Source organism: Verminephrobacter eiseniae EF01-2, assembly GCF_000015565.1.
GTDB lineage: Bacteria > Pseudomonadota > Gammaproteobacteria > Burkholderiales > Burkholderiaceae_C > Acidovorax > Acidovorax eiseniae.
In genome coordinates this window covers 4,202,173-4,656,464 of sequence record NC_008786.1, presented here as the reverse complement: position 1 = coordinate 4,656,464, position 454,292 = coordinate 4,202,173, and the positions used below count along the sequence as shown (strand labels likewise).

The 454,292-nt window shown below is 65.7% G+C and carries 421 protein-coding genes, 2 tRNA genes, 12 pseudogenes and 2 riboswitches (2 of these 437 only partly in view); of the genes and pseudogenes, 234 read left to right on the top strand and 201 right to left on the bottom strand.

Going from position 1 to position 454,292, the window contains the following annotated elements; translation table 11 throughout:
• Positions 1–1,111: the 5' portion of a DNA mismatch repair endonuclease MutL gene (gene mutL, locus VEIS_RS20460; protein WP_011811917.1), read on the bottom strand. It extends 953 nt beyond the left edge of the window; only the first 1,111 of its 2,064 coding nucleotides appear in the window; its start codon is at positions 1,109–1,111; its stop codon lies off the left edge, out of view.
• A gap of 119 nt (positions 1,112–1,230) precedes the next feature.
• On the opposite strand from mutL, the gene VEIS_RS20455 reads away from it, so the two are divergent.
• Positions 1,231–1,893 (top strand): VTT domain-containing protein, encoded by a 663-nt coding sequence (locus VEIS_RS20455; protein ID WP_011811916.1) that lies wholly within the window; start codon positions 1,231–1,233, stop codon positions 1,891–1,893.
• Here VEIS_RS20455 and zwf read toward each other — a convergent pair.
• Positions 1,869–3,323, bottom strand: coding sequence for a glucose-6-phosphate dehydrogenase (gene zwf, locus VEIS_RS20450; protein WP_011811915.1), 1,455 nt, complete (start codon positions 3,321–3,323; stop codon positions 1,869–1,871). The genes VEIS_RS20455 and zwf overlap by 25 nt on opposite strands.
• Positions 3,324–3,356: 33 nt before the next feature.
• Complete coding sequence (locus VEIS_RS29200) at positions 3,357–3,533, bottom strand: hypothetical protein (RefSeq protein ID WP_157048613.1); 177 nt, start codon at positions 3,531–3,533, stop codon at positions 3,357–3,359.
• A gap of 136 nt (positions 3,534–3,669) precedes the next feature.
• On the opposite strand from VEIS_RS29200, the pseudogene pgi reads away from it, so the two are divergent.
• The 3 genes and pseudogenes from pgi to VEIS_RS20440 form a co-directional block, all read left to right on the top strand.
• Positions 3,670–5,223, top strand: a pseudogene (gene pgi / locus VEIS_RS20445) (glucose-6-phosphate isomerase); the annotation flags it as partial.
• Between the two features lie 108 nt (positions 5,224–5,331).
• Positions 5,332–6,504, top strand: a complete 1,173-nt coding sequence (locus VEIS_RS27015) for an AGE family epimerase/isomerase (RefSeq protein WP_083758763.1) — start codon at positions 5,332–5,334, stop codon at positions 6,502–6,504.
• Positions 6,505–6,586: 82 nt separating this feature from the next.
• Positions 6,587–7,030, top strand: coding sequence for an EVE domain-containing protein (locus tag VEIS_RS20440; RefSeq protein ID WP_041951109.1), 444 nt, complete (start codon positions 6,587–6,589; stop codon positions 7,028–7,030).
• A gap of 52 nt (positions 7,031–7,082) precedes the next feature.
• On the opposite strand, the gene VEIS_RS29195 is transcribed toward VEIS_RS20440, so the two are convergent.
• From VEIS_RS29195 to gmk, 4 genes are all read right to left on the bottom strand, one after another.
• Complete coding sequence (locus VEIS_RS29195; RefSeq protein WP_157048435.1) at positions 7,083–7,226, bottom strand: hypothetical protein; 144 nt, start codon at positions 7,224–7,226, stop codon at positions 7,083–7,085.
• Between the two features lie 102 nt (positions 7,227–7,328).
• A complete protein-coding gene (locus VEIS_RS20435) occupies positions 7,329–9,608 on the bottom strand; it encodes a RelA/SpoT family protein (RefSeq protein WP_407831833.1) in 2,280 nt (759 codons plus the stop codon).
• A gap of 112 nt (positions 9,609–9,720) precedes the next feature.
• Complete coding sequence (rpoZ, locus tag VEIS_RS20430) at positions 9,721–9,924, bottom strand: DNA-directed RNA polymerase subunit omega (protein ID WP_011811911.1); 204 nt, start codon at positions 9,922–9,924, stop codon at positions 9,721–9,723.
• 31 nt (positions 9,925–9,955) lie between these two features.
• The gene (gene gmk / locus VEIS_RS20425; RefSeq protein WP_041950228.1) at positions 9,956–10,576 is read right to left on the bottom strand and encodes a guanylate kinase; all 621 of its coding nucleotides are present in this window, start codon (positions 10,574–10,576) and stop codon (positions 9,956–9,958) included.
• 341 nt (positions 10,577–10,917) lie between these two features.
• Between gmk and VEIS_RS29190 the strand changes: the two are divergent.
• From VEIS_RS29190 to VEIS_RS20420, 3 genes and pseudogenes are all read left to right on the top strand, one after another.
• Positions 10,918–11,039 (top strand): annotated as a pseudogene (locus VEIS_RS29190) (IS5/IS1182 family transposase); the annotation flags it as partial.
• Between the two features lie 152 nt (positions 11,040–11,191).
• Positions 11,192–11,344 (top strand): hypothetical protein, encoded by a 153-nt coding sequence (locus VEIS_RS29185; RefSeq protein WP_157048611.1) that lies wholly within the window; start codon positions 11,192–11,194, stop codon positions 11,342–11,344.
• A gap of 61 nt (positions 11,345–11,405) precedes the next feature.
• The gene (locus tag VEIS_RS20420; protein ID WP_011811908.1) at positions 11,406–11,897 is read left to right on the top strand and encodes a helix-turn-helix domain-containing protein; all 492 of its coding nucleotides are present in this window, start codon (positions 11,406–11,408) and stop codon (positions 11,895–11,897) included.
• Here the strand turns inward: VEIS_RS20420 and VEIS_RS20415 are convergent.
• Positions 11,894–12,448, bottom strand: coding sequence for a flavin reductase family protein (locus VEIS_RS20415; protein WP_011811907.1), 555 nt, complete (start codon positions 12,446–12,448; stop codon positions 11,894–11,896). The two genes, VEIS_RS20420 and VEIS_RS20415, sit on opposite strands and share 4 nt — an antisense overlap.
• Before the next feature lie 248 nt (positions 12,449–12,696).
• On the opposite strand from VEIS_RS20415, the gene VEIS_RS20410 reads away from it, so the two are divergent.
• The 14 genes from VEIS_RS20410 (at position 12,697) to VEIS_RS27010 (ending at position 26,017) form a co-directional block, all read left to right on the top strand.
• Entirely contained in the window at positions 12,697–13,860 is a 1,164-nt protein-coding gene (locus VEIS_RS20410) for a cupin domain-containing protein (RefSeq protein WP_011811906.1), read from the top strand.
• Positions 13,861–13,938: 78 nt separating this feature from the next.
• Positions 13,939–14,880 (top strand): fumarylacetoacetate hydrolase family protein, encoded by a 942-nt coding sequence (locus VEIS_RS20405; protein ID WP_011811905.1) that lies wholly within the window; start codon positions 13,939–13,941, stop codon positions 14,878–14,880.
• A 47-nt stretch (positions 14,881–14,927) separates the two neighbouring features.
• Entirely contained in the window at positions 14,928–16,526 is a 1,599-nt protein-coding gene (locus VEIS_RS20400) for a thiamine pyrophosphate-binding protein (RefSeq protein WP_198137905.1), read from the top strand.
• Complete coding sequence (locus VEIS_RS20395) at positions 16,496–17,662, top strand: ABC transporter substrate-binding protein (RefSeq protein ID WP_041950227.1); 1,167 nt, start codon at positions 16,496–16,498, stop codon at positions 17,660–17,662. Before VEIS_RS20400 ends, VEIS_RS20395 begins: the two co-directional genes overlap by 31 nt.
• Positions 17,659–18,573 (top strand): branched-chain amino acid ABC transporter permease, encoded by a 915-nt coding sequence (locus VEIS_RS20390; RefSeq protein WP_011811902.1) that lies wholly within the window; start codon positions 17,659–17,661, stop codon positions 18,571–18,573. The genes VEIS_RS20395 and VEIS_RS20390 overlap by 4 nt, the downstream gene beginning before the upstream one ends.
• A gap of 3 nt (positions 18,574–18,576) precedes the next feature.
• On the top strand, positions 18,577–19,617 hold the full coding sequence (locus VEIS_RS20385) for a branched-chain amino acid ABC transporter permease (RefSeq protein WP_011811901.1): 1,041 nt from the start codon (positions 18,577–18,579) through the stop codon (positions 19,615–19,617).
• Complete coding sequence (locus tag VEIS_RS20380; RefSeq protein ID WP_041950226.1) at positions 19,607–20,368, top strand: ABC transporter ATP-binding protein; 762 nt, start codon at positions 19,607–19,609, stop codon at positions 20,366–20,368. The genes VEIS_RS20385 and VEIS_RS20380 overlap by 11 nt, the downstream gene beginning before the upstream one ends.
• On the top strand, positions 20,362–21,060 hold the full coding sequence (locus VEIS_RS20375) for an ABC transporter ATP-binding protein (RefSeq protein WP_011811899.1): 699 nt from the start codon (positions 20,362–20,364) through the stop codon (positions 21,058–21,060). Before VEIS_RS20380 ends, VEIS_RS20375 begins: the two co-directional genes overlap by 7 nt.
• 17 nt (positions 21,061–21,077) lie before the next feature.
• Entirely contained in the window at positions 21,078–22,097 is a 1,020-nt protein-coding gene (locus tag VEIS_RS20370) for a carbon-nitrogen hydrolase family protein (RefSeq protein WP_011811898.1), read from the top strand.
• Positions 22,094–22,852 carry a maleate cis-trans isomerase family protein gene (locus VEIS_RS20365; RefSeq protein ID WP_011811897.1) on the top strand — a complete coding sequence of 253 codons (759 nt, stop codon included), beginning with the start codon at positions 22,094–22,096 and terminating at the stop codon, positions 22,850–22,852. The genes VEIS_RS20370 and VEIS_RS20365 overlap by 4 nt, the downstream gene beginning before the upstream one ends.
• A 2-nt stretch (positions 22,853–22,854) precedes the next feature.
• On the top strand, positions 22,855–24,039 hold the full coding sequence (locus VEIS_RS20360; protein ID WP_011811896.1) for a Bug family tripartite tricarboxylate transporter substrate binding protein: 1,185 nt from the start codon (positions 22,855–22,857) through the stop codon (positions 24,037–24,039).
• Positions 24,040–24,171: 132 nt separating this feature from the next.
• Positions 24,172–24,939, top strand: coding sequence for a GntR family transcriptional regulator (locus tag VEIS_RS20355; RefSeq protein ID WP_011811895.1), 768 nt, complete (start codon positions 24,172–24,174; stop codon positions 24,937–24,939).
• A 101-nt stretch (positions 24,940–25,040) separates the two neighbouring features.
• A complete protein-coding gene (locus VEIS_RS29945; protein WP_011811894.1) occupies positions 25,041–25,424 on the top strand; it encodes an AraC-like ligand-binding domain-containing protein in 384 nt (127 codons plus the stop codon).
• Positions 25,421–26,017, top strand: coding sequence for a helix-turn-helix transcriptional regulator (locus tag VEIS_RS27010; protein ID WP_011811893.1), 597 nt, complete (start codon positions 25,421–25,423; stop codon positions 26,015–26,017). Before VEIS_RS29945 ends, VEIS_RS27010 begins: the two co-directional genes overlap by 4 nt.
• Positions 26,018–26,026: 9 nt before the next feature.
• On the opposite strand, the gene VEIS_RS20340 is transcribed toward VEIS_RS27010, so the two are convergent.
• Positions 26,027–26,977, bottom strand: coding sequence for an IS110 family RNA-guided transposase (locus tag VEIS_RS20340; protein WP_011811892.1), 951 nt, complete (start codon positions 26,975–26,977; stop codon positions 26,027–26,029).
• Between the two features lie 229 nt (positions 26,978–27,206).
• On the opposite strand from VEIS_RS20340, the gene VEIS_RS20335 reads away from it, so the two are divergent.
• From VEIS_RS20335 to lhpI, 3 genes are read left to right on the top strand one after another with little or no spacing between them, the layout of a single operon-like run.
• Entirely contained in the window at positions 27,207–28,685 is a 1,479-nt protein-coding gene (locus VEIS_RS20335; RefSeq protein ID WP_011811891.1) for a short-chain fatty acid transporter, read from the top strand.
• Between the two features lie 16 nt (positions 28,686–28,701).
• Positions 28,702–32,169, top strand: a complete 3,468-nt coding sequence (locus VEIS_RS20330) for a molybdopterin-dependent oxidoreductase (protein WP_011811890.1) — start codon at positions 28,702–28,704, stop codon at positions 32,167–32,169.
• A gap of 40 nt (positions 32,170–32,209) precedes the next feature.
• A complete protein-coding gene (lhpI, locus tag VEIS_RS20325) occupies positions 32,210–33,154 on the top strand; it encodes a bifunctional Delta(1)-pyrroline-2-carboxylate/Delta(1)-piperideine-2-carboxylate reductase (RefSeq protein WP_011811889.1) in 945 nt (314 codons plus the stop codon).
• A gap of 21 nt (positions 33,155–33,175) precedes the next feature.
• Here the strand turns inward: lhpI and VEIS_RS20320 are convergent, their stop codons facing one another.
• Positions 33,176–34,144 (bottom strand): LysR family transcriptional regulator, encoded by a 969-nt coding sequence (locus tag VEIS_RS20320; RefSeq protein WP_011811888.1) that lies wholly within the window; start codon positions 34,142–34,144, stop codon positions 33,176–33,178.
• A 102-nt stretch (positions 34,145–34,246) separates the two neighbouring features.
• Here VEIS_RS20320 and VEIS_RS20315 point away from each other — a divergent pair, with 102 nt between their 5' ends.
• The 3 genes from VEIS_RS20315 to VEIS_RS27005 all read left to right on the top strand — a co-directional run bounded on the left by VEIS_RS20315 (position 34,247) and on the right by VEIS_RS27005 (position 37,178).
• On the top strand, positions 34,247–35,242 hold the full coding sequence (locus VEIS_RS20315; protein ID WP_011811887.1) for a Bug family tripartite tricarboxylate transporter substrate binding protein: 996 nt from the start codon (positions 34,247–34,249) through the stop codon (positions 35,240–35,242).
• 92 nt (positions 35,243–35,334) lie between these two features.
• Positions 35,335–36,966, top strand: a complete 1,632-nt coding sequence (gene ggt, locus VEIS_RS20310; protein ID WP_011811886.1) for a gamma-glutamyltransferase — start codon at positions 35,335–35,337, stop codon at positions 36,964–36,966.
• 59 nt (positions 36,967–37,025) lie between these two features.
• The gene (locus VEIS_RS27005) at positions 37,026–37,178 is read left to right on the top strand and encodes a hypothetical protein (RefSeq protein ID WP_157048417.1); all 153 of its coding nucleotides are present in this window, start codon (positions 37,026–37,028) and stop codon (positions 37,176–37,178) included.
• A 115-nt stretch (positions 37,179–37,293) separates the two neighbouring features.
• Here VEIS_RS27005 and VEIS_RS20305 read toward each other — a convergent pair whose 3' ends face one another.
• The 3 genes from VEIS_RS20305 to VEIS_RS20295 are packed head-to-tail and all read right to left on the bottom strand — an operon-like array spanning position 37,294 to position 40,615.
• The gene (locus VEIS_RS20305; protein WP_011811885.1) at positions 37,294–38,475 is read right to left on the bottom strand and encodes an acetyl-CoA C-acyltransferase; all 1,182 of its coding nucleotides are present in this window, start codon (positions 38,473–38,475) and stop codon (positions 37,294–37,296) included.
• Between the two features lie 25 nt (positions 38,476–38,500).
• Positions 38,501–39,358, bottom strand: coding sequence for an enoyl-CoA hydratase/isomerase family protein (locus tag VEIS_RS20300; protein WP_011811884.1), 858 nt, complete (start codon positions 39,356–39,358; stop codon positions 38,501–38,503).
• Between the two features lie 48 nt (positions 39,359–39,406).
• Positions 39,407–40,615, bottom strand: a complete 1,209-nt coding sequence (locus VEIS_RS20295; RefSeq protein WP_011811883.1) for a CaiB/BaiF CoA transferase family protein — start codon at positions 40,613–40,615, stop codon at positions 39,407–39,409.
• Positions 40,616–40,750: 135 nt separating this feature from the next.
• Between VEIS_RS20295 and VEIS_RS20290 the strand changes: the two genes are divergently transcribed.
• Positions 40,751–41,578 carry a LysR substrate-binding domain-containing protein gene (locus VEIS_RS20290; protein ID WP_232287761.1) on the top strand — a complete coding sequence of 276 codons (828 nt, stop codon included), beginning with the start codon at positions 40,751–40,753 and terminating at the stop codon, positions 41,576–41,578.
• A 15-nt stretch (positions 41,579–41,593) separates the two neighbouring features.
• Here the strand turns inward: VEIS_RS20290 and VEIS_RS20285 are convergent, their stop codons facing one another.
• The 8 genes from VEIS_RS20285 to fusA form a co-directional block, all read right to left on the bottom strand.
• Positions 41,594–42,574, bottom strand: a complete 981-nt coding sequence (locus tag VEIS_RS20285) for a Bug family tripartite tricarboxylate transporter substrate binding protein (protein ID WP_011811881.1) — start codon at positions 42,572–42,574, stop codon at positions 41,594–41,596.
• A 43-nt stretch (positions 42,575–42,617) separates the two neighbouring features.
• Positions 42,618–44,444 (bottom strand): acyclic terpene utilization AtuA family protein, encoded by a 1,827-nt coding sequence (locus tag VEIS_RS20280; protein WP_011811880.1) that lies wholly within the window; start codon positions 44,442–44,444, stop codon positions 42,618–42,620.
• A complete protein-coding gene (locus tag VEIS_RS20275; protein WP_011811879.1) occupies positions 44,441–46,606 on the bottom strand; it encodes an acetyl/propionyl/methylcrotonyl-CoA carboxylase subunit alpha in 2,166 nt (721 codons plus the stop codon). Before VEIS_RS20275 ends, VEIS_RS20280 begins: the two co-directional genes overlap by 4 nt.
• 2 nt (positions 46,607–46,608) lie before the next feature.
• On the bottom strand, positions 46,609–47,775 hold the full coding sequence (locus VEIS_RS20270) for an acyl-CoA dehydrogenase family protein (protein ID WP_011811878.1): 1,167 nt from the start codon (positions 47,773–47,775) through the stop codon (positions 46,609–46,611).
• 57 nt (positions 47,776–47,832) lie between these two features.
• Entirely contained in the window at positions 47,833–48,636 is an 804-nt protein-coding gene (locus VEIS_RS20265; protein WP_011811877.1) for an enoyl-CoA hydratase/isomerase family protein, read from the bottom strand.
• Positions 48,637–48,652: 16 nt separating this feature from the next.
• Positions 48,653–49,648 (bottom strand): Bug family tripartite tricarboxylate transporter substrate binding protein, encoded by a 996-nt coding sequence (locus VEIS_RS20260; protein ID WP_011811876.1) that lies wholly within the window; start codon positions 49,646–49,648, stop codon positions 48,653–48,655.
• 43 nt (positions 49,649–49,691) lie between these two features.
• On the bottom strand, positions 49,692–51,314 hold the full coding sequence (locus VEIS_RS20255) for an acyl-CoA carboxylase subunit beta (RefSeq protein WP_041951101.1): 1,623 nt from the start codon (positions 51,312–51,314) through the stop codon (positions 49,692–49,694).
• 418 nt (positions 51,315–51,732) lie between these two features.
• Positions 51,733–53,793, bottom strand: a complete 2,061-nt coding sequence (gene fusA / locus VEIS_RS20245) for an elongation factor G (RefSeq protein ID WP_011811874.1) — start codon at positions 53,791–53,793, stop codon at positions 51,733–51,735.
• 200 nt (positions 53,794–53,993) lie between these two features.
• On the opposite strand from fusA, the pseudogene VEIS_RS20240 reads away from it, so the two are divergent.
• Positions 53,994–55,345, top strand: a pseudogene (locus VEIS_RS20240) (3'-5' exonuclease); the annotation flags it as partial.
• 14 nt (positions 55,346–55,359) lie between these two features.
• On the opposite strand, the pseudogene VEIS_RS20235 reads toward VEIS_RS20240, so the two are convergent.
• Positions 55,360–56,305: pseudogene (locus tag VEIS_RS20235) on the bottom strand (IS110 family transposase).
• 349 nt (positions 56,306–56,654) lie between these two features.
• Here VEIS_RS20235 and VEIS_RS20230 point away from each other — a divergent pair.
• On the top strand, positions 56,655–57,095 hold the full coding sequence (locus VEIS_RS20230; RefSeq protein WP_011811870.1) for a hypothetical protein: 441 nt from the start codon (positions 56,655–56,657) through the stop codon (positions 57,093–57,095).
• The gene (locus VEIS_RS20225) at positions 57,088–58,428 is read left to right on the top strand and encodes an ImmA/IrrE family metallo-endopeptidase (protein ID WP_011811869.1); all 1,341 of its coding nucleotides are present in this window, start codon (positions 57,088–57,090) and stop codon (positions 58,426–58,428) included. Before VEIS_RS20230 ends, VEIS_RS20225 begins: the two co-directional genes overlap by 8 nt.
• A gap of 559 nt (positions 58,429–58,987) precedes the next feature.
• On the opposite strand, the gene VEIS_RS29940 is transcribed toward VEIS_RS20225, so the two are convergent.
• The 11 genes from VEIS_RS29940 to VEIS_RS20175 form a co-directional block, all read right to left on the bottom strand.
• Entirely contained in the window at positions 58,988–59,473 is a 486-nt protein-coding gene (locus tag VEIS_RS29940; RefSeq protein ID WP_011811868.1) for a tyrosine-type recombinase/integrase, read from the bottom strand.
• Positions 59,430–59,879, bottom strand: a complete 450-nt coding sequence (locus VEIS_RS29935; RefSeq protein ID WP_198137903.1) for a DUF4102 domain-containing protein — start codon at positions 59,877–59,879, stop codon at positions 59,430–59,432. Before VEIS_RS29935 ends, VEIS_RS29940 begins: the two co-directional genes overlap by 44 nt.
• A gap of 500 nt (positions 59,880–60,379) precedes the next feature.
• Entirely contained in the window at positions 60,380–62,530 is a 2,151-nt protein-coding gene (locus VEIS_RS20215; RefSeq protein ID WP_011811866.1) for a UvrD-helicase domain-containing protein, read from the bottom strand.
• The gene (locus VEIS_RS20210) at positions 62,530–64,281 is read right to left on the bottom strand and encodes an ATP-dependent nuclease (RefSeq protein WP_011811865.1); all 1,752 of its coding nucleotides are present in this window, start codon (positions 64,279–64,281) and stop codon (positions 62,530–62,532) included. The genes VEIS_RS20215 and VEIS_RS20210 overlap by 1 nt, the downstream gene beginning before the upstream one ends.
• 22 nt (positions 64,282–64,303) lie before the next feature.
• On the bottom strand, positions 64,304–67,222 hold the full coding sequence (locus tag VEIS_RS20205; protein ID WP_011811864.1) for a site-specific DNA-methyltransferase: 2,919 nt from the start codon (positions 67,220–67,222) through the stop codon (positions 64,304–64,306).
• A gap of 6 nt (positions 67,223–67,228) precedes the next feature.
• Entirely contained in the window at positions 67,229–67,819 is a 591-nt protein-coding gene (locus VEIS_RS20200) for a DUF4276 family protein (protein WP_011811863.1), read from the bottom strand.
• A complete protein-coding gene (locus VEIS_RS20195) occupies positions 67,819–69,018 on the bottom strand; it encodes an AAA family ATPase (protein WP_011811862.1) in 1,200 nt (399 codons plus the stop codon). The genes VEIS_RS20200 and VEIS_RS20195 overlap by 1 nt, the downstream gene beginning before the upstream one ends.
• A 99-nt stretch (positions 69,019–69,117) precedes the next feature.
• Positions 69,118–69,321 (bottom strand): hypothetical protein, encoded by a 204-nt coding sequence (locus VEIS_RS20190; RefSeq protein WP_011811861.1) that lies wholly within the window; start codon positions 69,319–69,321, stop codon positions 69,118–69,120.
• On the bottom strand, positions 69,318–72,380 hold the full coding sequence (locus VEIS_RS20185; RefSeq protein ID WP_011811860.1) for a BPTD_3080 family restriction endonuclease: 3,063 nt from the start codon (positions 72,378–72,380) through the stop codon (positions 69,318–69,320). The genes VEIS_RS20190 and VEIS_RS20185 overlap by 4 nt, the downstream gene beginning before the upstream one ends.
• Before the next feature lie 30 nt (positions 72,381–72,410).
• On the bottom strand, positions 72,411–73,466 hold the full coding sequence (locus VEIS_RS20180; protein WP_011811859.1) for a Fic family protein: 1,056 nt from the start codon (positions 73,464–73,466) through the stop codon (positions 72,411–72,413).
• Positions 73,467–73,577: 111 nt separating this feature from the next.
• The gene (locus VEIS_RS20175; protein WP_011811858.1) at positions 73,578–74,105 is read right to left on the bottom strand and encodes a hypothetical protein; all 528 of its coding nucleotides are present in this window, start codon (positions 74,103–74,105) and stop codon (positions 73,578–73,580) included.
• A 776-nt stretch (positions 74,106–74,881) separates the two neighbouring features.
• On the opposite strand from VEIS_RS20175, the gene VEIS_RS20170 reads away from it, so the two are divergent.
• Both VEIS_RS20170 and VEIS_RS20165 read left to right on the top strand, forming a co-directional pair.
• On the top strand, positions 74,882–75,889 hold the full coding sequence (locus tag VEIS_RS20170; protein ID WP_049773979.1) for an integrase domain-containing protein: 1,008 nt from the start codon (positions 74,882–74,884) through the stop codon (positions 75,887–75,889).
• 36 nt (positions 75,890–75,925) lie between these two features.
• Positions 75,926–76,330, top strand: a complete 405-nt coding sequence (locus tag VEIS_RS20165; protein WP_011811856.1) for a hypothetical protein — start codon at positions 75,926–75,928, stop codon at positions 76,328–76,330.
• A gap of 69 nt (positions 76,331–76,399) precedes the next feature.
• Here the strand turns inward: VEIS_RS20165 and VEIS_RS20160 are convergent, their stop codons facing one another.
• The 5 genes from VEIS_RS20160 to VEIS_RS20140 form a co-directional block, all read right to left on the bottom strand.
• Positions 76,400–76,975, bottom strand: a complete 576-nt coding sequence (locus tag VEIS_RS20160) for a PIN domain-containing protein (protein WP_011811855.1) — start codon at positions 76,973–76,975, stop codon at positions 76,400–76,402.
• On the bottom strand, positions 76,972–77,439 hold the full coding sequence (locus tag VEIS_RS20155; RefSeq protein ID WP_011811854.1) for a helix-turn-helix domain-containing protein: 468 nt from the start codon (positions 77,437–77,439) through the stop codon (positions 76,972–76,974). The genes VEIS_RS20160 and VEIS_RS20155 overlap by 4 nt, the downstream gene beginning before the upstream one ends.
• Before the next feature lie 105 nt (positions 77,440–77,544).
• Positions 77,545–77,856, bottom strand: coding sequence for a DNA-binding protein (locus VEIS_RS20150; RefSeq protein WP_041950223.1), 312 nt, complete (start codon positions 77,854–77,856; stop codon positions 77,545–77,547).
• Positions 77,857–77,908: 52 nt separating this feature from the next.
• Positions 77,909–79,168, bottom strand: a complete 1,260-nt coding sequence (locus tag VEIS_RS20145; RefSeq protein WP_011811852.1) for a tyrosine-type recombinase/integrase — start codon at positions 79,166–79,168, stop codon at positions 77,909–77,911.
• Between the two features lie 210 nt (positions 79,169–79,378).
• Positions 79,379–80,296 carry a YicC/YloC family endoribonuclease gene (locus tag VEIS_RS20140; protein ID WP_011811851.1) on the bottom strand — a complete coding sequence of 306 codons (918 nt, stop codon included), beginning with the start codon at positions 80,294–80,296 and terminating at the stop codon, positions 79,379–79,381.
• Positions 80,297–80,372: 76 nt separating this feature from the next.
• Between VEIS_RS20140 and VEIS_RS20135 the strand changes: the two genes are divergently transcribed.
• From VEIS_RS20135 to hemW, 4 genes are all read left to right on the top strand, one after another.
• A complete protein-coding gene (locus VEIS_RS20135; protein ID WP_011811850.1) occupies positions 80,373–81,395 on the top strand; it encodes a serine/threonine protein kinase in 1,023 nt (340 codons plus the stop codon).
• Positions 81,392–82,291: a PP2C family protein-serine/threonine phosphatase gene (locus VEIS_RS20130; protein WP_011811849.1), complete on the top strand. Its 900-nt coding sequence runs from the start codon at positions 81,392–81,394 to the stop codon at positions 82,289–82,291. The genes VEIS_RS20135 and VEIS_RS20130 overlap by 4 nt, the downstream gene beginning before the upstream one ends.
• Positions 82,292–82,443: 152 nt before the next feature.
• Positions 82,444–83,043, top strand: coding sequence for an RdgB/HAM1 family non-canonical purine NTP pyrophosphatase (rdgB, locus tag VEIS_RS20125; protein WP_011811848.1), 600 nt, complete (start codon positions 82,444–82,446; stop codon positions 83,041–83,043).
• A 29-nt stretch (positions 83,044–83,072) separates the two neighbouring features.
• The gene (gene hemW, locus VEIS_RS20120; protein ID WP_011811847.1) at positions 83,073–84,323 is read left to right on the top strand and encodes a radical SAM family heme chaperone HemW; all 1,251 of its coding nucleotides are present in this window, start codon (positions 83,073–83,075) and stop codon (positions 84,321–84,323) included.
• 89 nt (positions 84,324–84,412) lie between these two features.
• Here hemW and VEIS_RS20115 read toward each other — a convergent pair whose 3' ends face one another.
• Together VEIS_RS20115 and VEIS_RS20110 are read right to left on the bottom strand one after the other, a co-directional pair.
• Positions 84,413–84,760 carry an I78 family peptidase inhibitor gene (locus VEIS_RS20115; protein WP_011811846.1) on the bottom strand — a complete coding sequence of 116 codons (348 nt, stop codon included), beginning with the start codon at positions 84,758–84,760 and terminating at the stop codon, positions 84,413–84,415.
• Positions 84,761–84,910: 150 nt separating this feature from the next.
• Positions 84,911–85,615, bottom strand: a complete 705-nt coding sequence (locus tag VEIS_RS20110; RefSeq protein WP_011811845.1) for a TetR/AcrR family transcriptional regulator — start codon at positions 85,613–85,615, stop codon at positions 84,911–84,913.
• 161 nt (positions 85,616–85,776) lie between these two features.
• Here VEIS_RS20110 and VEIS_RS20105 point away from each other — a divergent pair, with 161 nt between their 5' ends.
• From VEIS_RS20105 to VEIS_RS20085, 5 genes are all read left to right on the top strand, one after another.
• Positions 85,777–87,210: an NAD(P)-dependent oxidoreductase gene (locus VEIS_RS20105; RefSeq protein WP_011811844.1), complete on the top strand. Its 1,434-nt coding sequence runs from the start codon at positions 85,777–85,779 to the stop codon at positions 87,208–87,210.
• A gap of 12 nt (positions 87,211–87,222) precedes the next feature.
• The gene (preA, locus tag VEIS_RS20100; protein ID WP_011811843.1) at positions 87,223–88,533 is read left to right on the top strand and encodes an NAD-dependent dihydropyrimidine dehydrogenase subunit PreA; all 1,311 of its coding nucleotides are present in this window, start codon (positions 87,223–87,225) and stop codon (positions 88,531–88,533) included.
• A 79-nt stretch (positions 88,534–88,612) separates the two neighbouring features.
• Positions 88,613–90,094: an NCS1 family nucleobase:cation symporter-1 gene (locus VEIS_RS20095; protein WP_041951095.1), complete on the top strand. Its 1,482-nt coding sequence runs from the start codon at positions 88,613–88,615 to the stop codon at positions 90,092–90,094.
• Positions 90,095–90,107: 13 nt separating this feature from the next.
• Complete coding sequence (gene hydA / locus VEIS_RS20090; RefSeq protein ID WP_011811841.1) at positions 90,108–91,559, top strand: dihydropyrimidinase; 1,452 nt, start codon at positions 90,108–90,110, stop codon at positions 91,557–91,559.
• A gap of 64 nt (positions 91,560–91,623) precedes the next feature.
• The gene (locus VEIS_RS20085) at positions 91,624–92,883 is read left to right on the top strand and encodes a Zn-dependent hydrolase (protein ID WP_041951094.1); all 1,260 of its coding nucleotides are present in this window, start codon (positions 91,624–91,626) and stop codon (positions 92,881–92,883) included.
• 217 nt (positions 92,884–93,100) lie between these two features.
• On the opposite strand, the gene VEIS_RS20080 is transcribed toward VEIS_RS20085, so the two are convergent.
• The 8 genes from VEIS_RS20080 to VEIS_RS20055 form a co-directional block, all read right to left on the bottom strand.
• Complete coding sequence (locus VEIS_RS20080; protein ID WP_011811839.1) at positions 93,101–93,505, bottom strand: type II toxin-antitoxin system VapC family toxin; 405 nt, start codon at positions 93,503–93,505, stop codon at positions 93,101–93,103.
• Positions 93,502–93,777 carry an AbrB/MazE/SpoVT family DNA-binding domain-containing protein gene (locus tag VEIS_RS20075; RefSeq protein WP_041951093.1) on the bottom strand — a complete coding sequence of 92 codons (276 nt, stop codon included), beginning with the start codon at positions 93,775–93,777 and terminating at the stop codon, positions 93,502–93,504. Before VEIS_RS20075 ends, VEIS_RS20080 begins: the two co-directional genes overlap by 4 nt.
• The gene (locus VEIS_RS29180; RefSeq protein ID WP_157048610.1) at positions 93,759–94,010 is read right to left on the bottom strand and encodes a hypothetical protein; all 252 of its coding nucleotides are present in this window, start codon (positions 94,008–94,010) and stop codon (positions 93,759–93,761) included. Before VEIS_RS29180 ends, VEIS_RS20075 begins: the two co-directional genes overlap by 19 nt.
• A 117-nt stretch (positions 94,011–94,127) precedes the next feature.
• Positions 94,128–96,398, bottom strand: a complete 2,271-nt coding sequence (locus tag VEIS_RS20070) for an Ig-like domain-containing protein (protein WP_011811837.1) — start codon at positions 96,396–96,398, stop codon at positions 94,128–94,130.
• 704 nt (positions 96,399–97,102) lie between these two features.
• On the bottom strand, positions 97,103–97,297 hold the full coding sequence (locus VEIS_RS29175; protein WP_157048609.1) for a hypothetical protein: 195 nt from the start codon (positions 97,295–97,297) through the stop codon (positions 97,103–97,105).
• Complete coding sequence (locus VEIS_RS20060) at positions 97,298–99,643, bottom strand: Ig-like domain-containing protein (protein WP_011811836.1); 2,346 nt, start codon at positions 99,641–99,643, stop codon at positions 97,298–97,300. It lies immediately after the preceding gene.
• Between the two features lie 368 nt (positions 99,644–100,011).
• Entirely contained in the window at positions 100,012–100,149 is a 138-nt protein-coding gene (locus VEIS_RS29170) for a hypothetical protein (protein WP_157048608.1), read from the bottom strand.
• A complete protein-coding gene (locus tag VEIS_RS20055; RefSeq protein WP_041950220.1) occupies positions 100,133–112,042 on the bottom strand; it encodes an Ig-like domain-containing protein in 11,910 nt (3,969 codons plus the stop codon). Before VEIS_RS20055 ends, VEIS_RS29170 begins: the two co-directional genes overlap by 17 nt.
• A gap of 564 nt (positions 112,043–112,606) precedes the next feature.
• On the opposite strand from VEIS_RS20055, the gene VEIS_RS26975 reads away from it, so the two are divergent.
• A complete protein-coding gene (locus VEIS_RS26975) occupies positions 112,607–112,759 on the top strand; it encodes a hypothetical protein (protein WP_157048349.1) in 153 nt (50 codons plus the stop codon).
• A 7-nt stretch (positions 112,760–112,766) separates the two neighbouring features.
• Here the strand turns inward: VEIS_RS26975 and VEIS_RS20050 are convergent, their stop codons facing one another.
• From VEIS_RS20050 to VEIS_RS31270, 3 genes are all read right to left on the bottom strand, one after another.
• Complete coding sequence (locus VEIS_RS20050; RefSeq protein ID WP_157048607.1) at positions 112,767–115,127, bottom strand: Ig-like domain-containing protein; 2,361 nt, start codon at positions 115,125–115,127, stop codon at positions 112,767–112,769.
• 860 nt (positions 115,128–115,987) lie between these two features.
• Positions 115,988–118,282 carry an Ig-like domain-containing protein gene (locus VEIS_RS20040; protein ID WP_011811831.1) on the bottom strand — a complete coding sequence of 765 codons (2,295 nt, stop codon included), beginning with the start codon at positions 118,280–118,282 and terminating at the stop codon, positions 115,988–115,990.
• A gap of 266 nt (positions 118,283–118,548) precedes the next feature.
• Positions 118,549–118,674 carry a hypothetical protein gene (locus VEIS_RS31270; RefSeq protein WP_265259739.1) on the bottom strand — a complete coding sequence of 42 codons (126 nt, stop codon included), beginning with the start codon at positions 118,672–118,674 and terminating at the stop codon, positions 118,549–118,551.
• Here VEIS_RS31270 and VEIS_RS30800 point away from each other — a divergent pair.
• Positions 118,673–118,804, top strand: a complete 132-nt coding sequence (locus tag VEIS_RS30800) for a BrnA antitoxin family protein (RefSeq protein WP_265259738.1) — start codon at positions 118,673–118,675, stop codon at positions 118,802–118,804. The two genes, VEIS_RS31270 and VEIS_RS30800, sit on opposite strands and share 2 nt — an antisense overlap.
• A 40-nt stretch (positions 118,805–118,844) precedes the next feature.
• Here VEIS_RS30800 and VEIS_RS20035 read toward each other — a convergent pair whose 3' ends face one another.
• A complete protein-coding gene (locus VEIS_RS20035; protein ID WP_011811830.1) occupies positions 118,845–119,723 on the bottom strand; it encodes a LysR substrate-binding domain-containing protein in 879 nt (292 codons plus the stop codon).
• Between the two features lie 106 nt (positions 119,724–119,829).
• Here VEIS_RS20035 and VEIS_RS20030 point away from each other — a divergent pair, with 106 nt between their 5' ends.
• From VEIS_RS20030 to metC, 6 genes are all read left to right on the top strand, one after another.
• Positions 119,830–120,420, top strand: a complete 591-nt coding sequence (locus tag VEIS_RS20030) for a cysteine dioxygenase family protein (RefSeq protein ID WP_011811829.1) — start codon at positions 119,830–119,832, stop codon at positions 120,418–120,420.
• 93 nt (positions 120,421–120,513) lie between these two features.
• Entirely contained in the window at positions 120,514–122,100 is a 1,587-nt protein-coding gene (locus VEIS_RS20025; RefSeq protein ID WP_011811828.1) for a rhodanese-like domain-containing protein, read from the top strand.
• Positions 122,100–122,381 carry a hypothetical protein gene (locus VEIS_RS29930; RefSeq protein WP_198138086.1) on the top strand — a complete coding sequence of 94 codons (282 nt, stop codon included), beginning with the start codon at positions 122,100–122,102 and terminating at the stop codon, positions 122,379–122,381. The genes VEIS_RS20025 and VEIS_RS29930 overlap by 1 nt, the downstream gene beginning before the upstream one ends.
• Positions 122,382–122,456: 75 nt before the next feature.
• Positions 122,457–123,467 carry a Bug family tripartite tricarboxylate transporter substrate binding protein gene (locus tag VEIS_RS20020; protein WP_011811827.1) on the top strand — a complete coding sequence of 337 codons (1,011 nt, stop codon included), beginning with the start codon at positions 122,457–122,459 and terminating at the stop codon, positions 123,465–123,467.
• A 9-nt stretch (positions 123,468–123,476) separates the two neighbouring features.
• Entirely contained in the window at positions 123,477–123,629 is a 153-nt protein-coding gene (locus tag VEIS_RS29160) for a hypothetical protein (RefSeq protein ID WP_157048605.1), read from the top strand.
• Between the two features lie 49 nt (positions 123,630–123,678).
• Positions 123,679–124,881 (top strand): cystathionine beta-lyase, encoded by a 1,203-nt coding sequence (gene metC / locus VEIS_RS20015; protein ID WP_011811826.1) that lies wholly within the window; start codon positions 123,679–123,681, stop codon positions 124,879–124,881.
• A gap of 229 nt (positions 124,882–125,110) precedes the next feature.
• Here the strand turns inward: metC and VEIS_RS30795 are convergent.
• Positions 125,111–125,485: pseudogene (locus VEIS_RS30795) on the bottom strand (hypothetical protein); the annotation flags it as partial.
• Between the two features lie 119 nt (positions 125,486–125,604).
• Here VEIS_RS30795 and VEIS_RS26955 point away from each other — a divergent pair.
• From VEIS_RS26955 to VEIS_RS20000, 3 genes are read left to right on the top strand one after another with little or no spacing between them, the layout of a single operon-like run.
• On the top strand, positions 125,605–125,811 hold the full coding sequence (locus VEIS_RS26955; RefSeq protein ID WP_198138085.1) for a hypothetical protein: 207 nt from the start codon (positions 125,605–125,607) through the stop codon (positions 125,809–125,811).
• Entirely contained in the window at positions 125,753–126,013 is a 261-nt protein-coding gene (locus VEIS_RS20005; protein WP_011811824.1) for a type II toxin-antitoxin system RelE/ParE family toxin, read from the top strand. The genes VEIS_RS26955 and VEIS_RS20005 overlap by 59 nt, the downstream gene beginning before the upstream one ends.
• Before the next feature lie 9 nt (positions 126,014–126,022).
• Positions 126,023–126,331, top strand: coding sequence for a HigA family addiction module antitoxin (locus tag VEIS_RS20000; protein ID WP_011811823.1), 309 nt, complete (start codon positions 126,023–126,025; stop codon positions 126,329–126,331).
• Positions 126,332–126,434: 103 nt separating this feature from the next.
• Here VEIS_RS20000 and VEIS_RS31265 read toward each other — a convergent pair whose 3' ends face one another.
• The 6 genes and pseudogenes from VEIS_RS31265 to VEIS_RS19980 all read right to left on the bottom strand — a co-directional run.
• Positions 126,435–126,566, bottom strand: coding sequence for a hypothetical protein (locus VEIS_RS31265; RefSeq protein ID WP_265259737.1), 132 nt, complete (start codon positions 126,564–126,566; stop codon positions 126,435–126,437).
• Positions 126,563–128,860, bottom strand: a complete 2,298-nt coding sequence (locus VEIS_RS19995) for a N,N-dimethylformamidase beta subunit family domain-containing protein (protein ID WP_011811822.1) — start codon at positions 128,858–128,860, stop codon at positions 126,563–126,565. The genes VEIS_RS31265 and VEIS_RS19995 overlap by 4 nt, the downstream gene beginning before the upstream one ends.
• On the bottom strand, positions 128,857–129,129 hold the full coding sequence (locus VEIS_RS29155) for a hypothetical protein (protein ID WP_011811821.1): 273 nt from the start codon (positions 129,127–129,129) through the stop codon (positions 128,857–128,859). Before VEIS_RS29155 ends, VEIS_RS19995 begins: the two co-directional genes overlap by 4 nt.
• A gap of 120 nt (positions 129,130–129,249) precedes the next feature.
• The gene (locus VEIS_RS31260) at positions 129,250–129,375 is read right to left on the bottom strand and encodes a hypothetical protein (RefSeq protein WP_265259736.1); all 126 of its coding nucleotides are present in this window, start codon (positions 129,373–129,375) and stop codon (positions 129,250–129,252) included.
• Between the two features lie 2 nt (positions 129,376–129,377).
• Positions 129,378–130,112 (bottom strand): GntR family transcriptional regulator, encoded by a 735-nt coding sequence (locus VEIS_RS19985; protein WP_011811820.1) that lies wholly within the window; start codon positions 130,110–130,112, stop codon positions 129,378–129,380.
• 92 nt (positions 130,113–130,204) lie between these two features.
• Positions 130,205–130,954 (bottom strand): annotated as a pseudogene (locus tag VEIS_RS19980) (IS110 family RNA-guided transposase); the annotation flags it as partial.
• 526 nt (positions 130,955–131,480) lie between these two features.
• On the opposite strand from VEIS_RS19980, the gene VEIS_RS26945 reads away from it, so the two are divergent.
• The 4 genes from VEIS_RS26945 (at position 131,481) to VEIS_RS29150 (ending at position 132,706) form a co-directional block, all read left to right on the top strand.
• Positions 131,481–131,633 (top strand): hypothetical protein, encoded by a 153-nt coding sequence (locus tag VEIS_RS26945; RefSeq protein WP_157048417.1) that lies wholly within the window; start codon positions 131,481–131,483, stop codon positions 131,631–131,633.
• Positions 131,634–131,699: 66 nt separating this feature from the next.
• The gene (locus VEIS_RS19975) at positions 131,700–132,053 is read left to right on the top strand and encodes a type II toxin-antitoxin system RelE/ParE family toxin (RefSeq protein WP_011811818.1); all 354 of its coding nucleotides are present in this window, start codon (positions 131,700–131,702) and stop codon (positions 132,051–132,053) included.
• Position 132,054: 1 nt separating this feature from the next.
• Positions 132,055–132,345: a helix-turn-helix domain-containing protein gene (locus tag VEIS_RS19970; RefSeq protein ID WP_011811817.1), complete on the top strand. Its 291-nt coding sequence runs from the start codon at positions 132,055–132,057 to the stop codon at positions 132,343–132,345.
• Positions 132,335–132,706, top strand: a complete 372-nt coding sequence (locus VEIS_RS29150) for a hypothetical protein (RefSeq protein WP_011811816.1) — start codon at positions 132,335–132,337, stop codon at positions 132,704–132,706. The genes VEIS_RS19970 and VEIS_RS29150 overlap by 11 nt, the downstream gene beginning before the upstream one ends.
• Positions 132,707–132,724: 18 nt before the next feature.
• Here the strand turns inward: VEIS_RS29150 and VEIS_RS19965 are convergent, their stop codons facing one another.
• Positions 132,725–133,429 carry an aminotransferase class III-fold pyridoxal phosphate-dependent enzyme gene (locus tag VEIS_RS19965; RefSeq protein WP_011811815.1) on the bottom strand — a complete coding sequence of 235 codons (705 nt, stop codon included), beginning with the start codon at positions 133,427–133,429 and terminating at the stop codon, positions 132,725–132,727.
• A 389-nt stretch (positions 133,430–133,818) separates the two neighbouring features.
• Here VEIS_RS19965 and VEIS_RS19960 point away from each other — a divergent pair, with 389 nt between their 5' ends.
• The 7 genes from VEIS_RS19960 (at position 133,819) to ddpX (ending at position 141,042) form a co-directional block, all read left to right on the top strand.
• Complete coding sequence (locus VEIS_RS19960; RefSeq protein ID WP_041950218.1) at positions 133,819–134,712, top strand: MurR/RpiR family transcriptional regulator; 894 nt, start codon at positions 133,819–133,821, stop codon at positions 134,710–134,712.
• A 66-nt stretch (positions 134,713–134,778) separates the two neighbouring features.
• On the top strand, positions 134,779–136,344 hold the full coding sequence (locus VEIS_RS19955) for an ABC transporter substrate-binding protein (protein ID WP_011811813.1): 1,566 nt from the start codon (positions 134,779–134,781) through the stop codon (positions 136,342–136,344).
• Between the two features lie 45 nt (positions 136,345–136,389).
• Positions 136,390–137,406, top strand: a complete 1,017-nt coding sequence (locus VEIS_RS19950; RefSeq protein ID WP_011811812.1) for an ABC transporter permease — start codon at positions 136,390–136,392, stop codon at positions 137,404–137,406.
• A gap of 1 nt (position 137,407) precedes the next feature.
• A complete protein-coding gene (gene ddpC / locus VEIS_RS19945) occupies positions 137,408–138,256 on the top strand; it encodes a D,D-dipeptide ABC transporter permease (RefSeq protein ID WP_011811811.1) in 849 nt (282 codons plus the stop codon).
• On the top strand, positions 138,253–139,470 hold the full coding sequence (locus VEIS_RS19940; RefSeq protein ID WP_083758678.1) for an ABC transporter ATP-binding protein: 1,218 nt from the start codon (positions 138,253–138,255) through the stop codon (positions 139,468–139,470). Before ddpC ends, VEIS_RS19940 begins: the two co-directional genes overlap by 4 nt.
• Positions 139,467–140,465 (top strand): oligopeptide/dipeptide ABC transporter ATP-binding protein, encoded by a 999-nt coding sequence (locus tag VEIS_RS19935; RefSeq protein ID WP_011811809.1) that lies wholly within the window; start codon positions 139,467–139,469, stop codon positions 140,463–140,465. The genes VEIS_RS19940 and VEIS_RS19935 overlap by 4 nt, the downstream gene beginning before the upstream one ends.
• 4 nt (positions 140,466–140,469) lie before the next feature.
• Positions 140,470–141,042, top strand: coding sequence for a D-alanyl-D-alanine dipeptidase (gene ddpX / locus VEIS_RS19930; protein ID WP_011811808.1), 573 nt, complete (start codon positions 140,470–140,472; stop codon positions 141,040–141,042).
• Positions 141,043–141,219: 177 nt separating this feature from the next.
• Here the strand turns inward: ddpX and VEIS_RS19925 are convergent, their stop codons facing one another.
• The 12 genes from VEIS_RS19925 to badH all read right to left on the bottom strand — a co-directional run bounded on the left by VEIS_RS19925 (position 141,220) and on the right by badH (position 153,852).
• Complete coding sequence (locus tag VEIS_RS19925; protein WP_011811807.1) at positions 141,220–142,230, bottom strand: Bug family tripartite tricarboxylate transporter substrate binding protein; 1,011 nt, start codon at positions 142,228–142,230, stop codon at positions 141,220–141,222.
• 56 nt (positions 142,231–142,286) lie between these two features.
• Positions 142,287–143,066: an SDR family oxidoreductase gene (locus VEIS_RS19920; protein ID WP_011811806.1), complete on the bottom strand. Its 780-nt coding sequence runs from the start codon at positions 143,064–143,066 to the stop codon at positions 142,287–142,289.
• Between the two features lie 33 nt (positions 143,067–143,099).
• Positions 143,100–144,035, bottom strand: a complete 936-nt coding sequence (locus VEIS_RS19915) for a dihydrodipicolinate synthase family protein (RefSeq protein WP_011811805.1) — start codon at positions 144,033–144,035, stop codon at positions 143,100–143,102.
• A gap of 632 nt (positions 144,036–144,667) precedes the next feature.
• Positions 144,668–145,855, bottom strand: coding sequence for an ABC transporter substrate-binding protein (locus tag VEIS_RS19905; protein WP_011811804.1), 1,188 nt, complete (start codon positions 145,853–145,855; stop codon positions 144,668–144,670).
• 66 nt (positions 145,856–145,921) lie between these two features.
• Positions 145,922–146,668 carry an ABC transporter ATP-binding protein gene (locus tag VEIS_RS19900; protein ID WP_011811803.1) on the bottom strand — a complete coding sequence of 249 codons (747 nt, stop codon included), beginning with the start codon at positions 146,666–146,668 and terminating at the stop codon, positions 145,922–145,924.
• Positions 146,665–147,384: an ABC transporter ATP-binding protein gene (locus VEIS_RS19895; protein WP_011811802.1), complete on the bottom strand. Its 720-nt coding sequence runs from the start codon at positions 147,382–147,384 to the stop codon at positions 146,665–146,667. Before VEIS_RS19895 ends, VEIS_RS19900 begins: the two co-directional genes overlap by 4 nt.
• The gene (locus VEIS_RS19890) at positions 147,381–148,358 is read right to left on the bottom strand and encodes a branched-chain amino acid ABC transporter permease (protein ID WP_011811801.1); all 978 of its coding nucleotides are present in this window, start codon (positions 148,356–148,358) and stop codon (positions 147,381–147,383) included. Before VEIS_RS19890 ends, VEIS_RS19895 begins: the two co-directional genes overlap by 4 nt.
• Before the next feature lie 15 nt (positions 148,359–148,373).
• Positions 148,374–149,225: a branched-chain amino acid ABC transporter permease gene (locus tag VEIS_RS19885; protein WP_011811800.1), complete on the bottom strand. Its 852-nt coding sequence runs from the start codon at positions 149,223–149,225 to the stop codon at positions 148,374–148,376.
• Positions 149,226–149,387: 162 nt separating this feature from the next.
• Complete coding sequence (gene aliA, locus VEIS_RS19880; protein ID WP_011811799.1) at positions 149,388–151,040, bottom strand: cyclohexanecarboxylate-CoA ligase; 1,653 nt, start codon at positions 151,038–151,040, stop codon at positions 149,388–149,390.
• 34 nt (positions 151,041–151,074) lie between these two features.
• On the bottom strand, positions 151,075–152,232 hold the full coding sequence (aliB, locus tag VEIS_RS19875; RefSeq protein WP_011811798.1) for a cyclohexanecarboxyl-CoA dehydrogenase: 1,158 nt from the start codon (positions 152,230–152,232) through the stop codon (positions 151,075–151,077).
• A gap of 27 nt (positions 152,233–152,259) precedes the next feature.
• Positions 152,260–153,042, bottom strand: coding sequence for a 2-ketocyclohexanecarboxyl-CoA hydrolase (gene badI, locus VEIS_RS19870; protein WP_011811797.1), 783 nt, complete (start codon positions 153,040–153,042; stop codon positions 152,260–152,262).
• Positions 153,043–153,084: 42 nt separating this feature from the next.
• The gene (gene badH, locus VEIS_RS19865) at positions 153,085–153,852 is read right to left on the bottom strand and encodes a 2-hydroxycyclohexanecarboxyl-CoA dehydrogenase (protein WP_011811796.1); all 768 of its coding nucleotides are present in this window, start codon (positions 153,850–153,852) and stop codon (positions 153,085–153,087) included.
• A gap of 131 nt (positions 153,853–153,983) precedes the next feature.
• Between badH and VEIS_RS19860 the strand changes: the two genes are divergently transcribed.
• Positions 153,984–154,517 carry a MarR family winged helix-turn-helix transcriptional regulator gene (locus tag VEIS_RS19860; RefSeq protein WP_011811795.1) on the top strand — a complete coding sequence of 178 codons (534 nt, stop codon included), beginning with the start codon at positions 153,984–153,986 and terminating at the stop codon, positions 154,515–154,517.
• 373 nt (positions 154,518–154,890) lie between these two features.
• Here the strand turns inward: VEIS_RS19860 and VEIS_RS19855 are convergent, their stop codons facing one another.
• The 8 genes from VEIS_RS19855 to VEIS_RS19820 form a co-directional block, all read right to left on the bottom strand.
• A complete protein-coding gene (locus VEIS_RS19855) occupies positions 154,891–156,057 on the bottom strand; it encodes an acyl-CoA dehydrogenase family protein (RefSeq protein WP_011811794.1) in 1,167 nt (388 codons plus the stop codon).
• Positions 156,058–156,092: 35 nt separating this feature from the next.
• Entirely contained in the window at positions 156,093–157,256 is a 1,164-nt protein-coding gene (locus VEIS_RS19850) for an ABC transporter substrate-binding protein (RefSeq protein ID WP_011811793.1), read from the bottom strand.
• A gap of 121 nt (positions 157,257–157,377) precedes the next feature.
• Positions 157,378–158,541, bottom strand: a complete 1,164-nt coding sequence (locus VEIS_RS19845; RefSeq protein WP_011811792.1) for an ABC transporter substrate-binding protein — start codon at positions 158,539–158,541, stop codon at positions 157,378–157,380.
• 76 nt (positions 158,542–158,617) lie between these two features.
• Positions 158,618–160,474 carry an AMP-dependent synthetase/ligase gene (locus VEIS_RS19840; RefSeq protein ID WP_041951086.1) on the bottom strand — a complete coding sequence of 619 codons (1,857 nt, stop codon included), beginning with the start codon at positions 160,472–160,474 and terminating at the stop codon, positions 158,618–158,620.
• A gap of 49 nt (positions 160,475–160,523) precedes the next feature.
• Positions 160,524–161,384 carry an ABC transporter ATP-binding protein gene (locus VEIS_RS19835; protein ID WP_011811790.1) on the bottom strand — a complete coding sequence of 287 codons (861 nt, stop codon included), beginning with the start codon at positions 161,382–161,384 and terminating at the stop codon, positions 160,524–160,526.
• Complete coding sequence (locus tag VEIS_RS19830) at positions 161,381–162,259, bottom strand: ABC transporter ATP-binding protein (RefSeq protein WP_011811789.1); 879 nt, start codon at positions 162,257–162,259, stop codon at positions 161,381–161,383. Before VEIS_RS19830 ends, VEIS_RS19835 begins: the two co-directional genes overlap by 4 nt.
• Entirely contained in the window at positions 162,256–163,332 is a 1,077-nt protein-coding gene (locus tag VEIS_RS19825; protein ID WP_011811788.1) for a branched-chain amino acid ABC transporter permease, read from the bottom strand. The genes VEIS_RS19830 and VEIS_RS19825 overlap by 4 nt, the downstream gene beginning before the upstream one ends.
• A 2-nt stretch (positions 163,333–163,334) precedes the next feature.
• Positions 163,335–164,210, bottom strand: coding sequence for a branched-chain amino acid ABC transporter permease (locus VEIS_RS19820; protein WP_041951085.1), 876 nt, complete (start codon positions 164,208–164,210; stop codon positions 163,335–163,337).
• A 192-nt stretch (positions 164,211–164,402) separates the two neighbouring features.
• On the opposite strand from VEIS_RS19820, the gene VEIS_RS19815 reads away from it, so the two are divergent.
• Positions 164,403–165,200, top strand: a complete 798-nt coding sequence (locus tag VEIS_RS19815; protein WP_011811786.1) for a crotonase/enoyl-CoA hydratase family protein — start codon at positions 164,403–164,405, stop codon at positions 165,198–165,200.
• A gap of 92 nt (positions 165,201–165,292) precedes the next feature.
• On the top strand, positions 165,293–166,111 hold the full coding sequence (locus VEIS_RS29145; RefSeq protein ID WP_157048604.1) for a hypothetical protein: 819 nt from the start codon (positions 165,293–165,295) through the stop codon (positions 166,109–166,111).
• Between the two features lie 418 nt (positions 166,112–166,529).
• Here VEIS_RS29145 and VEIS_RS19810 read toward each other — a convergent pair whose 3' ends face one another.
• The gene (locus VEIS_RS19810) at positions 166,530–168,263 is read right to left on the bottom strand and encodes an MFS transporter (RefSeq protein ID WP_041950216.1); all 1,734 of its coding nucleotides are present in this window, start codon (positions 168,261–168,263) and stop codon (positions 166,530–166,532) included.
• Between the two features lie 119 nt (positions 168,264–168,382).
• Positions 168,383–168,619, bottom strand: coding sequence for a hypothetical protein (locus VEIS_RS29140; RefSeq protein WP_232287759.1), 237 nt, complete (start codon positions 168,617–168,619; stop codon positions 168,383–168,385).
• Here VEIS_RS29140 and VEIS_RS19805 point away from each other — a divergent pair.
• The 5 genes from VEIS_RS19805 (at position 168,618) to VEIS_RS19785 (ending at position 178,354) form a co-directional block, all read left to right on the top strand.
• Complete coding sequence (locus VEIS_RS19805) at positions 168,618–172,232, top strand: indolepyruvate ferredoxin oxidoreductase family protein (protein WP_011811782.1); 3,615 nt, start codon at positions 168,618–168,620, stop codon at positions 172,230–172,232. The genes VEIS_RS29140 and VEIS_RS19805 overlap by 2 nt on opposite strands.
• A 479-nt stretch (positions 172,233–172,711) precedes the next feature.
• Positions 172,712–173,047 carry a preprotein translocase subunit YajC gene (yajC, locus tag VEIS_RS19800; protein ID WP_041950215.1) on the top strand — a complete coding sequence of 112 codons (336 nt, stop codon included), beginning with the start codon at positions 172,712–172,714 and terminating at the stop codon, positions 173,045–173,047.
• A gap of 30 nt (positions 173,048–173,077) precedes the next feature.
• On the top strand, positions 173,078–174,988 hold the full coding sequence (secD, locus tag VEIS_RS19795; protein ID WP_011811779.1) for a protein translocase subunit SecD: 1,911 nt from the start codon (positions 173,078–173,080) through the stop codon (positions 174,986–174,988).
• Positions 174,989–175,000: 12 nt separating this feature from the next.
• Positions 175,001–175,966 (top strand): protein translocase subunit SecF, encoded by a 966-nt coding sequence (gene secF, locus VEIS_RS19790; RefSeq protein ID WP_011811778.1) that lies wholly within the window; start codon positions 175,001–175,003, stop codon positions 175,964–175,966.
• Between the two features lie 33 nt (positions 175,967–175,999).
• Positions 176,000–178,354 (top strand): DUF1631 domain-containing protein, encoded by a 2,355-nt coding sequence (locus tag VEIS_RS19785; RefSeq protein WP_011811777.1) that lies wholly within the window; start codon positions 176,000–176,002, stop codon positions 178,352–178,354.
• Positions 178,355–178,366: 12 nt separating this feature from the next.
• On the opposite strand, the gene dprA is transcribed toward VEIS_RS19785, so the two are convergent.
• Positions 178,367–179,566: a DNA-processing protein DprA gene (gene dprA, locus VEIS_RS19780; protein WP_011811776.1), complete on the bottom strand. Its 1,200-nt coding sequence runs from the start codon at positions 179,564–179,566 to the stop codon at positions 178,367–178,369.
• 70 nt (positions 179,567–179,636) lie between these two features.
• The gene (locus tag VEIS_RS19775) at positions 179,637–180,899 is read right to left on the bottom strand and encodes a LysM peptidoglycan-binding domain-containing protein (protein WP_011811775.1); all 1,263 of its coding nucleotides are present in this window, start codon (positions 180,897–180,899) and stop codon (positions 179,637–179,639) included.
• A gap of 186 nt (positions 180,900–181,085) precedes the next feature.
• Here VEIS_RS19775 and def point away from each other — a divergent pair, with 186 nt between their 5' ends.
• The 5 genes from def (at position 181,086) to VEIS_RS19750 (ending at position 185,505) form a co-directional block, all read left to right on the top strand.
• The gene (gene def, locus VEIS_RS19770; protein ID WP_011811774.1) at positions 181,086–181,598 is read left to right on the top strand and encodes a peptide deformylase; all 513 of its coding nucleotides are present in this window, start codon (positions 181,086–181,088) and stop codon (positions 181,596–181,598) included.
• Positions 181,599–181,641: 43 nt separating this feature from the next.
• Positions 181,642–182,634: a methionyl-tRNA formyltransferase gene (fmt, locus tag VEIS_RS19765; protein WP_011811773.1), complete on the top strand. Its 993-nt coding sequence runs from the start codon at positions 181,642–181,644 to the stop codon at positions 182,632–182,634.
• Positions 182,635–182,648: 14 nt separating this feature from the next.
• A complete protein-coding gene (locus VEIS_RS19760) occupies positions 182,649–183,407 on the top strand; it encodes an AzlC family ABC transporter permease (RefSeq protein ID WP_011811772.1) in 759 nt (252 codons plus the stop codon).
• 164 nt (positions 183,408–183,571) lie between these two features.
• Positions 183,572–183,907 (top strand): AzlD domain-containing protein, encoded by a 336-nt coding sequence (locus VEIS_RS19755; RefSeq protein WP_041950213.1) that lies wholly within the window; start codon positions 183,572–183,574, stop codon positions 183,905–183,907.
• Between the two features lie 359 nt (positions 183,908–184,266).
• The gene (locus VEIS_RS19750; protein WP_011811770.1) at positions 184,267–185,505 is read left to right on the top strand and encodes a phosphoglycerate kinase; all 1,239 of its coding nucleotides are present in this window, start codon (positions 184,267–184,269) and stop codon (positions 185,503–185,505) included.
• A gap of 213 nt (positions 185,506–185,718) precedes the next feature.
• Here VEIS_RS19750 and VEIS_RS19745 read toward each other — a convergent pair whose 3' ends face one another.
• The 10 genes from VEIS_RS19745 to ruvA all read right to left on the bottom strand — a co-directional run bounded on the left by VEIS_RS19745 (position 185,719) and on the right by ruvA (position 195,291).
• Positions 185,719–186,726 carry a branched-chain amino acid ABC transporter permease gene (locus tag VEIS_RS19745; RefSeq protein ID WP_011811769.1) on the bottom strand — a complete coding sequence of 336 codons (1,008 nt, stop codon included), beginning with the start codon at positions 186,724–186,726 and terminating at the stop codon, positions 185,719–185,721.
• A 12-nt stretch (positions 186,727–186,738) separates the two neighbouring features.
• A complete protein-coding gene (locus VEIS_RS19740) occupies positions 186,739–187,623 on the bottom strand; it encodes a branched-chain amino acid ABC transporter permease (RefSeq protein ID WP_011811768.1) in 885 nt (294 codons plus the stop codon).
• 67 nt (positions 187,624–187,690) lie between these two features.
• A complete protein-coding gene (locus tag VEIS_RS19735) occupies positions 187,691–188,905 on the bottom strand; it encodes an ABC transporter substrate-binding protein (RefSeq protein ID WP_011811767.1) in 1,215 nt (404 codons plus the stop codon).
• An 86-nt stretch (positions 188,906–188,991) separates the two neighbouring features.
• Positions 188,992–189,717 (bottom strand): ABC transporter ATP-binding protein, encoded by a 726-nt coding sequence (locus VEIS_RS19730; RefSeq protein WP_011811766.1) that lies wholly within the window; start codon positions 189,715–189,717, stop codon positions 188,992–188,994.
• A gap of 1 nt (position 189,718) precedes the next feature.
• The gene (locus VEIS_RS19725) at positions 189,719–190,489 is read right to left on the bottom strand and encodes an ABC transporter ATP-binding protein (protein ID WP_011811765.1); all 771 of its coding nucleotides are present in this window, start codon (positions 190,487–190,489) and stop codon (positions 189,719–189,721) included.
• 239 nt (positions 190,490–190,728) lie between these two features.
• Complete coding sequence (locus VEIS_RS19720) at positions 190,729–191,163, bottom strand: DUF1178 family protein (protein ID WP_011811764.1); 435 nt, start codon at positions 191,161–191,163, stop codon at positions 190,729–190,731.
• A 6-nt stretch (positions 191,164–191,169) separates the two neighbouring features.
• Positions 191,170–191,475, bottom strand: coding sequence for a DUF2818 family protein (locus VEIS_RS19715; RefSeq protein ID WP_011811763.1), 306 nt, complete (start codon positions 191,473–191,475; stop codon positions 191,170–191,172).
• Positions 191,476–191,644: 169 nt separating this feature from the next.
• Entirely contained in the window at positions 191,645–192,709 is a 1,065-nt protein-coding gene (ruvB, locus tag VEIS_RS19710) for a Holliday junction branch migration DNA helicase RuvB (RefSeq protein WP_011811762.1), read from the bottom strand.
• A gap of 8 nt (positions 192,710–192,717) precedes the next feature.
• On the bottom strand, positions 192,718–194,634 hold the full coding sequence (locus tag VEIS_RS19705; RefSeq protein ID WP_011811761.1) for a trypsin-like peptidase domain-containing protein: 1,917 nt from the start codon (positions 194,632–194,634) through the stop codon (positions 192,718–192,720).
• An 81-nt stretch (positions 194,635–194,715) separates the two neighbouring features.
• Positions 194,716–195,291: a Holliday junction branch migration protein RuvA gene (gene ruvA, locus VEIS_RS19700; RefSeq protein ID WP_011811760.1), complete on the bottom strand. Its 576-nt coding sequence runs from the start codon at positions 195,289–195,291 to the stop codon at positions 194,716–194,718.
• 78 nt (positions 195,292–195,369) lie between these two features.
• On the opposite strand from ruvA, the gene VEIS_RS19695 reads away from it, so the two are divergent.
• From VEIS_RS19695 to ybeY, 3 genes are all read left to right on the top strand, one after another.
• Positions 195,370–196,320 carry a PhoH family protein gene (locus tag VEIS_RS19695; RefSeq protein WP_011811759.1) on the top strand — a complete coding sequence of 317 codons (951 nt, stop codon included), beginning with the start codon at positions 195,370–195,372 and terminating at the stop codon, positions 196,318–196,320.
• A gap of 26 nt (positions 196,321–196,346) precedes the next feature.
• Positions 196,347–196,535 carry a hypothetical protein gene (locus tag VEIS_RS29135; RefSeq protein WP_232287758.1) on the top strand — a complete coding sequence of 63 codons (189 nt, stop codon included), beginning with the start codon at positions 196,347–196,349 and terminating at the stop codon, positions 196,533–196,535.
• 178 nt (positions 196,536–196,713) lie between these two features.
• Positions 196,714–197,178, top strand: coding sequence for an rRNA maturation RNase YbeY (gene ybeY / locus VEIS_RS19690; protein WP_011811758.1), 465 nt, complete (start codon positions 196,714–196,716; stop codon positions 197,176–197,178).
• On the opposite strand, the gene VEIS_RS31720 is transcribed toward ybeY, so the two are convergent.
• Positions 197,129–197,791 carry a DUF6444 domain-containing protein gene (locus tag VEIS_RS31720; RefSeq protein ID WP_407831848.1) on the bottom strand — a complete coding sequence of 221 codons (663 nt, stop codon included), beginning with the start codon at positions 197,789–197,791 and terminating at the stop codon, positions 197,129–197,131. The genes ybeY and VEIS_RS31720 overlap by 50 nt on opposite strands.
• 40 nt (positions 197,792–197,831) lie before the next feature.
• Between VEIS_RS31720 and VEIS_RS19685 the strand changes: the two genes are divergently transcribed.
• Positions 197,832–199,244, top strand: a complete 1,413-nt coding sequence (locus tag VEIS_RS19685) for an IS1182-like element ISVei6 family transposase (RefSeq protein ID WP_011811756.1) — start codon at positions 197,832–197,834, stop codon at positions 199,242–199,244.
• Between the two features lie 411 nt (positions 199,245–199,655).
• Positions 199,656–200,387, top strand: a complete 732-nt coding sequence (locus tag VEIS_RS19680; protein ID WP_011811755.1) for a GntR family transcriptional regulator — start codon at positions 199,656–199,658, stop codon at positions 200,385–200,387.
• Between the two features lie 394 nt (positions 200,388–200,781).
• Here the strand turns inward: VEIS_RS19680 and VEIS_RS19675 are convergent, their stop codons facing one another.
• The 16 genes from VEIS_RS19675 to VEIS_RS19600 all read right to left on the bottom strand — a co-directional run bounded on the left by VEIS_RS19675 (position 200,782) and on the right by VEIS_RS19600 (position 220,716).
• Positions 200,782–201,987, bottom strand: a complete 1,206-nt coding sequence (locus VEIS_RS19675) for a GlxA family transcriptional regulator (protein ID WP_011811753.1) — start codon at positions 201,985–201,987, stop codon at positions 200,782–200,784.
• A gap of 30 nt (positions 201,988–202,017) precedes the next feature.
• Positions 202,018–202,857 (bottom strand): ABC transporter permease, encoded by an 840-nt coding sequence (locus VEIS_RS19670; protein WP_041951080.1) that lies wholly within the window; start codon positions 202,855–202,857, stop codon positions 202,018–202,020.
• A 25-nt stretch (positions 202,858–202,882) separates the two neighbouring features.
• A complete protein-coding gene (locus VEIS_RS19665) occupies positions 202,883–203,920 on the bottom strand; it encodes a quaternary amine ABC transporter ATP-binding protein (RefSeq protein ID WP_011811751.1) in 1,038 nt (345 codons plus the stop codon).
• Between the two features lie 353 nt (positions 203,921–204,273).
• Positions 204,274–205,425 (bottom strand): hybrid-cluster NAD(P)-dependent oxidoreductase, encoded by a 1,152-nt coding sequence (locus VEIS_RS19660; protein ID WP_011811750.1) that lies wholly within the window; start codon positions 205,423–205,425, stop codon positions 204,274–204,276.
• A 37-nt stretch (positions 205,426–205,462) separates the two neighbouring features.
• Positions 205,463–206,728 (bottom strand): aromatic ring-hydroxylating oxygenase subunit alpha, encoded by a 1,266-nt coding sequence (locus VEIS_RS19655; protein ID WP_011811749.1) that lies wholly within the window; start codon positions 206,726–206,728, stop codon positions 205,463–205,465.
• 22 nt (positions 206,729–206,750) lie between these two features.
• Positions 206,751–207,530, bottom strand: a complete 780-nt coding sequence (locus VEIS_RS19650) for a hypothetical protein (RefSeq protein ID WP_041951079.1) — start codon at positions 207,528–207,530, stop codon at positions 206,751–206,753.
• Between the two features lie 20 nt (positions 207,531–207,550).
• Positions 207,551–208,939 carry an electron transfer flavoprotein subunit alpha/FixB family protein gene (locus VEIS_RS19645; protein WP_198137902.1) on the bottom strand — a complete coding sequence of 463 codons (1,389 nt, stop codon included), beginning with the start codon at positions 208,937–208,939 and terminating at the stop codon, positions 207,551–207,553.
• Positions 208,936–210,834, bottom strand: coding sequence for a (Fe-S)-binding protein (locus VEIS_RS19640; protein ID WP_011811746.1), 1,899 nt, complete (start codon positions 210,832–210,834; stop codon positions 208,936–208,938). Before VEIS_RS19640 ends, VEIS_RS19645 begins: the two co-directional genes overlap by 4 nt.
• A 1-nt stretch (position 210,835) precedes the next feature.
• Positions 210,836–212,896 (bottom strand): NADH:flavin oxidoreductase, encoded by a 2,061-nt coding sequence (locus VEIS_RS19635; protein WP_011811745.1) that lies wholly within the window; start codon positions 212,894–212,896, stop codon positions 210,836–210,838.
• Positions 212,874–213,476, bottom strand: a complete 603-nt coding sequence (locus VEIS_RS19630; RefSeq protein WP_011811744.1) for a DUF5943 domain-containing protein — start codon at positions 213,474–213,476, stop codon at positions 212,874–212,876. The genes VEIS_RS19635 and VEIS_RS19630 overlap by 23 nt, the downstream gene beginning before the upstream one ends.
• 36 nt (positions 213,477–213,512) lie before the next feature.
• Positions 213,513–214,418, bottom strand: a complete 906-nt coding sequence (locus VEIS_RS19625; protein WP_011811743.1) for a glycine betaine ABC transporter substrate-binding protein — start codon at positions 214,416–214,418, stop codon at positions 213,513–213,515.
• Positions 214,418–215,389: a dipeptidase gene (locus VEIS_RS19620; protein WP_011811742.1), complete on the bottom strand. Its 972-nt coding sequence runs from the start codon at positions 215,387–215,389 to the stop codon at positions 214,418–214,420. Before VEIS_RS19620 ends, VEIS_RS19625 begins: the two co-directional genes overlap by 1 nt.
• Before the next feature lie 48 nt (positions 215,390–215,437).
• Positions 215,438–216,094 carry a sarcosine oxidase subunit gamma gene (locus tag VEIS_RS19615; protein ID WP_011811741.1) on the bottom strand — a complete coding sequence of 219 codons (657 nt, stop codon included), beginning with the start codon at positions 216,092–216,094 and terminating at the stop codon, positions 215,438–215,440.
• Positions 216,087–219,104, bottom strand: coding sequence for a sarcosine oxidase subunit alpha family protein (locus VEIS_RS19610; RefSeq protein ID WP_011811740.1), 3,018 nt, complete (start codon positions 219,102–219,104; stop codon positions 216,087–216,089). Before VEIS_RS19610 ends, VEIS_RS19615 begins: the two co-directional genes overlap by 8 nt.
• Positions 219,101–219,454 (bottom strand): sarcosine oxidase subunit delta, encoded by a 354-nt coding sequence (locus tag VEIS_RS19605; RefSeq protein ID WP_011811739.1) that lies wholly within the window; start codon positions 219,452–219,454, stop codon positions 219,101–219,103. Before VEIS_RS19605 ends, VEIS_RS19610 begins: the two co-directional genes overlap by 4 nt.
• 2 nt (positions 219,455–219,456) lie before the next feature.
• Positions 219,457–220,716, bottom strand: a complete 1,260-nt coding sequence (locus VEIS_RS19600) for a sarcosine oxidase subunit beta family protein (RefSeq protein ID WP_041950212.1) — start codon at positions 220,714–220,716, stop codon at positions 219,457–219,459.
• A gap of 169 nt (positions 220,717–220,885) precedes the next feature.
• On the opposite strand from VEIS_RS19600, the gene VEIS_RS19595 reads away from it, so the two are divergent.
• The 9 genes and pseudogenes from VEIS_RS19595 to VEIS_RS26925 all read left to right on the top strand — a co-directional run.
• Positions 220,886–221,107: a hypothetical protein gene (locus VEIS_RS19595; RefSeq protein WP_157048603.1), complete on the top strand. Its 222-nt coding sequence runs from the start codon at positions 220,886–220,888 to the stop codon at positions 221,105–221,107.
• Positions 221,108–221,265: 158 nt separating this feature from the next.
• On the top strand, positions 221,266–222,369 hold the full coding sequence (locus VEIS_RS19590; RefSeq protein WP_011811737.1) for an ABC transporter ATP-binding protein: 1,104 nt from the start codon (positions 221,266–221,268) through the stop codon (positions 222,367–222,369).
• A 48-nt stretch (positions 222,370–222,417) separates the two neighbouring features.
• Entirely contained in the window at positions 222,418–223,455 is a 1,038-nt protein-coding gene (locus VEIS_RS19585; RefSeq protein ID WP_011811736.1) for an ABC transporter substrate-binding protein, read from the top strand.
• A 380-nt stretch (positions 223,456–223,835) separates the two neighbouring features.
• Entirely contained in the window at positions 223,836–225,068 is a 1,233-nt protein-coding gene (locus VEIS_RS19580) for an ABC transporter permease (protein ID WP_041950210.1), read from the top strand.
• Positions 225,069–225,139: 71 nt separating this feature from the next.
• Positions 225,140–225,976, top strand: coding sequence for an ABC transporter permease (locus VEIS_RS19575; protein ID WP_011811734.1), 837 nt, complete (start codon positions 225,140–225,142; stop codon positions 225,974–225,976).
• Between the two features lie 97 nt (positions 225,977–226,073).
• The gene (locus VEIS_RS19570) at positions 226,074–227,576 is read left to right on the top strand and encodes an NAD-dependent succinate-semialdehyde dehydrogenase (RefSeq protein ID WP_011811733.1); all 1,503 of its coding nucleotides are present in this window, start codon (positions 226,074–226,076) and stop codon (positions 227,574–227,576) included.
• 3 nt (positions 227,577–227,579) lie between these two features.
• On the top strand, positions 227,580–229,160 hold the full coding sequence (locus VEIS_RS19565; protein WP_041950209.1) for a hypothetical protein: 1,581 nt from the start codon (positions 227,580–227,582) through the stop codon (positions 229,158–229,160).
• Between the two features lie 71 nt (positions 229,161–229,231).
• The gene (locus VEIS_RS19560) at positions 229,232–230,392 is read left to right on the top strand and encodes an acyl-CoA dehydrogenase family protein (protein ID WP_041951073.1); all 1,161 of its coding nucleotides are present in this window, start codon (positions 229,232–229,234) and stop codon (positions 230,390–230,392) included.
• 8 nt (positions 230,393–230,400) lie between these two features.
• Positions 230,401–231,429 (top strand): annotated as a pseudogene (locus VEIS_RS26925) (acyl-CoA dehydrogenase family protein); the annotation flags it as partial.
• Here the strand turns inward: VEIS_RS26925 and pqqE are convergent.
• From pqqE to pqqA, 5 genes are all read right to left on the bottom strand, one after another.
• Entirely contained in the window at positions 231,425–232,633 is a 1,209-nt protein-coding gene (gene pqqE, locus VEIS_RS19550; RefSeq protein WP_041950207.1) for a pyrroloquinoline quinone biosynthesis protein PqqE, read from the bottom strand. The pseudogene VEIS_RS26925 and the gene pqqE overlap by 5 nt on opposite strands.
• A complete protein-coding gene (pqqD, locus tag VEIS_RS19545) occupies positions 232,605–232,865 on the bottom strand; it encodes a pyrroloquinoline quinone biosynthesis peptide chaperone PqqD (protein WP_011811729.1) in 261 nt (86 codons plus the stop codon). Before pqqD ends, pqqE begins: the two co-directional genes overlap by 29 nt.
• Positions 232,862–233,596 (bottom strand): pyrroloquinoline-quinone synthase PqqC, encoded by a 735-nt coding sequence (gene pqqC / locus VEIS_RS19540; RefSeq protein ID WP_011811728.1) that lies wholly within the window; start codon positions 233,594–233,596, stop codon positions 232,862–232,864. The genes pqqD and pqqC overlap by 4 nt, the downstream gene beginning before the upstream one ends.
• Positions 233,596–234,510, bottom strand: coding sequence for a pyrroloquinoline quinone biosynthesis protein PqqB (pqqB, locus tag VEIS_RS19535; protein ID WP_011811727.1), 915 nt, complete (start codon positions 234,508–234,510; stop codon positions 233,596–233,598). Before pqqB ends, pqqC begins: the two co-directional genes overlap by 1 nt.
• A gap of 173 nt (positions 234,511–234,683) precedes the next feature.
• Positions 234,684–234,758 (bottom strand): pyrroloquinoline quinone precursor peptide PqqA, encoded by a 75-nt coding sequence (pqqA, locus tag VEIS_RS26920; RefSeq protein ID WP_083758761.1) that lies wholly within the window; start codon positions 234,756–234,758, stop codon positions 234,684–234,686.
• A gap of 379 nt (positions 234,759–235,137) precedes the next feature.
• On the opposite strand from pqqA, the gene VEIS_RS19530 reads away from it, so the two are divergent.
• From VEIS_RS19530 to VEIS_RS26900, 33 genes and pseudogenes are all read left to right on the top strand, one after another.
• Positions 235,138–236,157, top strand: coding sequence for an AAA family ATPase (locus VEIS_RS19530; RefSeq protein WP_011811725.1), 1,020 nt, complete (start codon positions 235,138–235,140; stop codon positions 236,155–236,157).
• A gap of 22 nt (positions 236,158–236,179) precedes the next feature.
• Entirely contained in the window at positions 236,180–237,043 is an 864-nt protein-coding gene (locus tag VEIS_RS19525) for a DUF58 domain-containing protein (protein ID WP_011811724.1), read from the top strand.
• The gene (locus VEIS_RS30785) at positions 237,040–238,125 is read left to right on the top strand and encodes a hypothetical protein (protein ID WP_011811723.1); all 1,086 of its coding nucleotides are present in this window, start codon (positions 237,040–237,042) and stop codon (positions 238,123–238,125) included. Before VEIS_RS19525 ends, VEIS_RS30785 begins: the two co-directional genes overlap by 4 nt.
• A complete protein-coding gene (locus VEIS_RS19515; protein WP_011811722.1) occupies positions 238,122–239,114 on the top strand; it encodes a vWA domain-containing protein in 993 nt (330 codons plus the stop codon). Before VEIS_RS30785 ends, VEIS_RS19515 begins: the two co-directional genes overlap by 4 nt.
• Entirely contained in the window at positions 239,111–239,650 is a 540-nt protein-coding gene (locus tag VEIS_RS19510; protein WP_011811721.1) for a hypothetical protein, read from the top strand. Before VEIS_RS19515 ends, VEIS_RS19510 begins: the two co-directional genes overlap by 4 nt.
• A 26-nt stretch (positions 239,651–239,676) precedes the next feature.
• On the top strand, positions 239,677–240,597 hold the full coding sequence (locus tag VEIS_RS19505) for a vWA domain-containing protein (protein ID WP_232287757.1): 921 nt from the start codon (positions 239,677–239,679) through the stop codon (positions 240,595–240,597).
• A gap of 69 nt (positions 240,598–240,666) precedes the next feature.
• A complete protein-coding gene (locus VEIS_RS19500; RefSeq protein ID WP_011811719.1) occupies positions 240,667–241,338 on the top strand; it encodes a 3-oxoacid CoA-transferase subunit A in 672 nt (223 codons plus the stop codon).
• Complete coding sequence (locus tag VEIS_RS19495; protein ID WP_011811718.1) at positions 241,335–242,030, top strand: CoA-transferase; 696 nt, start codon at positions 241,335–241,337, stop codon at positions 242,028–242,030. Before VEIS_RS19500 ends, VEIS_RS19495 begins: the two co-directional genes overlap by 4 nt.
• A 183-nt stretch (positions 242,031–242,213) precedes the next feature.
• Positions 242,214–243,323 carry an S-(hydroxymethyl)glutathione dehydrogenase/class III alcohol dehydrogenase gene (locus VEIS_RS19490; protein WP_011811717.1) on the top strand — a complete coding sequence of 370 codons (1,110 nt, stop codon included), beginning with the start codon at positions 242,214–242,216 and terminating at the stop codon, positions 243,321–243,323.
• A 41-nt stretch (positions 243,324–243,364) separates the two neighbouring features.
• Positions 243,365–243,940, top strand: a complete 576-nt coding sequence (gfa, locus tag VEIS_RS19485) for an S-(hydroxymethyl)glutathione synthase (protein WP_011811716.1) — start codon at positions 243,365–243,367, stop codon at positions 243,938–243,940.
• 8 nt (positions 243,941–243,948) lie between these two features.
• Entirely contained in the window at positions 243,949–244,800 is an 852-nt protein-coding gene (gene fghA, locus VEIS_RS19480) for an S-formylglutathione hydrolase (RefSeq protein ID WP_041950205.1), read from the top strand.
• 78 nt (positions 244,801–244,878) lie between these two features.
• The gene (locus VEIS_RS19475; protein WP_011811714.1) at positions 244,879–245,469 is read left to right on the top strand and encodes a DNA-deoxyinosine glycosylase; all 591 of its coding nucleotides are present in this window, start codon (positions 244,879–244,881) and stop codon (positions 245,467–245,469) included.
• A 9-nt stretch (positions 245,470–245,478) separates the two neighbouring features.
• On the top strand, positions 245,479–246,246 hold the full coding sequence (locus VEIS_RS19470; protein WP_011811713.1) for a class I SAM-dependent methyltransferase: 768 nt from the start codon (positions 245,479–245,481) through the stop codon (positions 246,244–246,246).
• 94 nt (positions 246,247–246,340) lie between these two features.
• Positions 246,341–248,134: a GspE/PulE family protein gene (locus tag VEIS_RS19465; protein ID WP_011811712.1), complete on the top strand. Its 1,794-nt coding sequence runs from the start codon at positions 246,341–246,343 to the stop codon at positions 248,132–248,134.
• 166 nt (positions 248,135–248,300) lie between these two features.
• Entirely contained in the window at positions 248,301–248,825 is a 525-nt protein-coding gene (locus VEIS_RS19460; protein ID WP_041951072.1) for a tripartite tricarboxylate transporter TctB family protein, read from the top strand.
• Between the two features lie 14 nt (positions 248,826–248,839).
• Positions 248,840–250,351, top strand: coding sequence for a tripartite tricarboxylate transporter permease (locus tag VEIS_RS19455; RefSeq protein ID WP_011811710.1), 1,512 nt, complete (start codon positions 248,840–248,842; stop codon positions 250,349–250,351).
• Positions 250,352–250,509: 158 nt separating this feature from the next.
• A complete protein-coding gene (locus VEIS_RS19450; RefSeq protein WP_011811709.1) occupies positions 250,510–251,802 on the top strand; it encodes a DUF3422 family protein in 1,293 nt (430 codons plus the stop codon).
• A 78-nt stretch (positions 251,803–251,880) separates the two neighbouring features.
• On the top strand, positions 251,881–252,171 hold the full coding sequence (locus VEIS_RS19445) for a hypothetical protein (RefSeq protein WP_011811708.1): 291 nt from the start codon (positions 251,881–251,883) through the stop codon (positions 252,169–252,171).
• Positions 252,171–252,365, top strand: coding sequence for a hypothetical protein (locus VEIS_RS19440; RefSeq protein ID WP_011811707.1), 195 nt, complete (start codon positions 252,171–252,173; stop codon positions 252,363–252,365). Before VEIS_RS19445 ends, VEIS_RS19440 begins: the two co-directional genes overlap by 1 nt.
• Positions 252,366–253,221: 856 nt before the next feature.
• Positions 253,222–254,397, top strand: a complete 1,176-nt coding sequence (locus VEIS_RS19430; RefSeq protein WP_011811705.1) for an ABC transporter substrate-binding protein — start codon at positions 253,222–253,224, stop codon at positions 254,395–254,397.
• Positions 254,398–254,437: 40 nt separating this feature from the next.
• Positions 254,438–255,298, top strand: coding sequence for a branched-chain amino acid ABC transporter permease (locus VEIS_RS19425; RefSeq protein WP_011811704.1), 861 nt, complete (start codon positions 254,438–254,440; stop codon positions 255,296–255,298).
• Positions 255,295–256,323: a branched-chain amino acid ABC transporter permease gene (locus tag VEIS_RS19420; protein WP_011811703.1), complete on the top strand. Its 1,029-nt coding sequence runs from the start codon at positions 255,295–255,297 to the stop codon at positions 256,321–256,323. Before VEIS_RS19425 ends, VEIS_RS19420 begins: the two co-directional genes overlap by 4 nt.
• On the top strand, positions 256,320–257,093 hold the full coding sequence (locus tag VEIS_RS19415; RefSeq protein ID WP_011811702.1) for an ABC transporter ATP-binding protein: 774 nt from the start codon (positions 256,320–256,322) through the stop codon (positions 257,091–257,093). Before VEIS_RS19420 ends, VEIS_RS19415 begins: the two co-directional genes overlap by 4 nt.
• Entirely contained in the window at positions 257,059–257,871 is an 813-nt protein-coding gene (locus VEIS_RS19410; RefSeq protein WP_232287756.1) for an ABC transporter ATP-binding protein, read from the top strand. Before VEIS_RS19415 ends, VEIS_RS19410 begins: the two co-directional genes overlap by 35 nt.
• 21 nt (positions 257,872–257,892) lie before the next feature.
• A complete protein-coding gene (locus VEIS_RS19405) occupies positions 257,893–258,180 on the top strand; it encodes a hypothetical protein (RefSeq protein WP_011811700.1) in 288 nt (95 codons plus the stop codon).
• Between the two features lie 28 nt (positions 258,181–258,208).
• A complete protein-coding gene (locus VEIS_RS19400; protein ID WP_011811699.1) occupies positions 258,209–259,063 on the top strand; it encodes an IclR family transcriptional regulator in 855 nt (284 codons plus the stop codon).
• 17 nt (positions 259,064–259,080) lie between these two features.
• Positions 259,081–260,124 (top strand): thiolase family protein, encoded by a 1,044-nt coding sequence (locus VEIS_RS19395; RefSeq protein WP_157048602.1) that lies wholly within the window; start codon positions 259,081–259,083, stop codon positions 260,122–260,124.
• On the top strand, positions 260,100–260,543 hold the full coding sequence (locus tag VEIS_RS19390) for a thiolase C-terminal domain-containing protein (protein WP_049773972.1): 444 nt from the start codon (positions 260,100–260,102) through the stop codon (positions 260,541–260,543). The genes VEIS_RS19395 and VEIS_RS19390 overlap by 25 nt, the downstream gene beginning before the upstream one ends.
• On the top strand, positions 260,540–260,944 hold the full coding sequence (locus VEIS_RS19385) for a Zn-ribbon domain-containing OB-fold protein (RefSeq protein ID WP_011811698.1): 405 nt from the start codon (positions 260,540–260,542) through the stop codon (positions 260,942–260,944). Before VEIS_RS19390 ends, VEIS_RS19385 begins: the two co-directional genes overlap by 4 nt.
• An 83-nt stretch (positions 260,945–261,027) precedes the next feature.
• Entirely contained in the window at positions 261,028–262,047 is a 1,020-nt protein-coding gene (locus VEIS_RS19380; protein ID WP_011811697.1) for a tripartite tricarboxylate transporter substrate binding protein, read from the top strand.
• Positions 262,047–262,349, top strand: coding sequence for a hypothetical protein (locus VEIS_RS30780; RefSeq protein ID WP_011811696.1), 303 nt, complete (start codon positions 262,047–262,049; stop codon positions 262,347–262,349). The genes VEIS_RS19380 and VEIS_RS30780 overlap by 1 nt, the downstream gene beginning before the upstream one ends.
• 18 nt (positions 262,350–262,367) lie before the next feature.
• A complete protein-coding gene (locus VEIS_RS19375; protein WP_011811695.1) occupies positions 262,368–263,375 on the top strand; it encodes a tripartite tricarboxylate transporter substrate binding protein in 1,008 nt (335 codons plus the stop codon).
• A pseudogene (locus VEIS_RS26900) lies at positions 263,317–263,841 on the top strand (CoA-binding protein); the annotation flags it as partial. The gene VEIS_RS19375 and the pseudogene VEIS_RS26900, both read left to right, overlap by 59 nt.
• A 263-nt stretch (positions 263,842–264,104) precedes the next feature.
• On the opposite strand, the gene VEIS_RS19365 reads toward VEIS_RS26900, so the two are convergent.
• The gene (locus VEIS_RS19365) at positions 264,105–264,989 is read right to left on the bottom strand and encodes an IclR family transcriptional regulator (RefSeq protein ID WP_011811694.1); all 885 of its coding nucleotides are present in this window, start codon (positions 264,987–264,989) and stop codon (positions 264,105–264,107) included.
• Between the two features lie 148 nt (positions 264,990–265,137).
• Here VEIS_RS19365 and xsc point away from each other — a divergent pair, with 148 nt between their 5' ends.
• Entirely contained in the window at positions 265,138–266,955 is a 1,818-nt protein-coding gene (gene xsc / locus VEIS_RS19360) for a sulfoacetaldehyde acetyltransferase (RefSeq protein WP_011811693.1), read from the top strand.
• Positions 266,948–268,063, top strand: coding sequence for a bifunctional enoyl-CoA hydratase/phosphate acetyltransferase (locus VEIS_RS19355; RefSeq protein WP_232287755.1), 1,116 nt, complete (start codon positions 266,948–266,950; stop codon positions 268,061–268,063). Before xsc ends, VEIS_RS19355 begins: the two co-directional genes overlap by 8 nt.
• An 83-nt stretch (positions 268,064–268,146) precedes the next feature.
• Here VEIS_RS19355 and VEIS_RS19350 read toward each other — a convergent pair whose 3' ends face one another.
• Entirely contained in the window at positions 268,147–269,070 is a 924-nt protein-coding gene (locus tag VEIS_RS19350; protein ID WP_041951064.1) for a LysR family transcriptional regulator, read from the bottom strand.
• An 83-nt stretch (positions 269,071–269,153) separates the two neighbouring features.
• Between VEIS_RS19350 and VEIS_RS19345 the strand changes: the two genes are divergently transcribed.
• The 6 genes from VEIS_RS19345 to VEIS_RS19320 all read left to right on the top strand — a co-directional run bounded on the left by VEIS_RS19345 (position 269,154) and on the right by VEIS_RS19320 (position 276,852).
• Positions 269,154–272,093, top strand: a complete 2,940-nt coding sequence (locus VEIS_RS19345) for a molybdopterin oxidoreductase family protein (RefSeq protein WP_011811690.1) — start codon at positions 269,154–269,156, stop codon at positions 272,091–272,093.
• A complete protein-coding gene (locus VEIS_RS19340) occupies positions 272,093–272,896 on the top strand; it encodes a 4Fe-4S dicluster domain-containing protein (protein ID WP_011811689.1) in 804 nt (267 codons plus the stop codon). Before VEIS_RS19345 ends, VEIS_RS19340 begins: the two co-directional genes overlap by 1 nt.
• Positions 272,897–272,901: 5 nt before the next feature.
• Positions 272,902–273,834, top strand: a complete 933-nt coding sequence (locus VEIS_RS19335) for a dimethyl sulfoxide reductase anchor subunit family protein (RefSeq protein WP_011811688.1) — start codon at positions 272,902–272,904, stop codon at positions 273,832–273,834.
• A gap of 344 nt (positions 273,835–274,178) precedes the next feature.
• Positions 274,179–275,534, top strand: a complete 1,356-nt coding sequence (locus tag VEIS_RS19330; RefSeq protein WP_011811687.1) for an acyclic terpene utilization AtuA family protein — start codon at positions 274,179–274,181, stop codon at positions 275,532–275,534.
• 11 nt (positions 275,535–275,545) lie between these two features.
• Positions 275,546–275,881 carry a DUF4387 domain-containing protein gene (locus VEIS_RS19325; protein ID WP_011811686.1) on the top strand — a complete coding sequence of 112 codons (336 nt, stop codon included), beginning with the start codon at positions 275,546–275,548 and terminating at the stop codon, positions 275,879–275,881.
• A gap of 11 nt (positions 275,882–275,892) precedes the next feature.
• A complete protein-coding gene (locus VEIS_RS19320) occupies positions 275,893–276,852 on the top strand; it encodes a tripartite tricarboxylate transporter substrate binding protein (protein ID WP_011811685.1) in 960 nt (319 codons plus the stop codon).
• A gap of 28 nt (positions 276,853–276,880) precedes the next feature.
• Here the strand turns inward: VEIS_RS19320 and VEIS_RS19315 are convergent, their stop codons facing one another.
• Positions 276,881–277,858 carry a sigma-54 interaction domain-containing protein gene (locus tag VEIS_RS19315; protein WP_011811684.1) on the bottom strand — a complete coding sequence of 326 codons (978 nt, stop codon included), beginning with the start codon at positions 277,856–277,858 and terminating at the stop codon, positions 276,881–276,883.
• An 85-nt stretch (positions 277,859–277,943) separates the two neighbouring features.
• Here VEIS_RS19315 and VEIS_RS31715 point away from each other — a divergent pair, with 85 nt between their 5' ends.
• Positions 277,944–278,096, top strand: a complete 153-nt coding sequence (locus tag VEIS_RS31715; RefSeq protein ID WP_157048599.1) for a hypothetical protein — start codon at positions 277,944–277,946, stop codon at positions 278,094–278,096.
• Positions 278,097–278,169: 73 nt separating this feature from the next.
• Here VEIS_RS31715 and VEIS_RS19310 read toward each other — a convergent pair whose 3' ends face one another.
• The 4 genes from VEIS_RS19310 to VEIS_RS19295 all read right to left on the bottom strand — a co-directional run bounded on the left by VEIS_RS19310 (position 278,170) and on the right by VEIS_RS19295 (position 282,120).
• Entirely contained in the window at positions 278,170–279,099 is a 930-nt protein-coding gene (locus VEIS_RS19310) for an NAD(P)-dependent oxidoreductase (RefSeq protein WP_011811683.1), read from the bottom strand.
• 55 nt (positions 279,100–279,154) lie between these two features.
• A complete protein-coding gene (locus tag VEIS_RS19305) occupies positions 279,155–279,850 on the bottom strand; it encodes an RraA family protein (RefSeq protein WP_011811682.1) in 696 nt (231 codons plus the stop codon).
• Positions 279,851–279,936: 86 nt separating this feature from the next.
• Positions 279,937–280,941 carry a Bug family tripartite tricarboxylate transporter substrate binding protein gene (locus tag VEIS_RS19300; RefSeq protein ID WP_011811681.1) on the bottom strand — a complete coding sequence of 335 codons (1,005 nt, stop codon included), beginning with the start codon at positions 280,939–280,941 and terminating at the stop codon, positions 279,937–279,939.
• Between the two features lie 159 nt (positions 280,942–281,100).
• The gene (locus VEIS_RS19295; RefSeq protein WP_011811680.1) at positions 281,101–282,120 is read right to left on the bottom strand and encodes a Bug family tripartite tricarboxylate transporter substrate binding protein; all 1,020 of its coding nucleotides are present in this window, start codon (positions 282,118–282,120) and stop codon (positions 281,101–281,103) included.
• Positions 282,121–282,161: 41 nt separating this feature from the next.
• On the opposite strand from VEIS_RS19295, the gene VEIS_RS29125 reads away from it, so the two are divergent.
• Positions 282,162–282,419, top strand: coding sequence for a hypothetical protein (locus VEIS_RS29125; RefSeq protein WP_157048598.1), 258 nt, complete (start codon positions 282,162–282,164; stop codon positions 282,417–282,419).
• On the opposite strand, the gene VEIS_RS19290 is transcribed toward VEIS_RS29125, so the two are convergent.
• Complete coding sequence (locus VEIS_RS19290) at positions 282,391–283,440, bottom strand: Bug family tripartite tricarboxylate transporter substrate binding protein (RefSeq protein ID WP_011811679.1); 1,050 nt, start codon at positions 283,438–283,440, stop codon at positions 282,391–282,393. The genes VEIS_RS29125 and VEIS_RS19290 overlap by 29 nt on opposite strands.
• Positions 283,441–283,662: 222 nt before the next feature.
• On the opposite strand from VEIS_RS19290, the gene VEIS_RS19285 reads away from it, so the two are divergent.
• Positions 283,663–284,475 carry an IclR family transcriptional regulator gene (locus tag VEIS_RS19285; protein ID WP_011811678.1) on the top strand — a complete coding sequence of 271 codons (813 nt, stop codon included), beginning with the start codon at positions 283,663–283,665 and terminating at the stop codon, positions 284,473–284,475.
• 63 nt (positions 284,476–284,538) lie between these two features.
• Here VEIS_RS19285 and VEIS_RS19280 read toward each other — a convergent pair whose 3' ends face one another.
• Together VEIS_RS19280 and VEIS_RS19275 are read right to left on the bottom strand one after the other, a co-directional pair.
• Complete coding sequence (locus tag VEIS_RS19280) at positions 284,539–284,958, bottom strand: acyl-CoA thioesterase (RefSeq protein ID WP_011811677.1); 420 nt, start codon at positions 284,956–284,958, stop codon at positions 284,539–284,541.
• A gap of 347 nt (positions 284,959–285,305) precedes the next feature.
• Positions 285,306–286,088 carry an SDR family oxidoreductase gene (locus tag VEIS_RS19275; protein ID WP_011811676.1) on the bottom strand — a complete coding sequence of 261 codons (783 nt, stop codon included), beginning with the start codon at positions 286,086–286,088 and terminating at the stop codon, positions 285,306–285,308.
• A 124-nt stretch (positions 286,089–286,212) separates the two neighbouring features.
• On the opposite strand from VEIS_RS19275, the gene VEIS_RS19270 reads away from it, so the two are divergent.
• Positions 286,213–287,913, top strand: coding sequence for an electron transfer flavoprotein-ubiquinone oxidoreductase (locus VEIS_RS19270; RefSeq protein WP_011811675.1), 1,701 nt, complete (start codon positions 286,213–286,215; stop codon positions 287,911–287,913).
• A gap of 69 nt (positions 287,914–287,982) precedes the next feature.
• Here VEIS_RS19270 and VEIS_RS19265 read toward each other — a convergent pair whose 3' ends face one another.
• Positions 287,983–289,041, bottom strand: coding sequence for an AI-2E family transporter (locus tag VEIS_RS19265; RefSeq protein ID WP_011811674.1), 1,059 nt, complete (start codon positions 289,039–289,041; stop codon positions 287,983–287,985).
• A 376-nt stretch (positions 289,042–289,417) separates the two neighbouring features.
• On the opposite strand from VEIS_RS19265, the gene VEIS_RS19260 reads away from it, so the two are divergent.
• The 4 genes from VEIS_RS19260 (at position 289,418) to zapE (ending at position 296,350) form a co-directional block, all read left to right on the top strand.
• Positions 289,418–292,297 carry a 2-oxoglutarate dehydrogenase E1 component gene (locus VEIS_RS19260; RefSeq protein ID WP_011811673.1) on the top strand — a complete coding sequence of 960 codons (2,880 nt, stop codon included), beginning with the start codon at positions 289,418–289,420 and terminating at the stop codon, positions 292,295–292,297.
• 80 nt (positions 292,298–292,377) lie between these two features.
• On the top strand, positions 292,378–293,721 hold the full coding sequence (gene odhB, locus VEIS_RS19255; RefSeq protein ID WP_041950201.1) for a 2-oxoglutarate dehydrogenase complex dihydrolipoyllysine-residue succinyltransferase: 1,344 nt from the start codon (positions 292,378–292,380) through the stop codon (positions 293,719–293,721).
• Positions 293,722–293,733: 12 nt separating this feature from the next.
• Positions 293,734–295,179 carry a dihydrolipoyl dehydrogenase gene (gene lpdA, locus VEIS_RS19250; RefSeq protein ID WP_011811671.1) on the top strand — a complete coding sequence of 482 codons (1,446 nt, stop codon included), beginning with the start codon at positions 293,734–293,736 and terminating at the stop codon, positions 295,177–295,179.
• Positions 295,180–295,252: 73 nt separating this feature from the next.
• Complete coding sequence (zapE, locus tag VEIS_RS19245) at positions 295,253–296,350, top strand: cell division protein ZapE (protein ID WP_041950200.1); 1,098 nt, start codon at positions 295,253–295,255, stop codon at positions 296,348–296,350.
• A gap of 58 nt (positions 296,351–296,408) precedes the next feature.
• Here zapE and cynS read toward each other — a convergent pair whose 3' ends face one another.
• Genes cynS through VEIS_RS19225 form a run of 4 tightly spaced genes read right to left on the bottom strand, consistent with a single transcriptional unit; the run spans position 296,409 to position 300,068 of the window.
• Complete coding sequence (gene cynS / locus VEIS_RS19240) at positions 296,409–296,846, bottom strand: cyanase (RefSeq protein ID WP_011811669.1); 438 nt, start codon at positions 296,844–296,846, stop codon at positions 296,409–296,411.
• A gap of 31 nt (positions 296,847–296,877) precedes the next feature.
• Positions 296,878–297,756: an ABC transporter ATP-binding protein gene (locus tag VEIS_RS19235; protein WP_011811668.1), complete on the bottom strand. Its 879-nt coding sequence runs from the start codon at positions 297,754–297,756 to the stop codon at positions 296,878–296,880.
• A gap of 9 nt (positions 297,757–297,765) precedes the next feature.
• Positions 297,766–298,653, bottom strand: a complete 888-nt coding sequence (gene ntrB, locus VEIS_RS19230; RefSeq protein ID WP_011811667.1) for a nitrate ABC transporter permease — start codon at positions 298,651–298,653, stop codon at positions 297,766–297,768.
• On the bottom strand, positions 298,653–300,068 hold the full coding sequence (locus tag VEIS_RS19225) for a CmpA/NrtA family ABC transporter substrate-binding protein (RefSeq protein ID WP_011811666.1): 1,416 nt from the start codon (positions 300,066–300,068) through the stop codon (positions 298,653–298,655). Before VEIS_RS19225 ends, ntrB begins: the two co-directional genes overlap by 1 nt.
• Positions 300,069–300,723: 655 nt before the next feature.
• On the opposite strand from VEIS_RS19225, the gene VEIS_RS27845 reads away from it, so the two are divergent.
• From VEIS_RS27845 to VEIS_RS19195, 7 genes are all read left to right on the top strand, one after another.
• Entirely contained in the window at positions 300,724–300,951 is a 228-nt protein-coding gene (locus VEIS_RS27845; protein WP_086014374.1) for a hypothetical protein, read from the top strand.
• Positions 300,952–301,030: 79 nt separating this feature from the next.
• Positions 301,031–301,981: a choline ABC transporter substrate-binding protein gene (gene choX / locus VEIS_RS19220; protein ID WP_011811663.1), complete on the top strand. Its 951-nt coding sequence runs from the start codon at positions 301,031–301,033 to the stop codon at positions 301,979–301,981.
• A 52-nt stretch (positions 301,982–302,033) separates the two neighbouring features.
• Positions 302,034–302,972 (top strand): BKACE family enzyme, encoded by a 939-nt coding sequence (locus tag VEIS_RS19215; RefSeq protein WP_011811662.1) that lies wholly within the window; start codon positions 302,034–302,036, stop codon positions 302,970–302,972.
• Positions 302,973–303,068: 96 nt separating this feature from the next.
• On the top strand, positions 303,069–304,034 hold the full coding sequence (locus VEIS_RS19210; RefSeq protein WP_011811661.1) for an L-carnitine dehydrogenase: 966 nt from the start codon (positions 303,069–303,071) through the stop codon (positions 304,032–304,034).
• Between the two features lie 4 nt (positions 304,035–304,038).
• Entirely contained in the window at positions 304,039–304,536 is a 498-nt protein-coding gene (locus tag VEIS_RS19205; RefSeq protein WP_011811660.1) for a thioesterase family protein, read from the top strand.
• Positions 304,537–304,595: 59 nt separating this feature from the next.
• Positions 304,596–305,525: an alpha/beta hydrolase gene (locus VEIS_RS19200; protein ID WP_011811659.1), complete on the top strand. Its 930-nt coding sequence runs from the start codon at positions 304,596–304,598 to the stop codon at positions 305,523–305,525.
• 34 nt (positions 305,526–305,559) lie between these two features.
• A complete protein-coding gene (locus tag VEIS_RS19195) occupies positions 305,560–306,645 on the top strand; it encodes an SGNH/GDSL hydrolase family protein (RefSeq protein ID WP_198137901.1) in 1,086 nt (361 codons plus the stop codon).
• A gap of 20 nt (positions 306,646–306,665) precedes the next feature.
• Here VEIS_RS19195 and VEIS_RS19190 read toward each other — a convergent pair whose 3' ends face one another.
• The gene (locus VEIS_RS19190; RefSeq protein ID WP_407831847.1) at positions 306,666–307,778 is read right to left on the bottom strand and encodes an MFS transporter; all 1,113 of its coding nucleotides are present in this window, start codon (positions 307,776–307,778) and stop codon (positions 306,666–306,668) included.
• On the opposite strand from VEIS_RS19190, the gene VEIS_RS19185 reads away from it, so the two are divergent.
• The 3 genes from VEIS_RS19185 (at position 307,702) to VEIS_RS31825 (ending at position 308,868) form a co-directional block, all read left to right on the top strand.
• The gene (locus VEIS_RS19185; protein ID WP_232287992.1) at positions 307,702–308,100 is read left to right on the top strand and encodes a hypothetical protein; all 399 of its coding nucleotides are present in this window, start codon (positions 307,702–307,704) and stop codon (positions 308,098–308,100) included. The two genes, VEIS_RS19190 and VEIS_RS19185, sit on opposite strands and share 77 nt — an antisense overlap.
• Before the next feature lie 105 nt (positions 308,101–308,205).
• Positions 308,206–308,457, top strand: a complete 252-nt coding sequence (locus VEIS_RS19180) for an AbrB/MazE/SpoVT family DNA-binding domain-containing protein (protein ID WP_011811655.1) — start codon at positions 308,206–308,208, stop codon at positions 308,455–308,457.
• Positions 308,458–308,622: 165 nt separating this feature from the next.
• On the top strand, positions 308,623–308,868 hold the full coding sequence (locus tag VEIS_RS31825) for a PIN domain-containing protein (protein ID WP_086014373.1): 246 nt from the start codon (positions 308,623–308,625) through the stop codon (positions 308,866–308,868).
• A gap of 42 nt (positions 308,869–308,910) precedes the next feature.
• Here VEIS_RS31825 and gcvP read toward each other — a convergent pair whose 3' ends face one another.
• The 21 genes from gcvP to rpsP all read right to left on the bottom strand — a co-directional run bounded on the left by gcvP (position 308,911) and on the right by rpsP (position 330,219).
• Positions 308,911–311,823 carry an aminomethyl-transferring glycine dehydrogenase gene (gene gcvP / locus VEIS_RS19170; protein WP_011811653.1) on the bottom strand — a complete coding sequence of 971 codons (2,913 nt, stop codon included), beginning with the start codon at positions 311,821–311,823 and terminating at the stop codon, positions 308,911–308,913.
• A 29-nt stretch (positions 311,824–311,852) separates the two neighbouring features.
• Positions 311,853–312,227 (bottom strand): glycine cleavage system protein GcvH, encoded by a 375-nt coding sequence (gcvH, locus tag VEIS_RS19165; protein WP_011811652.1) that lies wholly within the window; start codon positions 312,225–312,227, stop codon positions 311,853–311,855.
• A 37-nt stretch (positions 312,228–312,264) separates the two neighbouring features.
• A complete protein-coding gene (gene gcvT / locus VEIS_RS19160; protein WP_041951059.1) occupies positions 312,265–313,395 on the bottom strand; it encodes a glycine cleavage system aminomethyltransferase GcvT in 1,131 nt (376 codons plus the stop codon).
• Positions 313,396–313,455: 60 nt separating this feature from the next.
• Positions 313,456–313,576: riboswitch (glycine riboswitch) on the bottom strand.
• 13 nt (positions 313,577–313,589) lie between these two features.
• Positions 313,590–313,689, bottom strand: a riboswitch (glycine riboswitch).
• Positions 313,690–313,694: 5 nt separating this feature from the next.
• A complete protein-coding gene (locus VEIS_RS19155) occupies positions 313,695–314,972 on the bottom strand; it encodes a TRAP transporter large permease (protein WP_011811650.1) in 1,278 nt (425 codons plus the stop codon).
• Entirely contained in the window at positions 314,969–315,463 is a 495-nt protein-coding gene (locus tag VEIS_RS19150; RefSeq protein WP_041951058.1) for a TRAP transporter small permease, read from the bottom strand. Before VEIS_RS19150 ends, VEIS_RS19155 begins: the two co-directional genes overlap by 4 nt.
• 98 nt (positions 315,464–315,561) lie before the next feature.
• Positions 315,562–316,569 (bottom strand): TRAP transporter substrate-binding protein, encoded by a 1,008-nt coding sequence (locus tag VEIS_RS19145; RefSeq protein WP_011811648.1) that lies wholly within the window; start codon positions 316,567–316,569, stop codon positions 315,562–315,564.
• A gap of 395 nt (positions 316,570–316,964) precedes the next feature.
• Entirely contained in the window at positions 316,965–318,791 is a 1,827-nt protein-coding gene (locus VEIS_RS19140) for a branched-chain amino acid ABC transporter ATP-binding protein/permease (RefSeq protein WP_041951057.1), read from the bottom strand.
• 47 nt (positions 318,792–318,838) lie between these two features.
• Positions 318,839–319,921 carry a branched-chain amino acid ABC transporter permease gene (locus VEIS_RS19135; RefSeq protein ID WP_011811646.1) on the bottom strand — a complete coding sequence of 361 codons (1,083 nt, stop codon included), beginning with the start codon at positions 319,919–319,921 and terminating at the stop codon, positions 318,839–318,841.
• Between the two features lie 11 nt (positions 319,922–319,932).
• Entirely contained in the window at positions 319,933–321,090 is a 1,158-nt protein-coding gene (locus tag VEIS_RS19130) for an ABC transporter substrate-binding protein (RefSeq protein WP_011811645.1), read from the bottom strand.
• Positions 321,087–321,725, bottom strand: a complete 639-nt coding sequence (locus VEIS_RS19125) for a TetR/AcrR family transcriptional regulator (protein ID WP_011811644.1) — start codon at positions 321,723–321,725, stop codon at positions 321,087–321,089. Before VEIS_RS19125 ends, VEIS_RS19130 begins: the two co-directional genes overlap by 4 nt.
• Before the next feature lie 125 nt (positions 321,726–321,850).
• On the bottom strand, positions 321,851–322,936 hold the full coding sequence (gene paaE, locus VEIS_RS19120; protein ID WP_011811643.1) for a 1,2-phenylacetyl-CoA epoxidase subunit PaaE: 1,086 nt from the start codon (positions 322,934–322,936) through the stop codon (positions 321,851–321,853).
• Positions 322,937–322,959: 23 nt separating this feature from the next.
• Positions 322,960–323,463: a 1,2-phenylacetyl-CoA epoxidase subunit PaaD gene (paaD, locus tag VEIS_RS19115; protein ID WP_041951055.1), complete on the bottom strand. Its 504-nt coding sequence runs from the start codon at positions 323,461–323,463 to the stop codon at positions 322,960–322,962.
• On the bottom strand, positions 323,463–324,239 hold the full coding sequence (paaC, locus tag VEIS_RS19110) for a 1,2-phenylacetyl-CoA epoxidase subunit PaaC (protein WP_011811641.1): 777 nt from the start codon (positions 324,237–324,239) through the stop codon (positions 323,463–323,465). The genes paaD and paaC overlap by 1 nt, the downstream gene beginning before the upstream one ends.
• A 16-nt stretch (positions 324,240–324,255) precedes the next feature.
• Positions 324,256–324,564: a 1,2-phenylacetyl-CoA epoxidase subunit PaaB gene (gene paaB / locus VEIS_RS19105; protein WP_041951054.1), complete on the bottom strand. Its 309-nt coding sequence runs from the start codon at positions 324,562–324,564 to the stop codon at positions 324,256–324,258.
• Positions 324,565–324,674: 110 nt separating this feature from the next.
• Positions 324,675–325,685 carry a 1,2-phenylacetyl-CoA epoxidase subunit PaaA gene (gene paaA / locus VEIS_RS19100; RefSeq protein ID WP_011811639.1) on the bottom strand — a complete coding sequence of 337 codons (1,011 nt, stop codon included), beginning with the start codon at positions 325,683–325,685 and terminating at the stop codon, positions 324,675–324,677.
• A 31-nt stretch (positions 325,686–325,716) separates the two neighbouring features.
• Positions 325,717–327,036: a phenylacetate--CoA ligase PaaK gene (gene paaK, locus VEIS_RS19095; RefSeq protein ID WP_011811638.1), complete on the bottom strand. Its 1,320-nt coding sequence runs from the start codon at positions 327,034–327,036 to the stop codon at positions 325,717–325,719.
• Positions 327,037–327,086: 50 nt separating this feature from the next.
• Positions 327,087–327,545, bottom strand: coding sequence for a hydroxyphenylacetyl-CoA thioesterase PaaI (gene paaI / locus VEIS_RS19090; RefSeq protein WP_011811637.1), 459 nt, complete (start codon positions 327,543–327,545; stop codon positions 327,087–327,089).
• 7 nt (positions 327,546–327,552) lie between these two features.
• Positions 327,553–328,386, bottom strand: coding sequence for an enoyl-CoA hydratase-related protein (locus VEIS_RS19085; protein WP_011811636.1), 834 nt, complete (start codon positions 328,384–328,386; stop codon positions 327,553–327,555).
• A gap of 148 nt (positions 328,387–328,534) precedes the next feature.
• Positions 328,535–329,299: a tRNA (guanosine(37)-N1)-methyltransferase TrmD gene (gene trmD, locus VEIS_RS19080; protein WP_011811635.1), complete on the bottom strand. Its 765-nt coding sequence runs from the start codon at positions 329,297–329,299 to the stop codon at positions 328,535–328,537.
• A 20-nt stretch (positions 329,300–329,319) separates the two neighbouring features.
• Positions 329,320–329,889, bottom strand: a complete 570-nt coding sequence (rimM, locus tag VEIS_RS19075; RefSeq protein ID WP_041951053.1) for a ribosome maturation factor RimM — start codon at positions 329,887–329,889, stop codon at positions 329,320–329,322.
• A 78-nt stretch (positions 329,890–329,967) separates the two neighbouring features.
• A complete protein-coding gene (rpsP, locus tag VEIS_RS19070) occupies positions 329,968–330,219 on the bottom strand; it encodes a 30S ribosomal protein S16 (protein WP_011811633.1) in 252 nt (83 codons plus the stop codon).
• 175 nt (positions 330,220–330,394) lie between these two features.
• On the opposite strand from rpsP, the gene VEIS_RS19065 reads away from it, so the two are divergent.
• The 9 genes from VEIS_RS19065 to VEIS_RS19025 all read left to right on the top strand — a co-directional run bounded on the left by VEIS_RS19065 (position 330,395) and on the right by VEIS_RS19025 (position 337,184).
• Positions 330,395–330,940, top strand: coding sequence for a GNAT family N-acetyltransferase (locus VEIS_RS19065; RefSeq protein WP_011811632.1), 546 nt, complete (start codon positions 330,395–330,397; stop codon positions 330,938–330,940).
• An 11-nt stretch (positions 330,941–330,951) separates the two neighbouring features.
• Positions 330,952–331,398: a TM2 domain-containing protein gene (locus tag VEIS_RS19060; protein ID WP_041951052.1), complete on the top strand. Its 447-nt coding sequence runs from the start codon at positions 330,952–330,954 to the stop codon at positions 331,396–331,398.
• Between the two features lie 133 nt (positions 331,399–331,531).
• Positions 331,532–332,569, top strand: coding sequence for a 4-hydroxythreonine-4-phosphate dehydrogenase PdxA (gene pdxA / locus VEIS_RS19055; protein ID WP_011811630.1), 1,038 nt, complete (start codon positions 331,532–331,534; stop codon positions 332,567–332,569).
• A 120-nt stretch (positions 332,570–332,689) separates the two neighbouring features.
• Positions 332,690–333,289 (top strand): ubiquinol-cytochrome c reductase iron-sulfur subunit, encoded by a 600-nt coding sequence (petA, locus tag VEIS_RS19050; RefSeq protein WP_011811629.1) that lies wholly within the window; start codon positions 332,690–332,692, stop codon positions 333,287–333,289.
• A gap of 15 nt (positions 333,290–333,304) precedes the next feature.
• A complete protein-coding gene (locus tag VEIS_RS19045) occupies positions 333,305–334,717 on the top strand; it encodes a cytochrome b (protein ID WP_011811628.1) in 1,413 nt (470 codons plus the stop codon).
• Positions 334,718–334,733: 16 nt separating this feature from the next.
• Positions 334,734–335,495: a cytochrome c1 gene (locus VEIS_RS19040; protein WP_011811627.1), complete on the top strand. Its 762-nt coding sequence runs from the start codon at positions 334,734–334,736 to the stop codon at positions 335,493–335,495.
• A gap of 376 nt (positions 335,496–335,871) precedes the next feature.
• Positions 335,872–336,483, top strand: a complete 612-nt coding sequence (locus VEIS_RS19035) for a glutathione S-transferase N-terminal domain-containing protein (protein ID WP_011811626.1) — start codon at positions 335,872–335,874, stop codon at positions 336,481–336,483.
• Between the two features lie 44 nt (positions 336,484–336,527).
• Positions 336,528–337,058 carry a ClpXP protease specificity-enhancing factor gene (locus tag VEIS_RS19030; protein ID WP_011811625.1) on the top strand — a complete coding sequence of 177 codons (531 nt, stop codon included), beginning with the start codon at positions 336,528–336,530 and terminating at the stop codon, positions 337,056–337,058.
• A 50-nt stretch (positions 337,059–337,108) separates the two neighbouring features.
• Positions 337,109–337,184: transfer RNA gene (locus VEIS_RS19025), tRNA-Thr, on the top strand.
• A gap of 122 nt (positions 337,185–337,306) precedes the next feature.
• Here the strand turns inward: VEIS_RS19025 and VEIS_RS19020 are convergent.
• Entirely contained in the window at positions 337,307–337,606 is a 300-nt protein-coding gene (locus tag VEIS_RS19020) for a hypothetical protein (protein WP_011811624.1), read from the bottom strand.
• A gap of 31 nt (positions 337,607–337,637) precedes the next feature.
• Here VEIS_RS19020 and VEIS_RS19015 point away from each other — a divergent pair, with 31 nt between their 5' ends.
• The 6 genes from VEIS_RS19015 to VEIS_RS18995 all read left to right on the top strand — a co-directional run bounded on the left by VEIS_RS19015 (position 337,638) and on the right by VEIS_RS18995 (position 344,382).
• Complete coding sequence (locus VEIS_RS19015; RefSeq protein WP_011811623.1) at positions 337,638–338,597, top strand: M23 family metallopeptidase; 960 nt, start codon at positions 337,638–337,640, stop codon at positions 338,595–338,597.
• Positions 338,598–338,755: 158 nt separating this feature from the next.
• A complete protein-coding gene (gene secA / locus VEIS_RS19010) occupies positions 338,756–341,509 on the top strand; it encodes a preprotein translocase subunit SecA (protein WP_011811622.1) in 2,754 nt (917 codons plus the stop codon).
• Between the two features lie 14 nt (positions 341,510–341,523).
• Positions 341,524–341,727: a hypothetical protein gene (locus VEIS_RS30765; RefSeq protein ID WP_321161058.1), complete on the top strand. Its 204-nt coding sequence runs from the start codon at positions 341,524–341,526 to the stop codon at positions 341,725–341,727.
• Between the two features lie 14 nt (positions 341,728–341,741).
• A complete protein-coding gene (gene argJ / locus VEIS_RS19005) occupies positions 341,742–342,992 on the top strand; it encodes a bifunctional glutamate N-acetyltransferase/amino-acid acetyltransferase ArgJ (RefSeq protein ID WP_041950197.1) in 1,251 nt (416 codons plus the stop codon).
• A gap of 72 nt (positions 342,993–343,064) precedes the next feature.
• Positions 343,065–343,937: an ATP-binding protein gene (locus tag VEIS_RS19000; RefSeq protein ID WP_041950196.1), complete on the top strand. Its 873-nt coding sequence runs from the start codon at positions 343,065–343,067 to the stop codon at positions 343,935–343,937.
• The gene (locus tag VEIS_RS18995; protein WP_011811619.1) at positions 343,915–344,382 is read left to right on the top strand and encodes an NUDIX domain-containing protein; all 468 of its coding nucleotides are present in this window, start codon (positions 343,915–343,917) and stop codon (positions 344,380–344,382) included. Before VEIS_RS19000 ends, VEIS_RS18995 begins: the two co-directional genes overlap by 23 nt.
• Positions 344,383–344,415: 33 nt before the next feature.
• Here VEIS_RS18995 and VEIS_RS18990 read toward each other — a convergent pair whose 3' ends face one another.
• From VEIS_RS18990 to VEIS_RS18955, 8 genes are all read right to left on the bottom strand, one after another.
• Complete coding sequence (locus tag VEIS_RS18990) at positions 344,416–344,637, bottom strand: DNA gyrase inhibitor YacG (protein ID WP_011811618.1); 222 nt, start codon at positions 344,635–344,637, stop codon at positions 344,416–344,418.
• A gap of 20 nt (positions 344,638–344,657) precedes the next feature.
• Positions 344,658–345,413, bottom strand: coding sequence for a cell division protein ZapD (gene zapD / locus VEIS_RS18985; RefSeq protein ID WP_011811617.1), 756 nt, complete (start codon positions 345,411–345,413; stop codon positions 344,658–344,660).
• Positions 345,414–345,456: 43 nt separating this feature from the next.
• Positions 345,457–346,089: a dephospho-CoA kinase gene (coaE, locus tag VEIS_RS18980; RefSeq protein ID WP_011811616.1), complete on the bottom strand. Its 633-nt coding sequence runs from the start codon at positions 346,087–346,089 to the stop codon at positions 345,457–345,459.
• A 3-nt stretch (positions 346,090–346,092) separates the two neighbouring features.
• On the bottom strand, positions 346,093–346,977 hold the full coding sequence (locus VEIS_RS18975; RefSeq protein ID WP_011811615.1) for a prepilin peptidase: 885 nt from the start codon (positions 346,975–346,977) through the stop codon (positions 346,093–346,095).
• Positions 346,977–348,200: a type II secretion system F family protein gene (locus VEIS_RS18970; protein ID WP_011811614.1), complete on the bottom strand. Its 1,224-nt coding sequence runs from the start codon at positions 348,198–348,200 to the stop codon at positions 346,977–346,979. The genes VEIS_RS18975 and VEIS_RS18970 overlap by 1 nt, the downstream gene beginning before the upstream one ends.
• 25 nt (positions 348,201–348,225) lie before the next feature.
• Positions 348,226–349,962 (bottom strand): type IV-A pilus assembly ATPase PilB, encoded by a 1,737-nt coding sequence (pilB, locus tag VEIS_RS18965; RefSeq protein WP_041950195.1) that lies wholly within the window; start codon positions 349,960–349,962, stop codon positions 348,226–348,228.
• 125 nt (positions 349,963–350,087) lie between these two features.
• Positions 350,088–350,164 (bottom strand) — tRNA-Pro (locus VEIS_RS18960).
• A 61-nt stretch (positions 350,165–350,225) separates the two neighbouring features.
• Positions 350,226–351,155, bottom strand: a complete 930-nt coding sequence (locus VEIS_RS18955) for a polyprenyl synthetase family protein (RefSeq protein ID WP_041951049.1) — start codon at positions 351,153–351,155, stop codon at positions 350,226–350,228.
• 196 nt (positions 351,156–351,351) lie between these two features.
• Here VEIS_RS18955 and rplU point away from each other — a divergent pair, with 196 nt between their 5' ends.
• From rplU to mnhG, 14 genes are all read left to right on the top strand, one after another.
• Positions 351,352–351,663, top strand: coding sequence for a 50S ribosomal protein L21 (gene rplU, locus VEIS_RS18950; protein WP_011811611.1), 312 nt, complete (start codon positions 351,352–351,354; stop codon positions 351,661–351,663).
• Positions 351,664–351,681: 18 nt separating this feature from the next.
• Positions 351,682–351,957, top strand: coding sequence for a 50S ribosomal protein L27 (rpmA, locus tag VEIS_RS18945; RefSeq protein ID WP_011811610.1), 276 nt, complete (start codon positions 351,682–351,684; stop codon positions 351,955–351,957).
• 68 nt (positions 351,958–352,025) lie between these two features.
• Complete coding sequence (gene obgE, locus VEIS_RS18940) at positions 352,026–353,117, top strand: GTPase ObgE (protein ID WP_011811609.1); 1,092 nt, start codon at positions 352,026–352,028, stop codon at positions 353,115–353,117.
• 132 nt (positions 353,118–353,249) lie between these two features.
• The gene (gene proB / locus VEIS_RS18935; RefSeq protein ID WP_011811608.1) at positions 353,250–354,392 is read left to right on the top strand and encodes a glutamate 5-kinase; all 1,143 of its coding nucleotides are present in this window, start codon (positions 353,250–353,252) and stop codon (positions 354,390–354,392) included.
• A gap of 49 nt (positions 354,393–354,441) precedes the next feature.
• Positions 354,442–355,272 carry a proteasome-type protease gene (locus VEIS_RS18930; protein WP_011811607.1) on the top strand — a complete coding sequence of 277 codons (831 nt, stop codon included), beginning with the start codon at positions 354,442–354,444 and terminating at the stop codon, positions 355,270–355,272.
• 39 nt (positions 355,273–355,311) lie between these two features.
• Positions 355,312–355,605, top strand: coding sequence for a LapA family protein (locus VEIS_RS18925; RefSeq protein ID WP_011811606.1), 294 nt, complete (start codon positions 355,312–355,314; stop codon positions 355,603–355,605).
• Positions 355,595–356,752 carry a lipopolysaccharide assembly protein LapB gene (gene lapB / locus VEIS_RS18920; RefSeq protein WP_011811605.1) on the top strand — a complete coding sequence of 386 codons (1,158 nt, stop codon included), beginning with the start codon at positions 355,595–355,597 and terminating at the stop codon, positions 356,750–356,752. The genes VEIS_RS18925 and lapB overlap by 11 nt, the downstream gene beginning before the upstream one ends.
• A gap of 98 nt (positions 356,753–356,850) precedes the next feature.
• On the top strand, positions 356,851–357,243 hold the full coding sequence (locus tag VEIS_RS18915) for a ComEA family DNA-binding protein (RefSeq protein ID WP_011811604.1): 393 nt from the start codon (positions 356,851–356,853) through the stop codon (positions 357,241–357,243).
• A 154-nt stretch (positions 357,244–357,397) separates the two neighbouring features.
• Positions 357,398–360,325, top strand: a complete 2,928-nt coding sequence (locus tag VEIS_RS18905; protein WP_011811603.1) for a monovalent cation/H+ antiporter subunit A — start codon at positions 357,398–357,400, stop codon at positions 360,323–360,325.
• The gene (locus VEIS_RS18900) at positions 360,325–360,699 is read left to right on the top strand and encodes a Na+/H+ antiporter subunit C (protein ID WP_011811602.1); all 375 of its coding nucleotides are present in this window, start codon (positions 360,325–360,327) and stop codon (positions 360,697–360,699) included. The genes VEIS_RS18905 and VEIS_RS18900 overlap by 1 nt, the downstream gene beginning before the upstream one ends.
• Positions 360,696–362,414 carry a monovalent cation/H+ antiporter subunit D gene (locus tag VEIS_RS18895; protein ID WP_011811601.1) on the top strand — a complete coding sequence of 573 codons (1,719 nt, stop codon included), beginning with the start codon at positions 360,696–360,698 and terminating at the stop codon, positions 362,412–362,414. Before VEIS_RS18900 ends, VEIS_RS18895 begins: the two co-directional genes overlap by 4 nt.
• Complete coding sequence (locus VEIS_RS18890) at positions 362,411–362,932, top strand: Na+/H+ antiporter subunit E (protein WP_011811600.1); 522 nt, start codon at positions 362,411–362,413, stop codon at positions 362,930–362,932. Before VEIS_RS18895 ends, VEIS_RS18890 begins: the two co-directional genes overlap by 4 nt.
• Entirely contained in the window at positions 362,929–363,207 is a 279-nt protein-coding gene (locus VEIS_RS18885) for a K+/H+ antiporter subunit F (RefSeq protein WP_011811599.1), read from the top strand. The genes VEIS_RS18890 and VEIS_RS18885 overlap by 4 nt, the downstream gene beginning before the upstream one ends.
• Positions 363,204–363,599 carry a monovalent cation/H(+) antiporter subunit G gene (mnhG, locus tag VEIS_RS18880; RefSeq protein ID WP_011811598.1) on the top strand — a complete coding sequence of 132 codons (396 nt, stop codon included), beginning with the start codon at positions 363,204–363,206 and terminating at the stop codon, positions 363,597–363,599. The genes VEIS_RS18885 and mnhG overlap by 4 nt, the downstream gene beginning before the upstream one ends.
• Positions 363,600–363,678: 79 nt before the next feature.
• On the opposite strand, the gene smpB is transcribed toward mnhG, so the two are convergent.
• Positions 363,679–364,152, bottom strand: a complete 474-nt coding sequence (gene smpB / locus VEIS_RS18875) for an SsrA-binding protein SmpB (protein WP_011811597.1) — start codon at positions 364,150–364,152, stop codon at positions 363,679–363,681.
• Between the two features lie 131 nt (positions 364,153–364,283).
• On the opposite strand from smpB, the gene VEIS_RS18870 reads away from it, so the two are divergent.
• Positions 364,284–364,727, top strand: coding sequence for a type II toxin-antitoxin system RatA family toxin (locus VEIS_RS18870; RefSeq protein WP_011811596.1), 444 nt, complete (start codon positions 364,284–364,286; stop codon positions 364,725–364,727).
• Complete coding sequence (locus VEIS_RS18865) at positions 364,717–365,109, top strand: RnfH family protein (protein ID WP_011811595.1); 393 nt, start codon at positions 364,717–364,719, stop codon at positions 365,107–365,109. The genes VEIS_RS18870 and VEIS_RS18865 overlap by 11 nt, the downstream gene beginning before the upstream one ends.
• Positions 365,110–365,118: 9 nt before the next feature.
• Here VEIS_RS18865 and VEIS_RS18860 read toward each other — a convergent pair whose 3' ends face one another.
• Positions 365,119–365,622 (bottom strand): DUF4124 domain-containing protein, encoded by a 504-nt coding sequence (locus VEIS_RS18860; RefSeq protein WP_041950193.1) that lies wholly within the window; start codon positions 365,620–365,622, stop codon positions 365,119–365,121.
• A gap of 129 nt (positions 365,623–365,751) precedes the next feature.
• Between VEIS_RS18860 and VEIS_RS29120 the strand changes: the two genes are divergently transcribed.
• The 21 genes from VEIS_RS29120 to VEIS_RS26875 all read left to right on the top strand — a co-directional run bounded on the left by VEIS_RS29120 (position 365,752) and on the right by VEIS_RS26875 (position 381,974).
• Positions 365,752–366,093 carry a hypothetical protein gene (locus VEIS_RS29120; protein ID WP_157048596.1) on the top strand — a complete coding sequence of 114 codons (342 nt, stop codon included), beginning with the start codon at positions 365,752–365,754 and terminating at the stop codon, positions 366,091–366,093.
• The gene (locus tag VEIS_RS18855) at positions 365,990–366,922 is read left to right on the top strand and encodes a MurR/RpiR family transcriptional regulator (RefSeq protein WP_011811593.1); all 933 of its coding nucleotides are present in this window, start codon (positions 365,990–365,992) and stop codon (positions 366,920–366,922) included. The genes VEIS_RS29120 and VEIS_RS18855 overlap by 104 nt, the downstream gene beginning before the upstream one ends.
• Before the next feature lie 38 nt (positions 366,923–366,960).
• Entirely contained in the window at positions 366,961–367,968 is a 1,008-nt protein-coding gene (locus VEIS_RS18850) for an isoaspartyl peptidase/L-asparaginase family protein (RefSeq protein ID WP_041951044.1), read from the top strand.
• A 56-nt stretch (positions 367,969–368,024) separates the two neighbouring features.
• Positions 368,025–368,726, top strand: coding sequence for a creatininase family protein (locus tag VEIS_RS18845; protein WP_041950192.1), 702 nt, complete (start codon positions 368,025–368,027; stop codon positions 368,724–368,726).
• 139 nt (positions 368,727–368,865) lie between these two features.
• Positions 368,866–369,840: an ABC transporter permease gene (locus VEIS_RS18840; RefSeq protein ID WP_011811590.1), complete on the top strand. Its 975-nt coding sequence runs from the start codon at positions 368,866–368,868 to the stop codon at positions 369,838–369,840.
• Complete coding sequence (locus VEIS_RS18835) at positions 369,837–370,754, top strand: ABC transporter permease (protein WP_011811589.1); 918 nt, start codon at positions 369,837–369,839, stop codon at positions 370,752–370,754. Before VEIS_RS18840 ends, VEIS_RS18835 begins: the two co-directional genes overlap by 4 nt.
• Positions 370,755–371,099: 345 nt before the next feature.
• Complete coding sequence (locus VEIS_RS18830; protein WP_011811587.1) at positions 371,100–371,972, top strand: transporter; 873 nt, start codon at positions 371,100–371,102, stop codon at positions 371,970–371,972.
• Between the two features lie 145 nt (positions 371,973–372,117).
• The gene (locus tag VEIS_RS24965; RefSeq protein WP_011811586.1) at positions 372,118–372,555 is read left to right on the top strand and encodes a hypothetical protein; all 438 of its coding nucleotides are present in this window, start codon (positions 372,118–372,120) and stop codon (positions 372,553–372,555) included.
• A 66-nt stretch (positions 372,556–372,621) separates the two neighbouring features.
• Positions 372,622–373,287, top strand: a complete 666-nt coding sequence (locus VEIS_RS18820; RefSeq protein ID WP_041950191.1) for a hypothetical protein — start codon at positions 372,622–372,624, stop codon at positions 373,285–373,287.
• A gap of 199 nt (positions 373,288–373,486) precedes the next feature.
• The gene (locus VEIS_RS29115) at positions 373,487–373,645 is read left to right on the top strand and encodes a hypothetical protein (protein WP_157048595.1); all 159 of its coding nucleotides are present in this window, start codon (positions 373,487–373,489) and stop codon (positions 373,643–373,645) included.
• A gap of 413 nt (positions 373,646–374,058) precedes the next feature.
• Entirely contained in the window at positions 374,059–374,700 is a 642-nt protein-coding gene (locus tag VEIS_RS18810; RefSeq protein ID WP_011811583.1) for a hypothetical protein, read from the top strand.
• A 324-nt stretch (positions 374,701–375,024) separates the two neighbouring features.
• Positions 375,025–375,450 (top strand): hypothetical protein, encoded by a 426-nt coding sequence (locus VEIS_RS18805; protein WP_232287752.1) that lies wholly within the window; start codon positions 375,025–375,027, stop codon positions 375,448–375,450.
• Positions 375,447–376,181: a C39 family peptidase gene (locus VEIS_RS18800; RefSeq protein ID WP_011811581.1), complete on the top strand. Its 735-nt coding sequence runs from the start codon at positions 375,447–375,449 to the stop codon at positions 376,179–376,181. Before VEIS_RS18805 ends, VEIS_RS18800 begins: the two co-directional genes overlap by 4 nt.
• Positions 376,182–376,415: 234 nt before the next feature.
• On the top strand, positions 376,416–377,441 hold the full coding sequence (locus VEIS_RS18795) for an ABC transporter ATP-binding protein (protein WP_049774090.1): 1,026 nt from the start codon (positions 376,416–376,418) through the stop codon (positions 377,439–377,441).
• Positions 377,442–377,572: 131 nt separating this feature from the next.
• Positions 377,573–378,553, top strand: a complete 981-nt coding sequence (locus VEIS_RS18790; RefSeq protein ID WP_011811579.1) for an ABC transporter ATP-binding protein — start codon at positions 377,573–377,575, stop codon at positions 378,551–378,553.
• A 63-nt stretch (positions 378,554–378,616) separates the two neighbouring features.
• On the top strand, positions 378,617–378,859 hold the full coding sequence (locus VEIS_RS18785; RefSeq protein ID WP_198137900.1) for a hypothetical protein: 243 nt from the start codon (positions 378,617–378,619) through the stop codon (positions 378,857–378,859).
• 11 nt (positions 378,860–378,870) lie between these two features.
• Positions 378,871–379,260 (top strand): VOC family protein, encoded by a 390-nt coding sequence (locus VEIS_RS18780; protein WP_011811577.1) that lies wholly within the window; start codon positions 378,871–378,873, stop codon positions 379,258–379,260.
• 8 nt (positions 379,261–379,268) lie between these two features.
• The gene (locus VEIS_RS18775; RefSeq protein ID WP_011811576.1) at positions 379,269–379,607 is read left to right on the top strand and encodes a DUF1801 domain-containing protein; all 339 of its coding nucleotides are present in this window, start codon (positions 379,269–379,271) and stop codon (positions 379,605–379,607) included.
• On the top strand, positions 379,591–381,438 hold the full coding sequence (locus VEIS_RS18770; RefSeq protein WP_232287751.1) for an ABC transporter substrate-binding protein: 1,848 nt from the start codon (positions 379,591–379,593) through the stop codon (positions 381,436–381,438). The genes VEIS_RS18775 and VEIS_RS18770 overlap by 17 nt, the downstream gene beginning before the upstream one ends.
• A gap of 5 nt (positions 381,439–381,443) precedes the next feature.
• Positions 381,444–381,707: a hypothetical protein gene (locus tag VEIS_RS29110; protein ID WP_011811574.1), complete on the top strand. Its 264-nt coding sequence runs from the start codon at positions 381,444–381,446 to the stop codon at positions 381,705–381,707.
• A gap of 117 nt (positions 381,708–381,824) precedes the next feature.
• Positions 381,825–381,974: a hypothetical protein gene (locus VEIS_RS26875; RefSeq protein WP_232287750.1), complete on the top strand. Its 150-nt coding sequence runs from the start codon at positions 381,825–381,827 to the stop codon at positions 381,972–381,974.
• A 36-nt stretch (positions 381,975–382,010) separates the two neighbouring features.
• On the opposite strand, the pseudogene VEIS_RS26870 reads toward VEIS_RS26875, so the two are convergent.
• The 16 genes and pseudogenes from VEIS_RS26870 to VEIS_RS18680 form a co-directional block, all read right to left on the bottom strand.
• Positions 382,011–382,824, bottom strand: a pseudogene (locus tag VEIS_RS26870) (integrase core domain-containing protein).
• 51 nt (positions 382,825–382,875) lie between these two features.
• On the bottom strand, positions 382,876–384,345 hold the full coding sequence (locus VEIS_RS18745) for an aldehyde dehydrogenase family protein (protein ID WP_011811571.1): 1,470 nt from the start codon (positions 384,343–384,345) through the stop codon (positions 382,876–382,878).
• Between the two features lie 34 nt (positions 384,346–384,379).
• A complete protein-coding gene (locus tag VEIS_RS18740) occupies positions 384,380–385,579 on the bottom strand; it encodes an iron-containing alcohol dehydrogenase family protein (protein WP_011811570.1) in 1,200 nt (399 codons plus the stop codon).
• 8 nt (positions 385,580–385,587) lie between these two features.
• On the bottom strand, positions 385,588–387,066 hold the full coding sequence (locus tag VEIS_RS18735) for an AMP-binding protein (protein ID WP_232287749.1): 1,479 nt from the start codon (positions 387,064–387,066) through the stop codon (positions 385,588–385,590).
• Between the two features lie 50 nt (positions 387,067–387,116).
• On the bottom strand, positions 387,117–388,127 hold the full coding sequence (locus VEIS_RS18730) for an NAD(P)H-dependent flavin oxidoreductase (RefSeq protein ID WP_011811568.1): 1,011 nt from the start codon (positions 388,125–388,127) through the stop codon (positions 387,117–387,119).
• Between the two features lie 5 nt (positions 388,128–388,132).
• Complete coding sequence (locus tag VEIS_RS18725) at positions 388,133–388,945, bottom strand: SDR family NAD(P)-dependent oxidoreductase (RefSeq protein WP_011811567.1); 813 nt, start codon at positions 388,943–388,945, stop codon at positions 388,133–388,135.
• A gap of 41 nt (positions 388,946–388,986) precedes the next feature.
• Positions 388,987–389,778, bottom strand: a complete 792-nt coding sequence (locus VEIS_RS18720; protein WP_011811566.1) for an enoyl-CoA hydratase/isomerase family protein — start codon at positions 389,776–389,778, stop codon at positions 388,987–388,989.
• Between the two features lie 8 nt (positions 389,779–389,786).
• Positions 389,787–390,941, bottom strand: a complete 1,155-nt coding sequence (locus VEIS_RS18715; protein ID WP_011811565.1) for a thiolase family protein — start codon at positions 390,939–390,941, stop codon at positions 389,787–389,789.
• A complete protein-coding gene (locus VEIS_RS18710; RefSeq protein WP_041950188.1) occupies positions 390,938–391,195 on the bottom strand; it encodes a PhlB family protein in 258 nt (85 codons plus the stop codon). The genes VEIS_RS18715 and VEIS_RS18710 overlap by 4 nt, the downstream gene beginning before the upstream one ends.
• A 137-nt stretch (positions 391,196–391,332) precedes the next feature.
• The gene (locus VEIS_RS18705) at positions 391,333–392,307 is read right to left on the bottom strand and encodes a Bug family tripartite tricarboxylate transporter substrate binding protein (protein ID WP_011811563.1); all 975 of its coding nucleotides are present in this window, start codon (positions 392,305–392,307) and stop codon (positions 391,333–391,335) included.
• Between the two features lie 91 nt (positions 392,308–392,398).
• Positions 392,399–392,968: a TetR/AcrR family transcriptional regulator gene (locus VEIS_RS18700; protein ID WP_232287748.1), complete on the bottom strand. Its 570-nt coding sequence runs from the start codon at positions 392,966–392,968 to the stop codon at positions 392,399–392,401.
• A 515-nt stretch (positions 392,969–393,483) separates the two neighbouring features.
• Positions 393,484–393,672: pseudogene (locus VEIS_RS30760) on the bottom strand (3-hydroxyacyl-CoA dehydrogenase family protein); the annotation flags it as partial.
• A gap of 52 nt (positions 393,673–393,724) precedes the next feature.
• Positions 393,725–394,546 (bottom strand): Bug family tripartite tricarboxylate transporter substrate binding protein, encoded by an 822-nt coding sequence (locus tag VEIS_RS18695; protein ID WP_265259907.1) that lies wholly within the window; start codon positions 394,544–394,546, stop codon positions 393,725–393,727.
• 234 nt (positions 394,547–394,780) lie between these two features.
• A complete protein-coding gene (locus VEIS_RS18690; RefSeq protein WP_011811560.1) occupies positions 394,781–395,947 on the bottom strand; it encodes an acyl-CoA dehydrogenase family protein in 1,167 nt (388 codons plus the stop codon).
• Between the two features lie 20 nt (positions 395,948–395,967).
• Positions 395,968–397,209: a CaiB/BaiF CoA transferase family protein gene (locus VEIS_RS18685; RefSeq protein WP_232287747.1), complete on the bottom strand. Its 1,242-nt coding sequence runs from the start codon at positions 397,207–397,209 to the stop codon at positions 395,968–395,970.
• 28 nt (positions 397,210–397,237) lie between these two features.
• Positions 397,238–397,783: pseudogene (locus VEIS_RS18680) on the bottom strand (enoyl-CoA hydratase/isomerase family protein); the annotation flags it as partial.
• Positions 397,784–397,819: 36 nt separating this feature from the next.
• Between VEIS_RS18680 and VEIS_RS29915 the strand changes: the two are divergent.
• The gene (locus VEIS_RS29915) at positions 397,820–398,197 is read left to right on the top strand and encodes an IclR family transcriptional regulator domain-containing protein (protein WP_011811557.1); all 378 of its coding nucleotides are present in this window, start codon (positions 397,820–397,822) and stop codon (positions 398,195–398,197) included.
• Between the two features lie 39 nt (positions 398,198–398,236).
• Here VEIS_RS29915 and VEIS_RS18670 read toward each other — a convergent pair whose 3' ends face one another.
• Both VEIS_RS18670 and VEIS_RS24960 read right to left on the bottom strand, forming a co-directional pair.
• On the bottom strand, positions 398,237–398,926 hold the full coding sequence (locus VEIS_RS18670) for a TetR/AcrR family transcriptional regulator (RefSeq protein ID WP_232287746.1): 690 nt from the start codon (positions 398,924–398,926) through the stop codon (positions 398,237–398,239).
• 99 nt (positions 398,927–399,025) lie between these two features.
• The gene (locus VEIS_RS24960; protein ID WP_011811555.1) at positions 399,026–399,661 is read right to left on the bottom strand and encodes a TetR/AcrR family transcriptional regulator; all 636 of its coding nucleotides are present in this window, start codon (positions 399,659–399,661) and stop codon (positions 399,026–399,028) included.
• A gap of 75 nt (positions 399,662–399,736) precedes the next feature.
• Between VEIS_RS24960 and VEIS_RS18660 the strand changes: the two genes are divergently transcribed.
• Complete coding sequence (locus VEIS_RS18660) at positions 399,737–400,798, top strand: IS630 family transposase (protein ID WP_011811554.1); 1,062 nt, start codon at positions 399,737–399,739, stop codon at positions 400,796–400,798.
• A 9-nt stretch (positions 400,799–400,807) separates the two neighbouring features.
• Here VEIS_RS18660 and VEIS_RS18655 read toward each other — a convergent pair whose 3' ends face one another.
• Complete coding sequence (locus VEIS_RS18655; protein ID WP_011811553.1) at positions 400,808–401,959, bottom strand: thiolase family protein; 1,152 nt, start codon at positions 401,957–401,959, stop codon at positions 400,808–400,810.
• 3 nt (positions 401,960–401,962) lie between these two features.
• Positions 401,963–402,328 (bottom strand): Zn-ribbon domain-containing OB-fold protein, encoded by a 366-nt coding sequence (locus VEIS_RS18650; protein WP_332253987.1) that lies wholly within the window; start codon positions 402,326–402,328, stop codon positions 401,963–401,965.
• 202 nt (positions 402,329–402,530) lie between these two features.
• On the opposite strand from VEIS_RS18650, the gene VEIS_RS18645 reads away from it, so the two are divergent.
• The 10 genes from VEIS_RS18645 (at position 402,531) to VEIS_RS18605 (ending at position 412,322) form a co-directional block, all read left to right on the top strand.
• A complete protein-coding gene (locus tag VEIS_RS18645; RefSeq protein ID WP_232287745.1) occupies positions 402,531–404,078 on the top strand; it encodes a class I adenylate-forming enzyme family protein in 1,548 nt (515 codons plus the stop codon).
• A 26-nt stretch (positions 404,079–404,104) separates the two neighbouring features.
• Positions 404,105–404,863, top strand: coding sequence for an SDR family NAD(P)-dependent oxidoreductase (locus VEIS_RS18640; protein ID WP_232287744.1), 759 nt, complete (start codon positions 404,105–404,107; stop codon positions 404,861–404,863).
• 7 nt (positions 404,864–404,870) lie between these two features.
• Positions 404,871–405,641: a crotonase/enoyl-CoA hydratase family protein gene (locus tag VEIS_RS18635; protein WP_011811549.1), complete on the top strand. Its 771-nt coding sequence runs from the start codon at positions 404,871–404,873 to the stop codon at positions 405,639–405,641.
• 95 nt (positions 405,642–405,736) lie between these two features.
• Entirely contained in the window at positions 405,737–407,302 is a 1,566-nt protein-coding gene (locus VEIS_RS18630) for an ABC transporter substrate-binding protein (protein WP_011811548.1), read from the top strand.
• A 4-nt stretch (positions 407,303–407,306) separates the two neighbouring features.
• A complete protein-coding gene (locus VEIS_RS18625) occupies positions 407,307–408,263 on the top strand; it encodes an ABC transporter permease (RefSeq protein WP_011811547.1) in 957 nt (318 codons plus the stop codon).
• A 29-nt stretch (positions 408,264–408,292) separates the two neighbouring features.
• Positions 408,293–409,123, top strand: coding sequence for an ABC transporter permease (locus VEIS_RS18620; RefSeq protein WP_198137898.1), 831 nt, complete (start codon positions 408,293–408,295; stop codon positions 409,121–409,123).
• Positions 409,120–410,139: an ABC transporter ATP-binding protein gene (locus VEIS_RS18615; protein ID WP_011811545.1), complete on the top strand. Its 1,020-nt coding sequence runs from the start codon at positions 409,120–409,122 to the stop codon at positions 410,137–410,139. The genes VEIS_RS18620 and VEIS_RS18615 overlap by 4 nt, the downstream gene beginning before the upstream one ends.
• Entirely contained in the window at positions 410,129–410,251 is a 123-nt protein-coding gene (locus tag VEIS_RS31255; protein ID WP_265259713.1) for a hypothetical protein, read from the top strand. The genes VEIS_RS18615 and VEIS_RS31255 overlap by 11 nt, the downstream gene beginning before the upstream one ends.
• A 192-nt stretch (positions 410,252–410,443) precedes the next feature.
• Positions 410,444–411,406: an IS110 family RNA-guided transposase gene (locus VEIS_RS18610; RefSeq protein WP_011808318.1), complete on the top strand. Its 963-nt coding sequence runs from the start codon at positions 410,444–410,446 to the stop codon at positions 411,404–411,406.
• 58 nt (positions 411,407–411,464) lie between these two features.
• On the top strand, positions 411,465–412,322 hold the full coding sequence (locus VEIS_RS18605) for an ABC transporter ATP-binding protein (protein ID WP_011811544.1): 858 nt from the start codon (positions 411,465–411,467) through the stop codon (positions 412,320–412,322).
• An 82-nt stretch (positions 412,323–412,404) separates the two neighbouring features.
• On the opposite strand, the gene VEIS_RS18600 is transcribed toward VEIS_RS18605, so the two are convergent.
• The gene (locus tag VEIS_RS18600) at positions 412,405–413,532 is read right to left on the bottom strand and encodes an IS630 family transposase (protein WP_011811543.1); all 1,128 of its coding nucleotides are present in this window, start codon (positions 413,530–413,532) and stop codon (positions 412,405–412,407) included.
• 47 nt (positions 413,533–413,579) lie between these two features.
• On the opposite strand from VEIS_RS18600, the gene VEIS_RS18595 reads away from it, so the two are divergent.
• Complete coding sequence (locus VEIS_RS18595) at positions 413,580–413,906, top strand: LexA family protein (RefSeq protein ID WP_011811542.1); 327 nt, start codon at positions 413,580–413,582, stop codon at positions 413,904–413,906.
• Positions 413,907–413,915: 9 nt separating this feature from the next.
• Here the strand turns inward: VEIS_RS18595 and VEIS_RS18590 are convergent.
• Positions 413,916–414,419 (bottom strand): annotated as a pseudogene (locus VEIS_RS18590) (IS630 family transposase); the annotation flags it as partial.
• Between the two features lie 162 nt (positions 414,420–414,581).
• Here VEIS_RS18590 and VEIS_RS18585 point away from each other — a divergent pair.
• The gene (locus tag VEIS_RS18585) at positions 414,582–415,994 is read left to right on the top strand and encodes an IS1182-like element ISVei6 family transposase (protein ID WP_011811540.1); all 1,413 of its coding nucleotides are present in this window, start codon (positions 414,582–414,584) and stop codon (positions 415,992–415,994) included.
• A 373-nt stretch (positions 415,995–416,367) separates the two neighbouring features.
• Here the strand turns inward: VEIS_RS18585 and VEIS_RS18580 are convergent, their stop codons facing one another.
• From VEIS_RS18580 to VEIS_RS29100, 9 genes are all read right to left on the bottom strand, one after another.
• Positions 416,368–417,180, bottom strand: coding sequence for an enoyl-CoA hydratase (locus VEIS_RS18580; RefSeq protein ID WP_011811538.1), 813 nt, complete (start codon positions 417,178–417,180; stop codon positions 416,368–416,370).
• Between the two features lie 39 nt (positions 417,181–417,219).
• On the bottom strand, positions 417,220–417,732 hold the full coding sequence (locus VEIS_RS18575; protein ID WP_011811537.1) for a nuclear transport factor 2 family protein: 513 nt from the start codon (positions 417,730–417,732) through the stop codon (positions 417,220–417,222).
• A 25-nt stretch (positions 417,733–417,757) separates the two neighbouring features.
• The gene (locus tag VEIS_RS18570; RefSeq protein WP_011811536.1) at positions 417,758–419,278 is read right to left on the bottom strand and encodes a class I adenylate-forming enzyme family protein; all 1,521 of its coding nucleotides are present in this window, start codon (positions 419,276–419,278) and stop codon (positions 417,758–417,760) included.
• 76 nt (positions 419,279–419,354) lie between these two features.
• Positions 419,355–420,302 carry a branched-chain amino acid ABC transporter permease gene (locus tag VEIS_RS18565; protein WP_011811535.1) on the bottom strand — a complete coding sequence of 316 codons (948 nt, stop codon included), beginning with the start codon at positions 420,300–420,302 and terminating at the stop codon, positions 419,355–419,357.
• A gap of 15 nt (positions 420,303–420,317) precedes the next feature.
• On the bottom strand, positions 420,318–421,181 hold the full coding sequence (locus VEIS_RS18560) for a branched-chain amino acid ABC transporter permease (RefSeq protein WP_011811534.1): 864 nt from the start codon (positions 421,179–421,181) through the stop codon (positions 420,318–420,320).
• Between the two features lie 57 nt (positions 421,182–421,238).
• Positions 421,239–422,471 (bottom strand): ABC transporter substrate-binding protein, encoded by a 1,233-nt coding sequence (locus VEIS_RS18555; RefSeq protein ID WP_011811533.1) that lies wholly within the window; start codon positions 422,469–422,471, stop codon positions 421,239–421,241.
• Positions 422,472–422,523: 52 nt separating this feature from the next.
• Entirely contained in the window at positions 422,524–423,237 is a 714-nt protein-coding gene (locus VEIS_RS18550; RefSeq protein WP_011811532.1) for an ABC transporter ATP-binding protein, read from the bottom strand.
• The gene (locus VEIS_RS18545; RefSeq protein WP_011811531.1) at positions 423,234–424,010 is read right to left on the bottom strand and encodes an ABC transporter ATP-binding protein; all 777 of its coding nucleotides are present in this window, start codon (positions 424,008–424,010) and stop codon (positions 423,234–423,236) included. Before VEIS_RS18545 ends, VEIS_RS18550 begins: the two co-directional genes overlap by 4 nt.
• Positions 424,007–424,309 carry a hypothetical protein gene (locus tag VEIS_RS29100; protein WP_157048593.1) on the bottom strand — a complete coding sequence of 101 codons (303 nt, stop codon included), beginning with the start codon at positions 424,307–424,309 and terminating at the stop codon, positions 424,007–424,009. The genes VEIS_RS18545 and VEIS_RS29100 overlap by 4 nt, the downstream gene beginning before the upstream one ends.
• Between VEIS_RS29100 and VEIS_RS18540 the strand changes: the two genes are divergently transcribed.
• Positions 424,284–425,360: a DeoR/GlpR family DNA-binding transcription regulator gene (locus VEIS_RS18540; protein WP_232287743.1), complete on the top strand. Its 1,077-nt coding sequence runs from the start codon at positions 424,284–424,286 to the stop codon at positions 425,358–425,360. The genes VEIS_RS29100 and VEIS_RS18540 overlap by 26 nt on opposite strands.
• A gap of 360 nt (positions 425,361–425,720) precedes the next feature.
• Here VEIS_RS18540 and VEIS_RS26855 read toward each other — a convergent pair whose 3' ends face one another.
• Complete coding sequence (locus VEIS_RS26855) at positions 425,721–425,945, bottom strand: hypothetical protein (RefSeq protein ID WP_157048592.1); 225 nt, start codon at positions 425,943–425,945, stop codon at positions 425,721–425,723.
• A gap of 441 nt (positions 425,946–426,386) precedes the next feature.
• Here VEIS_RS26855 and VEIS_RS18535 point away from each other — a divergent pair, with 441 nt between their 5' ends.
• Genes VEIS_RS18535 through VEIS_RS18510 form a run of 6 tightly spaced genes read left to right on the top strand, consistent with a single transcriptional unit; the run spans position 426,387 to position 435,167 of the window.
• On the top strand, positions 426,387–427,055 hold the full coding sequence (locus tag VEIS_RS18535) for a GspH/FimT family pseudopilin (RefSeq protein ID WP_011811526.1): 669 nt from the start codon (positions 426,387–426,389) through the stop codon (positions 427,053–427,055).
• 13 nt (positions 427,056–427,068) lie between these two features.
• Positions 427,069–427,746: a type IV pilus modification protein PilV gene (gene pilV, locus VEIS_RS26850; protein ID WP_083758672.1), complete on the top strand. Its 678-nt coding sequence runs from the start codon at positions 427,069–427,071 to the stop codon at positions 427,744–427,746.
• 5 nt (positions 427,747–427,751) lie between these two features.
• The gene (locus tag VEIS_RS18525; RefSeq protein ID WP_011811524.1) at positions 427,752–428,900 is read left to right on the top strand and encodes a PilW family protein; all 1,149 of its coding nucleotides are present in this window, start codon (positions 427,752–427,754) and stop codon (positions 428,898–428,900) included.
• Between the two features lie 11 nt (positions 428,901–428,911).
• A complete protein-coding gene (locus tag VEIS_RS18520) occupies positions 428,912–429,688 on the top strand; it encodes a pilus assembly PilX family protein (RefSeq protein WP_049773966.1) in 777 nt (258 codons plus the stop codon).
• Entirely contained in the window at positions 429,601–434,676 is a 5,076-nt protein-coding gene (locus VEIS_RS18515; protein ID WP_232287742.1) for a pilus assembly protein, read from the top strand. The genes VEIS_RS18520 and VEIS_RS18515 overlap by 88 nt, the downstream gene beginning before the upstream one ends.
• Positions 434,673–435,167: a type IV pilin protein gene (locus tag VEIS_RS18510; RefSeq protein ID WP_011811521.1), complete on the top strand. Its 495-nt coding sequence runs from the start codon at positions 434,673–434,675 to the stop codon at positions 435,165–435,167. The genes VEIS_RS18515 and VEIS_RS18510 overlap by 4 nt, the downstream gene beginning before the upstream one ends.
• Before the next feature lie 85 nt (positions 435,168–435,252).
• Here the strand turns inward: VEIS_RS18510 and VEIS_RS18505 are convergent, their stop codons facing one another.
• Positions 435,253–435,804 (bottom strand): NUDIX hydrolase, encoded by a 552-nt coding sequence (locus VEIS_RS18505; RefSeq protein WP_041950184.1) that lies wholly within the window; start codon positions 435,802–435,804, stop codon positions 435,253–435,255.
• 118 nt (positions 435,805–435,922) lie between these two features.
• Entirely contained in the window at positions 435,923–436,618 is a 696-nt protein-coding gene (locus tag VEIS_RS18500; protein WP_011811519.1) for a fumarylacetoacetate hydrolase family protein, read from the bottom strand.
• A 215-nt stretch (positions 436,619–436,833) separates the two neighbouring features.
• Here VEIS_RS18500 and maiA point away from each other — a divergent pair, with 215 nt between their 5' ends.
• The 4 genes from maiA (at position 436,834) to VEIS_RS18480 (ending at position 441,534) form a co-directional block, all read left to right on the top strand.
• Complete coding sequence (maiA, locus tag VEIS_RS18495; RefSeq protein ID WP_011811518.1) at positions 436,834–437,502, top strand: maleylacetoacetate isomerase; 669 nt, start codon at positions 436,834–436,836, stop codon at positions 437,500–437,502.
• Positions 437,502–438,341 carry a peptidoglycan editing factor PgeF gene (gene pgeF / locus VEIS_RS18490; protein ID WP_011811517.1) on the top strand — a complete coding sequence of 280 codons (840 nt, stop codon included), beginning with the start codon at positions 437,502–437,504 and terminating at the stop codon, positions 438,339–438,341. Before maiA ends, pgeF begins: the two co-directional genes overlap by 1 nt.
• 271 nt (positions 438,342–438,612) lie before the next feature.
• The gene (locus VEIS_RS18485) at positions 438,613–440,313 is read left to right on the top strand and encodes a PHA/PHB synthase family protein (protein ID WP_011811516.1); all 1,701 of its coding nucleotides are present in this window, start codon (positions 438,613–438,615) and stop codon (positions 440,311–440,313) included.
• A 42-nt stretch (positions 440,314–440,355) separates the two neighbouring features.
• Positions 440,356–441,534: an acetyl-CoA C-acetyltransferase gene (locus VEIS_RS18480; RefSeq protein ID WP_011811515.1), complete on the top strand. Its 1,179-nt coding sequence runs from the start codon at positions 440,356–440,358 to the stop codon at positions 441,532–441,534.
• 88 nt (positions 441,535–441,622) lie between these two features.
• On the opposite strand, the gene VEIS_RS18475 is transcribed toward VEIS_RS18480, so the two are convergent.
• Positions 441,623–442,261, bottom strand: a complete 639-nt coding sequence (locus VEIS_RS18475; RefSeq protein WP_011811514.1) for an IMPACT family protein — start codon at positions 442,259–442,261, stop codon at positions 441,623–441,625.
• A 134-nt stretch (positions 442,262–442,395) separates the two neighbouring features.
• On the opposite strand from VEIS_RS18475, the gene VEIS_RS18470 reads away from it, so the two are divergent.
• A complete protein-coding gene (locus VEIS_RS18470) occupies positions 442,396–444,786 on the top strand; it encodes a YgiQ family radical SAM protein (RefSeq protein WP_011811513.1) in 2,391 nt (796 codons plus the stop codon).
• 23 nt (positions 444,787–444,809) lie between these two features.
• Here VEIS_RS18470 and fabI read toward each other — a convergent pair whose 3' ends face one another.
• On the bottom strand, positions 444,810–445,610 hold the full coding sequence (fabI, locus tag VEIS_RS18465) for an enoyl-ACP reductase FabI (RefSeq protein WP_011811512.1): 801 nt from the start codon (positions 445,608–445,610) through the stop codon (positions 444,810–444,812).
• A 155-nt stretch (positions 445,611–445,765) separates the two neighbouring features.
• Between fabI and VEIS_RS18460 the strand changes: the two genes are divergently transcribed.
• The 6 genes from VEIS_RS18460 (at position 445,766) to VEIS_RS18440 (ending at position 453,185) form a co-directional block, all read left to right on the top strand.
• Positions 445,766–447,580 (top strand): ABC transporter substrate-binding protein, encoded by a 1,815-nt coding sequence (locus VEIS_RS18460; RefSeq protein ID WP_041950183.1) that lies wholly within the window; start codon positions 445,766–445,768, stop codon positions 447,578–447,580.
• Entirely contained in the window at positions 447,577–447,747 is a 171-nt protein-coding gene (locus VEIS_RS29910) for a hypothetical protein (RefSeq protein WP_198137897.1), read from the top strand. Before VEIS_RS18460 ends, VEIS_RS29910 begins: the two co-directional genes overlap by 4 nt.
• A gap of 5 nt (positions 447,748–447,752) precedes the next feature.
• Complete coding sequence (yejB, locus tag VEIS_RS18455) at positions 447,753–448,790, top strand: microcin C ABC transporter permease YejB (RefSeq protein ID WP_011811510.1); 1,038 nt, start codon at positions 447,753–447,755, stop codon at positions 448,788–448,790.
• A gap of 30 nt (positions 448,791–448,820) precedes the next feature.
• The gene (locus VEIS_RS18450; RefSeq protein ID WP_011811509.1) at positions 448,821–449,861 is read left to right on the top strand and encodes an ABC transporter permease; all 1,041 of its coding nucleotides are present in this window, start codon (positions 448,821–448,823) and stop codon (positions 449,859–449,861) included.
• Positions 449,858–451,549, top strand: a complete 1,692-nt coding sequence (locus VEIS_RS18445; RefSeq protein WP_011811508.1) for an ABC transporter ATP-binding protein — start codon at positions 449,858–449,860, stop codon at positions 451,547–451,549. Before VEIS_RS18450 ends, VEIS_RS18445 begins: the two co-directional genes overlap by 4 nt.
• A 142-nt stretch (positions 451,550–451,691) precedes the next feature.
• Positions 451,692–453,185 (top strand): NCS1 family nucleobase:cation symporter-1, encoded by a 1,494-nt coding sequence (locus tag VEIS_RS18440; protein ID WP_011811507.1) that lies wholly within the window; start codon positions 451,692–451,694, stop codon positions 453,183–453,185.
• A gap of 304 nt (positions 453,186–453,489) precedes the next feature.
• On the opposite strand, the gene VEIS_RS18435 is transcribed toward VEIS_RS18440, so the two are convergent.
• Positions 453,490–454,292, bottom strand: the 3' portion of a protein-coding gene (locus tag VEIS_RS18435; protein ID WP_011811506.1) for a TauD/TfdA dioxygenase family protein. The gene runs 1 nt beyond the window's last position; 803 of the gene's 804 nt are visible here — the last part of the coding sequence; its start codon straddles the right edge of the window (only 2 of its three bases are visible, at positions 454,291–454,292); its stop codon occupies positions 453,490–453,492.

Here is a 454,292-nt window from a genome sequence, read left to right as displayed (position 1 = left end):
CCTGCGGCTGTTTGGCTGCCGTGACGGCGGCGCCTGCTTCTGCGGCTGCCAGCGCTGCCGCACGGGGTGTGGCCAGCGCGTTTTCCACGGCGTGGCGCACGGCCTGGTGCACTTCGCGGCTGTCGCGAAAGCGCAGTTCGATCTTGGTCGGGTGCACGTTCACGTCGACGCGGGCCGGGTCGATCTCCAGGTACAGCACATATACCGGCTGCTTGTGGCCGTGCAGCACATCCTCGTATGCGCTGCGCGCCGCATGGCTTATCACCTTGTCGCGCACGAAGCGGCCGTTCACGTAGCAATACTGGTGGTCGGCGCGCGCGCGCGCCGCGTCGGGCAGGCCGGCGTGGCCGGTCACGGTGACCGAGCCTCCACGGTGCTGTAGTGCCACCGACTGCGCGACGAAGTCGGCGCCGAGCACGTCCGACAGGCGGCGTGCCAGCGCATCCCGGGCATCGCCCTGTCCGGGCACGAAGCTGGCGCGCCATTGCTCGACCAGTTTGCCGTCGTGCCAGACGGCAAAGCCCACATCGGGCCGCGCCAGCGCATGGCGGCGCACCGATTCGAGGCAATGCGCCAGTTCGGTGGCATCGGCTTTGAGGAATTTGCGGCGCGCGGGGGTGGAGAAGAACAGCTCTTTGACCTCCACCGTGGTGCCCGTGCTGCGGGCCGCAGGGCGCAGCTCGCCGCTGCGCGCGTCGAGCACGAAGGCGCTGGCCTGGGCGGCCGGGCGCGAGAGCAGCGACAGTTCCGACACCGAGGCAATGGCGGCCAGGGCCTCGCCCCTGAAGCCCATCGTGGCAACGGTCTCCAGGTCGCTCAGGCTGCTGATTTTGCTGGTCGCATGGCGGCGCAGCGCCACCGCTAGCTCGTCTTGGGCAATGCCGCTGCCATCGTCTTCCACGGCGATCAGCCGCACCCCGCCGGCCGATAGCCGCACGGTGACCTGCGTGGCCCCTGCGTCGAGGGCGTTGTCCAGCAGTTCGCGCACCACCGAGGCCGGGCGCTCGACCACCTCGCCGGCCGCGATCTGGCTGATGAGTTCCTCGGGCAGGTCGCGGATGGGGCGGTGGGCGGGCGGTGCGGCAGGGGTGCTGTGCTGCATGTCGGGCATGTCGTTGGACTGGTCGATTTTAGGGCCGGGGCTGCGCTGTGCTGGCGCCGCAGCGGGGGATGGCGGGACGATGGCGGGCGACGAGGATAATGTGCCGCTTTATCAACGCCGGCCTGCGCATGGACATTGTCAACTTCCTGATCGACTTCGTCTTGCATGTCGACAACTACATCGAATCCTTCGTGCAGACCTACGGTGCCTGGGTGTATGCACTGCTGTTCCTGATCGTGTTCGTCGAGACCGGCCTGGTGGTGATGCCCTTTTTGCCGGGCGATTCGCTGCTGTTCATCGTCGGCGCGCTGTGCGGCGCGGGCCTGATGAATTTTCCGTTGGTCTGCACGGTGCTGGTGCTGGCGGCCATCGTCGGCGACCAATGCAATTATTCGCTGGGCCGGTGGGCCGGCCCCAGGGTGTTTCAATGGGAGCGGTCGCGCTGGTTCAACCGCCATGCGTTCGAGCAGGCGCATGCGTTTTACCAGCGCTACGGCGGCATCACCATCGTCATCGCGCGCTTCCTGCCCTTTCTCCGCACCTTTGCGCCCTTCGCGGCCGGTGTGGCCGAGATGGAGCGGGGCCGGTTTATCTGGTTCAATGTCTGCGGCGCGCTGCTCTGGGTGCTGGGCATCGGCACGGCCGGTTATTGGTTTGGCAATCTGGCCTGGGTCCGGGAGAACCTGGACAAGATCATCTGGGCCATCGTTTTCATCCCCGGCCTGATCGCCATCTTCGGTGCCTGGCGCGCCGGTCGCAGCCAGGCTCAGACCTCCTCGCTCCAGCAGTAGCCGTCGCGGGCGATCATCGCGCTGGCCGCGCTCGGGCCCCAACTGCCGGCCGCATAAGGTCGTGGCCCGACCGGGTCGTCCTGCCAGTGCTGCAGTATCGGCTCCACCCAGCGCCAGGCCTCTTGCTGCTCGTCGCTGCGCACGAACAGGTTCAGCCGGCCGGCAATCACGTCGAGCAGCAGGCGCTCGTAGGCGCCCACGCGCTCGGTGCCAAAGCGCTGCTCGAAGTCCAGGTTCAGGTGCACCTGCGACAGCGCAGGCTCGCTCTGGTGCTGCGCCGCGCCCTGGGCCAGCAGATGCAGCTCCAGCCCGTCCTTGGGCTGCAGGTGGATCACCAGCCGGTTGGCCACGCCCGCAGGGGTTCTGAAGATGGGGTGGGGCACCGGGTGAAAGTTGACGACGATATGCGCATCGCGCCCCGCCAGCCGCTTGCCGGTGCGAATGTAAAACGGCACGCCGGCCCAGCGCCAGTTCGAGATCTCGGTGCGCAGCGCGACGAAGGTCTCGGTGTTGCTGCCCGGCGCCACGCCTTTTTCCTGCAAATAGCCCGGCATGGCCTGGCCTTGCGTGTTGCCTGCGGCGTATTGCCCGCGGATCACATGCTGGCCGATGGTGTCGGCAGTCCAGGGCTTGAGCGATTGCAGCACCTTGAGCTTCTCGTCGCGGATGGCGTTGGCGCCGGAGTTGATCGGTGGCTCCATGCCGATCGCGCACAGCAATTGCAGCGCATGGTTTTGCACCATGTCGCGCAGCGCGCCGGTCTGGTCGTAGAACGCACCGCGCGTTTCCACGCCCAGTTCTTCGGCGATGGTGATCTGGATGTTGGCAATGGTTTCACGCCGCCACAGGGGCTCGAACAGCGCATTGCCAAAGCGCAGCGCAAACAGGTTCTGCACCGAGGGCTTGCCCAGGTAATGGTCGATGCGGAAAACCTGCTCTTCGCGCAGCACGCGGCGCAGGCTGTCGTTGATGGCCCGGTTCGAGCGCAGGTCGTGGCCCAGGGGTTTTTCCAGCACCACGCGGGTGCCGGGGCCGTTCAGGCCGACGGCCGCGATCTGCTCGCACACATTGGTGAACAGGCTGGGCGCGGTGGCCACATACATCACCACCGAATCGGCAGCGCGCGCGTTCAAGGTCTGTGCCAGGCGCTGGTAGTCCTGCGTTTGGGACAGGTCCATGCGCAGGTAATGCAGCAAGGCCGCAAAGCGGGCGAACTCGTCGGGCGTGGGGCGCTTGGCCAACTCCACGCAGTCGAAGCGCGACTTTATCCGGCTGCGGTATTGTTCGTCGCTCAGATCGTCGCGCGCCACGGCAATGATCCGCCCGCCCTCGGGCAGTGTGCGATGCCGGAAAGCCTGAAACAATGCCGGCATGAGCTTGCGCCAGGCGAGGTCGCCGGTGCCGCCGAACAGGACGAGGTCGAAACTCATGGTATCTCCGTCGAGAGTGCTGCGAAATTGTAATCACGTTACATGCCCTAGTGTCGTGTCACGGATCAGATGTCGTAGGCTGCGCGCAGCCATCGGAGCGCAGCGCAAGGCGCATCGCGCAGCCAATACCGAGCGTATTGGCAAGCGATGCAACGCCGCGATGCGCTCCGATGGCCAGCGCAGACCGACAGATGATCGGTGACGCGACACTAGTGGCTTCCATCCTCGTAGCGCATGTTCGATAGCGGGATGAAGCCCCAGAAGGTTGGCGCCGATTGTTCGTAATCAAGTTACCATCACGATAGCCTGCGGCTGCTTTTTTTCCCTCTCGACCGACACCACACCCATGTCCATCCGTTGCGACCAGACTGCACCATGGCCCCTGCTGGCGGCCCATTTTTCTGACCGGGGTCGGCACCTCGATCTGCGGCAAGCCTTTGCCAAGGATACCCAGCGCTTTGCGCATTTCAGCCAGTCTGCGCCCTATCTGTTTGCCGACCTGTCCAAGAACCTCTGGGAGCGCGACACCGAAGCCCTGCTGCTGGACCTGGCCCGCGCCTGCGCGCTGGAGCAGCAGCGTGATGCAATGCTGGCCGGGGCGCCCATCAACAGCACCGAAAACCGTGCCGTGCTGCACACCCTGCTGCGCCGCCCCGCAGGGCTGGTCTGGCCCGGGGATGGCCCGCAAACGGCGCAGCGCCTGGCCGATGTGCACCGCACGCTCGATGCGATGCTGGCCTACGCCGAACGCGTGCGCAGCATGCAGGCCATCACCGATGTGGTGAACATCGGCATCGGCGGCTCGGACCTGGGCCCGCAGATGGCCGTGCTGGCGCTGGAAGAATTCAGTCTGCCCGGCAAGCGCATGCACTTTGTCTCGAACGTCGACGGGCATGAACTGCACCGCGTGCTCAAGGGCCTGCGCCCCGAGAGCAGTTTGTTCCTCGTGGCCTCCAAGACCTTCACCACGGCCGAGACCATGACCAATGCGCGATCGGCGCTGGCCTGGTTTGCGGCGCAGGGCGGGCGCGATGTGGCGCGGCATTTCGTGGCGCTGACCAGCAACACCGAGGCCGCCGGCGCATGGGGCATCAGCACCAGCTTCGGCTTTTGGGACTGGGTGGGCGGGCGCTACTCATTGTGGTCGGCCATTGGCCTGCCGCTGGCCATCGCCATCGGGGCGCAGGGCTTTCGCGAACTGCTGGCGGGCGCGCATGCGATGGACGGGCATTTCCGCACTGCCCCGCTGGCGCAGAACCTGCCCGTGCGTCTGGGCCTGCTCGATGTCTGGTACCGCAACTTCCAGGGCTTTGGCAGCCGCTGCATCGCCCCCTACCATGCTGCGCTGCGCCGCTACCCGGCTTATTTGCAGCAGTTGGAGATGGAAAGCAACGGCAAGCGCGTCGGGCGCGCGGGCGGTCGACCCCTGGCCTATGCCACGGCACCCGTGCTGTGGGGCGAGCCGGGCACCAACGGCCAGCATGCGTTCTTTCAGATGCTGCACCAGGGCAGCGATGTGCTGCCGCTGGAAATCGTCGCCGTGCGCCAGGCCACGCACCCCTTGCCCGGGCACCACGACCTGCTGCTGGCCAACGCGCTGGCCCAGGCCCAGGCCCTGATGCAGGGCCAGGCCAGCGACGACGGGCAGCGCCACTTCCCCGGCAACCGGCCCAGCAGCTTTTTGTTGCTGGAGTCGCTCACCCCCGCATCGCTGGGCGCGCTGATTGCACTGCAAGAGCACCGCGTGTTCGTCAGCGGCAGCCTGTGGGGCATCAACAGCTTTGACCAATGGGGCGTGGAACTGGGCAAGCAACTGGCCAAAGACTTGGGGCCGCGGCTGGCCAGCGGCGACCTGGCGGGCCTGGATGGCTCCACCGCAGGGCTGCTGGGCAGGCTGCGCACGGACGGGCCCACTGCGCTGGGCACAGGCGGACACACCGCGCCTGGATCGCAGGCCGCAACGACGGCACGGCCGAACTACCGATCGAGCGATTTTCTGCGCGCGCATATGCGCCAGACCATGGCCTTTTACGAGCCTGTGGCCACCGACCCCAGTGGCGGCATGTACCACTTCTTTCTGGACGATGGCACGGTGTACGACCAGCGCACGCGCCACCTGGTCAGCGCCACGCGGTTTGTGGTGACGCATGCCATGCTCTGCCGCAGCACCGGCCAAGAGCGCTACCGCGCCGGGCTGCTGCACGCGCTGGAATTCGTGCGCAACGCATTTCTCGACCGCGCCAGCGGCGGCTATGCCTGGCTGATCGACTGGCACGAGGGTGCCGCGACGGTGCTCGACGGCACGCGCCACTGCTACGGCATGGCCTTTGTGATGCTGGCCTACGCCCGCGCGCTGGAGGCCGGAGTGCCGCAGGCACGCGACGACCTGGCCCAGGCATTCGACACCGCCGAGCAGCATTTCTGGCAGGCAGCCATGGGCCTGTATGCCGACGAGGCCGACAGCCACTGGACGCTCACCGACTATCGTGGCCAGAACGCCAACATGCACGCCTGCGAGGCCATGATCTCGGCCGGACGCGCCACCGGCGAGCGCCGCTACATCGAGCGCGCCGAGCAATTGGCGCAGGGCATCTGCCAGCGCCAGGCGGCGCTGTCCGACGGCTGGGTGTGGGAGCATTTCCGGGCCGACTGGTCGGTGGACTGGAACTACAACCGCCACGACCGCAGCAACATCTTTCGCCCCTGGGGCTACCAACTGGGCCACCAGACCGAATGGGCCAAATTGCTGCTGCAACTCGATGACTTGCACCCCGCGCCCTGGCACCGCCCCTGCGCGCAGCGGCTGTTCGATGCGGCCATGGCCAAGGGTTGGGACACCGTGCATGGCGGCATCTGCTACGGCATGGCGCCGGACGGCAGCATCTGCGATGACGGCAAATACCACTGGGTGCAGGCCGAAAGCCTGGCCGCCGCCGCCCTGCTGGCGCTGCACACCGGGGAGCCAGTCTATTGGGACTGGTACGACCGCATCTGGGACTACTGCTGGACGCACTTCGTGGACCACCGCCATGGCGCCTGGTTTCGCATCCTCGACCGCGCCAACCGCAATCACACGCGCGAAAAAAGCAACGCCGGCAAGGTCGACTACCACAACCTGGGCGCCTGCTACGATGTGCTGATGGCGCTACAGGCCGGTGGCCGCCAGCAGCGCCGAGCCTGAATTGTGGGTTGTGGCTGATCGGCGGGCCTTGGTCGATGGGCCGGGGTGCAGGGTGATTGGGTAGTTACAAAGGCACATGAACATGACGAAGTATTGGTGTGGCGTCGTTTCGAGAGAGCATATCAAGCGTGGCGAGCAGGGTGGTTTTTGTCAGGTTTGCCACGGCAAACGGGCACCGCTGGCGCGCATGGCCGTCGGTGATGGCATCGTGTTTTATTCGCCGGTGCTGCAATTTCAGGGCAAGGATAAATGCCAGAGCTTTACGGCCATCGGCAAGGTCGTCGGCGCCGATACTTACCAGTTCGAGATGGCGCCCGACTTCGTGCCCTACCGGCGTGACATCGAGTATCAGCGCTGTCAGGAAGCGCCCATCCATCCGATGCTCGATCAGTTGGCATTCACGCGTGGCCGCAGCAGTTGGGGTTACTCTTTTCGCATGGGGCATTTCCAACTGGCCGAGGCCGATTTCATGCTGATTGCCCGCGCCATGCTGCCGGATGGCTGCGCAAATCTGTTTGCGCAGTAGTCATGCCTGCGGGCAAATAGCAAACGGCCCTGGCCTAGTGTCGCGTCACCGATCAGATGTCGTAGGCTGCGCGCAGCCATCGGAGCGCAGCGCAAGGCGCATCGCTTGCCAATACCGAGCGTATTGGCAAGCGATGCAACGCCGCGATGCGCTTCGATGGCCAGCGCAGACCGACAGATGATCGGTGACGCGACACTAGGGGCGGGAGGAGGGCGTCGGTCGGCGCTGCCATGGCGCTGTAATTGCGACCCGCTCGGGTTGGCGTCGTTCTGCGCCGCAGCCAAGCCCGCCCGCCCCATCAAACCTTCGGTGTCATCCGGGCCGCCCGGATGACCGATGGGGTGTGGCGCAGGTTGTGCAGTATGGTCTCCAGATGCGTTCGGTCGTGCACGGCAATGCTGAAACGCAGGTCGATGGTTTTCATGGCGACTTCATCGTCCATGCCCACATGGGTGATGTCGGCTTCGGAATTGGCCAGTTGCCCTGCTACCCGGGCCAGAACGCCTTTGCCATTGGTCACGGTGACGACCACGCCGGTTTCGAACATGCGTGTAGGCTCGTCGGACCAGTCGACCGCGATGAAGCGCTCGCTGTCCTTGTGTTGCAGGCGCTTGGCAACGCCGCAGTGCGCCGTGTGCACCGCCAGTCCTTCGCCGTGACCGAGGTAGCCGACGACGTTGTCGCCCGGCACCGGGCGGCAGCAGGGCGCATACTGGATTGATGCGGTTTCGCTGCCGTCGAGCGTCACCGAGCCCTGGGACAGGGTCTCGTGCGAGGTGTAGCGCTCGCGGCTGAGCAGCAATGCGTCGGGGCGATGTCCATGCTCGGTCATCAAAATCATCAGCCGCTTGGCCACGATGCTGGCGATGCGCTTGCCCAGTACCAGGTCGGTCAGCAGCTCGTTGCGGGTCCGGTTGCCGGTAAAGCGCAGCAGTTTGTCCCACAGGGGCTGTGTCGTGGCGTCCACCGGGGGCAGTTGTTCCAAGCCTTCGGCCCGAAGCGCCTGCGCCAGCAGTTTTTCTCCCAATCCTTGCGGTTCGGTCTGCGCCAAGGTTTTTAGGTAGTGGCGAATCTTCGAGCGCGCCTGGCCGGTGCGCACGAAGCTCAGCCATGCGGGGTTGGGCGTGGAGGCCGGGTCGGTGATCACTTGCACCGTGTCGCCGTTCTTGAGTTCGGTGCGCAGCGGAACCTGTTCGTTGTTGATCTTCGCGGCCGTGGTGTGATCGCCTACGTTGCTGTGGATGGCGTAGGCAAAGTCGACCACGGTGGCTCCGCGTGGCAAGGCCATGATCAGGCTCTTGGGCGTCAAGACGTAGACGGTATCGGGGAACAGGTCCACCTTCACATGCTCCCAGAATTCGGCCGCGCCCCGGGTTTCATTCTGAATGTCGAGCAAGGATTGCAGCCACTGGTGGGTGTCCAGGTGCTCGGCGGATATTCCTTCCGTGTCCTGGGACTTGTAGAGCCAGTGCGTGGCCACGCCGGATTCGGCGATGGCGTGCATTGCATCGGTGCGCATCTGAAACTCGATGTTCACCCCCGATGGCCCGACCAGGGTGGTGTGCAGCGACTGGTAGCCGTTGGGCTTGGCAATCGCTATGTAGTCCTTGAACCTGCCGGGCACCGGCTGGTACATCTGGTGCAGCACTCCCAGCGCCGTGTAGCAGTCGGTCACGGTGGGAACGATGATCCGAAAGCCGTACAGGTCGGTGACCTGGAGGAAGCCCAGGTGCTTGAGTTTCATCTTCTGATAGATGGCATACAGGGTTTTTTCGCGGCCCGTCAGGCTCACTTTCATGCCGATTTTCGTGAACGCGGCGCTGACTTCGGTCTGGACTTTCTGGAGCAGGTCGCGCCTGCGGCTGTTGCGCAGCTTGCTGACGGCTTTGTCCAGCGTGGCATGGCGCCAGGGGTGCAGGTGCCTGAAGGCCAGGTCTTGCAGTTCGCGGTAGGTCTGGTCCAGCCCCAGGCGGTGGGCGATGGGGGCGTAGATTTCCAGCGTCTCCATCGAGATGCGGGCCCATTTGCTGCGCGGCGTGTCGGACAGCGTGCGCATGTTGTGCGTGCGGTCGGCCAGTTTGATCAGGATGACGCGCACATCGCGCGCCGTGGCCAGCAGCATTTTGCGAAAGGACTTGGCCTGGTTTTCTTCGCGGGTGATGATTGGCAGGTGGTCCAGCTTGGTCAGGCCATCGACCAGTTCGGCCACTGGTGCGCCGAAGCGGTCGATCAGGTTGGCTTTGGTGACGTCGCAATCTTCCATCGCGTCATGCAGCAAGGCGGCCATCAGGGCCTGGGCGTCGAGCTTCCAGGCGGTGCATTGGGCGGCCACTGCGATCGGGTGGGTGATGTAGGGCTCACCGCTGTCGCGTAACTGGCCCAGATGCGCCTCATCGGCAAAGCGGTAGGCTTGGCGCACCTGTTCGATGCTCGCTGCGTCCAGATAGTCCAGGCGGCTGGTCAGCGCGGTGAAACTGGCCGCTGCGGCATTGGCTGCGGCTACGGCGGCAGGGGCTGCGCCGTCTTGCGCTGGCGCCGGGTCAGGCCGGGGTTGCGGTGCGCAGATGGAGGGGGGCACCACGTTCAGGCTTTCGGTGATGCAGTGCGGGAGGGGATCGACGATCTCGGGGCCTGGGCCAGCGCCGCTGTGGTGGCGCTGCTTTGGGGGGACTTTGCCTGCCGAGAGGATCTCAACCGGGAACCTTTTTGAGCATTTCCAGGCCCACCTTGCCGGCGGCGATTTCGCGCAGCGCGGTCACGCCGGGCTTGTTGCGGCTTTCGATGCGCGGGGCATGGCCCTGGTTCAACATGCGGGCGCGGTAGGTGGCGGCCAACACGAGTTGGAAGCGGTTGGGGATCTTTTCCAGACAGTCTTCTACGGTGATGCGGGCCATCGTCTTCCTTTCGGGGATTTCGGGTGATTCGTCAACTGATGTGGAGCGACTCGAAGGTGTCAGCGCGGGCGCGGCGCTGGGCGGCGTACTTGAGGCGCTGGGCGTGCACCACGGCTTTCAGGTCGAAAAGCGCGCGTTCGAACAATTCGTTGATTATAACGAAATCGAATTTACTGACATGGGCCATCTCGATGGCCGCGTTCTTCAGGCGCATTTCGATGACCTCGGCCGAATCTTCGCCCCGGCGCTCCAGGCGCGAGCGCAACTCGTCCCAACCCGGCGGCAGGATGAATACCAGCACGGCGTTGGCGAACGCCTGCCTGATCTGCAAGGCGCCCTGAAAATCGATCTCCAGGATCACATCCGAGCCTTGGGCGATGCGCTCTTCGATGGCTTTTTTCGAGGTGCCATAGCGCTTGCCATGCACATGCGCCCATTCGACGAAAGCCTGGGCCTGGACCATGGCGTCGAACTCGGATTCGGACGCGAAGAAATACTCGCGCCCATGCTTTTCCTGGCCACGGGGCGCGCGGGTGGTGTGCGAAATCGACGGGTGAATGTGCGCGTCGAGCTCTTGCAGGGCCTTGACCAGGCTGGATTTTCCGGCGCCGCTGGGGGCTGCCACTACGATGAGGTTTCCTGGATAGTCCATGGGTCGATGCGTGTCATGCGCCATCAAAAGACGGGCTTCATTCGATGTTTTGCACCTGAAGCGTGAGATGCGCTCCAAGTCGTTGATTTTTATGGATCTTCACAATGCAACACCTTCTGAACCCGCCACCAAACATGCGCCTGAATGGCACGGCTTGAACAGACATTGAGTAGACGCCCAGACAGAACAAGCAGGTGGATTTTATCAAGCGTCTCGCTCGCCCCCTCACCGTGGGCGTAGTGCAGGGACTGCGGTGTCGTGCGGTCACGCCCCTCCTGCATGGTTCCAGGATCTGACAGTTTGGATGCCCACCTGGGTCGAAACGAACTGCTCACCGCCCAGGGCTGCTGCTCAAGGCCGGCACGGTGGTGGACGCCACGCTTATTGCCGCGCCCAGTTCCACGAAGAACAGGACGGTGCCCGAGATCCCGAGATGCACCAGAGCAATAAGGGCAACCAGTGGCGTGTGTCAGGAACACGGGCGGCAGATCTCTAATGCTGTACTGAAAATGGGCAGGCATCCCGAAGCCGGCTTGCAGAAGCTCGCCTCACACCCCCCGGTGCTGCTGCGTTCAAGAGGCGCGGTGGTGAGCGACCGGGCGAAAGTCATCCCTAGTGTCGCGTCACCGATCATCTGTCGGTCTGCGCTGGCCATCGAAGCGCATCGCGGCGTTGCATCGCTTGCCAATACAGCTCGGTATGGGCTGCGCGCTGCGCCTTGCACTGCGTTCCGATGGCTGCGCGCAGCCTACGACATCTGATCGGTGACGCGACACTAGTGGACCATAACGTTTAAATAGATAGTAAAACTACCTCCTTGGAGGACACGATGAACTTGACCGAAACCGAAATCGTGGAACTGCGGCAGCAAGCCAATGGAAGGTCCGTTCGAGCGGATTTGGCGCGTCGTGCGCGTCTGATCTTGCTGCTTGCCGAGGGACTGACCTGGAGCGCCATCAGGGCCAAGCTTGATTGCAATGACAGCTACATTGCTCTCTGGAGCAAGCGCTTCGCCGCAGACCGTTTGGTAGGCTTGTTTTCTCGCCATGCCGGTCGCCAGCGCTACAAGGTCACCGACCGCCTTGAGGCGCGTGTGCTGGCGCGCACGACCAAGCCGTCATGGCTCAACCAGGTTGAACTGTGGTTCGCCAAGATCGAGCGCGAAGTGATCGCTCGCGGCGTATTCACCCCGGTACCCGATCTCAAGAGAAAACCCATGCGCTACATCCGCAAGTACGACGAGCAACCCAAGTCCGTGCAGTGGAAGTACTTCGACCCAACTCGGAGAATTACTCCTGATTCAATCATTACAGTCCACTAGCGCGACCGGTGCATCTGGAACAGGGTGTCGGGTGTGATCTCGAAGTAGTCTGCCGGGCCGCCTGCGCGCAGGATGGGCCGTGCATCCTCGGTGCGGTAAATGCCGTCGCGCAGCAACGCAGCCGCGAGCTGCTGCACCTGGGTGACGCGGCATTCCAGGGCCACCGGGCTTTGCGCCACGCGTGGTGCCGACACGCGCAGACAAGCCGCCGGCGTCAGGCCCGCGAGCTCGAACTCGTCCACGTCGCTCGGCACGGATGCACTCGTCAGGTTCACTTGCTCGGCCAGAGTCCGGGTGGCGAGGTTGACGACGAACTCACCCGTGGCCTGAGTGTTCCGAATGGTGTCCTTCCAGCCGACGCTGGCGAAGGCCACGATCGGCGGCTTGTAGTTGAAGACGTTGAAGAAGCTGTACGGCGCGAGGTTGGCGCGTCCGTCTGCGTCGCGCGTCGCGATCCAGCCGATCGGCCGCGGCCCCAGGATCGAGGCGATCGGATCGTGTTTCAGGCCATGGCCCTGGGCGGGCTTGTAGCTGTGGAAGTCGTCATGCATGTCGGCAGTCCCGCGAGAGATGAATACCCCGCGACGACGGCGGCCTGCGCTTCACGCGACGGGGCTGGGTCTCGACTCAGAGTAGATCGGCCACATGTTTTATAAAATAAAAGAGACCCCGATGGGATGATCTGGTCCAGATCGCTGCCTGTCCTCCTGTGAAAACTTGTCTTATACATAGGGTTAACACTGATTCTTGATTTTCTTAGTTTTATAAAAGATATAGGTCATCCGCAAAAGGAGTGACCATGACGACAACTGGCTATGACACCTACCGAGAGAGCGTTGCTGGTCGAGCGGACGTGGAGGACACGCCGGAGCTGGTGGCGTACTACCGGGAGTTGGAGCGGCTGAAGACGGCGGCGCTGTGGACGGTGGCCAACAAGATCGAGCCGTGGCAGCCCAAGTCGGAATCGGTGCCGGTGCTGTGGCGCTACCGGGAACTGCGCGAGCACGTGCTGCGCTCGGTGTCGCTGGTGACGCCGGAGAAGGCGGGGCGGCGCGTGATCTACCTGGACAACCCCGGGCGGCGCGACGTTGCGGCCGCCGTCGGCTGGCTGTACTCGGGACTGCAGGTGATGCACCCGGGCGAGGCGGCCTCGGCGCACGCGCACTCGACCTCGGCGTTGCGCTTCATCATGGAAGGGCGCGGGGCCTACACGATCGTGGACGGCCACAAGATGACGCTGGGGGCCAACGACTTCGTGCTCACGCCCAACGGGTGCTGGCACGAGCACGGGGTGGAGGCCGACGGGCTGACGTGCATCTGGCAGGACGGGCTGGACATCCCGCTGGTCAACGCGCTGGAGGCGGGGTTCTTCGTCGTGCACCCGGATCTGCACCAGGCGGTGGCGCACCCGGTGGACGACTCGGTGGCGCTGTGGGGCGCGCCGGGGCTGCGGCCGCAAGACGTGAAGTGGAACAAGCCGTACTCGCCGCTGTTCAAGTACCAGTGGGAGCCGACGTACGAGGCGCTGCAGCGGCTGGCGGCGGCCAGCGAAGGTAGCCCTTTTGACGGAGTGCTGATGCACTACACGAACCCGCTCAACGGCGGGCACGTGATGGCCACGATCGGGGCGAGCATGCAGCTGCTGCGCCCGGGGTTCGAGAGCAAGGCGCACCGGCACACGGGCAGCTTCCTGTACCAGGTGGCCAAGGGTCGGGGCTATTCGATCATCAATGGGCAGCGCTTCGACTGGCAGGAACGCGACATCTTCTGCGTGCCGTCGTGGGCGTGGCACGAGCATGCCAACGCGTCGCAGACGCAGGACGCGTGCCTGTTCTGCTTCAGCGACCTGCCGGTGATGGAGAAGCTGGCGCTGTACCGGGAGGAGGCGCTGGCGGACAACGGCGGGCACCAGAAGGTGCTGGCGGCCGCGCCGACCCCGCAGGCTCAGGCCGTGCCCGCCTGAGCGGTGCCACGGTCCCCGATCCCATTCAGTTTTCATGTTCCCGACCGCACTCGCAGCGGTTCCTTTTTGGAGATTTCCATGCGTCTTGTGACCTATCGCCCCGAGGTGAGCGCAGCCGCCCGCCTGGGTGCGCTGGTGGACGACCACGTCGTCGATCTGGCCCGCCTGGGCGCTCATGCCGGACAAGCCCTGCCTGCCGACATGCTGGCCTTCATCGACTTGGGGCCGCAGGCCATCCAGTCGAGCACCGAGCTGCTGTCCTCGTACAAGGGCCAGTGGCCTGTCGGCACGGCGCTGCCGGCGACCAATGTCAAGCTGCTCGCGCCCATCCCGCGCCCGCGCAAGAACATCTTCGGCATCGGCCTGAACTACGTCGAGCATGTGGCCGAATCGAGCCGCACGCTGGACACCGCCAAGGATCTGCCCAAGCAGCCCGTCATCTTCTCCAAGCCGCCGACCACCGTGGTCGGCCCCGGCGATGCGGTCGAGCACAACAAGGCGATCACCCAGCAATTGGACTGGGAAGTCGAGCTGGCCGCCATCATCGGCACCCGCGCGACCCGCGTCAGCGAAGCCGAAGCGCTCAAGCACGTGTTCGGCTACAGCGTGCTGATCGACATCAGCGCGCGCGACTGCCGGCGCGCCGGCCAGTGGATCTACTCCAAGGGGCAGGACACCTACGCCCCCTTCGGACCGGTCATCGTCACCGCCGACGAGATCCCCGATCCGCAGGTCTTGGACCTGAGCCTGAAGGTCAACGGCGTGACCAAGCAGAGTTCCAACACGCGCCACATGCTGTTCAAGGTGAACACGCTGATCGCCGACATCAGCGCCGGCATCACGCTGGAGCCCGGCGACATCATCGCCACCGGCACGCCCGAGGGCGTGGGCGCCGGACGCGAGCCCCAGGAATGGCTGTGGCCTGGCGATGTCATCGATGCCTATGTCGAGCGCATTGGCTCTTTGCGCAACCCGGTGGTCGCCGTCGGGGCCGAGCCGCGCGCGAGCGTGGCCGCGTGAGGCGGGACTCGAACCCCAGCGACCACGCCCGGGCCATGGACATGTCGATGACGATCAGTGTGGGAACGGGTATCGGCCTGGCGCTGGCGCGTCTAGTGTCGCGTCACCGATCATCTGTCGGTCCGCGCTGGCCATCGAAGCGCATCGCGGCGTTGCATCGCTTGCCAATACGCTCGGTATTGGCTGCGCGATGCGCCTTGCGCTGCGCTCCGATGGCTGCGCGCAGCCTACGACATCTGATCGGTGACGCGACACTGGGCATTCGCCGCGCCTTCGGGGTGGTGGGCAGCGGCAACTTCCACTTCACCAACGGCCTCATCGACGGCGGTGTGCAGTTTGTCGCGGCGCGCCATGAAGGTGGGGCCGCCACCATGGCCGACGCCTATGCCCGCATGAGCGGCGAGGTCGCCGTCGTCTCCGTTCACCAGGGATGCCTGACCAACGCCATCACCGGCATCGGTGAGGCAGCCAAGAGCCGGACGCCGCTGCTGGTGGTGAGCGGGGAGACGGCCGATTCCGCCTCGAATTTCTACATGGACCAGGACGGACTCGCCCGCTCGGTGGGGGCCGTCAGCCTGCGGCTTCGCTCGGCCGCCACGGCGCTGGCCGACACCCGGGCCGCGTATGCCCTGGCGCTGCGCGACCGACGCACCGTGCTGCTGAACCTTCCGCTGCACATCCAGAGCGAGACGCTGGAGAGGGGCCAACTGGCAAGCGTCGATCCGGTGGCGGCCCTGGCCCGGCCCCAGGCGGCGCCGCAGAGCATCGAGGCGCTGGCGGAGCTGCTGAAGACGGCCGAGCGGCCGGTCTTCATCGCGGGCCGCGGCGGCCGGGGCACGGCGGCCCGCGCAGCGCTGCTCGCACTGGCCGACGACGTAGGGGCGCTGCTGGCCGAAGGTGCCGTCGCCAAGGGCCTGTTCGCCGGCCAGCCCTGGGCCATCGACGTGGCCGGCGGCTTCTCCTCGCCCTTGACGGCCGAACTGATCGCCGGCGCGGATGTCGTGGTGGGCCGGGGCTCGGCGCTCAACATGTGGACCACCGGCCATGGGCGCCTGCTGGGCAAGGACGTTCGGCTGGTGCAGGTGGGCCTGGACGTCGAGGCCATTGGCCGGAACCGCACGGTCGCGCCGGGGATCGTGGGGGACGTCGCCGCCACGGCGCAGGCCACCTCCGAGCGGCTGCGCACACAAGGGCATCGCCGCCGAGGCTACCGCACGCCGCAGCTGCAGCGCATCGACGCCGCCATCCTGTGGCGCGACACGCCCTATGACGACACCGGCACCACGGCCAAGATCGATCCGCGCACGCTGTCCATCGTGCTCGATGACCTGATCCCGACGGATCGAGTCGTTGGCGTGGATTCCGGCAACTTCATGGGCTATCCGAGCATGTACCTGCGCGTGCCCGACGAAAACAGCTTCGCCTTCACGCAGGCGTTCCAGTCGATCGGCCTGGGTCTGGCGACGAGCATCGGCACTGCGCTCGCGCAGCCCGGCCGCTTCCCGGTGGTCATCGGTGGTCCGTGTCGTGAAGGCCTCTCGCATGCCTCGCATTCGCTGCTCTGTGCTGAGGCGATGGTTCGCCTTCGAGTCGTTTCCAACCTGGAGGATTTCCCATGCTCAATAAACTGCATCTGTCTGCCATGACATGCGTTCTCGCTGGCGCCGCCGCTGCTGCAGAGCCTGTCAAGATTGGCTTTATCACCACCTTGTCGACGCCTGCGGGCTACATTGGCGAGGATCTGCGCGACGGCTTTCTGCTGGCCGTCAAGCAGGGCGGGGGAAAGCTTGGCGGCATCCCCGTTGAACTGGTCGTTGAAGATGACGGACTCAAGCCCGCCAATGCCAAGCAGGCCGCTGACCGTCTGGTGCAGTCGGGTGTGCGCCTGTACACCGGGGTGAACTTCTCCAATGTGCTGGCGGCGGTGGTGCCCAGCGTGACCAAGGCGGGGTACTTCTACGTCAGCGCCAACCCCGGTCCTTCCATCTTCGCCGGAGAGAAGTGCGATCCCAACTACTTCGTCGCCTCCTACCAGAACGACGCCTACCACACGGCCGGCGGCGTCGCGGCCAACGAGCTGGGCTTCAAGCGTGTGGTGGCGCTTGCGCCGAACTATCAGGCGGGACGCGATGCAATCGCCGGCTTCAAGCGCACCTTCAAGGGCGAACTGCTCGCAGAGGTCTACACCAAGCTCGACCAGTCCGATTTCTCGGTGGAGATCGCCCGCATCCGGTCGCTGGCACCGGATGCGATCTATCAATTCCATCCGGGAGGGGCGGGCATCAACTTCGCCAAGCAGTACGGCAACGCCGGCCTGGGCAAGTCCATCCCTATGGTGATGCCGGGCTTCTCGATGGATGCCCGCATGCTGTCGGCGACGGGGAGTGCATCCGAGGGGTTCTACACCACAGGCATCTGGTCGGTGGCGATGGACAACCCGGCTTCGCAGAAGTTCGTGCAGGATTTCAAGAGCGCCTATGGCCGCATCCCGACTGACTATGCGATGCAGGCCTACGACACCGCGCAATGGATCGCTTCCGGCCTAAAGGCTGCCGGCGGTGAGCTCGCCAAGGCCGATGCATTTCGTACCGCTCTGCGCAAGGCCGACTTCCAGTCGCTGCGCGGCAAGTTCGCGCTCAACACCAACCAGCACCCGATCCAGGACCTGTACCTGATGCGCATCGAGAAGGGCGCAGACGGTGAGCTCGCACCCAAGGTCGTGCGCAAGATCGTCAGCGATGACCGGGACAGCTACGCCGCCAACTGCAAGATGCCGTCATGACGCTGCTGCTCGAACAACTGCTCAACGGGCTGCAGTTCGGGGCCATGCTGTTCATGCTGGCCTCCGGCCTCACGCTGATCTTCGGGATCATGGGCGTGGTCAATCTGACCCATGGCTCGTTCTACATGCTCGGCGCCTACTGCGCGGCGTTCGCGCTCGCGCACACGGGGTCCTTCGCGGCGGCAGTGGTGGCCGCACTGCTGGGGGCGGGCGCCTACGGCCTGCTGATCGAGTTCACCGTGATCCGTCGGCTCTACCAGCGCGATCATCTCTACCAGGTGCTGGCGACCTTCGGCCTGATCCTGTTCACCAATGAGGCCGTCAGCCTGCTGTTCGGCCGGCGCCCGCCGCTGGTCGACATGCCCGCCGTGTTGCAGGGTGCCGTGCCGCTGGCGCCGGGATTCGAGTATCCAGTGGCGAGGCTCGCCTTCATCGTCATCGGTGCGCTGGTGGCGCTGGGGCTGTGGTGGCTGGTGAACCGCACCCGTGTGGGCATGCTGGTACGTGCCGGCGCGGACGATCGCGAGATGGTCAGCGCGCTGGGCATCGACATCCGCAAGCTCTACACGCTGGTGTTCGGACTCGGTGCAGTGCTGTGCGGTCTGGCCGGCGTGATGGCCGCACCGTTGCTGGCGGTGGAGATCGGCATGGGCGAGCGCGTGCTGATCACCACTTTCGTGGTCATCGTCATCGGCGGCGTCGGGTCGGTGCGCGGCGCGCTCGCGGGCGCGCTGCTCGTGGGCATGGTCGACAGTCTCGGACGGGCCTTCCTGCCGCAGTTGCTGGAGAGTCTGCTGACACCCGAGGTCGCGACGCCGCTGGCCGCCGGCCTTGCGTCAGCCTCCATCTATCTGCTGATGGCCCTGGTGTTGATCGTTCGTCCGCTCGGGCTGTTCTCGTCGAGGTCTTGAACCATGTCTACCCCCTTTCCAAGAAGCATTCCGACGTCTGCAACGCCCTCACCGCGAGTCGGTTTGCCCGTCTTCCTTTCTCGGCGCACCTGGGTCGCGCTCGTGGGCCTCTTCCTGCTGGCGCTGGTGCCCACCGGCGCAGAGGTGTCGGGCACGCCCTATGCGATCAACCTGGCCACGCGCTTCCTGATCTACGGGTTGGCAGCCGTATCGCTCGACCTGGTGTTGGGTTATGGCGCGATGGTCAGCTTCGGCCATGCGATGTTCTTCGGCGTGGGCGGCTACGTTGTGGCCATCGTGGCACACCATGCGCTGGAGGCAGGGCCTGTGTTCGGCTGGAGCGGGTCGATGCAGGCGCTGGTGGTCTGGCCCCTGGCGCTGGCCTGCTGCGGCCTGCTGGGCGCGGCGGTCGGCTACCTGGCGCTGCGCACGCGTGGCGTGCAGTTCATCATGATCACGCTGGCCTTCGGGCAACTGGTGTACTTCGTGCTGATGTCGCTGCAGGTTTACGGCGGCGACGACGGCCTGCTGATGTCGCAGCGCAATGTGGTGCCGGGGCTCGATCTGGACGATCCCGTGGTGTTTTACTACCTGTGCCTCGGCCTGCTGGCCGCCTGGACCTTCCTGTGCGCGCGCGTCGTCGGCTCGCGATTCGGCATGGTGCTGCAGGCGTTGCGCCAGAGCGAGCGCCGTGCCGTCAACCTGGGCGTCGCGCCGACGCCGTACCGCCTGTCGGCGTTCGTGCTGTCGGCCATCGGCACCGGCCTGGCCGGTGTGCTGTGGGCGAACTATGCGGGCCTCGTGACGCCGGACATGGCGTCGTGGACCCAGTCCGGGGAACTGATGGCGATCGTGATCCTGGGCGGCGTGGGGACGCTGCTCGGCCCGATCGCCGGTGCGGCGGTGTTCCTGGGGTTGGAGCAAGCTCTGGCTGCCTGGACCGAACACTGGATGCTGGTGATGGGGCCGATCCTGGTGATCGTCGTGCTGGCGGGGCGCAATGGCCTGTTTGGCCGCTGGCTGGGAGGCACCCATGGTCACTGAGGCGCGGACCATGCTCGAAGTGCGCGGATTGCGCAAGGCGTTCGGTGCAGTGAAGGCCACGGATGGCGTGGACCTGGCGCTGGCCGAGGGCGCGATCCATGCGCTGATCGGCCCCAACGGCGCCGGCAAGTCGACGCTGATCGCGCAGTTGTGCGGCGAACTGCGCCCCGATGCCGGCTCCATCGTGCTCGACGGCGAGGACGTGACGCGCCTGCCGGCCTTCGCGCGGGCGCGCAAGGGCCTGTCCCGTTCGTTCCAGATCACCGAGCTGTGCCCGGACTACACGGCTCTGGAGAACGTCGTCCTGTCGCTGATGCTGACGTCCGGCCGCGCCTTCCAGGCCTGGTCGAACCCGCGCCGCGACAGCGGGCTCGTCGGGGGGGCACGGCGCTGGCTCGCCGAGGTCGGCCTCGGCGACCGGGGCGACGCACATGTGCGCGATCTGGCGCACGGCGAGAAGCGGCAACTGGAGCTCGCAGTCGCGCTGGCGCGCTCGCCACGGCTGCTGCTGCTCGACGAGCCGATGGCCGGCATGGGCAGCGAGGAGTCATCACGGATGACGACGCTGCTGCTGGGGCTCAAGCGGCGCTACACCATCCTGCTGGTCGAACACGACATGGACGCGGTCTTCGCCCTGGCCGACCGCCTCACCGTGCTGGTCTACGGCAAGACGATCTTCACCGGCACGCCGGACGAAGTGCGCGCCCATCCTGAGGTGCGGTCGGCCTACCTGGGAGAACAAGCATGCTGAAAGTGCAGGGACTGACGGGCGGCTACGGCGACAGTCAGGTGCTGTTCGGGATCGACTTCGAGGCCCAGGCCGGACAGGCGGTGTCGCTGATCGGCCGCAACGGCATGGGCAAGACCACCACGGTGCGCACGCTCATGGGCATGCTGCCGGCGCGCGGCGGCAGCATCGAGCTGCAGGGCAAGGTGCTGGGACGGCTCGCATCGCATGTGGTGGCGCGCCTGGGTGTCGGGCTGGTGCCCGAGGGCCGGCGCGTGTTCGGTTCGCTGTCGGTGGAGGAGAACCTCGTGGCGACCGCGCGTGCGGCTGAGGGCCGCAGCGGCTGGTCGCTGGACCGCGTGCTGGACCTGTTCCCGCGTCTGCGCGAGCGCCGCCGCCAGTCAGCGCGCACGCTCTCCGGCGGCGAACAGCAGATGCTGGCCATCGGCCGCGCGCTGATGACCAACCCGCAACTGCTGGTGCTGGACGAGGCGACCGAGGGCCTGGCGCCGCTGATCCGGCACGAGATCTGGGACTGCTTGCGCACACTCAAGCGCGAGGGCATGACCATCGTCGTCGTCGACAAGAACCTCACCGAAATGGCGTCGCTGCTGGACCGCCACCACATCGTCGAAAAGGGCAGGGTGGTGTGGTCCGGCACGCCGGAAGAATTGAAATCGCGCGCGGACCTCGCGCACCGCTATCTCGGCATCTGATCCAAGGAGTCTGATTCATGCTTGAACTTCCCCACTTCAAGGCGGCGGCGGTGCAGACGGCCCCCGTCTTCCTGGACACCGACGCCACGGTCGACAAGGTCGTGCGGCTGATCGGCGAGGCCGCCGGCAACGGCGCGCGCCTGGTGGCCTTTCCCGAGGTGTTCGTGTCCGCCTACCCCTACTGGAGCTGGATCGGCAACCCCGTGGAGGGCAGCGCCTGGTTCGAGAAGCTCGTACGCTCGGCCATCGAGATCCCCGGCCCCGAGATCGCCAAGATCGCCCAGGCCGCCGCGCGCCACAGGATCAACGTCGTGGTCGGCGCCAACGAGCGCAACCGCCACGGCATCGGCACGATCTACAACACCCTCGTGACCATCGCCGAGGACGGCCGCATCCTGGGCCGCCACCGCAAGCTCGTGCCCACCTGGGCCGAGAAGCTGACCTGGGCCCCGGGCGACGCCTCGGCGCTGCGCGTGCACGACACCAGCATCGGGCCCCTGGGGTCGCTGGCCTGCGGCGAGAACACCAACACCCTGGCACGCTTTTCCCTGATCGCCCAGGGCGAACTGGTGCACGTGGCCAGCTACATCTCGCTGCCCGTGGCCCCGCCGGACTACGACATGGCCGAGGCCATCAAGGTGCGCGCGGCCGCCCACAGCTTCGAGGGCAAGCTGTTCACCATCGTTTCGTGCTCCACCATCTCCGAGGAGATCATCGCTGCGCTGGAGGGCGACTTCCCGAAGGCGCGCGAACTGCTGTTGCGCAAGAACAGCGCGTTCTCCGCTGTGCTGGGCCCGGACGGGCGTGTGATCGGCCAGCCGCTGATCGACGAAGAGGGCATCGTCTACGCCGACATCGACCTGTCGCGCTGCATCCAGCCGCGCCAGATGCACGACATCAGTGGCCACTACAACCGCTTCGACGTCTTCGACCTGCGCGTCAACCGCCGCTCCCTGCAGGCCGTCCGCTTCGACGACGCCGCGGAGCCGGCCCCGATCGAACCCGTCACTGAACCCGGCCAGGAACCCCAGCCATGAGCGTACCGCGCACCTTCCGCATCGGCCAGATCGTGCCGAGTTCCAACACCACAATGGAGACCGAGATCCCGGCCATCCTGCGCGCGCGCGAGGGCTTCGAGCCGGAACGCTTCACCTTCCATTCCAGCCGCATGCGGATGAAGAAGGTGACCAAGGAGGAACTGGCCGCGATGGACGCGGACAGCGACCGCTGCGCGCTGGAGCTGTCCGATGCCCGCGTGGATGTGCTCGGCTACGCCTGCCTGGTGGCGATCATGAGCATGGGCCTGGGCTACCACCGCGTCTCCGAGGCGCGATTGCACCAGCGCACCGTGGACAACGGCGCGGCCGCGCCGGTGGTAACCAGCGCCGGCGCGTTGGTCGACGGCCTCAAGACCCTCGGCGCGAAGAAGGTGGCGATCCTCGCGCCCTACATGAAGCCGCTGACCCAACTGGTCATCGACTACATCGAGCATGAGGGCATCGAGGTGGTGGACAGCATCTCGCTGGAGATCCCTGACAACCTGGAGGTGGGCCGCCAGGATCCGCGTGCGCCCATCGAGCTCACGAAGAAGCTCAAGACCGCGGGCGTGGACGCCGTCGTGGCCTCGGCCTGCGTGCAGATGCCCTCGCTGCCCTCGGTGCAGCCCATCGAGGATCGCACCGGCCTGCCAGTGATCTCATCTTCGGTCGCCACCACCTACCTGATGCTCAAGCGCCTCGGCCTGCGCACGGCCGTGCCGGGCTTCGGCTCGCTCCTGTCCGGAAAGTACTGACGATGACCGACCGCCGTCACGCCACCTCCGGACCCGCCCCGGCGCGCCGCGACGCCCTGAAGTTGCTCGGCGTCGCTGCGGCGAGTGCGGCCCTGCTGAGTCCCTTGCGGGCTTTCGGCCAGGCATGGCCGTCCAAGCCCATCAAGATCATCGTTCCCTTTGCACCTGGCGGCACCACGGACCTGATCGCACGCCTGATCGGCACGCCGATGGCGCAGACGCTGGGGCAACCCGTCATCGTCGAGAACCGGCCCGGTGTCGGCGGACTGCTCGGTGTGGAGGCGACGGCCAAGGCCCCGTCCGACGGCTACACGCTGGTGATGGCCAACATCTCCCTGCCGTTCGCCATCCTGACCGCCCAGCGCGCCCAGCGCCTGAACTTCGATCCAGCGACCGATCTGCGCGGCGTCAGCATCGCGGCCAACGTGCCGATGGTCATCACCGCGCCAGCGGCTTCGCCGGCCAAGGATCTGCGGGAGTTCGCGGCACTCGTCCAGCGCGAGAGCGGCTCACACTTCGTCTATGGCTCGCCCGGCGTGGGCTCGTACCTGCACGTGTTCGGCGAATGGCTACAGCAGGAGATCAAGGCACCGCTCACCCATGTTCCGTTCAAGGGCGCCGCGCCGCTCAAGCAGGAACTGCGAGTGTCGCGTCACCGATCATCTGTCGGTCTGCGCTGGCCATCGAAGCGCATCGCGGCGTTGCATCGCTTGCCAATACGCTCGGTATTGGCTGCGCGATGCGCCTTGCGCTACGCTCCGATGGCTGCGCGCAGCCTACGACATCTGATCGGTGACGCGACCCTAGCCGGGCGGGTTCACCTGGGTGGCGACCAGCTTTCCACCTCGCTGGCGGATATCCAGGCGGGCAAGCTGCGTGCGCTGGCCATCGCCGCTGAGCAGCGCTCCGCGCTCCTGCCCTCGGTCCCCACGCTGCGCGAACAGGGCTTCGGCGGGATCGACATCGAGGGCTGGAACGGCTTGCTCGCACCCTCGGGCACACCTGCCGATATCCTGTCACGTTTGCAGGCTGCCGCGGCCGGGGCCGTGCGCGACCCGCAGGTGCAGCAGCGTCTGCAGACGCTGGGTGCGGAGCCCGTCGGGTCGGACGCCCAGTCCCTGGACGACCTGCTGCAGCAACAACGGGCGCGATTCCTGCCCATGGTCGCGCAACTCAAACTGGAGTGATTGCCCCGAGGGGCCCGACTCTATGATCCACATCATGATCTTCCAAGACCCCTTGCATCAACAGACCGTGGGCGCAATGCCCGAGGCCGATCTGCGTCGGCCCGGGCCGGGCGCTTGTGCGCGAGGGCTGTCATGAAGCCCCGCATCAAGGTGGTCAAACCGGCCGCGTCGCTGGGGGATTTTCAGGGCGCTTCCTACGAAGAGATCACGCTGGCCGAGCAGGCGCACCGCATGCTGCGGCGCGACATCATTTCCGGTGCGATTCCGGCTGGCCAGCCGCTGCGGCTCGAATACCTCAAGGAACGTTACGGAATCAGCTTCTCCCCGCTGCGCGAGGCGTTGAACCGCCTGCACAGCGAGCGGCTGGTGATCTCGACGACGTCGCGCGGGTTCCGGGTGGCCCCGTTCTCCGAGGAGGAGATGTGGGACGTGATCGAGACGCGCATCGTCATCGACTGCGAGGCGCTGCGGCGTTCGCTCGCGCGCGGCGACGACGAGTGGGAGGCCAGGTTGGTCGCCTCCTTTCATGCGTTGATGCTGGCGACCGGCCGGCGGGCCGCCGACGCCGGCGCCCCCGAATGCCCGGACGAGGTTCAACTGGAGGACCGGCACCATGACTTTCATCGCTGCCTGATGGCAGCCTGCGGCTCGCGCTGGCTACTGGGCCTGTCCGATCAACTCTATGCCCAGACCGAGCGCTATCGGCAACCCAGCCTGCGTGACCGGAGCTACTGGAACCTTGAGCGCGATGTCGGCACCGAGCACCGGCAACTGTTGGATGCGGCCGTGGCGCGCGACGCGGGCCGCGCGGCCGGGCTGCTGGCGCAACACTATCGGGAAACCGGCCGTATGGTCAGGAAAATGCTCACGATGACCGAATCGGAGGGCACCCCGGCCTGAGACCGATGCAGCGCCAGGCTTCTTCGGTGTGCATTCTTGGGGCCATTTTGAAAGCCTGCACCTGCCAAGAACGGCAGAGTGAACAAGCATGGAGACAGACGATGCCCCACGCATTGACTGGAGAAACCGGAGCACTGCTCAGGCAGCACGCGCTGTTCACATCGCAGGACATCGAGGAGATCCGAGCCCGGGTCGGGGCGGCACTGAACGAGCACTGTCTGCAGCCCAGTGGGTCGTCCCTGGCGGCTCGCTTCTACGGCATCGAGGCCAACGCGCTCAGCGTCTGCCTGTTGGAGTACGGCGATGCAGTCACGGTCGAGACGCAGCCTGCACAGGACTTCCTGCTGGTGCAGACCGCACTCAGTGGTCGGGTCGGCATCACCTGCCGGGAAGGGCATTGGACGGTGAGGCCGGGCTGCACAGCGTGGTTCTGCCGTCGAATGTGCCACTTCGGCTGGATTGGGCGCCGGGGTCCACTCAGATGATCCTGAAGGTTCCGCTGCGCCGGCTGCACGAGGTGTATGACGATCTGACGGGAACACACGCCAGCGAGCCGCTGTGCTTCGACCGGGAGATCGATCTCGATTCGGTCGACGGACAGCAATGGAACGCGTTGATGCGCTACTTCTGCGAACAGCTCGCCCATCCATCACCGCTGTCCATGCCCAAGGTCCGGATGACCGAAGAAGCCATGATGCGTCACCTCCCGTGCGCGCAGTCGATGTCGGTTCGTGAGCATTTCAGCGGTCAGCCGGCCGCCTTGGCACCGAGGCACCTGCGCCGCGCGCGCGAGTTCATGGAGGCCGGCCTGCAGCAGGAGATCTCGCTGAAGGACATCGCCGACCACTGCGGCGTGAGCATTCGCAGTCTGTCGCGCGCTTTCCAGTCCTGCTACGCGCTGTCGCCCATGCAGGTGCTGCGCACGCTGCGCCTCGACAGGATCCGGGCGGAGTTGAGGCGAGGCGCCAGCGATGCGAGCGTGTCCGAAGTGGCCCTGCACTGGGGCTGTTCACACCTGGGTCGGTTTGCGGCCGCCTACCGCGCCAGATTCGGTGAAGCGTCCCAGCAACCATCTTGAATGACAAAGTCAAACCGCTTCAGCAAGTTCGTTGCGCCAAGGCGACTTGGTGCGAGCGATGGCGTTCAAGATGACCAACAACTTGTGCATGCAGGCGAGCAGAGCGACCTTTTTGGGCTTGCCGGCGGCCAGCAGCCTTGCATAGAAGGCTTTGAGCACGCGATTGAAGCGCGTGCCTACCAAGGCGGCCACGAACAGCACGCGGCGCACGTCGGCGCGACCACCGAAGATGTGGCGCTGCCCACGCAGCGTGCCCGAGTCCCGATCGATGGGGGCCAAGCCCACCAGCGAGGTGATCTGCTTGCGATTGAGCTGGCCCAACTCGGGCAGTTGCGCCAGCAGCGTGCTGGCCGTGGTGGGACCCACGCCCTTGACCGAGGTCAGCAAGGCCGCCAGATCGGCGTGGTGCGCCAGGACATGCTCCTTGAGCTGCCCGTCCAGGTCGTTGAGTTGCTCGGCAATGGTAGCCATGATCCGCAAGATGCTGGGCTTGGCCTTGGGATGTGCCAGGGCCAGTCGCTGGCGTTCGGCCACCAGCATGGCTATGAGTTGGCGGCGGCGCACCACCAGGGCGGTCAACGCGCGCTGCTGCTCGTCGGCCAGCATGCGCGGCTCGTGACCCTGGGCGTCCAGCAAGGCTGCAAAGCCGCGCAGCGCCTGCGCATCGATGCGATCGGTCTTGGCCAGTTTGCCCACGCAACGGGCAAACTCGCACGCCTGGCGCGGATTGATCACCGACACACGCAAGCCTGCCGCGGACAAGGCAAACGCCAGGTCCTGCTCGTAGCCGCCAGTGGCCTCCAGCAGCACCAGGCGCGGCGACAGCGGCGCCAGCAGTTGGCACAACTGGGCATGCCCGGCCTCATCGTTGCCAAGACTGAAGGTCTGTGCTTGACCAGTGGTGGCCACCTCGAAGGTGCGCTTGGCCACGTCGATACCTACATAAACGGGTTCACTCATACAAGTCCTGTGGCTCCCAGCCTTATGAATACGAAATGTGTTCGGTCAACCATTCGGGATGCGGCAGAACAAACAGACCACCACCGTGCGCCCTGGGCTGAAATTCGAGCTCGGGCTCGCAGGAGACACAGGCTGCACGGTGGTGAGTCAACCAGTTCAGCAATCAAGGCTGGCAACCACGCCTTGACCACTGAAGTTTGAATGATCTGAAAGATATAAGGAGACCCCCATGCCATCGACATCACACACTTCCGCCGGCCACGGCGCCCACCCCCCTGTTCCTCAAGAGGCCTCAGCCGATGCTGGACTGTTGAGCCGCCTGAGCCTGCGCTTCACCGCCTGGGCCGAGCGCTGGTTTCCCGACGCCTTCGTGTTCGCGGCCATCGCCGTGGTGGTGGTCGCGGGTGCCGCGCTGCTGAACGGATCGAGCCCGCAGGCGGTGGCCAAGTCCTTCGGCGACGGCTTCTGGAGCCTCATTGTTTTCACGATGCAGATGGCGCTGGTGGCCATCGGCGGCTACGTGGTGGCGACCTCGCCACCGGCTGCGCGACTCATCCGCAAGCTGGCCGCACTGCCCGTGTCGGGGCGCCAGGCCATCGCGTACGTGGCGGCGATCAGCATGATCCTGTCGCTCTTCAACTGGGGCATTTCGCTGATCTTCAGTGCGCTCTATGTGCGCGCGTTGGCCGGCCGCCTCGACCTGCGCATGGACTACCGCGCCGGCGGCGCGGCGGCCTACCTCGGCATGGGCGCGACCTGGGCGTTGGGGCTCAGTTCGTCGGCGGCGCAGTTGCAGGCCAACGCCAGCAGCCTGCCCAAGAGCATTCTTGACATCACCGGCGTGATCCCGTTCAGCCAGACCATCTTCCTGTGGCAGTCGGTTGCCATGGCGCTGGTGTTGATGGTCGTGTCGGTGGCCATCGCACTGTGGTCGGCGCCCGACGCGGAGCACGCGGTCACGGCGCAGGACCTGGGCGTGGACCTCACGGAAGCCAAGCCCGTTGCCCCCGAGTCCGCCGAGCGCCGCCCCGGCGAGTGGTTCGAGCGCAGCCCGCTGCTCACGCTGCTCCTGTGCGCGCTGGGCTTCGGCTGGCTGGCGCAGGAGTTCATGGCCAAGAGCCCGCTGATCGCAATCTCGGGCCTCAACACCTACAACCTGCTGTTCTTCATGATCGGGCTGCTGCTGCACTGGCGCCCGCGCAGCTTTCTCGACGCGGTGTCGAGTGCGGTGCCGTCGACGGCGGGCGTGATCATCCAGTTTCCGCTGTACGGTGCCATCGCGGCCATGCTGACCGGCGCCAAGGGCGGCGCAGGCATCACGCTGTCGGACCGCGTCGCGCATCTGTTCGTGAGCATCTCCAGCGTCGACAGCTTCGCCGTGGTGATGGGCGCCTATTCCGCCGTGCTGGGCTTTTTCATTCCCTCGGGTGGCGGCAAGTGGATCATCGAGGCGCCCTACGTCATGCAAGCGGCCAACGACTTGAAGGTCCACCTGGGCTGGGCCGTGCAGGTCTACAACGCGGCCGAAGCGTTGCCCAATCTGATCAACCCGTTTTGGATGCTGCCGCTGCTGGGCGTGCTGTCGCTGAAGGCACGCGACATCGTGGGCTTTACCTTCCTGCAATTGCTGGTGCATGCGCCGCTGGTGCTCTTCATGCTCTGGGCCTTCGGGCGCACGCTGAGCTATGTCGCGCCGGTGATGCCTTGAGCCGCGCAGGTTCCGGATGCAAGTGATGACGACGGCGGCGCCCACGCAGACCAAGCAGGGCTACTGCACGCTCTGCCGTTCGCGCTGCGGCACGCTCAACGAGGTGCAGGGCGACATGCTGGTGTCGGTGCGGCCCGACGCTTCGCACCCCACCGGCCAGGCGATGTGCATGAAGGGCAAGGCCGCGCCCGAGCTTGTGCACAGCCCGCACCGCCTGCGCTACCCGATGCGCCGCACCCGGCCCAAGACCGAAGCGGACCCGGGCTGGGTGCGCATCGGCTGGGACGAGGCGCTGGCCGAGACCGCGCAGCGCCTGGGCGCCATCAAGGCCGAGAGCGGCGCCGAGTCGGTGGTGTTCGCCGTGACCACGCCCAGCGGCACGCCACTGACGGACAGCATCGACTGGATCGAGCGCTTCGTGCGCCTCTTCGGCAGCCCCAACATCTGCTACGCGACCGAGGTCTGCAACTGGCACAAGGACTTCGCGCACGCCTTCACCTTCGGCTGTGGCATGCCCGCGGCCGACTACGCGCAGGCCGACCTGATCGTGCTGTGGGGGCACAACCCCGCGAACACCTGGCTGGCACAGGCCAATGCCATCGGCCGCGGCCGCGCGAACGGCGCGAAGATGGTGGTGATCGATCCGCGTCCCACGGCGCTCGCGCGGCAGGCCGACGCTTGGCTGCCCGTGCGGCCCGGCACCGATGCGGCACTGGCGCTGGGCCTGATCCACCTGCTGATCGCGGACGCGCGCTTCGACGAAGGTTTCGTGCGCGCGTGGACCAATGCCCCGTTGCTGGTGCGCGGCGACAACGGGCACTTCCTGCGCGAGCAGGACCTGTGGCCCGATGCCCAGGGCAACCGCTTCATGGCGTGGAACGACGCGCGGGGCTGCGCGGTGCCCTATGACACCGAGCAGGCGGCGCAAGCCCAGGACGCAGCCCACTTCCGCCTGCGCGGCGCGCTCGAGATCGACGTGGGCGCACAGCGCTTGTCGTGCGCGCCAGCCTTCGAGCTGCTGGCCCAGGGCTGTGCCGCCTACACGCCGCCGGATGTCGAACGCATCACCGGCGTTGCGCAAGCCTCGTTGCGCGCGGTCGCTGACCTGTTCGGCACTTGCCGCCGCGTGGCCTATCACGCCTGGACCGGCATCGGCCAGCACACCAACGCCACACAAGCCGAGCGCGCAGTCGCCACGTTGTACGCGTTGTGCGGGAGCTTCGACCGCATCGGCGGGAACCGCGTTCGCGTCGGTCCGCGCGTCAACGCCGTCAACTCGCTCTCACTGCTGCCCGACGCGCAGCGCGCCAAGGCCCTCGGTCTGGCCGAGCGCCCGGTTGGGCCCCCCGCGCACGGCTGGGTGACGGCGCGAGACACCTACCGCGTGATGCTCGAAGGCGAGCCTTACAAGGTGCGCGCGATGATGGCCTTCGGCACCAACCTGCCCGTGTCGCAGGCCGACACCGCGCTCGCGCACCAGGCACTGTCGCAGCTCGAATTCCATGTGCACTGCGACCTGTTCGAAACACCCGCCGCCAGATACGCCGACATCCTGCTGCCGGTCAACACACCCTGGGAGCGCGAAGGCTTGCGCATCGGCTTCGAGATCGACGACCGTGCAGCCGGCTGGGTGCAGTTGCGCCAGCGCATGGTGACGCCACGCGGCGAATCGCGCGCCGACAACGACGTGCTGTTCGACCTGGCCACCCGCCTGGGTATGGGCGACGGCTTCTTCGGCGGCAGCCTCGATGCGGGGTGGAACCACATGCTCGAGCCGCTCGGCCTCACGGTCGACCAGTTGCGCGCGCGGCCCGAAGGCATGGCCTGCGCCATCGACGCGAGCGAGCAGAAATACGCCCGCGCCACGCCCGCCGGCGTGCGCGGCTTCGACACTCCGACGCGCCGCGTCGAGCTCTATTCCGAAACCCTGCTGCGCCACGGCCAGCCGCCGGTCGCCACCTTCGTCGAACCGGCCGACACGCCACGCGATGCGAAGGCCACGCGCCAGGGCCGCTTTCCCTATGTGCTGAGTTCGGCCAAGAACGGCTTCTATTGCCACAGCCAGCACCGCAGCCTGCCTTCGCTGCGCAAGCGCGCGCCCGATCCGGTGGCCGAATTGAGCCCCGTGCTGGCGGCCGCCAAGGGCATCGTGGACGGAGACTGGATGCGCATCCGCACGCGCGTGGGCGAGGCCCGCTTCGTCGCACGCGTCACGCCCCAGTTGGGCGACGACGTCATCGTGGCCGAGTTCGGCTGGTGGCAGAGCTGCCCCGAGCTCGACCGCGACGGCCTGCCCGTCGAAGGCGCGTTGGGCAGCAACTTCAACGCGCTGATATCCGCCGACAGCTGCGACCCGGTGAGCGGCTCGGTGCCGCATCGCTCCTTTCTCTGCGACATCGAACGCGACCCGGCCACAGAGATGCGGCAGCGCAAGTGGTCCGGCTACCGGCCCTTTCGCATCAGCGCGCTGCGGCCCGAGGCCGACGGCGTGCTGGGCATCCACTTCGAGCCGGTCGACGGCGGCGAACTGCCCGATTACCGACCCGGTCAGCACATCGAGATGCAATTGCATCTGGACGACGGCACGCAGGTCACGCGCGCCTATTCGCTCACGGGCGCGGCCGAGGTGCCGGGCCGGCGCAGCTACAGCGTGGCCGTGCGCCACCAGCGCGGCCATTCGGCCGACGGCACGCCGCACGAGGGGCGCGTGTCGAGCCATCTGCACCGCGCACTGAAGGTCGGCGACACCCTCGCGCTGCGGGCGCCCTCCGGGGGCTTCGTGCTGCCGCGCCACTCGCCGCAACCACTGGTCTTCTTCGCGGGCGGCATCGGCATCACGCCCTTCATCAGCCTGCTCGAGTCGCTGCCCGACGGCGCGCAGGGGCCGGCCATCTGGCTCTACTACGCCAACCAGAACGGCACGACCCACGCGTTTCACGAGCGCATTGCGCAGCACCGCGCGCGCCTGCCGCAGTTGCAAGTGGTCGACCACTACAACGCACCACGGCTGCAGGAGCGCCAGGGCATCGACTACCAGTCGGACCGCTTCATCGACGCGAGCGTGGTGGACGACGCATTGATCGCGCAGCGTGCCCGTTTCTACCTGTGCGGACCGCCGGCCATGATGGACGCGGTGACCGCCGGCTTGGTGGCGCGGGGCGTTCCGCGCTTCGACATCTTCAGCGAGGTATTCCGCTCGCCCACCACGCCACCCACCGACGGCGACCAGCGCTTCACCGTCAGCTTCGCGCGCTCGGGCCACGCCCCCGTGACGTGGACGCCCCGGCAGGGCACCTTGCTGACCTTTGGCGAGTCGCTCGGCGTGCAGATGGCCAGCGGCTGCCGCGTGGGCCAGTGCGAGAGCTGCGCCGTGCGCCTGCTGAGCGGCAAGGTGCGCCATCTGCACGGCAGCGAACCGGAAGACCCGGCCGTGTGCCTTGCCTGCCAGGCCGTCCCGCTCGAAGACGTGGTGCTCGAGGCATGACTGCCGGCACTTTCATTCACCTGATTCCATCCGCAACCTCATGAAAATCATCGATACCGAAAGCACCCGCCGTGCATTGCCTTTCGACCGCCTGATCCCGGCCCTTCGAGAAATGTTCATCGCCGGCTGCGAGGTGCCTTTGCGGCACACGCATTCGCTCCAGGCCGGGAAGGACGCCGCGCCCCGCACCGTGCTGGTCATGCCGGCGTGGCAGCACGACCGCTACCTGGGCATCAAGACGGTGACCATCTTCCCGGACAACGCGCAGCGCGGCCTGCCCGGGCTGTTCTCGACCTATGTGCTGTACGACGCACGCACGGGCGAGCCGCTGGCGCAGATCGACGGCAACGAGATCACGTCGCGCCGCACAGCTGCCGCATCGGCCCTGGCCGCGTCCTACCTCGCGCCTGCCGACACGCGCAGCCTGCTGGTCGTCGGCTGCGGGCGTGTCGGCAGTCTGATTCCCGAGGCCTACCGCGCCGTGCGTCCGATCGAACGCGTGGTGGTATGGGACCGCGACGAATCTGCGGCGAAGGCACTCGCTGCACGGCTGTGCGAGCAGAACATCGAGGCGGCTGTCGCGCCCGACCTCGCCCAGGCGATGAACGACGTCGACATCGTGAGCTGTGCCACGCTTGCCACGCAGCCGGTGGTGCAGGGCGCGTGGCTGCGGCCTCGCAGCCACCTCGACCTGATCGGCAGCTTCACGCCGCAGATGCGCGAAGCCGACGATGCATGCTTTGCCGGCGCGCGTTTGTTTGTCGATACACAAGAAGCGTTGCAAAAGAGTGGCGAATTGCTCGGGCCCCTATCGCGCGGCGTGTTCGCCGCCGACGATGTGGCGGGGGAGTTGGCCGACCTGGCCGCGGGCCGGATTCAGGGACGCGTCGAGCGTGACGGGCGAACCGTCTTCAAGGCGGTGGGGACCGCCTTGGAGGACCTGGCCGCGGCAGTGGTGGTCTACGAGGCTTCCAATTCGAACTGAGGCACTTGCCTTCGCGGGCCGCTAAGCGCGGGGCGCCTCCTGCACCTGTGCGGCAGGCAAGCCCCGCACATGCGCCTTCAGGCAATCAATGAAGTCCATGAGCGTTGCCGAGACGTGCTCGCGGTTCCACACCACGGTGATCGGGCCGAAGCGGATGTTCGAATCGATGGCGACCTTCCGGAACAGCCCCAGCGAGGCCATGTAGTCCGCCATGGATTCCGCGCACACGCCGACATAGTCGCCCTTGTGCAGCAGGGCCTGCATCATGGCCAGCGAGGCGGTTTCTGCCTTGGGCACCAGCCACGAGGCCTGTTGCTCGATGAGGTAGGCATCCATCTGGATGCGGGTGAGCGTGCCAAGGGGCGGCATCACCCATTGCTCGCGCAGCACGTCTGCAAAGCCCAGCGGCTGCTCGCTGTGCCAGTGCTTGCTGCCCTGGCCGATGACGATGCTCACCTGGTCGTCGAAGAGCACGTGATGCGCCAACTGCGGCTGGTGCGCCCTGGCATCCAGAACGCCGATCACGGCATCCATGGCACGCGTGTCCAAGCCCTTGAGCAGGTCGTCGAACAGCCCGTCGTGAATGGACACGGCCACGTCGGCATGGCGCTGCTGGAACGCGGTCACGGCTTCGGGCAGGCCGCCGGCGATGCCGGCCCAGACGCTGCCCACGTTCAGACGCGGCACACGTCCCGCGGCCACCGCATGCATCTCGCGGCCGGTGCGGACGATGTCGCCCAGCACGGTGATGGCCAGCCGCTTGAGCAGATGCCCCGCAGGCGTCAGCTGCACCTTGCGCCCGCGCACCACCAGCGGCGTGCCCGCCACGCGTTCGAGTTCTGCCAGCCAGTGCGACATGGCAGATTGCGTCATGTGCAGCCGCGCCGCCGCTTCGGTCAGCGTGCCCGCCTCGTCCAGCACCAGAAAGGATTCCAGATGCCGGACCTTGATGCCCCGCGCCCAGGAGATGCCTTCTGAACGCTCGATCATGAGTAAACCTTCATGCTTCCATTTTGCATTTTCACTAGGCGGATGACAGGGTTGTCATGAAAATTACTTCATCTTTTATGTCAGACCCTCAGAGGAATCCCTGTGCCTGAAGCAATCACGAACGTCTACAAGATCCTGATGGGTGTCGCGGTCGCGGCCGTCACGGTCACCGCGGCCACCACCGTGTACGCGCAAGCCTCCTACCCCAGCCGGCCCGTGCGCCTGGTCGTATCGCAGGCGCCGGGCGGCAGCAGCGACACGATCGCGCGCCTGTGGGCCGAGCACGCAGGCAGGGTCATCGGCGCCACCATCGTGGTGGAGAACAAGCCCGGTGCGGGCGGCATCATTGCCGCACAGACCGCGCTGAACGCGCCCGCCGATGGCTACACGCTGCTGTTGGGCAGCGTGTCGCTGATGGTGCTCAACCAGTTCACCTACAAGCCGCTGCCCTACAACCCCGAGAAGGATTTCGTTGGCGTGACCATGCTGACCACGGTGCCGTTCGTGCTGTCGGCCAATCCCGCCACGGGCATCAAGACGCTCAAGGACCTGACGGAAAAAGCGAAGGCGGCGCCGGGCAAGCTGAACTTCGCATCCGCCGGCCTGGGCAACTCCACCCACCTGGCAGTCGAGCTTGTGTCCAATGCGTTGGGCATTTCGATGACCCACATCCCTTACAAGGGCGAGGCCGACGGCATCCTGGCCACCATCGGTGGGCAGACCGAAGTGATGGCGCCGGTGTATGGCACGGCGCTGCCCCATATCAAGAACCACAAGCTCAATCCATTGGCCGTGTTGTCGCCGCAGCGCACCCCTGAGCTGCCTGATGTGCCCACCTTGGGCGAGCTGGGCGTGAAGGGCTTCGACAACATGGGCTGGAGTGCCGTGGTGGCACGCGCCGGCACGCCGCCCGACATCGTGGAAAAGCTCAACAAGGCGACGGCGGCCTTCCACAAGAGTCCCGACGTGCAGGCCAAGCTCAAGAGCATGGGCGTGATTGCCATGTCGGGCCCTTCCGCGCTGGTCATGGAAACGGCGGCGCGTGACACCAAGGCCTGGGGGCCCACGCTCGGGGCGCTGAACCTCAGCGCCAAGTAAGGCGGCGATCGGCGCAAGCGCCGCTCTCTTTTCCTCCCATCCTCACCCCTTGTTGTGTCGACGACGCAGCAAGGGGTTCGTCAGCACAAGTCATGAAAAAAGAAGCAATGGTGGTCTGCCCGCAGCCGGAGGCCGCCGAATCGGGCATTGAGATCCTGCGCGCGGGCGGCAACGCGGTGGATGCCGCCGTGGCCACCGCGCTGGCGCAGACCGTGGTCGATCCGCTGATGTGCGGCATCGCAGGTTTTGGCACCGCGGCCGTGTACCTTCCCGGCGCGCAGGTGCACGAGTATTTCGACTTCCACTCGCCCGCGCCGCTGGCGGCCAGGGAAGACATGTGGGAGCACCTGCTGGAGGGCGAGACCAAGGACGGCTTCGGCTTCATCCTCAAGGGCCGCGTCAACGACATCGGCCCCCAGTCCATCGGCACGCCGGCCACGCTCAAGGGCCTGGAGGTCATGCACCAGGCGCACGGCCGCCTGCCGTGGCGGCAGGTGGTGGAGCCCGCGATCCGCTGGGCCGCGGACGGCTACTTCGTGCGCCCCGGCATGCACGCCTTCTGGATCGACGAGCCCACCATGGGCCGCGTCGGCAACCTGGAGCGACTGCAGTACTGCGAAGACAGCCGCCAGCTGTACTGCCGTCCCGACGGCCGCCCCAAGCCCATCGGTGCGCCGCTACGCAACGAAGGCATGGCCGCCGTGCTGCGCCAGATTGCCGAAGAGGGCGCGCGCCCGTTCTACCAGGGCGACCTGGCGCAGAAGATGGTGACGCACCTGCAGTCGCTGGGCGCGCTGATCACGCACGACGACCTGGCCCGCTATCAGGTGCAGCGCAACGCACCGCTGGTGGGCCGCTACCGCGACCGCACCATCACCACCAACCAGCCCCCGGGCGGCGGCGCCATGCTGCTGGAGATGCTCAACATCCTCGAGCACTTCGATCTAGCGAGCCTGGAACACAACAGCCCCGAATACCTGCAGAGGGTGTGCGAGGCCATGAAGAAGGCGACCATCGACAAGGACCAGAACATCGGCGACCCGAAGTTCTTCGACGTGCCGCTCGATCAGTTGCTGTCCAAGGTCATGGCCCGCGACGTGGCCGAGCAGATCCGCACGGGCCATCGCTTCAACGTGGCGCGCGTGAACCCCGGTGCGTCCGTGCCGCGCGACACCACCCACCTGAGCGTGGTGGACGCCGACGGCAACGCCGTCTCGCTGACCCACTCGCTGGCCATGCCCTCGGGCATCATCACGCCGGGCATGGGCTTTCTCTACAACGGCTGCATGGGCGTGTTCGACCCGCGCCCGGGCCGCGCCGGCAGCATCCAGCCGGGCAAGAGCCGCTTCACCTCGTCATGCCCCACCATGACCTTCAAGAACGGCGAGCTCGACGTGGTGCTCGGCGCCCCCGGCGGCACGCAGATCGCCATGGGCGTGCTGCAGGTGCTGCTCAACGTGATCGACCACGGCATGGAAATGCAGGCGGCCGTGTCGGCGCCGCGCTTTTCGTCGACCAGCAATGCCATCGACGTGTGCAACCGCATTCCGCGTTCCACCACGCGCGCGCTGGAAGCGCAGGGCTACGCCATTGGCCGCAACCCGTACAACTACACCATCGGCTGGGTGCACGGCGTGCAGGTACAGGCCGATGGCCTGCATGGCGGCGCCGACCCCGGCCGCGATGGCGTGGCGTACCGGCTGCGCGATGGATCTGTGCACTGATCGATAGGGAGGCCACCCGGGGAAGGCGATTCCACTGATCTTTGACGCCAAAGGGCCTAGTGTCGCGTCACCGATCATCTGTCGGTCTGCGCTGGCCATCGAAGCGCATCGCGGCGTTGCATCGCTTGCCAATACAGCTCGGTATGGGCTGCGCGATGCGCCTTGCGCTGCGCTCCGATGGCTGCGCGCAGCCTACGACATCTGATCGGTGACGAGACACTAGGGGTGAGCGCAGAGGAATGCGCCTTGGCAGGCTGTACTGACAAACCAAGAGGTTTTCAGTCCACTCGCGCCCCGAGGAGCGGTTGCGCACGCGGGGCGCAGTGCTCAAACAACTTCGAACAACCCCGCTGCGCCCATCCCGCCGCCCACGCACATCGTGACGACCACATGGCGCACGCCGAGCGCCTTGCCGGCGATCAGCGCGTGGCCCACGAGCCGCGAGCCCGACATGCCGAACGGGTGGCCCATTGCGATCGCGCCGCCGTGGATGTTCAGGCGCTCGTCCGGAATGCCCAGCCGGTCGCGACAGTAGAGCACCTGCACGGCGAAGGCTTCGTTGAGTTCCCACAGACCGACGTCGTCGGCGCGCACGCCGCAGCGCGCGAGCAGGCGCGGCACCGCAAACACCGGGCCGATGCCCATCTCGTCGGGCTCGCAGCCGGCCACGGCAAAGCCGCGGAAGATGCCCAGCGGCGTGAGGTTGCGCTGCTCGGCCAGCCGGCTGTTCATCAGCACGCAGGCGGAGGTGCCATCGGAAAGTTGGCTCGCATTGCCTGCCGTGATATGGCCGCCTTCGATCACCGGCTTGAGGGCCGCCAACTGCTGCGTCGACGTGCTGCGTAGACCTTCGTCGTGCGTCAGCGTGATGTCCTCGTGCGTGTCGGGTGCGCCGTCCTTGCCGGCCACGAGCTTGCGCACCTCGATGGGCGAGATCTCTTGCGCGAAGGCGTCGGCGTCGCGCGCGGCCACCGCCCGCTGCTGGCTGCGCAGGCCGTAAGCGTCTTGCTGCTCGCGACCGATGCCGTAGCGCGTGGCCACGCTCTCGGCGGTCTGGATCATGGTCTGGTACAGGCCCGGCACATGCTGCTCCAGCCACGAGTCGCGCTGGCGGTAGGTGTTGGTGTCCGTGTTGACCGTGAGGCTCACGGCGTCGAGCCCGCCTGCCACCACCGCGGGCACACCGTCGCACAGAATGCTGTGCGCGCCCATCGCAATGGCCTGCAGGCCCGAGCTGCAGAAGCGGTTCACCGTCACGCCCGCCGTGTGTTTCGGCAGCCCGGCGCGCAGCGCGACGATGCGGCCGATGTTCATGCCCGTGCTGCCCTCGGGGCGGGCCGTTCCCATGATCACGTCCTCGATCTCGTCGGGGGCCAGCCCGGCGCGTTCGACGGCATGGCGCACGGCGTGCGCGCCGAGCACGGCACCATGCGTGTCGTTGAAGGCGCCGCGGTAGGCCTTGCCGATGGGCGTTCGTGCGGTGGAAACGATGACGGCATCGATGGTCATGCCGCCCCCTTAAAATGTGTTCTCTTCAATCGCGCGCGGCGATGACCTGCTGCCAGTTCGGCGCCCGCTTGCCGCGCGCAGCGGCGACGCCTTCGATGGCCTCGCTGCGCATCTGCCGCGCGAAGGTGTCGGCGGCCTCGTCGAGGTAGCCGGGCAACTCGTCGCTCCACCAGCGCTTGGCGCCGAGCACCGTGTGGAGCATCTGCTTGGTGGCGGCCGAAGCGCCGGGCGCGCAGGCGACGATGCGTGCCAGCAGTTCGTCGGTGCGCGCAGCCAGTTGCTCGGGATCGGCCACGTGGTAGTCGAGCAGGCCGATGCGATGCGCTTCGGCAGCATCGATGCGCTCGCCCGTGAGCATGAGGCGGCGCGCGGCCTGTGCGCCGATGCGCGCTGCGACGAAGGGCAGGATCTGCCCGGGCACGAGGCCGATGGCCGCTTCGGGAAAACCGAACTTCGCACCCTGCGCGCCGATGGCGATGTCGGCTGCGCACACCAGCCCCGCACCGCCGCCCATCGCGGCACCGCGCACGCTGGCCACCACCACCTTCGGCGCACTGCAGAGCCTGCGCAGGAAGTCGCCATAGCGCCGGTTGCCTTGGGCGATCGGGTCCTTGCCGTTGGCGCCGGGCGGCGCGTTCAGGCGCTCGGCCATGTTGCCGAGGTTGCCGCCTGCGCTGAAGGCCTCGCCTGCGGCCGTGATCAGCACGACGCGTGCGGCCGGCATCTCGATGGCCTGCGTGAGCGCGGCATCGAGCGCATCGATCATCTCGGGGCCGAGCGGATTGCGCGCTTCGGGGTGGTTCAGTTCGATCTGGAAGACGGCGCCGCGCGACACGCAGCGCACGGGGGCATCTTGGGGGACGGTGGGGGTTGCTGTGTCCATGGTGTGCTTCAGGAGGGGAGGGAGTGGCGTGGTCAGTGCGTCAGTGCGTCAGTGCGGCGTGGGCGACGAGGCGAGCACGCGCGCCTGCATCAGCGCGGCAATGTGGGCGTCATCGAAGCACAGTTCGCGAAGAATCTCTTGCGTGTGTTCGCCGAGCCGTGGCGCGCGCGGCACGTGATGCGTGGCATCGATGCCGGGCAAGGCCACGCCGGGCAAGGGCGGCAGCGACGGGTCGTCCGTGCGCGTCATCGGCTGCAGCAGGCCGAGGTGGCGCACCTGCGCATCGTCGAGCAGTTGCGTGGCGTGTCGCACTTCGCCCCCCAAAATGTCGCGCGCCGCGAAGGCTGCAACCCATTGCGAATTCGTGCGGGTGGACAGAGCGGCCTTCAACGCCGCATCGATCTCGCCAGCAACGGCCAGCCGGTTTGCCGCCGTGGCCATGCGTGGATCGCTGCGCCACGCGGGCCGACCGATCACCTCACCAATGGCCGCGAACATCGCATCGCTCATCGCCGCGAGCGCGATGTGGCCGTCCGCCGTTGCGTAGATGCCTTGCGGTACCGTCGCAGCGGTGGCGGGTGCATCACCGCGCCAGACGTGCTCGATGAGCAGCGGGTTCTGTAGCGCTGCCATGCAGGCGAGCAGACTCAGGTCCAGGTGCGCGCCCAACCTTTCGAGCGAGCGTTCGCGCGCGAACAGCGCGGCACCGACGGCGTTGGCCGCGTACAGGCCGCACGACACGTCGGCGATGTAGGGCTTGGCAGTGGCCGGCGTGCCGTCGGGTGCGCGGTTGGCCACGGCCAAGCCCGAGACCGTTTGCGCGATGGCGTCGGTGCCCGGGCGCTGCGCGTCAGGCCCGCTCTGGCCGAAGCCCGAGATCGACAGGTAGATCACCGACGGATTCGCCGCGCGCACCTCGGCAGGCCCCAGGCCCATGCGCTGCGCCACGCCCGGGCGAAAGCTCTGGATCACGATGTCGGTGCGCGCCGCAAGCAAGGCGAGCAGTGCGCGGCCTTCCGGATGCCGCGCATCGCAGGCCAGGCTGCGCTTGCCGCGGTTGAAGGCCATCGTGATCGCGGTCATGCCGCCCCGCGCCAGCCCGATGCGCCGGCTCCAGTCGCCTTCGAGCGGCTCTGCCTTCACCACGTCGGCCCCGAGCTGGCGCAGGATCTGGCCGCAGTACGGCCCCGCGATGCCTTGCGAGAGATCGAGCACGCGCAGCCCGGTGTAGGCGAGGTGCGTAGAAGTCGAGGCCATGTTCAACAGCGAGTCTCTGGTTTATTTATGAATGCCAAATCGATCATGGGTTTGGCGCAAGCAATGATCCAGTTAGATAATCCGCAAGAATCGACTGACTCTTAAGCACTGCTTATGGAAACGCGTGATCTGGACATGGGACTGCTGCGAACTTTCGTGGCCGCAGCGGAGCGCGAGAGCTTCGCGGTCGCGGCGGCGCGCGTGTTTCGCACGCAGGCTGCCGTCTCGCTGCAGATGCAGCGGCTCGAAGCGGTGGTGGGCTGCGCGCTGTTCACGCGCGTAGGGCGCAACAAGCGCTTGAGCGACCAGGGCGTGCGGCTGCTGGAGTACGCGAGGCGCATCCTGAGCCTGAACGACGAGGCCTACCGCGCGATAACGCAGGAGGTCTTCGAGTCCCCCGTGAAGATCGGCGCCTGCGCCGACGCGGTCGACACGCTGATGCCCGAGTACCTGGAGATGTGCGCCGAAACCTACCCGAGCCTGCGCATCGACATCCAGGTCGGGCGCAGCCGCTGGCTTGCATCGGCGCTGCGGCGGGGTGATGTTGACCTGGTGGTCGACGTGGCGCCGCACGAAGAGTTTCATCACGTCGTGCTGCGCACCTCGCCCGTGGTGTGGTTGGCCGGCGCGCGCTTTCATTACCAGCAGAATCTGGCGCTGCCGCTGGTGCTGATCGACTCGGCCTGCCCGTTCCGCGGCATGGCGCTGGAGGCGCTGGCACAGCAGGAGCGCAACTGGCGCCCGACCTTCCAGACCTCGACGCTGGCCGGCATCCGCGCGGCGTTGCGCGCGGGGCTCGGCATCACGCCGCGCACCATTGAGATGCTGACCTCCGACATGAAGGTGGTCGATCATGAGCTGGGCCTGCCGCCGCTGCCGTCGATCGGCTACCGGCTCTATTCGCGCGTGAACGACTGCAGCGAGAGCGCGCAGAAGTTCAGCGCATTGATCGCACCGCGCTGAAGCACCTGCATTCGCTCAGGGCTGCTGCATGCCCGTGTCGCGGATGATCTTGCCCCAGGCCACCGTGTCGCGCTGTTGCAGCGCGCGCAGGTGCTGCGGCGAGGCTGGCGTGGGAAGCAAGCCCTTGGCCTGCAGGAACTCGCGGCCTTCGGGCGCATCGAGCGCTTCGCCGATCCAGGCGGCAAGCTGCGTCGACACGGCCGGCGGCGTCGAAGCCACGGCACTCCAGATCGCAATCCACGAGGCCACGTCGAAACCGGCATAACCCGATTCGGCCAGCGTCGGCACCTCGGGCAGCTGTGCGAGCCGGCTGGCTGTCGACACCGCGAGCGCGACTGCCTTGCCGGCCTTGATCTGCGGCAGAGCCGTGGCCGCGTCGCAGAAGTAGAAGTCGAACTGCCCGCCGAGCAGGTCGGTCATCGCCTGGCCACTGGCGCGGTATGGCACGTTGACGGCCTTCATGCGCGTGACCTGGCGAAACTGCTCGCCCGCGATGCGGTTGCCCACGCTGGTGCTCGCGAACGACAGGTTGCGATCGCCTTCGCCGGCCCAGGCCAGGAATTCCTTGAGCGTGCGCTGCGCAATGCGCTGCGGGTTCACGAGCAGCACGAAGGGCACCTGCGCCAGCGTGGCGAGTGGTGTGAAGTCGGCCACGGGGTCGAAGGGCAGCTTCTTGTAGATGGTGGCGTTGGCCGCATGTGTCGAGGCGCCGGACACCAGCAACGTGTACGCCTCAGCGCCGGCGCGCGTGGCGGCTTCCGCGGCGATGTTGCCGTCGACGCCGGGCTTGTTCTCCACCACCACGGCACGGCCGCTCTTGCGCGAGATCTTCTCGGCGAGGTAGCGCGCGATCGTGTCGGTCGCGCTGCCTGCGCCGTAGGCCACGATCATGTGCACGGGCTTTTCCAGCGCCTGCGCGCTGGCCGCGAACGGCAGGCTGGTGGCAAGTGCCGCAGTGAGTGCGGTGGCGAGGAACTGTCTTCTGGCGGTCGGCATGGGATGTCTCCTTTTTTGTGATCTGTTCCGGGGCGCCGGGCGCTCAGGGGCCGGCCGTCAGCAGGGCACGGGGGCAGGACACCTCCATGTCCAGCAGCATCTGGGCGTAGCACTTGCCGAGCGGGTCGGAGCGCAGGCTGCACGAGCCACCGCCGCCGAGTGCACGCTCAAGAAAGAAGTTGAAGGCGCCGATGCCGGGCAGCGCGAAGCGCGTGACCTGGCCTTCCATGAGGTGCGCGAAGTAGTCGCGCACGCGCGCGGCGGTGAGCTGCTGCTGCAGAACCGGCACCCATTCGGGCTGGCGCGCGAGCACGCCGATGTTGGCGTCGTTGCCTTTGTCCCCGCTGCGCGCTTGCGCCAAGTGCGACAGGGGCACACGCACGCTGTCGGCTTCATCAACGGCCGGTGTCGGCGCGTCGGGCTGCGATGTAGTTGCAACATCGCGCGAATCTGCACGCGGCACCGGCGCCGCCAACGTGATCGCGGGCTCGCGCGCATCGGTCTGCAGCCGCACCGGCACCTGCGCCTTGTCGATGTAGTACGACGCCGTGCAGATTACGCCCTGTACGTCGGAGCGCCCGCCGAAGTGGCTGCGCGTGCCCGGCCCCATCGAGGTGCCCGCCGAAGCGGATTCCTTCTGCAGGATCTCCAGCGCCTTGCGATCATCGTGTTGGGCCGCGATGCGCAGCACGATCTCGCGGCTTTCTTCCACGCGGCGGTGCGGACCGTACATCGACTCGGCGCCCAGCAGTTCCACCAGCGTGCCGCTGTAGTCGGCAAAGCCCTGCTCTTGCATGAGGCGCCGCGTGCGGGTGAGCAGTTCCTGTGCGGTGCGCTCGGCCTTAGCCTTGGCACGCTGCCCGCGGATCGCCATCATGATCGCGATCTGGAAGCCCTTCTGGAACGTCGTCGTTACCTTGTAGACATCTGACGGCGCCTGTCCGCGTGCGCCCGTGACGCGCACGCGGTCGTCGCCACTGTTCTCGATGCGCACCTGCGTGAAGTCGCAGACCACGTCGGGCAGGGCGTAGCGCGTGGGGTCGCCGATCTCGTAGAGCAACTGTTCGGCCACGGTCGCGCGATGGATGCACCCGCCCGTGTGCGCGGGCTTGGACAGATCGAAGCTGCCGTCGGCGCGCAGCTCGACGATCGGGTAGCCGATGCCGGCCCAGTCGGGCACGGTTTCCCAGTCGGTGAAGAGGCCACCGGTGGCCTGCGCGCCGCATTCGATCAGGTGGCCCGCGAGACTGGCCTGGGCCAGCTTGTCGTACTCGTCGAACGACCAGCCGAACTCATAGGCCGCAATGCCGAGCAGCGAGGCGCTGTCGACGCAGCGGCCGGTGATGACGATGTCGGCGCCTGCGCGCAAGGCTTCGGCGATGGGCCAGGCGCCCAGGTACGCGTTGGCCGACATCAGCGGCGCCGGAGCGGCAGTGGCGGTGCCGGCTTCGGGCGTGTCGCGGAACTGCGCACCGAGTTCGAGCACGTCATCGCCCGTGACGATGGCGATCCGCGGCGAGAGCCCTTGCTCATGAGCGAGCGCCAGCAGCGCATCTCGGCACTTCGCGGGGTTCAGGCCGCCGGCATTGGAGACCAGGCGCACCTTGCGTTCCATCAGTGCGCGCAGGTTCGGCCTCACGGCAGTGGTGATGAAGTCGGTCGCGTAGCCGAGGTCGGGGTTACGTAGGCGCGCGCGCTGAAGAATCGACATCGTGGTCTCGGCCAAGTAGTCGAACACCAGGTAGTCGAGCTTGGGCGCCTGCAGCAACTGCGGCACGGCGATCTGCGAGTCGCCCCAGAAGCCGGAGGCGCCGCCGATGTAGAGGGTTCGGTCCGCGGCGGACGCGGATGTGTGTGCGATCGTGTTCATTCGGCGACGAGCTCCATCAGCACCTGGCCGGCGCTGAGCTGGCTGCCCACCTCCACCAGGATCTGTCCCACCACCCCCGCGCCGGGGGCGCACAACGGCATTTCCATCTTCATCGACTCCATCACCACCAGCGGCTGGTTTGCTTCGACTCGGCCGCCGCTCTTCACCGGCAGCGCGATCACGCGGCCACTCATCGGCGCACGCACGCCTAGTGTCGCGTCACCGATCATCTGTCGGTCTGCGCTGGCCATCGAAGCGCATCGCGGCGTTGCATCGCTTGCCAATACGCCCGGTATTGGCTGCGCGATGCGCCTTGCGCTGCGCTCCGATGGCTGCGCGCAGCCTACGACATCTGATCCGTGACGCGACACTAGGTCCTGAGCGCCGTCGCTGTTGCCGCTGCCAAAGCGCGTGACGCGCTGGTAGCGGTGCGCATCGGCGCCGTCCTGCACCCACACGCTGTCGGCGTCGGGGCTGAAGAAGGCGAGCCGGCGGTAAAGGCCGTCGACGGCGCAGCCGATCTCGCCGTCGGCGATGTGCAGGCTGTCGACATGGCGCGGCGCTTGCGCGTCGTCGGAGGTGGCAGCCGCCGCATGCACGCCGACGTTCAGGCTGCCGTCGGCCCTGTGCGCGATGGACACCCGCCGCGCCTCGCCGCCGGGGCCGCACCGGGTGGCGCTGGCTGTATCGAACGAAGGCACGAGCCACAGCTCGGCGGTCGGGCACAGCCGTGCTTCGGCGGCGTTGGGCGCGGCGGTCATGCCACCGAGCACCAGCGCTGCCACCGTTTCGGCGTGCGCCGACGGCTGGGCCTGCCAGTGCGCGCCGTGCAGGTCTTCCTGCCCGAGGAAGCCGGTGGTGGCTTCGCCCGCGCGGAACATGGGGTGCTGCAGGCAGCGCGAGAGAAAACCCAGGTTGGAGCGCACGCCGAGCAGCACCGTGCGTTCGCAGGCCCGCACGAGCTTGCCCAGGCACTCGTCGCGGCTGGGCGCGACGGCCAACACCTTGGCGACCATCGAGTCGTAGTACGGGCTCACCGCCGTGCCGCTTTCGAGCGCGGTGTCGGTACGCACATCGGGCGCGGCACGCCAGCGGTCGACGCGGCCGACCTGCGGCATGAAGCCCGCGGCCGGGTCTTCGGCGCACACGCGCAATTCGATCGCATGGCCCTGGAAGCGCACGTCGTCTTGTGCGAAGCCCAGCGGTTCGCCCTGGGCCACGCGCAACTGCTGGTCGACGAGGTCCAGCCCCGTGATCAGCTCCGTCACGCCGTGCTCGACCTGCAGCCGCGTGTTCATTTCCATGAAGTAGAACGAGCGGTCGGCGCCCAGCAGGAACTCCAGCGTGCCGACGCCCGTGTAGCCGATGGCGGCGCAGGCCTTGCGCGCGATCTCGCCCATCTCGTGGCGCAGCGAGGCATCGACGGCCGGCGAGGGTGCCTCCTCGATCACCTTCTGGAAGCGCCGCTGGGTCGAGCAGTCGCGCTCGCCCAGGTGCAACTGGTGGCCGTGTTCGTCGCACAGCACCTGGATCTCGATGTGGCGCGCGCGTTCGATCGCGCGCTCGATGATGATCTCGTCGGAGCCGAAGGCACTGGCCGCTTCGGAGCGCGCCTGGCGCAGCAACTCGGGCAGTGCGCTTTCCTCGTGCACCACGCGCATGCCGCGCCCGCCGCCGCCGGCCGCAGCCTTGAGGATCACCGGGTAGCCGACGCGCCGCACGGCCTCCAGCACCTGTGCATCGCTGCCTGAGGCGGGCGCACCCGGCACGGTGGGCACGCCGGCCTCGCGCATCGCGGCCTTGGCCTGGGCCTTGTTGCCCATGAGGTCGATCACGCGGGCTGAGGGCCCGACGAACACCAGTCCGGCGTCGGCCACGGCCTGCGCGAAGGCGGCGTTTTCTGAAAGAAAGCCGTAACCCGGGTGCACGGCCTGGGCGCCCGTGCGCCGGCAGGCATCGAGGATGGCCTCGATGTTCCGGTAGCTGGCGTTGGCCTCGGCCGGCCCGAGGCGCACCGCGAGGTCGGCCTCGCGCACATGCAGGCTGGCGGCGTCGGCGTCCGAATACACCGCGACGGTGCGCAGGCCCATGCGGCGCGCGGTGCGCATGACGCGCAGGGCGATCTCGCCGCGGTTGGCAATCAGCAGGGTGTCGAAGCGCATGGTCAGGCGGCGCGCTTGGGCAGGATGCCCATGTGCTTGCAGATGATGGTGAGCATGATTTCGTCGGCGCCGCCGCCAATGGAGATGAGCCGCAGGTCGCGCCAGGCGCGCGAGACGGAGTTGTCCCAGGTGAAGCCCATGCCGCCCCAGTACTGCAGGCACGAGTCGGTGACCTCGCGGCACAGCCGGCCGGCCTTGAGCTTGGCCATCGAGGCCAGCTCGGTCATGTCGCCATCGGCCATGTGGACCTGCGCGGCCCGGTAGATCAGCGAGCGCAGCAGTTCGATCTCGGTCTTGAGCTCGGCCATGCGGAAATGCACCACCTGGTTGTCCAGGATCGATTGGCCGAAGGCCTTGCGCTGGCGTGTGTAGTCGATGGTCTCGTGCACCACGTTCATCAGCGCGGTAACGCGCCGCGTGGCGCCGCTCAGGCGTTCTTCCTGGAACTGCTTCATCTGGTAGATGAAGCCCTTGCCTTCTTCGCCAATGCGGTAGCGCTGCGGCACGCGTACGTCGTCGAAGAACACCTGCGCGGTGTCGGACGACCACATGCCGACCTTCTTGATCTTGTTCATCGTGATGCCGGGGCGCAGCTTGCCGTTCTCGCGCAGCGGCAGGCAGATCAACGACTTGTTGCGGTGCGGGTCCTCGCCGCCGGTGTTGGCCAGCAGGCACATCCAGTCGGCCTGCAAGCCATTGGTGATCCACATCTTGGAGCCGTTGATCACGTAGTCGTCGCCGTCCTTGCGCGCCGTGGTCTTCACCGAGGCCACGTCGGAGCCGGCGCCGGCTTCGGAGACGCCCAGGCACACCACGTAGTCGCCCGCCACCGTGGGCTTGAGGAAGCGCTCGCGCAGCTCGTCGGAGCCGAAGCGCGCGAGTGCCGGCGTGGCCATGTCGGTCTGCACCGCGATGGCCATGCCCACGCCACCGGCGCCGATGCCGCCGATGGCCTCGCAGAAGGCGATCTCGTAGGAGTAGTCCAGGCCCATGCCGCCGAACTCCACGGGCTTGTTCACGCCGAGGAAACCGGCGTTGCCGAGCTTCTTGAAGATGTCGTGCGCGGGAAAGATTTCGGCGGCTTCCCATTCGTCGATGTGCGGCGTGATCTCGCGCGCGATGAACTGGCGAACGCTGTCTTGGAGGGCGATGTGTTCAGGAGTCAGCATGGTCGTGAGGCAGAAGAAAAAGGGTGGATGAAAAGAAGGAAGGTAGAGGGCGGCCGTTCAGTGTGGCCGCTCCCAGTCGTAGCGAAAGGGCGTGCCGCTCGCGAAGTCGTCGATGGCCTGCTGGTGGAAGCTGGAGTGGAAGAAGATGGCCTGCGCTGCGGCTTCCATCTCGACCAGTGCCCGCGCATCGAGGTGGAAGGACTGGTTCAGGATGCGTTTGCTCGCACCGATGGCGGCGGTTGGCCCCTGCGCGAGCCGGCGTGCGAGTGCCATGGCTTCGTCCATCAGCCGTTCGCCCGCATGGACGGCGAGTGCGATGCGCAAGGCGAGGGCTTCGGCCGCATCGACCTTGCGGCCCGTGAAGGTGATTTCCTTGGCCGATTGCAGGCCGACGATGCGCGGCAGCGTGAAGAACAGGCCGGTGTCGGGCACCAGGCCGACGCGGCTGAACGAGGTGCGAAAGTACGCCTCGGGCGCGCACAGGATGAAGTCGGCAGCCAGTGCCAGGCCGAAGCCTGCGCCGATCGCCGGTCCGTTGACCGCGGCGATCACCGGCATCTCCAGGTTCATCAGCGGCTGCACCCAGTCGTGCAACTGGTAGATGCGGCGCCGGTCGAAGTCGGCGCTGCGCTCGGCGTTCTTCAGGTGCCGCAGGTCGCCGCCGCTGCAGAAGGAGCGGCCTTCGCCGGTGATGACCAGCGCGCCGAGCTCGCGGTCGTGCGACAGCTCGGCCAGCAGGCGCCGCAACTCGGTCTTGAGCGTTTCGCTCAGGCTGTTGTGTTGCGCCGGGCAGCGCAGCGTGAGCAGGCCGATGCGGTCTTCGACGACCTCGAACGACAGCGATGTGTAGGCGAATGACATCTCGTGCGTCGCGCGTTCAGTTGGCGACCATCTGCGCGGCCCTGATCGCCTGGCCCCAGCGCAGCGTCTCGCGCTGCTGCAGCGTGCGCAGCGCCTCGGGCGAACCCGGGTAGGGCAGTAGGCCCTGCTTCTCGAGAAACTGCTTGCCGGCCGGCGAGCCCATGGCGTCGTTGATCGCGGCGCTGGCGGCGCGCACCAGCTCGGGCGGGGTGCCCGCGCTGGTCCAGACCGCGAGCCACGAGGCGAAGTCGAAATCCGGAAATCCCGACTCGGCGATGGTCGGTAGGTCGGGTGCGGCCGGCAGGCGCTCGGCCACCGTCACGCCGAGCGCGATCGCGCGGCCCGCTTGCACCTGCTGCAGCGCGTTGACGGCGTCGGCGATGTAGAAGTCGACGTGCCCGCCGAGCAGGTCGGTCATGGCCTGCGCGCCCGACTTGTAGGCCACGTTCACGGCGTCGAACTTTGCCGTGAGCTTGAGCTGTTCGACACCGACACGGCTGGCCACGGCGGCGCTGGCGTAGGCCAGCTTGCCGGGGTTGGCGCGGGCGTGGGCGATGAAGTCCTTCAGGGTGCGCGCTGCCAGCCGGTTGCCGTTGATCAACAACACGTAGGGCACGCGTGCATAGGTGGTGACGGGTGCGAAGTCTTTCTCGGGGTCGAAGGACATCGACTTGTACAGGTGCACGTTGGCCGCGTGCGTGTTGTTGCCGGTGACGAGGAAGGTGTGGCCGTCGGGGGCCGAACGTGCCACCACTTCGGCCGCAAGGTTGCCATCGGCGCCGGGGCGGTTGTCGACCACCACGGGCTGCTTGCTGCGCTCGGCGATCTGGTTCGCGAAGAAGCGCGTCGCCGCGTCGGACGCGGAGCCGCCGGCAGCGGCGCCGACGATGAACTTCACGGTCTTGGTGGGCCAGGCGGCCTTGGGCTGGGCGTTCGCGAGGGGGCCGAAGCCTGCGGCCAAGCCGGCCATGGTGGCCATGGTGGCCAGCATCACACGTCGATCGATGGTCATTTCTGTCTTGTCTCTTGTTGTCGTGTGGGGAACAGGGCGCGCGTCAGAAGCGCGCGACGCCGAACTGGATCGGGATGACGGGGCGCGTCTTCGCGGCGGCGGCGGTCTTGAGCACCACGCCGAGCACTTCGCGCGTGTTGCGCGGGTCGATGATTCCGTCGTCCAGCAGCAGGCTGCTGGTGTAGATGGCGGTCGACTGCTCGTTGAAGTTGTCGACGATCTCGCGGCTCTCCTGGGCCAGTGCGTCTTCGTCGACCGCGCGTCCCGCGCGCCGTGCGGCGCCCTCGGCCACCATGCGCATCGTCATCGCAGCCTGCTCGCCGCCCATCACGGCGGTCTTGGCGTTGGGCCACGAGAACAAAAAGTCGGGCTTGAACGCGCGGCCGCACATGCCGTAGTTGCCGGCACCGAACGAGGCGCCGCACAGCAGCGTGATGCGCGGCACGGGCGCGTTCGACAGCGCCTGGATCAGCTTGGCGCCGTGCTTGATCATCCCGGCCTCTTCGTGCGCGCGGCCGACGATGAAGCCGGTGATGTTCTGCAGGAACAGGATCGGGCGGTCCAGCTGCACGCACAGCTGGATGAACTCGGCGGCCTTGGTGGCCCCCGCCGGATCGAGCGGCCCGTTGTTGGTGAGGATGCCGACCGGCTGGCCGTGCACGGTGGCGTAGCCGCACACGGTGGGTGCACCATACAGCTGCTTGAACTCGTGGAAGTCCGAGTCGTCGACCAGGCGTGCGATGACTTCGCGCATGTCCACCGGCGTGCGAGCGTCAGCGGGCATCACGCCCAGCAGGTCTTCGCGGTCATGGCGCGGTGGACGGATGGGCGAAGCCGGCAATACCGCGGTGTCGGTCCAGCCGATCGCGCGCAGGATGTCGCGGATGCGCGCGATGCCGTCCAGGTCGTTCTCGGCCACGTAGTCGGCCAGGCCCGAGGTGCGCGCGTGCATGTCGGCACCGCCGAGTTCTTCCTCGGTGGCTTCTTCGCCCGTGGCCGCCTTGAGCAGCGCGGGACCCGCGAGAAAAGCGCGCGCCTGCTGGCGCACCATGACCACGTAATCGGACAGCCCTGGCAGATAGGCGCCGCCGGCGGCCGACGAGCCGTGGATGAGCGAAATCACCGGCAGTCCCGCCGCCGACAACCGCGCGAGGTTGTAGAACATGCCGCCGCCGACGATGAAGCGCTCGACGCGGTACTTCTTGAGGTTGCCGCCCGCGCTTTCCACCAGCTGCACGAAAGGCAGCTTGTGCGCGAGCGCGATCTCTTGCGCACGGATCAACTTCTGGCCGGTGAGTGACTGCATCGCGCCGGCGCTGATGCCCGCGTCGTTCACGGCGACCATGCAGCGCACGCCCGAGATGTGGCCGATGCCCACGATCAGCGCGCTGCCCGGGATGCTGGTGGCTGGGTCGCGGTCCTCGATGCCGCAGTAGCCCGCCAGCGTCATCAGTTCGAGAAAGGGGCGGCCCGAGTCCAGCAGGTGGGCGAGCCGTTCACGCGGCAGCAGCTTGCCGCGCGCGTGAAAGTTGGCGGCCGAGCGCGCCGAGCGCAGGACCGCGCGCTGCTCGAGCGCGCGCACCTGTTCCACCAGATCCAGCATGTGGGCTTTGTTGCGCGTGTACGCGGGGCTGGCCGGTGCCAGGTTCGATGCAAGTGTCGTCATCTGCTCCTCGTCGATCGTGCCGCCTGCGAGGCGCCACATGGGTGGTTGACCACGGTGCGGTGCCGTGCATGCCCTGTCTGTCGGGGATGATGGCAGTGGGGTGCACCGATTTCCATCAAGATTTTCAGACCGAACTGATAAGAATCGCTTATGGATGAATCGGGGTTTTCACGGGCGCGGAGTCAGATCTCAGAGGAGAGATTGAAAATTGCGTGGTGCGCCACGGTGCAGATGGAAGAGAAACTCGTGGCTTTTCTAATGGATCGCAGCGATGCGGCGAAGCGTTCGGGCGCTTCGGTCCGCTTTCGCGATGCAGATCACAGGCCCGTCGTGGCGCGCGCCGATCCGGCGGCCGCTTTGAATCGCGCCAGGTAGGGCGCTCAGGCCATCAGGTTCGAATGAAGGGCCCTGCGCGCGCCTACTCCTCTTCACGCCCCCGGTACTCGCCCATCAGCGTCTTCTGCACAGCCGGTGGCACGGCCTCGTAGTGCGACAACGCAATGGTGTAGCGGCCCTGGCCGCTGGTCATCGCATGCAGCAGCGACTGGTAGTTGGCCAGCTCGACCTCGGGCACCTGGCCGCCGATGGCCACGGTACCGCCGCCCTCGCCGGAGGTGCCGGTGATGAGGCCGCGCCGCGACGACAGGTCGCTCGTGACATCGCCCACCGAATGCTCGGGCACGGCGATCTCGATCTGCACGATCGGTTCGAGCACGGCCGGACGGGCCTCGCGGATCGCGGCCATGAAGGCCTTGCGACCGGCGGTCGCGAAGGCGATGTCCTTGCTGTCGACGCTGTGGTGCTTGCCGTCGTACACCACGACGCGCACGTCGACCACGGGGTAGCCGGCGATCGCGCCGTAGGCCAGCACCTCGCGCACGCCTTTCTCGACCGCAGGGATGAACTGGCTCGGGATCGCGCCGCCCCTGACTTCGTCGGCGAACGCGAAGCCCGCGCCGCGCGCGAGTGGCTCGATGCGCAGGAAGACTTCGGCGAACTGGCCGGCACCGCCGCTCTGCTTCTTGTGGCGGTGGTGGCCCTCGGCCGGCGCGGTCACGGTCTCGCGGTAGGCGATGCGCGGCGGCCGCGTCAGCACCTCGAAGTGGTACACCTCGCGCAGGCGTTCGAGCGCGATGCGCAGGTGCAGCTCGCCCAGGCCGTAGAGCACGGTCTCGTTGGTCGCGGCCACATGCTCGATGCGCAGGCACGGGTCTTCGGCCGCGAGCTTGCCGAGGATTTCCCAGGCGCGCTGTTCGTCGCCGTGGCGCTTGGGCTCGATGGCCAGGCCGTACACGGGCACGGGGAACGGCAGCGGCGCCAGGTGCACGTGGCTGTCTTCGGCGGCATCGTGGAGCACGGCATCGAAATGGATCTCATCGACCTTGGCCACGGCCACGATGTCGCCGGGCAGCGCGCGCGACACCTCGACATGGTCCTTGCCCTGGAGCATGAACAGGTGCCCCACCTTGAAGGGTTTGCGGCCGTCGCCGATGTAGAGCTGGCTGTCGCGCGTGACCGTGCCCTGGTGCACGCGGAAGATGCCCATCTTGCCGACGTACGCGTCGATGGTGACCTTGAACACATGCGCCAGCACATGCAGCGACGGATCGGGCAGGGCCTTCATGGGCTGGGCCTGCGCGCCCTCGCCGACCATGAACTCCGGCGGGTTGCCCTCGGTCGGGTCGGGCAGGAACTTGACGATCATGTCGAGCAGCTCGGCCACGCCGGCACCGCTGCGCGACGAGACAAAGCACACGGGAATCAGGTGGCCTTCGCGCAGCGCCTGCTCGAGCGGCGCGTGCAGCTCGGACGGGTCCACGTCGCCTTCCTCGAGGTAGCGCTCGACGAAGGCCGCATCGACCTCGACCACCTGCTCGACGAGCGCGCGGTGCGCCGCCTCGACCGGTCCGAAGTCGGAGCGCCCGAAGCGGTTGAAGAAACAATCGATCACCTGCCGGTTGACGCCGTCGGGCACGTTCAGCGGCAGGCATTCGCGGCCGAAGGTGGCCTGGATGTCGGCCAGCAGCCCGGCCAGCGAGACGCCCTGCGAATCGATCTTGGTGACGACGATCATGCGCGCGAGGTGGCGCGAGGCGGCGTAGTCCATCATGCGCACGGCCATCGGCTCGATGCCGGTGGCGGCATTGATGACCACCGCCACCGTTTCGACCGCCTCCAGCGCCGGCAGGCTCTGGCCCAAAAAGTCGGGCCCGCCGGGCGTGTCGATGAGGTGGATGCGCGTGGCGGCATGCGTGAGGTGCATCACCGAGGCGTTGAGCGAATGCAGCATGCGGCGCTCGAGCGGGTCGTGGTCGCTGACGGTGCTGCCGCGCTCGATGCTGCCGCACGCCCCGATGGCACCCGCCGTGAACAGCAAGGCCTCGGCGAGGGAGGTTTTGCCGGCAGCCGCGGCGCCCACGAGCGCCAGGGTTCGCACGGCTTGCACTTCGGCCGCGAGGCCGTTCGATCGGCTTGGCATGGCGGGTCTCCTTTGCGCGTCCGCAAGGCCGGCCCGGCGGCCCGCAAGGGCTCGGACGGTGCGCATGGACGCCGGGCCAGCGTACGGGATTGACCGGGCGGATGCAAGTTGATTGCGGTCGCCGGTCTCCAATCTGCAGCCGGGCGAAAATCGCCGCTTCCCAAGCCCGCCCTCCCGCCTTGCCCGATCTTCCTGCGCCCGTGACCTCCACCGAACTCCAGGGCTTCATCCTCACGCGCCACTGGCGTGATGCGCCCGCCGGAACGGAAATCGAGTATTGGCTGGCGACCGATGCGGGGCCGAGAAAAGTGGTGCTGACTTCTCGCAGCAGCGTCGCGTTCGTCGCCGCGCGGCACCGGGCGGCGGTCGAGGCGCACCTGGCCGCGATGACCGGTGTGCGGCTGCGCGAGCTCGCGCTCAGGAGCTTCCAGCAGGACGCCGTGCTCGGAGTCTACGCGACGCACTTTCGCCAGTTGGGCCGGTTGGCGCGCGCGCTCCAGGCCGAGGGCATTCCGCTGCTCGAAGCCGATGTGCGCCCGCACGACCGCTACCTCATGGAGCGCTTCATCACCGCCGGCGTGCGGGTGGAAGGCGGGCGGGCAGAGGGCACCACGATCGCCGATTGCAAGCTCAAGCCCGCGCCCGAATTCCGGCCGGTGTTGAAGGTCGTGTCACTGGACATCGAGACGAGCCAGCATGAAGGGCTCTATCCATTGCGCTGGACGGCATGCCGGAGCGTGTCGTCTTCATGCTGGGCGAGCCGCCCTCCGAGCCGGATGAGCGCGGTGTGCCCATGGACTTTTCGCTCGTCTACTGCCCGTCGCGCAAGGCCATGATCGAACAGCTCAACGGCTGGTTCGAGCGCAACGACCCCGATGTCCTCATCGGGTGGAACGTGATCCAGTTCGACCTGCGCGTGCTGCAGAAGACCGCCAACGACTGCCGCGTGCCGCTGCTCCTGGGGCGCGAGCGCCGCCCCATCGAGTGGCGCACCCATCCGGGCAAGCAGGGCTACCTGTTCGCGCCGATGCCGGGCCGGGTCATCCTCGACGGCATCGACGCACTCAAGGCTGCGGTGTGGAGCTTCCCGTCGTTCAGCCTGGAGAGCGTCTCGCAAGCGCTGCTCGGCGAAGGCAAGGCCATCGGCGACGAGTACGACAAGATGGCCGAGATCGAGCCGCGGTATCAGGAAGACAAGCCCGCGCTCGCGCACTACAACATCCGCGACTGCGAGCTGGTGCTGCGCATCTTCGACAAGGCGAAGCTGCTGCAGTTCATGATGGAGCGGGCCCAGGCCACCGGCCTGCAGGCCGACCACTTCGGCGGCTCCATTGCCGCGTTCAGCCACCACTACCTGCCGCGTATGCACCGCCTGGGCTACGTGGCGCCGAGCGTGGGCGAGATTGCGAGCAAGGCCTACCCCGGCGGCTACGTGATGGACTCGAAGCCGGGCTTCTACGACTCCGTCGTGGTGCTGGACTACAAGAGCCTCTATCCCTCGATCATCCGGACCTTCCTGGTCGATCCGGTGGGCCTCGTCGAGGGCAACCATCTTGAATGACTAAGTCAAACCGGTTCGTTGCGCCCAGGCGACTTGGTGCGAGCGATAGCGTTCAAGATGACCAACAGCTTGTGCATGCATGCAGGCGAGCAGAGCGACCTTTTTGGGCTTGCCGGCGGCCAGCAGCCTTGCATAGAAGGCTTTGAGCACGGGATTGAAGCGTGTGCCTACCAAGGCGGCCACGAACAGCACGCGGCGCACGTCGGCGCGAGCGCCGAAGATGTGGCGCTGTCCACGCAGCGTGCCCGAGTCCCGATTGATGGGGGCCAAGCCCACCAGCGAGGTGATCTGCTTGCGATGGAGCTGGCCCAACTCGGGCAGTTGCGCCAGCAGCGTGCTGGCCGTGGTGGGACCCACGCCCTTGACCGAGGTCAGCAAGGCCGCCAAATCGGCGTGGTGTGCCAGGACATGCTCCTTGAGCTGCCCGTCCAGGTCGTTGAGTTGCTCGGCAATGGTAGCCATGATCCGCAAGATGCTGGGCTTGGCCTTGGGATGTGCCAGGGCCAGTCGCTGGCGTTCGGCCACCAGCATGGCCACGAGTTGGCGGCGGCGCACCACCAGGGAGGTCAACTCGCGCTGCTGCTCGTCGGCCAGCATGCGCGGCTCGTGACCCTGGGCGTCCAGCAAGGCGGCAAAGCCGCGCAGCGCCTGCGCATCGATGCGATCGGTCTTGGCCAGTTTGCCCATGCAACGGGCAAAGTCGCGCGCCTGGCGCGGATTGATCACCGACACACGCAAGCCTGCCGCGGACAAGGCAAGCGCCAGGTCCTGCTCGTAGCCGCCGGTGGCCTCCAGCAGCACCAGGCGCGGCGACAGCGGCGCCAGCAGTTGGCACAGCCGGGCATGCCCGGCCTCATCGTTGCCAAGACTGAAGGTCTGTGCTTGACCAGTGGCGGCCACCTCGAAGGTGCGCTTGGCCACGTCGATACCTACATAAACGGGTTCACTCATACAAGTCCTGTGGCTCCCAGCCTTATGAATACGAAATGTGTTCGGTCAACCATTCGGGATGCGGCAGAACAAACAGACCACCGTGCGCCCTGGGCTGAGATTCGAGCTCGGGCTCGCAGGAGGCACAGGCTGCACGGTGGTGAGTCAACCAGTTCAGCAATCAAGGCTGGCAACCACGCCTTGACCACTGAAGTTTGAATGATCTGAAAGATATAAGAAGGCGGACGTGAAGCTATCAACATGAGGCCACGCGGACACGCGACGGCGAGGTCGTAGAACCGCAGAAGGATGGGCGCCGCTTACACTACAAATTCCGTGCAAGTGAGCACCCCTTTCCCGTGGATTTCGTTTGAAGCAGCGTTACACCAAGTTCAACCCAAAGCGCAGGCTCAAGGCATGTGATGCGCCGGAATTGGCGCGCCTGGCCCAACTCGCGCAGCGCGTGAACTATGGTGGCAATCCAGAGCACAAGAAGAATCCAGGAGACTTCGGGCTGACGCCGCCTGCCGATCCCCGACCGGGCAAGTCGCTGTGCGAGAGCATTGGCGTCTTCACGCGGGCCGAGGCGCTCGACCTGCTGAAGCACGGGCTGACGAAGGGGCTCGTGAGCGACCGTTCCGTCGGCGACTGGCCCAAGAACATCTGGTCGGTGACGGCCCAGGGCTGGCCGCTCGAAGCGCAGTTGGAGAATGCCGAAAACGGCGTGTACCACGGCTACCCGATGCCGGACAGTGACCCGTTCGCCAGCGAGGTCGCCGAACGATGGGCAGATGGTGGCGCCCATGCCTAAGCTGCGTTTCACGACCGACTGGCAATCCACGGGGAGCGGTCCCGTGGAGGTCCGGGAGACCTCGGCCTTCCTGACGCTGCATGCCGGCGAAACCGTCGTCACCCGGAACGAAGACCTGTGGTCGAAGACGCTGCGCGACAGCGTCCTCGTGTCAACCTATCCGCTCGCATCGTGGCTCGCGGCATCGTGGTGGCGCTTGAACTGGGAACCGCTGCCCAAACAGGGTGGGCGGCCCGCCGCCGACTGGCGCATGGCGCATGAGATAGGGGCGGCGAACCATGGCTACGTCTGGCCCCATGTCGTGTTTGCCTCGGACAACGAGGTGATGCAGGTGTGGGCGACGGCGCCCCAATCCGCGCAGAAGCAGTCGGTGCGTTACCTCGCCGAATGCGCAGTGAGCATGCCGCTCGGCGAGTTCCAAGCCGGCGTCGACGAGTTCATCAGCGCTGTCGTGCGGCGGCTGGCGGCGGTGGGACAGGGCGATTCCGACTTGGTGCAGTTGTGGGAACTCGTCCAGGCGGATCGCCAGGACGCCGAGGCGACCCGCTATCGCCAGATCGAGGCGGCCCTCGGCTACGACCCGGATGAATGCCCGCAGGACTTGATCGAACAGGCCCTGGACTTCAATCGCGCGATGGGCGGCAGAGCCCTGGCCGAGCTGGCACCGCTGTACGGCAAGTTCGGCCCGGAGCCATCGCTTGCCGCGCTGAACGAATTGCGTGAGCAGCCGGGCCTGCTTGGCAAACCCGCCGTGCCCGACCTCGAACTCGCGCCACCAAGATCGGCGGCCGAGCCTCCCTGGGTGCGTGCGGTCGCGGCGGCATGTACTCTGCGGGAGGCGATCGGCGTTGGCGAGGGTAAGGTCCGCAATGAAACGCTGCAGGATCTGCTGGGTCTGCAGGGGGACGATGCGGTGGAGCACCCTGAGGCGGGCGTCAAACGACCATCGGGGATCGGTGTCCTCCAGGCCGCGGGACGGTTCAAGTTCATGCCGCGCAAGCGGCATCCGGTGTCCCGGCGCTTCGAGCTGTCGCGCTTCATCGCCGACCTCGTGCAGACCCGGGACACGCCGCAATGGCTGACCTCGACCGACCTCTCGACCTCGCGCCAGAAGTTTCAGCGGGCCTTCGCCGCCGAGTTTCTGTGCCCGATCGACGAGCTGAAGGAGTTTCTCGATGGCGACTACTCGGAGTCGTGCATCGAGGACGCGGCGGAGCACTACGATGTCAGCGAGCACACGGTCACCTCGTTGCTGGCCAACCATGGCCTGATCCAGCCTCCCTGGGCGCACGGGTACGGGGAGGAGACGCTGCCGTACGCGCTCGGCGTCTGATCATCTGCCACCTTGCTTCCCAGCAACTTGCCAGGCGGGTGCGTGCACTCCCAGTCCGCAGCGATCGAAGACTCAACCGGACCCGAGCGATCCTCAACGAAGACGAGGCCGGGATCCGATGGCGGCGCCGATTCGTGCTCAAGCGAATGGGGCCGCGTGATGGCGCTGTCATTCCAGCCGGGTCGGATCTGAAAGGCAGGCGATTCTCCGACCTGCAGACCGAAAAGGCCAAGCCGCCTGGCGCCCTCGCGGTTTCACGACGTTCGAGCAGTTGGACTGATCCGGTTCTTTCGGGCTACAGCGGGAACACTGTCAGCAGTTCGCTGAAACTGTGACTGGCAGGCAGGGCCGGCAAGCCCTCGCTGCGATAGACCTCGGGCACCTCCTGCGGCTGCAGTGACCTTGCCCCCGAAAAACGTATCCCTTGCTGAGTGGTTCAATGCAAGCAAGGAAAACGGAAATGACGAAGGCCGCCTGCCGTGGATGCGCCCTGAAGTTTCAAGTGCGATCGCTTCGGCGGTCGCGGGTGAGAGCCACCACGCGACCGCATCTTTCTTTGTCAGGATGCGTTTCTCCACCGCAGTCCCGCCGGCAGTGCCGTGCGAATGACAGACCCGCTCGCGGCTTGTGCGGCCTCGTCGTCGTCCTCGGCTGCATCGTCGTTCGGTAGCGCTGTTCCTTGTTCCAGCGAATGCAGGTAGTTTGCCCACCTGGTCAGGGCAAGTCTGCGCTCTCGCAAGTAGTCGTACTGGTTGTAGATGCCCTCGGTCGATTGAATCGCATGGTTCAGGGCTCGCTCCGCGATGTCAGGGGCGATGCCCATGCGGGCCAGGTGCGTTCGCGCGGTGCGCCGCATGTCGTGCACTGTGAAGTGCGCGATTTCCAGGGTCGTCAAGCGTCCCAAGGCGACGTTGAGTGTGTCAGGGGAGATGTGCGGAAACCGGTTCGTGGCAGGCTTGCCCATGCGCGAACGGACCTTGCGCCGGGCAGGGAAGAGGTACTCACTGTTGCCCGAGAACACCATCACCTCTTCCAGCCAGCCCATCACGACGTCGGGGAACCCGTTCCACGACGGCGGGGTTCTTGATCTTCTTGAGAATATGTCGTTCGTACCAGACTTGGCCAAGGACTCGAACGTCCTCCATCTCGAGGGCCTTGGGCTTTTCCAGGCGCTTTTTTGCGCTGACGTCGATGCCCTGTTGGACCAACGCACGGTCACGTCGAGCGAGCTCTCTGGCTTCCTTGAGAGTGATGTCCGGATAGCGTCCCAGGACCTTTTCCGGTCGACGGTTGCCGATGCGGTAGCGGAGGATCCAGGTAGCTTGCCCCTGGCGGGCGGAAGCCTCTTTCGCAAAGAAGATCAGGCCACCGCCGATCCCTTTGTTTACGGGCCCGGCGTTCAGCCAAGCTCGCAGCGTTCGATCTGAAACATTTTGTGTAAACCCAGTCATGGCCCAGCCTCCAGCAGTGTTTGGCGGGTCTGGGTTCCGGATGGCCGTTGGAAAGTGGATTCGGTGGGATGAACCCGCCAACGAACCCTCCAGAACCCGCCAGCAAGCTTGCACTTGCCTGGGACGTGGTGCTACTGCATGAAAGAATTTTCCATTGAAAATCAACAGCTTAGAGCGTCGTTTCGGAGTGGCATGGGATGCCAGGAAACATCACTCTATGTTTTGCACCTGAAGCGTGAGATGCGCTCCAAGTCGTTGATTTTCATGGCCTATTGGGGTTGTAGGCCTGCATTTCCCCACGATTTACCCCACAAGATGCCTGGGCTGCGGTGAGGCGACATGCCACTGCAACGGCTCTCCAGCGTGCGCATGGAGGGAAGTCTATCAGTCGGCCTGTTTAGCCCAAGACCGCTGTGTGCCGCAATTTCACTACTCAAACGTGCCTGTTCGCATCGCATCTTTAGAACCAGGAAAGAGGCGTCTGCGACGAGGTACAAACATCATGTTGCCAAACGGACATCTTGCAGATCTTGAAGAAACTCCGACCCTGGTTCGACGCTAGTGACCAACAGCCAATCGCGGGCACGTGTGCATGCCACATAGAGCAGGTGCCGCTCCGTGTTGTAGACCTCCTCAAGGTCCGCCTTGTCCGCGATGGATTCAATGCGCTCTTGCAGTGGCAGCACTTCATCGTCACAGGCCATCACTGCGACGGCCCTGAACTCCAGCCCCTTCGCCAAGTGCATGGTGGCGATGTTCAGCTCGTCCGGGGCCATTCCAGGCATTGCCGTGAGCGCCGTCAGGCGGCCATCCAGCACGGTATACGCAATGCCCGCAAGCTCAGTAGCCGCACGTGCGCGGTCCATCTGTGCATCAGCGCGCACAAAGACCGCCATATCGCGCACGGGCAAGCCTTCCGAGATGCGAGCGCGCAGCCAGTTCGCCACAGTGTGAGTTTCCTGATCTTCATTCTTGAAGAGGCGGATGATGGGGGTGGGGCCATTGAATACGGAGACGGTGCCCGTGCGCTCTTCGGAGTTGCCGTCCACATCCGAGACCTCCGAGCCCAGCAGCCGATCCGCCTGAATGCGGATCTGGTGCGACGTGCGGTAGTTGATGTGCAAGGTTCGTGAGCGCCCTCGGACGTCTACGCCCAACGATTTCCAGGAGAACGGCTGCTGGAAGATGCGTTGTCCCAGATCGCCGGCGAAGAACAGTCCGTTGGGGGCGCCACCGGCCAGTGCCGATAGGAAGCGAAGCTGTGCCACGCTGAGGTCCTGGGCTTCGTCAACCACCACGTGATCGAAGGCGGGGGCCTGGCCTGCGGCCACGCGCCGAGACTGTGCCGATGCGAGCTGCGTGAACAAGCCAGCCCAGGTTTGCAATCCTCGGTCCGCAAGCTTGCGCTGCATGTGCTCGAATACCTGCCACAGCGCTGCACGCTGGGATTCGGACAGCCGGGTCTTGCGTCCCAGGCGCTTGATATCCCGATAGGATTCCCTGCGGTCAAGCTGCCAGGCATCGACCATCTCCTCCCATTCGCTGAAGAGGAAGGAGGGGCTGAACTTCATACCATTCAACTTGGCCGCGCACTCGTCCCACGCCGACTGCATGAGCTCGCGCAACACATCTTCCGAGGCGACGCGCGCCGGACCCACCTGAGCCTGGTACAGGCGCTGACCAATCGCATTCAGCGACAACACCTCCAAGCGTTCTGCCAATCGAGGCTGGTTGCTGATCAGCCGCCGCAGTTTGTCATGCAGCGCATGCGCCAGCGTGTCAGAAAAGGTGGTCAAGAGCACGCGGTTGTCTGGCTGGCTGCGCGCAAGGAACACTGCACGATGCAGCGCTACGATGGTCTTTCCGGTGCCGGCCGAGCCAGCGATGCGCGCAGGGCCGCTGTAGCTGCGCTCGACCCATTGGCGCTGGGCGGGATGCAGGAAGATCGTCCATTTGTCCCAGGGGAAGTCGAGAGCTCGCTCCAACTCCTCCACATCGTGCATCACCCGGAAGCGGCGCTGCGCATCGGGGTGATCGAAAGGACTGGCGCCCGTGACGGCGGCCATGGCAAATGCGGGCCGCCCGCCGGTCGCCAATTCAAGCAGCGCTTCTGCGGCCTCGGACGGAAGATGATCCGCCAAAGACAGCAGTTCATTCTCATCGGTGATTGAGCGCACGTCGGTCAACCAGTCGGCTGGCACGCCATAGGCTAGCAACTCACTGTCGGGCCGGTCAGCAAACAAAGCTCGCTTGGGCGAAGGCACCGTCCCCGTAGAAGCCCCGGCAGGCAAAGGCATCGACGGGACGATGATCTCCTCGATCCGCTCCCGTATTTCCACCCATTGAGCGGCACCAGTGGTGGGATGCACTTCCAGCTTGCGGCGCTCGGCCCAACGATAGGCCCGGTCGTGATGCGCGGCGTAGCACAGCAGAAAACTCGCTTCCGTGCGATGAATGATCAATCGCAGATCGCGGCTCACCCGCGCCGACCAGAAATGCTTGTCCTTTGACTGCTCGATGCGGTGCAGTTGCATCCCCGGGTTCATCGGGTTCATCTGCAGGTCGAAGGCTGTGGTCTTGACCAGCTTCTGCTCCTCGCCGGTCAAGCGGGCAAGGCTGTCGGTGAAGGTGTCGGCGATGCGGAAATCCATCAGGCGCTACCCGTCATCGATTTCAGTTTGCCGATGAAGGCATGCACGTCTTCGTGGATTTCGTCTGTTTCCATGGCCAGCGCAACCTCCTCCCGGATGAGTTGGAGTGGTGGATCATTCTGCTTGACTTGCTGGAACAAGCTGTTGCCGTTCTCAAACAACAATCGCTTGCCGTCAACGACAGAGAACACGTTGGCTGACACGTCTCGCCACGTCTTGCCGGGCGGAAGTGTCAGGTTCTCGTCGCGGAAGAACGCGTCGATAGTGTTCAGTGCCGATCGCGCGAAGAGATCATCCTCTTCTAGCCGAAGCTTCAAAAGCGCCGCACGTTTCCACGCATCGGGAACCAACAGGTAGTTCTCTATGTTCTTGCGCTTCCACTCGAACAGGACGGGATTGTTTGCCGGGGGATGGAAAGCATCGTCGGCATCATCAAAGTCGAACAGCATCAACCGCGCAACGGCTGGGATGATCTGCTGCAACGCGGAGAAATGCTGGTCAGCACGTTCCTTCATGTTGGCTTTGCCGCCACCGCCCATAGCCTTGAAGCACACTTTGTCCATCGCATCCTGCGCACCACAGGCATCTGCCCAGGCGCGAAGAATTCGCTCGTCGGTTTCACCTTCCACGTACAAGATGTAGGGTGATTCCGTCAACCGCGTGACTTCTTCGTTTGATACGTCGGCCATCGCACGAAGTACGGCTGGCGTCGAATCGACCCGCTTGGGCACACGGTTGAGCAGAGAGACGATTTGGCTGGCATCTACGCCTCGAGCAAACTCTTCGGCATGCGTCGCAATCAGGAACTGGATGCCGTGTTCCTGGGACTTCCTCTTGAAGTAGTCCAGAATCTCGCGCTGCAGGTTGACGTGCAGATGCGCGTCCGGCTCATCCAGCAGAATGGTGGTTGGCTGATAGCCAAATAGAAACGCCAGCAGTGTCAATGTTTGGTGAAAGCCGCTACCACCGGAAATGATGTCGTAGTCCTTGCCATCCCGGGAGTATTCGACGGCAATGAAGACATCCTTGGTCGAGTCATACCGCGGCTGACTGATCTCGACGCTGAACCAGCGACGGACGATCGCGGCGAGCTCTTCCCAATCAGAAAGGGCTGTGACTTGGCCTTTCTTGCTCTTGGGTTTCGCGGGCGATGCGGTGCTCACCTGAAGCAGGAGATTACGTAACACGCTGCCCGGCTGTCCTTTGCCCACCTGTTGCCGCATGGGCGGAACGTCAAGCCGTTTTTCGGTGGGCTCCAGTCCGGAAAACGGCGGAACGTAAGCGATGCGAGGCAGAGTGCCTGCCTTTTCGCATTCGCGGAAGTTTGCCCAACCTCCGGCAGGAATGGCATACATGGTCTGTGGCGAGTGGTAGCGCAATTCCACTCCGAAATGCTGCGTCTTTCCCGCCGAGTCCTGCCACTCCAGCAGAATCTCGATCAGGATGAACTCCTGCTTGCGCTTGCCCGAGGTTTCATCCACGGGGTAATTTCGATCGGTGCGGTCCTTCCAAAGAAGGATGAATTCAGGCACTGGAAGTGCTGTGAAGTTCGGCAGAACGACTTGAATGCCAGTCGAGCCGGTGCGGCGAGAGCGATGGAACTCATCCACACAGAACTGCCAGATTGCCATGGCCTGCAGGACTGTGCTCTTGCCGCTGTTATTGCGGCCAACCAGCAGATCAAAAGCCGTGAATTCGTAGACCTGCTCCCCTACGCTCTTGAAGTTGCGAAGAGTCAATTTAGTGATCATGTCGGTTCTCCGCGGATAACGGTCAGATTTTGAACACCTTCATCACCTCATCCCCCAGGTGATTGATCACCTTGACGGCAATGCGTCCCGACTTCGGTTTGTCGAAGGGACGTGAGGTATCGCTGTTGAGCGTTGCCCAGGCGTCAGCATCAACTTCTGCCTTGAGCGTGGTCTTGAGGGATTTGTAGGGGTCGTTCGCGCCCAGGAAGTAGGCGTGGCGGACGAAGAAGCTTTCTTCGTTGTAGTCGGTGTCGATGAACCAGCAGGCGATGCCTTCGGCGCCGTCGCTGCGCACCTCGCCGGTGTTGGGGTGGAACACGTCCACGCCATTGACCTTTACCCGCACCTGACCCTCGTCGCCATGAGGGCCGGCGTCGAGGATGTCGATGTCCGGCTCACCGAAGATCACGAACAGGTTGCCCTTGCCGGTGTTCTTCAGGTCGTCGGCCATGTGCAGGTCGGCGTTCATGCGGGCCTTGAGCACGGGGATTCTGCCGAGCTTGTCGAACTCGCTGGAATGCGCGTCGTAGTTGAAGGCGCAGGCGATCAGCACGTCGAAGCCCGCGTCGCCGGCCTCGCGCGCGGCGGCCACCAGGTCGGGCCGGGCTACGGTGCCGAACTCGGGGCCGATGAAGATGGCAGCGCGTTTCTCAGTCTCGCCCTCGGCGTAGCGACCTTCGGCACAGACCAGTTCGCCCGGCCAGGGCGTGAGCGAGGTGAAACTGATCCTGTCCTGTTTGTGCGCCTGCTGCACGCCAGCGGTCTTGAGGTTCTCCAGGATGATCTGGACGAAGTTGCGCTCGGCGTTGTATTCGGCCTGCCGCTCGGCCACATGCGGGCTGGCCGGGTCGATCAGTTCGTCATCGGCGCCCACGGCCAGCACGCGGTGGGGGGAGAGGCTTTCCACCGTGAAGGGGCCGGCCACGCGCACCTTGTTCTTGTCGGGGTAGGGCTTGTCGTAGAGGTATTCGAACTCGGCCTTGGCAGCAATGGAAGCGTCGATCTCCTTCTGCCGCGCGATGCGCTGCTGCCACCATTGGGCGTGCAGGCGCTGGGCCTCCCCAGGCCACTTGGCATCGGTATTGCGCGGGATCTCCCATTCCTGCCAAGCCTTGCCGAGCGCGGTGTTCAGCGATGCGCGCAAGGGTTCCAGCACCTGCTGGTGCTGCTCCCAGATCACGTCGATCTCCGCGTTGTTTGCAATGGACTTGAGCGTGATGTGCGGCACGCGCTCGTAGACGAAACCATGGCGCACGTCGCCATGTACCGGCGCGGTAGAGGGCGCGCTGCGCGTGACCTCGGCTTCCTTCAACTGGCCTTCACGGCTGTCGGCCAGCAGGTAGTAGGGATAGCGCGCGCCCATGATGCGGGCGCGGGCCAGGGCGAGTGCGACGCGCGAAGTATCGATGGTGATCCAGCGGCGGCCCCATTGTTCGGCTGCGTAGGCGGTAGTGCCAGAACCGCAGGTGGGATCTAGGACGAGGTCGCCGGGATCGGTGGTCATTAGGATGCAGCGCTCAATGACCTTCGGATTTGTTTGAACGACATATAACTTGTCTGATGCAAAACCCGCCGTCACTGTGTCATCCCAAGAGTTGTTCATGGGGTAAACGGGAAAGTCCAGGATGTAGCGGACATAGCTTAGGGTTTTTCCAGCCAATCCAACCCGCTTCGCTTTCTTCAAGCGATCCATGCCTGTGGTGGTTGTTTTCCAACCACTTTTTCCAACTGGAATAGTTTTCCCATCCAGTTCCACATTAAAGAACTGTGGACCACCTGAACTTTGGCTGGTCAGGTTATCCCAGCGAAACAAGCGTGAACCGTCAGGTGCTGTTTCTCTATCAGCATCTGTGGCAGGACGACGCTCTTTCGCGTCGAAGAAATCCAGCTTGTTGTAGGCCGTAGCCCCTCCAGATAGATCGCCTTTGACTCGATATGGCTGCCGATACTTGATTGCCGCGCCGTTCTTTGCATACCAAAGAATAAAGTTATTGACCGAAGCCAGAGTTTCGGTTCCCCCTGTTGGAGATCCTGCACCTCCGGTGGTCTTGAAGTTGATTTGACTAACGAAATTCGCATCGCCAAACACTTCATCGAGAACGGTACGCACTCGATGAACGTTTTCTTCGCCAATCTGCACAAAGATCGACCCCGACTCGGTCAATAGATCCCGCGCGACCGTCAGCCGGTCGCGCAGATAGGTCAGGTAAGAATGAATGCCGTCGCGCCAGGTGTCGCGGAACGCCTTCACCTGCTCCGGCTCGCGCGTGATGTGCTGGGCATTGCCGTCCTTCACATCGCGGCTGGTGGTGCTCCACTGGAAGTTGCTGTTGAATTTGATGCCGTAGGGCGGGTCGAAGTAGATGCATTGCACCTTGCCGCGCAGGCCCTCGCGCTCGGCGAGGGAGGCCATTACCTGCAGGCTGTCGCCCAGGATCATGCGGTTGGCCCAGTGGCCATCGTGCTGGTAGAACTCGGTGCGCGCGTTGTCGCTGGGAAGGCCGTTGAAGTCGGCGAACAGGTCGGTCTGCTCGGTCGGCTGGCCGCTGCCGCGTGTAGAGGCTTCGCGCTGACGCTCCGTCTCCCGCCGCAGGTCGTCAATCAACACCTTGGGATGCACCTTCTCCTGGATGTAGAGCGGCGGGGCGTTGACGACGAGGTCACTCCAGTCCTGCTGGTCCTTGCCGCGCCACAGCAGTTGGGGGTCCAGGTCGCGGTTCAGGCGCTGCTGGAATGCGTCCGACGATTTGCCCAGGTCGTGCAGCGCCGCGAGGTCGCTGAGCCACTGCGTGTTGGCGCGCGGGTAGGCCACGGGCCTGGGGCTTTGCTCGTCCTTGGCCATGACCGACTGGTACTCGGCCGTGGGGATGTTCCTGCGCGTGGCGCCCTCGTGTTTGAGGGTGTCGACGACGAGGGGGGCTTTGGGGTTTCTGGTGGCCATGGTTGATCAGTTCAAGACTTCTTGATAGCCCATGCCGGCAGCCATGTGGCGCACGCCTGCAACGAATACCTGTAGGCTTTTCGATTGGTTGTTTTCTGGCTGCAGGTGCCGGGCCATGGCGCGTGCGCCGCTGTTTTTCTGAAAGGCAGGCACGAGGCGTTTGACTTCCACAGAAGGCTTTTGCCAATCGTCTGGCTGGGCGAAACGCTTGCGATGTGCCGGGGTATCTGCCTTGGGCTGGTCAAAAGCGGCAGCCAGCGCGGCCAAGTCGCCAAGATACCAGCTTTCGAGTTCCTGGCAGGCCAGACGGATCAAGGTTTCCGGGCGGCCACTCTGCACACACAGGACACGTAACCTGGCCTTCAGGTCGATGCAGTCGGCGTTGTCGTTGTCGCGCACGATGACGAAGCGGTCGCCGGGGATGCGCCATGCGGCCAGCTTGCGCGGGATGCTGCGGTCCAGGTCACTCTTGCCCTCGTGGGGTACGCACTGGAAGTGCTGGCCATCCACCCAGCCGGGGAACAGGCGCGGCAGCCAATCGTCGAGCAGCACCCGCATGGAAGGCTCTTCGAGCAGAAAGATGATGCGGCCCTGCATCAGCTCACGTCCTTGTTGAGACCCTCGAACAAACCCTGCTTCCACAGATAACCGGGAAGGTCGCCGGCATCGAACAGAGAGCGCAGGTTCTCGGAACTGCTGGCGCGGGTGATGGTCGTGAACCCCTGGTCCTTGCGCAGGCAGTAAATCTCGTCGAGGGTCAGCGCATTGAGGAAGTCAGGTGAGTGCGTGGAGATGAAGACCTGTCCACCCCGCTCGGCGTAGTCGCGGAACTCCTCGGCCAGTTCAGGCAGCAGCTCAGGGTAAAGCTGGTTCTCGGGCTCCTCGACAGCCAGCAGCGGATAGGGCTTGGGGTCGTTGAGCAGCACCAGATAGGCAAACATCTTGATGGTGCCGTCCGAGACATGGCGGGCGATGAACGGGTCCTTGAAGCTGCCGTCCTGGAAGCGCAGCACGAGCCGGCCGTCTTCCGTCTGTTTGGGTTCCACCACCGAGACGCCCGGCACCCTGCGCTGCATGGCATGCAGCACGCGGTCGAAGCGGTCGCGATGATGCTCGAACAGGTAGTTGGCCACCAGAGGCAGGTTGTCTCCCCGGGTAGAGAGGTGTTCGGCAAAGCCGTCTTCCTGGCTGGGGCGGGCCTCGGAGACGTGGAAGTCGGAGATGTGCCAGTTCTCGATCATCAGCCGGAAGGCACTGGCCGCCTTGAAGCGCTCGAACTGCCCCAGGCCTTTGATGGCGAGGATGTCCGGGGAGTCCAGTTCCTGCTCCTCACGGGTCAGGTCTTCGTCGGGCTTGGAGAAGTCTTCCTCGTTGGTGATGGCATAGCCCTTGCCTGCCGAGAAGTCGAGGAAGCGGAAGGGTGCACCGTAGGCGCCACGCTTGTAGCGCAGGATCTCGCGCTCGACGACAGGGCGCCCGCTTTTTTTGTCGGGCCTGATCTTCAGCGCGTAAGTAACGAGCCGGTCATATCCGGTGATCTCCAGGCGAAACTGCAAAGTGATCTCAATGGGTTCATTCGCGAAACCGCGGCTCGCCACCTCGCGGTAGCCTCCTCGCTTGGCCAACGCCTTGGCCACGTTCATCGACAGGGCGTCCTTGAGAAAGGAGAACACGTCGAACAGGGTGGACTTGCCGGTGCCATTGGCCCCCACCAGCACGCACAGGCGCGGAATGTTTTCCAGCTTCGCATCGCGGAACAGCCGGTAGTTCTTGATGGCGATGGATTCGATTTGCATGGAGGAACCTTTCAATCCAACGTGGCTGGGCAGCGTATGAGTATCAGGTCATTCACCTCGCGCTGGCTTCCGGAGCCGAGATCGACCATTTTGTTGACGTCAACAAAATGGTCCGAGACGGGGTGGCCGGACACTTCGCAGGCCACCTTGGCCTTGGTAGATGACGGTGCCGAAGTTGCGCCACTCGGCATAGCCCAGCAGATGCTGCAGGTCTCTGGCCAGCCAATATTCGACCCCGCCATCGGTCTGCTGGGCATGCCCCTCGAAGGTGCTGGTCAATGCGTGGACGAGTTCGGATTTCATGTGTTCTCCCTTCGGTTGTGCTGCTCGATCATGGCGTCGAACGCCTCTTGCACCTTCTGGGCGAAGTCGTCCTGCATCTGCCACACGTCCACGAACTCGGCAAAGGCCCAGCGGCCATGGGTGCCGAGCCGGTTCACGCCGGGCACCCAGTGGGTGAGCATGGTTTCCTTCTTGATCTTGGCGTCTTCACCGCGATAGCCCTTGATCTCGACCACGAGGTTCAGCAAGTCACCTTCACCATGTCCGTCATCCACGCGCACGATGAAGTCGGGGCGGTAGCGGTGCGCCTGGCCATCCTTGCGGTAGGGCACTTCCAGGCCCAGGTTGTGGTTCTTTATGTAAGCGCGTACGCGCGGGTGCGACTCGGCCACGCGGCAGAACTCGGCTTCCCAGTCGCTGTCGAGAATGACCCAGTTGACATGGCAGCGCGGGCCACCCTGTGCCAGGCCACTGGTGTCCCAACGGTCTGTCTTGGACGTGTTGAAGCTCACATGCCGTGTGCTGCCCACCGGGTTGTAGGGATCAAGCACGGCCTGGATGGGGCGCTGACCGAGAAAGGCACGGGTGATGCCGGCGTTGATGCGTTCACAGGCATCGTCGGCCAGGGTCTTGTACTTGAGCTGGGCGGGGTAGGTGCCGCCCTTGCAGTCGAGGTAGCTCTCTAGCCACTGGCGGGCAATGCGTTTGAGCTGGCCGAACAGGTGCAGCTGGGGCTGCCCGTCGGCATCGCGGAAGCGGGTCAGCAGCAGATGGGAGGTCAGCTCGTACACCACCTGCGAGGGGCGCACGTCGCCCGTGTGGACGAGGTTCAGGTCCACCTGCGCGCCGATGATGCCGGAGTTGCGCGTCTCGGTGGCTCCCACCAGCGCAGGCGTGAGCTCCATGCGAGAGTCGTCGGTGAACTCGGCACGCAACTGCTCCTCGGGAAGTTCCACGCGATAGCCCTGTACCCGCGGGAAGCGGATCTCCAACGCCTCGCGTTCGCGCAGCGCTTTCACCTGGATGGTTTCACGCGGCTTTTGCGGCGGCGCGACCACGGGCTCGGCGTTGAAGTCGAAGGGAATGCCGAGCACGTCGGCGTATTCGACGTTGAAGCGCTCTTCTGCGTTGAGCTCGTAGGACTGGCGGCGCAATGCGCGGCCAATCACCTGCTCACAAAGCAACTGGGTGCCAAAGGCGCGCACGCCGAGCACGTGGGTCACGGTGTTGGTGTCCCAGCCCTCGGTCAGCATGGAGACGGAGACCACGCATCGGATGGAGTCCCCCAGCCGGCCCGGCTTGCCCACGGTGTTCATCACCTCGCGCAGCAAGTCTTGGTCGGTGATCTTCTGGCCGGCTTGGGCGTCCCCCGTTCGCTCGACGATTTCGCGGCGGAATCGGTCGATCTCATCGGCGGCCATGCCGCGAAAGCTGTCGTCCAGGGCTTCGCCGGATTCGAGCTGCTCGCTGTCGATCAGCAAGGTGCGCGGACGCCCCAGTGCGTTGCCGTAGTCGTCCTGGTTGCGAAACAGCGGCAGGCGGCCGGCTTCGTGGGCACCATCCGCCCGCGTGAAGCCCGAGATGTAGTCGTACACGAGCTTTGACGTGGCCGTGTTGTTGCAGACCACGATGAAACAAGGCGGCACCGCGAGCTGGGCCTCTTGCCACAAGGCGAAGGTCTTTTCATAGTGGCCGTACAGGGCTTCCAGCGCGGTCTGCAGTTGCGTGGGCAGCTCCAGCGGGTTCAACCCTTCGGCCTTGCCGCGACCTTTCTTGGGCATCTTGGCGCGGATGTGTTCCCACAGGTTGCGGAACATCGGCATTTCAGCGCCGGGGATGTTGTCGGCCACGGGCACACGTGGCAGCTTGACGATGCCGCATTCGATGGCATCCATCAGCGAGAAGTCGCTCATGGTCCAGGGGAACAGCGTGCCTTCGGCGTAGCCTGAGCCGCGCAGGAAGAAAGGCGTAGCCGACAGGTCGAACACGCGGGACAGGCCCAGTTTGCGTTGAACGGCTTCGAGGCCGGAGATCCAGAGCCGGGCTGCGGCGTTGTTTTCTTCCGCTTCTTTCTTTTCGTCGCCTTTCAGGTCATCGTCTTCCGATGCCTCGGGTTTTTCACGGTAGCAGTGGTGCGCCTCGTCGTTGATGACCAGCACGTCTTTCAAACCCATCAAGTCGGGCATGACCCGCTGGAGCATCTGGCCTTCGGTTTCCAGTGTGTCGAGTTCTTCGCCGCCGCGTCCCTGCAGCAAGGCGCGGCCGCCTTTGGACAACTCCACCCGTTCGCGGCGCTTGAACGCGTGGTAGTTGGTGATGACGATCTTGGCGCGCTCCAGATCGGCCAGCATGTCGCCAGGTACCAGCTCGCGGCTAGCGTAATAGCTGTCGGGATCGTTTGGCTGCAGGACGCGCAAGCGGTCGCGGATGGTCAACCCAGGAGCAACGACAAGAAAGCCGCGGGTAAAGCGCCGGCTCGTGGGTCTGCGCACCGCATTGATGGTCTGCCAGGCAATCAGCATGGCCATCACAGTGGTCTTGCCGGCCCCCGTGGCCAGTTTCAGTGCCAGCCGTGCAAGGCCCGGGTTAGCATCCTGATTGGCGCGCTCCAGATGGTCCAGAAAGGTCTTGCCCGCCTTGCCAAGTTGCGGCGCGACCTCGGTCAGCCAGATGGCGGTTTCCACCGCCTCGATCTGGCAGAAGAACGGTCGCACACCGCTGAAATCGTGGTGCCGCCAATGCTGTAGCAGCCGCGCAGTTTCCGGCGTCACACGCCAGTCGGCAGAGTCGGGCAACGCGCGCCATTTGTCGACTTCGTGCCGTACGGCATTGATGACGGCCTGATGGTCGTATTGCTGCTCCCGCGTCGAAAGGCCTTTGCCTTCGTCGAAAAGAAGCGCCTCCTGCTTGGCCTGGCCTTTGCGCTTTCTAGGCTGGGGGATGGGCGTGATGAACTCAGCTCGTCGCCGGCTGGCAATGACTTGCTGCGTAGGCTGGCCATTCTTGTCCAGCTCCCAGTGTTGCGACGGATAGCCGTACGGGGAGTTGAGGATGGGTTTCTCAAAAAATAGGTTGGTCATTGTCTATAAGCCTGTGCCGCAATCCCGTGCCTATTCGTTGCCTAGTTCATACCAGACGCCTCGGCCACTGCCGTACTGACGAAGCTGTCCATGCGCAACCAATGATCGAAAGTGCTGTTTGAGCGTGTTGCGGTTGCCGTCAGTCAACCGGATCGCATCGCCCATGGTGATGCGCCCATGCTCCCGTGCGAACTCGACGATCTGTAGCGAGAGTTCGGGCAGTGTGGCGAGTACGATCTTTTCTCGCTCTACCTTGCGGTTGAGGCGACGAACCTGTTCCGCGAGTGCCCGTAGGAAGAAGACCAGCCAGGGCTGCCAGTTTGGAGACTCGGTCCGGATCGTTCCTTGCGTTTGCCGCAATGCCAGGTAGTAGGCTTCCTTGCTCTGCTCGATTACGCTTTCGAGTGAGCTGTAAGGCACGTAGGCATAGCCAGCCTGTAGCAGCAGCAAAGTGGTCAGCACCCGGCTCAGGCGGCCGTTGCCATCTTGGAAGGGATGGATCTCCAGAAAGACCACGACCCAGATGCCGATGAGCAGCAGGGGGTGGAATCGTGCCGCGTCGCGCTCCTCGTTGAACCAGGTGACCAATTCGGTTGTCAGGCGGGGCGTGTCGAAGGGCGTCGCGGTTTCGAACACCACACCCAGCTGCTTGCCGTCCTCATCGAAGGCGACCACGCTGTTCGTGGAAGTCTTGTAGTTGCCGCGGTGCCAAGCGTCCTTCTCGCTGTAGGTCAGCAGATCACGGTGCAATTGCTTGATGTGGTTCTCGGTCAGCGTGATGTTCTGCCAGGATGAGAACACCAGTTCCATGACTTCGGCGTAGCCGGCCACTTCCTGCTCGTCGCGTGTCGAGAAGGACTTGATCTGCAGGTTGGACAGCAGGCGCGCGACCTCCCGGTCCGACAGTTTGCTGCCCTCGATGCGGGTGGATGAACCGATGCTCTCGATGGTGGCCACCCGGCGCAAGGCTGAGAGCCGGTCCGGTGCCAGGGTACCGAGCGCACGCCAGGCACCCTTGAACTCATCGATGCTGGCGATGAGCTTTAGGATCTCCGGGGTGATCTGAATGGCATGGGCGGCAATCATTGCGCCAATACTACATCCAATTACACCCAATTTTCCCTTGACGACAGCTTCAGGGGATTCATCAGATCGCAACCGGCGCTGGGCTCATGGTTCCGTTCGCCCGAATCTCGACTACTTGACGCGCCAAAGGCGCGGCGGTTCAGCTGATGCTGCGGTCAGCGCCATGTCCAAACCACGGTCCACCTGCCTTTGCAGCCGGGTCCGCCACAGTAGCCGGCCAAGCACTCTACTGGGCAGGTATAGCAACCCGAACGGAACGGTCAGCAGCAGGCTCCGCACATCCCAGCTTGCAGCCACGATGGCGCCTGAGACGAAGATGCCGACCGCTGCCAGCACATCGCAGCGGCGAAGCAGTAGTGGCGGGTCAGCGTCGATGAAGTTGACCCGCTGGCCGGTGCTCAGGTTCACCAGACCGACGGCCAGTTCGCCGAGCAACAGCACGCAGACCTCGTGACCGCGCCGCGCGGGCATCGAGCGGCTGTGGACCACGAGCTTCACCTCCTGGTCGATGCCATCGGTCCGGGCCAGCCAGAACTCTCGCCGTTCGCGCGCAGGGTATTGTTCGCACCAGCGCATGGGGACATTGATGTAGCGCTGCACCTCGGTCAGTTCGCCGGTGACGTACCAGAACTTGCTCATCTCGGACTCCTTTCGTCGTGATGGGGCAAGTTCGCATGGGCGAGCGCGTGGTCAACCATCGCGATGGTTGATCTGTGCTGGCACTCCAGTGTCACTGCGCGGTGAATGTGGTGACACTGGAGTGACAGGGGCGCCTCCTTCGGGGAGCGCGAACGTATCTGCAGTGACACTACCGGGGCGTCTGCGGGTGCTTTCTGGGGCAAGCGGGGAGTGCTCGGAACGGAGTGTTTCTGGTGGCCCGGAACCAGAGGTAGAAAGACGCCATGTCAACGCCCCGCACCTGTCAGCCCTGCCTGTTCCACCCTGTGTGGCGGCATGGCCGTCGTGGAACGGCTTGCGTGCCCGTCGCGGAACGGGCGCTGCCAGTCAGGCCGGCGATGGGGGACGAGTTCGCGGTGCCGCTCGGGCACCGCACCGGAGGTCATTCATGCCTCCGGGGTTGCCTCGGGTTCCTTGAGGACCTGGTTCGCTGCGGCGAACGCCACATCGTGCAAGACGCGTGCTGGCCGGCGATCACTTTTACGTACCTCCGCGTGGCTGCCGCATGGGCGATGGCCACAAACCACTGGCATGGCATCGGTCATGGAGCCCGCTGATGCAGCGAAACCAGGGCTCTTCCATCGATGACGGAACACGACACCATGAACGCGAAACGAACCATTGGGCGCAGGGATTGCACCCCCTCAACCAGCCCCAAGCCTGGTCGACATGGCCTGGGTCAAGGAGGTCCACCGGGACTGCATGAATTGCCTTTGTCGCCCAGACGATGGCGGTATGTGCTGAACCTGCTCTTGCGAGAACACAACTGGCGCCACAGCAGCAAGCACAAGGGCGTCAGCCACAAGACCATGGCCGAGCGCCAGCGCTTCTGCCACTGGCTGTTCGACTTTCTCCGTCAGCCGCCCCTGCAGTTCAAGCTCGATCCGCGATCCTTCAGCGGCCGGCATGCGGAAGTGGTGACGGCGCATTGGCAATCCGAAGCCAAGGCCGGACGCATGAGCCCGGCGACCATCCAGACCTACTTCAGCTTCCTGAAGACCTTCACCGTCTGGATCGGCAAGCCGAGGCTGTTGCGCCCGATTGGCTGCTACTTCGACGATGCGCGGCTCTACCAGCGCTCGCTGGCGACGGGCGTCGATAAGTCATGGCGCGCACAGGGTGTGGAAGCGGACGCGGTGATCCGGATGGTTGAAGCACACGATGTGCATGCGGCGGCCTCATTGAAGCTCATGCAGGCTTTCCATCTTCGCTTCAAGGAAAGCGTGATGCTGCGACCTCATGAAGATGTCGTCACGGCCGCCCAGGCGGGCAAGGACGGTGAGTTGGCCGCCTTCTATCTCGACACGCATCGGGGCACCAAAGGTGGCCGGGAGCGGATGGTCGCCATCAATACGGCGCAGCGGCTCGCTGCCATCGACTATGCGCGCCGGGTGACGGTGGGCGTGCATGAGAGCGTCAGCGATCCGCGTTTGACTCTGCAGCAGGCCATGCGGCATTTGCGCTACGTGATGGAGCGTCACGGCATCACCCGTGCCGGGCTGGGCGTGACTCCGCATGGCTTGCGTCATCAGGGAGCGGCCGATGGCTACGAAGCCATCACAGGGCAGCGGCCTCCGGTGGCCGGCGGCGCGCCTGTCGATCCGGACCTCGACCACCAAGCCCGACAGCAGATCGCCGAGCACCTGGGGCATGGCAGGAAGCAGATCACGAACGCGTACTTCGGCAAAACACCCAGGTCTGCAACGCAACCCAACCGTCGTGACTGCGGCCCGAACGCTCTCTGACCAATGCCTTGTCCATCTCCCCGAAAGGAACTCATCATGAATGAAACCAGTCCCCGCAGCCGCTATTGGCTCAGCCCCGGCATTGACGTGCCGGCGGAAGAGGAGGTGAGCGTGCTGTCGGCATCGCCATGTGCTTTGCGAGGCTTCTACTATGACCGCAATGCTGGAGAAGCCGTTTTCGTCCCTCCTGCCGATTTCATGGCGGAAAGCCCGCTGTGGCGAATCGACGTGCTCGATGACATCACTGCCGACGTGCAGCGTACCCGCACGCATGCGCTGGTGGCCTACTTCCGAGAGTGCGGCATGAAGCGCCCGAGTGTGCCGCTATCACGGCACTTCGAGGCGTTCCGTGCGGTCTGCGAAAGAGCAGGCATCGATGTGCCCGATGAACTCGAAGCTTTGTTGGTGCTCGACCATCAGTTCCGCTGCAGGCGGCTTTGATCACGCGCACAGATTGTTCGTGCGGGTTGCCATGAGCAGGCATGTGGTCGGCAAACCTCGTTGGGTTCGTCAGAGAATGGTCCGATAGGTCGAAAGTGCCTTGACGGTCTGGACCAGACCTTGTCGCAACAACGCGTCGAGGTAGCGATCCACATCCAGTGGCGGGCTCTTCAACTGCGCCCGCTGCTTCTGCGCTGCCGATACCACTGCTGCCGCATCCAGGTCGAACAGGTTGTCGATGAAAAGGTCTGGATGCTGCGCCTCGATGCCGAAGGGCGCGAGCGCTGCCTGCGGAAAATCCTTTTCGTTGAAGGTCACGATGACGCTGGCGCCGCAACGGATGGCCGCAGCCAGGACATGGCAGTCGTCCGGGTCTGGCAGGCGCAATCCGGCGATGAGCGCTTCGTAATCCGAGACCAAGCCATCCGGGATGGCCTGGTCCATCAATGCCGATGTGCGGTCAACCTGATCGGGGCGAAGATCCGGGCGGTTGATCAGCAGGTTGCGTTTCCATTCCTCGTGGATCTGCGTACTCCAACGTGCCCGGAAGCGGCCGGAAAGACCCAGCCACATGAGAAAGTCCCGTAACGGCGCCGGGTACAACACGCATGCGTCATAGACGGCCGTGAATGGCGACTGCCTCATTCGTAGCCCATGCCCAGTTCCTGAGCCTGTTTCGCCAACGCCGCCATGGCGTCTTCGCTGGCTTGGTCTCTCCGGGCCTTGAACTGCATCAGGTCGACAAAGCGGACGCGCCGATGCTTGCCGGCCCTGTGGAAGGGAAGTGCACCCTCTTCGAGTAGCTTGACCAAGTGTGGCCGGGACACATTGAGCATGTCGGCGGCCTCCTGGGTCGTGAGTTCGGCATGGACCGGCACCACCTTGACGGCATTGCCTTCGGCGAGCTCCGCCAGGATGTCCACCAGCAGGCGCAGCGCGGACGTGGGCAGCTCCACCCGATGGGCTTGGTTCTTGTCGTCGAAAATCTGGATCTGCTGCGTTTCCACGCGCGTGGCCAGGAAGGCGGCCAAGGCTCGCTGTCCTTCCAGGGCGGCCTGCACCTCACGCTCGACGGGCAGCGACACGTTGACAAGGGCAGCGGTGGACATGGGGGCTTCCTGCATCTGAAGAACGGTGTGGGTGATTTTATTCGAAACAAACAAAAATCGCAATAAACGAAATGACATAAACGAAATGACTGGGGCGGCGCCAGGCTACGGACGCTTTTGGCGCGGCGCTCGCTGTCGCTGGGTGGCAAGTTCGGCCCTCTCCATCTGTGCGATGGATTGACGTTTGAGCACGAACAGGTGTTCCAACTCATCCACCAGTCCCAGTGACTGGACCACGCGAGCCACCGTTTCCAGTGAGCACTGGCCGCTGCTTTCCAATGTGCGCAGCGCTCCCAGCGACAGGCCAGCCATCTGCACCAATTCGCGTTGGGGGAGCCCTTGAGCCAATCGCTGCAAGCGCAGACGCTGGCCCACGGTCAGGAGGATATCGTTGGCGGTCGCCAGTGCAAAAGTCATTTTTCTGGTCCTCAACGCGTCTTCTGCCAAGTAAGTGACACTACTTTGGTACTTACCTGGCGGTGGTGCCGCACTCTTTGAAAGAGGAGGAGACTTTCTCCAGCAGTTGCGCCCATCGATCCAACGCCACCTTGCGCTCGTCGAAGTAGTCGTACTGGTTGTAGACGCCCTCGACATCGCGGACCTTGTGGTTCAGCGCCCGCTCCGCGACGAAGCGGTCCACGCCCAGTGCGGCCATGTGGGTGCGAGCCGTGCGGCGCATGTCATGCACGGTGAAGTGCTCGATGTCGTCCAGCGGCAGGCGGAGCAACGCGACGTTCAGCGTGTCCGGGCTGATGTGGCCGAAGCGGTTCCGCCTCGGCACACCTCCCTTCATGTGGATCAGCCGGCGCGGCGGGAACAGGTACTCGCTGTTGCACGAGAACACTTGGACCTCCTCCAGCCACCGCAGGACCGGCGCCGCGAGCGGGATGTCGATGGACTGGTTCATCTTCGTGCGCGACGGGTGCAGCGACCAGACGCCACGCTCCAGGTCGAACTCGGTCCACCGGGCCGACAGCAACTCCATCTTGCGCACGCACAGGGCGAGCAGCAGCCACACGGCCAGCTCGTTCTGGCGACCGAAGTTGGGCGTGTCCTGCATGGCCTTGGCGAATGCGGCAAGTTCCTCGCGGTTCAGCCAGCGCTGTCTTGAGACTTCGAAGCCGCCTGCGTCGGAGATCTCGAAGCCAGAGACCGGGTTGGCATCGATCCAGCGGCGCTTCACGGCGAAGTGGAACATGCGGAAGAGGTGGCGCAGCGCATCGTTGGCCACGGTCGGCGTGCCTGCATCGAGGATGCGGGTGAGCACCTTGTCGATGTGCAGCGGCCGGACCTCCGTCACGCCCAGCTTGCCGATCGCCGGCTCGATGTGGCGGCGGATGACGCGAAGCACGACCTCGGGGTGTTTGTAGGTCTTGGCGATGTGGCGGTCATACCAGGCTTGCGCGAGGGCGGCCACGGCGACCTGTTCATGGGCCTTGAGCCGCTCTGCGCGCTTCTCGGCGGCCACGTCCACGCCCTGCTGGATGCGTGCCCGGTTCTGGCGCGTCGCTTCACGGGCGTCCTTGAGCGACAGGTCTGGGTAGCGGCCGAGCACCTTCTCTCGGGCGCCGCCGCCGAAGCGGTAGCGAAGAATCCAGGAAGCTTGGCCCTTGAGTGCTCCGGCGGCGGTGGCCACGAAGGTCAGGCCGCCACCGATGCCACGGTCCACGGGGCCGGTGTTGAGCCAGGCCCGCAGCGTCTTGTCGGTGACGCGTTCAGTCTCAGTCATAGCGCGATCTCCACAGCGATTTACGAGGAACCTGTGGGGTAAAAATTCGGGCGCTGTCCCGAAGTCGTGGGGGCAGTCCATTTACCCCACGATTTACCCCACAGGAATCGTGCGCTACGCTGAAATCGCTTGCTACCTCATGACATCCAAAGCCACGCTAACCAACTGATTTTCAAGGGGTTTTCGGATGGCATGTGCCGCCCTGAAACCTCACTCTATGTTCTGCACCTGCTCGCGCATTTGCTCGATCAGCACCTTCATGTCCACGCTGATGCGGGTCAGATCCAGCGCTGCGGATTTGGCGCCCAGGGTGTTGGCTTCGCGGTGCAGTTCCTGGATCAGGAAGTCCAGGCGTTTGCCTGCCTCGCCGCCCTTTTTCAGCAGGCGCTCGATTTCATCGAGGTGCGCGTCGAGCCGGGTCAGTTCTTCGGCTACGTCGATGCGCAGCGCAAAGGCCGTGGCTTCCGTCAGCGCGCGCTCGCGCGCCGCCTCGGGCAAGGTGGCGCCATCGGTCAGCGCCATGGCTTCTTTCCAGCGCTCCAGAAAGCGCTGGCGCTGCTGCTCGACCAGCGCCGGCACCATCGGGGCGGCTTGCTGTGTCAGTTTGCGCAATTGCCACAGCCGCTCCAGCAGCGCGTCCACCAGGCGCTGGCCTTCGCGTTCCCGGGCAGCCATCAGCGCGTCCAGCGCTTGCTCTGCCAGCGCGGCGATGGCCTGGCTCCCGTCTTCGCTGCCGGTCTGGGGGGTGGCGCACAGGCGCAGCGCGTCGGCCACGCTCAGGGGGGCGGCGCCCGGCAGCCAGGCCAGAACCGAGTCCTGCAACGAGTTCAGCCGCTGCAGCAGCTTCGGTTGCGGGTCTTGCAAATGGGGGCTGTCTTCGTTGTCCAGCGCTACGCGCACCTCGACCTTGCCGCGCTTGAGCCGGGCCGTGAGCAAACTGCGCAGCAGGGGCTCGGCAGCGCGCAATTCGTCGGGCAAACGCAACGCTATGTCCAGAAAACGAGCGTTGACCGAACGGATTTCCAGCCCCAGCCTGCGGGCGGGCGTAGCGCGGGCCCCGCTCTCGGCGCCAGCAACGGTGGTGCCATGTCGTGCACTGGCGTATCCGGTCATGCTGTAGACTGGCATTGGATTTTTTTGATGGTTGCTTGCGATCCGGCGATTATCCTGGTTCCGCCCTACCTACCAGATTCCTTCGCAAAATATGTCAAAAATCAAGCCGGCTCCTCTGCTGCCAGATACCCTCATAGGGGGCTACCGCGTGGTGCGCCGGCTGTCCTCTGGCGGCTTCGGCGTGGTCTATCTGGCCCTGGATCCCGAAGGCCAGCAGGTGGCCATCAAGGAATACCTGCCCGCAGCGCTGGCCACGCGCGCGCCCGGGGAGTTGCTGCCCAAGGTGCCGTCGGACAAGCTCTCGCTGTACCGCCTGGGGCTCAAGAGCTTTTTTGAAGAGGGGCGCGCGCTGGCGCAGATATCGCACGCATCGGTGGTGAGCGTGCTCAATTTCTTCCGCGAAAACGAAACGGTCTACATGGTGATGAATTATCTGGAGGGCGCGACCTTGCAGGACTTCATCGTCACCGCGCGCGACCTCAAGACGCAAAAGGTGTTTCGCGAGTCCACCATCCGCTCCTTGTTCGACGAGGTGCTGCGCGGCCTGCGCATCGTGCACCAGCACAAGATGCTGCACCTGGATATCAAGCCGGCCAACATCTTCATCACCGACAGCAACAAGGCGGTGATGATCGACTTCGGCGCGGCCCGCGAGGTGCTGTCCAAAGAGGGCAACTTCATACGCCCGATGTACACGCCCGGTTTCGCGGCCCCCGAGATGTACCGGCGCGATTCCTCGATGGGCCCGTGGACCGACATCTACGCGATCGGCGCCTGTATCTACGCCAGCATGCAGGGTTTTCCGCCAAACGAGGTGCCCCAGCGCATCGAGAAAGACCGCCTCGCGCTGGCGCTGACCAAGCTGCGCGGGGTGTATTCCGACAACCTCATCGAGATGGTGCAATGGTGCATGGCGCTCGACCCGCTGTCGCGCCCGCAGTCGGTGTTTGCGCTGCAAAAGGAACTCAGCCGCGAAGGCGAGCGCCGTTACACCAAGCTCACGGTGGCCGAGAAGATGCGGTTGCAGCTCGACACCATGGTGTCGTCGGACTTGAAAAAGAGTGAGCAGAAGGCGTCGACCGAAGTCATCGCTCATGGAGCCAGGCCCAAATGAAGTTCTCCGTATTCCAGATCAGCCGCCAGGGCGGCCGAGACAAGAACGAAGACCGCATGGGCTATTGCTACACGCGCGAGTCGGGCCTGTTCGTGCTGGCCGACGGCATGGGCGGACACCCCGAGGGCGAGGTGGCGGCGCAGCTTGCATTGCAGACCGTCTCGGCGCTGTTCCAGCGCCAGGCCAAGCCGCAGCTCAGCGATGTGCAGGGTTTCCTCACCGATGCGCTGCTGGTCGCTCACCACCAGATCCTGCGCTACGCGGCCGACAAGGGCATGTCCGACACGCCGCGCACGACCCTGGTGGCCGCCGTGCTGCAAGCCGGCAGCGCCAGTTGGATCCATTGCGGCGACTCGCGCCTGTACATGGTGCGCAATGCCGCGCTGCTGACCCGCACGCGCGACCACTCCTACATGGAACTGCGCAACACCCCGCCGCCCGGGCAAGAGCGCATCAACCGCAACGTGCTGTTTACCTGCCTGGGTTCCCCGACCAAGCCCATTTACGACCTCGCCGGCCCCGTGCACCTGGAGCAGGGCGACCGCATCCTGCTGTGCTCCGATGGCCTGTGGAGCACGCTCAGCGACGCAGACATTGCCCGGCTGCTGGCGCGCAACACGGTCTCGCGCGCCGTGCCCGGTCTGGTGGAAGAGGCTTTGCGCAAGGCCGGCGACAACAGCGACAACGTCACCGCAGTGGCGCTCGAGTGGGAGATGCCCGATGCGCTGGCGCCCCCCCGGGAGGGGGTTGTCGACGACCGCGCCGGCCTGTTTGCCTCCACGATACAGGCCAGGCCGCCCGAAGAAGCGGTCGAGGAGCAGGACGAGACGACGATCGAGCGCTCCATCGCCGCGATCAACGAGGTCATTCGCCGCGCCACGGCGCGCAAGACCTGATGGCCCGACGCGGCAAGACCCGAGCGCATCGCGCCGCAAAGGCAGCGGGGCGGCAGCGGCCGGGCGCCCGATCTCCCTGATCTCCCTGATCTCCCCACTGACCGACGGCAACCAACGCACAGGAACCATGCGCCCACGCGCATCCCGACCCGATGAAGATCGTGCTCGCATCGAACAACCCCGGCAAACTGGCCGAGTTGCAAACCATGCTCGCGCCGCTGGGCGTCGAACTGCAGCGCCAGGCCGACCTGGGCGTGGGCCAGGCCGCCGAGCCTTTTCGCACTTTCGTCGAGAACGCGCTGGCCAAGGCGCGTTTTGCCGCCGCGCATACCGGCCTGCCGGCGCTGGCCGACGACGCCGGCCTGTGCGTCGACGCCTTTGGCGGGCTGCCGGGTGTGGACACGGCCGACTACGCGACCCGGTTCGGCCATGCCAGGGGCGAGGCCAACAATGTGCGCGCCTTGCTGGAGCAGATGCAAGGCATCGATGAGCGCCGCGCCGCGCTGGTCAGCACGCTGGTGGCCGTGCGCAGCCCCGACGACCCGGAGCCGCTGATCGCCGTCGGCCGCGTGGTCGGCCAGATCACGCGCGCGCCGCGCGGCAGCAACGGTTTCGGGTTCGACCCGGTGCTGCTCCTGCCCGGGCTTGGCAAGACCTTTGCCGAACTGCCTGCCGAAGTGAAAAACGCCCACAGCCACCGTGGCCGCGCAGCGCAGCAGATGCTGGCCTTGCTGCGCGAGCGCTGGTTGTGACCGTCGCGCGCGCCCGCCCGGCCAAGCCCATGGCCAGCGCTGCGTCCATCACGGCCGCCCCGGTGCGCGACGTTGCGCATTACCTGCGGCCCGGCAGCCTGCAGTTGCCCGTGCTGCCGCCGCTGTCGCTGTACGTGCATCTGCCCTGGTGCCTGCGCAAATGCCCTTATTGCGACTTCAACTCGCATGCCTTGCGCGCCGGCAACGCCGGGAGCGCCGCCGAACCACTGCCCGAGCAGCGCTACCTGGCGGCGCTGATGGCCGACCTGGAGGCGGCGCTGCCGCTGGTCTGGGGCCGCATGGTGCGCAGCGTCTTCATCGGCGGGGGCACGCCCAGCCTGTTTTCGCCCGCCGCGATCGACCAGTTGATCGGCGCCATCCGCGCCCGCCTGCCGCTCGTGCCCGCCTGCGAGATCACGCTGGAGGCCAATCCCGGCAGCTTCGAGAAAGAGCGCTTCCGGGCCTTCCGGGCGGCGGGCGTGACACGCTTGTCGGTGGGAGTGCAAAGTTTCGCTGACCGGCACCTCGCGGCCCTGGGCCGGGTGCACGACCGCGCCCAGGCCCTGGCCGCAGTGCAAGAGGCGGCCCAGGCGTTCGAGACCTTCAACCTCGACATCATGTACGCGCTGCCGGGCCAGACCCTGCAAGAGTTGGAGCAGGACTTGCGCCAGGCGTTGGCGCTCGAGCCGCCGCACATCAGCGTCTACCAGTTGACGATCGAGCCCAACACCCGCTTCGCCAAGTTTCCCCCGGCCCTGCCCGAGGACGACCTGGCCTATGCGATGCTCGACCGCATCACGCAACTGACCGGGCAGGCCGGGCTGGCGCGCTACGAAATCTCGGCCTACGCGCGGCCCGGCCAGCAATGCGCCCACAACACCAACTACTGGCAGTTTGGCGACTACCTGGGCATAGGCGCAGGCGCCCACAGCAAGCTCAGCTTTGCGCACCGGGTGGTGCGGCAGGTGCGGCTGCGCGAACCGGGCCGGTACATGGAGCAGGCCCTGGCCGGGCGCGCATTGGCGCAGGACGAGGAGGTGCGCCGGGCCGATCTGCCGTTCGAGTTCATGCTCAACGCGCTGCGCCTGTGCGACGGCTTCGCGCCGCAGGACTTCATGGCCCGCACCGGCCTGCCGCTGTCGGCCATCGCCGAAGGTCTGGCGAGCGCCGAGCGCCAAGGTCTGATCGAGCGCAGCATGGAGCGCATACGCGCCACGCCACGGGGCCTGGACTTCCTGAACGACTTGCAGGTGCTGTTTCTGGCCGATCGGGAGCGCTGATCGGGGGCGATCGGCGGCCGCCGCCACGGCCTGCGCACGGCGCGATCAACTGCAACGCGCAGCGCGCTCGACGGCAATGCGCGCAGCGCTCAGCCGCAGCGCGCGGTGATGATGCGGCCGTTGCCGTCCACCTGCAGGCTGAGCCGCTGCGCGTTGAACTCCTTGGTGATGGTCTGCCCGGGCCGCAGGATGCGCGCCATCCGCGCGCCGGAGCGCGCCCTTGCGGACTCCACCACCGATGCCGTGCTGCTTTGCCCCAGCACCACCTGCGCCGGCTGCGCATTGCACAGTCCCCCCGGGGCAGCCGCAGCAGCCGCAGCAGCCGCGGCACCGGGCGCTGCCGGGGTCTGCCCGTTGCCGGCGCAAGCGGCCAGCGTCAGCACCGTGGCCAGGCCGCCGAGCATGGCCGCGAAAGGTGCGAAAGTGGTTTTCGGCATGGGGCAGTTCCTGAAAGACGGGGCCGTCACGATACAGCCTCCAGGCGCGCACGCCGCAGGCGACGCAGCAAGGGCCGCAGATGCCGCAGCCCGCGCGTCTGCGCGCACGCCGCAGGCGACAGGCGACAGGCGGCGCATGGCGTCATGGCGTCATGGCGCTTGGCCCGGGCCGGCAGCATCTGGCGCCAGTGCGCTGAGCACCATGCGCACGATCAGCGCCTCGGCCTTTTCATAGTCGCCCTCGGTCAGGGCCGGCTTGCCCAGCAGCAGCGCGAACTGCGCTTGCAGTTCCGCGTAGGCTTGCGTGACCGACCAGATGATGAACATCAGGTGCGTGAAGTCCACCTTGGCGATGCGCCCTTCGCGCGCCCAGCGCGCGAAGCGGCGCACATCGGTCTTGAGCAGCGGTGCGACGCGCTCGGCGATCACCCGGCCATAGCGCGGCGCGCCGGCAATCACCTCTTTGGCGAACACCTGCACGCCCTGGGGGCGGGTGCGCGAGTAATGCAGCTTGGCGTGGATGTAGCGGCGCAGGGCCTGCTGCGGGTCGTCGCTGTGCGAGATGTCTTGCATGCTGGCCAGCCACTGGGTCAGCACATCGTCGAGCACGCGCTGGTAGAGCGCCTCCTTGCTGGGAAAGTAGTACAGCAGCTTATGGCGGCTGATGCCGATGGCCGCAGCAATGCTCTCCAGCGATGCGCCCTCGAAGCCGAACTGGGCAAAGTGGTTCTCGGCCTGCGCCAGGATGCCCTGCTCCTTGAGCAGGCGCGAGGCCCGGGGTGCACGGGGGGCGGGGTCTTTGTCGGTGGTGGCGCGTGCGGCGCTGTCGTTGGTGAACTGGCGGATGTCGGTCATCGCACCATTGTGGGACAAGCCGGGCGCCGTCCCCCCGGGGTGGACAGGCATGGGGCTTGCTTCAGGGATTTTACCAATTGGTAAATTTTTACGGCTTGGTAGATTACCGCGACCGCGACGGGCAAGCCCCGGCACGCGCACCACGATGAGGCCCCACCACGATGGACACACCCACGACCCGGGCCTGTGGCCTGCACGCCGCACGCCTGACCCCGGCTGACTACGCCGCCAACTTCGGCGCCGCCCATCCGCCGCTGACCCGGCCCCGGGCGCTGATCGAGGCCGAGCGCTGCTACTACTGCCACGACGCGCCATGCACCACGGCCTGCCCCACCGGGATCGATGTCCCCTCATTCATCCAGCGCATTGCGCAGGACAACGACCGGGGCGCGGCGCGCGCCATCTTGCAGGCCAACCCGCTCGGCGGCATCTGCGCCCGGGTCTGCCCCACCGAACTGCTGTGCGAGCAGGCCTGTGTGCGCAATACCCATGAGGACAAGCCGGTGGCGATCGGCGGGTTGCAGCGCTACGCCACCGATGCCTTTTTCGCCCACCCGGGGGCGCCGCTGTTCCAGCGCGCAGCGGCCACGGGCCGCCGTGTGGCCGTGGTCGGGGCGGGGCCTGCGGGCCTGGCCTGCGCCCATGGCCTGGCGCTGCGCGGCCACGCCGTGGTGCTGTTCGAGGCGCGTCCGAAACCGGGCGGCCTCAATGAATATGGCCTGGCCAGCTACAAGACCACCGGCGATTTCGCGCAGCAGGAGGTGGCCTGGCTGCTGTCGGTCGGCGGCATCGAGGTGCGCACCGGCCAGCAGTTGGGGCGCGACATGGCGCTCGACGACCTGCTCGGCGATTACGACGCGGTGTTCCTGGGCCTGGGGCTGGCGGGCGTGAATGCGCTCGGGCTGGAGGTGGCCGGGGCCAACCCTGGGGTCCATCCCGGGGCCAACCCCGGGGCGAACTCCGCAGCCGCTCCGATGGCCAACCCCGGGGCCGAGCCTGCGGGCCTGCGCAACGCGGTCGATTTCATTGCCGAACTGCGCCAGAGCGCGGACCTGTCCACGCTGCCGGTGGGCCGGCGCGTGCTGGTCATCGGCGGCGGCATGACGGCGATCGATGCTGCCGTGCAGGCGCGCCTGCTGGGCGCGCAGGAGGTGAGCATCGTCTACCGGCGCGGCGCCGAGGACATGCCGGCATCGCCGGTGGAGCGGGCCTGGGCGCAAACCCGGGGCGTGACGCTGCGCCACTGGGCCAGCCCCAAGGAACTGCTGTGCGCAGACGGTGCCGTGCAGGGCATGCGCTTTGCCGCAACGGCGCTGCAGGCCGGCCGGCTGGTCGAGACCGGCGAGAGCTTCACGCTCGCGGCCGACATGGTGCTCAAGGCCATTGGCCAGCGCTATCTGGCCGAGCCGGCGGGCCGGCGCATCGCGCTGGAGGCGGGCCGCATCGCCACCGACGCGCTGGGCCGCACCAGTCTGGCGCGGGTCTGGGCCGGCGGCGACTGCCGCGCGGGCGGGCCGGATCTGACCGTGCAAGCCGTGCAGCATGGCAAGCAGGCCGCGCTCTCGATCCACGAAGCCTTGCTTGGGCAGCATTGACCGGAGGGCACCATGGCAGATCTGCGCAGCCGTTTCCTGGGCATCGCAAGCCCCAACCCGTTCTGGCTGGCCTCTGCGCCGCCGACCGACAAGGAGATCAACGTCACCCGCGCCTTCGAGGCCGGCTGGGGCGGCGTGGTCTGGAAGACGCTGGGCGAAGACCCGGCGGTCGTCAACGTCAATGGCCCGCGCTACGCGACGCTGATGTCGCAAGACCGCCGCGTGATCGGCTTGAACAACATCGAACTGATCACCGACCGGCCCCTGCACACCAACCTGGCCGAGATCCGGCGCGTCAAGCGCCGCTGGCCCGGGCGCGCGCTGATCGTTTCGCTGATGGTGGCCTGCGAAGAACTGCGCTGGAAGAACATCCTGGCGCAGGTCGAAGACACCGGCGCCGATGGCGTCGAACTGAACTTCGGCTGCCCCCATGGCATGAGCGAGCGCGGCATGGGCGCCGCCGTGGGGCAGGTGCCCGAATACATCACGCTGGTCACGGCCTGGTGTAAGCACTACAGCCGGCTGCCGGTGATCGTCAAGCTCACGCCCAACATCACCGATGTGCGCCAGGCCGCGCGCGCCGCCCGGGCCGGCGGGGCCGACGCGGTGTCGCTGATCAACACCATCAACTCGGTGATGGGGGTGGATCTGGAGCGCATGCAGATGATCCCGAGCACCGATGGCTGGGGTTCGCACGGCGGCTACTGCGGCCCGGCCGTGCTGCCGATTGCGCTGCACATGGTGGCCGAGATTGCGCGCGATGCGCCCACCGCCGGCCTGCCGCTGAGCGGCATCGGCGGCATCGGCACCTGGCGCGACGCGGCGCAGTTCATTGCGCTCGGCTGCAGCACGGTGCAGGTGTGCACGGCGGCCATGGTGTACGGCTTCAAGATCGTGCAGGACATGTGCGACGGGCTGTCGAACTTCATGGACCGGCATGGCTACCGGACGACGCAAGATTTCAAAGGCCAGGCCCTGCCCAGCGTCAAGGACTGGAAGCAGTTGAACCTGAACCACATCGAAAAAGCGGTCATCGACCAGGCGGCCTGCATCCGCTGCGGCCGCTGCCATGCGGTGTGCGAAGACAGCGCGCACCAGGCGATCACGGCCATGGTGGACGGTGTGCGGCGCTTTCAGGTGAAAGAAGAGGAATGCGTGGGCTGCAACCTGTGCGCATCGATCTGCCCGGTGCCCGACTGCATCACCATGCGCGCGCTGAAACCGGGCGAGGTCGATGCGCGCACCGGCATCCGGGTCAGCGGCGCATACGCGAACTGGACGACGCATCCGAACAACCCGCAACGCCTGTCCGCAGCGGACTGAGCGCCGCGCCGAAACCGCCGATGACCGATCCCGACCCCGAGCCCGACCCCCGAAGCCTTTGACAGGAGTGCAGGCCATGATGACCCACCGTACCGGCAGCGCCACCGATCTGGCGCAGCAGATGCCCGGCAACACATCGGAGACGCTGACGAACCAGGACTTGCTGCCCACCACGCCCGCGCAGCGCCACTGGAATTGGAAAGACTTCGCCGCGCTCTGGGTCGGCATGGTGGTGTGCGTGCCCACCTACACCATGGCCAGTTCGATGCTGGACCAGGGCTTTAGCTGGCAGATGGCGGTGTGGCTGGTGTTTCTGGCCAACTGCATCGTGCTCGTGCCGATGGTGCTCATCGGGCGCGTGGGGCCGCGCTACGGGGTGCCGTTTCCGGTGCTGGCGCGCGCGTCGTTCGGCGTCAAAGGGGCCAATCTGCCGGCCGTGCTGCGTGGTCTGGTGGCCTGCGGGTGGTTTTCCATCAACTGCTACTTCGGCGCGCTGGCGCTGCATGGCTTTCTGAACGTCCTGGGCCTGGGGCTGGCAGGCCCGGCCCAGGGGCAGACCATCAGCAGCTCGCAATTCTTCTGCTTTCTGGCGTTCTGGGCCGTGCATATCTGGTTCATCTGGAAGGGCTTGGAATCGATCCGCAAGCTCGAAGTGATTGCCGCGCCGCTGATGATCGCGGCCTCGATCCTGCTGGTGCTGGTGCTGCTGCAGAGGGTGCCCTCGGGCCAACTGCTGAACCTGCCCGCCAAAGTGGTCGAAGGCGGCCCCCGAACCTGGGCCGCGCTCACCGGTCTGGTGGGCTTTTGGGCCACGCTGGCGCTGAACATCCCGGACTTCACGCGCTTTGCCAAATCGCAACGCGACCAGTTCCTGGGCCAGGCCATCGGCCTGCCGCTGCCGATGGCGCTGTTTTCCATGGTCGGCGTGATCGGTTTCTCGGCCTCGGCCATCCTGTATGGCAAGGCGCAGTTGTTTCCCGACGGCCTGCTGTCCCAGATGGGCAGCCTGGCTTCGGGCCTGGGCCTGCTGGTCATCCTGCTGGCCAACCTGACCACCAATGTGGCCGCCAACCTGGTCGCGCCATCGTATGACTTCAGCCAATGCGCGCCGGCCAGAATCAGCTTTCGCACGGGCGGCCTGATCGCCGCCGGCATCGGCCTGCTGTTCATGCCCTGGAAGCTGCTGGCCACCTCCGGCAGCTATCTGTTCACCTGGCTGGGCGGCTACGGCACGCTGCTGGGCGCCATCGCCGGCATCTTGCTGGTCGACTACTACCTGGTGCGCCACGGCCGGCTCGTGGTCGATGACCTGTACCGCCGTGGCGGCGAGTACGAGTACCGCAACGGCTGGAACCCGCAGGCGCTGATCGCGTTCTTGCTGGGCGTGCTGCCGTGCCTGCCGGGCTATCTGGCCGTGTCGGGCGTGGTCGATATGGCCGGCATGCCTGCGTTCTGGCTCACGCTGTTCGATTCGGGCTGGTTCTTCAGCCTGGCCGTGGCGGGCGGCTACTACTACCTGAGCGCAAAGAAAAAGCGACCCCCGTCCGATCCACGCCCCTGAAGGAGATCTCCCCATGAACCAAGCCCTTGTGATTCGCGGCGGCACCGTGGTCAACGCCGACCGGGAACAAACTGCCGATCTGCTGTGCGTCGATGGCCGCATCGTGGCGCTGGGCGCCGATGCGGCGGCGCAGGCGCCCGCCGGCGCGCAGACCCTCGATGCCAGCGGCCAGTACATCCTGCCCGGCGGCATCGACCCCCACACCCACATGCAACTGCCGTTCATGGGCACCGTGACCGCAGACGACTTTTTCACCGGCACGGCAGCCGGCCTGGCCGGCGGCACGACCAGCATCATCGACTTCGTCATCCCCGATCCGCAGGAGCCGCCCATGGCCGCCTACCGCAAGTGGCGCGGCTGGGCCGAAAAGTCTGCGGCCGACTACGGCTTTCATGTGGCCATCACCTGGTGGAGCGAGCAGGTGCACGCCGACATGGGCCAACTGGTGCAAGAAGAAGGCGTGAACAGCTTCAAGCACTTCATGGCCTACAAGAACGCCATCATGTGCGACGACGAAACGCTGGTAAACAGCTTCCAGCGCGCGCTGGAACTGGGCGCCATGCCCACGGTGCATGCCGAAAACGGCGAACTGGTCTACCGGCTACAGCAGGACGTGGCCAAAAAAGGCATCACCGGCCCCGAAGGCCATCCGCTGGCCCGCCCGCCGCTGGTCGAGGCCGAGGCCGCCCAGCGCGCCATCGCCATTGCCGAGGTGCTCGGAGTGCCGATCTATGTGGTGCATGTCAGTTGCCAGGAAGCCGCCGACGCGATAGCCCGCGCCCGCGCGCGCGGCCAGCGCGTGTACGGCGAAGTGCTGGCCGGGCACCTGCTGATCGACGACAGCGTGTACCGCGACCCGGACTTCGCCCGGGCCGCAGCGCATGTGATGAGCCCGCCGTTTCGCCCCAAAGCCCACCAGGAGGCGCTCTGGCGCGGCCTGCAATCGGGCCAGTTGCAAACCACGGCCACCGACCACTGCGTGTTTTGCGCCGCGCAAAAAGCCATGGGCCAAAAGAACTTCGCCCACATCCCCAATGGCACCGGCGGCGTGGAAGAGCGCATGGCCGTCATCTGGGACGCCGGCGTGAATAGCGGGCGCCTGACGCCCAGCGAATTCGTGGCCATCACCTCGGCCAACGCGGCCCGCCTGTTCAACATCTACCCGCGCAAAGGCTTCATCGGCGCCGGCGCCGACGCCGACCTGGTGCTGTGGGACCCCGAGGGCACGAAAACCATCTCGGCCAAGACCCAGCACAGCAAGGGCGACTTCAACATCTTTGAAGGCCGCAGCGTGCGCGGCATCGCCGCCCATACCGTGAGCCAGGGCCGCGTGGTCTACGCCAACGGCGAACTACGCGCCGAGCCAGGCCGGGGCCGCTACATCGCGCGCCCGGCGTTTGGCGCCAACTTCCAGGCCCTGCAAAAACGCGCCCGGCATTTGGCCCCGGCCGCCGTGGCCCGCTGACCGAATGGCGCAATGACCGAATGGCGCAATGACCGACCGACACATCGAGGAGACCCCCATGGACATGGACACCCGCACCACCACCGACATCGGCAAACTGCGCATCGACGGCCAACGCCTGTGGGCCGCGCTGATGGAACTGGCACAGATCGGCGCCACGCCCAAGGGCGGCGTGTGCCGCCTGACCCTGACCGACCTGGACAAGCAGGGGCGCGATCTGGTCACGCGCTGGGCGCGCGAAGCCGGCATGACCGTGACCATCGACAAAATCGGCAACTGCTTCATGCGCCGCGCAGGCCGTAACGACCAACTGCCCCCGATCATGACCGGCAGCCATATCGACACCCAGCCCACGGGCGGCAAGTTCGACGGCAACTACGGCGTGCTGGCGGGCATCGAAGTGGTGCGCACGCTCAACGACCACGGCATCACGACCGAGGCGCCGATCGAAGTGGCGTTCTGGACCAACGAAGAAGGCTCGCGCTTCGTGCCGGTGATGATGGGCTCGGGCGTATTCGCCAAAGCCTTCACGCTCGAACATGCGTATGCGGCCACCGACACCGAGGGCAAGACCGTCAAGGGCGAGCTCGAACGCATCGGCTACATCGGCGCGCAGGAGCCGGGCGAGCACCCGGTAGGCGCGTACTTCGAGACGCACATCGAGCAAGGCCCGGTGCTGCAAGACAACGACACCACCATCGGCGTGGTCAGCGGCGTGCTCGGCATCCGCTGGTACGACTGCACCGTCACCGGCATGGAAGCCCACGCCGGCCCCACCCCGATGGCGCTGCGCAAGGACGCGCTGCAGGTGGCCAGCCAGTTGATGCAACAAGTGGTGGCCTGCGCCCGGCGCCATCCCCCCCATGGCCGCGGCACCGTCGGCATGGTCCAGGTGCACCCGAACAGCCGCAACGTGATCCCGGGCCAGGTCAAATTCAGCATCGACCTGCGCAACGCCACCGACGCCGACTGCGAACGCATGGACCAGGACATCCGCGCCGTGGCCGCGCAACTGAGCGCCGACACCGGGCTGCCGATCCATATCGAACCGGTCTCCAGCTACCCCGCCCAACGCTTTCACCCCGACTGCGTGGCCGCCGTGGCCCGCGCCGCCGCCAAGCTCGGCTACTCGAACATGCCCACCGTCTCGGGCGCCGGGCATGACGCGGTGTACATGGCGCGCCTGGCGCCCGCCGGCATGGTGTTCATCCCCTGCAAGGACGGCATCAGCCACAACGAAATCGAAGACGCCAAGCCCGAGCACATCACGGCCGGCTGCAATGTGCTGTTGCACGCGATGCTGGAGCGGGCCGGCGTGGTTTGACGGGCCAGGGGCCGGTCTTGGCCCGGGAGATCGGGACATGGATGCGGGGCATGAATGCCCCCCGGCGCCCGCGCAATATCTTGCTGTCGGTCATCATTGTCGTGGGGCTGGCCGCCCGGTGCGCATGGGACGGCCGATCGTGGCGTGTCAGCAGTCCTGCACGGGTCGCCCTGCGATGTCGGGATCGATCGGAACTCGCCTGCGACACAGCGGGTCGCTATCTCTCCAGCCAGTTCTCTACCTTGAGCTTGCGGATGCGGCTGAACTCGCGCGTGTTGTCCGTCACCAGCGTGAGGCCGAGCGCACAGGCGTGCGCGGCGATCAGCAAATCGTTCATGCCGATGGACTGTCCCGCCGCCTCCAACTCAGCGCGAATGCCGCCATATCCGGCGTCAGCCGGAATATCCAGCGGCAGCACCGGGACCGTTTCGAGCAAGCCTTCCACCCTGGCGAGCAGCTGGGGCGAACCCTTCTTTGCGCAGCCATAGCGCAGTTCGGCTGCGACGATGATGCTGGTGAAAATCTGCTTCGGCCCGGCTTGCTCGATGCGACGTGCCGCAGGCCCGTTCGGGTTGCGGATCACATCGCTGATGATGTTCGTGTCCAGCAGATATCCGCTCAAAATATGTCCTCCGGCCGGGCGGGCATGTCAGGAATGGCCAACAACTGATCTTCTGGCCCAAGCGGTGCTTCCTTCCTCCACTCGGCCAGTAGTTCGACGATGTTCGTTGGCCGGGTCACTGGCTCGACGATGAGTTTGCTGCCTTCGCGGTGGATCATCACACGATCCCCGGGCAACTCGAACTCCACAGGAATCCGCACCGCCTGGCTGCGGTTGTTGCGAAACAGCTTGGCCTCTTTGGGCCTGGATGGCGTCAACAGGGGGGCAGGCATGGCATGGTTCTCCAATGTATATGCCATATTGTATATGCCTGATCGCAACGGGTGCGCCATGCGGCTGTTTCCCGTGTCGCGTCACGGATCAGATGTCGTAGGCTGCGCGCAGCCATCGGAGCGCAGCGCAAGGCGCATCGCTTGCCCATACCGAGCTGTATTGGCAAGCGATGCAACGCCGCGATGCGCTTCGATGGCCAGCGCGGACCGACAGATGATCGGTGACGCGACACCAGGACTTGGCCTTGCAAGCCGGGCATCCGTTCGACGCCGAGCCAGAGCGATCGCTGGCCGCCACGCGCAGCCGCACGGCGCGCGTGGCGGATGTGCGCAGGGCCAATCAGTGCCCGTCAGTACCAAAAGCCATGCGAATCGACCTGGGCCGACTGCCCGACGATGGACAGCGGCATCTTCGCCACGGCGCCGGGCGCGCTGATGCTGCCGTTGACCAGTCCGTCGGCATCGTACTGGCCGCCGTCCTGGATCTGAAAGTCCAGCCGCATGCGCCCGCCTTCGCTGGCCACCTTGCCACCATACGGTTCGCTGGCCAGGTTCACCCAGGTGCCGGCGCCGTTCTTGAGCCAGTAGCCGTTGGCGCCGAGCGCCTGATCTACGTACAGGCTGAAGCTCTCGGTGCTGCGGCCCTCGGCCAGCGATACCTTGAATGAGGTCAGGCCGATCGGCATCTCCATGCCCTTGGGCAGGTTGGCCGGGGCATCGCTGCGCACCAGTTCGGTGATGCGCGCGTTGCTGTCGGGGATCAATTTGCCGTTCTGGCTGCCGGCCACCAGGGTCTGGTCGCGGGTCGAAGCGACGGCGGCCTGCTGGCTGTCTTTGACGCCATCGCCGTTGCCATCACCAGCCATACCGGCCGAGCCGTCGGGGCGCAGCAGGCCGGGGGCCTGGTCCTCCCGGTTGTTGGACAGGCCGTCGCGGTCGGAGTCCGGCGCATCCGGCGCCTCCGGTGTGGCGGGTGCGACCGGGGGCCGGGTGAGGTTGGTCACCGCCCTGGCCGCAAAACTGGTCGCGTCGTCGCCGGTGCCGGCTTCCTGTACCGCCTTGTTATCGCTGGTGTCGGTGTCCTGGTAGGCGACGGTCACCGTCTGGCCGGTGGTCACGGCGCTGGCCAGGGTCAGCGTCACCGTCCTGGCCGCTGCATCCACCGTCACCCGGCTGACATCGATGCGCGTGCCATCGACCAGCACGGTAAAGGACTCGTTGGTCGGGGCACGGTCCGCGTTCCCGTCGAGCATCGTTTCGTCGCTGTAGCTCAGCACCAACTGCTCGCGATTCACCGTGGCGTTGCTGAGCACAAAGACCATGGTGTCTACGGTGTACTGGTTGAACGCGTAGGTGTTCGCCGCCGGGGCGTTGCCTGCGGCATCGCGCACGTTGTACAGGTTCAGGGTGAGCCGGTTGTTGGTGGTGCGCGCCAGTCTGGCCGTGGGGGTGAAGGTGGCGGTCCAGGTTGTGCCGTCGGTGCCGACCGGCGTCAGGTCGCCGAGCGTGCCGTTGGCCTGGGACAGATCGATGGCATTTTTCGCGAAGCCGGTGACGCGCTCGCTGAAGGTGAAGGTGATGGTGGCGCTTTCGCCAGCGGTCAGGCGGGCGTCGCTGATCGTCACGTTGACCGTGGGGCGCACGGTGTCGATGCCGAAGTTGCCGCTGGTGCCGGTGCCCACGCCGGCGTTGTCCTGCGCGTCCCGGACGCCGCTGAGGTTCACGCGGATGGTGTTGTTGGCGCTCTCGGTGCCGGGCTGGGGGGTGTAGGTGGCGTTCCAGACCTTGCCGTCGGTGCCGACCGCCGTCAGAGCGCCCAGCGTGCCTTTGCTGGTGTCGTACTGGATGTCCTCGGTACCAAAGCCGGTGACCTTCTCGCTGAAGGTGAAGGTGACGCTCATCGTCTCGCCGGCCCGCAGGATGGTGGTTGCCGGCGCGATGGTGACCGTGGGCGGCACACCGTCGTCGATGTTGTAGCGGGCCGGGACGCTCACCCCCCGGCCCGCGCCTGCGTTGCCCGGGACATCGGTGATGCCGTCGAGGTTGATCCGTATCTGGTTGCCATCGAGGCCCGTCGCGGGCCGGGTGGTCGGGGCCTCCAGGTCGACCAGCCAGGTGGTGGCGGCAGTGGTGGTGGCCGTGGTGTCGGTGGGGGCGACGCGCAGGTTGCTCAAAGTGCCCTTGCCGGCGTCTATCTGCAGGTCATCGATGGTGAAGCTGCTGCGGGTCACCAGTTCGCTGAAGGTGATGGTGATGGTGGTTTTTTCCCCGAGGCGCAGGTCGCTTTTGGCGATCGAGGCACTGGCAACGGTGGGCCGCAGGGTGTCGACGGCGAAGGTGACCTCTCCATCGGCGACATCGCCGGTGCCGTCGTAGCGGATTTTGGCGTCGGATTTCTCCAGGCCCGGGGTCGGTATGAATTGGGCTGTGAAGAATCTGGTGGTTGCAGTCCGATTCATCCCTGAGAGGGAACCGGCGTTCATCGTGCCGCCGGTGACGGTTACGTTATGAATCTGCCCCCGAACGACGAGCATGTCCTCCTTATTGTAGAAAGTAAAGGTGACCAAGGCGGTCTCGCCGGCTCTGACGATGGTCTTGTCGATGGTGATGGTGGAGGCCATGGTGCTATCCTTTCGACGAGGCGAGGATTACGCTGATGCGCTGATGCGCTGATGCGCTGATGCGCTGATGCGCTGATGCGCTGATGCGCTGATGCGCTGATGCGCTGATGCGCTGATGCGCTGATGCGCTGATGCGCTGATGCGCTGATGCGCTGATGCGCTGATGCGCTGATGCGCTGATGCGCTGATGCGCTGATGCGCTGATGCGCTGATGCGCTGATGCGCTGATGCGCTGATGCGCTGATGCGCTGATGCGCTGATGCGCTGATGCGCTGATGCGCTGATGCGCTGATGCGCTGATGCGCTGATGCGCTGATGCGCTGATGCGCTGATGCGCTGATGCGCTGATGCGCTGATGCGCTGATCAGGGGATGGGTGGGCGATGGCCACGGTGCTTTCCTTTCGATGGAATGGAGGGATGCAGGAGTTTGGTCGGGTTCCGTTCGTGTCTTGCGGCCAGGGCCGCAAGACACGAGTAAGAGGCGAGGGGTGTCAGCGATGCCTCGATGCCTGTTACCTCCCCCGGCGGGGTGCAACAACGATTTGCACCGCTGACAACCGTGGAACAAATTCCACTGCGCCAGAATATAGCGCACCGGCAACCCATCACCCCGGCGCTTGCTGCCCGGGGGGGTTGTCGCAGGTCAGGGCTTGCGCAAAAGTGCTGTCTGCGCCGCGCCTTCGCGTCCGATTCAGACATGGAATCAGGCAACGGCAGGGTGCCAGCGCCTTGGTGTCGCGTCACCGATCAGATGTCGCAGGCTGCTGCGCGCAGCCATCGGAGCGCAGCGCAAGGCGCAGCCAATCAATACAAATACCGAGCGTATTGGCCAGCGATGCAACGCCGCGCTGCGCTTCGATGGCCAGCGCAGACCGACAGATGGCCGGTGACGCGACACTCAGAACCAATACCCCCCCTGCGACTCGACCTGGGGCGGCGCCTGCCCGACGATGGACAGCGGCATCTTCGCTGCGGCGCCAAGGGCGGTGATGTGGCCATCGGCCAGCCCGTCGGCGTCGTACTGGCCGCCGTCCTGAATCTCAAAGTCCAGCCGCGTGCGCCCGCCTTCGGTGCTCATTTTGCCGCCGTAGGGTTCGCTGGCCAGGTTCACCCAGGTGCCGGCGCTGTCCTTGACCCAGTAGCCGTTGACGCCGAGCGCCGGGTCTACGTACAGGCTGAAGCTCTCGGTGTAGCGGCCTTCGGACAGGCCGACCCTGAATTGCGTCAGGCCGATCGGCATTTCCATGCCCTTGGGCAGGCTGGCGGGGGCTTCGTTGCGCACCAGTTCGGTGATGCGCGCATTGCTGCCGGGGATCAGTTTGCCGTCCTGGCTGCCGGCCACCAGGGTCAGGTCGCGGGTCGAGCTGACGGCGACCTGCTGGCTGTCCCGGATACCGTCGCCGTTGCCGTCGCCATCCGGGCCGGCCGAGCCATCGGGGCGCAGCAGGCCGGGGGCCTGGTCCTCCTGGGCGTTGGGCACACTGTCGTAGTCGGAGTCCAGCGCCCCAGACCCTCCAGACCCTCCAGACCCTCCAGACCCTCCAGACCCTCCAGACGCCCCAGACGCCCCAGACGCCCCAGACGCCTCCGGTGTGGCGGGTGCGACCGGGGACGGGGTGAGGTTGGTCACCGGCGTGGCCGCGAAGCTGGCCGCGTCGTCGCCGTCGTTGACCTCCTGTAGCGCTTTGCCGTCGCTGGTGTCGGTGTCCTGGTAGGCGATGCTCACCTGCTGGCCGGCAGCCACGGCGCGGGCCAGGGTCAGCGTGACCGTCCGGGCCGCTGCATCCACCGTCACCCGGCTGACGTCGATGCGCGTGCCATCGACCAGCACGGTAAAGGACTCGTTGGTCGGGGCGCGGTCTGCGTTCCCGTCGAGATCCGTTTCGGCGCCGTAGCCCAGCACCAACTGGTCGCGGTTCACCGTGGCGCTGCTGAGCGCAAAGACCATGGTGTCTACGGTGTACCGGAGCGAGTAGGTGTTGTTGGCGACGGTGTTGCCTGCGGCATCCCTGACATTGGCCAGGTTCAGGGTGAGCTGGCTGTTGGTGGAGGGGTAGGGGCGCTCCAGGTTGGCCGTGGGGGTGAAGGTGGCGGTCCAGGTTTTGCCGTCGGTGCCGACCGGGGTCAGGTCGCCGAGCGTGCCGTTGGCCCGGGACAGGCCGATGTCCTCTTTCGTGAAGCCGGTGACGCGCTCGCTGAAGGTGATGGTGATGGTGGCGGTTTCGCCAGCGGTGAGGCGCTCGTCGCTGATCGTCACGTTGACCGTGGGGCGCACGGTGTCGATGCTGAAGTTGCCGCTGGTGGCGGTGCCCACGCCGGCGTTGTCCCGCACGTCCCGGACGCCGCTGAGATTCACGCGGATGGTGTTTTCGGCGCTCTCGATGCCGGACCGGGGCGTGTAGCTGGCGCTCCAGACCTTGCCGTCGGTGCCGACGGCCGTCAGAGCGCCCAGCGTGCCTTTGCTGGTGTCGTACTGGATGTCCTCGGCACCAAAGCCGGTGACGCGCTCGTCGAAGGTGAAGGTGACGGTGAAGGACTCGCCGATCTTGAGGGTGGCGGGCTGGCCCGTGATGGCGACCGTGGGCGGCGCGTCGATGTTGTAGCGGGCGAGGCTCACCCCCCGGCTTGCGCCTGCGTTGCCCGGGACATCGGTGATGTCGTCGAGGTTGATCCGTATCTGGTTGCCATCGAGGCCCGTCGCGGGCCGGGTGGCCGGGGCCTCCAGGTCGACCAGCCAGGTGGTGGCGGCGGTGGTGGTGGCCGTGGTGTCGGAGGGGGCGACGCGCAGGTTGCTCAAAGTGCCCTTGCCGGCGTCCACCTGCAGGTCATCGAGCGTGAAGGTGTCGCGCAGCACCCGTTCGCTGAAGGTGATGGTGATGGTGGTTTTTTCCCCGAGGCGCAGGTCGCTTTTGGCGATCGAGGCACTGGCAACGGTGGGCCGCAGGGTGTCGACGGCGAAGGTGAGCTCTCCATCGGCGATATCGCCGGAGCCGTTGTAGCGGATTTTGCAGTCGGATTTCTCCAGGTTCGGGGTCGGTGTGAATCTGGCTTTGAAGGATATGTTGTTTGAAACGATGGTATGCACTCCGAGGGAATCGGCACTCAGCGTGCCGCCGGTGACGGTCACGTCACGAATCTGATCCCCATCGATGCGCATGTACTCGTTATTGATGAAAGTAAAGGTGACCCAGGCGGTCTCGCCGGCTCTGACGATGGGCTTGTTGATCCTGATGGTGGAGGCCATGGTGCTGTCCTTTCACAGTGGGGCGAGGATTACGCTGATGCGCGCTTGAATGTAGGCAGGAGGGTGGCGGTCACGGTGCCTCTCCTTTGGACGGAAGGGATGGATGCAAGGGCTTGATCGGGTTTCGTTCGCCGCTTGCGGCCAGGGCCATGGCGAACGAGGGTGTCGGCGATGCCCGTTGCCCACCCGGCGGGGCGTAACAACGACTTGCACCGCTGACAACCGTGAAACAAATTTCACTGCGCCAGAATATAGCGTATTGGCAGCCCATCATCCCGGCGCTTGCTGCCCGGGGGGGGTGTCGCAGGTCAGGGCTTGCGCAAAAGTGCTGTCTGCGCCGCGCCTTCGCGTTCGATTCAGACATGGAATCAGGCAACGGCAGGGTGCCAGAGCCTTGGTGTCGCGTCACCGATCAGATGTCGCAGGCTGCGCTTCGATGGCCAGCGCAGACAGCCAGCGCAGACAAACAGATGACCGGTGGCGCGACACTCAGAACCAAAACCCATGCGACTCGACCTGGGGCGGCGCCTGCCCGACGATGGACAGCGGCATCTTCGCTGCCGCGCCAAGGGCGGTGATGTGGCCATCGGCCAGCCCGTCGGTGTCGTACTGGCCGCCGTCCTGGATCTGGAAGTCCAGCCGCGTGCGCCCGCCTTCGGTGCTCATTTTGCCGCCGTAGGGTTCGCTGGCCAGGTTCACCCAGGTGCCGGCGCTGTCCTTGACCCAATAGCCGTTGACGCCGAGCGCCGGGTCTACGTACAGGCTGAAGCTCTCGGTGTAGCGTCCTTCGGACAGGCCGACCCTGAATTGCGTCAGGCCGATCGGCATCTCCATGCCCTTGGGCAGGCTGGCGGGGGCATCGTTGCGCACCAGTTTGCTGATGCGCGCATTGCTGTCGGGGATCAGTTTGCCGTCCTGGCTGCCGGCCACCAGGGTCAGGTCGCGGGTCGAGCCGACGGCGACCTGCTGGCTGTCCCGGATACCGTCGCCGTTGCCGTCGCCATCCGTGCCGGCCGAGCCATCGGGGCGCAGCAGGCCGGGGGCCTGGTCCTCCTGGGCGTTGGGCACACTGTCGTAGTCGGAGTCCAGCGCATTCGCCGTATCGCCGTCAGAGTCCTCGGATGATTTACGACTGTCGGCGTCGGTCGTGCCCGTCGCGGGCGCACGCGGGCTGAGGTTGGTCACCGGCCTGGCCGCGAAGCTGGCCGCGTCGTCGCCGCTGCCGGCTTCCTGCACCGCTTGCCGGTCGTCGCCGGTGCTGGGGTCGTTGTAGGCGACGCTCACCTGCTGGCCATTGCTCACCGCGCGCTCCAGCGTCAGCGTGACGGTCTTGGCCGCTGCATCCACGACCACGCCGGTGACGTTGTTGCGCACGCCATCGACCAGCACCACAAACGCATCGTTGGGCGCGTTATGGGTCTGGTCCGGGTCCAGCGCGGTTTCATCGCTGTAGAACAACACCAACTGGTTGCGGTTCACCGTGGCGTTGCTGAGCGCAAAGACCATGGTGTCTACGGTGTACTGGTTGAACGAGTAAGTGTTCACCGCCGGGGCGTTGCCTGCGGCATCCCTGACATTGGTCAGGTTCAGGGTGAGCCGGTGGTTGGTGGTGCGCGCCAGTCTGTCCGTGGGCGTGAAGGTGGCTGTCCAGACCTTGCCGTCGGTGCCGACCGGCACCAGCTCGCCCAGCGTGCCGTTGGCCTGGGACAGGTCGATGGCCTCTTTCGTGAAGCCGGTGACGCTCTCGCTGAAGGTGAAGGTGACGGTGGCGCTTTCGCCAGCGGTGAGGCGGTTATCGCTGATCGTCACCGTGACCTCGGGGGGCTTGGTGTCGATAGTGAAGTTGCCGCTGGTGCCGGTGCCCACCCCGGCGTTGCCGAGCGCGTCCCGGACGCCGGCGAGGCGCACGCTGATGGCGTTGTCGGCGCTCTCGATGCCGGGCCGGGGCGTGTAGCTGGCGCTCCAGACCCTGCCGTCGGTGCCGACCGGCGTCAGAGCGCCCAGCGTGCCTTTGCTGGTGTCGTACTGAACGTCGTCGAGATCGAAGCCGGTGACGCGCTCGCTGAAGGTGAAGGTGACGGTGGCGCTTTCGCCAGCGCTCAGGCGCTCGTCGCTGATCGTCACCGCGACCTCGGGGGGCTTGGTGTCGATACTGAAGTTGCCGCTGGTGCCGGTGCCCACCCCGGCGTTGCCCAGCGCGTCCCGGACGCCGGCGAGGTTCACGCTGATGGTGTTTTCGGCGCTCTCGATGTCGCTGCGGGGCGTGTAGGTGGCGCTCCAGACCTTGCCGTCGGTGCCCACCGCCGTCAGCGCGCCCAGCGTGCCTTTGCTGGTGTCGTACTGAACGTCGTTGAGATCGAAGCCGGTGACGCTCTCTCTGAAAGTGAAGGTGACGGTGGCGGTTTGGCCAGCGATCAGGCGGTTGTCGCTGATCGTCACCGTGACCTCGGGCGGCCTGGTGTCGATGCTGAAGTTGCCGCTGCTGCCGCTGCCCGTTCCGGCGTTGCCCTGCGCGTCCAGGACGCCGGCGAGGTTCACGCGGATGGTGTTGTCGGCGCTCTCGGTGTCGGGCCGGGGCGTGAAGGTGGCGCTCCAGACCTTGCCGTCGGTGCCGACTGCCGTCAGCGCGCTCAGCGTGCCTTTGCTGGTGTCGTACTGGATGTCCTCGGTGCCAAAGCCGGTGACGCTCTTGCTGAAGGTGAAGGTGACGGTGGCGGTTTCTCCCGCACTCAGGCGCTCGTCGCTGATCGTCACCGTGACTTCGGGGCGCTTGGTGTCGATGCTGAAGTTGCCGCTGCTGGCGCTGCCCGTTCCGGCGTTGCCCTGCGCGTCCTGGACGCCGGCGAGGTTCACGCGGATGGTGTTGGTGGCGCTTTCGGTGTCGGGCCGGGGCGTGTAGGTGGCGCTCCAGACCTTGCCGTCGGTACCGACCGCCGTCAGAGCGCTCAGCGTGCCTTTGCTGGTGTCGTACTGGATGTCCTCGGTGCCAAAGCCGGTGACGCGCTCGCTGAAGGTGAAGGTGACGGTGGCGGTTTGGCCAGCGCTCAGGCGCTCGTCGCTGATCGTCACCGTGACCTCGGGCGGCCTGGTGTCGATGCTGAAGTTGCCGCTGCTGACGCTGCCCGTTCCGGCGTTGCCCTGCGCGTCCTGGACGCCGGCCAGGTTCACGCGGATGGTGTTGTCGGCGCTCTCGATGTTGGGCCGGGGCGTGTAGGTGGCGCTCCAGACCTTGCCGTCGGTACCGACCGCCGTCAGAGCGCTCAGCGTGCCTTTGCTGGTGTCGTATTGAACGTCGTTGAGATCGAAGCCGGTGACGCTCTCTCTGAAGGTGAAGGTGACGGTGGCGGTTTCTCCCGCACTCAGGCGCTCGTCGCTGATCGCCACCGTGACCTCGGGGCGTTTGGTGTCGATGCTGAAGTTGCCGCTGCTGGCGCTGCCCGTTCCGGCGTTGCCCTGCGCGTCCTGGACGCCTGCCAGGTTCACGCGGATGGTGTTGTCGGCGCTCTCGGTGTCGCTGCGGGGCGTGTAGGTGGCGCTCCAGACCTTGCCGTCGGTGCCGACTGCCGTCAGCGCGCCCAGCGTGCCTTTGCTGGTGTCGTACTGAACGTCGTTGAGATCGAAGCCGGTGACGCGCTCGCTGAAGGTGAAGGTGAAGGTGGCGGTTTGGCCAGCGCTCAGGCGGTTGTCGCTGATCGTCACCGTGACTTCGGGGCGCTTGGTGTCGATGCTGAAGTTGCCGCTGCTGACGCTGCCCGTTCCGGCGTTGCCCTGCGCGTCCAGCACGCCGGCGAGGTTCACGCGGATGGTGTTGTCGGCGCTCTCGGTGTCGGGCCGGGGCGTGTAGGTGGCGCTCCAGACCTTGCCGTCGGTGCCGACCGCCGTCAGCGCGCTCAGCGTGCCTTTGCTGGTGTCGTACTGGATGTCCTCGGTGCCAAAGCCGGTGACGCTCTCTCTGAAGGTGAAGGTGACGGTGGCGGTTTCTCCTGCGCTCAGGCGCTCGTCGCTGATCGTCACCGTGACCTCGGGCGGCCTGGTGTCGATGCTGAAGTTGCCGCTGCTGGCGCTGCCCGTTCCGGCGTTGCCCTGCGCGTCCAGCACGCCGGCGAGGTTCACGCGGATGGTGTTGTCGGCGCTCTCGATGTTGGGCCGGGGCGTGTAGGTGGCTGTCCAGACCTTGCCGTCGGTGCCGACTGCCGTCAGAGCGCCCAGCGTGCCTTTGCTGGTGTCGTACTGGATGTCCTCGCTACCAAAGTCGGTGACGCTCTCTCTGAAGGTGAAGGTGACGGTGGCGGTTTCTCCTGCGCTCAGGCGCTCGTCGCTGATCGTCACCGTGACTTCGGGGCGCTTGGTGTCGATGCTGAAGTTGCCGCTGCTGACGCTGCCCGTTCCGGCGTTGCCCTGCGCGTCCAGGACGCCGGCCAGGTTCACGCGGATGGTGTTGTCGGCGCTCTCGATGTTGGGCCGGGGCGTGTAGGTGGCGCTCCAGACCTTGCCGTCGGTGCCGACCGCCGTCAGAGCGCCCAGCGTGCCTTTGCTGGTGTCGTACTGAACGTCGTTGAGATCGAAGCCGGTGACGCGCTCGCTGAAGGTGAAGGTGAAGGTGGCGGTTTGGCCAGCGATCAGGCGGTTGTCGCTGATCGTCACCGTGACTTCGGGGCGCTTGGTGTCGATGCTGAAGTTGCCGCTGGTGCCGGTGCCCACCCCGGCGTTGCCCTGCGCGTCCAGCACGCCGCTGAGGTTCACGCGGATGGTGTTGTCGGCGCTCTCGATGTCGGGCCGGGGCGTGTAGGTGGCTGTCCAGACCTTGCCGTCGGTGCCCACCGCCGTCAGAGCGCCCAGCGTGCCTTTGCTGGTGTCGTACTGGATGTCCTCGGTGCCAAAGCCGGTGACGCGCTCGGTGAAGGTGAAGGTGACGGTGGCGGTTTCTCCTGCGCTCAGGCGCTCGTCGCTGATCGTCACCGTGACTTCGGGCGGCCTGGTGTCGATGCTGAAGTTGCCGCTGCTGGCACTGCCCGTTCCGGCGTTGCCCTGCGCGTCCTGGACGCCGGCGAGGTTCACGCGGATGGTGTTGTCGGCGCTCTCGATGTTGGGCCGGGGCGTGTAGGTGGTGCTCCAGACCTTGCCGTCGGTGCCGACTGCCGTCAGCGCACCCAGCGTGCCTTTGCTGGTGTCGTACTGGATGTCCTCGGTGCCAAAGCCGGTGACGCGCTCGTTGAAGGTGAAGGTGACGGTGGCGGTTTCTCCAGCGGCGAGGCGCTCGTCGCTGATCGTCACCGTGACTTCGGGCGGCTTGGTGTCGATGCTGAAGTTGCCGCTGCTGGCGCTGCCCGTTCCGGCGTTGCCCTGCGCGTCCTGGACGCCGGCGAGGTTCACGCGGATGGTGTTGTCGGCGCTCTCGATGTTGGGCCGGGGCGTGTAGGTGGCGCTCCAGACCTTGCCGTCGGTACCGACCGCCGTTAGAGCGCTCAGCGTGCCTTTGCTGGTGTCGTACTGGATGTCCTCGGTGCCAAAGCCGGTGACGCGCTCGGTGAAGGTGAAGGTGACGGTGGCGGTTTCTCCTGCGCTCAGGCGCTCGTCGCTGATCGTCACCGTGACTTCGGGCGGTTTGGTGTCGATGCTGAAGTTGCCGCTGCTGACGCTGCCCGTTCCGGCGTTGCCCTGCGCGTCCAGCACGCCGGCCAGGTTCACGCGGATGGTGTTGTCGGCGCTCTCGATGTCGCTGCGGGGCGTGTAGGTGGCGCTCCAGACCTTGCCGTCGGTGCCCACTGCCGTCAGCGCACCCAGCGTGCCTTTGCTGGTGTCGTACTGAACGTCGTTGAGATCGAAGCCGGTGACGCGCTCGCTGAAGGTGAAGGTGAAGGTGGCGGTTTGGCCAGCGCTCAGGCGGTTGTCGCTGATCGTCACCGTGACTTCGGGGCGCTTGGTGTCGATGCTGAAGTTGCCGCTGCTGACGCTGCCCGTTCCGGCGTTGCCCTGCGCGTCCAGCACGCCGGCCAGGTTCACGCGGATGGTGTTGTCGGCGCTCTCGATGTTGCTGCGGGGCGTGTAGGTGGCTGTCCAGACCTTGCCGTCGGTGCCCACTGCCGTCAGCGCGCCCAGCGTGCCTTTGCTGGTGTCGTACTGGATGTCCTCGGTGCCAAAGCCGGTGACGCTCTCTCTGAAGGTGAAGGTGACGGTGGCGGTTTCTCCTGCGCTCAGGCGCTCGTCGCTGATCGTCACCGTGACTTCGGGGCGTTTGGTGTCGATGCTGAAGTTGCCGCTGCTGACGCTGCCCGTTCCGGCGTTGCCCTGCGCGTCCAGCACGCCGGCCAGGTTCACGCGGATGGTGTTGTCGGCGCTCTCGGTGTCGGGCCGGGGCGTGTAGGTGGCTGTCCAGACCTTGCCGTCGGTGCCGACTGCCGTCAGAGCGCCCAGCGTGCCTTTGCTGGTGTCGTACTGAACGTCGTTGAGATCGAAGCCGGTGACGCGCTCGCTGAAGGTGAAGGTGAAGGTGGCGGTTTGGCCAGCGCTCAGGCGGTTGTCGCTGATCGTCACCGTGACTTCGGGGCGCTTGGTGTCGATGCTGAAGTTGCCGCTGCTGACGCTGCCCGTTCCGGCGTTGCCCTGCGCGTCCAGCACGCCGGCGAGGTTCACGCGGATGGTGTTGTCGGCGCTCTCGGTGTCGGGCCGGGGCGTGTAGGTGGCGCTCCAGACCTTGCCGTCGGTGCCCACCGCCGTCAGCGCGCCCAGCGTGCCTTTGCTGGTGTCGTACTGAACGTCGTTGAGATCGAAGCCGGTGACGCGCTCGTTGAAGGTGAAGGTGAAGGTGGCGGTTTGGCCAGCGCTCAGGCGGTTGTCACTGATCGTCACCGTGACCTCGGGGCGCTTGGTGTCGATGCTGAAGTTGCCGCTGCTGACGCTGCCCGTTCCGGCGTTGCCCTGCGCGTCCAGGACGCCGCTGAGGTTCACGCGGATGGTGTTGTCGGCGCTCTCGATGTCGGGCCGGGGCGTGTAGGTGGCTGTCCAGACCTTGCCGTCGGTGCCGACTGCCGTCAGCGCACCCAGCGTGCCTTTGCTGGTGTCGTACTGAACGTCGTTGAGATCGAAGCCGGTGACGCGCTCGTTGAAGGTGAAGGTGACGGTGGCGGTTTGGCCAGCGCTCAGGCGGTTGTCGCTGATCGTCACCGTGACCTCGGGCGGCTTGGTGTCGATGCTGAAGTTGCCGCTGCTGACGCTGCCCGTTCCGGCGTTGCCCTGCGCGTCCAGCACGCCGGCCAGGTTCACGCGGATGGTGTTGTCGGCGCTCTCGGTGTCGGGCCGGGGCGTGTAGGTGGCTGTCCAGACCTTGCCGTCGGTGCCCACTGCCGTCAGCGCGCCCAGCGTGCCTTTGCTGGTGTCGTATTGAACGTCGTTGAGATCGAAGCCGGTGACGCGCTCGTTGAAGGTGAAGGTGACGGTGGCGGTTTGGCCAGCGCTCAGGCGGTTGTCGCTGATCGTCACCGTGACCTCGGGCGGCCTGGTGTCGATGCTGAAGTTGCCGCTGCTGGCGCTGCCCGTTCCGGCGTTGCCCTGCGCGTCCAGCACGCCGGCGAGGTTCACGCGGATGGTGTTTTCGGCGCTCTCGATGTCGCTGCGGGGCGTGTAGGTAGCGCTCCAGACCTTGCCGTCGGTACCGACTGCCGTCAGCGCGCCCAGCGTGCCTTTGCTGGTGTCGTACTGGATGTCCTCGGTGCCAAAGCCGGTGACGCGCTCGGTGAAGGTGAAGGTGACGGTGGCGGTTTGGCCAGCGCTCAGGCGCTCGTCGCTGATCGTCACCGTGACTTCGGGCGGCTTGGTGTCGATGCTGAAGTTGCCGCTGCTGGCGCTGCCCGTTCCGGCGTTGCCCTGCGCGTCCTGGACGCCGGCGAGGTTCACGCGGATGGTGTTGTCGGCGCTCTCGATGTTGGGCCGGGGCGTGTAGGTGGCGCTCCAGACCTTGCCGTCGGTGCCGACCGCCGTCAGAGCGCTCAGCGTGCCTTTGCTGGTGTCGTACTGGATGTCCTCGGTGCCAAAGCCGGTGACGCTCTCTCTGAAGGTGAAGGTGACGGTGGCGGTTTCTCCTGCGCTCAGGCGCTCGTCGCTGATCGTCACCGTGACCTCGGGGCGCTTGGTGTCGATGCTGAAGTTGCCGCTGCTGACGCTGCCCGTTCCGGCGTTGCCCTGCGCGTCCAGCACGCCGGCGAGGTTCACGCGGATGGTGTTGTCGGCGCTCTCGATGTCGCTGCGGGGCGTGTAGGTGGCGCTCCAGACCTTGCCGTCGGTGCCCACTGCCGTCAGCGCACCCAGCGTGCCTTTGCTGGTGTCGTACTGAACGTCGTTGAGATCGAAGCCGGTGACGCGCTCGTTGAAGGTGAAGGTGACGGTGGCGGTTTGGCCAGCGGCCAGGCGGTTGTCGCTGATCGTCACCGTGACTTCGGGGCGCTTGGTGTCGATGCTGAAGTTGCCGCTGCTGACGCTGCCCGCTCCGGCGTTGCCCTGCGCGTCCTGGACGCCGGCCAGGTTCACGCGGATGGTGTTGTCGGCGCTCTCGGTGTTGGGCCGGGGCGTGTAGGTGGCTGTCCAGACCTTGCCGTCGGTGCCCACTGCCGTCAGCGCGCCCAGCGTGCCTTTGCTGGTGTCGTACTGAACGTCGTTGAGATCGAAGCCGGTGACGCGCTCGCTGAAGGTGAAGGTGACGGTGGCAGTTTCGCCAGCGGTCAGGCGCTCGTCGCTGATCGCCACCGTGACTTCGGGGCGCTTGGTGTCGATGACGATGGTGGAGTCGCGGAACGGCAGGCTGCCATTGTTGACGTTGCCGGCGCTGTCCCTGAGGCCGTCCAGATTGATGCTGATCGAGCTGCTGGTGCTCTGCAGGTTGGCCGTGGGGGTGAAGGTGGCCCTCCAGATTCTGCCGTCGGTCGTGTCCTGCCTCAGGTTGCTCACAGAACCGTTGGGGATTTGAAAGGTATCTTCGGTGACGTTGTTGACGATCTCGTTGAAGATGACGGTGACGGTGGCGGTTTCTCCGGCGGCAAGGTGGGTTTTGTCAAACGTGGCGCTGATGGGAACGGGAGCCTTGGTGTCGATCGCGAAGTTGTTGCTGGTCGGGCTGACCGCTACGGCGTTGCCTGTGGCGTCACGGATGGTATGGAGGTTGCGCAGGCTGATGGTGTTGGTGGCATCCTCGACGTCCGGCTCTGCCGTGTAGGTGATGGTGTAGGTGCGGCCGTCGGCTGAGCTGTTCAGCGCTCCTATCCGGTTGCGGCCATAGGGCGTGACATGGGCGTTGCTGAAATCGATGTTGTCTGCCGTGAAGCCGGTGACTGCCTCGTCGAAGGTGATGGTGACGGTGACCAGTCTGTCATTGCTGTTCGTGACGGGGTTGGGGGTCACGGCAATGGTGGCGCTGGGCGGCCTGTCGACCACGGTGGGCCTGGTGTCGATGACGAAGTTGCCGCTGCTGCCGGTGCCCACCCCGGCGTTGCCCAGCGCGTCCAGCACGCCGGCGAGGTTCACGCGGATGGTGTTGGTGGCGCTTTCGGTGTCGGGCCGGGGCGTGTAGGTGGCGCTCCAGACCTTGCCGTCGGTACCGACTGCCGTCAGCGCGCCCAGCGTGCCTTTGCTGGTGTCGTACTGAACGTCGTTGAGATCGAAGCCGGTGACGCGCTCGGTGAAGGTGAAGGTGACGGTGGCGGTTTCGCCAGCCGTCAGGCGCTCGTCGCTGATCGCCACCGCGACTTCGGGGCGCTTGGTGTCGATAGTGAAGTTGCCGCTGGTGCCGGTGCCCACCCCGGCGTTGCCCTGCGCGTCCAGCACGCCGGCGAGGTTCACGCGGATGGTGTTGTCGGCGCTCTCGGTGTCGGGCCGGGGCGTGAAGGTGGCGCTCCAGACCTTGCCGTCGGTGCCCACCGGCACCAAGTCGCCCAGCGTGCCGTTGGCCAGGGTCAAGTCGATGTCATCTTTCGTGAAGCCGGTGACGCTCTTGCTGAAGGTGAAGGTGACGGTGGCGCTTTCGCCAGCGGTCAGGCGGTTGTCGCTGATCGTCACCGTGACCTCGGGCGGCCTGTCGACCTCGGGCGGCCTGGTGTCGATGCTGAAGTTGCCGCTGCTGACGCTGCCCTCTCCGGCGTTGCCCTGCGCATCCTGGACGCCGGCGAGGTTCACGCGGATGGTGTTGTCGGCGCTCTCGATGTTGGGCCGGGGCGTGTAGGTGGCTGTCCAGACCTTGCCGTCGGTACCGACCGCCGTCAGAGCGCCCAGCGTGCCTTTGCTGGTGTCGTACTGAACGTCGTTGAGATCGAAGCCGGTGACGCGCTCGCTGAAGGTGAAGGTGACGGTGGCGGTTTCGCCAGCGGTCAGGCGGTTGTCGCTGATCACCACCGTGACTTCGGGGCGCTTGGTGTCGATGACGATGGTGGAGTCGTAGAACGACTTGCGACCACTGCTGACGTTGCCGGCGCTGTCCCTGAGGTCGTTCAGATTGATGCTGATCAAGCTGCTGGCGCTCTGCAGGTTGGCCGTGGGGGTGAAGGTGACCCTCCAGATTCTGCCGTCGGTCGTGTCCTGCCTCAGGTTGCTCACCGAACCGTTGGGGATTTGAAAGCTATCTTCGGTGACGTTGTTGACGATCTCGTTGAAGGTGACGGTGACGGTGGCGGTTTCTCCGGCGGCAAGGTGGGTTTTGTCAAACGTGGCGCTGATGGGATCGGGATCCTCGGTATCGACCTCGTAGTTGTCGGTGCTGGCGCTGGAGTTAGGCACTGCGAGGTTGCCTGCGAGGTCACGCACGCCATCGAGGTTGCGGATGCTGACGGTGTTGGTGGAATCCGTGGTACGCGGAGCGGCACGGTAGGTGATGGTCCAGGTGCGGCCACCATCTGCGCTGACCGGCTCTTTCGGGCTGTAGGTGATGTAGGGAGAGGCACTGGAGTTGTCCAAATTGATGTTGGCCAACGTGAAGCCGGTGACTGCCTCGCTGAAGGTGAAGGTAATGGTGACGTCGGTGTCCTCCAAGACGATGGAGGTGGGGCCCACCACAGAGACGATGCTGGGCCGCCCGTCGACCACGGGCGGCCTGGTGTCGATGACGAAGTTGCCGCTGCTGCCGGTGCCCACTCCGGCGTTGCCCTGCGCGTCCTGGACGCCGGCGAGGTTCACGCGGATGGTGTTTTCGGCGCTCTCGATGTCGGGCCGGGGCGTGTAGGTGGCGCTCCAGACCTTGCCGTCGGTGCCGACCGCCGTCAGAGCGCTCAGCGTGCCTTTGCTGGTGTCGTACTGAACGTCGTTGAGATCGAAGCCGGTGACGCGCTCGCTGAAGGTGAAGGTGACGGTGGCGCTTTCGCCAGCGGTCAGGCGCTCGTCGCTGATCGTCACCGCGACCTCGGGGGGCTTGGTGTCGATACTGAAGTTGCCGCTGCTGCCGGTGCCCACCCCGGCGTTGTCCGTTGCGTCCCGGACGCCGGCGAGGTTCACGCTGATGGTGTTTTCGGCGCTCTCGATGTTGGGCCGGGGCGTGTAGGTGGCGGTCCAGACCCTGCCGTCGGTGCCGACCGCCGTCAGAGCGCTCAGCGTGCCTTTGCTGGTGTCGTACTGAACGTCGTCGAGATCGAAGCCGGTGACGCGCTCGTTGAAGGTGAAGGTGACGGTAAAGGAATCGCCGCCCTTGATGGTGGTGGCAGGCTGCCCGGTGATGGCGACCATGGGCGGCACACCGTTGTCGATGTTGTAGCTGACAGTCGGGAGGTTAGTCCAAGAGGTGGCCACCCCGTTCACCACACTGTTCTCGCCTGTGTTGCCTGCTTTATCGGTGATGCCGGCGAGGTTGATCCGTATCTGGTTGCCATCGAGGCCCGACGCGGGCCGGGTGGTCGGGGCCTGCAGGTCGACCTGCCAGGTGGCGGAGGCCACGGTGTCGGAGTGGACGCGGCGCAGGTTGCTCAAAGTGCCCTTGCCGGCGTCCACCTGCAGGTCTGCAAGTGTGAAGCTGGAATAGGTCAGCGGTTCGCTGAAGGTGATGGTGATGGTGGTTTTTTCCCCGAGGCGCAGATCGCTTTTGGCGATCGAGGCACTTTCAATGGTGGGCCGCACGGTGTCAACGGCGAAGTAGTCGCTGAATGCGTCATCGGCGTCGCCGGCAACATCGTAGGCGATGCGGTAGAAGGAATAATTCAGGTTCGCGGTAGGCGTGAATGTGGCGGTATAGACACGCTGACCGTTGATGACGCCACGATTGACGAGGCTGTGTACGGTGCCGCCCGCGACGGTTGTGTCGGTTGACGCCTCGGTCCGGACGGTCAGGCTTGCGAGGGAGAGGGAGTAATTGGGATTGGTGAAAGTAAATTTGAGCTCGGCGGTCTCACCGGTTTTGACGTATTGCCTGTCGATGGTGATGGTGGTGGCCATGGCGCTTTCCTTTCGATGCGACAAGGATTACGCTGATGCGCTGATGCGCTGATGCGCTGATGCGCTGATGCGCTGATGCGCTGATGCGCTGATGCGCTGATGCGCTGATGCGCTGATGCGCTGATGCGCTGATGCGCTGATGCGCTGATGCGCTGATGCGCTGATGCGCTGATGCGCTGATGCGCTGATGCGCTGATGCGCTGATGCGCTGATGGATGCAGGGGGAGGGCGACGATCACGGTGCTTTCCTTTTGACGAATGGGCGGTGGATGCAAGAGCCTGTCGGGTGTCGTTCGCCCCTCGTGGCCAGGGCCACGGCGGACGAGGGTGTCAGCGATGCCCGTCGTCCGCCCGGTGGGGCGCAACAGCTTGCATTGGTGACAATGGTGAAACAAATTTCGCTGAGAGAAATATAGCCCGGCGGCAACCCGTCACCCCAGCCCCTGCTGCCTGGGGGTTCTGTCATGGGTCAAGGTTCGTGCAAAAGTACTGTCTGCGCTTCGCGTTCGCGTTTACGAACGATTCAGACACGGAATCAGGCAACGGCAGGGTGCCAGAGCCTTAGTGTCGCGTCACCGATCATCTGTCGGTCTGCGCTGGCCATCGAAGCGCATCGCGGCGTTGCATCGCTTGCCAATACAGCTCGGTATGGGCTGCGCGATGCGCCTTGCGCTGCGCTCCGATGGCTGCGCGCAGCCTACGACATCTGATCCGTGACGCGACACTAGAACCAAAACCCATGCGACTCGACCTGGGGCGGCGCCTGCCCGACGATGGACAGCGGCATCTTCGCTGCGGCGCCAAGGGCGGTGATGTGGCCATCGGCCAGTCCGTCGGCGTCGTACTGGCCGCCGTCCTGGATCTGGAAGTTCAGCCGCGTGCGCCCGCCTTCGCTGCTCACCTTGCCGCCGTAGGGTTCGCTGGCCAGGTTCACCCAGGTGCCGGTGCTGTCCTTGACCCAGTAGCCGTTGACGCCGGTGGCCGGGTCCACATACAGGCTGAAGCTCTCGGTGTAGCGTCCTTCGGACAGGCCGACCCTGAATTGCGTCAGGCCGAGCGGCATTTCCATGCCCTTGGGCAGGCTGGCGGGGGCATCGTTGCGCACCAGTTCGGTGATGCGCGCATTGCTGCCGGGGATCAGTTTGCCGTCCTGGCTGCCGGCCACCAGGGTCAGGTCGCGGGTCGAGCCGACGGCGACCTGCTGGCTGTCCTGGATATCGTCGCCGTTGCCGTCGCCATCCGTGCCGGCCGAGCCATCGGGGCGCAGCAGGCCGGGGGCCTGGTCCTCCTGGGCGTCGGGCACACTGTCGTAGTCGGAGTCCAGCGCCCCAGACGATCCAGACGACCCAGACCCTCCAGACCCTCCAGACCCTCCAGACCCTCCAGACCCTCCAGACCCTCCAGACGCCTCCGGTGTGGCGGGTGCGACCGGGGACGGGGTGAGGTTGGTCACCGGCGTGGCCGCGAAGCTGGCCGCGTCGTCGCCGTCGTTGACCTCCTGTAGCGCTTTGCCGTCGCTGGTGTCGGTGTCCTGGTAGGCGATGCTCACCTGCTGGCCGGCAGCCACGGCGCGGGCCAGGGTCAGCGTGACCGTCCGGGCCGCTGCATCCACCGTCACCCGGCTGACGTCGATGCGCGTGCCATCGACCAGCACGGTAAAGGACTCGTTGGTCGGGGCGCGGTCCGCGTTCCCGTCGAGATCCGTTTCGGCGCCGTAGCCCAGCACCAACTGGTCGCGGTTCACCGTGGCGCTGCTGAGCGCAAAAACCATGGTGTCTACGGTGTACCGGAGCGAGTAGGTGTTGTTGGCGACGGTGTTGCCTGCGGCATCCCTGACATTGGCCAGGTTCAGGGTGAGCTGGCTGTTGGTGGAGGGGTAGGGGCGCTCCAGTCTGGCCGTGGGTGTGAAGGTGGCGGTCCAGGTTTTGCCGTCGGTGCCGACCGGCGTCAGGTCGCCGAGCGTGCCGTTGGCCCGGGACAGGCCGATGTCCTCTTTCGTGAAGCCGGTGACGCTCTCGCTGAAGGTGAAGGTGAAGGTGGCGCTTTCGCCAGCGGTGAGGCGCTCGTCGCTGATCGTCACGCCGACCGTGGGGCGCACGGTGTCGATGCTGAAGTTGCCGCTGGTGCTGGTGCCCACGCCGGCGTTGTCCCGCGCGCCCCGGACGCTGGCGAGGTCCACGCGGATGGTGTTGTCGGCGCTCTCGGTGCCGGACCGGGGCGTGTAGGTGGCGGTCCAGACCTTGCTGTCGGTGCCGACCGCCGTCAGGGCGCTCAGCGTGCCTTTGCTGGTGTCGTACTGGATGTCCTCGGTACCAAAGCCGGTGACCTTCTCGCTGAAGGTGAAGGTGACGGTCATCGTCTCGCCGGCCAGCAGGCTGGTGTCCGACAGCGTGATGGCGACCTTGGGCGGCGCAACGATGTTGTAGGTGGGCGCCAGGATGCTCGTCCAAAGGGTGGTATCCCCGTTCCTCTCCACACTCTCCGAGCCTGGGTTGCCCACGCGATCGGTGATGCCGGTGTGGTTTATCTGTATCTGGTTGCCATCGCTGCTCGTCGTGGACGGGCTGGTCGGGGCATCCAGGTCGACCTGCCAGGTGGTGGCGGCGGCGGTGGTGGCCGTGGTGTCTTCGGGGGAGACGCGCAGGTTGCTCAAAGTGCCCTTGCCGGCGCCCACTCGCAGGTCTTCGAGTCCGAAGCTGTCGCTCCGCACCGGCTCGCTGAAGGTGAGGGTGATGGTGGCTTTTTCCCCGGGGCGCAGGTCGCTTTTGTCGAACGAGACACCGAGAACAACGGGCGGTCGGGTGTCAATGTGGATGTTGCCGCTGTTTGCGTAATCGGCCTCGCCGGCAACACCGTAGCGGATGCGGTGGAAGGAACTCTCCAGGTTCCCGGTGGGCAAGAATGTGGCGGTATAGACACGCTGACCGTTGATGACGCCACGATTGACGATGCTGTGTATGAGTCCGCCCGTGGTGGTCAGGCTTCCGGGGGAGAGCGTGTGGTTGGGATCGGTGAAAGTAAACGTGACCTGGGCGGTCTCGCCGTTTTTGATGACTTGCTTGTCGAAGGTGATGGTGGTGGCCATGGTGTTTGCAACGGAATGGGTGGATGCAAGGGCTTTGTCGGGTTGCGTTTGCCCGTCGTGGCCAGGGCCACGGTGGACGAGGGTGTCAGCGATGCTCATCCGACGTGGCACAAATACTTACGACAATGACATGCTGAAACAAATTATACCGCGCCATTGCATAGGCTAATGGAATTCCATAGTGCAGCGTTATGGCATTCCATCGCTCCAGCACTTGGTGCGCCACCGATCATCTGTCGGTCTGCGCGTAGCCTACGACCTCTGACCGATGGCGCGACACCAGCGGTTTTGTCGTGGATCAGGGCCGGCGCAAAAATACTGTCTGCGCTGGAGCCTTCGCGTTCGATTTGGGAATGGAGTCAGGGGCCGGCCGGGGCGCGCAGGCCGGCCCGTTGCCGGGTGGCCATCATGGCCCCCGGGCCGCAGCGCTGTCGCGCGCGGTGGCGGCCCGGCGGGGTGGGGCCGGGCGGAATTCGCGCCAAGCCCCGGCAGGGGCGAGCGCTGCGCCGTGGGTGGCCGACCCGGGCACTGCGCGGGTGATCGAGCCGGCAAACGCGCTCGGCCTGTGGCAGGAAAGACCGGGGTTGGCCGGCCTGGGCCGGGCGCCGGACGGCCAGCCCGGCGCTGGCAAGGCTGGCCTGTGATTACTGCGCCATCCGCTGCTGCCTGGCGCTCAGGCCGCAGCAGGGGGCTTGAACCTAGTGTCGCGCCACCGATCATCTGTCGGTCTGCGCTGGCCATCGAAGCGCATCGCGGCGTTGCATCGCTTGCCAATACGCTCGGTATTGGCTGCGCGATGCGCCTTGCGCTGCGCTCCGATGGCTGCGCGCAGCCTACGACATCTGATCAGTGACGCGACACTAGAACCAGTACCCATGCGAATCGACCTGGGGCGCCTGCCCGACGATGGACAGCGGCATCTTCGCCACGGCGCCGGGGGCGGTGATGCTGCCATCGGCCTGGCCGTCGGCGTCGTACTCGCCGCCGTCCTGGATCTGAAAGTCCAGCCGCGTGCGCCCGCCTTCGCTGCTCACTTTGCCGCCGTAGGGTTCGCTGGCCAGGTTCACCCAGGTGCCGGCGCTGTTCTTGAGCCAGTAGCCGTTGGCGCCGAGCGCCTGGTCTACGTACAGGCTGAAGCTCTCGGTGCTGCGGCCCTCGGCCAGCGATACCTTGAATGAGGTCAGGCCGAGCGGCATCTCCATGCCCTTGGGCAGGTTGGCCGGGGCATCGCTGCGCACCAGTTCGGTGATGCGCGCGTTGCTGTCGGGGATCAGTTTGCCGTCCCGGCTGCCGGCCACCAGGGTCAGGTCACGGGTCGAAGCGACGGCGACCTGCTGGCTGTCTTTGACGCCATCGCCGTTGCCGTCGCCAGCCAGGCCGGCCGAGCCATCGGGGCGCAGCAGGCCGGGGGCCTGGTCCTCCCGGTTGTTGGACAGACCGTCGCGGTCGGAGTCCGGCGCACCTGCATCCGGTGCATCCGGCTCGGGCGGAGCCGGGGTGAGGTTGGTCACCGGCTTGGCCGCGAAGCTGGCCGCGTCTTTGCCGGTGGTGGCCTCCTGCACCGCTTGCGGGTCGTCGCCGGTGCTGGGGTCGTTGTAGGCGACGCTCACCTGCTGGCCCTTGCTCACCGCGCGCTCCAACGTCAGCGTGACGGTCTTGGCCGCTGCATCCACGAGCACGCCGGTGACGCTGTTGCGCACGCCATCGACCAGCACCACGAAGGCATCGTTGGGCGCGTTGTGGGTCTGGTCCGGGTCCAGCCTGGTTTCATCGCTGTACTGCAATACCAACTGCTTGCCGTTCACCGTGGCGTTGTTGACGACAAAGACCTTGGTGTCGATGACGATGGCGGGGATATCGCGCGCGTTGGTGCCGAAGCTGTTGTTGCCGATGCGGTCCGTTATGCCGTCCAGTCTCACTTCGATCCGGTCAACGCTGGTGCGCGCCAAGTTGGCCGTGGGTGTGAAGGTGGCTGTCCAGACTCTGCCGTCGGTGCCGGCGACCGGCCTCAGGTTGCTCACAGAACCGTTGGCGATCTCGATGGCAGCTTCGGTGAAGCCACTGACGCTCTCGTTGAAGGTGACGGTGATGGTGGCGGTGTCGCCGGCGGTGAGGTGCGTTTTGTCGACCGTAATGTTGGTGACCCCGGGATCCTTGGTGTCGATCACGTAGTTGTTGCTGGTGGGGTTGACCGTTGCGGCGTTGCCTACGGCATCACGGATGGTATCGATGTTGCGCAGGCTGATGGTGTTGGTGGCATCCTCGACGTCCGGCCCTGCCGTGTAGGTGATGGTGTAGGTGCGGCCGTCGGCTGAGCGGTTCAGCGTCCCTATCCGGTTGGTGCCATAGGGCGTGACATTGGCGTTGCTGAAATCGATGTTGTCTGCCGTGAAGCCGGTGACTGCCTCGTCGAAGGTGATGGTGACGGTGACCAGTCTGTCATTGCTGCTCGTGACGGGGTTGGGGGTCACGGCGATGGTGGCGCTGGGCGGCTTGTTGTCGATGGTGTAGGTGGCGAGGTTGACGTTGCCCGTGCCCGCGTTGCCCGCGACATCGGTGATGCCGGCCATGTTGATGCCGATCTGCAGGTCCTTCGCTTCGGTGTTGGCCGCCAGGTTGGCCGGCGCCCTCAGGTCTACCTGCCAAGACCTGCCGCCGTCGGTGGTGCGCAGGTTCTCCAGCGTGCCCATGCCCGCCGGTATCGTCAGGTCAGCCGTCGTGAAACTGGCCTGATTCAACTGCTCGGAGAAGACAAAGGTGATGGTGGTTACTTGGTTGGCGCGGGTCAGGTTGGGGTTGCCGATCGTCGGGGTGCCCGTGATGGTGGGCGCCCGGGTGTCGACGATGAAGGTGGCGCTGGTGGCGTCGTTGGCGGTGCCGTCAGGGTTGTAGCGGATGGTGCACTCGGTTCTGTCCAGGTTCGGGGTAGGCGTGAAGGTGCCTTGATAGACCTGGGTGGTGGGGGTGCTGAGGGCCTCGACGTATTGGAAGTCGTAGCCGGCGGATATGGTGCCGCCAGTGATGGTCACGTCATTGACTGTCCTGACGCCAGACCTATTGGTGGTGCCCATGAAGTGGGTCTTCTCGACCGTAAAGGTGACTACGGCGGTCTCGCCGGCTTTGATGGTTGTCTTGTCAAGCGTGATGGTGGCCATGGGGCTTTCCTTTCAATGGGATGTGGATTGCGCTGGTGCGCCGAATGCGCCGAATTCAGGCAGGAGGGCTGCGGTCACGGCGCTTTCCTTTTGACACAATGGATGCAAGAGCTTGCTCGGGTTTCATTCGCCGCTCGCGGCCAGGGCCACGGCGGACGAGGGTGTCAGCGATGTTCGTTGCCCGCCCGGTGGGGGGGCAACGGCTTGCACTGGTGACAATGGTGAAACAAATCCCGCTGCGCGGAATATAGCCTAAGCGCAGCCCATCACCCCAGTGTGTGGGCCAGGGTTTGCGCAAAATTCGGCACCACGGGCCGGGTGCCGAAAATCACGGCCAGCACGCTGCCGGCGGGGGGTTCTGCGCAAGTCCTGGCGAAGTGTTCGGATGCCATGGCATGGCCCAAAAGCCAAGGCAAGGGCTACCAGACCAAGGGCTACCAGACGGGGATCGACGCCATCCTGCGCGATGCCATGTTGCGTGAGCGCTGCATTGCGCCCAACGAGGCCGAGCGTTCGAGGTGATGGCCGGTCCTGATTCAGGCATGAACCACAGCGCCCTGCTTCAGGCCGGCATGTCGGTCCGTGGCAGCCGCAGGTGTTGCTTGAGCGTCTCGAACACCTGCCGTGTGACCGGGTTCACCACGCGGCTGCGCACATACAGGTAGTACGTCAGGTCGGGCAGCCGGGGCATGCCGTCGCTCGCGTCCAGCACCCTCAGCCCCGCATCCAACTGCTCGACACCGCGCGCCGTCACGCCCAGGCCCGCCCTGAGCGCCGCCTTGATGCCGACCAGGCCCGACGACATGTACCGCGGCGTCCACGCCACGCCCGCCGCGTCGAGCGCCTCGTGCCCGATGCGCCGGAAGATGCTCGGCCCGTCCGCCATGATCAGCGGCACCGGCTTCGCCGGGTCGTGCACATAGCTGGCCGCGCACAGCCAGACGGTGGGCGAGTTGCGCAGCACCACGCCCTCGAACTGCGACTGCGGATCGGCGCGGTTGGAGATGATCATGTCGACCTCGCCGCTTTCGAGCGAAGTCATCAGGTAGGGGCTGCGGCCGATGTGGATGTCCAACTGCAGCAGCGGCGCAGTGCGCGCCACCTCGGCCAGCAACGACGGCAGCAGGGTCTCGGCCACATCGTGCGGCGCGCCGATGCGCAGGTTGCCTTCGAACCGGCCCTGCCGGAGGTTGCGCAGCGCCTCGTCGTTGAGCGCGAGCATGTGCCGCGCATAGTTGAGCAGCCGTTCGCCGCGCTCGGTCAGCCGCTTCTGGCGGCCTTGCTTGACGAAGAGCGGATGCCCGATCTGCTCTTGCAGCCGCTGCATCTGCTGCGTGATCGCCGACTGCGTGCGCCCCAGGTGGACGGCGGCCGCCGCAAAGCTGTGGTGGCTGACGACGGCCGCGAACGAGCGCAGCAGTTCGAGATCGAGCGTGGGCATACATCAATTTTATTGATGTGTTTCTTCTGCCGCCTGAATGGTTGCGCCACGCCGCCGGCACTACAGTGAAGGCACACCCCACAGGCAACCCCACTGGAGAAACTGCATGAGCACCCCATCCGAGCAACGCCGCCAGGCGGTCGAGGCATCGATCGGCCAGATGAAAAAAGCCATCGGCGGCGCTGAACCAAGCCGCGCCAGGCTCGATGCAGTGCTCGATGCGCTGCAAGGTCTGGCCGCCCACACCGGGTACTGGGGCGCCGCCGACTTTCCGCCTCCCGAAGCCGGCGAGCACCAGGCGCGCTACCTGATCGCCGAAGACCCGGACCAGAGCTACGCGCTCTACCTGAACGTGATGCGCCCGGGCAAGAAGATCGTGCCGCACAACCACACGACCTGGGCCTGCATCGCCGCCGTGGAAGGCGCCGAGCACAACCGCGTGTACGCGCGCACCGACGATGGCTCCGTGCCGGGCGTGGGCAAGCTCGAAGAAACGGCGCTGATCGTCGTCGCGCCGGGCAAGGGCATCGCGCTGATGCCCGAAGACATCCACTCGGTCGAGATCCAGGGCGAGCAGGTGATCCGCCACCTGCACATGTACGGCCGCGCGCTCGAAACGCTGAACCAGCGCATCGCCTACGATCTTGCCGCCGGTACGTACCAGACGATGGACATCGGTGTGCAGACGCGCCGTTAGCCGCCAACCCCTTTCCTTCGATGCATCTTCCTTCATGCGGGCCGCGCCGGGCGTGGCTTCGCAGGGCTTGGTTCATCCCAACGGCGCGTCGCCATGACTTCTCACATCGATCCGAAGACCCTCAAAGCCTGGCTGCACGACGGCGGCGAAATCGCGCTGCTCGACGTGCGCGAGCATGGCCAGTACGGCCAGGCGCATCTGTTCTACGGCATCCCGCTGCCGTTCAGCCGGCTCGAGGCCGATGCACCGCGCCTCGTGCCGCGCCGCAGCGTGCGGCTGGTTGCGTATGACGATGGCGCATCCGCCGTGGCCCTGCGCTCGGCCGAGCGGCTCGCCGCGTTGGGCTACACCGGCGTGCATGTGCTGCAAGGCGGCGCCCCCGCGTGGGAGGCTGCGGGCTACCGGCTCTTCGCCGGCGTCAACCTGCCCTCGAAGACCTTCGGCGAACTGGCCGAGGAGGCCTATCGCACGCCCCGTGTCAGCGCCAACGAACTGGCCGGAATGCTCGCGCGCAAGAACGAGGTCGTGGTGCTCGACGGCCGTCCCGTCAGCGAGTTTCACAAGATGAGCATCCCCGGCGCCACCTGCTGCCCCAACGGCGAACTGGCCTACCGCGTGCGGCGGCTCGTGCCCGACACCGGCACGCCCATCGTCATCAACTGCGCGGGCCGCACGCGCAGCATCATCGGTGCGCAGACGCTCATCAACCTCGGCCTGCCCAACCCGGTCTACGCGCTGGAGAACGGCACGCAGGGCTGGTTCCTGAACGATCACAAGCTGGCGCACGGCGGCACGCAGCGCTATGCGCCCGACAGCGGCAACACCGACCTGCGGCCTGCGGCCAAGGCCCTGGCCGAACGCTTCGGGGTGCCTACGGTGACGGCGAAGACCGTGCAGCAATGGGCTGCGCAGGCGGATCGCACGCTGTTCCTCTGCGACGTGCGCACGCCCGAGGAGTTCGCGGTGCGCAGCCTGCCCGGCGCGCAGCACACGCCCGGCGGTCAACTGCTGCAGGCCGGCGACCAGTACTTCGGCGTGCGCGGCGCGCGGCTCGTGCTGTTCGACAGCGACGGCGTGCGCGCGCCGACCGTCGCGAGCTGGCTGCGCCAGATGGGGCACGACGCGAGCGTGCTCGAAGGCGGACTCGACGGCGGACGGGCGAGCGGGCTGTCGCTCGCACCGGCCGCCGCGCCGACCGCGCCTGCGCTGAAGACCATCGACGCGCAGTCGCTGTCTGCAAGACTGGCGCAAGGCGGCGTGGCACCGATCGATGTGCGCGGCAGCATGCAGTTTCGCGCCGGCCACATCCCGCAGGCCCGCTGGTCGATCCGCCCGCGCCTGGCCGCCGACACGAAGGGCGAGACGCGCCAGATCGTGCTCGTCGCCGACGATGCCGCGCTGGCCGCCTGGGCCGCCATGTCTGAACTCGATGGCCATGCCCCGCTGCTGCTCGAAGGCGGCATGCCCGCATGGCGCGCCGCCGGCCTGCCTCTCCAGGCCACGCCTGCGCTGCCCGCCGACGCCGACTGCATCGACTACCTGTTCTTCGTGCACGACCGGCACGACGGCAACAAGGAGGCCGCGCGCCGCTACCTCGCGTGGGAGACCGGCCTCGTCGCGCAGCTCGATGCGCAGGAGCGCGCCGCTTTCAGGCTGCCCTCGGCCGCATCGCACGCCTAGTGTCGCGTCACGGATCATCTGCCGGTCTGCGCTGGCCATCGAAGCGCATCGCGGCGTTGCAGCGCTTGCCAATACGCTCGGTATTGGCTGCGCGCAGCCTGCGACATCTGATCCGTGACGCGACACTAGTGTCGCGTCATCGGTCATCTGCCGGTCTGCGCTGGCCATCGAAGCGCAGCGCGGCGTTGCAGCGCTTGCCAATACGCTCGGTATGCTTGTATTGGCTGCGCGCTGCGCCTTGCGCTGCGCTCCGATGGCGGCGCGCAGCCTGCGACATTTGACCGATGGCGCGACACTGGCCAGACACTGCTTTCTTTCCGCTCGTCGTTGTCCGTTCCTGTTCCAGGAGTTCTGCCATGTCGTCTGCTTCCCGTGTTCCGCACCTCGCTCGTCTTGCCATTGCCGCCGCATGGCTCGCGGCGCTGGCCCTGCCGCCGGCATCGGCCGACCCGCTGCCCGCGCGCAACGGCTTTCCCTCGCAGACGGTGAAGTTCATCTCGCCCTTCCCGCCCGGCGGCGGCAACGACGCGACGGCGCGGCTGGTCACCACGCGCCTGCCGGAAATCATGGGCCAGGCCGCCGTGGTCGACAACCGTGGCGGCGCCGGCGGCAACATTGGCGCCAAGGCGGTGGCCGAGTCCAGGCCCGATGGCTATACCGTGCTCACCTCGCAGGTGTCGATCATGGCGGTGAACCCCGTGCTCTACGCCTCGGCCGGCTTCGATCCGGTGAAGAATTTCGTGCCGATCACGCAGATCAACGCCGCGCCGCTCGCGCTCGTGGTCGATGCCAACTCGGCGCTCAAGCGTTTTGCCGACCTCGCCGCGAAGGCCAGGGCCGCGCCCGGCAAGGTGACCTATGCGACGCCGGGCAACGGCACGCTCTCGCACCTCGTGGGCGTGGTGCTCGCCAAGGACAACGGCATCGGCATGACCCATGTGCCCTACAAGGGCGCCGGCCCCGCGCTCGCCGACCTGCTCGGTGGGCAGGTCGATGTGCTCGTGACCTCGACGGCCTCGGTCGCGGGCCTCGTGCAGAGCGGCAAGCTGCGCGTGCTCGCCGTGACCAGCCCGCGCCGCATCGGCGTGTTCGCCAAGGTGCCGACGCTCGAAGAACTGGGCTACGCCGGCGCGCGCTTCGAAGACTGGTACGGCTTCTTCGCACCGGCCGGCACGCCGCCCGAGCGCGTGGCCTACCTGAACGAAGCCATCGTGCGCACGCTGCACCTGCCCGAGGTGACCAAACTGGTGAACGACGGCGGCAGCGAAGTGGTGGCGAATTCTTCCGAAGCCTTCGCTGTGCAATTGAAGCAGGACATCGACCGCTGGTCGCGCATCGTCAAGCTCTCCGGCGCGAAGGCGGATTGACGCACCCTAGTGTCGCGTCACCGATCAGATGTCTGTCTGCGCTGGCCATCGAAGCGCATCGCGGCGTTGCATCGCTTGCCAATACGCTCGGTATGGTTGTATTGGCTGCGCGCTGCGCCTTGCGCTGCGCTCCGATGGCTGCGCGCAGCCTACGACATCTGATCGGTGACGCGACACTAGAGGCTTGGCCCACGCCAGACAGGAGATCACCATGTCCGACCCGCACAAAGAAGACGCCGCTGCCCAAGCCCTCGATACCCGGCTCACGCGCACCGGCAAATCCCCCGCCTATTTCGGCGGCACGCCCGTCAACGCGCCGCTGGTGCGTGCCAGCACCGTGCTGTTCGACAGTGTGGCGGCCATGCGCGACACCCGCGCGCGCCGCAGCGACGAGCGCGCCTTCAGCTACGGCGCACGCGGCACGCCCACCACCTTCGCGCTCGAAGATGCAGTCAGCGAGCTCGAAGGCGCGTACCGCACGCGGCTCTTTCCGACCGGCCTTGCGGCCATCGGCATGGTGCTGCTGTCGTACCTGAAGCCCGGCGACCATGTGCTGATGTCCGACAGCGTGTACGAGCCGGCGCGCAACCTCGCGCATTCGTTCCTCGCTCCCTACGGCATCCGCAGCAGCTTTTTCGCGGCGGACGGCAGCGGCATCGAGGACCTGTTCGAGCCGGCGACGCGCCTCGTCTATGCCGAATGCCCCGGCTCGCTGGTCTACGAGATGTGCGACCTGCCGAAGCTCGCCGCACTCACCCATGCGCGCGGCGCGCTGCTCGCGGCCGACAACACCTGGGGGTCGGGCGTGCAGTACCGGCCCCTGGCATTGGGCGCGGATATCTCCACGATGGCCGCCACCAAATACCTCTCGGGCCATTCCGACGTGATGCTGGGCACCGTCGCCACCACGCGCGAAGCCTGGCAGCCGCTGAACGAACGCTGCGACGCCTTCGGCATGACCGTGAGCCCCGACGACGCCTGGCTGGTGCTGCGCGGCATGCGCACGCTCTCGGCGCGGCTGCAGATGCACGAGCGGCATGCGCTCGAAGTGGCGCACTGGCTCCAGGCGCGGCCCGAAGTGGCGGCGGTGTTCTGCCCCGCGCTGCCACGGCACCCGGGCCACGATATCTGGCAGCGCGATTGCCGAGGCACCAACGGGCTGCTCTCGTTCGAGTTCAAGCCCGGCATCGGGAACGCGGCGGTCGAGCGCTTCGTCGATGCGCTGTCGCTGTTCGGGCGCGGCTCGTCGTGGGGCGGCTACGAAAGCCTCGTGGCGTGGACCCATATGCGCGCGGCGCGCAGCGTGACCGATTGGAGCGCGCGCGGCGCCGTCGTGCGGCTGCACATCGGCCTGGAAGCGCCCGCCGACCTGCTGGCCGACCTGGCGCAAGCGTTCACCGCTGCCAAGGCGTGATGGCCCGCGTTCCCGACGGTTTTCTTGAAATCCGGCGGCTTTGAAACCTGGTTCCGCTGCGGCGACGAGCGCAGTGCGGCAGTGTCTGATTTCATTCCTGAAACATCTGTGCACTTTGCCGCGCGCGTTGCTGCCAGCGTGGCGGGAAGGGGTGGGCCTTCGGCGCGGCGCGCACTGGAGCACCGTCGCCTTCGGGCGGCCGCGTGGCACCCATGCCGGCGCCTCGAACGGGCGGGGGATATGGCCGCTCGTGCAGCAGAGGCGGGTGCTCCTGGCGCCAGTCGTCCTTCATGGCCTGCACAGGCGTCTTGCGGCCCAGCGCCGACTGCGGCAGTGGGTGGTCGTGCCGGGCCACATAACGCGGCAAGGTCTGCTGCATGTCCTCGCGGCCGTTGAACCTGTGGGCCTTGGGCACATCGGCCATGCGGCCATGCGGCTATGCGGCTATGCGGCTATGCGGCTATGCGGCTATGCGACCATCGATCCTCTCGACCATGCCGTTGGTTCCCGGGGTCCCGGGCCTGGTCGGCCGCTGCTCCATGCCCAGCGCCTGGCACGGTGGGTCGAGCCCATGGTTGCCACTGGTTTGGCGCTCGCCGCTGGCGTCCGGGATGCGACAGCCACACGCTCATTCTTTGCGCTCATTCTTTGGTCTGTTTGACAGATTCCGCAACGCAGAAAAAATACGAGCATGCTCCACTCGTTCCGTTGTCCCGATACCGAGTGTCGCGTCACCGATCATCTGTCGGTCTGCGCTGGCCATCGAAGCGCATCGCGGCGTTGCATCGCTTGCCAATACGCTCGGTATTGGCTGCGCGATGCGCCTTGCGCTGCGCTCCGATGACTGCGCGCAGCCTACGACATCTGATCCGTGACGCGACACGAGGCGCTTTTCCGCAGCCAGTGTGTGCCCCGGTTCAAGAACATTGAACGTGTGGCACGGCGAAAGCTCTTGCAACTGCATGCCGCTACTGAATGGGCCAGTTTGCGGGTTCCCCCCGGGAACCGGCTCGAAGCGTTGAAGGGCGACCGCCGGGGGCAACACAGTATCCGCATCGATGACCAGTGGCGCGTCTGTTTCGTATGGCATGACGACGGTGCCCGCCAGGTCGAAATCGTGGACTACCACTAGGAAGTGAGAATGGCTGAACTACTCGACGAAATCCACCCTGGCGAAATCCTGCTGGAGGACTTCATGAAGCCGATGGGAATATCTGCGCGCCAGCTTGCGGCAGACATTGACGTCTCACCCAGCCGGATCAGTGATCTGGTGCACGGAAATCGTCCGATCACCGCTGATACGGCTTTGCGGCTCGGTTTGTTTTTCGACATGGAGCCGCGATTCTGGATGAATCTGCAAACGGAGTACGACATGCGCGTCGCGACACGCACCGTGCGCGAAAAAATCGCGCTCAGGATTCGTGTTTTCCATCATCATGCCGCCGCATGATTTTCGACCGGCTGCAAAAGCGCCAAACCTCGCAGCAATGGCCCGGGCCAAGGCCGGAGCGATGGCGCAGAACGCTCCGCGCCGGCCACTTGCTCGTTGCCATTCACCGCGCACTTTGCCGCTCGCGTTGCTGCCAGCGTGGCGGGAAGGGGTGGGCCTTCGGCGTGGCGTTCGCTGGAGTACCCTCGCCTTCGGCGCCGGCATGGGCGCCTTCGGGCGGCCGGGCGTCGCTCATGCCGGCGCCTCGAACGGGCGCGGGTCGAGAAAGCGCCGCAGCACGTTGGTGGTGATGCGGCTGATGTCGTTGTCGTAGCCGTTGTGGCTGAGCGAGAGCATGTAGGCGATGGAGCCGGTCGCGAATACGGCGCCGCCCCGGGCGGTCTCGAAGAACACCATGTCGGCGCGCACCAGCGCGTTTTGCTCGGCGTCGAGGCCGTGCACCGTGGTGCGGTATTCCTCGGGGGTCGGCAATGCGCCCGGGCCCAGGCCGTGCGAACGGGCCAGGATCACGGCGTGCGGCGGCGAACCCAGGTCGGCATCGAAGCGGTCGATTTCTATGCCCACGGCGCCGCCGGCGCGCACGCCGTAGTCGCCGATGCGCTCGCCCTGCGCGATGCCTTGCAGCGCAAAGGCCACGCGCGGGTTGGCGGCCTCGGGCGTCAGCAGGTAGTAGCCGGCGTGGTCGTAGACCATGGCCGCGAAGCCGACGCCGATGAGCTTTTGCGGCGCGAAGCCGCTGTGGCGCCAGAGCGCGCCGGGTTCGCCGGTGCCGGCCAGGTGCACCTCGCCGGGGCGCGACTCCCAGGTGCGCGTGCCGCTGATGCCGCGCCGCACCTCGACGGCGGCGGGCGCCTGCGGATGCCAGGCGCAGCGCCAGTAAAAGCCGTTGGCGCCGAGCGCGAGGTGGCGGCCGCCGCCGTTCTGGTAGGCCATGATGGCGTTCATCATGGCCTGGCTGTAGTACTCGGGGTGCGAGAGCGTGGCCAGCACCCGGTAGCCGGCGATTGCGCCCAGGCCCTGGCGGTCGAGTTCGGCGTCGGTGATCAGCTCGTAGTCGATGCCCTTTTCTTCGAGCCAGTCGATGAAGTGGGTGTCGATGGCCAGGTTGCCGGGCGTGGCGCGCGGGCGCATGTTCAGCACCGGGCGCAGCCACGAGCTGTAGGCGCGGCCGCTGCCGTCGATGTGATGGTCGTAGGTGGATTGGCCGATCTCGGGGTGCTCTTGCAGGTAGACATCGTCGCCCGTGAGCATCAGCAGCCGCTCGGTCAGCACCTCGAAGTGCACCGCGTGCAGGCGCAGCGCGCTGTTCGCGTAGGCCATGTAGGTCATGCTCGGCGCGAGCAGCACCAACGGCGCGCGCGGCCGCGCCGTGCGCAGGTTGTGCGCGCCGGCTGCGGGCGTGACGAAGAAGGTGATGAACGTCTCGGCGTGCCTGGCTGGCGCGTCGACGGGCCGGTGGGTCGCGGCGGGCCGCAGGCGCAGCGCGTGCACGCCCGAGCGCCAGTCGAGCGGCACATCCAGCACCAAGGTGGCGGGCCAGCCGCAGTCGTAGATGTCGTCGCTGTGGAAGTGGATGGCGCCGTACTCGCGCGGCGCGAGCCGCCAGTCGTGCACGGCGCCGCTCCAGTGCACGCCGGTCATGCCGCGGCATGGCAACTGGTGCAGCAGGCCGTGCATGCGGTGGGGCGAGCGGTCGGTCACCACCAGGGTGTCGATGCCGACCGAGAAGTCCCAGCAGGCGATCAGCTGCGCATCGGCCTGCCCGGCGCGCGCGGGAGCGTCGATCTGGCGCAGCGCATCCGGCGCGGGCAGGCCGGCCGCGATGCGCGGCGCCTCGATCTTGCCGTCGAAATGCGCGGCGGTGCGCAGCGGGGCGAGCGATGCATGGTGCGCGGCCACGGTGAACGGCCCCTGCGAATCGAGGCGCCAGTCGGCGGCCGGGTGCGTGGCGCGCATCTCGCTGCGCTTTTCGGGCAGCACCGCATCGGCCAGGCGGCTCTGGTGCACGAACAGTTCGCCGCTGGCCGGGTCGATGCCGCCCTGGATCCAGTACCAGCGGCGCTCGTCGAGCGCGGCGCCGGTCGAGACCTCGACCGGTGCGGCGGCCCCGCCGACGCGCAGCGTCACGCCATGGCGCGACACCTGCAATGCGTAGCCGCACCCGGTTTCGGCATTCCAGCGCGCGAGCACGGTCTGCGGCGCGGCGCCGAGCCGCGTCGGCCAGATATGGCAGCCGAAGGAAAACGCCCCGGCCGGCGCCAGCCGGCTGTCTGCGGGCACCGACATGCTGGAGCCGCAGGGCACCTCGTGCCACTGGCAGGCATGCACACCGTCCAGCGGCGAGACCAGTTCCTGGTACTTCAGGCCCGGGCCGGTGGCATCGGCGTCGGCGCAGCGCAGGCGCACGAAGCTGGCGTCCGCCTCGGGCAGATGGCTGCTCAGGTGAAAGCGGATGCGTTCGCCAGCGCGCACGCTGAGTGTGTCGGGATAGCCGAGGAAGGCGTTGGTTTCGATGCCGGTGTCATTCATGGCCGTTCGCTCCCGGTTTCGTCGAGCGGGAGTTCACAGCCGGTCAGCGCTTGCCAGCGCAGCCTGAACACATGCCACTCGGCGGCGTCGAGCGAGTCGAAACGGCAGTCGAGGAACAGCCGGACTTTTTGCCCGCGCTCGGGCGGCATCTGCGCCAGCGCCCAGCGGCGCCCCGGCTCCAGCACGTACAACAGATAGCGGCCGCCGACCGGCCCCCAGCGCATGCGGTGCAGCAGCTTTTGCAGCTCCTGGCTGTACTGTCGCGTCACCGATCATCTGTCGGTCCGCGCTGGCCATCGAAGCGCATCGCGGCGTTGCATCGCTTGCCAATACGCTCGGTATTGGCTGCGCGATGCGCCTTGCGCTGCGCTCCGATGGCTGCGCGCAGCCTACGACATCTGATCGGTGACACGACAGTACGGTCCGCGGATATGGCTGCGAAATTCCCGGGCCAGGTCGGTGCGCTGCGGGTCGATGCGGTAACAGGCGGCGTTCGGGTCGCTGGTGTGGTCCATCGTCAGGGGCTTTCTGCCGGGCGGGGCTGGTTGCGCAGCGCGAGCAGTTCGTCTGCGCGCTCGGGGTGGGCGTCGATCTCTTGCAGCACGCGCACGAAGCCGCGACCGCCTTCGATCAGGTCGTTGCGGATCGCCTCGTGCACCATCTTCACGTCGCGCGCTTGCAGGCCGCGCAGCACGTTCAGATGCTGGTGCACGCCGTCGTAGTGCGGATGGCCGTGCGGGTAGAGAAAGTTCATCATCGGCCCGACCTGCATCCAGATGCGGTCGAGCAGGCCGGTCAGTTGCGGCATGCCGGAGCGGCGGTAAATGCCGAAGTGAAAGTCGAAGTTGTGCTGCAGCGCGGCGCGGTAGTCCCGGGCCTTTTCCGCGTGCATCAGCAGGCGGTGGCTTTCGCTCAGTTGCCCGAGCGCCGCGTCGTCGAGCAACGGCACCGCGCGCTCGGCGGCCAGCGGCTCCAGCGCCAGGCGGATTTCGCGCAGTTCCACGTACTCGGCCAGCGAGAGCATGCGCACGCGGATGAAGTGGCCTTCCTTCATCTCGAGCGCGTGGTCGCGCACCAACTGGATCAGGGCCTCGCGCACCGGCGTCTCGCTGGTGCCCATGGTCTTGGCGAGTTCGCGGATCTTCAGGCGCTGCCCCGGCTGGAAGGTGGCCGACATCAGCTGCTCGCGCAGGTGCTCATAGATTTGACTGGCCAGATTGCTGCGTTCGATCGGGCTGGTGCCGGTGGCCATGGCTCTCCTTGTGTCTTGGGTTCACGGGTGCGTTCGCTCGCATGGTAGGGCACGGCGCGAGCGGGATGGATGGGTGCGGATCAGCGGCTGAGCCAGGCGGCATACTCGCGGCCTGACTTGAAGTTCTTGGGATCGCCCATCGCCGCCACGGCAACGGTGGCCGTCAGCAGGCCCACGCCGGGAATCTCGGCAATGCGGCGGCTGGCTTTGTCCTGTTTGTGCCAAGCCTGCAGATGTCGCTCGATCTGCGCAACTTGATCATCGAGCTGCCCCACCCGCGCCCATTGCTCGCGCAGGCTGCCCGGCAGCATGGCGGGCAGTCGCTCGACCAGGTGGGCCAGTGCGGTGGCAATCCCTTGGCTGATGCCTGCCCGGCCTTGGGGCATGACTCGTCCGTATTCGGCCAGCAAGCCACGCAGTCCGTTGATCTGCGCGGTGCGGAATTTGACCAACTGGCTGCGCATGCGGTGCAAGGCCAGCACGGCTTGTTGAGCCTTGGATTTGATCGCCACGGCCCTGAGCGCAGGCTGCTGCACCGCCGTCCAGATGGCGCGGGCATCGGTCGCATCGCTCTTGTTGCGACCGACAAACGGTTTGACCATCCTGGCCGGCAGCAGCTTGACCTCGTGCCCGAGCGTGATCAGTTTGCGTGCCCAGTGCTGCGCGCCGCCACAGGCCTCCATGCCGATGAGGCAGCGGGCCCGGTTGGCAAAGTGCTCCAGAAACTTCTCGCGCTTGAGTTGCACGCCCACGATTTCTCCGGTTTCAACATCGACCCGATGCAGTTGAAACACCCGCTTGGCGATATCCACGCCAATCACTTGCTGCTTGCTATCATTCATTTTGGAGCCTCCGGTTTGCCTGTGAAGATGACATCATCTTGCACCTTGGGTACTTCGATGCCGTCGGCCCGCGAGGCTCCACCTGCTTGCCCGAGCCGCACCCGAAGACACCTCGGTGCAGACTTATCCGCCGGGCCAAGCCTGGGGACAGCCGGGCCGGCCTTTGTCAGGCACATGAGCCCGGTTGTCCCCAGGTGCGAAGCACCCGGTGGGTAAGTCGTGTTCTACGCTTGCGTCATTTTTCCAATCGGTTCGCCCTTGCGGGGGAGGCGTCCATATCACATTCCTTGGCTGGAGGCCGCGTCTGTCGCAGCCCTTGCGAAGGCCGGAACAGGCATAGGGGCGCTTGGCTGCTGCATCCCCACCCAATTTGTCGGAAGGGACCGCAACGCCAGAGAAGGAGCCGGAATCCGGCTTGCCAGACCAATCTTTTTCCCTGCTGCCAGAACCGGACGCAAAGGGCCGCGCAGGGGTGGAATCCCCTGCTTAGGGGGCAGAAAACCCGCTTCTCCGCGCCGAACCGCTAGTGTCGCGTCACCGATCATCTGTCGGTCTGCGCTGGCCATCGAAGCGCATCGCGGCGTTGCATCGCTTGCCAATACAGCTCGGTATGGGCTGCGCGATGCGCCTTGCGCTGCGCTCCGATGGCTGCGCGCAGCCTACGACATCTGATCGGTGACGCGACACTAGGCGTCAATGACGTTTTTTTCCTTGCCAAAAGGGCGTCAATGACGTAGTATAAGGAATGGAGACAAAGCCCATCACCATCGTTGAGATCCCTGCGTTCCTGACTGCGGCAGGGGCGATCTGGACAGATGAGGAACGGGCCGAATTGATTGATTACGTCGCCCGCAATCCTGAAAGCGGGAATGTCATTCCGGGAACGGGTGGCGTTCGAAAGCTGCGATGGGGACGGGCAGGCATTGGTAAACGCGGCGGTGCCCGTGTGATTTATTTTTATTACCGCACGGACGCCCCGATCTACATGCTGTCGGCCTACGCCAAGGCTGCAAACGTTGATTTGACGCCGGATCAAAAAAAGCAAGTGACGAAATTGACGGCAATTCTGAAAGAACACCACGCCGTGAAAGGAGATTGAGATGGAAACGAATTTTGGTGATGATCTGATCGAGGGCCTGAACCAGGCCGTAGCCCATGCCAAGGGACAATCGAAGGACGCGCGGGTCCATGTGGTGCATGTTCCCAATGTGCGCAGCCTGCGTGCGCGCCTGAAGATGTCGCAGCAATTGTTCGCATCGACCTACCATATCCCTCTGGCAACACTCAAAGGCTGGGAGCAGGGGCGGCGTCAGCCTGATGCGACCGCCGCAGCTTATTTGAGCGTTATCGAAAAAATGCCAGTCGAGGCTCAGACTGCGCTTGAAAGTTAGGCATGCCCTGGAAACTCTCCAATACCCAGGAACAACGCTGCCTGGAAAAATATTCTCCGACCGGGGAATTTCTTTCACGGCCCCCGGCTTCTATGACGAACCCGATTTTCTTGAGCAGGAACGGCAGGATTCTCGTTTCCTTGAAATTTATGCCCGCTATGTCGAGGCGCGTTGCTATGACGACGCCTATCTTGCCGATGCCGCCACGAAAATCGACATCGCCGCCAGAGCACTGGAAGCTTCTATTCAGGCCGATGGCCGTCTGGGTGCCTGTGTGGATGCATCGGGCATGCTTGGACGCCCTTGGTATCTGGAATTACGTTGCCAAAACCACATTGACAGGCACCTTTCCAAAAAATAGCGGACTGACCCCGCGCTATTACGGTCGCCGGCGGACACCGTGACGCGGCTCGGCTCGGGCAGCCGCGCGCGCAGTTCGGTGCCGTCGGGCAGTTGCGCAATCCACAGCATTGAAGGCCGCGCAGACGATGGCCGCCAGGTCGTTGCCTGCGGCGTCGGCTGCAGCGTCGAGGCTGGCGACATCGTTGTAGCCGTAGCGGATCAGGTGGGCGCGGTCCTCGGGCGTGACGCCGGCCGACACCGGCGTGCACCATGGGTCGGAGCCGTGGTAGGCCCTGGCGGCGACCAGCACCTTGCGCTTGCCGCTGGCGGCGCGCGCCACCATCAGGCTGACGGTGGTGGCGTCGGTGCCGTTCTTCTGGAACAGCACCCAGTCGGCGTGCGCGCTGCGCGCCACGAAGCGCTCGGCCAGTTCGACCAGGCGCGGGGTCGGGCCGTTGAGGCAGTCGCCCAGCGCCTGCTGGCGCCGCGCCGCCGCATCGACCTGCGGATGGTGGTGGCCCAGCAGGTTCGGGCCCCAACTGCACATGAAGTCGATGTAGGCATTGCCGTCCACATCCCAAACCCGGCAGCCCTGCCCGTGCTCGAAGAACTGCGGGTAGCCCGCCGGCAGCGCCGCCGCGTTCAGATGGCCCGTCATTCCGCCTGGCAGCACCTTGGCTGCGCGTTGGCGCCACCGGGCGTCCTGGCGGTTGGACAGTGCTTGCGCGGCAACGGGCGGCATTCGGAATCCTTGGCGGTTGGCGATGCGCTGCATGATATATCATATTTTATCTTGCGCACAACCATCGCCCGGGGCATCGCCCGAGGCCATCACCCGAAGTCATCGCATCGCACTTTTGTCCGGCGCATTGGCGGGCGCTCCGGCCGGACCCGGAATGCCGCGCGCCGCGTGCCGCGAACGGGAAGGGTCGCGATTTTTGTTATTGACCGATATGTAAGTATCAGTTATTGGTGTCTGTCAAAATGCCGCTTGGCGCCATCTGCCGTCTGCCTTCACCGCGCCCTTGACCGGGCGTTTTTGCGATGGACGGGGACGGGCCTATCGCGTCGAATGCGTTCATCGGCGCATTCATCGGCATTCATCGGCATCTCCGGCGTTTCCCCTGTCCCTTGCAAGACGCGCCCTGCGCGCATGACGACCCCTTCGACGTGGCCAAAGACTTTCAAACCCTGATCGCTGAGCGGCAATCGACGATGACCCAGCTCGAACAGCGGGTTGCCGTCTACCTGCGCTCCAACCCGGATGCGATTCTCGTCGATACCTCCAACACCATCGCCGAGCGGGCGTTCGTGAGTCCGATGACGGTCACCCGGTTTTTCAGAAAGCTGGGTTTCGACAGTGCCGCTGCCGTCAAGAAAGCGGTCCGGCAGCGTTTTGCGAGCCAGGTGCCCAGCGCCATTGGCAGCCGCTTCGACCAGTTTCAGAGGCAGCGCACGCTGCTCGACAAGAACGGCGATGTGAAAGATGCCGTGACGGCGATCCGGCAAGCCGCGCAGTACCGGTCGACGCCGATGTGGGCCAGGATCGTGGAACTGATAGCGCATTCGGACAGTGTGTTCGCCGCAGGCTTTCAGACCATGAGCTACCTGGCCAACGGGCTGGTGAGCCGGCTCAACTACATCCGCGCCAACGTGCATGAACTCGATGGCGCGGATGGCGTCTATGCGCCGTTTTTTGCCGACCGTTCGGCAAGGCGCACGCTGATCATCATCGATCACTTCCGCTATGGGCGCAACGGCCCGGTGCTGGCCAAAGTGGCGCGCGAGCAGGGCGCCGAGGTGATCATTTTTTGCGACGAGCATTGCAACTGGGCCGCCGGCATCACCGCCTTCGTGGTCACCTTGCCGTCTGAACCCGGCTTTTTCTTCCGGCCGACGATGGCGCTGCATTTTTGCATGCACATGCTGGTGCAGGATGTCATTGACATGCTGGGCGAGCCGGTGCGCCGGCAACTGCAGTTGCTGTCCGAAGCGCAGGAGCTGTTCGGCCAATTCCAGACCTGATTCCGGCCTGATTCCGACCAGGTTCCGATCAGGATTTCCAAGCACTGCCAAGAAAAGGAAGCCCCCGTGAAACTCAAGCTATCGATGCTGTTCGCCGTCGTCTTGGCCGCGGCATCGGGCGGCACTTGCGTGCTGGCCAAAACCGCCAAAGACATATTGGTGATCGGAAAATCGGCCGATCCGCAAAACCTGGATCCGGCCGTCACGATGGACAACAACGACTGGACGGTCACATACCCGGCGTACCAGCGTCTGGTGCGCTACAAGGTCCATGACGGCAAGGCTTCCAGCGAGTTGGAAGGCGATTTGGCGCAAAGCTGGAGTAGTTCGCCAGACGCGATGACCTGGGAATTCAAGCTCAAGCCGGGCAGCAAATTCGCCGATGGTTCGCCGGTCGATGCCCATGCGGTGAAGTTCTCCTTCGAGCGTTTGCTGGCCTTGAAAAAAGGCCCTTCCGAACCCTTCCCCCCGGGCATCGAGGTCAGCGCGCCCGACGCGTCGACCGTGCGCTTCAAGCTCAAGACCGGCTTTGCGCCTTTCCTGTCGATCCTGGCCATCGATGGCGCGTCGGTGGTCAACCCGAAAGTGATGCAATACGAACAAAACGGCGACAAGGCCCAGGGCTGGCTGGCGGGGCACACCATGGGCAGCGGCGCCTTCCAACTGAGCAGTTGGCAAAAGGGCCAAAGCATCGTGATGGACAAAAGCCCGCATCCGAATGGAGCGGCGCCGGCCTTCAACAAAGTGATCATCAAGTTCGTGCCCGAGGCCTCGGCGCGCCGCCTGCAACTGCAAGGCGGCGACATGGACATTGCCGAAGACCTGCCGCCCGACCAGATCGAAAGCCTGAAAGCGCAACAGGGCCGCCAGGGCGTCGTGGTGGGCGACTACCCGAGCTTGCGCGTCACCTACCTGTACCTGAACAACAAAAAAGCGCCGCTGGACAAGCCCGAGGTGCGCCGCGCCATCATCGCCGCCGTCGATGTGCGCGCCATCATCGACGGCATTTTCTCGGGCAAGGCCAAGGCCATGAACGGGCCCATTCCCGAAGGCATGTGGGGGCACGACGCGCAGGCTGCGCCCGCAGCCTTTGCGCCGGCCAAGGCCAGGGAACTGCTGGCCAAAGCCGGGCTGCGCAATATCCGGCTGGGCTTTTTGCTGTCGGACAAAGACCCTTCGTGGAGCCCGATCGCGCTGGCCACGCAGTCCAACCTGGCCGATGTCGGCATCCAGGTGCGCCTGGAAAACATGGCCAATGCCAGCTTTCGCGAACGTGTCGGCAAGGGCGACTTCGATATCGCCATCGGCAACTGGAGCCCCGACTTTGCCGACCCCTACATGTTCATGAACTACTGGTTCGAGAGCGACAAGCAGGGGGCCGCCGGCAACCGCTCCTTCTACTCCAACCCCCGGGTCGATGCGCTGCTGGCCAGAGCGGCCCATGCGAGCGCCTTGTCCGAGCGCAGCAGGCTGTACCAGGAGGCGCAAAAAATCGTGGTCGACGATGCGGTCTATGTCTACCTGTTTCAGAAAAACACCCAGATCGCCGCGCGCAGCAGCGTCAAGGGGCTGGTGTTCAACCCGATGCTCGAGCAGATCTACAACGTCCAGCAGATGTCCAAGTCCGAGTAGCGCGGTATTCCTGTGCGGTACTCCTTCTGACCCCCGGGGTTTGCCATGGGTTTTTTGACTGTTCTTTGGCGCCGTCTCGGATTTTTGCTGCTGGTCGTTTTCGGCGTGTCCATCATCACGTTTGCGATTTCGCACATGATTCCGGGCGATCCGGCCCGGCTGCTGGCCGGCGAGAGGGCATCCGAAGCCATGGTCGCCGGCATGCGCCAGAGCCTGGGGCTGGATCGGCCGCTGCCGGAGCAGTACCGGATCTACATGCTCGGCCTGGCGCATGGCGACCTGGGAACCTCGATCCGCACGGGCCGTCCCGTGGCCGAGGATATCCTCGCGTTTTTCCCGGCGACGCTGGAACTGGTGATCGCGGCGCTGCTGTTTTCAATCGCCATCGGCGTGCCGCTGGGCGTGGTCTCGGCGGTTTGGCGCGACCGCCCCATCGACCACCTGGTGCGAACGATTTCGGTTGCCGGCGTTTCCATGCCGGCCTTCTGGCTGGCGCTGATGCTGATTTACCTGTTCTACGGCCAACTCGGCTGGCTGCCCGGCGGCGGGCGGATCGACCTGGGCGCCAGCGCTGCGCCGGCTGCGACCGGCTTTTACCTGATCGACGCGCTGCTGGCCGGTGACGGCCAGGCGCTGTGGAGCGCCATCCGGCACCTGCTGCTGCCGGCGCTCACGCTGGGCTTCGTGCATGTCGGCGTCGTCGCGCGCCAGATCCGTTCAGCGCTGCTGGATCAGTTGCAGCAAGACTATGTGCGCACGGCCCGCGCCGGCGGGCTGTCCGCTGCCGCCGTGGTGTTGCAGCATGCGCTGCCGAACGCGCTGATACCTTCGGTCACGGTGCTGGGCCTGGCCTTTGGCGACCTGCTCTATGGCGCGGTGCTCACCGAAACCGTGTTTGCCTGGCCCGGCATGGGCTCCTACGTCGTGGCCTCGATACAGGCGCTGGACTTTCCGGCCGTGATGGGTTTCACCGTCGTCGTCTCGTTCGTCTATGTGCTGGTGAACCTGGCCGTCGATCTGGTCTATCTGGCGCTCGATCCGCGCATCACGGGGGTGGGTTGAAATGAACGGGCCGGATTGGGATTACCTGGCCTACCGCCTGCGGCGCAGCCCGCTGACGCTGCTCGGCCTGTGCATGGTCGCGCTGGTGCTGCTGGCGATTCTGGTGGGGCCGTGGCTGCTGTCCACCGACCCCGACCGCATCGATCTGCGCTCCCGGCTGGCCGCGCCCTCGGCCGCGCATTGGTTTGGCACCGACGAAGTGGGGCGCGACATCTTTACCCGCGTCCTGCATGGCGGCCGCATCTCCGTCGGGATCGGTTTTTTTGTGGTGCTGGTGTCCGCGACCCTGGGCAGCATCCTGGGTGGCCTGTCCGGCGTGATCGGCGGCAAGATGGACACTGCGATCATGCGGCTGATGGATATCGTCTTGTCGGTGCCTTCGCTGGTGCTGACCATGGCCTTGGCTGCGGCACTCGGCCCCAGCCTGTGGAACGCGATGCTGGCGCTTGCGCTGGTGCGGATTCCGGCCTACGTGCGGCTGGCCCGGGGCCAGACCTTGACGATACGCGAGAGCGGCTACGTTTTGGCCGCGCGCAGCTTTGGCGCCAAGCCTTGGCAGATTCTGCGCTGGCATGTGGCGCTCAATGCGCTGCCGCCGATCAGCGTGCAGGCCAGCCTCGACCTGGGCTCGGCGATTCTGATGGCCGCCGCTTTGAGCTTCATCGGGCTGGGTGCGCAACCGCCGGCGGCCGAGTGGGGCGCGATGATCGCCGTCGGCCGCCACCATGTGCTCGAGCAGTGGTGGTATTCGGCCTTTCCCGGCATGGCCATCCTGTTCACGGCCGTGGGATTCAATTTTTTGGGTGACGGCCTGCGCGACATGCTCGACCCGAAACACAGGCAGCCATGAGCGCTGCCCGGCCGCCCGAAGGCGCTCATACCGCAGCCGAAGGCGAAGGTGCTCCATCCTTCGCCGCCCGGCCGCCCGAAGGCGCTCATACCGTAGCCGAAGGCGAAGGTGCTCCATCCTTCGCCGCCCGGCCTCCCGAAGGCGCTCATACCGCAGCCGAAGGCGAAGGTGCTCCAGTGAACGCGAACCATCGAACCCCGGTGCTCGACATCCGCGCGCTGACGGTTGAATTTCCGGTGTACCGGGGTGCCGTGCGGGCGCTCGACGGTGTGCAACTGCAGGTGCAAGCCGGCGAGATCGTCGGCGTGGTGGGCGAGTCCGGCTGCGGCAAGTCGGTGACCGCGATGCTGGCCATGCAACTGCTGCCCAAAGGCAGCTACCGCATGATCGGCGGCAGCATTTCGCTGCTCGGGCAAGACATGCTCGGCGCCTGTGCTGCCAGCTTGCAAAAGCTGCGCGGCAGCCGTGTCGCGATGGTGTTCCAGGAGCCGCTGACGGCACTGAACCCGACCCGCCGCATCGGCGCGCAAATGACGCAAGTGATACGGCGCCACCAGCGGCTGGACCGGGCTGCGGCGCGCGCGCATGCGCAGCAACTGCTGGCCGACATGCGCGTGGCGGACCCGGCCGACATCCTTGCGCGCTACCCGTTCGAGCTGTCCGGCGGGATGCGCCAGCGGGTGCTGATCGCGCTGGCCTTTTCCGGCGACCCGGCTCTGATCATTGCCGACGAGCCGACCACGGCGCTGGACGTGACGGTGCAGCAGCAGGTGTTGACGCTGCTGCGCCAGCGCGCGCGCCGCTCGCATACCGCCGTGCTGCTGATCACCCACGACATGGGCGTGATTTCGCAGTACACCGACCGCAGCTATGTGATGTACGCCGGTCGGGTGATCGAGAGCGGCGACACCGCCTCCGTGCTGTCACAGCCCGCGCACCCCTACACCGCCGCCTTGCTCCAGGCCCTGCCGCAGCATGGCACGCGCAAAACCCGCTTGCCTGCGCTGGCCGGCAGCGTGCCGGACTTGCGCGTGCCACCGGCGGGCTGCAGTTTTGCGGCGCGCTGCCCGCAGGTCTTTGCCCGGTGCGCGCTCAAACCGCCCTTGTCGCCCTTGTCGCCCTTGTCGCCGGTGCAGCCGGTGCCGCCGGTGCCGGGAAACCCGGCCCGGCAGGTCGCCTGCTGGCTCCATACCGCACCGGATCGAGCTGCATGAACCCGGATCTCTCCCCGCTCACCCCGCTGTTGTCGGTCAAGAACCTGACGGTGCGCTTTCCGGCCGGCCGCGATTGGCTCGGCCGGGTCAAGGCCCATGTGCATGCCCTCAATGGCGTCGATCTGACGCTGGCCCGTGGGCAAACGCTGTGCATCGTCGGCGAGTCCGGCTGCGGCAAAAGCACGCTGGCGCAGGTGCTGGCAGGACTGGTGCGCCCGACTTCGGGCAGCGTGGAGGTGGCCGGCAAAACCGGCACGCACCAGCCGCTACAGATCGTGTTTCAAGACCCGGGTTCATCGCTGGACCCGCGCCTGCGTGTCTGGCAGATCATCACCGAACCGGTTTTTCTGCGCCGCCGCGTCGCCCGCGCGCAGTTGCGCGCCATGGCAGCGCAGTTGGCCGGGCAGGTGGGCTTGCGGGCTGAACAGATGGACCGTTATCCGCACGAGTTTTCCGGCGGACAGCGCCAGCGCATCGCCATCGCGCGCGCCTTGTCGGCCGATCCGGCCATCGTGGTGCTGGACGAGCCGACATCGGCACTCGATGTGTCGGTGCAGGCGCAAATCCTCAACCTGCTGCTGGACTTGCAGCGCGAGCGCCAACTGGCTTACCTGTTCATCTCGCATGACATGTCGGTGGTGCGCCATATCGCCGACGATGTCGCCGTCATGTACCTGGGGCAGGTCGTGGAAATCGGCGCCGCTGACGATGTGCTGGGCCGCCCCGTCCATCCCTATACGCAGTTGCTGCTGGCATCGGTTCCGGTGATCGGTCGTCTGGCGCCTGACGGGGTGGCGGACAATGCGCAAATCCCGTCCAACCGCCGCCTGCCGGCGGGCTGCCATTTCCGCGACCGCTGCAGCTACGCCGCCAGCGGCTGCGAGCAGCCGCAGCCGCTGATGCCTCTGGCAGACGGCAGCCGCTGGCTCAGATGCCGGCGCGCACACACCATCGATGCCGACCGCGCCCCGGCGCCAATCCCACCCCAAGCCTGACCCCATGCTCCTCGAAACCATTGCCCACCCTGCGATCGACATCGACCTGCTCTATGCCAGCGCCGACAACCTGACCCGGCAACCCATCTACCAGCGCAGCGTCGCCTTGCTGCACCCGCATGCGCTGCAGGCGCTGCGGCGCGCGGCCACGCTGGCCGCAGCGCAGGGCCTGCGACTGCGCGTGTTCGACGCCTACCGCCCAGTGGCGGCCCAATGGCGGTTGTGGCAAGCGCTGCCAGACCCGGACTATGTGGCCGACCCGCGTCAAGGCCCGATGCACAGCCGTGGCGTGGCCATCGACCTGACGCTGGCGGACGGCACGGGCGCGCCGCTGGACATGGGCACCGGCTTTGACGACATGACGGCCCGGTCCAGCCATGGCCGCACCGATGTGCCCCCGCTGGCCCAGCGCAACCGCGCGCTGCTGCTGGGCCTGATGGTGGTCAGCGGCTTTGCGCACAACCCGACGGAGTGGTGGCATTACCACCTGCCCAACTGGCGTGACTACCCGCCGCTCAGGGACGAGGTGGAGGGGCTGCGGCTGATGGACCTCGCTGGTATCAGCCACTGCGCATAGTGCGCCAGCCATGCGCCATGGCCGCTGTTCGGCAAGGGATTGGAGCAGCGGGTTTCAAGCCCCATGCCAAGGCAGGGCGCAAACCGCTGACTGCTGGCAGTCACTGCAAGCGTCCGGCGGCCGGTGCAACGCCGGCACCGAGGGCGAGGGCAGGAGCGAGGGCCTTCAGCGGGCTGCTCAATCGATGGTGATATTCGCTTTGTCGATGATCGCCTGGTAGCGGGTCATTTCGACGCCGATGTACTTCGCAAAGTCCGATGAGTTTTTGTAGGCCGGATCGAATCCGCGCTCGTTCAGGTATTTTTTCATATCCGCCGACTGCATGATTTTCGCGGCTGCGGCTTCGAGTTTCATCCGCACCGGCTCGGGAATATTGGCCGGAGCCCACAGCCCGTACCAGGAATAAAACTCGAAGTCCCCGAGGTGGGACTCGCGCATGGTGGGAACATCCGGCAGCAGCGGACTGCGCTCATGCCCGGTGACTGCCAGTGCCCGGAGCTTTCCCGTTTTCACCAGCGGCAGGGAGGACAGCATCGGGTCCATCAGCGCCGATATCTGGCCGCCGATCAGGTCCTGCAACGCAGGCGCAGCGCCTTTGTACAGCACGACAGGAATTTGCAGCGAGGAAAGTCCGGCCTCATGGAGAAACTGGGCCGTGCCCAAGTGGCCCGCAGCGCCGAAACCGGTGGAGCCGAAGCTATATGCTTTGGGTGATGCCTTGATCTCTTTGATCAGTTCCTGCACCGTGCTGGCGGGCACCTTGAGATTGACGCTGAAAATAAGCGCGCCCTGGGCCAACTGGCTGATGGCAGTGAAGTCCTTGACTGCATCGAATTTGATGCTTTTCTTGTACAGAAGCGGATTGATCGAGTGGATGGACGCATTGACGTACAGTGTGTAACCGTCCGGCGCGGCGCGGGCGACGGTGTCGGCACCGATCATTCCCGAAGCGCCGGGACGGTTGTCGACAACGACAGACTCCTTGAGTTCTTCGCGCAGCTTTTCTGCAAATATGCGCGCAACACCGTCCACCGAACCGCCTGCGGGATGCGGCACCACGATCGTGACCGGGCGCGAAGGATAATTTGTCTGGGCCATCAGCGGCGCAGTGTAGGCAATGCCTGCCAGGCCGAGCAGGGCCAGGCCAGTCTGCGTGAATGTGAATGTACGACGCTTGAGGCGCATCATGTTTCTTTCCGAATGAACTGCGGTCGAATGGGCTGAAGATTTTTGCCTGGCGTTTTTCAGTAGGTTCCGGGGTACGCGCCGCCATCGATCAAAATACTCTGGCCCGTGATGTATCCCGTGTGGGCAGAGCAGATGTAAGCACAGAGCGCGCCCACTTCCTCGGCCTCGCCGTATCGGCCTGCGGGATTGTTGCTGCCCCGTTCCTGCCAGAGCTGGTCAAACGATTTTCCTGTGCTGTCCACCATGCCCTGAATGTGGCGGCGCTGGGCATCGGTGGCGAATACACCGGGCAAAAGGTTGTTGATGGTGACGTTGTGGCGCACCGTCTGCCGCGCCAGACCGGCAACGAAACCCACCAACCCGGAGCGCGCGCCATTGGACAGGCCCAACTCGAACTGGGGCGTCTTGACGCTGCGCGAAACGATATTGACGATACGCCCGAACCTGCGGGCGATCATTGGATCGACGGTTCTGCGGATCATTTCTATCGGGCCTATCATCATCGAGTCGAGCGCGGCATGCCAGTCGGCGGGCGTCCACTGGCGAAAATCCCCCGGCGGCGCGCCGTCCGCGTTGTTGACCAGAATGTCCGGCGCAGGGCAGGCCGCCAGCGCGGCATCACGCCCGACGGGCGTCGTGATGTCGGCAACGACATACTGCACTGCATGGCCTGTCTGCGCGGAAATCTCCTGCGCCGCCAGCGCCAGCGTCTGCTGTGTGCGGGCAGCGATGCAGACCTCGACGCCTTCGCGTGCAAGCTGCTGTGCGCAGGCGCGGCCCATGCCCTTGCTGCCACCGAACACCAGTGCTGTTTTGCCGGCGATTCCGAGATCCATGGCGGTTTGCGTTGGCGCGGGTCGATTGGCTGTTCAGCAGGATTGGAGTGCGGCAGAACGCCAGCCGTACTTCTCGTCCAGCCCCAATTCCTTGATGATGCGCAAGCCTTTGAGCAGGGCCTCGCCTTCCAGTCCTTTGAGGGGTTTGCGCAGTTCACCGGCGGGCAGGCCCACGGCTTTCATCAGCGATTTGATGGCGACGGGGTTGATGGCGGAATAGGAAAAGTGCAGCAGGGAAAGAATATGCAGATAGGTGGCGCGGAAACTGACGGATATATCCGGCGTCGTCCACGGTGTCGACAGCGCGGCCATCTCGGACGGGGCGATATTGCCGGTCATGTTGGCCGTGCCGTGGCCGCCAAGACTCATGGTCGGGACGAGCAATCCGAGGTTCGGCGAATCGCAGCACATCACGGCCACGTCCGTGTTTGCGCGCAATACCTGGGCCACCTGGCCAACGCGCGTGGTCGATTCTTTATGCACCACATAGTTGGGATGCTTGAAAATCCGGATCAGGTTATCCCAATGCAGGTCGGTCTTGACGCGCGGCGGGTTGTTGTAGAGCCCGAGCGGCAGGTCCGTGGCATCGGCAACTTCGAGAAAGTAGTCTTCGATATCGGATTCCAGGCCGCAGATGTAAGAGGGCGCGGCCAAAATCGCACCGTCAGCACCATTGGCCTTGGCGAAACGCAGATAGTCTTTGGTGGTTTCGGTATTGTTGCCGGTGCAACCGTAGAAGAATTTCATCCTGCCGGTTTTCATCTTCGCAGTTTCCACGATGATGGCCTGGCGTTCCTGCTGCGAAAGCATGGAAACCTCGCCGGTGGAACCCATGATGAGCACGGCGCCGGTGCCATGGTTTTCCTGGAATTTCAGCAGCGTCCGGAACGCGCCAAAGTCGGTGGTTCCATCCTGGTTGAATGGCGTGATGAGGGCTACGAAAGAGCCCTCGACCTTCATCTTCGACATGACAAACCCTTTTTCAAATCTGTTTTCTTCAGTGATCCCGCCCCCGAGGCCAAGGATGCCCGGGATCGGGAGCGCCGGCAGTTGCTCGACGATGCGGCGCACACCGGCGAACCTGCGCCGGGATATTGGCAACTGCGGCGCGCAAGCCTGAATTTGCCGCAGTCCATGACCGATGCCGGCCACCAGTGCCTTGGATCCAGGATGGCCTCGTGCGTGGTGATCGGCGATTGCCAGAGTGCGAGCATATTCCATGCCGTGGCGTTTGTCGCGTGCATGGTCGCCCCAGGCAGGAATGGACAGGCAGCAGACGCCTGCCGTCAGATCTGCGACGGCAGCCGCGACGGCAGCCAGGTGGCCAGCGGCGGCCAGACATGGATCAACACCCGGTATTCGCGAACTCGTGGTGAAGCTGTTCACGCGCTGAGGCCATGCGCCATGTCCGTGGCAGGCCAGGGACTGCCCCAGGCGCCGCCCGGCGCTGCGCCGCTGGTGGCTGCGACCACCGGCTTCGGGCTGGCTTCGATCCGGGGGCGATGCGGGGGCGATCCGGGGGCGATCTGGGGGCGATCTGGGGCGCCGAGGGCCATCGCGCCGGGGCGTTCATACAGGGCAGGCACCGGCAGGTGCTGGCCCTACATCTTGCACAGGGGCGAGGCCGCCGGCACGAGCGAAGCCGGGTAAGTGTGCTCGATCACGGGCCGCAGCACACCGTCGGCCATCTTGACGCGCGCCACGTAGTTGGGCATGACCAACTGGTTGTCCGCCGCGCGGATCGTCATCTTCCCGTACAGCGTATCCACCCGGGCGCCGCGCAGCGCCTTGGTGACGGCCTCGGGCTGCACGCTCTTGGCCAGCGTGACCCCCTGAAACAGCACCATGGCGCCGTTGTATGCCTGGCCTTCGGTGTCCGACGGCAGACGGTGGTGCCTGGCCTTGAACGCGCTGACGAAGGCTTTGGTCTGCGGTGTGTCGATGTCCGGCGTGAAGCCCACGTTGCCCGGCACATTGGCCATTGCCTTGCCCGTGGCATCGATGACGAAGTTCGATACCAGGGCGTGGCCGATCAGCGGGGTCTTGGGGATCAGGTTGAAGTCGGCCGCCTGCTTGACGAAGGCGATGCCACCGGAGACATCGGCAACCCAGATGGCATCCACGTTGGCGGCCTTGATCTGCTGGATGTAGGGCGCATAGTCCTTGGTCCCGAGCGGAGCGAAGAGCTTGAGCGAAACCTTCTTGCCTTGCGCGGTCACGGCGGCCTCGAACGACTTGGCCGAGTCCTGCCCCCAGACATAGTCGGCAGCCAGGATGGCGAAGTCGTTGCCCTCGATGCCCTTGACCCATTCGCCGATCATTGCCAGATCCATGGCGTCGGAATGGTTGGTGCGCACGAAGCGCGGATTGCAGGCGTCGGTGGTGAGCTTGTCCGCCTTGCTGATGGTGCCGATGAAGGCCGCATCCCAGCGCGCCAGATTCTGGCTGATGGCCAGCGAAATGGAGGAGGTGATGGGGCCGATCAGCAGATTGTGTCCGTCGCGGGCCAGTTTCTCGGCCACGCGCCGGCCGGCATCGGGGGTGCTCTCGTCGTCGCCTTCGGCCAGGATGATCCGGCGGCCATCGACCCCGCCCTTGGCGTTGGCTTCATCGACGGCAAACCCGATGCCCCTGGCCACGTCCGCGCCCATGGTGGAAAAGCCACCCGACCTGGAAGTGACCAGGCCGATCCTGATCGGCTCTTTGCCCTGCGCGCAGACCGCCAGGGGCAGGGCTGCCAGCAGCGCGGTGCCGGCCAGCAGCGGGTGAAGTTTCGTGTGTTTGAACATGCTCGTTCCTCTTTTCCAAATAGCCGCAAAGGCTCCGGTTGCCACCATCACGCAAGACGGTCCGTGTCAGACCATTACGTGTTCTTCAATGTCTGCCAGACCTTCGGCGGAGTTGACGACGGCGCCCTGCGCCACCACCGAACCCTTGGACATGGCCAGGTAGCGGTGCGCCACGCGCAGCACCAGGCCCAGGTTCTGCTCGATCAGCAGCAGGGCCGTGCCCTGATCCGCCACCCGGCGGAAGATGTCGGCCAATTGGTCCACGATGACCGGCGCCAGCCCTTGCGTCGGCTCGTCCAGCAAAATCAGGTCGGGGTTGGCCATGAGTGCCCGCCCCAGCGCCAGCATCTGCTGCTGTCCGCCCGACAAGGCCGTGCCCGGTGTGCGGGCGCGTTCCTTCAGGATCGGAAACAGCTTGTAGATCTCGGGCGCATTCCAGTGCCCCTTGCGGCCGGCGGCCGCTCCCAGGCGCAGGTTTTCTTCCACCGTCAGGTTGGCGACGATGCGCCGTCCCTGTGGAACCACCGCCGTTCCGTGCCGGGCCGCGATATGGGGCCGGGGCCTGGCGATCGGTTGGCCGCCCAGGTGGAGCTGGCCGCTTTTCATCCGGGCCAGCCCCAAAATGGTATTGACCACGGTGGTCTTGCCGACGCCGTTGCGGCCGATCAGCGCCACGCGCTCGCCGGGCTGCACCGCCAGACTCAGGCCGTGCAGGATATGGGCCGAACCGTAGAACGCATCCACGCCGGTCAGTGTCAGCAGCGCGCTCCTCACTGGAGTACCTTCGCCTTCGGGCGGCCGCGCGGCGCTCATGCTGCGCTTCCCAGATAGGCCTCGCGCACCCGCCGGTTGGCGCGCACGCTGGCCGGTGCGCCATCGGCGATGACCCGGCCCAGTTCGAAGACGGTGATGACGCTGCAGATGCCAAAGACCACGTCCATGTCGTGTTCCACCAGCAATACGGCGATGTCCCGGCGCGAGGCCAGGGCCTTCAGGTGCTGCGCCAGGTCCAGCGACTCCTTGACGGAAAGCCCGGCCATGGGCTCGTCGAGCATCAGCAGCTTGGGGCGTCCGACCAGGGCCAGCGCCAGGTCCAGGCGGCGCTGCTCGCCGTAGCCCAGGTTGCCGGCCAGCCTGTGGCCCAGGCTGGCGAGGTTCAATTCTTCCAGCACCGCGCGCGCATCGGCGGCAGAGTTTTCGACGCCCATCTCGTGCGACGCCAGTTCCACCTGCGCGAGGACGGTCATGCCGGCAAAGATGCTGGTCCGTTGAAAGCTGCGCGACAGCCCCCGCTGGCGGCGCTCGACGGTGCCCAGCCGACTGACATCCTCGCCGTGGAGGATGACCTTGCCCCGGGCCAGGCGGCGCCGGCCGGTGATGGCATCGATGAGCGTGGATTTTCCGGCGCCGTTGGGGCCGATCAGCCCGCGAATCTGGGCTTTCTCCAAGGTCAGCGCAACACCGTCGAGGGCCTTGGTGCCGCCGTAATGGATGGCCACATCCTCGGCTTGCAACACATAGGGCGTCATACCGATTCCCTGCGGACGCCGGGGCCATGGCGCAAGCGAATGTACAGACGCTCCAGCGCGCCGGCGATGCCGTGCGGCGAGAACACGATGACGGCAATCAGCGCGGCGCCAAAGAGGGCCATCGAGTGGGTGGCGTAGCCGCCCAGCAGGTCCTTGAACATGACGTAGACAATGGCGCCGATGATGGGGCCGGCGAGCTTCTCGAAGCCGCCGACGATCACCATCAGCAGCGTGATGGCCGAGACGCTCCAGTGCAGGTTCTCCGGCGAGACAAACCCGGTATTGAGCGAGGACAGAATGCCGGCAATGCCGGCGACCACGGCCGACAGCGCATAGACCGCCGCACGGGGTGCCGTGGTGCCGATGCCGATGAAGCGGGCGCGCTCCTCGTTGTCGCGGATCGCCTCGGTAATGGCGCCAAAGCGCGTTCTCAGGATGAACAGCAGCAGCACCGTCGTCAGCACCATCGATACCCACGCGATCAGGAACACCGTGGCGGGCTTGAGCAGCGCGGACTGTGAATACCCGAACAGGGTTGCCGGCCAGTGGATGCCCATGCCGTCCGCGCCGCCGGTCAGGCCGCGGGCGCGAAAGGCCAGCAGATAGGCCATTTGCCCGATGGCCAGTGTCAACATGCCAAAGGCAATGCCGGGCACGCGGACGATGACCAGCCCGATCAGGAAGGCCAGCACGCCGATGGCCAACAGAACCACGGGAATGGCCGCCTCCGCCGGCATCCAATCGAGCGCCAGCACGACGCCCATGCCGTAGCCGGCCGCGCCGAAGAACAGGGCATGGCCGAAGCTCACCAGGCCGCTTTGCCGCAGCAGCACGCCAACGCCCAGGGCAAAGATGGCGTAGATGACGGCCTGCGTCAGCACTCCCAGCAGACTGCCGGAACCGGCGAGTCCGGCGATGCCGGCGCCCAGCGCCAAGGCGAGCAGCGAAAGCACACCGATGCGGGCAAGTGTCATGCGAAGCTCCTGCGCTCAGGTTCGGCTGCCGGCCAGCCCGGAGGGCTTGCAGATCAGGATGGCGATCATGAAGATGAAGGGCAGCAGCACCGAGACCCCGGGCATGTACACCGCGCCGATGGCCTGCACCATCCCCAGCAGCAGGGCGGCGGCAAAGGCACCGGCCAGCGAGCCCAGTCCGCCAATGACCACCACCACGAAGGAGTCGATCAGCACGTCCGAACTCATGTGCGGCGACAGGGACAGGAACGGTGCCGCCACCACACCCGCCAGGCCCGCCAGCGCGCTGCCCAGGCCCACGACGACGGCGCTGATGAGGTCGGTGTCGACGCCTTGCATGGCGCTCGTGACCGGGTCCGTGCTCGCCGCGCGCACATACAGGCCGATCTTCGACAGGCGCAGCCACAGCGTCAGGCCGACGGCGACGAGGGCCCCCACGGCGATCACGCCCATGCGGTAGGCGGGTACCTCGTGGCCCAGAAGATGGACCGGGAAGTCGAGCAAATCCGGTGTGAACAGGGAGTGGTTGCCCTTGCCCCAGATGAATGCCACCAGGTCTTCCAGAATCAGCAGCAACCCGAAGGTGACCAGCATCACAGTCAGCGGTTCGCGGTCTTGCAGCAGGCGCAAGCCATAGCGGTCCAGCAGCAGGCCGACCACGGCCATGGCGGCCGGCGCGGCCAGCAGCGCCAGCCAGAAATTGCTGCGCAGCGCCACGGAGTAGCCGATGTAGGCGCCCAGCATGTAGAGCGCACCATGCGCAAAGTTGACCACGCGGCGCAGGCCGTAGATCAGCGCCAGCCCCGAACTCATGACGATCAGCAGCGCGCCGTACACCAGGCCGTTGAACAGATGGATGCTCAGCATGGCAAGGCTTTCAGCGTGCCGCCGTCCGTTCCGGCACGGCGGCGAAGGGAGCCGCTGCCGGGGTTCCTGGCCATCTCCGCGCCCAGGCAAGCAGTCCCCCACCCATCCCCCCATCGGGTTCTGCGGGCGCCAGGGCGTGCCGGCATGGCCTTGTCGTCCACCTCATGGGCCCCCGTGCAGTTCTTCGCGCAACATCTCGCGCAGCTTGAATTTCTGCATCTTTCCGGACGGCGTGGACGGAATCGATTCGCGCACCACGAGACGTTCGGGGATGTACTGGGCCGCGACCTTTTGCGAGCGCAGGAATTCCACGATGGCGGGCAGGTCCACGGTCTGGCCGGCCTTGGGCACCACGACCGCGCAGGCGCGCTCGCCCAGGCGTTCATCCGGGTAGGCGACGATGGCCGCCAGGGCAATCGCAGGGTGGCGGTACAACAGGGATTCGATCTCGACCACCGGGATGTTCTCGCCGCCGCGGATGATCACGTCCTTGCTGCGGCCGGTGATGCGCACATAGCCCCGTTCATCGATGCGCGCCAGGTCGCCGGTGTCGAACCAGCCCTCGGCATCGGTGCCGTTCAGGTGGGGGCGCCCGAGGTAACCGCCAAAGTTCGAGCAGGAGCGCACGTAGAGTTTGCCGGCCTGGCCCGCCGGCAGGGGGCTGCCGTCGGTATCGACCACCTTCAGTTCCACGCCAGGCAGCGGGCAGCCGTCGGTGTTGATGGCGCGCTCGTCCTCGTCGTCGAGCCCGATCGTGGTGACCGCGCCGTTTTCCGTCATGCCCCAGGCCGACACGATCTTGCTGCCCAGCACGCGCCGCGCTTGTTCCACCAAGGGGCCAGGGATCGGGGCGCCGGCGCACAGGAAGATCTTGAGCGTCGGGACCGTCTTGCCCGATTCCTGCACATTCCTGGCCAGATCGGTGAGGAAGGGTGTGGACGCCATGGTGAAGCCCACCGCCTCGCTGCGGATCAGGTCGATGGCGCGCAGCGGCTCCCAGATGTCGAGCAGCACCACGCTCTGGCGCAGCAGGATGGGCATCATCAGCCCGTACATGAAGCCGGTCTGGTGCGCCATCGGCGAGGCCATCAGCACCACATCGCCGGCACCGAGTTTCAGGCGCCGGGCGTAGGGGATGATGTTGGCCATGAGGGTGTTGGCCGTGTGCATCACGCCCTTGGGCTCGCCGGTCGTGCCCGAGGTGTAGATCAGCTGTGTCACGTCATCGGGGCCGGGGCGGTGCCGGGTCAGGATGCCGAGCGCGTCCTGCGCCGCTTCCCAGGCCGGTGCGCTGAGCAGTTTCTCGAAACTGTTGTCGCCGGCGCCGCCGACCACGACCACATGCTGCAGGTCGGGCAGCGCGGGCCGCAAGGCGGCGACCATGGCTTCGAAGTCGAACCCGCGAAACATCTTGGGCACGATCACGACCCTGGCCTGGCCATGTTTGAGCATGAATGACAGTTCGTGCTCGCGCAAGATGTGCATCAGCGGGTTCATGACGGCGCCAATGCGCGAACACGCCAGATAAGTGACAGTGAACTGCCACCAGTTGGGCAACTGGCAGGCCACCGTGTCGTTGCGGCGCACGCCCAGGCGGGTCAGGCCGACCGCTACGCGGTCCGCCATGGCGGCCAGTTCGCGGTAGGTCATGCGCTCGACGGCGCCACTGTGCGCCTGCACGGCGGTCAGGGCCAGTTTGTCCGGGCAGTGGGCGACACAGGCGTCGAGTTCGGTGTTGATGGTTTTGTCGTGCCACAGGCCCTGCGCCACGCTGGCGGCACGGCGGGGGGCAATCAGTACGGCGTCGAATTCCATGGCCCTTGTCTCCTCGTTTTTTGCCGTATGCGTTTCAGGCGGGCACGAACTGGCGGCCGGCGCGTGTGCGGGCAATGATGGTTTTCATGATCTGGGCGGTGCCGTCGCCGATCTGGAAGCCCAGCACGTCGCGCAGGCGCTGCTCCATCCGCCCCCGGTCGTAGCCGCCATGCCCATGGCACAGCAGGCATTGGTGAATCGCGTCGTAGGCCAGTTTGGGGCCCCACCACTTGGCCATGCCGGCCTCGGCGGTGTGCGGCAGGCCCTGGTCCTTGAGCCACAGGCCCTGCAGGCACAACAGGCGCGCGCCCTCGACCTCGGTGTCGTACCGGGCCAGCGGGTGCGTCACGCCCTGGAATGCCGACAGCGGCTGACCGAACGCCTGGCGCCCGGTGATGTACTGCCAGGTCTCTTCGAGCGCCGCGCGCGCGACGGACAGGCATTGCAGGCCAATCAGCGAGCGCGAAAAGTCAAAGCCCTGCATGACCTGAACGAAGCCCTCGTTCTCGTCACCCAGACGGTGATTCAGCGGAATGCGCACGTTCTCGAAAAAAATGGATCCGCGGCCAATGGCGCGCTGTCCATGGCAATCGAAGCGGCGGGTCGTGATGCCGGGGGTGTTCATCGGCACCAGCAGCGCGGTCACGCCGTGGGCGGCCGACCCGGGCGTGCCCGTGCGGCCGAACACCACGGCGATGTCGGCCTGGTCGGCGGCCGAGATGGAGGTCTTTTCGCCATCGACGACGTAGCAGTCGCCATCGCGGTCGATGCGCAGACGCAACCGGGCGGCGTCCGAGCCGGCGTGCGGTTCGGTCAAGGCAATCGCGCAGATGGCCTCACCCCTGGCCAGTTTGTGCAACCAGGGCGTGGCCACCTCGGGCGCACCGTACCGGGACAGGATTTGCCCGTTCAGGGAGGCCAGCAGGTTCAGGTAGGAAAAACTCAGGTCGGCGCGCGCGATCTCCTCGTGGATCACCCCCGCCGCCAGGCAACCCAGCCCCTGGCCACCCAGTCGTTCCGGCAACTCCGGGCAGATGAACCCGAGCGCGCCCATTTCCCGCAGCAGCGCGCGATCGAGCACGCGATGCTGGTCGCGCTCCAGAAAACCGGGGGCGACCCGGCCGCGTGCAAAGCGCCGGGCGTGCTCGGCCAGCGCCTGCAAGTCTTCGTCGACATAGGGGTTCGGAGGCATCGTTTTTTTCCAATGTCGCTGCGCGGCTTACTTGGCGTACTTGCGGAATTCGGGCTTGCGCTTTTCCCTGAGCGCGTTGGCGCCTTCGCGCGATTCTTGCGTGTCGTAGTACAGCTTGAGCGCGTACATGCCCAGGCCGGCGATGCCGGCCTGGTGGGCGGTGTCGGCATTGAAACTGCGCTTGGCGATGGCCAGCGCCGTCGGGCTGCGCTCGCACAACTCCTCGCCGATCTTTTGCACTTCGGCGTCGAGCTCGGCGTGCGGAAAGCAGAAGTTGGCCAGACCCATGGCGACGGCCTCGGCACCGCCGTAGCGGCGGTTCAGGTACCAGATTTCGCGGGCTTTCTTCTCGCCCACCACGCGGGCCAGGAAGGCGGTGCCGTAGCCGGGGTCCACCGAGCCCATTTTCGGGCCCACCTGGCCGAACTGCGCCTTGTCCGAGCAGATGGTCAGGTCGCAGATGGTGGCCAGCACGTTGCCGCCGCCGATCGCATAGCCCTGCACGCGGGCGATCACGGGCTTGGGCACGTCGCGGATGGCGCTGTGCAGTTCTTCCATCGGCAGACCGATGGTGCCGCGCCCGTCGTAGTTGCCGCTGTGGGCCGACTGGTCGCCACCGGTGCAGAAGGCCCGGTCGCCGGCGCCGGCGAGCACGATGGCGCCCACTTCGCGGTCGTAGCCGGCCTTGTTCAGCGCCGCGATGAGCTCGTCGCAGGTCTGGCCGCGAAAGGCATTCATCTTGTCGGGCCGGTTGATCGTGATCCAGGCCACGCCGTTGCGCACTGCGTACAGGATGTCTTCGAAATCCATGGTGCTCCCTTGGGGTGAATGCTTGCCTTGAGCGGGCGGGGTTCAGCCGTGCATGGTCAGGCCGCCGGAGACGCTGAGGACCTGGCCCGTGATGAAGCTGGCGTCGTCGCTGGCAAAAAAGGCAATGGCGCCGGCCAGGTCTTCGGGCCGACCCAGGCGTCCGAGCGGAATGGCGCTTTTGAAAGCCTCGATGAGCTTGGCCGGGTCGCGGGCGCCTTCGGCCATGCCCGTCAGCAGGGCGGTGTCGGTCGGGCCGGGGCAGACCACGTTGACCGTGATGCCTTGGCGGGCATGTTCGCGGGCCAGGGTCTTGGACAGTGCCACCAGAGCGCCCTTGCAGGCGGAGTAGACGGCCTCGCCGGAGGAGCCGCCACGCGCCGCATCGGACGCGATGTTGACGATGCGGCCGGCTCTGCGCTGCACCATGCCGGGCAACACCGCATGGTGCATGTGCAGCGCGCCGGTCAGGTTGATGGCAATCAGTCGCTCCCACTCGGCGGGCACCGTCCTGGTGAAGGGCTTGAATATGTCCCAGCCGGCGTTGTTCACCAGCACGTCGATGCGGCCCCATCGGGCGATCGTGGCGGCGACGGCGCTGTCCACCCGGGCGCGGTCGGTGATGTCGCACTGGAACGCAACGGCGGCTCCGCCCGCGCCCTGGATGGCATGCGCCACTTTTTGGGCGGCCTGCAGGTCCATGTCAAACACCGCCACCTGGGCGCCATCTTGCGCCAGACGCCGGCAGGTGGCACCGCCGATGCCGCCGCCGCCGCCTGTCACGATGATGGTCTTGCCGTCCAATGGCGCCATGGGCTACTCCTGATGTCTGGTTGATATGCTTGCGCGAGCGCCATTCGCTTGCCGGCCATGTGCGTAAACATATTTACTTATGTTATTGATGTGACAACACTGATGCAAGAGTGCATCCGGAAGGAATCGCTATGGAAAACCCTATGAATAAGGAAAATTCGACGCGCATGGATCTGGCCAACCGCCTCTTCTTTCGTTTGTATCAATGTGCCAACATGTTGCATAAAACGGGAACGAAGGCCGTGGAGGAAGAGGGCCTGACCACACAGCAATGGGCGGTTTTGGGCGCCTTGTCGCGGCCGAATGCCGAAGCCGGAATGGGTGTCGGAGATCTGGCGCGCTACCTGCTGGTCAGTCGCCAGAATCTCTCGGGTTTGATCAGTCGCATGGAGCGCGACGGGCACATCGCCATTGCTCCGGATGGACGCGATAGGCGGGCGCGGCTGGTCACGATGACCGAGTCCGGGCGCCATGTCTGGAACGTATTGGCGCGGCCAAAAATTCGCTCGTACTATGAGCGGGCCTTGTCTGACTTTTCGATTGGCGACATGGCCCACTCACTGCACTACCTGCTCAAGCTGCTGGAGAACATGAAAAAGCTCGATGGTGAAGCAGAAAGCAGCAGTCTCGACAACTACCCCGCCGCACAGCGCGGCGCCATCTGAACCGCCGCAGCCCCGGCAAATCGCCCTCCGGCGCCGGGCGCGGCAAGCCCGGGCCCCAACCCAAGTCATCGGGCAAAGCCGGGCTGCGGCCGATGGGCGCGCGCGAGGGCTACAGGGGTCGCCGTGGTCACAGGGGCTGCGCCCGGTGCCGAGGGGCCGCGCCCGGTGTGGTCGTCACCGATCCGGGGGGCGCACCATGCCGGACGCCGGACGCCGAACGCCGAACGCCGTGCGCAGGCGTTTTGCTGCGCGGCGCCCGGGTGCCCACGGGTGGGGCGGCAAGCGTTCTGACTCAGGGGCCTATCCGGCAGCCACCGGGTCAACCGGGTCAACCGCGTCAGCGGCGTCAACCGCGTCAGCGGCGTCAACCGCGTCAGCGGCCGGAAAGTCCCATCGCGCGCGCGATCACTTCTTTCATGATTTCGTTGGTGCCGCCATAGATGCGCTGCACGCGCGCGTCGGCGTAGGCGCGGGCGATCGGGTATTCCCACATGTAGCCGTAGCCGCCGTGCAGTTGCACGCATTCGTCCATGACCTTGCATTGCAGGTCGGTGGTCCAGTACTTGGCCATGCTGGCGCTGGCGCTGTCGAGCTTTTGTTGCAGCAGCAGTTCGCAGCATTTGTCGACGAACACGCGCGCCACCTGCACCTCGGTCTGTAGCTCGGCCAGGGTGTAGCGCGTGTTCTGGAACGCGGCCACGGGCTGGCCGAACACCTGGCGCTGTTTGACGTAGTCCACCGTCGAGTCGATCGCGGCCTGGGCTGCGGCCACGGCGGTGATGGCGATCTGCAGGCGCTCCCAGGGCAACTGCTCCATCAGGCAGATGAAGCCGCGCCCTTGCAGCGCGGGGCCGCCCAGCAGGTTCCCGGCGGGCACGCGCACGTTGTCGAAGAACAGCTCGGCGGTGTCCTGTGCCTTCAGCCCCACCTTTTTCAGGCGCCGGCCTGCCTCGAAGCCCGGCATGCCGCGTTCGACGAGCAGCAAGCTGATGCCCTTGGCGCCGGCGGCCGGGTCGGTCTTGGCCACCACGATCACCAGGTCGGCATGCCAGCCGTTGGTGATGAAGGTTTTGCTGCCGCGCAGCAGATAGTGGCTGCCGTCCGCGCTTTGAATGGCCTGGGTCTGGATGCCTTGCAGGTCGCTGCCGGCGGCCGGCTCGCTCATCGCGATGGCGCCGATCATGGCCCCGCTGGCCATTGGCGGCAGGTATCTGGATTTTTGCTCTGCGCTGCCGTAGCGCAGGATGTAGGGCGCGACGATCTCGCTGTGCAGCCCGAAGCCGATGCCGGTGCAGCCGGCGCGGGCGATTTCTTCGATTTGCGCGACGGCGTAGAGCTGGTCGGCCCCGGCGCCGCCGTATTCCTCGGGCATGCTCATGCACAAAAAGCCGTTCGCGCCGGCCTGCTGCCAGACCTCGCGGCTGACATGGCCCTGGTCTTCCCATGCTGCGTGGTGCGGGCTGATTTCTTTGTCGATGAAGCGGCGAAAGCTGTCGGCAAATGCCTGGTGCTCGGGCCGGAACAAGCTGCGTTCGATCATGTGGTGTGCTTTCGAGAACCCGGGGGTTCACTGTTTCAGGGCTGGATGTAGTCGGACACTACCTTCCACTTGCCGTCGACGATTTGCGACAGGCGCGCCAGGCTGCTGCCCAGGCGTTTTTGCGGGCCGTAGCTGGCCTCGGCGCTGCCGAAGATGTCGGGCGCGATGAGCATGGTGTCCATGGCCGCGATGAAGCTGTCGCTCGTCAGTCGGGGGCCGGCTTTTCGGGCTGCGCGAACGAACACATCGACCACGCTGTAGCCGTAGACCGAGAACACGCTCGGGTCTTCGTTGAACCGGGTCTTGTACTTGTTGGCCCAAAAGCGCAGCGGCTGCGAGGCTTCATCCAGATAGGGGTGCTGCACGGTCATCGTGGCGTACAGGCCGTCCATGGGCTTGCCGCCGAGCTTGTGGATCAGGTCGGTGTAGGCGGCCGAGGTGCCCAGGAAGGCGGGGCTGAAGCCGGTTTTGCGCGCCTCGCCGATGGTGCCTATGGTTTCGCGGATCACCGTGCCCAGGATCACGAGGTCGCAGCCGGCGGATTTCATCTTCGCCACCTGGGACGAGAAATCGGTGGCGCCGCGCTTGTACGTGGTCTTTTCGGTGAACTCCAGGCCCATGGCCTTGAGGGCCGCCTCGCCGCCGCGCATCACCTCCAGGCCGAACTCGTCGTCCTGGTAGATGGTGCAGATCTTGCCGGCGTTCTTTTCCTTGATCAGCCGGGGCGCTGCCAGGCGGATCTGGTCATAGTAGGAAACGATGAACGCATATTTGAGCCTGTGCCAGGGTTCGTACACTTCGCGCGCGCCGGTCAGGGGCAGAAAGTTGATGACGTTCTTGCTGAACTGCACGGGCATTGCGGCCAGGTTCTGGGCCGTGCCGATATGCCCGATCATGATGAAGATCTTGTCCTGGTTGACCAGCTTTTGCGCCGCCAGCACCGCCCTCTTGGGGTCGTAGCCCGAGTCCTCGACTTTCAGATCGAGCTTGCGGCCGTTGACGCCGCCCTGTTCGTTGGCCTCGTCGACGCGCAGCAGCATCCCCAGCCGCGCCTGCTTGCCGAAGCCGGCCACCGGGCCGGAGAGGTCTTGTATCGAACCCAGTGTGATGCTGTCCCTGGCAACGCCCTGGGTCTGCGCACAGGCGCCGGCCATGGCCAGGCTGGCCATGATCGATGCGGCAAGGTGATGAAGTGTCATGGTCGGACTGTTTTGCAATGGAGGAACCGGGTTGGTTGGCCCCGGGGGCGCCGTATTTCCCGGGCAGGCTGATGCATGAAAAGCCGTTGGCTCGGGGGCTGCCGCCAGACCTCGCGGCGGTTCAGGGCTGGATGTAGTCGGACACCACCTTCCACTTGCCGTCGACGATTTGCGACAGGCGCGTCAGGTCGCTGCCCAGGCGCTTTTGCGGGCCGTAGCTGACCTCGGGGTTGCCGAAGATGTCGGGCGCGATGAGCATGGTGTCCATGGCCGCGATGAAGCTGTCGGTCGTCAGTTGGGGGCCGGCTTTTTGGGCTGCGCGAATGAACACATCGACCACGCTGTAGCCATAGACCGAGAACACGCTCGGATCTTCGTTGAACCGGGTCTTGTACTTGTTGGCCCAAAAGCGCAGCGGCTGCGAGGCTTCATCCAGATAGGGGTGCTGCACGGTCATCGCGGCGTACAGGCCGTCCATGGGCTTGCCGCCGAGTTTGTGGATCAGGTCGGTGTAGGCGGCGCCGGAGCCCAGGAAGGTGGGGTCGAAGCCGGTTTTGCGCGCCTCGCCGATGGTGCCTATGGTTTCGCGGATCACGGTGCCCAGGATCACGAGGTCGCAGCCGGCGGATTTCATCTTCGCCACCTGGGACGAGAAATCGGTGGCGCCGCGCTTGTACGTGGTCTTTTCGGTGAACTCCAGGCCCAGGGTCTTGAGGGCCGCCTCGCCGCCGCGCATCACCTCCAGGCCGAACTCGTCGTCCTGGTAGATGGTGCAGATTTTGCGGGCGTTCTTTTCCTTGATCAGCCGGGGCACTGCCAGGCGAATCTGGTCGTAGTAGGGGACGAAAGACGAATACTTGAGCCTGTGCCAGGGTTCATACATCTCGCGCGCGCCGGTCAGGGGCAGAAAGTTGATGACGTTCTTGCTGAACTGCACCGGCATTGCGGCCAGGTTCTGGGCCGTGCCGATATGCCCGATCATGATGAAGATTTTGTCCTGGTTGACCAGCTTTTGCGCCGCCAGCACCGCCCTCTTGGGGTCGTAGCCCGAGTCCTCGACCTTCAGATCGAGCTTGCGGCCGTTGACGCCGCCCTGTTCGTTGGCCTCGTCGACGCGCAGCATCATCCCCAGCCGCGCCTGCTTGCCAAAGCCGGCCAGCGGGCCGGAGAGGTCTTGTATCGAGCCCAGCGTGATGCTGTCCTTGGCGACGCCCTGGGTCTGCGCACAGGCGCCGGCCATGGCCAGGCTGGCAATGATCGATGCGGCAAAGTGATGAAGTTTCATGGTCGATTTCTCCTGCAGTGGATCAGTGGTGACGGGACGATGCCCGGGGCGGCGGGGCGGGGCGGCAGCATTTTTCCTAGCGGTACATGGCCTCGATCTGTGCGGCGTATTTGCTCTGCACCAGTTTGCGCTTGAGCTTCATCGTCGGGGTCAGTTCCTCGTCCTCGGCCGAGAGCCGGGTGTCGAGCAGGAAGAATTTCTTGATCTGCTCGACGCGCGCAAACCGGGCGTTCACGCGCTCGACGTCGGCCTGTATCAGCGCCTGCACCGCGTGCGAGCGGGTCAGGCTGGCGTAGTCGGAAAAGGGCACATCGTGGTCTTGCGCGTACTTCTCGACGTTCTCCTGGTCGATCATGATGATCGCCGTCAGGTAGGGGCGGGCGTCGCCGATCAGCACCGCGTCGGTAATGTAGGGGCTGAATTTGAGCTCGTTTTCCAGTTCGCTGGGGGTGATGTTCTTGCCGCCTGCGGTGATGATGATGTCCTTCATGCGGTCGGTGATGCGCAGGTAGCCGTCGGCGTCGATCTGGCCCACGTCGCCGGTGTGCAGCCAGCCGTCGGCGTCGATGGTCTCGGCGGTTTTTTCCGGCAGGTTCAGGTAGCCCTTGAAGACATTCGGGCCGCGCACCAGGAGCTCGCCGCTGGCCGCATCCACGCGCACCTCGTTGTAGTTGGCCGCCAGGCCGATGCTGCCGGGCTTGATGCGGCTGGCGGGCATGTTGGTGGCGGCGCCGCAGGTCTCGGTCTGGCCCCAGACTTCCAGCATCGGCACGCCCAGGGCCAGGTACCACTTGATCAGTTGCGGCGATATCGGCGCGGCCCCGGTGATCAGAAAGCGCGCCCGGTGGATGCCGATGAGCTTGCGCACGTTGTTCAGCACCAGCCAGCGCGCCAGCCAAAATTGCAGCTTGGGCACGGCGCCCACGCGCTGGCCTGCCAGCACCAGGTCGGCGATGCGCATGCCCACGCCGATGGCCCAGCGATAGGCCGCTTGCTGCAATCGGCTCGATTCCTGCAGCGCGATCATCACGCCGGAATAGGACTTCTCCCACACCCGGGGCACGGCGGTGAGCAAGGTGGGGGCGATCTCGCGCATGTTCTCGGGCACGGTGTCGGGGTTTTCGACAAAGTTCAGGCGCGCGCCGGTGTACAGCGAAAAATACTCGCCGCCCATGCGCTCGGCAATGTGGCACAGCGGCAAAAAGCAGACCAGTTCGTCGTCCTCGGTGCGCGCAATCCATTGGTTGTAGCCGCGCACGGTGTAGGTCAGCGCGCGGTGGGTGTGCATCGCGCCCTTGGGCTTGCCGGTGGTGCCCGAGGTGTAGACCAGGATGGCCAGGTCTTCGGGCCGGCAGTCCTGCACGCGGCGCTCCAGCGCATCCGGGTGCTGCTGGCTCCAGGCCCGGCCCAGTGCGCGCAGCGCATCGAGGCCCAGCACGCCCGGGTCGTCGAGGTGGCGCAGACCGTCCATGTCGAAGACGATGATCTTGCGCAGTCCGGGCAGGTCCGCGCGCACCGCCAGCGCCTTGTCGAGCTGCTCGTCATCTTCGACGAACAGCACGCTGGTGCCCGAGTCTTGGCTCAGGTAATGCACTTGCGCCGCAGCGTCGGTGGGGTAGATGCCGTTGGCCACGCCGGCGCAACTGAGTATGGCCAGGTCGGCCAGCACCCAGTCGGTATTGGTGTTCGACAGGATCGAGGCGCAGTCCCCCGGCGCAAAGTCCAGCGCCATCAGGCCGCAGGCGATCTCGCGCACGGCCTGGGCCGCTTGGTTCCAGGTCCAACTGCGCCAGATGCCCAGGTGCTTTTGCCGCAGCCATACGCGCGGGCCGCGCTGAGCCACGCCGTTCCAGAACATCGCGGCAATGGTCTCGCCGGCCAGCACGTCGGCGCAGTGGGGCTGCAGGTGGTTCAGATTCCAGAGGTTGGACATGCCAGGCTCGCGCATGGATGGGGGGATTTGCTTGGCGCCATGGTGCGGGCTATCTCCAGGTCTTTTTCTTTTTCCAGCGCCGTTCGCCGCGCACGCCGGTGTCTTTCATGCCCAGGTAGAACTCCTTGATGTCGTCCTTCTCGCGCAGGCGCTCGCAGCGGTCTTCGGTGACGATGCGGCCGTTTTCCAGCACATAGCCGTAGTCGGACGCATCGAGCGCCATGCCGGCGTTTTGCTCCACCAGCAAGACGGTAGTGCCGCGCTCGCGGTTGATGCGCACGACGATCTCGAAGATCTCCCGGGTGAGCTTGGGCGACAGGCCCAGGCTGGGCTCGTCGAGCAGGATCAGCGCCGGGTTGGCCATCAGCGCGCGCGCCAGCGCCAGCATCTGCTGCTGCCCGCCCGAGAGCAGGCCCGCGTGCTGCGCGGCGCGCTCCCTGAGGACGGGCCAGTAGCCATACACCCGCTCCAGGTCGCGCGCCACCGCGTCGCGGTCGCTGCGGGTGTAGGCGCCCATCATCAGGTTGTCGCGCACCGACAGCAGGGCGAACACCTCGCGCCCTTCGGGCACATGCACCAGGCCCCGGCGCACGATGGCCGCCGGGTCGCGGGCGGTGATGTCGCTGCCCTGAAACCCGATGCTGCCCCGCAACGGGGCCATGATGCCCGAGATGGTCTTCAGGATGCTCGTCTTGCCCGCGCCGTTGCTGCCCAGCACTGTTGCGATCTGGCCGCGCCGCACCTGCAGGCTGATCCCGCGAATGGCCTTGATCGGGCCGTAGGCGCTCTCCACGTTCTGCAGGCTCAGCATCGGGGCCTGGTCGTCGGCGGTGCGGGCATCCGGGCGCACGGGAGTACCTGCGCCTTCGGCTGCGGAATGCGGGCCTTCGGGCGGCCGGGCGGCGCTCATGCGCTCGTCCTTGCGCCGGGGCTGGCCGGCGGGCGGCGCAGCGGGCCTGAAGTGTCGCTGGCCGTGTCGGCGCGGCCCAGGTAGGCCTCGATGACGCCGGGGTGCGACTGCACTTCGCGTGGGCTGCCCATGGCCAGCACCTGGCCATGGTTCATCGCCAGCACCCGGTCGGACACCCTGGAGACCAGCGCCATGTCATGCTCGACCATCAGCACGGTGATGCCCAGCGCCTGCTGTATGTCCTGGATCCAGAAGGCCATGTCGTCGGTCTCCTCCACATTCAGGCCCGACGAAGGCTCGTCGAGCAGCAGCAGGCGCGGCTCGGTGCACAGCGCGCGCGCCAGTTCCACCACCTTGCGCACGCCATAGGGCAGGCCGGCCACCAGTTGGTCGCGGCAATGCTGCAGATCGAGGAAGTCGATGACCTGCTCGACCTTCTCGCGCGCGCGCATCTCGGCCGCGCGCACGCGGCGCGTGAACAGCAAATCGGCCCACAGCCCGGTCTCGCGGCACCGGTGGCGGCCGATCAGCAGGTTGTGCAGCACGCTGGCATGCTCGAACAGTTCGATGTTCTGGAAGGTGCGCGCAATGCCCAGGCCGGCCACCATGTGCGGCTGCTGGCGCGTCAGTTGCAGCATTGCGCCGTCCGGCCCCGCATAGGCGATGCTGCCGGTGCTCGGCCGGTAGATGCGGCTGATGAGGTTGAACAGCGTGGTCTTGCCCGCGCCGTTGGGGCCGATGAGCGTGAACACCTCGCCGCTGCGCACATCGAAGCTCACGTCGTTGACCGCCAGCACACCGCCAAAGCGCAGGCTGAGGTTGCGCACGCTGAGCAGCACGCCGCTGTCGTCCTGGGGGGCTGCCGGCGTGGTCATCGCAAACGCTCGGATTTCTGGAACGACCGCTGCCGCTTGAACATGCCCCGGCGGTAGAACGGAAACATCTGCAGCCAGGTACGCAGCTTGAGCCAGCGGCCATACAGACCCATAGGCTCGAACAGCACGAAAGCGATCAGCACCGCGCCATAGACCACGGCCTGCAACCCGGGCGCCTGGCCGATGGTGGCGGGCAGCCAGTCCTTGCCCAGCGCGATCAGTTGCGGCATCGCAATCAGGAACAGGGCCCCCAGAAAAGCGCCGTGCACCGAGCCCAGCCCGCCGACCACGACCATCAGCAGCAGGTCGATCGACTGCATGATGCCGAATTGGTCCGGCGAGATGAATTGCAGCTTGTGCGCATACAGCGCGCCGCCGATGCCCGCCAGCGCCGCCGACAGCGAAAACGACAGCGTCTTGTAGCGCGCCAGGTGAATGCCCATGCTCTGCGCCGAGATCTCCGAATCGCGGATCGCGACGAAGGCCCGGCCCGTGGGCGAGCGCAGCAGGTTCAGGACGGCCAGCGTACAGACCACGGTCAGACCCAGGCACAGAAAATGGAAAGCGGTGCCGGACTCCAGGCTCAGGCCCCAGACCTGCGGCGGCGCCAGGTGCTTGCCGGCATTGCCGCCGGTGACCGACTCCCAGCGGGCAAACAGCTCTTCGACGATGAACCCGAACGACAGCGTGGCCATGCCCAGGTAGATGCCCTTGACGCGCAGCGCGGGCAAGCCCACCACCCAGCCCGCCGCAGCGGACAGCGCGGCGGCGCAGACCAGCGCCAGCGCAAACGGCCAGCCGATGCCGGTCAGCCCGGCCTGCGTGTACGCCCCCACGCCCAGAAAGGCCGCATGACCGAGCGAAAACAGGCCGGTAAAGCCGGCCAGCAGCATCAGCCCCAGGCCCACGATCGCATAGATCAGCACGAAGCTGAGCTGCGCCAGCCAGTATTCCTGCACCACCCAGGGCGCCAGCACCAGCGCCAGGCACAGCAGCCCGTACCAAAAGACATGCCCGCCATGCCGGGCCAGCCGCAGATCCTGCGCGTAGGAGGTCTTGAACAGAAAGCGCATCGTCAGACTTTCTTGCGCAACGGCTCGCCAAACAAACCATTGGGGCGCAGCATCAGCATGACGAGCACCACGATGAAAGCGGCAATGTCCTTGAAGCCCTCGGGCAGGTAAAAGCCCGACAGCGATTCGACGATGCCGATCAGCAGGCCGCCGACGATGGCCCCGGGCAGGCTGCTGAAACCGCCGACCACGGCGGCCGGAAAGGCCTTGAGCCCGATCAGCCCCATATTGGCGTGCACGAAGGTGACCGGCGCCAGCAGCAGCCCGGCCACCGCCGCCACCGCCGCCGCCAGCGCCCAGACCAGGCCATCGAGGCGCTGCACCGGAATGCCCATGTAGTACGCCGCCAGTTGGTTCTGCGCGGCGGCCTGCATCGCAACGCCCAGCTTGCTGTAGCGAAACAGCGCAAACAGCGCCGCGCACAGCAGGCCCGTGGCAAGCATCACCACCAGTTGCCCGGCGCTGAGCACCAGCGCGCCGAGGCGAAAGGACAGGTCCTGGTATGGCACGGGCAGTTGGTGCGTCTCGGTGCCGATGACCGGGATCATGGTCACCAAGCCACGCAGCACGTAGCCTATGCCTATGGTCAGCATGACGATGGAAAAGGCCGGCTGGCCCAGGATGGGGCGGATCACGGCGCGCTCGAGCCCCATGCCGAACAGCCCCATGGCCGCAATGCTGGCAGGCACGGCCAGCCAGAACGGAAAGCCCGCCACCGTCATCAGCGCCAGCGCGCAGAACGCGCCGAGCATCATCAGCTCGCCCTGCGCAAAACTGACGGTTTCCGTGGCCTTGTAGATCAGCACGAAGCCGAGCGCCATCAGGCCGTAGATGCAGCCTTGGGAGATACCGCTGATCAACAATTGCACGAATTGCACGAACTGCACGGGCTACTCCCGGGCCCTCCAGGATGTTTTTACGAAGCGGTTGCTTTGCATAAATAATGGTGCCCGTGCCGGCCCCGTACCGCACTCGGGGCTAACCCTGAGTGACCCTGCGCATGGCGCTTGCTGCGCGCAGCAAGGCTTGCGCGCCACCTCAGCGCCCCCCGAAGAACGCAGGAGCCTCTCATGACAGTACTGGTACAAACCCGCCATCGTGTCACTTTGGTGACATTGCACCGCCCCGATCGGCGCAACGCCGTCGACGCCGCCACCGCACAGGCGCTGCACGCCGCATTCCTGGCGTTCGAGCAGGACGACGCGGCCGATGTGGCCGTCTTGCATGGCGCGGGCGGGCATTTTTGCGCCGGCTGGGATCTGCAATCCGGCGCGCGCCTGCAGGCGCAGGGCGTCACGCCCGAGGCGCTGGCCGACACGCTGGACTTCGAGGCCGACAGCGCCAACCCGCCAGGCCCGATGGGGCCGAGCCGGCTGCAACTGAGCAAGCCCGTGATCGCGGCCATCAGCGGCGCGGCGGTGGCCGGCGGCATGGAACTGGCGCTGTGGTGCGACCTGCGGGTGATGGAAGAAGACGCCTACTTCGGCATCTTCTGCCGCCGCTTCGGGGTGCCGCTGATCGATGGCGGCACCGTGCGCCTGCCGCGCCTGATCGGTTTGTCGCAGGCGCTGGACCTGATCCTGACGGGCCGCAAGGTCGAATCGGCCGAGGCCCTGCGCATCGGCCTGTGCAACCGCGTGGTGCCTTCGGGGCAGGCGCTGGAGGCGGCGCTGGCGCTGGCGCAGGAACTGGCCGCCTTCCCGCAAGCCACCTTGCGCGCCGACCGCGCCAGCGCGCTGGCAGCGCAGGGCCTGCCTGTGCCGCAGGCCCTGCTGCAGGAATGGGCCACCGGCCGCCACTGTCTGGCCCAGGCGCTGCACGGCGCCAGCCGTTTCAGCAGCGGGCAGGGGCGCCATGGCCAGTTTTGAGCGTCGGCCCTTTCCGCGCCCGATCGTGTCAGAGCAAAGTTCTGCGGTGCGGTTTGGCACTGGCCGCCCCCTGTTGTTGCTGTCAAATATCCATGGCAACGCGCTTCTGGACGGTATTGCCGATTCATGTCGGTGATATGATGGCGCATCAAATTTCTCACGGCTCGGAGAACGACATGACAAAGGTGGAGATGGAATTGAAATATTTCGAACGTATGGCATCATTGGCAAAAATGCCACTGATGCCGAACACAATCAAACAAAAGAAACCGCCTGCGCCCGACATTGAGTGTTCGATTCAAGATGTTGGCCCCCTCGCCATTGAACTGGTTGCACTTGATTCTAAAAATACACAGACACGGTTGAATAATATGTTTAGGACATCCGATTGTTGGGAGGAGGCGCTCAAGATGAGGCCACTCATGGAACAGGAACGGCTTCGTGTATCGTGCAAAAATGTTTTCTTGAGACTTGAGATCAGCAACGAAGCTGGAAATCGGAACCGGAGGGAATTGATGAGATCGATCCAAGAGGAGTTGCTCAAAAGACCAGATGATTTCGTTGGTGAATTGTATGATTCAGAGGAATTCCCGGATAATTGTCAAGGTGTAACTGTGATTCGTTATGATGATATCACGGATGGGCCGCAAATATCTGCACCATCAGATTTCGAAAATCTGCATCCGCTGCAAATCGAAAAGATCAAAGAAAAATTAACCAAAAAGACCTATGAAACGTCGAATCCATTGGATCTGTTTGCGTATTCTATATTTGATGGAATTAATATCTATGTAGACAGGCTGGTCGAGATTGATGCGTGCGTAAACGAACATCTGGCAGATTCCCGGTTTCGACGCGTGTGGGTGTTTGACTTAGCGCTCGGAAAACTCGAAAAAACTTATCATCGGTGAAGTCGCCGACATATCAAGCGCGTCGGCTCGCTCCAAGCGTTGTCGCGCACATGGTCAAAGACGGCGCAATCCTCACCGGTCAGCCCGACTTCGCGGCCGATTTCAGCCAACAAAGAGCTGAGTTTAATGCGCTACGGTGGCCGGATAATGGTTATCAGATCACGGATATGCGCTGTCGTCGAGGCAATGACCCGCATCAGTCTGTGCCTTGATCCAACCGTCCTGCTAGCCTGTCAAGGCGATGGTTTTGTGCACGATCGTGTCATGAGGAATTCTCCTGAGCAGCGCCCGATCTCGTCGCCGATGGCGGCATGACACACCACCGCGCCAGCGCAGGCAACGAGCGCGTCGCCTGCCGGCGGGCTACGCCAACGGGCCCGGGGCCAGGCCGCTGGCGTTCCGGGGGAGCAGGCCGGACTCAGCGCTGCACCAGCAGGCGCGAGACCACGGGCGGTGTGTCCCGGGTGTGGAACGCCAGTTTGCGCTCGCGCAGCGCCACGTCGTGGGCGGTGACGCGGTCGAAGCGGCGCAGGTGCTCGGTCCAGGATTCATCCTCGATCTGCTCGACATAGCGCGCGGGGTCGGTGATATCGTGCTGTAGCTGCCAGGCCAATGCGCCCTGGCGCAGGCGGCTGCGCCGGCTGTCTTGCATCAGCGCGCGAAATTCCGCCGCGCGCGCCGGGTCGATGAAGTATTCGATGGTCACCACCACATGGCCCGATTCCGGCGGGATGTCGAGCACCGGCGCCTTGAAGGCGCGCGAGGGGCTCAGGTCTTCTTCGATGCTGCGGTCGGCCACCAGGCGCTGCACCAGCAGCATCGCCAACACCCCGGAGAGCGCCGACAGCCCCAGGCTCAGGTGCACATTGCCGAGCGTGGCCACCTGGCCCCACAGCGCGGCGCCCAGCGCGGTCGAGCCCATGATGGCCATCTGGTAGATCGACATGCCCCGGGCGCGCACCCAGTTGGGCAGCGCCAGTTGGGCCGACACGCTCAGCGAGTTGGCCGTGGTGATCCAGGCCATGCCGCCGATGAACATCGCCGGCACGGCCACCTGGACATTCGGCGCGATGGCCATCACCCCGGTGGCCGCCGCCTGCAGCAGGGTGCCGCGGATCACCAGCGTGTCGCCCGCCATGGCCTGGCGCAGGCGCGGCAAAAACAGCGCCGCCGAGATCGCCCCCGCGCCCATTGACGCCAGCAGCAGCGTAAAGGTGCCGGCGCCGCCGCCCTCCAGCCCCCGGGCCAGCAGCGGCAACAGCGCCAGCAGCGCGGTGGCGTGCAAAAAGAAGATCGAGATGCGCCACATCACCGCCCTCATGCGCGGCGACTGGCCCACGAATTGCAGGCCCACGCGCATCGCGCTGGGCAGGCGCTCGCGCCCCAGCGGGTTGGGCACATGGACGCGCTTCCAGCGCATGATGACCAGGCCGGACAGCACCGACAGCACGGCATTGAGCACGAACACCCAGGCGCTGCCCGCGCTGGCAATGATGGCCCCGGCCAGCAGCGGGCCCATGATGCGCGAGGCATTCATGGCCACGCCGTTGAGCGCCAGCGCCGCAGGCAACTGCGCGCGCGCGACCAATTCGGGCACGATGGCCGCGAACACCGGCCAGCGCATCGCCAGACCGATGCCGTTGGCAAAAGTCAGCGCCAGCAGCAGTGGCGCCGTCATGCCGCCGGCCAGGATGGCCAGGCACAGCACCAGCGCCACGGCCGCAACCCAGAACTGGGTGACGATGAAATAGCGCCGCCGGTCCAGAATGTCGGCCAGCGCGCCGCTGGGCAGACCGAGCAAAAACACCGGCAGCGTGGACGCCGACTGCACCAGCGCGACCAGGATCGGCGAACTGGTCAGCGTGGTCATCAGCCAGGCCGCCGCCACATCGTTCATCCACATGCAGGTATTGGCCGTCACCCAGGTCAGCCACAACATGCGGAACACCGGAATCGTCAGCGGCGCCAGCGCAGTCATCGACGCGCTCTGGCCCAGCGGCGCCGCGTCCTGCGCCAGCCGCGCGGCCACGGATTCTTCCGTGCCCCGGGCCCGGGCGGCGCACTCGGCTGCGGCTGCGGCTGCGGCATCGGACGAGGGCGCAGGCCCGGGGGGTTCGGCAGTCGATTCGGGGGGGGACGCAGCGCTACGCATATCTTCTTTGACGGGCGCAGCGCTGCGCGGGTGTGCTTCGGGGGCGCAGCGCTGCGCGTGCTGGGGGTGAAAGGAAGGAAAACCTGTCCGTGTATTGTGCAACGGCTTGCCGCGCATCGTCATACACTGGGCCTGCACACACCGGGCACGCCCACCAGTGTCGCGTCACCGATCAGATGTCGTAGGCTGCGCGCAGCCATCGGAGCGCAGCGCAAGGCGCATCGCGCAGCCCATACCGAGCGTATTGGCAAGCGATGCAACGCCGCGATGCGCTTCGATGGCCAGCGCAGACCGACAGATGATCGGTGACGCGACACCAGGCGTGGCCGGGTGGCAAAGCCATTGGAGACCGCCATGAACGCGCCCCTGCCCGAATCCATACGCCAGGCCATGGCCACGGTGAGCCTGGACGACAAATACACGCTGGGCGCAGGCCGGGCGTTCATGAGCGGGGTGCAGGCGCTGGTGCGTCTGCCGCTGCTGCAGCGCCAGCGCGACGCGCTGGCGGGGCTGAACACCGCCGGCTTCATCAGCGGCTACCGCGGCTCGCCGCTGGGCGCTTACGACCAGGCGCTGTGGGCGGCGAAAAAACACCTGGCGGCCAGCCATATCGTGTTTCAGCCCGGTGTCAACGAAGAACTGGGCGCCACGGCCGTCTGGGGCACGCAGCAGCTCGATCTGTACCCGCAGGCCAGGAAATACGATGGCGTGTTCGGCATCTGGTACGGCAAAGGCCCCGGCGTGGACCGCTGCGCCGATGTGTTCAAGCACGCCAACATGGCCGGCACGGCCCGGTATGGCGGCGTGATCGCGGTGGCGGGCGACGACCATCTGAGCAAAAGCAGCACGGCCGCGCACCAGAGCGACCATATCTTCAAGGCCTGCGGCACGCCGCTGTTTTTTCCGAGCAGCGTGCAGGACATTCTGGACATGGGCCTGCATGCCTTTGCGCTGAGCCGCTTTGCCGGCCTGTGGTCGGGCCTGAAGACGATTCAGGAAGTGGTGGAGTCCTCGGCCAGCATCGCGCTGGACCCGGACCGGGTGCAGACCCGGCTGCCCGAGGACTTCGTGATGCCTCCGGGCGGCCTGCATATCCGCTGGCCCGATGCGCCGCTGGAGCAAGAGGCGCGCCTGATGGACTACAAGTGGTACGCAGCCCTGGCCTATGTGCGTGCCAACCGGCTCAACCACAACGTGATCGAAGGCCCGAACGACCGCTTTGGCATCATCGCCAGCGGCAAAGCCTACAACGACATGCGCCAGGCCCTGGCGGACCTGGGCCTGGACGAGGCCACCTGCCGCCGGCTCGGCATCCGCGTGCACAAGGTGAATGTGGTGTGGCCGCTGGAGGCATCCATCACGCGCAGCTTTGCCCAGGGCCTGCAGGAGATTCTGGTGGTGGAAGAAAAGCGCCAGGTGATCGAATACCAACTCAAGGAAGAGCTGTACAACTGGCGCGCCGACGTGCGCCCGAACGTGCTGGGCAAGTTCGACGAGCCCGAGGGCGACGCCAGCGGCGGCGAATGGAGCATGCCCAACCCCAGCCGCAACTGGCTGCTGCGCGCCAAGGCCGACCTGACGCCGGCCATCATCGCCCAGGCACTGGCCCGGCGCCTGGGCAAGCTCGGCCTGCCCGGCGACATCATGGCGCGCATCGCAGAGCGCATCGCCACCATCGATGCCAGAGAACGCGCGCTGGCCGCCCTGACGGTGGACACCGGCGAGCGCACCCCCTGGTTTTGCAGCGGCTGCCCGCACAACACCAGCACCCGCGTGCCCGAAGGCTCGCGCGCGGTGGCCGGCATCGGCTGCCACTACATGGCCAACTGGATGCCCGGGCGCAACACCGCCACCTTCACGCAGATGGGCGGCGAGGGCGTGACCTGGGTGGGCCAGCAGCCCTTCAGCACCGAGCGGCATATCTTTGCCAACCTGGGCGACGGCACCTACTTTCACAGCGGCCTGCTGGCCATCCGCCAGAGCATCGCCGCAGGCGTCGACATCACCTACAAACTGCTCTACAACGACGCCGTGGCGATGACCGGCGGCCAGCCGCTGGGCGAGCGCCCCGAAGGCCATTCGGTGCTGCAAATCATGAACACCTTGAAGTCCGAGGGCGTGGCCGAGCTGGTCATCGTCACCGACGAGCCGCGCAAGTACCGCAGCGTGGCGCTGGCCGAAGGCGTGAGCGTGCACCACCGCGACGCGCTCGACAGCGTGCAGCGGCGCTTGCGCACGGTCGCCGGCTGCACCGTGATCATCTACGACCAGACCTGCGCCACCGAAAAGCGCCGCCGCCGCAAACGCGGCCTGCTGGCCACGCCCGACCGGACGGTGCTGATCAACGAATTGGTCTGCGAGGGCTGCGGCGACTGCTCGGAGCAATCGAACTGCCTGTCGGTCGAGCCGGTGCAGACGGCCTTCGGCCGCAAGCGCCGCATCAACCAGAGCAGTTGCAACAAAGACTACAGCTGCATCAACGGTTTTTGCCCGAGCTTCGTCACGGTGCAAGGCGGCAAGCCCAGGAAGCCGGAGCAGAAAAAGCAGACCAGCCAGGGCGGCCAGGGCGACCGGTCGGCACTCCCTGCGCTGCCCGAGCCCGTGCTGCCGGCGGCCGAAAGCGCCTGGGGCATCGTGGTCGGCGGCGTGGGCGGCACCGGCGTGATCACCATCGGCTCGCTGCTGGGCATGGCGGCGCACCTCGACGGCAAGGGCGTGATCACGCAGGACGCCGGCGGCCTGGCGCAAAAGGGCGGCGCCACCTGGAGCCACATCCAGATCGCCAACCGCCCCGAGGCCATCCACACCACCAAGGTGGACACCGCCAAGGCCGACCTGGTGCTCGGCTGCGACGCCATCGTCGCCGCGCACAAATACACGCTGGCCGTGATGCAGCCGGGCCGCACTTTCGTCGTGCTCAACACCCATGGCACGCCCACGGCGGCGTTCGTCGGCAACCCCGACTGGCAATTTCCCGGCGCGCACTGCGACAGCGCCATCGCCGCAGCCGTGGGCGCCGACCAGGTGGGCCGGCTCGACGCCGGGCAACTGGCCACCGCGCTGCTGGGCGACAGCATCTACGCCAACCCGCTGCTGCTGGGCTACGCCTGGCAAAAAGGCCATGTGCCGCTGACCCTGGCCGCGCTGATGCGCGCCATCGAGCTCAACGGCGTGCAGGTGCAGGACAACCAGGCTGCGTTCGACTGGGGCCGCCGCTGCGCGCATGACCTGGCCTCGGTGCAGGCCCTGTTCCAGAGCGCGCAGATCGTGCAATTCGTCAAGCGCCCCACGCTGGGCGAACTGTTGGCCCAGCGTGCGGCCTTCCTGACCGGCTACCAGAACGCCGCCTACGCCGCCGACTACCAAGCCTTCGTCGCCCGGGTCAGCGCGGCCGAAGCCCGGCTGGGCAGCGCCAGCACCCCATTGTCCGAGGCCGTGGCGCGCTACCTGTTCAAGCTGATGGCCTACAAAGACGAGTACGAAGTGGCCCGCCTGCATACCGACCGGGCGTTCACCGACCAGATCGGGCGCATGTTCGAGGGCGACTACCGGCTGCTGCACCATCTGGCGCCGCCGCTGATCGCCAGGAAGAACGACCGGGGCGAGCCGATCAAGCGCACCTTTGGCCCCTGGGTGCGCAGCGCCCTGGGCCTGCTGGCCAGGATGAAGGGCTTGCGCGGCACAGCGCTGGACCCGTTCGGCAGGACCCCGGAGCGCCGCACCGAGCGCGCGCTGATCGTGCAATACCGCGCCTGCATCGAAGAACTGCTGGCCGACCTGAGCGCAGACCGGCTCCCGCTGGCCGTGGAGATTGCCTGCATCCCGGAAGAAATTCGCGGCTATGGCCATATCAAACAGCGGCATCTGGACACCGTGCGTCCCCGCTGGGAGCGCCTGATGGCGCAATGGCGCGAAGGGCGCGAAGGACGCCGGGCGAAAACCGCCCCGCCCGAACGCCATGCCGCCTGAAACGCCGGCGCTGGTCCACTGCCAAAGGGTTCACTGGGGTACCTTCACCTTCACCTTCACCTTCGGCTGCGGAATGAGCGCCTGCGGGCGGCCAGGCGGCGCACAGTGGCTTGGCAAAACGGCGGGGGGTTGACACAGGATGTCTCCTGGCCCGAAGCGCTGGCGCCGCTGCGCTGCGGCCAGCCGGCACCGGGCCTGACCCGGCCGGTGGCGGCACGGAACGGGCCGGGCGCGCCCGCACCGGGGGGCGATGGCCAGCGCCCGCTGGCGCCGTACCGGAACGCTGGGTTATTGCCCCGAACGGGCCTTGCGCCCTGCCGCATACAATACCCGGCCGCGCGCCCTGACAGGCGCTGTGCCCGGCTGGGCGCCATGACCGGCGCCTGGCCCGGGACATCCGTGCCCTGGCCGGCATTTTGCCCTGGCGCCGGCCCCTGGCGGCTCAGGGTATTTCGACCATCCGTTGTGGAGTCCCGTCTGTGTTCATATCTTCCGCTTTTGCCCAAACCGCGCCTGCACCTGCCGCAGGCGGTGGCGACATGATGTCGATGCTCAGCAGCCTGGCTTTGCCGGCCGCGATGATGGTGGTGCTTTATCTGGTGATGATCCGCCCCCAGATGCGGCGCCAAAAGGAGCACCGCACGATGATCGAGGCGCTGGCCCGGGGCGATGAAGTGGCCACCACCGGCGGCATCGTCGGCAGGGTGACGCGCCTGTCCGAAGGCTTTTTGCAGGTCGAGATCGCCCCGGGCGTCGAAGTGCAAATGCAGCGCAGCGCCGTGGTGCAGGTGCTGCCCAAAGGCTCGGTCAAGTAACCCGCCGGGCCTGGAGGCAAAAGCGCGATCATGAACCGTTACCCGGTCTGGAAGTACACGATCCTGGTGATCGTGCTGCTGGTGGGGGTCTTGTACACCCTGCCCAATTTCTTTGGCGAGGCGCCTGCGGTGCAGGTCTCGTCGGCCAAGACCGCCGTCGCGGTCGACGCCGCCGTGCAACAGCGGGTGCAAGAGGCGCTCCAGGCCGCAGGCATCACGCCCGACTTCGTGGAGTTGCAGGGCAATTCGGTGCGCGCGCGTTTCGACACGCCCGACACCCAGCTCCAGGCCAAGGACGCGATCGAAAAAGCCCTGGTGCCCGATGCCGGCAATGCCTCGTACATCGTGGCGCTGAACCTGGTTTCGCGCTCGCCGACCTGGCTCAAGGCGCTGCACGCCAATCCGATGTACCTGGGCCTGGACCTGCGTGGCGGCGTGCACTTCATGCTGCAAGTGGACATGCAGGCCGCGCTGACGAAAAAGGCCGAGTCCTATGCCGGCGACATCCGTGGTTTGCTGCGCGACCAGGGCATACGCCATGGCGGCGTCAGCCGCGAAGGCCAGAACATCGACATCCGGGTGCGCGACGAGGCCACGCTGACGGCCGCGCGCAACGCGATTGCCCGGTCGCTCACCGACCTGCAACTGAGCAGCCGGCCCGAAGACGGCGCCGACAGCGCCGGCGGCGGGTTCAGGCTGCGCGCTTTCATCAAGCCCGAGGCCACGCGCCTCGTGCAGGAGCAGGCGCTCAAGCAGAACATCGTCACGCTGCACAACCGGATCAACGAACTCGGCGTGGCCGAGCCCGTGATACAGCAGCAGGGCCAGGATCGCATCGTGGTGCAACTGCCCGGCGTGCAGGACACGGCCAAGGCCAAGGACATCCTGGGCCGCACCGCGACACTGGAAGTGCGCATGGTCGACGAAAGCACCGAGGCGCGCAGCGCCGCCAGCGGGCGCGTTCCGCTGCCCTTGGGGTCGGAACGCTACCCGGAGCGCAACGGCCAGCCGGTGATCGTCAAAAAGCAGGTCGTCCTGACCGGCGAGAACCTGACCGACGCGCAGCCCGGCTTCGATGGCCAGACCCAGGAGCCTACCGTCAACCTGACGCTCGACGCCAAGGGCGCGCGCATCTTTCGCGATGTCACGCGCGAGAACGTGGGCAAGCGCATGGCCATCGTGCTGTTCGAGAAGGGCCAGGGCGAAGTGGTCACGGCCCCGGTGATCCGCTCGGAGATCGGCGGCGGTCGCGTGCAGATCTCCGGCAGCATGAGCACGGACGAGGCCCACGACACCGCGTTGCTGCTGCGCGCCGGTTCGCTGGCAGCGCCGATGGAAATCATCGAAGAGTTCACCATCGGCCCGACCTTGGGCGCGGACAACATCGAGCGCGGCATCCACAGCGTGGTCTGGGGTCTGGCGGCGATTGCGCTGTTCATGTGCTGTTACTACCAGTTGTTTGGCCTGTTCTCCAGCATCGCACTGGCGGTCAACGTGCTGCTGCTGGTGGCCGTGCTGTCGATGCTGCAGGCCACGCTGACCTTGCCGGGCATCGCCGCCATGGCCTTGGCGATCGGCGTGGCGATCGACTCCAACGTGCTGATCAATGAGCGCATCCGCGAAGAATTGCGCTCGGGCATCTCCGCGCAGGCGGCCATCCACACCGGCTACGAGCGCGCCTGGGCCACCATCGTCGATTCCAACGTCACCACCCTGATTGCCGGCCTGGCCCTGCTGACCTTTGGCTCCGGCCCGGTGCGCGGCTTTGCCGTGGTGCACTGCATCGGCATCTTGACCAGCATGCTCTCGGCCGTGCTGTTCTCGCGCGCTTTGGTGAACCTGTGGTACGGGCGCCAGAAAAAGCTCAAGAGCCTGGCCATAGGCCAGGTCTGGAAGCCCGAGGCCGACAGCGCCGTGGTCAACATCAATCAAAGCGCATAAGGAACGGCGACCATGGAATTTTTCCGCATCCGCAAAGACATCCCCTTCATGAAGCAGGCGCTGGTCTTCAACGCGATCTCCTTCATCACCTTTGCGCTGGCGGTCGTCTTCTTGCTGACCCGGGGTCTGCACCTGTCGGTGGAGTTCACCGGCGGCACGGTGATGGAACTGGCCTACGGCCAGAGCGCCGATCTGGCCAAGATCCGTCAGACGGTCTCCGCGCTGGGCTACCCCGAGGTGCAGGTGCAGAACTTCGGCACCGCCCGTGACGTGATGATCCGCCTGCCGACCCTCAACAAGGACATGGACAAGAGCCTGACCTCGGCCCGGCAAAGCGAGCAGGTGCTGGCTGCGCTCCAGGCCGTGGACCCGCAGGTCAAACTGCGCCGCACCGAGTTTGTCGGCCCGCAGGTGGGCGAGGAGCTGGTGCACGGCGGCCTGATGGCGCTGGCCATGGTGGTCATCGGCATCGTGATCTACTTGGCGCTGCGCTTCGAATGGAAGTTCGGTGTCGCCGCCATCATCGCCAACCTGCATGACGTGGTGATCATCCTGGGCTTTTTTGCGTTCTTCCAGTGGGAGTTCTCGCTGTCGGTGCTGGCCGCCGTGCTGGCGGTGCTGGGCTACTCGGTCAACGAATCGGTGGTGATCTTCGACCGGATCCGCGAAGCCTTCCGCAAGTACCGCAAGATGGACACTGCGGCGGTGATCGACCACGCCATCACCAGCACGATGAGCCGCACCATCATCACCCACGCCTCGACCGAGGCCATGGTGCTGTCGATGTTCTTCTTTGGCGGCCCGAGCCTGCATTACTTTGCGCTGGCGCTGACGATAGGCATTTTGTTCGGCATCTACTCGTCGGTATTCGTCGCGGCAGCGATTGCAATGTGGCTCGGGGTCAAGCGCGAGGACTTGGTCCGGCCGATCAAAAAAGGGCCGGACCCGAGCGACCCGAATGCCGGCGCCACGGTCTGAGCGCCCCGTCGGCGTCACCTGCACCATCTGCCCATGCCAGCCCCCACCGCCCCTTCCAGCGCGCAGCGGCGCCTGCTCCGGCAGGCGCGCCAGATGTTTGTCGATGGCATCTGCGCAGGGCTGTCGGAACTGGACCAGACGCTCCTGGACTTCCTGGTGGAACTGACGCAGCAGGCGGGCACGGCGCGCCAAGCGCAGTCGCGCCGCGATGCGTTGATGCGCTACCGGGAGTTTCATGGCCTCTGGACCGAACGCTGCGCCAGGGCCTGGCAGGAAGCGCTGATACCGCATCTGAGCAGCACCTACGGCCAGACGTCGGCTGGCGGCCTCCATCTCGAACTGCTCAGCGACGATGTGGTGGAGAACAAACTGCTGGCATCGCGCATGGCCCTGACGATCAGCGAGCAGGTGCACCAGCCGTTCGACACCCTGCGCCAATGCACCCGGTCGCTGCAAGACCAGGAGCTCGAAAGCCGCGACATTTTCCGGCCTGACACCATCAGCCTGCATCTGGTCGAGCAATGGACCAACGCCGGACTGCCCCGCGTCGACCTGCAAACCGTGGTCGACCCCTTGCAGCGCAAACTGGCCGATCTGCTGCAAAAGCACTACCTGGCCGTGAATGCGTTCTATGACGCGCAGGGTGTGGCCCCATCGGATCTCAAGTCCCGCGTGCGGCGCACCGATACGGAAAAAGGCGTTCTCTCCAGAAACACCCAACCGGGCGCGCAGTCGCAGACCATGGGTTGGCACTCGCAGTACGCCGGCGCCGGAACCGGCGGCGACATGCCCCGCTTCGGACCGTCATCCGCGACACCTGCCGAGTCCAGGCTGGGCCGCATGGTGCCTGCGCCTGCCGGCATGCCCGCTGCTTTCGGGCCCGGCGGCATCAGCCCCATGGAGCAGCAGCGCCAGCAGGCCCAGGGCATGGTCGGGCAATTGCACCAGTTGCTGACCTCGGCCGCCGGGCCGGCCCCGGCCTCCATGGCCTTGGCACAGGCGCTGGCGGCCTATCGGATGCAGGCCATTGCCAGTGTCGATGCCGGCGCCGGCGCCGGCGCCATCGACGGCCTGGCCAGCGACGCCCCGGTGGCCGTGGTGCAACTGGTGAGCGCGGCGCGCGAGCAATCCATCGAGCTCAAGCAGAAGGCCGAAACCCCGGCCGAGAAGGCGACCATCGAAGTGGTGGCGCTGATGTTCCAGAGCATCCTGTCCGAGGAGCGCATCCCCGTGGCAGTGCGCATCTGGTTTGCCAGGCTGCAGGTGCCGGTGCTGCGCGTGGCATTGGCCGAGCCGGATTTCTTCAGCAACCTGGACCATCCGGCGCGCAAACTGATCGACCGCATGGGCGCCTGCGCAATGGGTTTCAACTCGACCGCCATCGATGGCAGCGCGCTGGAAGCGCAAGTGCGCCGCGCCGTGCAAATGATCGAGCAGTACCCGGAGACCGGCAGCCGGGTGTTCCAACTGGTGCTCGACGAGTTCGAGAAATTCCTGGCCAAGTTCCTGACCGAAAAGCAGACCACGGCACGCCTGGTGACGGTGGCCCAGCAGGTCGAGCAAAAAGAAGCGCTGACCATCCGCTACACCATCGAGCTGCGCGCCATGCTGCGCGACATGCCGGTGCGCGATGAACTGCGGGATTTTCTGTTCAAGGTCTGGGCCGAGGTGCTGGCGCTATCGGCCTTGCGCGACGGTCCGCAGCATATGGACACCATCACGCTCAAGCGCACGGCGGCCGACCTGGTCTGGTCCGCCAGCGCCAAGCCCCACCGCAAAGACCGCACCCTGGTCATACAGAGCCTGCCAAGCCTGCTGCAACGCCTGCGCCAGGGCCTGGCACTGCTGGGTGTCACGGGCCCGCAGCAGGATGCGCAGATCAAGGTCCTGACCAACACGCTGGCCGATGCCTTCCAGTGCAAGACCGCGTTGATCCCGCAAGCGCAGATCGAGAGCATGGCCAAGCGCCTGGACAACCTGGAGGACTTCATCAGCGACACCACGCTGGGCGACATGCCGCTCAACACCGAAAACATCGAGATGCTGCTGGGCATCGATGCCTCTTCGATCCATGTGGTGGCCGACAATGGCACACCGGTAGACGACGCCATGCTGGCCTGGGCGCAGCAACTGCCGCTGGGCAACTGGTACACGCTGGACCACAACGGCGTTGCGGTCCAGGCGCAATACGCCTGGCACAGCGAGCGCAAACAACTGCACCTGTTCGCCACCGTCGATGGCCGCAGCTATCTGATCCAACTGCGCCGGCTGGCCACCTACCTGCAAGCGGGCCTGCTGCTGGCCCAGGACAACGAGGGCCTGACGGTGCGCGCAACGCGCGATGCGCTGGCCAAGCTCGGCGCCAACCCCGAGCGGCTCTTGAACTGAAACTGAAGATTCTCAGCCCCGGGCCAAGCGCTGAAACAAGCCCCCCGGCAAGCGCGCCACGCTGCCGGCCAACTCCAGCTCCAGCAACGCCACCTGCAGCGCGGCGGTAGCCATGCCGGTGCGTGCCAGCAGCGCATCGATGCCGATCGGATCGAACCCCAGGGCCGCCAGCAACGGCGTGTCCATCGCGGACCCTGCGGCAGGCGCATCGGCCCCTGCGGTGGGCGGCGTATCGGCATCGGCCCCGGCCCCGGCCCCGGCCCCGGGCGCCGCCGCCCTGCGGGCCGGAATCACCAGTTCCTGCAACACATCCTGCGCCGACTCGACCAGCTTCGCGCCCTGGCGTATCAGCGCATGGCAGCCACGCGACTGGGGTGCATGGATCGAGCCTGGAATCGCAAACACCTCGCGCCCCTGCTCGGCCGACAGCCTGGCCGTGATCAATGAACCCGAGGCCAGCGCGGCCTCCACCACCAGGCAACCCTGCGACAGGCCGGCGATGATGCGGTTGCGCTTGGGAAAATGGGCCGCCAGCGGCGGCGTGCCGAGCGGGTATTCGCTGATCAGCAGCCCGGAGGCTGCGATGCGGCGCGCCAGATCGATGTTCTTGCGCGGATAGACCTGGTCCAGCCCGGTGCCGACCACGGCCAGCGTGGCGGCCACCCCGGCGCCGGTCAGCGCCGCATCCAGCGCGCCTTCATGGGCGGCCGCATCGATCCCCAGCGCCAAGCCGGAGACGATGCCCAGCCCTGCGCCATGCAAGGCCCGGGCAAACTGGCGCGCGTTCTCTGCGCCCTGGGCACTGGGGTTGCGGCTGCCCACCACGGCCAGGCAGGGGCCAGCGGGAAAAGCCTGCTGCGCGAGCAAATGCGCCGGCCCCATCAGGTAGAGCAACAGCGGCGGGTCAGGCGTTTCCAGCAGCGTCTGCGGGTAGCGGCTGTCGCCCAAGGTGACGATGGCATGCGCCGGCCCTTGCGGATCGGCGCCGGACAGCCACCGCTCGGTCTTTTCCAGCAGCGCCTGCCAGGTCGGCGGGACGGCGCACAAGGCCCGCGCCTGCGCGTCCGACACGCATTGCTGCAACGCCGCCGCAGACTGCGCAAAAATCGCCTGCGGCATGCCGAAGCAGGCCAGCAGGCGCCGTGCCGCGCCGTTGCCGACCCCGGCAGTGACGGTCAGACGCAACCAGGCCGCAAGCTCTTCACGGTCCATGCCGTCTACCGGGTTCCAGCGCTACTGGCTGCTGCCTGCACGGCGCGGGCGGCCCTTGCGACCACGCGAACTACCGGGGGTTGACCAGGCGGTCACCCACGCGCACGGCGTTGCGGATTTCCAGGATCAGCGCATAGGACACCCGATCGAAGGTGCGAAACACCATGGCCGTGCCATTGATCTCATTGGGCAGCTTGATCGCCGGCTTGCCTTCTTCGGTGCCATCCGCGATGCTCGCGCCCTTGTTGACCAAGCTCAGCACATAGCCCGGCTCGATGCCGTCCTGCGCGCCCTTGTTGATCGATACCACCTGGTTTTGCGCCGCGAATTCCACCGCCGCATTGCCGTAGAGCGCCACCACACGGGCATCCACATCGGACTTCGGGGCGCGCGGGACATAGCCCGAAAAAACCCGGGCCGGCGCCGGCAGCAGGCGATCGCCGGCCTGTATCTCGCCTTTGGTGGCCGACAAATCGATCGTCGCGGGCACATGCTTGCTGGTATGGCCGCCCTTGCCGTCCGGGACATCCTCCATCGACTCGCCGCGCACCAGTTCCGCCTGGCCCAGGTACTGGGCTTCGTAGGCCAGCACCTCGCCGGTGCCGGGGTCTTTGAGCGCAGTCGCGTCGCGGAACACGCGGTAGCGGCGCGACGCGCTCGTGCTGCCGGCAAGCAACGGCGACTTGGCGCTGCCACGGGCGTAGACACGGTCGCCACTGGCCATCAGCATCCGGTCATCGGTCATCGCCACCACCCGTGGCGCTTGCAGCAAGACCTGCGGGTCGACCACCAGCGGTTCGGCCAAAAAAGGCTCGACCAGATCGGGATTGAGCGTGGGCAGCGCCACATCGGCCAGGCTGTCACTGCGCGTGCGCGGCGAGACCCGAACGGTGTCGGGCTCGGCGGCAGCGGAGCGGCTGCTGCGCAGGCGGGCGTAAGCGCCATCCTTTTCCAGGTACAGCGTCTGGCCCGGAAAGATCAGGTGCGGGTTGTGGATGGTCTCGCGGTTCATGCCCCACAACTGCGGCCAATACCATGGGTGCTTGAGGAACAGACCGGCAATGCCCCACAGCGTATCGCCGCGCTTGACGCTGTAGCTGTCTGGCGCGCCGGGCGCCAGTTCTTGCAGCGGCACGCCGTGTTCGGCCACTTGCTGCGCCGTCGCGCGCTGCTGCGCCGTGGTGTGTGGCTGTGCTGCCGGCACGCTGCCGGCAGGCGAGGGTTGATCTTGCGCCTGCGCCGCCGCGACCAGCATGGCGCCCGCCAAGAGCGTGCCCCAGCCGGTCCGTCGCGCGCTGGTGAATGCCGTCATGTGATTCCTTGTTTGCTGCATGAATGAAACGTCCCCCCCTCATCGGGGCTGCACAGCGCAGAAAAGCTGCGCGACCGGGCCTGGCCCAACGTTGAAAACCATTCGAGATTCTCTGCCCAAGCCCTTGATCCGGCAACGATTATGGGGCTGCGGCGCTGCCGTCGGCGGCAAAAGTGGCGAAAATAGCGACAGCTCTTACCGATCGCCATGGCCATTCTTCTTCCCATTCTCCGTTACCCCGATCCCCGGCTGCACCGGATCGCCCGCCCGGTGCTCGCGGTCGATGAGCGCATCCGCGCGCTGGCGGACGACATGCTGGCCACCATGTACCAGGCCCAGGGCATTGGCCTGGCGGCCACCCAGGTCGATGTGCATGAGCGGCTGCTGGTCGTCGATGTCTCCGATGAGCACGACCAGCCCCTGGTGCTGATCAACCCCGAAATCATCTGGACCAGCGCGGAGAAACAGACGCACAACGAAGGCTGCCTGTCCGTGCCCGGCATTTACGACGATGTCGAGCGCTTTGACGCCGTGCATGTGCGGGCCTTGGACACCCGGGGGCAGCCGCAGGTCATCGAGGCCGATGGCCTGCTGGCCATGTGCTTGCAGCACGAGATGGACCATTTGCAGGGCAAGGTGTTCGTGCAGTACCTCTCGCCCCTCAAGCGCAACCGCATCAAGACCAGGATGATCAAGCAGCAGCGCGAGGCCCGGGCCTGATGCGGCCACCCCGCGCAGCCACGGACACTGGCCAGATTCTCCGATGAAAGTCGTCTTTGCCGGCACCCCCGGCTTTGCCCGCGTTGCGCTGCAGCGCTTGCTCGACGCCGGTTTCAGCCTGCCGCTGGTGCTGACCCGACCGGACCAGCCTGCGGGCCGGGGCCTGCAATGGCAGGCTTCGCCGGTCAAGCAATGCGCGCTGGCGCATGGCCTGGCCGTGGCGCAGCCGCGCAGCCTGCGCCTCGATGGCCGATACCCGCAAGACGCTGCGGCGGCCCGCGCTGCGTTGCTGGCCGCGCAGGCCGAGGTGATGGTGGTGGCCGCCTACGGGCTGATCCTGCCGCAGTGGGTGCTGGACCTGCCCGCGCGCGGCTGCCTGAACATCCACGCCAGCCTGCTGCCCCGCTGGCGCGGCGCGGCGCCGATACAGCGCGCCATCGAGGCCGGTGACACGCACACCGGCGTGACCATCATGCAGATGGATGCGGGCCTGGACACCGGCGCGATGCTGCTGAGCCAAGGCAGCGCCATCGCCCCCACCGACACCACGGCCACGCTCCATGACCGGCTCGCCGCGCTGGGTGCCGACCTGATCGTGCAGGCATTGGAAAAAATGGCCGCCGGCGCCGACCTGCCCGCGCTGGCGCAACCGGCCCAAGGCGTTGCTTACGCCCGCAAGATCGAAAAATCCGAAAGCAGTATCGACTGGTCGCTGCCGGCGCAACGGATCGGCCAGCGCATCCGGGCCTTCGACCCGGCGCCCGGCGCCAGCACCACCTGCAACGGCACCAGCATCAAGCTATGGGGCTATGCCATCGATGGCGCAACGATCGATGGCCAAAGGGGCGTACCCCGGATGCACCCCGGGCAAATCCTGTCCGCAGATGACAGCGGCATTGCGGTGGCCTGCGGACAGGGCACGGCGCTGCGCCTGACCGTGCTGCAACGCGCCGGCGGCAAGCGGCTGGCCGCCGCCGACTTTCTGCGCGGCTTTGCCCTGCAGCCGGGCATGTGGCTGGGCGCAGCGCGCGCATGAACCGCAGGGACCGCATGGACCGTCTGCTGCGCCATCCCGCGTTCCGGCTCGCCGCCGTCGACATGCTGGGCATCTCGATGGGCACGGCGGCCTGGGGTCTGGTGACCGGCGTGGCCATGGTCAAGGGCGGCCTGTCGGTTGGCATGGCGACGCTGATGTCGCTGCTGGTCTACTCCGGCAGCGTGCAACTGGCCGTGATACCGCTGATGACCGCAGGCTCGCCGCTGTGGGTCATCTGGCTCACCGCCGTCTGCATGAACCTGCGTTTCGTGATCTTCAGCAACCTGTGGCGCAGCTACTTTGCGCAACTGCCGCTGCGCCAACGCCTGGCGATCGGCTACTTCAGCGCTGACCTGGTCTATGTGAATTTCATGCGGCGTTTCCCGCAACCCCGGCCAGCGCCCGAGCAGACGCCGTATTTCTGGGGCGCGGCCAGCACCAACTGGCTGGCCTGGCAATTGCCGGCGCTGGCCGGCATCGTGCTGGCCAACGTGGTGCCGCTGTCCTGGGGCCTGGGCTTTGCGGGGGTGCTGGCCTTGCTGGGCGTATTGCTGTCGCTGCTGTTCGACCGGGCCACCTGGCTGGCCGCTGGCGTTGCCGCCACGGCCGCGATTGCGGCCTTTGCGCTGCCGCTCAAGCTCAACATCCTGGTGGCGCTGGCGGCGGCCGTGGCGGCCGGACTGCTGATCGAAGCGCTGGAGCAGCGCTGGGACGGGCTTTCGCGCTGGCGTAGACCACTGCACAAGCGCAGGCCGCTGCGCAAGGAGCGCTAGTGTCGTGTCACCGATCAGATGTCGTAGGCTGCGCGCAGCCATCGGAGCGCAGCGCAAGGCGCATCGCGCAGCCAATACCGAGCGTATTGGCAAGCGATGCAACGCCGCGATGCGCTTCGATGGCCAGCGCAGACCGACAGATGATCGGTGACGCGACACTAGCGATGAACCACGCCTGGGTCGAACCCGTGATTGCCACCCTGGGCCTGACCCTGGTCACGGTGCTGGCGCGCTCGTTTTTCATGCTCTCCGAACGCGAGCTACCGCTGCCCGGCTGGCTCAGGCGCGGGTTCAAGTACGCGCCCCTGGCCGCCCTGACGGCCGTGATCGCACCCGAAATCCTGATGACCCAGGGCGCGCCCATCACCACCTTGCTGGACGCGCGCCTGCCCGCCGTGCTGTGCGCCAGCGCCTACTACTTCTGGCGCCGTGGCATCCTGGGCACCATCGTGGCCGGCATGTCGGTCTATCTGCCGCTGCACATGGTCTGGGGTTGGTAAGCGCAGGGCACAGCAGGGGGCGAGCGCCCGGTGCGGCGGCCCGGGGTGCGCCGTCCGGCACATGACGGCACATGAAGATGGCGCCTTGTGCGCCGGGGCGGCGTTGCCAATCCTCGCGGCAGTTCCGGCCATCGCTGCGGTTGGCTCTTTGCCCTGACAGGCAGCGCATCGATGGCATTGCGTGCAGCCATTGGCGGGACGGTGCACCCATTCCATCCCTGAATCACCCGTGCACTTCGTCGGCGTCGCTTGCCGTACATTTGTGCCGTCTGCGCTTCGCCTTCACCTTCGCTTTCACGAACGATTTGGAAATGGAATCAGGGTGCGCAGCCCATGCGCGCCCCAGGAAACCCCCAGCCATGAACGACATCCTCCGCTTTTCCGATCTGTGCGCCCGGGGCCAGGCCCAGGGCCGGCGCGTCTTCATCCGCGCCGACCTGAACGTGCCGCAGGACGCCGCCGGCCGCATCACCGAGGACACCCGCATCCGGGCCTCGCTGGACTGCATCCGCATGGCGCTTCAAGCCGGAGCCGCCGTGATGGTGACCAGCCACCTGGGCCGCCCGAGCGAAGGCCAGTTCAGGCCCGCAGACTCTCTGGCGCCGGTGGCGGCCCGGCTGGCGCAGTTGCTCGGCCATGCGGTGCCGCTGGTCAGCGACTGGGTGGAGGGCGTTGCCGTCGCCCCGGGCCAGGTCGTGCTGCTGGAAAACTGCCGTCTGAATGTCGGGGAGAAAGAAAACCGGCAAGCCCTGGCCCGTCGACTGGCCGCGCTGTGCGACATCTACGTGAACGACGCCTTTGGCAGCGCCCACCGCGCCGAAGGCACAACCCATGGCATCGCCCGGTTTGCCCCCTTGGCCTGCGCCGGCCCGCTGCTGGCGGCCGAGATCGACGCGCTGACCCAGGCGCTGGCCCAGCCCCGGCGCCCACTGGTCGCGATTGTGGCCGGCTCCAAGGTGTCGACCAAACTGACCATATTGCAAAGCCTGGCCGACAAGGTCGATCAACTCATCGTCGGCGGCGGCATCGCCAACACCTTCATGCTGGCGGCGGGCCTGCCCATAGGCAAAAGCCTGGCCGAGCCCGACCTGCAGGGCGCCGCCCGGTCCGTGATGGCGGCGCTGAAGGCCCGGGGTGCCGAGGTGCCGATTCCCACCGACGTGGTGGTGGCCCGGCGTTTTGCCGCCGACGCGCCGGCCACCGTGAAAGCCGCCGCCGACGTAGCGCCCGACGACATGATTCTGGACATCGGCCCCGACACGGCGGCCCGCCTGGCCCGGCAACTCGAATGCGCCGGCACCATCGTCTGGAACGGCCCGGTCGGGGTGTTCGAGTTTGCCGCATTCGACGGCGGCACCCGCACCATCGCCCGGGCGATTGCCGAATCGGCCGCATTCAGCATTGCCGGCGGCGGCGACACGCTCGCGGCCATCGCCAAGTACGGCATCGCCCGGCAAGTGGGCTACATCTCGACCGGCGGCGGGGCCTTTCTGGAGATGCTCGAAGGCAAAAAGCTCCCGGCCCTGGCCATCCTGGAGCAGCGCGCAACGGCCGCCGGGCAAGCCGCAAGCGCGCCGGCGCCGCATCGACCCGCGTAGCCGCCATCGGCCGGCAGCGGCAATTCCTGCGGCACCAGACGCGCGCCGGGACGCTGCCACCATGGCGCCGCGCCGCGCATACCCGCGCTGGGCCGGAGCCACCAGCAGGCCACCCCTCCCATGTGGCCCTATTGCCCATATGGGCCCATATTGATCCGCATGACCCGCATGACCCGCATGGCGGCCCCATACGGGCCTGCCGGTCGGAGCGCGTCAGTGTGGTGGGCTGCTGACGCCCCTCGCATGGCGCCGGGCCAGCCAGGCGCTGATTTCGCCCATGATGCCGCGACGGAATGCCAGCACGCAGACCACGAAGATCAGGCCCGTGACCATGGTCACTGATTCGCCCAAGGTTCGGAACCATTGCACATGGCTCAGCGCCGCCAGCAGGTTGCCGAATTCGCCGATCTTGTTTTCCAGCAGCACCACCACGGCAGCGCCGACCAGCGGGCCGGACAGGGTGCCCAGGCCACCCAGCAGCGTCATCAAGATGACCTGGCCGGAGGCAGTCCAGTGCACGTCGGACAGCGTGGCAAAGCCGAGCACCAGCGTCTTGAGCGCGCCCGCCAGGCCGGCCAATGCGGCCGACAGCACGAAGGCCAGCAGCTTGAAGCGGTGCGTGTCGTAGCCCAGCGAGATGGCGCGCGGCTCGTTCTCCTTGATGCCCTTGAGCACTTGGCCAAACGGTGAGTGGATGGTGCGCACGATGAGCAAAAACGCCAGCACCACGATCACCAGCACCAAGTAGTACATGGCCAGATCGCTGTGCAGATCGATCAGGCCGAACAGCTTGCCGCGCGGCACGCCCTGCAGGCCGTCCTCGCCCCCGGTGAACGGGGCCTGCACGCAGGCAAAGAACAGCATCTGGGCCAGCGCCAGCGTGATCATCGAAAAGTAGATGCCTTGGCGGCGGATCGCCAGCCAGCCGAACAGCAGCCCGAGCAGCGCGCCGCCGGCACTGCCCAGCAGCAGGCCCAGTTCCGGCGTCAGGCCCCAGACCTTGATCGCATGCCCGGCCAGATAAGCCGCGCCGCCCAGGAACGCGGCATGGCCGAAGGACAGCAGGCCGGTGTAGCCCAGCAGCAGGTTGAACGCCGAAGCAAACAGGGCAAAGCACATCAGCTTCATCGCGAACACCGGGTAAGCGCCCAGAAATGGCGCCGCCAGCAGGGCCAACAGCAGCAGGCCGTAACCGATGGCCCGGGTGTTTCTGGAATTCATGCCGGCGCCCTCCTATTTTTCTTTGCCGAACAGCCCGGCGGGACGAATCAGCAAAACGATCACCATGATCACGAACACCACGGTGGAGGAGGCTTGCGGGTAGAACACCTTGGTAAAGCCCTCGATGACGCCCAGCCCCAGCCCGGTGAGGATGGCGCCCATGATCGAGCCCATGCCGCCGATCACCACCACGGCGAAGACCACGATGATGAGGTTCTGGCCCATCAGCGGGGTGACCTGGTAGACCGGGGCTGCGAGCACGCCGGCAAACGCGGCCAGCGCTGCGCCAAAGGCGTAGGTCAGCGTCACCATCAGCGGCACGTTGATGCCGAAGGCTTCGACCAGGCGCGGGTTTTCCGTGCCGGCGCGCAGATAGGCGCCGAGCTTGGTTTTCTCGATCACATACCAGGTGCCCAGGCACACCACCAGCGAGGCCAGCACCACCCAGGCCCGGTAGTTGGGCATGATCATGAAGCCGAGCCCGGTGGCGCCTTCGAGCAGTTCGGGGGGGTCGTAGCCCAGGCCCGAGACCCCGTAGACCGAGCGGAACACCCCTTCGATCAGCAGCGTCAGACCGAGCGTGAGCAGCAGGCCGTACAGGTGGTCGAGCCGGTAAATCCAGCGCAGCAGCAGGCGCTCGATCAGCGCCCCGAACAGGCCCACCACCAGCGGCGCCAGCACCAGCATCCACCAGTAGTTGAGCCCCCAGTAGTTCAGCGCCATCCAGGTCATCAGGGCGCCGGACATGAACAGCGCCCCGTGGGCAAAGTTGATGACGTTGAGCAGACCGAAGATCACCGCCAGCCCGAGGCTCAAAATGGCATAGAACGAGCCGTTGACCAGCCCCAAAAGGAGCTGGCTCAACAGGCCCGACAATGAGACGCCGAAGATTTCCATGGGCAAGCAAGTGGCACTGGGGCACTGGTCAGGGGGTGGGAACGGGCTGCGCCGGCCGTCGGGGGCGTCACTTCCAGAGCGCGCATTTGCTCTCGGCCTTGGTGGTGAATACCTCGTCGCCCGGCAGTTTCTTGATCAGTTTGTAGTAGTCCCAGGGCTTGGTCGATTCCGAAGGTTTCTTGACCTCCATCAGGTACATGTCATGCACATAGCGGCCGTCGGCACGCAATTGGCCCGAGCCGAAGAAGTCGTTCATCTTCATGCCGCGCCAGGTGCTCATCACCTTGTCGGCGTCCACCGTCTTGGCGGCTTCGACGGCCTTGAGGTAGTTCATCGTCGCCGAGTAGTCGGCCGCCTGTATCGACGAGGGCATGCGCTTGGTCTTGTCGAAGAAGCGGGCAGCGAATTTGCGTGTTTCATCGTTCATGTCCCAGTACCAACTGGTGGTGAACTGCAGGCCCTCGGTGTTGCGCAGGCCCAGGCTGTGCACGTCGGTCAGGAAGATCAGCAGACCGGCGATCTGCATGCTCTTGCTGATGCCGAACTCTTTGGCCGCCTTGATCGCGTTGATGGTGTCGCCACCGGCGGTGGCCAGGCCCAGGATTTGCGCCTTGGAGCTTTGCGCCTGCAACAAGAAGGACGAGAAGTCCGATGCGTTCAGCGGATGGCGCACCGAGCCGACCACGGTGCCGCCCTTGGCTTTGATCACGGCGCTGGTGTCGGCTTCGAGCGCGTGGCCGAAGGCATAGTCTGCCGTCAGGAAGAACCAGCTCTTGCTGCCGGCATCGACGATGGCCGAGGCCGTGCCCTTGGCCAGTGCCACGGTGTCGTAGGCATAGTGCACCGTGTAAGGCGAGCATTGCTCATTGGTCAGGGCCGAACTGGCCGCGCCGTTGTTGATGTACACCCGTTTTTTCTCGGCCGCCACTTTGGCCGTCGCCAATGCGGTGCCGGAATTGCTGCCGCCAAACACCATGGTCAGGCCCTGGGTGTCTATCCATTCGCGCGCCTTCGAGGCGGCGATGTCGGCCTTGTTCTGATGGTCTGCGCTGAGCAACTCGATCGGCATGCCCAGCACCTTGCCGCCAAAGTCGTCGATCGCCATCTGTATCGCCAGCGCGCCGTTCTTGCCTTCGAGGTCGGCGTACAGGCTGGACATGTCGGTGATGAAGCCGATCTTGAGCTTGTCTGGCGTCTGTTGCGCCCATGCGGTCGAGGTGGCCGAGGCGACCAGGCAGGCAATGCCCAGCATCGAGGCCAGCACTTTGGATCGTTTCTTCATGGATCTTCTCCTGTGGATGAAAACCGGGGATTGGGATAAGCGGGGTAAGCGGGGGAGGGGGGAGATGCGGGGCGGCAGGGCGGGCCTCAAACGCCGAGCAGTTCAGTGAGCACGGGCATTTTCTGCGGGAGCTCGCGGGCGCCGAACTGCTCGACGATGCGGCCATGCTCCATCACGTAAAAACGGTCGGCCAGCGGCGCGGCAAAGTGGAAGTTCTGCTCGACCATGACCACGGTGTAGCCCTTTTCGCGCAGCATGGTGATCATGCGCGCCAGGGCCTGAACGATGACCGGGGCCAGCCCCTCGGAGATTTCATCGAGCAGCAGCAACCGGGCGCCGGTGCGCAAAATGCGCGCCACGGCCAGCATCTGCTGCTCGCCACCGGACAGCCGCGTGCCCTGGCTGTTCTTGCGCTCGGCCAGGTTAGGGAACAGGGCGTAGATTTCCTGCACCGACATGCCCGCCGAGCCGGTTTTGAGCAGCGGGGGCAACAGCAGATTTTCTTGACACGACAGGCTGGAGAAGATGCCGCGCTCTTCCGGGCAGTAGCCCACGCCCAGGTGGGCAATGCGGTGCGTGGGCAGGTTCACCGTCTCGACGCCGTTGATCCTGATCGTGCCCTGGCGCGTTCCGGTCAAACCCATGATGGCGCGCAGCGTGGTGGTGCGGCCCGCGCCATTGCGCCCGAGCAGCGTGACCACTTCACCGGGCCGCACGACGATGTCCACGCCATGCAGCACATGCGACTGGCCATACCAAGCCTGAAGGTTGCAGATTTCGAGCGCCGGGGTGTTCGCTGCAGGGGCCGCCATGTCAGTGCGCCCCCTGCAATGGGCCGTCGGTCGTGCCCATGTAGGCCTGCATCACCTGCGGGTTGTTCGACACTTCGGCGTAAGGCCCTTCGGCCAGCACCGCGCCGCGTTGCAGCACCGTGATGCGATCCGCGATGCTGGCGACCACTTTCATGTTGTGCTCGACCATCAGGACGGTGCGGCCGGCGGCCACCTTCTCGATCAACTGCGTGACCCGATCGACATCCTCATGGCCCATGCCCTGGGTGGGTTCGTCGAGCAGCATCAGTTCAGGCTCCAGCGCCAGCGTGGTGGCAATCTCGAGCGCGCGCTTGCGGCCATACGGCAGGTTCACGGTCAGTTCGCCGGCCAGTTCGGCAAGCCCTACTTCACTCAACAGTTGCATTGCGCGCTCATTCAACTGGTGCAATGTGCGCTCGCTGCGCCAAAAGTAAAAAGAGCTGCCGAGCTTGCGCTGCAAGCCCAGGCGCACGTTCTCCAGCAAGCTCAGCTGCGGGAACACGGCGGAAATCTGGAACGAGCGGATCACGCCACGGCGGGCGATCTGCGCTGGCTGCTCGCGCGTGATGTCATGCCCGTTGAAGCGGATGACGCCCGAGGTAGGCTCCAGGAATTTGGTCAACAGGTTGAAGCAAGTGGTCTTGCCGGCCCCGTTGGGGCCGATCAGCGCATGGATGCTGCCCCGGCGCACAGCCAGGTTCACATCGCTGACGGCAGTAAAGCCCTTGAACTCTTTGGTCAGGCTGCTGGTTTCAAGAATGACATCGCTCATTGCGCCTGGACCGCTTCATCGGGTGCTGAAAGAAAAAAAGAACCTTGGCAATGGGCCGAGGTCTGCGTGGACTCGTCGCGCCACGCATCGTATGCCACCAACCCGGCAGTAGCTACTGGGACAAATGCTGATGGGCGCTGACATTGTCTATTGAATTGGTAGCATCCAGTGTGTATGAATGTTGCGCCGGCAGTACAGGAACCCTGGGCCGCCGGAGCGTATGCAGTGGCAAGCAAAGACTACTGCAGGGTTTCCTTGGCCGCCACCGGCAAAGGCATGGGCAGCACGGCAATCCCCTCTTCGATCAGTTGCAGCGCATCATGGGGCGTCGCCTGGCCGCGAATCGCGCGCTCCGGCACTTCGCCATGGTGCATGCGCCGCGCTTCCTGGGCAAAGCGCGGCCCTACATCCTCGGTATTGGCCATCAGTTTGCGCGCCAAGGCCAGCCAGGCGGCCTGCGCGCCGGCATCGGCCGCAGCACTGTCGTTTGCCGCCGGCGCTGCGCGCGCGCCGAGGTTCAGCCGCGGGGCGCTCAAACGCTTTTCGATATGCTCGTCCGCGCACAGCGGGCATTGCACCAAGCCGCGCTGCTGCTGGCTGCGAAAGTCCTCCTCGCAGGCAAACCAGCCCTCGAAGACATGGCCTTGCCGACATTGCAGATCAAGCACCTTCATCGCAGTTCAGCCATGGCGGCGCAGCAGGTAGCGATAGACAAAGCCGGGGAATGCCAAGGTCAGGAACAGCGGCCCGGTGATGGCATAAAACTCCCAGCCCTGCGGCGCGATCTGCCCGGCACGGCGCTCCAGCAACAGCGCCAGTCCCCCGACCACAAAGTACAGCACGACCAGTTCGGCCAGCCGCGCGAACAAGGGCTTGCCGGCGCTGGCCACAGGCCCGAGCAGCCCCCAGCGCTGGTTGACGAAGGGCCCATTGGCCGCCATGAAGGCGGCCACGATGATGAGCCAGACGGAGCCGGAAAGAGACATGAAACAACCTGGTTTTCAAAGCAAGCATGCGCCGGACGGGCCGCAGCGTCCACGCCGCCGAGCCACTGCGGATCAGCGGATCAGCGGTGGTGCCGCAGGAGGTGATGGTATCAGTGCCAGCGCCCCGGCCGGCATGGCTCAGTGCCCGTGTTTGCAGATGCCGTCTCGTTCAGACAGCAAACAAGCCTGGCGCTTGCGCGCCAGGCGCTGCGGCGATCCCCAGGTGCCGGAAGGCGGCCTGCGTGGCGATGCGTCCGCGCGGTGTGCGCTGCAAGAAACCCTGCTGTATCAGATAGGGCTCGATCACGTCTTCGATGGTGCCGGTTTCTTCGCCAATGCTGGCGGCGATGTTGTCCAGCCCGACGGGGCCGCCGTCGAAGCGGTGGATCACGGCTTCGAGCAGTTTGCGGTCCATCACGTCCAGGCCCTCGGGGTCTACGTCGAGCATGGCCAGGGCGCGCTCGGCAATGTCCTTGGTGATGTGGCCGTCGGCCTTGACCTGGGTGTAGTCGCGCACGCGCCGCAGCAGCCGGTTGGCGATGCGCGGCGTGCCGCGCGAGCGGCGGGCGATCTCCAGACCCCCGGCGTCATCCATCGGGACACCGAGCAGGCCGGCGCTGCGCTTGACGATGCGCGCCAGTTCTTGCGCGCTGTAGAACTCCAGCCGGGCCACGATGCCGAAGCGGTCGCGCAGCGGATTGGTCAGCATGCCGGCGCGCGTGGTCGCACCGACCAGGGTGAAGGGCTGCAGGTCGAGCTTGATGCTGCGCGCCGCAGGGCCTTCGCCGATCATGATGTCGATCTGGTAGTCCTCCAGCGCCGGGTAGAGGATTTCCTCGACCACGGGCGACAGGCGGTGGATCTCATCGATGAACAGGACATCCCGATTTTCCAGGTTGGTCAGCAGCGCCGCCAGGTCCTTGGGCTTTTCCAGCACCGGTCCGCTGGTCTGGCGCAGGTTCACGCCCAGTTCTGCGGCAATGATGTGGCTGAGCGTGGTTTTGCCCAGGCCGGGCGGGCCGAACAACAGCACATGGTCGAGGGCTTCGCCGCGCTGGCGCGCTGCGCCGATGAAGATTTCCAACTGCTCGCGCGCCTTGACCTGGCCCACGTACTCCTGCAGCAGCTTGGGACGCAGCGCCCGCTCGATCGCCTGCTCCTGGGGCGAAGCGGGCGCCGCAGAGACAACGCGCCGGGCGGGAGCAGGGGCGAAGTCGTCGGTTTGCAGGGTCATCGCAGGGCTTATGGATTGGTCCACGCGTAGTAGTTGGGGCCCTCGTAGGTGTACTCACGATAGTGGGCGATGATGAAGTCCCGCTCGGCCTGGTTGATGGTGTAGAAGGGTACCTGCTTGTAGGAGAAGCGGAATACCGGTGATGTGTTGGCGCTGTGGTCAGGCGATGCGTACCATGCAATGCCCTCGTAGCGGTATTGCGGCATATTGTTTTTCACATCGTCGCGCTCTTGCGCGCTGGCCGTGAAGAAATGGGCGCCACTGTCCGCGCCATAGAAACGGTACATGGGGATGCTGCCCGGCTGAGCCTGTGCTTGTGCGTAAAAGGCCACCCCTTCATACGCAAAGTCGGACAATCTCTGGATCACGTAGTCCCGCTCGGCCACATTGGTGGTGAAGAAATGCGAGCCTGCTCTGTTGTTGTAGAAGCGATGGACTGCAACGCGCTGGTTCGATGCGTCGGCCGGCGCTGCTGCCAGCCATTTTTTCAGTCCGGCCTCATAGGCCACGTCGAACCGGCCAAAGATCTCTTTCGCAGACATGTTGAAACAACTGGAGGTGCCGCCGTACAAGGTGCCGATCACCTTTTTGGCGCTATTGAGCAGGGCCGCGCCGCTGCTTCCGTACTCGGTCGTTCCCCGGTACCAGTACACCTCGTAATAGTTGCCCGTCTTTCCTTCGCAGTCGAACGACCCTGACTGGCTCATCGCGGTGCAGGTGGTCTGCTCTCCCAAACGGCCCAAACTGATCTTCAGCATGTCGCCAGCCGGGTGGTGCAGCGTCGCCACCGAAGAATACTTGGCCTGGGCGCTGGCATCCCAGCCGGCAAAGAAGGCCCCTTCGGGCGGTGCGTCATTGAGCTGGAGCAGCGCGGTGTCGGTGCTGGCCGAGGAATACAGCAGCTTGGCGCCGCCCCGGCGGTGGACAGAGCGGCTCGACAGCGTGCGGCTGCGGCATGAGGACGAGCGGTAGAACCAGTTCGTCTCCAGCGTGTCCGCCTCGGCCTGCGACGAAATGCAGTGGTGGGCGCTCAGGAAATACGGTGTCCCCGAAGATTGGCTGTCGTTGAGCAAGGTGCCGGTGCACGTATAGGCATCGCCCCGCGATACGAAGCTCGTGCGTGCCACGGCGTTGCGCTGGTCGGCATAGTCATTCTCGCAACTGGCGTCCCGGTTGCATGGCATGGCATCGTTGATCTTGGTCTCGAACTCCTCCTGCGTGGGCAGGGCCAGGTTCTCGAAGATATGCGATACGCGGGTCAGCGCCATGTCGAGCGCAGCCACGTCGGCGCCTGCGGGCAGTTCCAACTCCAGCGTGACCTCGTCGGCGCCCAGATCCGGCGTCCACCAGGTCTGGCCGTCGAGGCTGCGGTCGCCGGCCAGCGCGTTGCTCTCGATGCGCTGCAGCACCTCCTGGCCCGAGATCTGGAACACCGTGGCGGGCGCGGCCTGGCGATACAGGCGCAGCACGGCACTGCCGGGCAACTGCCGCACGACGATCCCCAGCCGCAGGCCATGGGCGCCTTCGGCAGAAACGCTGATGGCGGCGACCTGGCCGCCGCCGGCCACAGGCTGCCATTGCAGTTGCTGCAAGGTCGGCGCGGCGTCCACGGCGCGGGCCAGGCCGACCAATTTGCGGGGGCTTGCGTCAGAGACGGCGGACCGGATTTCCTCCTGCTTCAACGCGCCCAGACGGATCCGGGACGGAATCGGGATTGCGCCCACATGGCGCGACTTGACATGCGGCACACCCTGGTCGGCGCTGGCGGGCTGCACCCGGCCGTCCACCTGCTCCACCTTCGCTACCGACGGGGTCTGGGCGGCCGATGGGGCGCCGTCCTGGCCCGCGCCGCCACAGCCAGACAGGAGGACGGTCGCCAAGGCGCCCAGCATGCCCATGCGGGCCACAAACCCGGGATTTTTCATTTCTCGTCCTCACTCAGTAAGGTGGTTGGATGTTCGCAGTGTGCCAAGCATGTGACAAGACGGCACGCAAGCGTCCGGATGCTACTTCGTCAAGGCCTTGAGCGCCCACTTGATGCCGTCGCTGACCTCTACCTGCGCCGGCAGCGCCTTGAGCGCTGCTGCGGCCTCCTTGTCGTTGTAGCCCAAAGCCAACAGGGCCTGCAGGATATCCGCCTGCGCGCCGCTGACTGCGGGGCCATGGCTGGCGCCCAAGTCCGCGCCCAGCTTTCCCTTGAGTTCCAGCAGCAATCGCTCGGCAGTTCTTTTGCCAACGCCCGGCACCTTGACCAGGCGGGCCGCCTCCTGCCGTGCAATCGCCTGGGCCAGATCCGCCACGCTCATGCCGGAAAGTATCGACAGCGCCATGCGCGGCCCCACCCCCGTTATCTTGATCAGCGCGCGAAACGCCTGGCGCTCAGGCGCAGTGGCAAAGCCATACAGCAGTTGGGCGTCCTCGCGCACGATGAACTGCGTGAGCAGGCTGATACGCTCGCCCACGGCGGGCAGATTATAAAAGCTGCTCATCGGCACATTCACCTCGTAGCCCACGCCGTGGCAGTCGAGCAGCACCTCGGGGGGATTTTTCTCCAGCAGAGTGCCGGTCAATTTGCCTATCATTGCTGTCCTTTGTCGGCGCCCGCGCAAACTGCTACAGCGCCATCTTGCCATGTCCGTTGCCTGACTGGAATTATCAGCGTGATCCTGCGCCACACCTTCACCCCGCACGACAACACCCGGTTGACGCAACTGTGTGGCCCGGCCGACGCGCACCTGCGCAGCATCGAAGCCGCCCTGCAAGTGCGCATGGCGCACCGGCACGAGCAATTCAAGATCGAAGGCCCCAAGGCCCGGGCCATGCAGGCCATGCAATTGCTGCAAGCGCTGTATGAAATGGCCGAGCGCCCGATCGCCGAAGACACGCTGCAACTGATGCTGGCCGCAGACCAGGCCCTGGTGGCTGCGCCCGAGGGCGCCATCATGCTCAGCACGCGCCGGGCCGACCTGCGCGCGCGCACGCCCACGCAGAGCCTGTACCTGCAGAACATCGCCAACCACGACATCACCTTGGGCATAGGCCCGGCCGGCACCGGCAAAACCTTTCTGGCCGTGGCCTGCGCCGTGGACGCACTCGAGCGCAGCGCCGTGCAGCGCATCGTGCTGACCCGCCCCGCCGTCGAGGCCGGCGAGCGCCTGGGCTTTCTGCCCGGCGACCTGGCGCAAAAGGTCGACCCCTACCTGCGCCCGCTGTACGACGCGCTCTATGAACTGATGGGCTACGACAAGGTGCAAAAAGCGTTTGAACGCAACGCGCTGGAAATCGCCCCGCTGGCCTTCATGCGCGGACGCACGCTGAACAACGCCTTCGTGATCCTCGACGAAGCCCAGAACACCACGCCCGAGCAGATGAAGATGTTCCTCACCCGCATCGGCTTTGGCGCCAAGGCCGTCGTCACCGGCGACGTGAGCCAGATCGACCTGCCCCCGGGCGCGCTGAGCGGCCTGATCGAGGCCGAACAGGTGCTCAAACGTGTCCAAGGCATTGCGCTGACCCGCTTCACCAGTGCCGACGTGGTGCGCCACCCGCTGGTCGCGCGCATCGTCGATGCCTATGACGCCCCGCGCCGCGCGCCGTCCGCACGCAGTTGATGCACCTGTCGTCATGGCGTTTGCTAGTGTCGCGTCACGGATCAGATGTCGTAGGCTGCGCGCAACCATCGGAGCGCAGCGCAAGGCGCAGCGCGCAGCCAATACCGAGCGTATTGGCAAGCGATGCAACGCCGCGATGCGCTTCGATGGCCAGCGCAGACCGACAGATGATCGGTGACGCGACACTAGGCCGTCCCGCAAAGAACTGCAAATGAAGCCGCGCCTTTCACGCCGGAGCGGCGTTGCAAATCCTTGCGATAGCTGCAAATGTCGCGATGGATTGCGCTTCGCCCTGACACGAAATGCATCGATTCCATTTTGTGCAGCTGCAGCTATTTGCCAGGCGGTGCACCCATGCCCGTGCATCGGGCGCCAGTCGCCACGAAAAGCGAAATGCCCTTGAAACCACTGGCCCTGTCGCTGCAATGGGGCCGCTTCGACGCGGCAGCCGCGCAGCGCAGCGCCCTGCCGCGCCACCTGATCAGGCGCTGGATCCGCCACGCGCTGACCACCGACGCCGAGATCACCGTGCGCATCGTCGGCGCCGACGAAGGCCGGCAACTGAACCGCACCTACCGCAATAAAGACTACGCCACCAACGTGCTCACCTTCGTTTACAGCCAAGCCCCCCTGGTCACGGCCGACCTGCTGCTGTGCGCCCCGGTCATCGAACGCGAGGCGCAACAGCAGGGCAAGCACCTGCAAGCGCATTACGCCCATATGCTGGTGCATGGCACCCTGCACGCGCAGGGCTGGGACCACGAAGGCAGCGCCGACGCCGACGCAATGCAGGCCCGCGAGACACAAATCATGCAAGCGCTGGGGTTTGCCGACCCCTATGCCAGGCAGCCCGGGTAACGGCGGGCAGGGCACTGCCGGGCCGGCCCCGGCTCAACGCGATGAGCGGCCTGAAGAACCGGGTATCGGCCCCGCTCACCGCCATAGCCGTAGCCATCTGTGCCGCAGGCGACCTGATGCCAAGGCCGCAGGCACGGCCAATGATGGCCGTCGCCACCGCAGGCGGCGACGGCAGTGCCCGGGTGGCGCGGCGCATTCCAATCCGTTCACCTCGGGCGCATGGAAAAGACTTGGGCAGACCTCCATCAAACTCGCCTCGCCCAAACTGCTCCGGCTGACGGCGCAACACTCGGGCGGCACATGGGCAACAAGGACATCGGGCTCGGCCATTTGGCGCAGGGCGCCGCCCTTGCGACCCTTGTGCTGCCCCTTGTGCCCACCGATCGGCACACAGCCCGGCTTTGCGCAATGACTGGGGTTTGGGCTTGTGGCGCTGATCGCTGGAGGGCGGTCTGCCGAGGAGGTTTTGGCTGTTCAGATGAAGCCGCGCTTGCCACTCATGGATTTGAACGGTGAGCATCTGCACCATCGCCCATAGCTGAAGACTCAGAGCTTGAGAGTTTTTCCCCGCTGACCGTTGGGAAGTGGCACGAGACTGGCTTGGGCAAGGTATGACGTCAAGCCAGCGCTCCGCGATGCCCCAGGATCAGGCCATGTTCGAAGGCATGGATGTGCCAGCAGCGAGTGCTGGCGCGCCAATGCACCCTTGTAGCGCACCGCCAGCCAGTGCCCCGGCACGCGTGCAGGAGCCCAACCGTTTGCAAGTGGAGCTGCGCGCATCCGACCTGGATTCGCTGCTGCCTGCAGACCATCGGGCCCGACTGGTGTGGCGCTACGTGGAGCAGCAGGATCTGAGCGCGCTGTTCGATGCCATCCGGGCCCGAGGTTCGGCGCCTGGGCGCCGGGCCATTGATCCACGCATCCTGTTCTCGCTGTGGCTGTACGCCACGCTGGATGGCGTCGGCAGCGGGCGCGAGGTCGCCCGGTTGAGCCAAAGCCACGACGCGTACCGCTGGATCTGTGGTGGTGTGTCGGTGAACTACCACGCGCTCAATGACTTTCGGGTGGGCAACGAGGCGCTGATGGACCGCCTGCTCAGCCACAACGTGGCCGCGCTGGCTGCCGTCGGGGTGATCCGGCTGGTGCGCGTGGCGCAAGACGGCATGCGGGTACGCGCCAGCGCCGGGGCGGCCTCGTTCCGGCGCAAGGGCACGCTCAAGGAGCACCATGCCAAGGCCACCGAGATGGTGCACTCGCTCAAGGAGCAAGCCCGCGAGAACCCGGGGCAGGCCGAGCGACGGGCACAGGCGGCCAGGCTGCGGGCAGCCGAGCTGCGCGAGCAGCAACTGGCCGCGGCACTGGCGCGGCTGCCCGAGTTGGAGGCAATCAAGCAGCGCAATGGCCAGCCGATCGACAAGGCGCGTGCCAGCACGACAGATGCCGATGCCAGCAACATGAAGATGGCCGACGGCGGCTGGCGCCCGGCCTACAACGTGCAACTGGCCACCGACTGCGCCAGCCAGGTGATCGTGGGCGTGGACACCGTCACCGCCGGCAGCGACATGGCCCAGTTGGCGCCCATGGTCCAACAAGTGCACCAGCGCGTGGGCAAGGCGGCCGAACAATGGCTGGTCGACGGCGGCTTGCCAGCGCACGGCCAACTGGACGCGGTGGCCGACAAGACCGAGGTCTATGCGCCGGTGCCCCAAGCCAGGGCACCCAAGGGAAAGAGCCAAGGCCAGGACGACGACCAGCAGCCGCCCGCACCGGGCAGCCAGTTCCAACCCAAGGCCGGCGACAGCACAGCCGTGGCGCAGTGGCGCCAGCGCATGAGCACCGATGAGGCCCGCGAGATCTACAAGGATCGGGCGGCCACGGCCGAATGCGTGAACGCGCAGGCGCGCAACCGCGGCCTGCTGCGCATGCCCGTGCGTGGACTGGCCAAGGTCAAGTGCATTGCCTGGTGGTATGCCCTGGCACACAACCTGATGAGGACGGTGGCGCTGGCGCCGCAGCTCATCGGCTGGGGCACAGGTGCGTGCGCAGGTGCGGCAGCGCTGACTTGAGGGCCCTGCGCGCCAGGATCAATGCGCCGCAAGGCCATGGTGAGCGACCTGCAACGCTCAAAGCCAACGTACCCGCCGCACTGTGGCTACCTCACTCGCGCCGCGAACCCGCCGCCATGGCTGGCGTAGGGCAGCCGTCCACCTTCTGAAAATCGAAAAACTCTCAGACTCTCAGGCCACCCCGCTCGGGATGGCTGAGTCTGCTGAGGTCGGATTGCCGTTGCAGCGAGTTACGAATCATGACCTGCAGCGACCCGGATGCCCGGCGCGCAGCGCAGTCCTGCGGCGGTGTAATAATGCCGGCCACCGAAACTGTCTACACTTGTCCAGACACAAGCTGTGCCGGCCTTTCGCCAGTGCCTGTCGCTGGCCTGCGGAGGCGGCCGATGCCTGTGTGCGCTACTACCTGCCATGGCTACCACGACCCGCCGCCGCGCTGCCCCCAAGCCCGTACCGCGACCCCGCGATGAGAGCTCCGTCGAGCGTCTGCACCTTGCGCTGCGCGAGCGCGCGATGCGCTACGTGTTCCGCCCGGGGGCACGTATCAACGAGCAGGCCCTGGGGCGGGAATTGGGCGTCAGCCGTGCGCCCTTGCGTGAGGCGCTGAACCGGCTGGTCGCAGAGGGTCTGCTCGACTTTGTGATGAACAAGGGGTTTTTCCGCAAGGAGATCAGCGTCGATGAAGTCTATGACCTGTACCAGGTGCGTATCGCGCTGGAGTGCCGGGCCGTGTCGCTGGCCATCCAGCGCGCCAGTGACGAAGAAATACGCGCCGTGCGCGATTACTGGAGCGGCGTCATGGCCCATAGCGCCGCCATGTCCAGTGCCGATCTCTTGCTGGCCGACGAGGAGTTCCACCGCCGCCTGACGGCCTTGGCCAGAAACAAGGAGCTCAGTGCCTTCATGGACGTGGTGAGCCGGCGCACGCATATGGCGCGGCATATCGACATCCAGCAATCGGCATGGAATGCCAAAGCCTTCGACGCCCATGCCGAGGTGCTCGATCTGATCGGGCAACGCCGCAAAGAAGAGGCCGTGGCCTGCATCACCGGGCATATCGACATGAGCCTCCAGCGCGCCGTCGAGATCACCAAGGAAATGGTGGCGGAATTCTTCCTGGTGGGCTCGGTCTTGCCGTCGTAGCGTCGTAGCGTCGTAGCGTCGTAGCGTCGATGCAAGACTCTGGGCGGCACCCGAAGGCGCTGGCCGCCAAAGCTAATCCCTCGATGGCGTTGCCGGGGCCGTACCCGGTCGGTATCTGGCTTGGTTGGCGCGGCGGAATTCTGTCCATCGGCCCCAGGCCCGGGCACTTCAGGGTGCGTCGATCGGCTGGTCGAGTTTGCTGGCTTGTCGCTGCGACGGCTTCGGTGGCGGCCCTCGCGGCCCTGCTTGAAGGCTTGAATGGTGCGCCAACCTGCATCGGGGCCGGGCCTGTGGGGCGTTTCTCCGGGTGCGGGCCATGTCGGCGGGCCTGATGCTGCGCGCAGGTGGTGCAGGTGGCGCAGATGGCTTGCCGGTGGCTCATTCCATTGCTGAATCACCCGTGCACTTCGTCGGCGTCGCTTGCCGTGCATTGGTACTGCCTGCGCTCCGCCTTCGCGTTCACGAACGATGTAGAAATGGAATCACAGGCGGCGGCACGGGTCAGGGGTCCGAAGTCGGGCAGGCTCGCCGGCGCCAGCCGGACGCGGCGTGCGGCGGACGGGCTGGCGCGCCATGTGGCGGCATGTGGCTTCGCGCCGCCGATGTGGCGCCGCCTTTCTTCGCTGGGCGAATGACCGAACAGGCTGCGGTAGGCTTTGCAAAAATGCGACGAGGACTGAAAGCCGCAGGCCACCGTGATCTGCATGATGCGCAGGCTGCTGTGCGTGAGCAGTTCCTGGGCGCGGTGCAAGCGCAGGTTCATGTAGTACTGCGCCGGGTTCATGCTGAAGTAGCGGTGGAACAGGCGTTCGAGCTGGCGCAGCGATAGCGCGACGGCGCGGGCCAGTTCGGCCAGTGGCAGCGGCTCTTCGATGCGCGCGGCCATCAGCGCGGCGGCCTCGGTCAGGTGCTGGTAGCCTGGCCCTATGCACGCGGGTTGGGGGATGCGCTGGCGGTCGTCGCTGGAGCGCAGGCGCTCGACCAGAAATTGTTCCGAGATGTCCATCATCAGCCGGGCGCCATGCTGCGCGCGCACCAGGTGCAGCATCAGGTGCAGCGGCGCCGTGCCGCCGGAGCAGGTGATGCGGTCGCGGTCGATGACGAAGACTTCGGAAGAAAACCGCACTTTCGGGAATTCCTCGCGGATCGCGGCCAGGTTTTCCCAATGGATGGCGCAGCGGTAGCCGTCGAGCAGGCCGGCGCTGGCCAGTGCGTAGGCGCCGGTGCACAGCCCGCCCATCGGCACGCCGTAGCTGGCGCATTGGCGCAGCAGCCGGCGCACGGTGTCACTGGTGTTGTGGCGGATGTCGACGCCGCCGCAGACGAACAGTTGCTGGCATTCGGACAGACTGCCCAGGTCACCGATGGCGGCGACGGCCAGGCCGTTGCTCGCCAGCGCCACTGTCTGATCGGGGCTGACCACGCTCCAGCGGTACAGCGGGCGCCGGCTCAGGTAGTTGGCCATGCGCAAGGTTTCCACGGCATTGGCAAAGGCGATCATCGAGTAGTCCTGCAGCAGGATGAAGCCGATATGGGTGCTGCCGGCCTTGGCGCGGGCATCCGGGCTGTCGCCGGGCTTGACGGGCATGCGTGCGGGCATGGGGCGCGCGTCCTGGTCGTTGGCGCCGGCTCAGTTGTCGCGGCCCCGGCGGGCCACGCCGAAGCTTTCGGTGAGCCGGTCCAGGATGATGGCCAGCAGCACCACCGCCAGGCCGCTTTCAAAGCCCAGACCGATGTCCAGCCGCTGTATGCTGGCCAGCACGTCGTTGCCCAGGCCGCCGGCGCCGACCATGGAGGCAATGATGACCATGGACAAGGCCATCATGATGGTCTGGTTGACACCGGCCATGATGGTCGGCATGGCGATCGGCAGTTGCACCTTGAACAGCAGTTGGGTCGAGGTGCAGCCAAAGGCGTTGCCGGCTTCGACCTGCTCGGTGCTCACCTGGCGGATGCCCAGGCTGGTGAGCCTGACCACCGGCGGCATGGCGAAGATCACGGTGGCGATCGTTCCGGGCACCCGGCCCAGGCCAAACAGCATGGCCGCGGGTATCAGATAGACGAAGGCCGGCATGGTCTGCATGAAGTCCAGCACCGGGCGCACGCAGGCGTTCACACGGTTGCTGCGGGCGCAGCCAATGCCCAGCGGGATGCCAAAAAACAGGCTGATCAGCGTGGCCGACAAGGTCAGCGCCAAGGTGACCATGGTTTGCGGCCAGAAGCCGGTGACCACGATCAGCGCCAGCGCCAGCAGCACGAACATGCCAAAGCCGGCGCCGAGGCGGCGCCATCCGATCACGCTGACGACGGCAATCGTCAACCAGAACGGAATCGCCAGCATGCCCTGTTCTATCCATTGGGCGAAGGCTTCGACCATCACGCCCACCGAATCGAAGACGGTGGCGCCATGGTCGAGCAGCAGCTTGACGCCTTCGTTGACCCAGCGCCCGAGCGGCAGCAGTTCGCGCAAGGCGTCGATGGCACGGCCGAGCAGTTCAGACATGGCGTGCCTCCCGGGACATTCTGTCGAGCAGGCTGCGCGCGGAGATGCAGCCGAGCAAGCGGTCGCTGGCATCGAAGACGCCGATCGGCTGGTCCCTGTCGAGCACGATCTTCATCGCTTCGGGCAACGGCGTCGACCAGGACAGGCGCGCACCGCCGTCCCAGGAGTGGCCGTTGAGCCGGGGGTCGAGCAGGTCTGCCGCCGTCAGATAGCGCGAGGTGTCCACGCCTTCGAAGAATTTGCGCACGTAGGCGTTGGCCGGCTCGGTGATGATCTGGTGGGCCGTGCCTTCCTGCACCAGGTTGCCGCCTTCCATGATGGCGATGCGGTTGCCTATGCGCAGCGCCTCCTCCAGGTCGTGCGAGACGAACAGCACGGTGCGCTGCTGCTCGCGCTGCAAGTCGAGCAGCAGGCTTTGCATTTCGACCCGCTTGAGCGGATCGAGCGCCGAGAAGGCCTCGTCCATCAGCAGGATGTCGGGGTCCACCGCCAAAGCCCGGGCCAGCCCGACGCGCTGCTGCATGCCGCCGGACAGTTGCGCCGGGTATTTGGCGGCGTAGGTTTGCAGGCCGACCTGGGCCAGCACCTCCATGGCGCGGGCTTCGCGCTGCTGGCGCGGCGTGCCGGCCATCTCCAGCCCGAGGGCGGTGTTGGACAGCACATTGCGGTGCGGCATCAGCGCAAACGACTGGAACACCATCGCCACCCGTTTGCGGCGCCACTTGACCAGTTCGGCCTGCGACAGCGCGGCGATGTCCAGCCCGTCGATGTTGATCGAACCGCAGGACGGTTCGACCAGTCGGTTGATCAGCCGGATCAGGGTCGATTTGCCCGAGCCTGACAAGCCCATCAGCACATAAATTTCGCCGGCCAGCACGTCGAAGCTGACCTTGTTGATGCCCACCACCTGCCCGGTCTGGGCAAAAATCTCGTCTTTGCTGCGCCCTTCGTCGAGCAGTCGGATGGCTTGCGAGGGGTTGCTGCCAAAGACCTTGTAGAGATTTTTGACGCTGATTTTCGGGCTTGACATCGGGGGCTCCATGGATTTCGACGGCCCATCGGGGCGGCCGTGCTTTTTGGTTGGACGATGTGCCGCCATTCGGCGCGGCGCTGGTTTTCGAGGCTGTCTGGGCGCTGGGGCGCGCTGTCCCGCAAATCATTGCATGAAATGAGCGCTTTTCCAGCACCTTTCGTGCCAAGGTGGCGTTGCAAGTCCTCGCGGCAGCTGCAGGTTGCGCCGGGGTTGGCACCTGGCCCTGACACGAACCGCGTCGATTTCATTGTGTGCGCCATGGCCATTTGCGGGATGGCCATCGAGCCATCGACAATGGTTCTTACCTCCCGATGAACCGTAAACACTGTAAACGAGATGCCATCGCTGCGCTATCGGTCCAGCACGATGTCAGACAAAGGCTTGCTGCAGCAGGGCAGGATCCAGCCCTGATCGATTTCTCGTTGCCGGATGCCGCCGGCATGTTCGATGCGGACCTGGCCCGCGATTTTTTTGCTTTTGCAGGTGCCGCAGGCGCCGCTGGTGCAGGAAAAAGGCAGCCGCAGTCCGGCCGCGATGGCCGCCTGCAGCAGGGTTTGCTCGGCTGGGCAATCGAATTGGTGGCCGGTTTTTTGCAAGCGCACCTGGTAGGCGGGGGCGCCGGTTCGGGGGCTGGCGTGGGCTGGCGCGGTGCTGGCGCCGGCGGCTGGCATCGGTGTGGCCACGGGCTGCGCCAACGATTCGAACGCGAAGCTCTCTTGCCGGTAGCGGGCCATCGGAAAGCCCGCGCCGGACAGATACGCATGGATCGCGGCCATGAACGGCGCCGGCCCGCAGGTATAGATGTCGCGCTGCTGCAAGTCCGGGGCGATGCGCGCGAGCAGCGCCGCATCCAGGCGCCCCAGATGGCCGGCATAGGCGCTGCCGGGCGCTTGTTGCTCGCACACCGTGGCCAGCCGCAGATGCGGCATGTGGCGCGCCATCAGGCCCAACTCGTCGGAAAACAGCACATCGGCGGGGCTGCGCGCGCAGTGCACGAACACGATGTCGGCGTCGCTGCCCAGGTCGTGCAGCGCCCGCGTCATCGACATCAGCGGCGTGATGCCGCTGCCGCCCGATAGAAACAGGTAGCGCTGCGCTGGCGCTGCCAAACAACTGAACGCGCCGCCGGGGCCCAGCACGTCCAGCGCCATGCCCACGCGCAACTGCTCGTGCAGCCAGTTCGACACCGGGCCGCCCGGCACCCGTTTGACCGTGATGCTGACCAAGTCGGGGCGGGTCGGGGTCGATGACAGGGTGTAGCAGCGGTTGATCCTGCGGCCCGCGATGTCCAGCTCCAGCGTGATGAATTGGCCCGGCAGGTAGCGAAAGCTGCGCGGCGCGCGCGGTGCCAGCACGAAGGTTTTGACGTCATGGGTCTCTTGCCGGATATGCACGCAGCGCAGGCTGTGGTCTTGCTCGGCGGACCAGGGCGGCGGGGCCGGGGCCGCGAAATCGGGAAGGTCCGGTGAACCCGGTGAACCAGGCAAAGCAACGGTGGGCATGGGTGGCTCGCGGCAGGAGCGGGTGTTGGGCGGGCGTTCAGCGGACCAGGGCGCGCAGGCGGTTCACATACCAGTTGCAAAACTTCTCGACCAAGCCTTCGGTGAACGGTGAGTACGGGCCGGGTTGGTAGGCGCCACTGGCGATGCCGATCTGCGACTCCTCGACCAGGCGGCGGTCTTGTTCGTTGGTCGCGTTCCAGACCGAGGTCAGGTTCTCCACGCTGTAGTCCACGCCCTCGATCGCGTCCTTGTGCACGCACCAGGTGCTGCGCACCAGCGTCTTGGTGGCCGAGATCGGCAGCACGGTGAAGTTGACGGTGTGGTCGCTCATGAAGTGGTGCCAGGAGTTGGGCTGGGTCCAGAACGACAGGCCGCCGAGGGCCGGCTCGACGAAGTCGGCCAGCAGCTTGCGGGATGCGACTTCGGTGCTCATGGTTTGCGACTGCCCGCTGCGATCGATCGGCAGGCGCTGCGTGCGAAAACCGGTGACGCGCCGCTCCAGGGTGTCGATCTCGGCCGATGGCAGGCCCATGCCTTCCCAGCGTTTGTGGTTGGCGGCCAGGATTTCCTCGAAGCGTTGCAGCCGCCCGATGTTCAGCGCATCGGGCTTGTAGCCAAAGCCGTACTCGTACAGCGAGATGGTCAGTTCGGGGTGGTTGCCCACGCAGTGGTAGCACTCCCGGTTGTTTTCCATCGTCAGTTTCCAGTTGCAGTTCTCCACCAGATCGACCTGGGCCGCCACCTTGCACTGCGACAGTTGGTGCGGCGCGATGTAGGGCGTCATTTCGGCGGCCATCTGCTCGAAGTCCTGCGGTGCCTGCTCGGCCAGGCAGATGAAGATCAGCCCCGACAGGCTGCGCACATGCACGGGCTTGAGGCCATGGCTGCGCAGGTCGAAGTCGTCGCTCATGTGCTTGGCGTGGATCAGCTGGCCCGCCAGGTCGTAGGTCCATTGGTGGTAGGGGCAGACGATGTTGCCCACCATGCCTTGCCGGCTGGCGCACAGGCGCGTGCCGCGATGGCGGCAGACGTTGTGGAAGGCCCGGATTTGCATTTCGTCGTCGCGCACGATCAGGATCGAATCGACGCCCAGGTCGACCGTGATGTAGTCCCCGGCATCGGCAATTTGCGGCTCGACGGCAACGAAGATCCAGTGCTGGCCGAAGATATGCTCCATGTCGACTTGGTACAGCGCCTCGCTCAGGTAGAACGGGGCCTCCAGGCTGTAACCGGGGCGGCGCCGGGCCAGCAGTTCGCGCACCAGTTCTCCGGGGGCTGACAGGGATTGGCATGGGCTCGTCATGGCGAAGGTCCTTTCGGTCCTTTCAGAAGGACACAAGTGAGTGGCGGCGCAGGTAATCGAGCACTGCCTGCGCCTTGGTATGGGCAGTGCCGTCGCGGACGATGGTGCCGCCGGTGGTTGCCGGGGCGATGGCCCCCAGCATCCGGGCGTGGCCGCTTTGCACGATCGTGGCCTGCAGCACCTGGCGCCGCTGGTTTGCCGGAACGCGCTGGCCGCAGGGCGGGCCCAGTGGCGCCGGGGCGGTGTCGCCAGCGCCAGCGCCATGCCGGATTCGGCCGGCCATGGCGTCGGCCAGCGAATGGCGCAAGGCCGGCGCTGCGGCTGCGCTGACGGCCAGCAGGGCCGGGGCCTGCACGCGCAAACGGCGCCGCGCGCCCCGGGGCAGGGCCTGGGTGACGATGCCGGACGCGCCTTCGATCTGGAGCGCCAACACCTCGGTCACCAGCGGCCGTTGCAGCGCGGCGGCCAGCGCATGGGGCAAGACGCCGCTGCCGTGATCGACGGCCGAGCGGGTGCCGGTCAGCACCCAGTCCGCCGCGCGCAGCGCGGGCAGCAAGGCGGGCAGCAGCAGCGAATCGTCGGCGCAGGGCAGGATGTCGATCTGGCCCGCACCCAAGGCCAGGTAGTCGCGGGCGACCTGCTCGGGCATGGCCCCCGCAGTCAGCAGGCGCACCGGCAGCGACAGGCCCAAGGCCAGCGTGACCGCCCGGGCATCGGCCGGGCAGCGGGTCGGGCGCTGGCTGACGGGGTGGCTGCGCGGGGCCACCAGCACGGTGACGGGGTGGCGCATGGGGTGATTCATCGGGTGGCTCATCGGGTGGTTCATGCGCCGGCCTTGTCCCTTTCCTTGCGCACCAGTTCGATCAGCGCTTGCATCAGCGCCGCGCTGTCTTCGATCACGCTCAGATGGGCGCGGCCGGTGATCGGGGCCGATGCGTCCAGGTTCACCGCGATCACATGGCGGCAGTCCTTGATGCCTTGCAGATGCTGCACCGCGCCCGAGATGCCCAGCGCCAGATAGGCCGATGCCGAAACGGCCTTGCCGGTGGCGCCGATTTGCTGGTGGCGGGCAAAGTGCCCGGCGTCGACCGCAACGCGCGAGGCCCCGACGCTGGCGCCGATCTCCTGCGCCAGCGCATGCAGCAGCGGCAAATCGCCGTGCCGGACCCCATTGCCGGCGGCCAGGATCAGATCGGCCTCTTCCAGCGCCAAGCTCTGCGGGTCGCCCGGCTGCACGCCCAGGTCTTCGATGCCCGGCTCGGGCAGGGCCGGCAGCGCTGGCGCGGCGGCGCGCAGCCCCTGGCCGACAAACGGCAGCCGGGTGCTGGCCAGGCCCGGGGCCAGCAGCATCACCGGGGCATGCGGGCACAGCCAGTCGTCGCTGGCGCTGGCGCGTATGCGCAGGCTCTCGGCGCCCAGTTCCACCACGCCGCAGGCGAGCCCCAGCCCGGTGTGCAGTGCAAACCGCCGGCCCAGTTCGCCGTCGGCCCCGCTGTCGGCGAACAGCCAATGCGCAGGGGCCCAGGCCGCATGCAGCGCTTGCAGCCATTGCACGCAGGCGCCGGGTTGGTAGCGGCTGGCGTCGAAGCTGTCCAATGCCAGCAGGCGATCGGCGCCGAGCGCCGCCACGGCGTCGCTGCCATCGCGGCAGGGGCCCAGCACGGCCAGCACGACCTGGGTCTCGGCGCTGGCCAGGATGGCCGCTGCCGCCAGCGCCTGGCGCGCCGCATCGGTCAATGTGCCGCGCTCGGCATGGGTCACGACCAGCGTGCTGCGGTTGAACGGGCCGGCGCTGCGCAGCGGTTTGGCGCCCGGATGGGCGCCCGGACTGGCAAGCGGTGCGCCCGGGCCGGCCTGCCGGGCGGTCGGCGGCGCAGCGGCGCGGTGGCCGGGCACGATGCGGCGCAGCCCCTGCGCCGTGGTGATTGCCGGGCGGCGCGGGTCGATGCGGGGTACCGGGGTGGTGCTCACTGGAGTGCCTCCGCCTTCGGCTGCGGCATGGGCGCTTTCGGGTGGCCGGGCGGTGGTCATTGGAGTGCCTCCGCCTTCGGCTGCGGCATGAGCGCTTTCGGGTGGCCGTGCGGTGCTCACTGGAGTGCCTTCGCCTTCGGCTGCGGTATGAGCGCTTTCGGGCGGCCGGGCGGTGGTCACTGGAGTGCCTTCGCCTTCGGCTGCGGTATGAGCACCTTCGGGCGGCCGGGCGGTGCTCATGCCAATTCCAGTGCCTGCGCCAGCAGTTCGGCGATGTCCAGCACCTGCGGGCGCGGGCCGACCACGCCTTCGAGCATGGTCGTGCAGTTCGGGCAGGCGACGGCCACCACGCCGGCGCCTGTGCTTTTTGCGTCCGCGATGCGGATGTCCGGGATGCGGGTGCTGCCGGGGATGTCGGTGAACGGCGCGCCGCCGCCGCCGCCGCAGCAGCGGCCCTGCGCGCGGTTGCGTTGCATCTCGCGCACCTCGATGCCAATGCCCTGGAGCAGCGCGCGCGGGGCCTGCACTTCGCCGCCGTAGCGGCCCAGGTAACAGGGGTCGTGGTAGGTCACGGCCTCGTGGCTGGCGGCGCGCGTGGGCTGCAACCGGCCCCGGGCCAGCAGATCGGCCAGCAGTTGGCTGTGGTGCCAGACATCGAAATCTGCGCCCAGCGCCGGGTATTCGTTCTTCAGCAGATGAAACAGATGCGGGTCGGGGGTCACGATATGCGCAAACCGGCGCGCACCGAGGGTGGCGATGAGTTGCGCGGCCAGGCGCTGAAAGCCGGCCTCGTCGCCCAGGCGCCGCGCCAGATCGCCGCCATCGGTCTCGGCCGCGCCCAGCAGCGCGATGTCCAGCCCGGCTTTTTGCAGCGTCTTGACCAGCGCCCGCAGGCTGCGCTGGTAGCGCATGTCAAAGCCGCCTTCGCCGACCAGCACCAGCCAGTCGGTCTGCGCGCCGGGCGCCAGCACCGGCACATTCAGGTCGACGGCCCAGTGGTGGCGCGCAGCCAGCGGGAAGCCGCCCACGGTATCGGTGTCGCGCAGTTGTTCCAGCGCCTGCCGGCCCTGGTTCGGCACCAGGCCCGTGACCAGCGTCAGATGGCGGCGCATGTCCACGATCGCGTCCACATGCTCGATCAGCATCGGGCATTCCTGCACGCAGGCGCGGCAGGTGGTGCAGGACCACAGCGTGTCGCTGTCGATCAGGCCCGGCACGATGGGCTGCCCGGGTGCCCCCTGGTGCGCGCCGATCGGCCGGCCGGGGTGGGGGCTGCCGGCGTAGCCGGCGTCGCTGCCGGCGCTCAGGCCGGCGACCAGGTCCTGCACCAATTTCTTCGGGTTCAACGGCTGGCCTGCGGCGAAGGCCGGGCAAGCGGCTTCGCATTTGCCGCATTGCACGCAGGCATCGAAGGACAGCAGCCGGTTCCAGGCGAAATCGGCCGGTTTGCCCACCCCCAGATCGTCGGCGCGCAGGTCGTCGGCATTCAGGCGCAGGGGCCGCAGGGCCGTGGCAAAGCGCCGCTCGCCAAAGCGCTCGGGCCGGGGGTGCAGGCCCAGGTGCAGCAGACCGGCCACGGCATGTTTCATCGGTCCGCCGAGGCCGATGCCCAGCGCCAGTTCGGCGGCGCCGGCGGCAAACGCCAGGCTGATCAGCGCGGCCAGCCAGGGGGCCAGCGCGGTGCCGGTGCAGGCCACGGCGCCGGTCAGCGCCACGGCCAGCGCGAACAGCAGCAGGCTGTGGGGCAGGCGCTGCCATGCGCCCCGGGACAGGCGCGCGGGCGGGTTGCGCCGGCGCCAGGCCATGGTGGCGGCGCCGGCCAGCAGCACCAGGCCGGCCAGCAGCAGCAGCGCGTCCAGGCTGCGCCAGTACAGGCCCAGGCCGTAGTTCAACGCCACCAGCGCCAAGGCCAGCACGGCGCCGCCGGCGGCGCCGACATGGGCCCGCGCGACCAGCGGCTCGCGCGCCACCACGTCGTGCAGGTCGACCAGATAGCGTTTTGGAATTTGCAGCAAGCCGCGCAGATCGACATCGGCGCCGCGCCCCGTGCGCCAGAGCAGCGCGCGCCGCGCCAGGCCCCAGGCCAAGGTCAGCAGCGCCAGCCAGAACAGGATGCGCACCAGTTGCGGCAGCATTTCAAAAATCCTTGCACAGCCGCAGCGCGTCGTAGATGGCGCCGTGGATGTCGTGCATCGAGACGCAGTCGCCGATGCGGTAGAGCAGGAACTGGCCGTCGCCGGTGGGCCGCTGCAAATCCGGTTGCGGCAGCGCGTCATACAGCGCGTCGATGTCGGTCTGCCCCTGGTTGAGCGATAGCGGCTTGAGCTGCCAGTACAGGCTGTCGTTCGGCCGGATGCCGTTTTCCACCACCACCTGGTCGACCGCGCGTTCTTGCAGCGCCTCGGTGTATTCGTTTTTCAGCACCGCGATCAGCTGCTCGCCTTCACGGTAGATCTGGTGCAGCCAGTGGTTCGGCGTCAGGATCACGCCGTGGGCGTAGAGCTGGCGGTAGAAGATCGGGAAGGTGGTGCCGCCCACGTCGTCGGCGACTTTCACGTCGGGCGTCACGATCTCCACCTGCTTGCCGCGCGCGGCAATGAAGTCGGCCACGCCGGTGCCGGCATGGGCGCTGATGCTGTCGTACACCAGCACGTTGTCGCCGGGCGCGACGGCGCCCGACAGGATGTCCCAACTGCTCACGCACAGCCCCTGCGCGGCGCCCCAGGCCGGCGTCTGCGCCATGTTCGGCAGGCCGCCGGTGGCCAGCACCACGATGTCGGGCGCTTCGGCCAGGATCAGCGCCTGGTCGGCCGCCACGCCCAGGCGCCGCTGCACGCCCAGGCGCCGGGTTTCCATGTCGAACCAGCGGATGATGCCGGCCATCTGCTCGCGCTGCGGCGGCTTGGCGGCCAGATTCACCTGACCGCCGACCACCGGCGCTTGCTCGAACAGCAGCACCTCGTGCCCGCGCTCGCGCGCCACGCGCGCGGCTTCCAGGCCCGCCGGCCCGGCGCCGACCACCACCACCTTGCGGCGGCGCCCGGCGCTCTTGCCGATCAGGTGCGGCATGATTTCTTCACGGCCGGTGGCGGCGTTTTGCAGGCACAGCACGTCCAGGCCCTGGTATTGCCGGTCGATACAGTAATTGGCGCCGACGCATTGCTTGATTTGGTCCAGGCGGCCGTCGCGGATTTTGCCGACCATATGCGGGTCGGCGATCTGCGCGCGCGTCATGCCCACCAGATCGACCATGCCGGCGGCCAGAATGCGCTCGGCCTGCCCCGGGTCGCGGATGCCTTGCGCGTGCATCACCGGCACCCGGGACACCGACTTGATGCCGGCGGCCAGATGCACGAAAGGCTCGGGCGGCAGGGCCATCGGCGGCATGCAGTTGGCCAGCGTGTTGTGGGTGTCGGCGCCGGAGCCGGCCACGCTCAGGAAATCGATCAGGCCGCTTTCGGACATGGCCTGGGCGATTTCTTTGGCCATCTCGTGGTTGATGCCATCTTCGTGGAACTCATCGCCGCAGACGCGCAGGCCGACGCAAAAGTCGGCGCCGACCTGCTCGCGCACGGCTTGCAGCACCTCGATGCCGAAGCGCAGGCGGTTGGCCAGGCTGCCGCCGTACTCGTCGCTGCGGTGGTTGACGCGCGGGCTCCAGAACTGGTCGATCAGATGCTGGTGCGCGGCGGAGATCTCGATGCCGTCGAGCCCGGCGTCCTTGACGCGCCTGGCGGCCCGGCCGAAGTCGGCCACGATGCGCCGGATGTCCTCGATCTCTATGGTTTTGGCGTTGCCCCGGTGCACCGGCTCGCGGATGCCCGAGGGGCTGACCAGGTGCGGCCAGTCAAAGCCGTTCCAGGCGTTGCGCCGCCCCATATGGGTGGCTTGTATCATCAGTTTGGCGCCATGCCGGTGCATGGTGTCGGCCAGCCGGGCCAGCGGCTCGATCACCGGGTTGCGCGCCAGATTGATGGAATTCCACCACGACCAGGGGCTGTCGCGCGATACCGGGCTGGAGCCGCCGCAAATCGCCAGGCCCAGGCCGCCCCGGGCCTTTTCTTCGTAGTAGCGGATGTAGCGCGCGCTCGGCGCGCCGCCTTGGCCATAGACCTCGGCATGGGCGGTGCTGACGATGCGGTTGCGCAGCAGCACCTGGTTCAGGCGGATCGGCTCAAACAGATGCGGGTACTGCATGGCGCGGCCCTTCTTCCAGTGGGTGCACGTCGAAGATGCAATCGCGCGGCGCGGCGTCTGCTGCGGCAGCGTCTGCGGCAGGCGCTTGCGCGGCGCATCGATCCTCGGCGCAGGTGGTGCGCACGGCCGAGCCGCCGGACTCCAGCACCCAGTCCATCGCGCCCGAGAACCAGCCCGCGAAGGCATAGCACAGCTTGTCGTGCCGCACCGGAACGCCGGCAATGCCTTGCGCCAGCACGAAGACCGAATGCTCGACCCTGACCCGGGCGCGGCCCGCGCCGGCGTCGGCGCTGAGCAGCGAGAACCGGCCCCAGCCGCGTTGCGACAGGCGTTTGAGGTAATGCTCGCAGACCGCCATGCCCGCCAGGCCGTGGGTGGCGGCTTCCTGCTGGCACCAGAAATACGCCGAGCGGTGCCCGGCCTTGTACAGCGCCGGGGCATAGAGCGCCCGGCCGACGACGGCTTCGGTCTCGACATGGTTGTTGACGAAGAAATGCCGTGGCACATAAATCATCGGCAGACCGTCGGTGGTCCAGACGCCGGTGTCGGCGTCCACGTCAATGGGCAGTTGCGGGGTCATCGGATGGGTCTCGCTGGCCAAGGGGTGGACGGGTTTTCAGTTCGCCGGGTCGAGCCAGGAGGCTACGCGCGCCGGGTTGTCGGCGATCCACTTGTCGACCGCCGCCTCGGGTTTGGCGCCGCCATCGATGGCCAGCATCACGCTGCCGATCTCTTCGGAATTCCAGGACAGCTTTTTCAGCAGGGCCACGACCGCCGGGGCCTTGCCGTGCAGCCCGGGGTGGATCACGTTGGAGGTATGTTCTTCGCCGCCGTAGATGCCCTTGGGGTCGGCCAGGAAGCGCAGTTTGTACTTGGCAAACACCCAGTGCGGCATCCAGCCGGTGACGGCGATGGGCTTGTTGGCGCGGTAGGCGCGATCGAGTTCGGCGGTCATTGCCGGCCCCGAACTCGGTTGCAGGCGCAGCGCCAGGCCATAGGCTTTGATGGCTTCCTCGGTCTTGCGCATGATGCCGGCGCCGGAGTCTATGCCGACGATGCGGTTGTCGAAATCCGCGCGCGCGTCGTTCAACTGCGCCAGGCTGTCGATCTTGACGTAGTCGGGCACGATCAGGCCGATCCTGGCGCCGGAGTAGTTGACGCCGACGATCTGCACCTTGTCCTTGAAGTTGGCCAGGTAAGCCTCATGCGTGACCGGCAGCCAGGCCGACAGCGTGGTGTCGAGGTCGCCGCGCGCGACGCCTTGCCACATGATGCCCGCCGCCAGCGGCACGGTTTCGACCGGGTGGCCGAGCCTGGTGCGGATGATGGCCGCCGCCAGATGGGTGGTGGCCACGCTGTCGGCCCAACCGTCGACGAAGCCGATCTTGATCAGGGGCTTGGCCTGCGCCCGGGCGCTCCGGCCGGAAAGCGCCGCCAGCGTGGACAGCGCCGATAGCCCGCCCAGGGTTTTCGTCAGGAACTGGCGGCGTTGCCGCGCGACGAGGTTCGATTTCATGGTCATCACACACTCCAGACTTCGTTGAAAACCCGCAGCCAGTTGCGCCCCATCACCTTGGTGATCTTGCGTGCCGGCCAGCGCGCCCGTTCCATCGCTGCGGTCAGGTTGGGCATCTCGCCGATGGTGCGTATGCCCTGCGGGTTCTGGACCACGCCGAACTCGGTCAGGCGGCGGTGCACGCCCTTGTCATGCGTGAGCCAATCGAAGAACGCCTGGCCGTAGCCCTGGGTGAAGTCGGTGCCTATGCCCACGCAGTCCTCGCCGACCAGGTTGACTACATAGTCCAGCGCCTGCACATAGTCCTCGACCGTGGCATCGATGCCGCGCTTGAGAAAGGGCGGGAACATGGTCACCCCGATGAAACCGCCCTGGTCGGCGATGAATTTGAGCTGCGTATCGCTCTTGTTGCGCGGGTGTTTCTTCAGACCCGCCGGCAGGCAATGCGAGTAGGTGACCGGCTTTTTGGAGGCGCGGATCGCCTCGTCGGAGGTCTTGGCGCCGACATGCGACAGGTCGATCATGATGCCGACGCGGTTCATCTCGGCCACCACCTCGTGGCCGTAGCCCGACAGGCCGCCATCGCGTTCGTAGCAGCCGGTGCCGATCAGGTTCTGCGTGTTGTAGCAAAGCTGCACCACGCGCACGCCCATGTCGTGGAAGGCTTCGATGTAGCCGAGCTGGTCCTCGAACGCATGGGCGTTCTGGAATCCGAGCACGATGGCGGTCTTGCCGTCCTGCTTGGCCTGCTCGATGTCGGCCGTGTTGCGCGCCAGGGCCAGCAAATCGCCGTTGTCGCGGATCAGCCGCTTCATGCGGGCGATGTTGGCCACCGTGCCCTTGAAGTCCTCCCACACCGAGACCGTGCAATTGGCGCCGCTCAGGCCGCCTTTGCGCATGTCCTCGAAGACCGAGCGGTCCCAGTTGGAAATGATCAGGCCGTCGAAGACCAATGCGTTCTGGTGCAGGTTGCTCATGGTGTGTTCTTTCAGGCGTGGGCAGGAATGCGGGGCAGGGGGGTCGGGTCAGGCGCTTTCCAGCAACGGCGCAAACACCGGATCGGCGCACTGCGCCGGGGCGACGATGCAGGGTCGGTAGGGCTGCGCGCTGCGCTCGATCAGGCGCCAGAGGTAGTCGGCAAAACTGCGGCGCAAGACCAGCAGCACGCCGGCCTCGTCGCTGCGCGCCACGATCACCGTGGCCTTGGAGATCACGCTGCTGACGCAGCGGCCCGGCGCCAGGCTCTCGAAGTCGTAGGGGCCCAGTTGACGCAGCAGCAGCAGGTGATCGGGGCCGGCCAGGCGCAGCGTGGTCAGGCCCCCGCTGTTGTCCACGACCTGGGCAAAGGCATCGCCCAGCGCGGCGTTCAGCGCCTGCAACGACGCCGTGCGGTCGGAGCGCTTGCAGACCAGCAGCCATTCGTCGGGCGAGAGCCACAGCAGCGCGCCGCCGGCCGTGCTGGCCAGCGTCATCGGCCGGGTGGGCGGCGACTGGCCCAAGACTTGGGCCACGGCCTGCATGAAGGCCGCGTCGTCGGCCTTGCCGCGCAGCACCAGATAGCCCAGGTGCGCCAGTTCGCTGAGCAGCACGCGGTGGTGCGCGCCGGGCAGGGCGGCCCGGGCCGGCAGGTCGAAGGCGTGCAGCGGGGAGCGCAGCAGCGTGCTGCAGGCGGCATCAGACATTTTGTCGCTCCCCCTTCGGGTCGACGAACACGCTGCCGACCACCTGCGCGGCGGTGGCGCGTCCATGGGCGTGCGCATACAGGGTCTGGCCGATCCGCTGCCGGCCCGCAGCGACCACGGCCAGCGCGATGGAGCGGCCCAGGAAGGCGCTGTGGTAGCTGGAAGTCACATGGCCGAGCATCCGGTTGTGCGCGCCGGTGCGGGCGCTGTCCATGATTTGCGCGCCTTCGGGCAGCACCACCGACGGGTCTTGCGTCAGCAGGCCGACCCACTGCTTGCGGTCGTCGCGCGCGGTGTCGCTGCGCGCCAGCGAGCGTTTGCCCAGGAAGCTGTACGTTTTTTTCATGCCCACGGCCCAGCCCATCCCCAGGTCCAGCGGGCTGATCGAGCCGTCGGTGTCCTGGCCGACGATGATGAAACCCTTTTCCGCGCGCAGCACATGCATGGTCTCGGTGCCGTAGGGCGTGATGTCGAACTCGGCGCCGGCGGCCATCACGGCTTCCCACAGCGCGTGGCCGTAGCCGGATTCGACATTCAGCTCATACGCCAGTTCGCCGGAAAAGCTGATGCGAAACACCCGGGCCGGCAGGCCATGCACCGTGCCGGCGCGCCAGTCCATGAATTGGAAGCTGTCGGCGCGCAGGTCGATGTCCGGGCACAGCCTGGCCAGCACCGTCCGGGCCTTGGGGCCGACCAGGGCGATGGTCGTCCAGTGGTCGGTCACCGAGGTCATCCAGACCTTCAGCTCGGGCCACTCGGTCTGGTGCCAGCGTTCGAGCCAGTTCAGCACCCGGGCGGCGCCGCCGGTGGTGGTGGTCATGTAGAACTGCCGGGGCGTGATGCAGGCGGTCACGCCGTCGTCCATCACCATGCCGTTTTCATCGAGCATCAGGCCGTAGCGGCATTTGCCCACCGCCAACTGGCTCCAGGCGTTGGCGTAGATGCGGTTGAGGAATTCGCGCGCGTCCGGGCCGTCGATCTGTATCTTGCCCAGCGTCGAGGCGTCCATCAGCGCCACCCCATGGCGCGCCGCCAGGCATTCGCGGTTCACGGCAGCGCGCAGGTCCTCGCCGGCGCGGGCGAAATACCAGGGCCGCAGCCACTGGCCCACCGGCTCCAGCGCCGCGCCGCGCGCCACATGGGCCTCATGCAGCGCGGTGTAGCGGCTCGGGTCGAAGCAGTCTTGCACCATCGTCCCGGCCAGCGCGCCCAGGCTCACCGGGGTGTAGGCCGGGCGGTAGGTGGTGGTGCCGACCTCGCCGACCGGGCGCTGCAGCGCGCGCGCGGTCAGCACCACGCCGTTGACGTTCGACAGCTTGCCCTGGTCGGTGCCGAAACCCAGCGCGGTGTAGCGCTTGACATGCTCGATGCTGTGGTAGTTCTCGCGCACGGCCAACCCGATGTCGGCGGCGGTCACGTCGTTTTGGTAGTCGACGAAAGCCTTGGCATGGAGCTTGGCCCGCTTGCCATCGGACGCGCAGCAGGAGGGCATCAGGAACATCGGCCGCGCCGCCCGTCGTTGGGGCGGGGGCGGGCAAACCGGTGTCTGCAATGACCGCTGCCGGCCGCAGGCGGCCAGCACCCGGTGCATGGCCTGTGTGGTCTGCGCCAGCGCCGCCGGCAATTCGAACGCGCCGGTGACCGCCCCGACGCAGGCCACGCCCGGGCGCCCGGTGCCGGGGGCCACGAAGGCCGCCGCTGCGTCGTCCCAGAGCGGGCGGCTGCCGTCATGGCAAAACAGATGCACCGTTGGCGACAGCCCGCCAGAACTGAGCACCACGTCGCAGGCCACATGCCGGCCCGCGCTTGTGGCCTCCTCGCGCGTGGCGTGCAGCGGCACCAGGTGCGCGCTTTTGACGTGGCCGCGGCCCATGGCCCGGGCAATGCCGTGGCCGCCCAACACCTGGTAGGCGCTGCTGCGGGCGGTCACGCCATGGCGCACATCGGCCACGACGACGCGGGCGCCGGCCTGGGCCAGGTCTTCGGCGCAATCGTGGATCAGATCGCTGGTGCCGCAAATCACCACGCGCTGCCCGACCCGCACGCCGTAGCGCTGCAAAAAAGTCTGCCCGGCAGAGACTGTCATCACGCCCGGCAGGTCGTTGTTGCCAAAGACCAGCGGGCGCTCGATGGCGCCGGTGGCCAGAACCACCTGGCGCGCGCGGATCTTGTGCAGGCGCTGGCGCGGCAGATGGGCCTGGCGCTCGGCCGGGGCGATATGGTCTTGCACCAGTTCGACCGCTTGCACCAGGTTGTGCTCGTACATGCCGAAGGCGGTGGTGCGGGTCAGCACGCGCACCTGCGGCAAGCCCGCCAAGGCGGACTGCACCGAGCGGATGTAGGCCGGGCCGTCGCGGCCGTCGATGCGCGCCCGCGGGTCGGACAACAGCCAGCCGCCCAACTCGTTTTGCTCGTCGAGCAGCAAGGTCTTCAGGCCCGCCTGCCCGGCCTGCAACGCGGCCAGCAGGCCGCAGGCGCCGGCGCCGACCACCAGCACATCCACATGGTGGTGCAAGTGGTCGTAGCGCTCGGGGTCGGGCAACCCGGGTGCCGCGCCCCAGCCGGCGCACCGGCGCAGCACCGCCTCGTACAGCGGCCACAGCCGGCGCGGCCATTTGAAGGTCTTGCCGTAGAACCCGGCCGGCATCATGGAGCGCGCGCCCCGGCCGAGCAGCGATTTCAGGTCGAAAGCCAGCGCCGGCCAGCCCGACGTGGAATGGGCGACCAAGCCCTCATACAGCTCGGCCTGCGTGGCTTTGACGTTCGGCGTCGTGAGCGCGCCCACGCCGAGCTGCACCAGCGCATTCGGCTCTTCTGCGCCGGCGCCGATGATGCCGCGCGGCCGCCCGTACTTGAAGCTGCGCGCCACGCACCGCACCCCTTGCGCGAGCAGCGCCGAGGCCAGCGTGTCGCCGGGGTGGCCGGTGTAGTCGCGGCCGTTGAAGCTAAAGCGCAACTGGCGCGAGCCGTCGATGCGGGCGGCCGGCTGCCTGACCCTGGTGCCGCTCATGCCGCCGCCCCCTGGGGGTTCATCTGCATCCGGGGGTCCATGTCCCGGGCCGGGGCGCGGGTCTTTTCCGTCAGCCACAGGGCCTGGCCTTCGGCCAGCGTCCAACTGCCTGCGACCTCGTAGCTGGCGGTGTGGCGCTTGACGACGAACACCTTGCGGCAGGCCGCAGTGTGCTGCCACTGCTCCCAGAACCAGCCCTTCGGGTTCTGGCGCATGAAGAGATAGTCGCCCCAGAGGGCGTCATCGACCGCCTCGGGCTGGGCCGGGCGGGCAATGAAGGCTTCGCCGGCGTAGCCGAACTCTTGTTCGTCGCGCAACTCGCCGCAGTGGGGGCAATGCAATAAAAACATATTCAGTGGGCGACGCCGGCGGCGCCGTGCTCGTCGATCAGGTGGCCGGAGGCGAAGCGCTCCAGCGCGAAGGCTTGGGCCAGCGGGGGCGGACGGCCATGCGCCAGCATGTCGGCAAAGACATGGCCCGAGCCGGGCGTGGCCTTGAAGCCGCCGGTGCCCCAGCCGCAGTTGAAGTACAGGCCCTGCACTGCGGTCGCGGAAATGATCGGGCAGGCGTCCGGCGCCACATCGACGATGCCGCCCCATTGGCGGTTCATGCGCACGCGCGAGAACTGCGGAAACAGCTCGATGATGGCCGCCGCCGTGTGCTCGATGACATGCGGGCTGCCGCGCTGGCCGTAGCCCAGATAGCCGTCGATGCCGGCGCCTATCACCAGTTCGCCCTTGTCGGACTGGCTCAGGTAGCCATGCACGGCGTTGGACATGATCACGGTGTCGATCACGGGCTGCATCGACTCCGAGACAAAGGCTTGCAGCGGATGGCTTTGCAGCGGCAGGCGCAGCCCGGCCATGCGGGCCAGCTCCGACGAATGCCCGGCGGCCACGCAACCGACGCGCTCGGCCTTGACCGGCCCGAGGCTGGTTTGCAGCGCGCGGATCCGCCCGCCCTCGATGTCCATGCCGGTGACCTCGCAGCCCTCGATCAGGTCCACCCCCAGCCGGCTTGCGGCACGGGCGAAGCCGCGCGCCACCGCATCGTGGTGCGCCACCCCGGCGCGCGGCTGCCAACTGGCGCCCAGCACCGGGTAGCGGCGGCTGCGGCTGCAATCGAGTTGCGGGATTTTTTGCTGCACCTCGCTGGCGCTGAGCACCTGGGCATCGATGCCTTGCAGCGCGTTGGCGTTGACCCTGCGCTCGATGTCGCGCATGTCTTGCAGCGTATGGCCCAGGTTGAACACGCCGCGCTGGCTGAACATCACATTCATGTTCAGTTCCTGGCTCAAGCCCTCCCACAGCTTGAGCGAGTGCTCGTAGAGCTGCGCCGCCTCGTCCCACAGATAGTTCGAGCGCACGATGGTGGTGTTGCGCGCCGTGTTGCCGCCGCCCAGATAGCCCTTTTCCAGCACCGCGATGCGGCCCACCGTCGGGTGGTTCTTGGCCAGGTAGTAGGCCGTCGCCAGGCCATGTCCGCCGCCGCCGACGATCACCACGTCGTAGTCCGGCTTGAGCGCCACCCGCTCCCAGGCCGGCTCCCAGCGCAGATGGTGGCCCAGGCCATGCTTGAACAGGCTCCAGAGCGAGTAATTTTGGCCGCGCATTGGTCGCATGTGATCTCGTGGGGATCGTGGGCAATCGTGGAGTAAGGGGGCCGGCGAATCCGCTTGCATTGTCTCTGCCTGTGCTGCGCAGGCTTGCGTCTGACAGACGCACACTTGTTCAAACCCGACATGCCGCCGCACCGCATCCGGTATCCGCCGGGCCGCAGCGTTGCCCACGATGACCGCCGGGCAGGTCTGGCGCATGCCGCCTTGCACATCCCGTCTTGCGCACCCCGCTGCCGACAGCCGGCTCGAACCCGAGCTGGCACACCGCGCCGCATCGGCCATGGCGACGGCCAAGCGCGTTGCGATCGACGACTTGGCGCGATTCATGCTCAGGCCATCGATCGCTGGTGCGGGCAGCACCGGCCGGTACCGCAGCCAGTGCTAGTACCGGCCCGCACGCCCTGGGCCGGCACACTCGAACGCTACCTTTTTAATAGCTGCGGTGCACGAAAATCATTCGCCTGCGGCCAAAACCGCTATATTCAACCGCTGCCGAGCTTCATGAGCCGCCCCGCCGAGATACAGCCCAGACCGCCACCCACCATGAACGACGCGCAACCCCTGGTCCGCTTCAGCGGCGTGCAAAAGAGCTACGACGGCGAACAACTGGCGGTGCGCGCGCTGGACCTGGATATCCGGCGCGGCGAGTTTCTGAGCCTGCTCGGGCCATCCGGTTCGGGCAAGACCACCACGCTGATGATGCTGGCCGGGTTTGAATCGCCGACCGCCGGCGAGATTTTTCTCGATGGCCAGCCCATCACCCGCACGCCGCCGCACCAGCGCAACTTCGGCATGGTGTTTCAGAACTACGCGCTGTTCCCGCACCTGACGGTGGGCCAGAACCTGGCCTACCCGCTGTCGGTGCGCAAAGTGCCCCGCGCCGAGCAGGCCGAGCGGGTGCGCAAGGCGTTGGCGATGGTGCGCCTGTCGGGCCTGGAAGAGCGCCGGCCGGCCAGCCTGTCAGGCGGCCAGCAGCAGCGTGTGGCGCTGGCCCGCGCCCTGGTGTTCAACCCCCGGCTGGTGCTGATGGATGAACCGCTGGGCGCGCTCGACAAGCAGTTGCGCGAGCAGTTGCAGATCGAGCTCAAGGAACTGCACCACCAACTGGGCCTGAGCTTCGTCTATGTCACCCATGACCAGGGCGAGGCCCTGACCATGAGCGACCGCGTGGCCGTGTTCAACCAGGGCGCGATCGAGCAGTTGGCCGATGTGCAGGCGTTGTACGAAACCCCGGCCAACCGCTTCGTGGCCGGCTTCGTCGGCGACAGCACCGTGCTTGGCGGCACCTTGCAAGGCAGCGGAGCGTGCTGCGCATTGCAACTGCCCGATGGCCGGCGGCTGCCGGGCGTGAATGTGAACCACGCCGCCCCCGGCACGCGGGCCGAGGCCTGCATCCGCCCCGAGCGCATCGCGCTGCGCACCGCCGCCACGCCGCAAGGCCCGGCGCTGGATGCCACGGTGGCCCGCGTCATCTACCATGGCGACCACCTGCGCCTGCTCTGCGCCATCGCCCCCGGCCAGGCGCTGGCCACCGTCAAACTGCCGTTGACCGGCGCCGGTGCCCACCCGCAGGCCGGTGACGCCGTGCAGTTGCAGTTCCCGCCCGAAGCCATGCGCATCTATGCCTGCGCTGCCAGCCCGCCCTGATGTCCCGCCCGCCCGTCCCCACAGCCCCTCCCGGAAGGAAACCGCCCCATGAAAAACCAATGCCTGCTCGCCTGCGCCGCCCTGTGTGCCGGCATGGCCCTGCCCGGTCTGGCGCAGCAGTCCATCACCGTCGTGAACTTTGGCGGCGCCGCCGCCAACGCCCAGAAGAAAGCCTATTACGAGCCTTACGAGAAGCAGACCGGCAGCAAGATCGTGGCGCTGGAGTACAACGGCGAGCAGGCCAAGCTCAAGGCCATGGTCGAGGCCAAAAAAGTCACTTGGGATGTGCTCGAAGTCGAGACCCCCGACGCCGTGCGCGGCTGCGATGAAGGGCTGTTCGAGAAGATCGACTACAGCCGGATCGCCAGCAAGAACGAGCTGATGCCTGACGCCATCACCGACTGCGCCGTGGGTTTCCTGGTGTGGTCGACCGTGATGGCCTACAACGGCGACAAGCTCAAGACCGCCCCCGGCGGTTGGGCCGACTTCTTCGACACGCAAAAGATTCCCGGCAAGCGCGGCATGCGCAAGGGCGCCCGCTACAACCTCGAATTTGCGCTGCTGGCCGATGGCGTCAAGCCCGCCGATGTGTACCCGCTGCTGGCCACCCGGGAGGGCGCCGACCGGGCCTTCAAAAAGCTCACCGCGCTCAAGCCCCATATCCAGTGGTGGGCCGCCGGCGCGCAGGTGCCGCAGTTCCTGGTGGCCGGCGATGTGGTGCTGAGCACGGCCTACAACGGGCGCATCGACGCGGCCAACCGCGAAGGGCGCAACCTTCGCATCCATTGGCCCGGCAGCATCTACGACCTGGAATACTGGACCATCCCCAAAGGCGCGCCGAACAAGGATGAGGCGCTGAAATTCATCGCCTTCAGCCTGCAGGCCGACAACCAGGCGGTGTACGTGCGGCAAATCGCCTATGGCCCGACCAACACCAAGGCCATGGCCCAACTCGACGCAAAGACCCTGGAACGACTGCCCACCTCGGCCAACAATGCCCGGCAAGCGCTGCGGTTCGACGTGGGTTTCTGGGCCGACCAGGGCGAGATGCTGGAAAAGCGCTTTGCCGTCTGGGCCACACAGTGAGCGGGTAAGCCCGCAAGCCCGCCCTTGCCATGCAGGAACGACTTGGCGTGAGCGGCGCACGGCCGCCCGAAGGCGCTCACACCGCAGCCGAAGGCGAAGGTATCCCGGTGAGCGGCGCACGGCCGCCCGAAGGCGCTCACACCGCAGCCGAAGGCGAAGGTATCCCGGTGAGCGCTGCACGGCCGCCCGAAGGCGCTCACACCGCAGCCGGAGGCGAAGGTATCCCGGTGAGCGGCGCACGGCCGCCCGAAGGTGCTCACACCGCAGCCGAAGGCGAAGGTATCCCGGTGAGCGCCGCACGGCCGCCCGAAGGCGCTCACACCGCAGCCGAAGGCGAAGGTATCCCGGTGAGCGCTGCACGGCCGCCCGAAGGTGCTCCGGTGGGCGCAGCGGACGGCAGCGCCCCCGGCGCATTGCGCCAAGCCCTGGCGCGCGCGCAGCGGCGGCGCCAATGGCGGGCGTTCAGCCTGACGTTGCCGCTGCTGCTGTTCCTGCTGCTCACGCTGCTGCTGCCCATTGCCGCGCTGCTGCTGCGCGCCGTGGAAAACCCCGAGGTGGCCCGGGCCTTGCCCGGTACCATACGTGCGCTCGATGGCTGGGACCGGCGCGACGCGCCCCCGGCCGCCGCCTATGCAGCGCTGGTGCGCGACCTGGCCGATCTGCCCGACGGTGCGGACGCCGGCGCGCTGGCGCGGCGCCTGAACTCCGAAGTGCCGGGTGCGCGCTCGATGGTGATGGGCGCCTACCGCAGCCGGCCTTTTGCCGGCTCCGACGAGGCCATCCGGCAGCGACTGCTGCAGGCCGACCCGCGCTGGGGCCAGGCCCCGCTGTGGCGCGCGATCGCCAAGAATGGCGCGCGCTGGACGCCCGACTACCTGCTGGCCGCGCTGGACCTGCAGCGCGATGCGCAGGGCCGGATCGAGCGCATGCCCGCAGACCAGCGCGCGTTTGTCGGCATTCTGCTGCGCACCTTCCAGATCAGCCTGGTGGTCACGCTGTGCTGCCTGCTGCTGGGCTACCCGCTGGCCTGGTGGCTGGCCGCGCTGCCGGCGCGCGCGGCCAATGTGCTGATGATCCTGGTGCTGGTGCCGTTCTGGACCTCGGTGCTGGTGCGCGTGGCCGCCTGGATCGTGCTGTTGCAGTCCGAAGGCTTGGTCAACCGCGCCTTGATCGGCCTGGGCCTGGTGGCCGAACCGCTGGCGCTGCTGTTCAACCGCACCGGGGTGGTGATTGCGATGGTGCATATCCTGCTGCCCTTCATGATCTTGCCGCTGTACAGCGTGATGAAGAACGTGCCGCCGAGCTACCTGCGCGCAGCGGTGTCGCTGGGCAGTCCGCCCTGGGCCGCCTTCTTGCGCGTCTACGTGCCGCAGACCTATCCGGGAATCGGCGCCGGGGCGCTGCTGGTGTTCATCCTGGCCCTGGGCTACTACATCACCCCGGCGCTGCTCGGCGGGGCCGACGACCAGATGCTGAGCTACTACATCGCCCGTTATACGAATGTGGATGTCAACTGGGGCATGGCCTGTGCATTGAGTGCCCTGCTGCTGCTCGCCACGCTGCTGCTGTATGGTGTGTACCGCCGCATCGGCAAGGAGCAACCGATCCATTAGCCCACCCGTTCAGTCCATTAGCCCACCCGTTCGGCGCTCACCTTCACGGCGGCCATCGAGCGGCCCAGCCCATGTTGCCCCGGCCCCTTTTTCCCTTCTTGCCCCGATTTCCCCGTTACGCCACGCTGGCCGACAAGATCGCCTGGTGGCTGCTGCGCGCGCTGTGCGTGGCGGTGCTGGTGTTTTTGCTCGCGCCCATCCTGGTGATGGTGCCGCTGTCGTTCTCGGGCAGTTCCTTTTTGGTCTACCCCATCCCCGGCTGGTCGCTCAAGTGGTATCGCCATCTGTTCGAGTCGGCCGAATGGGCCCGCGCGGCGCGCAACAGCGCCATCGTCGCGCCGGCCGCCACGGTGATCGCCACGGCCCTGGGCACGCTGGCGGCGGTGGGCCTGGCGCGGGCAGAGTTGCCCTGCAAGGGCCTGCTGATGAGCCTGCTGATCGCCCCCATGGTGGTGCCCATCGTCGTCGTGGGCGTGGCCACCTATCTGTACTTTGCGCCGCTGGGCCTGGCAGACAGCTACTTCGGGCTGATCATCGTGCACGCCGCGTTGGGCGCACCCTTCGTGCTGACCACCGTGCTGGCCACGCTGGCGGGCTTTGACCACAACCTGGTGCGCGCCTCGCTGAGCCTGGGCGCGACACCGCTGCGCAGTTTCTTTCGCGTCACGCTGCCGGTGATTGCGCCCGGGGTGATCTCGGGCGCCCTGCTGGCGTTTGCCACCTCGTTCGATGAAGTGGTGGTCACGCTCTTTCTGGCCGGAGCCGGGCAGGCCACCTTGCCGCGCCAGATGCTCACCGGCATCCGCGAAAACATCACCCCGACCATTGCCGCCGTGGCCACCTTGCTGATCCTGTTCACCACCAGTTTGCTGCTGGTGCTGGAATGGCTGCGCGGGCGGCGGGCATGATGGCGCGATCTGCGCTGGCCATGGCCGCGCGGCAACCCCCGGGCACTGGTCGGTGCTACATTGGCAACCTGTGCCGTATCTCCCCGGAAGCCTTGCCATGGACATGAAGACCTCACCCCTCGCCACGCTCAACGACCCCAGCCTGCTCAAGACCGACGGACTCATCGATGGCCGCTGGGTTGCCGGCAGCCGGCGTTTTGACGTGCTCGACCCGGCCACCGGCCTGAAACTGGCCGACGTGGCCAACCTGGGACCGGCCGACGCCGACGCCGCCATCGCCGCAGCGAACGCCGCCTGGGGCCCCTGGAAATCCAGAACCGCCAAAGAGCGCAGCATCATCTTGCGCAAATGGTGTGAGTTGCTGCTGGCCCACCAGGACGACCTGGCCCGCATCATGACCGCCGAGCAGGGCAAGCCGCTGGCCGAGGCCAAGGGCGAGGTCGGCTACGGCGCCAGCTTCGTCGAATGGTTTGCCGAAGAAGCCAAGCGTATCAACGGCGAGACCCTGCCCCAGTTCGACAACAGCCGCCGCCTGCTGGTGCTGCGGCAGTCGATCGGCGTCTGCGCGGCGATCACGCCCTGGAACTTCCCGCTGGCCATGATCACGCGCAAGGTGGCGCCGGCGCTGGCCGCCGGTTGCCCGGTGATCATCAAGCCGGCCGAGTTGACGCCGCTGACGGCGCTGGCCGCCGCCGAACTGGCGTTGCGCGCCGGCATACCGGCAGGCGTGTTCAACATCCTGTGCGCCGACGGCGACAACTCCATCGCCATCGGCAAGGTGCTGTGCGCCAGCGACGTGGTGCGCCACATCAGTTTCACCGGCTCCACCGAAGTGGGCCGCATCCTGATGGCGCAAAGCGCCCCCACGGTCAAGAAGATGTCGCTGGAACTGGGCGGCAACGCGCCGTTCATCGTGTTTGCCGACGCCGACATCGACAGCGCCGTGGAAGGCGCTTTTGCCAGCAAGTACCGCAACGCCGGCCAGACCTGCGTGTGCACGAACCGCTTTTACGTGCAGGAAGCCGTGTACGACGAATTCGTGCAAAAGTTCGCTGCCAAGGTGTTGACCGCCAAGGTCGGCAACGGCTTCGACGCCGGCGTGAACCAAGGCCCGCTGATCGAAGAAGCCGCCGTGCTGAAGGTGCAGCGCCATGTGGCGGACGCCATCGCCAAGGGCGGCCGGGTCGTCACCGGCGGCCAGCGCCTGCCAAACCTGGGCTCGGGCCAGTTCTTCGAGCCTACCGTGCTGGCCGACGCCAGGCCGGACATGCTGTGCGCCCGCGAAGAAACCTTCGGCCCCTTTGCGCCGATCTTCAAATTCAAGACCGAGCAAGAGGCCATCGCCGCCGCCAACGACACCGAGTTTGGCCTGGCCAGCTACTTCTACAGCCGCGACCTGGGCCGCATCTTCCGTGTCGGCGAAGCGCTGGAATACGGCATGGTCGGCGTCAACGTCGGCATCCTGGCCACCGAGCATGTGCCCTTCGGCGGCGTCAAGCAATCGGGCCTGGGCCGCGAAGGCTCGCACCACGGCATCGATGACTATGTGGAAATCAAGTACCTGTGCCTGGGGGATATACAGCAGGAAGGCAACAAGTAAATCATGCTGATCTACGCCAATAGTTTGGTATTGAAACCGATTGGTGGGCCTGACAAGATCATTCAATTGGTTGCGAAATGGGTGGGGCAACGCACATGCAGTTATGTCGATGGCACGCGACTGGCGCAAGGCATTCGCGAATTCAAATTGAAAGACGGCAGCACCCTCAGTTCGAGGACCACTGCGGTCGATGACAACCAGACCACCTATCCCTACCTGTTCTGCGCGCGCTTCAGTCATGGTGACGCCGAGGTGCCTGGCAGAAGGCGAACCACCGAAGTGGGCTTGCGGCAAGAAGCGGCGGACCAGGCCGTCGAGTGTTCGCTGCTGCTGAAAACCGATGAGATCAGCGTGCTCGTGACGGCACCGGTTCGGCCGACGCGCCCCGATCTGGTGGAGCAACTGATCAAGGAATGCAATCCGGTCGAACAGACACCCGGGCTGATGGTCAAGCGCTTGACCGAAGAGAGCGCCCCCGCATTTCTGTGTGAGGTGGAGCGCATCGAGCGCGACTTTCCGATCGTGCTGATCAGCAGCACTGCATATGATGCTTATCCTGTGGACCCGGAGCGTTTGCGCTCCATATTGGTGGGGCTGGCCGATGTCGTCGAGGTGCCTGCCATGGCAGATACCTTTGCCATCGAAAATATCGTGGGCCGGCGCTATATGGCTTTTGGCGGAGCGGTCAACACAGTTTTCCCACGCTGGGGCGATCAAAGAAGTCTTTGCAAGAGTTCATTGATTCTCCCGGGGAAAACTGCCGACATCCTGGTGCCGGAGATTCTGGCTACAGTCACTCACCGCACCAACTTGCCGAACTCATGGAGACACATTTCCCAAGAGATGGTAAGCCAGGCCCGCCTCCGTGCCCAACTGGCGCGGATGATCGAGCAGGCAGGGGGCGGCGAACAGTCTGTCGAGTTGACTGAATACATGAAACTGCTGGAAACGGCCGGGGAAGAGTCGCGCGCCAAGGATGACGAGATAAAAGGCATCCGCGCCGAGCACGATCAAAAGGAGCGGGAATTCCAGGCGACGATCGAAAGTCTGAAGCATGTCCGGCGTGGATATCGGGCCAACGACGAAGTCCGGGATGACATGGCCCCAGCGCCAGAGCCGCTACGCGAACTGGTTGCCGCAGTACTGAAGGGCAGCCCCGGTCTGCAGCAGGTTCAGGAACTGATATCCACCTTATACGCGGACCGGCTCGTGTTTCTGAAGACGGCCGCCAGTTCGGCGAAAGAGTCGGACCGGGGTGGATTCTCGAAAGGCGCCACCGCCTGCGAACTCTTGTTGAAACTGGCGACCGATTATTGGTCGGCGCTTGCCGACGGCAAAACCGAACAACAGGCCAAAGCCGTGTTCGGACAATCCAATTATGCGGCCAACGAAGCCCAAGCGCTCACCAACGACGGAAAGCAGCGTCGTACATTCATCTACCAGGGGCGCAAGCTCGTGATGGAAAAACATTTGAAGCATGGCGTGAAAGATAGCTTGGCCGAGACCTTGCGTGTTTATTTCGAGTGGGTCGCAGACGAGAGAAAAATCGTTATCGGCCACTGTGGCAAACATTTGCCCTTTTGATGGGATGGGCATCGACGGATTCATCGACCGGCGCGGCAGCAAAGACCATCGATGACCCCTCCACCGGCCCCATGAACCCGCTCGACTCCCTGGGCATCACCCCAATCCCCGCCGAGGACGAGGCGTTGCGCCCGCAGGTGCGCGCCTTTCTCGCGCAGGCCATCAAAGACCTGCCGCCCCATCGGCGCGCGCGCTCCTGGGGCGGGCATGACGCCGCGTTCAGCCGCGCGCTGGGCCAGCGCGGCTGGCTTGGCATCACCTTGCCGCGCGCATATGGCGGCGCTGGCCGCAGCCCGTTTGCGCGCTATGTGCTGGTGGAGGAATTCCTCAACTTCGGCGCGCCCGTGGGCGCGCATTGGATCGCCGATCGCCAAAGCGGCCCGCTGATCCTGAAGTACGGCACCGAGGCGCAAAAGCAGTTCTACCTGCCGCGCATTTGCCGGGGCGAGGCGTTCTTTTGTATCGGCATGAGCGAGCCTGGCGCCGGCTCGGACCTGGCGAGCGTGAAAACCCGTGTCCGGCCCAACGCACAGGGTTTCCTGCTCGATGGCCAGAAGATCTGGACCACCAATGCCCAGCGCTGCCAGTACATGATCGCGCTGGTGCGCAGTTCAGGCGCGGCTGCCGACCGGCACCAGGGGCTCTCGCAGGTCATCGTCGACCTGGCGCTGCCCGGCGTGTCGGTGCGGCCGATCACCGACCTTGCCGGCGATAGCCACTTTTGCGAAGTGTTTTTCGATCAGGTGCAACTGTCGCCCGAGGCGCTGATTGGCCAGGAGGGCCAGGGCTGGGAGCAGGTCACGGCCGAACTGGCATTCGAGCGCAGCGGGCCTGAGCGCCTGTTTTCCAGCATCGTGCTGTTCGACCAGTGGCTGGCCTGGGTTCGCACCCCGCAGGGCCGCAGCCAGAGCGCCTTGCGGCTGGCCGGCCAGGTGTTCACACAGTTGGCGCCGCTGCGCGCGATGTCCGTCTCGATCCAGCAGCAACTCATGCGCGGCGCAAGTCCCGTGGTGCCGGCGGCGCTGGTCAAGGAGCTTGGCACCACGCTGGAGCAATACATTCCTGCCGCCATCGCCGACGATCTGTTCGCGCGCGACGACACCGCCGAGGTTCCGCTCGAACTGCTGCGCACGTTGAACTATGTGACCGGGGTGGCGCCGTCGTTTTCCCTGCGCGGCGGCACGCGCGACATCCTGCGCGCAATGATTGCGCGCGGACTCGGACTGCGCTGAGGAGCGCCATGGACACCCTGGACACCCGCGACGATCTTTTTGCCGACGCCGCCGGCCCGTTGCTGCGCGACCAATGCAGCGCCGGGCAGGTGCGTGCCATCGAGGCCGGGGGTTCGCCCCGGGCGCTGTGGACGCATCTCGAAAACGCGGGCTTTGCCGATGCGCTGCTGCCCGAAGACCAGGGCGGCGCGGGCCTGTCGCTGGCACAGGTGTTTGCGGTCTGGGAACTGTGTGGCGCTCACCATCTGCCCGTTCCGCTGGCCGAGACCATGGTGGCGCGCGCGCTGCTCGCGCAGGCCGGCTGCGCCGCTGCCGCCGGCGGCAGCATCACCCTCGCGCAAGGCCGGGTCGATGCAGCGGGCGGCCTGCACTGCGCCAATGCGAGCCTGGGCCGGGTCGCCGATGCGGCCCTGGTCCAGCACGCCGGCGGTTGGCAGTTGCTGCCCGTTGCGCAGGCGCGGGCCGAGCCTGCGGCATTCTGTCTCGATGCCCATCTGCACTGGAGCGCCGCGCAAGTGGCTGCGGCACCGTTGCTGCCGCTGGTGCTCCGCCATGGGCTGGATCTGCGCACCCTGCAAGCCTGCCTGACGGCGGCGCTGCTCAGTGGCAATCTGGCCAGCGTTTTGCTGCGCACGCTGGAGTACGCCAACACGCGCCAGCAGTTCGGCCGGCCGATCGGCAAATTCCAGGCCATTCAGCACCAGCTTGCGGTGATGAGCGAGCATGTGTGCGCCGCGCGCATGGCCGCGCAACTGGGTTGCCAAAGCGCCGACTGGCTGCCCGAGCGTCTGCGCGTGGCGGTGGCCAAGGCCCGAACCAGCCAGGCCGCGTTGGCGGTGGCCGAGGCGAGCCATGCCATCCATGGCGCGATAGGCTTCACGCAGGAATGTGATTTGCAACTGTTCACACGCCGGCTGCATGCCTGGCGCCAGACGGCCGGCTCCGAATCTTTTTGGCACGCCGTCGCCGGTGCGGCGCTCGTGGATCAGCACCAGGGCCTGACGCTGGATTTGCTGCGCGCAACCACGGATGTCACCGTGCCATCCCGCTCAAGCGCAGCGACGCCGCGTCCGTGCGAAATACCAGCGGCGCCTCAGGCACCGGGGCCAGGGGTCGATGAGGGGCCAGGGGGTGGTCGGCCAGGCGGCCATGCATGACCACGGCATGCACGCTGGCGTGGTCCGGCGATTTGTCGCACACCGGGTCGGTGCGCCCGGCATCGCCGGTCAGTAGCCAGGCCTGGCAGCGGCAGCCGCCCAGGTCGCGCTCTTTTTCGTCGCAGGAGCGGCATGGCTCGGGCATCCACGCGGTGCCGCGAAAGCGCTGGAAGGCTTCGCTGTGGTACCAGATGTCGTGCAGCGATTGCGTGCGCACGTTCGGCAGGGTCAGGCCCGGCAGCATGCGCGCGGCATGGCAGGGCAGGGCGGCGCCATCGGGGGCGACCCCGAGAAATACCGAACCCCAGCCGTTCATGCATTTTTTCGGCCGCTTCTCGAAATAGTCCGGCACCACGTACAGGATGCGGCAGCGCTTGCCAATCCTGGCGCGGTAGGTCGCGACCACCGCCTCGGCCGTGCGCAGTTGCTCCTCGGTGGGCATCAGGCCGAGCCGGTTTTCCCAGGCCCAGCCGTAGTACTGCGTATTGGCCAGTTCCAGGTATTCGGCGCCCATTTGCAGCGCCATCTCGATGATGGCGCCGACATGGGCCAGGTTGTGCCGGTGCAGCACGCAGTTGAGCACCATCGGGTAGCCATGCGCCTTGATCAGCCGGGCCACCCGCTGCTTCAGGTCGAAGGTGCGGGTGCTCGACAGGAAGTCGTTCAGTTCCCGCGTCGAGTCCTGGAATGACAGTTGTATATGGTCGAGCCCGGCTGCGCGCAGCGCGCCCAGGCGCGCATCGGTCAGGCCCACGCCGGAGGTGATCAGGTTGGTGTAGAAACCCAGTTGCCGGGCATGGCCGACCAGGTCTTCGAGGTCGTCGCGCAGCAGTGGCTCGCCGCCCGACAGGCCCAGTTGCGCGGCGCCGAGCGCGCGCGCCTGGCTCAGCACCTGGCGCCACTGCGCCGAGTCCAGTTCCTGGCGGTGGCGCATGTAGTCGACCGGGTTGGAGCAGAAGGCGCAGTGCAGCGGGCAGCGGTAGGTCAACTCGGCCAGCAGCCACAGCGGCGGGCCTGCCGCCGCGGGCGGGCAGGACCGGGCGGCGGGGCCCGACTCAGGCGATCCAGCCACGTTCGCCGGCATGTTGGACAAAGCGGTGTATGTCATTGGCCAGGTCCTGCGCGCCAAAGGTGGTTTGCAGTTCGTCGATCAGCATATCCAGCGTATGGGCGCCGTCGCAGCGCTGCAAAATGGCGGCGGCGCTGTCGTTGAGCTTGACCATGCCTTCGGGGTAGAGCAGCACCCAGGCTTGCTGGGCCGGCTCCCACTGCAGGCGGTACAGCGGGTCGAGCTGCGGCCGGGCGCAGGGGTTCATTCGGGGTACGCCTTTTCGATCGCGTCGAGCATCGACCACAGGATGTCGAGCTTGAACTGCAGGATTTGCGTGGCGCGCTGCTGCTCGGCCGGCGTGCGAAAGTGCTCGAGCGTGACGCGCAGGCCATGCTCGACATCGCGCTGCGCCAGCGGGATGCGTGAACGGAAATAGGCCAGACCTTCGGCTTCGATCCAGGGGTAGTGCTGCGGCCAGCCGGCCAGCCGTTCCTGGTGGATGGCGGGCGCGAACATCTCGGTCAGCGACGAGCACACGGCTTCCTGCCAAGGTGCGCGCCGCGCAAAGTTGACGTAGGCATCGACCGCAAAGCGCACCCCGGGCAGCACCATCTGCTGTGACCACAGGGCCGCGCGCGTCAGCCCCACGGCCTCGCCGAGCCGGCTCCAGGCTTCGATGCCGCCGGGCTCGGCGGCGCTGCCATCGTGGTCGAGAATGCGCACCACCCATTCGCGCCGCGTTGCGCGGTCGGGGCAGTTCGACAGGATGGCCGCATCCTTGAGCGGAATGTTGACCTGGTAGTAAAAGCGGTTCGCCACCCAGCCCTGTATCTGGGCGCGTGAGCATTGCCCGCTGGCCATGCGTTGGTTGAACGGGTGGTGGATGTGGTAGCGCGCTTGCAGTGCGCGCAGCCGGGCCTCGAAGGCGGCGCGCTCGGCGTCGGGGATGGCTGGCGGGACGGTGGGCGCAATGGCTGGGGCAACGGGGGCGGGCATCACAGGGCGATCTCCATGCCGTCATGGGCAACCTCGATGCCGTGCGCGGCCAGTTCGCGCCGCTCGGGCGCGTCGTCCACCAGGATCGGGTTGGTGTTGTTGATGTGAATCAGTATCTTGCGTGCTGCCGGCACTTGGTCGAGCGCGGCAATCATGCCTTGCGGGCCGGACTGCGCCAAGTGGCCCATATCGCGGGCGCTCTGGGGCGACAGGCCGAGCCGCTGCATTTCATCGTCGCTCCAGAAACTGCCGTCGACCAGGATCACGTCGGCCTGCGCCAGTTCGGCTTGCACATGCGGCGTCATATGGCCCAGCCCGGGCGCGTAGAACACCCGCTTGCCGCTGGCGCTGACGATGCGCAGGCCGATATTGTCGCCACGCTGCGGCGCTGCGCGGTGGGGGGAATAGGGCGGCGGTTTGCTGTCCAGCGCGATCGCATGCAAGCGCAGGCCGGTGAGCGGCGGCACGCAAAAAGGGCTGGCATCCAGGGCCAGCGGATGGGCTTGCAGCCTGCAATAGTGGGACAGGATGCGCGTCAGCGGGAAACCCTCGGCCAAGTCCTGCAGCACCGCAGGCGTGGCGTAGACCGGCAACGCGCTGCGGTGCTCGCGCAGCATCAGCAGGCCGGCGGCATGGTCGATCTGCGCGTCGACCAGCAGCACGGCGACGATGCCGGTGTCGCGCGCCGCGCGCGCCGGTTGCAGGGCCGGGGTGGCGCGGATCTGCGCCAGGATGTCCGGCGAGGCATTGACCAGCAGCCAGTGCACGCCATCCTCGGAGAGTGCGATCGACGACTGGGTGCGCGCTGATGCGGCAATCACGCCACGGCGCAGCCCGTCGCAGTTGAAGCAGTTGCAGTTCCATTGGGGAAAGCCGCCGCCGGCGGCCGATCCCAGTACCCGAAGGGTCGTCATGGCCTGGTGTCGTCCAGTCAGGGTTCAGGAAGAGGCCCGCCGATCGACGGGGCAGAAAGGAGCTTGCCAACTGTCGGGGGGATAGGGAAAGGCCCACCGGTTGACGGGAGGGCAGGAAAAAGCCCGCCGGTTGGCGGGCTTGGGGTCTTGCCGGACTCCGACCATCCGCCGGATCAGCGGTTGGCGATGTACATCGTGATTTCGAATCCGAACCGGATGTCGGTGTATGCGGGTGTGGTCCAGGTCATGGTGCTGTCTCCTTCAAGGGTGGGTGGTGAGCGTAACAATGACGCAGCAAACATGCCAGGACGGGGTTGGCGACGGCTGCGCACGGCCCTGGGGCCATACAGCGGCTGACGGCGCGACCGATCTGTTCGTCGGATGGACAAAGTGTCACGGCAGCACCGGGCTGTTCCCGCCAGATGTGCAACACATTGCCTGCTTGGCGCTCTGGCGCGGTGCCATTTTCCCGAGTTTCTTCCTTGGCGGGGCGCGGCCATGGCACGTCTCGTGCACATGGCTGGCGTGGGGATCGATCGGTAACCCCTGTGACCCCTGTGCACAGGCCCGGGATTCGTCACCGGCGCTGGCGCCGTTGCCGTGCCAGTTATTGCCCAAGAGGATCCGATGACAGCAGACGAGAAGCTCCAGGACTGGCAGAGCAGCGCCCGGCGTGTGGAGTGCGAGGTGGCCAAGGCGGTGATCGGCCAGCCGCAGATCATCCGCCTGATCAATGTGGCGCTGTTCGCGCGCGGCCATGTGCTGCTCGAAGGCGATGTCGGCGTCGGCAAGACCACGGTGCTGCGCGCCTTTGCCCGCGCCATCGGCGGCGAATTCGAGCGCGTGGAAGGGACCATCGACCTGATGCCGGGCGATCTGGTCTATCACAGCTATGTCGATGAGCACGGCAGGCCGCGCATCGACCCGGGCCCGCTGCTGCGCCATGGTGAAAAGTTGAGCACCTTTTTTTTCAACGAGATCAACCGTGCCCGGCCGCAGGTGCAGTCGCTGTTGCTGCGGGCGATGGCCGAGCGCTCGGTGTCGGCCTTCAACCGCGAGCACCATTTCCCGCATATGACGGTGTTCGCCGACCGCAACAAGGTCGAGAAAGAAGAGACCTTCGAGCTGGCCTCGGCCGCCCGCGACCGCTTCATGTTCGAGTTGAACATCGGCAAGCCCACCGACCCCGCCGTGCGCCGCGCGCTGGTTTTCGATCCGGCGTTCCACGATACCGAGGCCTTGCTGGAGCAGGTCGAGCCGGCGGTCTTGCGCTGGGAGCAGTTGAACGACATCGCCGCGCTGATACAGCGCAGCGTACAGGCGAGCGCCACCATCGAGCGCTATGTGCTGCAATTGTGGCAAGCGAGCGAAGCGCCCCAGCGTTTCGGCATCCACCTGGACGGCGTCGACATGGGGCGGCTGATTCTCGCCGGCGCCAGTCCCCGGGGCGTCAGCGCGCTGGTGCGGGCCGCGCGTGTGCTGGCATGGATGGCCGGTCGCAGCCACCTCGTGCCGGAAGACGTTCACGCGGTATTGCCGGCGGCGCTGGGCCATCGCGTGTTTTTCACGCCGGTGTACGAACTGCGCCGGGCGGAACTGTCCGACGCGCTGGTGCAAAAAATCATGGACACCATCGCCGCGCCCTGAGGGGCCAACGGATCAGCGCGCCGTGAGCAGCCTGCACGAATTCCACTACCGCCTGCCCGCTCGCGCGGGCGGGTTCCGGCCAGGCTCCCACCGGGGTCGCAGCCTCGGCCCGGGGCAGGAATTTGCCACGCATGTGCGCCTGTTCGACAACCCGGATCCACGGCGCATCGACCTGCGCGCCAGTCTGCGCAACCCCCGGCAGGACTGGCTGGTGCGCGTGTACCGGCAGCGCGTGAGTGTGCCGGTGCACGCCGTGGTGGACGTGTCGGCCTCGATGCAATTCGGTGCCCGGGCCAGCAAGCTGCAGGTGGCGGCGGATTTTCTCGAAGGGCTGGGGCATAGCGCTTTTCGCGCCGGCGACCCGGTGGGCATGTTGGCTTTCGACGCGACCGAGCGCAGCGACCTGTGGCTGCCGGCGCGGCACAGTCGCGGCGCCGGCCATGCCATGGCGCGGCTGCTGCGGGAATGCGCCAGCGCCCCGGGCCATGCCGGTGGCGCCCAAGGGCTGGCGCAGGTGGCGCAGCGCCTGGCCGATCGGCCGGGGCTGGTTTTTCTGGTCTCGGACTTTCACTGGGATCTCCAGGCGCTCGACGGCATTCTGGACCTGCTCGCGCACGCCCATGTGGTGCCACTGATCATCTGGGACCCGGCCGAAACCGAACCCCCGCCGGGCAACGGGCTGCTGGCCGTGCACGATGCCGAGAACGGTCGGCGGCGCACGCTGTGGGTGGGTCGGTCGCTGCGCGTCGGCTGGCGCGCCGCCGTGGCGCGCCGGCGCGCCCGGCTCGATGGCTTGTTCCTGGCGCGCGGGCTGCGGCCCGTCTACATACAGGGGGCTTTCGAGGCCGAGGCCCTGTCCCGGTATTTCCTGGAGGCTGTTGCATGAGCGCCGCCCGGCCGCCCGAAGGCGCTCATACCGTAGCCGAAGGCGAAGGTGCTCCATCCTTCGCTGCCCGGCCGCCCGAAGGCGCTCATACCGTAGCCGGAGGCGAAGGTGCTCCATCCTTCGCCGCCCGGCCGCCCGAAGGTGCTCCAGTCAGGCGGCGCCGGCAACGATTTGTGCGTCTGGCTGGCGCGGTCGCTTGCGCAACGTTGGCCGTGATGCTGCCGTGCCCGGCACGGGCGCAGACCAATGGGAGCGGCGCCACCGGCACCACCGGCGGCGTCCGCGTGGGCGGACCGATCGTGCAGCCGCCCCGTGCCTTTGGCTACCAGTTGGGCGACCTGGTCACACAGCGGCTGCTGCTGCCCGCCGATGGCCGCCGGCTCGAAACCGCCGCGCTGCCACGCGCAGAACGCATCAGCGGCTGGCTGGAACGGCGCCCGTTCCAGTGGGAGACCGATGCCGAAGGCCGCCAATGGCTGCTCGTGAGCTACCAGATCGTCAACGCGCCGCAAACCCTGACCGCGATCGCGCTGCCGGCCTTGTCGCTGCCGATGAGCGCAGGCCCGGCGCTCGAGACCGACGCGCAGTTGATCAGCGTCGGCCCGCTGACGCCGCAGACGGTGCTGGGCAAAGGCGGCTTGCTCGACATCCGCCCTGACCGGCCCGCAAGCGTGGCGCCCAGCGCGCCGATCGCGCGGCGTCTGCAACGGTGGCTGCTCGCGCTTGCGGGCACCTTGGCCGCCTGGATGGGCTGGTGGGCGTGGCGCCACCGGCGCGAATCCCGGCGCCTGCCATTTGCGCGCGCCTGGCGCCGGCTGCGGCAGCTCGACCCGGACCAGAGCGAGGCCTGGCTGTGCCTGCACCAGGCGCTCAACGAGACCGCCGCGACGGTGCTGCGCGCCCCGGCGCTGCCCGGGCTGCTGGCGCGGGCGCCGCACCTGCAACCGCTGCACGCGCAACTCCAGCATTTCTACGCCTGCTCGGACCAGCGGTTTTTTTCGGACCAGCCCGCCGGCGCACCGTTTCCGTTGCGCGCGTTCTGCCGTGCGCTCTATCGCGCGGAGAAACAGGCCCGGTCATGACGCCTGCCTTCGACTTCGTTCATCCCTGGGTGTTGGCCTTGTTGCCGCTGGCCCTGCTGCCGTTGCTGCGCCGGCGCGGCGACACGCTGCCATTTGCCCATGCCGCATGGCTGCCGCCGCAGCGCATCGGCCGCGCCCTCGGCCTGTCGTGGCGCGGCCTTGCCGTGCTTGCGCTGGCCGGCATCATCGTCGGCCTGGCCGGCCCCGGGCGTGCGCAAACGCAACTGGCGCGCACCGGCCATGGCATGGAGATACTGATATTGCTGGACCGCAGCGGCAGCATGAATTCGGCCATCGTGGCCCAGGGCGAGCAAGCCGCGCTGCGCACGCAGGGCAATACCAAGGCCGATGCCGCGCGCGAACTGCTCATGCGCTTCGTCGAGCAGCGGCCCGACGACCGCTACGCCTTCGTGATGTTCAGCACCAGCCCGTTGCGCGTGCTGCCGTTCACCGAGCGCAAGCAGGCCATCCTGGCCGGCATTGCGGCCACCGGCATCGGCCGGGGGCTGATGAACACCGACATCGGCCGGGCCATGCTGGCCGCGATCGGGGAATTCGACGGCCGCCCCTATTCCGGCAGCCGCATCATCATGCTGGTGTCGGACGGCGGCGCGCAGCTCGATGCCGGCACGCGCAAGCGTATCGAGACCGGCCTGGCCCGCAACCGCATCGCGCTGTACTGGATTTACCTGCGCACCGGCAACAGTCCGAGCCTGCACACCGAGGCCCCGGACGACGGGTCGGCGCAGGAGATCGCGCTGCACCGTTTCTTCCAGGGCTTGGGCACGCCCTATCGCGCCTACGAGGCCGAGGACGCCAGTGCCATGGCCGCCGCCATCGCCGCCGTCGGGCGCCAGCAAAACCTGCCGCTGACGTTCATGGAGCGCGTGCCGCGCAAGGATGACAGCCGCCATTTCTTTGGCGCGGCGCTGGTTTGCTGCGGGCTGCTGCTGTGCTGCCGGGGCCTGCAATTGCGCAGTTGGACATGAGACGCGGCACCATCCACCTGCTGTTTGCTGCGGCGGCCCTGGCCTGCGGCGCGTTCGCGGCCGACCACGCCCTGCAACTGCACCAGCTCGGGCGAATCCGGCAGGCCGTGGCAGCGGCCAATGCAGACACCGCTGCCGACATTCCCGAGGCCCGGCTGGCGCAGGCCCTGGCCCTGGCCCGTGCCGGCCGGCACGATGCAGCACTGGCCATCTACGACGGCCTGATACAGCCCGGCCGGATCGATGCGCTCGGCCAGACGGCGCGCTTCAACCTGGGCAACATGCTCCTGCGCAAGGCGCGCGCGAGCGCCGCCGACGATGCCTTTGCGGCCCAGGCGCTGCTGGAGCTTGCCAAGCAGCGCTATCGCGATGTGCTGCGCGCCCAGCCCGACGACTGGGACGCCCGCTACAACCTCGAACGCGCGCTGTGGCTGGCCCCCGAGATACAGGACATGTTCGGCGCCGAGACCGACGACATGCCCAAGGAACTGCTGCGCGTGAAGGTGCCGAGCCTGCCGCCGGGAGACCTGCCTTGAGGCTGCGGGCGCTGGCTGAGCGGCTCTTGGGCCTGCTCTTCGCGCGGGGCCACTGGCTGCTGACGCTGGCCGCGCTGCTGTTGCTGGCCGCAGTCCGGATGCCGCCGCTGACCCTGCCGCGCGCCACCTTCCGCTACATGGTCACCTTCGACATCACGCAAAGCATGAACGTGGAGGACATGGGCAGCCCGGCAGCGCCCGTGAGCCGCCTGGCATACGCGCGCAGCGCCATGCGCGAGGCGTTGAAGCACCTGCCCTGCGGCTCTGAAGTGGGTTGGGCCGTTTTCTCCGACTACCGCGCGCTGCCCCTGCTGATGCCGCTGGAAGTCTGCGCCCACTACGATGCCCTGCTGTCGTCGCTCGAACGTATCGACGCCCGCATGGCCTGGGTCAACGCCAGCAACATCACGAAGGGGTTTTATTGGGTGCTGCGCATGGGCCGGAGCATCGGCGACGGCACGCGCGTGGTCTTCATCACCGATGGCCATGAGTCGCCGCCGCTGCGGCCATCGGAGCATTCGATGCAGAACGCCACGCCGGGCGAGAGCGCTGGCTGGCTGGTCGGCGTCGGGGGTGACCGCCCGGTGCCGATCCCGAAGTCCGATCCGGACGGCCAGCGCATCGGCTACTGGCGCGCCGACGAGGTGGTGCAGCGCAATGCCATATCGGACACCGCGACGCCGGGGCCCAGCCAGGAGCATCTTTCCGCCTTGCATGAAGCGCATCTACAATCGCTGGCCAAGCAGGCCGGCCTGGGCTATCGCCGCCTGGCCAGCCCCGAAGCATTGACCAGCGCACTGCTCGACGCAGCCCTGGCACAGCGCAAGCCGGTCAGAACCGACGTGCACTGGCTGCCGGCCGCGCTGGCGCTGCTGTTGATGATTTGGCATTTCTTGCCAGCGTTGCCCCGCTCTCCGTGGCGCGGGCTGCAGAGGAAACAACGATGAAACGCAACACTTTCGCGTTCACCGGCCTGGCGACAGGCAACGCGAACCGGATTCGCATCGGATATCGCGATGCGCGATAAGGTCTGCCACTCGGTGGCCCAGGCATTGCGCGACGTGATGTCTGGCGCGTCGATCTATGTCGGCGGCTTTGGCGGCTCGGGCATTCCGGCCCGGCTGCTGCGCGGCCTGCTCGACAAGGAAGGGGTGAGCGACCTGACCCTGATCAACAACAACGCCGGCGCTGGCGAGGAGAGCTTTCTCGGCCTGGTGCGGGCGGGCCGGGTCAGCCGCATCGTGTGCTCCTACCCCCGCCTGCCGGGCAGCGAAGTATTGCGCGAGCAGATCGTGGCCGGCCGGCTGCAAGTAGTGGTGCTGCCGCAAGGCACCCTGGTCGAGTGCATTCGCGCCGCAGGAGCCGGGCTGGGGCCGTTTTACACACCGACCGGCTTTGGCACGCCGCTGGCGCAAGGCAAGGAGACCCGCATGTACAAAGGGCGTGGCTACGTGCTGGAAGAACCGCTCGCGGCCGACTTCGCGTTTGTCCGTGCCAGCCAGGCCGACCCCGCCGGCAACCTGGTGTACCGGTACGCGCAGCGCAACTTCGGGCCCGTCATGTGCATGGGAGCGGGCACGACCATCGTGGAAGTCGAGCGCATGGTGGCGCCGGGTGCGCTGGCGCCGGACGTGATCGTCACGCCCGGCCTGTTCGTCGATCGCATCGTGCAGGACGGTACCGCATGAAACACCTCAGCCGTGAACAAATGGCCGCGCTGGTGGCCCGCGACCTGCCGATGAACGCCGTGGTCAACCTGGGCATCGGCATGCCGACGCAGGTGACCGATTACCTGCCCGCCGACCACGGCGTGCTCCTGCACAGCGAGAACGGGATCCTCGGCATGCGCCTGCTGGGCGCCGACGAGTCGCCGGATGCCGACCTCATCAACGCCGGCAAGCAATCCATTGCGCTGATGGAGGGGGCGGCCATCTTCGATCACGCCTGCTCGTTCGCCATCATGCGCGGCGGCCACCTCGACGTGAGCGTGCTGGGCGCGTTCGAGGTTTCCGCCGGTGGCGACTTGGCCAACTGGTCGCTCGGCGCCGACGACCTGCTGCCCTCGGTGGGCGGGGCCATGGATCTGGCCATCGGCGCCCGCGCGCTGTGGGTGATGATGCAAGCGCGCACGCGCGAAGGCCAGTCGCGCCTGGTCGCACAGTGCGCCCTGCCGCTGACGGGGGCCGGGGTCGTCCACCGGGTCTACACCGACATCGGCGTCTTCGACCTGCAAGACGGCCATTTCGTCCCCCGGGCATTGGTGGCGGGCTTGGCGGTCGGTGCGCTGCCGCAATGGGTCGCCGGGCCGGTTCGGCTGGACCGCCCGGTCGCGGTGATCGACCCGCCGCGCATATCGCCCGCACAGGAATCTGCGCCATGATCCGGGATCCCGCTTTCCCGATGAGGCGGCCCCGGCGGCCTCTGGATCAGGCACTGGCGGAGCCTCTGTTCACGCTATGATTTGCAGCCGTGGAGCGCGCCCGTGTGCGCCTGACCTGCCCACAGAACCTGATCTACCTGCGGCAGGCCGCTCCCTCTTTCCCCATATTCAGGAGACATGCCCATGAAATCCCGCGCCGCCGTTGCCTTCGAGGCTGGCAAGCCTTTGCAGATCGTCGAGATCGATGTCGAGCCGCCTCGCGCAGGCGAAGTCCTGGTGAAGATCACGCACACCGGTGTGTGCCACACCGATGCTTTCACGCTGTCCGGCGACGACCCGGAGGGAATTTTTCCTGCCGTGCTCGGTCACGAGGGCGCCGGTGTCGTCGTCGAAGTGGGCGCGGGCGTCGTCGCGCTGGCGCCCGGCGATCATGTCATCCCGCTGTACACGGCCGAATGCCGTGCGTGCAAGTTCTGCCTTTCAGGAAAAACCAACCTGTGCCAGAAAGTGCGTGCGACGCAAGGCAAGGGGCTGATGCCCGACGCCAGTTCGCGCTTTTCATACCAGGGCCAGCCGATCTTTCACTACATGGGCTGCTCCACGTTCAGCGAGTACACCGTCGTCAACGAGATCTCGCTGGCGAAAATCAACCCGGCAGCCAACCATGAACAGGTGTGCCTGCTCGGCTGTGGCGTCACCACGGGCCTGGGTGCGGTAAAGAACACGGCCAAAGTCAAGCCAGGCGACACCGTGGCCGTGTTCGGGCTTGGCGGCATCGGTCTGGCGGTGATACAGGGCGCCAAACTGGCCCGGGCAGGCCGCATCATCGGCGTCGACACCAACCCGGGCAAGTTCGATTTGGCGCGCACCATGGGCGCGACGGACTGCGTGAACCCGAAAGACCATGCCAAGCCGATCCAGGATGTGATCGTGGAGATGACCGACGGCGGCGTGGAATTTTCCTTCGAGTGCATCGGCAATGTCGATGTGATGCGTGCGGCGCTGGAGTGCTGCCACAAAGGCTGGGGCGAGAGCGTGATCATCGGTGTGGCCGGCGCGGGGCAGGAAATCCGCACGCGGCCGTTCCAACTCGTCACCGGGCGCGTGTGGCGCGGTTCGGCCTTTGGCGGCGTCAGGGGCCGCACCGAACTGCCCGGCATGGTCGATGACGCAATGGCCGGCCGCATTCAACTGGCCCCCTTCGTCACGCACACGCTGCCGTTGGAAAAGATCAACGAGGCGTTCGACCTGATGCACAATGGGCAGTCGATTCGCACGGTCATCCACTACTGACCATTCATCATCGTCATCATCATTACTACCAGGAGACAGACATGAGCACATCCATTCATCCATCCGTCGACAACGGCGTCGCCCGGGGCGCGGCCGGCTTTGCCGGCGGCACATTGCGCTGCCTGTGCCAAAGCGAGCCGGTCGAAGTGGCGATATCCACCCAGGTCTTGTTCAACCACGCCTGCGGCTGCACCAAATGCTGGAAGCCCGCAGGCGCACTGTTCTCCGTGGTCGGGGTGGTGCCGCGCGACAAACTGGCGGTGACCGCCCATGCCGAAAAACTGGCCGTGGTCGACGACAAGGCCCTGATCCAGCGCCACGCCTGCCGCGCATGTGGCGCGCATCTGTATGGACGTATCGAGAACCAGGAGCATGCGTTCCACGGCCTGGACTTCATCCACACTGAACTGTCGCGGGACGCCGGCTGGGACGGCCCCGGCTTTGCCGCCTTCGTCTCGTCGATCATCGAAAGCGGTGCGCCGGTGGCGAAGATGGGTGAGGTGCGCCAAACGCTGCGCGACAAGGGGCTGGAGCCCTACGACTGCCTGAGTCCGACATTGATGGACCTGCTGGCCGGGCACTCCGCGAAAGCCAAGGGCACCTACCGCGAAGCATGAAGCCGGATATGGAGCGCATCGAGCAACACGCCAGCTTCGGTGGCCGGCAGGAGGTGTGGCGACACCACAGCCGCGCGCTCGGTTGCGCGATGAAATTCGGCATTTACCTGCCTGCGGCCGCTCTGGGTGGCCAAAGTTGCCCGGTGCTGTACTGGCTCTCGGGCCTGACCTGCACCGAGCAGAACTTCATCACCAAGGCCGGCGCGCAAGCGCATGCCGCCCGGCATGGCCTGATCGTGGTCGCACCCGATACCAGCCCGCGCGGTGACGACGTGGCCGATGACCCGGCCTACGACCTGGGCCAAGGCGCAGGCTTTTACCTCGATGCGACGCAGGCGCCCTGGGCGCAGCATTACCGCATGCAAGACTATGTGGCCCGGGAACTACCCGCTCTGGTCGAGCAGCATTTCCCTGCCGGCGCGGCGCGCAGCATTGCCGGACATTCGATGGGCGGACATGGTGCGCTGGTGACGGCGCTGAAGAACCCGGGGCGCTACCGCAGCGTCTCGGCCTTCGCGCCCATCGTTGCGCCGACGCGCGTGCCCTGGGGCGAGAAGGCATTCACGGCGTATCTCGGCCAGGAGCGCCAGGCATGGCGGGCCTGGGATGCGTGCGAACTGATGGCAACGGCGCAGGAGCGGTTGCCGCTTCTGATCGACCAGGGCGAGGCCGACGAATTCCTGGCGAACCAACTGCGCCCCGAGCTGTTGCAGGCCGCCTGCAAGGCCGCAAACTACCCGCTGACCCTTCGGCTGCAACCAGGCCACGGTCATAGCTACTATTTCATCGCCAGTTTTCTGGCCGAGCATTTCGCCCACCATGCAGCGGCTTTGGTGGATGACCGGAGCGGCAAAGGTTGAACGCGGCATTGGGTCACTGCTTGGGTTGCACCGCATGGCTGTCGTCCGCGCCGGCAGCCCGGTTGCACGTAACGGAAGATGCCTGAAGCCACTGCTGCCGCCGCTTCCTTGCCGACGAAGTCCGAAGCGCAGGCCCGGGGCCTGTCCGCGCGTTGGCAGGGCCTGCCTGCGGTGGTTTCTGCGCAGACGGTGGTGCTGATTCTGGGCAGCTTTCCTGGCGCCGCGTCCTTGCAGGCCGGTCAGTACTACGCGCATCCCCGGAACCATTTTTGGCCCATTCTTCAGGCCCTGTGGCCGCAGCATCCCTTGCCGAACGCTTATCCGGCCCGCTGCGACTGGTTGCTGGCGCGGGGCCTGGGCCTGTGGGATGTCCACGCCAGTTGCGAGCGTGAGGGCAGCCTGGACAGCCGCATCCGCAACCCGCAGACCAATGACTTTGCCCGTCTGCATGGCTGCTGCCCGCAGTTGCTGGCCGTTGCCCACAATGGCAGTGCGAGCTTCAAGTATGCCGATGCAGTGCGGGCCTGCCTGGCCCGGCCCTTGTCCGATGCGACGGTGCAGATGGCGGCGATCCGGCTGCCATCGACCAGTCCGGCCAATGCCTCCTGGAGTTTCGAGCGTAAATTGACGGCCTGGGCGGCACTGATGTCTGCCTGCCACCTGCTGTGATTGTTTGACATGAGCCGTGCGACGAATACCCCCTCCAGAGTGCTGCCCGAAGTCAGCGTGTCCGACGACGGCCGGGTGCGCCACCTGCATCTGGGCACCCCCTGGATCCAAGGCTCGATGCGCATCGACGAGCCGTTCGCGTTGGAACTGGAGTATGTGCAGCGCATGATGGCCTGGCTGCTGTTCGCCGAGCCTGCGCGGGTCGCCAAAGGCCATGCGATGCAACTGGGCCTGGGGGCCGGGGCCATCACCCGGTTCTGCCACCGGCAACTGCGCACCCGCACCACCGCCATCGAGCTCAATCCGCAGGTGCTGCTGGTGTGCCGGCAGTGGTTCAAACTGCCCCCGGATGGCCCCCGGCTGCAGGTGGTGCTGGCCGATGCTGCGCAGGAGATCCGCCGCCCCCTGTGGCAGGGCAGCGTGGATGCGCTGGCGGTCGATCTGTACGACCACGAGGCGGCGGCGCCGGTGCTCGACAGTGCCGAGTTCTATGCCGATTGCCGCGCGCTGCTGACCGATACGGGTTGCATGACGGTCAACCTGTTCGGTCGGTCCATGCAGTTTGAACGCAGCCTGCAAAGCATCGCCGATGCGTTTGGCGACCGGGCGCTCTGGGCGTTCACGCCGACGCGCGAAGGCAATACGGTGGTGCTGGCGCAACGCACGGCGACGCGGCCCCGGCGTGCCGAGTTGCTCCTGCGGGCCGCCGTCATCGAGGCCCGCTGGGGACTGCCTGGCGTCAAATGGCTGCGTTCGCTCAAGCCCGTGGTGGCTTGACAATCCGTGCCTGCATGAACGAGTCTGCCGTAGACCCGGCAGGCGATTCCGCACCGTCCGGGCCGTCGCGGCGCGTCCTCCTGAAAGGTTTCCGATGAGCGTTCCCGTAGTTTCCCCGGGCCGGGGCATGGCGCGGCCCCCTGTCGGTCCGGTCGACTGGCTCCGGCTGGTGCAGTGGCTCCGCGACGATCAGGTCATCTCGCGCGAGGAGGCGCAGCGCACCATCGCCCGCTGTTCGCAGGCCGAGAGTTCCCAGCACGCGCTGGTGCGGCTGGCCAATGTCGCGATGGAGCGCGCCAGCGATGGCAAGCCGCTGGACATCGAGGAACTGTCCGAATACCTTGCCAAGCGGGCCGGGCTGCCCTATCTGCGCATCGACCCGCTGAAGGTGGATGTCGGCCGTGTGGCCGAGACGATGAGCGCCACCTACGCCGAGCGCCACAAGGTGTTGCCGGTGCAGGTCACGGCACAGGAAGTGGTGGTGGCCACGGCCGAGCCTTTCATCGACGACTGGGTGGCCGAGGTGGAGCGCCAGGCGCGGCGCTCGGTGCGGCGTGTGGTGTCCAACCCACAGGATATCCACCGCTTCACGGCCGAATTCTTTGCCCTGGCCAAATCGGTGCGGGCGGCGCAAAAGGCCGGGAGCAACGCGGGCAACAACAGCTTCGAGCAACTGGTGGAACTGGGCAAGAGCAACAAGCAGCTCGACGCCAATGACCAAAGCGTGGTCAGAGTGGTCGACTGGCTCTGGCAGTATGCGTTCGACCAGCGCGCCAGCGACATCCACCTGGAGCCGCGCCGCGATCAGGGCATGATCCGGTTTCGCATCGATGGAATACTGCACCCGGTCTATCAACTGCCGATGGGGGTGCACAACGCCATCGTCGCGCGCATCAAACTGCTTGGCCGCATCGACGTGATGGAAAAGCGCCGCCCGCAGGACGGCCGCATCAAGACGCGCAACCAGCGCGGCGAGGAGGTGGAAATGCGTTTGTCCACGCTGCCCACCGCGTTTGGCGAAAAAATGGTGATGCGGATCTTCGACCCCGACAACGCCGTCAAAGACCTGGACGCACTGGGCTTTGCGCAGCACGATGCGCAGCGCTGGGAGAGCCTGGTCAAGCGCCCGCACGGCATCATCCTGGTGACCGGGCCTACCGGCTCGGGCAAGACCACCACGCTGTACTCGACCCTCAAGCGCGTGGCGACCGAAGAAGTCAACGTCAGCACGGTGGAAGACCCGATCGAAATGATCGAGCCCAGCTTCAACCAGACGCAGGTCCAGCCGCAACTGGACTTCAGCTTTGCCGAAGGTCTGCGCGCGCTGATGCGCCAGGACCCGGACATCATCATGGTCGGCGAAATCCGGGATCAGGAAACGGCCGAAATGGCCGTACAGGCGGCGCTCACGGGCCACCTGGTGTTCTCCACCCTGCACACCAACGATGCGCCATCGGCCATCACCCGCATGATGGAGTTGGGCGTGCCCGCCTACCTGCTCAATGCCACGCTGCTCGGCGTGCTGGCCCAGCGGCTGGTGCGCACGCTGTGCACGCTGTGCAAGCAAAAGGACCCGGCGGCGGTGCGCGAGACGCTGGACGAGGCCGTCAAGCCCTGGAAGATCAATGGCAGTTACCAGCCGTACAAACCCGTAGGCTGTGTCGATTGCCGCATGGGCGGCTTTCGCGGTCGCATGGGTCTGTATGAACTGCTGGTCGTCAGCGAGGCGCTCAAGGAGCAGGTCACCCATGCGCCGTCCATCGACGCGCTGCGCCGCCAGGCCGTGCAAGACGGCATGCGCCCGCTGCGCCTGGCCGGAGCGCTGCGGGTGGCCGAGGGCCTGACCACGATGGACGAGGTGATTGCGGCAGCGCCGCCGCTGGCCTGAGTCGTGGCCGGCGCGGTGCCGGGCAGGGGGCGGATGTATAGGTGGAATCCACATCTGCACGCGCTGCGGTTGCGCTCACAATCGAGCCGTCGAGATTGCGCCAAGGAGACTTTTCGTGAACATCAAAAAAGACGTTTTTTCCGGCCTCATGCGATTCGTGAAGAACATGAAGATCAAGAACCAGAAAGACTTTTTTGCCGGCCTCATGTTCATGGGGATTGGGGTGGCGTTTGCTCTGGGGGCCACCAAATACCAATTGGGCACCGGTGCGCGGATGGGCCCGGGTTACTTCCCGCTGCTGCTGGGCATTTTGCTGGCCGTCATCGGCACGGTGATCGTCTTCAATGCCGCCACCGTGCAAGCGCCGGATGGTCACCAGATCGGCAAATGGGCCTGGAGGCCGCTGTTTTTCATCCTGGCCGCCAACTTTGCTTTCGGCATCCTGCTCGGAGGCTTGCACCTGCGCATTCCGCGGGAAGGCTTGCCTGACTTGATCAACGTGAAAATTCCCGCGATGGGCCTGATCATCGGCATCTACGCGCTGACCTTCATCTCGAGCCTGGCGGGCAAAGAATTCAACGTCAAAGGCGTGTTCATTCTTTCCACGGTGCTGGCCATCGGCAGTTATATGGTATTCATCTGGGCGCTCAAGCTGCAGTTTCCTGTGTGGCCGAGTTTCATCACCGGTTGAGCAGGAGCCAAACCATGGATCTCATTAACCATCTGGCGCTCGGGTTTAGCGTCGCGTTCACGTTGCAAAACCTTGCCTACTGCTTCGCTGGCTGCCTGCTGGGCACGCTGATCGGCGTCCTGCCCGGCATCGGCCCCGTGGCAACCATCGCCATGCTGCTGCCCGCCACCTACGCCTTGCCTCCGGTGGCGGCGCTGATCATGCTGGCAGGCATTTATTACGGCGCCCAATATGGGGGTTCGACCACGGCGATCCTGGTCAATCTTCCCGGCGAGTCCTCCTCGGTGGTGACCGTGATCGACGGTTATCAGATGGCCCGCAAGGGGCGCGCCGGCCCGGCGCTGGCGGCCGCCGGCCTGGGCTCGTTTTTTGCCGGTTGCGTAGGCACGCTGATTTTGGCGGCATTCGCGCCGCCACTGACCGAAGTGGCCTTCAAGTTCGGTCCGGCCGAGTATTTTTCGCTGATGGTGCTGGGCCTGATCGGCGCCGTGGTGCTGGCCTCGGGCTCCCTGCTCAAGGCGGTGGCCATGATCGTGCTGGGCCTGTTGCTCGGGCTCGTCGGCACCGACGTGAATTCGGGCGTGGCCCGTTTCAGCTTCGATATTCCTGAACTGACCGACGGCATCGGCTTTGTGGCCATTGCCATGGGGGTGTTCGGTTATGGCGAAATCGTTGCCAACCTCGCCCGCCCCGACACCGAGCGCGAGGTGTTCACGGCCAAGGTCGAAGGTCTGTTCCCGACCAAGGAAGATTTCAAACGCATGATTCCCGCCGTGCTGCGTGGCACTGCGCTGGGCGCCGGACTGGGCATCCTGCCCGGCGGCGGCGCGTTGTTGTCGGCCTTTGCGGCCTATACGATCGAGAAGAAGACCCGGTTGCAGCCCGGCGAAGTGCCGTTCGGCCAGGGCAACATCCGTGGCGTGGCAGCGCCCGAGGCGGCCAACAATGCCGGCGCGCAGACCTCCTTCATCCCGCTGCTGACGCTGGGTATCCCGCCCAACGCCGTGATGGCGCTGATGGTGGGGGCGATGACCATCCACAACATCCAGCCAGGCCCCCAGGTGATGACCAGCAACCCCGAATTGTTCTGGGGCCTGATCGCTTCGATGTGGATCGGCAACGCCATGCTGATCATCCTGAACCTGCCGCTGATCGGCATCTGGATCAAACTGCTGACGGTGCCCTATCGCTGGCTGTACCCGTCGATCGTGCTGTTCTGTGCGGTGGGCGTGTACTCCATGAACAACAACACCTTCGACATCTGGATCGTGGGCATCTTCGGGCTGGTCGGTTACCTGTTTCACAAACTGGGCGCGGAACCGGCCCCCTTGCTGCTCGGGTTCATCCTGGGCTCGATGATGGAAGAAAACCTGCGCCGCGCCTTGCTGCTCTCGCGTGGCGTCTGGAGCGTGTTCATCACCCGTCCGCTGTCGGCCGGCCTGCTCGCCGCTGCCGTGCTGCTGCTGACCATCGTGCTGCTGCCTGCCATCAAGCACAAGCGCGAAGAAGTCTTCGTGGAAGACTGAGGGCTTTCTTTCGGCTCCCCGGCACCTTCGGGTGCCGTTGCTTTTTCCACCTTCGGGTGCCGTTGCTTTTTCCACCCTCGGGCGCCGGTATTTTTTTCAAGCGCCAGGCCGCCGCCACGCCAAGGGGCCGGTGCACAATCGCGGGCCGAGGTCCGCGCATGCCAACTCCCGTCCGCCCCGCGCAGCATCCATACCGGGTGATGCTGCACAACGAAATCCACGCCCGTCCACCCGAGGCGATGATCGCCCCCTTGGCCATCGCCCATGTCGTGATGCTGGCCGACGCTGCCGGGCGTGAAGCGAGCCGCAGCCATGTGGCCGCGCTTTTGCGCGATCACCACATGGCGCAGCCTGGCGCCGACACCACCCACCTGCGCATCGACCTGGGGCCCTTGCGCATGCGCTGGGAGTTGCACACCGAGTTTGTCTCCTGGACCTTCATGGTGCCCGCTGCGCTGGATGCCATCGATGGGCGCGAGCCCGCGAGCGCGGTGAACGCCGTTGCCCGTGACTGGCTGGCCGCTTTGCCCGGGCAATGTCTGTGCAGTCTGAACCTGTGGGTGCTGCCCATGGACACCCCCGACTCTGTGATCCGGCAGGTGCTGCATGAAGACCAACTGGTGGCCTCGACCGTGGCGGACGGGTATGGAGCGGTCTACACCGACTTTGCCATCCATGCCGACGGTTTCTCACGCATGGTGCTGCTGGCCACCGGTCTGACGCCGCGCCGCCTGGGGCGCCTGGTGCAGCGCCTGCTGGAGATCGAAACCTATCGCATGGCGGCCTTGCTGGGCCTGCCCGCTGCGCGCGAAGCGGCCAACGTGCTGGCCTTTGCCGAGCGCGAATTGGCCGAACTGGCCGACGCCATCCGCACGGCCAAGGGCGACGACGAGCCAGCGCTCCTCGATCGCCTGACGCGCCTGGCCGGACAGGTGGAGAGCCAGTACGCGGCCACGCATTCGCGGTTCTCGGCCAGCAGCGCCTACTTCGAGTTGCTCGACCGCCGCATCCAGGACATCGCCGAGTCGCGTCTGGCGGGCATGCAGACCATCCGCGAGTTCATGGATCGGCGCCTGACCCCGGCGCGCAGCACCTGCGAATGGGCTGTCCGGCGCCAGGATGCGCTGTCCCGGCGTGTCTCGCGCATCAGCAACCTTTTGCGCACGCGCGTGGAGATCGAGCAGCAGCAAAGCAGCCAGGCCCTGCTGACCACCATGAACCAGCGCCAGGATTTGCAACTCAGGATGCAATCGACCGTCGAAGGGCTGTCGGTGGCAGCCATCACCTACTACATCGTCGGGCTCGTGAGCTATCTGGCCAAGGGGGCGCAGAAACTGGGCTGGCCCCTGTCGCCAGAGACCACGGCGGCGCTGGCCATCCCCGTGGTTGCCGGCGCGACATGGTACCTGCTCAGGCGCTTGCACCGGCGCGTGTTTCACGCGCAGGGCTGACCTGCGCTGGTCCGCCGGTGTACATATGCCGTCCATGTACATATACTGTCCATGTCTACATTTTCTGGAGCAGATTCGATGGCATCAGCAGTGCAACGGATCGTGGTGCAGGCCAGCGCGCAGGACAAGAAGAGCATCGTGGCCAAGGCGAAGAAGCTCGACATCCCGATGTCGGAGTTGATGCGGCGCGGCGCCTTCGCGTACCAGTCGGGCGAGGCCGACGCAGCCTTGGGCGCTTTGGCCGACGCCGCCAAAGCGGCGGCCGAACGCGCGGGGGCGGCCATCGACGACGCGCTGGACTGCATCGAGGCGAGCAACCGGCGGATCGCGGCCATGGAGGCCAGGCACGCCTCTGGCAAGGTGGCCTGATGGGTGTCACCGACAAGGTCTGGGGCGCGCTCACGGCCATGATCAAGATGGAAGACAAGGTGAACCGCCAGGCCGACGCCATGAAAGTGCAGCAGGCGAAGATCGAAGACCTCACCGGGCGGGTGATCCGGCTGGAGGCGCAGTTGGAACTGCTCACTGGCGCAGCGATGGTCAAAAAAATCAAAGGCGACTGAGCCTCGGGTCTCGTCCGGCAAGAAGTGCGCCTGGGCGGGGCCGAAAACGGCGATCCGATCGTTTGGCTGATGACACTTCCCGAGAAGCAACGCGCCCGGATCGGCGCCGCCGCCAGGACCCGGCACCGACCCGGGAGCCCGTGCCCCGGGCGCGGCGCCGGCCATTCTCCAACGCCGACAAACGGTGGATTCCGGAAGCGGCCGACCGTTGCACACAGCCCGGCGCGATCGGCGCCCTGATGCGCCGGGGAGGGCGCCTGCTCGCCGAATCGGAGTGCCTGGCGACGCCGGCGCGAGGCCGCCGATCTGGCCGCGCTTGCACCGCACGAGCGCGGCCCCAAGGCCGGTCCGAATCGGGCCCGGGCACAGCCCCGCAGTCCCGTAGCCCATCAGCCCAGTAGCCCAGTAGCCCCGCAGCCCCGCAGCCATCCACGCGGCCAAGCAACGTATCGCCGAGCCGTGGGCATGCCGTCATCGACATCGGGACCCGCCGCCAGTGCCCCAGGCGGAGCGCCAGTGCGATCATTTGCAGCAACCCGGCCATCCTGTCGCGGCGGTTGACGAAGCACGGGGCTGCCGGCAACGCCAAGGCCAAGGCCCTGGCGCCCATCGCCCGGATGCGGCCGGCAGCTTGGCGCGGCCAGTCCTCGTCGCCGGGCAAAGTCAGCAGCAATGCGCGGAGGTTCATCAGGCAAACCCTTCTTTCGCCAGCGCTGCCGAACCATGAATTCCTTTCGCTGGAACCGCCCTAACATTCTTTCAAGCGATGCAAGGCAGCCCTTCGAACCGGTGATTGCCGCCTTCTGCCGACGGGCCGGGCCGCATGCGTCGATGCGCTGAACAATTTGGAGACGACATGCAGTTCATTGTGCGCTTCGCGGCGACCGCCGTTTTTCTTTCCGCCGGACTCGCCGCCCATGCACAAACCAGCGCGCCGATCCGCATCGGCTGGATGGCCTCCTTGACCGGGCCTCTTGCCACGGCCGCGATAGGCATCGACACCGGCGTGCGGTTTGCGGTGGAGGAAATCAACGCGGCCGGTGGCATCGATGGCCGCAAGATCGAATTGCTGACGCGCGATACTGCCGGCGACCCGAACAAGGCCGCCACTTTCGCCCAGCAACTCATCCATTCCGACAAGGCGCAGATCATCCTGGGGCCGGTCAATTCCGGCGAGGCGTTGGCGACGGTGCCGCTGGTCGCGCGCACCGGCACGCCGAACATCGTCACCGGCGCCGTCGAAGAACTGACCGACGCCAGGAAGTACCCGCGCACCTTCCGCGTCATCAACACCACCACGCAGTGGGTGAGCGCCGCCGATGACTACGTGCTCGACGCAATGAAGCGCAGGAAAATTGCGCTCATCGGCGACACCACGGGCTACGGCACGGTCAGCGTGCGCACCGCCACCGAGGACCTGAAGAAAAAGGGGGTGACACCGGTCTACACCGTGCTGGTCGACCCGAACAAGACCGACTTGTCCGACGAAATCGGCAAGGCGCGCGCGGCCGGCGCCGAAGTGCTTATGCCGTGGTCCGCTGCCACCGGCGTGCTGGCGCGGTTGCTGAACGCGCGCGGCGACGCGGGCTGGGACGTGCCGGTGATTGGCCATCCGTCGCTGATGGCGCTGGCGCTGAAACAATTGCTGAACAAGCCTTCGTACTGGGAGAACGTCTACGGCGCCGGCTATGCCGCCACTTCCTACGACGCCAGCGGCAAGCTGCCGCAGCGCACGCAGGCACTGCTCGACAAGATTCGCCCGAAGCTCGGCGGCAAGGAGGTCGGCATCCTGCTCTGGTGGATCGGCTTGGGCTACGACGCAGTCAAGCTCGCCGAGCATGCGATTCGCAAGGCCGGCTCGACGGACCCGGCAGCGATCCAGAAGGCGCTTGAAGGCACGGTGGAGTTCAAGGCGATGCTGTCGACCCTGAGTTACGCGCCGGACCAGCGCGACGGCTTCCCGGACGGCGGCATGGCGATCAACATCGCCAACACCTTCAAGGACGGCTGTTTCAAGCGCGCACCGAAGTGATGCCGGGCGTCCCCCGCTTTTCTCCCAACGCAAGAACCATATGCTGAACACGTTCGTGATCGGTCTGGCCACGGGGGCGCTGTATGCCGTCGTCGCGATGGTGTTCAACATCATGTATTCCACGTCCAAGGTGCTGTCGCTGACGACCGGGCACATGGCGATGCTCGGCGGCGTGTTCGGCGCCTGGATGATGTCGATCCCGGGTTTTTCGGCCTGGATCGCTTTTCCGCTGACCCTGATCCTCGGCGCGGTGTTCGGCCTGCTGACCGAGGTGATCGCCATCCGCCGCGTGCTGCGCGTCGGCGACGATCATCTCTGGGTGCTGAGCACGCTGGCGCTCGGCACCGCCGTCCAGCACCTGGTGGCGCTGTGGTGGGGCACGGAGCCCAAGCCCTTTGCGCGCCTGATCCCGCAGGATTTCTCGGCCGGCCCATGGGACCAGAAATACTGGTTGCCGATCGGACTGGCCGCGCTCGCCGCCGCCGGCCTGGTCTGGTTCTACCGTCGCACCATGCTCGGCCATGTATTTACCGCCGTCGCCGAAGATCCCTTCGCCGCCCGTGCGCGGGGCATCGCGGTCGAGCGGGTGCGCGCCATGTCGTTCGCGCTGGCGGGCATGCTGGGCGCCATGGCCGGCTTTGCGGCCGGACAACTGACCTTTGCCTTCTTCGCGCTCGGCATATGGCTGACGCTGTCGGGCTTCATCGCGCTGGCCACTGGCGGACTCGGCAGCAACGCCGGCGCCCTCGTGGGCGGCTCGTTGCTCGGCCTGTTCTGCGCTTTCAGCACCTATTTCTTTGGTGCCGAGTACCAACAGACGGTGTCGGTCGGCTTGCTGCTGATCGTGTTGCTGCTCAAGCCCGCCGGTCTGTTCGGCAAGGGCATGGTGCGCCCCGTATGAGCAAGATCGGGACTCGCGCCGCTGCGGACCTGGTGTCGCGCACGCTGGCGCGCGGCATCCCGCTGTTCGCGCTGGCGCTGCCCTTCCTGGTCGGCAATGAATACCAGTTGCATGTGCTGACCCTGATCGGTGTCTACTGGGTTCTGGTGGCCGGCCTGAATTTGGTGGTCGGCTATGCGGGGCAGTTGTCCGTCGGGCATGTCGGGCTGCTTGCCATCGGCGCCTACACGCTGGCCATCCTCACCGGGCGGGCCGGCATCGATGCGCTGATGGCGCTGGCGGTCGCCGGCATGCTCGGCGGCCTGTGCGGCTTTTTGCTCGGCCTGCCCGCGCTGCGCCTGCCGGGCTTTTACTTCGCGATGGCGACGCTGGCTTTCTCGCTGATCGTCACCGAGCAACTGGTGGCGCACAGCACGCTCACCGGCGGCGGCGCCGGCATGCCGGCGCCGCGCTTTGCTGCGCCTTTCGATACCGCGCGCGGCTTTTATTACCTGGTGGTCGTGATCGGCCTGGCCGTCACTTGGCTGGCCTGGAACATCAGCCGTCGCATGTGGGGCCGTGGTTTGATCGCCCTGCGCGACAGCGACGTGGCGGCTGCGGCGGTCGGCATCCCGGTGCTGCGGCTGAAACTGGCGGTGTTCACCTTCAGCGGTGTGACGGCGGGCGTGGCGGGCTGCCTTTTCGCCTCGCTGCAGAACTACATCACGCCGGAAGCCTTCACGTTCGAGTTGGGCATGTTCTTTTTCATCTGCATCATCATCGGCGGGCGCGGCAACATCATCGGCCCCTTCGCCGGCACCGTCGTGCTGACGCTGCTGCCCGAGATCGCCGCGCCGTTCGCAAAACTGGGCAACCTGCTGTACAGCGTGCTGCTGCTGACGGCGGTGCTGCTCATCCCCAAAGGCATCGGCAGCGCGCTGGCCGCCTGGGTCGAGCGCCACCGCGTCCGCCGCCATGCGCCGCCGGTGGCGCCCGATCTGCCACGGTTGACCGCCGCCATGTCGCAGCCGGAGCCGGCGCCATGACGATGCAGACCGCGACCGGCGCGCTGTCCGTGCGCGGCCTGTGCAAGCACTTCGGCGGCGTCGCCGCGCTGTCCGGCGTATCGATCGAACTGCGACCGGGCGAGGTCCAGGGCCTGATCGGGCCGAACGGCAGCGGCAAGACGACCCTGTTGAACATGCTCAGCGGCTACTACCCGATCGACGAGGGCAGCATCCACCTCGGCAACGAAGACCTGACGCGGGCTACCGTGCAGCGCCGCGCCTGCGCCGGCATCGCGCGCACCTTCCAGACGCCGCGCCTGCTGCCGACCCTGAGCGCGCTCGAAAACGTGATGCTCGGCGGCTGGCGCGATGCGCGCGCCGGCATGATCGGCGCCATGCTCTCGTCGCCGCGCGCACGGGCCGAGGACAAGCTGCTGTCTGAGCGCGCGCTCGAACTGCTCTGCGGCGTGGGCCTGGCCCATGCGCTCGACGAACGCGCCGATGTGCTCAGGCATGGCGAGCAGCGCTTCCTGGAAATCGCGCGCGCCCTGGCGGCGCGACCGCGCTTCGTGTTGCTGGACGAGCCGGCCGGCGGCCTGAGCGGCAACGAGATCGCCAGCCTGGGCGCAGTGCTGGCGGCCCTGAAGAACTGCGGCATCGGCGTGCTGCTGGTGGAACACCACACCGACTTCGTGTTCCGGATCTGCGACCGGGTCACGGCCATCGACTTCGGCCGCGTCATCGTCTGCGACACGCCCGACAAGGTGCGCGCCCATGAAGATGTGGTGCGCGTCTACCTCGGAGCCTGAAGCCATGCGCGAGCCTGCGGCCCATGGCCCCGACAGCGCAGCGCACGGGCGCTGCGGTGAAACCATCCTGCGTGTCCGTGACCTGGTGGTTGGCTACGGCAAGGCGCAGGTCGTGCACGGTGTGTCCTTCGAGGTGCATGCCGGAGAGTTCGTGGTGCTCCTGGGGCGCAACGGCGCCGGCAAGAGCACCACGCTGCAGGCCGTGTCCGCGCTGATCCCCAAGCGCGGCGGCAAGGTCGACTTCCTGGGCGAGGACCTGACGGATGCCAAGCCCGCCCACATCGTCGGCGCCGGCCTGGTGCAGGTGCTGCAAGCCCACCGCGTGTTCCATGCGCTGAGTGTCGAGCAGAACCTGATGCTCGGCACCTGGGCGCGCGGCATGCGCGGCGACCGTTGCCGGCTCGAGCGCATCTATGCGCTCTTTCCCGAGCTGGCCGACAGGCGGCACCAGTTGGCGGCCCGCCTGTCGGGCGGACAGCAGCAAATCCTGGCGCTCGGTGCCGGGGTGATTGCCGAGCCCCGCCTGCTGGTGCTGGACGAGCCTTCGGCCGGCCTGGCGCCGATGGTGATCACGCGCATCCTGGACGCGGTGGCAGCGCTGTGCCGCCAAGGCATGGCCATCCTGCTGGTCGAGCAGATGGTAGAGGCCGCGCTGCGCCTGGCCGACCACGGCTATCTGATCGAGACCGGAAAAATCGTCGGCGAAGGCAGCGCCGAAACCATTCGCCACAGCGACGCGCTGCGCAGCGTCTACCTCGGCCGCCACGCCACGGACTGAATCGGGGAGGGTTGCCCGTTCATGGCTTGCCCAACCAGCCCCGGCGCCGCAACCCCTGCCAATGCCCGGCGCTGGAAACAGCGGCCAGAGGGCGCGAACCGGGGCGACTTCGGAGCCGGCGATCCCATCGGTCGCCTCGACCTGCCGACGCCCGAGCGGGTAAAGCGGGCCGTGGCCGAGGTGCGCGAAGGCAGCCGTTGTTGCCCGAGCCTGCCGCTCGGCCACCCCGGCGGCAACCTGCTGACCGCAGCGCCGCTGCGCCTGCCCGGCGCGGCCGGTTCGCCGGCCACCCCGGTGGGCACGGTCTGACTGCCGCAGCCGCAAGGAGATTTTTTCCATGCATTCGTCCACCGCCGAACCGAGATCGGTGCAGAAAGTCTGCCGCATCCTGTCCGAACTGACCAACCCGGGGCCGCACCGACTGTCGAACATCGTTGCCAACACGCGCCTGAACAAGGCCACCGTGCTGCGGCTGCTGGAGTCGCTGATCGAGGATGGTTTCGTGCTGCGCGACGCGCAGGACAAGACCTACTCGCTGGGCAACGAAGCGCTGGCGATGGCCGCCGTGATCGCGGGCCGCTCGCCTTTTCCGCAATGCGCGCATCCCAGCGTGCTGCGGCTGGCCGAGGTGTCCGGGGATTCCGCCTGCCTGTGCATTCTCTGCGGCGGCGACGCGGTGTGCATCGACCGCGAGGAAGGGGCCTATCCGCTGCGCGCGAACTACGTGCATGTCGGGCGCCGTCTGCCGCTGGGCGTCGGCAGTGCGGGTCTGGTGCTGCTGGCCTGGCTGCCGCAGGACGCCATCGACCGCATGATGGAACGCAACCGAGAAGCGCTGGTGCGCTTCTCGCGCCTGAGCGCCGAGCGCATTCGCAAGGATGCGCGCGCTGCCCGCGCGCGCGGCTATGCGCTGACGAGCAATGTCATCTGCGAGGGCACGGGCGGCATCGCGGTGCCAATCCTCGACACCGATGGCAGGCCGGTCGCCGCGCTCGGTGTGACGGCTGTCGCCAAGCGGCTGGTGGCGCGCCAGGACATGCTGGCGCGCCTGCTGCACGAGGAGGCCGCGCACATCGGAATCAGCCTGCGCCAACGCCCTGCGATGGCGGCTGCGCGGCGCTCGAACACCATGGGCACGGCAGATGATCAGGGCGCCAGCCCGCGAAAAATGGCCGCGCCCGTCCAAGCGTAGAGAAAAAGGAGCAAGCAGTGTCCTGGATCACCGGCGTGGGGCTGACATCCTTCGGGCGTCATGAGGGCAAAAGCTCCCTCGATCTGATGGCGCTGGCGGCGACGGCCGCCCTCGGGGACGCAGGGCTGACGCGCCGCAGCGTGGACGGCCTAGTGTCGCGTCACGGATCAGATGTCGTAGGCTGCGCGCAGCCATCGGAGCGCAGCGCAAGGCGCATCGTGCAGCCCATACCGAGCGTATTGGCAAGCGATGCAACGCCGCGATGCGCTTCGATGGCCAGCGCAGACCGACAGATGATCTGTGACGCGACACTAGTGTGCGGTTACGCGACCACCATGCCGCACATCATGCTGGCGACGCTGTTCGCCGAGCACTTCGGCGTCCAGCCGCGCTATGCGCATGCAGTGCAGGCCGGTGGCGCAACCGGCTTCGCGCTGATCATGCTGGCGCACCTGGTCGTCGCCGGCGGCGCGGCGGACCATGTGCTGGTGGCGGCCGGCGAGAACCGCCTCAGCGGCCAAACCCGCGACATGACGCTGCAAACCCTCGCGCAGGCTGGGCACGCCCGCTACGAGGTGCCGCTGGGAGCGACCGTGCCCGCCTACTACGGGCTGGTGGCCTCGCGCTACATGCACGAGTTCAGCACCACCGAACGCGACCTGGCCGAACTGGCCGTCCTGATGCGCCGGCATGCGGGCAGCCATCCGGGCGCGCAGCTACGCGCTGCGCTGACGGTCGACGACGTGCTGGCCTCGCCGCCGGTCGCGCTGCCGCTCAAACGGATGGATTGCTGCCCGATCTCGGACGGCGCAGCCGCCTTCATCATCAGCCGCGAGCCGCTGTCGGCGCATTCGCTGCGCATCATCGGCACCGCGCAGCGCCACAGCCACCAGCATGTCAGCGCTGCCGCAGACCTAGTGTCGCGTCACCGATCAGATGTCGTAGGCTGCGCGCAGCCATCGGAGCGCAGCGCAAGGCGCATCGCTTGCCAATACCGAGCGTATTGGCAAGCGATGCAACGCCGCGATGCGCTTCGATGGCCAGCGCGGACCGACAGATGATCGGTGACGCGACACTAGCGCACTACGGCGCCAAGGATGCAATGGCCCGTGCGATGACGCAGGCCGGCGTGGACCTGCGCGATGTCGGCTACGCCGCGATCTACGACAGCTTCACGATCACGCTGGCCATCCTGCTGGAAGAGATCGGGCTGTGCGCGCGCGGCCAGGCCGGCCAGGCTGCGGCGGCCGGCCGTTTTTCGGCCGATGGCGAACTGCCGCTGAACACGCACGGCGGTCTGCTCTCATACGGCCATTGCGGCGTCGCCGGCGCTCTGGCCCACCTGGCAGAGGCGCACCTGCAAATGACCCGGCGCGCCGGCGCGCGCCAGATCGCGCGCGAGCCTGCGGTCGCAATGCTGCACGGCGACGGCGGAATCATGTCCTCGCACATCAGCCTGATCCTGGAGCGCACGCGATGAGCGGCACGGCACCGACACCTGCATCCGCCGCTGCGGACTGGACCACCGGCCACGAAGCCCTGCTCTACGAAGCCTGCAGCGCCTGCGGCCAGCGCAGCTATTTCCGGCGCGGTTTCTGCCCGCGCTGCGGCGCCTCGCCGGTCGCGGTGCATGTGTCGCAGCGCAAGGGCACCGTGTATGCCGTGACCATCGTGGCGCGCGCGCCAACGCCCGAATGGCAAGCCCTGGCACCGTATCCGTTGCTGCTCGTGGATCTGGACGCCGGCCCGCGCGTGATGGCGCACGGCACGGCCGGCCTGGCGATCGGCGATCGCGTGCAGATCGGCTTTCTGCGTCTGGGCGGGCAGCTGATTCCGCGCGCCGAGCCGATTTCCCAAGAAGACGAAGAAGCATCCCCATGAAGCGCAGCGGCGGTTCTTCGGCGCCCTTGGGCCGGCTGCGCGAACGCGGCATCTGTCCACACGACCACCAGCAGGAGACAAGCATGCATGCATTCCGATCTTCCTCCCTCCACCACCATCACCATCACCACCACCGGCGGCGGCTGTTGGCCGCACTGGGCACCGCCGCGTGTCTTGCGGCCGCTGCCCCGGCAGGCCAGGCGCAAGGCTATCCGAACAAGCCGGTCCGGCTGGTCGTGGCGTACCCGCCGGGCGGCGCAACGGATATCGTGGCGCGCGTGCTGGCGCAAAAGCTGTCGGAGCAGACCGGCCAGCAATTCATCGTCGACAACCGGCCCGGCGCGGGCGGCAACACGGGTGCCGAGTGGGCGGCGCGCAGCGCGCCCGATGGCTACACGCTGGTGCTGGCAACCACTGCGCATGCGATCAGCCCCGCGCTCTTCAAAAACCTCGGCTACAAGCTCGACAAAGACTTTGCGCCCGTGTCGCAGCTCACCAGCGGCCCGCTCGTGATCGTGGCGCACCCCGGACTGCCAGCGAACGACGTGACCGAGCTCATCGCGCTGGCCAAGGCCAGGCCGGGCGTGCTCAATTTCGCGTCATCGGGCAACGGCCAGTCGACCCACCTCGCGGCCGAACTGTTCGCCTCGATGGCCGGCGTGAAGATGGCGCACATCCCGTACAAGGGCAGCGCCCCGGCGCTGACCGACGTGATGGGCGGCCAGGCGCAGCTGATGTTCGACACCATCCTCTCGGCCATGCCGCAGGTGAAGGCCGGCAAGCTCAAGGCGCTGGCCGTGACCAGCGCCAAGCGCTCGGGCGCGGCGCCCGAACTGCCGACCGTGGCCGAGTCCGGCCTGCCGGGCTACGAGGCCATCGCCTGGAATGGCCTGCTGGCGCCGGCCGGCACGCCGCCGGAGGTGATCGCGCGCCTGAACGCCGAACTGAAGAAGGCGCTGGCGCTGCCCGAAGTGAAGGACAGGTTCGAGGCCCAGGGCTTTGCCGCCGCGTGGAACACGCCCGAGGCTTTCGGCGACTTCATGAACGCGCAGGTCAAGAAATGGGCGCAGGTGGTGCAGGTGTCGGGCGCCACGCTGGACTAGTGTCGCGTCACCGATCATCTGTCGGTCTGCGCTGGCCATCGAAGCGCATCGCGGCGTTGCATCGCTTGCCAATACGCTCGGTATTGGCTGCGCGATGCGCCTTGCGCTGCGCTCCGATGGCTGCGCGCAGCCTACGACATCTGATCCGTGACGCGACACTAGCCATGATCGGCCCCGTTCAACGGAAAGCCCGGCCTTTTGCCGGCATCATTCAGCGCCACGCGGCGGGCGACCCCATGCGCTGCGCACCCGCGCGCGACGGCACCATGCCCGAGCACGGCCACGCGCGTATCGACGCCTGATTCATCGAAGGGACACCCATGAACATCCTGGACACCGAAGCGCGCATGCCGCAGTCCACACGCCGGCGCTGCCTCGGCGGCGCTGCGGCCGCAACTGCCGCGCTGGCATGGCCCGCGCTGGCGCAGCCGGCCTATCCGAACCGGCCGGTCCGCCTCATCGTGCCGTTTCCGGCCGGCGGCCCGGTCGACACCATCGGCCGCGCCGTGGCGCACAAGCTCTCGCTGCTGTGGGGGCAGCAAGCCATCATCGACAACCGGGCTGGCGCGGGTGGCATCGTCGGCGCGGAAGTGGCGGCGCGGGCGGTGGCCGACGGCTACCACCTGCTGGTGTGCAGCATCCACCACACGGTGCTGCCGAGCCTGCGGCCCAGGCTCTCCTACGACATCGAGCGCGACTTCGTGCCGCTGACCTTCGGCGCGATGTTCCCGGTGGTGCTGGTGGCGCACCCTTCGCTGCCAGCGAACAATGTGGCCGAACTCATTGCGCTCGACAAGAAATCACCGGGCCAACTGAGTTTCGGATCGTCCGGCAGCGGCGGCGGCACGCACCTGGCGGGCGAGCTTTTCAACATGCAGGCGGGCACCCGACTGCTGCATGTGCCCTACAAGGGCAGCGCGCCCGCGATGAGCGGACTGCTGGGCGGGCAGGTGCAACTGATGTTTGCCGACGCGCCGACCGCGCTGCCGCAGATCAACGGCGGCAAGGTGCGCGCCCTGGCGGTGGCGAGCGCACGCCGCTCGGTGCTGCCGCCGGACATCCCGACCGTGGCCGAGTCCGGCCTGCCCGGCTACGAAGCCTATTCATGGGCCGGTTTCATGGCACCGGCGGGCACGCCAAAAGACATCGTGCAGCGCCTGGGCACCGACATCGGCCGCGCGCTGAATGACCCGCTGGTCAGCCAGAGGCTGCACGCGGTGGGCGCGGAGGCGGCGCCGGGCACGCCCGGCGCCTTTGCCCAGATGCTGCATGCCGAGATCGCAAAGTGGGCCGGAGTGGTTCGCGCAGCCCGCATCCAGGTGGACTGACGATGCCCATGCAGGAGCGACCCGGCGACGGCACGCGGCGAAGGGGCATTGCCACCCTTCTGACCACACGCCCGCGTCGTTCCCCATCCCGATGAAAAAGTCCATGTCCGATCTGCGCGAATCCGCGCTCCACCCGCAGTCCATTGCCGTCATCGGTGCTTCCGGGAACATCCACGAGATCGGCGGGCGGCCGATCCATTGCATGCAAAAGCACGGCTTTGCCGGGCGCATCTACCCGATCGATCCGGCGCACGACGAGGTGCAGGGCCTCCAGAGTGACGCCTCGCTCGCCGCATTGCCCGAGGCCCCGGAACTGGCGCTGCTCATCGTCGGCGGCGACAAGGCCGTGGCCGCCGTGGACGACGGTGCGGCGCGCGGCGTGAAATCGGCCGTGGTGATCGCCTCGGGCTTCGGCGAGGCCGGCGCGCAGGGCCGCAAAGCGCAAAAGGCCATGGCCGATCGCGCATGCGCCGCCGGCAAAACAGCGCGGCCATGCCCGCGATGCCGATGTCGCCGCGCTGCCCAGCGCGCGCGGGCACAGTGCGCAGAGGCTGGTCGAGGCGATGCCCGGCGCATTCCCCGGCGCATTCCCCGGCGTGTGCGCCGAACGCGGGCGTTTGCGGCCGGTGTCGATACCGGGCAGGGCGCGCACGCCCGGCATCCGCTGCGGTCTGCGGTATCGGTCACAGGGGGTAGGGGGATTAGGGGGTCTGCCGGAAAACCCGGGGGTCAGGCATCCGGGGCCGGGCCTGCGCTGTCGGCGGCGATGCGGCTGAGCGCCAGCGTGGCGCGTTGCAGCGCGGGCAGCAGTCCCTTGGCCTTGGTGGCGTCGAGCCGCATGACCGGCGCCTGCACCGCGATGCACAGGTTCGACGGGCCCCCGTCGCCCGAGGGCACCAGCGCGGCGATGCACAGCAGGCCCGGCAGGAATTCTTCGTTGTCGATGGCAAAGCCGTTCTTGCGCACGCGCCGCATTTCCTTCTCCAGCGCTTCGGGGTCGGTCAGTGTCTTGGGCGTGTACGGCTCCAGCGGCGCGTTCGACAGCAGGCGGCGCCGCTGCGCCAGGCTCATTTGCGCGAGAAAGATCTTGCCGCTGGCCGAGCAGTGCACCGGCACGCGCGAACCCGGGTGCAGGTAAAAGCGCAGCGGCGCAGCGGTTTCCACGCGGTCGAGGTACACCACCTCGCTGCCCGACAGGGCCGTCAGGTTGCAGCTTTCGCCGATCTCCTGGACCAGTTGGCGCAGCACCATGTGGCGCGCGCCGTGCAAGCTGTCGTTGAGCAGCAGGTTCTCGGCCAGGCGCCGCAGCCGCGTGCCGATGCCGTAGTGGCGCCCGTTGCCCTCGCGTTGCAGCAGTCCCGTGCTTTCGAGCTGCTGCAACATGCGGTGCAGCGTGGGTTTGGGCAGGCCGGTCTCTTGCACCAGGCCCTGCAGCGAATAGCGCCGGTCTTTGCCGGCAATGACTTCGAGCAGCCCGATCAGGCGCATGGTGGGCGTGTCGCCCACCAGTTCCGGCGCTTTGGGCGTGTCGCCCGCCGGGTCGGGGGCCTTGGGCGTGCCGTCCGCAGCTTGCGGCGCTGGCGGCGTGATGACGGTCTTCATCGGGCCGATCATAGCCTTTTGACCAAGCCGGGCGTTCCGGTTTTCATCGATCGTTTGACGCCACGGCCTGGCCAGCCTATATTTCGTATAAATTAATTCGGAATAAATGGTTCCGAATTTTTGAAATTCCAAGCATCCACCCTTTCAGGAGCCTCCTTCCATGAGCCAGACCCCCCCCGCCCCCCGCCAAGCCGTCACCGGCGTGCAGAAGATGACGCCTTCGGAGGCCCTCGTCGAGACCCTGGTCGCCAATGGCGTGACCGACATCTTCGGCATCATGGGCTCGGCCTTCATGGACGCAATGGATATCTTCGCCCCCGCCGGCATCCGCCTGATTCCGGTGGTGCACGAGCAGGGGGGCGCCCATATGGCCGATGGCTATGCGCGGGTTTCCGGGCGCCACGGCCTGGTGATCGGCCAGAACGGCCCCGGCATCAGCAACTGCGTGACGGCGATCGCGGCCGCTTACTGGGCGCACAGCCCGGTGGTGTTGATCACGCCCGAGATTGGCACCATGGGCATGGGCCTGGGCGGCTTTCAGGAGGCCAACCAACTGCCGATGTTCCAGGAGTTCACCAAGTACCAGGGCCATGTGAACAACCCCCGGCGCATGGCCGAGTACGCCGCGCGCTGCTTTGACCGCGCCATCTCCGAGATGGGTCCGACGCAGTTGAACATTCCGCGCGACTACTTCTACGGCGAGATCAGCACCGAGATTGCGCAGCCGATGCGCGTGGAGCGCGGCGCGGGCGGCGAGAACAGCCTCGACGCAGCGGTCGAGTTGCTGGCTGCGGCCAGGTTTCCGGTGATCCTCTCCGGCGGCGGCGTGGTGATGGGCGATGCGGTGGCCCAATGCCAGGCGCTGGCCGAACGCCTGGGCGCGCCGGTGGCCAACGGCTACTTGCGCAACGACTCCTTTCCGGCGAGCCACCCGCTGTGGGTCGGCCCGCTGGGCTACCAAGGCTCCAAGGCGGCGATGAAACTGATCGCGCAGGCCGACGTGGTGCTCGCGCTCGGCTCGCGCATGGGCCCGTTCGGCACGCTGGCGCAGTACGGCATCGACTACTGGCCCAAGGACGCGAAGATCATCCAGGTCGAGGCCGACCACACCAACCTGGGGCTGGTCAAGAAGATCACCGTGGGCATCCACGGCGATGCCAAGGCCAGCGCCCGGGAACTGCTCAGGCGCCTGCAGGGCAGGGCGCTGGCCTGCGACGCCAACCGGGCCGGGCGCGCCCGGACGATCGGGGCCGAGAAGGCCGCGTGGGAGAAAGAGCTCGACGAATGGACCCACGAGCGCGACCCGTTCAGCCTGGACGCGATCGAGGAGGCCAGGGGGGAGAAAACCGCCACCGGCGGCAACTACCTGCACCCGCGCCAGGTGCTGCGCGAGCTTGAAAAAGCCATGCCGCCGCGCGTGATGGTGGCCACCGACGTGGGCAACATCAACGCCATTGCCAACAGCTACCTGCGTTTCGAGGAGCCGCGCTCGTTCTTCGCGCCGATGAGCTTTGGCAACTGCGGCTATGCGCTGCCGACGGTGATCGGCGCCAAGTGCGCCGCGCCCGACCGGCCGGCGCTGGCCTACGCCGGCGATGGCGCCTGGAGCATGAGCATGGTCGAGGTGATGACGGCCGTGCGCCACGACATTCCGGTGACGGCGGTGGTGTTCCATAACCGCCAGTGGGGCGCGGAGAAGAAGAACCAGGTCGATTTCTACAACCGCCGCTTCGTTGCCGGCGAACTCGACAAGCAGAACTTCGCGGGCATCGCCCGTGCCATGGGCGCCGAGGGCATCGTGGTCGACCAGTTGCAGGACGCAGGCCCGGCGCTGAAGAAGGCCATCGACCTGCAAATGAACCAGCGCAAGACCTGCGTGATCGAGGTCATGTGCACCCGTGAACTGGGCGACCCCTTCCGGCGCGATGCGCTGTCCAAGCCGGTGCGCTTGCTGCCCCGGTACAAGGACTATGTCTGAGCCGCAACCAGGCGCGCCCATGGCCGTGCAGGGCGCGCACAGGCCCGCCGTCGCCAACATCCGGGTGCCTGCTGCGCTGGCGCATTCGCATGTCGTGCCGGTGCAGCATCCACCCGCTGCGCTGGCGCAGCATTCGCCGGCTGCGCTGGCGCAGCATCTGCCCACTGCGCTGGCGCAGCCTCCGCCCGCTGCGCTGGCGCAGCATCCGCATCTCCAGGCCCTGGTGCAGCGCGGCCGCGAACGGGCACGGTGCGCGCTGCCGCGCCTGGGGCTGGTCTACCCCTGCGATGCCCCGGCCATGCATGCGGCCACCCGCATCGCCAGCGAGCGGCTGGCCCAGCCGCTGCTGATCGGCCCGCGCAGCGCCATCCTGGCGGCTGCCGATGCGGCCGGCGTGGATGCGGCGGGTTTCGAGATCGTCGACTGCGGCCCGGGCGCCACCGGGGCTGCGCACCGGGCGGTGACGATGGCGCGCGCGGGTGCGCTGGGCGGCTTGATGAAGGGATCGCTGCACACCGACGAACTGATGTCGGCGGTGTTGCAGCGCGACGGCGGCCTGCGCGGGGCGCGGCGTATCAGCCACCTGTTTCTCTTCGATCTGCCGCGCTACCCGAAACTGCTGGGAATGGCCGACTGCGTGGTCAACATCGCGCCCGATCTGCCGGCCAAGCGCGACATTCTGGGCAACGCCATCGGACTGCTGCGCGGGCTGGGCCTCGATGCACCCAAGGTGGGCATCGTCGCTGCGGTCGAGAGCGTCAACCCCGCCATTGCCGCCACCCTGGACGCGCAGGCGCTGGTGGCCATGGGACATGCCGGCGCCTGGCCCGGTGCGCTGGTCGAAGGCCCCTTCGGTTTCGACAACGTGATTTCGGCCGAGGCCGCACAGCTCAAGCGCATCGATTCGCGCGTGAGCGGCGATGCCGATCTGCTGCTGGTGCCGGATCTGAACGCCGGCAACATGCTCTACAAGAGCTTCATCTACATCGGCGGCGGCGAATGCGCCGGCCTGGTGCTCGGCGCCAAAGTGCCGGTGGTGCTGACCTCGCGCGCCGATTCGCTGGCTGCGCGCATCGCCTCGGTCGCGCTGGCGGTTCTGGCGGCCTGAGCCACGGCGCGCGTGCCGCAATCGATGGGGCTGCGGGGCCAGCGCGCCAAGGTCAATCGGGCTGCGGCGCCAGCGCGCCAAGGTCAATCAGACTGCGGGGCCAGCGCGCCGCAGTGGCGCAAAAAATCGGCGGTCGTGCGGCACAGCAGCTTGTCGCGGTGCGTGACGGTCGCCAGCCGCCGGGTGCCGGCGGGTAGCCGTGTGCGCAGTTCGATCAGGTGCCGGTCTTCGAGCGCCTGCGCCACCGCGAAGCGCGACAGGCAGGCCAGTCCGGTGCCCGAGGCCACCACGCGCTTGATCGCCTCGGTGCTGCCCAGTTCCAGGCCCACATGCACCTGCTCCAGGTTCTCGATCAGCCAGGCATCGGTGACCTGCCGCGTGCCCGAGCCATGCTCGCGCAGCACCCAGGTGGCCTGGGACAGTTGCCGGTGCGTGGCTCTGCGGCCGGCCAGCGGATGGCCCGGTGCGGCCACGATCACCAATTCGTCGGTGCGCCAGGCGCGCACCACCAGGTCGGGGTGGGTCTGCGGGCCTTCGATGAAGCCCGCATCGACATCCAGGCCGGCCACCGCGTCGATCACGTCGCGCGTGTTGGCGATATGCAGTTGCACCTGGCTTTGCGGGTGCATGGCGATCCATTGCGACACCCGTTCGGGCAACAGGTATTCGCCGATGGTGAAACTGGCCGCCACGCGCAGCGGCGCCGCATGTTCGTCGCGCAACAGCGCCTGCACCTGGCCGGCCTGCTCGATCAGCGCCTGCGCCTTGGGCAGCAGCGCGCGGCCGTTCTCGTTGAGCAGCAGCCGGCGGCCGATGCGGTCGAAGAGCCGGGCGCCTACCGCGTTTTCGAGGTCCGCCAGCGCGCTGCTGGCGGCCGATTGCGAGCGGGCGATGCGCTCGGCCGCCGCGCGCGTGCTGCCGCCGCGCGCGGTGGCCACGAAGACTTCGAGCTGGCGCAGGTTCAGGCGCAGGCGCTGGGCCGGCGGTTGATCTGTTTTTCCCGTCATGGTGAAAGATATTCTGCGCTTTTTCGTTTCATCGGCACTGCCTATCATCGGCCCTGCCCGAAGCTGCAACCCAAGGACCGCCCGTGTTCCGTTTCCTGTCCCGCGAGCCTGTGCACGATCCGCTGTCGGTGGCCGCGGCCCATGCCGCAACCGAGGTCAAGACCACCACCTGCTACATGTGCGCCTGCCGCTGCGGCATCCGCGTGCACCTGCGCGCAAGCGACGAAGGCCCGCAGTTGCGCTACATCGACGGCAACCCCAGGCATCCGCTGAACCAGGGCGTGATCTGCGCCAAGGGCGCGTCGGGCATCATGAAGCAGTTCTCGCCCGCGCGCATCACGCAGCCGCTGCTGCGCAAGGCCGGCAGCGAGCGCGGGGCCGGGGAGTTCGAGCCCATCAGTTGGGAGCGCGCCTACGACATGCTGACCGAGCGTCTGGCCCGCATCCGCGCGAGCGACCCGAAGAAGTTCGCGCTGTTTACCGGCCGCGACCAGATGCAGGCGCTCACCGGCCTGTTCGCGCGCCAGTTCGGCACGCCCAACTATGCTGCGCATGGCGGCCTGTGCTCGGTCAACATGGCGGCGGGAATGATCTACACCATCGGCGGCAGTTTCTGGGAATTCGGCGGCCCCGATCTGGAGCGCGCCAAGCTGTTCGTGATGATCGGCACCGCCGAAGACCACCACAGCAATCCGATGAAGATTGCGCTTGGCAAGTTCAAGCGCGCCGGCGGGCGCTTCATCGCGATCAACCCGGTGCGCACCGGCTATGCGGCCATTGCCGACGAGTGGATTGCAATCAAGCCGGGCACCGACGGCGCGCTGTTCATGGCGCTGCTGCACGAGTTGATCGCCGGCGAACTGATCGACCATGCATTCCTGCAGCGCTTTACCAATGCGCCGCAATTGGTGCTGCTCGATGACGGCGAGCGCCAAGGGCTGTTCGCCTTCGATCCCGAGCGCGGCCCGCCGGGCGATGGCCGCAATCCGCACAACAAACTGGTCTGGGACAAGCGCAGTCGCAGGGTGCTGCCGGCCTACCCCGAAGGCATTGCCGAGGGCTGCGATCCGGCCCTGGAAGGCCATTACCGGCTGGCCGATGGCACGCGCGTCGCGCCCTCGTTCCAGTTGCTGCGCGAGCGTGTGGCCGACTGCACGCCCGAGTGGGCGCAGGCCATCACCGGCATCGACGCTGCGCGCATCCGCCAGTTGGCGCGCGAACTGGGCGAGACGGCGCTGCGGCAGGCTTTCGATCTGCCCATTGCCTGGACCGATGCCTGGGGCAAGCAATACCCGGGCACGCGGGCGCGGCCGGTGGCCTTGCATGCGATGCGCGGCTTGGCGGCGCATTCCAATGGTTTTCAGACCGTGCGGGCGCTGGCGCTGCTGATGAGCGTGCTCGGCACCATCGACGCGCCCGGGGGCTTTCGGCACAAGGCGCCGTACCCGCGGCATATCGTGCCCAACTACCGCGCCTTCAACACGCCGGCGATGATGCAGCCGGACACGCCGCTGAACGCGGCGCCGCTGGGTTTTCCGGCCAGCCCGCAAGAACTGGCGGTCAACCCGGACGGCTCGCCCATCCGCATCGACCATGCTTTCTCGTGGGAGCACCCGCTGTCGGTGCACGGGCTGATGCACAACGTGATCACCAACGCGGTCAGGGGCGACCCGTACCGCATCGACACGCTGCTGATCTTCATGGCCAACATGGCCTGGAACTCCAGCATGAACACCATGGGCGTGCGCGAGATGCTCAACCGCAAGGACGACAAGGGCGAGCACATGATTCCCTTTCTGGTGGTGTGCGATGCCTTCCAGAGCGAGACCGTGGCCTTTGCCGACCTGGTGCTGCCCGATACCACCTACCTCGAACGCCATGACGTGATGAGCATGCTCGACCGGCCGATCTCGGAATTCGACGGCCCGGTCGATTCGGTGCGCGTGCCGGTGCTGCCGCCGACGGGGCAGTGCCGGCCCTTCCAGGAGGTGCTGATCGAGTTGGCCTCGCGGCTGAAGTTTCCGGCTTTCACCACGCCCGAGGGCGGGCGCAAGTTCAGCAGCTACCCGGACTTCATCGTCAACTACGAGCCGCAGCCGGGCATCGGCTTCCTGATGGGCTGGCGCGGCAAGGACGGCAGCGAGCATCTGCGCGGCGCGCCCAACCCGCAGCAGTGGCAGGCCTATGCGCAAAACGACTGCGTGTTCCGCCACCACATGCCCGAGAGCATGCACTACATGCGCAACTGGAACCGCGAGTACCTGGACTTTGCCAAAGACAAGGGCTGGCGCCAGCGCAACGACCCGGTGCAACTGGCGCTGTATTCCGACACGCTGCAGAGCTTCCGGCTGGCCGCGCAAGGCAAGAGCACCGGGCGGCAGCCGCCCGAGGCGCTGCGCGAGCGCATCGCCACCTACTTCGATCCGCTGCCCTTTTGGTATCCGCCGCTCGAAGATGCAAGCACCGACCTGGCCGCCTACCCGCTCAACGCGATCACGCAGCGGCCGATGGCGATGTACCACTCGTGGGACTCGCAGAACGCCTGGCTGCGGCAGATCCATAGCCACAACTACCTGCATGTGAACCCGCTGAGCGCGCAGGCGGCCGGCATTGCCGACGGCCACTGGTGCTGGGTCGAGAGCCGCTGGGGCCGGGTGCGCTGCATGTTGCGCTACAGCGAGGCCGTGGAGCCGGGCACGGTGTGGACCTGGAACGCGATCGGCAAGGCCGATGGCGCCTGGCGGCTTGCGCCCGGTTCGGACGAGGCGCGCAAGGGCTTTTTGCTGAACCACCTGATCAGCGAGGAACTGCCGTTTGCCGGCAGCGCCAGCGCGCACATCAGCAATTCTGACCCGATCACCGGGCAGGCCGGCTGGTTCGACGTGCGCGTGCGCATACGGCCGGTGGAACCCGGCGAGCCTGGGCAGAGCTTTCCGCAGATCGCCAGCATGCCGGTCGTGCCCGGCGTGCTCGGCCAGGCAGCCCATGTGCTGCGCTACTTTGCCGGGCGGGGCCGGCAATGATGCAGTGGCTCCGGGACTTGCTGGGCCAGATCGGTCAGATCGGCGGGGCAGGGCGCAGCACCGGCCGGCACGCCGGCCCCGATGCCACGCCGGCCAAGCCCCCGGCCCGGCAGTTGGCCCTGGTCATAGACCTGAACGTCTGTGTCGGCTGCCATGCCTGCGTGACCTCGTGCAAGCAATGGAACACCTCCGGCAGCGCCGGCCCGCTGACCGATGAGCGGCCCTATGCGGCCGACCCGAGCGGCACCTTCTTCAACCGCGTGCAGACTTACGAGGCCGGCGTTTTCCCGCACACCGAGACCATTCACTTGCCGAAGAGCTGCCTGCACTGCGCAGACCCGCCTTGCGTGCCCGTGTGCCCGACGGGCGCGAGCTACAAGCGCCAGCAAGACGGCATCGTGCTGGTCGACTACGACAAGTGCATCGGCTGCAAGTACTGCGCATGGGCCTGCCCCTACGGCGCACGCGAGTTCGACGAACAGCGCCAGGTCATGACCAAGTGCACGCTGTGCGTAGACCGCATCCATGACCAGCAGTTGCCCGAGCAGGAGCGCAAACCGGCCTGCGTGCAGGCTTGTCCGACCGGGGCGCGGATTTTCGGCGACGTGCAGGACCCGGACTCCGAGGCGTCCCGGGCCATCCGCGAGCGCGGCGGCTACCCGCTGATGCCCGAATGGGCAACCCGCCCGGCGAACCGGTACCTGCCGCGCCGCATCACGCCGTCCACCACCCCATCCACCGCATCATCCACCGCATCCTCCACCACCGCATCCATTGCGCCGCCCATCGGCGCACCGGAGTAGCCGCGATGCGCCCCGCGTTCTCCATCTTGTTTTTCACCGTGCTGGTCGGTGCGGCGCAGGGGCTGGTGTGCACGCTGGCGCTGGCGGTGCTGCTCGACATCGGGCTGGCGCCGGGCTTGCTGCGCTGGGCGCTGGGCCTGGCCGAACTGCTGCTCGCAGCCGGCCTGGCCGCGTCGTTCATGCACCTGGGCCACAAGGGCCGCGCCTGGCGCGCGGTGCTGATGTGGCGCAGTTCGTGGATGTCGCGCGAAGTGATCCTGCTGCCGCTGTTCATCGCGCTGGTGGCGCTGTGGTGGCTGGCGCTGCAATCGGGCGCCGGCGCGCCGTGGTCCTGGCTGCTGCCCTTGCTGGCGTTGTCCGGCGCGCTGGCGCTGTGGTACTGCACCGCGATGATTTACGCCTGCCTGCGCTTCATCGAAGAATGGGCGCATCCGCTGACCATCGTCAACTTCACGCTCATCGGCCTGTCGTCGGGGCTGGTGCTGGCCTGCGCGCTGGCCGCGCTGGCCGGCCAGCCGCACACGGTGCAGACCCTGGGCCGCTACGCGCTGCCGGTCACGCTGGCCGCCTGGGCCGCGCGCGGCCAGACGCTCAGGCGCAACGCCGGCATCCGCCATGCGTCGAACCTGCAAACGGCCACCGGCATCCGCAGCGGCACGCTGGTGCAAAAATCGATGGGCATGTCGGCCGGGTCGTTCAACACGCGCGAGTTTTTCCACGGCGCGTCGCCGGCCGCGCTTCAGAACATGCGGCGCGGCTTCCTGCTGCTGGCCTTCGTGCTGCCGGCCTCGTTGCTCGCCTGGGGCCTGGCCAGCGGCGCCTTGTGGCCCTGGTGGCTGGCCGTGCTGGTGCAGGCACCGGGCCTGCTGGCCGAGCGCTGGTTCTTTTTCGCGCAGGCCAGGCATCCGCAGAATCTGTACTACCAGACGGTGTCTTAGCGGCCTGCCCGGGTATGCCCGGGCGGGTAGCGGATGCCGCCCCTCTGCCCCTCTGCGTCGCCGATGCAAGGGCCGGGCGCATGGCCGCCAATGCCTCTTGGGTCGATGGTGAATCCATGGCTTGCTCGTTGGGCCGGGCCGGCGCCCGTGTCGCAAAGACGCCATGAACCTGATGACGCGGTGCGTGATATTCACTCACGAAGCGTGTAATCCGGGCGTCTGGTGACACCAGCGCTGGTCCATGCGCATTGATTGCAAAGGGTATTTTCCTTCCGCGCTGTGTGGCACGGCATTTGCGCCACGGCTGTGTGCCGTGTGGCCTTTCTTTCATCAGAGCCGGAAATATGCCTTCCCTGAAAATCATTTGTCCGAATGGACACCTGGGCTTTGCCCCCCTGCGCATCGAGAGTTTCCGTGCAGGGGTGCGCGCCCGGCCGGACTATATCGCCGCCGATTCCGGCAGCGACGATGTCGGCCCCGTGCCGCTGGGCTCGGACAGCTCGACCAGCCCCGAGGCCTGGCAGCGGCACGACCTCGAGCACATGCTGCTGGCCGCGCGCGAACTGGGTGTGCCGATGATCATCGGCTCGGCCGGGGATACCGGCTCGAACAGCCGCGTCGACCTGTACGTGGGCATCATCAAGGAACTGGCACGCAAGCACGGGCTGTCTCCTTTCGAGATCGGCTATTTCTACTCAGAGGTCGACCCGGCCTTCATCCGCCGCAAGATGCGGGAAGGCGGCAGCGTCGCGGGCCTGGACGGCTATGCCGACCTCACCGAGGCCGAACTGGACGCCACCGATCGCATCGTGGCCGTGGCCGGCGTGCAGCCCTATCTGAAGCTGTTGCACGCCGGCGTGGACGTGATCATCGGCGGACGCAGCTCCGACGCGGCAGTGTTCGCCGCGCCGGCCCTGCACCACGGCTACTCTGCCGACCATGCCTATTACCTGGGCAAGGTACTGGAATGCGCCTCTTTCTGCGCCGAGCCGTATGGCGGCAAGGAAACGGTGATGGGCGAGATCAGCCACGAGGATGTGCGGGTCACTGCCATGCATCCAGAGCAGCGCTGCACCATCGCCTCCGTGGCCGGGCACGCCATGTACGAACGCTCCAACCCTTACGAGGAGTTCTTCGCCGGCGGCAAGCTCGATATGCGCGAATGCCATTACGAGCAGGTCAGTGAGAAGACCACGCGCATCACCGGTTCGCGCTTTCTCCCCTCCGAGCGGATCACCGTGAAACTGGAGGGATCGGGAAAGGTCGGCGAACGCTACATCGGCCTGTGCGGCATCCGCGACCCCTACACGATCGCCAACGTCGACCGCGTCATCGACTGGGCGCGCGACAAGGTGCGCGAGCGCTTCGGTGACGAGGGCTACGAATTGCACTACACGGTCTACGGCCGCGATGGCGTGATGGGCGAGTTGGAGCCCCTGCGCGGGCAGCTCGGCCACGAACTATGCATCCTGGTCCAGGGCGTGGCGCCCAGCGCCGGGATGGCCGAAGAGGTGGCGCTCACGGGCCTGCGGCAGATGTTCTATGCCCGCCTGCCCGACGTCAAAGGCACGGCCGGCTCGGTGTCTTTTCCGCTGGACGAGGTCGTGCGCGCCAGCGCGGCCTACCGCTGGACCTTGAACCACACCATCGCCGTCGACGATATCTTCGACCTGTTCGAAGTCCATCGGACCCAGGCTTGAGGGGCCGCGCCATGAAAGCGAAGAAACTGGGCGAACTCGCCAAAACCATCCGCAGCAAGAATGCCGGCGTGAACAAGATCACCTTCGACATCATCTTCCGCGACCGCGCTACTTACGAGGCGGTCAAGCTGTCGCGCGCCATCACGCGCGCCAGCATGGCCGCGCTCTACGGAATAGGCCAGGAGCGCATTTCCGATTTTGTCGAATACGACCCCGGCCTGGCAATCAAGTTCACCATTTTCCGCCGGGCGCCCAGCGGCTCGGCGGGTGATGGCGACATCTTCGGCGCGCAGCAATATGCGCCGTTGCTGGACGTTCCGGTGATGCTCCGAACGACGCACCCATGAGGGGGAAACAGATGAAAGGCATCATCTTCGGCCTGGCGCTCGCGGTCTGCGCCCTGGCGGCGCTGGCTGGCGCACAGACCGCCGTACCCAGGCAGATCAAAATCGTGGTGCCGTTCTCAGCCGGCGCCAGCAACGATGCCATCGCCCGCGCCATCGCAGCGCAGATGGCCGATGAACTCAAGGCCGTCGTCATCGTCGAGAACCGCGTCGGCGCCGCCGGAGTCATCGGGTCGGAGTATGTGGCCAAGTCCCCCCGGGACGGGGCAACGCTGCTGCTGACGTCGTCCACCTTCCTGACTGCGGCGGCGGTGCAGCCACAGATGCCCTACGACCCGGTCGAGAGTTTCGCGCCCGTAGCCATGGTGGGGCAGGGACCGCTGGTCGTGGCCGTCTCTGGCGCCACGCCCTATGCCGACCTGAAGGGGCTGCTGGAGGACGCGCGCGCCAAGCCGCAGGCCCTGAACTACGGGACGGCCGGCATCGGCTCGCTGGCGCATCTGGCCACGGTGATGATGAATGACGCGGCCAAAGTGTCCATGACGCATGTGCCCTACAAAGGGGCGGCCAATGCCGCGTCCGACCTGGCCGGCGGCCAGATCGACATCATGCTGGCCAACTACAGCTCGCTGCTGTCCTTGGTGCAAAGCGGCAAGGTCAAACTGCTGGCCACCACGGCCCGCAGCGCGAGCCAGGCCTTTCCAAAGCTGCCGCCGGCAGCCAGCGTGGTGCCGGGGTATGCGATGGACATCTGGGTGGGCGTGTTCGCGCCGGCTGGCACGCCACGCGACTTGGTCGACCGCTACAACGCGGCCATCAACCGCATCTCCCGGACGCCGCAGACCACGGCGCTCCTGGATATGGATGGCACCGTGCCCGCCAGCCTGACGAGCGCGGAATTCGGCCGCCGCGTAGCCGACGACTATGCGCAATGGCGCGCGGTGGCGCAAAGCCACCGCATCGGCATCGAATGATGCGCGACGCTGCAAGCCCGGCGTGCTCTCAGGAACGGCCGACGCCCTGCACCATATCCAGTTTGCTCATCTGGTGCCGGAGCGCGTGGCGCGACAAGCCAAGCGTGCTCGCCGCCGCGCCGAGGTTGCCGCCCGTGGCGGCCAAGGCAGATTCGATCATGCCGCGCTGGAAGGTTGCGGTGCGTGCGGCGTAGTTGCCTTCGGCCACGTCGACACCCGGCGCGGGGCCGCGCACGACGCGCGCCGGCAGATGTTCCAAGCCCACCCTGGTGCCGCTTTCCAGGATGCAAATGCGTTCCAGCAGGTTGCCCAACTCGCGCACATTGCCCGGCCAGGCATAGCGCCGGAACGCCGCTTCCACAGGCGCGTCGAGGCGCTCGAAATGGCTGGCGTGCAGGCGGTTGAAGCGCGCCAGGAACCGCTCGGCCAGCACGAAGATGTCGTCGCCGCGTTCACGCAGCGGCGGCAGGTTGATCGAGACCACCTGCAGGCGGTAGTAGAGATCGTCGCGGAACTTGCCGGCGTTGACTTCGCCCAGCAGAATCTTGTTGGTGGCGGCGATGAAGCGCACATCGGTGCAGACTTCGCGCACCGCCCCGATGCGACGAAAGCGCCGGCTGTCCAGCAGCGTCAGGATCTTGGCCTGCATCATGGGATCGAGCTCGCGCACCTCGTCCAGGAAGACGCTGCCGCCGTGGGCGGTCTCCAGCAGACCCACCTTGCGCGCGACGGCGCCCGTGAACGCCCCGCGCTCATGGCCGAAAAGCTCCGACTCCAGCAAATTGCCGGGAATGGCCGCGCAATTGATCTCGGTGAAGCCCTTGTCGGCCCGGGACGAATGCTCGTGCAGGGCGCGCGCCACCAAGCCCTTGCCCGTGCCCGTCTCGCCGTAGAGGAGCACCGTGCTGGCGTGGCTGCGCGCGACGCGCAGGACCAGGTCGCGCAAGGCGACGATGGAAGGGTGGTCGCCGACGATGATCTCGGCAAGCGCGACAGGTGCGGTCATGGACGCCGGACAAAAACAGGGGTGCCCGGCATTATCCCGGCAATGGGGTGCCTGCCTTTATGCCGGCATACTTGGCGCGGCCCTCGTGTCGCGTCACCGATCATCTGTCGGTCTGCGCTGGCCATCGAAGCGCATCGCGGCGTTGCATCGCTTGCCAATACAGATCGGTATGGGCTGCGCGATGCGCCTTGTGCTGCGCTCCGATGGCGGCGCGCAGCCTACGACATCTGATCGGTGACGCGACACTAGCCATCGCTGGAATTCGATGCGGCAGTTTGCGGCAAATGATCCCGATCCCGGCACTGGCCATCTCACGGCGCAGCCACCCGCCCATCGAGCACCGCCAGCAGGTTTCTGGCCGCGCCGACGCCCATGCTGACATAGGCGGTGTCGGTCACCCCGCCGATATGCGGGCTGAGGATGAAGTTCTTTTCACCTTGGAACGGATGCCCCGCCGCCATGGGTTCGAGCGCAAAGCTGTCCAGACCGGCCATGCCCACCTGGCCGCTGCGCACGGCGGCCAGCAATGCGGCCTCGTCGATCAGACCGCCGCGCGCCGTGTTGATCAGCAGCACGCCGCGCTTGCACTGCGCCAGGGTGCGGGCGTTGAGCAGGCCCCGGTTGTCGTCGGTCAGCGGGCAGTGCAGCGAGATCGCATCCGATGTGCGCCAGAGGGTCTCCAGACTCACGCGCTGCACGCAAGCCGGGAGTGCGCCGGCATGGGGATCGAAACCCAGCACCCGCATGCCCAGCGCAGCGGCCAGCAGCGCAAAGCGCTGGCCGATGGCCCCCAGCCCCACCACGCCGATGCTGCGCCCGCGCAGTTCCAGGCTTTTGTGCGTGGCCTTGTCCCAGTGGCCGGCGTGCATGCGCGCATCGAGCGCCACTACCGACTTGGCACAGGCCAGCAGCAGCGCCAGGGCTTGCTCGGCCACCGCAGGCGCATTGGCCCCGACCGCAGCCACCACGGCGATGCCGCGCGCCTGGGCTGCCTGCTTGTCGATGGTGTCGCTGCCACTGCCATGTTTGGAGATGACTTTCAGCGCCGGCGCAGCATCCATCACGGCAGCGCCGACCATGCCATAGCGCACGATGATGGCCACCGGGTCGTGCGCGCGGCACAGCGCCACCAGGTCTTGCTCGGCGGGCGCCGGGCCGGCATAGACGATCTTGAAGTCTGCGAGCAGGGCCAGCGCCTGCGGCGCAAGGTCTGCGCCGGTGACCAGGATGGTGGCGCTCACCGGGGTACCTTCGCTTCGGCTGCGGTGCGGGCGCCTTCGGGCGGCCGTGCAGCGCTCACGGGAACTGCCCTTCCTGCCCCTGCTGTATCACCCCGGCTGCCTTGAGCGCGGCCGGCAGCCATGGGGCGGAGGTATCGCCCCGGGCAATGGCCTGGATGCGCGCGGCTTCTTCGGCCACCTTGTTTCGGGCCAGCGCCATCAACGCCGGGGCCTTGGCGCGCTCGATGACCACCACGCCATCGGCATCGCCAACGATCAGGTCGCCCGGATGGACCACCACGCCACCGGCCGATATCGGGTGGTTGATGCGGCCAGGCACCAGCTTGGTCGGCCCTGCGGGGTTGAAGCCCACGCTGAACACGGCAAAGTCCAGCGCCAGCACATCGAGCCGGTCACGGATCGCGGCATCGACCACCACGCCCGCCAGACCCCGCTGCTTGCAGGCGCTGAGCATCAGGGTGCCCATCAGCGCGACGGTCTGATCGCCCCGGCCGTCGATGACCAGCACATCCCCGGGCCGGGCCAGCGCAACCGCCGCATGGATCATCAGGTTGTCGCCGGGGCGCACTTCGACGGTGAAGGCCGGGCCGGCAAGCTGCATGCGCTCGTGCACCGGCGCCACGCGGCCATGCATGGTGCCGCGCCGGCCCGCCACGTCGGAAAGAATGGCGGCCTGGAAGGCTGCGGCTTGTTCGACGAGGTCGGCGCTGACGCGCTCGAAGTCACGAATGATGGCGGGAAGTTGGTCCATGGCGTTGCATCTCCGGTGAAAAGAAAGGGCAGAGGGTACGAAAGGGTGAAGTGGTCGGCCGCTGCGCAGGAACGGGAAACGAGGAGTCAGTTCATGCTGGCCCCCGAGTCCTTGACGATCTTGCCCCAGCGCGTGACCTCGGTGCGCAGCAGTTCGGCAAAGCGCTCGGCGCTGCCGCCGAGCACCTCGCCGCCTTCGGAGCGCAGTTTCTCGGCCACATCGGGCTGCGCCAGCGCCTGGTTGATGGCCCGGTTCAACTGCTGCACGATGGCGGCGGGCGTGCCGGCCGGCGCGAGGATGCCGTACCAGGTCACGGCATCGAAGCCCGGGTAGCCGGACTCGGCCAGCGTGGGTGTGTCCGGCAACTGGCCCGAGCGCCGGGCCGAGGTGAGCACGATGGCGCGCAGCTTGCCGTTGCGCACCTGGCCCAGCAGCGTGGTCACGGATGACAGGTACAGATCGATCTGCCCACCCACCAGGTCCGTCATGCCCTGGGCTGCGCCTTTGTAGGGGATGTGGCGCAGTTGGATGCCGGCAGCGTTCTCGGCCAGATTGCCCGCCAGATGCGCGGTGCTGCCGGAAAACCCCAGTGTGATCGTGTCGGGCTGCATCCTGGCTGCCGCGACCACGTCGGCGTAGGTCTTGAAGGCCGACTTCGGGTGCGTGACCAGCACCATCGGCGAGGATGACACCAGCGCCACCGGCACCAGGTCCTTGAGCGGGTCATAGGGCAGTTCGGGGTAGAGCGCGGGATTGATGGCCAGGTTGCTGGTCTGCCCCAGCACCAGCGTATGGCCATCGGGCGCCGACTTGGCGACGCTGTCCACGCCCAGGTTGCCGCTGGCACCGGGGCGGTTGTCCACCAGCACGCTCCAGCCGTTGTGCTCGGCCATTTTTTGCGCCACGGTGCGCGCCGTCATGTCAGGCCCGCCGCCGGCCAGAAACGGCACCACCAGCCGGATCGGCTTGCCCGGATAGCCCTGTTGCGCCAGCGGGCTGCCGGCGGGCAGGGCCGCCAGCGCCAGCCCGAGCCAGGCGGCGGCGCACAGGCGCAGCGGGCGCGAAAGCGGCAAAAGCAGGGAAGGCAGCATGGTCGTGGGTCTCCGTGGCGAACAGCACACTGTGCGCCTTCGGTGCCGCATGACACGCGGTGCGCCGAAGGCATCGCACATCACGCAGTGCCGCAGGCGCTGCAAGCGTGGCGCGACTGTAGCGAAAGCCGTCGGCTAGCGCGCAGGAATCCATCGATATCAATTGACGCTGGCCCCCGAGTCCTTGACGATCTTGCCCCAGCGCGGCACCTCGGTGCGCAGCAGTTCGGCAAAGCGCTCGGCGCTGCCGCCGAGCACCTCGCCGCCTTCGGAGCGCAGTTTTTCGGCCACATCGGGCTGTGCCAGCGCCTGATTGATGGCCTGGTTCAACTGCTGCACGATGGCGGCGGGTGTGCCCGCCGGAGCGAGGATGCCGTACCAGGTCGTGACATCGAAGCCCGGGTAGCCGGACTCGGCCAGCGTGGGCGTGTCCGGCAACTGGCCCGAGCGCCGGGCCGAGGTGATCGCCAGCGCGCGCAGCCTGCCGTTGCGCACCTGGCCCAGCAGCGTGGGCACGGAGGATATGTACAAATCGATCTGCCCGCCCACCAGGTCCGTCACGCCCTGGGCTGCGCCTTTGTAGGGGATGTGGCGCAGCCGGATGCCGGCAGCGTTCTCGGCCAGTTTGCCCGCCAGTTGCGCGGTGCTGCCGGCAACCCCCAGCGTGACCGTATCGGGCTGCATCCTGGCCGCAGTGACCACATCGGCATAGGTCTTGAAGGCCGACTTCAGGGACGTGACCAGCACGATGGGCGAGGACGACAGCAGCGCCACCGGCACCAGGTCCTTGAGCGGGTCATAAGGCAGTTGGGGGTAGAGCGTGGGGTTGATGGCCAGGTTGTTGGTCTGCCCCAGCACCAGCGTATGGCCATCGGGCGCCGACTTGGCGACGCTGTCCACGCCCAGGTTGCCGCCGGCGCCGGGGCGGTTGTCCACCAGCACGCTCCAGTGGTTCTGCTCGGCCATTTTCTGCGCCACGGTGCGCGCCGTGATGTCGGAACCGCTGCCCGGCGGGAACGGGACGACCAGCCGGATCGGCCTGCCCGGATAGCCCTGCTGCGCCAGCGGGCTGCCGGCGGGCAGGGCCGCCAGCGCCAGCGCCAGCCAGGCGGCAGCGCACAGGCGCAGGGGGAGCGGGGGCAGGGGGCGTGCAAGCGGGGGAAGCGAAAGAAGCGGCATGGTCGTTGGTCTCTGTGGCAAACATCACGCGGTGCGCCTTAGTGTCGCGTCACCGATCATCTGTCGGTCTGCGCTGGCCATCGAAGCGCATCGCGGCGTTGCATCGCTTGCCAATACAGCTCGGTATGGGCAAGCGATGCGCCTTGCGCTGCGCTCCGATGGCTGCGCGCAGCCTACGACATCTGATCCGTGACGCGACACGAGGCACCGCATCGTGGCGCGACTGTAGCGAAAGCCGTCGGCCAGCGCGCAGGAGTCGAGCCATCGATCTCAATCGATGCTGGCCCCCGAGTCCTTGACGATCTTGCCCCAGCGCGTGACCTCGGTGCGCAGCAGTTCGGCAAAGCGCTCGGCGCTGCCGCCGAGCACCTCGCCGCCTTCGGCGCGCAGTTTTTCGGCCACATCGGGCTGCGCCAGCGCCTGGTTGATGGCCTGGTTCAACTGCTGCACGATGGCGGCGGGCGTGCCGGCCGGCGCGAGGATGCCGAACCAGGTCAGCGCATCGAAGCCCGGGTAGCCGGACTCGGCCAGCGTGGGTGTGTCCGGCAACTGGCCCGAGCGCCGGGCCGAGGTGAGCACGATGGCGCGCAGCTTGCCGTTGCGCACCTGGCCCAGCAGCGTGGGCACGGAAGACATGTACAGATCGATCTGCCCGCCGACCAGGTCCGTCATGGCCTGGGCCGCGCCTTTGTACGGAATATGGCGCAGCCGGATGCCGGCAGCGTTCTGGGCCAACTCGCCCGCCAGATGCGCCACCGTGCCATTGCCGGAATAGCCGAGCGTGACCATATCGGGCTGCTTTCTGGCCGCCGCCACCACATCGGCATAGGTCTTGAAGGCCGACTTCACGGACGTGGCCATCACGATGGGCGCGGACGACAGCAGCGCCACCGGCACCAGGTCCTTGAGCGGGTCATAGGGCAGTTGGGGGTAGAGCGCGGGATTGATGGCCAGGTTGCTGGTCTGCCCCAGCACCAGCGTATGGCCATCGGGCGCCGACTTGGCGGCACTGCCCAGGCCCAGGTTGCCGCCGGCGCCGGGGCGGTTGTCCACCACCACGCTCCAGCGGTTCTGCTCGGCCATTTTTTGCGCCACGGTGCGCGCAATCATGTCGGTGCCGCCGCCCGGCGGGAACGGAACGATCAGGCGGATCGGCTTGCCCGGGTAGCCCTGCTGCGCCAGCGGGCTGCCGGCGGGCAGGGCCGCCAGCACCAGCGCCAGCCAGGCGGCAGCGCACAGGCGCAACGGGCGCAACGGGCGCAGCCGTGGGGAAGGTGGGGAAGGCGCAGAAAACGCGGCCGCAGAGGGCAGGGTGGGCATGGTCGTTGGTCTCCGTGGTGTGCACCGTGATGCGCGCCGGCTGCGCTGCATCGGGGGCGCGACTGTAAGGGCCGGTTGCGCTGCATACAATGGCGTTTCGCTGCGCGCAACGCAGGGCGGCGTCAGGCAGGAGGGTGGTCTCCATACGCCAGTGAGCGCCGCGCGGCCACCCGAAGGCGCTCGTCCCGCAGCCGAAGTCGCAGGCACTCCAGTGAGCGCACCATGAGCAAGCAATTTCGCCGCAGCGCTGCGAGCGCTGCTTCCCCGCCCATCCTGGCCGACGCAGCAGCCCCTGCCGCCGCCGTCGTCTCCGTCGTCTCCGTCAGACGCGCACTGCAACTGCTCGACGCCTTCGCCTTGGGCGAATCACAGTTGTCGCTGGCCGTGCTGAGCCAGCGCTGCGCGTTGCACAAGACCACGGTGCTGCGTCTGGCACGCACGCTGGCACAAGCGGGCTACCTGGTGCAGCGCGAGGACGGCCCATGGCGCCTGGGGCCGGCAACGGGCTGGCTCGGTGCGCGCTACCAGGCCGGGTTTGACGTGCAAAACGTCCTGGAGCCGGCATTGCGCGCGCTCACCCAGTCCAGCGGCGAGAGCGCGGCCTTTTACGTGCGCGAGGGCCCGTTGCGTACCTGCCTGGTGCGCGTGGAAGGCCCGCAGGCGCTGCGCCACCATGCGCGTATGGGCGAAGGCTTGCCGCTGGACAAAGGCTCGCCGGGCCGCGTGATCCTGGCGTTCTCGGGCGAGCCAGGCGCCGACTACGAGGCGATCCGCCAGCGCGGCTACCACTGGTCGATTGGCGAGCGCGAGCAGGGCGTGGCCACCGTGTCGGCGCCGGTGTTCGGGCCGCATTGGCGGCTGCTGGGCTCGGTGTGCATTTCGGGGCCGGCGTCGCGCCTGCCGGTCAAAAAGCTGCAAGCGCTGGCGCCGAGCCTGATCGGCGCGGCCAACCGGCTGTCCCATGCGCTCGCCGGCGCGGCGCTCACGCCGTCACCCGCGTCGTCGTCCGCGCGGCCCGGCCAATGGCATCCATGACGGGGTTTGCCGCAGCGTGCGCCCCAAGCCCGCGCCCGCGCCCGCTGGCGCTGCGGGGGGGGGTCACTCCACCAGCGCCCGCATCCAGTCGGGCAGGGGCACGGCCTTGGACTGCCTGAAGTCCACCCAGATGGTGGTGGCGCCGCCGGCCGCGCAAATCACGCCGGGCTGGCTTTGCCGCTCCATCGTGCCCCAGGTCTCGAACGTGGTGCGCCCCGGGTCGCTGACGTACATCCGCAGCAGCACATCCGCCGGGTATTCGAGCTGGTGGTAGAAGTTGCAAAATGCGTGGGCGATGACCGGCCCCTGCCCGTCCGGGTCCGGGCGGCAGCCCATTGCCACCATCCAGTCGATGCGCGCCGTCTCCAGGTAGCGGAAATACACCGTGTTGTTGACATGGCCCATCGCATCCATGTCGCCCCAGCGCACCGGAAAGCGCATTTCATGAACCAGCTTCTTGCGTTCGGGAAGGTCAATCTTCATCGGTGTGCCTTGGTGGATGCGAGGATGCCAGCGGTGAACCGTGCCGTGGCCGCCTACTGCGCGGGCGCGGGCCACGGGCCAGTGGCCGCTCCGGAAAAACGAGTATAGAAGGGCGAACAGGGCTTCGCTGGCGATGAACCGACCGCAGAGGCTGGCATGGTTCCACGGCACGGTGGCCAGCCCGTTCGGCCCCGGATCCGGCATGCTGCACGGCAGCACGAAGCGGATTCCATGCCTGAATCATCCGTGCACTTCATCGGCGTCGCTTGCCGTGCACTCGTACTGTCTGCGCTTGGCCTTCGCTTTCACGAACGATTGGGAAATGGAATCAGCATCCGGCGCTCGGGTCAGACGGCAAAACCGTCGTCGGCCGCGATCACCGCGCCGTTGATGAAATGGCTCTGGTCGCTGGCCAGCATGACCAGCAGGGCATCGAGGTCTTCGGGGCTGCCCACGCGCTTGCGCGGCAGCATCGCCACCAGTTTGCGGCCCTGCTCCGTCTGCCAGTGGTGGTGGTTGATCTCGGTGTCGATGTAGCCGGGGCAGATGGCATTGACGTTGATGCCGAACCTGCCCCATTCCCCGGCCATGGCCCGGGTCATCTGCACCACGGCCGCCTTGCTCATGCAGTAGGCGCCGATCTGCGGCAACACCTTCAGGCCCGCCATCGAGGCGATATTGATGATGCGCCCGCCGGTGAAACTGCCGGGCGCGGCACCGCAGGCACGGGCCAGCATGCGCTTGCCCACCTCTTGCGCCACGAAGAAGGCGCCCCGGACATTGGTGTTGAAGATGAAGTCGTAGTCCTCGGGCCGCACATCCTGTATGCGCTGCGTGGTCGAGACGCCCGAGTTGTTGACCAGAATGTCGATCGAGCCCATCTCGGTTTCGGCGTGGGCCACGGCGGACTTGATCGAGTCATGGTCGGTCACGTCCAGTGCGATCACATGGGCATCGCCGCCCTCGCCCTCGATGTGCGCGCGCAGTTCCTTGAGCCGCTCCACCCGGCGGCTGGCCAGCACCACACCGGCTCCGGCGCGGGCCAGCGTGCGGGCAAACTGCGCGCCCAGGCCGCTGGAGGCGCCGGTGATGAAGGCCACGCGGCCGGACAAGTCGATGCTGTATGCCATTGAGGGACTCCTTGGAAGAAATGGAACGGTCGTTCGCTGATCGGTAGCCGGTGCATACAATCGGTGGCCAGCCAGACACCTGCACGGCAGAAGTCGCCCCATTATCAAACGCCCCGAGCCGCCGATGACAAACCAGGAACTCCTCGCCCGGTATGGGCCCCGCGAATCAATGCAATACGATCTGGTGGTCGTCGGCGCCGGCCCGGGCGGCCTGGCCACAGCCATCCACGCCAAGCAACTGGCGGCGGAAAAAGGCCGGGAGATATCGGTGCTGGTGCTGGAAAAAGGCTCGGCGCCCGGCGCGCACATCCTGTCGGGCGCGATCATGGACCCCCGGGCGCTGACCGAACTGATCCCCGACTGGAAACAGCGCGGCGCCCCGTTGAACCAGCCCGTGACCGACGATGCCTATGTCTTTTTGAGCCGGCAATCGGGCTTTCGCGTGCCCCGGCTGCTGCTGCCGCCGTTTGCGCAAAACCACGGCAACTTCATCGTGAGCCTGGGTGACGTGACCCGCTGGCTGGCCGAGCAAGCCGAGGCCCTGGGCGTGGAGATCTTCCCCGGCTTTCCCGCTGCCGAACTGCTCTACGACGACGACGGCTCGGTCAAGGGCGTGGCCACCGGCCACCTGGGTCTGGGCAAGGACGGCCAGCCCACGGCGGGCTTTCAGTTGGGCATGGAACTGCTGGGCAAATACACCGTGTTCGCCGAAGGCGCACGCGGCCACCTGGGGCGCCAACTGATCGCGCGCTACCAGCTCGACCAAGACCGCGAGCCGCAAAGTTTCGCCATCGGCATCAAGGAATTGTGGGAAATCGACCCCGCACGCCACCAACCCGGCTTCGTGCTGCACAGCGCCGGCTGGCCCATGGCCAGCGACACCTACGGCGGCGCCTTTCTCTACCATATGCAAGAGCGCAAGGTGGCCGTCGGCTTCGTGACCGGCCTGGGTTACACCAACCCCTACCTCGACCCATTCGAGGAATTCCAGCGCTGGAAGACCCATCCGAACATCCGCTACTACTTCGAGAACGACAGCGGCGCGATCAGCGCCAGGCGCCTGTCCTACGGCGCGCGCGCGATCAACGCCAGCGGCATCAATGCCCTGCCCAAGACGGTGTTCCCGGGCGGCGCACTGGTGGGCTGCGACGCCGGATACCTGAACGTGGGCCGCATCAAGGGCAGCCACGCCGCCATCAAAACCGGCATGCTGGCCGCGCAAGCCGCCTGCGAGGCCATCATCGCCGGCCGCCAGCACGACGAACTCAGCGCCTACCCCGAAGCCTTCGGAAAAAGCTGGCTGCACACCGAACTGAACAAAGACCGCAACTTCAAGAACTGGTTCAAACACGGCCTGGCCACGGCCACGCTGATGAACGGCCTGGAGCAACTGGTGCTGCGCGGCCGCATCCCCTGGACGCTGCACCGCGACCAGCCCGACCACGCCCGGCTCAGACCCGCCGCCGAATGCCGGCCCATCGCCTACCCCAAGCCCGATGGCAAACTGACCTTCGACCGCCTCGCGAGCGTGTTCATCAGCAACACCAACCACGAAGAAAACCAGCCCGCCCACCTGACGCTCGAGGACGCGAGCGTGCCGGTGCGCACCAACCTGGCCCGCTACGCCGGCCCCGAGACGCGCTACTGCCCCGCCGGCGTCTACGAATTCGTGCCCGATGAAACCCAAGGCGGCCAAGCCCAACGTCTGCAGATCAACGCCCAAAACTGCGTGCACTGCAAGACCTGCGACATCAAGGACCCGACGCAGAACATCGTCTGGGTGACACCAGAAGGCGGTGGCGGGCCGAACTATGCGGGGATGTGAGCAGCCGTTGCCACTCGAGCCGCACGGACATTGCAGACCATGCGATGGGGCGCCATTGCACCCCTGAGTTCAGCGCGTCGGGCCTGCATCACCGGGTGCAAACAGTTCCCAACTGGCGATGAAAAGGGCGGCGATGACCGGGCCGATGACAAAGCCCATCAGGCCGAACAGGGCCATTCCGCCCAGTGTCGAGATCAGCACGATGTAGTCCGGCATCTTGGTGTCCTTGCCGACCAGGATGGGGCGCAGGATGTTGTCCACCAGCCCGATCACGCCGACACCGAAGGCGGTCAGCACCACCCCTTGCCATATGGCGCCCGTGGCCAGGAAATAGATCGCCACCGGCACCCAGATCAGCCCGGCGCCCACGGCGGGCAGCAAGGACAGGAAGGCCATCAAGACGCCCCAAAGGACCGGGCCCTGGATGCCCAGCACCCAGAAGATCAGCCCGCCCAATGCGCCCTGGGCGGCTGCGACCACGATATTGCCTTTGACGGTGGCGCGGATCACGGTGGTGAAGTTGCGGATCAGCGGCTGCTTGTGGTTCGGCTCCAGCGGGGTGGCCTGGCCGATGCGCAATGCCAGGCGCGGGCCGTCGCGCAACAGGAAAAACAGCAGGTACAGCATGACGCCGAAACTGACGATGAACTCCAGCGTGTTTTGTCCGATGTTCAGCGCCTGCGTGGCCAGGAACTGGCTGGCCTGGACGGCAACGGCGGAGAGCCTTTGTTGCCATTGCCCGACGGAGGTCAGATGCAGGCCGTCGAGCAGGTTGACGGCCCAGGCGGGCAGGGCGGCGATCACTTGCTGCAGATACAGGCCAAAGTCGATCTGGCCGGTGTACACCCGCTCATAGATCACCGTCGCTTCCTGGGCCAGCGAGACGGTGATCGCCGCCAGCGGCAAGATGACGACGATCAGGCACAGTGCCAGCGTGCACAGCGCTGCCAGCGTTGGGCGCCCGGGCATGCGATCGAGCAGCCGGCGGTGCCAGGGCGCAAACAATATGGCCAAGATCACGCCCCAGAAAACGGCCCCGTGGAACTGCCACAGGATGGCGCCGAAGGCGATGGTGACGAGGATCAGCAGCAGCACGAAGGCTTTGTCCTGAAGATGGTGGGGCGTCATGTTCGAGCGTGGCAACGACAATGGATGGAATGTACGCCAGTGCGCCGTCCCGCAAATAGCTGCACAAAATGAAATCGCTGTGTTTTGTCTCGGGACAAGGCGCAAATCATCGTAATACCGATACCGTGCAGGGGTGTGGCGATGATTTGCAACACCGCCCTGGCGCGAAGGGCGCTTCCTTCATGTGCAGTTATTTACGGGACGATACACCAGGCGGGGCTGCGGCAAGTCCCCGGGCGGATGATCGGTGGCACAATGCGCCGTGTACCAAGGCCCTTCCCCAGCCACAGTCGCATCCGCCAACCGGTCCAGCCGTGTCGCGGAAGGTTTTCCAACCAACTCATGCTTTCCGCAGGAAAGCGCAGGTCAGCGCATCATGAGCGATACGGCATCCGTCTACCAAGCCTATCAAGGCAACACCTACCTGTTCGGCGGCAACGCGCCCTATGTCGAAGAGTTGTACGAGAACTATCTCGGCAACCCCGGCAGCGTCCCGGACAACTGGCGCGAGTATTTTGACGCACTCCAGCATGTGGCTGCCGTCGACGGCAGCCATGCCCGGGATGTGCCCCATTTGCCGGTCATCAATGCCTTTGCCGAGCGCGCCAAGCAGGGGGGCACCAAGGTGGTCGTGGCCACGGGGGCGGATTCGGAACTGGGCCGCAAACGCACGGCTGTGCAGCAGCTGATTGCGGCGTACCGCAATGTGGGCCAGCGCTGGGCCGATCTCGACCCGCTCAAGCGCACCGAGCGCCCGGTGATTCCCGAACTCGATCCGGCGTTCTATGGCTTCAGCGATGCCGACCAGGAGACGGTGTTCAACACCAGCAACCTGTTCTTCGGCAAGGAGACGATGCCTTTGCGCGAACTGCTCAATGCGCTGCGCGAGACCTACTGCGGCTCGATTGGCGCCGAGTACATGTACGCCACCGACCAGAACCAGAAACGCTGGTGGCAGCAGCGGCTCGAAGCCATACGCAGCAAGCCCAGCTTTGGCGCGGACAAGAAGCAGCACATCCTGGAGCGGCTGACCGCCGCCGAGGGCCTGGAGCGTTTCCTGCACACCAAGTATGTCGGGCAAAAGCGCTTCTCGCTCGAAGGCGGCGAGAGTTTCATTGCCTCGATCGACGAGTTGATACAGTCGGCGGGCGCCAAGGGGGTGCAGGAAATCGTGATCGGCATGGCCCACCGTGGCCGCTTGAATGTGCTGGTCAACGTCATGGGCAAGATGCCCAAGGATTTGTTTGCCGAATTCGACCATACGGCGCCCGAAGACCTGGCTGCCGGCGATGTGAAGTACCACCAGGGCTTCAGCTCCGACGTGACCACCCCGGGCGGCCCGGTACACCTTTCGCTGGCTTTCAATCCGTCGCACCTGGAGATCGTCAACCCGGTGGTCGAAGGCTCGGTGCGCGCGCGCATGGACCGCCGGGCCGACCCGCAAGGCCAGCAGGTGCTGCCGGTGCTGGTGCATGGTGACGCGGCATTTGCCGGCCAGGGGGTGATTCAGGAAACGCTGGCGCTGGCACAGACCCGGGGCTACTCCACCGGCGGCACGGTGCATATCGTGATCAACAACCAGATCGGTTTCACCACCTCCGACCCCCGCGATAGCCGTTCCACGCTGTACTGCACCGATGTGGTCAAGATGATCGAGTCGCCGGTGCTGCATGTCAACGGCGATGATCCCGAGGCCGTGGTGCTGGCCACCCAACTGGCCCTGGAGTTCCGCATGGAGTTCCGCAAGGATGTGGTCGTGGACATCGTCTGCTTTCGCAAGCTCGGCCACAACGAGCAGGACACGCCGGCGCTGACCCAGCCGCTGATGTACAAGAAGATCGGCGCGCATCCGGGCACGCGCAAGCTCTATGCCGACAAACTGGCTGCGCAGGGCCTGGGCGAGACCTTGGGCGATGACATGGCCCGGGCCTACCGCCAGGCGATGGATGCCGGCAAGCACACGGTCGATCCGGTGCTGACCAACTTCAAGAGCAAGTACGCGGTCGACTGGAGCCCCTTCCTGGGCAAGAAGTGGACCGACGCTGGTGACACCGCGATTCCGCTGGCCGAGTGGCGGCGCCTGGCCGAGAAAATCACGCTGATTCCTGGCAGCGTGACCCCGCACCAACTGGTCAGGAAGGTCTATGACGATCGCGCCGCGATGGGCCGTGGCGAACTGCCCGTGGACTGGGGCATGGGCGAGCATATGGCGTTTGCATCGCTGGTGGCCAGCGGCTACGCGGTGCGGCTGTCGGGTGAGGACTGCGGCCGTGGCACGTTCACGCACCGCCACGCCGTGGTGCATGACCAAAAGCGCGAGAAATGGGACATCGGCACCTACACGCCGTTGCAGAACGTGGCCGAGAACCAGGCGCCGTTCGTCGTCATCGACTCCATCCTCTCCGAAGAGGCGGTGCTGGGCTTTGAATACGGCTACGCCTCGAACGACCCCAATACCCTGGTGATCTGGGAAGCCCAGTTCGGCGACTTCGCCAATGGCGCGCAGGTGGTGATCGACCAGTTCATCGCCTCGGGCGAAGTCAAATGGGGCCGCGTCAACGGCATCACGCTGATGCTGCCCCATGGCTACGAAGGCCAAGGCCCCGAGCACAGTTCGGCGCGTCTGGAGCGCTTCATGCAAATGGCGGCCGACGCCAACATGCAAGTGGTGCAGCCGACCACGGCCAGCCAGATTTTCCATGTGCTGCGGCGCCAGATGGTGCGCGCGCTGCGCAAGCCGCTGATCATCATGACGCCCAAGTCGCTGCTGCGCAACAAGGACGCCACCTCGCCGCTGTCCGAGTTCACCAGGGGCGGCTTCCAGACGGTGATTCCCGAGCAGGACGAAGCCATCGTCAAAAAGGCCGCCAAGGTCAGGCGCGTGCTGGCCTGCTCCGGCAAGGTGTACTACGACCTGGTCAAAAGGCGCAGCGAGAAGGCCATCGATGATGTGGCGATCCTGCGCGTCGAGCAGTTGTACCCGTTCCCGCACAAAGCCTTTGCCGCAGAGCTCAAGCGCTACGCCCAGGCCATCGATGTGGTCTGGTGCCAGGACGAGCCGCAGAACCAGGGCGCCTGGTTCTTCGTGCAGCACTACATCCACGAGAACATGCACGAAGGCCAGAAACTGGGCTACTCCGGCCGCGCGGCATCGGCATCGCCTGCCGTCGGATACTCGCACCTGCACCAGGAGCAGCAAAAGGCGCTGGTCGATGGCGCGTTCGGCAAGATCAAGGGCTTTGTGCTGACCAAATGAACGCCACTGCGCACGGCAAGCGAAAACCCTCATCCCCATGGTTCCCGAAGTCCCCGAAGCATTCCGAAAGAAGAACTGGTATGGCCATCGTAGAAGTCAAAGTCCCCGCACTGTCCGAATCCGTGGTCGAGGCCACCTTGCTGGCGTGGAAGAAAAAGCCCGGCCAGGCCGTGGCAATCGATGAGATTCTGATCGAGATCGAAACCGACAAGGTGGTGCTGGAAGTGCCTGCGCCCGCCGCCGGCCTGCTGGCCGAGATCGTTCAGGGCGACGGCGCCACGGTCGCCGCCGAGCAGGTCATTGCCCGCATCGACACCGAAGGCCGGGCGGCAGCATCGGCTGCTTCGGCAGTTTCGGCCGCAGCAGCCACTGTGGCGCCGGCCGCAGCCCAGGCAGCGAAGGCCGGCGTCGCCATGCCGGCCGCCGCCAAACTGCTGGCCGACCACCAACTGTCCGCCGCGTCGGTGCCGGGCACGGGCAAGGACGGCCGCGTGACCAAGGTGGATGTGCTCGGTGCCGTGGCCCGCGGCGCAGCCGCTACGACATCCTTCGCAGCCGCTACGACATCCTTCGCAGCCGCTACGACACCCTTCGCCGCCGCTGCGACACCCTCGGTTGCTGCAACACCCCCCGCATCCGCGACGCCCGCCATCCCGACCGGCGTTCCCGCCAAGGTCCTGCCCCAGGTGCCGGCGCCCGCATCCTCCAGGCCGCAGTGGGGCGAGCGCCCCGAGCAGCGCGTTGCGATGAGCCGTCTGCGTGCCCGCGTGGCCGAGCGCCTGCTGCAATCGCAGTCGACCAACGCCATCCTGACCACGTTCAACGAAGTGAACATGGCACCGGTGATGCAGATGCGCAAGAAGTTCCAGGACGCATTCACCAAGGAGCATGGCGTGAAGATCGGCTTCATGGGCTTTTTCGTGAAGGCGGCAGTGCATGCCCTGAAGAAATACCCGGTGCTCAACGCGGCCGTCGATGGCAACGACATCGTCTACCACGGCTACTTCGACATCGGCATCGCCGTCGGCTCGCCCCGTGGTCTGGTGGTGCCGATACTGCGCAACGCCGACCAGATGGGCTTTGCCGACATCGAAAAGAAAATCGCCGAGTTCGCCCAGAAGGCCGCGGACGGCAAGCTGGAAATTCAGGAGCTGACCGGCGGCACCTTTTCCATCTCCAATGGCGGCACTTTTGGCTCGATGCTGTCCACGCCCATCATCAACCCGCCGCAGTCGGCCATCCTGGGCGTGCACGCCACCAAGGACCGCGCCGTGGTGGAGGACGGCCAGATCGTCATCCGCCCGATGAACTACCTGGCCATGTCTTACGACCACCGCATCATCGACGGCCGCGAAGCCGTGCTGGGCCTGGTGGCGATGAAGGAGGCGCTGGAAGATCCTGCGCGCCTGCTGTTCGACATCTGAGCGGGGTCTTCCATGAGCCAAGCATTCGATGTGATCGTCATCGGCGCCGGCCCCGGTGGCTACATTGCCGCGATCCGCGCCGCCCAACTGGGCTTGAACACCGCCTGTATCGATGCGTCGCAGAACGACCAGGGAGGGGCCGCTCCGGGCGGCACCTGCACCAACGTGGGCTGCATTCCGTCCAAGGCGCTGCTGCAATCGTCCGAGCATTTCGAGCAGGCAACGCATTGGGCCGACCATGGCATCACGGTCGCCGGCGTGCAGATCGATGTGGCCAAAATGCAGGCCCGCAAAAGCGCCGTGGTCCGGCAAAACAACGATGGCATCCAGTACCTGTTCAAGAAGAACAAGGTCCGCTTCTTCCATGGCCGCGGCTCGTTCGTGCAGGCCGTCGAGGGCGGCTATCGGATTGCGGTGCAAGCGCTGGCCCAAGGCGCGGCGCCAGAGTTGTTGACCGGCAAGCAGATCATCGTGGCCACCGGCTCGAGCGCGCGCGCGCTGCCCGGCACACCGTTTGACGAAGAACGGGTGCTGTCCAACGACGGCGCATTGCGCCTCGCCGCAGTGCCCAAGAGGCTGGCCCTGATCGGCGCCGGAGTGATCGGCCTGGAAATCGGCTCCGTGTGGCGCCGCCTGGGCGCCGAGGTCACCATCCTCGAAAGCCTGCCGACTTTTCTGGGCGCGGTCGACGAGCAGATCGCCAAAGAGGCGAAAAAGGCTTTCGACAAGCAGGGCCTGGCGATCGAACTGGGCGCGCAGGTCGGCCAAGTCTCGGTCGGCAAGAAGGGGGCGCAGGCGGTGCACATTGCCTATACCGACGCCAAGGGCCAGGCGCAGGCGCTGGACGTGGACCAACTCATCGTAGCCATAGGCCGGGTGCCCAACACCCAGGGTCTGAACGCCGAGGCCGTGGGCCTGCCGCTGGACGAGCGCGGCGCGCTGGTGGTCGACGCCGACTGCAAAACCCCGGTGCCCGGCATTTGGGCGGTGGGCGACGTGGTGCGCGGCCCGATGCTGGCGCACAAGGCCGAGGAAGAGGGCGTCGCCGTGGCCGAGCGCATTGCCGGCCAGCATGGGCATGTGAACCTGGGCACCATCCCCTGGGTCATCTACACCCACCCCGAAATCGCCTGGGTGGGCCGCAGCGAGCAGCAACTCAAGGCCGAGGGCATCGGGTACCGGGCCGGCGTCTTCCCCTTCCTGGCCAATGGCCGCGCACGCGCGTTGGGTGATACCGCCGGCATGGTCAAAATGCTGGCCGATGCCGGCACCGATGAAATCCTGGGCGTGCACATCGTAGGCCCGCAGGCCAGCGAACTGATTGCCCAAGCCGTGCTGGCCATGGAGTTCAAGGCCAGCAGCGAAGACATCGCGCGCATCTGCCATGCCCACCCCACATTGAGCGAAGCCATCAAGGAAGCGGCCTTGGCCGTGGACAAGCGCACGCTGAACTTCTGATGTCTGCATAAAAACGGCCGCAGGCGCATGGTTCAGATGCGCTTGTAGCCATCGAATGAATAGCCGCCATCCAGTGAGCATCGAACAGGCGTATCGGGCCGAACTGGCCGCCAAGGGCTATCGAAGCGACCCCGCCCAATTGCGCGCAGTCGCGGCCCTGCAGCGCTGCGCCGATGACTGGGTGGCGTACAAGGCGCGGCGCTCGAACGCCATCAAAAAGCTGATCAACCGCCCCGCGCTCCCGCGCGGCGTTTACCTGCACGGCGGGGCCGGGCGTGGCAAGAGCTTCTTGCTGGACTGCTTTTTCACCGCCGTGCCCGTCAAGCGCAAGGTGCGGTTGCACTTTCACGAGTTCATGCGCGAAGTGCACCGCGAACTGGCGCTGCTGCAGGGCACGGTGAACCCGCTCGACCGGCTGGGCGAGCGCATGGCCCGGCGCTACAAGCTGATCTGCTTCGATGAGTTCCATGTCGCGGACATCACCGACGCGCTGATCCTGCACCGCTTGCTGACGGCGCTGTTCGACAACGGCGTGGGCTTTGTCACCACCTCCAACTTCAGGCCCGACGAACTGTACCCGGGCGGCCTGCACCGGGAGCGCATCCTGCCGGCGATTGCCCTGCTCGATGACAGGCTGGAGGTGGTGAACGTGGACAACGGCACCGATTACCGCCGGCAAACGCTGGAGCGGGTGGTGCGCTACCACTGCCCCGCAGGGCCGCAGGCGGACGCCGCCATGCAACAAGCCTTCGATCGGTTGGCCGAAGTCCCTGACGAAGACCCGGCATTGCAGATCGAAGCGCGCACCATCCTGGCCCGCCGCAAGGCCGGCGGCCTGGTCTGGTTCGACTTCAAGACCCTCTGCGCCGGCCCCCGCTCACAGAACGACTATCTGGAGATCGCCACCCGGTTCCACACGCTGCTGCTGTCCGACGTGCCCTGCATGCCGGTGGGCATGGCCTCGGCCGCGCGGCGCTTTACCTGGCTGGTCGACGTGTTGTATGACCGGCGCGTCAAGCTGATCCTGTCGGCCGCCGTGCCACCCGAGCAGCTCTACACCGCAGGCCCGCTGGTGCACGAGTTTCCGCGCACGGTATCGCGCCTGCATGAGATGCAATCGCGGGCATTCCTGGCGCTGGCGCGGCGCAGCGTGGATACCGGGCTGACATGAGCGCCGCCCGGCCGCCCGGATCGCGCTCACGAACGATGGGGAAATGGAATTGCCGGAATCAGTACGTTTTGTATGGCAGGAACTTGCCGCTCAACATGACATTGACGCGATCACCGTTCGGATCGGCTTGGCGCTGAATATCCATCTTGAAATCAATCGCGCTCATGATGCCGTCGCCGAACTCTTCGTGGATCAGTTCCTTGATCGTGCTGCCATAGACACTGACGATTTCGTACCAGCGATAGATCAGCGGATCGGTCGGTGTCGGCAGCGAGCCTTTGTATGGCACGATTTGCAGCCACAGCGTTTCTTCATCGGTGAGATCAAACAATTCCTGCGCCACGGCAGCCTGCCTGGCGGTCAGCGTCATCTGGCCGAGCATGGCGGCGGTCGTCCACTCCTTGCTTTGGCCGATGCTTTCGGCGATCTTGCACCAGGTCATTTTGTTTTTGACCTTGGCGGAGATGATTTTTTGGGTAACGAGGTTGCGATCCATGAAGTTCTCCTTGCGGTGAATAATGAAAAGATCAAGCGGCTTGCGGAAAATTGCCCGAGGTTTGTGCTGGAATGCCCTCCTCCAGACCCGGCATTATCATGCGTGCCACGGCATCCCCGGCGCCGGCCTCCTGAATTTGGCGCGAGCGATGCACCAGAAAATCGACCAGATGATTGCGGATGCGATAAAACTGCGGGTCGTGGTGCATGTTTTCCCGCGTGCGCGTCTTCGGCATGGTGTTGACCACCACTTCAGCAATGCGTGCGCGCGGTCCGTTGGACATCAGGAAGATTTTATCAGCCAGCAAAATTGCTTCGTCCACATCGTGCGTGATCATGAACACGGTCTGATGCGTGGCGCTGCAAATCTTCAGCAACTCGTCCTGCACCACGCCGCGCGTCAAAGCGTCGAGCGCGCCGAATGGTTCATCCATCAGCAGCATCTTCGGTTCGATCGAAAACGCCCGTGCGATACCGACGCGTTGCTTCATGCCACCGGACAGTTCGGACGGCTTTTTGTGCTCGGCGCCTTTGAGTCCGACCATCGCGATAAAGCGGCGCGCATGTTCTTCGGCCTTGTCACGCGGCCAGTCCGGCCAGCGTGAGCGCACCGCAAACACGATATTCCCCAAAACGCTGAACCATGGCATCAGCGCATGGCTCTGGAACACCACGCCGCGATCCAGGCTCGGCCCTTTGACTTCGCGCTGATCCATGATCACCACGCCGCCCGATGACGCTTCCAGTCCTGCCAACACATTCAGGATGGTGGTCTTGCCGCAGCCGGAGTGGCCGATGATGCAAGCGAACTCGCCCTTGTCGATGCCGAACGAGACCTTATCGAATACCGGCGGGCCGTCATCGGTGTAACGCTTGCTGAGGTTGTCAACGATGAGAAATGCTTTGCCCATGTGTCCGCCCTATTCTGTATACGTCACCAGTTTTTGCAGGCGCGCAAACACCAAGTCCAGCAGCATACCCGTCACCCCGATGAGCAAAATCGCGAAGATCACGCTGGTCAGCGACAGGTTGTTCCATTCATTCCAGACGTAGTAACCGATGCCGGTGCCGCCCACCAGCATCTCCGCCGCGACGATCACCAGCCACGCGATGCCCATCGAAATGCGCATGCCGGTCAAAATCGTCGGCGCCGCCGCCGGCAGGATCACCAGGAAAGCCTTGCGCAGCGGTTTGACCTCCAGCGTCTTGGCGGCGTTGAGCCAATCGCGCCGCACCGACGCCACACCGAAGGCGGTATTCATCAGCATCGGCCACACCGAGCAGATGAAGATCACGAAGATCCCCGAGATCGACGAATCCTTGATCGTATACAAGGCCAGCGGCATCCACGCCAACGGTGAGATTGGCTTGAGAATCTGGATGAACGGGTTCAACGCCCGTTGCATCAGCGGCGACATGCCAAGCAGAAATCCCAACGGAATCGCCACCACCGCTGCAATCGCAAACCCCAGCCCGACACGCGCCAGCGAGTAGCCGAGTTGGATGCCGATGCCCTTGTCGTTGGGACCGTTGTCATAGAAAGGATGGGCCAGTTCCTTGCGTATGGTTTGGCCCATCTGCGCCAGCCCGGGAAAACCGCTGGTCTTGACGGGCGAACTGCTGCCCTTGCCCATCAGCTTGGCGTACTCGTCCTCGGCGGCCGAAGTTGCCGCCGAAGCAGCGCCAGCACCTGCGCTTGCAACGCTCTGCCCTGGCGCTGTCGCCAGATGCCACACCAGCAGCAGACAGCCGAAAATCACCAGCGAGATCAGCCCGGTGCGCCAGCCCAATTGCGCAGCCGGCGTCATCAGCTCGTCCTCTTGATGGCAAAGCTGTTGACGTAGGCGTCGGCCTTGGCCGGGTCGAATTCCTTGCCCATGATCATGTGTTTGCGATAGGCGCCGTCCGGCACTGGCTGGCCGAGTTCCTTCATGTATTTTTTGGCATCGGTCAACAGCAGCACGCGCTCGGCGATGCCTTTGTAATCGATCTCGCCTTTGACATAACCCCAGCGCTTTAACTGGCTCAAAATCCACACCGCCATCGAATCCCACGGCACCGGATCGAAGTCGGCGCGGCCCGGCACGGTTTTCACGTTGCCGAGACCGTCAGCGAAGCGGCCGGTCAGCACCTGCTCGACCACCGTTTCCGGCTGATTCAAATAGGCTGCCGGCGAAATCACCTTGGCCACCAGAGAACGATTGGCCGGATCGCGCGCCATCGCTGCGGCAGTCAGCACGGCGCGGAACAAGGCCGCGAAGGTATTCGGATTTTGTTTGACGAAATCTTCCGACATGCCGAACGCGCAGCATGGATGACCGTCCCAGATTTCCTTGGAGAGGATATGGATGAAACCGACTTCGTCGTACACCGCGCGCTGATTGAACGGATCGGGACCGAGGAAGCCGTCGATGTTGCCGGCGCGCAGATTGGCCACCATTTCCGGTGGCGGTGTGACGCGGATCTGCACGTCACGATCCGGATCGAGTCCGTTTTCGGCAAGGTAATAGCGCAGCAGGAAGTTGTGCATCGAATACTCGAACGGCACCGCAAACCTGAAGCCATTCCACTGCCCGGGATTGCGTTTGTCCTTGTGCTTGACGTGCAGCGTGATGGCCTGGCCATTGATGTTCTGGATCGTCGCGATGCGCATCTGCACCGGATGGCTGCCCGCACCGATCGACATCGCCAGCGGCATCGGCGACAGGAAATGCGATGCGTCATATTCCTTGTTGATCATCTTGTCGCGAATCAGCGCCCAACCGGCGGTTTTGTTGAGCGACACGTTCAGGCCCTGCTTGCGGTAAAAGCCGAGCGGATCGGCCATGATCAGCGGTGCTGCGCAGGTAAGCGCGATGAAGCCGATTTTGAGGTCCTTCTTTTCGATGGCGCCGTTCTTTTCTTGCGCCATCGCCTGCAACGCATCCAACGGAAACATGCTGGCAATGGCCGCGCGCGCCGTATTGGCGCCGACCGCACGCAGGAAGCCGCGACGCTGCGCTGCCTGCGGAAACAGTGCGCGCAACACGGATTCTTCCACCACATCGTTGCTCAATGGTTCGGGATCCTGCGAACGTATTCGCCGCAGATGTTGCTGCGCCGCCGGGTGCCCATCGCCATGCGCCATCTGCATCTGGCTGGCATGTTTGCCGCAGGAGCAAATGTTGCCTGCGTACCCGGCGTCGTCAGTGTGGAAGAGGGGGCTGTCGATTTCTCTTGGCATGAATTCCCTCGTGTGATGAAGTTGAAGTAAAACTGCCTTGTTGCCCGACTACATGCAAGGGTCTTGCCATCAGTGCCTTGCCACACGGGTGCCATTTTCAGGTGCAGACAAGGCCGCAAATGCACCATTTTCGATGTGCGCTGCGCCGGCAAGGTGCGGCGCCCGTTCGCGCATACACCATGACGCCGCAGGATTTTGGATTCACCAGCGCCGGCACGCCAATGCCGTCGTCCTTCATCAGCCATTGAGCCGGCATCAGACGCTCGAATGATATTCACCCGGGCGACTGGCAAATGCCGCGACACGATACTCGGCATCTCCTGAAACGATGCGAAACGCCGCCGGCGCCAGTGTTTCCTGTCGCAGATACGCCTGCGGTGAAATACCGAAATCGACATTGCAAGACAACCCGGCGGCACTGGAAAACTCCCGCCCCCTCACGCACCGAATGCGCATGTGCCGACGGTTCGCGCACCAGCATCGACGCAGCCGACGATTCACGCTTGCGCTCGGCCAACAGGCGCTCGATGGGCCTTTGATGCCCCGCCGTGTCTACATCCGCGAACACAACGAGGAGGCCCCGCCCGGCAAGTGAAAGTGCGGCGATCCATCGCGGCGCATTCGACTGATGCCAATGCATTGACGCAGTGGGCTAGTGTCGCGTCACCGATCATCTGTCGGTCTGCGCTGGCCATCGAAGCGCATCGCGGCGTTGCATCGCTTGCCAATACGCTCGGTATTGGCTGCGCGATGCGCCTTGCGCTGCACTCCGATGGCTGCGCGCAGCCTACGACATCTGATCCGTGACGCGACACTAGTGGTTTTTACGGATAGTCGCCAACGAACAAGAACATGTCGCCAACGGACGCTCTGCGCCGAATAGGCCCCACTACATTCGACGCTTTTGGCTTGCGGGCGGGCATTGTGCCGAACGGTCGCTTCGTCGGGAATCAGGAGCATTCATGGCGTTGAAAAAATTTGCTGCATTCGGGTGTGCGGCCTTGCTTGTTGCGTGGTCGAGCCCATCATTTGCCGAGCCGGAGCCGGCGAGTTGCCGCAATCTGCGTTTTGCCGACAACGGCTGGACCGACATCACGTCGGTGACCGCGCTGGCTTCGGTGGTCTTCGAGGCGCTCGGCTACAAGCCAAGCACGACGATGGCGTCGGTGCCCATCTCGTTTGCCGGTCTGAAGAACAAGCAGCTCGATGTATCGCTGGGCTACTGGTGGCCGCTGCAGCAGTTGCAGGTTCAGCCGCTCCTCGACAGCAAGTCGATCAACATGATCGAACCGCCCAACCTGTCCGGCGCCAAGGCGACGCTTGCGGTGCCAGGCTACGCTTGGGCAGCCGGCCTGAAGTCGTTCGACGATATCGCCCGGTACCGCAAGGAGCTCGACGGCAAGATCTACGGGATCGAGTCGGGCAGCAGTGCCAATGCGAAGATACAAAAGATGATCGACCAGAACCTGCACGGGCTTGGCGGCTTCAAGTTGGTCGAGTCCAGCGAGGCCGGGATGCTGGTCACGCTCGAGCGTGCGATCCGCAACCAGAAGTGGCTCGTGTTCTGGGGTTGGGAGCCGCATCCGATGAATATCCAGTTCAGCATCAATTACCTGTCGGGCGGCGATGCGACGTTCGGCCCCAACTACGGCGAGGCGCGCGTCTATACGCTGACCGCGACCGATTTTCTTGAGCGCTGCCCCAACGCCGGCAAACTGGTCACGCAGTTGCGCTTCTCGACGCAGTTGGAGAACCAGCTGATGCAGGCGGTGATGAACAAAACCAGGCCGGCTGAGGCTGCGCGTGCGTATCTGAAGCAAAATCCCCAGGTGCTCGATCCGTGGCTTGCGGACGTGAAGACCTTCGATGGCAAGGATGGACTGGCGGCCGCGAAAGCGCAGCTCGGTCTGTGACGACCGCAGGTCAATGACCGGACAACCATGCAAGCAGAGCAAGGCCATCAGCATGAACCATGAAGTCATCGTCACCTGTGCCGTCACCGGCGCAGGTGATACGGTGGGCAAACACCCGGCGATTCCCGTCACTCCCAAAGAGATTGCGGCGGCGGCGATCGAGGCGGCAAAGGCCGGTGCGACGGTGGCGCATTGCCATGTGCGCGACCCGCAGACGGGGCGTGGCAGCCGCGACCCGAATCTGTACCGCGAAGTGGTTGACCGCATTCGCTGCGCCGACACCGATGTCATCATCAACCTGACGGCCGGCATGGGGGGCGATCTGGAGATCGGCGCCGGTGAGCAGCCGATGCGTTTCGGCCAGGGCACCGATCTGGTCGGCGGGTTGACCCGGCTGGTGCATGTCGAGGAACTGCTGCCGGAAATCTGCACGCTCGATTGCGGCACGCTCAACTTCGGTGACGGCGACTACATCTACGTGTCTACGCCCGCGCAGTTGCGCGCCGGCGCCAAACGCATACAGGCGCTCGGCGTCAAGCCCGAGTTGGAGATATTCGACACCGGGCATCTGTGGTTCGCCAAGCAATTGCTCAAGGAAGGTCTGCTCGACGATCCGCCACTGTTTCAACTGTGCCTCGGTATTCCCTGGGGTGCCCCGGCAGACACTGGCACGATGAAGGCCATGGTTGACAACCTGCCGCCGGGCGCGCACTGGGCCGGCTTCGGCATCGGGCGCATGCAGATGCCTATGCTCGCGCAGGCGATGCTGCTCGGCGGGCATGTGCGCGTTGGCCTGGAGGACAACCTGTGGCTCGATCGCAGCGTGCATGCGAGCAACGGTACGTTGGTCGAGCGTGCGCGCGAAATCGTCGAGCGTCTCGGTGCCCGGGTGCTGACGCCCGCCGAGGGCCGCCGCAAGCTGGGGTTGCCGGCGCGCGGCGCGCGTGCGCTGGAACGCCGCCCGATGGCGGATTTCGCCGCGCTCGGCTGATGCACGAGGCCATCGTGGCGCCGTCGGCCGGCGCCGGTTTCCACCCCCCCCCCCACCCCATCGGACAGTGCAAACAGTGCAAGCAGTGCATTTGGTATGACCGTCATTACCCAACTCGAAACCTTCGCTGCCATTGGCACCGGCGTCATCGGCAGCGGCTGGGTTGCCCGTGCGCTCGCCCATGGCCTGGACGTAGTGGCCTGGGACCCGGCGCCCGACGCCGAGCAGCAACTGCGCGCGAACGTCGCGAACGCCTGGCCTGCGCTGGAGCGCAGCGGATTGACGCCGGGCGCCGATCCGTCGCGCCTGCGCTTCGTCGCGACGATACAGGCCTGCGTTGCCGATGCCGATTTCATCCAGGAAAGCGCGCCCGAGCGTGCTGCGCTCAAGCTCCAATTGCACGAGCAGATCAGCCGCGCGGCCCGGCCGGAAGCGATCATCGCCTCGTCGACCTCGGGCTTGCTGCCGTCGGATTTCTACGCCCGCGCAACGCATCCGCAGCGCTGCGTGGTCGGCCATCCGTTCAACCCGGTGTACCTGCTGCCACTCGTGGAGGTGCTCGGCGGCACGCGCAGCGCCGCCGAGACGCTCGACGCGGCGATGCAGGTCTACGCCGGCCTGGGCATGCGGCCGCTGAGGGTGCGCAAGGAAGTGCCCGGTTTCATCGCCGACCGGCTGCTCGAAGCGCTGTGGCGCGAGGCGCTGCATCTGGTCAACGAAGGTGTTGCAACGACCGGCGAGATCGACGATGCGATCCGCTTTGGCGCTGGCATCCGCTGGTCGTTCATGGGCACGTTCCTGACGTACACGCTCGCCGGTGGCGATGCCGGCATGAGGCACTTCATGCAGCAATTCGGTCCGGCGCTGGAACTGCCGTGGACCAAACTGGTGGCGCCACCGCTGACCGAGGCGCTGATCGAGCGCGTCGTCGAGGGCACGACCGAGCAGCTTGGCCGGCGCAGCATCAAGGAACTCGAGCGCTATCGCGACGAGTGCATTACCGAAGTGCTCGGCGCGATCGCTGCCGTCAAAGCGCGCCATGGCATGCGCGCCGAAGATTAGGGCCATGACCGACGCGACCCCATTGACCATCTATCGCTGCGCCGTGCGCCCCGAATGGGTCGACTACAACGGGCATATGCGCGATGCGTTTTATCTGCTGATCTTCAGCTTCGCGACCGATGCATTGCTCGATCGCATCGGCCTCGGCGATTCGGTGCGCACTGCGCGGGAACGCTCGGTCTATACGCTGGAGGCGCACATCAACTACCTGCGCGAGGTCAGGCAGGGCATGCGCGTGCGCGTCGATGTGCGCCTGCTGGCAAGCGACGCGAAGCGGCTGCATCTGTATCTGGAGATGCATGTCGACGATGCCGACGGCGCTGATGCGCCGGTGTCCGTCAGCGAGCAGATGCTGCTGCATGTCGATACGCGCGGCGGCGCCAAGTCGGTGCCGTTCGATGCCGATGTCGCCGGGCAGGTGGCCGCGCTGCACGCGACGCAGCGCGATGGCCCGCCACCGGCGTATGCGGGGCGGGTGATCGGCCTGCCTGTGCGTCGTTGACGTCATTGGGGTCATTGGCGTGACGGGCAGCATCATCGGAGCCGCCGGGAGTACCCGCCATGCTGGAGCCTGAAATCGCAGCCTTCGTCGCAGCGGTCGGCGCCTGGTACCCGGCCAATGCGCTAGCGCGTTCGCCGGCCGAGCAGCGCCGCGTCTATGAGCGTTTTGCTGCGGCGTGGACGCCTGCCTCGCTGCCCGAAGGGCTGGTGCAGGAAGACGCCGCCTGCCATGCGCCGGACGGGCGCGCGATTTTGCTGCGCTGCCATCGGCCTGCGCATCGCACGCCGAGCGGTACCGTGCTGTTCTTTCATGGCGGCGGCTTCGTCGTCGGTTCGCTGGACAGCCACGCGCTGATCACGGCGCGTCTGGCGGCGGATTTCGGGCTGGCGGTGATCGCCACGGATTACCGGCTCGCGCCTGAGCATCCGGCGCCGGCGGCGCTCGAAGATGCGTTGCTCGTCACACGGGCAGCGCTGGATGGGCGCTTGCCGTTCGGGCCGCTCGCGCGCCCGCTGACGCTCGCCGGCGACAGTGCCGGCGGCATGTTGGCGGCGGCCGTCGCGACGGCCTTGCGTGATGCGGCCTGCGGCGGCATCGATGGCATTGCGCTGGTGTATCCGATGCTGGGTGTGGCGCCGCAGCCTCCGGCGTGCGTGACCGAGGCGCATGCGCCGATGCTGACGCTGGCCGACATCGACCGCTATCGCGCGCTGTACTGGGGCGATCGACCACCGCCGCCGGCAACGGTGCCGCTGGATGCGGCGCGCTTCGATGGCTTGCCGCCGGTGTTGGCGCTCGGCGCCGAGCATGATCCGCTGCGCGACGATGCCCGGGTCTATGTCGAGCGGATTCGCGCGGCCGGCGGCGCTGCGCGGTTCTGGTTTGGCCAAGGGCTGGTGCATGGCTGTTGGCGCGCGCAAGGCAGCAGCCCGCAAGCGGCACGGATGCATGAAGTGATCGGAAACTTCCTGCGCGCGCCATGCGCGTAGCGGGCGGGTGTTGCAAGCCATGGAGGGCATCGCGATGAGGACATTCATTCCTGTGGCCGCAGTCGTGGGCGTGGCGCTGCTCACGGCCTCGTGCGGTGGCGTCGTCAACGGGGCTGGCGACCCGCGCATGCCAGTCCGGGGAATCACCGTTTTCGGCGACAGCAGCAGCGATGTCGGCACCTATGCCGATGCGACGGGCGACCCGCGCAACCCGGGGAAATTCACCGTCAACCCGGGCAAACTCTGGGTGGAAAACATCGCCGAGCACTATGGTCTGGCGCTGACGCCCTACCGGGCGCTGAGCCTGGACAAGGACGCCAGTTCCGGCGCCGGCACGGAACCTGGCCGCGCCCGCATACTCGGCGGCAACGGCTATGCCGAAGGCGGTGCCCGCGTGCTTCAGCGTCCCATGCAAAGCGGTGTCGGCAACAACGCCATCGTGCTCTCCGTGACCGAGCAGTTGGATGCCCATCTGTCGAAGAACGGCAAATTTGCGCCGAATCACCTGGTCATCATTACCGGCGGCGGCAATGACTCCTATGCGCAGTTTGCTGCGCTGTGCTGGCAACTCGACAACAACGGCGATGGCGGCAAGACCACCATGGCGGGAGCTGTCGCCGCCATGGACAAGGCAGCCTCTGATCAAGTGGCCAATATCCGAAGGATCAAGGATGCTGGCGCCGGTGTGATCCTGGTCAGTCTGGCCAGCGATTGGAGTGTCAATCCGTTCGCCAAAAAATATCTGTCCGCTGCTTACACCGGGTGCAAGCAGGCCGTCTCTGCGGCGCAAATTACCGCGTGGACCGAGCAGTTCAACCAGCGCATCAGGGATGGCCTGCGTGGCGTTGCGGGGGTGGTCTTTTTCACCACCCATGAGGTATACCGCGCCGCCAGCGCCAATCCGCAAGGCCATGGGCTGGTGAATGTCACGGATGCTGCCTGCAACAACACCAGGCCGACCAACAGCGCAGCCTTTTGCACCCGCGCCACGCTGGTGGCGCCCGATGCCGACCAGACCTATATGTGGTCGGATTCATTTCACGGCACACCGGGGATGCACAAACTGCTGTCAGACAAAGCGCTTGCCATGCTCGATGTCGTCGCGCGGCGCGCACAGTGACCGTCTTACCCGGCGAGCCATCACCGGGTGGTGATCGATAAACGCGGCCAGGGGAGCAAAAGACACGCCCCGACCAGCGTGACGGCCCCCACCAGCGCGCAGAACAGCGTCACCGGAAAGTGCGGCACCACCGCGCCCAGCAGGAACGACACCGAGAAAATGCCGAGATTGAGCAGACTGGCATGGTATGAATTGATGGTGCCCCGGTAGCGCTCCGACAGCGCGCTGAGTCTCGCGTGGTGCAACGGACCCGCGCAGCCGTAGCCGAATGCCCACGGCAACCCGAGCAGGAGCAACTGCGCCATGGACTCGACCGGCAGCATGAAGCCGAGCAGGCCCAGGGCCGCGACGATGGCCATCACCGGCAGCGCGGCTTGTCCGAGCGCCCGGTGCAGGCGGGCGCCCGCAAGATTCCCGGCGATCACGGCCAGGCCGAAAAAGCCCGCGATCAGGCCGGTATCCGTCGGCGACAACGGGAGCTTGCGGGCCGCAACTTCCGCCACCACGGCGCCGAACCCGGCCAGCCAGCCGAGCCAGAGATAGCTGACCGACAGCCGACGGCGAACATCGATCGTGCGCCACGCCTGCCGGTGCGTGCTCAGGAAGTCCGTTCTGGCCCCGGCGCCCGGCGGGCGGCGGGCAAAGGCCCGTGTCACGGCCAGCCAGGCCAGCACGGACAGCAGCGCCAGCGCGTAGTAGGCCGAGCGCCAACCCAGGGTGTCCGCCAACTGCCCTGCGAGAACGGGGGTGAGCACGAAGGCCAGCATCAGGCCGATGAACACCTGGCCGAGGCGGCGGCCGACCTGCTCGGGCGGTGATTCGTCGGCTACCAGGGACAGCGCGTTGGGCTGAATGATCGCCGCGCACAGGCCGGCCAATGCGGACAGGACGATCGCTGCCGGCAAATGCGCAGCGCCGGGGATGGATGCGTTGAGCAGGGCGAAGCCAAGCAGTCCCGCTTGCAGCGGCAGCTTGCGCCCCCATCGGTCCGACAGCGGCCCCGCGATCAACGCGACCGCGCCATAGCTCAGGCCATAAGCGGCTGGCAGATAGGCGATGGCGCTGGAGCGAACGCCGAAATCGACGCTCATCGCGCTCATCATCGGCCCGGCGACGACCTCCGCCGAGCCGATGAGAAAAAGGCAAGCGAAGAGCGCGGCAATCTGTTGTGTTTGCATGATTCCCACGGCCCTTCAGGTGGTGCGGATGCGCCGGGATGGCCGTGGTTCTTGCGCCTGGCGCACGCCAAGCGCGTCAGAAAAAGTCAATTCCGAGCCCGATGTCGGCAATGTACTGCCAGTCGATCGCGTGAACATCGAAGATTTCCATTCGGCCTGCGAATCCTGCGAATCCTGCGAATTGGCGCCGTGCCGCTGGCGCACGGCTGTTGGCGCGCGCAAGGCAGCAGCCCGCGAGCGGCACGGATGCATGTCAAGCATGCTGGCGCTGGCGTGATTTTGGCGTCGCGCGCAATGACGACAAGAAGTGAGCGGCTACGCATGGGCGACAAGGCAATATTGCATTACCGTTCGACCTCATTTTGACGACAGTGAGGACGCCATGAACACGTTGACCGTCAGCGCACGGGGGCAAGTGACCTTCAGAAAAGAGCTGCTGCGGCATCTGGGCATCGGGCCGGGGGAAAAGATCGAGATCGATTGGCTGCCCGGCGGTCGGGTCCTGCTCCAGGCAGCCCGGCCAACGGCCAGCATTGCCAGCTTCGTCGGATTGCTCGCGGGCCGGACCGGCAAGCGCGCCAGCATCGAGGAAATCGATGCGGCGGCCGCCCAAGGCTGGGCGGGCAAAAAATGAGGATTGCCGTCGATACCCATGTGCTGGTTCGTGCCGTCGTGGCAGACGATCCCGCGCCAGCGCGCAGCGCCGCCAAGGTCTTGGCCGATGCGCAGGCCGATGCGCAATCGATGGCGCTCGCGCTGGCGTGCCTGTGCGAATCTGTCCGGGTTTTGCGCATGGCGCATGGCCTACAGGCTCCAACCCTCGGACGCTGCGGCCGCGATCCGCGCCTTGCTGGCCTGCGCCAATGTGCAGGTGAACCGGCCGGCGGTGCAGGCGGGTCTGTCGGTGCTCGAAGCGGTTGGGGATTTTGCCGATGGCGTGATCGCCCATGGAGGACATTGGCTCGGCGCGGAGGGCTTTGTTTCGTTCGACAAAAAGGCGGTGGCGCTGCTGACGGCGCAAGGACGGTCAGCGCGCCTTTGGTGACTTTTTTATGATTTTTGCGACGTTGCCTGACTTTATGGACCGTCAGGCAACGTCGGACACCGCATCGGCCACGGGGATGCAACTGCATGACAGGTTGCGGTCGCCCCAGACGTTGTCCACCCGGCCTACGGGCGGCCAGTATTTGTTGCTGCGCAGGCTCGCCACCGGGTAGGCGGCGACTGCGCGCGTGTAGGGGCGATCCCATGCGCTGGCGAGCAGGCTTTCGGCCGTGTGCGGGGCGTTCTTGAGCGGGTTGTCGTCCCGGGGCCAGAGGCCGATTTCGATCTGCCGGATTTCCTGGCGGATGGCGATCATCGCGGCGATGAAGCGGTCGAGCTCGAACAGGGTTTCGCTCTCGGTAGGCTCGACCATCAGCGTGTTGGGCACCGGAAAGCTCAGCGTGGGGGCGTGAAAGCCGTAGTCGATCAGGCGCTTGGCCACGTCTTCGGCCAGCACGCCGCTGCTGTCCTTGAGGCTGCGCAAGTCCAAAATGCACTCGTGCGCCACATGGCCGTTGGCGCTGGCATACAGCGTGGGGTAGTGCTCTTTCAGGCGCGCGCTGATGTAGTTGGCCGAGACGATGGCGGTCTCGGTGGCAGCCTGCAAGCCTTCGGCGCCCATCATGCGGCAGTACATCCAACTGATGGGCAGCACCGCCGCGTTGCCCAGGGGCGCCGCAGATACCGCCCCCACGCCGCCTGCCGTGCCGGTCGTGGCATGCCCGGGCAGATAGGGCACCAGGTCTTGCACCACGCACACCGGGCCTACGCCGGGACCACCGCCGCCATGCGGAATGCAAAAGGTCTTGTGCAGGTTCAGGTGGCTGACGTCGCCACCGAATTCGCCGGGCGCGGCCACGCCCACCAGCGCGTTCATGTTGGCGCCGTCGACGTACACCAGGCCGCCATGGCGGTGCACCAGGGCGCACAGTTCTTTGACGCCGGTTTCAAACACGCCATGCGTGCTGGGGTAGGTGATCATCACGGCCGCCAGTTCGGCGCTGTGCCGTTCGCACCGGGCTTCGAGGTCGGCCAGATCGACATTGCCGTTGGCGTCGCAGGCGCTGACCACGACCTGCAGGCCCGCCATCCGGGCGCTGGCCGGGTTGGTGCCATGCGCGCTGCTCGGGATCAGGCAGATGTTGCGCTGTCCCTGGCCCCGGGCCTGGTGGTAGGCCCGTATGGCCAGCAGGCCCGCGTACTCGCCCTGCGAGCCTGCGTTCGGTTGCAGGCTGATGCCGGCGTAGCCGGTGGCCTGGCAGAGCCAGGCGCACAGTTGTGCGTCGAGCGCGCGGTAGCCCTGCAATTGGTCGGCGGGCGCAAACGGGTGCAGGTCGGCAAAGCCGGGCCAGGTGATGGGGATCATCTCGCTGGTGGCGTTGAGCTTCATCGTGCAACTGCCCAGCGGGATCATGCTGCGGTCGAGCGCCAGGTCCTTGTCGGACAGTTGGCGGATGTAGCGCAGCATGCCGGTTTCGCTGTGGTGCGTGTTGAACACCGGGTGCGTCAGGTAGCGGCTGCGGCGCTGCAACCCGGCAGGGATCAGCGGCGCAATGCCGTTTTCAAAGGTCTCCAAGCAGGGCTGGGCTTGGTCGTCGCTGGAGAAGACTTTCCACAGCAGTTCGATATCGCCACGGGTGGTGGTTTCGTCCAGCGCGATGCACAGCGATTTTTCATCGTAGAGCCGCAGGTTGGCGCCCATTTTCACGGCCTTGGCGGCGATGAATCGGGTCACATCGCCGGTGGCGATCAGCAGCGTGTCGAAGCAGGCTTGCGGGCGCACCGGCACGCCAAGCTGCGCCAGCCCCCGGGCCAGGATGGCCGTGTAGCAGGCCACGCGCCGCGCGATGCGCTCGAGGCCCGCCGGGCCGTGGTACACGGCGTACATGCTGGCAATCACGGCGGGCAGCACCTGCGCGGTGCAGATGTTGGAGGTGGCTTTTTCGCGGCGGATATGCTGCTCGCGCGTTTGCAGCGCCAGCCGGTAAGCGGGCCGGCCATGCGCATCGCGGCTCACGCCCACCAGGCGGCCGGGCAGCGAGCGTTTGAATTCGTCGCGGCAAGCCATGTAGGCCGCGTGCGGGCCGCCGGCGCCCATGGGCATGCCAAAGCGCTGGCTGCTGCCGACCACGATGTCGGCGCCCCATTCGCCAGGGGCCGTGATCAGGGTCAGGGCCAGCAGGTCGGCGGCGACAATGAAGGCCGCCTGCCGGGCCTGCACTTGCTGCACGTCGGCGCGCAGGTCGTCGATGCGGCCGCTGCTGGCCGGGTATTGGGCCAGCACGGCAAAGTAGTCGCCGGCCAATGCCGCCTGCCACTGGGCGGCGCCCTCGGTGCGCACCACCTCGATGCCCAGCGGGCCTGCGCGTGTCTGTATGACTTCGATGGTCTGCGGGTGGGTGTCCCCGGCGACGATGAAGCGCTGGCTGCCCGATGGCACCGAGCGCTTGGCCAGCATCATGGCTTCGGCGGCGGCGGTGGCTTCGTCGAGCATCGAGGCGTTGGCGATTGGCATGCCGGTCAGATCGCACACCATGGTCTGGAAGTTGACCAGGGCCTCCATGCGGCCTTGCGAGATTTCCGCCTGGTAGGGCGTGTAGGCCGTGTACCAGGCCGGGTTCTCCAGGATGTTGCGCAGTATCACCCCGGGCGTGTGCGTGCCGTAGTAGCCCTGGCCGATGAAGCTCCTGAGAACCTGGTTCCTGGCTGCCAGCGCCCGCAGTTCAGCCAGCGCCGCCGCTTCGCTGACCGGCAGCGGCAACTCCATCGCCTGGCGGCGCGCGATGGAGCGCGGCACGATGCTGTCGATCAGCGCGCGGCGCGAGGTCTCCCCGATCACCGACAGCATCCGGGCCTGGTCGTCGGCATCGATGCCGATATGGCGGGGCAGGAATTCGGTGGCGTTTTCCAGTGCACCGAGCGGTACAGGATGCTGCGCAGCAGATGGCATCGGCATGGGGCGGTCTCGAAGAAGGGGTCACAGGCTCAGGCGGTTTTGGCGTAGTCGGCGTAGCTGGCTGCGTCGAGCAGCGCATCGAGCTGGCCGGCATCGCTGGGCCTGATCTTGAAGAACCAGCCGGCGCCGAGCGGGTCGGAGTTGGCCAGCGACGGGTCGGCGCGCAGGCTCTCGTTGACGGCGGTGATCTCGCCCGAGACCGGCATGTACACGTCGGCTGCCGCCTTCACGGATTCGACCACGCCGGCGACTTCGCCCTGCGCAAAATGCCTGCCGACTTCGGGCAGGTCGACGAACACCACGTCGCCGAGCGCATCCTGGGCGTGCACGGTGATGCCGACCACGGCGGCAGTGGCGTCGGCGGCATCGATCCATTCATGGTCTTTGGAAAATTTGACGGTCATCGGAGGCTTTCGGGGAGGAAAAGAAAAAAATCGACCATCAGCGGCAGTAGTTCGCCGGCACGAAGGGCATGGCACACACCTGCATCGGCACGGCCTTGCCGCGCACGATGGCCTGCACGCGCGTGCCTGGCGCGGCAAAGGCGGGGCTTACATAGCCCATGGCCACGGGCTGGTTCAGCGTGGGGCCGGGCAGGCCGCTGGTGACGGTGCCAATCTTGCGGCCGTCGCTGCTTTGCAGTTCGGTGTGTTCGCGCACCGGCACACCTTCCAGCGCGACCAGGCCCACGCGCTTGCGCGGCAGGCTGGCCGGGTTGTCGATCTGGGCCAGCACCTTGTCGGCGCCGGGAAAGCCGCCGGCGCGCGCGCCCCCGCTGCGGCGCACCTTCTGTATCGCCCAGTCCAGCGCCGCTTCGGACGGGGTGGTGCTGCTGTCGATGTCGTTGCCGTACAGGCACAGGCCGGCTTCCAGCCGCAGCGAGTTGCGCGCGCCCAAGCCTATGGGCCTGACCTCGGGCTGCGCCAGCAAGGCCCGCGCCAGGCGCTCGGCCTGCGCTGCCGGCAGCGAAAGCTCGAAGCCGTCCTCGCCGGTGTAGCCGCTGCGGGTCACCAGGCAGTCACAGCCGGCGACGGCGTAGTTGCCGCCGGTCATGAAGCGCAGTTTTTCCACGCCCGGCGCCAAGCGCGCCAGCGCCGTGACGGCCAGCGGGCCTTGCAGCGCGAGCAGGGCCTGCTCCGGCAGCGCGACCACCGCGCAGCGCTGGGCGATGCGCGCCTGGATATGGGCCAGGTCGCCGGCCTTGCAGGCGCCGTTGACGATGACGAAGATCGCGTCATGGCCCTGGTTGAAGAACATCAGGTCATCGATGATGGTGCCTTCATCGCTGAGCAGCAGGCCATAGCGCTGCTTGCCCACCGGCAGGCCGATCACATCCACCGGCATCAGGGTCTCGAATGCGGCTGCGCCGGCAGGCCCGAGCAGGCGCAGTTGGCCCATGTGGGAGACATCGAACAGCCCGGCGGCCCGGCGCGTGTGCAGGTGCTCCGCGATCAGGCCGGTGGGGTATTGCACCGGCATCGAGTAACCGGCAAACGGCACCATGCGGGCGCCTAGCTCGATGTGCAGCGCGTTCAGGGGCGTGGTGCGCAGCGGGGCGGCTGCAGCGGCGATGGCGGTCAAGACGAGGCTCCGGGGCAAATGGGGTTGCGCGACCGGGCAGGCCGCGACGGAATTTGCCCTGCTGTCCACTTTACCTGAGAGATTCACCGCAGCGCCCTGGCTGACCCTGCGGTTTGCTCCTTCGGTGGATGGCGGCGCATGGCGCGGGCCATCTCTCTCCAGCAAGGGAGCGTCCGCATCACTGCGGGCGCCTGCCAGTCCTTTTGCCTGAGCGTTCGGCCGCTGCCTGCGCCTTCGGCGGTGCGCTGGCCCCGGGGGCCTGGCACTCTCTCCTGACCCGGGGATTGTAGCTACTTTGCATAGACCAGATCACGCACTGACAGCGAGATCGATGGCACATAGGTGATGAGCATCAGGCACAGCAAAATCACGCCGACGAAGGGCAGCAGATGCCGGACGATGTGCTCGAGCGGCAGTCTTGCCACCGTGCAGGCAGCAAACAGGTTGACGCCAAACGGCGGTGTGATCATGCCCAGCGCCAGATTGACCACCATGACCAGGCCGAAATGCACCGGATCGATGCCAAAGTGCATTGCCACCGGCGCCAGGATCGGCGCCAGCACGATGATGGCGGCGCTGGTCTCGATGAACATGCCGATCACGAACAGCGCTGCATTCACGCCCAGCAGGAACAGCGCCGGCGATTGCAGCACGGCCTGCAGCCAGTGCCCGATCGCATCGGGCACGCCGGCGCGCGTGATCAGAAAGGCAAACAAGCCGGCATTGGCGATGATGAACATGATCACCGCCGCCGACAGCGCGGATTTGCGCAGGATGGCAAACAGGTCCGCGACTTGGATCTCGCGGTAGATCACCACGCCCACCATCAGCGCATAGAACACGGCCACGGCCGAAGCCTCGGTGGGGGTGAAGACGCCGCCGTAGATGCCGCCCAGGATGATCACCGGCATCAGCAGCGCCCAGCCGGCTTGCAGCGTGGCCCGGCCCACGGGCATGCGGCCGTCGCCGTCGTTCTTGCCCCAGCCCTTGTATTTGCAGTAGGCCCAGACGAACAGCATCAGCGCAGCGCTGATCAACAGGCCGGGACCAAAACCGGCGCTGAACAGTTCGCCGATCGAGACCTCGGCGCTGACGCCGTACAGGATCATCGGAATCGACGGCGGAATGATCACGCCCAGTTCGGCGCTGGTGGCCTGCAGCGCCGCTGCGTAGCTGCCGGGATAGCCATGCCGGATGAGCGCCGGAATCAGGATCGCGCCAATGGCAAAGGTGGTGGCCACCGACGAGCCCGAGACCGCAGCAAAGATCATGCAGGTGAGCACGCAGGTCATCGGCAGGCCGCCTTGCACGCCGCCGACGATGCTCTTGGCAAACTCCACCAGCCGGCGCGAGATGCCGCCGGTTTCCATCAGGTTGCCGGCCAGGATGAAGAAGGGGATGGCGGCCAGCGGAAACTTGTTGATCGCGCTGAACATCTCCTTGGTGGCGATCAGCATGTTCACGTTCGACAACTGAATGCCGAGGATCGAGGCCAGGCCGATGGACACGGCCACCGAGATGGTGAGCGCAAAGCACAGCACCATGGTGGCAATCATCGCCAGGCTCATGTGGCGCTCTCCAGTTCCATGCGCCGGGGGTCGATGAAGTGGCCGATGATGCCGACGACGGCAAACAGGCCGCCCACCGGCAGCGCCAGATAGGCCCAGAACATCGACACCGACTCCAGCCCGGCCATGCTTTGCATGCTGCCGCGCAGCGCATAGTCCCAGCCCCACCAGATGATGACGCCGATCAGCGCCAGCGTGGCCAGCGCCACCACCGCGTCGAGCAGCCGCTGCACCTTCGGCGGGCTCCAGCGGTGCAGCAGATCCACGCGCACCATCGCGCCCTGGCGCAAGGCGGCGGGGATGGCCAGGAACACCATCCAGATCAGACTGAAGCGGATCAGCACCTCAGTCCATTCGGCGGGCTGTTCGAGCACGAAGCGCATGACGATCTGGAACATGCCCAGCGCGGCGGCCAAGGCCAGCATCGCGCAGGCGCCGAGCATCGCGCTGAAGGTGCTCCAGCGCTCGAAGGCAAGGAAAGCGTTTTTCATCGGACGGTCGGTGGGCTGCGGGGCCAAAGGCAGCGACGGCATGGAAATGCCCGCCCGCCTGCGCTGCGGGCGTTTGCTGCTCCTGGGCAACGGTCAAGTCATTGGGCGCTGCGGATCTGCTCGAGCGCGGCCTTGCCGAACTGCTTTTCGAATTGCGCGTTCACCGGCGCCAGGGCGGCGACGAAGCGGGCTTTGTCGATGTTATCGATCACGGTCATGCCCTTGGCGCGCAGGTCGGCCACGCCCTTGGCATCGTCTTCGTCGACGCGCGCACGGTTGAGCTTGGCGCCTTGCCGGGCGGCGTCGATGAACGCCTGCTGGTCTGCCGCCGGGAGCTTGTCGAACAGGGCCTTGTTCATCAGGAACAGGGCCGGCGAGTAGACATGACCGGTGAGCGTGAGGTGCTTTTGCACTTGGTCGAATTTGGCGGAGATGATCACCGACAACGGGTTTTCCTGACCGTCGACCGTGCCTTGCTGCAGCGCAGTGAACACCTCGGAGAACGCCATCGGCGTGGTGACGATGCCAAAGCCCTTGTACGCGGCGATATGCACGGGGTTTTCCATCGTGCGCATCTTCAGGCCCTTGAGGTCGCCGGGTTCCTTGACCGCGCGCTTGCTGTTGCTCATGTGGCGAAAGCCGTTCTCGGCCCAGGCCAGGGCCTTGAACCCTTTGCCGTCGAACCGGGTCAGCAACTCCTGGCCGATGGGGCCGTCGAGCACGGCGCGCGCATGGGCCTTGTCGCGAAACAGGAAGGGGACATCCAGGATCTTGGTCTCGGGCACGAAATTGGGTATCGGGCCGGAGGAACTGAACGTCAGTTCATGCGTGCCCAGTTGCACCGCTTCGACCGATTCGCGTTCGGCGCCCAGCGCCGCGTTGTAGAAGGTCTGCACCTTGTAGCGGCCGCCGGTGCGCTTTTCCACTTCCTTGGCAAAGGTGTCGATGGCCACGCCCTGGTGGGAGTTCTGGGCCGTCGAGATGTTGATGCGCATCGTGGTCTGCGCGGCCGCTGTGGCGCCCAGGCCGAACGCAAGGCCCAGGCCGAGGGCCAAGCGGCGCAATGATCTGGACGAGGGTCGGGGCAATGGTCGAGTCGATGGCATGGCGGTTCCTGTGAATTTCGGGCGGGATGAATCGGGCCCCATTGCCTGGGCCATGCAAACACGATGGCGCAAACCCCGGCCGGGCCGAGATTATGGCGGTGCAGCATGGCCCCGGCATCCGGGTTTGTGCCGGGAGCCAGGCAATCCGCTCGAAATCGGTTCATCCGGCGTTGGAATGTCGCGTTGGAATGTCGCTGGTGCTTGTCATTCATCGACCTGCTATCGACCTGCTGCTCTCGAATGGGTGGTTCTTGCCGCGCGGCGCCGGGCCGGCCCGATCGGGGCCGTGGCGCTGCCAGAGCCGAAACCAACGGCATCCTCGAGCGCAGGCCGCCAAGCAAGGGCACGCCGGCAGGCGCTTGCGGGCAGTGCCCGTTGCACGCCGCACCGCGCCATCAGCCGCCCAGGTAGGCAGCAAGCACCTGTGGGTTGCGCTGCACCTGCAGCGCGTTGCCTTCGGCGATCACGCAGCCGAAGTCCAGCACCGTGATGTGGTCGGCCAACTGCATCACGAACTCCATGTCATGCTCGACCACCACCAGCCCCAGGCCCTCGGCGCGCAATTGGCGCAGCAACTGCGCCAGGGCCTGCTTTTCCAGATGGCGCAGGCCGGCGGCAGGCTCGTCGAGCAGCAGCAGCGCCGGCTGGCCGGCCAGGGCGCGGGCGATTTCCACGATGCGCTGCTGGCCCAGCGCCAGCGATGCGACCGGCGCATCGGCATGGGCCGCCAAGCCGCAGCGCTCGATCTGGCGCTGCGCCTCGGCCAGCAGGGCCGCTTCCTGCGCCCGGTCGAGCCGCAGCATGGCCATCAGCCAGCCACCCCGGGCGCGCAGGTGCGCACCCAGCGCCACGTTCTCGAGCACGCTGCGCTGGCCCAGCAGGCGCACATGCTGGAAACTGCGCGCCAGGCCCAGGCGGGCAAACGCGCGCGCCGGCTGGCGCCGCATGGCCTGCCCCATCAACTGCAAATCGCCCGCGCTGGCCTCGTCCAGGCCCGAGATGATGTTGAAAAAGCTGCTCTTGCCCGCGCCATTCGGGCCGATCAGCGCATGCACCTGGCCGGCCCGGACATCCATCGACACGGCGTCGTTGGCCAGCAGGCCGCCAAAGCGCTTGGTGATGTTGCGCGCCTGCAGCAGCACCGTGCCGGGGGGCGGCAGCGTGCGCTGCGTCAGCGCCGTCAGCGCTGCCGGATTCGCGGCCGGGTGCATGGCGCGTGGCGCAGCGCGGCGCAGGCAACGCTGGCCCAGGCGTTCGAGCATCGGCCATAGTCCGTCGGCAAAGCGTTGCAGCACCAGCACCATCAGCAGCCCGAACACGATGAGCTCGAAGTTGCCGCTGCTGCCCAGCAGGGACGGCAGCCAATCCTGCAACTTTTCCTTGAGCAGGGTGATCAGCGTGGCGCCCAGCACCGCGCCCCCCAGGTGGCCCGCGCCGCCGACCACGGCCATGAACAGGTATTCGATGCCGATATGCAGATTGAATGGCGTCGGGCTGACGAAGCGCTGCAGGTGCGCATACAGCCAGCCCGAAAGCGCTGCCAGCAATGCCGCCAGCACGAACAGCCGGATGCGGTAGCGCGCCGTGTCCACCCCCATCGACTCGGCCATCACCCGGGCGCCCTTGAGCGCGCGGATGGCGCGGCCGGCGCGCGAGTCCAGCAGGTTGTGCAGCAGCCACAGGGCAAGCAACAGCAGCGCCCAGATCAGCAGGCCGATGGCGCGCGGCGCGGCCAGCGACAAGCCGCCCAGCACCAGCGGCGGCACACCGGTGATGCCGGTCTGCCCGCCCAGGAAGGACATGTTGCCGAACAGGTAGTACAGGCTCAGCCCCCAGGCGATGGTGCACAGCGGCAGGTAGTGGCCCGACAGCCTGAGCGTGACCGCGCCCAGGCCCCAGGCCAGCACCGTGGTGAGCGCCAGCCCCAGCGCCAGCCCGACCCAGGGCAGGCCGGCCATGCCCACGGCGCCGGCGAGCCACTGCACCGGCGCCGGCGCCGTGCAGACCCAGGCCGTGGCATAGGCCCCGATGCCCACGAAAGCCGCCTGGCCAAAGGAGGTCATGCCGCCGATGCCGGTGAGCAGCACCAGCCCGAGCGCCACCAGCGCATACAGCGCGATGTGGCAGAGCAGGACCACGCTGAAATCCGGCAGCCAGCCCCAGCACAGCACCAGCAGGGCCAAGGCCGCCAGCGTGAGCCGCGCGCGCGTGAGCCGGTGCATGAACCGGCTGCGCGCAGCGCAGCGCAGGTCTGTCTCGGCCGGGGGCGTCACTCCTCATCCTCCACCAGGCGGCTGCCGAGCGAGCGCCACCACAGCACCGGAACGATCAGCGTGAACACCAGAACCTCCTTGTAGGCGCTGGCCCAGAACGAGGCAAAGGCCTCCAGTTGGCCCACCAGCAGGGCGCCGGCCAGCGCCAGCGGGTAGCTGGCCAATGCGCCCACGATGGCCGCCACAAAGCCTTTCAGACCGATCAGGAAACCGGTGTCGTAGTACACGGTGGTCAGCGGCGCGATCAGCAGGCCCGAGACCGCGCCGATCAGCGCCGCCAGCGCAAAGCTCAGCTCTGCCGAGCGCTCGGTGGGAATGCCCATCAGCCGCGCGCCCACCCGGTTGATGGCCGTGGCGCGCAGCGCCTTGCCGACCATGGAGCGGCCCAGGATCAGCAGCAGCCCCAGCAGCGCCAGCGTGACGCCCAGCACCACCAGCGACTGGCCCGAAACGGCCATGCCGCCGAACTCCCAGCGGGCCTCGACAAACGCTGGCGTGCGCGCACCCTCGGCGCCGAAGAACAGCAGGCCCAGCCCCACCAGCACGCCATGCAGCGCCACCGCGACGATGAGCAGCATCAGCACCGAGGCATCGGCCAGCGGCCGAAAAGCCAGGCGGTACAGCAGCGGGCCCAGCGGGGCGATCAGCACCAGCGTGGTCAGCGCGTGCAGGTACAACGACACCGGGTGCAGGCCCGGTTCCAACGCTGCCGGGCGCAGGCCCGACTCCAGCGCCGGGCGCAGGCCCGGCAGCCACACCAGCGCGCAAGCCAGCAGCGGCAACGCCACGCACCACAGCAGGGTGCTCGGCCAGTGGACGGCGTGGCCGCCGATGCGGCGCAGCAGTTCCCCCGCCAGCACCACGGCGGCCAGCGCCAGCAGCAGCCACAGCGTGGGCGGAATGCGCCCCCCTTGCAGCATGACCATGGTCAGCGCGCCAAAGGCCACGAACTCGCCCTGGGGGATGAAGATCACCCGGGTCACGGAAAAAACCAGCACCAGGGCCAGCGCCATCAGTCCGTAGATGGCGCCATTGACCAGGCCGTCTTGCACCAACAGCAGGGCAATCTGCAAATCCATGGCCGGATGGCTCAGGGCTGGTATTTCCAGGCGCCGTTTTCGATCTTGACCATCACCCGGGCACGCTGGTCCAGGCCCAGGTGGTCGGTCTCGGACATGCTGAAGATGCCATGCGCGCCGGGCACTTCGCGCAGTTGCTCCAGCGCATCGCGCAGGGCCATGCGAAATTCCACGCTGCCGGGCCGGGCCTTGCCGAGCGCGGCCGGCACGGCGGCAGCCAGCAGCACGCCGGCATCCCAACTGTGCGCGCCGAAGGTGGAGACGCTGCCCGCGCCATGGACGGCCTCATAGGCGGCCACGTAAGCCGAGGCAGACTTCTTTACCGGGTGCGAGGCCGGCAACTGCGCGGCCACCAGCACCGGGCCGGCGGGCAGAAAGCTGCCTTCCACGTCCTTGCCGCCGACGCGCAGGAAGTCGGCATTGGCCACGCCGTGGGTCTGGTAGATCCGGCCGGTGTAGCCGCGCTCGCGCAGGGCCTTCTGGGGCAGCGCCGCCGGCGTGCCCGAGCCGGCGATCAGCACCGCATCCGGCTTGGCCAGGATGATCTTCAGGGTCTGGCCCGTGACCGAGGTGTCGGTGCGCACATAGCGCTCGTTGGCCACGATGTGCAGATTTTTGATCGCGGCGACCTTGCCGAACTCCTGGTACCAGCCTTCGCCATAGGCGTCGGCAAAGCCGATGAAGGCCACCGTCTTGATGCCCGCGTCGGCCATGTGCTCGGCGATGGCCAGCGACATCATGATGTCGTTTTGCGGTGTCTTGAAGACCCATTTGCGTTTCGGGTCCATGGGCTCGACGATGCGCGCCGACGCGGCCATCGAGATCATCGGCGTGCGCGCCTCGGCCACCACGTCGATCATGGCCAGCGAGTTCGGCGTGATGCTCGACCCCAGGATGATGTCCACCTTGCTCTCGCTGATCAGCTTGCGGGTATTGTTCACGGCGGTCGTGGTGTCCGACGCATCGTCGAGCACGATGTAGTGAACCTTCTCGCCGGCGATGCTGCGCGGCATCAGCGCCACCGTGTTTTTCTCGGGAATGCCCAGCGAGGCCGCAGGGCCGGTGGCCGACAGCGTGACGCCGACATGGATGTCGGCCAGGGTCTGGCCGCAGCCCAGGGCGGCCGCCAGGGCCAAGGCAATGCAGGGGAAAAAGCGCTGTGGTTTCATGGGTTTGTCTCCTTGGATGAAATGGCTGCGGATGAAGGCGGCAGTTGCACGGCCACTACGCCGCCGAAAAACAGATCGGCCACGATCGGGGCCATGGTTTCGTGCTTGAGTTCACCATCGGGCCTGAGCCAGGTGAACATCCAGTTGATCATCCCGAACAGCAGCATCGTCAGCGCCTTGGTCAGGCCCGCAGCCTCGGTCTCGGGGCGCATCTGCGCCAGCGCATTGGCAAAGGCCGCCACCACGGCGCGCTCCTTGTTCAGCACCAGCGCGCTGTCTTCGGGCTGGAGAAACTTCACGTCCTCGGTCAGCACGCGGTGGGCATCGCGGGCCTGCGCGTATTCCTGCACGAAGCGCTCGATCAACGCGCGCAGCCGTGGCTCGGGCGGCAACTGGCGCTGCCCGATGTCGTCGACCAGCGCCTGCAGGCGCGACACATGGTCGTCGGCGATATGCAGCAGCAGGTGGTACTTGTCCCTGAAGTAGTGGTACAGCGTGGGTTTGGACAGGCCGCAGGCCTGGGCCACCTCATTCATCGAGGTCGCAGGGTAGCCGCGCTGCGCAAACAGCGCGGCCGCATGGCGCGCGATCATGTCGCGCTGCTCGTCGTATCCGGGAGATCGCCCTCGGGCCACAGGCAGTTTTCCTTTGCATTCCAAGTATCGGGGGCGCCATCTTGCCTCATCGCGGGGCGCGGCCGGCATGCAGGCAGCGCGCCTTGGTGCGGAGAAACGGCCGGGCGCCACGCTGGCGGCCATCATCAGCGCTCGTCGAACGACAGCACGACGCTGTCCGTCAGCGGCCGGCATTGGCAACTGAGCACGAAGCCGGCGTCCAGATCGGCCTGGTCGAGCGCGAAATTGCGCTCCATGCGCACCCGGCCTTGCAGGCATCGGGCGCGACAGGTTCCGCACACGCCCGAGGTGCAGGCAAACGGCAATTCCAGCCCGGCCGCCGAGGCCGCATCCAGAATGCTGGCCTGCTCCCGGGTGAAGCGGAACTCGCGCCGCAGGCCGTCGCGCACGATGGTGATGCGCGCGCTGTGCGCGTCGCCCGCCAGCGCCTGGTGCATGACGGCATCGGCCTGAGCGCCGGCGGGCAGCGCCAGACCAAAGCGCTCGACATGGATGCGCTCGGCCGGCAGGCCGGCGGCCAGTAGCGCGGCCTGCACCTGGTCGTTCATCTGGAAGGGGCCGCAGATGAAGGCCACATCGATGCGGCGCACGGGCAGCAGCGCATCCAGGAAGGCCGTGATCTTGCCGTGGTCGATCCGGCCCATGTTCAGCGGCAGATCGGTCTGTTCGGCCGAGAACACATGGTGCAGCGCCAGGCGCGCCAGGTAGCGGTTCTTCAGGTCCTGCAGTTCTTCCCTGAACATGGTGGACTGCAGGCTGCGGTTGCCGTAGATCAGCGTAAAGCGGCTGCGCGGCTCGCGCGCCAGCGCCGTCTTCATGAGCGACAGGATGGGCGTGATGCCGCTGCCCCCCGCGATGCCCAGGTAGTGGCGCTGCGCGGCGGGCTGCAGCGGCACGAAGAAGCGGCCCTGCGGCGCCATCACCTGCAAGGTATCACCGACCCGCAGCCGGGTATGGAGCCAGTGGGAGAACCGGCCACCGGCGACCTTGCGCACGCCCACGCGCAGTTGGCCATCGTCGATGCCGGCGCAGATGGAGTAGGCGCGGCGCAGGTCCTGGCCGTCGATGTCGGCGCGCAGCGTCAGGTGCTGGCCCTGGGTGAACCCGAACACCTGGTGCAGATCCGGCGGCACATCGAAGGCGACGATGACGGCTTCGGCCGTGTCAGGCTCGATGGAGCGCACGCGCAGGGGGTGGAAGATGGGGCTCATGTCGGTGACGAAAAAAGGGCGCTTTACAAGGGCTTGAAATGCTCGAAGGGCTCGCGGCAGTCCAGGCACCGGTACAGCGCCTTGCAGGCCGTGGCGCCGAAGGCGGACAGGCACTGCGTTTGCCGGCTGCCGCAGCGCGGACAGGCTAGTGCCGCGGCACGCGGCATGAAGTGCAGCGACACCGCGTTGCCCGCCGCCACCGCGCCCGGGGGCGCGATGCCATGGGCGTGCAGCCGGGCCAGGCCCCGCTCGGTGATCCAGTCGGTGCTCCAGGCCGGGGCGCGCTGCCACTGGACCTGGGCCGGGCCCAGACCCGCCGCGTCGATCGCGGCCAGCACATCGTGCGCGATGACCTCGGTGGCGGGGCAGCCGCTGTAGGTGGGGGTGAGCAGCAGTTGCAACGCAGCGCCGGCCAGCCGCACGTCGCGCACGATGCCCAGGTCGCACAGGGAGACGGCGGGCAGTTCGGGGTCGGGCACGCTGTCGAGCACCTCCCAGGCGCGCTGCAGCCGCGCGGGCGCGTCCATCACCACTGGCCTCCGGGATAGGCGCGTTGCAGGTACTGCATGTCGGTCAGGATGAAACCCATGTGCTCGCTGTGCACCCCTTGTTTGCCGGTGCTGCGAAAAGCGGTTTCCTTCGGGCAGGACAGGCCGGCGGCCGCCAGTATCTGCGCCATCTCGGCCTGCCAGGCCGGTTGCAACTCGGCCCAGCGCGGGCCCAGACCGGCGGCGCAGGCAGCCTCTTCCACCGCGTCGGCAACGAACAGTTCGGGCGTGTAGCGCCACAGCGCGGTCAGCGCCGCCTCGGTGCGGCGGCGCGACTCGGGCGTTCCGTCGCCGAGCCGCACCACCCAGTCGGCGGCATGCTGCTGGTGGTAGCGGGCTTCCTTGACGGCCTTGCCGGCGATGGCGGCCAACTCGGTGTCGCTGGAGCCGAGCAGCCGTTCCCAGAGCAGTTTCAGCAAGGTGGCCACGATGGCATTGCGCACCATCGTGAAGGCGAAGTCGCCGCGCGGCAGTTCCACCAGGGTCACATTGAAGTAGTCGCGCTCTTCGCGCAGAAAGGCCAGTTGGTCTTCGTCGTGGCCGCAGCCCTCCACCTGGCCGGCCCGGGTCAGCAGCGCGCGCGCCTGGCCCACCAGGTCCAGCGCGATATTGGCCAGCGCAATGTCTTCTTCCAGCACCGGCCCGTGGCCGCACCATGAGGCCAGGCGCTGGCCCAGGATCAGGCAGGTATCGCCCAGGCGCAGCAGGTACTGCACGGCGGGGTCCCGGCGCAATTGGATGCTCGGCGTTTGCATGTTGCCCTCGGTCATCTCACATGTGCTCGACCGCGTCCGGCAGCCGGTAGAAACTGGGGTGGCGGTAGACCTTGTCGCGGGCCGGGTCGAAGTACATGGCCTTGTCGTCGGGGTCGCTGGCCACGATCTGCCCGGAGCGCACCACCCAGACGCTGCAACCCTCCTGGCGCCGGGTGTAGACATCGCGCGCGTGCTGTAGCGCCATGCGCGCGTCGCTCGCGTGCAGGCTGCCGCAATGCCGGTGTTCCAGCCCGGCCTTGCTGCGCACGAACACTTCCCACAAGGGCCAATCGGCAGAGTCGATGATGTCAGCGGATTCGCCGATCGCGGCAGAGTCGATGACTTCGGCAGATCCGGCGGCCGTGGCAGGGTCGGCTGCGGGGCCGGCGGCAGAGGGGGCAGGGGCGGCAGGGGCGGCAGATGGGGCAGGGGGGGTCATGGTGTCTCCCGTTGGGCTGGTGCCGGGGAATGTTTGGCGGCATGGGCCAGGGCGGCTGCGCGCACCCAGGCGCCGTCGTCCCAGGCCTGGACGCGCGCGCCCAGGCGCTCCTGGTTGCAGGGGCCATCGCCGGAGATCACGCGCCAGAACTCGCTCCAGTCGATCGCGCCGTGGTCATGCTGCTGGCGCTGCGGATTCCAGCGCAGGTCGGGGTCGGGCAGCGTGACGCCCAGCACCCGGGCCTGCGCCACCGTGGCGTCGATGAACTGCTGGCGCAGGCGGTCGTTGGAGACGCGCTTGATGCCCCAGCGCATCGATTGCGCGGAATGGGGCGACTGCTCGTCCGGCGGGCCGAACATCATCAGCGACGGCCACCACCAGCGCTCGACGGCGTCCTGCACCATCGCGCGCTGCGCGTCGCTGCCCTGGCGCATCATGGTCAGCAGCGCGTCGTAGCCCTGGCGCTGGTGAAAGCTCTCTTCGCGGCAGATGCGCACCATGGCGCGCGCATACGGCGCGTATGAGCAGCGGCACAGCGGCACCTGGTTCATGATCGCCGCGCCGTCCACCAGCCAGCCAATGGTGCCCATGTCGGCCCAGGTCAGCGTCGGGTAGTTGAAGATCGAGCTGTACTTGGCGCGGCCGCTGTGCAGCGCGGCCAGCATCTGCGCGCGCGAACTGCCCAGGGTCTCGGCCGCCGCATACAGGTACAGGCCATGCCCGCCCTCGTCCTGCACCTTGGCCAGCAAGATGGCCTTGCGCTTGAGCGTGGGCGCGCGCGTGATCCAGTTGCCCTCGGGCAGCATGCCCACGATTTCCGAGTGCGCATGCTGGCTGATCTGGCGCAGCAGGGTCTGGCGGTAATGCTCGGGCATCCAGTCCTTGGCCTCGATGAACTCGCCGGCAGCGATGCGCGCCTCGAACTGCTCCTGGCGCTGCATCTGCCGGGCGTCGCCGGCATCGCCCGGCGCCATCTGATCCATCAGGTCCATCGCTTGGGTGTACATCGGAGAGCCTTTCGTATCGGGCATCGATCCATCAACGCGGGCGCTGGTCGATGACGCGCCGGGCCTTGCCCACCAGCGTGCGCTCGATGGCGTTGGCAGCCAGCACCTGCACCTGGCAACTGATGCCCACCAGGGTTTTGATGCGCTGCTGCACCGCATCGGCCAGCGCCTGGCGCTCGCCGGCAGGCAGGTCCGCAGACAGGCCCGGCTGCAACTCGCAGCGCACGGTCACCTGGTCCAGATGGCCAGCGCGCGTCACCAGAATCTGGTAGTGCCCCGACAGCCTGCCGCTGTGCAGCACGATCTCTTCGATCTGCGTGGGAAACAGGTTCACGCCACGGATGATCAGCATGTCGTCCGAGCGGCCGACGATCTTGCCGATGCGCCGCATCGACCGCGATGTCGGCGGCAGCAGCCGCGTCAGATCGCGCGTGCGGTAGCGGATCATCGGCAACGCCTGCTTGCTCAGCGAGGTGAGCACCAGCTCGCCTGGCTGGCCGTCGGGCAGCACTTGGCCGCTGTCGGGGTCGATGATCTCGGGGTAGAAATGGTCTTCCCAGACCACGGGGCCGTCCTTGCTCTCGACGCATTCGCTGGCAACGCCCGGGCCCATCACCTCCGACAGGCCATAGATGTCCAGCGCGTCGATCCCGGCGCCGGCCTCGATCTCGCGGCGCATGGCCTCGGTCCAAGGCTCGGCGCCAAAAATGCCGATCTGCAACGAACTGGCACGCGGATCCAGCCCCTGGCGCAGGAACTCCTCGGTGATGATCTGCATGTACGAGGGCGTGACCATGATGATGCGGGGTTGCAGGTCGTGGATCAGTTGCACCTGCTTTTCGGTCTGTCCGCCCGACATCGGCACCACGGTGCAGCCGGCGCGCTCGGCGCCGTAATGCGCGCCCAGCCCGCCCGTGAACAGACCGTAGCCGTAGGCCACATGCACCAGGTCGCCCGGGCGCCCGCCGGCGGCGCGGATCGAGCGCGCCACCAGGTCGGCCCAGTGGTCGATGTCCTGGCGCGTGTAGCCCACCACCGTGGGCTTGCCCGTGGTGCCCGACGAGGCGTGCAGGCGCAGCAACTGCGCGCGCGGCACGGCGAACATGCCAAAGGGGTAGTTGTCGCGCAGGTCCTGCTTGACCGTGAACGGAAACCCGGCCAGATCGGACAGATGCTTGAGGTCGCCGGGGAGCACCCCCCGGGCGTCAAACGCGCGGCGGTAATGCGCCACGTTGTCGTAGGCATGTTGCAGCGTCCAGCGCAGACGCTGCAATTGCAGCGCCTCGATGGCGTCGCGGCTGGCGCTTTCCATCGGATCCAGGGCAGCGGGAGCGGGTTGACGCACGGCCATGGCGCAGTCTCCTGTCGTTCAGCGAATCGTCATTCGTCGGCCGTCAGCCATCAGCCGGCGTCCAGCGGCACGGTCGGCCGGCCCGGCATGCAGTACGAACGCCCGCGCAAGACGGCGATGGCCTGATGGTGCTGATTGCGCACGCTCACGTCGTACAAGCCGGTGCGCCCGCCCAGCGCGACCTCGGTGGCCTCGGCCGTCAGATGGTCGCCTTCATGCGCGGGCGCCAGAAAATCGATGTCCAGGCCGCTGGCCACGGTCAGGACGTTGCGCGAGTTGCAAGCGAAGGCAAACGCCGAATCGGCCAGCACGGTGATGAAGCCGCCGTGGCAGATGTCGAAGCCGTTGAGCATGTCGGCGCGCACCACCATCTCCAGCGTGGCCTGCCCCGGCCCCATGGCCGTGACGCGGATGCCCAGGCCCCGGGTGGCGCGGTCCTTGGCCAGCATGCCGCTGCGCACATGGTCGGCCACGGCCTGGGGGTTGGGTCTGTCGGTGGAGCAAGGCATGGTCTGCTCAACGCTCGGTGAAACGAGGGGCGCGCTTGCCGGCGAAGGCCGCGACGCCTTCGCGGTAATCGGCACCGGCGCCCAGCGTTTGCTGCATGGCCGCTTCCTGCGCCAGCGCCTGGCCGTAGTCCAGTTGCGCCGCAGCATCCATGGCCTGGCGCGTGGCCACCAGCGCCTTGACGGGCATGGCGGCCAGGCGCTGCGCCAGGGCCAGCGCCTCGTCCGGCAAACTGGCGTCGTCCACGCAGCGCCAGATCAGGCCGCGACGCTCGGCCTCGGGCGCAGGCAGTTTGTCGCCCAGCAAGGCCAGCCCCAGAGCCTGCGCGCGCCCCACCAGGCGCGGCAGCAGCCAGGTTCCGCCGGTATCGGGCAGCAGCCCGATTTTGCTGAAAGCCATGATGAAACTGGCCGAACGCGCCGCCAGCACCAGATCGCAGCCCAGAGCCAGGCAGGCACCGGCACCGGCGGCCACACCGTTGACCGCTGCCAGCACCGGAACGGGCATGCTGCGGATGCGCAGACACAGCGGCCGGTACAGGGTCTCGATCACGCGGCCCAAGTCCTGGGCCTGAGCGCCCGCCGAACCGGGCGCGGGCGCCGGATCGCCCGAACCGGACGCAGGCGCGGCGGCGATGTCATTCAGGTCCTGGCCGGCGCAAAACGCCCGCCCCATGCCCGTGATGACCACGCAGCGCACGTCGCACGCGGCAGCGGTGGCCTCCAGCGCGGCCAGCAACTGCGCGTGCAACGCGGCGGTCAAGCTGTTCAGCGCGGCCGGCCGGTTCAGCGCCAGCGTTTGCACGGCACCCGATTGCGTCACCAAGACAAGGGGTTCAGACATGAATGCTCCTGCTGCTGCTGCCCATCACCATCAATCACCATCAGGAAGGGGAAGTCCTGCATCGATCGATCACGAACATCATTGACCGACCGTGCGGTAGATAATACGCCGTTGATGCAGATCAAATCACTCGGTGAAAACCCTTGGGTCAACCCCCGCCAAGCTGGGCCAGGAAGGCTTCGTCGGCAGCGCTCAGGCGGGCGGCTTGGCGCGCGGCATCGATCAGTTCGGGCCGGTGGCGGGCGGTGACGGCCAGGCGCTGCTCGCGCCGCCAGCGCTCGATCTGCGCATGGTTGCCCGACAGCAGTGCGGCCGGCACCGACTGCCCGGCCCAGGTCTGCGGGCGCGTGTAGTGCGGGCAGTCGAGCAGGCCGTCGAGGGCCGGATGGAAGCTGTCGAGTTGGTGGCTGTCCTGGTCATTGAGCACGCCGGGCTGCAGGCGCGCCACGGCATCGAGCAAGGCCATGGCCGCAATTTCACCGCCCGACAACACAAAGTCGCCCAGGCTGATCTGCAAGTCGACATGCGCGTCGATGAAGCGCTGGTCTACGCCTTCATACCGCCCGCACAGCAAGATGGCGCCGGCGCTGGCCGACCAGCGCTGCACCAGGCGGTGCCGGAGCGGCTCGCCAATGGGCGAAAACAGCACCAGCGGCGCTTGGCCGGCGCGGGGTTCGCCGCGCCCGGCGCGGATCGCCGCCAGGCAGCGCGCCAGCGGCTCGGCCAGCAGCACCATGCCCGGCCCGCCGCCAAACGGGCGGTCATCGACCCGGCGGTAATGGCCTTCGGCATACGCGCGCGGGTTCCACAGGCGCACATCGACCTGCCCGCTGGCGTAGGCGCGCCGCGTCACGCCACTGGCCAGCAACGGTGCGAACAGTTCGGGAAGCAGGGTGATGATGTCAAAGCGCATGGGTGCGCGCTGCGCTTCGATCAATAGTCGGGCTGCCAGTCGACGATGATGCGCTTTTGCGGCAGTTCCACCTGGTCCACGAAGGCCGGGACGAAAGGAATCATGCGCTTGCCGGCCTTGCCGTCTTGCTCGTGGGCCAGCACCAGCAAGGTCTGCGCGCCGGTGGCGCGCAGTTCGCGCACCTGGCCCAACGCCAGGCCCTGGCGGTTGATGACCTGAAGGCCGATCAGGTCGACCCAGTAATACTCGCCCGGCGGGGGCGATGGAAAGCTCGACCGCGGCACGAAGATGCGCGCGCCGCGCAGGGCCTCGGCGGTGTTGCGGTCATCGATGTCCTGCGCCCAGGCCAGCACCATGCCGCCATGGTCCTTGGCCTGGCGGATGGGCAGCAGCACCGTGCCGCCAAAGGCTTTGGCGCCACGCGCTGCAGGCTGCAAATACCAGCGCTTGCAGGAAAACAATGCCTCGGGGTCGGCGCTGTAGGGCTGCACCTTGAACCAGCCCTGCAGCCCCCAGGCATCGGCAATGCGCCCGACCTCGATCGCATCGGACGGCAGGGCTGTCGGCTCCAGCGTCAGCGCAGTGGCCATGGTGTGCATGATGAAAAAAAGAGCCGGCCCCGCCGGGCAAGCCCGGGGAACCCGCCCTTTTCGGGAAGTGCCGCCCGGTCAGGCCATTTGCTTGGCGGCTTGTTTGACCAAGCGCTCGACCGTGGGCGAAGACTGGGCGCCGACGCTCTTCCAGTACGTCAAACGGTCTTGCATGATGCGCAGACCTTCTTCGTTTTCCTTGGCGGTGGGGTTGTAAAACCCGAGGCGCTCGATGAAGCGGCCATCACGGCGCACGCGCTTGTCGGCAACGACGATGTTGAAAAAAGGCCGGCCTTTGGCGCCGCCACGGGAGAGTCGAATGACGACCATGATGCTTTATCCTTCGGGTGCTGAACGCCGGCAATGCTTGCCGGGGGTTCACGGTGTTCGTAACCACTGACCATACTGACCACACAACCAATTTTGCAACGCTGCGGGACGCACGACCCGGCCATCCGGCCAGCGACACGCTGCAAAGCCCGCCAGTATATCTCTTTGCCTGAATATGACCACCATCATCCGCCCCGGCGCCGACGACGACATCCCCGCAGTGACGGCCATTTACCGGCACCATGTGCTCCACGGCACGGGCACGTTCGAGTTGGATCCTCCTTGCGCGACCGAGATGGCCGCCCGTCGCGCCGACGTGCTGGCGCGTGGCCTGCCCTGGCTGGTGGCGCAGGAAGACGGCCAGATCCTGGGCTTTGCCTATGCCAACTGGTTCAAGCCGCGCCCGGCCTACCGTTTCTCGGCCGAGGACTCGGTGTATGTGGCCGACAGCGCCCGTGGCCGGGGGCTGGGCCGCCAACTGCTGGCAGAACTGGTGGCGCAGGCTCAGGCCGCAGGCGTGCGCAAGCTGCTGGCCGTCATCGGCGACTCGGCGAACGCAGGCTCGATCGGCCTGCACCGGGCGCTGGGCTTTACCGATGTCGGCACCATGCGCTCCGTGGGCTGGAAGTTTGGCGCCTGGCGCGACATCGTGCTGATGGAAAAACCCCTGGGCGCCGGTGACAGCACCGCGCCGGAAGGCGATGGCGCAGCGCCTGGATGATCGAACCACCCATGAAAAACAAAACCCTGGCCGCCTGGCTCGCCTTTGCCGGCGGACCCGTGGGTCTGCACCGCTTTTACCTGCATGGCCTGGCCGACATGCCCGGCTGGTTGCTGCCCATCCCCACGGCTCTGGGCCTCTACGGCATCGAGCGGGTGCAGCAGTTCGGTCTGGACGACCCCTATAGCTGGGTGCTGATACCGCTGTTGGGCTTTACGGTCGCGGGCTGCGCGTTGCGCGCCATCTTGTACGCACTGATGTCGCCCCAGGCATGGAACGCCCGCTTCAACCCCCAGGCCGCCCCCGATGCCGCCCCCGGCAGAACCGGGTGGGGCACCATAGGCGCCAGCGTGGTGTCGCTGCTGGTCGGCGCCAGCGTGTTGATGGCCAGCATCGCGTTCAGCGTGCAAAGGTATTTCGAGTACCAGATCGAAGAAGCGCGCAAGATCTCGCAGTAAAAGTCGTCAGGCGCAGGGCCTGGCCAGCGCATGAATGGTTCCCGGATGCCCATTGATTCATCGATCGATAGCACCATGGGCAATGAAACAAAGCGCCACAGGTTTTCTCGATTCATTCAGCTCAGATCAGTGCATGCAGACCATCGCCATCACCCAGGGAGACAGCGCCGGCATAGGCCCGGAGATCGTGGCCAAGGCCTTTCGCGACGCAGCGGCCGAACTGCATGGCTGCTTCGTGGTCGGCGATGTGGCGAGCCTGCGGCGCGCCGCGCAGGCGCTCGTGCGCCCCGGCATGCCGGGGGTTCCGGTGGCGCAGATCAGCGCGCCGGCCCAGGCGCTGAAGATGCCGCCCCGCTGCGTGCCGGTGTTGCAGTTGCCCGGCATCCCGGGCCCGCAGCCCTGGGGGCAGGTCAGTGCGGCGGCAGGGCGTGCTGCGGCCGACAGCGTGGTCTGGGCGGCGCGCGCGGCGCTCCGGGGCGAGGTGGCGGCCATCGTCACGGCGCCCTTGCACAAGGCGGCCTTGGCGGCGGCGGGTGTGGGCTTTGCCGGGCATACCGAACTGCTGCAGGCCGAAGCCGCCGCGTACCAGGGCCTGGCGTTGGAACGAATGCCGGTGCGCATGATGCTGGCGAATGCCGAACTGCGCACCGTGTTGGTCAGCATCCATGTATCGCTGCGCGCGGCGATTGCTGCGCTCACGTTCGGGCAACTGTTGCAGACGCTGCAGATCACGCATGCCGCGCTCACGCGCAGCCTCGGGCATGCGCCGCGCATCGCGGTGGCGGGCCTGAACCCCCATGCGGGCGAAGGCGGGCTGTTCGGCCGCGAGGAACTGGAGGTGATCGCCCCGGCCATCGCCGCTGCGCGCGCGCAGGGCATGCAGGTGCACGGCCCGTTTGCGCCCGATACGGTGTTCATGCGCGCGCGCAGCAGGCCGCCGCAGGGCGGCGAGTTCGACGTGGTGATCGCGATGTACCACGACCAGGGGCTGATCCCGATCAAATACCTGGGACTCGACAGGGGGGTGAACGTGACGCTGGGCCTGCCCCTGGTGCGCACCAGCCCCGACCACGGCACGGCCTTCGACATTGCCGGGCAGGGGGTGGCCGATGCCGCCAGCCTGATCGAGGCGGTGCGCATGGCGCGCACGCTGTGTGGCGCAGGGGCATGAAACACCTGTGCGGCCCAGTGGGCAAGGGCTGCGGCGCTGTCGCGCAGTTTGAAAATACCCCTTTCCGCTGCGCTACAATCGCCGGCTGACCCCATTTCGAGATGTTCTTCGAGGACCCCCATGAGTGACTCTCCCATCGACGCCAGCAAAAGAACATGGCTGATCGCGTCCGGCTGTGCGGGCGCGGTGGGCAGCGCGGCGACCGCCGTTCCTTTCGTCAGCAGTTTCCAGCCTTCCGAGCGCGCCAAAGCCGCCGGTGCTGCGGTGGAGGTGGACATCTCGGCCCTGAACCCCGGGGAAAAGGTCACGGTGGAGTGGCGCGGCAAGCCGGTCTGGATCGTCAGGCGCACACCCGCGCAGTTGGCCGAACTGCCCAAGCTCGATGACCAGTTGGCCGATCCCCAATCCAGGCGCAAGCCGGACGAGCTGACCCCCGCGTATGCCCGCAACGAAGCGCGCTCCATCAAGCCCGAGATTTTCGTCGGTATCGGCATCTGCTCGCACCTGGGGTGCTCGCCTTCGGACAAGTTCCAGCCCGGCGCCCAGCCCTCGCTGCCGGACGACTGGCAGGGCGGCTTCCTGTGCCCCTGCCATGGCTCCACGTTCGACATGGCCGGCCGCGTGTTCAAGAACAAGCCCGCACCCGACAACCTGGAAGTGCCCCCCCACATGTACCTTTCCGATACGCGCTTGCTGATCGGTGAAGACAAGCCGGCTTGAAGGAGCCAGACGACCATGGCCCAATTCAAGGAAATCTCGCCCAACGCATCGACCAGTGCCAAGGTCACGAACTGGTTCGAAAACCGCTTCCCGTCTGCATTCGATTTCTACAAAGTGCATATGTCGGAGTACTACGCTCCGAAGAACTTCAACTTCTGGTACATCTTCGGCTCGCTGGCGCTGCTGGTGCTGGTGATACAGATCGTGACCGGCATCTTCCTGGTCATGCACTACAAGCCCGACGCCAGCCTGGCGTTCGCCTCGGTCGAGTACATCATGCGCGATGTGCCCTCGGGCTGGCTGATCCGCTACCTGCACTCGACCGGGGCCTCGGCCTTTTTCGTGGTGGTCTATCTGCACATGTTCCGTGGCCTGATCTACGGCAGCTACCGCAAGCCGCGTGAGCTGATCTGGATCTTCGGTTGCGCCATCTTCCTGTGCCTGATGGCCGAAGCCTTCATGGGCTACCTGCTGCCATGGGGCCAGATGTCGTACTGGGGCGCGCAGGTGATCGTCAACCTGTTCGCCGCCATCCCCTTCATCGGCCCTGATCTGGCGCTGCTGATCCGTGGCGACTATGTGGTCGGCGATGCCACGCTGAACCGCTTCTTCAGCTTCCATGTGATCGCCGTGCCGCTGGTGCTGCTGGGCCTGGTGGCCGCGCACATACTGGCGCTGCACGATGTCGGCTCGAACAACCCCGACGGCGTGGAAATCAAGGGCCCGAAGGCGCCCAAGGATGCCAACGGCCATCCCCTCGATGGCGTGCCTTTCCACCCCTACTACACAGTGCATGACATCTTCGGGGCGAGCGTGTTTCTGATGGCCTTCGCTGCGGTGGTGTTCCTTGCCCCCGAATTCGGGGGCTATTTCCTGGAATACAACAACTTCATCCCGGCCGATCCGCTCCAGACCCCGGCACATATTGCGCCGGTCTGGTACTTCACGCCGTTTTATTCGATGCTGCGCGCCATCACCAGCGAGATGATGTACGCCCTGATCGCCTGCGTTCTGGCCGGCGCCGGCCTGGCTGCGCTCAGGGCCTGCCTGCCCCGTTTCATCAAGGCCGGCATCGTTGCCGCCGCCGCCGTGACCGTGGCGCTGATGCTGTCGCTGGATGCCAAGTTCTGGGGGGTGGTGGTGATGGGCGGCTCCGTGATCATCCTGTTCTTCCTGCCATGGCTCGACTACAGCCCGGTGAAGTCGATCCGCTACCGCCCTGGCTGGCACAAGTACCTGTACGGCCTGTTCGTGATCGACTTCCTGGTCCTGGGCTATCTGGGCGTGCAGCCGCCATCGCCAATCGGTGAGCGGGTGTCGCAGTTGGGCACGCTGTTTTACTTCGGCTTCTTCCTGCTGATGCCTTGGTGGAGCCGCATCGGTGAAGTCAAGCCCGTGCCCGACCGCGTGACCTATGTGGCGCACTGAGCCTGGAGACAAGCCCATGAAGAGACCCATCCTCACGCTGATCGCCGCCCTGGGCCTGCTTGCCGGCGCGGCCCATGCCGCAGGTGATGAAGCCATCGCCTGGGACAAGGCGCCAGGCAAGACCAACGACTTGGCGTCGCTGCAAAACGGCGCCAAACTGTTCGTCAACTACTGCCTGAGCTGTCACTCTGCCGCCTACATGCGCTTCAACCGGCTGCGCGACATCGGCCTGACCGAGCAGCAGATCAAGGACAACCTGCTGTTCACGACCGACAAGATCGGTGAGACCATGAAGGCCGCGATCGACCCCAAGCAGGCCAAGGAATGGTTCGGCGCCAACCCGCCCGATCTGACCGTGATCGCACGCTCGCGCGCAGGCCATGGCGGCACGGGTGCCGACTACCTGTACACCTTCCTGCGCAGCTTCTACCGTGATGAAACCAAGGCCACTGGCTGGAACAACCTGGCTTTCCCGAGCGTGGGCATGCCCCATGTGCTGTGGCAACTCCAGGGCGACCGGCGACCGGTGTTCGAGGCGCAGCAAAGCCACGGCCACAGCACCGAGGTATTCAAGGGCTGGCAGCAAATCACGCCCGGCAGCATGACGCCGCTGCAGTTCGATCAAAACGTCGGGGATCTGGTGAACTACCTGCAATGGATGGGCGAGCCCGCGCAGAACACGCGCAAGCGCGTGGGCGTCTGGGTGATCCTTTTTCTGCTCCTGTGCACGTTCATCACCTGGCGGCTGCACGCGGCCTACTGGAAGGACGTGAAGTAAACGCCGGCGCCGTAGCATTGCGCAAGAGGTGCCAAGGCTTGGTGCTACCCCCTGCCAAGAACCACGATGGGGCTTGCCTGCCTGCCCCGGGTTTCATGGGCGCCCTGCGAGCTTCTGCACACCGGGGATCAGTGGGGGCAATTTTCCGCCTGCCCGCAATACCTGGCGCTTCCCGACAAGGAAACGGAGCCGTTGCCGGCATGAATGCAAGCCGGCAGAACCGGCAGCGCATCCTTTGGCCAAGGGTGCACAGATATCGTTGGATGAACCAGTGGAAGGGAAAGCCGCCGAGCTCCTTGACTGCGCACAGAAAAACACGCTTGCACAGTGGGCTCATCGGGCGCACTGCTGTTTTGATTTTTAGGAGCCTCCCGCCATGATGGTGCTTTATTCGGGTACGACCTGCCCCTTCTCCCACCGCTGCCGTTTCGTGTTGTTTGAAAAGGGCATGGACTTTGAAATCCGCGATGTAGACCTGTACAACAAGCCGGAAGACATCAGCGTGATGAACCCCTATGGCCAGGTGCCGATCCTGGTCGAGCGCGACCTGATCCTGTACGAGTCGAACATCATCAATGAGTACATCGACGAGCGCTTTCCCCATCCGCAGCTGATGCCGGGTGACCCGGTGGACCGGGCCCGCGTGCGCCTGTTCCTGCTGAACTTCGAGAAAGAGCTGTTCGTGCATGTGAATGTCCTGGAATCGCGCGCCACCAAGGGCAACGAAAAGGCGCTGGAAAAGGCGCGCGCGCATATCCGCGACCGCCTCACGCAACTGGCGCCGGTGTTCCTGAAGAACAAATACATGCTCGGAGACAACTTCTCCATGCTCGATGTGGCCATTGCCCCGCTGCTGTGGCGCCTGGACTACTACGGCATCGACCTGAGCAAGAATGCGGCCCCGCTGCTCAAGTACGCCGAACGCATCTTCTCGCGGCCGGCCTACATCGAGGCGCTGACTCCTTCCGAAAAGGTCATGCGCAAGTAAGCCGTGTTTCTTTCCTCCATCCATCGCCGTTGCGCCCCACAGCCATGACCGCACAGGAACCCATATCCACGCGCCCCTACCTGATTCGTGCGATGCACGAATGGTGCATAGACAATGGCCTGACGCCGTATGTGGCCGTGCGTGTCGACGGTTCCGTGCAGGTGCCGCAGGAATACGTCAAGGACGGAGAGATCGTCCTCAACATCAGCCATGAAGCCACCAACTCGCTGCAACTGGGCAATGAGTTCATCGAGTTCAGGGCCCGGTTCGGCGGCAAGTCGCGCCAGATCCTGGTGCCGGTAGGACGGGTGGTTGCCGTTTACGCGCGGGAAAATGGCCAGGGCATGGCGTTCCCGCCCCCGCCGTCGGACATGCCCTCCGCTGGCTCTGTCGCCGTGGCGCTGACGGCGACGCCTGCGGCCGACCCGGCCGCGCCGGCGGGCCGCGTGGTCCAATTGGTCGTCACCGAGGGCGGCAATGGTGCTGGCGACGATGATGGCGGTGATACCCCCCGCCCTCCGCCTCCTCCCCCCGCCCCGGGCGGCACGCGCCCCGTGCTCAAACGGATCAAATAGCACCCGCCGGCAAATTCCGGGCGGCATTTACCCGATAGAATGCCGCCTGCGCCGGTTTAGCTCAGCAGGTAGAGCACCCGCCTTGTAAGCGGTAGGTCGTCAGTTCGAGTCCGACAACCGGCACCATCGGCACCATTTCCTTGCTTGCCCTCATTCCATTCCCCAATCGTTCGCGAAGGCGAAGCGCAGACAGTACGGGTGTACGGCCAGCGCCGCCGACGAGGTGCACGGATGATTCAGGCTTGGAATCAGTTTTGGACTTTGAGCCGAATCGCGCTAACCTCCCAGCCCCGGCTGCGCAGATGCGCCTGCAAAGCGGGCAGCAATTGGCGTATCTTTGCGGCGGCGGCGTTACTCCTGACCAGCAGGCACCAGTTGCTCCCATCGATGGGGCCGGCCGCGACGGCCGGGCGCAGCGGCGCAGGAATCAGGGTCTGAATGGCCTTGAGCCGCTCACTGGACTCGCGTGTCAGCGCGGTGAGCCTGGCCAGCGCAGGGGATTCCTCGCTGGCCTGCTGCAAGGTGATGGCATGGTGGCGGCGCAGCATGGTGGGCGTTTTCGGGCGTGGAGAATTCGTAGTGCAGTTGATTATCACGGACGCCAGGCTGGCGCGTAGCCGGGCCATTCATTTGTCCGGCACGCGCTTGCTGTTGGCGGGTTTGGCGCTGTCGCTGTGCCTGGTGCTGGTGGCCGCGACCTTGTACCACTGGGTGTTTTTGCAAGGCGCGCGCGCGGGCTGGCCGATCATCGGCTCGCTGGTGCGTCTGGTGGTCCAGGACGAGTTTGCCGAGCGCGATCGCTTCATGCGGGCCAATCTGGATGCCATGGCGCGGCGCGTGGGGGAAATGCAGGCCCGGATGGTGCAACTGGAATCGCTGGGCGAGCGCGTTCTGGGTCTGGCCGGCATGGCACCGGCAGATATCCCGAAAGCCGCCGCCGGGCGCGGCGGGGCGCTGGTGGGCGCGCACGATCTGTCGATCGAGCAGTTGCAGGCCACGCTGGACGACCTGGAGCACCTGACGAACCAGCGTGTGGATCTGATGACGGTGCTCGAATCGCGTTTGTTCGACCAGCATATCCGCAAGAAGATGATCCCCACCCACGAGCCAGTTGCGGGGCGGCCGGCGGGTTCGGGCTTTGGCTGGCGCCTGGACCCGATCAGCGGCCAGTCGGCGCTGCACTCCGGCCTGGACTTCCAGGCGGACACCGGCACGCCAATCCTGGCCGCCGCAGGCGGTGTGGTGGTGGTGCAGGAATTTCATCCCGCCTACGGCAACATGGTCGAGATCGACCATGGCAACCAGGTGCTGACCCGCTATGCGCACGCATCACGCACACTGGTCAAGCGCGGCGACATTGTGCGCAGCGGGCAGAAGATTGCGGAAGTGGGCACCACCGGACGCTCCACCGGGCCCCATCTGCACTTTGAGGTGCTGGTGCAAGGGGTTTTCCAGGATCCGCAGAAATTCCTGAGCGCTGGCGGCACGGACACCGCTGCACCACTGGAGCACGCTTGGTCGGCGGCACGGGGCAGGTAAGATTGCGGTTGCTCCCCGCCCGGAATGACGAGTCGCAATGACAAGACACTTGTGCTGCGCTTGCAATCACGATCGGGGAACCCACTTGAAATCCATTTTTCTTAGGGACTTCGGTCGCCTGGCGCGCTGATTGCAGCGGGGCAGGCGGCCTTGCTCGCATGGCCACCAACTTTCTCACCAAAATATTCGGCAGCCGCAATGACCGGCTTCTCAAGCAGTACCGCAAGACGGTGGTCCACATCAATGCGCTGGAGCCCGAGTACGAGCAGATGTCGCACGAGCAATTGCGCGCCAAGACGCAGGAGTTCAAGGAGCGCGTGGCCCGGGGCGAGTCTTTGGAGAGCATTTTGCCGGCGGCCTTTGCGCTGGTGCGCGAGGGCTCCAAGCGCATCATGAAGATGCGGCATTTCGACGTGCAACTGCTCGGGGGCATGGCCTTGCATTTCGGCAAGATCGCCGAAATGCGCACCGGCGAGGGCAAGACCCTGACCGCCACGCTGCCGGTGTACCTGAACGCGCTGTCGGGCAAGGGCGTGCATGTGGTGACCGTGAACGACTACCTGGCCCATCGCGACGCGCAGTGGATGGGGCGGCTGTACAACTTCCTGGGCCTGACGGTGGGCATCAACCTGCCGAATATGCCGCGCGCGGAAAAGCAGGCCGCTTACCGTGCCGACATCACCTACGGCACGAACAACGAATACGGCTTCGACTATCTGCGCGACAACATGGTCTACGAAGCGCAAGACCGCGTGCAGCAGGGCCTGAACTACGCCATCGTCGATGAGGTCGATTCCATCCTGATCGACGAGGCGCGCACGCCGCTGATCATCAGCGGCCAGGCCGAAGACCACCAGGCCCTGTATGTCACGATGAACCAGTTGGTGCCGCAGTTGGTGCGCCAGGAGGGCGAGGCCGATCTACGCACCGGCGAGGGCGTGACCCGGCTCGGCGATTTCACACTCGACGAGAAGAGCCACCAGGTGTTCCTGACCGAGCAGGGCCACGAGACCGCCGAGCGCATCTTCGCCAGCCACGGCCTGATCGCCGAAGGCGCATCGGTCTACGACCCGGCCAACATCGCGCTGATGCACCACCTGTACGCGGCGCTGCGGGCCAGGCACCTGTACCACCGGGATCAGCACTATGTGGTGCAAAACGACGAGATCGTGATCGTCGACGAATTCACCGGCCGCCTGATGTCGGGCCGCCGCTGGAGCGAGGGCCTGCACCAGGCCGTGGAAGCCAAGGAAGGCGTGACCATACAGGCGGAAAACCAGACCCTGGCCTCGATCACGTTCCAGAACTATTTCCGCCTGTACCACAAACTGGCCGGCATGACCGGAACGGCCGACACCGAGGCCTACGAGTTCCAGGAAATCTACGGCCTGGAAACCATGGTCATCCCCCCCAACCGCCCGAGCCGGCGCAACGACCAACTCGATCTGGTCTACAAAACCACCCGTGAAAAATACGCCGCTGCGGTCATGGACATCCGCGCATGCCATGAGCGCGGCCAGCCCGTGCTGGTGGGCACCACCTCGATCGAGAACTCCGAAATCATCGATCAGCTGCTCAGCCAGGAGGGCCTGCCGCACCAGGTGCTCAATGCCAAGCAGCATGCCCGCGAAGCGGACATCGTCGCGCAAGCCGGTCGTGCCGGCATGATCACCATCGCCACCAACATGGCCGGCCGGGGTACCGACATCGTGCTGGGCGGCAATGTCGAAAAGGATGTGGCTGCCATCGAGGCCGACACGGCCCTGTCAGAGGCCGAGCGCGCCGCCCGGATCAGCGCCTTGCGTGCGCAGTGGCAGATCGAGCACGAGAAAGTCAAGGCGCTGGGCGGGCTGCGCATCATTGCCACCGAGCGCCATGAATCGCGCCGCATCGACAACCAACTGCGGGGCCGCTCGGGCCGCCAGGGCGACCCCGGCTCCTCGCGCTTTTACCTGGGCCTGGACGACGCGCTGATGCGCATCTTTGCCGGCGAGCGCGTCAAGGCCATCATGGACCGGCTGAAAATGCCCGATGGCGAGGCCATAGAGGCCGGCATCGTGACCCGCAGCATCGAATCGGCCCAGCGCAAGGTCGAGGCGCGCAACTTCGACATCCGCAAGCAATTGCTGGAATACGACGATGTGGCCAATGACCAGCGCAAGGTGATTTACCAGCAGCGCAACGAGATTCTGGACGCGAGCGACCTGTCGGATCTGATCGCCGCCATGCGCGAAGACTGCATGACCGACCTGGTGCGCCAGTATGTGCCCGCCGAATCGATGGAAGAGCAGTGGGATCTGCCCACGCTGGAAAAGCGGCTGGCCAGCGAATGGCAGTTGACCATGGCATTGCAGGAACTGGTGCAAGGAGCCAACGCCATCACCGATGACGAGATTCTGGACCGGGTGCGGCAGGCGGCCAAAGCCGCATTCGACGCCAAGGTCGAGCAGGTGGGCCGGGAGAACTTCACGCAGTTCGAACGCATGGTGCTGCTGCAAAACTTTGACACCCAGTGGCGCGACCATCTGAGCGCGCTCGACTACCTGCGCCAGGGCATACACCTGCGCGGCTATGCGCAAAAGCAGCCCAAGCAGGAATACAAGCGCGAGGCCTTCGAGCTGTTCCGGCAACTCATCGACCGGGTCAAGAACGAAGTCACCAAGCTCCTGATGACGGTGCAGGTGCAGTCGCCGACGCAGCTCGAACAGGCCGCGCAGGACATGGAAAGCCGGGCCGAAAGCATTGCCAACGTGACCTACACAGCCCCGACCGACACCGGACAGGTCGAGGCCACGCTGGCCGCCCAGATGGCCGAACGACCCTTGCCGCAGGGTATGCGCGTAGGCCGCAACGACCGATGCCCCTGCGGCAGTGGCAAGAAGTACAAGCACTGCCATGGCAAGCTGGCCTGATCGACCCGCCCCTAGTGTCGCGTCACCGATCATCTGTCGGTCTGCGCTGGCCATCGAAGCGCATCGCGGCGTTGCATCGCTTGCCAATACGCTCGGTATGGGCTGCGCGATGCGCCTTGCGCTGCGCTCCGATGGCTGCGCGCAGCCTACGACATCTGATCGGTGACGCGACACTAGAAGCCGCCGATGACACGGACTCCGATCCATGTCCCCATTGACGCAGAAAGCCCCCATGCCCGTTGATCTTCTTGCCCCCGCCAGTGCCGGCCTGTATCCGATTGCCGGCCTGCGCATCGGTGTTGCCGAGGCCGCAATCCGCAAAGCCGATCGCAAGGACCTGACCCTGTTCCTGCTCGACGAAGGCACCAGCGTGGCCGGCGTCTTCACCCAGAACCGCTTTTGCGCCGCGCCGGTGCAAATCAGCCGCGCCCACCTGGCCAGCGGCCGGCCCATCCGCGCGCTGCTGATCAACACCGGCAATGCCAACGCCGGTACCGGAGCCGATGGCCTGGCGCGGGCCAAGGCCAGTTGCAGCGCGCTGGCAGACATGCTGGCGCTGGCGCCCGAGCAGATCCTGCCGTTTTCCACCGGCGTGATCATGGAGCCCCTGCCCCTGGAGCGCATCGTCGCCGGCCTGCCCGCCGCCCTGGCCAACGCGCAGTCGGACCACGGCGACACGCAGCCGGGGCACTGGGCGCGCGCCGCCGAAGCCATCATGACCACCGACACCCGGCCCAAAGCCTGCTCGGCGCAGTTGCAGATCGCCGGGGCCACGGTGCGCATCACCGGCATCAGCAAGGGCGCGGGCATGATCCGCCCGAATATGGCCACCATGCTCGGTTTCATCGCCACCGACGCCTGCCTGCACCCTGCGCTGCTGCAGCCACTGCTGCACGAGCTGGCCGAGGCCTCATTCAACCGCATCAGCATCGATGGCGACACCTCGACCAACGACTCCTTGGTGCTGCTGGCCACGCACCGGGCCGCGCACGCGCCCATCACCGCCCTGGACAGCGCCGCAGGCCAGGCGCTCAAGGCCGCCATGCTGGCCGTTGCGCAGCAGTTGGCGCAGGCCATAGTGCGCGACGGCGAAGGGGCCACCAAATTCATCACCGTGCGGGTCGAGGGCGGCAAGACCGGCGCCGAATGCCGCCAGGTGGCCTATGCGATTGCCCATTCGCCGCTGGTCAAGACAGCGTTCTACGCCAGCGACCCGAACCTGGGCCGCATCCTGGCGGCCGTGGGGTATGCGGGCATCCAAGACCTGGACCCGGCCGGTATCGAGCTCTACCTGGACGATGTGCATGTGGCCACGCAAGGAGGGCGCCACCCGGCCTACCGCGAGGAGGACGGCCAGCGCGTGATGCAGCAAAGCGCCATCACGGTGCGCGTGCTGCTCGGCCGTGGCGCTGCGCTCGACCAAATCTGGACCTGCGACCTCGGCCATGAGTATGTCCGCATCAATGCCGATTACCGGTCCTGAACACCCCCGGAAAACCGCAAGCCATGCTTTTGATGGCTGTCGATGAAGACGGAACCTGCCCCTCCTGCACCAATGAACCAGAAATTTGAACATCTGATCGCGCGCGCCGAGCAACTCATCGCCCGCATCGAATCCATCTTGCCGCAGCCCCTGGACGCGCCGGACTGGTCCACCGGCATGGCCTGGCGTTACCGCAAGCGCAGCAGCGGCCATGGCACCTTGGAGCCGGTGCGCCATGTCGCGGCGCTGCAACTGTCTGCGCTCAAGGAAATCGACGCGCAAAAGCAAAAAATCGAGCGCAACACCGAGCAGTTCGTCGCCGGCCGGCCGGCCAACAATGTGCTGCTGACCGGTGCGCGCGGCACCGGCAAATCCTCGCTGATCAAAGCCTGTCTGAACGCCTACGCGCCCCGGGGCCTGCGCCTGATCGAGGTCGACAAGGCCGACCTGATGGACCTGCCCGACATCGTTGAGGTGGTGGCTGAACGGCCGGAGAAATTCATCATCTTTTGCGACGACCTGAGTTTTGACGACGGCGAGCCGGGCTACAAGGCGCTCAAGTCGATGCTGGACGGCTCGGTGGCGGCGGCCACGCCCAATGTGCTGATCTATGCCACCAGCAACCGGCGCCATCTGCTGCCCGAGTACATGGCAGAAAACCTGGCGCACACCCATGGCGCCGACGGCGAGGTGCACCCCGGCGAAGCGGTGGAGGAGAAGATCTCGCTCTCGGAACGCTTTGGCCTGTGGGTGAGCTTCTACCCCTTCAGCCAGGACGAGTATCTGAGCATCGTCGCCCAGTGGCTGTCGGCGCTGGGCCTGTCGGCGCCGGCCATTGCTGCCGCCCGCCAAGAGGCGTTGCAGTGGGCGCTCGAGCGCGGCTCACGCAGCGGCCGTGTGGCCCATCAGTTTGCGCGCGACCATGCCGGACGCCATGGCGGCTGAAACCCCTGCGGGCCCATCCGGGCGCAGGCGCACCGAAGTGGCCGTGGGCATCTTGCTGCGCGCCGATGGTGCGATGCTCCTGTCCACCCGTCCTCCGGGCAAGCCCTATGCGGGTTATTGGGAGTTTCCCGGCGGCAAGCTGGAGGCGGGCGAGACGGTAGCGCAAGCGCTGCGCCGTGAACTGATCGAAGAGCTCGGCGTGACCATAGGCCCGGTCAGCGTCTGCAAGGTCACCGAGCACGACTACCCGCACGCGCTGGTGCGCCTGCACTGGTGCAAGGTGCTGGCCTGGACAGGGACGTTCGAGATGCGCGAGGGCCAGACCATGGCCTGGCAGCAACTGCCGCTGACCGTGGGCCCGGTGCTGCCCGGCGCCTATCCGGTGCTGCAATGGCTGGCCGGGGAGCGCGGGCAACGGGTCGTTGCCGATGCCGCGCCAAAATGATGGCTGGTGATCGCCGCCGGCACTGGTTCTGATTCAGTGCGCCCGCCCAGGGTCTGCATCGTCCGGCGGGTTGTCCGGGGGGTCTTGGGCCGGCATACGGAACTGCTCGCTGGCCCAGGCCCCCAGGTCTGCCAGTTTGCAGCGTTGGCTGCAAAAGGGCCGGTAAGCGTTGCCGGGGCCGTACACGCTGTCACCGCGGCAGCCGGGACAGCGGACGATGCGCTCTCGGGCATCGGTGCTGCGGGAGTGGGTCATCGATCGTCGTCCTGCACAAGTCAGGCACACAGGGTGAGTTCAAAAGCCGCATCCTCGGCGCAGGCATGCAGGCGCCCATCGTCGTGCAAGCGCATCAGCCGCACCGAGACGATCAAGCGGTTGCCGCTGATTTCCGGGATCAATTCCAAGGCCGGATCGATGCGCAGACGCAGCAGTTGGAACATGCGGCCCTGCGGCAGGTTTTGCTGGAACTGGCCCCGCTCGGCGGCGACCTTCTGTGGCACGCCGGAATCGCGCAGCAGCTTGAGCAGCAAACCGATCGACTCGGCCAGCGGCGCCAGCGTGCCGGCCCATTGCTCCAGCGCTTGCTGGCGTTGCGCGGCTGGCTGGTGCTGCCATGCATGGTAGGCCGGCAGATCGAAGCTGCAGGTGCCGCCCGGGATACCGATACGGCTGCGAATGCCCATCAGCCAGTCGTTCTCGGTGAGCGCATGGCCTGATTTGCCGGTCTGGGCCTTGAGCGCGGCAAAGCACTGGTCGAGCTGGGCCAGCACGGCATCGAGTGCAGCCTCCGAGACCGCAGGGTTGCCACGGTAGCTGTCGAGCTGTTGCCGGTGCTTTTCGATATCCTTGAAAAGGTCCGACTTCAGGTCCGCCCGGGCAGCCACATCCATGATCTCGAAGATCGTCAGCAGCGCGAAATGGTGGTCGAGCGCATAGGCGCGGAAAACCAGTTCCCCCAAGCGGCGCAACAACTGCTCGAGCCGCAAATAAGTTCTCAGACGCTCGTTGAAAGGATATTCGTAAAGGATCACGCTGCTGGGGAAGTTGAAAGTACCAACCGGCTACGGGGCCGCATCATAGCCCGAACCAACGAGCCATCTGCCGGACCTCGGCCTGTAGCTGTTGCAGCGTGCCATCGGCCTCATTGGCAAGCACCACATCGGCCAGCGCCCTGCGCGCGCTGCGGCTGGCCTGTGACGCAATGATGCCCTGCACCTGCTCGCGTGCCAGGCCGCTGCGGCGCATCACGCGCTCGATCTGGGTCTCGGCCAGGCAGTCGACCACCACCACGGCATCGAGGCGGCGCGCCCATGGCCCGGATGGTCCGGACTCGGCCAGCAAAGGAATGTCATGCACGATCAACCCGGCCCCCGCTGCCAGCGCCTGCTGCGCCCGCGAATCGCCATGGGCAGCGACCAGGGGATGAATGATGCCCTCCAGGCGTGCACGCGCCTGCGGCTGACTGAACGCCAACTGCCGCATGCGTGCACGGTCGAGCGCACCGCAGGCGTCGACATACTCGGCGCCGAAAGTGCTGCGTATGGCCGCCATCGCGGCGCCCTGCGGCCCCGTCACTTCACGGGAAATTTGGTCCGCGTCGATCAGGCAGGCCCCCAGGGCCGCCAGCATCTGCCCCACCGTGCTCTTGCCGCTGCCAATGCCGCCGGTCAGGCCCACACGCAATGGACGCGATGGCTTGCGGCGCATGGATCAAAGGCCCAGCAGCCCGAGCGCCAGGCCCAGCATGGTGCCGGGGCCGAACACCAGCGCCGTCAGACCGGCGCCGACCAGAAAAGGCCCGAAGGGGAGATAACCCCCCTCACGCAAGCGGCTGGAAATCTTCATCGCGATACCGACGCCAGCGCCGATCACCGAAGACAGCAAAATGATGGGCACCAACGCTTGCCAGCCAAACCAGGCCCCCAAAGCGGCGAACAGCTTGAAGTCGCCATAGCCCATGCCCTCCTTGCCGGTGGCCAACTTGAAACCCCAGTAGACCAGCCAAAGCGACAAATACCCTGCAACCGCCCCCAGCACCGAGTCGTACAGCGGCAGATCGATCCACTGCAGCGCAGCCGACAGCAATCCGGCCCACAGCAAGGGCAAAGTGATGTCATCCGGCAACAGGGTGGTATCCCAGTCGATGCATGCCAAGGCCATCGAGGCGGCAGAAAAGCCGCACCACGCAATGCCAGCCGCTGTCAGGCCCCAGCGCTCGATGCAAAAAAAGAACAACCCACCCGTCACGATCTCCACCAGCGGGTAGCGCGCACTGATGCGCGCCCGGCAAGCCGAGCAGCGCCCCCGCAGCGCAAGGTAGCTCAGCACCGGGACATTTTCGTACCACGGCAGCATATGCCCACAGGCCGGGCAGCGCGAACGGGGAATCAGCAGATTGAAAGGCTCGGGCGCAGCCTCGGCGGGCACGGCAGGCGCCTGCGCTGCCGGATGCGGGGCATCCCGGTGGGCGAACTCAGCCGCCCACTGCCGCTCCATCATCTTCGGCAGGCGGTAAATGACCACATTCAAAAAGCTGCCGAAAAGCAGACCGATCACGCCGCCCAATGCCGCGTCCAGCCACAGGCCCGCAAGCATTACACGACCTGTCCCAATTTGAAGATCGGCAGATACATCGAGATGACGATGCCGCCGATCAGGCAGCCAAGAAAAACGATGATGATCGGCTCCATCAGGCTGGATATGCCCGCCACCATGGTATCGACTTCTGCCTCGTAAAAATCGGCGGCCTTGCCCAGCATGTGATCGATGGAACCGGTCTCTTCACCAATGGCACACATTTGCAGCACCATCGTCGGAAAGATATTGGCGTTGCCCATGGCCACCGTGAGACTGGTGCCGGTGGAGACTTCCTGCTGAATCTTGTCCGTTACCGACGCGTAGACCGAGTTGCCTGCGGCCCCCCCCACCGAGTCCAGCGCCTCCACGAGCGGAACCCCGGCGGCAAACATCGTCGACAGCGTTCGGGTCCAGCGCGCAACGCATGCTTTCTCGAACAGTACCCCGAAAATCGGCAAGCGCAACAGCAGGCGATCCATGAACTTCTGCAATTTCTCATTGCGCCGCCAGGACTGCATGAAGAAGAAAATGCCACCACCGACACCCCCGAAAATCAACCACCACCAGTGGACGAAAGTCTCACTGATGGCCATGACGAGCAAGGTGGGCGGCGGAAGATCGGCGCCGAAGGAGGTGAAAACCTCTTTGAAGGCCGGGATCACGAAAACCATGATCAGCGACACCACCACAAAGGCCACGCACAGCACCGCGCTGGGGTACATCAAGGCCGATTTGATCCGTGACTTGATCGCCTCGGTTTTTTCCATGTAAGTGGCAAGCCGATCCAGCAGGGATTCCAAAATACCGGCGGTTTCGCCGGCCTCCACCAGATTGCAGTAGAGCTCGTTGAAGTATTTTGGATAATGTCTGAAGGCACCGCTCAGGGAAGTGCCGGTCTCGATATCGGAGCGGATGTCATTGAGCAATTTGGTGACACTGGGGTTGGTAGAGCCACGCCCCACGATGTCGAAGGACTGCAGCAGCGGAACACCGGCCTTCATCATGGTCGCCAATTGCCGGGTAAAAAGTGCAATATCCTTGGGTTTGACCTTCTTGCCGGAGCGCATGCGGCGCTCCTTGATTTTCGTCGAGAGCACCCCTTGACGGCGCAGGCTCGCCTGCACCTGGTTTTCACCAACCGCCCGGATCTCGCCGCGGACGATTTTTCCATTGCGGTCCTTGCCTTCCCATTCGAAGACTTTTTCCTTGATCTCTCTTTTTGCTGCCGTGATGGTTGCCATGCTGCCCTCCGGTAAATGCCATGTGTTATTCGTTGGTGACGGCCAGGACTTCTTCGAGGGAAGTCAGGCCCAACTTGGCCTTGTACAGGCCCGCGTCGCGCAATGAGCGCACACCCTCCATGCGGGCTTGCTCGGCAATCTCCAGGGCGCTGCCATCGCGCAGGATGATGCGCTGGATTTCCTCTGTGATCGGCATCACCTGATAAATGCCGACCCGGCCCTTGTAGCCATTGTTGCAAGCGTTGCAGCCGACCGGACCATAAGTAACCCAGGAGCCGTCGATCTCCTCCTCTTGGTATCCCGCATCGACCAGGGTCTCCTGGGGTATGTCCGTCGGGGTTTTGCAGATCGGGCACAGCCTGCGCGCCAGGCGCTGCGCGGTGATCAGAATCACGCTGGACGCAATATTGAATGGCGCAATACCCATGTTGCGCATCCGTGTCAAGGTCGTCGGCGCGTCATTCGTGTGCAGGGTGGACAGCACCAGGTGCCCGGTTTGTGCCGCCTTGATCGAGATGTCGGCAGTTTCCAGATCCCGTATTTCCCCGACCATGATGATGTCGGGATCCTGGCGCAGGAAGGAGCGCAGCGCCGCAGCAAATGTCAGGCCGGCCTTTTCGTTGACGTTTACCTGATTCACGCCCGGCAGGTTGATTTCGCAAGGGTCTTCTGCCGTCGCGATATTGACGTCCGGTTTGTTCAGGAGATTCAGACAGGTATACAGTGACACGGTCTTGCCCGAACCGGTAGGGCCTGTGACCAAAATCATGCCGTAGGGGCGACCGATGGCCTGGAGTAGCCGCTCTTTCTCCACCGGTTCATAGCCCAGCGCATCGATACCCAGTTTGGCGCTGCTCGGATCCAGAATACGGATGACGACTTTCTCGCCAAACAAGGTGGGCAAGGTGCTGACCCGGAAGTCGATCACCCGGTTCTGGCCGACTTTCAGCTTCATGCGGCCATCTTGTGGAATGCGTTTTTCCGAGATATCCAGGCGCGAAATGACCTTGATGCGGGAAGCCAGCTTTTCCTTGATCGCAATCGGCGGCGAAGCTATTTCCCGCAACTCGCCATCGATGCGGAAGCGGACGCGGTACTGGTGCTCGTAGGGTTCGAAATGCAGGTCGGACGCGCGCATGTTGAAGGCGTCCAGCAGCATTTTGTGCAGAAACTTGACGATCGGAGCATCTTCGACATCCGTGGCTGCCACAGCCGCATCTTCGGTGGCAGTTTCGACCGCCATATCGTCGAACTCGAAGTCACCGCCACTGACCAGCGTATCCATTGCTTCGTTGGCGGATTTGGTGATCGCTTCGACCAGAAGGCTGAGTTTGTCATATTCCGCGATGACCCAGTCCACGCCCATCTGGGTGGCAAACTTGATTTTTTCAGCCGCTTCCTGGTCGGTAGGGTCTGCCGTTGCGACGATCAGGCGATTACTGCGTTTGCTCAGTACGACGACGCGGCAGGTCTTGCATATCTTGTTATCCAGCAAATCCTTTGGCAAACGCGACGGATCGATGGCATCGAGATCGAGAAGGGGCGCGCCAAAGACGGTCGACACCGTATGCGCCAAGTCAGCGGCGGAGACAGCCCCGGAGCCGGTCAATTCGGCAATGAAACTGGTGCGGTTGGCCTGGGACTTCTTGTAAATGTCCTCGGCCGATTTCTGACTCAGCTTGCCTGCGGACATCAACGCCCTGCCCAGTCCGGGAAGTGCAACGGCAGAGGCTTCTTTGGAGGGAGTATCGACAGCGGCCATGACACCGTTCGGCGGAGGGGGAAAAAGGCATCTTACCATCCCCGGTTACGCATCGGGCGCACGACGCCGGATGTTGGCCACTGCGCCACGGCAATGGGTGGAAAATACCACTGGCCACGGATCGATGGTCGGGGTGAGAGGATTCGAACCTCCGGCCTCTACGTCCCGAACGTAGCGCTCTACCAGGCTAAGCTACACCCCGCAAATCGCTGTGGCACCTGCGCGCCATGCCCCCCGGCCGGCATCGATGCCATACCCCAGGCTCAGTGGCGTCGCTCCAGCAACTGCGCCGCCAATTCTAGCAAACCCTTCGAATAGGCATTCGATGGCAGTTGCTGCGCAGCGGACATTGCCCGGCGGGCTTCGGTGCAGGCGGCGGCGCGGGTGACTTCGAGCGCGCCGGTCGCGCGCACGATGCCGACGATCTCGGCCAGTTGCTCCGTCGAGCCTTCCTTGATGGCTTGGCGCACGATCAGCGCCTGCCCGGGGCTGCCTCGTTGCATCGCGGCGATCAGTGGCAGCGTGGCCTTGCCTTCGCGCAGGTCGTCGCCCAGGTTCTTGCCCATCTCTGCGCTGTCGCCGTCGTAGTCCAGGACATCGTCGATGATCTGAAAGGCGGTGCCCAGGGCCTGCCCGTAGGTGGCGCAGGCTTGCTCGATGTCGGGGCTGCTGCGGGCCAGCACGGCGCCGAGCCGGGCGCTGGCCTCGAACAGCTTGGCGGTTTTGGAACGGATCACACGCAGATAGCCGGCTTCATCGAGCGTTGCGTCATGCATGTTCATCAGTTGCAGCACCTCGCCCTCGGCGATCACGTTCGTGGCTTCGGCGAGGATTTCCATGACGCGCATGTTCCCCGTTTCCACCATGGTCTGGAACGAGCGGGTGTGCAAGAAGTCGCCCACCAGCACACAGGCCGGAGCACCGAAGATTTCGTTGGCTGTGGGGCGACCACGGCGCAAGGTGGAGGCGTCGACGACATCGTCGTGCAGCAATGTGGCAGTGTGGATCAGTTCGACCACGGCCGCCAGGCTCAAGCGGTGCGCGCCGCCATAGCCCAGCGCCCCGCACACCATCAGCAGCAGCGCAGGGCGCAAGCGCTTGCCTCCGGCGGCGATGATGTGTCGCGCCACCCAATCCACCAGCGGGACGTTCGATAGCAGGCGCTGGCCGATGACTTTGTCGACCTCGCGCATGTCGTCGGCCACCAGTGCCAACGGGGATGCTGCGGTGAGGGCAGCGGGGGCGATGGGGGGGGCGGTCGAGAGGGTGGTCACGGAAGGTGCACGGATCATGGGAAGAGGGTGCGGCTACGGCTGCGGTTGCGCGATGCGTTAGACTTGCCGGTTCTGCGGAAATCCGTTTCGCAGAAATTTACTCGAAGGGGTCAACATGTACGCGGTCATAAAAACCGGTGGCAAGCAGTATCGCGTTGCTGCCGGCGAGAATATCAAAGTAGAACAGATTGCTGCGGACGTAGGCCAGGAGATCGTCATCGACCAGGTTCTGGCTGTCGGCAACGGCGCTGAACTCAAGGTGGGTACGCCCCTGGTGTCCGGCGCCAGCGTGAAAGCCACGGTGGTGGCCCACGGCAAGCGCGACAAGGTGCATATCTTCAAGATGCGCCGACGCAAGCACTATCAAAAACGCCAAGGCCATCGCCAGCAGTTCACCGAGCTGCATATCGGCGCGATTGCTGTCTGAACCCGAGGAGTTGATGTCATGGCACAGAAAAAAGGCGGCGGCTCTACGCGCAACGGGCGCGACTCCCAGCCGAAGATGCTGGGGGTCAAGGTCTTCGGCGGTCAGCGGATCACGGCCGGCTCCATCATCGTGCGTCAGCGTGGCACGCGCTTTCACCCCGGCAGCAATGTCGGCATGGGCAAGGACCACAGCCTGTTCGCACTGGTCGACGGCCAGGTGTCGTTCGGCATCAAGGGGGCATTGTCCAAGCCGACGGTCAATGTGACTCCCGCAGCATCGGCGCCGCCGGTCTGAGCTTTCTGCCTCCGGCCCCGATCAAAGCCCCGCCTGATCGGGGCTTTGTCGTTTGAACGGGAGTTCCGATGAAGTTCGTCGATGAAGCCTTTATTGACGTTGCCGCCGGCGATGGCGGCAACGGCTGCGTGTCTTTTCGGCACGAAAAGTACAAGGAGTTCGGCGGCCCCAACGGGGGCGATGGCGGGCGCGGCGGGCATGTGTTTGCCGTGGCCGATCCGAACCTGAACACCTTGGTCGATTTCCGCTACGCGCGCCGGCATGAGGCCAAGCGTGGCGGGCATGGCATGGGCTCGGACATGTTCGGGGCTGCGGGCGCCGACATCACCCTGAAGATGCCCGTGGGCACCATCATTACCGACGCCGCGACGGGCCAGCCGTTGTACGAGTTGCTGCTCCCGGGCGAGGTGATCACCATCGCCCGGGGCGGTGATGGCGGTTTTGGCAATATGCGCTTCAAGAGTGCCATCAACCGCGCGCCACGGCACAAGACGCCTGGCTGGCCGGGCGAGAAAAAGAGCCTGAAGCTGGAATTGAAAGTGCTGGCCGATGTGGGCTTGCTGGGCCGGCCCAATGCGGGCAAATCGACCTTCATTGCCGCAGTGTCCAACGCCCGACCGAAGATCGCCGACTATCCATTCACCACGCTGCACCCCCATCTGGGCGTGGTGCGCGTCGCCCCCGAGCAGAGCTTCGTGGTGGCCGATATCCCGGGCCTGATCGAAGGGGCCTCCGAAGGGGCCGGGCTGGGGTTGCAGTTTCTGCGCCATTTGCAGCGCACCCGGCTGCTGCTGCATATCGTCGATCTGGCCGCGCTCGACACGGGTGTCGACGCGCAGGACGCGGGTGTCGACCCGGTAGCGCAGGCCAAGGCCATCATCAACGAACTCAAGAAGTACGACCGGCAGTTGTACGACAAGCCGCGCTGGCTGGTGCTGAACAAGCTCGACATGGTGCCCGCCGGCGAGCGGCAGGCGCGCGTGCAGGATTTCGTCAAGCGCTTGAAGCACCAGGGGCCGGTGTTCGAGATCTCTGCGCTGACGCATGAGGGCTGCGGGCCTTTGGTCCATGCCATCTTCGGTCATGTGCAGTCCGGGCAGCGCATGGACAACGAGCCGCCGCCGCTGGACCCACGCTTTGCCAGCGCCGGGCCAGCCTGACCGGCGTGCCCGGCCCGCACCATCGCACACCATCGCACACCATCGCACACCATCGGATGGTCCCATTCATGTTCACCATGGCTGACGGTGCAGGCAGGACATGCGCCAGAGGCTCCCCCGAGGATTCAACACATGGTTGCCGGCATATTGCGCTCTGCCCGCCGCATCGTGGTCAAGGTCGGCTCCAGCCTCGTGACCAACGAAGGCCGTGGCCTCGATGAGGCCGCCATTGGCGAATGGAGCCGCCAACTGGCGGCGCTGGTGCGCGGTGATGCCGGTGCTGCGCGCGAGGTGGTGATGGTCTCCAGCGGTGCCATCGCCGAGGGCATGAAGCGCCTGGGTTGGGTCGGCAGGCCGCGCGAAATCCATGCGCTGCAAGCCGCTGCGGCGGTCGGTCAGATGGGCCTGGCGCAGATGTATGAGACCAAGCTGCGCGAGCAGGGCATGGGCAGCGCCCAGGTGCTGCTGACCCATGCCGACCTGGCCGACCGCGAGCGCTACCTGAATGCCCGCTCGACCCTGCTGACCTTGTTGCGCCTGGGCGTGGTGCCGGTGATCAATGAGAACGACACGGTCGTCAATGACGAGATCAAGTTTGGCGACAACGACACCCTGGGCGCCCTGGTGGCCAATCTGGTGGAGGCCGATGCGCTGATCATCCTGACGGATCAAAAGGGGCTCTACACCGCAGACCCGCGGCGCGACCCGTCGGCACGGCTCGTGCGCCAGGCCAAGGCCGGCGATAGCGCGCTGGAGGCGATGGCCGGCGGCGCCGGCTCCAGCATTGGCAAGGGCGGCATGATCACCAAGATACTTGCGGCCAAGCGCGCTGCCGGCTCGGGCGCTTCGACCGTGATTGCCTGGGGGCGCGAGCCCGATGTGCTGGTGCGTCTGGTGGCCGGAGAAGCCCTGGGCAGTTTGCTGGTGGCGCAGACCCAGAAAACGCAGGCGCGCAAGCAGTGGATGGCCGACCATCTGCAACTGCGCGGCAGCGTGGTGGTCGACGCCGGGGCTGCGGCCAAGCTGCGCGCCGAGGGCAAGAGCCTGCTGCCTATCGGCATGACGGCGGTAGAGGGTGATTTCGCGCGCGGCGACGTGATTGCCGTGCGCGATGCCTCGGGGGCAGAAATCGCCCGCGGCCTGGCCAACTACGCCGCTGCCGAGGCCCGTATGCTGTGCCGCAAGCCATCGACCGAGTTCGAGAAACTGCTCGGCTATAGCGCAGAGCCGGAGATGGTGCACCGCGACAACCTGGTGCTTGCTGCGGGTTCCTGACCGGGGGCCGGCACTACACTCACCGGATTTTCCTTCTCCGGCATTTTTCATGACGTACTGCGTGGCCATCAAACTCAATGCCGGACTGGTTTTCCTGTCCGATTCCCGCACCAACGCCGGCTTGGACCAGATCAGTTCGTTTCGCAAGATGATCGTCTATGAGCAAACCGGCGACCGCTTCATGGTGCTGCTGTCCGCAGGCAATCTGTCGATCTCCCAATCGGTGCGCGAGATTCTCCAGATCGAACAGATCGGGGACGGCGCCGAATCCGGCGAGCCGATCACGATCTGGAACGCCAAAAGCATGTTCGACGCCGCCCGCGTGCTGGGCGCCGCCGTGCGCCATGTGTACGAGCGCGACGGCGCAGCGCTCAAGCGCTCCGGTGTCGACTTCAACGTGTCGATGTTGTTTGGCGGCCAGATCAAGGGCGAAGGCATGCGCCTGTTCCAGATCTACTCGGCCGGCAACTTCGTCGAAGCCACGTCCGAGACGCCCTACTTCCAGGTCGGCGAGTCCAAGTACGGCAAGCCCGTGCTCGACCGGGTGCTGACACCCGAAACCCCGCTGAACGAAGCCGCCAAATGCGCACTGGTGTCGATGGACAGCACGCTCAAATCGAACCTGTCGGTGGGGCTGCCGCTGGACCTGGTGGTGTACGAGGTGGACCGCTTTGCCACCGACAAGCTGATCTGCATCGACGAGAACAACCCGTACTTTCGCATGTTGCACGACAGTTGGGGCCAGAAACTGCGCCAGGTATTCGACAGCATCGAAGACCCGGCCTGGAACGGCGGCAGCACCCAGGTTCCGCTCATGGTGAGCACCGGGCGCAACAAGCCGCTGCGAAAGATCACCAACCATCAGGACCGGCTCATCTAAAATCGCCCCTGCACTGGACAGACCAATGAAGGGCGACCGATGAAATACCTCCTGTGGCTGCTCAAGGCAGCCATTTTTTTTACGCTCTTCGCCTTTGCGCTGAACAACCAGCAAGACGCCACCGTGCATTTCTTCTTTGGCACCCAATGGCGCGCGCCGCTGGTGCTGGTGGTGCTGGCGGCCTTCTCGGCAGGGCTGGCAGTGGGCGTATTGGGCATGGTGCCGCGCTGGTGGCGCCACCGCAGCGCCGCCCGCCGCGCGCAGGGCGCCGTTGTCGCACCGGCAGCGGCTGCCGGCAGCGCGCCTGAGCTGCCCATGATCCATGGAATTTGATTTGGCTTGGATTTTGCTGGGCTTGCCCCTGGCCTTCGTGCTGGGCTGGCTCGCGTCACGCTTTGATCTGCGCCAACTGCGCGCAGAAAACCGCCGGGCTCCGAAAGCCTACTTCAAGGGCCTGAACTTCCTGCTCAACGAGCAGCAAGACCAGGCCATCGACGCCTTCATCGAAGCCGTTCAGAACGACCCGGACACCTCCGAACTGCACTTTGCGCTGGGCAACCTGTTTCGCCGCCGTGGCGAGTACGACCGCGCCGTGCGCGTGCATGAGCATCTGCTCTCGCGCGGCGACCTGAGCCGCGCCGACCGCGAGCGTGCCCAGCACGCACTGGCGCTGGACTTCCTCAAGGCCGGCCTGCTCGACCGGGCGGAAGACGCGCTGCACCGGCTCGAAGGCACGCCCTTCGAGGCCCAGGCGCGCCTGGCGCTGCTGGCGATCTGCGAGCGCTCGCGCGACTGGCCGCAGGCCGCCGCCATTGCCCGCAGGATGCACGCCGCCGACCAGGGCGACTTCAGCACCCGGCAGGCGCATTACCTGTGCGAGCAGGCGCTGGCCCTGAGCGCCCAGGGCGACATGCCAGGCGCGCAAGCCCTGCTGGAGCAGGCCGTGGCGGCAGCCCCGGGGGCGGCCCGCGCGCGTATCGAACTGGCGCGGCTGCAAGCGCTGCTGGGCCAACCGGCGGCCGTGCTGGTCACGCTCAAAGCCCTGGGCGAACGCAACCCTGCGGCACTGCCGCTGGCCGCCCCGCTGCTGCTCGAAGCGGCCAGCGCCACCGGGCGCAGGCCCGAGGTGCAGGCCCTGCTGCAAACGCATTACGCGCAGACGCCATCGCTGGATGTGCTCGAAGCCATCGTGGCCATGGAAGCGGCCGATGAGGGCAGCGGCGACCAAGCGCGCCAACGCTATGTGCAGCATCTGGAGCGCGAACGCTCGCTGGTCGCTGCCGCCCGCTGGCTGGCCACCGAGAGGCTCGAACATGAACAATTCCACCCCCAGATACAGCGCGCCCTCGATCATGCCGTCAAGCCGCTGATGCGCTACCGCTGCGCCGCCTGCGGCTTCGAGGCGCGCCAGCATTTTTGGCAATGCCCCGGCTGCCAGACCTGGGACAGCTACCCGGCCCGCCGCGTCGAAGAGCTTTGAGACCGGCGGCGGCAACCGATAAGATCGGTTGCGCGGCCGCCATGCGCCGGAACCCATATGCACATGCATCTGCATGCCCACCGAAGGAGTTTTTTTCCATGCTGAAAAAGATACTGTTCATCATCGCCATGCTGTACGCCGCCGCGTCGTTTGCCGCAGTGGATGCGAACAAGGCTTCCGCCGCCGAGCTCGAAGGCATCAAAGGCATCGGCCCGAGTCTGTCCGGCAAAATCGTCGAAGAGCGCAAGAGCGGCCCATTCAAGGACTGGGACGACTTCGTCCGCCGCGTCGGCGGTGTCGGTAAAAAATCCGCCGCCAAGTTCTCGCACGAGGGCCTGACCGTCGACGGCAAGAAGTTCGATGCCGCCAAGGCCGACCCCAAAGCCGACCCCAAAGCCGACCACCATGCCAAAAAAGGAGCAGACGGCAAAAAGGACGCCGCACCAACGGCCAAGACACCCGGGGGCACCGGCAGCACAGCCAAAAACTGAGCGCCGGAGGTCCCGCGCCCGGAGCGCTGGCGATGCGCACCGGGCGGGACGAAAAACGCCACGGCATGTTCGGCTGCCGGATGAAAAATCTGGCTGGCAACGCGCACAGTCAGACCAGAAAGTCATCGACCATGCCACCTGAAATCACCCACGCATGCCCCTGATCACACTCATCCTTTTTCCGTTGATCGGCAGTCTGGTCGCCGCTGTGCTGCCGACCAACGCCCGCAATGCCGAGTCCACGCTCGCCGGCCTGATCGCCCTGCTCTGCACCGTGCAGGTGGCGCTGTGCTTTCCCGCGATTGCCGACGGTGCGGTGCTCAGGCAGGAGCTCGCCTGGCTGCCCGCGCTCGGGCTGAACCTGGTGCTGCGGCTCGACGGACTGGCCTGGATGTTTTGCATGCTGGTGTTTGGCGTGGGCAGTCTGGTGGTGCTGTATGCGCGCTATTACATGTCGGCGGCCGATCCGGTGCCGCGTTTCTTTGCCTTCTTTCTTGCTTTCATGGGCGCGATGGTGGGGGTGGTGCTGTCGGGCAACCTCATCCAGATCGCGTTCTTCTGGGAACTGACCAGCCTGTTCTCGTTCCTGCTGATCGGCTACTGGCACCACCGCAGCGACGCGCGGCGCGGCGCGCGCATGGCGCTGTCCGTCACCGCATCCGGCGGGCTGTGCCTGCTGGTGGGCATGCTGGTGCTGGGCCATATCGTGGGCAGCTACGAGCTCGATCAGGTGCTCGCCGCCGGCCCGCGCATCAAGGCCCATCCGCTGTACCTCGTCGCCCTGGTGCTGGTGCTGCTGGGGGCGCTGACAAAGAGCGCGCAGTTTCCGTTTCACTTCTGGCTGCCCCAGGCCATGGCAGCGCCCACGCCGGTGTCGGCCTATCTGCACTCGGCCACGCTGGTCAAGGCCGGCGTGTTTTTGCTGGCGCGCTTGTGGCCGGCGCTGGCAGGCACCGAGCCTTGGTTCTGGCTGGTCGGTGGCGTGGGCCTGGTCACGCTGCTGCTGGGCGGCTACGCGGCGCTGTTCCAGAACGACCTCAAGGGGCTGCTGGCCTACTCGACACTCTCGCACCTGGGTTTGATCACGCTGCTGCTGGGCCTGAACAGCCCGCTGGCGGCCGTCGCTGCGCTGTTTCACACGATGAACCATGCGACGTTCAAGGCCTCGCTGTTCATGGCGGTGGGCATCGTCGATCATGAGAGCGGCACGCGCGACATCAGACGCCTTTCAGGGCTGCGGCGCATGATGCCGATCACGGCCACGCTGGCCATGGTGGCCAGCGCGGCAATGGCGGGTGTGCCTTTGCTCAACGGTTTTTTGTCCAAGGAGATGTTCTTTGCAGAAACCGTTTATGTGAACGCCGCGCCCCTGCTCGAATGGCTGCTGCCGATGGCCGCCACGCTGGCCGGCATGTTCAGCGTGGCCTACTCGCTGCGCTTTACCGTGGACGTGTTCTGGGGCCCGGCTGCCAGCGCCTTGCCCCGCCACCCGCATGAGCCGCCGCACTGGATGCGGGTGCCGGTCGAATTGCTGGTGCTGGCCTGCCTGGTGGTGGGTATGCTGCCGGCCTGGTCGGTGGGCGCGGCTCTGGCGGCTGCGGCGCGGCCCGTCGTCGGGGGCGTGCTGCCGAGCTATAGCCTGGTGGTCTGGCATGGTTTCAATACGCCGTTCGTGATGAGCCTGGTGGCGCTGGCAGGCGGCGTTGCGCTGTATGCGCTGCTGCGCTGGCGCAGCCGCGCAGAGGGCCGGACCGACGCGCCACCCGTGGCGCAGCGCAGCAGCGGCCAGCGGCTGTTCACCGGAGCCTTGGCGCTCATCACCCAAGCGGGCCGCAGGGGGCGCCGCCTGCTGGGCACCGGGCGCCTGCAATGGCAACTGGTGTGGCTGGTGGTTGCGGCGCTGGTGGCGAGCCTGGTGCCGCTCCAGGTCCGGGGGCTGTCCATCGGCGCGCGCGTGCTGCTGCCGTTGTCGCCCGCCTTTGCCCTGCTGTGGCTGTTGGGCGCTGCCTGCGCCGTGGCTGCGGCCTGGCAGGCCAAGTACCACCGCCTGGCGGCGCTGACCTTGATGGGCGGGGCGGGCCTGTGCGTGTGCCTGAGCTTTCTCTGGTTCTCGGCGCCGGATCTGGCGCTGACGCAAATCGTGGTCGAGGTGGTGACCACCATCTTGATCCTGCTGGGCCTGCGCTGGCTGCCCCGGCGCGACGAGCGCCTGCGTGTGCCGACGCTGGCCCGGGGGCGCCGGCGGCTGCGCCGCTGCGGCAACCTGGCGCTGGCGCTGCTCGCCGGGGGCGGCATGGCGCTGCTCTCATACGCGATGATGAGCCGGCCCTTTCCGGACAGCAGCTCCACCTTCTTCCTGGAACACGCGCTCAGCGAAGGCGGCGGCACCAATGTGATCAATGTGATGCTGGTGGATTTTCGCGGCTTTGACACGCTCGGCGAGATCGTGGTGCTGGCCATCGTGGCGCTCACGGTCTACGCCCTGCTGCGGCGCTTTCGGCCCGCGCGCGAGGTGATGAACCTGCCGCCGCAGCAGCGCACCCGGCCAGTGGGCACCGTGGACATGGATCTGTCCATCCCCCGCCCGACAGCCGACACTGCCGTGGCCGGCTACCTCGTGGTGCCCGCCGTGCTGGTGCGGCTGATGCTGCCCTTTGCCACGCTGGTGGCGGTCTACCTGTTCATGCGCGGGCACAATGAGCCCGGCGGCGGCTTTGTCGCGGGCCTGGTGTTCGCGGTGGCGCTGCTGCTGCAATACATCGTCTCGGGCACTTCGTGGGTCGAGGCCCATCTGCCCGTGCTCCCGCGCCGCTGGATCGGTCTGGGCCTGCTGACCGCGCTGGCCACCGGCATGGGCGCGCTGGCCTGGGGCTATCCGTTCCTGACCAGCCACACCGCCCGGCTGCACCTGCCCTGGGTGGGCGAGATCCACATTGCCAGCGCGCTGTTCTTTGACATCGGCGTGTTCACGCTGGTGGTGGGCGCCACGCTGCTGATCCTCACCGGCATTGCCCACCAGTCGGTGCGCAGCCACCGCCATAACAACGCCATGGCCACCGCCATGGCACGGGGAGAAGACTGATGGAATTGGTGCTGGCCCTGGCCATCGGCGTGCTCACCGGTTCGGGCGTCTGGCTGCTGCTGCGCCCGCGCAGCTTTCAAGTCATCATGGGCTTGTCGCTGCTGTCATATGCCGTCAACCTGTTCATCTTCAGCATGGGGCGGCTGGGCCTGGCGATCGACAAGGAGCCGGTGCTGCAACCGGGGCGACCGCAGGATCTGGCGCACTACGCCGATCCCATGCCGCAGGCGCTCACGCTCACCGCCATCGTGATCGGCTTTGCGATGACGGCGCTGTTCCTGGTGGTGCTGCTGGCCTCGCGCGGCATGGCGGGCAGCGACCATGTCGACGGCAACCCGGTCAGGGACACGCACAAAGAGCAGGAACTGCCATGACCGACCCTGGTCTGACCGCCGCCATCACTGCGCTGCTGATGCCGCACCTGATCCTGGCACCGATCGCGCTGCCCTTGCTCACGGCCGCCGTGATGCTGCTGCTGCCCGAGCAACACCAGCGCATCAAAGCGGCACTCAATATCGGCTCGACCTTGCTGGGACTGGTGCTGGCCTGGCTGCTGCTGGCGCAATCCGATGCGCCCGGCATGCAACCCGGCCCATGGGTATACCTGCCGGGCAACTGGCCGGCGCCGTTTGGCATCGTGCTGGTCAGCGACCGCCTGTCGGCGATGATGCTGGTGCTGACCGGCATGGTGGCGCTGGCCGCAGTGCTGTTCGCGGCGGCGCGCTGGCACCGGGCGGGGGTGCATTTCCACCCGCTGTTCCAGTTCCAGCTCATGGGGCTGGCCGGGACTTTCCTCACCGCCGACCTGTTCAACCTGTTCGTGTTTTTCGAGATCACGCTGGCCGCCTCCTACGGCCTGTTGCTGCATGGCTCGGGTCGGCCACGGGTGTCGGCGGGGCTGCATTTCATAGCGCTCAATCTGGCCGCTTCAGCGCTGTTCCTGATCGGGGTATCGATGCTCTACGGCATCACCGGCACGCTGAACATGGCCGATCTGGCGCACAGCATGGCCGGCATCGCCGCACCCGACCGTGGCCTGCTGCACGCTGCGGCCGGCATCCTGGCCGTGGCCTTTCTGCTCAAGGCGGCCGTATGGCCGCTGAACTTCTGGCTGGTGCCGGCTTACAGCGCAGCCACGGCCCCGGTGGGCGCCCTGTTTGCGCTGATGACCAAGGTGGGCGTGTACAGCCTGCTGCGGCTGTGGACGCTGCTGTTTGGCGCCGAGGCCGGCGCATCGGCCCACTTCGGCAGCCAGTGGCTGATCGCCGGCGGCATGCTGACGCTGGCCTTTGGCGCCATCGGCATGCTGGGCGCGCAGCGCCTGGGGCATCTGGCAGGCTTTGGCGCCATCGTGTCATCGGGCACATTGCTGGCGGCGCTGGGCTTCGGCCAGCACCGGCTGACTGCCGGCCTGCTGTACTACCTGCCAGGCTCCACGCTGGCCGTGAGCGCGCTGTTCCTGTTGAGCGACCTGATCGACCGCTGGCGCAACGCTGGCGCCAACCTGGCCCCGCACGCGCAGTCCGACGATGCCCCGTTCCTGTCTGCCGATCTGCACCCCACCGAGGGGCTGAACCTCGACGACCAGGAGCAGGCGCTGATCGGCCAGGTGATCCCGGCAGCGGCGGCGCTGCTGGGGCTGGCCTTCATGGCCTGCACGCTGACCATTGCCGGCCTGCCGCCGCTGCCGGGCTTCATCGCCAAGTTCGCGATGATCGACGCGCTGCTCAACCCGCAGGGGCTGGGCGCGTCCCGGGCGGCGCTGCCAGGGGTTGCAGGCTGGGCGCTGATCGTCCTGTTGCCCAGTTCGGGGCTGCTGGCGCTGCTGGCGCTGATGCGGGCGGGCATGCGCCATTTCTGGGCCGCGCAGGGGCGCTCCGCCCCCCGGCTACTGGTGCTGGAGGCGCTGCCCATTGCCCTGCTGCTGTTCGCCTGCGCGGCCCTGGTGTGGCAGGCCGGCGCCGTGCTGCGCTTCACGCAGGCCACGGCCGATGCCTTGCATGCACCGGCCAGTTACCTGCGCGCGGTGCTGTCCGCCACCCCGGTGCCGAACCCGCCGCGCCACGATGCCGAGCACACAGCGCCATGAAATCCCGCACCCCCCCCTGGTGGCGCCAGGCGCTGCAACGCCTGGTGCCTGCACCCGTGCTTTCGGTCGCGCTACTGGGCCTGTGGTTGCTGCTCAACCGCAGCCTGAGCCTGGGCCACTGCCTGCTGGGTAGCGTGCTGGCCTTGGCAATTCCGGTGCTGACGGCCGGGCTGCGCCCCCTGCCGGTGCGCATCCGCAGACCGGCGCTGGTGCTGCGCCTGGCGCTGACGGTGGCGGTGGATGCCGTGCAATCGAATCTGGCGGTGGTGCGGCTGCTGCTGACGCCGGGCCGCAGGCGCCACCCGGCGGGCTTCGTGCGCATCCGGCTCGCGCTGCGTGACCCGAATGCGCTGGCGGTGCTGGCCGTCATCGCCTGCATCACGCCGGGCACCGCCTGGGCCGAACTCGCGCCGGACCGCAGCTTGCTGCTGCATGTGCTGGAACTCGACGACGCCGGCGCCATCGCAGCGCACATCCAGCAGCGCTACGAACGCCCCCTGATGGAGATCTTCGAATGACCCCCATTCTCGACCGTGCCCTGCCCTTGGCGTTGTTCATGCTGACGCTGGCCATGGGCTGCGCCTTGGTGCGCCTGCTCAAGGGCCCATCGGCGCAAGACCGCGTGCTGGCGCTCGACTGCATGTACCTGAACGGCATGCTCATGATGCTGGTGCTGGGCCTGCTGTACGGCAGCACGAACTATTTCGAGGCCGCGCTGCTGCTGGCCCTGTTCAGCTTTGTCGGATCGATGGCCATGGCCAAGTTCCTGCTGCGCGGCGAGGTGATCGAATGAGTCCGGGCCTGGCCGACCCGATGGCCCAAGCCCTGCTGCCCCTGTGGCTCGAAGTGCTGGTGGCCGCGCTGGTGCTGGCCGGCGCAGGGCTGGCCTTGCTCGGCTCGATCGGGCTGCTGCGCCTGCGCACGTTTTTCGAGCGCCTGCATGCGCCTTCGATCATCGCCACGCTGGGCTGCTGGCTGATCGTGCTGGGCACGGTGCTGTACTTTTCAGTGACCGAACGCCTGGCGCTGCATGCGCTGCTGATCGCCTGGTTCATGGCCATCACGGTGCCCATCATGTCGATCTTGCTGATGCGCGCCGCATTGTTCCGGGCCCGGCAGGCAGGGCAGGGCATGCCGCCTGGCCTGGAGCAGCCCGGCGCCGGGCCGGACGCCGACGGCTCCTGATGCGCTCGCCGCCGACGCATGATGAACCCGTGCCTTCGGCCCGGTGCAGTGACGGCCGGATCGAGGCTCGACGCAAGGGTCAACGGCTGCGGCTTTTCAGCGCGCGCTCGACCTCGCGCTTGCCTTCACGCTCCTTGATGGAGTTGCGCTTGTCGTGCTGGGCCTTGCCCCTGGCCAGCGCGATCTCGCATTTCACGACGCCATTTTTCCAGTGCAGGTTCAGCGGCACCAGGGTGTAGCCCTTTTGTTCGACCTTGCCGATCAGGCGCCGGATGTCGTCCTTCTTGAGCAGCAATTTCTTCGTGCGCGCCGCCTCGGGGCTGACATGGGTGGACGCGGTCTTGAGCGCTTGGAGCTGGCAGCCGAGCAAAAACAGCTCGCCGTCGCGAATCAGCACATAGCCGTCGGTCAGCTGTGCCTTGCCCGCGCGCAACGCCTTGACCTCCCAGCCATGCAGCACCATGCCTGCTTCGTAGCGTTCTTCCAGGAAATAGTCGTGGGCCGCTTTCTTGTTGTCGGCAATGCGGGACGCAGGATCGGGTTTTTTGGTCATGGGGTTCGGATGCAGCGCAAACCGGCAGTTCAGGGCAGATCGACGGCCTGCCTACAATGCTCAGCGCCGCGCCAGCGCGATTGTAATTTCCCCCGGCCGGGCGCTGTGCCCAAGCTGCAATCTCCGCCTGCATGAAAACCGTTCAAAAGTCCGTCCTCCTTTGGTACCGCCCCGAAGAAATGTTCGCCCTGGTCACCGCAGTGGAGCATTACCCCCGTTTTCTGCCGTGGTGCGACCGCTGTGTCGTGCTGGAGCAGACCGCCGACGGCATGACGGCCGAAATCGGGATTGCGCTCGGCGGCATCCATCAGAGCTTCGTGACGCGCAACACGCACCAGGCGGGGCGGCATGTGCACATGCACCTTGTCAAAGGGCCGTTCTCGCGGCTGGACGGCGACTGGCATTTCCATCCGGTCGGAGACGGCACGCAGCGCGCCTGCAAAATCGAATTGCGGCTGCACTACGGCTTTGGCAACCCCGCGCTGGCCGCACTGGTCGGGCCGGTGTTCGACCGCATCGCCGGCAGCCTGGTCGATGCCTTTGTCGCCCGGGCCAAGCAAATCTATGGCGGATGACACTGCTGACACCGCTGACACCGCAATCCGGGCGACCTTGCAGGTCACGGTGGTGCTGTGCGTCGCGCCGCGCCAGACGCAGGAGTGGACACTGGAATTGCCCATCGGCGCCACGCTCGGCGATGCGATACGCGCCAGTGGTGCCGCGCGGCAAGGCGCCAGCGGCACCGCGCCACGAGACGACGCTGGGGGGCGGCCCGCATCGTTGGGCATATGGGGCCAAGCCGTCGGGCCGGACGCGCCGCTGCAGCATCTGGACCGTATCGAGATCTACCGCCCCTTGAAGGTGGACCCCAAACTGGCACGCCGCCAGCGCTTTGCCCGCCAGGGCGCCCGCACGGCGGGGCTGTTTGCCCGCCAGCGGTCAGGCAAACCGGGTTGAATCACTTCATCACTTCACGCAGTCCGAGGCCACGATCTCGTTGATGCGCCGGGCCTCGGCATCGCGGGCCGGGCCATCGAGGAAGATGCGCTCGCCATCGGCATTGGCCTGGGTGATCGGTTTGCCGGCATCGAATGCGGCCTTGGCTGCGCGGGCGCGGGTGCAGTTCTCGGCCTTGTCCTTGGCGACTTTTTCCTCTGCGGCTTTTTTCTTGGCCGCTTCTGCGGCATCGGCCTGGGCTTTTTTCTCTTCCAGTTCCTTGTCCTTGCCGCTGGCAGCGGGTTTTGGCGCGGCTGCGGCGGGCGCCGCCGCAACGCTTTGCACCGCCTGCTTCGACGCCGGGGCCGATCGGCCGCCGGGCCGTTTCAGGATGTCTTTTTCCGGGATGTCCTGCGGTGGTGAGCGGTCGCTGAAAACCTTGCGCCCCTCCTTGTCGATCCACTGCCATTGCGCTGACGCGCCCATGGCCCAGGTGCAGGCCACAGCCAGCAAAAGAATCTTGTGCAATTTCATGCAGCCGGAGTCTATCCGCCTGGCCCCCCGCCCGCCAGTGTTCAGTTGCGCGCGACCCACGACGCAGGCCACGGCTGCGCTCCCCCCACCAGCGACGCCGCGCAACGGGCCTTGCCAGGCCGGAGGCTAGTGTCGCGTCACCGATCATCTGTCGGTCTGCGCTGGCCATCGAAGCGCATCGCGGCGTTGCATCGCTTGCCAATACGCTCGGTATTGGCTGCGCGATGCGCCTTGCGCTGCGCTCCGATGGCTGCGCGCAGCCTACGACATCTGATCCGTGACGCGACACTAGCGGCGGGCGCAGTAGTGCGCTCCTGGATGAAAAAAAACATTGCAAATGAAATGAACCCGGAAAACAATCGTGCAAATGGACCAGCCCACTTTCCCGATTGCCTTGTTCGACGCCCCGGCGATACAGCGCGTCGCGGGCATGTACGCGGCTTTGCCGCGCTCGCAACAGCGCATTGCTGATTACGTGTTGCGCCACGCCTTCGATGTGGCAACGGCATCCATCGAAGAGCTGGCGCAGGCCGCCAAGGTGTCGATCGCTACGGCCAACCGGTTTGCACGGGCGCTCGGCTACAGCAGCTATCCTGATTTCCGGGCCGATCTTTTGCAGGTCTTCAAGACCGCCTTGGAGCCGGTCGAAAAACTGCGCGACATCAAGCCCGGCACCCGTTTGCACGACACCCTTTTGGCCGTGATTGCCCAGTCTGTCGACAATCTTCAGGCGACACGCAGCATGTCGAATGCAGACGCGCATGAGCACTTTGTGCTCGCGTTACGCCAATCGGAGCGGGTCTACATCGTCGGCTTCGGCAGCAGCGCGTTTCTGGCCAGTTCCGCCGCCTACCACCTTGGTCTGTATTGTCCCAACGTTCACTCCATCGGCGGCGAAGGCGGGGCGGAGCAGGCCGTGCGTCGAATGAACCAATTGACTGCCCAGGATCTGGTCTTTGGCATTTCGTTTCCGCGCTATTCGGCCGACACGGTGCGTCTGCTCCATTTCGCGCAACAGCGTGGCGCGGTGGTCGCTGCCCTGACTGACGCGCCAACGTCACCGCTCGTGCAACTGGCGCAGCATGTGCTCTATGCCAAGGCCAACAGCGCTTTGCTATCGAGCTCCAACGTGGCCGCACTGACCGTGCTGGAAGCGCTGGGGGCCATGCTGGCGCAAGGTCAGAGCAACGCTCTTGCGCAAGCGCGCGACTTGGCCGAGCAGTTGATGCCCTATTTTTACTTCGGTCGCGCCGATGCGCAGCGCATCACACCGGCGGCCAGCAGCAAGCGCAAGCAGTAACGACACTTTTGCCATCGAAAAATCGTATGCGCAGCACCATGCCCCGACAACCGGTCATCGCCATCCATGGCGGAGCGGGAACCATTGCCAAATCCGGCATGACCGCCGCCAAGGAAAGGGCTTACCAGCAGGCCCTGGGTGAAATCCTGCTGGCCGGCCAGCGCGCGCTGGCCGAAGGCGCCAGCGCATTGGATGCAGTCACTGTGGCGGTGACGCTGCTGGAAGACTGCGTGCTGTTCAATGCCGGCCGGGGCGCCGTTTTCACCTGCGATGCGACGCATGAGCTCGACGCCTCCATCATGGACGGCACCGGGTTGGCGGCCGGCGCCGTCGCATGTGTCAAACGGGTGCGCAACCCGATTCTTGCCGCGCGTGCCGTGATGGAGCATTCCGGGCATGTCCTCATGGTAGGCGACGGCGCGGATGCTTTTGCCCAGCGGCATGGCGTGGCCATGGTCGAACCCGGATATTTCTCGACCCCGCAACGGCTCCACCAATTGCACAAGACCAAGGAGCAGGGCGGCATGCGGCTTTTTCTCGATCACGACGGCGCCAGCCATTTCGCTGCGGCCAACGCGCAGACCGCGTGGATGGCAGGCACGCCCGACGCTGCGCCGATCGACCCGGACACCAAGTTCGGCACGGTGGGAGCCGTCGCCTGCGATGTCCATGGACATGTCGCGGCTGCCACCTCCACCGGCGGGCTGACCAACAAGGCGGTCGGGCGCGTCGGCGATACGCCGATCATCGGGGCAGGTTGCTATGCGGCCAACACCAGTTGCGCTGTGTCCTGCACCGGCACGGGTGAGGCGTTCATCAAAATAGCCGCCGCGCATGACGTCGCAGCATTGATGGAATACCGCGCCCTGAGTCTGGCCGATGCGGCCGATTGCGTGGTGCAAGACAAGCTCGTGCGCCTGGGCGGCCGTGGTGGTCTGGTGGCGGTGGATGCACGAGGCAACGTGGTGCTGCCGTTCAACACCGAAGGCATGTACCGTGGCTACGCCCGGGTAGGCCAGGCACCCATGACGGCGATTTACGCCTGATACCGGGCCTCTGCATCAGCCAGCACAACCCCATCCACCACACACCCGCCCCCACCATGAAAATCCGCGACTGCCACTGGATGCACATCGAGTCGTACTTGACGCGGGACGACCGCGTCGTCGTGCCCATTGGCAGCACCGAGCAGCATGCCTATCTGAGCCTGTGCGTGGATGCCATCCTGTCCGAGCAGGTGGCCGTGCAGGCTGCCGAGCCGCTCCAGGTGCCGGTCTATCCGGCGTTGCCCTTCGGGTTTACGCCGTCTTTCATGGGTTTTCCCGGCACCATTTCGCTGCGCCTCGAAACCTATGTGGCCGTGATCAGGGACATGCTCGACTGTCTGGCTACGCATGGCTTCAAGCGCGTGCTCATCGTCAACGGTCATGGCGGCAACCAGCCTGCGGCCAGCGTGGCGCTGCAATCGATGGCGCAGCATCCCGGCCTGCGCGTGAAGTTTCACAACTGGTGGAATGCGCCCAAAACCTGGCGCAAGGTTCTGTCCATCGATCCGGTCGCATCGCATGCTTCGTGGATGGAAAATTTCAGCTACACCCGCTTGCCCGGCGTGCAGCAGCCGCAGCACCAGCGCCCGCTGGTGGACTTTGAGCGGCTGCGCCAGATGCACCCGCAGGAGTTGCGCGACTATTTGGGCGATGGCAATTACGGCGGCTACTACGAGAAGCCCGATGAGGTGATGCAGGCGTTGTGGCAGGTTGCCGTCGCTGAAACCCGTGAAGTGCTCGAAGGTCCCTGGGTGTGAGCGTGCGCAGCCAGTCAGCGTCCTGCGCGCAGGTTCAACCCGGGGCTGATGCGGGTGGTCGCTGGCCTCGCCAGTGCGCATCCTGCGCGCAGGTTCGGCGCGGTAGCCAAGGCGGCCAGCCCGCACGGACGAGGTGGCGATGCTGAACTTCATCCTGCAGCGCAGCGCCCAGGCGGTGGTGGTGTTGCTGCTGATGTCGGTGCTGGTGTTTGTGGCGGTGTATGCGATCGGCAATCCGGTGGATATTCTGATCAATCCCCAAGCCGATCAAACCATGCGCGATGAGACCATTGCGCGCTATGGCCTGGACAAGTCCGTGGCGCAGCAGTACCTGCTGTTTCTGAAAAATGCGCTCGCTGGCGATTTCGGCACTTCCTTTGTCTATGACAGTCCCGCGCTTGGGCTGATTTTTTCCTGTCTGCCTGCAACGCTGGAGTTGGCGCTGGTGGCGATGCTGCTGAGCATTTGCATCGGCGTGCCGCTGGGTTTGTATGCCGGGTATCGGCCCGATGGCTGGTCGGCCAAGCTCATCATGGGCGGCACGGTGCTGGGCTTTTCCGTGCCGGCGTTCTGGATGGGTTTGATGCTCATTTTGGTGTTTGCCGTGCAACTGGGCTGGCTTCCTTCGGGCGGTCGCGGCGAGACGGTGGCGTGGCTGGGCGCCGAGTGGTCGGTGTTGACGCTCGACGGCTGGCGGCATCTGCTGCTGCCGGCATCGAGCCTGGCGCTGTTCCGGCTGGCGCTGATCGTGCGGCTGGTGCGCGCCGGGGTGCGCGAGGCGATCATGGCCGATTACGTGAAGTTCGCGCGCGCCAAGGGCGTATCGCCGCTGCGCGTCATGCTGCGCCATGTGCTGCCCAACATCATGGTTCCGCTGGTCACCGTGCTGGGGCTGGAGTTGGGCACCATGATTGCGTTCGCGGTCGTGACCGAGACGATTTTTTCCTGGCCCGGCACCGGCAAACTGGTGATCGATTCGATTCGCACGCTGGACCAGCCCGTGGTGGTGGCCTATCTGCTGCTGGTGGTGTTCATGTTCATCGTGATCAACATGGTGGTCGATATCCTGTATTCCATGCTGGACCCGCGCATTCGCCTGGGAGGGCGCAAATGAGCAGCCGCGCCACGCAGCAGTCCGATGCGCGCAAAGCGCGGCAGGCCAACTACATCAGGATGCTGTGGCGCGATTTTGCGCGCAGCAAGCTGGCCGTGCTGGCCCTGGCGGTCTTGGTGGCAATCATGCTGGGCGCGCTGGCTGCGCCGTGGATCACGCCGCAAAATCCCTACGACCAAGCGCTTCTGAATCTGGCCGATGCGCGCCTGGTGCCGGGCAGCACCGGTTCGGGCGGCTATGTGCATATGCTGGGCACCGATGCCGATGGGCGCGATCTATACAGCGCGATTGTCTACGGCGTGCGCCTGTCCCTGGGCATCGGCCTGGTGGCCGGGGTCGTCGCGCTGGTCGCGGGGACGCTGCTCGGCCTGCTGGCGGCATTGCGCGGCGGGCTGGTGGAAGCGGCCATCATGCGGGTGGTCGATTTGCAGTTGTCGTTTCCGCCCTTGATGCTGGCCCTGGTGCTGGTGGCGGCCTTGGGGCAGGGCAGGTTCCAGGTCATCGTCGCGCTGGTGGCGGCGCAGTACGCCTACTTTGCCCGCACCGTGCACGGCGCAGCGCTGGCCGAGCGGCAAAAGGAATACATCGAAGCGGCTGCCGCCATTCCCTTGCCGCCGCTGCGCATCGCGCTGGGCCATCTGCTGCCGAATGTGTTTCCCCCGCTGATCGTGGTCGGCACCATCCACATTGCCAGCACCATCGTGCTGGAGGCGACGCTGTCCTTTCTGGGGGTGGGGCTGCCGATGACCGAGCCTTCGCTTGGCAGCTTGATCCTGCGCGGGTTTGAGTACATGCAAAGCGGGCGCATCTGGATGAGCGTGTACCCCGGCGCCACGCTGGTCGTCATCATGCTCGCCATCAATCTGGTCGGCGACCAGTTGCGCGAGGTGCTCAACCCGAGGTTGAAGCAATGAGCGCGCCTCTGGACTCGCCCCCGGTGCTCTCCCGGTGCGCCAAGAGCGGGACTGGTACACCCGCTTCCTGACCGCTGCCGGCACGGTCACGCCTGGCGTGTCTTTCATGCTGGCGCAAAGCATGGCGCAGCGGCGAGCGTGCATGACCCGATGGCCGCCAGATTCTGCCCACGGGCTTCTTTTCGAGCTGCTCGGAGTCGGATTCTTTGCCGCCACACGGCGGGTTGCGCGTTACAAAACAGGACAGATCGAAAACTCTCGACAGCCATGTTGACAATCGAAGAGACGGGCAATACAGTATTTCGCGAAAATTTCGCTGAGAGATCAAAGCAAAGGGAGACGTGCATGCGTTTCATACGGTTTGGTATCTTGCTGGCATCGCTGCCTCATCTGGCATGGGCCGACCTGCCGCTCACGGTCGAAAACCTCATCACTGACAAAGGCAAGATCAAACTCGATCTGTCACTGTCTTACGCCAACGCCGACCGGCAAGGCGTCTCCACCGCCGCCCCCATCAGTGTTCAAGTCGGCCCGACCTCGTTCGTCACCCTGCCCACGCAGATTGGCGAGCATGTGGACAACAGCGACATCGCCGTGGCCGCACTGGGTTTGCGCCATGGACTGACGGCCAAGGCCGAAGTCTATGCGCGCCTCAGTGGCTTGAGCTCCCGCCGGCGCAGCAGCGGACTGGACGGTTCTGCCACAAGCAGCCAATCGGGCTTTGCCGATGCCTGGGCCGGGGTCAACTACCAATTCAAGAAAGACGACGACGGCCCCGCCGTGCTCGGCTTTGCCGAAATCGCCCTGCGCGAAAAGCACCGCCGTAGCAGCGCCAGCTTCAAATCGGCCATGTTGGGCGCCACCACTTACAAGGCCATCGACCCCGTGGTGTTTTCCCTTAGCGGAGCCTACCGCTTCAACCAAGGCCGGCAAGACGGCGCGCAAAGCTACCAGCCCGGCAGCCTGCTCTTGCTCAACCCCGGTGTGGCCTTTGCGGTGAACGACCGGGTCACGCTGAGCACCGGCGCGCAGTGGACGCGCCGGCAGGCCGACCGCTTTGGCGGGCAAAGCCAAGGCCTCGCCCGCACCGCCACCGACCTGCTGATCGGCGTGGGTTACGGCTTTGCCAAGGACAGCATCCTCAACACCACGTTCAAAGTCAACGCATCGGGGCGTAGCGGTGCCGAGTTGCGAATGTCCTGGTTGTATACGCCCTGATTTCTCTCAAGACAGGCGGTCAAAAAAAGTGGCGGCAAGCCGCCACACAGGGATTAGCGGTGGTGCAAACACCGTTAATAGGCGCCTCGGGAGTCTGTTTCGAGGCTTGTTGTTGTTCTTTGTTTTTGTATATGAAGGAGTCTACATGAGAACGCTCAAACACACCGCACTCGCGCTGGCTATGGCTGGCCTGCTGTCGGCACAGGCCAACGCCACGCAGTTGGAAAACCTGCCAACCTTGCCAGTGGCGGCTTTCAGCCAGACGGATATCAATGCGATGTTCGAGCAGGCAGATAAGCCGATGCAATTGGCGGCGCTGTCTGATCAGGAAATGAAGGAGACGGAAGGTGCTTTGTTGCAAATTGGGCTTGGCGGCTTAGGTGGCGGCATAGGCGGTGCTTTCGGCTACTACACCAGCACCACGCCCTCAAATCGCACTTGGGGTGGCTGGGCAACCGCAGTTGGCACTGGAGCGGTAGGTGGTGCTGTAGCCAGTCTGACTCCTTGGTGGCCGCTTGCCTCAATTTGGGGTTCGGGCATTGGTTATGTCGGTGGATGGGCTGCGACCCACCTCAATAGATAACTTAGTTGGCGCCGACCCGTCGGCAATACCTCGGGTCGGCTAACAGTCGTGCTTTATGAAAAAGCCATGAAATTTTTGATAGCCTGGATAGCAGTAATGACAGTGCTGACCCGGCCCTCTTGGACGACGGGCAAGATACGTGTCCTTGGCGTTGGTCAAAGGATGGCGTTACTCAGAGAAGTGAGATTCCCGGATTTGCTTTTTCCCCGCTGGCAATCGGTGCTGGTCATTTCGCTCATCGGTATGCTGATCGGTTTGAACCCGATACTTCGCGCAGCACTGCCCGATGTGTCTGCGCCGTGGCGGAATGTGGTCGTGGAGTTGGTCGTGGAGTTGGTCGCGGGATTGCTCCTCATCTGGGTGGCGTTCCTGGTCATGGTGGCAATGTTGCGCTGGTGGCTCAAACGCGGGGGCCGTTGGGACGGTCAGGGCGATCTGTTCAATCTGGTGGCTGCATCGTGGTTGGTGGCCGACACCCTGGTTGCAGGCTATGCGTCGCTGGCTGCGCCGCCATTTCTGATCTGGCATCTGTTCTTGCCTTTGTGGCTGTATTCGCTCTGGGTGGGCGCCAAAGCCATGGCGAGCGCCATCCCCCAAGCCAGCCTGGGCTACTGCATCGCCGGCATTGCCATCGGGCTGGTGCCTGCCATCGCGGCTGCGGGATTGGTGTTTGCTCTGGTGGGTATGGTTATGGCAATGACGGGTTTGGCCTCTGTCGGGGCAGGCGCATGAGGGGTCCGGGTGGATTTTGGTGACGTTTATTGGTTTTCGACAAACCGTGTGACAACGGATTTGAACATATGTTTGAGTTGATTACTACCACGCTAGAGGCCATATCAGGATATCTGGTTGGTAAATTTGGCGCAAAGTCGTCAACGGCACGGCATTCGAGCCTCGTTTTTTTGTCTTTCGTGCTTGGAGGGATTTTTTCATGTTTTTCGGAGTTTATGAGTTGATTTTTCCATCTGCCAATCCGAAAGGGAATATTTGGGTTGGATTGATTTGTTTTTCCATCGGGATTTCCTTTATTACATATTTGATTTTGCTTATTGATCGCTTGATGAAAAATCGAAAAAGAAAGCAAGGATGAGCAGCCTTTGCCAAAATTCAAGGAAAAGGTGATTTCATGAGTGCGTTAGTCCGCTTTTCATTGATACTTCTGGCAGGATACTTTTTCGGCGCAGGCTTGAAGCACCTGTTTTTGATGGCATCCGTCATGGCACTGAATCTCGTATTCCATGCGTGGATAAGACGTCAGGTCAAACTCGCGGATCATGGGTCGGATGAGCCCAGACAGAGGAGTAAGCAAAGATGGCAACAATGGGGTCAGTCAGTGTCTTACGGGCAACTGGTCGTCATTGTCATCACTGCCTCTTCGGCCATTCGGTAAGTGGCCGCCCATGATCACCAAGCCCACGTTCAAGGCCAACGCATCGGGGCGCAGTGGTACTGAATGGCGGATGTATTGGTTGTCGGTTACCCGTCATGCCCTGTGAGGGATTGATGACCCTTTTTGATTTCAATTACGGATTATGCTTTTTGGTGACGTCCACATTGATAAACCAGTCCCTGGCAAAAAAGCTGCCGGTCATTGGTGCTGGTCAGAGGATGATGTTGCTCAAAAGAGTGGCGTTCCCGGACTTGGTTTTTCCCCGCTGGCAATCGGTGCTGGCTATTTCGTTCATCGGCGTACTGTTCGGTTTGGCCCCAAGATTGCACGCAGTGCCGCCCGATGCGCCCGCATGGCTGGGTGTGGTCGTGGGGCTGGTCACAGGGCTGCTCACCACTTGGGCGGCGTTTCTGGTCATCGTGGCAGTGCTGCGCTGGTGGTTCAAGCGCGGGGGACGTTGGGACGGCCAAGGCGATCTGTTCAATCTGGTGGCTGCGTCGTGGTTGATGCTCGACAGCTTCTGCGCAAACTTGATGATGCTGAATGCGCCGCCATTTCTGGTCTTGCCTTTCTGGCTGTATTCGCTCTGGGTGGGCACGAAAGCCATGGCGAGCGCCATTCCCCAAGCCAGCCGGGGCTATTGCATCGCCGGTATCGCCATCGGGCTGCTGCCGGCCATCGCGGCTGCGGGGTTGGTATTTGCTCTGGTGCGGGCGCTCATGACGGGCTTGGTCCCTGGCGGGGCAGGCGCATGAGGGGGCTGGGTGGATTTTGGTAGCTGGGCTGCGCCCCATCTCCGATAAGTAAGCCCGGCCATACCTGGAGCCGGCTGCCAGCCGTGCTCTATGACAAATTTAGGAAAATCCATGACATACATGATACTTGGTGTAGTCCTTTTGGCAGTGTCGACCGTACTGAACCCGTTTCGGATAGGAAAGCTGCAAATCATTGGCGTCGGTCAAAGGATGATGTTGCTCAAAAGAGTGACGTTCCCGGACCTTATTTTCCCCCGCTGGCAATCGGTGCTGGCGGTTTCGCTCATCGGCGTGCTGATTGGTTTGGACCCAAGATCTCACACCATGCCGCCCGGTGTGCCCGCGTGGCTGGGTGTGGTCATGGGGGGCATGGGGCTGGTCACCACTTGGGTGGCGTTCCCGATCATCGTGGCGGTGCTGCGTTGGTGGCTCAAGCGCGGGGGGCGTTGGGACGGTCAGGGCGATTTGTTCAACTTGGTGGCGGCGTCGTGGTTGGTGGCCGATACCTTGGGCGCTGGCTTGGCGGCGCTGGGTGTGCCGCCGCTGCTGACCCTGCCTTTGTGGCTGTATTCGGTCTGGGTGGGCGCGCAAGCCATCGAGGGCGCCATCCCCCAAGCCAGCCTGGGCTATTGCATCGCCGGCATTGCCATCGGGCTGCTGCCTGCCATCGTGGCTGCGGGATCGATGTTTGCTCTGGTGGGTGTGCTCATGGTCGTGACGGGCTTGGTCCCTGGCGGAGCAGGCGCGTGAGCGTGATCAGGTCTGGATGGACTTTGGCTTGCTGTGCTCTGCTGCTGGCCGCGCCAGCACGGGCTGATGACCCCGCCAAGGCGTCCGGCCCTGAAGCGGCATTGCTGGCGACCCACTCGGCCCATGGCCTGGTTCCGCTCAAGAGTTGGAAGACGCTGCGCGACGAGCGCATCGTCAAGCAGGACCTGGATTATTCCTGTGGCGCGGCATCGCTGGCGACTTTGCTCAACAGCCACTATGGTCAGAACCTGACCGAGGCAGCCCTGCTCGAGGCCATGGACAAGGGCGATGGGCGGGCCAGTTTCGAGGACATGGCCCGCGCCCTGCCGCAGTTTGGCTTTCGGGCGCAGGGCTTTGCCGCGAGTTGGGAGCAGCTTGCGCGCCTGAAGATGCCGGTCGTGGTCTATGTGAAGCAGCGCAAGGACGACCATTTCGCGGTGCTGCGGGGCATCAGCAGCGACACCGTGTGGCTGGCCGACCCCAGCCTGGGCAACCGCACCTACAGCCGCGCGCAGTTCCTGGACATGTGGCAGACCCGCGCCGATGCCGAGGATGGCTTGGCGGGCAAGTTCCTGGCGGTGCTGCCTGCCAATGCTGCCAATGCTGCCAATGTTGCCAATGTTGCCAATGTTGCCAATGTTGCCAATGGGCCAAGCTCCGGCGATTTTTTCACCAAAGCGCCACGCCGCATCAACGCCACGGCGCAACTGGCGTTTCGGACGCAGCCCTGAGCCATTGCGCGTGCCCATTGCTCGGTCAAGTCAGGTACGCGCCTTGCTTTTCCTTGTTTTTCGTCACAACATGGCTTGAAGTGGAAAAAAGGAGCCGGGCATGACCAAGCGAATGCTGGACACGAACAGGTGTATCCATCTCATCCATCGGCAAGTGCCTGAGGTGACCGAGACCTGTTGCCAGAGGTTGAAACGATGAGCGTGCATCCGGGCAGGATGGCGCCCCCGCAGCAGATGCCGCAGCAGGCACAGCAACCTGTCGCGGGACATCTCCCGGTGCTCGAAGTGCGGGACTTGCAAACCCGCTTCCCGACCGCTGCCGGCACGGTCACGCCGGTAGACGGCGTGTCTTTCACGCTGGCGCGTGGCGAGATCATGGGCCTGGTCGGCGAATCCGGTTCCGGCAAAAGCGTCACCGGCTTATCGATCATGGGCCTGATCGACAAGCCCGGTCGCATCACCGGCGGCTCCATCAAACTCAAGGGGCGCGAACTGGTCGGCCTGCCGGAAAAGGCCCTGCGCGCCCTGCGCGGCGCCGACATCGCCATGATCTTCCAAGACCCGATGATGACGCTCAACCCCGTGCTGCGCGTGGCCACGCAGATGACCGAGGCGATCCTGGTGCATGAGCGCGTGAGCAAGCAGCAAGCGCTCGACCGCGCCCGCGCCGCCCTGGTCAAGGTCGGCATCGCGGCGCCGGACGAGCGCCTGCAAGCCTATCCGCACGCGCTTTCCGGCGGCATGCGCCAACGCATCGCCATCGCCACGGCGCTGCTGCACAAGCCCGCGCTGATCATCGCCGATGAACCCACCACGGCGCTGGATGTCACCATTCAGGGGCAGATACTGGCCGAGGTGCAGCAATTGGCGCGGCAGGAGGGCATGGCCATGATCTGGATCACGCACGACCTGTCGGTCGTCGCCGGGCTGGCCGACAAGATTTGCGTGCTGTATGCCGGCCGGGTCGCCGAGTACGGCACGGTCGATCAAGTGCTCGACGCCCCGCTGCACCCCTATACAGCGGGCCTGATCGCCTCCGTGCCGAGCCATGCGCAAAAAGGCCAGGCGCTGTACCAGATTCCCGGCATGGCACCCATGTTGCTCGCCCTGCCGCCCGGCTGCGCATTCCAGGCGCGCTGCCCGCGTGCCGATGCGCAATGCCGCGCAACGCCCCCGCCGCACAGCGCCGACCAGTGCACCGACCATCGCGCCTGGTGCTGGCATCCGGTGCAGGCATTGGCAACGCAGGTGAGCGCATGATCGCCGCCCGGCCGCCCGAAGGCGATCACACCGCAGCCGAAGGCGGAGGCGGAGGTGCCCCATCCTTCGCTGCACGGTCGCCCGAAGGCGTTCATACCGCAGCCGAAGGCGGAGGTGCTCCAGCAAGCCTGGTGCAACTCAACAACCTCTCCAAACACTTCACCGTGGCCGCCACCCTGACGCAGCGGCTGCTGGGCATGCTCGGCCACGCCAAACCGCCGGCCACGGTGCAGGCAGTCAGCAACCTGTCCGTAGAAATCCGCGCAGGTGAAGTGCTGGGCTTGGTTGGCGAATCCGGCTGTGGCAAATCCACCCTGGCGCGCATGGTGGCCGGCGTGCATGCCGCCTCCAGCGGCACCGCGCTGTACCGCGGCCAGCCGGTGGCAGTGCAACAGGGCGCGCGCGTGGTCAAGACCACCACCAAGGTGCAGATGATCTTCCAGGACCCTTACGCCTCGCTCAATCCACGCCATCGCATCGACCGCATCGTCGGCGAAGGCCCTTTCACGCACGGGCTGGTGGACAAGGCGAATCTGGACGATCACGTCAGCCGCGCCATGCAGCGCGCCGGGATCGACCCGGCCTACCGCTTCCGCTATCCGCACCAATTCTCCGGCGGCCAGCGCCAGCGCATAGGCATTGCGCGGGCACTGGGCATGCAGCCCGAATTCTTGGTGTGCGACGAAGCCGTCGCCGCGCTCGATGTCTCCTTGCAGGCGCAAGTGCTCAATCTGTTCATGCAACTACGCGCCGACCACAACCTGACCTACCTGTTCGTCAGCCACGACCTGGGCGTGGTCAAACATATCTCGGACCGCGTTGCCGTGATGTACCTCGGACGCCTGGTCGAATTGGCCCCGGCCGCAGAAATCTTCACCCGCCCCAACCACCCCTACACACAGGCATTGCTGGCCAACATGCTGACGCTGAACTTGCGCCGGCGCCGTTTTTCCGCGATCAAGGGCGAGATTCCCTCGCCGCTCAACCCGCCCGTCGGATGCCATTTCCACCCGCGCTGCCCACATGCCATGGAGCGCTGCATGCGCGAGGTGCCGGTATTCAGGGAACTGGCGCCGGGGCATTCTTCGGCGTGTCATCTCGGTGATGATTGAAAGTCGTTTTCCAACGCAGTACATCCATCGAAGGGAGAGGATATGAAAACCATACGACACGCCATGCTGATGGCACCAACGGTGGCGTTGCTTGCCGGGACGGTGCTGGCGCAGGAACTCAAGATCGGTGCGCGCGCTGGCCCGGAAGCGATGGCCCCGCAGGTCATGGTGGCCGAGGCGCTGCCGCAGTCGATTCACCCTTTCGAACGCAGACTCGCCGGCCTCCAGCCCGCTGTTACCGTCTCGGTGTCCCTGCGCCATCCGTCACACACCGGATGGCTGGCCCACTCATTTTCTCAAGCCTGAAAGAAAGTCCCATGAAATACGGATACACCATCGTCTACGTGCCGGACGTTGCGGTTTCATTGGCTTTTTTCGAGAAAGCATTTGGGTTCGAGCGGCGCTTCATGACCGAAGAGGGAGACTACGGCGAACTGGAAACCGGCGGCACCACCATCTCCTTCGCATCGCACAAGCTCGCAGAATCCAACTCGAAGCAGGGCTTTGTTTATTGCAGCCAGACCGAGCAACCACTGGGTGTCGAGCTTGCCTTCATCACCGACGACGTAGAGAAGGCCCACGCCACTGCACTGGAGGCCGGTGCCATCGAGATCGCCGCGCCGAAACGCAAGCCCTGGGGGCAATCGGTCTCGTACCTGCGCTGTCCCGACGGGTCGCTGGTGGAACTGTGCACCGCCTTGAGTTGAGGGCTGCGATGAAAGCCGCAGACCGAATTGAGCAACTCGTCGAGGACATCTGTGGCCCGATATTGCACGAGATCGTCCAGGGCGTTCGCCAGATCGTGATGCGCACAGGGCCCTCGGCCACCGAGATCGTCAAGTACGGTGGAATCATGTTCCAAGCCAAGCAACCATTCTGCGGCGTCTATGCCTACCGGGAGAATGTCTCGCTTGAATTCGGCCACGGCCACCAGTTCAAGGATGCACACGGCGTGCTGGAAGGCAGCGGCAAGTTCCGCCGCCACATCAAAATGGAACCCCCCGTTATGCGTTCCTGCACACAAGGGAGTTTCCGCGATGACGACTACGATTGAGTGGTTTGATTTTGAGAAGGTGGACCTGCGGGTAGGTACCGTGGTCAGCGCGAAGTTGAATGTCAAGGCGCACAATCCGGCTTACACCATCACCATCGACCTGGGGCCGATGGGTTTGCGCCAATCCAGTGCCCTGGAGCACTGCGCGCGGGCGGCATCTGAATTCATGGAGCTTGCCCCAGGCCATTCTTGCGCGTGCCATCTCAATAATGACGAGAAACCACGCTTCAACGCGGTCATTCACCCATCGAAAGGAAACAATATGATAATCGTAAAACGAGCCATGATGAGTGCACTGCTCGCCGCGGCCTTGGCCCCGGCACTGGCGCAGGAACTCAGGATTGGCGTGCGCGCCGGCCCGGAAGCGATGGACCCGCACTACCTGGCGCTAGGCACGCAAATCGCCGCGATAAAAAACATCTACGAAGCCCTGGTGTTTCAGGATGATAAACTGCAAATCCAGCCCGGCCTGGCGACCAGTTGGAAAGTGATCGACGAGCACACCTGGGAATTCAAACTGCGCCCCGGTGTGAAATTTCACGATGGCAGTGTGCTGACGGCGCAGGATGTCAAGTTTTCTCTGGAGCGCGTTCCCAAGGCGGCGGGGCCGGATGCCGGCCTGGTCATCAATACACGCAATATCAGCAAGGTCGATGCCGTGGATGATTTGACCGTCCGTGTCATAACCTCGATGGCCAACCCCGCCTTGCCACAAGACCTGGCGCGCATCATGATCGTGCCCGCCTCCATCGGCGCGGCCAAGGTCGCCGATTTCAACAGCGGCAAGGCAGCCATTGGCACCGGCCCCTTCAAACTGATCTCGTTCAAACCGCGCGCCGATTTGTTGCTGGAGCGCTTCGACCAATACTGGCGCGGCGCGGCAGACTGGAAGAAAGTGCATTTTCTCGAAATCAGCAACGATGCTGCGCGCCTGGCCGCACTGTCATCCAAACGGGTCGACCTGATCAACTACCTGCCTTACGGCGATGTCGCCAAACTCAAAAACAATCGCGATTTCTCCGTGGTGCAGGGCGACTCCATCTATATCTACCTGCTTTACCCGGACGTGCGCGAAAAGAGCGAGTTAATCACCGACAAGGCGGGCAAACCACTGCCAGTCAACCCGCTGCGCGACAAGCGCGTGCGTGAAGCGCTATCGCTGGCCATCGACCGCAAGACCATCGCCGGCACCGTACTCGAAGGCATGGCCACGCCATCCAATCAACTGATCGTGGACGGCTTCTTTGGTGCCCTGTCCAAACCACCGTTGTTGCCAACGAATATCGACAGGGCCAAAAAATTGCTGACCGAAGCAGGCTACCCGAACGGCTTCTCGCTGCCCCTGCACTGCACCAGCGACCGCTTGCCAGGAGATGCGGCGACCTGCTCGGCGCTAGGGCAGATGTTTGCCAAAATCGGCATCGACACGAAAATCAACGCCATTTCGCGCACCGTGTTCATTCCGGCGCGCAAGCGTGGTGAATACGTGCTATCACTGGCCGGTTGGGGTTCACTGACCGGAGAAGCGGGCTATACCTTGGCAGCCATTGCCCGCACCAACGACAAATCCAAAGGTTTCGGCGCATCCAACGTGACGAATTATTCCAATGACGCTGCTGATGCAGCAATATCGGTCGCCATGCGCATGACCAACGACGACAAGCGCCGGCTATTGTTTGAAAGCGCAATGAAAATGGTGCAGGACGACTACGCCATCATTCCGGTCGTGCAGTTGTCCTCGGTATGGGCCGCGCGCGCCAATACCTTGTCTTTCAAGCCGCGTGTGGATGATGAGACGCTGCCGTTTTTCATCCGGCTGGACAAGAAGTAAGGGGGATGCAGGCCGATTTCACGCAGTCGGCCTTTTTCCTCATTTTTGGATTATCCGGTGCGCATACAGAAACAGCGCGGCAGAAACAACCCCATCGCCGTTCGGGGTGCATTCGATCCCCTCGGACAACCGGATCGCAATCTGCCGGACCCGATATCGCCGTGCAGCCTGTGTCCGTTGATCATCGAGATTGGTCAATTGTGCTGTGGCAGCACGCCGATCTGAAATGGCTGGCGTTCGGTCAATGGCAACTTGCTGATCGCGCTTGACAACACGGACTGCCTCTCCTCACAGAAGATATCTCCTTGAATGTTGGTGCCCAGATGCAATCCAGGCGGGCGCAGACCTGATTTCCGCGCGAACCAGCGCCCATGCAACTGACCGAAATGACCAGGGTCGCGAACCAATACGACTACTCGCTGACGCTGCTGTCGATACCCGACGCCGAGTGGCAGTGGCCAGAACATGACGATGGCGAACCCGAGGAGGACACCTTCGATCGGTTCATCCGCAACGGTCAGTACCCCGTGCGGTAGTGACCTTACCCCTGGAATCCGTACCCCATAGCGGAGTCACGAATTGGCTTGCTTGGCCTGAGCCGCATGCCAGTCTTGCTCGAACCGCACCGGGCTGACGTACGCCAGCGTGGAGTGCAGCCGGGTGCGGTTGTACCAGAGTACCCAGGCGATGACCTCGTCCTTGGCTTGGCGCCGCGTCACGAAGCGCTGCCCATGCAGTCGCTCCGCCTTCAACGAACCGAACAGGGTCTCGCTGCAGGCGTTGTCCCAGCAGTTGCCCTTGCGGCTCATCGAGGCCGTGATGCCGCACTGGGCGAGCACGTCCCTGAAGTCCTCGCTGGCGTATTGGCTGCCCCGGTCGCTGTGCAAGATCAGCCCGGCATGCTTGCGCGGATGCCCCTGGCCCGCAGTTCCTTCCACGTGCGCGGCCAGCCGTAGCCGCCCCGCGTTTCGGCGTGGATCACCTCGATGTGCACCAGCAGCGCGTCGTCGCTGAGATGGTGCCGCTGGGCCGCGCTGGCTCTACGAACGAAGTGTTCGTGGTAGCCGGTGATGCTGGCCTGCAGGACTCGGCACTGCACAGAGATCGGCCACGCCTGGCGGTTGCGGTGAATGAAGGCGTACTTCAGCTCTGCGCCTTCGCGCAGTACGCCGTCGCTTTTCCCAAGATGTCACGCCCCATCTTCACCCGTGCCAGCTCCGCGCGCAGTCGACTGATCTCCATCTGCTCGGCGCTCACTGCCTTGCTGTCAGCGCCTGTGAGCTTGCCCAGGCGATCCGCCTTGACCCAGTTGAACAGCGTCTGTTCCACCACGCCCAGAGTCCTGGCCGCCGCTGCGATGCTCTGCCCGCCGTGAACCAGTCGCACTGCCTCCTGTTGATATGGTTAGATGTGCCCTGATTGGTTGCCGTGACCGCATCAGCGCATCGAGAAGCGGACGTTCTTGACTTGCGTGTTCTCAAGAATGGCGTCGATGCCGCGCTCCTTGCCCAGGCCGGACTCCTTGAAGCCGCCAAAAGGAGCGTCGACCGAGACCTTGATTGGGTCGTTGATCGCGATGTTGCCGATCTGAAGGGCGTGGCACATGCGCATGGCGCGGGCACCGTCGCGCGTGCAGACCACGCCCGCCAAGCCGTGGCGGCTGTCGTTGGCGATGCGCACGGCGTCGGCCTCGTCGCGGAACGGAATCACCACCTGCACCGGACCGAAAATTTCGTCCTGCGCAACCTGCATGCCGCTACGGCCCTGGGTGAACAGGGTGGGGGCGACGAAATAGCCATTGCGCAGCTCGGCGCGTCCCGACAGGTCCTGCAGCACTTCCGGGTTGGCCTGTTCGTCGCGGCCTATGTCGATGTAGCGCTGCACGCGCTCGAGTTGCGCGCGGCTGACCAGCGGGCCCATCTGTGTCTGCGGGTCTTCGGGCAGGCCGACCCGGATGTGCTGGTAGGCCTGGCGCAGGCGCTCGGTGAATGCCTCGGCAATGCGTTCGTGGACCAGCAGCCGCGTGCAGGCGACGCAGATCTGGCCGGAGTTCTTCGTGACGTCCTGCAGGGCGATGGCCGCTGCGAGGTCGAGATCGGCATCGTCGAAGACGATCAACGGCGACTTGCCGCCGAGTTCCAGCGTCACCCGCTTGATGCGTTCGGCGGCGCTGCGGTAGATGGCCTTGCCGGTGGCGGTGCCGCCGGTGAAGGAGATCCGCTCGACCAGCGGGTGCTCCACCAGTGCCTGGCCGACGGTGGCGCCGGGACCGTGCACGATGTTGATGACGCCTGGCGGGAACCCGGCCTCCAGGATGGCGGCACCCAGTTCCACGGTGGACAGCGGTGTGATCTCCGAAGCCTTGATGACGGCGGTGTTGCCAGCGGCCAGAACCGGCATCAGCTTGCTGATGGTCAGCGTGAGCGGGTAGTTCCACGGAAGGATCAGACCGACCACGCCATAGGGTTCCCGAAGGGTGAAGTTCACGATATGCGTGTCGGCCACGTTGTGGGTCTGGCCGCCGATGCCCTGGGCCACACCTGCCACGTAGTCGATCCCGTCGAGCATGGTGCCCAGGGTGGCGCGGGTCAGCGTGATCGGCCGGCCGACGTTCCAGGTTTCCAGCCAGGCCAACTGCTCGGTGCGGCGCTCCAGCGCGTCGGCCAGCTTGCGCAGCAGCCGGCTGCGCTGCCGTGCGGAGGTATGGCGCCAATGAGTGTCGAAGGCGGTCTGGGCGGCGCGCACAGCGGCATCGACGTCATTCGCGTCGGCCTGGGTGACCTGGGCCAGCACGCGGCCGGTGCTGGGGTTGTCGACGTCAAAGTGCTGGCCTGCACTGGAGGAGCGCTCCTGGCCGTCGATCAGTAAGGGATAGGTGCCGGTGCGCAGATGCGAGGATGTTTGCATGGTGCTGGATAAGGGGTGAAGAACACGGTGGAATTCAGGCGGGCTGCATAGCCCGGTAGAGCGAGACCAGGTCGTCCCGTGTCGGCTTGCGGGCGTTCAGCGCCACGGAAGGGCTGCCGAGTGCGATGCCGATCACGGCTTCGAGCCGGTCCGCCTTGACGCCGAGTTCGGCCAATGTGCATGGCAGCCGAGCCGCTCTGCGCAGGTGGTCGATGGCTTCGACCAGTTCTGCGGCGCAGGCTGCATCGTCCGCGGGCTTTGCGGACAGGCCGCAGGCGCGCGCCACTCTGGCGTAGGGAGACGTGGCGGCCGGCAGCGTGAAGCGCATCAGGGGCACGCACACGACCGCCAGCACATGCGCGTGCGGCACGTCGACCAGCGATTCCAGCGGCGTGCAAAGCCCGTGAATGCCGTCGGTGCCGCGCAGACTCATTGCCACGCCGGCCAGGTAGCTGGCCAGCAGCATGTCGCTGCGTGCCTGCAGCGCGTCGGGCTGAGCGATCACTAGCGGCAGTGCATGGAACGAAAGCACCATGGCTTGCAGGGCCAGGGCTTCGCCGACGGGATTGGTGGCGCGGTTGGTGGCCGCGCCCAGTGCGTGCATCACCGTGTCGAAGCCGGTGCAGGCCGTGACAGCGGGCGGGACGCTCAGTGTCAGCAGCGGGTCCAGCGCCACCCATTGCGGGCGGCATGCGCGGCTGCGCAGCACATGTTTGCGCCCCTGGGCGTCCTTGACCAATGCGGCGGTGGTGCTTTCGCTGCCGGTGCCCGCGGTGGTCGGAATGGCCGCGAACGGCGGGATCGGCCGGCACAGCAGCGCGTCGCCCTCGCGCAGCACCTGCTCCACGGGCGCATCGCTGCACAGCCGGGCCAGCAGTACCTTGCAGACGTCGATCACGCTGCCGCCGCCGAGCGCGACCACGCCGTCGCAGGCCTGCGAGTGCCAGAGGTCAAGGGCCTGGGCGACGTTGTCCAGCGTGGGATTGGCCTCCACGCCGTCGAACAGGCACGGTACCAGGCCGGCGTCGCGCAGGCGCGCGAGGTGCGGTTCGACCAGGCCGGCGGCTACCAGACCGGCATCGCTGACCACCAGCGGCTTTCGCGAACCGCTGTGCTGCATCCATGCGGACAGGCGCTCGGCGCTGCCGGCCCCGAATACCGTCTGGCCGGGCCAGACGAAGGTGTACTGGTCGGGCTCGGTGCCGAACAGCAGATGTGTCGATGGTGGATACATGGCGTTTCTCAGATGCGGCGGCCGGCGCGTTCCCAGTGCGGGGCGCGCAACTGGTTCTTGAACACCTTGCCCATACCTTCACGCGGCAGCGCCGCATGGAATTCCACGTGCCGCGGCACCTTGTAGCCGGCCATGCGTTGGCGCATCCAGTCGCGCACCTGCTCCGCGTCCAAGCTGCTGCCTGGCGATCGCACCACGGCGGCGGCCAGCGCTTCGCCGTACTCGGCATCGGGAATGCCGAATACCGCGCAGTCGGCGACTTCCGGATGCGTCACCAGCACGTGCTCGATTTCTGCCGGATAGATGTTGACCCCGCCGGAAATCACCATGTCGCGTTTGCGGTCGGTGACGTAGAGGTAGCCGTCCGCGTCGAGGTAGCCCATATCGCCGTTGGTGATGTGCCCGTCGCGCTCGATGGCCTGACGGGCGGCCGCGTCGTTGCGATAGGTGAAGGGCAGGGCGTTGTCGCCCGGGTCGACGTAGATCTCGCCGGTTTCTCCCGGAGGCAGGATCTGGCCCTCGGGGCCAAGGATGCGGACCGACGTTCCAGGGAAAGGGCGGCCAGCGGTACCCGGACGCTGCAGCCATTCCTGCGCGCTGACCATGGTCACCAGGCCGATTTCCGTGGAGCCATAGGTCTCGTTGACGATGGGGCCCCACCAGTCGATGATGGCGCGCCGCACTTCCGGGGCGCAGGGCGAGCCGCCGTGGGTCACGTTCTCCAGGGACGACAGGTCGTAGCGCTCGCGCACTTCACGCGGCAGCTTGAGCAGCCGCACCAGCATCACTGGCACGAGCGACAGGTGTGTGAGACGGTGCTGCTCGATTGTGCGCAGCAACTGCTCGGCATCGAAGCGCGGCAGCACCACGATGCGCTCGGCCAGCCGTAGCGCCACGCGTGCGGCGGTATTGGGCCCGGCGTGGTACAGCGGGCCGACCAGGGCCGTGCGCATGCCTTCACGGGCGTGGCTGGCCATTGCGCGCACGCGCATGGTTCCTTCGTGCTGGGGCGGTGTGCCGGGCAGGCGCATGACGGCCTTGGGCCGGCCGGTCGTGCCGGAGGTGTAGAGCATGCTGCCCGGCGATGGGACTGGCGGCGTCATGCTGGGAGCGAAGCCGTCGCGCCATTGCGCCCACTGCAGCGCCTGGTCGGGCAGAGGGGCCGGCGCCAGGCCGTAGGCATCAATGATCTCCTGTGGTGTGGGCACCACCAGCACCCGCACGTCCGGCGGCACGGCAGGTGCCAGCGTGGGCCACAGGTCCGCATGGATGACCAGAGCTTGCGCCCCGCTGTCGCGTAATACGTAGGCCGCCTCTTCGGCCTGGAAGTGCCAGTTCACGGCCACCAGGTGAATGCCGAGCTGGTTGAGGGCCAGCATCAGCTCCAGATAGGGAACATCGTTGCGCAGCATCACCGCGACGGTGTCGCCAGCCCGCAGTCCAAGCTGTTCAAAGCCGGCGGCGGCGCGGTCGGCCTGTGCCTGCAACTGGGTGCCTGGCAGTATCAGGCCGCCGTTGTAGATCAAGAGGTTGGGGTTCATGCGGGATGGAGGGTGGAGAGGGGAAGTTCGCGTGCGTGCACGTCAGCCACACGCATGCTGGTTTCGGCCATCAAACGGCGCAACACAGCTTGTACGGGTTCGATGTGATGGGCGAAGCCGATGGCCGGCCCCATGGACAGCAGGCCGGTGTTCCAGTCGCCGCGCAGATAGGCGTTATCACGGCCGAGCCGGCCGGTTGCCAGCGCGCCGAATTCGGGATAGCTGGTAGCGCCCTGCGCTTCCAGCTCGCGGGTCCGCTGCACCGTGGCGTTGTCGAGCACGCGCCAGGGGTTGCCGGTGCGCGTCAGCGCCAGGATCGAGGCTTCCGCCGGCTGGGCCAGCAAATGCCGCTTGTAGTCCTCATGCGCCCAGATTTCTTCGCAGACCAGCAACCGTGTGCCCATGACCACCGCGTCGGCGCCCAGGGCCAGGGCCGCCGCGATCTGCCGGCCGCTGCCAATGCCGCCGCCGATGGCCAGCGGGATGTGCAGGCGTTGCGATTCCAGCGCCAGCGCGCCGAGGACGAAGGTTGGAAGTTCGTTGGTGCCCGGGTGGCCCCCGGCTTCGCCGCCGACCAGCGCCACGGCATCGGCACCCTCGTCCTGCGCCTTGAGCGCGTGCGCGATGAAGGCGCACTTGTGGATGACGCGACCGCCGCCGTTTTGCATGCGCTCGAACAGGGCCCTCGAAGCAGGGCCCACGGTCTCGAAGCTGCGCACGCCTTCTTCCAGGGCCATGTCGATCCAGGCCGGGATCATCCGGTTTTCTTCACTGCGGCGCGACTGCGTGATGTTGAGGCCGAACGGATGGCCTTCGCTGGCATGGCGGCAGGTGCGCAGGGCTTCGTGCAGGGTATCTAGGCTCTCGTAGGAGCGCGGTGTGATGAAACCGAGCGCGCCCGCCCGCGCCAGCGCAGCCACGTAGTGTGCGTCCGATAGCCACATCATGCCGCCGCCCAACACGGGTAGCCGGATGCCGAACAGATCTGTGAGCCGTGTATGGATCATGGCGCTCACTGCATCACGAAGCCGCCGCTGATGCCTATGCTCTGGCCGGTCACGAAGGCCGCGCGATCTGATGCCAGCAGGCACACCATGCCGGAGACGTCTTCCGGGCACGCCAGGCGCTGCAGCCCGCGCGCGATCGGATAGGCGTTCAGCATTTTGGACAGGCGCTCGTTGTTCTGCGGCGTGGAAGTGGGTGCCAGGGCGCCTTCGCGGATGCCTTCGTGCGAGACCGCTCCCAGCGCGATTACATTGACGTTGATGCAGTGCTGGCCGTGTTCGCGCGCGATGGCCTTGGCGAAGCCCAGCATCGCGGCCTTGGCGCCGGAGTAGACGGCCAGCCGGGCTTCGCCGGCCCGGCCGGCCTCGGACATGATGTTGATGATTTTGCCGTGGCTGCGTTCGCGCATGCCGGGCAATACGGCCTTGCAGCAGTGCAACATGCCGAAGACGTTGAGGTCGACGATGCGTTTCCAGCCCTCTGAATCAGTTTCCACGAAAAGAGGAGCGGGGCCGCCTTTCTCGCGCCGCTCGACCAGCACGCCAGCGTTGTTGACGAGGATGTCGATGGGGCCGAGCGCCTGTTCGGCGGCGGCGATGGCGGCGTGAACCTGTTGCTCCTGCGTGATGTCGGCTACGGCGGCATGGGCCTGCCCGCCGATGGCCTCGATCTCGCGCACGACGGTGCGGGCGCGCTCCTCGAACAGATCATTGACGGCGACGCGTACGCCTTCTGCGGCCAGGTCCAGGCAGATGCGGCGGCCCACGCCCTGGCCCGCGCCGGTGACGAAGGCGACCTTGCCGTTCAGTTGCAAATCCATGCGTTGTTTTCCTTGTGTGCTTGTGAAGAGATGAATACGGATCAGCGGCCAATGAATCGGGGCTGGCGCTTTTCGACGAAGGCGCGCATGCCTTCCAGCCGGTCTTCGCTGGACACCACCAGCGCGGCGGCATAGCGCTCGTACTCCAGTCCTGCGTCGATACCGACCTGCATGCCCTGGTCGACGGCATGCTTGATGTGGCGCAGCGCCAGCGGCGCGTTGGCCGCCATGCGTGAAGCCATGGCCAGTGCCGTGGGCAGCAGCGCCTCGGGTTCGACCACTTGGTTGATCAGGCCGATGGCCAGCGCGCGCTCGGCGCCGATGGCGTCGCCCGTGAGCATCAGTTCCTTGGCGATGCCAGGGCCGACCAGGCGTGGCAGCCGCTGCGTGCCGCCCGCCGCGGGCAAGGCGCCGATCTTGGCCTCGGGCAAGCCCAGCCGGGCGCCGCGCGCGGCGATACGCACGTCGCAGCACAGCGCGATCTCCAGCCCGCCACCCATGGCGACGCCGTTGATCGCGGCGATCAGCGGTTTCTCGAACTGTTCCATCTCGCGGAACAGCGCGAGCGTTGCCTTCTGCTGCAGGTGGTATTCCGGCTGGGGCAAGGCCTGACCGGCGCGCTCCTTGATATCGGCGCCCGCGCAGAAGGCCCGCTCGCCCGCACCCGTGAGGATCACGCAGCGCACTTGCGGGTCCTGGCGCGCACGCTCGAGCAGGGCCTGCCGGAGTTCTGTTTTCATAGCGCCGCCGATGGCATTCATGCGCTCCGGGCGGTTCAGCCGGATCAACGCCACTCCCTCGGCGACTTCGTACAACAGGGTCGAGTAATCCATATGTTTCTTCAGGTTCCGGCGCGAGCCAGCACATGGGCCACGGCGACCGAGCCCAGGCCGATCATGTGGGCCAAGGCCAGGCGCGCACCGGGGTGCTGGCGTCCCGTGGCCTCGCCGCGCAACTGGCGCGTGATCTCCGCGATCTGCCCGACGCCGGTTGGTCCCAGCGGATGGCCCATGCCGATCAGGCCGCCGGAAGGATTGATGGCGCAAGCCCCACCGTCGATGTCGGCTGCGCCTCGGGCCACGTAGGCCGCGCCTTCGCCGGTTTCGCAGATACCGATGGCCTCGGTATAGAGCAGTTCCTCTATGGAGAAGGCATCGTGCAGTTCCACGATGTCCAGATCCTTGGGCACGATGCCGGCTTGCGACAGCGCCGCCGCCGAGGATTTGCGCACCAGTTCGACCAGCGGTGGCGAGCCTTCCGGCGTTAGTTCCTCGCTGCTGGCGACGGAGGCCAGCACCTGAACGGCGCGCGTGCGCGCCAGGTCGAGGCGGCGCAGCCCGTCTTCTGACACCACGATGACCGCGGCGGCGCCTTCTCCCCGTGGGCAGCATTGCAGCGCGGTGAGATCGCCGACCACGCGCGGCGAGGCCAGCACTTGCTCCAGCGTGCGTGGCTTGCGGAACTGCGCATAGGGGTTGCGCGCAGCGTTGCCATGGTTCTTGACGGCCACGCGGGCCATGTCGTGCAACGTCAATCCTTGCTCGCGCATGCAGCGACGCGCCAACAGCGCGAATTTCACCAGCGGCACATGCGAGGTTGGACTCAGTGGAGGCAGTCCGTCCTTGAGGGCCGCGCGGCGGCCATCGCCGAACTTGTCGACGCCCAACGCAAGCACCACGTCGCGCTCGCCGCTGGCGACTTGCAGGCAGGCCAGGCGGAAAGCCGTGGAGCCGGACGCCGAGGCGTTCTCGACCTGCAGCACCTCCAGGCCAGTCGAGCCCAGGTGGCGCAGCATCACACGGCCAGCGGCCATGCCCAGGGCCGCCGTGCCGACCACGGCGCTTTGCACCTGGGGCCAGGCCAAGTCGGCATCGTCCAGGGCTTCTCGGACAGCCTGCAGGCCCAGTTGCACATAAGGTGTTTCCGATGGGAAGCCATAGGCGTGCATGCCGATGCCCACGACGTAGACGGTGCGTTCACGCAGCAGCCGGTTCAAGATGCCACCTCCGCTGCAGGTGCACGGAACACCCAAGTGCCGTCACTTTGAGCCTTCCCGGGCTGCCAGACTGGCTCCAGGGCCATGCCCAGACGCAGTTCGTCTTCGCTGCCGACGTCGATGAGCACTTCCTCGACCAGATCCGGTGCCAGGGCCACCTCGCCGATGACGGCTGGTACCGGAAGGCCGGGCGTCAAGGTCGCGTGGACGGTGACGAAGTTCAGCAGGCGCAGCGGCCCTTCGTAGTCCTGCATGTGCAGCTCGCTGGCGGGTGCACCGCAATGGTGGCAACCCGGAACCTGTGGCGGGAAGCTCAGGCCCGAGCAGCGCGCACAGAGTGCAAGCTGCAGCTGCGGCGCTTCCGGAGTTGGTGATGTGCGTGTCGAGATAGTCATTCGATCTTCATTCCTGTCTTTTGTACGAGTTGACGGGCTTCCTGACGCTCGCTATCCAGGGCTTGGGCGAAAGCCTTGGGCGTACTGCCGACGGGATAGGTCCCCAGTTCCTCGAGCCGTGCCTTGACTGCGGGGGCTTGCAAGGCCGCCCTGAACGCCTCATAGAGGCGCTGCACGCGCTCGGACGGTGTGCCAGCAGGGGCGACGATGCCCAGCCAGGTGGTGACCTTGAAGCCTGGCACGCCGGCTTCAGCGACGGTGGGGACGTCCGGCAGGTCTGCGACGCGTTGCGCACCGGTGACGGCCAGTGGACGCAGGCGCCCGTCGCGGATGAAGGGCATGGTGGTGGAGCGGCTGTCGGGCATGAAATCCAGCGTGCCTGCCAGCAGGTCTGTCATGGCTGGACCGGTACCTTTGTAGGGCACGTGCACGAGAGGTGCTCCGGAGCGCATCTGCAGTGTTGCTCCGGCCAGATGCATCGAACTGCCATTGCCGGCGGACCCGTAAGACAGGCCCCCAGACTTTTGTTTAGCCAGATCAAGTAGTTCCTGCAGCGACCGGGCCGGCGATGCGGCAGGCACGACGACGACCATTGGGCTTTCGGTGAGCTGCGTCACTGGGACGAAGGCTTTAGCCGGGTCGATCAGCTGTTGCTTGTAGAGGAAGCTGTTCATGACCAATGGGCCAGGGTTGCCGAGCAGCAGCGTATGACCATCGGTTTCGGCGCGAGCGACCACTTCATTGGCAATGTTGCCGTTGGCGCCAGGTCGGTTATCGATGATGACGGGTTGGCCCAGGCGCTGCTGCAGTTCGGGCTGCAGCAGCCGGGCGACGATGTCCGAGGCGCCGCCGGTGGCGTAGCCCACCACGATCCGTACGGGCATGCTGGGAAACTCCGCAGCCTGTGTGAGGGTTGTGGTCAGGCTCAGCAATGCGCAACTGAGCACGATCCGGATATGCCGCGTTTTCATGGTTTGTCTCCTTGCGAAATGATGTTCAGGTGGTGTGGGTAGGGCTTGGCCGTCGTCGTTTAGTCGCGCGGACAGGTCCGGCGGGGGCGGGCTAGCGTTCGGCGCAGGCGGCCGCTAGTCTTGTGTGCAGGTCGTTCTTGAGGGCTTGGATGGCAAGCGCGATGTTGCTGGTTTGCGGGCTCAGCATGGACTGCATGCGCAGGCCGCGCAGTGCAGCAATCAGCAGTTGTGCCTCACGCGCCGGGTTGATGTCGGGGCGGATCTGGCCGGCCTGTTGGCCTGCTTCGATCTGGCCTGCCAAAGCCCGGTGCCAGCGGACACTGATGGCAGCGAAGGTACTCCGTACGCGTGGTGCGGGGCCGATTGACTCCTGCATCAGCATGAAGAACGCACGAGAACTTTCGGGCGGTGTGTCCATGCCTTCGAGATAACAGTCGATCTCGCAGGACAGCGCTGCCATACCGCGCAGTCCTTTCAGCCGTGCCAGCAACCGCACTCGGTGGTCCGTGGCGATCTTGTTGACCAGTTCTTCCAGCAGCCGTTCTTTGCTGCCGAACCGGTGTTGAACTAGGCCGCGGCTGTAGCCGGCCTCGATGCCGATTGACTCGAGCGTGGTGTGGGTGTAGCCGATGCGGGCGATTAGCCGAATGGTTGCCTCCATTAAGCGGCGGTCTGACTCTGCGACGCGTTCGGCTTGGGTGCGTCGCACGCGGGCAGCATCGGTCGCGGCGCCGGGTGCTTCAGAAGACTGTGTGTGCAAGCATTGCATGTGGTCATCATATTTATTTGCGGTATGTATCGCAAGTTAATGATGATTGGTGTTAACCCTTGATGCTGAGTTGTCTGAGCCAATGCGCCAAAAACGGGGCGCACACTGCTCTTCAGGGTCAGATCACCAAATGGTGGGCGATTGGCAAGCGTTCACAATGGGCGCATCGCCGCGTCACATTGATCACCCAACGGCGTGCTCGGCGCGAACGATGGGGCTGATGCCGTCCGATGAGGGGCTGCAGCGCGCAATGGTCCGAGTCTGGTCTTTCAGTTGGGAATCACCACGAGCCTGAGTTGCGCGACGCATGCCAAGCGTCCCGGTCCTGCCGGCATGGTGACGGTCAACTTCTCGACTGCGGGTGTCGACTGTTACGTGTCGTTTGGTGGACGCAAAGGATCGGCGCACGAGCCGCCTTCGGATAGGTAGTAGCCGCGTCCGGTCTTCTGCCCGAACCAGCCCCGCTCGCAGATGCGGTCGGCGATTTGCACGTAGCGTTCCGCCGGGCCGCGCGTGGCGGCGCGGCGCTTGCGCGTGGCTCAGCCGATGTCGCCGCCGACCAGGTCCGTCACCTGGAACGGCCCCATCGGATACCCATGCTTGCTTTTTCTTTTTGGACGCCGATGCCACTACGGGCCTTCGGCGCTCTCACTGTTGTTCGATGTTCACCGTCTGAGCCAACCGCTTCCACCGGTCGATCTCTTCCTTCTGGTAGCGCGTCAGATCGGCCGGCGGCGTCATGAGCAGCGACGTGGACTGACGCGAGTAGTACTCCCGGACGTCGAGTGCGGCGCCCACTTGCTGGAATAGGGCGATCAGTTTTTCAACGATGGCAGCGGGCGTCTTTGCGGACACAGCTGCCGCTACCCAGTTGTAGGCCAGGAAATTGGGGATGCCCGCTTCCGATGCATTCGGAACATTCGGGATCAGTGGACTTCGATCCGGCGCGGTGAATGCCAAACCGCGAACCCGCCCGCCGACAATCAATTCGATAGCGCCACTAGCGTCCACCACCGCAAAGTCCACCTCGCCCGAGACAATTGCATTGATGGCTGCCCCTGCCCCCTTGAAGGGAATCTCGGTGGTCTTCATGCCCACCATCTCGTTGAGCCATTCCGAGTAGAGCCTGTAGGAAATGGAGCCGGACCCGTAGTTCAACGCGCCGGGCCGTTTGTGCGCATCGTCGATCAGGTCTTTCAGCGTCTGGTACCTGGAATTGGCCGGGACGATGACGACGCAGGCGCCGCGCGAGAGCAGGCTGATGGGCGCGAAGTCTTTCAGCGGGTCGTACGGCAGCTTCTTGAACAGGGCTGCATTGGTGGAGAGAGTCGAATTGCTGCCGATGAAAACCGTGTGCCCATCGGCCGGTGCACTCAACAGGCTCTGTACCGCGATGAAGCCGTTGCCGCCGGCCTTATTCTCTACAGCGACGCCCTGTCCAGTAATCTCGCCAATCTTCCGGGCGAACAGCCGAGCCGTCGTGTCGGTGCCGCTGCCCGGCGGAAACGGAACGACGAAGCGCAGCGGTTTGGACGGGAAGGCGTCAGATGCCAGTGCCAGGGCGGGTCAAGAGGCCTCAGCGGATGCCACGCAGAGTCCGGCTAACATGCGGCGGCGGTTAAGTGATGCGAAAGTCATGCTGTCTCCTTTTTTGATTTCATGGGTTGTGAACCGTTGCTGGGGCAGGGACTCAAGCGCCCGAGGTCAGCGCTTGAGTCCCAGGAGGTCCCGCGCGATCACCCACCGGTGCACTTCGCTCGGGCCTTCGTAGATGCGCATCAGCCGGGTTTCGTTGGCCATCTGCTGCAGGGGCAGCTCCTTGGTCATGCCCATCGCGCCCAGGGCCTGCATGGCCCGGTCGATGACTTCCCAGGCCATCTCGGTCGCGAAGACCTTGATCATGGAAACCTGCGTGCGCGCCTCGTCGCCGGCGTCGATGCGGGCCGCTGCGTCATAGGTCATGAGCCGACAGGCGTGAATGCGGGTGGCGGCGTCTGCGACCCACCACTGGATGGCCTGGCGCTCCGCCAGGGGTGCGCCGAAGGTCCGCCGCTGCGGCGCGTATTCGCAGATCATGTCGAGCGCCCGCTGCGCGCGGCCAATGCACCAGGCGGCCATCTGCACCCGTCGGCTGGACAGGCGCGCCTGCATCGGCGCGAAACCGGCGCCTTCCTGACCCAGGAGCTGGGTGCCGGGCACACGGCAGTCTTCCAGTACCACTTCGTAGGTGGAGACCCCTCCAATCATAGGAATGCGCCGCTCCACCTTGAAGCCGGGCGTGCCCTTGTCGACGATGAAGGCCGAGATGCCGCCGCGCGCGCCCAGTGCCTTGTCGGTGACGACCATCACGATGGTCCAGTCGGCCTTGTCGGCCTTGCTGATCCAGATCTTGCGGCCGTTGAGGGTCCAGTCGTCGCCCTCGCGCACCGCCCGTGTGCTCATCATCGACGGATCGCCGCCGGCACCGGGCTCCGAGATCGCGATCGCCGAGGCGGTCTCGCCCCGTGCATAAGGGGCCAGATACCGTTCCCGCTGGCTGGCGTTGGCGGTCTGCATCAGCATGCGCAGATTGGGGGAGTCGGGCGGCAAGTCGTAGGGCGTGATGGTTTTGCCCAGCTCTTCGTTCACGCCGACCATCGCGACCACCGGCAGGTCGTGGCCGTCCATCTCGGCGGGCGCGTCCAGTCCCCACAGGCCCAGTTCGCGCGACAGCGCGTCGAGCCGTTCCTGCTCCTCCGGCAGCAGTGCCAGCACGCCGGTCGATGCCTCCCGTGCCAGCGCTGACGATTCCAGTGGCATCAACTGCTCGCGCACAAAGCGGGCCACCAAGTCCTGGATCATCTGGTGTTCTTCTTCCAGTTTGAAATTCACGATACGTTCCTCAAGGGGTTTCAATCAACCGCGGTTGCCGTTGTTGCCACGACGCGCGTCATCTCTTCGCGCGTGAAGCCGGCTTCCAGCAAGACTTCGTGGGTGTGCTCGCCCAGGCTGGGCGCGTGCCGCCGCAAGGAGAGCGGCGTGGCTGAAAACCGCATCGGCGGACGGATCTCCCTGAGCGGGCCCTCCGTCGGGTGATGCGTTTCCTGGAACAGCCCGACCGCTTTCAGATGCGGGTGTTCCGGCAGGTCGCCGAGTGCATGGATGGGTGTCGCTGGAATGTCCAATTGCTCAAAGAGGTCCATCCATTCGGCTGTCGTGCGCTCAAGAATGAGTTCAGCCAGTCGCTGGTAGAGCTTGCGGATGTTGGCGTTTCGCTGAGATTTGTCTGCAACCCGGCAGTCATCGCCAATGTCGTCCCGGCCGACCGCATGAAAGAAGGCGCGCCAGTGGCGATCGGTGTAGGGGAGCGCGCAGATCCAGCCGTCCCGGGTCTGCAAGGGCCGTCGGCCGCCGTGCAACAAGCGCGCATAGCCCGCGCTTTCCGTGGAACCTTCGAACGTCATGCCACCCATGTGCTCGGCCAGCACGAAGCTGGCCATCGTCTCCAGCATCGGCACTTCCACGCACTGTCCCACGCCGCGGCGCTCGCGGTGCAGTAGAGCCGCCAGCACTGCGTTGGCCAGCACGAGCCCCGTAGTCTTGTCGGCGATCAGGCTGGGCACATACTCCGGCCGGTTGCCGCCGTTCGTGTTCAGGGATACCAAGCCGGAGCCCGCCTGGATGATGTCGTCGAAAGCGGGCTTGTCCTTGTACGGTCCGTCCTGCCCGAAACCGGTGGCCATGCAGTAGACCAAGCGCGGATTCAGTGCTGCCACGGCCTCATAGCCGAAGCCCAGCCGCTCGATGGCGGCCACGCGCATGTTGTGCACGAGCACGTCCGCCTGCGCGATCAGGTGCCTCAGCGCTGCGACGCCTTCCTCATTCTTGAGGTCGAGCACGACCGAGCGCTTGTTCCGGTTCAGCGCCAAGTAGATGGAGCTCATTCCGGCGTGCTGCGACACACCGTTGGCACGCATCATGTCGCCTTCTGGGCCTTCGATCTTGATCACGTCGGCGCCCAGGTCCGCGAGTACCTGGGTCGCCAGGGGCCCGAGAACGACCGAAGTCAGGTCCAGTACGCGAATGCCATCGAGCGGGCCACTGCTTGGGGCGCGCTGGCGCTGCCCGTCGGGCATAGTGGGTGAGGTTGTCATATGGGCTCTCGAATACTCTTGTCTGCTGTCAACGCCCATGGAACACGGGCAAGCGGCGCGCCGCCATCGCGGCCACGCCCTCGCGGAAATCCTCGGTGCGGAACTGCTCGCGCTGGATCGCCAACTCCTGCTGATTGGCCTCGGCCACCTGTTCGGCCAGTCCTTCGCGCAGGCTGCGGCGCGTGGAGGCCACCGCCAGCGGTGCCGAAGCTGCGATGTCCTGCGTCAGTGCCATGGCGCGCGGGAGCACCTGTACCTTGTCCACCAGCTCGTCGGCTAGGCCGATGGCCACGGCCTCCTCGCCGCCGATGCGGCGGCCGGTGTAGAACAGCATGGCGGCTTTCTGCGCACCGACCAGGCGGGGCAGCGTCAGGCTCAGTCCGAAGCCAGGATGAAAGCCCAGGCGGTTGAAATTTGCGCTGAAGCGGGCCTCCGGGCAGGTCACGCGAAAATCGGTCAACAGCGCCAGGCCCAGCCCCGCGCCAACTGCGGCCCCCTCGACCGCCGCCACCAGGGGCTTGCGGTTGCGGAACAGTCGCATCGCCTCCGCATAGAACGCGGTGGGATCCACCGCCTGTCCATACGGCATAGTCCTGACAGTGTTTCCAAATTGCGGCGCGTCACGCTTGGCACACGCGTGCCTGTCCAAAAAACTGCTGTCGGTTTGGCCTATCTGGCCGCGTTACCGCCGGAGGTGCTGCAATCCGTGCTCGCCAGGATCGGTGTCAGTGCGAGTTCCCGCGGAGCGCAGCGACGCAGGGAGTTGGAAAGCGCTGTGGCGCAAGGCAAGAAGCGGGGCTACAGCATCGCAGCGTTCATGCCGGGGAATGAGGCCGTGGGCCGCGCATTCATCGGGCCTGATCACCAACTCTACGCTATGAACATCAGCTTCGAAGCACGGGAAGGATCGAAGACCAAGGATTGCAAGCGCTTTGCTCAGGTGCTCAAAGACCTTATCGATGCCATTCAACAAGCGTGGGGGAACTGACTTCTGCCAACGCAGGCCGAATAACGTAACGGACGCACCTCATTCGCGAGACCGCGCACTGGGCGTGTGCCGGGGTTCCTGGAGGCGTGCGCACAGGTTATTCTTGAGCGACTCGATGGACAGCGCCGTGTTGCTGGTTTGCGGGTCCAGCATGGACTGCATGCGCAGGCCGCGCAGCGTCGCGATCAGCAGTTGCGCCTCGCTGGCCGGGTCGATGTCGGAGCGGATCTGGCCCGTCTGCTGTCCGATCTCGATCTGGCGCGTCAGCGCTCGGTGCCAGCGCGCACTGATGGCTGCGAAGGTGGCACGAATCTGCGGCACCGGCCCTAGCGACTCCTGCATCAACATGAAGAAGGCGAGTGATCGCTCGGCTGGCATGTCCATTCCCTCAAGATAGCAGTCGATCTCGCAGAACAGCGCGTCCATACCGCGCAAGCCTTGCAGGCGCACAAGCAGTCGCTCGCGGTAATCGGCGGTGATGTGTTTGATCAGTTCTTCCAGCAGCCGCTCCTTGCTGCCGAAGCGATGCTGGACCAGGCCGCGGCTATAGCCAGCTTCGACACCGATAGATTCGAGCGTGGTGTGGGTGTAGCCGACGCGGGCGATGAGCCGGATGGCTGCTTCTATCAAGCGGCGGTCCGATTCGGCGACGCGTTCGGCTTGAGTGCGGCGCACGCGGGGGCGACTCGGATCGGCAAGGGTTTCGGGGTTCTCGGATGGGCTGGACAAAGGCTGGCTCTGTGTTGACATGCTTGAATGCTAGGAACTTGCAATCTGACTCGCAAGTTGGACCCGGCGAATGTTAACCGCGGATGCCGGGGCCGGTGCTCAGGTCGCGCCCAGCATGCGACGCACGCTATCAAGCATCGTGCTGGTGATTTTCTCCATTGGAAACCGCTCTGGATCCAGCAGGTATTGCATGGCGGTGCCGCGTAGCATCCCCACGATGACGATCGCGGTGGTCTCCGCGTCGATATCGGCGCTGATTTTGCCTTTTTCGATGGCCATGCGCAACTGGGTGGCGTAAGTGTTGATCGTCAACTGCGTGAACTCACGCATGTATACCTGCAGGTTGCCATCGAAGATCATGGCTTCATTGAGCATGGCATAGATCGCCCGGCCATGTGAACTAGGGGTGCGCATGTACTGAGCGATGCTGCCGAGTAGCCGGGGCAGGCCGGGTTCCGCGGATGGTCTCTGGTCGCGGACTTCCTGGATGCGCTGGCGCACATAGTGCGCCAGCGCGCCGAGGAATTGTTCTTTGTTGTCGTAGTGATACGCCACCAAGCTTCGGCTGTAGCCAGCGATAGCGCCAACCTCGTTGAGCGTCATGCCTGCCACGCCCTTCTGGGCGATCACCTTGAGCCCGCTCTCGAGCAGGCGCTGCTCGGCGTCTTGGCGACGGTCTGCTTGTGTTCTGCGGGAGGACTGGGTGTTTCGCTTCGAGGGCGTTTGGGCGGACATGGCGCTGGAGAATCGTTTCTGGGCAGAGAATACTAGTCCACTGCACCATTGAAACAACACCCCGCTTGTGGTTAAATGCAACGCATGGGAAAAATGAATCTGACCGACGCCGAGCGAGACAAATTGTTGACCGCCACGCGTAGCCGCACGGCGCGCGTGGCGGACGTGCGCAGGGCCAAGCTGATCCTCATGCTCGAAGAGGGTCAGTCGCGCGACACCATCATGCAAAGGCTCGAATGCGACTCGCGTTTCATCTCCCGCTGGTCCAGCCGCTTTCTCAGCGAGCGCCTGGCGGGCATGTACGCCCGGCACCCGGGACGCGCGCCCAAGCAGCCACCGGCAAAACTGGAAGCGCGGGTGCTCAACTACACGCTCAGGCGCAAGCCGAGCGATGGCTCCACGCACTGGAGCAGCTACAAGTTGTCGGCTGAACTTGGCGACGTATCCGTTTCTGCTGTTCAGCGCATCTGGCGCAAGCACAACGTGCGACCGCAAAGGCTGGATCGACACATGGTGTCCAACGACCCGGACTTCGAGACCAAGGCGGCCGATGTGATCGGGCTGTACCTCAATCCACCGGCGCACGCCGTGGTGTTCTGCGTCGATGAGAAGACCGCCATCCAGGCACTCGATCGCAAGGACCGGATGCTGCCGCTGTCGCCAGGGCGTGCCGAGAGCCACGGATTCGAGTACAAGAGAAACGGCACGCTGAGCTTGTTCGCGGCGCTGAACACCGCCACCGGCCAGGTGCTGGGCAAGACCGCGGCGCGCCACACCAGCGAGCAATTCGTCGCCTTCCTTACCGACATCGTCGCCAGCCAGTGCGAGCGGCAGGAGATCCATGTCATCTGCGACAACGTCAGCAGCCACAAGACCCAGCGCGTGCGGGACTTCCTTGTACAGCACGGCAACGTGCGCATGCACTTCACACCCACGTACTCGTCGTGGCTGAACCAAGTGGAGAACTGGTTCTCGCGCATTCAGCGTGATGTCATAACCCGCGGCGTATTTACCTCGGTGAAGGACTTGGGGCGAAAGCTGATGCGCTACATCCGCGAACACAACAAGAATCCCAAGCCCATCAAGTGGAAGTACGACGATCCATCACGGCGCATTCGGCAGGTGCTTGTTCAATGATGCAGTGGACTAGAGGCTCTGCAGCACGTGGGCGAAGCACACCGCGCCGAGTCCGACCATGTGTGCCGGGCCGATCTGCGCATCGGGGTGCTGTCGCACGCCAGCTTCGCCGCGCAACTGCCGGGTGATCTCCACGATCTGCCCAATGCCCGTGGGGCCAATCGGGTGTCCCATGCCGATCAGGCCCCCTGAAGGACTCACGGCACAGCGTCCGCCGATGTCGAAGGCACCTTCTTTTAGAAGGCCTGCCGCCTGGCCGTGACCGCATACGCCGATGGCTTCCAGGTACTCGAGTTCCTCGACCGTGAAGGCGTCGTGAAGTTCGATTACATCCAGGCCACCAGCGGAGACACCCGCCTGTGCCAGTGCCGCCTCGACGGTTTCCTTGGTCAGCATTTCGTCGTAGCGCGTGGGGTCGGTGTAGACGCGCTGGCTGCGGGCCGCCGAAGCCGTGATGCGCACGGCGCGCTCCAATCCCAGGCCGGCACGGCGCAGACCCTCTTCGGAGGCAACCACCACGGCGGCTGCGCCTTCGCCCACGGGGGTGCATTGCAGGGTCGTGAACTGGCCGGAGACTTTCTTGCCGCCCAGGATTTCATCCAGCGTCTTGGCCTGCCGGCGTTGGGCGAACGGGTTCAGGCTGGCATTGCGCAGGTTCTTGCCGGCGACGCGCGCGATGTCTTCGAACGAACAGCCGGTTCGCTGCGCGTACGCATCGGCCAGCAGCGCGAAATGCGTGAATGGGACGATGGCGTCGTCGGCCAAGTTAGGAATGCCGGTCAGCATTTCCGCTCGCGACCCCAGCGCGGTCGGCTTGTCGACGCCGATGACGAAGGAGATGTCGCTCATCGCGCAAGCGACTTCCATGCAGGCCTGGCGGAAAGCGGCGGATCCGGAGGCCGATGCGTTTTCGACATGGGTGATAGGCAGCCCGGTGGCCCCCAGGTGCCGCAGCATCGGGCGGCCGACGGCCATGGGCAGCAAGGCCTTGGCCACGTAGGCCGAATCCACGAACTCCCACGGCACGCGTGCGTCGGTCAGGGCGTCGCGGGCTGCAGAGAGGCCGAGTTGTACATAAGGCGTCTCGCTCAGCGGCTGGTAGGGGTGCAATCCCACGCCCACCACGTAGACGGGGCGTAGGGAACCAAGGGTGACAGGCATGACTTACTCCTGAAGTGGGGCAGGTTGCGCGAGTGAGAAGCGCAAGTCGTGCACGCGGGAGCCTTCCTCGGATGCCACCGGCGATAGAACGGCGACCATGGGGCTGCCAATCGGAGGCAAGGTATCGGGCGGAGCGTCCAGCAGCATGCGCACCACGGGGCCGTCATCCAGGCGCACCGTACCGATGACAAAGGGGGCAGGGCGCTCCGGCTTGGCGTGCAGGTGCACCGTCACGCGTGCCATCAGCGTGCCACTGCCGACGAGCTGGCAGGGGCGCAACGCGCTGCCGGTCGTGCCGCATTGTTCGCAACCGAGGTTCTGCGGTGGAAAAAACACATAGCCGCAGGCGTCGCAGCGCATGCCTCGCAGCGAAGGGGGGGCGTGGCGCTGATTCCTCTTGGTACAGCGCGGGCTTGAGCAGGGAGCGTGTCATGTTCATGGGTGTGGAGGACGAGGCTGGGCGAATCCTATGAACCCATCCGATTGAGCGCACTAGGGAAATACATAACTAGCTTGTTGTTCAGCAAGTATCTTACATTCGGCCCCATTGTCTTTCCAGAAGGAAGAAAAGGTGACCGACGAGATCCGACCGGGCAGCATCGAATACTGGGCTGTCCAAACACCTGATGCGCAGGCCTGCATCGAGGGCGAGCGCAGCCTGACCTGGCGGGAACTGAACGCGCGGGCCAACCGCGTCGCGCAGGCCTTGCACCTGCGCGGCGTGGAGCATGGCCACATCGTGGCGCTCAGCATGGAAGTGCGCATGGAATGGCTGGTGCTATCCGGCGCGCTCGCCAAGCTGGGCTGTTCGATGCTGGGGGTGAACTGGCGTCTGACCGACGAAGAAGCCCGCTACGTGCTGTCCGACAGCGGTGCGCAGGTGTTCATCACCGACGCGCAGGATCTGGCCGTCGTCTCGCGCACAGTCCAGGCTGCGCTGGTGCCGCTGGTGGTGACCATTGAAACGCCGGGCGAAAGCTTCGTGCCCTGGTCGGAACTGCTGGAGGCGCCTGAAGTGGCGCGCCAATCACTGGCGGAGGCCAGCCTGCTGATCTATACCTCGGGCACTACGGGCTTGCCAAAAGGGGTGGCTGTGGGCAGGCCGTCGACGGATTTGGTCACGCTGCGCGAATACTTTGAAAGTGTCGATGCATCAGGTGCCGTCGAAGGGGTGCGGGTGCAACTGGTCAACATGCCCATGCACCACGCTTCCGGTCCCAGCCAGATGTGGAGCGCCATCCGCAAGGGCCGCACATTGGTGCTGCAGCGCCGGTTCGATGCCGAGGGCGTGCTGGCGCTGATCCAGAAGCACCACGTGCACCTCTGGTCGGGTGTTCCAACCATGTTCAAACGCTTGGCGGGGCTGGCGCCTGAAGTGCTGGCGCGGTACGACGTGTCCTCCATCCGCCGCATCGGTGTGGGGGCGGCGCCGGTTCCTTATGCACTCAAGCTGTGGATGCTGTCCTACTTCGGCCGCGACACCTTGCAGGAGAACTACGGCTCTACCGAAACCGGCATGGTCTGCGCGCTGTTGCCCGCCATGCAGGAGCGCAAGCCAGGTTCAAGCGGCCTGCCGTTTCGCCATGTGTCGGTCGAGGTACGCGATGCCCTTGGCCACCTGTTGCCGACGGGCCAGATTGGCGAGTTGTGGGTCAAGACGCCGATCACGATCAAGCAGTACCTCAATGAACCGGCACTCGGTGAGGATGTGCTGGATGCGCGCGGGTTTTTCCGCACCGGCGATGTCGGCTATTTGGACGAAGACGGCTATCTGTTCATCACCGACCGCGTCAAGGACATGGTCATCACCGGCGGAGTGAACGTCTATCCGGCCGAGATCGAGTCGGTCCTGATGCGGCATGCCGCGGTCGAAGATGTCGCCGTTATCGGTATCCCCGACGAGGACTTCGGCGAGCAGGTGCTGGCGTTCTGCCAGCTCAAGGCCGGACGTGCGGCGAACGAGGCCGATTTGCTGGCGCATTGCGAGCGCTACCTGGCGTCCTACAAGCAGCCACGCCGCATCGAGTTCGTGGAAGACCTGCCCCGTAATGGCATGGGCAAGGTCCTCAAGCGAGAACTGAGAAACCCCTACTGGATTGGAAAGGAACGACGGGTATGAACGACATTCTGGATGTGACGGGGCGCGTGGCGCTGGTGACGGGAGCCGGTCAGGGAGTCGGCCAGCAGGTGGCTGAACATCTGGCAGCCCATGGCGCGACCGTGATCGTCAACGATTACTTCCTGGAGCGCGCGCAGGCGGTCGCCAAAGCCATTGGCAACGCTGGAGGCAAGGCTTATGCCGTGCAGGCCGACGTCACGGACAACGTCAGCGTCAAGGCCATGATCGCGCAGGTGCGCGATCTGGCCGGCCCGGTCGACGTGCTGGTGAACAATGCAGGCAATCTGGGCGCCCATCCGTCACCTGACGGCCGCAAGCCATTCTGGGAATTCGGGCCGGAGGTCTGGAGCGGTGCCGTGGATGTGAACCTGTACGGCGTCATCAACTGCACGGGCGCTGTGATCCCGGACATGATCGAGCGCAAGAGCGGCCGCCTGATCACCATCATTTCCGACGCGGGCCGTGTCGGTGAATCCGGCCTGGAGGTGTACTCCGCGGCCAAGGCCGGGGCAGCCGGTTTCATGCGTGCGGTGGCTCGCACCATGGGCCGTCACCAGGTCACGGCCAACTGCGTGGCGATCGCTGCCACGCTGACGACGCCAATCGAGGCGCGCTTGAATGCCGATCCCGAGCGGCTGAAGAAGATGATGTCGCACTACGTCATCCGCCGCCCTGGCAAGCCCACCGACGTAGCCAACATGGTGCTGTTCCTGGCTTCCGGCGCCAGCGACTGGATCACCGGCCAGACCTATCCGGTCAATGGCGGCTTCTCGTTCTCGATGTGAGCGAGCCATGAGCGAAGCGCAGAGCATCACGACGCAGCGCGAAGGCGGCATCCTGATCATCACGATCAACCGCCCTGAGGCGCGGAACGCGTTCGATCTGGCCACCTCGCGTCAGATGCAGGCCGTCATGGACATGCTGGATGCGGACGACAGCCTGTTCGTCGGCATCATCACTGGCGCGGGCGGCACCTTCTGCGCTGGCGCCGACCTGAAGGCGGTGGCGCGCGGCGAGCGTCCGGCCACGCCGGAGCGTGGCGGTTTCGGCATGTTCAGCAAGCCGTCCACCAAGCCGTTGATCGCGGCCGTGGAAGGATATGCCGTCGGCGGCGGGCTCGAGTTGTGCCTGAGCTGCGACCTCATCGTCGCGGCATCCAGTGCCAAGCTGGGTCTGCCCGAGGTGCGCAATGGCGTCGTCGCCATCGGCGGCGGCCTGTTCCGCTTGCCGCGGCGCATGCCGCACCACCTAGCGATGGAATTGGCGTTGACCGGGGACATCCGCGAGGCGGCTTATTTCCATCAGCAGGGGGTAGTCAACCAGCTGTCCTCTCCGGGGTGCGCACTGCAGGACGCCTTGGCGCTGGCGCAACGCCTGGTGCAGAACTCGCCGCTGGCCCTGGCGGCCAGCAAGGCCGTGGTGCAGGCAGCGAGCGAGCAAACCGAGGCGGCACTGTGGGACGGCCAGATGGCGCTGGTCGCCAAGGCCTTCCAGTCGGAGGATCGCCAGGAAGGCCTGCGGGCCTTTGCTGAAAAACGCAAGCCGGTCTGGAGCGGCCGGTAGCGCTCTCGGTCGCCGTTGCAGTAAACCCTGCGCCTAGACCCAGATATAGAGGCGTCATTCGCGCATCGAACCATTACATATTTATAGGAGACAAGATGTTTGACTTGCAATCACCGATCCGGTGCTGGAGCCTGACCCTGCGCGGCGCGGTCGCCACGGCAGTCCTGGCCGGTCTGGCGGCCACTACCTTGGCCCGGGCACAGACGGAAACGCCCAAACGCGGCGGTACCTTGAACATCGGCGTTGAGGCCGATCCGGCGTCGCTTGACCCCTTGCGGCTGGGCTCCTATGTCGAGCGTCAGTATGCGATGGCGGTTTTCGACACGCTGCTAGACATTGACGCCAGCGGCAAGCTGGTGCCCAGCTTGGCTACGGCCTACGAGATTTCGCCGGATGGGAGGGCCTACACCTTGAAACTGCGCCAGGGTGTGACTTTCCACGATGGCACGCCCTTCGATGCGGATGCCGTGGTCTACAACCTGGACCGTGTGCGTGATCCGGTCAACAACTGCCGATGCCTGGCCAACATCAGCAGTGTCGAATCGGTCAAAGCCGTTGATACGCATACGGTCGTGGTCCGGCTGCAAGCGCCAAGTGTTGCTTTCGCGGCATTGCTGGCGGATACGGCTGCCATGATGGCCTCGCCGAAAGCCCTCAAGGCCGATCCGGTGGGGTTCGGCAATGTCCCGGTTGGCACCGGGGCATTCAAGCTGGTTGAATGGGTCAAGGGCTCACGCTTTGTGGGTGAGCGCAATCCCAACTACTGGCGGCAGGGACAGCCCTATGCGGATCGGCTGATCTACCGTGGGCTGCAAAGCAACGAGACGCGCGAATCCACGTTCCAGTCCGGAGCACTCGACATCCTGACCCAGGCTTCGCCCAAGTTCGTCGCTGCAGCTAAAAAGGACAGGCGATTCAAGGTCCTGGAGCCTGATGGTTTCGGCTCGATATTCATCGCCTTGCGGACGAAGCATCCGGCGCTGGCGGATATGCGCGTGCGCAAGGCGATCGCTCACGCAACGCAACGCGAGTTGCTCGTGAAGGCTGTGTACCAGGGTATGTACAAGGTCGCTACCACACCCTTTGGTGAGGGGCTGCCAGGCCTGTCGCCAGTCACGGACTACCCAGCCTATGACCTGGACAAGGCGAAGGCACTGCTGGCCGAATACGGGCAAGCGGTGGAACTGCGCCTGATGATGGACAACACCCCTATAGCGTTGCAGGCCGCGCAAGCGCTGCAGCAGATGTGGCAGCGTGCGGGCATCAAGGTGACCCTTACGCCAGTCGATCAGGCGCGGCTGGTGCAAAACATGCTCACCCACGAATTCGATACGACGCTGTTTCGCTGGTCTGGCCGTCCCGACCCCGATCTGAACGCCTACACCTTCTTCCATTCCAGCAATGCTGAGAAGAAGATCTCGTCCAACTATATCCAATACGCGAATCCCGAAATGGACCGTTTGCTCGACGCGGGCCGCATGGAGATGGATCCGAGCAAACGCAATCAAATCTATAACCAGATTTCACAACTGCTGGCCAAGGATTTGCCATACGTGTTCCTGGCCTACATCACCGCTCCCATCGTCACGACGCAGGCCGTGCGTGGGGTAGAACTGGTACCAGACTCACTGATTCGCGTAGGCGCGGTCTGGAAAGAGTAAGCCGATGCTCTCACGTCTGCTGCATGGGCTGCTGCCGGTAGCCGGGGCTGTGCTGGCCGTTTCCATGGTCAGTTTCGCGCTGGTTGCCTTTCTGCCGGGCGACCTTGCTCTGATCATGCTCGGGGATTCGGCCACTCCGGAATTGCTGGCGGCTGCCCGCCAGCAACTCGGCCTGGACCGACCGCTGTACGAGCGCTATCTGCAGTGGCTGGGGCGGGCGTTTCAGGGCGACTTCGGGCGTTCCATGCGTTCGGGTGAACCGGTGCTCGATGCGATCGGGGCGCGGCTACCGGTCACCCTCGAACTGATGGTGCTGACCGTGCTCGTCTCGCTCAGCCTGTCGATTCCACTTGGCGTCTGGTCAGCCTACCGGCAGGGCCGGGTTGTTGACCGGGCCACCATGAGCGTCTCTCTGGTGTTCCTGTCTTCGCCCTCGTTTTTGGTAGGCGTGTTGTTGATCTACTTCGTGGCGCTGAAATTGCAATGGCTGCCGGCGTCCGGCTTCGTTCCGCTTGGCGAAAGCGTGTCGGGCAATCTCAAATCCATGGTGCTGCCGGTGCTGGCGCTGGCTTTGCACGACTTACCGATCTACGTGCGCGTGCTGCGCAGCGAAATGATCCAGACGCTGCAACAGAATTTCATCCTGCTGGCGCGTGGCATGGGTCTGTCGGTGGTGCGCATCTTGGTCGGCAATGCTCTGCGGCCGGCTTCGCTGAACCTGGTTACCACAGTGGGGCTGAACGTTGGGCGCATGCTCGGCGGCGCGCTGACCATCGAGGTGCTGTTTGGTCTGCCCGGCCTGGGACAGCTGCTTGTCGAATCCATCTACCAGAAGGAGTTTCTCGTGATGCAGGCGATCGTGCTTTTTGTCGCCATCAGTTTCATCGCCATCAACCTGCTGGTGGACCTCATCTACTTCCTGCTCGACCCGCGACTGCGCGATGAACGGGGGGGCGCATGAGGGTGGCGCTGACTGACCGCGCTGATGCCGTGTCGCGGCGGCGCAATACCCGGCGGTTGCTTGGCTTGTGGATGCCGGCCGGCTGGTTGACTCTGGTGGCGCTGGCAGCCGTTCTGGCACCCTGGTTGCCATTGCGCGACCCACTGGAGCAGGACCTGCTGCTGATGCTTGCACCACCCGGTGAAGGCCACTGGCTCGGCTCCGACGGTTTGGGGCGTGACGTATTGTCCCGGATCGTGTTCGGCCTGCGCATCACGCTGACCGTCGCACTGGGGTCGGTGACTGTGGGCGTGCTGATCGGTGGGCTTTTTGGTTTACTGGCCGGCTACTACCGCGGGAACGTGGAGCGTTGGATCCTGGCGGCCAACAACATCCTGATGGCGTTCCCGCCGCTGGTGTTGGTGTTGGCGCTGATGTCCTATCCCGGTGCAGCGCTGCCAAAGGTGATCCTGGCGCTTGGCCTGGTGTTCGCCAGTTCCTTCACGCGCATTACGCGGGTCAACACGCTGATGTTCGCGCAACAGAGCTTCGTCATGGCCGCGCGCGCCACCGGCATGCGCGACCTGCGCATCATGATGCGGGAGATCGTGCCCAACCTGGTCACGCCGGTCATGGTGTATGCCTTGCTGATGGTGGCGCTGGCCGCAGTGGCCGAAGGCACTCTGAGTTTTCTGGGTCTCAGCGTTCCTCCGCCGATGCCGACGCTGGGCGGGATGATCGCGGCCGAGGTCAGCAACATGCACGAGGCGCCGCACGCAGTGTTCTTCCCTGCGCTGGTGTTCTTCGTCACCATTTTTGCGTTGAACCGTGTGGGCGAGTATGTGCAGCGCTCACTGGACGTTCGGGAGAGTGCAGCATGATGGCTGAACAAGCGACGCAGGCCCTGGAGACGCGGTTGCTCCAGGTCGAGAATCTGCAGACGCGATTTGCTACGCCCCATGGCCTGGTACGTGCCGTCGATGGTGTCAGCTTGCAGCTGAACAGAGGCGAGACGCTGGGTGTGGTTGGCGAGTCGGGCTCGGGAAAATCGATACTGGCGCGCAGCCTGATGGGACTGCTGCCGCCGGCACCCTACAGCCAGCGCTCCGGCCGCATCCTGCTGTCGGGACGCGACATCGCCGCGCTGGATGAGGCTCAACTGTCCACAGTGCGCGGGCGTGAGATCGCGATGATCTTCCAGGACCCCATGACTTCGCTGAACCCGGTTCTGACCATTGGCCAGCAGATCATCCAGGTGCTGCGTCGCCACACCGACCTGGGCGAGCGCGCTGCCCGCGAACGGGCGGTCGAATTGCTGCAGCAGGTGAGGATTCCGGCGCCCGAGAGGCGCGTGCACGACCACCCGCACCATCTTTCGGGCGGCATGCGACAGCGCGCGGTGATCGCGATCGCGCTGGCCTGCGGGCCGCGCTTGCTGATCGCGGATGAACCAACGACGGCGCTGGACGTGACCGTGCAGGCGCAAATCCTGCAACTGCTGCGCAGCCTGCAGGAGGTGCACCACATGGCGCTGGTGCTGATCAGCCACAACCTGGGCGTGGTGGCGCAGATGTGCGACCGCGTCGCTGTCATGTACGCCGGCCGCATCGTCGAGGAAGCCCCGACTGCCGACCTGTTCGCCGCGCCCCGCATGCGCTACACCGAGGCGCTCATGAAGTCCATGCCCCGGCTGGATGCGCCCAGCCACGCTCTGCTGTACGTGATTGGCGGGCGCCCGCCCAACCTTGCGCAGCCGGTTCCCGGCTGCGGTTTTGCGCCGCGCTGCCGCGATACCGTTGCAAGCTGCGCGAGCATGTCACCAGCCGAGTCAATGGCCGGAGAACGGCACCGCTTCGCATGCTGGAATCCTTTGCAAGGAGTCAATGATGGCCGGTAATGGAACGGCGGCGTTGCGCGCCGCAGATCTGGCGCTGCTGCGTGTGGAGAACTTGGTTCGTGTCTACCGGGCCAAAGGCGGGCAGCGCGTGCAGGCGGTCTTGTATCTTTAAACCGGCCCAGCGCGGTAGAGTCTGAACGCCGTTGAGGCGGCCAGACGGGCCCGTGCAGTTTGGTAGCGGCTGGGGTGATGGAGCCCGTGACTGAGTACAGAACGCACGGCCGCCGCGCTGGTCTTCGTGAAGCCCGAACGGTTACGCGCGCCAAGCTTGAGCGCGCATGCACAAGCAAGGGATCTGAAGATCATGTCTGTTACCTCAATGACGGTGGGCATCGACGTAGCCAAGGCGCACATCGATGTCTGTGTGCTGGAGCCCAAGAGCGGGGCCCAGCGGTTTACCAACGATGCTGAAGGCCACTCGGCCCTTGCAGCGCTTTTGCAGCCCCTGGATGTGGGCCTGGTGGTAATGGAGGCCACCGGTGGCTACGAGGTGGCGCTGGCGTGTGCCCTGCAGGCCGCAGGCCTGCCCGTGGCGGTGCTCAATCCGCGCCAGGCGCGCGACTTCGCCAAGTCCATGGGCCGGCTGGCCAAGACCGACGCGGTCGATGCACGCATGCTCGCGGAGCTGGCCGCGGTGCTGCTGCGCCGCGAAGACCTGAGCCGCTTCCTGCGCCCCCTGACCGACGAGTGCCAGCAGTGGCTGGCTGCGCTGGTCACACGCAGGCGCCAGCTGCTGACCATGCTTCATTCCGAACGCCAGCGCCTGCAGATCACCCCCGCGAAGCTGCACCCAAGCATCGAGGCCATCGTGGCTGCCATCAAGGCACAGCTCAATGAGCTGGAGACGCAGATGGTGGGCCATGTGCGGGAGCACTTCGGCGATCTGGACCGGCTGCTGCAGTCGGCCGCAGGCGTTGGTCCGGTGGCCAGCGCCACGATGATTGCCGAGTTGCCCGAACTGGGCCGGCTCAACCGGCGCGAGATCGCAGCCCTGGTAGGCGTGGCGCCCATGGCCAACGATTCCGGCAGCAGCAAGGGCCGACGACGGGTGCAAGGAGGACGCTTCGAGGTCCGGCGTGTGCTGTACATGGCAACGCTGACTGCCACTCGCTACAACCCGGCCATCAAGGCCTTCTACGAACGCCTCAAGGCTGCCGGCAAGCTGCCCAAGGTCGCTCTGGTGGCGTGCATGCGCAAACTCCTGACCACGCTCAACGCCATGGTCAGAACCGGCAAACCTTGGGATAAATCGCTGCACGGCACTTGACTCGGAAGACGGTTACTCAGACGTATCCTTCGACCTGCTGCCTGGAGAGACGCTGGGCGTGGTCGGCGAATCGGGCTGCGGCAAGTCGACGCTGGCCAAGGCCCTGATGATGCTGGCTCCACCCACGGCCGGGACCATCTGGTTCGAACGTTCGCCCTTGACAGGTCGTAGCGAGGCAGTTCTACGAGCCATGCGACCGCGCCTGCAGATGGTGTTTCAGGACCCGGTCTCGTCGTTGAATCCACGGCAGACCATGCAGAAAATTGTCGAGACTCCGCTGGAGGTGCATGGCCTCGGCACCGCGGCCGAAAGGCGAGAGCGTGCGCACCAGATGCTGGCCGCCGTCGGACTCGATGCGGACCAGGTTGGCCAGCGGCGTCCGCACGAGTTGTCGGGCGGGCAATGCCAGCGTGTCAGCATCGCGCGCGCGTTGGTGCTGCAGCCTTCGCTATTGGTTTGCGACGAGCCGGTGTCGGCGCTGGACGTGTCGGTGCAGGCGCAGGTGGTGAACCTGCTGGAGCAGGCGAAGAAAGACTTCGCGTTGACCATGGTGTTCATCTCGCACGATCTGTTGGTGGTGAAGTCCATCAGCGACCGTGTGATGGTCATGTATCTGGGCAAAGTTTGCGAAATAGGGGCTGCAGACGAGGTTTATTCCAGGCCCGCTCACCCTTACACACGCATGTTGCTCGATGCCATTCCCGATCCGCAACGACCGAGGGCGCTGGCGACGCCGGACAACGGGGAGACGCCGTCGCCCATGAATATGCCGGGTGCTTGTCGATTTCATACGCGCTGCGTGCAGGCAACCGCGCTGTGCGCCCGTGAGGAGCCTGTGTTGCAGGCATGCGGGGATGATCATTTTGTCGCCTGCCATCACCCGCAGAGTGATTGGATTTCCGGCTCCGGAGAATAGAAACTATTGTGCCGAAGCGTACACGTAGTCGGTTCATCCACAACCTGCCATTGGGGTTGCATCTAGTACCTCTGCACAGAGGTTATGACGGTTTGCCGCAAGCTGGTACCGGATAGGCCTTGGCTAGCTTTTGCCTGGCCTTGTCCGTAGAGAACATCCAGTGGATGCGAGCACCGCTGGCATTTCGCAGATGCTCCCACGCCTCAATCTCAGCAATGAGCCGCTCACGGCAATCAATGCGGCGATCCAGACACTGGCGCCGCAGCACACCGATCTCGATCTCCACCATGTTCAACCAACTGGCGTGCTTGGGGGTGTAGTGGAACTCAATGCGCTGCAGGATGCGGCGTGCCTCTTGTGGTGGCATGGATTGGTACAGCGCAGCAGCCGTGTGCGTTGACAGGTTGTCCAGCACGAGGCGGATGCGCTCGGCCTGCGGGTAGTGGATGTCCACCAGATCACGCATGCACTGGGCAAAGTCCTGGGCCATGCGCCGCTCGGTGACTTTGACCCTGCGCCAGCTGCGATGCGCATCGAGGAAGACAAACAGATTGGCGGTGCCGTTGCGCTTGTATTCGTAGTCATAGCGCAAGGGCTGGCCCGGCTCGGCCGGGATCGGCTGGCGCACCTCACCAATGAGCTGGGTCGGGCTTTCATCGAAACACACCACCGGCTGCTGCGGGTCGGGGTCTTGGGCATACAAGTCGAGCACGTCCTCCATGCGCGCCACGTATTCAGCGTCAACCTTGGGGATGCACCACATGTCCTTGCGCCAAGGCTTCAGATCATTCTCGGCCAGGCGCCTGCGTACCGTCTCGCACGATAGTGCTTCGTGCTCGGTCAGCTTCACGAACTCATCGGCCAGCAATTCCAGCGTCCAGCGCGCACGCCCGGCTGGCGGATTGGCGCAGGCCGTGGCAATCAGCAGGGCCTGCTCTTTGCCGCTGAGCTTGCGCTGCGCTCCAGCCCGAGCCTGCTCGGCAAGCGCAGCCTCCAGGCCCAGCTCCACGAAGCGGCGCTTGGTACGGTACACCGTGGATTCACCCACCGCCACGGTAGCGGCAATGCTCGCGTCATCGCGGCCAGCGTGAGCAGCCAGCAGAATTTGTGCTCGCTTGAGCGTGCGGGCCGCATGCTTGCCTGCGCCCAGCAAGGTGGCAAGCATTTCTTGCTCGGACGGCTCAAGTTCGACTCGATACTGTAGATTCATTCGGATGGCTTCCTTCAAGGAGCCTCCTTTGATCGCTGGAGTCAAGAATGGATCAACAAATGGATCAAAAATCGATGGCGTTGTCTGAGCCACGTTCAGGCTGCCCGGGGTTCACCAACAAGCAAGGCCAGTATCTGGCTTTCATCTGGGCCTATGGACTGATCAACGCCCGCGCACCGGCTGAGCGTGATATGCAGCGCTTTTTTGGTGTCACCGCACCGTCCATCCATCAGATGGTGCTCCATCTCGAACGCGATGGACTGATCCGCCGCCAAGCGGGCATGGCGCGCAGTATCGAACTGCTCATTGACCACAACTGCTTGCCTGTCCTGCAGCCCTGCCATTCCGTCAAAACCTCTGTGCAGCGGTACTAGTCCACTGCATCATTGAATAAGCCCCTGTCGAATGCGCCGTGATGGATCGTCGTACTTCCACTTGATGGGCTTGGGATTCTTGTGGTGTTCGCGGATGTAGCGCATCAGCTTTCGCCCCAAGTCCTGCACCGAGGTAAATACGCTGCGGGTTATGACATCACGCTGAATGCGCGAGAACCAGTTCTCCACCTGGTTCAGCCACGACGAGTACGTGGGTGTGAAGTGCATGCGCACGTTGCCGTGCCGTACAAGGAAGTCCCGCACGCGCTGGGTCTTGTGGCTGCTGACGTTGTCGCAGATGACATGGATCTCCTGCCGCTCGCACTGGCTGGCGACGATGTCGGTAAGGAAGGCAACGAACTGCTCGCTGGTGTGGCGCGCCGCGGTCTTGCCCAGCACTTGGCCGGTGGCGGTGTTCAGCGCCGCGAACAAGCTCAGCGTGCCGTTTCTCTTGTACTCGAATCCGTGGCTCTCGGCACGCCCTGGCGACAGCGGCAGCATCCGGTCCTTGCGAGCCACTGAACCGCTGTGAGCAAACGCACCAGACACACTGAGTGTGTGTGTGTACTCAGAGCTTGAGAGTTTTTCCCCGCTGACCGTTGGGAAGTGGCCCGAGACTGGCTTGGGCAAGGTATGACGTCAAGCCAGCGCTCCGCGATGCCCCAGGATCAGGCCATGTTCGAAGGCATGGATGTGCCAGCAGCGAGTGCTGGCGCGCCAATGCACCCTTGTAGCGCACCGCCAGCCAGTGCCCCGGCACGCGTGCAGGAGCCCAACCGTTTGCAAGTGGAGCTGCGCGCATCCGACCTGGATTCGCTGCTGCCTGCAGACCATCGGGCCCGGCTGGTGTGGCGCTACGTGGAGCAGCAGGATCTGAGCGTGCTGTTCGATGCCATCCGGGCCCGAGGTTCGGCGCCTGGGCGCCGGGCCATTGATCCACGCATCCTGTTCTCGCTGTGGCTGTACGCCACGCTGGATGGCGTCGGCAGCGGGCGCGAGGTCGCCCGGTTGAGCCAAAGCCACGACGCGTACCGCTGGATCTGTGGTGGTGTGTCGGTGAACTACCACGCGCTCAATGACTTTCGGGTGGGCAACGAGGCGCTGATGGACCGCCTGCTCAGCCACAACGTGGCCGCGCTGGCTGCCGTCGGGGTGATCCGGCTGGTGCGCGTGGCGCAAGACGGCATGCGGGTACGCGCCAGCGCCGGGGCGGCCTCGTTCCGGCGCAAGGGCACGCTCAAGGAGCACCATGCCAAGGCCACCGAGATGGTGCACTCGCTCAAGGAGCAAGCCCGCGAGAACCCGGGGCAGGCCGAGCGACGGGCACAGGCGGCCAGGCTGCGGGCAGCCGAGCTGCGCGAGCAGCAACTGGCCGCGGCACTGGCGCGGCTGCCCGAGTTGGAGGCAATCAAGCAGCGCAATGGCCGGCCGATCGACAAGGCGCGTGCCAGCACGACAGATGCCGATGCCAGCAACATGAAGATGGCCGACGGCGGCTGGCGCCCGGCCTACAACGTGCAACTGGCCACCGACTGCGCCAGCCAGGTGATCGTGGGCGTGGACACCGTCACCGCCGGCAGCGACATGGCCCAGTTGGCGCCCATGGTCCAACAAGTGCACCAGCGCGTGGGCAAGGCGGCCGAACAATGGCTGGTCGACGGCGGCTTGCCAGCGCACGGCCAACTGGACGCGGTGGCCGACAAGACCGAGGTCTATGCGCCGGTGCCCCAAGCCAGGGCACCCAAGGGAAAGAGCCAAGGCCAGGACGACGAGCAGCCGCCGCCCGCACCGGGCAGCCAGTTCCAACCCAAGGCCGGCGACAGCACAGCCGTGGCGCAGTGGCGCCAGCGCATGAGCACCGATGAGGCCCGCGAGATCTACAAGGATCGGGCGGCCACGGCCGAATGCGTGAACGCGCAGGCGCGCAACCGCGGCCTGCTGCGCATGCCCGTGCGCGGACTGGCCAAGGTCAAGTGCATTGCCTGGTGGTATGCCCTGGCACACAACCTGATGAGGACGGTGGCGCTGGCGCCGCAGCTCATCGGCTGGGGCACAGGTGCGTGCGCAGGTGCGGCAGCGCTGACTTGAGGGCCCTGCGCGCCAGGATCAATGCGCCGCAAGGCCATGGTGAGCGACCTGCAACGCTCAAAGCCAACGTACCCGCCGCACTGTGGCTACCTCACTCGCGCCGCGAACCCGCCGCCATGGCTGGCGTAGGGCAGCCGTCCACCTTCTGAAAATCGAAAAACTCTCAGACTCTCAGTGGTCACGCCCATTGTGCGATGCAACGGCACCGCTTGCTGGCTTGCTGGCTGACCATGCGTGCAGTTTCGGACACGACCGACAGGCCCACGGCCAGCGCATGGCGACGTTGCGGACCATGGGGCCGCATCGCCCATTGCGCCGCCGATGCGGCCATGGCCAGAGGCTGGTCGCAGGGCACGATCGCACCCGGACAGGATCAATGGCCGGTGAAGCGGGCGGGGCGTTTTTCCAGAAAATGCGCCACTCCCTCCCTGAAGTCTGCGCTCAGGACGCTTTGCGACATCTCGGCATTCGCGGCCAGCGTGTTTTCCGCCAGCGTCTGGAAGGGGGCGTCGTACTGCTGGCGCTTGATCACCCGCATGGAACGCGGTGAGACGTTGTCCACCAGGTCACGCACATAGGCAGAGGTCTGCTCCAGGAGCTTGTCGGCTGGAAACACTTGGTTCACCAGCCCCATGGACAGCGCCTCGCAAGCCTGCACCTTGCGCGCCGACAACAGCAGATCGAGCGCATTCGCATGGCCGACGATCAATGGCAGCATCCAGCTCAGGCCATGCTCGGCAATCAGGCCGCGGCGGGAAAACGACGTGGTGAAAACCGCTGTGTCTGCGGCGAAGCGGATGTCGCAGTACAGCGCATGCACCAGCCCAATCCCGGCGGTGGCACCGTTGAGCATGCCGATCACCGGCTTGGGCAGCGCAGGGTAGAAGCCATAGCGGGTCTGGTAGTCGGCACGGCGATTCATGTCAAAAGGCCGGCTCCAGGCGTCGCTTTTGATGTCGTTGGGATCGAGGTCTTTGAGTTCGTCCATGTCGGCGCCTGCGCAAAAGCCGCGACCAGCGCCTGTGAGCACGATGGCGCGCACGCCGTCATCGTCCGCCGCCTGCTCCATCGCCTGGCGTACCTCCCGCTCCATGGTGGCCGTCCAGGCGTTCAGGCGGGCCGGGCGGTTGAGCGTGATGGTGGCGATGTGATGATCCACCGCGTAGAGAATGTGTTGATAGCCCATGGTGACACTCCAGTCAGAAAAAGCCGCAGGGTCTGCACATCACTGTGCAGGGCCAGGCCAGCGGCCTTTGGGACGTTGCAGATAGGCTTGCACCGCAGGGCGCTCGCGCAACTGCTTTGCCCAGCGCTGCAGCACCTTTTCGATACGTGGCGCGGCCACGCCCAGTTGGGCCATGGCCACACCGCCATTGACCGACTCGCTGTAGTCGCAGATCAGGCCATCGCGCAGCCCGAAGCGGCTCATGCCATCGATCACCACGGAGCGGCCGGCAAACTCGGGCACCTGCGAGGTAAAGCTGGACAGCGACCACGCATAGCCAATGCGGCCATTGCACACCGGGTCCCGCATTTCCCAGCGGTAGTCAGGCCCTGCATCGCGCCGAAACAGGTTGACCAGCATGTGGGCAATATCGGCATGCCCCTGGTGGTCGCCATAGATGTAGTCATGGTAGATGCCATCCGGGGTGAAGCAGGCCGCAAAGGCCTGGCCATCCCCGGCTTCGGCAGCCGCCGTGAAACGCAGCAAGAGTTGCTCAAACGCCTGGTCAGTCATCGCCGGTTTCCTTTGAAAAAATGCATCACGCCGCGCTGGGCTCGCGCTCGCGGTACTCCTTGCGCAACCGCTGTCGGTCCACCTTGCCACTGGCATCGAGCGCAAACTCCTGCAGAAAGCACACTTCACGCGGCACCTTGTAGCGCGCCAGATGCTTCTGGCAATGGGTCAACACCTCTTGCTCGCCAAGAGGGCGGATGGTTTCGACGAACGCGACGATGCGCTCGCCGAGCCGGGCGTCGGGGACGCTGATCACGGCGGCCTTGACCACGCCCTCCAGCGCAAACAGGACTTCCTCGATCTCGCGCGGGTAGATGTTGTAGCCGCCGGTAATGATCAGTTCCTTTTTGCGATCGACGATGTAGAGGAAGCCATCGGCATCCAGGTGGCCGATGTCGCCGGTATGCAGCCACCCGTCGCGAAAGGTCTGCGCCGTCATCTCGGGCTGGTTGAAGTAGCCCCGCGCCATGCCCGGGGTGCGCACGATGACCTCACCGTCCTGGCCCGCCGGCAGTTCCTGGCCCTGACTGCCATGGATACGAATTTCGACGCCCCAGTACGGTTTGCCCGCTGCTCCCATGCGCCGCCCCTCGGGCGTGAAGCGGTTGCCGACGATCGAAGGGCTGGCTTCGGTCATGCCGTAGCCCTCCGAAATCAGTACGCCGAATTTCTCCTCAAAGCGCTGGTGCACCTGCTCTGACAAGGCTTGCCCGCCCGACACGCAAGCGCGCAGCGCGGACAGATCGACCCCATCGGGAATCGGCGTATCGCGCAGATTCCAGTACATGGTGGGTACGCCCATGAAAACGCTCACCCGCTCCCCGGCCATGGCGCGCATGGCGCTCGCGGCGTCAAACTTGGCTGCCAGCACGATGCTGGCACCGACATGAAGAAAGGTGGAGAACATGCAGGTATGGCCAAACACATGGGCAAATGGCAACGCACCATAGCCACGATCCTGCGGCGTCAGTTTGAGCAGATCGTGCGCAAACGCCTGTACGTTCCACAAGATGTTGAAATGCGACAGCTCCACGCCTTTGGGCCGCCCGGTCGATCCCGAGGAGTACAAAATCACTGCGGTCTCTCCCGGCTCAAACTCGGGAAACGGGTGGGCCAGCTTGCCCGGCATGATCGTCAGTCCTGCCGCTTCGACACCGACATCGATGATGGTGCCACGCGCATTGAATTCCGGCAGTGCCTCACGCAGTTCGCAGGCATGGCGGCCATCATCAAAAATCAGTGCCGGATCGCAGTCGCGCGCAATCGCCGCGATTTCGGGCGTGACCAGCAGCGGGTTGATCGGCACGGGGATGGCCCCGCTTTGCAACACGCCGTGGTACATGACTGCCCAGGCAATCGAGTTGGGCAACACGATCATCACGCGTTCACGCGGCTGCACGCCCAGGACGCGCAAGGCATTGGCACAACCTGCGGCCATTCGATCCAACTCGCCATAGCTGACCCGGCGCGCGCCTTCGATCAGCGCGATGGCGTCAGGTCGTTGGCGCGCCTGCCAGCGCACCGATTCTGCAATATTCAAGCCCATGGCCATACCTTTCTCATTTCAATGTCGCTGGCCTCGGCGCGCGCAGAGGCCACCAAGACAGCGCGCCCCGGTCGATCTACTGCCCGGGTCGAAACCAACCCGCCAGCATGGGCACCAGCCCGCGTGGGAAATACATCACGGCCAGCATCAGCAAAACCCCGTAGGCGATAAAACGGAAGGTCTCGGCAATGCGCAGCATCTCGGGCAAGGCCACCACCAGCACAGCCCCCACCATCGGACCGGAGAGCGTCGCGCTGCCGCCCAGGATCACGGCCAAAATCGCGTTCATCGAGGCATCCACGGAGAACGGCGTCGGATTGATGAAGCCCACATAGTGCGCATACAAGGCACCGGCAGAGCCGGCATAGAGCGCGCTGGCCACAAAAGCCAATAGCTTGTAGCGCCAGGTCGCCACCCCTAGCGCCTCGGTGTACATCTCGTTTTGGCGGATCGCCTGCCAGATGCGCCCGGCGCGTGAACGCACCAGCCAGGCGGCCAGCACACTGCTGCACACCAGGGCCAGCAGCACCAGGTAGTAGTAATGGGCGCGGTTCTGAAAATCCACCTCCTGCCCCAGCAGCGTGAAGCCCGGCGGCGCGGGAATCCGGCTCAGCCCCGATTCCCCGCCGGTGAGCCCGATCGCATTGACCAGGAAGATGAAGATCACCATGTTGAAGGCCATGGTCACGATCGCAAAGTAATGGCCTTTGACACGCAGCGATGGATAGCCCACACACAGGGCCACCACGGCGGTGCACAGTGGCGCGGCGACAAACGCAAGCCAGACCGGCAAGCCGGTGTTCATGCTCAACCAGGCCGAGCTGTAGGCGCCCACGCCCATGAAGCCGCCCTGCACGATGGACACATAGCCGGCATAGCCCTGAATGAAATTCGTGCCCTGCGCCACCATCGCCCAGAGCATGGCCAGCACCGCCAGGTGAATGAAGTACTTGACCTGCAATACCTGCGGCAGCGCAGCGACCAGCGCCAGCAAGACCAGCACCGCCATTGTTTTTTTCTGCATGGTTTCGATGGCCTTTCATGTCTTCCTGCGCATCAGGCCTTCGGGGCGCAGCAGCAGCACCGCGATCATGATGACAAAAGAGATCACATCCTTGTAGGCCGAGGACACAAAGCCCGCCGCCAAGGCCTCGCTCACCCCCAGAATCAGGCCACCCACGATGGCGCCAGGGATAGAGCCCAGTCCGCCCAGGATCAAGACGGCAAAGCCCTTGATCACCAATCCACCGCTCACCCCCGGCGCAATCGCAAACAAGGCGCCGATCAGCACGCCTGCAGCCACCCCCAACGCCGAACTGAGCGCAAACACGATGGATGAGACGCGATTGACATTCACCCCCATCAGCACTGCTGCCGAACGGTTCTGCGCCACGGCGCGGATGGACGCGCCCATCCAGGTTCGGTGCATGAACAGCGTCAGCGCCAGCACCAGCAACACCGCGATCACAAACACATAGATCCGCAATTCGGGCATGGCCCACTCGCCCCATTCCAGGGTGCGCCCAAACGGGGTGGGCAAAACCACCTGATCGACCCCGAACAGCAGCAGGTTGAGTTTTTCGATCACCATGGTCAGCCCCAAGGCCACGATGAAGGCGTTGATTGGCGGCCCCGCGCGCACGGGTCGGTAAGCCAGCCGCTCGATCAGCATGCCCAGCAAGGCGCCGACGAGCATGGCCGGCACCATGGCCAGCAGGATATTCACCCCCATGCGCTGCATCAGCGCATGGGTCAGGTAGCCGCCAAACATGGCCACGCTGCCATGGGCAAAGTGGGCAATGCCCAGGATGCCGAAAATGACGGTCAAGCCCAGTGCGATCAGCGTGTAGACGCTGCCTACGACCAGACCGTTGAGAATTTGTTGTATCAGTTCGATGAACACGGCACACCCTGTGCAGCATGGGGGCGTCGGATCGTGGGGGCTGGCTCCGGATCCAGCCTATTTGCGCAACGAACGCAGGTAAGCCGAATAGGCCTTGGCATCCGAAGGCAACTCGCCCAGGAACTGCCACTGACCCTGCTTCCACTGGAATGCGCCATTGGAGATATAGGCTTGGCCGTTCCCGTCAAACATCTTTCCGTCGATCGGTTGGTATTTGAGCAAGACTTCCTTGGGCACGGGCAGGCCGCGCAACGCTGCGATCAGCTTCTTGACATCGCTCGTGCTTTGCGCACTCTTGAGCGCATCACGCAGCACGTAGACCTGATCGTAGGCATAGGCGGTGTTGGGGGTAGGCTCCTCGCCGTACTTTTTCTTGTAGGCATCGGCAAAACGCTTGGCATTTTCGCTGCCCAGCGCCTGCACCGAAAACTCCACCGACAGCAGGTCGGTCACCCCTTCCATCTGCTCGCTGCTGGCCACTTTCAGAAACTGCCTTTCGCTGCCGCCGCTAAAGCCGTAGCGCGGCATTTTCATGCCAATTTCTTTGAATTGGCGGTAGGCAAACGCGGCCTGCTCGACATAGCCCGAAATAAAGACCGCATCGGGATCCAGGCGCTTGAGCTTGGTCAGTTGCGGGGTCATGTCACGGTCATGTCCGCCAAAGGTCTCCAGCGCCACCACCTTGCCACCAGCCTGCTCGAAACGCTTGATCAATGCCTCGCGGTACTGGGTGAACAAGGCCACATCACGCACCCCCAGGATGCCCAGCGTGCGCACCCCCTTGTCGTAGAGATAGCGCCCCGCCGCAGCGCCGGTGTAATCACCCGGCGGACGGGTGCGAAACACATTCGGGTTGCCCGCAGCGGTGATATCGCGCGCGCCTGCCGTGCCCACCAGCATCAACGCATCCTCGCGCCCCATGAAAGACGCCACTGCGCCTCCCGAGGCCGAGCAGCAGTAGCCCAGCAAGACTTTGACGCCGTCGCGGTCGAGCAGTTTGCGCGCCACATTGGTCGCCTCGGTGGGATCGGCCTTGTCGTCATAGGAGATGGTCTTGAGCCGGTAGGCATCGCCACCGACAGGAATCCCCCCTGCGGCGTTGACCTCTTCGACGGCCAGTTCGATGGCGCGCAGTTCGGGTACGCCATACACCGCCCCGCCACCCGACAGGGCATCACTGACCCCCACGGTCAAGGTCTTGTCCGCAGCGTGCGCGACCAGCGCCACCGTCATCCCTGCCAGTCCCATGCATGCTGCCACCAGGCCATGCCTGCCGTGTCGTTGCGCCATGTTGTCTCACTCCTTTGAAATTCGCCACAGGCCCATCACCGAAAAGTCGACCTCAATGCCCCAGGTAGGCATTGCTGATCTCGGGGTTGTCGCGCAGGCTGGCGCTGCTGCCACTGAGCGCCACATGCCCGGTCTCCAGCACATAGCCACGATCTGCCACACGCAAAGCCATGGAGACCGACTGCTCGACCAGCAGCATGGTCACGCCGCGCTGCTTGATCGCCATCAGGCAGCGCTCGACCTCATCGACAATCTTGGGCGCCAGCCCCAGCGAGGGTTCGTCGAGGAGGCACAGGCGGGGCCGTGCCATCAGCGCCCGGGCAATCGCCAGCATTTCCTGCTCTCCGCCAGATAGCGTGCCGGCCTTCTGAGCGGTGCGCTCGCGCAGGCGAGGAAACAATTCCAGCATCTCCTCCAGGTCGTGCTTCCAGGCGGGATCATGACGCCGGCTGTAGGCCCCCATGCGCAGGTTTTCCAACACGCTCATTTCGCCAAAGACCTGGCGCCCCTCGGGGCACATGCTCACCCCCAGGGCGGCAATCGCAGACCCAGGCATCGCGCGCAACGGATGGCCATCAAAAATGATGTCGCCGCCCGTCACCTCCACCAAGCCGCAAATTGCTTTGAGGAGGGTGGACTTGCCTGCCCCATTGGGGCCGATCAGTGCCACGCACTCGCCAGCCGCCACATCCAACGAGACGCCATGCACGGCTTCGATGTTGCCGTACCCTGCAACCAGGCCCTGAACCTGCAATATCGGCTTCACTGCTGGTGTCCCAGGTAAGCCTCGATCACGGCGGGATTGGCCCGGATCTCGGCGGGCGTGCCTTCGGCAATTTTTTCACCAAAATTGAGAACGACGATGCGCTGGCAGACCTCCATGATCAGCGCCATATGGTGTTCGATCACCATCACGCTCACATTGCGTCGCGGCAGTCGACGGATCAATGCCGATAGCATGCGCCGCTCGCTGGCGACCATGCCCGCTGCCGGTTCGTCCATCAACAACACCGAAGACCGGCTGGCCAAAGCACAGGCGATCATCAGCAAGCGCTGCCGGGCCACGGGCAACCGGCGCGCCGGCACATCGCGCTCGTCGGCCAAGCCTGTGAATTCGAGCAATTCCAGCGCCCGGACCTGCGCATCCGCAGTATCGCGGCGCGCACTGCGCCAACCCCGCATCTGCGCCAGCAAGCCCTGGCGCTGGCAGACATTGGCCCCCACCAGCACATTGTCGAGCGCGCTGAATTCGCCAAACAACTGCGTTGTCTGAAAGGTCCGGGCCAGCCCTCGGGCCACTACCTGATGGGCTGGCAGACCGCTGATGCGCTGTCCCTCGAGGCTGATCTGCCCCTGGGTGGGCGGCAGTGCGCCCGAAATGACATTCACGCAGGTGGACTTGCCCGAACCATTGGGGCCGATCAGCCCCACCACCTCACGCGCACCCACACCAAAGCTGATGCCCTTGAGCGCCGTAACGCCGCCAAAGGTCTTGCGCACATCGCTCAGCACAAGCAAGGGCTGTGTGCTCCCGCTCATGCTGCAACCTTGTCGGCCACCGTGCGCGCGACGGGCATCTGCACGGCCCGGTGCCGCAGGAGCTCCCCGATGCCGCGCGCACCGTCGATCGCTGCGGCACGCTGCGCCGCAGGCAAATTCTCCCCAACGGGCTGCGCAGCATGTGCAGCAGCCACCACACGGTCTGCATCTGCAAGCCCTCCCGTTGCCGTCGGGCGCGGCAAAGACCCGGTTGCCGGATCGAATGCCTGCAACGGCAATCCAGGTCGCAGTGGCGCTGCCCAAGCATTGCCGATGAAGAAGGTGCTGCCGTCGCTCATGAGTCTCTTGGATGTGGGTTTTTTTGCGTTTTCATCTTTCGTAAAAGATCAAAAACAACATTTCTTTTGGAATCTAACAGAACAAATCGAAGATGTTCCCATGGAAATTCCCGATTGTTTGTTGAATGAATTTCTGTACGGGCGCACGGATGTATGCTTTGCACTGCCCCCCCCAAGCAGGCCGGGCCATCGCGCCACCAACTTCTGTGGAAAACTGATGCAGCGCCCCATGAAACTCAACAATAGACAACAAGAACTGCTCAACCACCTCCAGAGAGAAGGCTCCAGCACGATCGAAGCCCTGGCAGCCATGTTCGAGGTCACGCCGCAAACCATTCGCCGCGATGTCCTGCTCATGGAAGAACACCAGCGACTCAGTCGCTACCATGGCGGAGTGCGTCTTCCGGGTGGATTGGAAAACCTGGCCCATTCCACGCGCCAGACGCTGCTTTCGGCAGAAAAGCAGGCGATTGCGGCCCAGGCGGCCCAACACATCCCGAACCGCTCGACCATCTTCATCAACATGGGAACCACCGCCGAAGCGGTCGCCAGCGCTTTGCGCCAGCATCGAGGCTTGCGGGTCATTACCAACAGCCTCCATGTCGCTGCCGTGATGTGCGACTTCCCGCAGGCCGAAGTCATCATCGCGGGCGGTGTTGTGCGCCCGCGTGACCGAGGCATCACCGGTGAAGCGGCGATTGACTTGATCCAGAAGTTCAAGGTCGACTTTGCCGTCATTGGCATCAGCAGCATTGACCTCGACGGCACATTGCGTGATTACGATCACCGTGAAATTCGCGTCACCCAGGCCGTCATGGCCCAGTCACACCAAGTGCTGTTGGTGGCCGATCGCTCCAAAATTGGCCGCCCCGCGCTGGTGCGTCTGGGACATATCAGCGAGATAGATGCGCTATTCACCGATGCCCCGCTGCCCGCTTCGATGAATGGTCTTTTTGCAGCCGGAAAACCGGCCGTACATATCGCAAATTTTGCGGCGACCACTCCAACCACTCCACCCGTATCCACCCGCAGGGCGGGCAAAGAACGATGAATGGGCCATGCACCGGGATGCCTTGATCTTGGGGGCCATGGGGCGGCAGCTATGTTGGCGCAGAGGGCCGTCCGTTTTCCGGATGCTGAATGCGCATCGAAACCACCCCGGCGCGCCAAGAAAAACGGGCGACAGCAAAACGGCTGTAGCCCGTTATGAAGGCGTTGCCCTGCAAGGCAGTGGGGGGTCGTCAGGGCGATCTTGGCCTGCGGGTTCAGCGCGGCATGGGTGACGTTGCAGCTCAGGGTGCCCAAGCCCGCGAGCAGGGTACCGGAACTGGCAAGGGCTGCCGTCCGGGGCGTGTTTGCCGGCGTCTGGGCGCGATCGGAGCGAACGGCTTTGGTCACGGCTAGTGTCGCGTCACGGATCAGATGTCGTAGGCTGCGCGCAGCCATCGGAGCGCAGCGCAAGGCGCAGCGCGCAGCCCATACCGAGCTGTATTGGCAAGCGATGCAACGCCGCGATGCGCTTCGATGGCCAGCGCAGACCGACAGATGATCCGTGACGCGACACCAGGATGTGGCTGGCGTTGACCAATGCCAAGTGCCCGTCGTCGAACAGCATGGGCTTGGGTCGAACGCGCATTTCGATCTGCTGATCTGCCGGAAACCTTCAAGGCCACCGGCAAGGGTTGGCAGATCCCCGAGTGAATGCGGCTCTGCCCCAGTGCATCACTGAGCATCCGCTCGATCGTTGACGGGCCGCCCGCCGCTGCCCGGCTCTTGGTGCGGTTGCGACCGAGGCATCCGTCCTGCCGGCACTGCCCTTGCCCGGCCCAGCGTCCATGCGCTGCGCGCTCGATGCCAGTGCCTTGGCTTGCGGACCTGGTCAGCGACTGCGGCGCAATCGGCCGTATGGCCCTTGAATACCTCCAGCGGCCGGCACCTGCGCGTGCAACCAAGCATGTCGCCCTGCGCATACCCGACGCTTGGCATACCGCCATTTATTACCAGACGGTCACATCGACAGGATGAATGGAAACTTGTAACTGCGTAAAGTTGCACTTCGCCACATAAGATACTCCGCATGACCAATCGACCATCCCGGGCTGGCGCTGCCAAACAAGGCAAAAGCATGCAATGGCAATGGCTGCGCAAACAATTGCCGAAAAACCGTTCATGCACCACAGTGACCGCAGCGCGAGGCTTCACGCTGATCGAACTCATGGTGACACTGGCCTTGGCGGTCATTTTGGGCAGTTTGGCGGCGCCCTCGGTGCGGGACTCCATTATTCGCAGCAGACTGACCAATCTCGGTAACGAATTTATCGGCAGCATTCTGAAAGTCCGCAGCGAGGCTGTCAATCGAAATACCTGTTTCACCTTGTGCACGAGCACCAATGCAGGCGATCCCGAGCCAACTTGCACCGCAGCGCTGAAGCCCGATTGGAACAAGGGTTGGATCATTTTCATCAATCCTACCTGCGATAGTCTGGACCCGATCCTGACCCCGGAACCGGAGGATCTGCTGCTGGCCCGCCCGGCGACAGATGCGGATTACAAATTGCTGGCGGGACAAGCAAGAATGACATTCAATGCGCGTGGCGGACTTCCGAAGAGCCAGTGGGATCAGATCAATCTGGTCTACAAGGGGAAAGAAGATCCATTGACAAAAAAATTCGCCTTCAATATTTGCCTGGATGCTCTGGGGATTACCCGCAGGATTCCATCGGATAGGGCATGTCAGGATTACTGATGATGGTATTGTCATGAATCACCCCAAACGAAAACCCACCGCCTTGCCACCACGGCAATGCACGCACGGCGTCACCCTGGTGGAGGTGATGGTAGCCATCGTTGTCTTGTCCATCGGTATGCTGGGTATTGCAGGGCTTCAGGCAGCGACCATGAAATACAAGATAAACACCTGGGCGCGCTCGTCCGCATCGACCTTGCTTTCCGAGTTGTCGGAACGGGTTCGCATCAATCCGGATGCTGCAGGGAGCAGTTTCGCCGAGCCGGGGGTGAATACAGAATCAAAGTACATCATCGACGCCACTTGGGCAGCCCAGCAATCGGACGCGCTGAAACCCGTGACACCGGACTGTGAAACCGCCATCTGCACGCCTTCACAGCGTGCCGCCCATGATTTGCAGGTCTGGCGGCAACGGGTTCGCAACAACCTGCCGCAGGGCGCTGCCCTGATCTCAGGCAATCGACAAATCGGACTGACTGTCACCATGATGTGGTTTGACAAGGAACTCATTGACAGTGAAGCGCAGGATCGGGCTGCCGCATCTGTTTGCTCCGGTGGGAAAAAAGGAATGGCCCAAAAAACCTGCGTTTGCTCCGATGAGGAAAAAGGAATGGCCCAACAAACCTGCTGCCCGTCTGAGGCTGCTGCCCCTGACGGGGTTCGCTGTGCCCGATTTTCTTTTATTCCGTAAGCACCATGACCAAACTGATCCGAGCGCAGCAGGGCCTGAGCATCATCGAATTGCTGGTGGCGATGACCGTCAGCATGGCGGTCGTGATCGCTGCTGCTTATACCTATCTGTCCGTGCGCGAATCACAAAGAGCCATCGACAGAACCAGCAGCAGCCGCGAAACCGGCGCATTCGTAATGCAAATGCTGGGGCGTGAAATCATGATGGCAGGGTTTTATCCTGCCACAGCGGCGACACCGAGGGACTTGACCGCCGAGATCAGCCAAAAAGGCATGTACGACACCTATCCCCCGTTGCCATCCGATCCATCAGCCCCACCAGACATTCGCGCTAGCGACTGGCCACAAGGCCCCGCAGCATTCCAAACGGGTATTTTTGGCTGCGATGCCGCCGAGTTCAATGTGCAAAACAGTATCTGCGGCACACAAAGCGCTAACGCTGCAGATACCGTGGTCATCAACTATTTCACCAGCGACAGCCGTCTCATGGGGGGCGATGCCAGCCGGCGCTTCGACTGCACTGGCCGGGATGTGGCTTCGCCAGAGGACGACCCGGAGTTCCCGGGGGGCGGCGATTCCCGAAACGCCATACGCAAGAGAAACGCGGACGCTGCGGGCAATCTGCGCAGGTCGGGGCCGGACACTCTTAAACCAGTGAAAACGAATAAAGCCGGCCCCCCGCAACTACCCGTTTTCGTCTCGAATCGCTTTACGCTGAAGACTACCAGAGTTGCATTCGATCAATTTCAAAGAGATATCATGACCAAGAGCCTGGTGTGCAGCGGCAATGGCAGCGCCCCCCCTGGAAATGTGGGCCTCGAGACATACCAACCCATCGTGGCAGGACTGGAAGACCTGCAGTTTGCTTACGGCATCCATGACGGAACGGGTATGAAGTTTTTTACGGCAACAGAAATTAGTAGCAATGCCCCGCAGCGTTGGCAAAATGTGATTGCGGTGCGCGTTTGCCTGTTGACACGCACCCTTGGCGGCAATACGCGCCTGCCAGGCGCAGCGGGCACGGCGAGCGCAGCGGGTGCGGCAAGCACATACCGCGATTGCCACAATGAAAAGAGAATCCAGCCCGCCGGGGACACCATTACCCGGTATGTTGAAGAATTCGGCCTGCGCAACAATATGAAGCAGCATTATTGAGGGTATGGGCAATGCAATATTTGATGAAACCCGTTGCCAGCGCACGCAGTGCCGCAAGAGCGCAAGAGCGCGGCGTTGCCCTGGTGGTCGTCATGCTGTTTTTGGTGGCCATCACCGGAATCGGCATCTGGACTGCCCGCCAATCCATGCTGGCCGAAAGCATGGCACGCAATCAGATGGACCAGGAAATCGCCAGGCAGGCAGCAGAATCAGCGCTGCGGGACGCCGAACGGGACATAGACAGCGCTTCATTGGGGGGATTGCAGTCGAAGAAGGCATCGTGCTCACGCAATCCATCCTCCAGCATGACATATGGTTTGAACCCCGTGGATTTCAACGAAGGATGCGTAAAGGGTCTTTGTTACAAGGCTGATGAAGATTATGCCATTAGCAATTGGAAAACGGCGAACGACACCGAGAACCGGGATGTTGCGGAACCCTGGTGGCCAAAGAGCAAGGGAGGAAGGTGGACTGCTGACGACGATCCGGACGGGGTCAAGAAGCCAGGACGTGATCCCGTGAACCATGACCACTGTGATGATTTCATCGGAGGAGTTCCCTTCGGCACATATACCGGCGCGTCCCCCATCCGTGGCGTAGCGAAACAGCCGGAATATTTGATCGAAGTATTCAAGCGCAAGAATGTGCGCAGAAACTCCGCAGAAACCAGTGTTACCTCCACCTCCGAAAGCGCCAACCAGTGGGCGACGATGTACAGAATCACTGCACGAGGTTTTGGATATTCAACGAAAACCCAGGTCGTTTTGCAGACAGTGTTTTTTCCATGAGGGAGAAGTCCGTGGCCATTCATCACCTGCTCCAACAGGCCGTGAAAATATCGGCTGCCATCAAGCCGGGTCTGCTGTTGGCCGCCATGGCCGGCAGCATGATGCTGTCGGCAGCGTCTGCAGACGTTGATGTATCAAGGCCGGAAAACGCAATACCGCCGAATATCGTCAGCGCTGCCAGCAAGCCCATGGTGATGCTGACTGCGTCCAAAGACCATTTGCTTTTTGGCCCCATCTACAACGACTTTGAGGACATCGATGGCGATGATGTCATCGACACCACCTTCAAGCCAACGTTCCTGTATTACGGCTATTTCGATGCGAGCAAATGCTATGCTTACGACAACAATGCCGGCCAATTCAATCCGGCAGCCATGGCCACCCAGACCGCCGTCACGGTCGGCACGGTGACTGCCATCAAATACAGTTGCTCACCCCAGGTATCCCATTGGAGCGGCAATTTCCTCAACTGGGCCACGATGACCCGATTGGATACCGTTCGCAAGATGCTGTATGGCGGATACAGGCAACAAGACAGCAGTGGGTCGACGGTTTTGATGGGGTCCAGATTGGTTCTGGACGCGCATTCGTTCGTCAAGTATTACAGGGGAACCGACATCCGTGATTACACGCCGTTCAGTGAGGGATCTCTGGTAAAGACAACGGGAAACAACGCCGGGGTTTATGCGGGTCTGAGCATTTGCGTGACCGGCACCAGCGAAAATCCAGGCACATCGCAACCCATTATGCGTTTGGTCAAGGGGAATGTGCGCTTCTGGTCGACCGTGGAATTGCTGGTATGCCGGTGGCGTGACGCTCCCGATAATTACAAGACCGGCACTTTCGGGCCAAAGCTCGCACAATTCTACCTGCAGCCAGGAGGTGGAGGGGTCCGGCATGAAACGAGCATTCCGTCACGGACACTGGATGGTGCTACTTACTCCGGCATTGGACCGGATTTGAATGTTCGGGTCAAGGTATGCGACCCTGCAATTTTGGGTGCAGAGCGTTGCCAGGCCTTTCCATCCGGCTTGAAACCCTTTGGCTTGCTTCAGGAATTTGGCTACCCCAAAGCCCATGGCGAAGCGGCCCGGGCAGAGTTCGGACTGATCACTGGCAGTTATGACCGGAAAAATACGGCAGGGGCGCTGCGAAAAAACATGCGTGATCTGGAGGATGAAATCAATCATGATACCGGTGTTTTTTGCCATAGCGCCTCGTCTGGCTGCCCCGCAGTGCCACTGGATAATAACCAGACGATAGCTCCTGGCGTCATCAAGACATTCGACGCCATCGTTCTTTATGGGCGCATGCAAGACCATACCTACGGATCGGGATGGGGAGCGAGTGTGGCGCCAAGCAACTCTGGTGAAACCCAACTGCCGGCCTGGGGTAATCCGATGGGTGAAATGCTGATCCAGGCATTGCAATACTATGCTTATGACGGGTCGACACCCACGCCGACCAATCCGTCATCCAGGACTGCCGATAGCAGTGTCGGCATGCCGGTTGCCAACTGGAGCGACCCGTTCACCGATTCAGAGACACGCAGGGCCAAATATGGCAATGCGGTTTGCCGTCCATTAAACATTCTGGCACTTTCTTCCAGCACCCTCAGTTTCGATGGGCAAGGGGTCGTGCCATTTGGTACCTTGCCGGATTCCGCTGCCGGCCTTGATTCCTTTGTCGACAAGATAGGTGATGCAGAAGGCATCAGCAATACGGTTCGTTCCGTCGGTTCCGTTGCCGGCAAGAATATGACGGCCGCCACCGACAAGAATTCATGTGCTGCGAAAACAGTGACCCGGCTTTCCGATGTGAACGGTATTTGCCCCGAAGCTCCAGCCATGGGGGGAACCTACCAGATGGCGGGCGCTGCGCTCTATGGCAATACCACGCAGATTCGTCATTTGACCCGCCCTCCTGCCGACCTTGCCACAGTGGAAAATGCCTTGAAGATCAAGACCATGGCGGTTTCCCTCTCCGGCGGAGCGCCGCGCATCGACGTTCTCGTTCCGGGCAGCGTGCCTCCAAAATATGTATATATCACGCCCGAAAGCGTGTTCGCGCGCGGTCAGGTAGGCTCCCCCATGACCTTTGCCTCCATCAGTTCCGGCCCGACCCATGGCGCATTCATGGTGACCTGGAACGATATTTTGATGGGCGGTGACCACGATATGGATATCACCGGCTTCATTCGTTATGACTTGAGCAAAAACGAAAACTCCCCTTCCGGCTGGGACATCAGTATTTTGACAGATATTACCAATGTCGCCGGCGGTGGCTCGGGGACGCATGGCTTCAGCATCATCGGAGTTCAGAATCCGGATGGCCGCAGCGGCAATGGCCGATATCTCACCCATCAACACATCGGCGGGCTGCTCACTGGAATATCGCCGGAAAGTGATTATCTGTGTGGCCAGCCCTCCTATAGAAACAGAACGCTCCCTGGAAGCAGTTCAAGGTACAGTGAAACCGTGTGCAGTGTCTCAGGGGATGGATCTACCGGCGATCCCAACAATCCGCATCTGCATCCGTATTTTACGGTACAGAATCGGGAATTCATCGTTCGCCATACTTTCAACATGGTGGGAGAAAAGAATGCCCTCATCAAGGATCCACTCTGGTACGCCGGAAAATACGGTTCCTTCAAGTCTGGTGTAAAAAATCCCGATGGCACCTACCAAACCCTGGCCATGCCTTCCACCCAGGATACCTGGGACAGTATCAAAACGGACGGAAGCATCGGCCAGGATGACATTCCGGACGGGTATTTCCTTGGCCGCCGCCCGGAGTTGCTGGAAGCGTACCTGCGCAATGCGCTCAATGTGCTGGCCAAAAACACCAATGCCGTGCCGACCATTGCAGCAGCGCAATTGTCGAGCGCCGAGCATAAATTCATGGCGCGCTTCGACAGCACTGCCGTGACGGGTGAACTGGAGGCTTATGAAGTCGATTCCAGCGGGAAATTCAGTGCCACGCCGGCCTGGAAAGCGGGGGCCCTGCTCCAGGCTCGGACCGATGTCGCCAACAGCAGAGAAATCATTACCAATAACGGAAATGGCCCGGCGGCAGGCGTCAAATTCAGATGGACGAGCCTGCCTGAAGATTATAAAAATAAAATGACGGCGCAGAGCAAGAACCGGTTGTCGGGAACGAATGCCAAGTTGGCGCTGGAGTATATTCGCGGCGATCAATCACGGGAAGGCTTCAACGGGCTGCGTCAGCGTGTGGGCAGCCTGCTTGGCCCGGTGGTGAATGCGACTCCCTGGGTCCAGGGCCGCCCTGACGCTACCTTGGCCGGCCTCAGGTCGGACGACGGTTATGTCACTTTTTTCAAAAACCATAAAGACCGCGCCAAGCTGCTTTGGGTGGCCGCCAACGACGGCATGTTGCATGCGTTCAATCCCGACACCGGTGCCGAGGTTTTTGCCTATGTGCCAGGCGCATTGGCCAACCGGCTGGCGGAGATACCGTTGCAGCGGGGTAGCAACGCTGCCGGGCGCACGAAATTGGCTGGAAAGGATTTTGTGACCGGCGCCGAGAATCTTCCTCCCCATGGCACGGTCTGGCCCTATGTCGACGGCAATCCTTTTTCTGCCGATGTCAAAGTGGGCATCGCAGCGGGCACCGCCTGGAAAACCTATGTATTTGGCACCTTGGGGCGCGGTGGCAAAGGTGTTTTTGCGCTGGATGCCACCCGTATTGCCGATTTGACTGAAGACAATGCGGCCAATGTGTTCAAGTGGCAATTCACTGCGGCCGATGACCCGGACCTGGGATATATCACCGGGGAGGTGTCGATCCATGCCACCTCCAACCAGGCCTTGCCGGTCGCCAAGATGAACAATGGCAAATATGCCCTGCTTTTGGGCAATGGCTACAAATCCGAATCGGGCAAGGCGGTGTTGTATGTTCTTTTTGTCGATGGCCCCGGTGGAAATGGCTGGACGCCGGGTCGTGACGGGAGTTACCTGAAAATCGTGGCGGATGCCGGACCCGGCAACGGCCTGTCGATGCCCCGCTGGGAAGATATCGATGGCGATGGCACGGCCGATGTGGCTTATGCGGGCGATCTCAAGGGCAATATCTGGAAATTTAATTTGCAGCACCGCACCAACCCGACCATGTGGCAGGTTGATCCCCAGGATGGATCAGCATCCTTCGGACCAGGCAATGCCAGCAGTGTCGGTCGCACCTGGCCTTTGCACAATGCCGGCCATCCGATTACGACGGCGCCACAGCTCATGCATATGGGCCAGGGCGGACTCATGGTCAATTTTGCGACCGGCAATGCATTTGGTGATGCAGATTTCCCCAGGGTCGGGGTGACGCAGCGGGTGTATGGCATTTGGGATCGACGTTCCGTCGCCGGAGCGCCGCCCTTCGCTCAGACCCGGACCATCGATGCCAATACCTTGGTGCGCCGCACATACACACGCAACGCCGAGGGTGTGGTCACCGTCGCTGCCGATACCCCGGCTTTGGATTGGTCTGCCCACAATGGCTGGTATATCGATTTGCCAGGTCCCGGCGAGGCTGTCCTGTCAGACCCGTTTCTGGATGCAGGGGTCTTGTCGTTTGTGACGGTTCGCCCGAGGGAAGTCGTCACTGGAGAATCTGCGCCTTGCTTTTCAAACCACCGCACGGCGTTTTATACCGTGGATCCGATTGCGGGCAAGGCCGAGCGCGATCTCCAAGGCAGCATCATGCTGAACAGCACGAAGGTGCTTGTCACAGCCAGGGACATTGGCGATCAAAAGGTGCGTTTGGTCATTGACAAAACCAAAAAGGCTTTTACCAAAGCCTGCCAAGCCGGGGAAGCCGGTTGCACTTGCACGGAAGGCACTTGCACCAAGGCCGCCACCTGCGGCCCCGGGCAACGCGCCAGGAGGATCGTCGGCAGTAGTGCTGATGCGACCATCTGCGTGAGCACTGTGCCACGGTTACAATGGCGGGAAATTCCAGGACTGAGGACAGACCAATGAAACACCAACGGATGCAGAGCGGCTTTACACTGATCGAGTTGATGATCGTCGTGGCGATCATAGGCATCGTGTCTGGCTTGGCCTACCCCGCCTTCAAGGAGCAGTTGGCCAAATCCCGGCGCGCAGACGCCAAGGCCACCCTGGTCGGTGCGCAGCAATGGATGGAGCGGTTTTATACGGAGAATTTTCGCTACGATCAAAACAGTGCCGGTGTGGAGGTGACGGATGCGTCGCAGTTCCCGTCCCGGCTCCGCGTTTCTCCAGAGCCACAGATGGGGAGCCCACTCTATGATATTAGAGTAGTACTTAAGGTCGAGAATGGGGTCAAAAAGAGGGACGAATATTCCGTCAAGGCTACGCGCAGGGCGGGTTCTGCGATGGCCAATGATCGGTGCGGGGATTTTTCCATCGATCATTTGGGGAGAAAAAATGTGTCTGACTACAGTGGATTTTCCGACCTTCAGGAAGCCCGCAGGGTTTGCTGGCAATAATTGATGCAGCACGGCTTCTGGTCGTCTTTTGCGCCAGCGGCCTGCATCATCTGCGCCCCATGCCTGGGCGCCAGCGGATCCGGGCCTATTCGATGTCGATGAAGTGCATGCCCATGGCGCCGGTTTTGCGATCGGCAAAGTAGCAGGTCAGTGTTTCCTTGACCGTGCGGAATGCGAGTTCGTCCCAGGGCACTTCGTCTTCGGTGAACAGGCGCGCCTGCATGGTTTCGAGGCCCGGGTTCAGGCGCTCGCTCAGCAGCGTGGCGCGGTAAAACAGGTGCACTTGGCCGACGCGGCGCACATTGAGCAGGCAAAACAGTGGGCCCATTTCGATCTGCGCGCCGGCTTCTTCGTCGGTCTCGCGCGCGGCGCCTTCGGACGTGGTTTCATCGAGCTCCATGAAGCCCGCCGGTAGCGTCCACCGGCCCCGGCGCGGTTCGATGTTGCGCTGGCACAGCAGGACGCGCCCGTCGGGCAGTGCCGGCACCGTGCCCACGACGTTGAGCGGGTTTTCGTAGTGCACGGTGTGGCATGCCGGGCATACCGCTCGCTGCTTGGTGTCGCCGTCGTCGGGCCGGCGGTAGACCACGGCGGCGCCACAGGCGCGGCAGTGTTGGATCGGGCTGCGGTAGGTCATGCCGGGCTGGGGGAGTCGAGTGGGTGGGTGGTACCTGCAAAACATGCGTTTGCAGCTATTGAAAGAATAGCGAAAGAAAGAATAGCGAAATAGCGGCTGTGGGTGCGTTGGCGACCGCTCACACCACGCGCAGGCGCAGCGGGGTGAGGCCCTGGACGCCGCCGGTGAGTGTGTCGCCAGGCACGACGGCGCCCACGCCTTCGGGGGTGCCGGTGTAGATCAGGTCGCCGGGTTGCAGTGCCCAGGCGGTGGATAGTTGCTCGATGGTCTCGGCAATGCTCCAGATGAGCTGCGCTATCGTGCTGCGCTGGCGGTCGACGCCATTGACCTGGAGCCAGATCGCGGCCTGCTCTACAGCGCCGGCCTGTGCTGCCGTCGTGATCGGGCCGATCGGCGCGCTGGCGTCAAAGCCCTTGGCCACGCACCAGGGGCGGCCCTGTTTTTTCATGTCGTTTTGCAGGTCGCGGCGTGTCATGTCCAGACCCACGGCGTAGCCGTAGATATGCTGCGGAGCGTCAGCCGCCGGGATGCGGTACCCCCCCTTGCCAATGGCCACGACGAGTTCGATCTCGTGGTGCAGGTTGGCGGTGAGGCCGGGGTAGGGCCAGTGGCCGGTTTCGCCGGCGTTGACCGCCACGATGGCATCGGCAGGCTTCATGAAGAAGAACGGCGGCTCGCGGCCGCTGAAGCCCATTTCCTTGGCGTGCTCTGCATAGTTGCGGCCCACGCAGTAAACGCGGTGCACGGGAAAGCGGTCGTTGCTGCCCACCACGGGCAGGCTGACCACGGGCGCGGGAGGAAACACATAGCGCATGTCGGGCTTTCGTTTTTCGGGCTGGCGGCGCACCAGGGGGCGAAGGATGAAGGGGTGAAGGGGTGGAGGGCGAAGGCAGGGGGCGGTCGGCATGGATCGCCGTGGTTCGGCAGTGTGCCATGGGCGCTGTGCTGCGGGGCTACACTTGCGCTCACCGCCCGGACCGATTGCACCGATCTTGCTGCATTGATCTTGCGCCGGGCTTTCCACACACCATGCAGTTGTACAACTACTTTCGCTCCTCGGCCTCGTTTCGCGTGCGCATTGCGCTGCAGATCAAGGGCCTGGGCCACGACTACTGCCCGGTGCACCTGCTCAAGGGCGAGCACAAGGCGCCGGACTACGCCAGCCGCAGCGGCGATGCGCTGGTGCCCACGCTGGTGACCGACGAGGGACAGGTCTTGACGCAGTCGATGGCCATCATCGAATACCTCGACGAAGTCCATCCCCGGCCCGCGCTGCTGCCGGCGGGCGCTCTGGAGCGCGCCCGCGTGCGCGCGCTGGCGCAGATGGTGGCCTGCGATATCCACCCGCTGAACAACCTGCGCGTGCTCAAGTACCTGGTGCACGAGCTCAAACTGGATGAAGCCGCCAAGAACGCCTGGTACCGCCACTGGGTGCGCAGCGGGCTGGAGGCTGTCGAGCGCCAACTGGCGCTGCTGGCGCGCGAGCGCGCCGCCCAGGGCCTGGCGCCGTCGGTGCTGTGCTGGGGCAGGCAGGTGACGTTGGCCGACTGCTGCCTGGTGCCGCAGGTCTTCAATGGCCAGCGCATGAATGTGGCCCTGGACGATCTGCCACTCACGCAGGGCGTGTTCGCGGCCTGCATGGCGCTGCCCGCATTCCGGCAGGCCCAGCCTTCGGCCTGCCCGGACAGCGAGGCCTGATGCCGGGCCTGGCCCTGCCTGCAGCGCTCGGGTGGCGGCCCGACTGGCCGGCTCCGCCGGGCGTGCATGCGCTGTGCACCACCCGCGCCGGCGGCGTCAGCCCGCCGCCTTACGACAGCCTGAACCTGGGCCTGCATGTCGGCGATGACGGCGCTGCGGTGCGGGCCAATCGGCGCGCCTTGCAAACTGCGCTGCCGGGGGTTCGGATGGTGTTTTTGAACCAGTTGCATGGCTGCGCCGTGGTGCCACTCGATGGCCACAGCCCCGATGGCATGCCGGCCGATGCCTGCATCAGCACCACGCCAGGCGTGGCCTGCACCATCCTGGTGGCCGATTGCCTGCCGGTGTTGCTGAGCCACCGCCTGGCGCCCGTCGTGGCGGCGGCACATGCGGGCTGGCGCGGGTTGGCAGGGCAGGGCGGGCAGGGTGTGCTGGAGTCGGTGTTCGGGCATTTTTGCGCTCGGGTCCATGGTTGGCTCGCGCCACTCGCCAGCAACCAAGAGGCGATTGCCGCAGACACCCTGGCCTGGCTGGGCCCCTGCATCGGCCCGCAAGCCTTCGAGGTGGGCGCGCCAGTGCGCGCCGCGTTCTGCGACACCGATGCCGCCGCCCGGGCCTGCTTTACCGCCCGCAGCCAGGCCCCCGGCAAATACCTGTGCGATCTGGCCGGCCTGGCCCGGCTGCGGCTGCGTGCGCTGGGCATCACCCGCGTGTATGGCAACGACGGGCAGGCGCCCTGGTGCACCGTGACGAACGCCGCCGATTTCTTTTCGCACCGGCGCGACGGCGCTGCGCTGGGTGGCAGCGGGCGTTTTGCGGCCTGCATCTGGCGCTGCTGAGGCTCGGGGCCGCGCCGGCCTGCTTGGTCTGATTGGCCTGATGCGTGGTCTGCGCTGCGCCCGGTGCCCGGACGCCCGGATGGCGCGCCTGGCATCCTGCCTCCGGAGCGCCCGGTGCCCGCAGGGACACGCGGCCTACCGGCTGCTGCCGGCCGGCGCTGGCGCCAGCATCAGGCGGACACAAGTCCATGCAGTCCATGCCATGACGATGAGGTACATTGGCGCTGCGTGTTCACTGCAAACCAAACGGTCCACCATGGAGACAATGGGCATGAATTCCGAACCACCCTGGGCTGAGCGCGTTCAGCAGTTCCAACAGATTCTCGGGCAAAGCTGGTCGCAGGCGCTGCAATCGTTGCCGGCGCTCGGCCTGGGCGCGCAGTTGCCCGCAGCGGCGCCGATCCAGTTCTCGCAGCCGAAGCTGCAGGCGTTGCAGCAGCAGTATCTGCAAGAAGCGCAGCAGCTATGGGTGCAGGGCCTGCAGGGCAGGGCCGAAACCCGGGACCGGCGCTTTAGCGGCGAGGGCTGGGCCAGCAACCCCGTGGCGGCGTTCTCCGCTGCGGCCTACCTGCTCAACGCCCGTACCCTGATGGGCCTGGCCGATGCGGTGCAGGCGGATGAAAAAACCCGTGCCCGCATCCGCTTTGGCGTCGAGCAGTGGATGGCCGCGATGGCGCCGAGCAACTTCCTGGCCTTCAACGCCGAGGCGCAGAAGAAAGCCATCGACACCCGGGGCGAGAGCATTGCCAAAGGCATGCAGAACCTGCTGCACGACATCCGCCAGGGCCATGTGTCGATGACCGACGAAAGCCTGTTCGAGGTGGGCCGCAATGTCGGCACCACCGAGGGGGCCGTGGTCTACGAGAACGCGCTGTTCCAGTTGCTGGAATACAAGCCGCTGACCCCCCGGGTGTACGAGCGCCCGCTGCTGCTGGTGCCGCCTTGCATCAACAAGTTCTACATCCTCGACCTGCAGCCCGGCAACTCGTTCATCCGCTACGCCGTCGAGCAGGGCCACCGCAGCTTTGTCGTCAGTTGGCGCAACCCCGACGACAGCCTGGCCCACAAGACCTGGGACGACTATGTGGCCGACGGCGCCATCACGGCCATCGACCTGGTGCAGCGCATCACCGGCGCCGGGCAGATCAACGCGCTGGGCTTTTGTGTCGGCGGCACGATCTTGAGCAATGCGCTGGCCGTGCTCGCGGCGCGCGGGCAGGAGCCGGTGGCCAGCGCCACCTTTCTGACCACGCTGATCGATTTTTCCGACACCGGCATTCTCGATGTCTTCATCGACGAAGCCTTCGTGAAGTTCCGCGAGTTGCAAATGGGCCAGGGCGGGCTGATGAAGGGGCAGGATCTGGCCTCGACCTTCAGCTTTCTGCGGCCCAACGACCTGGTGTGGAACTACGTGGTGGGCAACTACCTCAAGGGCGAAACACCGCCGCCGTTCGACCTGCTGTACTGGAACAGTGACAGCACCAACCTGCCCGGCCCCTTTTACGCCTGGTACCTGCGCAACTTCTACCTGGAAAACAATCTGGTCCAGCCGAACAAGCTCACGGTGTGCGGGCAGAAGATGGACCTGGGCCGGCTCAAACTGCCGGTGTACATCTACGGTTCGCGCGAAGACCATATCGTGCCGATCGATGCGGCCTACGCCAGCACCCAGGTGCTGCCGGGCAAAAAGCGCTTCGTGATGGGCGCCTCGGGCCATATCGCGGGCGTCATCAACCCGCCCGCCCAACGCAAGCGCAGCCACTGGATTCGCGCCGACGGCAAGCTGCCCGCGAGCCGCGCCCAATGGCTCGATGGCGCGACCGAGCACCCGGGCAGTTGGTGGCCGGACTGGTCCGACTGGCTCGAAAGCCATGCCGGCAAGCAGATCGCGGCCCCCCGCAGCTATGGCAAAGGCGCCAGGTTCAAAGCCATCGAGCCGGCGCCGGGCCGCTATGTTTTGCAAAAGTCGTGATCCGGACCCGGATTCATCCAGCCATCGAGAAAGAAGGACCCCATGGAAGACATCGTCATCGTTTCCGCCGCCCGTACCGCCGTGGGCAAGTTTGGCGGGTCATTGGCCAAGACGCCGGCCAGCGAACTCGGCGCCATCGTGATCCGCGCAGCGCTGGCGCGCGCGCGGCTGGCCTCCGATCAGATCGGCGAAGTCATCATGGGCCAGGTGCTGGCCGCTGGCGTGGGCCAGAACCCGGCGCGCCAGGCCGCGATGAAGGCCGGTGTGGCCAAGGAGACGCCGGCGCTGACGATCAACGCCGTGTGCGGCTCCGGCCTGAAGTCGGTGATGCTCGCCGCCCAGGCCGTGGCCTGGGGTGACAGCCAGATCGTCGTCGCCGGCGGCCAGGAGAGCATGAGCCTGGCCCCCCATCTGCTCAACGGATCGCGCGATGGCCAGCGCATGGGCGACTGGAAACTGATCGACTCGATGATCACCGACGGCCTGTGGGATGTGTACCACCAGTACCACATGGGCATCACCGCCGAGAACGTTGCCAAAGCCTACGGCATCAGCCGCGAGATGCAGGACGCCCTGGCCCTGGCGAGCCAGCAAAAAGCGGCGGCGGCGCAAGACGCCGGTCGGTTCGCGGACGAGATCGTGGAGGTCGGCCTGGCGCAAAAAAAGGGCGACCCGATTTTGTTCAATGCCGACGAATACCTGAACCGCAAGACCAACGCCCAGGCGCTGGCCGGCCTGCGCCCGGCCTTTGACAAGGCCGGCAGCGTCACCGCAGGCAACGCCTCGGGCCTGAACGACGGCGCCGCTGCCGTGGTGGTGATGAGCGCCCAAAAGGCCGCCGCACTGGGCCTTGCACCCCTGGCGCGCATCGCCGCGTTCGGCACCAGCGGGCTGGATCCGGCCACCATGGGCATGGGCCCGGTTCCGGCATCGCGCAAGGCCCTGCAGCGCGCTGGCTGGAGCGTCGCCGATGTCGATCTGTTCGAGCTCAACGAAGCCTTTGCGGCCCAGGCCTGCGCAGTCAACCAGGAACTGGCCATCGACCCGGCGAAGGTCAATGTGAACGGCGGCGCGATTGCGATAGGCCACCCCATTGGCGCCTCCGGCTGCCGCATTTTGGTGACGCTGCTGTACGAAATGCAGCGCCGCAACGCGCGCAAGGGCTTGGCCGCGCTGTGCATCGGTGGCGGCATGGGCGTGGCGCTGGCCCTGGAGCGCTGATGGGTGCTGATGGGTGCTGATGGGTGCCGACGGGTGCCGATGTCGATGGGTGTCGGGATGGGCGCCAATTCTTTGTTGTCGCCCCGCTTCAACGCGGCGCCGGGCACCACTGCACCAGGCCCTGGCCGTTGTCGTTGACGCGCTGCATCAGGCGGGCTGCCTGCGCCTGCGGCAAACGCAGTTGCAGCGTGACCCGCGCGCCATGCTGCACCGCCAGCAACTGCGCGCCGGCGGCCTCGATCTCGCGGCGCAGCCAGCCTTCGAGCGCGTAAGGCAGTTGGCAGTGCAGCGTCTGCATCGGTTGCAGGCTGACCTTGGGGGCGTCGCGCAGGGCCTGGGCAATGGTGTCGGTATAGGCGCGCAGCAGAGCGCCGGCGCCCAGCTTCACGCCGCCGAAATACCGCACCACGCTGGCCAGCACCGCATCGAGCGCCTGGTGCTGCAGCACTTGCAGCATCGGGCGCCCCGCCGTGCCGCCGGGCTCGCCGTCATCGACGGCCGCCGACTGGCCGCCCGCCCGCAGCGCCCAGCAGACATGCGCCGCCCCCGGGTGCTGGCGCCACAGCGCGGCAACGGCCGCCTGGGCGCTGGCGCGGTCGGCCATGGGCTGCACGCAGCCGATGAAGCGGCTTTTCTTGATGATGAGTTCGCTGTGCGCTGGCGCAGCCAGGGTATGGCATGCCGCCAGGGCATGGCGCGCAGTCGGGGTATCGGGTGCAGGGCGCATCGGGCAAGCAGTTTACGGCGGCGCATGGCCATGCCCTTGCACGCCTCGCGGCGCTGCGGACTGCAGTACAGTCGCGCACCCGCAACCAGCGCCACCCCGGCGCCCGATCCATTGGCCGCCGGCCTGGCCTGAACATGACAGATCCTGTTGACGTTTCCTTTTTTGCGCGCGCCGCAAAGCCTTTGACCAGCTACCGCCCGTACTGGGCCAAACGCTTTGGCACGGCAGCGTTCTTGCCGATGAGCCGCGCCGAGATGGAGCAGTTGGGCTGGGACTGCTGCGATGTCATCCTGGTGACGGGCGACGCCTATGTGGACCACCCGAGCTTCGGCATGGCGGTGATCGGCCGCACGCTGGAGGCGCAGGGCTTTCGCGTCGGCATCATTGCGCAGCCCGACTGGCACAGCGCCGAGCCGTTCCAGCGGCTGGGCAGGCCCGGGCTGTTCTGGGGCGTCACGGCGGGCAACATGGATTCGATGATCAACCGCTACACCGCCGAGCGCAAACTGCGCAGCGACGATGCCTACACCCCGGGCGACATCGGCGGCCGGCGCCCGGACCGCGCCGCCATCGTCTACAGCCAGCGCTGCCGCGAGGCGTACAAGGAGGTGCCGATCATCCTGGGCGGCATCGAAGCCAGCCTGCGCCGCATTGCCCACTATGACTACTGGAGCGACAAGGTGCGCCGCTCCATCGTGCTGGACGCCAAATGCGACCTGCTGCTGTACGGCAACGCCGAGCGCGCGCTGGTCGAGGTGGCCCACCGCCTGGCCGCCCGCGAGCCGATCGGGCAGATCACCGATGTGCGCGGCACGGCCTTCGTGCGCCGCCCGGGCGACGCCAGCGGGCAGGGCTGGTGCGAGATCGATTCGACCAGCGTCGATCAGCCCGGCCGCGTCCAGCAGCATGTCAACCCCTACCTCGACAGCGGCGCACAGACTGCGACACAGGCTGCGGTACAGACTGCGGTGCAAGGCAGCCGCTGCCGTCCGCAAGATGCTGCCGGCGCAGTGGCTGCGGGCGCAGGGGCCGCATCTGCCGCAGGCGACAAGGGCTACCAGCCGATCGGGTTCGTCGCCAACCCCGCGCTCAAGTCCAGGCCCAGGCCCAGGCCCGGGCTGGCGCCGCGCGAGCGCAGCGTGATCCGCCTGCCCGGCTACGAGCAGGTCAGGAGCGACCCCGTGCTCTATGCCCACGCCAGCCGCGTGCTGCACCAGGAGACCAACCCCGGCAACGCCCGCGCGCTGGTGCAGGCGCATGGCGCCGGCGCCTCGGCGCGCGATGTGTGGATCAACCCGCCGCCGATTCCGCTGAGCACGGCCGAGCTCGACCATGTGTTCGACCTGCCCTATGCCCGCAGCCCGCACCCGGTCTACGCGGACGAGAACGGGCGCCACGACGGCGCGAGCAAGATACCGGCCTGGGAGATGATCCGTTTTTCGGTCAACATCATGCGCGGCTGCTTTGGCGGTTGCAGCTTTTGCTCGATCACCGAGCATGAGGGCCGCATCATCCAGAGCCGCTCGGAGGACTCGATCATCCGGGAGATCGAGGACATCCGCGACAAGGTCGAGGGCTTTACCGGCACCATCTCCGACCTGGGCGGCCCGACGGCCAACATGTACCGCCTCGGCTGCCGCAGCCCCGAGATCGAAGCCGCCTGCCGCAAGCCCAGTTGCGTCTACCCCGGCATCTGCCAGAACCTGACCACCGGGCATGGCCCACTGGTGGCGCTGTACCGCCGCAGCCGGGCCGTGCCGGGCGTCCGGAAAATCCTGATCGGCTCCGGCCTGCGCTACGACCTGGCGCTGCAATCGCCCGAGTACATCAAGGAACTGGTGCAGCACCATGTGGGCGGCTACCTGAAAATCGCGCCCGAACACACCGAGCCCGGGCCGCTGGCCAAGATGATGAAGCCGGGCATCGCCAGCTACGAGCAATTTCGGCAACTGTTCGAGAAGTTCAGCGCCGAGGTCGGCAAAAAGCAGTTCCTGATTCCATACTTCATCGCCGCCCACCCGGGCACGAGCGACGAGGACATGCTGCGCTTGGCCATCTGGCTGAAAAAGAACGGCTTTCGCGCCGACCAGGTGCAGACCTTCTACCCCAGCCCGATGGCCAGTGCCACGGCCATGTACCACAGCGGCAAGAACCCGCTACGCAAGGTCGGCCGCGACAGCGAGGCCGTGGACATCGTGCGCGGCGAAAAGCGCCGCCGCCTGCACAAGGCATTTTTGCGCTACCACGACCCGAACAACTGGCCGCTGCTGCGCGCAGCGCTCAAAAGCATGGGCCGCGCAGACCTGATCGGCAATGGCCGCCAGCACCTGATTCCGGGCATGCAGCCGCTGACCGACGGCAGCTACCACAGCGCGCGCCGCAAAAACGCAACCCCCGCAACCCCGGTGGCCAGCGCACCGCCGAGCGTGCCGAAAGGCCGCCTGCTGACGCAGCACACCGGCCTGCCGCCGCGCCCGATCGGGGCCGCCAACCCGGTGGCGGGCAGGGGCTGGAAAAACAAGTGATTCCATCAATGGAATGAGGCGGCTCAGACCTGATCGACACTCAGGCCGGCGGTCTGGCCAAAGCCGGCGTCCACATAGACGATCTCTGCGGTCACGCCCGAGGCCAGGTCGGACAGCAAAAAGGCGGCCACATTGCCCACCTCGTCGAGGGTCACGTTGCGCCGCAACGGGCTGGCGCCGGCCACGCGGCCGAGCAGCTTGCCGAAGTCCTGGATGCCGCTGGCGGCCAGGGTCTTGATCGGGCCGGCGCTGATGCCGTTGGCACGGATGCTGCGGCCGTCTTCGGTGCGGCCCACGGCCTCGGCCAGGTAGCGCACCGAGGCTTCCAGACTGGCCTTGGCCAGGCCCATGGTGTTGTAGTTCGGGATGGCGCGCAGCGCGCCCAGGTACGACAGCGTCAGCAGCGCGGACCGGTCGTTCAGGTAGGGCAGGGCGGCCTTGGCCATGGCCGGGAAGCTGTAGGCGCTGATGTCGTGCGCGCTGCGAAAGCCCTCGCGCGACAGGCCGGCGAGAAAGTTGCCGGCCAGCGCCTCGCGCGGCGCAAAGCCGATGCTGTGCACCAAGCCATCGAAGCGCGGCCAGGTCTGGGCCAGGTCGGCAAACAGGCGCCCGATCTGCTCATCGCTGGCGACATCGCAGTCAAAGACCAGCCTGGAATCGAACTCGGCGGCAAAGTCGCCGGTGCGCGCCTTGAAGCGCTCGCCGACATAGCTGAAAGCCAGCTCGGCGCCCTGCGCGCGGCAGGCCCGGGCGATGCCGTAGGCGATGGAGCGGTTCGATAGCAGGCCCGTGATGAGCAGCTTTTTGCCGGTCAAAAAACCCATGGGTGTTCTCCTTTGGAATGCGGGACATTGGCGTTGCCGGCCCCGGCAGGGGCCCCTGCGCGCCGGTCGTTGGCCACGGTTGCCTGGCGCGCGGGGATACGAAACCGTCTGCGGCCGAAGACAAAACCGCCTGTGGCTTAGGGCAGAATTGTCGCATGCGGTTTTGGCTGATTTTCTTGCTGATGGTGTGCGCTGCTCCGGCCCGGGCCGCGCATGGCTATGCGCTGTGGGGCGACCTGAAATACCCGCCCGGGTTTGCCCATTTCGACTATGTGAACCCGGCGGCCCCCAAGGGCGGCGAACTGCGCATGGTGAGCAACCTGCGCTACTCCACCTTCGACAAGTACAACCCGTTCACGATGAAAGGCGCGGCGCCGGCCTACCTGGGCGATCTGCTGTTCGAGACCCTGCTCACCGGCTCGATGGACGAGACCGCCTCGGCCTACGGCCTGCTGGCCGAGAGCGTGGAGGTCGCGGCAGACCGGATGAGCGCCACTTTCCGGCTGCGCGCCGAGGCGCGCTTTCACAACGGCGAGCCGGTGCAGGGCGCCGATGTCAAGCACAGCTACGAGACCCTGACCGGCCCCCATGCCGCCCCCGGCTACGCCAGCATGCTGCAAGAGGTGGCGGGCCTGGAGGTGCTGGATGCGCGCACGGTGCGCTTTCGCTTCAGGCAGCCGCAACGCGAGTTGCCGCTGACCGTGGGCGGCATGCCGATTTTCAGCCGCGCCTGGGGCCGGCAGGCGGATGGCCGGGCCAAGCGCTTCGACGAGATCGTCACCGACACCCCGATCGGCAGCGGCCCGTACCGCATCGGGCCGGTGGCATTCGGCCGCGACATCACCTATGTGCGCGACCCGCAATACTGGGGCCGGCACCTGAACGTGAACCAGGGCGCTTACAACTTTGAGCGCATCACCATCAATATCTACAAGGACAATACCGCGCGGCTGGAGGCGATGAAGGCCGGCGAGTTCGACTTCATGACCGTCTATTCGGCCGGCGACTGGGCGCGCCGGATCAACGGCAAGCTCTTCGACCAGGGCGTGCTGGCCAAAGCGGAAATGCCGCACCAACTGCCTGCCGGGTTCCAGAGCTATGTGCTCAACACACGCCGCCCGCTGTTGCAGGATGTGCGCGTGCGCCAGGCGCTGGACCTGGCCCTGGACTATGAGTGGATGAACCGCCGGATGTTCTACGGCGGCTACGCCCGGGTCCAGGACCTGTTCGGCAACACCCGCTGCGCCGCCAGCGGCAGCCCCGGCCCCGAGGAACTGGCCTGGCTGACGCCCTGGCGCGGCCAAGTGCCCGAGGCCGTGTTCGGCCCCATGTACACCCCGCCGATGACCGAAGACGGGGGCCAGGGCCATTCGCTGCGCCAGAACCTGCGCCTGGCGCGCCAACTGCTGGCCGATGCGGGCTGGACCTACCGCGCCGGCGCGCTGCGCAACGCCCGCGACGAGCCGCTGGTGCTCGAATACATGGACAGCAAGGAGGTCGGCGTTCGCACCGTCGCATCGTGGATGCGCAACCTGGAAAAGCTCGGCATCAGGCTGCGCTTCGTGTCGGTGGACTTCGCCCTGTACCAGCAGCGCCTCGACAAGTTCGACTACGACATCATCACCCTGAATTTTCCCGGCACCTACAACCCGGGCCAGGCGATGCAGGAGTTGTTCGGCAGCCAAAGGGTGGATGTGGAAGGCGCCGCCAACTATGCCGGCGTGCGCAGCCCGGCGGTGGATGCGCTGGTCACGGCGCTCACCCGCGCGCGCAGCTTGGCCGAGTTGCTGCCCGTCTGCCGCGCGCTCGACCGCGTCATCATGCACAGCCACTACCTGATCCCGCAATGGCGCCTGGCCTCGCACCGCATCGTGTACAACCAAAAGCGCCTGGCCTACCAGCGGCCGATGCCCCCCTATGCCGATGCGCAGGCTTGGCTGATGTTCGCGTGGTGGAGCATCGGGTCGTGAGCGCCGCCCGGCCGCCCGAAGGCGCTCACACCGTAGCCGAAGGCGAAGGTGCTCCAGCGATCGCCGCCCGGCCGCCCGAAGGCGCTCACACCGTAGCCGCAGGCGAAGGTGTTCCAGCGAGCGCCGCCCTGTCACCACTACCATTGCTGCTGCCACCACGGCCCTGAACCCCATGCTCGCCTACAGCGCCAAACGCCTGCTGCTGATGCTGCCCACCTTGCTCGGGGTGCTGCTGGTGACGTTCGTGGTCATACAGTTCGTGCCCGGCGGCCCGGTCGAGCAGTACCTGGTCGAGGCGCGCATGGCGACGGCGGGCAAGGGCGGCGCTGCCCCATCCGACGGCCTGTCCTACCGCGGCAACCAGGGCGTGGACCCGAAGCGGCTGGCGCAGATCAAGGCGCTGTACGGTTTCGACAAGCCCGCGCACGAGCGCTTCTTGCAGATGCTGGGCCAGTTTGCGCGCTTCGATCTGGGCCAGAGCTTTTTTCAGAACAAGAGCGTCTGGAGCCTGGTCAAGGAGAAACTGCCGGTCTCCATCAGCCTGGGGCTGTGGACTTTTTTCATCAGCTACCTGGTGGCCGTGCCGCTGGGGGTGGCCAAGGCGGTGCGCGCCGGCTCGCGCTTCGATTTGGTGAGCACGCTGCTGATCTTGCTCGGCTATGCGATCCCGGGCTTTGTGCTGGGGGTGGTGCTGTTGGTGATCTTTGGCGGGCAACTGCAATGGTTCCCGCTGCGCGGCCTGACCTCGGCCCATTGGGATGCGCTGTCCTGGGGCGCGCGCATCGTCGACTACCTGTGGCACATCACGCTGCCGGTCACGGCCATGGTGCTGGGCAGTTTTGCCGTCACGGCGATGCTGACCAAGAACGCCTTTCTGGAAGAAATCCGCAAGCAATACGTGCTCACGGCCCGCGCCAAGGGCTTGTCCGAGCGCCAGGTGCTGTACCGGCATGTGTTTCGCAACGCGCTGATTCCGATCGTCACCGGCTTTCCGGCGGCGTTCATCGGCGCGTTCTTTGCCGGATCGCTGCTGATCGAGACGCTGTTCTCGCTCGACGGCCTGGGCCTGCTCAGCTACGAGAGCGTGATCCGCCGCGACTACCCGGTGGTGCTGGGCACGCTGTACCTGTTCACGCTGCTCGGGCTGCTGACCAAACTGGTCAGCGACCTGTGCTATGTGTGGGTCGACCCGCGCGTGAAGTTCGATTGAACCGCGCCGCCACCGACTGCGACCGCCCCGATGCGCCCCGCTCGTTCATCGCAATCGCCCGCGCGCCGCGCCTGGCTGCGCTTTCGGCGCAACCGGCTGGGCTACTGGAGCCTGCTGATCTTTGGCGCGCTGGTGCTGGCCAGCCTGTGCGCGGAACTGCTCAGCAACGACCGGCCGCTGATCGTGCACTACCAGGGGCAGAACTACTTTCCGATGTTCCGGGACTACCCCGAAACGACCTTCGGCGGAGACTTCGAGACCCCCGCCGACTACCTCGACCCCTTCATCCGCGCGCGCCTGAGCGCGGGCGACAACTGGGCGCTGTACACGCTGAACCCTTACGGGCCGGACACGCTGAACTACCATGCCCCGGCGCCCAGCCCCGCAGCGCCCTCGGGCGAGAACTGGCTGGGCACGGACGACCGGGGGCGCGACCTGCTGGCGCAACTGCTCTACGGCTTTCGCGTCAGCGTGCTGTTTGGCCTGGCGCTGACGGTCACCGGCGTGCTGCTGGGCGTGCTCACCGGCGCGCTGCAGGGCTTTCTGGGCGGCAAGACCGACCTGGCATTCCAGCGCTTCATCGAGATCTGGAGCGCCATGCCCGATCTGTACCTGCTGATCATCTTCAGCGCCTTGTTTGCGCCCAGCGTTGCGCTGCTGCTGGTGCTGCTGAGCCTGTTCGGCTGGATGAGCCTGTCGGACTACGTGCGCGCCGAGTTCCTGCGCAACCGCCAGCTCGACTACGTCAAGGCCGCGCGCGCATTGGGGGTGGGCAGCGGCCAGATCATCTGGCGCCACATCCTGCCCAACAGCCTGACGCCGGTGGTCACCTTTTTGCCGTTCCGCATGAGCGCGGCCATCCTGGCACTGACCTCGCTGGACTTTCTCGGCCTGGGCGTGCCGCCGGGCACACCGTCGCTCGGCGAGTTGCTCAGCCAGGGCAAGAACAACATCGACGCCTGGTGGATTTCGCTGTCCACCTTTGGCGTGCTGGTCATCACGCTGCTGCTGCTGACCTTCATGGGCGATGCGCTGCGCGATGCCCTCGATCCGCGAAAGTCCGACCGATGAGCCGGCCCGTCACAGACCCATCCGCGCCGCTGCCCCCCGGGGGGGGGGAGCATGGCGGCGCCCCGGAGCCATTGCTGCAAGTCAAAGACCTCGGTGTCCGCTTTGGCGCCAAGCAGGTGGTGCGGGGCCTGAACTTTGCCATCGCCGCCGGCGAAAAGCTGGCCCTGGTGGGCGAGTCCGGCTCGGGCAAAACCATCACCGCCTTGAGCCTGCTGCGCCTGGCTGGCGCGGCCGCCTGCACCGGCCAGGCGCTGCTGCAAGGGCGCGGCGACCTGCTGGCCATGCCCGAGCGCGAAATGCAGGGCGTGCGCGGCGGCGACATCGCGATGGTCTTTCAAGAGCCGATGAGCGCGCTCAACCCGCTGATGACCATAGGCCGGCAGATCGCCGAAATCCTGTGCCTGAAAAAAAGCCTGAGCGCCGCCCAAGGCGCGCAGACGGCCATCGAACTACTGGCCCAGACCGGCATTGCCGAGCCTGCGCGCCGGGCGAACAGCTTTGCGCACCAGCTCAGCGGCGGCCAGCGCCAGCGCGCGATGATCGCCATGGCCCTGGCCAGCGCGCCCCGGCTGCTGCTGGCCGATGAGCCGACCACGGCGCTGGATGTGACGCTGCGCGGCCAGATTCTGGAACTGTTGTCGAACCTGCAACGCCAGACCGGCATGGCCGTGCTGCTGATCACGCATGACCTGAACCTGGTGCGCCGCTTTGCCGACCGCGTGGCCGTGATGGAGCAGGGCGCCCTGGTCGAGCAGGGGCCGGTGGACGCCATATTCCGCGCCCCGCAGCAAACCTACACGCGCCGCCTGATCGCCAGCCAGCCGCGCCGCGCCGTGCGCGAGGAGCGCCCGCCCGACGGCGCGGCCCCGGTGCTGCAAACGCAGGACCTGCGCGTGGTCTACCCGATGGCGCTGCCCGGCCTGCGCGGCTGGTTCAGGAAGACCTCGTTCGTTGCGGTGCAAGCGGCCACGCTGCAACTGCTGCCGGGCCAGACCTTGGGCATCGTCGGCGAATCGGGCTCCGGCAAGTCCACGCTGGCGCAGGCCATCCTGGGCCTGCTGCCGCACAGCGGCCAGTTGCAGGTCGGCGGGCGGGCCTGGCAGCAACCGGCCACGCGCAACACGCAGGCCAACCAGCAACTGCGCCGCCGGGTGCAGGTGGTGTTCCAGGACCCGTTCTCCTCGCTGTCGCCGCGCCTGACGGTCGAGGAAATCGTCGGCGAAGGGCTCAAGGTGCACGAGCCGGCGCTCGATGCCGCCGAGCGCCGCCAGCGCGTGCAAGCAGCGCTGGCCGAGGTCGGGCTGCTCCAGGAGCAGGGGCCATCGGCGCAGTTGCTGGAGCGCTACCCGCATGAATTTTCCGGCGGCCAGCGCCAGCGCATCGCCATCGCCCGTGCCCTGATCGTGCAGCCGCAACTGCTGGTCCTCGACGAGCCTACCAGTGCGCTGGACGTGACCATACAGCAGCAGGTGCTGGGCCTGCTGCAACGCCTGCAGCGCGACAAGGGCCTGAGCTACCTGCTGATCACCCATGACGTGCAGGTGATCCGCGCGATGGCGCATGAGGTGCTGGTGATGCAGGACGGCGCGGTGCTCGAAAGCGGCAGCGTGAGCGCCGTGCTGGACGCGCCCCGGCATCCGTACACCCGGCGCCTGGTGGCGGCCGCTGCGCTGCCGGACCGGGATTGATGCCCGCTGCGCCCCGAGCGGACCGCGAAATCGCCGCAGACCATCATCCGCAGCGTGCTGCCACAGCCACCCGGCGTCGGCACACTCTGCGTGCATTCACCACATCATACGGCCCCGCCGACGTGATCGAGGAGAACACAGCATGACCCCAGCTTGCGCGCCGGCAACGGCGCCATCGACGGCGCCAGCGCCGCACCAGGACGGCGATTCCGTCATCCCGCCGCACCACGATCCGCGGCTCACCAACGAGGACCTTGCCCCGCTGCGCAAGCAGACCTGGGGCAGCTACAACATCTTTGCGTTCTGGATGTCCGACGTGCACAGCGTGGGCGGTTACCTGACGGCAGCGAGCTTGTTCAAGCTCGGCTTGACGAGCCTGCAAGTGCTGTTCGCGTTGCTGTCCGGGATTGTGATCGTGCAGTTTTTCTGCAACCTGGTTGCCAAGCCGAGCCAGATGACCGGCACGCCGTACCCGGTGATCTGCCGCGCGTCGTTCGGGGTGCGGGGAGCGAATATTCCGGCCATCATTCGCGGCCTGATCGCGGTGGCGTGGTACGGCATCCAGACCTATCTGGCGTCCTCGGCCTTCCTGGTGCTGGCGCTCCGGCTGGCGCCAGGGTTGGCGCCTTATGCGGATGTCGCACAGCACGGCTTCGTCGGCCTGTCGACGCTGGGCTGGGCCGGCTTTTTGCTGCTGTGGGTGTTGCAGGCCATGGTGTTCTGGCACGGCATGGAATCGATCCGCAAGTTCATCGACTGGGCAGGCCCGGCGGTGTATGTGGTGATGATCGTGCTGGCCCTGTGGCTGGTGCACAAAGCGGGCTGGCAGAACATCAACCTGACGCTGGGCACGGTCAAGTACCAGGGCTGGGACGCGGTGCCGGTCATCCTCGGTGCGATCGCATTGGTGGTGTCGTACTTCTCCGGCCCGATGCTGAATTTTGGTGACTTCTCCCGCTATGGCAAGGATTTCGACGCCGTCAAGCGCGGCAATTTCTGGGGCCTGCCGGTGAACTTCCTCGGCTTTGCGCTGCTGACCGTCATCACCACCTCGGCAACGCTGCCGGTGTTCAAGGAGTTGATCACCGATCCGGTGGCCATCGTCGCCCGCATCGACAGCGTGACTGCCGTGGTGCTGGGCGCGCTGACTTTCATGGTCGCCACCATCGGCATCAACATCGTCGCCAACTTCGTGTCGCCGGCGTTCGACTTCTCCAACGTGGCGCCGCAGCACATCAGTTGGCGCACGGGCGGCATGATTGCCGCCGTGGCGTCGATCTTCATCACACCCTGGAACCTCTATGGCAACCCCGAGGTGATCCACTACACGATAGACATACTGGGCGCCTGCATCGGCCCGCTGTTCGGCATCCTGATCGCCGACTACTACCTGGTGCGCCGCCAGCGGGTGGATGTGGATGACCTGTACACGCTCAGCCCCGGCGGCCGCTATTGGTACCGCAACGGCATCAACCCGGTCGCCGTCTGGACGCTGATTCCGGCTGCGCTGATTCCGATGGCGTGCGTGGTGTTCAGCAGTCTGCACGGTTTGGCCAACTACAGTTGGTTTATCGGCATGGGCATCGCGCTGCTGCTGTACACCGCGCTGAGCCGCCGCCGGCCCGTTTCCATCTGAACGCCTGCGCACCGATGGACATACGCATCGTCGACCCCGACCCCCGGCATGACGGCGCCGATCGGCCACGGGGCGCAGCCGCGCCGGGCACGCGCGGCATGGCGCGCAGCCCGAAGGGGAGGTCCGGTTTCAGCGCCAGCCGCTACGCCATGACGCCTCAATGCCTTGAACGGACGGCCCGTAGCGTGCCGACGCGGTCATCGGCAGTTGTCCGCAGCCATTGCGTCAGGCGCTGCGCGGCCAGGCGCAGGGATGCGCGCGCGGCGCGCCATCCTGCGCCCATCACGCGCCATCGGGTCGCGTTTCATTGCGGCGTTTCGCCTTCGATGGTGATGCGGTTGAGCACCCGCTCGGCTTCGCCATAGTCGTGAACGGCGTAGTGCATGGTGCAGCGGTTGTCCCACATCACGACATCGCCTGGCTGCCACATGTGGCGGTAGATGTTGTCCGGGCTCGTCGAATGCTGATACAGGAAGTCGAGCAGCGGGCGGCTTTCCTCGGCCGTCATGCCATCGATGAGTTGCGCCGTTTCGCGGTGGCCGACATACAGCGCCTTGCGGCCGGTCTCCGGATGGGTGCGCACCAGCGGATGCACGGCCGACGGCAGGCTGGCCGCATCGGCGCCCATCATGCGGCCCAGGCGCAAGCCGACGAATTTCACGCGCAGGCCCTCCAGTGCGCCTTTCATCGTCGGCGACAGCCGGTCGTAAGACAGGCACTGGTTGCACCACATGGTGTCGCCCCCGTGGGGCACCGTCACGGCCGAAAGGATCGAAATCTTGGGCGGGACCGGTATGTACGGCGAGTCGTAGTGCCAGGCCTCGGTCGATGCGGTCGCCTTGGGGATTTTGGTCACTTGCACGATCTCGGGGTGCGATTCGATGTGCTTGATCAGCGGGTTGGTGTTCAACGGCGTGCCCCAGCAGCGGGCGAATTCGACCTGGGCTGCAGGCTGCAACTGCTGGCCACGGTAAACCAGCACGCAATGCGTGAGGAAGGCGTCGTGCAGCGCGGCGAATGTCGCATCGTCGACAGGTTTGTTCAGATCGATGCCTTCGACGCTGGCGCCGATGGAACCGGTCAGCGGTGTCACTTTGGGCTTTGTCA

Excerpts from the sequence above, each read along its gene's own strand:
- VEIS_RS20455 (WP_011811916.1), top strand. The coding sequence starts at position 1,231 with ATGGACATTGTCAACTTCCTGATCGACTTCGTCTTGCATGTCGACAAC.
- zwf (WP_011811915.1), bottom strand. The coding sequence starts at position 3,323 with ATGAGTTTCGACCTCGTCCTGTTCGGCGGCACCGGCGACCTCGCCTGG.
- VEIS_RS27015 (WP_083758763.1), top strand. The coding sequence starts at position 5,332 with ATGCGCCAGACCATGGCCTTTTACGAGCCTGTGGCCACCGACCCCAGT.
- VEIS_RS20440 (WP_041951109.1), top strand. The coding sequence starts at position 6,587 with ATGACGAAGTATTGGTGTGGCGTCGTTTCGAGAGAGCATATCAAGCGT.
- rpoZ (WP_011811911.1), bottom strand. The coding sequence starts at position 9,924 with ATGGCCCGCATCACCGTAGAAGACTGTCTGGAAAAGATCCCCAACCGC.
- gmk (WP_041950228.1), bottom strand. The coding sequence starts at position 10,576 with ATGGACTATCCAGGAAACCTCATCGTAGTGGCAGCCCCCAGCGGCGCC.
- VEIS_RS20420 (WP_011811908.1), top strand. The coding sequence starts at position 11,406 with ATGAACTTGACCGAAACCGAAATCGTGGAACTGCGGCAGCAAGCCAAT.
- VEIS_RS20415 (WP_011811907.1), bottom strand. The coding sequence starts at position 12,448 with ATGCATGACGACTTCCACAGCTACAAGCCCGCCCAGGGCCATGGCCTG.
- VEIS_RS20410 (WP_011811906.1), top strand. The coding sequence starts at position 12,697 with ATGACGACAACTGGCTATGACACCTACCGAGAGAGCGTTGCTGGTCGA.
- VEIS_RS20405 (WP_011811905.1), top strand. The coding sequence starts at position 13,939 with ATGCGTCTTGTGACCTATCGCCCCGAGGTGAGCGCAGCCGCCCGCCTG.
- VEIS_RS20400 (WP_198137905.1), top strand. The coding sequence starts at position 14,928 with ATGACGATCAGTGTGGGAACGGGTATCGGCCTGGCGCTGGCGCGTCTA.
- VEIS_RS20395 (WP_041950227.1), top strand. The coding sequence starts at position 16,496 with ATGCTCAATAAACTGCATCTGTCTGCCATGACATGCGTTCTCGCTGGC.
- VEIS_RS20390 (WP_011811902.1), top strand. The coding sequence starts at position 17,659 with ATGACGCTGCTGCTCGAACAACTGCTCAACGGGCTGCAGTTCGGGGCC.
- VEIS_RS20385 (WP_011811901.1), top strand. The coding sequence starts at position 18,577 with ATGTCTACCCCCTTTCCAAGAAGCATTCCGACGTCTGCAACGCCCTCA.
- VEIS_RS20380 (WP_041950226.1), top strand. The coding sequence starts at position 19,607 with ATGGTCACTGAGGCGCGGACCATGCTCGAAGTGCGCGGATTGCGCAAG.
- VEIS_RS20375 (WP_011811899.1), top strand. The coding sequence starts at position 20,362 with ATGCTGAAAGTGCAGGGACTGACGGGCGGCTACGGCGACAGTCAGGTG.
- VEIS_RS20370 (WP_011811898.1), top strand. The coding sequence starts at position 21,078 with ATGCTTGAACTTCCCCACTTCAAGGCGGCGGCGGTGCAGACGGCCCCC.
- VEIS_RS20365 (WP_011811897.1), top strand. The coding sequence starts at position 22,094 with ATGAGCGTACCGCGCACCTTCCGCATCGGCCAGATCGTGCCGAGTTCC.
- VEIS_RS20360 (WP_011811896.1), top strand. The coding sequence starts at position 22,855 with ATGACCGACCGCCGTCACGCCACCTCCGGACCCGCCCCGGCGCGCCGC.
- VEIS_RS20355 (WP_011811895.1), top strand. The coding sequence starts at position 24,172 with ATGAAGCCCCGCATCAAGGTGGTCAAACCGGCCGCGTCGCTGGGGGAT.
- VEIS_RS29945 (WP_011811894.1), top strand. The coding sequence starts at position 25,041 with ATGCCCCACGCATTGACTGGAGAAACCGGAGCACTGCTCAGGCAGCAC.
- VEIS_RS27010 (WP_011811893.1), top strand. The coding sequence starts at position 25,421 with ATGATCCTGAAGGTTCCGCTGCGCCGGCTGCACGAGGTGTATGACGAT.
- VEIS_RS20340 (WP_011811892.1), bottom strand. The coding sequence starts at position 26,977 with ATGAGTGAACCCGTTTATGTAGGTATCGACGTGGCCAAGCGCACCTTC.
- VEIS_RS20335 (WP_011811891.1), top strand. The coding sequence starts at position 27,207 with ATGCCATCGACATCACACACTTCCGCCGGCCACGGCGCCCACCCCCCT.
- VEIS_RS20330 (WP_011811890.1), top strand. The coding sequence starts at position 28,702 with ATGCAAGTGATGACGACGGCGGCGCCCACGCAGACCAAGCAGGGCTAC.
- lhpI (WP_011811889.1), top strand. The coding sequence starts at position 32,210 with ATGAAAATCATCGATACCGAAAGCACCCGCCGTGCATTGCCTTTCGAC.
- VEIS_RS20320 (WP_011811888.1), bottom strand. The coding sequence starts at position 34,144 with ATGATCGAGCGTTCAGAAGGCATCTCCTGGGCGCGGGGCATCAAGGTC.
- ggt (WP_011811886.1), top strand. The coding sequence starts at position 35,335 with ATGAAAAAAGAAGCAATGGTGGTCTGCCCGCAGCCGGAGGCCGCCGAA.
- VEIS_RS20305 (WP_011811885.1), bottom strand. The coding sequence starts at position 38,475 with ATGACCATCGATGCCGTCATCGTTTCCACCGCACGAACGCCCATCGGC.
- VEIS_RS20300 (WP_011811884.1), bottom strand. The coding sequence starts at position 39,358 with ATGGACACAGCAACCCCCACCGTCCCCCAAGATGCCCCCGTGCGCTGC.
- VEIS_RS20295 (WP_011811883.1), bottom strand. The coding sequence starts at position 40,615 with ATGGCCTCGACTTCTACGCACCTCGCCTACACCGGGCTGCGCGTGCTC.
- VEIS_RS20290 (WP_232287761.1), top strand. The coding sequence starts at position 40,751 with ATGGGACTGCTGCGAACTTTCGTGGCCGCAGCGGAGCGCGAGAGCTTC.
- VEIS_RS20285 (WP_011811881.1), bottom strand. The coding sequence starts at position 42,574 with ATGCCGACCGCCAGAAGACAGTTCCTCGCCACCGCACTCACTGCGGCA.
- VEIS_RS20280 (WP_011811880.1), bottom strand. The coding sequence starts at position 44,444 with ATGAACACGATCGCACACACATCCGCGTCCGCCGCGGACCGAACCCTC.
- VEIS_RS20275 (WP_011811879.1), bottom strand. The coding sequence starts at position 46,606 with ATGCGCTTCGACACCCTGCTGATTGCCAACCGCGGCGAGATCGCCCTG.
- VEIS_RS20270 (WP_011811878.1), bottom strand. The coding sequence starts at position 47,775 with ATGCTGACTCCTGAACACATCGCCCTCCAAGACAGCGTTCGCCAGTTC.
- VEIS_RS20265 (WP_011811877.1), bottom strand. The coding sequence starts at position 48,636 with ATGTCATTCGCCTACACATCGCTGTCGTTCGAGGTCGTCGAAGACCGC.
- VEIS_RS20260 (WP_011811876.1), bottom strand. The coding sequence starts at position 49,648 with ATGACCATCGATCGACGTGTGATGCTGGCCACCATGGCCACCATGGCC.
- VEIS_RS20255 (WP_041951101.1), bottom strand. The coding sequence starts at position 51,314 with ATGACGACACTTGCATCGAACCTGGCACCGGCCAGCCCCGCGTACACG.
- fusA (WP_011811874.1), bottom strand. The coding sequence starts at position 53,793 with ATGCCAAGCCGATCGAACGGCCTCGCGGCCGAAGTGCAAGCCGTGCGA.
- VEIS_RS20225 (WP_011811869.1), top strand. The coding sequence starts at position 57,088 with ATGCCTAAGCTGCGTTTCACGACCGACTGGCAATCCACGGGGAGCGGT.
- VEIS_RS29940 (WP_011811868.1), bottom strand. The coding sequence starts at position 59,473 with ATGGGCTGGCTGGAAGAGGTGATGGTGTTCTCGGGCAACAGTGAGTAC.
- VEIS_RS29935 (WP_198137903.1), bottom strand. The coding sequence starts at position 59,879 with ATGACTGGGTTTACACAAAATGTTTCAGATCGAACGCTGCGAGCTTGG.
- VEIS_RS20215 (WP_011811866.1), bottom strand. The coding sequence starts at position 62,530 with ATGGATTTCCGCATCGCCGACACCTTCACCGACAGCCTTGCCCGCTTG.
- VEIS_RS20210 (WP_011811865.1), bottom strand. The coding sequence starts at position 64,281 with ATGATCACTAAATTGACTCTTCGCAACTTCAAGAGCGTAGGGGAGCAG.
- VEIS_RS20205 (WP_011811864.1), bottom strand. The coding sequence starts at position 67,222 with ATGGCCACCAGAAACCCCAAAGCCCCCCTCGTCGTCGACACCCTCAAA.
- VEIS_RS20200 (WP_011811863.1), bottom strand. The coding sequence starts at position 67,819 with ATGCAGGGCCGCATCATCTTTCTGCTCGAAGAGCCTTCCATGCGGGTG.
- VEIS_RS20195 (WP_011811862.1), bottom strand. The coding sequence starts at position 69,018 with ATGCAAATCGAATCCATCGCCATCAAGAACTACCGGCTGTTCCGCGAT.
- VEIS_RS20190 (WP_011811861.1), bottom strand. The coding sequence starts at position 69,321 with ATGAAATCCGAACTCGTCCACGCATTGACCAGCACCTTCGAGGGGCAT.
- VEIS_RS20185 (WP_011811860.1), bottom strand. The coding sequence starts at position 72,380 with ATGACCAACCTATTTTTTGAGAAACCCATCCTCAACTCCCCGTACGGC.
- VEIS_RS20180 (WP_011811859.1), bottom strand. The coding sequence starts at position 73,466 with ATGATTGCCGCCCATGCCATTCAGATCACCCCGGAGATCCTAAAGCTC.
- VEIS_RS20175 (WP_011811858.1), bottom strand. The coding sequence starts at position 74,105 with ATGAGCAAGTTCTGGTACGTCACCGGCGAACTGACCGAGGTGCAGCGC.
- VEIS_RS20165 (WP_011811856.1), top strand. The coding sequence starts at position 75,926 with ATGAATGAAACCAGTCCCCGCAGCCGCTATTGGCTCAGCCCCGGCATT.
- VEIS_RS20160 (WP_011811855.1), bottom strand. The coding sequence starts at position 76,975 with ATGAGGCAGTCGCCATTCACGGCCGTCTATGACGCATGCGTGTTGTAC.
- VEIS_RS20155 (WP_011811854.1), bottom strand. The coding sequence starts at position 77,439 with ATGTCCACCGCTGCCCTTGTCAACGTGTCGCTGCCCGTCGAGCGTGAG.
- VEIS_RS20150 (WP_041950223.1), bottom strand. The coding sequence starts at position 77,856 with ATGACTTTTGCACTGGCGACCGCCAACGATATCCTCCTGACCGTGGGC.
- VEIS_RS20145 (WP_011811852.1), bottom strand. The coding sequence starts at position 79,168 with ATGACTGAGACTGAACGCGTCACCGACAAGACGCTGCGGGCCTGGCTC.
- VEIS_RS20140 (WP_011811851.1), bottom strand. The coding sequence starts at position 80,296 with ATGCCAGTCTACAGCATGACCGGATACGCCAGTGCACGACATGGCACC.
- VEIS_RS20135 (WP_011811850.1), top strand. The coding sequence starts at position 80,373 with ATGTCAAAAATCAAGCCGGCTCCTCTGCTGCCAGATACCCTCATAGGG.
- VEIS_RS20130 (WP_011811849.1), top strand. The coding sequence starts at position 81,392 with ATGAAGTTCTCCGTATTCCAGATCAGCCGCCAGGGCGGCCGAGACAAG.
- rdgB (WP_011811848.1), top strand. The coding sequence starts at position 82,444 with ATGAAGATCGTGCTCGCATCGAACAACCCCGGCAAACTGGCCGAGTTG.
- hemW (WP_011811847.1), top strand. The coding sequence starts at position 83,073 with ATGGCCAGCGCTGCGTCCATCACGGCCGCCCCGGTGCGCGACGTTGCG.
- VEIS_RS20115 (WP_011811846.1), bottom strand. The coding sequence starts at position 84,760 with ATGCCGAAAACCACTTTCGCACCTTTCGCGGCCATGCTCGGCGGCCTG.
- VEIS_RS20110 (WP_011811845.1), bottom strand. The coding sequence starts at position 85,615 with ATGACCGACATCCGCCAGTTCACCAACGACAGCGCCGCACGCGCCACC.
- VEIS_RS20105 (WP_011811844.1), top strand. The coding sequence starts at position 85,777 with ATGGACACACCCACGACCCGGGCCTGTGGCCTGCACGCCGCACGCCTG.
- preA (WP_011811843.1), top strand. The coding sequence starts at position 87,223 with ATGGCAGATCTGCGCAGCCGTTTCCTGGGCATCGCAAGCCCCAACCCG.
- VEIS_RS20095 (WP_041951095.1), top strand. The coding sequence starts at position 88,613 with ATGACCCACCGTACCGGCAGCGCCACCGATCTGGCGCAGCAGATGCCC.
- hydA (WP_011811841.1), top strand. The coding sequence starts at position 90,108 with ATGAACCAAGCCCTTGTGATTCGCGGCGGCACCGTGGTCAACGCCGAC.
- VEIS_RS20085 (WP_041951094.1), top strand. The coding sequence starts at position 91,624 with ATGGACACCCGCACCACCACCGACATCGGCAAACTGCGCATCGACGGC.
- VEIS_RS20075 (WP_041951093.1), bottom strand. The coding sequence starts at position 93,777 with ATGCCTGCCCCCCTGTTGACGCCATCCAGGCCCAAAGAGGCCAAGCTG.
- VEIS_RS20070 (WP_011811837.1), bottom strand. The coding sequence starts at position 96,398 with ATGGCCTCCACCATCACCATCGACAAGACCATCGTCAGAGCCGGCGAG.
- VEIS_RS20060 (WP_011811836.1), bottom strand. The coding sequence starts at position 99,643 with ATGGCCTCCACCATCAGGATCAACAAGCCCATCGTCAGAGCCGGCGAG.
- VEIS_RS29170 (WP_157048608.1), bottom strand. The coding sequence starts at position 100,149 with ATGGGTTTTGGTTCTGAGTGTCGCGCCACCGGTCATCTGTTTGTCTGC.
- VEIS_RS20055 (WP_041950220.1), bottom strand. The coding sequence starts at position 112,042 with ATGGCCACCACCATCACCATCGACAGGCAATACGTCAAAACCGGTGAG.
- VEIS_RS20050 (WP_157048607.1), bottom strand. The coding sequence starts at position 115,127 with ATGGCCACCACCATCACCTTCGACAAGCAAGTCATCAAAAACGGCGAG.
- VEIS_RS20040 (WP_011811831.1), bottom strand. The coding sequence starts at position 118,282 with ATGGCCACCATCACGCTTGACAAGACAACCATCAAAGCCGGCGAGACC.
- VEIS_RS30800 (WP_265259738.1), top strand. The coding sequence starts at position 118,673 with ATGGCATGGCCCAAAAGCCAAGGCAAGGGCTACCAGACCAAGGGCTAC.
- VEIS_RS31270 (WP_265259739.1), bottom strand. The coding sequence starts at position 118,674 with ATGGCATCCGAACACTTCGCCAGGACTTGCGCAGAACCCCCCGCCGGC.
- VEIS_RS20035 (WP_011811830.1), bottom strand. The coding sequence starts at position 119,723 with ATGCCCACGCTCGATCTCGAACTGCTGCGCTCGTTCGCGGCCGTCGTC.
- VEIS_RS20030 (WP_011811829.1), top strand. The coding sequence starts at position 119,830 with ATGAGCACCCCATCCGAGCAACGCCGCCAGGCGGTCGAGGCATCGATC.
- VEIS_RS20025 (WP_011811828.1), top strand. The coding sequence starts at position 120,514 with ATGACTTCTCACATCGATCCGAAGACCCTCAAAGCCTGGCTGCACGAC.
- VEIS_RS20020 (WP_011811827.1), top strand. The coding sequence starts at position 122,457 with ATGTCGTCTGCTTCCCGTGTTCCGCACCTCGCTCGTCTTGCCATTGCC.
- metC (WP_011811826.1), top strand. The coding sequence starts at position 123,679 with ATGTCCGACCCGCACAAAGAAGACGCCGCTGCCCAAGCCCTCGATACC.
- VEIS_RS20000 (WP_011811823.1), top strand. The coding sequence starts at position 126,023 with ATGGCTGAACTACTCGACGAAATCCACCCTGGCGAAATCCTGCTGGAG.
- VEIS_RS31265 (WP_265259737.1), bottom strand. The coding sequence starts at position 126,566 with ATGAGCGACGCCCGGCCGCCCGAAGGCGCCCATGCCGGCGCCGAAGGC.
- VEIS_RS19995 (WP_011811822.1), bottom strand. The coding sequence starts at position 128,860 with ATGAATGACACCGGCATCGAAACCAACGCCTTCCTCGGCTATCCCGAC.
- VEIS_RS31260 (WP_265259736.1), bottom strand. The coding sequence starts at position 129,375 with ATGGACCACACCAGCGACCCGAACGCCGCCTGTTACCGCATCGACCCG.
- VEIS_RS19985 (WP_011811820.1), bottom strand. The coding sequence starts at position 130,112 with ATGGCCACCGGCACCAGCCCGATCGAACGCAGCAATCTGGCCAGTCAA.
- VEIS_RS19975 (WP_011811818.1), top strand. The coding sequence starts at position 131,700 with ATGGAGACAAAGCCCATCACCATCGTTGAGATCCCTGCGTTCCTGACT.
- VEIS_RS19970 (WP_011811817.1), top strand. The coding sequence starts at position 132,055 with ATGGAAACGAATTTTGGTGATGATCTGATCGAGGGCCTGAACCAGGCC.
- VEIS_RS19965 (WP_011811815.1), bottom strand. The coding sequence starts at position 133,429 with ATGCCGCCCGTTGCCGCGCAAGCACTGTCCAACCGCCAGGACGCCCGG.
- VEIS_RS19950 (WP_011811812.1), top strand. The coding sequence starts at position 136,390 with ATGGGTTTTTTGACTGTTCTTTGGCGCCGTCTCGGATTTTTGCTGCTG.
- ddpC (WP_011811811.1), top strand. The coding sequence starts at position 137,408 with ATGAACGGGCCGGATTGGGATTACCTGGCCTACCGCCTGCGGCGCAGC.
- VEIS_RS19940 (WP_083758678.1), top strand. The coding sequence starts at position 138,253 with ATGAGCGCTGCCCGGCCGCCCGAAGGCGCTCATACCGCAGCCGAAGGC.
- VEIS_RS19935 (WP_011811809.1), top strand. The coding sequence starts at position 139,467 with ATGAACCCGGATCTCTCCCCGCTCACCCCGCTGTTGTCGGTCAAGAAC.
- ddpX (WP_011811808.1), top strand. The coding sequence starts at position 140,470 with ATGCTCCTCGAAACCATTGCCCACCCTGCGATCGACATCGACCTGCTC.
- VEIS_RS19925 (WP_011811807.1), bottom strand. The coding sequence starts at position 142,230 with ATGATGCGCCTCAAGCGTCGTACATTCACATTCACGCAGACTGGCCTG.
- VEIS_RS19920 (WP_011811806.1), bottom strand. The coding sequence starts at position 143,066 with ATGGATCTCGGAATCGCCGGCAAAACAGCACTGGTGTTCGGTGGCAGC.
- VEIS_RS19915 (WP_011811805.1), bottom strand. The coding sequence starts at position 144,035 with ATGTCGAAGATGAAGGTCGAGGGCTCTTTCGTAGCCCTCATCACGCCA.
- VEIS_RS19905 (WP_011811804.1), bottom strand. The coding sequence starts at position 145,855 with ATGTTCAAACACACGAAACTTCACCCGCTGCTGGCCGGCACCGCGCTG.
- VEIS_RS19900 (WP_011811803.1), bottom strand. The coding sequence starts at position 146,668 with ATGAGCGCCGCGCGGCCGCCCGAAGGCGAAGGTACTCCAGTGAGGAGC.
- VEIS_RS19895 (WP_011811802.1), bottom strand. The coding sequence starts at position 147,384 with ATGACGCCCTATGTGTTGCAAGCCGAGGATGTGGCCATCCATTACGGC.
- VEIS_RS19890 (WP_011811801.1), bottom strand. The coding sequence starts at position 148,358 with ATGACACTTGCCCGCATCGGTGTGCTTTCGCTGCTCGCCTTGGCGCTG.
- VEIS_RS19885 (WP_011811800.1), bottom strand. The coding sequence starts at position 149,225 with ATGCTGAGCATCCATCTGTTCAACGGCCTGGTGTACGGCGCGCTGCTG.
- aliA (WP_011811799.1), bottom strand. The coding sequence starts at position 151,040 with ATGGAATTCGACGCCGTACTGATTGCCCCCCGCCGTGCCGCCAGCGTG.
- aliB (WP_011811798.1), bottom strand. The coding sequence starts at position 152,232 with ATGCCTCCGAACCCCTATGTCGACGAAGACTTGCAGGCGCTGGCCGAG.
- badI (WP_011811797.1), bottom strand. The coding sequence starts at position 153,042 with ATGGATTTCGAAGACATCCTGTACGCAGTGCGCAACGGCGTGGCCTGG.
- badH (WP_011811796.1), bottom strand. The coding sequence starts at position 153,852 with ATGGCGCCATTGGACGGCAAGACCATCATCGTGACAGGCGGCGGCGGC.
- VEIS_RS19860 (WP_011811795.1), top strand. The coding sequence starts at position 153,984 with ATGGAAAACCCTATGAATAAGGAAAATTCGACGCGCATGGATCTGGCC.
- VEIS_RS19855 (WP_011811794.1), bottom strand. The coding sequence starts at position 156,057 with ATGATCGAACGCAGCTTGTTCCGGCCCGAGCACCAGGCATTTGCCGAC.
- VEIS_RS19850 (WP_011811793.1), bottom strand. The coding sequence starts at position 157,256 with ATGACACTTCATCACCTTGCCGCATCGATCATGGCCAGCCTGGCCATG.
- VEIS_RS19845 (WP_011811792.1), bottom strand. The coding sequence starts at position 158,541 with ATGAAACTTCATCACTTTGCCGCATCGATCATTGCCAGCCTGGCCATG.
- VEIS_RS19840 (WP_041951086.1), bottom strand. The coding sequence starts at position 160,474 with ATGTCCAACCTCTGGAATCTGAACCACCTGCAGCCCCACTGCGCCGAC.
- VEIS_RS19835 (WP_011811790.1), bottom strand. The coding sequence starts at position 161,384 with ATGAGCGCCGCCCGGCCGCCCGAAGGCCCGCATTCCGCAGCCGAAGGC.
- VEIS_RS19830 (WP_011811789.1), bottom strand. The coding sequence starts at position 162,259 with ATGACCACGCCGGCAGCCCCCCAGGACGACAGCGGCGTGCTGCTCAGC.
- VEIS_RS19825 (WP_011811788.1), bottom strand. The coding sequence starts at position 163,332 with ATGCGCTTTCTGTTCAAGACCTCCTACGCGCAGGATCTGCGGCTGGCC.
- VEIS_RS19815 (WP_011811786.1), top strand. The coding sequence starts at position 164,403 with ATGACAGTACTGGTACAAACCCGCCATCGTGTCACTTTGGTGACATTG.
- VEIS_RS29145 (WP_157048604.1), top strand. The coding sequence starts at position 165,293 with ATGGCAACGCGCTTCTGGACGGTATTGCCGATTCATGTCGGTGATATG.
- VEIS_RS19810 (WP_041950216.1), bottom strand. The coding sequence starts at position 168,263 with ATGCGTAGCGCTGCGTCCCCCCCCGAATCGACTGCCGAACCCCCCGGG.
- VEIS_RS19805 (WP_011811782.1), top strand. The coding sequence starts at position 168,618 with ATGAACGCGCCCCTGCCCGAATCCATACGCCAGGCCATGGCCACGGTG.
- VEIS_RS29140 (WP_232287759.1), bottom strand. The coding sequence starts at position 168,619 with ATGGCGGTCTCCAATGGCTTTGCCACCCGGCCACGCCTGGTGTCGCGT.
- secD (WP_011811779.1), top strand. The coding sequence starts at position 173,078 with ATGAACCGTTACCCGGTCTGGAAGTACACGATCCTGGTGATCGTGCTG.
- secF (WP_011811778.1), top strand. The coding sequence starts at position 175,001 with ATGGAATTTTTCCGCATCCGCAAAGACATCCCCTTCATGAAGCAGGCG.
- VEIS_RS19785 (WP_011811777.1), top strand. The coding sequence starts at position 176,000 with ATGCCAGCCCCCACCGCCCCTTCCAGCGCGCAGCGGCGCCTGCTCCGG.
- dprA (WP_011811776.1), bottom strand. The coding sequence starts at position 179,566 with ATGGACCGTGAAGAGCTTGCGGCCTGGTTGCGTCTGACCGTCACTGCC.
- VEIS_RS19775 (WP_011811775.1), bottom strand. The coding sequence starts at position 180,899 with ATGCAGCAAACAAGGAATCACATGACGGCATTCACCAGCGCGCGACGG.
- def (WP_011811774.1), top strand. The coding sequence starts at position 181,086 with ATGGCCATTCTTCTTCCCATTCTCCGTTACCCCGATCCCCGGCTGCAC.
- fmt (WP_011811773.1), top strand. The coding sequence starts at position 181,642 with ATGAAAGTCGTCTTTGCCGGCACCCCCGGCTTTGCCCGCGTTGCGCTG.
- VEIS_RS19760 (WP_011811772.1), top strand. The coding sequence starts at position 182,649 with ATGGACCGTCTGCTGCGCCATCCCGCGTTCCGGCTCGCCGCCGTCGAC.
- VEIS_RS19755 (WP_041950213.1), top strand. The coding sequence starts at position 183,572 with ATGAACCACGCCTGGGTCGAACCCGTGATTGCCACCCTGGGCCTGACC.
- VEIS_RS19750 (WP_011811770.1), top strand. The coding sequence starts at position 184,267 with ATGAACGACATCCTCCGCTTTTCCGATCTGTGCGCCCGGGGCCAGGCC.
- VEIS_RS19745 (WP_011811769.1), bottom strand. The coding sequence starts at position 186,726 with ATGAATTCCAGAAACACCCGGGCCATCGGTTACGGCCTGCTGCTGTTG.
- VEIS_RS19740 (WP_011811768.1), bottom strand. The coding sequence starts at position 187,623 with ATGGAAATCTTCGGCGTCTCATTGTCGGGCCTGTTGAGCCAGCTCCTT.
- VEIS_RS19735 (WP_011811767.1), bottom strand. The coding sequence starts at position 188,905 with ATGAAGAAACGATCCAAAGTGCTGGCCTCGATGCTGGGCATTGCCTGC.
- VEIS_RS19730 (WP_011811766.1), bottom strand. The coding sequence starts at position 189,717 with ATGGCGGCCCCTGCAGCGAACACCCCGGCGCTCGAAATCTGCAACCTT.
- VEIS_RS19725 (WP_011811765.1), bottom strand. The coding sequence starts at position 190,489 with ATGAGCGATGTCATTCTTGAAACCAGCAGCCTGACCAAAGAGTTCAAG.
- VEIS_RS19720 (WP_011811764.1), bottom strand. The coding sequence starts at position 191,163 with ATGAAGGTGCTTGATCTGCAATGTCGGCAAGGCCATGTCTTCGAGGGC.
- VEIS_RS19715 (WP_011811763.1), bottom strand. The coding sequence starts at position 191,475 with ATGTCTCTTTCCGGCTCCGTCTGGCTCATCATCGTGGCCGCCTTCATG.
- ruvB (WP_011811762.1), bottom strand. The coding sequence starts at position 192,709 with ATGACCCTGCAAACCGACGACTTCGCCCCTGCTCCCGCCCGGCGCGTT.
- VEIS_RS19705 (WP_011811761.1), bottom strand. The coding sequence starts at position 194,634 with ATGAAAAATCCCGGGTTTGTGGCCCGCATGGGCATGCTGGGCGCCTTG.
- ruvA (WP_011811760.1), bottom strand. The coding sequence starts at position 195,291 with ATGATAGGCAAATTGACCGGCACTCTGCTGGAGAAAAATCCCCCCGAG.
- ybeY (WP_011811758.1), top strand. The coding sequence starts at position 196,714 with ATGCCCTTGAAACCACTGGCCCTGTCGCTGCAATGGGGCCGCTTCGAC.
- VEIS_RS19685 (WP_011811756.1), top strand. The coding sequence starts at position 197,832 with ATGTTCGAAGGCATGGATGTGCCAGCAGCGAGTGCTGGCGCGCCAATG.
- VEIS_RS19680 (WP_011811755.1), top strand. The coding sequence starts at position 199,656 with ATGGCTACCACGACCCGCCGCCGCGCTGCCCCCAAGCCCGTACCGCGA.
- VEIS_RS19675 (WP_011811753.1), bottom strand. The coding sequence starts at position 201,987 with ATGCCCGCACGCATGCCCGTCAAGCCCGGCGACAGCCCGGATGCCCGC.
- VEIS_RS19665 (WP_011811751.1), bottom strand. The coding sequence starts at position 203,920 with ATGTCAAGCCCGAAAATCAGCGTCAAAAATCTCTACAAGGTCTTTGGC.
- VEIS_RS19660 (WP_011811750.1), bottom strand. The coding sequence starts at position 205,425 with ATGCCCACCGTTGCTTTGCCTGGTTCACCGGGTTCACCGGACCTTCCC.
- VEIS_RS19655 (WP_011811749.1), bottom strand. The coding sequence starts at position 206,728 with ATGACGAGCCCATGCCAATCCCTGTCAGCCCCCGGAGAACTGGTGCGC.
- VEIS_RS19650 (WP_041951079.1), bottom strand. The coding sequence starts at position 207,530 with ATGAATCACCCCATGCGCCACCCCGTCACCGTGCTGGTGGCCCCGCGC.
- VEIS_RS19645 (WP_198137902.1), bottom strand. The coding sequence starts at position 208,939 with ATGAGCACCGCCCGGCCGCCCGAAGGTGCTCATACCGCAGCCGAAGGC.
- VEIS_RS19640 (WP_011811746.1), bottom strand. The coding sequence starts at position 210,834 with ATGCTGCCGCAACTGGTGCGCATCCTGTTCTGGCTGGCGCTGCTGACC.
- VEIS_RS19635 (WP_011811745.1), bottom strand. The coding sequence starts at position 212,896 with ATGCAGTACCCGCATCTGTTTGAGCCGATCCGCCTGAACCAGGTGCTG.
- VEIS_RS19630 (WP_011811744.1), bottom strand. The coding sequence starts at position 213,476 with ATGACCCCGCAACTGCCCATTGACGTGGACGCCGACACCGGCGTCTGG.
- VEIS_RS19625 (WP_011811743.1), bottom strand. The coding sequence starts at position 214,418 with ATGACCATGAAATCGAACCTCGTCGCGCGGCAACGCCGCCAGTTCCTG.
- VEIS_RS19620 (WP_011811742.1), bottom strand. The coding sequence starts at position 215,389 with ATGAGCAACCTGCACCAGAACGCATTGGTCTTCGACGGCCTGATCATT.
- VEIS_RS19615 (WP_011811741.1), bottom strand. The coding sequence starts at position 216,094 with ATGTCTGATGCCGCCTGCAGCACGCTGCTGCGCTCCCCGCTGCACGCC.
- VEIS_RS19610 (WP_011811740.1), bottom strand. The coding sequence starts at position 219,104 with ATGAGCGGCACCAGGGTCAGGCAGCCGGCCGCCCGCATCGACGGCTCG.
- VEIS_RS19605 (WP_011811739.1), bottom strand. The coding sequence starts at position 219,454 with ATGTTTTTATTGCATTGCCCCCACTGCGGCGAGTTGCGCGACGAACAA.
- VEIS_RS19600 (WP_041950212.1), bottom strand. The coding sequence starts at position 220,716 with ATGCGCGGCCAAAATTACTCGCTCTGGAGCCTGTTCAAGCATGGCCTG.
- VEIS_RS19590 (WP_011811737.1), top strand. The coding sequence starts at position 221,266 with ATGAACGACGCGCAACCCCTGGTCCGCTTCAGCGGCGTGCAAAAGAGC.
- VEIS_RS19585 (WP_011811736.1), top strand. The coding sequence starts at position 222,418 with ATGAAAAACCAATGCCTGCTCGCCTGCGCCGCCCTGTGTGCCGGCATG.
- VEIS_RS19575 (WP_011811734.1), top strand. The coding sequence starts at position 225,140 with ATGTTGCCCCGGCCCCTTTTTCCCTTCTTGCCCCGATTTCCCCGTTAC.
- VEIS_RS19570 (WP_011811733.1), top strand. The coding sequence starts at position 226,074 with ATGGACATGAAGACCTCACCCCTCGCCACGCTCAACGACCCCAGCCTG.
- VEIS_RS19565 (WP_041950209.1), top strand. The coding sequence starts at position 227,580 with ATGCTGATCTACGCCAATAGTTTGGTATTGAAACCGATTGGTGGGCCT.
- VEIS_RS19560 (WP_041951073.1), top strand. The coding sequence starts at position 229,232 with ATGAACCCGCTCGACTCCCTGGGCATCACCCCAATCCCCGCCGAGGAC.
- pqqE (WP_041950207.1), bottom strand. The coding sequence starts at position 232,633 with ATGCCGGCGAACGTGGCTGGATCGCCTGAGTCGGGCCCCGCCGCCCGG.
- pqqD (WP_011811729.1), bottom strand. The coding sequence starts at position 232,865 with ATGAACCCCTGCGCCCGGCCGCAGCTCGACCCGCTGTACCGCCTGCAG.
- pqqC (WP_011811728.1), bottom strand. The coding sequence starts at position 233,596 with ATGCCCGCCCCCGTTGCCCCAGCCATTGCGCCCACCGTCCCGCCAGCC.
- pqqB (WP_011811727.1), bottom strand. The coding sequence starts at position 234,510 with ATGACGACCCTTCGGGTACTGGGATCGGCCGCCGGCGGCGGCTTTCCC.
- VEIS_RS19530 (WP_011811725.1), top strand. The coding sequence starts at position 235,138 with ATGACAGCAGACGAGAAGCTCCAGGACTGGCAGAGCAGCGCCCGGCGT.
- VEIS_RS30785 (WP_011811723.1), top strand. The coding sequence starts at position 237,040 with ATGAGCGCCGCCCGGCCGCCCGAAGGCGCTCATACCGTAGCCGAAGGC.
- VEIS_RS19515 (WP_011811722.1), top strand. The coding sequence starts at position 238,122 with ATGACGCCTGCCTTCGACTTCGTTCATCCCTGGGTGTTGGCCTTGTTG.
- VEIS_RS19510 (WP_011811721.1), top strand. The coding sequence starts at position 239,111 with ATGAGACGCGGCACCATCCACCTGCTGTTTGCTGCGGCGGCCCTGGCC.
- VEIS_RS19500 (WP_011811719.1), top strand. The coding sequence starts at position 240,667 with ATGCGCGATAAGGTCTGCCACTCGGTGGCCCAGGCATTGCGCGACGTG.
- VEIS_RS19495 (WP_011811718.1), top strand. The coding sequence starts at position 241,335 with ATGAAACACCTCAGCCGTGAACAAATGGCCGCGCTGGTGGCCCGCGAC.
- VEIS_RS19490 (WP_011811717.1), top strand. The coding sequence starts at position 242,214 with ATGAAATCCCGCGCCGCCGTTGCCTTCGAGGCTGGCAAGCCTTTGCAG.
- gfa (WP_011811716.1), top strand. The coding sequence starts at position 243,365 with ATGAGCACATCCATTCATCCATCCGTCGACAACGGCGTCGCCCGGGGC.
- fghA (WP_041950205.1), top strand. The coding sequence starts at position 243,949 with ATGGAGCGCATCGAGCAACACGCCAGCTTCGGTGGCCGGCAGGAGGTG.
- VEIS_RS19475 (WP_011811714.1), top strand. The coding sequence starts at position 244,879 with ATGCCTGAAGCCACTGCTGCCGCCGCTTCCTTGCCGACGAAGTCCGAA.
- VEIS_RS19470 (WP_011811713.1), top strand. The coding sequence starts at position 245,479 with ATGAGCCGTGCGACGAATACCCCCTCCAGAGTGCTGCCCGAAGTCAGC.
- VEIS_RS19465 (WP_011811712.1), top strand. The coding sequence starts at position 246,341 with ATGAGCGTTCCCGTAGTTTCCCCGGGCCGGGGCATGGCGCGGCCCCCT.
- VEIS_RS19460 (WP_041951072.1), top strand. The coding sequence starts at position 248,301 with ATGAAGATCAAGAACCAGAAAGACTTTTTTGCCGGCCTCATGTTCATG.
- VEIS_RS19455 (WP_011811710.1), top strand. The coding sequence starts at position 248,840 with ATGGATCTCATTAACCATCTGGCGCTCGGGTTTAGCGTCGCGTTCACG.
- VEIS_RS19450 (WP_011811709.1), top strand. The coding sequence starts at position 250,510 with ATGCCAACTCCCGTCCGCCCCGCGCAGCATCCATACCGGGTGATGCTG.
- VEIS_RS19445 (WP_011811708.1), top strand. The coding sequence starts at position 251,881 with ATGGCATCAGCAGTGCAACGGATCGTGGTGCAGGCCAGCGCGCAGGAC.
- VEIS_RS19440 (WP_011811707.1), top strand. The coding sequence starts at position 252,171 with ATGGGTGTCACCGACAAGGTCTGGGGCGCGCTCACGGCCATGATCAAG.
- VEIS_RS19430 (WP_011811705.1), top strand. The coding sequence starts at position 253,222 with ATGCAGTTCATTGTGCGCTTCGCGGCGACCGCCGTTTTTCTTTCCGCC.
- VEIS_RS19425 (WP_011811704.1), top strand. The coding sequence starts at position 254,438 with ATGCTGAACACGTTCGTGATCGGTCTGGCCACGGGGGCGCTGTATGCC.
- VEIS_RS19420 (WP_011811703.1), top strand. The coding sequence starts at position 255,295 with ATGAGCAAGATCGGGACTCGCGCCGCTGCGGACCTGGTGTCGCGCACG.
- VEIS_RS19415 (WP_011811702.1), top strand. The coding sequence starts at position 256,320 with ATGACGATGCAGACCGCGACCGGCGCGCTGTCCGTGCGCGGCCTGTGC.
- VEIS_RS19410 (WP_232287756.1), top strand. The coding sequence starts at position 257,059 with ATGAAGATGTGGTGCGCGTCTACCTCGGAGCCTGAAGCCATGCGCGAG.
- VEIS_RS19405 (WP_011811700.1), top strand. The coding sequence starts at position 257,893 with ATGGCTTGCCCAACCAGCCCCGGCGCCGCAACCCCTGCCAATGCCCGG.
- VEIS_RS19400 (WP_011811699.1), top strand. The coding sequence starts at position 258,209 with ATGCATTCGTCCACCGCCGAACCGAGATCGGTGCAGAAAGTCTGCCGC.
- VEIS_RS19390 (WP_049773972.1), top strand. The coding sequence starts at position 260,100 with ATGGCCAGCGCGGACCGACAGATGATCGGTGACGCGACACTAGCGCAC.
- VEIS_RS19385 (WP_011811698.1), top strand. The coding sequence starts at position 260,540 with ATGAGCGGCACGGCACCGACACCTGCATCCGCCGCTGCGGACTGGACC.
- VEIS_RS19380 (WP_011811697.1), top strand. The coding sequence starts at position 261,028 with ATGCATGCATTCCGATCTTCCTCCCTCCACCACCATCACCATCACCAC.
- VEIS_RS19375 (WP_011811695.1), top strand. The coding sequence starts at position 262,368 with ATGAACATCCTGGACACCGAAGCGCGCATGCCGCAGTCCACACGCCGG.
- VEIS_RS19365 (WP_011811694.1), bottom strand. The coding sequence starts at position 264,989 with ATGATCGGCCCGATGAAGACCGTCATCACGCCGCCAGCGCCGCAAGCT.
- xsc (WP_011811693.1), top strand. The coding sequence starts at position 265,138 with ATGAGCCAGACCCCCCCCGCCCCCCGCCAAGCCGTCACCGGCGTGCAG.
- VEIS_RS19355 (WP_232287755.1), top strand. The coding sequence starts at position 266,948 with ATGTCTGAGCCGCAACCAGGCGCGCCCATGGCCGTGCAGGGCGCGCAC.
- VEIS_RS19350 (WP_041951064.1), bottom strand. The coding sequence starts at position 269,070 with ATGACGGGAAAAACAGATCAACCGCCGGCCCAGCGCCTGCGCCTGAAC.
- VEIS_RS19340 (WP_011811689.1), top strand. The coding sequence starts at position 272,093 with ATGCAGTGGCTCCGGGACTTGCTGGGCCAGATCGGTCAGATCGGCGGG.
- VEIS_RS19335 (WP_011811688.1), top strand. The coding sequence starts at position 272,902 with ATGCGCCCCGCGTTCTCCATCTTGTTTTTCACCGTGCTGGTCGGTGCG.
- VEIS_RS19330 (WP_011811687.1), top strand. The coding sequence starts at position 274,179 with ATGCCTTCCCTGAAAATCATTTGTCCGAATGGACACCTGGGCTTTGCC.
- VEIS_RS19325 (WP_011811686.1), top strand. The coding sequence starts at position 275,546 with ATGAAAGCGAAGAAACTGGGCGAACTCGCCAAAACCATCCGCAGCAAG.
- VEIS_RS19320 (WP_011811685.1), top strand. The coding sequence starts at position 275,893 with ATGAAAGGCATCATCTTCGGCCTGGCGCTCGCGGTCTGCGCCCTGGCG.
- VEIS_RS19315 (WP_011811684.1), bottom strand. The coding sequence starts at position 277,858 with ATGACCGCACCTGTCGCGCTTGCCGAGATCATCGTCGGCGACCACCCT.
- VEIS_RS19305 (WP_011811682.1), bottom strand. The coding sequence starts at position 279,850 with ATGGACCAACTTCCCGCCATCATTCGTGACTTCGAGCGCGTCAGCGCC.
- VEIS_RS19300 (WP_011811681.1), bottom strand. The coding sequence starts at position 280,941 with ATGCTGCCTTCCCTGCTTTTGCCGCTTTCGCGCCCGCTGCGCCTGTGC.
- VEIS_RS19295 (WP_011811680.1), bottom strand. The coding sequence starts at position 282,120 with ATGCCGCTTCTTTCGCTTCCCCCGCTTGCACGCCCCCTGCCCCCGCTC.
- VEIS_RS19290 (WP_011811679.1), bottom strand. The coding sequence starts at position 283,440 with ATGCCCACCCTGCCCTCTGCGGCCGCGTTTTCTGCGCCTTCCCCACCT.
- VEIS_RS19285 (WP_011811678.1), top strand. The coding sequence starts at position 283,663 with ATGAGCAAGCAATTTCGCCGCAGCGCTGCGAGCGCTGCTTCCCCGCCC.
- VEIS_RS19280 (WP_011811677.1), bottom strand. The coding sequence starts at position 284,958 with ATGAAGATTGACCTTCCCGAACGCAAGAAGCTGGTTCATGAAATGCGC.
- VEIS_RS19275 (WP_011811676.1), bottom strand. The coding sequence starts at position 286,088 with ATGGCATACAGCATCGACTTGTCCGGCCGCGTGGCCTTCATCACCGGC.
- VEIS_RS19270 (WP_011811675.1), top strand. The coding sequence starts at position 286,213 with ATGACAAACCAGGAACTCCTCGCCCGGTATGGGCCCCGCGAATCAATG.
- VEIS_RS19265 (WP_011811674.1), bottom strand. The coding sequence starts at position 289,041 with ATGACGCCCCACCATCTTCAGGACAAAGCCTTCGTGCTGCTGCTGATC.
- VEIS_RS19260 (WP_011811673.1), top strand. The coding sequence starts at position 289,418 with ATGAGCGATACGGCATCCGTCTACCAAGCCTATCAAGGCAACACCTAC.
- odhB (WP_041950201.1), top strand. The coding sequence starts at position 292,378 with ATGGCCATCGTAGAAGTCAAAGTCCCCGCACTGTCCGAATCCGTGGTC.
- lpdA (WP_011811671.1), top strand. The coding sequence starts at position 293,734 with ATGAGCCAAGCATTCGATGTGATCGTCATCGGCGCCGGCCCCGGTGGC.
- cynS (WP_011811669.1), bottom strand. The coding sequence starts at position 296,846 with ATGGATCGCAACCTCGTTACCCAAAAAATCATCTCCGCCAAGGTCAAA.
- VEIS_RS19235 (WP_011811668.1), bottom strand. The coding sequence starts at position 297,756 with ATGGGCAAAGCATTTCTCATCGTTGACAACCTCAGCAAGCGTTACACC.
- ntrB (WP_011811667.1), bottom strand. The coding sequence starts at position 298,653 with ATGACGCCGGCTGCGCAATTGGGCTGGCGCACCGGGCTGATCTCGCTG.
- VEIS_RS19225 (WP_011811666.1), bottom strand. The coding sequence starts at position 300,068 with ATGCCAAGAGAAATCGACAGCCCCCTCTTCCACACTGACGACGCCGGG.
- choX (WP_011811663.1), top strand. The coding sequence starts at position 301,031 with ATGGCGTTGAAAAAATTTGCTGCATTCGGGTGTGCGGCCTTGCTTGTT.
- VEIS_RS19215 (WP_011811662.1), top strand. The coding sequence starts at position 302,034 with ATGAACCATGAAGTCATCGTCACCTGTGCCGTCACCGGCGCAGGTGAT.
- VEIS_RS19210 (WP_011811661.1), top strand. The coding sequence starts at position 303,069 with ATGACCGTCATTACCCAACTCGAAACCTTCGCTGCCATTGGCACCGGC.
- VEIS_RS19205 (WP_011811660.1), top strand. The coding sequence starts at position 304,039 with ATGACCGACGCGACCCCATTGACCATCTATCGCTGCGCCGTGCGCCCC.
- VEIS_RS19200 (WP_011811659.1), top strand. The coding sequence starts at position 304,596 with ATGCTGGAGCCTGAAATCGCAGCCTTCGTCGCAGCGGTCGGCGCCTGG.
- VEIS_RS19195 (WP_198137901.1), top strand. The coding sequence starts at position 305,560 with ATGAGGACATTCATTCCTGTGGCCGCAGTCGTGGGCGTGGCGCTGCTC.
- VEIS_RS19185 (WP_232287992.1), top strand. The coding sequence starts at position 307,702 with ATGGCGCTGGAGCGAACGCCGAAATCGACGCTCATCGCGCTCATCATC.
- VEIS_RS19180 (WP_011811655.1), top strand. The coding sequence starts at position 308,206 with ATGAACACGTTGACCGTCAGCGCACGGGGGCAAGTGACCTTCAGAAAA.
- VEIS_RS31825 (WP_086014373.1), top strand. The coding sequence starts at position 308,623 with ATGGCCTACAGGCTCCAACCCTCGGACGCTGCGGCCGCGATCCGCGCC.
- gcvP (WP_011811653.1), bottom strand. The coding sequence starts at position 311,823 with ATGCCGATGCCATCTGCTGCGCAGCATCCTGTACCGCTCGGTGCACTG.
- gcvH (WP_011811652.1), bottom strand. The coding sequence starts at position 312,227 with ATGACCGTCAAATTTTCCAAAGACCATGAATGGATCGATGCCGCCGAC.
- VEIS_RS19155 (WP_011811650.1), bottom strand. The coding sequence starts at position 314,972 with ATGAGCCTGGCGATGATTGCCACCATGGTGCTGTGCTTTGCGCTCACC.
- VEIS_RS19150 (WP_041951058.1), bottom strand. The coding sequence starts at position 315,463 with ATGAAAAACGCTTTCCTTGCCTTCGAGCGCTGGAGCACCTTCAGCGCG.
- VEIS_RS19145 (WP_011811648.1), bottom strand. The coding sequence starts at position 316,569 with ATGCCATCGACTCGACCATTGCCCCGACCCTCGTCCAGATCATTGCGC.
- VEIS_RS19140 (WP_041951057.1), bottom strand. The coding sequence starts at position 318,791 with ATGCACCGGCTCACGCGCGCGCGGCTCACGCTGGCGGCCTTGGCCCTG.
- VEIS_RS19135 (WP_011811646.1), bottom strand. The coding sequence starts at position 319,921 with ATGGATTTGCAGATTGCCCTGCTGTTGGTGCAAGACGGCCTGGTCAAT.
- VEIS_RS19130 (WP_011811645.1), bottom strand. The coding sequence starts at position 321,090 with ATGAAACCACAGCGCTTTTTCCCCTGCATTGCCTTGGCCCTGGCGGCC.
- paaE (WP_011811643.1), bottom strand. The coding sequence starts at position 322,936 with ATGAGCCCCATCTTCCACCCCCTGCGCGTGCGCTCCATCGAGCCTGAC.
- paaD (WP_041951055.1), bottom strand. The coding sequence starts at position 323,463 with ATGGACGCGCCCGCGCGGCTGCAGCGCGCCTGGGAGGTGCTCGACAGC.
- paaC (WP_011811641.1), bottom strand. The coding sequence starts at position 324,239 with ATGCAAACGCCGAGCATCCAATTGCGCCGGGACCCCGCCGTGCAGTAC.
- paaA (WP_011811639.1), bottom strand. The coding sequence starts at position 325,685 with ATGTACACCCAAGCGATGGACCTGATGGATCAGATGGCGCCGGGCGAT.
- paaK (WP_011811638.1), bottom strand. The coding sequence starts at position 327,036 with ATGGCCGTGCGTCAACCCGCTCCCGCTGCCCTGGATCCGATGGAAAGC.
- paaI (WP_011811637.1), bottom strand. The coding sequence starts at position 327,545 with ATGCCTTGCTCCACCGACAGACCCAACCCCCAGGCCGTGGCCGACCAT.
- VEIS_RS19085 (WP_011811636.1), bottom strand. The coding sequence starts at position 328,386 with ATGTCTGAACCCCTTGTCTTGGTGACGCAATCGGGTGCCGTGCAAACG.
- trmD (WP_011811635.1), bottom strand. The coding sequence starts at position 329,299 with ATGCGCTTTGACATCATCACCCTGCTTCCCGAACTGTTCGCACCGTTG.
- rimM (WP_041951053.1), bottom strand. The coding sequence starts at position 329,889 with ATGGCCACTGCGCTGACGCTGGAGCCGACAGCCCTGCCGTCCGATGCG.
- rpsP (WP_011811633.1), bottom strand. The coding sequence starts at position 330,219 with ATGGTCGTCATTCGACTCTCCCGTGGCGGCGCCAAAGGCCGGCCTTTT.
- VEIS_RS19065 (WP_011811632.1), top strand. The coding sequence starts at position 330,395 with ATGACCACCATCATCCGCCCCGGCGCCGACGACGACATCCCCGCAGTG.
- VEIS_RS19060 (WP_041951052.1), top strand. The coding sequence starts at position 330,952 with ATGAAAAACAAAACCCTGGCCGCCTGGCTCGCCTTTGCCGGCGGACCC.
- pdxA (WP_011811630.1), top strand. The coding sequence starts at position 331,532 with ATGCAGACCATCGCCATCACCCAGGGAGACAGCGCCGGCATAGGCCCG.
- petA (WP_011811629.1), top strand. The coding sequence starts at position 332,690 with ATGAGTGACTCTCCCATCGACGCCAGCAAAAGAACATGGCTGATCGCG.
- VEIS_RS19045 (WP_011811628.1), top strand. The coding sequence starts at position 333,305 with ATGGCCCAATTCAAGGAAATCTCGCCCAACGCATCGACCAGTGCCAAG.
- VEIS_RS19040 (WP_011811627.1), top strand. The coding sequence starts at position 334,734 with ATGAAGAGACCCATCCTCACGCTGATCGCCGCCCTGGGCCTGCTTGCC.
- VEIS_RS19035 (WP_011811626.1), top strand. The coding sequence starts at position 335,872 with ATGATGGTGCTTTATTCGGGTACGACCTGCCCCTTCTCCCACCGCTGC.
- VEIS_RS19030 (WP_011811625.1), top strand. The coding sequence starts at position 336,528 with ATGACCGCACAGGAACCCATATCCACGCGCCCCTACCTGATTCGTGCG.
- VEIS_RS19020 (WP_011811624.1), bottom strand. The coding sequence starts at position 337,606 with ATGCTGCGCCGCCACCATGCCATCACCTTGCAGCAGGCCAGCGAGGAA.
- secA (WP_011811622.1), top strand. The coding sequence starts at position 338,756 with ATGGCCACCAACTTTCTCACCAAAATATTCGGCAGCCGCAATGACCGG.
- argJ (WP_041950197.1), top strand. The coding sequence starts at position 341,742 with ATGCCCGTTGATCTTCTTGCCCCCGCCAGTGCCGGCCTGTATCCGATT.
- VEIS_RS19000 (WP_041950196.1), top strand. The coding sequence starts at position 343,065 with ATGAACCAGAAATTTGAACATCTGATCGCGCGCGCCGAGCAACTCATC.
- VEIS_RS18995 (WP_011811619.1), top strand. The coding sequence starts at position 343,915 with ATGCCGGACGCCATGGCGGCTGAAACCCCTGCGGGCCCATCCGGGCGC.
- VEIS_RS18990 (WP_011811618.1), bottom strand. The coding sequence starts at position 344,637 with ATGACCCACTCCCGCAGCACCGATGCCCGAGAGCGCATCGTCCGCTGT.
- coaE (WP_011811616.1), bottom strand. The coding sequence starts at position 346,089 with ATGCGCCGCAAGCCATCGCGTCCATTGCGTGTGGGCCTGACCGGCGGC.
- VEIS_RS18975 (WP_011811615.1), bottom strand. The coding sequence starts at position 346,977 with ATGCTTGCGGGCCTGTGGCTGGACGCGGCATTGGGCGGCGTGATCGGT.
- VEIS_RS18970 (WP_011811614.1), bottom strand. The coding sequence starts at position 348,200 with ATGGCAACCATCACGGCAGCAAAAAGAGAGATCAAGGAAAAAGTCTTC.
- pilB (WP_041950195.1), bottom strand. The coding sequence starts at position 349,962 with ATGGCCGCTGTCGATACTCCCTCCAAAGAAGCCTCTGCCGTTGCACTT.
- VEIS_RS18955 (WP_041951049.1), bottom strand. The coding sequence starts at position 351,155 with ATGCGCGAGGTCGACAAAGTCATCGGCCAGCGCCTGCTATCGAACGTC.
- rplU (WP_011811611.1), top strand. The coding sequence starts at position 351,352 with ATGTACGCGGTCATAAAAACCGGTGGCAAGCAGTATCGCGTTGCTGCC.
- rpmA (WP_011811610.1), top strand. The coding sequence starts at position 351,682 with ATGGCACAGAAAAAAGGCGGCGGCTCTACGCGCAACGGGCGCGACTCC.
- obgE (WP_011811609.1), top strand. The coding sequence starts at position 352,026 with ATGAAGTTCGTCGATGAAGCCTTTATTGACGTTGCCGCCGGCGATGGC.
- proB (WP_011811608.1), top strand. The coding sequence starts at position 353,250 with ATGGTTGCCGGCATATTGCGCTCTGCCCGCCGCATCGTGGTCAAGGTC.
- VEIS_RS18930 (WP_011811607.1), top strand. The coding sequence starts at position 354,442 with ATGACGTACTGCGTGGCCATCAAACTCAATGCCGGACTGGTTTTCCTG.
- VEIS_RS18925 (WP_011811606.1), top strand. The coding sequence starts at position 355,312 with ATGAAATACCTCCTGTGGCTGCTCAAGGCAGCCATTTTTTTTACGCTC.
- lapB (WP_011811605.1), top strand. The coding sequence starts at position 355,595 with ATGGAATTTGATTTGGCTTGGATTTTGCTGGGCTTGCCCCTGGCCTTC.
- VEIS_RS18915 (WP_011811604.1), top strand. The coding sequence starts at position 356,851 with ATGCTGAAAAAGATACTGTTCATCATCGCCATGCTGTACGCCGCCGCG.
- VEIS_RS18905 (WP_011811603.1), top strand. The coding sequence starts at position 357,398 with ATGCCCCTGATCACACTCATCCTTTTTCCGTTGATCGGCAGTCTGGTC.
- VEIS_RS18900 (WP_011811602.1), top strand. The coding sequence starts at position 360,325 with ATGGAATTGGTGCTGGCCCTGGCCATCGGCGTGCTCACCGGTTCGGGC.
- VEIS_RS18895 (WP_011811601.1), top strand. The coding sequence starts at position 360,696 with ATGACCGACCCTGGTCTGACCGCCGCCATCACTGCGCTGCTGATGCCG.
- VEIS_RS18890 (WP_011811600.1), top strand. The coding sequence starts at position 362,411 with ATGAAATCCCGCACCCCCCCCTGGTGGCGCCAGGCGCTGCAACGCCTG.
- VEIS_RS18885 (WP_011811599.1), top strand. The coding sequence starts at position 362,929 with ATGACCCCCATTCTCGACCGTGCCCTGCCCTTGGCGTTGTTCATGCTG.
- mnhG (WP_011811598.1), top strand. The coding sequence starts at position 363,204 with ATGAGTCCGGGCCTGGCCGACCCGATGGCCCAAGCCCTGCTGCCCCTG.
- smpB (WP_011811597.1), bottom strand. The coding sequence starts at position 364,152 with ATGACCAAAAAACCCGATCCTGCGTCCCGCATTGCCGACAACAAGAAA.
- VEIS_RS18870 (WP_011811596.1), top strand. The coding sequence starts at position 364,284 with ATGAAAACCGTTCAAAAGTCCGTCCTCCTTTGGTACCGCCCCGAAGAA.
- VEIS_RS18865 (WP_011811595.1), top strand. The coding sequence starts at position 364,717 with ATGGCGGATGACACTGCTGACACCGCTGACACCGCAATCCGGGCGACC.
- VEIS_RS18860 (WP_041950193.1), bottom strand. The coding sequence starts at position 365,622 with ATGAAATTGCACAAGATTCTTTTGCTGGCTGTGGCCTGCACCTGGGCC.
- VEIS_RS18855 (WP_011811593.1), top strand. The coding sequence starts at position 365,990 with ATGGACCAGCCCACTTTCCCGATTGCCTTGTTCGACGCCCCGGCGATA.
- VEIS_RS18850 (WP_041951044.1), top strand. The coding sequence starts at position 366,961 with ATGCCCCGACAACCGGTCATCGCCATCCATGGCGGAGCGGGAACCATT.
- VEIS_RS18845 (WP_041950192.1), top strand. The coding sequence starts at position 368,025 with ATGAAAATCCGCGACTGCCACTGGATGCACATCGAGTCGTACTTGACG.
- VEIS_RS18840 (WP_011811590.1), top strand. The coding sequence starts at position 368,866 with ATGCTGAACTTCATCCTGCAGCGCAGCGCCCAGGCGGTGGTGGTGTTG.
- VEIS_RS18835 (WP_011811589.1), top strand. The coding sequence starts at position 369,837 with ATGAGCAGCCGCGCCACGCAGCAGTCCGATGCGCGCAAAGCGCGGCAG.
- VEIS_RS18830 (WP_011811587.1), top strand. The coding sequence starts at position 371,100 with ATGCGTTTCATACGGTTTGGTATCTTGCTGGCATCGCTGCCTCATCTG.
- VEIS_RS24965 (WP_011811586.1), top strand. The coding sequence starts at position 372,118 with ATGAGAACGCTCAAACACACCGCACTCGCGCTGGCTATGGCTGGCCTG.
- VEIS_RS18820 (WP_041950191.1), top strand. The coding sequence starts at position 372,622 with ATGAAATTTTTGATAGCCTGGATAGCAGTAATGACAGTGCTGACCCGG.
- VEIS_RS29115 (WP_157048595.1), top strand. The coding sequence starts at position 373,487 with ATGTTTTTCGGAGTTTATGAGTTGATTTTTCCATCTGCCAATCCGAAA.
- VEIS_RS18810 (WP_011811583.1), top strand. The coding sequence starts at position 374,059 with ATGACCCTTTTTGATTTCAATTACGGATTATGCTTTTTGGTGACGTCC.
- VEIS_RS18805 (WP_232287752.1), top strand. The coding sequence starts at position 375,025 with ATGCCGCCCGGTGTGCCCGCGTGGCTGGGTGTGGTCATGGGGGGCATG.
- VEIS_RS18795 (WP_049774090.1), top strand. The coding sequence starts at position 376,416 with ATGCCGCAGCAGGCACAGCAACCTGTCGCGGGACATCTCCCGGTGCTC.
- VEIS_RS18785 (WP_198137900.1), top strand. The coding sequence starts at position 378,617 with ATGCTGATGGCACCAACGGTGGCGTTGCTTGCCGGGACGGTGCTGGCG.
- VEIS_RS18780 (WP_011811577.1), top strand. The coding sequence starts at position 378,871 with ATGAAATACGGATACACCATCGTCTACGTGCCGGACGTTGCGGTTTCA.
- VEIS_RS18775 (WP_011811576.1), top strand. The coding sequence starts at position 379,269 with ATGAAAGCCGCAGACCGAATTGAGCAACTCGTCGAGGACATCTGTGGC.
- VEIS_RS18770 (WP_232287751.1), top strand. The coding sequence starts at position 379,591 with ATGACGACTACGATTGAGTGGTTTGATTTTGAGAAGGTGGACCTGCGG.
- VEIS_RS29110 (WP_011811574.1), top strand. The coding sequence starts at position 381,444 with ATGCAGGCCGATTTCACGCAGTCGGCCTTTTTCCTCATTTTTGGATTA.
- VEIS_RS26875 (WP_232287750.1), top strand. The coding sequence starts at position 381,825 with ATGACCAGGGTCGCGAACCAATACGACTACTCGCTGACGCTGCTGTCG.
- VEIS_RS18745 (WP_011811571.1), bottom strand. The coding sequence starts at position 384,345 with ATGCAAACATCCTCGCATCTGCGCACCGGCACCTATCCCTTACTGATC.
- VEIS_RS18740 (WP_011811570.1), bottom strand. The coding sequence starts at position 385,579 with ATGTATCCACCATCGACACATCTGCTGTTCGGCACCGAGCCCGACCAG.
- VEIS_RS18730 (WP_011811568.1), bottom strand. The coding sequence starts at position 388,127 with ATGATCCATACACGGCTCACAGATCTGTTCGGCATCCGGCTACCCGTG.
- VEIS_RS18725 (WP_011811567.1), bottom strand. The coding sequence starts at position 388,945 with ATGGATTTGCAACTGAACGGCAAGGTCGCCTTCGTCACCGGCGCGGGC.
- VEIS_RS18720 (WP_011811566.1), bottom strand. The coding sequence starts at position 389,778 with ATGGATTACTCGACCCTGTTGTACGAAGTCGCCGAGGGAGTGGCGTTG.
- VEIS_RS18710 (WP_041950188.1), bottom strand. The coding sequence starts at position 391,195 with ATGCAGGACTACGAAGGGCCGCTGCGCCTGCTGAACTTCGTCACCGTC.
- VEIS_RS18705 (WP_011811563.1), bottom strand. The coding sequence starts at position 392,307 with ATGAAAACGCGGCATATCCGGATCGTGCTCAGTTGCGCATTGCTGAGC.
- VEIS_RS18700 (WP_232287748.1), bottom strand. The coding sequence starts at position 392,968 with ATGGAGGCAACCATTCGGCTAATCGCCCGCATCGGCTACACCCACACC.
- VEIS_RS18685 (WP_232287747.1), bottom strand. The coding sequence starts at position 397,209 with ATGACAACCTCACCCACTATGCCCGACGGGCAGCGCCAGCGCGCCCCA.
- VEIS_RS24960 (WP_011811555.1), bottom strand. The coding sequence starts at position 399,661 with ATGTCCGCCCAAACGCCCTCGAAGCGAAACACCCAGTCCTCCCGCAGA.
- VEIS_RS18660 (WP_011811554.1), top strand. The coding sequence starts at position 399,737 with ATGCAACGCATGGGAAAAATGAATCTGACCGACGCCGAGCGAGACAAA.
- VEIS_RS18655 (WP_011811553.1), bottom strand. The coding sequence starts at position 401,959 with ATGCCTGTCACCCTTGGTTCCCTACGCCCCGTCTACGTGGTGGGCGTG.
- VEIS_RS18635 (WP_011811549.1), top strand. The coding sequence starts at position 404,871 with ATGAGCGAAGCGCAGAGCATCACGACGCAGCGCGAAGGCGGCATCCTG.
- VEIS_RS18630 (WP_011811548.1), top strand. The coding sequence starts at position 405,737 with ATGTTTGACTTGCAATCACCGATCCGGTGCTGGAGCCTGACCCTGCGC.
- VEIS_RS18625 (WP_011811547.1), top strand. The coding sequence starts at position 407,307 with ATGCTCTCACGTCTGCTGCATGGGCTGCTGCCGGTAGCCGGGGCTGTG.
- VEIS_RS18615 (WP_011811545.1), top strand. The coding sequence starts at position 409,120 with ATGATGGCTGAACAAGCGACGCAGGCCCTGGAGACGCGGTTGCTCCAG.
- VEIS_RS31255 (WP_265259713.1), top strand. The coding sequence starts at position 410,129 with ATGGCCGGTAATGGAACGGCGGCGTTGCGCGCCGCAGATCTGGCGCTG.
- VEIS_RS18610 (WP_011808318.1), top strand. The coding sequence starts at position 410,444 with ATGTCTGTTACCTCAATGACGGTGGGCATCGACGTAGCCAAGGCGCAC.
- VEIS_RS18600 (WP_011811543.1), bottom strand. The coding sequence starts at position 413,532 with ATGAATCTACAGTATCGAGTCGAACTTGAGCCGTCCGAGCAAGAAATG.
- VEIS_RS18595 (WP_011811542.1), top strand. The coding sequence starts at position 413,580 with ATGGATCAACAAATGGATCAAAAATCGATGGCGTTGTCTGAGCCACGT.
- VEIS_RS18585 (WP_011811540.1), top strand. The coding sequence starts at position 414,582 with ATGTTCGAAGGCATGGATGTGCCAGCAGCGAGTGCTGGCGCGCCAATG.
- VEIS_RS18580 (WP_011811538.1), bottom strand. The coding sequence starts at position 417,180 with ATGGGCTATCAACACATTCTCTACGCGGTGGATCATCACATCGCCACC.
- VEIS_RS18575 (WP_011811537.1), bottom strand. The coding sequence starts at position 417,732 with ATGACTGACCAGGCGTTTGAGCAACTCTTGCTGCGTTTCACGGCGGCT.
- VEIS_RS18570 (WP_011811536.1), bottom strand. The coding sequence starts at position 419,278 with ATGGGCTTGAATATTGCAGAATCGGTGCGCTGGCAGGCGCGCCAACGA.
- VEIS_RS18565 (WP_011811535.1), bottom strand. The coding sequence starts at position 420,302 with ATGCAGAAAAAAACAATGGCGGTGCTGGTCTTGCTGGCGCTGGTCGCT.
- VEIS_RS18555 (WP_011811533.1), bottom strand. The coding sequence starts at position 422,471 with ATGGCGCAACGACACGGCAGGCATGGCCTGGTGGCAGCATGCATGGGA.
- VEIS_RS18545 (WP_011811531.1), bottom strand. The coding sequence starts at position 424,010 with ATGAGCGGGAGCACACAGCCCTTGCTTGTGCTGAGCGATGTGCGCAAG.
- VEIS_RS18540 (WP_232287743.1), top strand. The coding sequence starts at position 424,284 with ATGAAGAAGGTGCTGCCGTCGCTCATGAGTCTCTTGGATGTGGGTTTT.
- VEIS_RS29100 (WP_157048593.1), bottom strand. The coding sequence starts at position 424,309 with ATGAGCGACGGCAGCACCTTCTTCATCGGCAATGCTTGGGCAGCGCCA.
- VEIS_RS26855 (WP_157048592.1), bottom strand. The coding sequence starts at position 425,945 with ATGCGCGTTCGACCCAAGCCCATGCTGTTCGACGACGGGCACTTGGCA.
- VEIS_RS18535 (WP_011811526.1), top strand. The coding sequence starts at position 426,387 with ATGACCAATCGACCATCCCGGGCTGGCGCTGCCAAACAAGGCAAAAGC.
- pilV (WP_083758672.1), top strand. The coding sequence starts at position 427,069 with ATGAATCACCCCAAACGAAAACCCACCGCCTTGCCACCACGGCAATGC.
- VEIS_RS18525 (WP_011811524.1), top strand. The coding sequence starts at position 427,752 with ATGACCAAACTGATCCGAGCGCAGCAGGGCCTGAGCATCATCGAATTG.
- VEIS_RS18520 (WP_049773966.1), top strand. The coding sequence starts at position 428,912 with ATGCAATATTTGATGAAACCCGTTGCCAGCGCACGCAGTGCCGCAAGA.
- VEIS_RS18510 (WP_011811521.1), top strand. The coding sequence starts at position 434,673 with ATGAAACACCAACGGATGCAGAGCGGCTTTACACTGATCGAGTTGATG.
- VEIS_RS18505 (WP_041950184.1), bottom strand. The coding sequence starts at position 435,804 with ATGACCTACCGCAGCCCGATCCAACACTGCCGCGCCTGTGGCGCCGCC.
- VEIS_RS18500 (WP_011811519.1), bottom strand. The coding sequence starts at position 436,618 with ATGCGCTATGTGTTTCCTCCCGCGCCCGTGGTCAGCCTGCCCGTGGTG.
- maiA (WP_011811518.1), top strand. The coding sequence starts at position 436,834 with ATGCAGTTGTACAACTACTTTCGCTCCTCGGCCTCGTTTCGCGTGCGC.
- pgeF (WP_011811517.1), top strand. The coding sequence starts at position 437,502 with ATGCCGGGCCTGGCCCTGCCTGCAGCGCTCGGGTGGCGGCCCGACTGG.
- VEIS_RS18485 (WP_011811516.1), top strand. The coding sequence starts at position 438,613 with ATGAATTCCGAACCACCCTGGGCTGAGCGCGTTCAGCAGTTCCAACAG.
- VEIS_RS18480 (WP_011811515.1), top strand. The coding sequence starts at position 440,356 with ATGGAAGACATCGTCATCGTTTCCGCCGCCCGTACCGCCGTGGGCAAG.
- VEIS_RS18475 (WP_011811514.1), bottom strand. The coding sequence starts at position 442,261 with ATGCGCCCTGCACCCGATACCCCGACTGCGCGCCATGCCCTGGCGGCA.
- VEIS_RS18470 (WP_011811513.1), top strand. The coding sequence starts at position 442,396 with ATGACAGATCCTGTTGACGTTTCCTTTTTTGCGCGCGCCGCAAAGCCT.
- fabI (WP_011811512.1), bottom strand. The coding sequence starts at position 445,610 with ATGGGTTTTTTGACCGGCAAAAAGCTGCTCATCACGGGCCTGCTATCG.
- VEIS_RS18460 (WP_041950183.1), top strand. The coding sequence starts at position 445,766 with ATGCGGTTTTGGCTGATTTTCTTGCTGATGGTGTGCGCTGCTCCGGCC.
- yejB (WP_011811510.1), top strand. The coding sequence starts at position 447,753 with ATGCTCGCCTACAGCGCCAAACGCCTGCTGCTGATGCTGCCCACCTTG.
- VEIS_RS18450 (WP_011811509.1), top strand. The coding sequence starts at position 448,821 with ATGCGCCCCGCTCGTTCATCGCAATCGCCCGCGCGCCGCGCCTGGCTG.
- VEIS_RS18445 (WP_011811508.1), top strand. The coding sequence starts at position 449,858 with ATGAGCCGGCCCGTCACAGACCCATCCGCGCCGCTGCCCCCCGGGGGG.
- VEIS_RS18440 (WP_011811507.1), top strand. The coding sequence starts at position 451,692 with ATGACCCCAGCTTGCGCGCCGGCAACGGCGCCATCGACGGCGCCAGCG.